Raw genomic sequence first — 461,373 nt, forward strand, 5'->3', positions numbered from 1 at the left:
CGGCGACAACACGCCCTACCGCCTGATTACCAAAGACGGCGTCCGCACCGAATCCTTCAACGGCAAAGAAGTTCTTATCGTTGAGCCCGAAGCCCTCGAACAACTCGCCTACGAAGCCTTCTGCGATGTCTCCTTCTACCTCCGCCCCGGCCATATGAAACAGGTCGCCGCCATTCTCGAGGACCCGGAAGCCAGCGAAAACGACATCTTCGTGGCCCGCTCCTTCCTCGAAAACTCAATTATTGCCGCACACGGCGAACTGCCCACCTGCCAGGATACCGGCACCGCCATCGTAACCGGCACCAAAGGCGGCTATGTCTGGACTGATTTCGACGAAAAAGAAGCCCTCTCCAAAGGCGTCTTCAAAGCCTATCAGGAACGCAACCTGCGCTATTCCCAGATTGCGCCCCTCTCCATGTTCGAAGAAAAAAACACCGGAAACAACCTGCCCGCACAGATCGACCTCTACGCCGGAAAAGGTGCCGAATACAACCTCACCTTCATCGCCAAAGGCGGCGGATCGGCCAACAAATCCTACCTCTACCAGAAAACCAAATCGCTGCTGAATGAAGAAACGCTGACCGAATTTCTCAAAGCCGAACTCTTCACCGTCGGCACCGCCGCCTGCCCGCCCTACCACTATGCAGTCGTCATCGGCGGCACTTCCGCCGAAGCCACCATGAAATATGTCAAAATGGCCTCCATCGGCGCCCTCGACGACCTGCCCACCTCCGGCGATGAAACCGGCCGCGCCTACCGCGACCTCGAATGGGAGGAAAAAGTACTCAAAATGGCACAGGACTCCAAAATCGGTGCCCAGTTCGGCGGAAAATATTTCTGCCACGACGTCCGCGTCATCCGCCTGCCCCGACACGCCGCCAGCTGCCCCGTCGGCATCGGCGTCTCCTGCTCGGCCGATCGCAACATCAAAGCCAAAATCACCAAAGACGGCGTATTCCTCGAACAGCTCGAATACGACCCGGCCATGTATGCCCCGGAAAATCTCGGTAAAGAAGCCGACACCGCACCGGTCATCGACCTCAACCGTCCGATGGAAGAAGTTCTCAAGGACCTTTCACAGTATCCGGTCCTCACCCGCCTGCGGCTCAACGGCACCCTGATTGTGGCACGCGACATCGCCCACGCCAAAATCAAGGAAAAGCTCGATGCCGGTGAACCGATGCCCGAATACTTCAAAAACCATCCGGTCTACTACGCCGGTCCGGCCAAAACCCCCGAAGGCAAACCCTCCGGCTCCTTCGGCCCCACCACCGCACAGCGCATGGACCCGTATGTCAAAGAATTCCAGTCGAAGGGCGGCTCCATGGTCATGCTCGCCAAAGGCAACCGCGCGCAGGAAGTCACCGACAGCTGTCAGGAACACGGAGGATTCTACCTCGGTTCCGTCGGCGGTCCCGCCGCCCTCCTCGCCGAGAAAAACATCAAAAAAGTCGAAATTGTCGATATGGAAGAACTCGGCATGGAAGCCGTCCGCAAAATCGAAGTCGAAGACTTCCCAGCCATCATCCTCGTCGACGACAAAGGCAACAACTTCTTCGCCGATATCCTGAAAGGGAAATAAGAATTCACGATAAAGGGCTGGTGTATTTCAGCGCCGGCCCTTTATCTACGATTTCCCGACGTCCTCGATGCCGGCGAACTGAAAGGCATCAACAACGTCACCCCCGCCGAATCCCTGCTGAGGACCCTCGCACACAAAGCAAAAATGTTCGGCGAAGCCTTCAAATCCATGCACTATAAGCAGAACTGACCCAACCGGCAAACCTCTGCCGGTCCGGCGTTTCCATTTCCTGGAAACGCCTTTTTACTCAACCAGACTTCGTTTGCTCAATGACGTGCTCGCAATCTTTGAAATACGCTTATCACGGGAAACTGAGAGGGATTCTAGAAGGGCGATATCTTCTTCGGAACCGATTTCGCCGAGAGTGGCGATGGCGGCACAGCGAAGTATGGTTATGTCCGAATTATGAGCCAGGTCGCGGGCGGTTTCCAATACATGTATATTTTTGCGTTCACCGCAAAGACGAATGGCAGTAACTCGGTTCGCCAAAGAAGCTTGTTCATCCTGAGCCAAGTTGAGCATCGCGGCATTAATGTCACCCTTATCAAACTCATCATGATCACGAGAAAGCTTATCGAGCGCCAACAGCGCCGCCCCTGCATTCGAATTGTCGCGTTCCCCCAGCGCATCCCAGAGTGTGTCCTGAATTATCTGCAGTTCTTGTGGAGGGACAGCGGCCTCGCTGTCCGCGGTTGATGAGACCAGCGCCTCTCGGCTCCCAGTTTCAGACTCAAAACTTAAAACTTCAGACTGTCTTTCATAGAACGGCTGCATGAACTGGATACAATAATTGCGCCACGTATCATCCTGATTGGGGTTGTTATATCCATTCACCAGCAATTCACCCATACCATCCGGAAGTTCCTTCTGACGAAGAAGAATTTCATAGGCATCATTTCGAATGGAGTTGTAAAAAAGATTCCCCAACTTTGCATCTTCCGGCATTGGCTCATTTAGGAAATCCATCAGAACTGCAATATCATTGGTCGACATCTCCTGCCCAAGTTTCCGCATGGCTTCAAGCCTAGTCTGGTAGCCGGATTTCGGATCAACCACAGTAAATACCGGATGGTTCTCACTCAAACCAGACTCGATTTCCGATTCAGCCATTGGAACTTCCTGGGCGTGCTGCGGACGCGAAACTTCTATCGCAGACATGTTAATCTGTGACTCAGGCTGATCAGCCTGAGTCACAGGACTTCTCGACAAAACATATACAAGTCCGAATACACCAATAACTGCAACTACAAGAATAATTTTTTTCATGAGGGGTCAGTCCTATGATTTAATGTTTTTATAATTCGATCCAATGCATCCCCGCCGAAATCACCCGATTCCATACGCTTCAGAAATGTAGCAAAATTCGTTGCCTTACCCATCCTTAAACGCTCTTTAATCCACTGATTTTTCACACACGTATTCCGGCGCACCAGCCAAGCCACCGCATACTTCTCCGGACCGTTCTTTTTCAGCGCATCCAGATCGGAATCGGCCAATCCGAGAACCTCAAGCCCAAGCTTAACCAGCCGTTCCGCCTCCGCCTCATCACGTAGGAAAGGGGTCAGTCCCGTAATTTAGTAACTTCTCTCAACCGTTCACGCTTCTTTATTAACAGTTCATCCTCAGTCTCATCAATCCGTCTAGGGTATCTCGACAGACAATCCGCCCTCCCCATATGCAGCCGCTCCGCAATCCAGGCATTGGAAACCACCGTGTGCCTCCTGATCAGCCAGGCCAGCAGCGCCTTCTCATCCGCCCCTTCCGCATCCCGTACAGAGACTGCTCATCAAGCTGAAGGCACTCAATACCCTGTTGCAACAACCGCTCCGCTTCAACTTCATCATGCTGCCTCACCTCTTCCCCGCAAAATGATTCCCGTTTCCCTGAAAGCCGGTCAATTCTTTCAAGCATATCAGCTTTGAACTGATCCGCCCCGAAGCACCATCCTCTGCGGAAAAAGGGGTCAGAAAAAGGGGTCAGGAAAAAGGGGTCAGTCCCGTAATCTAGTAAAATGACTTTTCCGAAAAAGGGGTCAGTCCCGTAATCGAGTAAAATGACTTTTCCGACCGTGCTGTTTTCGGTATAAAACTCTCCATGCCAAGGAAACCTAGAATTGAATATGAAGGGGCCATCTATCACGTAATGAGCCGGGGAAATCACCAGGAGGCAATTTACAAAGACGATAAGGACTGCGAAGTATTTTTAGATACGCTGGGTGAGGCGTGTGACCGCACGGGCTGGCGGATACACGCCTTCGTTCTTATGGGGAATCATTACCACCTTTTACTGGAGACTCCTGAAGCGAATTTGGTGGCTGGAATGAAGTGGCTGCAGGGGACGTATACGCAGCGTTTTAACAGTCGGCATAAGTTTTGGGGACATCTATTGCAGGGGCGTTACAAGGCGCTGCTGGTGGATGGGACGGGCGGAGACTATTTTTTGACGGTAAGTAATTATATCCATCTTAATCCGGTGCGGGTGAAAGGATTTGACCCGCGGAAGAGAACTCTGGCGGATTACCGCTGGAGCAGTTTCCCGCTTTATGGACGGCCTTCAAAACGCCCAGACTGGCTTTGTGTGGATCGTACGTTGGGCTGCATGGAACTTGAGGATTCGGTGGCCGGCCGACGGAACTACCGGAGAATTATGAATAAACGGGTTGCTGAAGTCGCCGCAAGTGACAATCCCGTGGAGTTTGATTCGCAATGGAACCATATCCGCAGAGGATGGTGCTTCGGGGCGGATCAGTTCAAAGCTGATATGCTTGAAAGAATTGACCGGCTTTCAGGGAAACGGGAATCATTTTGCGGGGAAGAGGTGAGGCAGCATGATGAAGTTGAAGCGGAGCGGTTGTTGCAACAGGGTATTGAGTGCCTTCAGCTTGATGAGCAGTCTCTGTACGGGATGCGGAAGGGGGCGGATGAGAAGGCGCTGCTGGCCTGGCTGATCAGGAGGCACACGGTGGTTTCCAATGCCTGGATTGCGGAGCGGCTGCATATGGGGAGGGCGGATTGTCTGTCGAGATACCCTAGACGGATTGATGAGACTGAGGATGAACTGTTAATAAAGAAGCGTGAACGGTTGAGAGAAGTTACTAAATTACGGGACTGACCCCTTTCCTACGGGACTGACCCCTTTCCCGTGACCCCTTTCCCTGACCCCTTTCCCTGACCTTTCCCCGGGACTGACCCCTTTCCCAGTCATTCAACAGCCCAGCGTGTAACTGTCTGATGGATCTTTATTATGGAATTATCCCCGTTTTCTTCTGTTCCTTCTTCCATTCCTCCCAAGACTGCTTTCTCTGATAAGGAACAACATGTACCGGAGATTGAACTACTGGAGGAACTCGCACGTTGATCTTCTCATATTCCGAGACCTTCATGTGTAAGACCGCCTCGCTTTGGATCCGTGTAAACACTTTTCCAGTAGATCTGAATGGCGCAAATTTCCGAGCATCAATCTTTGGAGCTTTGATCCTTGCACATATACCCGTTTGCATTTCAATTAAACTTCCTGAACGGTCAATTTTAAAACTATAAGACATCGACGTTTTAGGAAAAAGCTCTGCACTGAACAATAAGGGGATCTCTGCATAAGCATATTCCTTTTGTATATTATGCATGTACAATACCGGATACACATCCCGAACACTTATTTGATCCGGCAGTATTGTTCCCGAGGGAATCCCTGGAAACCATATTATAGACTCGCCGGTATTAACAAAAACAACTGATCCAACGATCTTCTCCTCTGTTACCTTGAAGATTTCAACATGAACCTTCAAACCCGACACTACAGAACCACAATCAGCCCCCTCAGGGATCGTTGAAAAAACTTGCGTTACCCCGGAAAAGAACAAAATTAAACTAATCACCCTCATCTTCACAACAACACCTCATCTCCTGAGCCTGTTGATCCCAATCATCGGCATCTGCCTGTTGCGGTAAATACACCAACGGTAAGGCCCCTGGCATTTCAGACCATCCCGAAACGGAACACGAACTTGTCATGGCATGAAGGTCGCCCCCGTTTCCAACATCCCATGGATCCTCAAAATTATTATTGCTACCTCCATAAAATAAACTGTCTCATTATTCACACCTCTCCAAAATAACAGTCAACGACTTGTGCCACACCTTTCCTCCTCTGCCTCATTATTCAGTTCGGAATGAAAAGCCTTTAAAAGGGCAAATGCCATATCTTCAGTTCTCCACGTTCCATCTTCCCGAAACTTTTGGTGTAATACGGAATCATCATCCAGCCAGTTTTCATAAATCCATAACGCCAGCCATTTATGATAAGTTAACAAAAATCCATCAGGACATGCCCGGATTTCCTGTTTGGCCTTGCTGCTAACTATACGATCCAATTCATCCACAGCTTGATTTATATTATCTACCGTAATGGACTCAGAGGCGCCGTTTCTCAAAGTTATCACCTGCTGGTAGTCCTGCGGTTTTAAACAGTTGTTACTGAAATAGAAAACGCATGGTAGCGCCACTGTTTTGCCTCAGATGGAATTGGACAAAACCTTCGTTCAAGTTAGATAGTACGAATGGAGGACAGAATGCCAAAGAGAAGACACTTCACGGCCGAACAGAAGGCCGACATTGTTATGAGTCACCTGGTCGACCAGGTGCCGGTTTCCGATATCTGTGTAAAGCATGATATTCAGCCGAATATGTTTTACCGATGGCAGGCCGAATTCAGAGCGAATGCCTCTGCCGCCTTCGAGAAAACGGACACGCGTAAACAGAAGGCCCGGCGAAGACAGACCGAGCAGCTCGAAGTGCAATTGCAGAAGAAAGACAGCATTATTGCCTATGTGACAACAGAGCTGATGAAATCAAAAAAAAAGAATGGGGAGATTTAAAAGGTTGGGTGGAGCCGGATCTGCGGGATCGAATTATTGATGACGTATTTGAAATCCGGGAACAGACCGGGCTGGCCCTGAGCTGGCTTCTTGCTAAAGCATCTCTTGGTAAAAGCCGGTTTTATGACTGGCGTAAACGATACGGAAAACTCAATGAGCACAATGGTAAAATACCTCGGGACAACTGGTTGCTGGCGAATGAAACCGAAAAGATTGTTAACTGGTATAAAGAGCATCCGTTTGATGGATATCGCAGGTGCTGCTATATGATGATGGATGCGGATGTTGTTGCGGTCAGTCCGGCCACGGTGTACAGAGTCCTTTCAAAAGCAGGGATGCTGAACAATCGGAACGTACGCCCGTCCAGGAAGGGAACCGGCTTCACTCAGCCATTAAAAGCCCATGCTCATTGGCATATTGATATTTCCTACATCAACTGTGGCGGCACCTTTTATTATCTGTGCACGGTACTCGATGGATTCAGCCGGTTGATCGTTCACTATGAGCTCAAGGAACAGATGAAAGAGGCCGACGTAGAGCTGATTCTTCAGCGTGCGAGAGAAAAATATCCTGATGCGGCTCCGAGAATTATAAGTGATAACGGCCCGCAGTTCATCGCCCGGGATTTCAAGGAGTTTATTCGTCTGACAGGCATGACGCATGTGAGAACCAGCCCGTATTATCCGCAGAGCAACGGTAAGCTTGAGCGTTATCATAAAAGTCTGAAAACCGAATGCATTCGTCCCAGAAGTGCAGAAACTCAGGATGAAGCTCGTCGGAATATTGATGAATATGTTACCTATTACAACACGATCCGCTTACACAGTTCGCTTGGATTTATCACACCCGGGCAAATGCTGGATGGGAAGCAGAAAGAAATATTTGAAGAGCGGGAAATGAAGTTATCGAAAGCCCGGGAAGAGCGCCGAATAAAGCGGAGCAAAATCCGGGAGTTAACCAACTAAAATCGAACCGAGGTTTTTCCAATTCCCGGTGAACCATTACACCACGATGACGAACTTACTGATTGTAATCCATCGAGTACGGCATTTCTGTTCTGTGCCGGAAAATTTTACTGCTCTAATTGCAACCACTGATGAAAGGCAGGCGAACAGAATTCCAGAGAAAACCAGTGTAAACAAAAGGATCAACACTACATGTGCACTCAGCCCTGATCGGTAGGCAATATGCTCCACCAGATTAATTCCATGGTCTGGAATCGGGTAATAATGCTGCGCAGGGCTAAATAACGGATAGTTTGGAACGAGGTTTCTAAACAGCCCTGCCGGCAGAAGAGATAACAGAATGATCAGCAGACTCCTCTGCAACATGACAATAGAGCTTTGGCAGGACGAACATAAAACATGAACCAACAGAAATCCTGCAATAATGAACATTAGGGCCGGAGGGAAAAATATGAGAAAATTATACAGCACATCATCCTCCCGTTTTTTGACCGGATTTTTTACGCAATATTGTTCTTACACACAAATACTGCCCGCCAGCACACAGGACAACGCTTGTTATAAACAGATAAAAAGCAACACTCTCCAAAACCGGAAGCGCATTATTGCTCGGAGAGACTTCTCTGAACACATATTGTCCCACGCTCGAAGAACGGTTACTACCCCATGATGGATTGTAATAGCCGTAAAATTGCCATTCAGTCTCCCTATCCTGATAATCACGCATTACAGGCTCTGGAATCAACAGGGCCGTTGCCCAGATAGAAGCAACCAAAAGACTTCCAGCAATAGAAACATTCGAGAGCACAAAGAGTGCTATATTTGAACGAAATTTGCCGATGCCTGCATTTAAGGCAAGAACTGCCCCAAGCGTTGTCAGCATTACTGTTAATATGATTAACAAAATCAACATCATCGCCAGCTACAAAGTTGTTTTCACAACCCCTCGGTAAAGAAACCATTATTTATCACAACAGAACTCATCACATCCAAGCACATCATCAAGAAAACCTAGATAGGTAAAGTGCTCGTCCCCGGGCTTTTTATGATGCACCCCTCCCTTTTCCAGAACTAAATCGTCTCTACCTGAAGGGGCCTTATCCGGATCTGAAGGTCCGTAAGGATGTGGACCATACCACTTACCTTCTCCGGGATCCTTCAAATCAGGATCGGGATGCGTATGCCAATAGATGTCCAAATCATTTTTAGAGCCGCCCACATCATCAATAAAACAGGGAATCTGTCCTCCATAATCATAATACCGCTCATTTTCGGGACCCCACCTATTCTTAATACTCTGCCACCAGCTCGGATCCTCATTATTCCCGGGAGGAACAGCGCTTGCAAATGGCTCACCTTCCCCATAGGGAGGACCTACAGCAGGGCCGCTTTGAAGCCGATGTTCATTTCCTTCAGGCCCTGTATATATCCCCCCGACCGTTCTTTGTTTTCAGGATCATTGAACGTATCAGCAGCACAGCATAACCTTTGTCGATCCTCCTCAGACAATCCGCCCAGAAAATCCCTCATTTATCGTGTGCTCATTAACCCCAGCACATCAATTTTAGAAATCGTCTGATTTCGAACGACTGCATTCAGATTTTTTCCACCCTGCTCCCGAACCGGATCTCGGCTGGTCCAGCGACCCTGCTCCGCCTGATAGTAGGCATCGCTGCAAACCGGGAGAAGGGCTCACAACAATGTGACAAAAATAAATGCTTTCATCATTCACACCTCACTCAATATCATTGGATAATTTTAACGAGCACTATTGCAAACCAAATAAGCAGGATGACATAGCCCGCGCACATCTTAAGGGTAAGTATTCGTGTTCTCTTTTCATTTTCGCTGTAGTTCCCGGCATTCAGAAGCCCATTGCGTAACTGCCTGGAAAGAGAGATTCGAGTCAGGTATTGCACAGCAAATGTAATCACCGATAAAATAAGCCAAAGCATGCCGACCCATCCCTGCAGAAACTTTTTCTCCTCGGCTCCAGCAGAAAACAGAATATCCCATATTGGGTATTTGAATTCTATCGACGGAGTCGCCGATACCGTCGCATTCAGAACAGCAATCAACAGAAAGCTGAAAATGCACATCAAAAGGACTTCATACGAGCGATAGCTTAACTGAAGCGTATCGGACACATCAGCTGACTGTTGACGCCCTCCCGGAAAGCCATGTCTATGCCGCCAAAATCCCCTTACAGTGCGTACCACAAAAATGCCGGAGAATAGGACAAACGCAGTATAGATAATCTGGAACACTACTGACAGCATGAGCGATATGTATCCCGGTTGTCTCCCAGAGTGTCGTTCAATTGATCAACCATGTCGTCTAGACTTTGAAAAGGCGGAAATTTGTTTCCGTCGGCCTGAATGCATCGGAAAAAAATGTCGCCATTTTTTGTAACCCTCTGTTTTTTCGCGGGTTGGAAAGGCACTGATTCTGAAGCATGGTCGGGGTGGAAATTTTTTTCCGATTAAGTCCCCTCCCCGCGCCCCTCCCGAACCGGCTCCGACATTTATTTCTATTCACTGGCTTCAAACACCTTACAACTTAACGAATTCTCCGTATTTCTGCGGTGGCACACCTGGTGCAATAGGGGCTGTCACCATTTGGGAAGATAGAAACTGAACTGAAATTCAAAATAACGTTAACCAACCAAGGAGAAGCACCATGAGAAAAGTAGCAATCTACGGAAAAGGCGGAATCGGAAAGTCCACCACGACCCAGAATACAGTGGCGGGCCTGGCGGAGGCCGGTAATAAAGTGATGGTGGTGGGCTGCGATCCGAAAGCCGACTCCACCCGTCTGCTGCTTGGCGGTCTGGCTCAGGGCACCGTACTCGATACGCTGCGCGAAGAAGGGGAAGATATTGAAATTGATGATGTCATCAAAGACGGTTTCGGAGGAACCCGCTGTGTGGAATCCGGCGGTCCGGAACCGGGAGTCGGCTGTGCCGGACGCGGTATTATCACATCAATCAATCTGCTGGAACAGCTGGGTGCATATGAAGAGGATCAGGGCCTGGATTATGTTTTCTATGACGTACTCGGTGACGTGGTCTGCGGCGGATTTGCTATGCCGATCCGTGAAGGTAAAGCGCAGGAAATCTACATCGTGGTTTCCGGTGAAATGATGGCCATGTATGCGGCGAACAACATCTGCAAGGGTATTGTGAAGTTTGCGGATGCCGGCGGCGTTCGTCTCGGCGGTCTGATCTGCAACAGCCGTAAAACGGATAATGAGCTTGAGCTGATCACGGAGCTGGCGAACCGGCTCGGCACGCAGATGATTCATTTTGTACCGCGCGATAATATTGTGCAGCACGCGGAACTTAACCGTAAAACCGTTATCGATTTCGCGCCGGAATCCGGTCAGGCCGACGAATACCGCGCCCTGGCCAAAAAGATTGCCGAAAATGAAATGAAGGTAATCCCGACGCCGCTCGAAATCGAAGATCTCGAAGAGCTGATGGTCAAATACGGCTTCGATGCATAACGGTACTGTTTAACCACAGAGCGCACAGAGGCCTCGGAGCACGGCTTCATTAAGTCCTGCACAATCCCATCTCTGTGAACTCCGTGTCCTCTGTGGTGAATATATAAGAGCCTCTAACACACCAATTAACTACCAGGAGAAAACCCATGTCAAAACTGCTCGTACGTTCCATTGTCCGCCCGGAAAAGGCGGATGAAGTAATGAAGTCCCTGCTCGAAGCCGGTTACCCGGCCGTCACCAAAGTTCCGGTATTCGGGCGCGGCAAACAACGCGGCCTGAAGGTCGGTGAAGTGACCTATGACGAACTGCCGAAGGAAATGCTGATGACCGTGATTCCGGAAACCGATAAGGATTTCGTGGTCAAAACGGTTCTGGGCGCGGCCAAAAGCTGCGAGGCCGGAAACTTCGGCGACGGCAAAATCTTCATCTCCCCTGTCGAGGACGTTTACACCATCAGTTCCGGTCTGAAGGAGGATTGATGCAATCAATTCTCCTCCATTTCAAATCTGAAATCTCCAATTTCAAATCGAGCGGAGTGCGTTTATGAAAGAAGTAATGGCAGTCATTAGAATGAACAAGATCAACGACACCAAGCGTGCGTTGAATGAAGCGGGCATCAGCTCCTTCACCGCAACCGGCCGGGTGCAGGGTCGCGGTAAAGGAATGGTCGATTACCGCATCCTCCACGGAGCGGAAGAAGGTGCTCCTGAAGCTATTGCCCAACTGGGCGAAGGCCCCCGCCTTGTCCCGAAACGTCTGATCACCGTAGTGGTGTCCGACGACTGGGTCGAAAAAACCGTAGAAACCATCATCAAAACCAACCAGACCGGCAGCTCGGGCGACGGAAAGATTTTCGTCCTGCCGATTCTGGAAGCAACCCGTGTTAGAACCGGCGAAACCGCAGAAGGCCCTTCCGGCGGTAACGTCCTCGACTCCTCAGGAGGTTTGGAATGAGTGAAGAAAAAAAACTACCCGACCCGTCTGGCCTGAAAGAAGAAATCCTGGCCAAATATCCGCCGAAAATTGCGCGTAAGCGTTCCAAGGCGATGGTGATTAACGATCCGGAACTGGATCAGCAGATTCAGTCCAACGTCCGTACCATCCCGGGCATCATCACCCAGCGCGGCTGCACCTATGCCGGCTGTAAAGGGGTGGTGCTCGGTCCGACACGTGACATCGTCAATCTGGTTCACGGTCCCATCGGCTGCAGCTTCTATGCATGGCTGACCCGCCGGAACCAGACCGATGCCGATGAAATTGTGGAGGGCGGCGCTAACTATATGACCTACTCCTTCTCAACCGATATGCAGGACGACAACATCGTGTTCGGCGGCGAGAAAAAACTGGCGCAGGCCATTCAGGAAGCCTATGACATCTTCAAACCGAAGGCGATCGGCGTTTTCTCCACCTGTCCGGTCGGTCTGATCGGCGATGACGTTCATGCGGTTTCGCGGCAGATGAAGGAAAAGCTCGGCGACTGCAATGTGTTCGGATTCAGCTGTGAAGGGTATAAAGGGGTTTCGCAGTCAGCGGGGCACCATATTGCCAACAATCAGCTCTTCCGCCATGTGATTGGTCTGGACGATTCGCAGCCGGAACATAAATACAATGTAAACCTCCTGGGTGAGTACAACATCGGCGGTGACGGATTTGAGATCGACCGTATCTTCAAGAAGTGCGGCATCAACATCATCTGCACCTTCTCCGGAAACTCCACCATGGACAAGTTTGCCAATTCGCATATGGCCGACCTCAACCTCGTCATGTGTCACCGCTCCATTAACTATATGGCGGAAATGCAGGAAACCAAATTCGGTATTCCCTGGATGAAGGTGAACTTCATCGGTGCCGAGTCCACAGCCAAGGCCCTGCGCAAAGTCGGTGAATATTTCGAAGATGAGGCGCTCAAGGCCAGAATCGAAGAAGTGATTGCCGAGGAAATGCCCTCCGTCAAAGAACGCGTAGCCAAAGCCCGGAAAGTGACTGAAGGAAAACTGGCCATGCTGTTTGTCGGCGGTTCACGTGCACATCACTACCAGGAACTCTTCAGCGAACTCGGTATTAAAACCGTTTCCGCCGGCTATGAATTCGGTCATCGCGATGACTACGAAGGCCGCAAAGTGCTGCCGACAATCAAAGTGGATGCCGACTCCCGTAACATTGAGGAAATCAAGGTGGAGAAGGACGAAACCCGCTACAAACCGCGTGCTTCCGAGGAAAAACTCAAAGCGCTCGACGAAAAGGGGCTGGAAGTCAGCGACTATAGAGGCATGATGCCCGATATGGCCGATCAGTCTCTGATCGTCGACGACATCAGCCATTGGGAAACCGAAAAACTGATCGACTTCTATAAACCGGATATCTTCTGCGCCGGCATTAAGGAAAAGTATGTCGTTCAGAAATCCGGCATTCCGCTCAAACAGCTGCATTCCTACGACTACGGCGGCCCGTACGCCGGATTCGAAGGAGCCAAGAACTTCTATGCGGACATCGAAAAGATTCTCAGCACCAGCATCTGGAAGAAGATCAAGGCACCTTGGCTGTCCCATGAAAACGACCCCTGCATCTGCGCTGAATATGTAGCCTGAAAAATTGCCGATGGCCGATCGATGATTGGCGGTTGAAAACAACGGGCCCAACGGCGACGGAGTTTCACAAAGCGGCAATCGGAAATCTAAAATCGGCAATTAAAATTTAATGGAGAAAATCCCATGTTACTACGACACACACCCAAAGAAGTAAGCGAACGCAAAGCGCTCACCGTTAACCCGGCGAAAACCTGCCAGCCGGTCGGAGCCATGTATGCTGCTCTCGGCGTACACGGCTGCCTGCCGCACTCGCACGGCTCCCAGGGCTGTTGCTCCTACCACCGCAGCACCCTCACCCGCCACTACAAGGATCCGATCATGGCCGGTACCAGTTCCTTCACCGAAGGTTCCTCCGTATTCGGCGGACAGGCCAACCTGCTCCAGGCCCTGGCCAACATGTTCACCATCTACAACCCGGATCTGGTAGCCGTTCATACCACCTGTCTTTCTGAAACCATCGGCGACGATATCGCGCAGATCGTGAAGAAAGCCACGGACGACGGCAAAGTGCCGGAAGGAAAGAAAGTGATTTACTGCAACACCCCGTCCTACGTGGGTTCGCACATCACCGGATTTGCCAACATGTGCACCGGCATTGCCAAAGGACTGGCCGAGCATACCGGTGTGGCCAAAGATCAGGTCAACATTCTGCCGGGCTGGGTTGAACCTTCCGACATGAAGGAAATGAAGGAAATCGCAGCGCGCCTCGGCGCAAACATCGTAATGTTTCCGGATACCGACGGAGTCGTCAACACTCCGCAGACCGGCGAATTCAAGATGTATCCCGACGGCGGAGCCAAAGTAGAGGATATCGCAACAGCCGGCGACAGCATCAAAACGCTCGCCCTGGGCAAATGGGCCTCTGAAGACTGCGCGAAATATCTCGATGCCAGCTTCAAAGTCCCCTACGAAGTCCTCGATATTCCGTACGGACTCTCTGCAACCGACCGCTTCGTGCAGGCACTCGCCTCCGCGGCCAAGGTTGAAATTCCGGAGTCCTTTATCGCAGAGCGTGGACGCCTCGTCGACGTGATCTCCGATATGTCGCAGTATCTCCACGGTAAAAAGGTGGCCCTCTACGGCGACCCCGATCAGCTGCTGCCGCTCACCGAGTTTCTGCTCGATCTCGATATGATCCCCACCGCAATTGTTTCCGGCACTCCCGGTAAAGCATTCAGCAAACGGATCACTGAAATGTGCGCGGAAAAGGCTCCGAACGTCAAAGTGGCAAATGGCGAACGGGCCGATATGTTCCTGCTGCACCAGTGGATCAAGAACGAACCGGTCGACCTGCTGATCGGCAACACGTACGGCAAATACATCGCCCGCGACGAAGACATTCCGTTTGTCCGTCACGGATTCCCGATTCTTGACCGTATCGGCCACAGTTACTTCCCGACTGTGGGATATAACGGCGGCATCCGCCTGCTCGAAAAAATGCTCGGTGTCATCATGGACCGTCAGGACCGCGATGCTCCCGAAACCCGCTTCGAGCTCGTCATGTAGAAAGGCGTTTGAGGTTGGAGGTTTGGAGCATATCGTCCGAGGGTTATTCCCGGCCCGCTCCGTCGGGCGTAGCTCCAGACTTCAAACCATCAACTCCGAACTGCACAATCCTTTGGAACCGGAGCGCGGATAGAGACCTCGCCTCATAACAGAAATCTCTCTCCTCCTCTGTTTACACTCCGCGCTCCGGTTCCGATCTTTAACGCATGATATATTTCACCACAGAGCTCACAGAGAACACCGAAGAAGTGCCTTTTAATATGCTCAATTTGAAATCAGGCATTGGCCCCTGTGGTTTAAAAGAAGTAAAAGGAGAATACGATGAGTGGCGAATTTAATACCGACTATCAGACCTTCATGAACGAAGGCGACAAATATCTCAAAACCGCACAGGGCGGTCTCAAACGTCCCGCAATCTTCACGAACGAGATTCTCTACAACATCATCGGCCTCGCCATCGAAAAACATGTGATGGCCGCCCTCCTGGCAAAACATAAACTGGCCGACAACCACACGTTCACGGACCTCATCGACGCCGCCGATCAGATCGGCGGAATCGGTGACAACATCGCCGAACAGCTCCGCAAATTCGAATCCTACCAGAACATCTGCCCCGTATTCGCCGGCTACCACCGCACCGAACCGCCCGCCGAAGCCATCCCCGAAATGATCGCCACCGCCGAAGCCGTCCAGGCCTGGGCCAAAACACAAATCGCCGCATAGTTTAACCACAGAGGACACGGAGTACACAGAGACTCAGCACCCTTGGATTTAGATTGTTTAATGAAAGAACTTCCCCTGCGTGCTCTGCACCCTTGCGTGAAAATTTATTCGCCTAAGATCTATTAAACCATCGAAGACCCGCCTCCGTGGTAAATAAAAATACAGGACCAGCCATGACTGAAGTAATTGCAAGACCCCTCGGAAAAATCACCGCCATCCTGGCCGACTGCGGTTTCGAAGTAACCTATGCCTACGACGACCTCGTCTTCATCGAACACTCCGCCTTCATGCTGCAGTTTACCGATGATCCAACCGTCCTGAAAATCTTCCGCCACGTCGATGCTGAGCCCGAAGCGGCCGGCGAAGCTGAAAAAACCATCCTCGAAGAACACGCCAAGCAAGGGTTCTCCATCTTACCTTCAGGCAACTACAACATCACTGAAAACGAAGACGAAACTATCAACATCGAATTCGTTTAAATCTCATTGATCCACAGATTTCACGGATTATCAGGATTCAGACAAAACACCACAGCAAATCCCCATCATCTGTGTAATCAGTGGATAGACAAATACGGGCACGGGAGAAAAGCATGAAAACATGGGTCTGTTCAATTTGCGGTCATGTGCACGAGGGCGAAGAAGCACCGAAATTCTGCGAGGTATGCAAAGCCGCCGGTTCAAAATTTATGAGCTCCGCCGTATAAATCAATCCACAGATTTCACGGATTATCAGGATTCAGACAAAACACCACAGCAAATCCCCATCATCTGTGTAATCAGTGGATAACACCCGACTGAAAACATGAAAAAACTCATCTTCTACGAAAAGACCGGCTGTAAGGGTAAGCTGGCCATGAAGTTTGCGACGTTTATGCGGCTGGTAACACTTCCAAGGGTTGGAGATAATGGCAACAATTGTCCCGTAAAACCCTTCCCCGCACCCCATCCCGCTAACGAAACGCCCGGATTTTCCAGTGCCCCATATTATTTGCCCTGAAGCTGTAGAGACGCCGTCCTCGGAGTCCGCATTTCTTCCTCGGAACAGTTTCAACACACAAACGGACAGCGGGGACGTTATCCCGCCAATTCCTTCCTCCTCGCGTCTTTATACCTTTCGGAATTGAAAAATGATTCCCGACATCATTGTAGAACAATTTTAGTGATCGGCCCCAAAAGCCGGAAAAAAATGTCGAAACTTAAGTTAAGTCGTTGTTCTTCTATGAGTTGGAAGAACGCCTCTATTCAGCGTTCGGTTACGCGGAAATTTATTTCCGTAATACGAAGCCGGCTCACCGTCACCTATCCACAGCGCCACAGCCTAATTAATTTCTTATAATCAACAACTTACAAACACACCGCACCTGCATAACACTGCGCTGGCACACCTGTTGCAATAAGGGTACGCACTTACCGGAACAGGATAATGGCTGAAGAAAAAATCAATCTACTCGAAAAGCGCAAAGCCCAGGTGCATGAAGGCGGCGAATTTGCCATGGAGGCGGAAAAGCAGAGCCTCGCCGGATCGGTCAGTCAGCGCTCCTGCAGTTTCTGCGGATCCCGCGTGGTGCTTTATCCGATTGCCGATGCGATCCATATCGTGCACGGGCCGATCGGCTGCGCATCCTATACCTGGGACATCCGCGGCGCCCTTTCCTCCGGTCCGGAGCTGCATCGGTTGAGTTTTTCGACCGACATGCAGGAAAAGGATGTCATCTATGGCGGCGAAGGCAAACTTTATAACGCCATCAGCGAACTGATTGATGAATATAAACCAAGCGCGGCATTTATTTATTCCACCTGCATCATCGGCGTAATCGGCGACGACGTGGAGGCCATCTGCAAAAAGGTGCAGAATGAAAAAGGTATCCCGGTCATCCCTGTTGATTCCGAAGGCTTCAAGGGCTCGAAAAAGGAAGGCTACAAGGCCGCCTGCGATGCCCTGTTTAAAATTGTCGGCGAAGATGAACCCGATGCACAGAAAGTTCCCAAGTCGGTCAATATTCTCGGTGACTTCAACCTGGCCGGCGAAATCTGGATCATTAAGGACTATTACGAACGCATGGGCGTCAAAGTGGTCTCCACGGTTTCGGGCGATGGACGGGTCGATGAAATCCGCAAAGCCGGTCGCGCTCACCTCAATATTGTGCAGTGCTCCGGATCGGTGAGCAATCTGGCGAAGATGCTCGAAACAGAATACGGCACGCCGATGATCCGGGCATCATATTTCGGCATCGAAGATATGTCGAAGGCCCTCTATGACGTGGCCGATTTTTTTGATGACGATGAAATGCGTATGGGTGCACAGCGCGTGATCAAAGAAGAAGTAGCCAAACTGATGCCTCAGCTTGCGCCCTACCGGAAAGATCTTACAGGGAAAAAGGCCGCGGTCTACACCGGCGGCGCCTTCAAGGTCTTTTCGCTGGTACGCTCGCTGCGCACGCTCGGTATGGATGTGGTGGTGGCCGGCTCGCAGACCGGATCGGTGGATGACTATAAACTGCTGACGGAACTCTGCGATCCGGGAACCGTCATTCTCGATGACACCAATCCGCTGGAACTGGCGAAGTATGTAAAGGAAAAGGATGTAGACCTGTTTATCGGCGGCGTAAAGGAACGCCCCATCGCCTACAAAATCGGCGTCGGTTTCTGCGACCACAACCACGAACGTAAGGAAGCACTCGCCGGCTTCATCGGCATGCTCAACTTTGCCAGGGAAGTTCACTCCTCCGTCATGAGCCCGGTCTGGCAGTTCGCACCAAGACGCGCCGGAAAGAAATTAGATTAACCACAGATTGCGGAAGCAATCGCAACAACGAGGACGAAGAAGATGATTGCGAAAAAACACGACAACTCAATCAACGAAATTCTGACCGCCATGTGCATTAAGGATGTCAAAAGAAAGCTTCCCTCGAAAAAGAACCTTAACGATCTCCGTATTTTTACGGGAAGCAAAGGATTCAGGTCATGAGCTGCAACTGCGGAAAAACCTGTGCTCCGGTCGACGATGCGGCCCATGCCTGCACAGCAGATGATAAAGCCAAATGCGGCTGCGGTCCCAGCGGCGGGAATTTCACCACAGCGGGCACGGCGGAACACAGAGACAGTACCTCCGTGCACTCGGTGTCCTCCAGCGAAGCGGGTGGTAAAAAACTTACCGGCGAAAATTTTACAGCCACCCGCAATGCGTGCAAACTGTGTGCTCCTCTCGGCGCCTGCCTTGCGTTCCGTGGAATCGAAGGCTGCCTCCCCTTCCTCCACGGTTCGCAAGGATGCGCCACCTACATCCGGCGCTACATGATCAGCCACTTCCGCGAACCGATGGATATTGCCTCCTCGAGCTTCGGTGAAGAGAGCGTGGTCTTCGGCGGACGCCGGAATCTGTTCGACGGCCTGAACCACGTGATTGAAGGCTATGAACCCGCAGTGATCGGCATCGCCACCACCTGCCTGGCGGAAACCATCGGCGACGATGTGAACATGTATGTGAAGGAATATATTTCCGCCGATGCCAAGCGGGTGAATCTGCCGCATATCCTGCGCGTTTCCACCCCGAGCTATGCCGGCTCGCACGCCGACGGCTATCAGTGGGCGGTGCGCGCTATTGTGGACCAGCTGGCAGTCGACGGACCGAACGAAAAATTTATCGGCATCTTCCCCGGCATGGTTTCCCCGGCCGATCTGCGCCATCTGCGCGAACTGATGGAAGATTTTGAAATGGATTTTTCAATTGTTCCCGATTATTCCGATCCGCTCGACGGACCGGTCTGGGGCGACTACCACAAGATCCCGGCCGGCGGCACTCCGGCCCGCGAGATCGCCAAACTCGGCCGCGCCTCAGCTGTGATTGAACTGGCCTCAACCATTGCCGACAAACAGTCTGCGGCATCGCTGCTCGACGAAAAATTTTCCACGGCCGTTTTCCGCGTCGGCCTTCCCATCGGCATTCGCCAGACAGATAAGTTCTGCAACGTGCTCGAACAGATTACCGGCCGGCCGCTGCCCGCCAAACACGACGCCGAGCGCGGGCGCCTTATTGACTGCTATGTCGACGGCCACAAATACACCTTCGGCAAGGAAGTCGTGATTTACGGCGAAGAGGACTTTGTGGTCGGCATGACCGCCTTCTGCTGCGAGATCGGCCTGAAACCCGTTCTCTGCGCTTCCGGTGGCAAGAGCGGCAAACTCAGCGAATGCATCCGCGAAGCCGCTCCGGAACTGGATCCAGAAACCCCTATCCTCGAAGGCATTGATTTTGCCGAAATCGAGGTAGCCGCTTTCAATCTGAAGCCCGACCTGCTCATCGGCAACAGTAAGGGTTTCAGCCTCAGCCGCAAAACCGGCATCCCGCTGATCCGTTTTGGATTTCCTATCCACGACCGGATCAGCGGGCCTCGTACCCTCCACCTGGGATACCGGGGCGCCCAGCGGCTTTACGACACCATCGTCGACAAACTTATGGAAATGAAACAGGAAAGCAACGACATCGGATACACCTATATTTAATTAAGAATGAGGAACTAAGAATTAAGAATGCATATAGGCGTCGCAGACCGACCATTCTACATTCTAAAATCTTAAATCTTCATTCTCCAAAGGAGACATAAAATGGCTTTAGATTTTACAAAACACCCGTGCTTTAACCCCGATGTCAAAGGCAAATACGGTCGCGTCCACCTTCCGGTCGCACCGAAATGCAACATCCAGTGCGGCTACTGCAACCGTAAATACGATTGCGTCAACGAATCCCGCCCGGGGGTAACGTCCAACGTCCTCTCCCCCGGCCAGGCGCTCTACTACGTCAACGATCTGGTGGAATCCGGCAAACCGATTTCGGTAGTCGGCATTGCAGGCCCCGGCGATCCCTTTGCCAATCCGGAACAGACCATGGAAACGCTGCGGCTGATCCGTAAACGCCACCCCGACATGCTGCTCTGCGTCTCCACCAACGGCCTGGGCGTCGGCCCCTACATTGCCGAACTGGCCGAACTCAATGTGAGCCACATCACCATCACCATGAATGCCATTGATCCGGAGATCGGTGCTGATGTTTACAGCTGGGTACGTGATCATAAAAAACCGCTGCGCGGCATCGAAGCCGCCAAACTGCTGCTCGAACGCCAGATTCAGGCCATGAAATCCATCAAGGCACACGGTCTGACACTGAAGATCAACACCATCCTGATTCCGGGCGTCAACGATCACCACATCGATGCCGTTGCGGCCTTCGCAAAATCCGAAGGTGCCGATCTGCATAACATTATCCCGATGTGCCCGGTGGAAGGAACCATGTTCGAAAATCTGGATGAACCGACCCCGGCCATGATCCACGAAGCGCGCGATATTGCCGGAAAATATATGCCGCAGATGACGCACTGCCAGCGCTGCCGAGCCGATGCCTGCGGCCTGCTCGCCGAAGGTACCACACAGGATACGCTCAAGAAACTGGAAGCCGCCGCCAACGCGCCGATCAATCCGGACGAAGAACGCCCCTACGTGGCCGTCGCCACCCGCGAGGGCGTACTGGTTAACGAACATCTGGGCGAAGCGGCCGAACTGAGTATCTTCGGCGAAAAAGACGGCACCTTCCAGTGTCTGGAAACCCGTGCCACACCGGATCCCGGCAGCGGTTCCGAACGCTGGATGGATCTGGCAAAGAATTTGAGTGATTGCCGTGCAATCCTCGTCTCAGGGGTGGGACCCAAACCAACGGCCTTTCTCCGTCAGGCCGGACTCAAGGTGATTGTCATGGAGGGACTGATCGATGAAACACTGCGCCGGATTTATACCGGTGAAGAAGTTCGTTCTCCCCTTCGGAAAACCAAGTGCGGAGAAAAATGCACCGGCACGGGAGCCGGTTGCGGGTAGAGGGAAACCTGAAATTTGAAATTGGGAATGCGAAAAAGTTCAAGTTTCCGGTTTCAGGTTTCTATTTCAAAACATAACTAACCAGGGGAAAATTATGCCAATAGCAAAACCGGAAAAACACTTCTTCATCTGTAACTCCTATCGCGTCGCAGGCGAGGCTAAAGGCGCGTGTAACGCCAAGGAAGCCGGCGATCTGCTCGCTTATCTCGAAACCGAAATTCTCGACCGCGGCATGGATGCCCAGGTCTCCGGATGCGGCTGTCTTAAACTCTGCACCGAAGGGCCGGTAATGGTCGTTTATCCGGAAGCCAAATGGTTCGGACAGGTGGATGAAGAAAAACTCGACGCTATTCTCGATGCTATGGAAGACGGCGAGGATACCAGTGAACTCGAACTCGCATAACTGTCACCATCGAGATGAATCCAACGGCGCATACTGCGGAACGCAGGATGGCCGTTGGGTTAAATCCGTGAAAAAATATGTAAAGAGCCTGGACTATGGCGAAGTGACACTTACCGTCCACAACGGTCAGGTGGTCCAGGTTCAGAAAACAGAAAAGATCCGTTTTTAAATGAAAACAGAAACCGTAGAGCTCACTTTAATCGGCACCATCCGTACGCCGCACACACGCGCTGACAATATTCCGGTGCAGCCGGTCGGCAGCGCGGATGAAGGCGTGGCCGAGCTCTATCCGGAATTTGCCGAGGGACTGAAGGATGTCGACGGCTTTTCCCATGTCATGCTGCTCTTCCATCTGCATGAAATGAAGAAGGACTTCAAGCTGATCATTACGCCGTTCATGGACAAAAAAGAGCATGGCGTTTTTGCCACACGCTCGCCCGCGCGGCCGGCGGCCATCGGACTTTCGACCGTAAAGGTTAAAAAGGTGGAGGATAATAAACTCTATTTTGAGGGCGCGGACATGCTCGACGGCTCACCGCTGATCGACATTAAACCCTTTTTCCGCAATGTGGATAACCGCCCCGATGCAGTCAGCGGATGGCTGGAAGGAAAAGAGGAGGACATCGCTTCGAAGCACCGCTCCGACGATCGCTTTATGGAGCGCAAAGCCATTCACGGAATGAACTGATTTTCAGATCAGAAACGCCAACCGGAAAACCGGCGGCAGATAGAAAACAAATACAGGTCTACGCTTCCTGACATACAGGTGTCGCAGCCGGAGACCGAAAAATGAAAGTAAATGTAACGGCCGCACTGCTGGGTGCCGCCATGACGACCCTCGCTTGGGACAGCGCTGAAAATGCTGTCTGGCTGGAAGGAACCCTTAAAGGAAATCTCACAGAAAAGCTGTCTGTTTCACTCAAGGAACAGATCCGCTATAGAGAAAACGATGGCTTTTTCTATTGGCGCTACACCGACGTCGGCGTCGGATGGAAATTCTCCCGAGCCTGGAACCTTGCCGGCAACTATCGTTACATCACCACCCGGAAGCGAACCGGGGACTGGTATGCCAAACCGATGCTGCACGCCAACCTGACCAACACCCTGCCGCTGGACTTTCTCCGCCTGAAAAGCCGGATGCGGCTGGCGCATGTGGATATCCCCGACGGGGATGATCAGGTGCTCCTCTGGCCGCGGATCACCCTCAGCTTTTCCAGGGGATGGAAAGGCCTGAATCCCTACGGAGCCTGGGAGGCGATCTACGACATGGCCGACAACCTCGTTTACTGCAACCGGTTTGAGGGCGGTTTTTTGTATACTCCTCTGGACAACCTATCCCTGAAAGCCTTTCTCATGCACCAGCTCAACCGAACGGACTCCACCTCCGAGTGGACGGAGTCGTATAATATGGGCATCGGCGCGACGCTTAAATTCTGAGGGCATACAGATGAACATATGGTTTATACTCCTATCCTCCCTGCTCACCGTTAACATGACGCATGCCGGCCTCTCCGTTTTCGCTGCGGCAGGCACAGCGCCGGCCATGAAGGAAATCGCAGCGGACTATACCCGCAGAACCGGTACAGCAGTGGTCTTCAACTTCGCCAACTCGGGTATTCTTGCCCGGCAGATTGCCGCCGGAGCAGACTTCGACCTCTTTTTTTCCGCCAATGAAAAGTGGATGAATTACATTGAGAGAAAAGGGTTGATCAATCCCGCCACCCGAACTTCGCTGCTCAGCACGGATATGGTGATTGTCGTTCCGGAAGGCGCGTCAACCGACTTCAACCTGTCAGCACCGGAAATCGGCCGCCTTGCAGTCGGCGACCAGGCCACCCCCATCGGTATCTATACCAAACAGGCCTTCACCAGACTGGGTTGCTGGGATGCCCTGCAGCCGCACCTCTGTGTCGGTGATACGGTGAATAAAGTGCTGAACTATGTCGCCCTCGGCGAAGCCGATGCCGGCGTGGTTTTCCGATCGGTCGCCTTCTACGCCTCCAACCGGGTCGATATCGTTGAAACCGTTCCGCCGGAACTCCACGCACCGATCCGTTTCCCCGTTGCCGCCTCCACAGCAGATGCGCCCGGAAGCCAGGACTTTATCGCCTTTCTTCAGTCCCCCTACGCCACATCAACCTTCAGAAAATACGGATGGACCCCATGCATAATCAAAAAATAACCGAACGGCTCAAAGACGAACTCAAAACCGTTGCCCGGAAAAATAACCGGGAACACACCGCGCTCGAAGTCAAATGCGCCGCCCTCACGCCCGAAGAGGCCATCGGCACGCCCGAAGAAATGGACTACCCGATTCAGAAAGGCCGCGAAACCATGCTCGAAGTCACCTTTATGCAGCACCGCGGCCAGGCCTTTACCCGCGAAATCGTCCGCGACCGAAGTTACACCCTGGCCGAAGTACTCGAGCTGGCGCTGGATTCCGACTGGAAACGCGCGGTTCTCGTGGCCACCGCTAACGCGGTCTTTGCCCATACCGGCCTGATTGAAAATACGGTTCACTGCAGAAACCGGGGACCTGCAGAATGCGCCGGGTATCTGCCCGGCATTACAATGAACGAAAAGGTCGCGCTCTTCGGTCTGCAGCCGCGCTTTCTGGAAAAACTCAACGCGCTCGGCTCCGTCCGTTGTGTGGACATTGATCCCGACCTGATCGGCACGACACCTTCCGGTATTGAAATCGAACCACCGGAAAAAACCGCCGAGCTGATTGCCTGGGCCGATCGTATTCTGGTCACCGGCTCTGCGTTGGTAAATGACAGTTTCGACCGCTTTATCGACACCGGAAAACCGACCCATGTATTCGGCACCACCGGCGCCGCCGTCAGCTATGTCTGCAAACTCCCGCGCTACTGCAATGCCGACCGGGTCCGTGCAGCCTGACGCCGTGGCACACTCCATGCGTCATAACGACTAACGGACTGATTTAAGATCTATTTTGAACAGGAAACCTACAAACATGAAATTAATACCCACGCTTTTGTTTATTCTGTCGCTCACTGCATCAACGCATGCCGGACTCTCCGTTTTTGCGGCGGCCAGCACCACCGACGCCATGAAAGAACTGGCCGCAGCCTATGAAGAAAACGGCGGGGAAACCGTGCGCTTTAACTTTGCCTCTTCCGGCGCACTTGCCCGGCAGATCGAAGCCGGAGCTCCCGCCGATCTCTTTGTCTCCGCCAACGTCAAATGGATGGACTGGCTGGAAGAGAAATCGGCCGTACAGAACGGCACCCGCTTCAACCTCGCGGCTAATTCGCTGGTCTTAACGGCACCGCCCGTCAGTACCGTCAAATTCGACGGCACAGTGCCCGGCAAAGTGGCCGTCGGCGAACTTAAAAGCGTACCGGCGGGCATGTATGCCAAAGAGGCACTGGAACATCTGGGCTGGTACAGGGAATGGAAGCCGCAGCTGGTGCAGGCTTCCAGTGTCCGCACCGCCCTGCTCTATGTCCAGCGCGGTGAAGTCAGCGCCGGCATCGTCTATGCCACCGATGCCAAAGCTGCCGGCCTTCCGGTCGTCGGCATCTTTCCCCCGAATCACACAGTCCGATTATCTATCCCGCCGCAGCGGTTTCGAAAAATCAGTCCGCTGTAACATTCCTCAATTTCCTGAAATCCGATGAAGCCAAAGGCATTCTGAAGAGCCACGGATTTATAGAAGCAGCAGAATGAATCCCTTAAATTCAGTCGGGATACGTTTCACCACAGAGGTCGCAGAAGAACACAGAGCAAGGACCTCCGTGTTCTCTAGCGCAGCAGGTGGTAATATACATGTTTAATTTATCCCCATCCGAATGGAGTGCGGTGGGACTTTCGCTGAAAGTCGCCCTGGGCGTTGCCGCAGTCACCGCCGTTCCGGCCGTGCTCGTGGGCTGGCTGTTTGCTCGGAAGAATTTCCGGGGCAAACTGCTGCTCGAAAGCCTGGTGCATGCGCCGCTGGTCATTCCGCCGGTGGTGACCGGTTACCTGCTGCTGGTAACGTTCGGCCGGAACGGTTTTATCGGAAAATGGCTGGCCGATACATTTGATATCCGACTGGTCTTCACCTGGCAGGGCGCGGTACTGGCCTCGGCCATTGTGGCCTTTCCGCTGGCCGTCCGCTCCGTACGCCTGGCCGTTTCGATGGTCGACCGGCGGCTCGAAGAAGCGGCGCAGACCCTGGGCTATAACCGTGTGCGCGTTTTTATGAAAATAACACTTCCGCTGGCGTGGCCGGGTATTCTCGGCGGCATCCTGCTCGCCTTTTCCCGCAGCCTGGGCGAGTTCGGCGCCACAATCACCTTTGCCGGAAATGTGGAAAGCTCAACCCAGACCCTGCCGCTGGCCATTTATTCCGCCCTGCAGGTTCCCGGCGAAGAAACACTGGCGATGCGGCTGGTGATTGCCTCGCTGATTCTCTGCTTCGCCTCGCTGCTGATTTCCGAACTTTTAACACACAAAGCCAAACGAAAGATGGGTCGTGAATCTCGACGTTAATATCTATTACAGGCAGGGCAGTTTCCTGCTTGATGCCGCATTCAGATGTTTTGAATCTGCCCTGGGTATATTCGGTCATTCGGGCTGCGGAAAAAGCACCCTGTTCCGCGCCATCGCCGGACTGATCCGGCCTGACGGCGGGCATATTGCGCTCGACGGGGAAACGTTTTTCGATGCCGACCGCCACCTCTTTATTCCACCGCATCGCCGCGGCATCGGCCTGGTTTTTCAGGATGCGCGGCTGTTTCCGCACTGGTCGGTAGAGCAGAACCTGCGGGCCGGTGAATGCCTGAAGGAACGGATAAAAAACCGCCCGTTCAACTTTAACGATATTGTGGATCTGCTGAATATCAGACCGCTGATCGAGCGTGAAGTGACCGACCTTTCCGGCGGTGAAAAACAGCGCATCGCCATCGGCCGCACGCTGCTTTCCAACCCGAAACTGCTCCTGATGGATGAACCGGTCACCGGACTGGATGTATCGCTGAAAATGCAGATTCTGCCTTTCCTTGCCCGCATTCACACCACCTTGCAGATTCCGACCATTCTGATCAGCCACGATCTCGGCGAAATCCTGCAGCTGACCGATCAGCTGCTTTTAATGCGCCGGGGTTCCGTCACCGGATTCGGCAAACTTGACCGGCTGGTGCAGCAGCGGGAAACCCTCCAGGAACTGAAAGGAGCCGACCTGACCAATCTGATTTCCGCAACGGTGAAAGAGCACCGGACCAAACAGGGAACCACCCATCTGCTTCTTCCGGATGATCCCCGCTATATCCTCGGTATGGAACTCGATTCCAGGCTCCCGGTAGGAAAGGAAATCAACATCGGCATTGCCGCCAACCAGATTGCTTTGGCGACAGACCGGATCGACGCCATTTCAATGCGTAACCAGCTTCCCGGAACCGTCATGAAAATCGTGCATACCGCCGACCGCTCCATCTGTCATATCGAGACGCCGGCCGGAAACCTCTTTGCCGAAATCACCCCCGGAACGGTGCAGGATATGCAGCTTACCGAAGGTTCACACATCTGGACCCTTTTCAAAAGTATGGCCATTCAGCGGCTTTGACCCTTCCGTTCCCCTTTCTCGGTCAATGCGTCATCCGCAGAACCGGTTAATCCGCCAGCACCCGGTTACCGCCGACCAGCGAATAAACCTTGTTGTATCCTGCGGATCGAAAGGCATTGGCGGTATAGTTGGTGCGGACCCCGGCGGCGCAGACAAGCAGAACCGCCTGCTCCTTATCGATAACCGATGGATTGCCCAGCAGATCATTCATCGGAATATGCCGATGTCGGCACGGCAGCGGATCCTTCGCCACCTCCTCCGGCTCGCGGATATCAATCACTTCAAAATCAGCTAAATCAATTTCATCAATGGTGAGTTCAATCGGTTCAGACATAGGGCCTCCGTATCATGTGCAGAATATTTGGAATTGCGCAGCCGTTTCGGTTTTTGCATCGGATGCCCGGGAAGATGGACCATCAGCGGTTCATTGTCCAGCCATCCGTTTATTTACAGCAACCGGCGGATCGCCTTCAATTTTTCCAGACATTGAAAATCAATCTGCTATATCTTTCCGGAGTCTGGAGAACAACAGCGTAAAAACCTTCCGCCCTGTCATAGATTTACGGAGTACTGCATGAAAAACCGAAGAACAGCAACACTGGCCCTTGCCGGTCTGCCGCTGCTGGCCAAGGCCGCAGAAACCAATACCGTTGAAAATATCGAACGCAAAAAAAAGGCGCCGGAAAATTTCCTGAGCGAGGAGACCGCACGCATTGTGAGTTATACGATTTATGCGGAAGCGCGGGGCGAAGATTATGAAGGCAAACGCGCCGTGGCCTCGGTCATTGCCACACGGGCCCTGCTGCTGCGGCGCACCATGGCCGAAATCTGCCTGCACGAAAAACAGTTTTCCTGCTGGAACAACATTTACGAAGTGCCCGAATCCTATGTTGCCGGAAACTACAGCAACCTGAACGACATTGTTGCGCGGGCCGATTCCTACGCACTGGCATGGGAACTCCTTTCCTATAACCGCAAGTGGGACCGGTTCACCCATTTTTACAATCCTTCGAAAGCCAGCCCCTCCTGGGCATCGAAACTCAAAGGGGTTAAAATGATCGGCAACCATGTTTTCGGTTTCATGGAGCCGAAATTTATGCCCCGATAACTGCAGGAGAAAACATGAACCCGCTGAAATTCGCCACGTTCTGCATTATACTGGTTCTGTACGGCCCTGTTGTGCAGGCGGAAAGCCGGACACTGAAACTGAATGATTGTGATATTGCGGAAGAACCTTTGCCGGAAACTCCGACCCTGCAAATTATTTGGAAACTTGCCGGAAAACCGGAAGCCTATTCTGTATTTCCAGAACATATGGTGCAGACTACCGGCTCTCCATTTGTGGATGCTGCCGGTCATGCCTTTGCAACCCATCGCCCACTGCGCATTTCACCCGACCATATCTGGTTGATTATTGCCCAGGGATTCGCTGCTCATATAAACACCCATGCCGATGAGCTGCGCGATCATTTTGTATCTCATTCCGGGAAAAAAGTGCTTCAGGTGAAGCGGGATGATTTTAAAAAAGGCAGAATGCAGAATCCATGGGAAGAGGTTTTTCCGGAATTCTCCAATCAGATCGGCGAACACATCGGAGAAGACACCCGGCAACTGATCACGGCATCGTTCAGCACGACAACGCCAGCCGAACAAGCCGCCTTCGAAATCACCCTGATGAATGCCATGCAGCATTACTTTTCTTATAGTATTTCCACCTATTGCGGAATCCCGGAAATCATCCTGGAAGGTACAACCGAAGACTGGAAATCCCTACGGGAAAGAGCCGGGAAACTCGCCCAGTATGATCTGGAATGGTGGACGGCAGAACTCGATCCGATTCTCGCAGCCTTTGTCGATGCTTCAGAAGGCCGCCTTGATCTTGAATTCTGGAATTCCTTCTATAAAAGACATCAGACCAGCGGAAGCTCGTATATTAACGGATGGATTGTGAAGCTATTCCCCTATCTGCGCAGGAAGAATGGAACACTATACCGCAATCCGGTTTTCGATGAAGATGCCGCGTTGGAACCCATGATAGATGCCGACGACTTTCCTCTCGGTCTGTCCATGGTTCCCTTTGTCTGGAAACACCATAACCGACAATACAACATGGAATTTATGGCCGGCTTCATCGGCATTGCCCAGGATCCGGAAACCCAAACCCTGCGACCGGAAATCGGATGGATTATCCGGGATAAACCGACCCAACCGTTCTGGAAAAAGTGGTTGGGAATCTGAACGGATTATCTCGAGGAAAAATTAATCCCGAAGCTGAGCGGCGCACTGGAAACCTCCATGCCGTCAGCATAGATCCCGACGGCCCGGACCCGGTTCGGCCCCTCTCCCAACACCCGCTCATCCAGTACAAGCTCGATATCGTCCGCATAGATCTTTTCATCGAGAATCACCTCGCCGGAAACCAGTCGGATTTTTTCGGGTTTATCCGTGCCGCCGGGCTGTATCCGGATGCCATGCTCATGCTTTGCCAGCCGGCTGATTTCCGGCCGAATACGGATGGAACGTCCGGTCCTGTTCACCATGATCGGCTTGTCGACCGTCATATTGTATTCCACCATATGTCTGATGTTGGCGGTGACCCGAAGCTCGTGATAACCGTCGCTCAGGTTCAGCATACGCAGGTAGTATGAATTTCGGTCCGACTGCGCCTGAACGATTTTTCCATCCAGAAAAAAGGTATATTCAAACTGCGCCCCCTGAATCTTTGATTCCACCGCAGCGACATAGGTAAAGTCATTTTTCACCTCATCCGTTCCCAGAATGCGGAGACCGAATGCCGGAGCATAGGGTTTGGCCAGCGGATCACCCACCAGCAGTATCTGCAGCGGGCAGGCGATGGACTGATAGAAACTTTCAAGCATCGTGCAGCCGGCGGCATAATGTACATAAAAACGCGCCGACGGGAATTTGTTGGGATTTGAATAAGGCTCCACCACCGCACCGGCCGAAGCGGTGGCCCCGGCGGCGATCCAGTCGGTACACTTCGACTGCCGTTTCTGAAATTCCGCGCTCCAGCTTGTCAGGTGTTCTGCCATGGCCCCGTTGGCAAAGGACCCCACAGAAGAAGCATCCACCGTCTCAGCTCCCATGAGGATGCCCATTACATTTTTCTGCCCGGCCGGGAAATTGGTGGTTACCGCGGCCTTCATCCCGCGCTGCTGCAGCTCGTTCACCGCCGGATAAAACTGCCAGTCCCGGCATTTCGAACGGACATCATCGCTCTGCACGAAATAGATCCCCGAACGCACACCGCGATGGTCCGACGCCGCGCCGCGGGCCAGTGCATTCAGCACCTCCTGCACCGTATTACCGTTTTCGCCGGTATAGCCCAGCATCATACTCGGCAGCGGCATCCGGTCGCCCAGCCCGCGCTGCAGCCACGCCGCTTCGGGCGGAACCTGAGCTTCAGGACCCAGCCCTTTTTTCTGCATTCCCAACGACATGGCGTTGAGGTTCAGTTTGATGCGCTCATTGGGACCGGCAAAAAGCTTCGAAAGGAACTTCCCCTCCTCGACCAGACTCAGACCCGGAATTTTATTGCGCATAAAAGTCAGTCCGCCGACCGACATCTGTTTGCGGTCAGAAGCATCGGTTTCAATCCGGATCGGAAAATCGCAGGAGTAGATCCAGGCCAGAATCCGGCTTTCAAGTCCGCGCTCTTTAATGACCGCATTCGCCGGGTCCCAGATCAGCCACTTAAACTGCTCCGGAGTAATCGTGGCCTTTCCGCCATACAGATTTTCCGGAAGATCAAGGTAGATCACATTCCGCCGTGGAATCGGGCGCTGGCTGAGATAGGTGTTGGCCACTTTCAGAGAAGCCTGCGATTTCCGGTTCACCAGCAGTACGCATTCATGCGGCATCTGCGCCTGTACTGCGGGCAGAAACAGAAGACCTGCGCTTATACACAGAATCAGCCGGATTTTTTTCATACCTGTTCCAAACATAGACACTCCCGTTTAATCCAACACCAGAAAAAGTATGAAGGGCCTGCCGGACAATTGCAACCCGGGAGCGTCACTCGCCGAAAACCTCTCCTTCAAATACCTCAAATCTGCAATCCGTTTTCCAGGCATTCGAAGGCAGTCCGGCCTTTACGGAAAGATGACTCAGTGTGGTCACCAGATCCCACCCCTGCTCCGGGGCAACCTGCGGCAGAAATACCGCAGCATGCAACCCGCGGTTCAAAACAATCCCGTGGCGGCCGATCTCGATATCCTCCCAGGAATCCACCGGTTCCGGCGGGGTAAGCACCGTAATTTCAAGATCAATCTCCGCCAGCTCATCTTCCCGGATTTTCGGGAACCGCGGATCATGAAATGCGGCATTCACGGCCTGCTCCTTCACCGCATCAACCAGTGGCCGGCGCGGAAAAATTTCGCCGATGCACCCGCGCAGCTGCCCCTGTTTATGCAGCGTGACGAAAACACCGCGCTTTTCCTGCATGGCCGGAGTCGGGTTCATTTCAAATGGCGGAATATCCGGCCTCAGCTGTCTCGAAATGGTATGTCGCGCAAAAGCCAGCAATGTGATCTTATCCCTTGCAGAAAGCCCTGAATCCGCCTGTGCCGCATCGGTCTTCCACTGTCCGGAAACAGCAGCGGACAGATAACTCACACAATGCGACCAGTCGCCGGTCAGATTCCCCGATGTGTCATACGTCAACAGACGGATTACCGCATGGTCCGGAAGCATGGCCAGCAGCACGGCGATCGGACTGCTGCCGCAGATGGTGGCCCCGGTTTCCCGAATATACTGCTGAAAGCCCTGCAGATCGTGCGCCTGCATTTTTGCAAATGCGCCCAGATCCAGCTCCCGCAGATTTTTCTCGATGTCATCCGTAAAAGGCACATAGCCGAAATCCCGGCCGTAGTGAGTAAAATCGGAGCTGATCACCAGCAGCGTCTCGTCATTCATCAAGGGCCGCAATTCCGCGGCAATTCGCTTTGCAGCGGTATCGGAAAGCTGACCGCAGACCACCGGAATCAATGAAAAACCGTCCAGTACCCGCTGCAGCAGCGGCAGTTCAATCTGTACACTGTGCTCATTTTGGTGCGCATAAGGATGCGCCGTGAAGGCTTCATTTTTCCAGAGTCCGGAAATCGCCTCCCGATCCAGCGGAATCAGCCCCAGCGGCGTTTTTATATGGGCCGCATCCGGAATACTGACCGTATCCTGCAGGGCAACCCGATGCGACGGCCCCAGAATAATCACGCGCTTAAACCGGCGGCCTCTGAGCAGTTTCACGCCCTGTGCGGCCACCTTCCCGGAATAGCGGTAGCCGGCATGCGGAAGCAGCAGCGCCATCAGATGTTCCACCGGTTCAGGATTCACGGCATCAAGACAGCGGTCAATCTCCCGGGCAAGCAGCTCCGGATCATCCGCATACCACCGACCCGCCAGACCGGATTCAAGGACTGTTGTTTTCATACCCGACCTCCTTCACCATAACGTTCACGCTACACCCGTCCGAAAAACGGGGCAACGTTCCAATCCGAAGAACTTTACATTGAATCCGACGACACATCAATCTATCGTAAACTGCATGCTTGAAAACCCGCTCATCCGATACGCGCTCTATGGCGGAGGAGTCTACCTGTGTCTGAATCTCTTTGCCGCCGTCATCTCAGACCGGATCCTGTTTCAGCCACAGCCGCCCGGCTATAAACAGTTGCCAAACGAAGTCCGGATTCCCACCACCGATGGAGAAAGCATCAACGCCGTCTGGCTGCATAATCGCGACGCAGAATACACGCTCTTTTTCAGCCATGGCAACGGAGAGGACCTCAGCGTAGTTCTGCCGTTCCTTATGGAATACTACGCCGACCATTTTTCCATCCTGGCCTACGACTACCGCGGTTACGGCAGCAGCGACGGAACCCCCTCCTACCGCAAGGCCAAAGACGATGCAGAAGCGGCCTATCAGTGGCTTGTCAATAAGCAGGCGGTGAAGCCCGCAGATATTATCGCTATCGGCCGTTCACTCGGCGGAGCCCTGGCGGTTCAGACTGCGGCGCGGCATCCGGTCGGCGGCCTGATCTGTGAATGCTCCTTTGCATCGGCCTTCCGTGTAAAAACCCGGGTCCGGATTCTGCCGTGGGATAAATTCAACAATGAAAAAGCGATTGCAACGGTGCAGTGCCCCGTTCTCATCATTCACGGACGAGATGACCGTATCGTTCCCTTCAGCCACGGACAGAAACTCTACAACGCCGCCCCCGAACCTAAACGCCATTTCTGGATCGACGACGCCCGGCACATGAACTACGCCTACGTCGCCGGAGATGAATACCTGAAAACGATCCTCTCGTTTGTCGCAGAATTATAAATTGAAGCATCGGCGGCGCTTCCGCATCCCCCAACCTGTCAACCGGTAACGATACCGAAATAGCGAACAACCAGTTCGGCGGAACCGGTGTTGATAATTTCATGGGCATCGCCGGGCTCAACCACGACCGTAATACCCGGTGAAAAAACGTATGCAACATCATTCACCCGTATTTCGCCGCAGCCGGATTCGCAGGTAAAAATTTCGGCCATATCGCGGTGGATATGACGTTCCGCTTTTTCACCGGGCGGAAAAACGGCCCGGGAATAATTGGTGAGGCGCGGAACCACGCCGTCTGCCACAATGACCTGCTTCCGTATCTTCGCATTATGCGATACCGGCGTTTCCGGAATTTCACTATGCCTGATTCGTTTCATACCCCCAGCAGAACATAGTTTCCAACCGCAGAAAAGAGAGAAGCTCAATGATGCAGCAGTTCCTCGCCCCGGATACCCGCGTCCGGATCGAAGACCATGGTTTTACGATAAACGGTCGTCTCTTCGCCAGGCACTGCCACAAAATCAAAGGGAATGGTTTTCCCGATTTCGCCGGATTCCGAAAAATGTGATGCCAGATAAATCCCCGTAACCTGATACCGGTTAATGGCGAGCGGCTCGATCTTCACGGTAAAGTTTTCACCGGGCATCCCCGAAACTGCCACCATTTCGTCGCCCATAAGACATTCGGTTTCTGAAGAATAGCCGACCACCGTTGCACTGCGTTTCACCCGGGCCCATACCGAGGGCTCTACCACAATGGAAAAGTGGTGGTTTCTGCCATGCGATTCCGGCACACCTTTTTCACGGACCTTTACATAGTGATCCATCCAGAAGGCGATCTGTTCATCTTCCACCGGTTCGATTTTAACAATCAGCTCATCTGTAACCATACACGGTTTCAGCACCGTCGGTTTCAGATGGCTGCATCCCGCCAAAAGAAAAAGCAGTCCCGCCTTCAGTATCGCGTTCATCATTCGCCCCGGCTTTTAGTACCTGTTGGTGACTAACACCAAACGTTAAAACTATCCGGTATAAATTTGATCCCTCGCAGAGGCACTGAGGACGCAGAGAAATTCAGTCATAAACGGCTCCGCGCTCTCTGCGCCTCTGCGCGGAATAACGCTGTCGTTAAGACCGGAATGTTTTAGTAAATGGTATAAGTGAACAGGAAGGCTTCGTTAATCAAGCGGAGTGTCGGTATTGGATGAATTCACCTTTGCCGTAACAGCTGTCGGCACACTGCAGTCATACACTTCATAAACACGTCCCATATCGCACACCAGGTCAAACGGCATGCTGAAAACCCCGCCGGAATCCGGCACCTGGACATACACCCCTACGACACGGGCGGTGTTCTGCAACTCCGGAATCACCTTCGCCACAAGATGTGTTCCCGGCTCAAGCGCCACCTTCACCGGGGTGCCATCCAGCAGAAATGTCTCCTGCATCACACCGTCCTTCTCTTCGGTACCGTCGGACGCACGGAATTTTCCGGGATACCCCTCCACACCGGCCGATCCGATGATCGCCCACTGATCCTTCTGCTTCGGATCCGTCCCCTCCAGCGCGGCGCGTTCCACCCGAACCTCGTAGGTCCCGATAAGCTGATTCACCCGCAGCAGCAGCTTTTCGTTCCGCATCGCAGTTTTCATGGCGTTCTGTGCACGACCGGTTTCCGTGGTCTGGCAGCCGGCAAGGCATACCCCCACCGCCAGCAAGGTCAATATTCTGTTCATGATCTGAAAAAATCCTTTTCTTAATTAAATCCATATAAATGGTAATAAATTACCACGAATCGGAAAGATAGCTTAAATCATGCCAGTTCTTCTAATCAATGGACCAACTGAAGCAGAATATTTTCCAGCCATTGAAGCTTCATTTTCTGCATCATGGGACTTGGATGCGCATTCAGCAGCGGATGTACTGCCGAAGGTACGGCTACCGTTGGAAATGCCGCGATCCGCTCCATACACGGTTCCGCCAGCGGCAGCAGACCGGGATCCTGCCCCCAGCCCAGCAGTATCGGCGTATTCGTTTTCCGTTGCAGCGAAAATGTACATTCATCCCTCCGTTCGGCGCAGAAAAGACTGTGCACATGCCCCCCCGCCACGCTGCGAAGCGCCTCGACTTTTTCCAGAAATTTTCCGGATTTAGGATCCCGCAGATCGGAAAGATTCAGTACCCGGATATGGCTCCAGCCTTTCGAAACCGCCACACGCATGACCTGATACTGCGTATTGTCCGGCTGCGTCAGCACCAGCTCCTTACGCCGTTTTTTTCCGGACTCCGGGTATTCAATCACCCGGTCCGCATACCCCGCTTTTTTCGGTCGGGACGACCCCGGATTCATCATAATCACCACCACATCCGGAATCATTTCCGAAATGGCCGACGGCTCATCCTGCGGGACCGTCCCATCCACGATTTCAAGCACACTACGGCACTTCACCTTTTCACCGTTTTTCAGTCCCAGTTCATAAAAATGGCCGAAACACGTAAAGCGCTTCTTCAATTCAGCCGCATACAGAAATTCCATGAATCCGTCCTTTTGTTTCTTCGCATGCAATACAGCAGAACACATTGCGTCATAATTAAGAGCCTATTTTAATCTTTTTGAGCGAAGAGGAACAAACTATCTTTATCACGATAGAAACAGATGGGGTTAATATGCACATTGTAATTGATATACTGGCAGTTATTGTCCTGCTCTTTTTTCTGCTGGCGGGATGGCACAAAGGCTTTCTGCTTTCCATTCTCAGTGTGGTCCGGGTTGTACTGGCCTACGGTGCCGCCTTTTTCGCCGGCCGCTATATCGGAGCCTGGCTCGGCGAAGTGGCTCACAGACCCCGCATTGTCACCATTCCGGTCGTCGCCGGACTGACCTTCGTCGTTATCACCTTCATCTTCCACGTGGTCATGACGAACCTCCGCGATACCCTCAGAGAAAAAGAGGAGAAAGAAGATTACAGCCTTCCATGGTACAACGCACTCAGCGGCGCAGCCATCAACCTCTTCATCGGCCTCTTTTCCATGATTTTCCTCTTCTGGCTGGGCGACATCTTCAGTGTCGGCACCACCGGAAAACCGATTCCGGGATCCGCACATTCAAAATTCGCCTCCCTCGCCCGGCGCGGAACCTATGAAGCAGTCTATATGATCGGTGCCCGCAAAGGCCGCGAATCACAGGCCGCCGCAACCGCCCGCGTCATCAGCAACCCCGCTCAGGGCATGCAACACCTCGAAAACGTAATGGCCGCCGACACCATCCAGGCCCTTGTGAAAGACCGCCAGTTTGCTGAAGACCTGCTCAGCGGCGATGCCGGACGCATTGAAAGCAATGCCTCGCTGCAGGCACTGTTCAGGGATGAAAAAACGCTCGAAGAACTGAAAGCCCTCGGTTTTTTCAGCGGACGCGAAAAAAAATCTGAAATCTGCCAAAGCCTCTCCCGTTTCGGCCGCAACGAAAAGATCCAGACCAGCCTTCAGAGCCTGAAAGAGCGCGACCTGCTCAGCACCGACAAAATCACCCTGCTCATTCGCGACCCCGAATTTGATATCATTATCGGAGAACTACTCAAATAGAAGCAAGGTTGACCTGTTACCCCCTGCAGTATAGGATTTTTCAGAGTTTAAATGTTTTTAACCCAGGAGAGATACCCATGAAGAGCAGTGTTCTGTTATCCGCCCTCATTCTTTTTTCCGCCGCGGCCCTCACCGGGTGCAAAACCAAAGTCGAACGAATGGCCGCCGACGAACAGATGGATATTTCCGGCCGCTGGAACGACACCGATTCCCAGCTCGTTTCCCAGGAAATGATCGCCGATATTGCCAAACGCCCGTGGATCGAAGAATACACCGCGAAAAACGGCAGGAAACCGGTCGTGATCGTCGGCACCGTACGCAACCTCAGCTCCGAACACATCGAAACCGCTACCTTTGTGAAAGATCTTGAACGCGAACTGATTAACAACGGCCGCGTGACCTTTGTGGCCAATAATACGGAACGGGCCGAACTTCGCGATGAGCGCAAACAGCAGCAGACCTGGTCGCGCGAAGAAACCCAGAAACGCCTCGCCGCCGAAACCGGTGCGGACTACATGCTCCAGGGCAGCATCAAAACCATTATCGACTCCGAAGGCAAACGTTCCGTGAAATTCTATCAGGTGGATATGGAAATGATTCACCTCGAAACCAACGAAAAGGTTTGGATGGGCAGCAAAAAGATCAAGAAATACGTCAAAAAACGCTCGGTTAAATGGTAATCCTTTTTCGGAAAAGCAGTGTTTCGGCACTGCTTTTCCGATACTGACGCCGTGTTCCGTCCTCTGTCCATATTCCTGATCAGTCTCACGCTGCTGAGCGGCTGTACGTATCTGCGCACCGACAAAGGACACTATGCCGGAACAAAGGCGATGCTGGCGAAGGGCGACTACGCATCCGCCATCAGCAGAATCGAAGCCGCCAAAGAAAAATTCTACACGCACAAAGACCGGGTGGTCTACTATCTCGACACCGGCATGCTCTACCACTGGAACGGGCAGTACGAAAAGAGCAATGAACAGCTCGAAAAAGCCGAGCGCGCTATCGAGGCAAACTTCACCAGAAGCATCTCCCGCTCGGCCTCCTCTCTCATTCTCAACGACAACGCGCTTGCCTATGCCGGAGAGGATTATGAAGATATTTACCTCAACGCATTCAAAGCCCTCAACTATCTTGCCCTCGGCCGGAACGACGAGGCCTTTGTAGAAGTACGGCGCATCAACCTGAAGCTCGCGCAACTGGAGGATAAATATGACAGGATTGCGCAGAAACTGAACGAAGCCGAAGAAGCACACGAGGCATTCAGACCCGGAAAAAGCTATTTTCAGGAATCCGCCCTCGGTCGATACCTCAGCATGCTGCTCTACCGCAATGAAGGCCGCTGGGACGACGTCCGGATCGACCTCGATAAAATTTCACAGGGTTGGAAGCTTCAGCCCGATATCTACACCTTCAGCAAACCCGACTTTTCATTATCCACCGAACAGGTTGATCCGCCGGAAGCCCGTCTCAATGTTATCGCGTTCAGCGGAATCGGACCGGACAAAAAAGCGAGTTCGTTTTATGTTTATACGGAAGAAAACCTGATCGTTCTTGCCGGCTCCCAGGAGGACTATCTCGGCAAACAGAAAATTGAAGATCTCACTGTCATCCCCTGGATGGGCATAACGCCGGGCTACAATTTTAAATTCCAGCTGCCCCGAATGGAGAAACGCCCCTCCCAGGTAAACCATATCGAAGTTGAAATTGAAGATATCGGCTCTATCCCGCTCCAACGGCTGGAAAGTCTGGAAAACGCGGCCATCGAAACGTTCGGCGTCCGAAAACCGCTGATCTATCTGAAGACGCTGACCCGCGCCGTTGTCAAAGGACTTGCCACCCAGGCCGCCACCGAGCAGGCGACCGACAACATGGACAGCGGCCTCGCCTTCTTCACCCGTCTGGCCGCCACCGCGCTGGTCAACACAACCGAAAATGCCGATCTGCGGCTCTCGCGCTTTTTCCCGGCCGATGCCTCCATCCGGGAAGTTCACCTGCCGGAGGGCCTCTATAACATCCGGATCAAATACTACGACCATGCCGGCAAACTTCTTTTCACCGATGAAAGAAACGGAGTTTCCATTGAAGCCGGCAAACTGAATGTGCTTGAATCCGCTTATCTCAACTGAGGAGCACCATGAAGCCAAAACCGGGCAGCAGCATTTTTCGGAAAGAAAATACCATGGCGAAATACAGAACATTCACACCTCAACTGCTTCTCGTTTCTGCACTGCTCCTTGCTGCCGGCTGTATAACCGGAAGCCGTGAACCGGACTGGGTATCCAACCCGAAAAACGTCTATCCCGATTCAGAGTATCTGTCCGCCGTCGGAGCCGGTGATACCCGCCGTTCAGCTGAAAATGCGGCAGCGGCCAGTCTTGCCCGGATTTTCGAATCACATATTGAATCCGACGAACGCCTGCTGGACCAGACCTTTGAAACACAATCCAGCTTCGACCGCACCACCCGTTTTTCGTCCGACATCAATATCCTATCCTCCCAAACCCTTTACAACATCCAGTTTGCCGAGGCCTGGAAAGACAATCTCGGGCGCTACCATGCCGTCGCCTACCTCAACCGACGTGACACCGCCGAAATCTATCGCGATAAAATCAAAGAACAAACCGCCCGCGTTAATTTTCTCCGGGCCAGCGCGGAGCAGACCGGCCAGATCCTGAAAAAATACGCTACACTGCGTACCGCCAGCCGGCATGCGCTGGAAGCCGATAACCTTCTGCGTCAGCTGCAGGTCATCCACCCGCGTTCTGTGCCGGAGGTCACCCCCTCATACTCCCTGAACCAGCTCCGCAAAGCCCTGGCCGACACCGCCAAAGAAATCAAGGTGCAGATCAATGTCAAAGGCGATGAAAAAAACCGGATGAAGGCTACACTGCAGGAATTCATTACCCAATACGGCTTTGTGATCGGCAAACCGGCTGTACTGGATATTGAGGCGCATATTGAAGTCGACGATACCGGCGAGCGCGAACAGGGCCTTATTTTTGTACGCTACGAAATGCTGCTTCAGATTACCGATCCGGCCGGAAACGGCGTCGTCACAGTACGGGACAAAGGGCGCGAAGCCCATAAAACCATGGAGCAGGCCCGTACCCGCTCTTTCCGGACACTGGAAAGTTCCATCCGGGCCAACGGTGCACAGCGGCTGGATCTTTATTTCGATTCGCTCATTGATCAGCAATAGCAGCGCCAGCACCCGGTTATGGACGGGGAATTCCACTGCCGGGCATGAGCTGCACATTTTTCACCACTTTCGGAATGAGACCGATAGAGGCAAGCATGAAAATAATCAGTCCGGCAAATCCGATCAGGATCGCGTCGTAGTCCGTAAAACTCAGCCCCGCCAGCTTCCATTTTTCAGCCAGTGCATGCCATTCAATCAACCGGGAAACAACGAGACCCGAAAGCGCCATCCCCAGGTTGAAAAGCGTCATATTCACCGATGTTGAAAGTGATTTGTTCGTGGCGGGAATCAGGGCCATCACCTCCGAAGTGGTCGCCACACCGGCCATAGCCCCCACCAGACTGAAAACAAACGTGCATGCGAGTACATGCACAAAAATCGGCCAGGGCATCAGGTCACGCACCAGCATCGCCAGAATGGTGCCGGCGTAGGCCAGATGGGTAAACAGGAAAACCCGCTTGGTCCCGAAACGGTCAACCGCCCGTCCGCCCAGCGCACAGCCCGCCACATTGCCGGCCAGAAAAAAGTTTCCGGCCAGCATGATCTGCGCTTCCGTAAAACGGAATACATCTTTCTGCATCAGCCCGAAAACAATCGGAACCCCTGCGGTAAACAGTGTAATCAGAAAAAGATAGGCATTGAACTGCGGAAAACCGGGAATCCCCGAAACCTCTCTGCAGGCCTGAATGAACGACTTCTGTTTATGCGCTTCACCGTCCTCCCGCTCCAGCTCCGGAATACGGGCATACGTGAAATAGCGTAAAACATGCGCAACCAGAATCACACCGACCAGCGACTGAAATGCCCACATCGCCTGCGTCAGCTTCATCATACCGGCAACCGCCAGCGTGAAGAGAATGTTCACCACCATAAAAGTTACGCGCAGCCGCCCGAAAAAACGGCCGCGGATCGACGACGGAACGATCGGATTAAGCAGCGCGAACCAGCTGGCCCCCTGCAGGCTCCCGCCGATACAGAACAGCAGCAGAGACCCGACCACCATCACCATACCGGCCCGCATCCAGCCCGCCGCCAGCATCATGACCAGACTGAGCACAGTCATCACCTGCCCGATCAGCGCCAGTTTCAGCTTGCCCATGCGGTCCGAAAGAAAGGCAAACGGCAGCAGCAGAAACACACTGAACAGCGACGGCAGCGCAGACAGCGAAGCAAAAGAGGAACTGGAAAAACCCAGTTTGGTGAAATAGTTCAGGTAAAATCCGTTTTGAAAAAGGAATGCACTCAACATCCCCAGACACTGGGTCGTGATGATGATGCGGAATGCGCGGGTTCTCCGTTCGTCAGTAATCATAGAAATACCGAAATGATTTAAAGGGATAAGAGGTATTGGATTTTGACGGGGAAGTAAACTCCTCCATTAGGCCAATGCATAGAACCATGTTCAAATTTCAGTTTCCGGTTTCCACTTCGCCTCCTTTCCCCTATTTTCCAGTCCATGGAAGCAGGACTTTATATTGTAGGCACCCCGATCGGAAATCTTGGCGATATCTCGTTCCGGGCACTGGAAACGCTGAAAGAAGCCGATCTGATTGTGGCGGAGGATACCCGGCACACCCGCCGGCTGACCGACCGCTACGAAATTTCCACTCATATGATGAGCTGCCACAAATTCAACGAACACCAGCGCGCCGAACAGATTATCGAGCGTATACACGGCGGCGGGGCCGTGGCCATGGTCACGGATTCGGGAATGCCCTGTATTTCAGACCCGGGCTCGCGCGTTATTCTGCTCTGCCGCGAAGCCGGCATTCCCATCACCGCCGTTCCCGGTCCGGCGGCCGTCACGACCGCCGTCGCCCTCAGCGGATTCGGTGAAAAAGGGTTTATTTTTGCCGGTTTTCTACCGCACAAAAGCGGTGGACGAAAACGGGACCTGCTCAAATGGGCCGACGCCGATCTGCCGGTGGTACTCTACGAATCGCCCTACCGCCTGATCAAGGTACTGAATGAAATTGAGGAGTATCTCGGTGCAGACCGCACCGTCTTTGTGGGCCGGGAACTGACTAAAAAATTCGAGGAATGCACCTGCGGCACCCCGCAGGAAATCCGGACAGCGTATGAAAAACGAACCGTTAAAGGCGAATGTGTGGTAATCCTCCTGCCTGAAAAACGGTAAATCAAAACCGGCCCTTTTAATGCTTTTCATACCGGCACGGCTAGTAAAAAACGTGATTTCCCAACTATTCACGTTGAACTCGCCAACGACGGTAGATACTATCTGCACGGTTCGGAGATTTATGAGGGGTTAGATACATATGGGTTCGGGAACGAATGGCGACAACCTGACAGCGGCATATATTGACCACACGGCGGTAATCCGTGTGGAAGGACGCGGATCCTTTAAAATCAGCCCGCCGATGAAACAGTTTATCCATCAGGTGATGGACAAACATTCCGCCGAACGAATTCTGATTGATATGGCCGAATGTACCGGAATGGACAGTACCTTCATGGGCGTCGTGGCCGGACTCGCCTGTCTGATCAAAAGCAAACCCGAATATCAGTTCAAACTCGTAAACCTTTCCGACAAAAACAAAAAACTGCTCACCACCCTCGGCGTCGACCGCGTGGTGGATTATGCGCTCGCCTCCGATACGGTTGAAAACTGCACCATCTGCGGCAATGCGCAAACCCTGGAAGCTGATCCTTCCGACAAACTCGAAGCCGCAAAAACCACGCTGGAAGCCCACGAAAAACTCGTGGAAATCAATCCCGAAAATCTTCCGAAATTTAAATCCGTCCTCGAATTCCTCGAAGACGATGTCCGCGCCCTCGGCGGAAAATAGTCCTCGCTCTAATTTGCTTCAAACTCCACCTGGAAAAACCGATTACTTCCGGTCGCCGGAACCAGCAGTTCCATTTCCACCATTCCGTTGGTCACCGTCTGAGCCGTAATTTCCGGCACCGCATTCGTCCAGGTCTGAAGATTTTCCGAAACCAGCAGCCGGGAAGTCCCCTGCACCACCGACGACTGCCCATAGGACAACTTCAATGCATCCCGTCCGAACCGGTCTTTGGAGCGCGAATATTCAAGCACCGGATAATCCCCCGTCGTTGCCCACTCAGAAAACCCGACTAAATCCTCCGCTGTGTCAAGAACACGGAATTGAACCAGTACATCGTCCGCCGGTGCGGTATAGACATCCCCGGGCTGAGAAGCGCGCAATGTCACAGTTCCGGCCGAAGACGGCAGCGTATACACATGATCCAGCTCGCCGACATACCCCTCGCCGCTATCCACATACAGATACACCGGGAGTCCGCTGCTCGAATAGGTTCGCACGGTAAAATAACCAGGCACCGCCGCCGAATCGGGAATCGGCTCCACAAAAATATGCTGCACCCGCTCCGCAATCCGAAACGACCGGAGCACCGGGGACGCCGGCGCATACACCGCATTGCCGCCCTGCGACGCCACCACCTCTACTGTTCCCGTGCCGGAAAAATACAGGGTGCTGTTGGTCAGAGCCGCCGGGCCCGACACCGAAAAACTCACCGGCAGCCCGCTGTCCGCCTCCGCCGAAAGTTCCAGCGTCCGGAAATCGAGCTGCTGATGCGGAATCGGCTCAAACGTGATCGTCTGCAGCTCACCGCTTACTGCCGAACGGTTAATCACCCCTACCGCATCAAGATCAAATCCGGCACTGCCGAACGTTGGATAGGGATCAAAGATTGCATAGCCTTCGGAATCGAAACAATTCCCGTCGCCGACAATATCAATCAGCCTGACATAACTGACATGTTCAAAATCGAGAAAACCGATATTGTTGGTGAAATCCGCAACAAACTCCGTCGAAAATTCATGTATTCCGGAAGCAATGGTATTGGAGGTCGCAATGAGTTCACTCAGATCAAACGGCGTACCGACACCCTGCTTATAGCGACTGGCCAGCCCATAGATCAGGGTTGGATCCACATCACCATACGAATCGACCTTTTCCAGCGTAAGCGAATAATTCGGAAAGCGCACAAAGTGAATTCCGTCCGAAGATACCTCAACATAGGCCAGTTCCAGAAAAGTTGAACTGATCCCGTTTTCAAAGACGGCAAAATCGGCTCCGTCACCATCCGCGATACCCTGCGAAAATGTCAGCGTAATTTCGCCGCCGCTGCCCAGCCCCACGATATCATAGGAATCGCCGACCGCCGCCCCGAGCGCCTTTTCCGGGGTCTTCCAGGTCGGAGCCAGATTCGTTCCGCAGACGTAATCTGTATACCCGTCTGCCCAGAGCACGAACGAAGAGCTGTTCATCCCAATCCCATCATCAGCCGGATAAGTCAGAATCTCCTCCGCATCCACAAACTGAACCCCGCACAGCAATACCGCGAATATCCACTTTTTCATCCTTAAAACTCCATCATCATTGAACAGCGGAAGCTGCGGCCGGCCCCCGGATAATACACGCCGCCGTATGCCGAAGTGGCATAGATTTCATCCAGCAGATTGTCCATACCGATATGCAGCCGGACATGCGGGCTCATTCGGATGTCGGCCTGCAGACCAAGCAGGCCGTAGGCATCCATTTTCGCAGCCGCATTCGCCTCATCGTTTCCCTGATACTGCGCAGCCACATAGGACCAGGTCAGCGTCAGCCGCAGCCGCTCCACCGGATCAACCCAGCCGGAGACGACCCCGTGATACGGCGGCACAAGCGGAACCGTATTCCCCTCATATTCCCCATCGTCGAGTTTTGCCTCCTGAACCGTCCAGCGGGTATTCGCTCCGTACCACCCGCGATCCAGCGCCACTTCAAATTCCGTTCCCAGACGCTTCGTTCTGCCCAGATTCCGGTTCAGTTGCTGCACCTGGTCATAAACAATTTCATTATCCATAAACAACGCATAGGCCGACCACTGAAACCGCCACTGCTCATCCGCCCACCGGGCTCCCGTCACATACTGATCGCCCTCCTCCGGATCAAGTGCGGTATTCAGCGGCTCACTGAGCTCAAATTCATTATAGGCCGCGGCTTCATCAAGCGTAGGATAACGATAACTTCGGTCATAGCGGATCCAACCCTCAAGGTTCCGGTTAAATTTCCGGGTCAGGGAAAGCGTTGCGGCCCACCCCTCCTTTTTCACGGTTTCATCATAGGAGGTCAACGGATCGAGATCCGGATCAGGATTGTAGTCCGGATTCGGAATCTGCCCCCGGTTGGTATCAATGTAGGGCAGAATCTGACTGTCTATATAATCATCAAAATCATTATCGGTCGCCGCATGTTCATAACGCGCACCGCCTCCGAGAATCCAGCGATCGCGCAGTGTTTTCTGAGCAAAGACATACGGCTGAAGCGTTACCCGGCGGAAAGTCCCCTCCGAACTGGCATAATCGGGATCCGCCTGCAGATCGTTGGTATGATCCAGCGTATCGTACGACGCATCGATCCCGGTCAGTACAAAATGGTCGTTTCCTCCCAGTTTAATCCTCGGCCCCAGAGAAAATCCATATTGCAGATCATCCGCCGACCTTCCCGGCAGCTGCCATTCACCCTCTCTGCGGCCGGCCCCGAACGCCATTCGCGCTTCACCCCAGTTTCTGGACGTTTTCCAGATCAGTGAGGCCTGATGCTCAAGCGATTCCGAATATTCATCCCCGGAATAAAACGACTGCGTCGGATCCTCCATCATCTGCTCGTAGAGCAGCGGGCCGGGATACTGCTGATGGCTGTCCGTTTGCGACACCCGCAGCGAAACCATATCCGAATCGTTGACATACCAGGCCAGACTGCCGGTCAGCGTGGTCGCCCGCGACAGCGAATTCGAACGGAAACCATCGGATTCGTACGTATCGATCCCGACATAATAATCAAGCGGCCCCGCCGTTCCGCCGTGACCGATGTAGCCGCCGAGATAGCCGAACTCTCCCATCGTACCGCGCACCTGCGTTCCTGTATCCGCCCCGCGTTTGGTGGTAATACTGATAACCCCCGCCAACGCATTATCGCCATAAAGCACATTCTGCCCGCCGCGGATCACCTCAATCCGCTCGATATTCATCACCGGCAGACTCGCCCAGCCGGCCACGCCCATATCCGGACGGTTCATTTTATGCCCGTCCACCAGAATCAGCGTCCGCAGATGCGAATTCTCACCGAACCCGCGCATGGCAATCTGCCCGTCGTTCACATTGCCCGACGTACTGCGGATCAGAATATTGGCCTCATTCCGCAGAAGATCCGGCACGGAAACCGCACCGGATCCCTCAATGGTCTCCCGGTCAATCACCGTCACATCCGACGCCGTGTCCACCGGAACCAGGGCCAGTTCATCCTGCTGCCAGGCATAGACCGCAATCTTCTCCTCAGCCTCCGCAAACACGGAAACCGGAAGAATCAGCAGAACTATGCACAGCAGCCGGATACGCATGCTTTCGCCACCTCAACCGCGGAAAAAATATTTCCGGCGACGACGGAACCACACCAGCCCGCCGGCCCCCGCAACCATCAGCACCACCGAACTCGGTTCCGGAATGACAATCGAGGAAAGCGAACTTTCATAAGCCCCCCAGTCGGTCGAAATGACATGAATGGTATCGTCTTCATCAACCACAAATTTGCCCATGAAATCCGCACCGGATGTGGAGGCAATGTCATGGGTTTTCAGACCCGTCGCAATATCATAACTGGCCATTTCCTGACCGAATCCGGTGGTAATCACCATTTCACCGGTGGAAAGAAAATCAATACTGCTTCCTGTCACATTAACCACCGTAGTTGCATCCGAAAGATCCAGTCCGCCCGCAGACACATCGGCTGCATCAAAACGTACCACACCGTCACCGGTCTGCGCGGCATAATACAGATTGCCGTTCTCATCAAAGGTCAACCCGCCCGAAACATCACCGACATCGGCAATCTCCGTTACCGAACTTCCATCCAGACGATAGATACGCGTTCCGGAAGTCGTACCGGAAACCGGACTTCCGTTGGTAACCACCCCGAGATTCGCCGAAAAATAATAACTGCCGTTATAAACCGCCGCATCATAAACGGCATAAGTCGCTTCCCCCAACTGCGTGCCGCTGGTAAGAACCGGAGTTAAACCGCTGCCGTCAACACTTCCGATATTGGAAGGATACGGAGAGGCATAGGATAAGGTCTGCGAAATATGCAGCGATGAACCGACCATACCGAACGCCGTAATGTCAGCCGCACTCCCCACGTTCGCCAGAACCCCGGACGTTCCGCTCCCGAGATCATACGTACGCACCGTATCAAAATTACCGAAATACAACGTATCGCCCCCCAGTGCCATACCACTGTAAGTCGTGAAGGTCCCCCCCGAATTCATCAGTTCTGTAATCGACTGAGCCGGATGAGCCACAATCGGCGAAGCAAACAGACGGCCTGCACATAAAAGCGCGGCCGACAGCATTATAATTTTTTTCATTTCATCTCCTTATTCGCCCATAAATCGCGGGCAGGTTATCTGTTTTAAATAATACACTTCCGCCGGCACAAAAAAACGCCCGGGCACCGCCGGACGTCTGATCCATTGGGCCTCCTTTAATGCGAAAGAGTCCAACATCTTGAAGGCCTGAAAGTTCTGGCTTCGGGTATCCCCGTTACAGTTGCGCTACAGCGCCGGAATTTCACCGGACTTCCATCAGGTTCTTCACAATGAGCCGGAAACCTAAGGCCCGAAGCCCCCCCTGTCAAAATCAAACCGAACCCCGAACTGACAAATCGGAAAAATCAGCAAGATCAAACTATTTTTAAATGGATTGGAAAACTGAAGGAAGGAAACCGGAAACCAAAAACCTAAAACTTAAAACCTAAAACCTAACACCCCTTTTAAAGTTTTCAATTCACATTTCAGATTTCATTCAGCTTCCGCCAGCCCGCCGTCTCAATATACGGCAGACTCCGGTGACGCCCCGCACCCAGATTAAGAAACGCCGTCTGCAGCAGCATCAGCGGATCGCCATGCGAAACCAGCACAATGGTCTTTCCCGCAAACTGCTTTTCCAGCGACTCCACCACCGCCCACATCCGCCGCTGCACCGCAACCGAGCTCTCCGCCCCATGATACACCTGCGCCGGATCAAAAACATCCTGCTTCCAGGCCCGGGAATAATGTTCATGACGCTTCCCCTCCCAATCCCCGAAAAACCGCTCCCGCAGCCGCACATCAAAAACAATCTCCCCGCACCCCAGCTCCGCCCGGATAATCTCCGCCGTCTCCCGCGCACGCCGGAAATCCGAAGAAAAAATCAGCGTCTCCGCATCAAAATCCGACGCCGCCACACTCGCCCGCACCTGACGCCGCCCCTCCTCCGTCAAACCATACTCCACCGTCCCCACCGCCGGATCACTGACAATAATGCCCTCCACATTCGCCCGGCTCTGCCCATGACGAAATCCATAATAGATATTTTTCAACGCGTCCATGCACAGACTATGGCCAAATCCCCAATAATCAGCAACTCTTCCACGAATCAGGAAGTCATACCAAACGTTAAAACGATCCGGTATAAATTTGATCCCTCGCAGAGACGCTGAGGACGCAGAGAAATTCAGTCATAAAGGTTGAGTTATGACACAGTTGCTCTGCGCGGAATAACGCGGTCGTTAAGACCGGAATGTTTTAGTAAATGGTATCAGATCTTCGCTACGGATTTTCCGCTCGACGTATTCAACAACTCAAGCTTCAGCAACCCAACATAATTGCCCGGTTCAATCAAGCCCCGAGCCTTCGTATTCGCAATACAGCTTGGCCGGATCATCCCCGGCTTCTCCTTCAGCGCATAATCCTCGGATAGCACCTCATATTCGTACCGGCCATTCTCTTCGAGCACATCGACCCGGTCGCCCGTGCACGCCCCGTTCCTGCTTTTTCTTAGAACCATGCAGTTTCGGCAAAAAATTATGGTCGAGCTTCCTCAAATAGAGCGGCAGGCATAAAGTGCTCCAACTCCCAAATCATGCTAATCGGGCGATCGCCCTCATAGGAGAGCAGCTTGGAAGCTGGTCCGAGAAAAATAAACGGAGCCGCCTCGCCTTCCACTTGTTTTTCAACGCGTCCAAAAAATAAAATCGTATAGCCTCGTTCCTTGAAGTGAATATAGTTCTGTCCGGTCGATGAGATCTGGGTCGCCGTAGATTGACTCTCCCAATGCATCTGGTTACGACTGATCGGATAATCTTTGTAAAGTGTCGTCGGAGAGAAATCCTGCTCGACCTTTCTAAAAGTTACAAGGTGAGCATAAACCTTGAGTTCTTTATTGTGATAGACGCCGACTCCCATGGGCCCCGGTTTTTCTATGCTGTTTAACCGAAGCGCTGCCTTTATCTCATGCGAACCATAGGCGGCATGCAGTTTGAGGTCACAAGAGAACGGAAGGTCGATATCAAAAAACGGATACGGCTGATTCCTGCGGCGCCACTCCGAAATTTCAGCAGCATCCTGGACTACAGTTACGTTGCGGCTCCACTTTTCCAAAGAATCCGAAAAATTTCTAACCCCAACGTTTCCGCCTTTTTGTCCCCAGAACAAATAATGAAGCGATGTGCCGGAACAACCATATTTCTCTTCCGTCTCGCAGGCGACCCTGTTCTCCGCGATGTCCTCTACCATCTCAAGAAGCTTCGGATCCGATCTCAGAACCAAACGAGTGAGAGCCTTCCTAGCCACGACCAGATCAGGATCTTTTGGTGCTGGCAATCCTTTGGCAACGGCTTTCCACTCTGACCAGCTTTTCTTTTTCAATACGGCAATCGGCGACAGGCCCGTTTCATCAATAAAATTACCAAATGTGAGGGGCTTGTAATAATGGCAATCCCACGTCTGAATGGTCTCCGGAATAAAATTTTTCAGATCACTCAGCACCGTCTTGATCTTCTTCAGAATTCGTTCGCGGGCAATACGCTCGAGAATGATACTGCAACCCGCCGGTAAATTTGGGAAATCGTTTTCTATTTCACGATCGATTCGTTGCCTATTTCGAGAAAGAAGTGCGGTGAATTTTGTATCCAATCGGTATTTCCGATGCGTTTGCCCCACGAAATCGAGAACGGTTAAACAGTCCTTGCCAGGAGCATGGCGCAAACCCCGACCTAACTGTTGAAGAAATACGGTTAAACTCTCCGTTGGTCTCAAAAACAAAGCCATGTTCAACTCGGGAACATCCACGCCTTCACTCAAAACATCGACCGCAAACAGAAAGGATAAATCACCCTCTCTTAAAGAGCGCATACGTTGAGCACGTTCTTCTCTTCCCGTATCCCCTAGGATCACCGCCGAAGCAATTCCTGCATCATTAAAGCACTTTGCCATATAATGAGCATGCTTCCGGCCCGCGCAGAACCCAACGCCTTTGACCCCGCTCAAATCAGGCTGATACTTATGAATCGCTTGTAAAATCAGATCCACACGTTCCTTGGCACGAAAATCATCACCAGTATAAATATTTTCCAGCTCTCGTTTATCATACCTCCCGTTCCGCCAAAACCGTTCTTCATCCAAATCAATATTATCGGTGACCCCAAAATAGTGAAATGGACAGAGAAGTTTTTCTTCCAAAGCTTCGGGCAATCTGATTTCAGCGGAAAACCTGCCATCAAAATCGGGAAGAATTAAGGATCCATCCATTCGTTCAGGGGTCGCCGTAAGCCCAAGTAATATGTTCGGTTTTAAATGATCAAAAATCGGACGATAACTCGAAGCAACCCCGTGATGCGCTTCATCAACGATAACAAACCGGAAATAATCATCACCAAACTTCAGCCACGGTTTCCTCGATTTTAAACTCTGCACTGACGCAAAAACATGCTCCCACTCCGTTGGCTCTATCCCATCAACGAGAAGTTCTCCAAAATTCTGATCTCTGAGTACCGTTCTAAAGCAGGCCAGAGCCTGCTCGAGAATTTCCTTCCGATGAACCACAAATAAAAGACGCTCTTTCCGTCCTGTTTGCTCGCAGTACCGCTTATAGTCCAACGCTGAAACTACAGTTTTCCCAGTCCCTGTCGCCGCGACAACAAGGTTCCGCATCGAGCCATTTTGACGCGCCGCCGCCAGTGCCTCCAGGATTCGTTCCTGAAATGGACGAGGCGTAATCTCCGCAAAGAATTGTGGCCCGCCAGTGGCTCGCTGTTTAAAGCGGTTAATCGCACTTCTAAATCGATCGAAATCCTGTTTTCCCGCAAAAGGTTCAAATTCAGGGCTCTCCCAATACGCAGAAAAATCCGCGACGAAGCGTTCGAGAATATGCGGCATATCTTGCGCGGTAACTTTAACTGTCCACTCTAAACCTTGAGTCATCGCAGAATGCGACATATTAGCCGACCCGATATAAGCCGTAGAAAACCCACTATTCCGCACAAAATGATATGCCTTCGCGTGCAGTCGAGTGCCCCCCGTATCGTATGAAACTTTTATACTGATGTTATCTTGCTCCGACAACCACTCCAAAGCCACCGGATCGCTGGCTCCCATATAACTCGTTGAAATAATGCGGACAGGAATATTCTCTTTAGCGAGACGCTCGAACGCCGGCATCAGAAGCCGGAGCCCTGACCACTTGATAAACGAGATTAAAATATCAACCCGATCGGCAGTTAGCATTTCGGCACGAAGTTCGTGCTCCAAAGGAGGATCCATTCCCTGCCCCGTTAACAGAGCACTTGTCGAAAGGGGTGTTTTCGGGCGCGTAAATGCAACCGGAGAACTTTTGACCTCCGTCAACAGATTCTTATCATCAGCAAGAACCGCATGCCGTTGCACATAATCAAGCCCATCAGTTGCCGATAACAACTCAAGTAATCGATTGATAATATCAACGCGCTGATTTTTTTTTGCCACGCGCAAGGCTTTACCGAGAACCTGCCCCACGAACTGCGCATAAACTTGCGGAGCTTCTTCATCATCAATCTTCCGCAATACAGGTTTTAAATCCGGATGGGCATCAAGCAACTCACGCAGCTCTTCATCCAAAACCTGCTCATAAATTCCCAACGCCAAATTATGCATAAACAAGAACCTCTTTAACTAAGTGTTCAACAATTGGAATATCCGCCGGCGCCCATTTCAGCAGAGTCCACTCAGATGGGACGACCCACTTTGAATCTATGTGCTCTGTAAGCGAAATTAATGGCCGCTCAACGCACTCATGAAGAAACGGAGTTAACCGAATGGTTCCAAAATCATACTCATGAGTTGAATCAGGAAGACGTTTTAATTCTCCAACGGTCCACGAAAGCTCCTCTCGTATCTCTCGCCGCAATGCATCTTCTGCATTTTCACCCGGCTCCACTTTTCCACCGGGAAATTCCCAGAGCAACGACTGACTCTTCCCGACAGGCCTTTGCGCGGCAAAAAACAACCCTTTCCGATCAGCTAACACAAGACAAACTACATGGATCAACTTTTTCATCTTTCTGCAACCGTTATGCCACCAACTTCTCCCGATGTTGTTCTAAACAACCCTGATCGGGACAAAAGCGTTTGGGTTTCCTCAACGGCTTTCCCTCAAAAGCTGAAAACTGCGTTTTAAATGCCTCGTTGGTGTAAAACTCCTTCAACACCGGACTGAAGATCATACGGTAATCTTCATCGAATGAAATTAGGTGTTTGTCGAAGGCGGCATCATAGGTCGCCGATAAACACAAACCATTGTCTGGATTCATTCTAACTTTTTCATCTTCAGCCCAGCCAACGATATGACTCGCACGCAAAACTTCAGGAACATTCAAACCGGTAATGCAACACTCGTGATTATATTGCTCCAAAATCATTTTGCGGAAAAATCGCTGTCCGATCCGGGTCTTTACTTCACGTACGGCGTCTTTTCCCGCTTTGGTGTTCAAATCCAGATCCAGATCAGCAACCAACAGTTCTGCAGAATCAATGTCTTGCTCAGCCAGCTTCTCTCTGATCTCGCCCGGATTTTTCCGCCCATCTCGATAAATTTCCCACATTTTCTGTTCGTACAGATAGATCACTAAAAATTCGCGGTAACTTCTTAAAGCAGCGGAACAAAAATTCTGTTTCCAATAACTGGAGGGCTCCTCCCCATTAAAAATTCCATGTTGCCCGAGTTTCTGATGCTCCAGAACCAACTGATATAAGCTTTGAATATGTGCTGCAGATGAAATTTCCCAAACACTACTGGCGTTCAATTCTTTCGGAGCCTTCCGCCCGAGAATAGAATCTAAAAGGTCGATCGCCCGAATATACGACGATGCCCGATTACTCCCTTCGGCATTTTGCTCCTTAATGAAAACTGAAAACAAATCCCTGAAATTCACTGCCAACCCCTAAGGCTATGTTTAAGCAGCTTAGAGAAGCTCATCCCAATTTCCAAGGTTTGGAAATACTTTCTTTTGCGATGAATCAACACTGCTTCAATCGGAGCAAAAAAATTCCTGCAAATCAGCAATGTTATGCATTTACTGCTGACCAGGTGCCGCCCGAACCCCATTTTTAATTCACTTCGTTCGATAAGATATCCCCCTGCGAATCATCTTCTGCCCAATCTCGTTTTAGTACCTCTTGCGCATCTTTGTGACTAAACATTCTATAGTTGATTCCTGATTTCCTTGACGACACGTCGATAATATTGAGCCATATTGCGGGCTTCGGAGGCGTCACACACCTCAAGAATGTAGTCCTCGACATAACCGGATTCATGATATTCAGCCGTGCGCTCGTAATCCTCGGCACGGCATGTAAGCCCATCGATGATTTGACCCCAGTCATCCACTTCCAACGCAATAGTCACTTTCTTTTTCATCCGCACAGTTCTAGCGCAGATGGAAATGTCGGTCTACAGACTAGAAGTCTAATATTCCATTATTTTTCCAATTCGTATGGATATGAAAAAAGGGCCCTTGACAACACCCTTCATGCAAAATCAAAGAGGATCTGAGAGTACCTAACTCTGTGGCTTATCGCTCACGTTTGGTCCATCGACAATTGCTGCCGCACTATTGACCGACTTGACCAACTGAAGTATTCGGTGGATTCATCACGGCCATTGGAGGACATCGAAAACGGCCCTGTAAGAAATAGTTGTTATGACATCCGGAGCGCAATCTTGCTTCCGGAAACCGAAATCCAGTTAAACAAAGTCATCAACAGACATCAGTCTATGCAATGCCTTGTTCATCCAAATCTTGCTCATCAGTCATAAATGGGTTTGTAATCATAAAGATGGAACGAGCGAGGAGATACCAGACGAATACAGGTCCCAAAGCGGCTCCCCAGATAATCCGGGAACTCAGAGATATACCGGATTCCCCTAATACACGCGTCATGGCCTGAGTAAGCTGATCTTTGGTTATTCGGCGTCTAAGATAAGCCACAGTGAAGGGCCAGAGACTTGATGCTGTTTTAGCGGCAACGCCACCCGACGCCACATGGAGAGCATCAAATTCGGGTAACTGGTCAACTAAACGATCAAAGTTATCCTCTGTCACTTTTTCAAGTTCAGCTTCTGAATAGGTCGAAAAATCCACCATGGGATGATCACCAAAATATTCCTGCATTTCATGTGTGGTAAGAATTGGAATATCAGGATATCGCATCAAGGCATGCTCTATCAGCGAAGGATCAGCTGCTGCCTTTAGCGACACCGCTATTTCCTGCCCCGATTCAAGATTAGTAAAAACAATATCTGACCCGGGAAAAGTTCGATCCTCATGTAGCGCCGCAACAATTACATCACCATCAAAATTTTCCCTGTGTTCAATTAGCTGTTCAAACATCTCGCCTTTAACAAGATTTACATCACCAGCCAATTGATCTGGCGTACGTCCCTCAAAATAAGCCTGTATCTCCTCCACGGAAGCATCACCCAGCTGTTTAGAATAGGCCCGACGAATGGAATCGAGGAAAACATCCCCAAGCGGTCCATTCAACTGATCCGTATTTCCGCTAACCAACGTAGCCATAGCAGCAAAAGAAAACACCTCACCACGAATAGCTGGATCATAAACCGCTATCTCACCCATAAGCCAAGATTTGAGCCGACCTCCTACCAAACGAATATTCTTCGGATCACCAAGCTTCTTAATGAATTTCATTTGAAATTTGATCAACTTTTTGAACCTAGCAATTAAACGTCCTAACGCTCCCTGTGGGATCCGGAAACTACCCGCCCGTTGCACCTCTTCAAACCCTGTCCAGAAAAGCAGACCAACAAAGTTCGTAACGATTAGCTCAGACATGACCGTTACCGCAAAAGCTCCAGGAATCAGTGATAACAGAGCAAAGGCTCCATTAAGCAGCATGCGAAATATGTAAAGAATAATCACCGCAGTTCCTGCCAGAAGCCCAAAATACTTCCAGATATCGTTAACATCCTTGATCCGGATTCCAACATGTCTGGCCACGGAGAAAGCCATCCACGCCTCCAGAGCCATCGACACAAAAACACCGATCCCGAGCTTTCCCGGAAGTCCTGCAAGAACTGCATTTGCGATAGAAACTTGAGTAATAGTGGCAAGGATCTGACGCTCTGTATCGCTTTGAACCTGAAAAACCTTTTTGAACGGTTCGAATACAAAATCTCGAATAGATGCCGTTTCGAATAAGCGCTGAACAAGAGCTTTATTTTGGGAAAGCCACTCTTTGGCAACATCCGTATCTCGATATCTCTCGATACGTTTTTTCATGTCACCTGATACTTTTTGATGAATGCTTTCCAATTCACAGCAACCCCGACAAATGCCCTTTACTCACAAAGCATATAAGGTCATTGGCGAACGACACAATTAAATACTAACTTTTAGAGCCTACCCGCAAATCTAAGCCTCTCCGCCTTTTCCACCCTTCCCCCGCGCCCCCATCCCTATAACCCGGCAGAACGGCCCCGCTCGAATGACGGCGTTTCACGGCAAACTCTGCAGCTTTGCGAAAATCGTTTTCCAACCTTTATGGGAAAAGAAAATGAAGCTTTTTACAGGGCCGGGGTCCCTCCCTGCAGTCCGGTTGAATGATGTTGCGCACGCGCGCCCGATGGGGCATCGGGCCTACAGTCATGGGAAAAACCGTTCTGCAGGCCACGGATGTGACCCAAACAGAATTCCCGGTATCGAAACGATGCAGAATGCCCCTAAATTAAACATGATACCAGCCGGTAAGTGCCGCTGTTCCGGCGATTTCGGGGTTTGGTCGTACCGCAGGCGGCTCGCCTGCTGATCCATCGGATGGTCTGAAAGAAACGGCGCTCTGGACAGGATTGTTTCACCCCTGCGGACTTTCGCAAGCTCAAGTTTCACTTCGCTTCGCTTGTGTCGAACCGTCGGTTCGAATCTGACATATCACCATAAAAAATGGCGCTCTGGACAGGATTCGAACCTGTGACCTACGGATTAGAAGTCCGTTGCTCTATCCAGCTGAGCTACCAGAGCGCATGAGAAAGGGTCGGCAATATATTCCAACATCTGAAAAAAGAGCAAGCCGTTTACCGACAAATTACAGCCCGGGAGCCATCGGGCAGACTGTTCATCAAACGATCAACGTTTCTTTTTCCTTACGTACGGTCAGCCCCCTCCCCTTCGCCCCTCTGAACATTTAAATTTGCAGCCAATGATCCGATCAAAAGGAGCACCTAATTTCCTGGAACGTATAAAAAATACGGCATCCAGGTATCAACAGCAATCCGCCACCCACACGACACCTGCAATTTGCAGGTAAATGGAGAATCGACAAATCAGCACCGAAGGCATACAAATATGAACAGTCAATGGATCGAAAAAATGACCAAGAAAACCAATATTTCCAGTAAAGAACTGAGTGCCTGCGCGAAAGCGGCATCCACCGAAGCGATACGCAAGGCCAAAGCAAACGACGTATCATACACCGTGCAGGAAGGTCGCAGTATTGTTCAGCATCGCTCGGATGGCACAAAACGTGTTGTAGGCACACTTCCGAAGGCCTACGTAAAACCCGCAGAAAAACGCTACCGCGTTTCCTGACCATGCAGCGCCTGCGCATCTTTGCCGGCCCGAACGGTTCGGGAAAATCTACCCTTTATAGAAAGCTGGAGGGCCAGTTTAATCTCGGACACTACCTCAATCCCGATGAACTGCATTTGCAGGTGTCTGAATCCCGAATGCTGGATTTAAACCAGCTTGGTATTTCCTGTCAGAATCGAAGCTGGGAAGCCTTCTGGAAAAAACATGGTCTGGCCTCCAAGGCACCCCGGCTTAAAAACAGCCGAATCGATAAAAATACCCTTCGCTTCTCCAAAGATCCAAAATCCTACGAGTCCGCTATCCTGGCCGACTTTCTGCGCCATCAGCTGCTTAAAACCGGCGAGACGTTTTCCTTTGAAACCGTCTTCTCCCATCCATCAAAAATGGATTTTATGAAAAAGGCCGCAGATGCCGAATACCGGACCTATCTGTATTTTGCTGCGGTCAGCTCGCCTGAAATCAGCGTGGACCGGGTCCGGCAGCGGGTTATGCTCGGCGGACACGATGTTCCTGAGGATCGCATTCGCTCGCGCTACATACGGACACTGGAAAAATACGTTCTCGATAAACTTAAAGATTAAAACGCCTTTTCTTTGCCCATTTCCTGCAGACCGCTCCCGGAATCCGGAGCGGAAAGTGCATAAAATTGAAAAAACGGATTGCGCGAAGCGTGTGCAGTGATTAGATTGCACGGCTTTTACGGATGGAAGCGTAGCTCAGTTGGTAGAGCAGCTGACTCTTAATCAGCGGGTCCAGGGTTCGAGCCCCTGCGCTTCTACCATTTTAAAACCCTCATAATGAACGATTATGAGGGTTTCTTTCTGCTCACACTTCATCTACGGAAAAATCTCCGCCTCAACCGTGCAGTTTCGGGCGGTGTAGCGATCGCTTACCCGAAGGGAAGCGTAGCTTATACCAAACGTTAAAACGATCCGGTATAAATTTGATCCCTCGCAGAGGCGCTGAGGACGCAGAGAAATTCAGTCATAAATGGCTCCGCGCGCTCTGCGTCGCTGCGCGGAATAACGCTGTCGTTAAGACCGGAATGTTTTAGTAAATGGTATTAGTTGGTAGAGCAGCTGACTCTTAATCAGCGGGTCCAGGGTTCGAGCCCCTGCGCTTCTACCATTTTAAAACCCTCATAATGAACGATTATGAGGGTTTCTTTCTGCTCACACTTCATCTACGGAAAAATCTCCGCCTCAACCGTGCAGTTTCGGGCGGTGTAGCGATCGCTTACCCGAAGGGAAGCGATGGGCATCTGAGCCGGAAATGAAAGCCCATGCTTCGACGCATTTGAATCAGGGTGCCGTGGTGAGTTTGAGTCCTATAATTCCGGAAAGGATCAGCATCATACTGAGCAGACGGCCGAGATTGACCGGTTCTTTGAAGAGAACAATGCCGAGCAGAACGACGCCGACGGCCCCGATGCCCACCCAGATGCTGTAGGCGGTTCCGACGGGCAGTGTTTTTAATGCAATACCGAGCAGCCAGATACTGACGGCCATCGAAACAATCGTCCAGACCGACGGCCACAACCGGGTGAACCCATTGGAATATTTTAAGCCAACGGCCCAGCCCGACTCAAATAAACCGGCAATAATCAGTATAATCCATGCCATAATGATTTCTCCTGAAGTTCCAGGCAACAAGATTGCGTTTCTCATTCATGACCCACCAAAGAAGAGGCGTTTACCTCTTTCTTCAGGTAAACGCCGTTAACCGCACCGTTTTTCCGTACAGCGAAGCGGGAAAATCAGCGTTCCCCCGCCTCTGCTTCTCCGGGATGGAGTCATACATCCTATTCTACCCCGAACAGGATTCCAATGGAATATTTAATCGCTCTCCACTGCCGGCACATTTTTCACCACCCGGAAACCGGTGTGGCAGAGGCTGGTGTCGGGGCTGGTTTTCATCCGGGCGGCGGGCCGGTAGCCGGAACAGTAGGCATCGCTGCAGAGAAAGGAACCCCCGCGGGTCACTTTTTTGGGCATATGGGGTTCCTGCGGGTCGTAACTGATGAGCGGACCTTTCGGATTTTCAACCACGCCTTTCCGGGCATCCATTCGGTAGGCATCCACATGATACCAGTCGGCCGTCCATTCCCAGACATTCCCGGCCATATCATACAGGCCATAGTCATTGGGCGGAAAGGCGGTGACGGGCGAAGTGGCATAATATCCGTCTTTTTTATAATTACGGTTCGGGAAAGGCCCTTCCCAGATATTGATTTTGGGTTTCCCTTCGGTGACGGGTTCGTTGCCCCATGTATTCTGCCACTGCTCATGACCGCCGCGCGCGGCATATTCAAACTGGGCTTCGGTCGGCAGACTCATGCCTTTCCAGCGGGCGTAGGCTTCGGCGTCGTACCAGGAAACATGCACTACCGGATGATCCATAATCTTTTCGATGGAGCTGCCGGGACCCTGCGGATGCTTCCAGTCGGCCCCTTCTTTCCATTCCCACCAGACCAGCGGATTGTTCAGATCAACCGGATAGCCCGGCGGACGGAAAACCATCGATGCCGGGACCATTGCCGATTCCGGCGGCGGCGGTGTTCCGGGCGGAAGATTCTTCATAATTTCGGCCAGATCCGGCTTTTTTTCGGCGGTGGTGATATAGCCTGTGGCATCCACGAATTCCTTAAACTCGGCATTGGTGACCGGGGTGCGTTTGATCCAGAAACCGTCCAGCCGCACTTTATGCAGCGGCAGCTCATCCGGACGACCGAACTCGCCGTCCCAGCCCATTGTAAATTCTCCGCCGGGAATCCATACCATGCCTTCGGGAGCTTCAGGGGCAGCAGTGCCGAAACGTGACGGCAAAACACTGCAGCAGCTTTTATTTGTATCCTGTCCGGCGGAAAAACCGGTTAACATTGTGGCCAGGGCCAGCCCTGAAATCATTTTTGTCATAATCATAACCTCATTCAGTAGACGCAGCAGCGCGCCTGTTTCATACGGCTTATTGAGACAAAATACGAACAAGGCCATTCAAAATAAAAACAAAAAAGCCGCCCGCATCCGCGGACGGCTCCGTTTTCCTCTGGAAAAGGAAAAATTTATTCGTGCGAAATCGCATCCACCGGGCAGCCTTCTTCGGCTTCCAGCGCGGCGGCTTCGAGTTCACCGGAAACATCGTCAACCTTGACGGTGGAATGGTCATCCACTTCAAAAACCTCCGGGCAGGTTTCTTCGCATGCCCCGCATGCAATACACGTATCGGCATCTACTTTGAATTTCATAGTCTCATCCTGGTTAGTGTGTTTAATCCGTAAAACAATAACGGTTTTCCACACCGGGTCAAAACGGAAGCCCCCCGCCCGGTTCTTTAGACTTAATTCGTTTTGCCTTTCAACTGATACCGCAGTGCGGGACGGATCCAGGGCCAGAGCCGGCCGGCAGCATCGGTTTCAAGCTCGATCTGTTCCTCTTCGGAGAGTTCCGGGAAAAAATTGAGCCCGGTCAGGGTTTCAATTTCATCAATACTGACCAGCCGTTTGCGAATGCGCGTGTAGGGCGGACAGTCCTTTTCAACCAGAAACGCCAGCGCCCGCAGTTCGCCGTCACGTTCATCGACCACGATTTTATAATAAGCCGCCGGAATACTGACGCCGGAATCAAGCTTTTCCACCGGCTTCTGAAACACGGGTCCGGTAATGACCCAGACTTCGGAAAAATAGCGCCCGTATTTTTTCGCCATCAGCATTTCCAGATCCTTCCAGAGCCCGCGGTTTACCTCCGGCGTCTGCGGAATCACGTTGCTCATCAGGAACGTCTCTTTCTGGGCGTCCGGACCGTAGCGCGTGGCAATGCCGTAGTTCGGGGCCATGTGGCCCCGGTCATAACCCGACCGCGTGTAATCGTTATGATGCACCCCGGCCTTGGTCCGCGGATCCACCTTAAATCCGGAAGGCCGTTTTCCGGAGTTCAGTTTCGGCACATCAAAAAGACGGTAACAGACCCAAAGCGGATTTTTCAGCGATTCGCTGTAACCGGCCACATAACCGCGGTTCTGCAGCACTTTCACCCGCCCGATCAGCTTGAATCCTTCCTGCTTCGGATATCCGCCATAAACCCAGTCTCCGCGCACATTTCCAGGAACCGGTATTTCCACATCCTTTCCGATCAGCGCCAGCGAATCCCAGCCGTCCATCGTTTTAAATCCCGTCGACATCAAGGCCCGGTGCAGCTGCGGCGCTTTTTCGTAGACCGGGAAACGGATCGACCACGGCAGGTGAAAATAAATCACGGACACCAGCAGATAGAGCAGCGCTGTCGTCAGCGCGACCCTCATGCGTCGAGAACTGAAAAATAGATGCCTGAAAATCATGGTTCCGTTTTTACACGCAAACGGTCGCTTGGTGCAAGTCAGGCAGTTTGGTGTTTGAAGTTTGGAGGAAAAGCAGGTTTTGTATTCCACTTCAAACGCCAAACAACCAACTTCAAACTGATTCATCATGCACGTACCTTTTACACAGAAAATTCTTAAAGACTGGGCCGGAGAGGCCACCTTCCGCAAAGGCATGACCCTTTTTGAAAAAGGCAAAGTCGACAGCATTGAATACGATCATCCCTTCGTCAGCGGCCAGCTCGCCATAGGCATACGCGGCATGCGCAGCAGGTTCGAAGTGCTGAAAGACGGTTTTGTGGAAAACCACTGCCCCTGCCGCGACAACCGCGAGGAGGGCAAAATATGCGCGCATCTCGTCGCTCTCGGCCTGGAGGCCATCCGCCTCTATTCCGATCCGCACCGCGTCGACAAAATGGAAGAGGAAAAACGCCGCGCTGAACGGCTGGCCTCGTTCGACGACTCGGCATATCACACCCGCGACCCCAACGGCACCCCGGCCGAGCTCCGCATCATCCTGAAACAGAGCTGGCGCGAATATCTGGCGGAGCAGAAAGTACCGATGCGCTGCGCCGTCGAAATCAGAGACAAGGTGATTCCGCTCAACGAAGTCCCGAAAAAGCATCCCCTCGCCTTGAGCAAAGCCGACGACAACCTCCTCTTTGTTATCGAGGATATCTGCGAAGGCCCCGCCAAAGCGAAATTTGACGCCACCCTCTCCGATTTCATCAATATCCTTGAGCTGTGTGACGGCAAACCGATTTACGAAGGTGGTGTTGAAGGCTATCTGATGACCGGCGACGGCTCCGTTTCCACCTCCCTGAAAATGGCCCTCGACGAACTCAGCGGCGAACTCGTCCTGAATATTTGCACCACAGAGCACACAGAGAATCACGGAGAAATGTCCTCCGCACACTCTGCGTCCTCCGGTGAAACGGGTACATTTATTGTGAGTGGCGGCAGTGGCTGGATATTGAAAGACGATGTTTTCCAGCGGCTGGAAAAGGTGCTGCCCGGCCCGATGCGCGCCATCTATGACGGCGAAGTCCGCATTCCGCGCGAAGCTGTTCCGGGATTCATGAAAAACGAACTGCCCGCACTAAGCAGCATGATCGAAATCGAAAGCAGCATCACTCCCGACATGCTTTCGCTCGCTCCGGCCAAACCCCGTTTCCGGCTGGTGATTGACGGACAGGAACATACGCTTTCGGCCACGCTCTATGCGGAATACAACGGCGTCCGGCTTGTTGCCGGGAAAGAGGATGCCAAAGGCCATTTTTCCATTCCGTCCTCCGACGACCTGCTTGGTTTCGAAGTCCGCAATCCCGAGGCCGAGGAAAAGGCGCTGGAAACGGTCACTGCACTGGGATTCCGCGGCAGACGTGGCGATATGCTGATGCAGATTCGCGGCAGCCGCGAAGTCCTCAATTTTCTCGGCGGCGCCCTGCCCCAGCTCAAGCGAAAGGGCTGGCGCATTGATCTCGAAGGGGAAATCGCTGCCTTCATGGACGACATCGAATCAACCGTGCCGGTGGTGCATATCAGCAACTCCTCCGGCAACGGTTTTTTTGAAGTCGGGTATAATTTTGAAACCGACGGCGGCGTGAGCCTCGATGAAGCCGAAATCCAGCGTGCCATCAATATGGGCGAAGCGTTTGTTAGAAAAAAAGGCCGTACGGTACTGCTCGATATTGACGCTATTGAAACCGCGCGCGACGTCTTCTCTGACTGTGCAGTGGGCTCCGGCGATCAGCCCGGCACCTTTAAAATGAACGATATTCATGCCGCATACGTGCAGTCGTCGCTGCTTTCGCTCGACGGCATCGACATCGAAAGCACACCGGAATGGATGAGTAAGGCCGAGGCGCAGAACCGCGATACCAAAGTGGAACCGGTCGCGCTCGGTCCGAAGCTTGAAAATACGCTGCGCGATTATCAGAAAGAGGGCGTCTACTGGCTGCGTTTTCTGGAACGTTCCGGTTTTGCCGGTATTCTGGCTGATGAAATGGGGCTGGGTAAAACACTGCAGACACTGACCTGGCTGTCGCTTGAACGGGAAAATGAAAAGGCCCGCAATCACCCCGCCCTGATCATCTGCCCCACCAGTCTGGTCGACAACTGGGCGGATGAAGCGGAAAAGTTCGTTCCCCATATGCGGGTTCAGAAAATGCACGGTCCGGATCGGCACACTTATTTCCCGACCCTTGAAAACCGGGATCTGATTATCACCTCCTATGCCCTGATCCGCCGCGATCTCGACGAATATCTGAAACATACCTTTGCCGTCGTTGTGCTCGACGAAGCGCAGCATATTAAAAACCGGACCACGCAGAACGCCACCGCAGTGAAAAAAGTGGCGGCACATCATAAGCTGGTACTGACCGGCACACCGATTGAAAACAGCGTGACCGATCTATGGTCCATTATGGATTTTCTAATGCCGGGCTATCTCGGCAGCCACAAAGCCTTCCGCGAAAACTATGAACTGCCCATCCAGAACGGCGGACCCGATGCCGAACTGGCGCAGATCCGCCTGCGCCGGAAACTGCACCCCTTCCTCCTGCGCCGCCTGAAAAAAGATGTCGCCAAAGATCTGCCGGATAAAATTCAGCGCGTGGCCCACTGCACCCTCAGCGGCGACCAGGCGAAAGTCTATAAACAGCTGGCCGAAAGTGCGAAAAAGGAAATCACCGGTCTGGTCGATGCGCAGGGCTTCAATAAATCGCGGATGCAGATTCTCAAAATTCTGTTGCAGCTCCGTCAGACCTGCTGCCACCTCGACCTGCTGAAACTGCCGGGCATTTCCAGCGAATTCCCCTCCGCCAAACTGGAACTCTTTTTTGAACTGGTCAACGAAGCCATGGATGCCGGACACCGTATTCTCGTGTTCAGTCAGTTTACCTCCATGCTCTCCATCATCCGCGAAGAGCTGAAAACCCGGGCGCTGAAATACTGCTATCTCGACGGATCCACCAAAGACCGGCAGGACCGGGTGAAACAGTTTAATTCCGATAAATCGATCCCCCTCTTCCTGATCAGTCTGAAAGCCGGCGGCAGCGGACTCAACCTTACCGGTGCTGATATGGTCATCCACTTCGACCCGTGGTGGAACCCGGCGGTGGAAGACCAGGCCACCGACCGCGCACACCGGATCGGCCAGAAAAACACTGTCTACTCCATCAAACTCATCACCAAAGGAACGGTGGAGGAAAAAGTCCTGCAGATGCAGCAGAAGAAAAAGAGCGTCATCGATGCCACACTCGAAAAAGATGCCGATATGGCCCAGGCGCTCACCTGGAACGACGTCCAGGAACTACTGTCCGTATAGCCCGTAGCCGCCGGGCAGAGCGGCCCCGGCCTTCAGTCACTCTATCTGCCGGACGGCCTTACCGGGCGGAATTTCACCGGAGGCGGAAGTTGCCTGTAAAAATAGGTTGCCTTCAGCACCGGTTTTCCCGATATTCCCCGCTCTCGGAAACACATCGGAGTGTAGCGCAGTCTGGTAGCGCGGTTGCTTTGGGAGCAATAGGTCGGGGGTTCGAATCCCTCCACTCCGACCATTTTAAGGTCAGCTGAAAAGCTGACCTTTTTTTATGCAGCGATCACCTGATACCCTGTTTGATTACTTCTCGGTATAAACCTCGTAGTCCAGAATCACCAAAGTTTCACCCCGAAGGATACAGAGGAACACAAAGGAAGGATTCTGTCCTCCAGCGGAGCGGGTGGTAAAAATATACCAGGATGTTTTAGCAAGTGGTATGAGACGTCATCTTCAGGCCGCAAGCCCCTTGATCAGGAGATCCATGAGCACCCTGCAAAATGCGGCGGCTTTATGCTCATCCTCAAGGACCTGATTGGCGAGGTTACCGTGGATGTCCATGCTGTCGATCACTGCCGACTCCATGGCCGTCGGCAGATCGCCCAGCATGGCCTGATCGGGGGCGTTGTTTTTTAGCTGTTCCATCACCGCGCCATTCTCACGCACCTTGTCGGCGATAGTGTTGGCATAGTTGAGTACATCGTTACTGGTGAACTCACCCGCAAAGAGGTCATTCAGCCGCGCAATGATGACCGACAGGAATTCAAGGTCTTCATCCTTGAAGCGCCCGCTTCCGACGGCCGTCATTCCCGTGAGGCGGTGATCCTCGTCTGTTTCCTCATGAAGCTGCAGACTGCGGGTGGCCTGCTTGCTGAGACGGTAATGCGTCATGGTAAGGTCCGACAGGTCCACCGGGATGGTTTCATCGCGGTCTTCCCGCAGCAGCGGCTGCAGGTGGTAGGCGAAGAGCGACAGCTTTTCCAGCTCGTCGTCGTCATAATCCACCAGCTGCGACATAAACTCATAGAACCGAACAAATGACCCCAAGTCCTTCTTGAAGAGGTCCAGCTCACTCTTGTCGAGCTTAAGCCGCCTGATCCGGTCCTCGGCATTCTTTACTGCAATTTGGTCGTTACGGGCTTCGGCCTCCTGCTTTTCCCGCTCGGCCTCAACCTGGGCCATGAGTATCGGAACATACTTCGCCTGCCAGCGCTCCACGGCGGGCTTGCAGTGCGCTGTCAGCGCATCCTGTCCCTGCTTCTCGTCATAGAACGAGTCTGCAAAAGCTTCCACCTCGTGCCACTCATAAATACGCTGTTCGCCCAGTTTATCAAACAGGTCATAGATCAGATTCGGGTCGGAGACGTTCGCCAGTTCTGCCGTTTTGTAGTAGGGGCGGAAGGCATCGAGGATGTCGTCGGGATCATTCACAAAGTCCAGCACAAAGGTCTGCTTACCGTGGCAGGTGCGGTTCAGGCGGGAGAGGGTCTGAACGCAGTCCACGCCCTTAAGCTTCTTGTCCACATACATCGCGCAAAGCTTCGGCTGATCAAATCCCGTCTGGAACTTGTTCGCCACCAGCATCACCTGATACTCATCCGTATCAAACGCCTTGCGCATGTCGCGCCCCTTCAGGCCGGGATTCATGTTCCGCTCGTTGAAAGGCTCAGGGCTGGACTCAGGATCATTTACCTCGCCCGAAAAGGCGACCATTGCCTGAATGTCCTTAATGTCCTGCTCGGCAATAATCCGGTCGAACGCCAGCTTATAGCGCACCGCCTCCTTGCGGCTCCCCGTCACCACCATCGCCTTCGCCTTGCCGTTGAGTAAAGGCGCAACGCACTCGCGGAAGTGCTCAATAATGATTTCCACCTTGCGGGTGATGTTGGTCGGGTGCAGGCGCAGCCATTGGCCGATGCGGATCGATGCCCGCTTGCGCTCCACCTCGCTGTCGGCTTCGGGTGTCTGCTGCGCCAGCTTCAGGGCCATATCGTAGGTCGTATAGTTTTTCAGCACATCGAGAATAAACTTTTCCTCAATCGCCTGACGCATCGTATAGACATGGAACGCCTGCGGAATGTTTTCATCAGACGGCGGGAGATCGGGATTCGGGCAGCGGCCGAACAGCTCGATGGTCTTTGCCTTCGGGGTGGCCGTGAATGCAAAGAAGCTCAGGTTATCCGCCTTGCCCCGCGAAGCCATTGCAGCCGCCAGCAGATCCTCGGAGGTCACCTCGGCGTCATCATCCCACTGCTCGGCATTCAGCACCGCACGCAGCTGGCGCGCCGTCTGTCCGCTCTGGGAACTGTGCGCTTCATCGGCAATCACCGCATACTTGCGTCCCTTCAGCGTCACCCGTTCGCGAATCGCTTCCAGCACAAACGGGAAGGTCTGGATCGTCACAATAATGATCGGCGTCGCGGCTTCCAGCGCATTCGCCAATTGCTCCGACTTTGAGCCTTCGCCTTCTTCCCGATTGATTCTGCACACCACGCCCTCGGCATGGTCAAACTGATAGATCGTTTCCTGCAGCTGATTGTCCAGCACCGTGCGGTCCGTCACCACGATCACCGAATTGAAGACCTTTTGATCATCACGGTAGAGCGAGGCCAGCTGATGGGCCGTCCAGGCAATCGAGTTTGATTTCCCTGAACCTGCACTGTGCTGCACCAGATATTTCTGCCCCGCGCCTTCTGTCCGTGCGCTGTCGATCAGGCGATTGACCACATCCCACTGATGATAGCGCGGAAAGATCATTGTTTCCTGAATATATTTTCGGCCCCGTCCGTCTTCCTTCTGTTCCTGCTGCAGATGGATAAACCGCCCCAGAATCTTCAGCCAGTTGTCGGGCGCAAAGACCTCTTCCCAGAGATACTTCGTCGCATACCCGCCTTCGGGGGAATAATGTTGCCCGCGCTGCCATCCGCTCCGCCCTTGTTGAATGGAAGAAAGAAGGTGGATTTTCCCGCCAGCTTGGTGGTCATCTGCACTTCAAACTGACTCACCGCAAAGTGAACCAACGCGCCGCGCTTAAAGGTCAGCAGCGGTTCAGGCTTCCCGTTTTTGCCTTTCGGATTGCGGTCGTTTTTATACTGCCAGACGGCGCGGTCCACCGACTGTTTAAACTCCGACTTCAGCTCAAGGGTGGCGACAGGGATTCCGTTCACAAACAACGCAAGGTCGAGACGTCCGGTGTAATCGTTCGGCGAATAGTTCAGCTCAGGCACCACGCGCAGACGGTTCGCCGCATAACGCGCCATCGTTTCGGGGTTCAGGTCATGGTCGGGCTTAAATTGACACAGGCGGAATTTTACACCCCGATCCTTGATCGTATTGCGCAGCACATGCAGCGTGCCCTTTCTGTCGAGCTGACGCGCCACCGACCGGAGCAGTCCTTCGTTTACCCCCTTGGGATTCATGGCACAGAATTTCGCCCATTGTTCGGGCTGCGTCTCGCTCAGGTAGGCAACAAGGTCTTCGGTGTAGAGCGCATGCTTTTGATCATAGCTCGACGACTCGCCCAGCTTCCAGCCATTGGAAACCAGATGATTGATGATGTCCTGTTGAAAAACCTGTTCTTTTGCGTTCTGCATGATTCTATTCCTGTTTTCGATCGTCGTTGTTCATTTTTATTGAACAAAACGGATGCGCTGAATATCCCCATATTTTAAGCCGTTTTTCTGTTCATTTTTCTTCTTGCCTGAATTGACATCCAAAAATTTTCATATAAATTGCCTTCATGAGTTGGCGTGAGACCTGCCCGGTCTCAATACCCTTCCTTCCCGGAAGCCCCCAACTCTATTTTTTTTGCCTGTTTTTCCTGATGATATAATCGTTGTTCCCATCCCACTGCAAACGAACGAAGCCATGCAATGATCGGATTTCAAATTCTGCATGAAGTTGGAATACGCTTAGCATCTTGTAATAACGAAGAAAACGGTCATCACCTGAATTATATTTCCCCATCACATATGCAGCCATATCTGCCAACTGCAGTCCGCCAATAGTATTTGAAACCCCCATCAGCGGGCATTTTCGCATTCGCGTATTTTCTTTCATTCCTGCCAGATAATTGACTACAGCGACCGCAATTCCTTCTTGAGCGCTCACCCTTTGATCAAAAACAAGCTGGCATCGCTTTCCCTTGGGGATGGCCGAATTGATGCGAACGCAAAGCTCTTTAAATGGGCGGGAAAGCTTTTTCGGATCGGGCGCAAGCAGAGGTGGCTTTTTGTCTCCATAAACCGAAATACTGATCAGTTTCAGTCCGGGCGCATGCAGGGGAACCCATGCAAACACCTCGTGGGCGATGGCCAGGTTTTTCGAGAACCCATGCTTTTCCTGCATTTTAAAACTGCTATTTGACAGCAGGGAGGTTCCCTTTAATTCTCGCGTCATATCGCGGGCGTGCTCAATTCCATAATATTTTTTTCGCAGGTGGAATAACTGGCGGTTCAATTTCTCAAAAATATCTTCGGGTCCAACAATAGCCGCAAGCACACCGAGATGCTCATCTTCATTTTTTTGCCAGCTTTCATCGACGTAACACCACATATCAGCCCCATATATATCAGTTTAGTCCTGCCGATATTCGTTTTAAAACGAATGTCGCGAACAGCAAAGAGGATGAAGAGATAACTGCCAGCCCAATTGCGGACAAAAACAGACCTCCCACCCACGCCAAACTTAAGTCATCACGAAATATCCACGCGACGAGCACACTTAAAACAGAAACGGAACACCATCCAATGCCAATATTTCGGCGATATTCTAACCGCCAAAAATCAGGCCAATCATACAGGGCCTTATTGCTGCCATCCTTCGGCTCGGTCATTTTAAAAGCCAGAAAAATAGAGCTCCCACAGAGCGAAATCGGGAGAACAGGCATCCAAGTGGTTACGTCATCATGTTCCAGCAGGTTTGCTCCAACGTAAACCAGCCACAAATCCTTCCAAACAAAAAGGCAAGCTATCAGAGCAAGCAAGAGAAGCTCTGGAGAAACTAATAATATCCGAAGAATCTCTAAAGACTTTCTCATTCGCCATGCTCCATATGCCGATCCGCCTCGATCCGGTCAAAAATTGCACAAGCCTCATCGAATAGGTCCACTGGGTCGGGATCGCGATCAAAGGCAAAGTTACGGTTGGTTTCAGAGGTCTTAATCGTAACCCTTTCCCGCCCCTCCTGGTAACCCTGAACCAGCCCCTCACCGTAGCCGTCCGCTGCCATAAGAATTGCGGCATCACCAATTGGCAGGGGTTCCGGAGGAAGATATGGCACAGTGTTTATTTGGCTCACAACTTTCTGCACATGCATTGGAAGATCAGTGTTCAGCGGGGCATCATCGCCAGCTTGTTCCCGAACCAACATACTATCAGAATTTCGACTATCTACATAGTCCTTCAAAGATTTCCACAATGGCCCGAAGAGCGGGTTGGGCGGATTTACTTTGGCGTTAATTTTATAGATGCCCTTCAGTTTGCTGAGTTTTTCTGCAAACGTCCGCAAATCGGAGATCAGGTTTACCGTGCAATCCACAAAGAAATCATCGTAAGTATTTGAGATAATATGGGAGAAACGATAGCCAAACTGATGTTCTTTTATGTGGTTGGGGTGGGTCGTAAAAATAATTCCAGAATACTTCGGAATGTAGATAAACGTGCTCGACGCAATCCGAAGGTTCGGCTCCATCTGTATCGCTTCCTTCTTTGCATCTGGATCGGCAATAACGACCTCTCCCTCCGGATGAAATTTGCTTAACTTGGCAAAGACAAAATCAATCTCACGAATATGGTACCTCTGTGCATCAAAAAAAGACCAGCCCTTCCCCCACCACTCAATAGGCTTCGGATTCAATATCGCCTGAATAATTTTCTCAGAATCAAGTTGTCCGCCTTTTGCTACGCGCCCCATGTAATATGTAACCATACTGCCCATATTAGTCCTTACTCCCCGTCCGATATTCCGCTTGCGCCTCCGCAGCCAGCAGGGCTGGCTCCCCGTCCATATCATATTCGCAGTTCACGCATTCCGCCTCGTCCCGCACATCAATCTTGCCCGTCACCGCCGCCGAGATCAGGGCGGTGCGCCGTTCCTTCATTAGCTCAATGGCCTGCTTTGCTTTTGCACCAAGACGATCAAGCTTTGACGTCTCAGCTTTGATAAACTCCATAATGGCATCCTGCTCATAACGAGGGGGAACAGGAACCTTTACATATTGAACCTCACTGCAGTTTAGATGGGGATGCATGCCTCCTGTGCGGATCGAGTAAAGCTTTGAATAGCCATAATGCGACTGAAGAACCTCTGACAGGAATCCCCCAGAAATAACACCTTTTCTCGGAGCGAGAATTATTAAGGCATGACAGTTGTAACCTTCTTCGTTATTGGAGACCAAACCGACATCACCCGTTCCTGCACCAGTTTGAACAATTAACACATCACCCTCGCGCAGGATGGATTTAGAATGAGCATTACTCCATTCCTTGCGAACAAAGTATGCATCGTCAAAGTTAACCACTCCTTTTTTGATGTGAGTTGCCTGAATGTAAGGGACGCCATTCTCAAAAAGAATCCCTCTTGTCGGGCCGACATAACCATTTGTGATTTTGGTAGTAGATCTTGAAATCGTTCGTATATCCCAATGCTCTGGAATCTCGCCGAGCCATTCGATGCCTGAGTCTTTCATGGGGACGTTGGGGTTTAGGCCTTTGGTGACGGCGTGGGAGATGACGGCCTGACGCTTTTCCTTGAGCAGCTCGATCATCCGCTCCTGCTTCCCGATCATCCGGTCGATCTTCTCCGTCTCCCGATCCAGAAACGATGCGATGGCCCGTTGTTCGGAAAGTAATTCTGGCCATGTAATCACACACGACTCGATTTGCTCGGAGCTTATGTTTAATTGAGCCGTTCCGGTTGCCGACAGAAAGACCTGCTCCTTGTATTCTCTGGACTGAATAATATACCACAAGAAATCAGCATCAATGGTATGCACAAAAAAGCGACCGACTCGCTGATTCAAAGCACAGGGAAGATCAAATTTTTGAACTCGTGCGATATTTTCAATACTTCCAGACATACCCAAAACAATATCTTTGTCATTAAGGTAGAACTCTGGCCGAATGAGCTTATCAGAAACTCTCACAGGTGAATCTAAGTTTAGTAAGCCCTTAGAAAGGTTGTTCATTCGGACAATGGGTATGCCGCTACTCGTTGAAAAATCTTTCGACTGAAATGCAAAGCCTGCTTGCAGATTAGCTGTACGTTTAATTGCACCAATGACCCAGCCTTCAGGCACTTTATCTAGCCACTCAACCCCAGAAGGTTTGTATTCCAAGTATGGTTTATAGCGAACGCTCACGAATGCACCTCCCGCAGCAAATCCATGATTTCTGCGGTAACGGCGTCGAGGTCGGCGTCGATTTCTTCGAGCGGGCGCGGCGGGGTGTATTCGTAGAAGTGGCGATTGAAGGGGATCTCATAGCCGACGATGCCGACCCGTCCGTCTTTTTCATCCTTCTTGCTTTCATCGATCCACGCGTTCGGCACATGCGGCAGGACTTCGCGCTCAAAGTAGGTTTGGATATCTTCGGAGAGCGGGACGTTTTCGTTGTCGCGCAGGTCGGGGTTCGGTTCGGGGTTGCCCTTGGCGTCGGTGCAGATTTCGGCTTCGTCGTCGTGTTCCCCAAGGTGTTTGAGCAACAGTTTTAAGTTTGAGGTTTTAAGTTTTAGGTCTGACGGACGGAGTGCCTTTTTCAGGTCTTTGGCGAACGCGTCGCGGGATAGATAGGCCTTTTTGAGGCTTTCCAAGGCCTGGAGGACGGCCTGCTGCAGATCGGCGTCCCATTTGTTCCACGCTTTGTCGGCCTGCAGGGCGTCGAGGCGGTCGGCGTTGTGCGGCTCAATGCGCAGCTGCAGGGGGCGTTCGACGGTGATGCGGCGATAGCCAAAGTCGGTGGTGTTGAAAATCTTACAGACCTTGGAGGTCTCGTTGCTGCCATAGAGGCGGACGATTTCTTCAATCTGCTTTTCGCTGATCGCCTTGCGCTTTGAGCCGAGCGATTTGCGCATGGGTTCGTGCATGTCTGTCGCATTGATCAGCTGCACCTTGCCTTTGCGTTCGGCGGGCTTGTGGTTGGAGAGCACCCAGATATAGGTGGCGATGCCGGTGTTGTAAAACATGTCGGTCGGCAGGGCGATGATGGCTTCGACCAAATCCCGTTCCAGCAGATAGCGTCGAATCTCGGACTCACCGCTGCCTGCACCGCCTGTGAACAGCGGAGAGCCGTTCAGGATGATGCCGATGCGTGAACCGCCTTTCTTGGGGTCGCGCATTTTGGAAACGAGATGCAGCAGGAAGAGCAGCGAACCGTCGGACACGCGGGGCGTACCGGGTCCGAAGCGCCCGCCGTAACCCTTGATCTTCTGTTCATCCTTCACGACCTTTTCGATCTTTTTCCAGTCCACGCCGAAAGGCGGATTGGAGAGCATGTAGTCGAAGGTTTCGGCATAGAGCTTGTCGTCGGACAGCGTGTTGCCCAGCTTGATGTTTTTGACGTCCTGCTCTTTGACCAGCATGTCGCCTTTGCAGATGGCATAGGATTCGGGGTTGAGTTCCTGCCCGAAGCCGACCAGCCGCGCCTGCGGGTTGAGTTCGTGCAGATATTCCATGCCGGCGGAGAGGAAGCCGCCCGTTCCTGCGGTGGGGTCGTAGATCGAGCGCACCACGCCCGGTTTCGTCAGTACGTCGTCATCGCCTGCAAATACCAGCGAGGTGGTGAGGCGGACAATATCGCGGGGAGTGAAGTGTTCCCCTGCGGTTTCGTTGGAGGATTCCGCAAAGCGGCGGATCAGCTCCTCAAAGATCAGGCCCATTTCATAGTTCGGCACGCTGGCGGGCGACAGGTCGATATTGGCAAACTTATTGGCCACCACATAAAGCAGGTTGGCTTCGTCGAGCTTTTCAATGAACTCCGAAAAACGGAAGTGCTCAAAGATTTCCCGCGATGCAGGGCTGAACGACTGCACATAGGTTTCCAGATTGTCCAGCACCTGGGTTTCGCCCAGTGTACTCAAATCCATCGGGGACGTGTTGTAGAAGCTCAGCCCCGCCTTATTCAGCAGAATCTTGTCCGCCGCGTCGGGACTCATCTTCGCGCATTTTTCAACCTGCTCCAGCACCTTGGCCTTCGTCGGTTCCAGCACGCACTCTAAACGCCTCAGCAGCGTGAACGGCAGAATGATCCGCCCATACTGACTCTGTTTAAACTCTCCCCGCAGCAGATCCGCCACCGACCAGATAAACGCCGGCATCTTCGAAAACTTGGTATCCATACTCTAAAATCCCATCATGATAAATTCACAAACATCTTATAAGGATTCCAAAGCGGCATCAAGCCAAGCGGAAAAAATAGCGGAAAAAAATAGCGGAAATCAGGCGGCATCACGCATCAGGCGGAAACAGCGTACCCCTCCTCCAGCGGGGGGTTCCATGCCTGGCGGGAGCGAACGAATGCTCTATGTGCGGAAGTTTATTTTCCCCGCACAAAGCCTCTTTTCAACGCTCGCTCCTGCTCCCGTTTTTTTCCGGGTGTGGCGAGATTAAAAAAGCACAAAGATGACATCCATCTCACCGAACCGGATGGTCTGCCCATAGATACTCCGGATATCAATCTGAAGATAGCGGCCGGTTTCCTCTTGTTTGAAGCCGATCTTCTGCGTTTTCTTTCGGTCTTCCTCGTTCAGCGTCATGACCGTGGAATCATTCGTCAGCAGAACCGAGGTAAGCTGTTCCGGATCATTGCCCATTCTGATGGAAATTTCTTTCAGATTGGTGTCGGTGAGCGAAACGCCTTGTAATTTGGTGGCTTTACCCAGATCAATCGTAATGAAACCTGAGCCATCAAATTTTCCGTTCCAGTATGTTCCGTGATCCCCGTCGATCGCTTCATAATGCGAGTTGTTCCACTGATGACTCACCCCCTTCATGGATGCCCCGAGGTTTGCCAGCATGGAGGAATTGCTCGAATATTCCAGCGCATCCGAAAGGGCCTTCAGGTCCAATTCAGTAGAAGGAGCAAAGGCGTCGCTGTTCATATAACCGAGTATGGAACTCAGCAACTGTTTTGCCGCGGGATCCTTATCCTGCAGCCCAATCAGATCCGCCATACAGAACAGCATTTTTCCCGGTCCGACTTTGTATTCCATCATAAAACCGAGCCGTCGGTTTTCATTCCAGTCATCGATCGGCTGAACAATCATTCCGCCCTTTGGCAGGTTCTGCATCACCAGCCCATAGGAGTTCTTTAGAATATATTCCCAGTTCCATGTCGTGTGGTTTTTCGTCGGGAAATTCCGGAAGACAGGATGATCGTCATCAATCAACGTACCCAGCGTAACCCGGTCTTTATTATGCGAGAACAGAAACAGATTCCAATATACCGGCTCAAAACTTGTGCGTGGATGAGCCAGGCTGAACTCATTCGGCATAAACAGAACCGATTTTCCAGCCTTAAGCGCGGCCTCCAGTTCTGCATCCACCTTCCGGCAGACCACCACATGACCGGGATCCGTATCCGGCTCGTCTTCGCAAACCATAAAGTTCCAATCATTGGAAATTTCCGTATCTTTCAGGCGCAGTATCAGCGAATAAACCGCCGGAGCCTGCAGCTCATTCAACGCGGTCCTGATTGAGCCTATTTTATTGCGCCCGCCGGTTATTTCCAGTCCCTGGAAAACACCGGACTTCAGCACGCTTCCGGCGGCATCCCGAATTTCCCAAATCAGCGTCTGATTCTCCAAAGACTCTTCACCGAAATAGGCGTAGACCACCGGCACATCGAGTTGATCTGAATTTTTATAGACATAGGAGCGCATCCGCGCCAGCGGCACACTCCAGTTCCAATGTCTGGAAAACTCTTCTTTGGTCAAATATCCCTTCTCCTCCAGAAAAGCATCCAGATAGCCGACCAGCGAAGTCCCCTGCCCGGTAAAATCGGAAATACCCAGCAACTGCGTTCCGGCAACCCCCTCGGATGCCAGTGCCGCTTCGCAATCTTCTTTATAGCAAAGGGCCTGCAGTTTTCCGGAGGCATACAGGAAATCCTTCCATTGCGGCAGCACACCGTTTTCTTCAGCCTGCTCCTGAAAAATTTCAAAATTTTTCGGTTTCAGCGGACCGGTATATTTTTTCATTTCATCAAAATTCGGATAGGCACACCACTGCCCCGGTTCATGCTGAATGAACGGATTTTTATGCGGCGAATGGTAGCCCTTTCCTTTCCATCCTCCCGGGCCGCGCGGAAATGCGACACAGGTGAATTCATCCTCTTCCGTCTGAATGGTATTGGCCGCTCCGGTATGCAGCATACGCGAGTCAAAGGCCTTCATTTTCCGGGTCAGTTCTGTAAGAAACGGCTTATTGTTACCGGTGCGCCACGGCTCATTGCCATGCGTAAAAAAACAGAACGACGGATGATTTCCATATTCATCAATGATCCGTTTTCCCTCTTCTTCCACCCAGTTCCCAAACGCGGGATTGGAAGGATCTCCCCAGATATGAATTTCCGGCATCAGATACATCCCCAGTTCATCAGCCGCCTCAAATGCGGCTTCCGGCGGACACCAGGAATGGAATCGAACATGATTAATACCCGACGCCTTCATGGTTCCAAAATGGTCCAGCCAACTCTCCTTGTCCATCGGCGGATATCCGGTTTTCGGGAAAATACAGCAGTCCAGCGTTCCGCGCATGAAGGTTTCATGACCGTTTATCAGAAATTTTGTTCCCGCGGCTTCAATATTCCGGATGCCCACCTTCAACGCTTCCGTTTCGACTCCCCACTTTGTTTTCAGATCCACCTTCAAATCATGCAGCACCGGATGAAACTCGCTCCAGAGTTCCGCATCCTTTTCAAACTGAACCTGAGTGGTATAGGTCGTCATTCCCGGGGTCAGATTTAATTTTTCCGCATCCTTTCCCACTCGAACAGCCACGCTCTGAGCGGAACCGGTATCATTCATAATCGATACGTTAATATCGGCCGTACGGGTTTTATAGTCCGTGGTCACATGCACCTTTTTCATATAAACCGGACTCCGCCAATCCAGCCGGAGCCTGCCGATCATCCCGTTCCATGCACCCTGCGTTTCATCCGAAACACTATGTGCACGACTCCCCACCGGAAGCAGCAGGGTATTATTGATCGTAATGACCAGATTATGGTCTCCGGCCGGAATATCGCGCCCCAGATTATAAACATGAGGAACCCCAAGCGAATTATTCGAGCCGACCTTTTTCCCATCCAGCCAGACGGTCGATTCCCAATGCGGACGCTCCAGCGTCAGAATCAGATCTCTTCCTTTTGCAGCCCCCTTCTCCACCGTCAGGGTTTTCTGATACCAGGCATCACCGATAAACCGGCGTTCCGGCTGCAGAAAAAACGGCACCTTGATATTTCCGGGCACCCGGTATTGATCATATTTTTCTGTAAACCAGAGGTGCTGTCCGGAAACCCCCATCCATTCGGTATCGACGCTGACCGGACTTCCGAAACCTGCATTCTGCAATGCATCCGGCAGATTTATTTTTTCAGGAAACCCCGTCTGATTAAACCACTGCTCCTGTTCACCCACCGGATACTTTTCATCGTCCAGTCGGATCGTCCAGGTACCCGACAAATCAGCTCCGTTTTCCCCCACGGCCGCTTCGGCATTTCCTTTTGCGACCGGCGGGATATATGCGGGTGCATACTCCGGTTTCCTGAATCCGTCGGAAGCGAGAGCTCCCACCATCACAAGCAGCCCGGTAATCGTTGTTTTTTTCATCTTAAATTCTCCAGAATTTCTTAATCCGCATGTTTCGTTTCTATCGTTTCCATCCTAAATCAATCGACTTCCTGATCACCTTAAACGGCGCCGTCAGACGGACGATTAACTGAATCCGGCATAAGCATTCATCGCCCCGCCGTTATCCGATATAAACAAGCCCCGTGTTTTTTCCCGCAGCCCGTTAACAAACCGTTTTTTCGTCAGCAATACGCTCCAGCCCCTGATCCGCCAGCGAAATCAGATGCTTCATTTCCGCCTGCCGGGTCTGATCCAGATCATCTTCAAAGACCAGCAGCAGCGGCAATGACGTTGCAAAATAATCGATCGTTGCGGACTTGCTCATTTCACGTTCCGCGAATGTCTTTAGATCGGCAAACAAAGCTTCCGCCTCCTGAATCCGCCCGAGTTCCACCAGTGACAGACCGCGATAATAGGAGAGCTCGGAATGCTCCGTCACCGCCATGGACTGGAAATCGCCCGCTTCATTTGCACTGGCCTCGAACTGATCCACCGCTTCCGCCTCACGACCGAGAGCACGCAGCGCTTTCCCCTTCCAGTAGTTCACATCCGCTTTGGCCTGCAGCAGATGATAGGCTTCGCCCAGATTTTCCGGGGGCTGCATCGCCCGCTCAAAATGTTCAAGCGCCTCTTCCGCATTCCCGCGTTCAAGCGCCGACCGCCCGAGAAGCAGTCGTGCGGTTGTATACTGTTTCAGCACTTTGCCCTCGCCGCCTTCCCAGGGATGGAACCGACGGTTTAAAACAAGATCCAGTGCCTTTTCCGGCTGCCCCGTCGCATTGAACAGCTCCGCCAAAGCCACCGAACAGTCGTCCCGTTCGTCCACCAGGGCACGGTTTGCCTGCAACGTGTTCAGGCGCTCTTCCGCCGAATCACCCAGCTTTGCACGAAGCTGATCAAACTCAGCAAAAATGCGTGCGTCCGACGGAGCCAGCTCCAGTGCCCGAAGATAAGCCGTCCGCGCCGCTTCGCCGTCATTACGAACGTTCCAGTACGCAATACCGAGGTTGCGATACGCCGTCGCAAAACCCTCGATCTTTTCCCAGCAGGCTATCGCATCTTCATACCGTTTTTTATCAAAATAATAATTTCCCAGCCCGTAAGCCGCGTTGCGGTCGGGCAGGCGGGACGCCTGCGGTACGGTTTCTGCATCACTTCCATGCGTCACGGCCCACTCCAGCGTCAGCTGATCCTGCAGCCGTGACGGGAACATATAGTCCGGCGACAACGCACGCGCTTTTTCCAAGGTCTGGAAATCGTTCTTCAACCGGGCCAGCGCATAGTGCGTCAGCTGCGATGTTGAAAGCGGGTTCGGTACCGCTACGTGCTGAACGTCATGAGCATGATGCAGTTCCAGCACCTGAATGGCTTCGTCCACAAAACCGGCATCGGCATAATCATACGCCACATCCAGCACCGTCTGTGCATCGTTGCGGGTTTTCGCAAGGAAACCGGCAATATCGCCGGAAGCATGCCGCGCCCAGTGATCGAGCGGATCGGTTTTGAGCAGCGCTTTCAGCTCTCGGGAACCATCCTTCCCGAGCTTATTCATAGCCAATGCTTTCAGCACCAGCGCTTTATTGTTCTGCCGGTTGGTATCGAGCGACGCCTCGCAATGCTCCAATGCTTTGAAAAATTCACCTTTTTTACAATCGAGCATCGCCAGTTCATAATAAGCCGCCGCGCGCCATTCATAGTTCCAGGTTGATTTATAAAAAGCGGCATAAGCCTCTTTTTCCAACCCCTGGAAACGACGGACCAATCCAAGATAGTAGTGCGCCTCGCCGGTGTATGGATTCGGATGACGGCGGGTCAGCCGTTTGATGGCCGTTTCAAAATAAGTCGCCGCTTCGTTCAGCAAGCCCTGATTCAGCTTCCGGCGGCCGTAGGCTATATTCGTGCGCACATCCGCCGGATCGCGGCGCAGAATTTCATCCCAGTAGATTTCCGGATAGCGCGTTGGATGCCGGTTCTGTTCCAGATGCTCCGCCGTCAGGTAAAGTTCCTCCACCGTCTGGATCTCCTCCGGCATCGGCGGTTCTGTGGCTACATCACGTTTACGCTGCTGCTCATCCACCTCAACCGGCCGATAGGCAATAAAACCTTCCACCGAAAGTTCCAGGGATTGGAAATCATCTCCAACGAATTTGAAAGCCGGCCGATGCCAGGGCTGATCCGGCGACAGATCAACAGTTTCTTCCAGCAGCACCGTTTCCCCGGCACGCAGCACAATCCGGGCGCCATCTATCCTGCGGGAAGCCACCGCACCGAGGTCCAGCGAACCGTCCCCATTCCGCACCAGACGCACAGCCGCATCCTTTGTGGCATTCTGCACCGGGCCGATCTTTTTATAGGGCCACCAATATTGCGAAAAGGTCTTGGTTTCGTACGGCATCAGATAGGTAAAATCCGGTTGGTTGTCGGTATAGACTCCGGCCATCAGCTCAACATACGGCGCCGCCCGGCCGGGCGGGCCGATACGATCCGTCAGCTCCCGATCCCACGCCCAGCCGAATTCCTCGTTCCCCCACGTCCACTGTTTTTTCCCGGGGGAAATATGCTTATTGGCCACATGAATGAATCCGCCCTGTGCATCATAATCGTAACCGCCGAAAAAATCGAAATCCGTATCGCACACCATATAGCTGGTCGGCACCGGAATATTTTTATACCAGCTCAGATCATTGGCTCCCGGACGACAGGCATAATCGACACCGTAATAATCGTTCTCCGCAATCGGAAAAGAACTCTGCGCCCGCACAGCGTGATCAGCCACATAATGCACGTCGGGCGGGAAGAAACTCTGATAGTTATCGTGCACTTCGGCCGCCACATTCGCCCACCACAGAAACGTCTGCATGAACGGCGTACGATTATAAATCCGCGCTTTCAGCTCAATCAATGCGCTGTCCGACTGAATCCGGATACCATGCATTCCTTTCATTCGGTTGAGCGGATCGTGTTCCGACATCCAGACCGTACGCGCGCCGCACGCTTCTTCTTCAATTTCCACATCCGTCGGCATGTAGGTGCCGGGGCGATGATGCTGCGGCCAGTTGAATTCCACGCCCCCGGAAAGCCACGGCCCGGCGAGCCCCACGAGCGCCGGCTTGATTTCCTCCTGCCGGTAAAAGAAATCGTAGTCGTTATTCACCTTGTCCTGCCCCAGAAAAATACGCCCGCCGATTTCCGGCAGCATCACCAGACGGACATAATTATTTTCCAGATGAACCGCATCATATTTCTGCGGTTCCGGTTCATCAAAAACCTTATCGACGAACGGCACCGGATAGACCTTGCCGCACGACCCCTGATACACCCGCTTTTCGAAAAACAGCGGATTCTTTTCCGGTTCTCCCAATCCGTACGTCAGGAGCGTTAGTGTTTCCCGTTTAGCTGATATTTTACTCATTTCTTTTTCCGTTTTTCTACGAACTTTTCTATGAACTGACGATCGCCCTCTTCAGCGGTCAGTGCCGGCGTATTCACCGGATAATCATTCATCTTTTTTTCCAGCATAATGTTCAGGTGAACCGGCTGACCTTTTTTCAAAAAGATCTTCCTCGCCATGTTTTCACCGATTGACGGTTTCAGCTCGGCCTTGCCTTTAATCGTTTTAATCCCCTGCCGCACCACCAGCGTAACCCACTGATCCTTCTGCGAAGTTATCGAAACCGAGACCTGTTTTTTATTCAGATCCCATTGCAGCACATTTACCTTCGCCTGCGTGCGGGTCAGAATCCCTTCAATGGATCCGGACGGAAGTTCAGGCAACCAGGCGGGCAGCAGTTCAATCACCCCGGGATTGGAATAGACCAGCGCCTCGGAAAGCAGCCCCGGCAACCCGCAGAGCACATCCGTATTCGGACACCACCCGGGATTGTGTCTGGTAACCAGATTCGGCTGAATAAAGTCGTAGCGCATCAGCCGGTTGAGATTCAGTTGGAACAGTTGAGGATATTTAGTCCGCGCCGCGCAAAGCGCACGGATGGCAAAGTTGTGCCCGGACCAGTCCTGCGGCAGCCTTTTTTCCAGCGCCACGCGCATGGCTTTCATCATTTTCGGATTCTTTTCCCAGCTCAGCTCATGCGCCGGCCAGACCGGATAACTGTGCGACATATGACGGTGATCATAGTGTTCCACATAACCGGGGTAGGTCCATTCCTGAAAACCGCCCTCGTCATTCACGAGATATGGGGGAAATTTTTCCAGCATTGCTTTAAGCTGTTTTATGCGTTCGGGTTTGATGCCCAGATTTTCATACGCTTCGATGGTATTCGAAATCATCTGCTTTGCCGCCGCAATATCCTGAACGGCATTAATCGTTTGCTGCGGAAGATGTTCAGGAGAATAGGATGGCACAAACATCAGCTTTCCGTTTTCGTCGAACTCAGTCAGAAAATCTTCATAGAACAGAACGCTTTTCTCCATCAGGGGCAACACGTGTTCCTGCAGAAACGCAGTGTTCCCCGAGACCAGATAATATTCATATAATGGATAAATCAGCCAGGCCGCGCCGGCGGTCCAGCAGTGCCCCGGCCACTTCCCGAAATGCGTGTGATAATTTTCGCGCCCGGCCGTCCGGGCTCCCGACAGGATACCCCGGCAGCCGTAAATATTTTCGGCATTCACTTCCCAGCTCGGTGCAATTTCTTCGATCAGATTCAGATAGGCCTTAAGTGCTTCCGGCATTGCGCAGGTATTTGCGCCGGACATCTGCTGATTGATATTGGTGTCCAGCGTCCAGTCGCCCGACCAGGCCGGCTTATGTGAGCCGTTCCATATTCCCGTCAACGGCGGCGGATAGTTTCCGCTCGAAGACAACAGTGCATAGCGTCCCATATTGAACATCTTTTGAAGCAGTGCCGGGATAATCTCTTTCGACTCAGACTGCTTCTGAATCAGTTCTTCGGAAGAAAGATAACGATCATCCGATTGATCGATATGCAGCGCCACCCGCTTCATCGCGGCACCATGCAGTTTTACATGCCGGGCCAGCAGCGTTTCATAATCCTTAGACAGTCCGGAGAGCTCAGTCTGCATCGCCGGGATTTCGGATACTGAAAAATCATCCAGATCCGTGATGCGTGTCAGAAGCAGAATGCGCCTGGCTTTCAGACACCGGACTTTATCGCCGGGCGTTTCAACCGTTCCACCCTCACAGATAATCCGCGTGGTTCCTTCATAGCCCCGCTCGGTCTTTTTATATTTACAGCGTGCCGTCAGCCATTGTTCTGAATAATCCGTCGCAATTCGGGCCATATGGTCCTGCAGCCCCTGCCACTGATCCACCAGCTTGAGATCCATACTGACCGGACTTCCATCCGGAGATTCAAACAACTGCACAATCACATTATCCGCGCGGGAAACAAAGGTCCTGTTGATCCACCGGCCTTTTTTATTTTTATAACGAACCGTTGCTTCACCCGTCATAAAATCGACCGTGCGCAGATAATCGGAAACAGCACCGGCATCCTCCCGCGTAATGTGCATGGTATAGGCCGGATGGTAGGAGGGGGTCAGTACAATCTCCGGATGTCCGTTCTCTGCCATGACTTCCCGCCAATACAAAAGTGCCTGGCTGTTTTTTCCTGCTTTCATCATCCGGCGCACTTTCGGCAGTGCGCTGGAAATTTCCGGGGTGATTGGACGGGCATCAAACAAGGGCCGAAACAACCGCTCCTGATTGAAAACAACCTTCTCGTCATAAGGCTGTCCAAGAATCGAGGCTCCCATCACTCCATTCCCCGTCACAATACCGCTGTCCCAGCGCGTTCCGGGCTTCGTACTGCACATCCCGGGCAGGTTCACAACGGCCTTGCGCTGCTCCAGCGGCAACGGTTCCACATCCAACGCGAAAGCATTGCCTGCAGTTAAAATCAAAGCGAACAGCAAACATTTCAGTCTGTTATTTTTCATTACAACCCTGCCTTCAGTTAATCCACCAGCTCGCGTTCAATCGCTTCGAGCGATTTCCCTCTTGTTTCCGGCACCCGCAATTTGATCACCACAAAACCAAGCAGACAGATCACGCCATACAGCCAGAACGTGCCAGCCGCACCGAGTGCCACATTGATCGGTTTAAACGTCACGGTCAGTCCGAAACAGGCAATCCAAAGCGCAGACACACACAGGCTCATTGCCGCCCCGCGAATACGGTTCGGAAAAATTTCAGAAAGCAGCACCCAGGTAATCGGTGCCAGCGTCATGGCATAACAGGCAATCGCGGCCAGCACCACGATCAATACAACGGGACCTTTCAATGCGAAAAAGTAGCAGGTGCCGAGAATCACATACGTCACCATCAGCCCCCCGGATCCCAGCAGCATCAGCGGGCGGCGGCCCCAGCGGTCCACCGTTTTAATCGCCACAAACGTGAAAACCAGATTCACGATCCCGGTGATCACGATGTTGAACATCATGCCGCTGACATCATAACCGGCGGCTTCGAAGATTTCCTGAGCATAATTGAAAATCACATTAATGCCGCACCACTGCTGGAACATGGCGATAAAGATTCCAAGCCCGAGAATTTTAAGCACCCTGGGACGCAGCAGCTCTTTATAGGAAACCTTTCGGTATTCCCCTTCAAGGGTTGCGTTAATATCGCTTACTTCAACGTCGGCATAATCCGGTCCGCCGATTTTCACTAAAATGCTGTGCGCCTGTTCAGAGCGGGCCTGCTTCAACAGCCAGCGCGGAGATTCGGGAACAATCAACGCCATCACAAAAAAGAGACCGGCCGGAACCGTTTCCGCCGCAAACATCCAGCGCCAGCCGTATTGCCCGTTCCAGGAATTAAGCATCTCAACGGCCGTCGCATGGTCCCCCACCGGATCGGCCTTATAAATCAGCAGATTGATGATCTGCGCTGCGAGCACCCCGATGACAATCGTCAGCTGATTAACCGACACAAACCGGCCGCGCATTTCCGAAGGAGATATCTCGGCAATATACATCGGCGAAACATTCGATGCCAAACCAATACCAATGCCCCAATGATGCGGGCAAAGATAAAACTGTTGTAACTTTGCGAAAGTGCAGTCCAGACCGCAGACGCCGTAAACAGCACCGCCGCCACGACCAGCACTTTTTTCCGCCCGATCCGGTCGGTAATTCCGCCGGACAGCAGCGCACCCCCAGACATCCTGCCAGTGCCGAACTCATCGCCCACCCGGCTTTCCAGGCCTGTTCCGCTCCGGTCAGTCCGAAAAAAGCTTCATAAAACGGTTTGGCCCCGCCAATGACCACCCAGTCATAACCGAACAGCAGCCCACCCATCGCCGCCACCAGACTGATCATCCAGATATATTTCAGATTATACTTCGTTATCATACACGTCCCTTGCACCATCTGCCACGTCGATGCTCAAACCAATCGATCATATCCTGTAAATTTAATACATAGCTGATCCTCTCTTTTTTAATGGATTATCTTATTACACATGCTACCTTATCCATATGCCTGATTATGTTAGAATAGCCGAAGGGTTTCCTCATCAGCGTCTCGTGGTCATCCCAACCAATGTACTGCAACGATGTAACTCTCTTCCTCTAGTGAAACTGTTATACATTACTCATCTCGGGACATATCCTTATGCTCCTGGTCATTACGTCCATAGAGACGGAACAGAACAGATCATAATGATCTACTGTCTGAAAGGTAGCGGAACCGTGAAGATGGATAATACTATCCTCAATCTTCAAAAAGGTCATGTTGTATTCATACCTTCAGACACCCCTCATGTTTACTACAGTGATGAGAGCAGCCCTTGGTCGATTTTCTGGATTCACTTTTCCGGTGCACAAAAGGATCTCGCGCTGAACAGTCTGAATTTCAGCAGACAGAATCCTCTGCTGTTTGTTCCTGACACCACACTGATGCAGAATGCATTTGAAGACATTTACGCCTGTCTGAATTATCACTATTCTGATGCCGGGCTGCTGGCCATGACCAGTGCATTCATACACCTCTTAAGTCTTATAAAACTGCACTACGGAGCTCCCAAAAAAGATAAGCAGGCGATCGAGGACCGCGTAATGGGTACCATCGATTTTATGCAGGCCCACCTGGATATGCAGCTCACTCTCAAAGAATTGGCGGACCGGGCGGGATTATCTGTTCCCCATTACAGCAAACTCTTCCGGCAGCGAACCAGTCAGTCACCTGTAGCATACTTTATTCAGCTGAAAATTAAGAAAGCCTGCGAACTTCTGCACGAAACCGCCGAGCCCATCCACCGAATCGGACTTCAGCTTGGATATGAAGACCCTTACTTCTTCAGCCGCCAGTTTAAAAAAATTCAGGGGATCTCCCCCTCGGAATTTCGCAAACTGACCGGCCGATCAAACCGGCCTGCAGGAAACCGGACCGACTCGTAAGGAACAGCAGATCAGAGTTTAGCGGCCGTGTACCCGGCCAACCGCAACAAAACAGCTATGTTGAAAATTTTAACGGGAAAAGCTGCAGAATGCATACTGAAAAATGAAGACTGATTTGCTGATATCCGTAACACTCGGGTAATCAGTCGGAAACTGAAAAAATGACAGCAGTCAGGTGCGGCGCATCGTTCTCAGAGAGTCTCCCTTTACGACAGGGGATGCGTTGCATTCAGCGCCTCCCCTGACCCGGTATTTTATTAAATGTTTCCCGAAGGTACCTGTAAAAAAGCCCAGGAGCTGCAGCAGCTCCTGAGCAAGTTTCACCCCCTGGAAAAATCGATGGTTCCAAAAACTCGATTCTCCAGGAGTTTATTGAATCGCCGGATTAATCATCCAGATTCACCACCACGAAACGGGAAACCCGGCCGTCGGTAATCAGGAAGAGAATGCGATGGCCTTCATTCTCCGAAACGGCTTTCCGGAAAGCCCGGACCGAATCGATCGGCTTGCGGTTCACCGTGGTAATCACCTGTCCCGGCTGCAGTCCGGCATTCCAGGCGGCACTGCCCCGTTCGACCTCGGTAATAATGACTCCTTCGATACCTTCGTATCCCATACGGCGGGCCGTATCGCCCTCCATACTTTCAACCGAAATGCCCAGTTTATTGAAGGTATCGTTTTGCTGAGCGACCACTCCGGAATCATCGCTTTCCATCTCTTTCGTGACCGCTGAAATGTTGATGTATTTCCCATCACGGAAAATCTTCAGTTCAATTTTTGTATTCGGCGGCGTGTTGGCTACGCGGTTACGGAACGCATGAAGTTTTCTCACCGGCTTACCGTTCATTTCAACCACAATATCCCCGCCTTTAATACCGGCCTCCTCAGCGGCGGAATCCTCTACGACCTGATTGATCAGCACGCCGCCTTTCTGGTCCAGCCCGAAGGTCGCGGCAAGGTCCTCATCCACCTCCTGCAGATAAACACCAAGCACGCTGCGTGAAACCCGGCCGTATTTAATCAGCTGCTCCTTGATATTGACGGCCTGATTGATCGGAATGGCAAAACCGATGCCCATATAGCCGCCGCTCCGGGTATAGATCGCGGTATTAATGCCGACCACTTCACCGTCAATATTCAGCAGCGGCCCTCCGGAATTCCCCGGATTGATCGCGGCATCGGTCTGAATAAAGTCGCCGTATTCCGCAATCCCGGTTTCATCGCGCCCTTTGGCGCTGACAATACCGGCGGTAATCGTCTGCGAAAGTCCGAAAGGGTTGCCTGCGGCAATCACCCATTCACCCACGCGAAGCGCATCGGAATCGCCCAGCGGAACCACCGGCAGCTCTTCATGTCCATCAATCTTAATCAGCGCAACTTCGGTTTTGGGATCCGTACCGATCAGCTTGGCTTCAAACTCACGCCCGTCGCCCAGCGTGACCGTGATTTTATCGGCATTGTTCACCACATGGTTGTTGGTCAGAATATAACCGTCTTTGGAAATAATAAATCCGGACCCCTGACCGCGCTGCTGATACTCGCGTGTTTCCGGCTCACTCGGATACCCCCAGTAGCCACGCCCGAAAAATTCCTCCAGCGGATGCCGGTATCTGGTCGGCACTTCGACCGTCGTTTCGACATCAATAAAAACAACGGCGGGCAGAGCCTCCTGAGCTACCTCGGCGAACGCATCGCCCGTCTGTTTTAATGCCGCCTTTCCGGCAACGGCCGGCTCAATGCCCAGCAATGCAACAGCCGCAAAACCGGCTGTAAGATATTTCACAACACGCATTCTATACTCCTTGTTGTTCATCGTTTTTGAAGACGGAGTTTTAGAGAGCGGGCTAATCGATTTGTTCAAAGAAAGCTGTCCGGTTTTTCCGGGGTCTGGAAAAGCGGAACCTCAGTGCCAGCTGAAAATAACATCATTGGTATTTCCGGTCGCATCGTACAGACCGGTGGAAACCGCCGCCGTTTTTCGACCCGCGGTGGCCCCCATGATATCCACGGTTCCGTCATAATCGGTATCGAGTACCACCTGATACGGCACGCCCCACGGATCAAGAAAAACGCCGACCGGTTCTCCCTGTGGTTCGAGGAAAACAATCTTTGCCGGATTCAACACTTCATCTTTTCCGGTGATGACAGTGATGATCGTCGCACTGTCTGTATAATCCTCCAGACCCTGGCACGAATCCGGTGCAGGCAGTTTCCCATATTTATTAAAGTAGGCCATTATACCGGTTTCGATGGCTTTCATTTCCACGTGCGCTTTAGCCTTGCGGGCATTGATGCGTGCGGCACGCAGCCCTTTGGACCCCAGCGTGAGCAGCAGACCAAGAATAACAATAACAACCAGCAGTTCAATCAATGTGAATCCGCGCGTTTTCATAATCAGTATCCTACACGGGACGGATCAATGTTGTCAGCATCATCCTCCGCATCAATGCCCTGCGAATAGATAACATAACTGAACCGGTTGGTGCTGCAGTATTGATAAGCCCGGCCCCACGGATCGACAGCCTGCAGCTCGCCGCTGACCAACGGACTCAGTACATTGGTAACGACCGCCACGGGACCGACGGCCGGCGGATAGCGTCCATATTCCACCCGATACTCTTCGAGCGCATTGCGGAACAGTTCAATATCGGCTTTGGCCTGCCCCTCTTTGGCAGAGCGCCGGGCAAGAGCATAGCCTCCGGCCCCGAGACTGATCAGAATCCCGATAATGAGCAGCACCACCAACAGCTCAAGCAGCGTGAATCCGCACTTCCCGAAACCCGGAAACTCCCAGGACCCGGAACATTCCAGCCTCTGAAAGTTTCCTTTCATGGGAATCCTAGCGGGCAATACCTTTTTCTGAAGCCCGGCAGAATTCAAGCAGATGAACGATTTCCGGAGTCTGCTCGACTTCGGCCTCAATACGCTCGAGGGCTTCGGAGGTATTCAGACCCTCCTGGCGGTAGAGAATTCGGTAGGCTTCCTTGACCGCTTTCCGGCCCTCTTCCGAAACTCCGCGGCGCTCCATGCCGATACGGTTAAAACTGCGCACGGCAATCGGATCGCCGTGCCCGATCATGTAGGGCGGAACATCTTTGGTGATTTTGGACATCGCGCCGATATAGGCCATGGAGCCGACGCGCATGAACTGCACAATCCCCACCGAACCTTCAATCGTAGCAAAATCTTCAATCACCACATGCCCGGCAATCTGACAGGCATTCACAATCACCACACCGTTCCCGACTTCGCAGCAGTGCGCGATATGGGAATAGGCCAGAATATGACAATCGTTACCGACCGTCGTGTAATTGTTGTCGTTAGTAGCGGCATTGATCGTGACATATTCGCGGATCGTATTGTTATCGCCGATCCTCACTCCGGGATTGCCGCCTTTGAATTTAAGATCCTGGGTTTTTCCGCCGAGCACGGCAAAAGGAGAGACGGTGTTGTTCCGGCCCAGCGTTGTATTCCCTTCAATCACCACATGAGATATCAGCCGGGTGCCGCTGCCGATGACGGCATCGGCACTGATGGTGCAATAGGGTCCGATGAAGGCATCATCTGCAATCTGAGCCCCGTCGGCCACAATGGCTGTCGGATGGATATCGGCCATGGTTTACGCCCCGTAACCGAACATCAGATCGGCCTGACTGGCAATTTCGTTGTCGACATAGGCTTTCCCGGAAACCGTGGCCATGCGCGAACGCATGCGGGTAATTTCAATTTCCATACGGAGACAGTCCCCCGGCACCACTTTGCGACGGAATTTGGCTTTATCAATCGCCATGAAATAGGCGATGGCCCCTTCGCGGTCTTTGATTTTGTTCAGCAGAATACCCGCAACCTGAGCCATGGCTTCGAGCTGCTTCACTCCCGGCATAATCGGTTCGCCCGGAAAATGACCCTGAAAATAAGGTTCATTGAATGTAAGGTTTTTATAGCCGACGATTTTCTGGTTTTCCAAATCCAGTTCCGTGATGCGGTCGACCAGCAGAAAGGGGTAGCGATGCGGCAGAATCCCCATGATATCGTTAATGTCCATTACACTCATGAATCTCTCCTTAGTTAGTAAAAGTGGTAAACGCTAGGGTTTTAAGAACCTCTATTCAACATTTTTCTGTTCAGCCGAAAGGCGGTCCAGTTCCGGACAGCCTCCGGGAACGCTCCACGCATACGGGAAGGAGCTACACTGCTCCGGACGTGCCTCATACACCCGGCAGCGGTCCCCTTCGAGAAATTCGCAACTCCCGTCCGCCTGATCCAGCAGTGCCAGCTGCTTCCGGTTCGGGGCCAGCCGGGTGTGTTTTTCAATAAAATCCGCTTCACTTAATCTCAGATAAGCCGCCATTTGATGAATATCATCATCCGTCAGAAGCACGGAGCCGCCCCACCGGCAGCATTCTCCGCAGCCGGAACACTGGAATCTCTTTAATATTTCGGGATTTAACATTGAACGGCATCCTTTCAAAAGCGTCTGATTTCGTTGACATTTAAGTCCGCAGCGAACACTATGTGCTCTTCATGCCGCATTTACGCCGGTGCGGTGTATTAGTTGAAACTCCAAGAAAGGATCAAGAACGATGTTCGACAATTTGGTGAATAAGAAGACCATGATGATTCTTCCCATGGCCGCCGCCCTGCTCATGATCGGCTGCAAGGAAGAAGATGCAAACGCAGCACCGGCTCCGGAGCCGGTCGACCTCTCCGCCACAGAAGACCTCTTTGCAGAACCCGTTCAGGCCAATCCGCTGACCCAGGATCCTGCCGCTGTAGTCGTCCGCGTCAATGGCGAAGACATTACCCGCGGCGAAATTCTTGAAATGATGAATATTGCCATGCAGCGACTCCAGGGCCGCGTTAACCCGCAGCAGCTTCCGCAGATTCAGAGTCAGATGTATGAACAGATCAAAAACGATCTGATTACCAAAAAGCTGATCGACGCCGCCGTTGCCAAGGCCAAAATCACGATTGATTCCGCAGAAGTGGATGAAACCATCACCTCGCTGCAGAGCCGCATTCCGCAGGGACAGACCCTCGAAGCCGCACTGGCTGCTCAGGGCACCACCCTGGAAGAGCTCAAAGAGAACATCAGTAACGATTTGAAAACCCGCAAATTCCTCGAAGCAAAAACCGAAGGTGTTGCCGCGGCAACCGAAGCGGAAGCGAAGGAATTCTATGACTCCAATCCGCAGAACTTTGAAAAGCAGGAAAGTGTGGCCGCTTCCCATATTCTGATTAAAACCGACACCGCCACCAACGATGTCCAGAAAGCCGAACTCAAAGCGGAACTCGCACAGATCCGTGCCGACATTATTGCCGGAAAGATCTCCTTCGAAGATGCGGCATCCCAGTATTCCGGTTGCCCGAGTAAAGCCCAGGGCGGTTCCCTCGGCACCTTTGGAAAAGGTCAGATGGTTCCGGAATTTGAAATCGCAGCCTTTACCCAGGAAGTCGGAGAAGTCGGCGACATCATCGAAACCCAGTTCGGCTACCATATCATCAAGGTCACCGATCACGCTGAGCCGGGTACTGTTTCCTTCGAAGAAGCCAAGGAGCAGATTATTTCATTCCTGAGCGGACAGAAAAAACAGCAGGCCGTACAGGAATACATCAAAAGCCTGCGCGACAGCGCTACGATCGAAGAGATCCAGAGCTGATCCGGCCTTTCACCGGAATCCGCAAAACACCCTGTTTACTGCAGGGTGTTTTTTTGTATCCGGCCCTTTTAATCTCAGAAAATTCAATAGAATGGAGCAGATGAATGTACACCCTGTATAAAGAAACAACCGTCGGAACCACACCGGAAAAAGCCTGGAATTTTATCCGATCCCCCGCCAACCTCAACCTGATCACCCCGGATGATATGACGTTCGAAATCGTCTCGGACCTCCCGGAAGAAATGACCGAAGGTATCCTGATAACGTATCGCGTAAAACTTCCTTTATTGGGCAGAACAACATGGCTGAGCGAGCTCAAACACATTGTTCCCGGCGTCTCGTTTGTAGATGAACAGAAGATCGGACCGTACAGACTCTGGTATCACTATCATGCAATTCACCCGACGGAACAGGGCGTTCTCTTCATCGACCGCGTGACATACGAAATGCCTTTCGGCCTGCTCGGCCGACTGGCTCACGGCCTGTTCATCCGGAAAACGCTGGAACGCATCTTTACCTACCGGGAACACCGCCTGCAGCAACTGCTCGGTTCAGCATAGCGTATAACCTTCACCCAACAAAGCAGCATGCCATATCCGGCCCCGACCGTTCCACGAGAAGATCCCCTCACAACGTTCGGACCGCGAAACCGCCTATTTACTGCACAAGGAACCCGTTCAGCATAAAGAGTATAGAATACCTTTCCGACTGAAGAAAAATAAGCTAATATCTAAATATAAAACACGGATTTCGACGCGCTGTACGATCTTTTCCAATTCATTTTCTGTGCCGCAACCGAAGACCGGGTTTAAACCCCGTTTTCGGAAGGAGCTATTCAAACGTAAAATGCCGGTCCATCCGCTTATAGAACACAGAAATGTAAACCGGAAACACCGCATCCTAATCGTTGTTTCTATACTGATCTTTTTATGAGGGCCAATTCCCTCCTGCTTCGAACCTGTAGTAACGGAGATTGATGTGAACTTATTTTATGATCTCAAAGCCGAAACTGTTTCCGGCAGAATCGTAAAAATGGCGGCCTATAAAGGCAAAGTACTACTCATCGTCAACACTGCCGGCAAATGCGGTTTCACCAGACAGTATGAAGGCCTGCAAAGGCTCTATGAAGCCTATCAGGGTCAAGGATTCGAGATCCTCGGATTCCCCTCAAATGACTTCCTGAAACAAGAGCCGGGTTCAAATGAAGCGATCGCATCATTCTGCAAATTGAACTATGGCATAACATTTACAATATTCAGAAAAATTGCAGTAAAAGGTCCCGGCCGGCATCCGTTATACAGCTATCTCACCTCCCCTGAAAACAACCCGGTGTATGGTGGAAAAATTTCCTGGAATTTCAATAAGTTCCTGATTTCCCGTAATGGCGAAGTTGCTGGCCGTTTCGGCAGTCGGACAAAACCCCAGAATCCCGATCTCATTGCAGCGATAAAAAAGGAGCTGAATCCCCCATGAAACTGAAATGGATAAGCCTGTGTACCCTACTGATTGCAGGATGCAATTCGACTGAAAATCTGGATGCGGTTTCCAATTTTGAGCCGGACCGTTATCTTGGCGTCTGGTACGAAATTGCCCGCTTCCCCCACCGCTTTGAAGATGGCATGAGCAATGTTACAGCCACCTATTCCTTCAACGAAAACGGCAGTATTAACGTTGTCAATAGAGGCTATCTCGATGAAGAACAGCAATGGAAACAGGCCGAAGCACATGCAGAACTGAAAGGTGCTCCGACAACAGGATGGCTGAAAGTCAGCTTTTTCAAACCCTTCTACGGCTCCTATAAAATCATCGATCTCAATGACGACTATTCGCGTGCCATCGTAACAACCGGCTCCTTCAACTATCTCTGGCTGCTCGCCCGCAAACCGCAGCTTGAGACAGAAACGTATCACGCGATGGTACAGCGAGCCAGCGAGCTGGGATTTGAAATTGAGAAGCTGATTCCAGTTGATCAATCCCGAAATATAAAATGAGGCCATCGCTCCAGAGAATCGTCTCCCTGACAACCGACCTGCCGCACGGCCTTTATTTTCGACATATTAAACTAACACGGTATAAAACAACTGAAAGTTCATCTGCGGAGCAATAAGGTAAAGAAAAAAAGAGCTCACCGGCAGGAACATCCCCTTCTGCATAGCCGCACTTGAAGAAGCCTTCCCCCTCCCCGAAAAGACGGGTAAGCCCTGACCGGAAGAAAGGACTATTCATCTCCTGAACGCGTCGCATATTCGTATGCCGTACGAGGCGAAGCAAACGAGGTACCATAATGAACCTTGCCGTCAAACTTAACGGTCCCGGAAGCATAGGTATCAGCCGCAGTATTGGAATAATCGGCGACATGACCGCTGCCGTCCGTTGCCCCAACAGAAACCGTAACCGGATTCGCCGCCGGATTTACTGCAACATTCAGACCGTCATTCCCGCTGGCCACAAAAATTGCTATCCCCTGCGAAGCAGCGTACTCAACTGCGTTTTCCAGAAAACCAACCTCATCATAGGTTCCGAAACTGAGATTGATCACCTCAACATCTGAAGCCAGTGCATAGTTGATCGCACTCATGAGCACATCCGATGAAGTCATCCCGTTTTCGTCGAACACCTTCACCGCCAGAACCGGCGCACCCGTTTTTCCGCTTTCCTCCCCCAGCGGTGTAATAGCACCGGATGCAATGAGCGAAACCAGTGTTCCGTGTCCTGTTGGATCATCCACAGCGTCCCCCGGATTCAGCGCATTCCAGGAACCACGGATAAAATCCATATCGGCATATGCCGGATCAAGACCGGAATCGAAAACTGCAATAGCGGTTTCGCCGGGAGCGAGCCCCAGGTTAAGACCGGCATGCGTTCCGGAGATAGGAACCGTAGGCATGGCCGCATTCGAATAAGCCAGATTCAGCTCTGCTGCCTCAACACTCTCATGCGCTGCAGCAATGGCCAATGCCTTCTCTGCACTCAGATCATCATTCAGACGGATCCGGTAAATGCCCGGCGGATTAATCACCTCAACCACAGTTCCATTCAGTTTTCGCAACAGCAGGTTGAGATCGTTCACGGTAGAGCCCTCTTTAAACCCCACCAGAATTTCACCGCGCACATACTTCACGCCATTCGTACCCTCCACCACATCCAGCACACGCTCGGGCTGACTGATGCGCTTTGCCGCCGATGCCCGGTCACCGAAAACCCGGATCGAGGAAACCTGATAAAACGCACCCAGAGGACTGTCGACCCGTTTCCACTGAACGGAATAACTGTTCGGGCTGACGAGCTGAGCGATCAGCCGCTCCACTTTTGTCCCTTCCCATTCACCGGTCACCCGTCCGAGTTCCAGTGACGGATCAATCAGCACCTCTGCACCCCGCTGTTCAAACAGATAGAGGATTTTGGAAAGCGGTGTGCCCTCGGATTTAAGCCACGCGTTTTCACCCTCAATCCGCAATGTTGCGGCCTGGGCCGCAGCGACCAGCAAAACTCCAATGACAGGAAGAATCTTCATCAGGAAAGCATAACGCCCAGCCGCCGGAAAACAATGCGCGATTTTTTCAATACGGCACCGGAAGCTGACACCTTCCCGCGCGGCTTCCGTCAGAAAATGTTCTATTCGGTGAGCTTCAGCCAGTCGAGATTAACCAGTTTGGTTCCGCCCCAGTCCGGCTTGAACACCACCACCAGATTATGCACCCCGTCAACCGGCTCTTTGATTTCCGCCTCGATGGTTTCCCAGCTGTTCCAGCCACCCGTATAATGTACCGGAAATTCCGCCAGCAGTTTTCCCCAGATTTGATTCTGACGAATCTCGAATTTCCCGTAGGTCTGCCCGCAGGCGATCCGGGCCTGGATTTTTTTCGCACCGGTGAAGTCCACGCGATCAAAACGGACATAGCTGTTCGGTTTCGTTTCGGTCACCATCCAGCCGCGATAGCCGTCATGTTCAAGAAAAGCCGTTTCACAACCGTTAATTTCGTTATACCGATCAACCTGGATCAACTCACCGAGCCCCGGCGTTCCAATACCCCGAAGGGTCGGCTTCACCTTCAGAATACTGCCGTCTTTATGAAACTGCAGATAATCCGCCCGCATGGAGCGCAGTTTATTGAATCCGCTGATATCCCACCAATGATAGAACAGAATCCACAGTCCTCTGTATTTGGTGATGGAATGATGGTTGGTGCCGTTGCCGATGTTGTCCATGATTTTTCCACCGTATACAAACGGTCCCATCGGTGAGTCCGACGTGGCATAACCAATCGTATACCCTTCCTGCGGGAAGGTATGCGCAAAGGTCATGTAATAAATTCCGTTCCGTTTAAACATGAAGGAGGCTTCTTTATAACCTTTCGGCAGATGCTCAACCTTTTTCGGCGGCGCGGCGATTTCCTTCATGTTGTCTTTCAACGGGACCACAAACAGTTCATGTCCGCCGCCGAAATAGAGATAGGCCCTGTTATCGTCATCAACGAACAGGCCGGGATCGATCCCCTTCACCCCCTCGATATAGTGCGGCTCCCATGTAAACGGACCTTCGGGCGAATCAGATACCCCCACCCCGATACGGCGGAAAGCCGAACCGTCCAGCGGAGCCGCCGGGAAATAATAATAATATTTCCCATCCTTTTCGATACAGTCCGGCGCCCACATCGCAAAAGAATCTTTTTTCCCCCACGGCACCTCATTCTGATCCAGCACCGGCCCGACATCCGTCCACGTCGCCCCCCCATCAAGACGGAACATGCGATACCCCGGCATACAGAAATCGTTGGCCTTTCTTCCCTCCGGCGGAACCTGATCACTCGAAGGATAAATATACAGCGTATCATTGAAAACGCGGGCGGTCGGGTCCGCCGTATACATGTGGGTGACCAGCGGGTTCTGCGCCATGGTACCTCCGGCAGCTGCGGCCAGAACGAGAACGGTGTATCGTATATTCATCTGAATCTCCTGTTTCTCCAAGACTGAGAACGTAAACAGTCCGAAAGCAACTGGCAATAAGAAATCACCCGTCCGATCAAAAATATTCCTTCCTTTCAGACACCCGACAAAAAAGCCACCGCCCGGAACAGGCGGTGGCAAATCACAGATTCCGTACCGTAAAACTATTCGTTATAAGCCCGTACCTCAAAAATTCGTGCCGATTTATCGCCGTTGGTCTGCAGGACATTAATCCGGATTCTGGAAACCTCCAGCGGCTGGAACCGATGGATTAAACGTCGCTGAAAATTATCTTCCACTTCAGCCACAGTCTGCCAGCTTCCATCCACCAGCACCTCCACGGAATAATCGCGGATACTTTCCGGAACAAACCGTTCACTTTCCTTAAATTCCCAGGATGCATGCCGTTTGTCATTCAAATCAGTATCCAGCGTCACATAAATGGCATTCATTCTTTTGGCCTGCCCAAAATCCAGTTCCAGCCATTGCGGCATCGGCTGCGCCGGATCAGACATCCACATGTTTTTGACATCACCGACAATCCGGCTCACCCCGCTGATCACCTGCTCCGGTTCCCCCCTGCCATAAAACTGGAAGCTGAAACCGTTGCACTGCGGGCCAGATCAGCCGGATCTTCGTTTTTAAGGCCAATGATGTACTGATCATCCTTAAGTAACTGCTGCTGCAGTTCTTTGATATGATTCCGATACAGGCCGCGCGGATTAACTTCTTTTGCAACACACATCGCAGCTGCGGTACCCGCCGCCTGACCCAGCACCCCGGTGGTTCCCTGAACACGTACATTGCCCAGAGCCACATGTGTGGCCGAAACCTGGCGCCCGGCAAACAGCAGGTTATCAATGTTCTTCGAATACAGAATCCGGAACGGAAGCTGGTTGGCGGGAGCCAACGTATTGAAATCAAACGGGCCTTCTTCCGACCAGATTCCCTTTGGATGGTGCACATCCAGCGACCATCCGCCGGTAGCCACCGCATCTTCAAATTTACGCGCAGAAAGCACATCATCCTGCGTCAGGATATGATCACCCACCAAACGCCGCGTTTCCCGCTTGGCATTACCAATTGGCAGGATCGTCAGACGATAGTTCGCCGCCTCATCCTTTACCGAAGAATAGTTTTTAATCCAGTTCCAGTAACTCAGATTCAGTATAATCAGCTCATCACGTGCATTTTCCGGATCCCAAAGGTCATCCGTTTCGCCCACGTTTTCATGCCACCAGCGGCCATAGGTATGACTGCCTTCGAATCCATTGCGGGCCTCCAGATTTTTTCCGTTCGGCCGAAGATCCCACAGCCACTCAGGGCCATTGTAAGGCTGAGGACTCTTTTCCTTTTTGGTATTATAGGAAAGCGTGTGACCGGTCATCAGACAGCCGCTCATCGTGATCTTATCCGGCTGTTCCGGTGCATGGCTTTCGTTGAATTCCGACCGCGCCTCACGGCCATGACGATATTCAGCACCGGCATAATATCCCAGCCAGCCGTCGCCCGTGCAGTCGATGAACTGTTTCGCGGTATAGCGGGTACGCGAACCATCTACCATATCAAATGCCTTCACCGCCTTAATCGCAGCTCCATCCATCTCCACTTCATTCACATGGGTGTTCAGGAAAATCGTTAAGTTCGTTTCTGCGGCCGCCACAATTTCAGCACCACGACTCCATTTTCCGTGATAATTATAAGCCCGGACCCGCCCGATTTCCTCGTTCAGTCCGCTCTCACGCATGTTCGGTTTCCCGTGATTTGCCGGTCCGGAAACAATGACCCCCAGCTCCAGACTGTTGTTGCCGCCGATCATCGGACGATCCTGAATCAACGCAGTTTTAGCACCGGTACGCGCCGACGAAATGGCGGCATTGATTCCCGCCACGCCTGCTCCAACCACGATGACATCGTAGTCCCCTTTAAATTCAGCCTTCAACGACTGACCGGTCAGTCGGGCACGTTCGTTTTTATACGCCTGCAGTTCGGCCGGCGGCGTATAGTTTTGATCGGACGTCAGAATAATCGCATCGCAGCGACCGTAAAAACCGGTCAGGTCATGCAGGGCCAGTGCAGCATCACCTTTCTCCAGTGTCACCGTTCCCCCATCTTCCCAGACCCATTTCCCACTGGCTTCCGCACCAAACGTTTTTTTCAGAGCCATTCCATTTACAGCCAGATTAAACGTTCCCGGCGCATGCTCCTTCAGCCAGTTCTTCGACCGCACCCAGATCCGGTAGGTCCCGGCTTCAGGCACCGTCAATGTGGTCACCGCATCCTTCACCGGCTGACCGATTCCGGTGGCCAGCAGATACGGCGATCCCATCTGCGGGACAAACTGCGTATCCATACTCCAGCCGCCATAATCAGCAAAATCTTCCGCATCAATCCAGATAAACCCGGGAACCGCCATTTCAGGAATACGCCGTTTTTTCTTCTCAAAAAACTGAGGAAATGTGCTGTCCTCCCGTGCCACCTGATACGCTCCTTCGTGATAGGAATCATAAATTTCCTGTTCACTCCATCCGCGACCCGCCACCCTGACCTCATCCATACGGCCGGGAACACGCGATTTTCCATCGGTCGAACCGATCACCAGACTCGACCGGCTTTTATCAATTTTCCCTGAAACCTTCTTTTCCGCATCCTTCACCCCGTCGGCATACAACGCGAGGGTTTCTCCATCATATGTCGCCGCCACATACGTCCACACGCTGTTGGGCCACTCGGTACGGCGGGAGGTCAGTTCAACCGCCTCCCCGTTGATCATCAGCTCCACCGAAAGCTTTCCGCCCGGAGCAAACCGGAATGCATAGGAACCTTTTTTGGTGATGATTTCCGGATAGTTTTTGTAGGGCAGATTCCACATTTTCACCCAGGCTTCGACAGTCAACCCCTCCGCCGGACTCAGGCTGGAATCGTTGCCGGCATTCACAAACCCTCCGGCATTAAACAGCAGACCGGCATTGTTCACGCCCTTGTCCCACGTCACCCCTTGGGCAAATCCGATATTTCCGTTACCCGATGCATCCGATATTTCCACTCCGGTGCCATCATCAAAATTCCACTGTCCACGCAGATCCGGATCCGCCGCACCTGCAGCCAGCACCATACTCGCGCACATCATCAACACACGTTTCATAGCCATACCTCTTCCAATACCAGTAGTTCAACATTCAACGTATCGGCTAAGAGCAAGACCGAATACTCCATGTATCGCAGAAGGAGAGCACATTTGCGCCACAATCCTCGCCAAAGGAAAAGATCAGGGAACCCGCAGAATTAATTTAGCCGCATACATGCTCGGCAGATAAACCAGCAGATAGACCCCCAGCCAGCCCAGATCTTTCCGGGTACCCGGAAAGGAAAAGAACGACGCATTTTGCAGGGCACGCGGATAATTCACCGTCACGGAAACCACCTGCTCCGATACCTCCAGCCACGTCGAAGGTTCCCGCGGCACGCGTTGACCGAATGCAAGATTGAATTCCATTTCTGTTAAATCCCCGATCTTCAACGCAGCCGGGAAGGCACCCTCTGCCGTGTCCGGCACCTGGACCAACCAAGTCAGTTTCTGCGGCGGCACCCTGCTTTTCAGATAGGCATTCAGGCTCGTCAGCATCGTTTTCCGTACCTGCTCCCCCGCCGCCTGTACCTCCCAGGGCAGCTCCGGCATATCACTGCCCTCCAGCCAGCCGGCACGGATACGCTCAAGCTCCGCGCGAATCGGCGGCAGCATCTGTACCGCATCCGAATCTAGTTTCAGCGGCGCAGCCACCGATAGCGAAACCGGCTCGGCACAATCCCCGTCCACTTCGACCACAATGCTCACCATACGCCCCGGCTGCGCGTTCCACGACGCCGGGTCCACCCGCGCCGGGAACCACATAAAAACCATAACCATCGGCCCCAGAATCAAGGCTAACGGAACCATCGAAGCTTTCAGAATCCGCATCGTAACCGGAGCCGCAAGTGCTTCCATTTTTTTACGAAGTTCACTGCCGCCCGGCAGTTTGGCAGCCGCTTTTCGCAATCGGCCCGACCGTCGCTTCGCTTCAAACAGGCGCTCATTATCCGTCAGCAGTTTCTGCCCGATTATCGGCAGCAGTCCGAATAAACCGGCCACAACGGCGACTGTCCCGACCATACCAACACTGCGAATCAGCGGCCACAGAAGTACATCCAGAAGGCCAAATACCGGATCGTGCAGCAACGGCGACGGAAACAGAAAAACCAGAGCCAGCAACACCCCCCAAACGATCGAAGCCATCAGTCCGATCCGGTTCGCCGCCGCCTCTTTAGCGCTTGGCGGCGGCGGAATTTCAACACGCGGAATGGCGGTATTTTCAACCGGCTCGGCATTCGCACGGTAAATCCGGCCGGCCTGGGCATCCACCGTAATCCGTTCACCCGGTTTCAGCAGCTCCGTAGCACCGTCCAGCACCACCGCCGGCAGCCCCATTTCACGCGCCACCACAGCCCCGTGCGAAAGTGAGCCCCCGCGCTCCAGCACCAGACCGCCCGCCTTTGCAAACAGCGGTGTCCATGAAGGGTCGGTCGACGGACAGACCAGAATCGTCCCCGGCGGGAAATCAGGACAACGCTCCGGCGACCGCACAATTTCAACATAGCCTTCAACCAGACCGCTCGATACCGAATGCGCATCCAAAGTCGGGCCATCGGCTCGAACCGGTGCTGTTCCAAGCTGAGGAATATCATCGGCCTCGATAACATGCGGCACCTGAAACCGCTGTTCCACGACATATTCCAGTTTCCGCTGTGCCACGCGGTCCTTCGGAACAAAACCGGTTTCCAATGATTGAAAAATTTCGTCGGGCCGGAGGAAAAAGATGTCCTCACCCAGCTGAAGCCGGCGGCCGAACTCCAGAGCCGTTAACCGCAATACGCTGTAGGCCCGCATGAGATAAAACTTGCCGTCTTCACGGAATCGCAGATACCGCCGCACAATATCCGAGGTGGTTTTAACCTTTTCAAAAACATCCGGATCCAGCTTACCGCGCAACCGGACCAGACAATCCTCCGCCGCCTGCATACGCTCGCGGTGCACCTGCTCCAGATCAGCATTCCCCAACCGCACGGCGAGCTGTGCCACATCCTGCGGCCGCTCGCGCCAGCGTGGCGATGCCAAATCGAATTCTGCCGGCGCACGGAATCCGTATCTTTCAATCCACGCATCAGGACTCAGCCGCTTCAGTTCGATATTGGCGGCCATGGTCCGGTCCGGAACCGTACCGACACAGAGCGTGGAAACCACCTCCTCCGGTTCTTCATCCCAGAGATATTCATTCAGAATCTGACGCAGTTCCTCCACCGCCACGGCCTCAACCATACTGGGCAGAAACGCGGTTTTCCCAAAATCATCCAGCACAACAGCCGTCTGTTCTTTCCACAATGCAATCAGCGCATCATTTTCAACCTCCGGAAGACGCAGTGCCTCCTGCTTCTCCGACCACGCCAGCAGCTTCGGAACAAATTCAACATCAAATTCCCGGTCAAGCGTTCCGGTCAGCTTTTCAATTTTTGCGGCGGCTTTCCGAGCCAGCCTTGCCGCATCACTGATAGCCCGCAGGCCGCCCTGCGGAAGCGTAGGCGGATTCTGAGCTGCATCGGGATCACTGCGCAGCAGTTCCGGATCATAAGCAAACGGATAGTTTTCCGAAAACATCTCCGTCATCAGCGAGCAATCCATATAAATTTCGCCGCCGATACGGTCGAGGAAACTGCGCGCTTTCACCGCGCTGCCCGGTGAAAACCCGAGCTGTTCGTGCATTTTTCCAAAACCGCCGCAACCCGACATAAAATGCGAAACCAGGCTCCAGCTCAGCGGCGTCGGATGCGGCAGCGTTTCTCCCAGATTATGACGCACCCAGAAACCGCCCCCCTCTTCCAGACGCCGGCAGAGATACGCCCGCGTTTCTCTCAGTAACCGGTTATAACAGTCCGTCTCAGCCAGTGTGGTAATTGATCGGGCCTGCAGCATCAGCATCCGACCCTCTTCCACGGCCCACTCGATATCCTGCGGCGCACCGAAATATTTTTCGGCACGTCGCCCCAGATCACGCAGCTGAACGATCGCTTCATAACTAAGACACGCGCGGTTCTGCAGCTCCTCCGGTACCGGTTCAACACTGGTGCCTCCGGGATAAAGGGCCTGTTTTTTCAGCGCTACGTCGTACGACAGAATGTCATCCCCGTTAACCGCCACACGCACCACATCCGGCTGCACCTCACCGGAAACCAGTGCTTCGCCCAATCCCCAGGCGGCTTCAATCAGCATATGCTCCCGAGAACCGGTCTGCGGATCCACCGTAAACAGCACGCCTGCAACATCCGCCGAAACCTGCTGCTGAACCACCACCGCCATAGCCACTTCTGCCGGATCGATTCCATGCTCGGCCAAATAGGCCTCGGTCCGGGGAGAGCGGATACTGCGCCAGCACTTTTCCACCGCCTCAATGACCGCTTCCGCACCCTGCAGATTCAGAAAGGTGTCATACTGTCCGGCCATGGAGGCGCCGGCCATATCTTCGGCTGTTGCCGAAGAACGGGCCGCCATCCGTTTACCGGAAAAAGGAATCAGTGCTTCGCGGATCTGCTGCGCCAAAGCATCAGATACACGCCCGTCTTCCGAACCCCTGAATGCCTCGGTGGTAATGACAAAACCGTCGGGCACCGGCAAATCAGCCCGCATCAGCCGGGCCAGATTGATCGCCTTTCCGCCCACCAGCCCCAATTCACAGGCCTCCGGAATGCCGACGATCCAGCGATTATGACCCTTCATAACAGCGGAGCCCCCCGGTTTCACTGCCCACATAAATCCGGCCGTCCTGAATCATGGGTGAACTGATCGAAAGGCCCTGTTCGCCCGGACGGGTCCGGGCATTGATATAAATTCTATCCAGCACCTCACCGGTCTCAAGCGCAAGCGTTACCAGATACCCGTCATGACTGACCGCATAGACGTGATCCCCGGCAATAGACGCCCCCGCCAGAACCGGGGCCTGTCCGCTGACAGCCGTCGACCAGATCTCCTGCCCCGTCGCCGGATCAAGCGCCTTCACCTTTCCGGACGCCACAGGTGCAATCAAATATTTTCCCGCGGCCACAGCACCGAGCACCGCATCGGGCATAGCGGTTGTCCATTTTATTCTTCCGGTTTCAGCATCAAGTGCCATCACCACTCCGGCAGGATCCGGATCGCGGAACACAAAGTCTCCATTACCTCCGCCAACGATCAGCGTATCATCCACCAGCGTCACCGCCCCCGTAATCGGATACGGCGTTTCCGTCCGCCAGATTTCACGCGGCTGACCATTCAGCTCCGGTTCCGTCCGCAGAGCCACAACCGCCTTTCCGTTAAATCCACTGCCGATATACACCACACCGTCTTTCACAACCGGCGAACTTTCAGGATCGGCCACATCGTGCCGCCAGAGTTCTTTGCCGTCTTCAATACGAACAGCCATTACATACCCGGCATGACTGACCGGTTTATGCGTATCCGGATCCTCAATGGCTCCGGCACCGACGTAGACCACACCGTTTTCGATAACCGGAGAACTTTCAATGTGCAGTTCGGTTTGTACCGTCCAGTGAATCCTCCCCTTTTCGGCATCAATACAGATCAGCCGGCAGTCCGTATCCGGATGCAGCCCCTGACCGATCAGCACATAGTTTCCGTCGGCCGTAACCGCCGGAGAACTGAAGAATCCCATCAGTTCTTCACCGTCCACCTGATCAATCGACCACAGGGTATCTCCGGAATCCGCATCCACACAGAAAACAAGGCCATAACTGTCCGGCGGATCGAGCTCGCACGAAGCCGCATAAATCCGGTTGCCGAAAACCGCCGGACTCGAAAGCACCATAGCCGCTTCAACCACCTCCACTGTGCCGTCATCGTCCACCCAGCTCGGATAATAATCCCACACCAGATTCAGCTTTCCCTCCGGCGCGGAACCCGATGCTCCGAGACGGGCGGCTCCGCCTCGGAAAATCACCGGCGCTTCAGTAACAGCCGTTTCAGACGAAACTGCCGGCCGGGACTGAACCGGAGTCCTTTCGCTTCGGCCTCTGGCTTTAATACTTTGAAGAGCTACTTCCGTCCAGTCGATATAGACGGGTTCGGACGCCGCTGAACGGCGTGCTGATTCGCTGTCGGACAACTCTCCGCCATGCGCTGGCCAGAGCTTTACCGCCATCCAGATGCCCGCACCAGCCAGCAGAACGCCCACCGGAAGCAGCGGTTTTTCCCGACAGGCTTTGAGCAACGCTCTGGGTTTAAACAGCAGGGCAAAAAAGGTGGCGATTCCCGCCGCCATGGCCGGAAGCAATGCCGCCCCCGCATTGACAAAGATCGGAACAACAGCAAGATCACCAGGCAGCATCATCAGAATCCCCACGCTCAATCACAATCGATGCGCGTTTGGTTCCGGTCAGATCCACTTCCGCATCGCGTACATGCCCGTCGGCATATTCAACACTCACGTTATATGTTCCCGGCTGACGCACCGCAAAACAGACCGCATCCGGACTGCGGCATCCCGTGGCCGTATTACGACCCAGATCCTTCCGGGCAACAACCCTTCCGGCTTCATTCAGCAGCCGGACTTTCGCTCCGACCACCCCTTTCGGCCCGAGAACCCGGACCGAACAGAGCACTGTCTCCAACAGCCGTTTTTCATCTTTCGTCAACAGTTCATTTTCATCCCGCATCGACAGCGTATCGTTCTCAATTAAAAACAGCTGCCCCTGTTCGTTGCCGATCAGCAGGTCCGGCGCGCCATCATCATTCACATCACCCACCGCAAGCGACCGTCCGCCGGACCCATGGGCCGGTCCTTTGAAAAGCGGTTTTTCATCCACATGCACTTTCGCATGCATATAGGATCCGTATCCCCGGTTGATAATAAACCGGTTCTCTTTCTGCTGATCGCAAACGGTGTAGATATCCATGTAGCCATCCAAATTGAGGTCGGCATAGACCGTCGCCAGATGATAATCTGAACCTTCGCTGATCTCATTGCCGTACATAGTAATATCGGTCGGAACGCCGTCACGGTTTTCGATAATCAGCCAGTCCTTTTCAATCGGAACCACCAGATCCATCTGATCCTGCCGATAGGTCGGCATAAAAACACCGGCGCCGGTTTTACCGATTTCATCCATTCCGGTCCTGAAGGAAAAATCGATGTCGTGTTCCAGCGGAGCAAACCAGCCGTTTTCATCCTGCACCAGAAAATGACCGCGCCCTTCGGAATAGAAAAAATCCGTGCGGGCATCACCGTTCCAGTCGCCGGTTACGACATAGCCGTTTCCTGCATCCGGAAGTCCGGCGGAATATCCCTGGAAATCCGTTCCGGTTTCGGACGGATTCAGCAGGGTCTGCAGTCCCCCGCCCTTCAGACTGATGACCACATCCGGAAAACCGTCTCCGTTCAGCTCAACAAATGATGCACTTTTCAGTGCCGCAGCGTTTTCCACGCTCAGCCAGTCTGTTTTCTCCAGTCCATAGGTTTTATTAAATGTACCCTTATAAATGGAGGCCCCCAGCATCAGATCCGCAAGTCCATCGCAATCCACATCGGCTGCAGAACAACTTTCAGAGGCGGAATTGATGCCCAGCGATTCGGTAACATCGGAAAACGTCATCGGTTCCACCTGCAGAAAGATACGGTCACCCTTTGGCGAACAGGCCACCAGATCCTCCATGCCGTCGCCGTTGAGATCGTACATCGCCACCCCCTCAACAGAGCCCTCCAGCTGACTGACCAGCATATCAGGTTTAAATCGGACATAGGCTTTGCGCGGATAATACTCCGTGTCTGCCGCCATGTCCTCCAGCATCTGAATCAACTGCCCGGTCATCCCGCAGTAAATACCGGCCAGCGTATTGACGGACCGGCCTTCCGGGTCCTTTTCGGAACCATCCGATGTACCGATATGCAGCAGCTGGGTTTCCTGGACTTCTCCGACAAAAAATTCATCGAAATACATCCGGACCTGACGCTTCGACTTACGACGGCTCGGTTTACCCGCAAAAACCGGAAACGCTTTACCGACTTCAAAAACGCCGGCCGACACCCGCTCGGCCACCTGACTTTTCATTACACCGGTGAATACGATTTTAATGAACTGTTCCGGCAAATAGGTCCCTTTAAGGGATTTTACAACAGAACACGACAGAACCCCGGCTTCAACATCGACCGCATCAAGCCGCAGCACCATCACATGATCATATTTATCGTAATAGACATCGGGCTGCAGCGCCGGGTTGATGACCGCATGCGCCGAACCGATACCGAAAACCGCGGCCAGACCACACAGAAGTTTATTATAAAATTTCATGCTGTATTTTCCTATCGGATGACATAGGTCGTAGTATAGGTCGGGCTGAAACCTACACCTTTTTTATAGGCCTTAACCGTCAGCTTCGTAGTTTTAGTCAGTTTAATCGGTTTGGTGTAGGCCGGAGACTGGGCGCCCGGTTCCGTACCGTCAGTTGTATAACGGATTTTCGCACCCGGCACGCGCGTCCGGACCTCGACCTCAACCGGCTCATCAAAAATAACAGCCACCGGCGTTTCAATCTGGTTGTTTCCCTTTCCTACTTTGCGAACCGTGGTGTTTTCCGGCAAAGTCCTCAGTTGAAAAGGTTCGTATACTCCAAGATGCTGATTCATGGACGCCATGGCTTTGAGTGTCAGACCGTATTCCGACCGCTGGTCCCCGCGGCCGTGGTAATAGGAATTAGGATCCGCTTTCATTTCAGCCACCAGCTTTTTCGGATTCGATGACGCACACTTTTTCCCGAACGTCACATTTTTCCAGGTCTTCACCGCATCCTCATCAAACAGGCCGATACCGTCCTCCGCAATATAATCAAAATGCACCCCGTCAAGCTGCACGTCGCCGGCGAGCTGCAGCATCACACCCTTTTCATCATCGGCTTTTTCACCGGCCCGGCCCACTTCACGCCCCTGCCCGTCCGTAAAATCGTCTACAGATGTAATGGAAGTAACCACCAGCCGCGCTTTTTTCGGGTTTTCAGAATAGACACGGATCATTGAACCCAGCGCCGCATACAGCCCCGAACGCCCCGGCTTGTCATTCACGGCAAAACCAAGGCACAGATACGCATCCTCCGTCAGCGGCCGCTCCGGCGATCCCGCCTGCAGCACACCGTTACGGTAGATATTCACATTATAAACCGCCTTGCGGTTATCATTGATGAACGGAGCCAGACGGCCGCCGGACTGGATTTCAAGAATGCCGCCGTCATATACCTCAAACGCACCTTTATTGGTTGCCCCGCTGAATCGGAAGTCGCCGCTGATAATACACTTTCCATGCTGCAGCATCACTTCATCGCTCACACCGACGTTACTCAGAAACTCCACCGATTTTGTGCCGATCTTGCCAATCTGAAACTTATGGGAAATCTGCGAATTACAGCATTTTTCCTTCGGTGGATTTTTTGAACAGTGCCGATACACCCGACCGTCTCCCGGGAAAACCGACTCCTCGATATTAAAATAGGTGTCTTTATCGCCGCGGATCGAAATGAAATGAATCCAGCCGCCCTCCTTCACATCTACGTTTCCCCAGATTTCCAACTCATTCCGGTGCCGGCCTTTCAGTTCGGCATTCTCCTCTATCACCACGTGGCGGACCTGATGCTTACGCGAACCGGTTACGACATAATATTTTTCTGATGCCGGAAGCAGAATATCAGTATTCCGATCGGGCGGCGCAGACGCGGTTTTTCCGTTTTCCGTCCAGTTGGAGGTATCACCGACCTCACCGCTCGTCCCCGGATTCGCCCAGACCAGCTGCCGCCCTTCGTCCCACGTTTCCTGCTTCCACAGCGGTTCCACCGCCTTCACTCCGGAAATGCCGCCCAGACCAACCAATATCCCCAATAAAAAACGTAACTTCATTATGATCAAATCCCCGTCGGTTATATGTTCTCATACTTCACAGAAAATCCCCCTGTTTAGGCACTATACATTGAATATTTTACAAGACAGCCCGATCCCGGAGAGCGCTCCCATCTCTATCTGATTCCCGAACAAGAGGATAGCGAACGGCGGCGCAGAAAAGAAAAAGGCCAGCCTTTCAGCTGGCCCGAATGTTGATTTATCCGTCTTGCCGGCGGGGAAAATCGACAATCTGAGCGATTCAGAGAGCCGCCTCCCCACATCCATGTACCAACTAATCCAGCACCACTTCCTGTTCATATTCCGGAACGATGCAGTTCCAACCGGTCTTTTCAGTCAGAAATCTTCCGAAAGCCTCGGCCTGCTCTTCCTCCCCGTGGGTAATGAACACTTTTTTCGGCGGCTGCTTAATGGATGAAATCCATTGGTACAGTTCGTTCTGATCAGCATGTGCAGAGAATCCTGAAATTTTAGCCACACGGGCTTTTACCGGCATTGTTTCACCAAACAGCCGAACCTCTTCCGCTCCATCCAGAATAATGCGGCCGAGCGTCCCGCGCGACTGATACCCGACAAAAAGAATGGTGCTTTCCGGACGTTCCAGATTGCTCTTCAAATGATGCTTCACCCGCCCGCCGGTACACATCCCGGAACCGGCAATGATGATGGCCGATTCTTTTACATGGGCAATGGCCTTGGACTGATCCACCGTTCTCGACATTTCCAGACGCGGGAAATCGCAGGGTTTATCCCCCGCCCGCAGCTGCTCCAGGGTTTCATCGTCGAACAGGTCCGGATGCTTTTTGAATACATCCGTTATTTTGATCGCCATCGGGCTGTCGACAAAAACGGGCAGCAGCGGAATACGCTCTTCATTCACCAGCCCGTTGAGGTGATAGAGCAGTTCCTGCGTACGCTCGAGCGCAAAGCTCGGGATAATGATATTCCCGCCGGCTTCAACCGTTTCATTAATAATGCGTGCGAGTTCACCCGGAATGTCTTTTACCTCGCCGTGCACCCGATCTCCGTAGGTCGATTCAATCAGCACATAATCCGCAGTCTCATACTGATGCGGATCGCGCATAATCGGCAGATCCCAGCGACCGACATCGCCGGAGAACAGAATGGTCCGGGTTTCACCGCCCTGCGTAATTGAAATACGGATGGAAGAAGAGCCGAAGACATGCCCCGCCTCGCGGAATTCGGCGGTTATTCCTTCGCCAATCGTCAGGGGCCGGGCATATTTCACCTTCTGAAACATGGAACTCACCTTCTGCGCATCCTCCATCGTGTAGAGCGGCTCATAAGGAAACGGACTTTTTTTACCCTGTTTTTCATGCCGACGCTTCTTGTGTTTGATGTCCTCTTCCTGAATATGCGCCGAATCCTGCATAATGATATTGGCAATTTCGGCCGTCGCCGACGTCGCATAAACCGTCCCCTCAAACCCCTCTTTCACCAGTTTCGGAATGCGCCCGCAATGATCCAGATGAGCATGGGTCAGCAGAACCCCGTCAATCGTATTGGCCGGCACCGGAAATTCAGCCCAGTTGCGTGGCTTCAGATCGCGTTCCTGATACAGGCCGCAGTCAATCAGAAACCGCTTCCCGTTGGCTTCGAGATAATAGCAGGATCCCGTTACATTTTTTGCCGCGCCGAAAAAGTTGAGTTTAATCTGCATCTCCTGCTCCTATGTTATTTTTGATTTCCGATTGCTGATTTTTGATTCCCGGTTCTGCACCTGAATTCCACAATCTGAAGATCCGCAGGCTGAAAATCAAAAATACGCTATATCTTCCCAGTCAACCGCCTCGGTGCGGCAAATGGACGTATAGTCATTATACGCGGCAATCAAAGGATCAACAGCGAAATCGCCCGCTTTCAATTTTCCGATATTGCGTTCCAGCGTCCGGAAAAACCCGGGCAGCATGCCCTCTTCATCCATTGGGATCAGGCTTTTCTGAAACTGCTTTCCAAGCCTTGAAAAATCGCGTTCGCAGATCAGATAGCCGGCTTCCGTCCGGGCATTGGCATCCGCCGTATTGACTTCCCCGAAAAACTGCTGCTGCGCCGCAAGCGCATACACCGGAAGCTGACAATCGAGATTCCGAATAATCTCTGCGATATATTCATCCCGCTTCGTGCGGGCCTTTGACGACCCTTTATAATCCAGTACCCGCACTTTCTGCAGTTCCCCCGTCTCCTCAAAAATAAGATCAATGCGATCGATAGCCCCATGCACTTTCGTGCAGCTCAGGTCAACCGCAGTCTCGCCCCCGAATTTCAGTTCAAACAGTGCCGGATAGCGGTTTTCAGCGGCGCAGGTTTCCACATCATAACGCACAAAATTCAACACCATCTCAAGAATCTTCCGCCGCTCCGCCGCCCAGATACCGGGATGTCCCAGTTGTTCCTCATCCATCATCCGGTTCGCCACATCAAGGGCAAAGGCTTCGTAGTCCGCACAACGCTCCGGATCAAACGCCGCCAGCGGAACGGCATCCACACCGCCTTCGCTCCGGCGGCTCCATCCTCTGGAAGTTTTAACAGCAAAAAGGCGCGGCGCATCGATCCCGGATGTTCCGTTGGCAACGGCCGAATAAATTTCGTAGAGAATGGAGTGAATCAGTCCTCCGCGCTCCATCGGATCGGGCGTATCGTCCGCCACGCGCGGATCATAAATCCCGAATACACGTTCGAGCAGAAAAATATAGCGGTTCTGCGCCAGCGCTTCCAATGCCGTCGCACTGAGCTCCTGTTTCTTTTCCAACCACCGGTTCACCTGATCCTTCAACGCCTCAATATGCCCGCAGTAGACCGACGGTTTACGGTCTTCAATGGCGGTTTCCAGATACTCCTCACGTTCCGCTTCCATCTGCAGCATTTGCACCAGATGCTCAAGCCGGCCGCTAACAGGCGTTGCACGTTCAATACCGTCGGCAGACCGCCCGCCTTGAACCGCCGACTGCAAGGCCTCATCTTCCGCCCTGCACAACGGAAGCGGGATAATCGGCAGGAACGACTCTCCAGGCATCGGCAGGCGATCTTCGGGAGTCGTTAACTGCTGCGATTGCCAATGATCTGAAATAAAATTATCTTCGGCCAGAACGATAAGCCGACACTGATCGTACGGACTGAGCCGCATTTCTTCCTGCGCCGGCCAGCCCGCCAGATTCCACAGTTTGCGGAAATATTCGCCTTCGCCTTTTTCATTCCCCTCCTGGTCAACGGCCTGATAGGAAAATACCAATTGTTCGCGCGCCATCCCCAGTGCCGTTAAAAAGAGTACTGACTGCTGTTCAAATAAAACATCGGCCTTTGGCAATGCCATTTTGGGCAGGTGGCGCCCCTGCTGCTCCAAATGAGTCCGCAACATAAAACGCTCCCGGTCATTCAGCAGTGCATCCTGTTGCGGAACCGCCGGAAATTCCCCTTCATTCAGTCCGGCGAAAAGCACCACATCGAAATCGAGCCCGACCGCATCATGAGGATTGATAATCCAGACCCCCTGCTCATGCGAATCGCGCGGCTTTACGGTTTCATTTTCCAGCAGTTTCTCGACCAGGTCCACCAGCTCGTCAAGCGGAAGTGCCTGACTGCCGATACACTCAAGTACGTCCTTCAGCCGCTGCAAGGCCTCCCGGTTAAAATGATCCTCCGGCTCAATCACTTTCGCATTCAGCTGCTGCAGAGCCTGCAGTCCGGACATGTCTTTAACCGGCATGCGTAAACGCGGCGGTTCCCGCAGGAGCCGTTCTGTTTCCGCCTCGCGGTCATCGAATGCAAGCACCGGGTTCCGCACCAGATCCAGCATGATGTTGCGCTCCGGCCGCAGTGGAAAAGCAAGCCATGCCATAAAGGATTTCACCACCGCCGATGAAAGTACCGGCCGACCGCGCCGGAAAAAATAAGGAATCTGAAAACGGCTGAAAACATTCGGAACAACATCCTGCACCTGTCCGATATTGGGAACGACCAGCGCAATTCGGTTTGCCGGAATGTGCAGCGTCTGGAGATTCCAGCAGATTCGCCGCGCAAGATCCTCTATTTCGCCATAAGTCCCGGCCGACCGCGAAAAACTGATGCGCGAGACATCCGACAAACTCAGGATTTCCGGACTGTTGACCGCCAGTGCGTCTCCAAGATCCTCCGTCCACATCGCCCAGGGTTCGGCCATAATCTCAGCCTGAATTTTCTGTCCAAGCCGATCCGCCGCCGCTTCCGCATGCGCATGCGGCAATGCCGATTCCACCGAAATTTTCAATTTCTGATTCAGCGCCGAAACACACTGTTCCTCAAACGGATTGAACCAGCGCACCGACCGGAACGTCAGACGGCTGCAGTCCCGCAGAATCGGCGGCCATTTATTCCGGTTTCCCCGCAGCAGTTTCAGAATCGCCCCATTCACGCCGATGGCATCGACAACCCCCTCCTGCTGCAACGTCGCACGCCAGATGCTCGCAAGCGTTCCCAGCTGATAAAGTCGGGACCCTTTGCGCTGCCCCAGCAGCCAGTTAATGATTTCCTGCGCATCGGCCGGAAGCGAAGCCAGTTCGGTGATCAGCTTTTCCAGCACCTCGGCCAATGCATTGGCCGAGAGTTTTCCCAGCGCCCCCTGCCCGGTGAAATGCCCGAAAGCCACTTCAACCACCTGCCGCTGTAGAAGCAGTTGCTGCACGGCCTCCATCGGCGTTCCTTTTATGGATGCGTAGGGCAGACAGATTTTCCGAAGCCTGGAAAATGTCGTATGGCCGGACGCGTCTACAAAGCCGCTTTTCAACGCTTCCTGCTGTTGAAAACGCCGCAACGCCAGCTCCGTCGGAAAAACAATCAGCTCATGAACGCGTTGCGGCATAATCCAAAGGGTGACTTAGAGTTTTTCGATGAAACGGGCGATGCGCACCATGGCTTCTTTGATCTCTTCGAGTGACGTCGCGTAGGAACAGCGGATGAAACCTTCGCCGCACTTGCCGAAAGCCGTTCCGGGAACACAGGCTACGTTCTGTTCATCAAGAAGCTTGAGGGCAAATTCCTTCGAAGTCATACCGAATTTTGAAATATCGGCAAAGGCATAGAATGCGCCGTCAGGATAGACACATGGAATTCCCATCTCTTCAAATGAGGAGTGGATGTAGTTCCGGCGCTTTTTATACTCGGCCTTCATGTACACAATATCGGCATCCGCACTTCTGAGAGCTTCCACTGCGGCCTCCTGACTCAGAATCGGCGCGCAGAGCATGGTGTACTGATGAATCTTCATCATCGCCTCGGTCAGTTCCGGCGGTGCACAGGTGAAGCCCATGCGGAAACCGGTCATGGCCCAGGCCTTGGAAAATCCGTGCAGATAAATCGTGCGTTCGCGCATGCCCGGAACCGAAATGATGCTGTAATGCTCTTTGTCGTAGGTAAGCTCGTCATAGATCTCATCGGTCAGCACAATCAGATCGTGTTCGATAGCAAAGGCCGCGATATCTTCAACATCGGCTTTTGAAAGCGCCACTCCCGTCGGATTGTTCGGATAATTGAGCAGCAGCACCTTGGTTTTTTCGGAAACATTTTTCTCCAGATCCTGACGGGTCAGACGAAAGCCGTTTTCTTTTCTGGTCTGTATGGCTACCGGCTTGCCGTGAGCAAACTGAATCAGCGGATTATAGGAAACATAGCTCGGCTCATGATAGAGCACTTCATCACCCGGCTCAACCAGTGCCCGGACCGCCAGATCGAGCCCTTCCGATACTCCGACGGTAACCAGCACTTCGGTTTCCGGGCGATAACGGACCCCGGTCTTCTTTTCCACATATTGTGAAATGCCGCGGCGCAGCGACAGCAGCCCCATATTCGAGGTATAACTGGTCTGCCCGCGCTCAAGCGCCAGCGTGGCGGCTTCGCGGATATGCCAGGGAGTGACGAAGTCGGGCTCCCCGATCCCCAGCGAAATTACATCTTCGCGGGAACTGACAATATCGAAAAAATCGCGGATTCCGGATCGTGGAATTTCATGAACGACTTTTGAAATACGGCTATGGAGAGACTTTGAGTCGTTCATCATCGTCTCCTGTATTCATCACGATACCGTTCTGTTTATAAGCTTTCATCATAAAATGGGTTGCGGTTGAGGTCACGCCGGGCATGGTGGAAAGTTTGTCGCTGACAAACCGGAAGGAATCCTGCATGGAACGGCCTTTAATAAAGAGCAGCAGATCAAAGCCGCCGGACATCAGAAAACAGGAATCCACTTCCGGAAATTTACTGATCCGGTCGGCAATTCGGTTAAACCCGCCCTCGCTTTCGGGCGTTACTTTGACCTCAATCACGGTCGTAACCAGCGAGGCATCCAGCTTTTCTTCGTTCACCACCGCCTGATAGGCGCGGATGATTCCTTCTTTTTCAAAATCGGCAATCTGCTTCCTTACGTCATCCGCCGATGTTCCCAGCATTTTGGCCAGATTTTCAGGCGATTCGAGCGCATTCTGTTTCAGCAGGTTCAGCAGTTCATTCATGGCTTGCACCTCTTGGTTATAGTTGAAAGTCCTGTGGATGGTATCGCTTTACATTAAAACGACCAAACCAAAAAAAACGCCCCGGCTACGGGGCGTTTGCAACGGGCTTACCGAATCGATTAAAAATCGTAGGCAATATTGACGCCGCCCCAGAATTTCTGGTCGTCTTCGTAAATCTCTTTCGCACCGTTTTCGATGGCCCCGCCATAAAGACCGGTGTAGGTCAGATTGAAGCTGGCAGTCAAGCCATCCAGAATCTCATAGGAAACGGTACCGTAAATGTTGTAGTCTACAAATCCCTTTTCTGCACTTGGGCTATAGTAAAACTTGTTGTAACGGGCATTACCCCACCCGGTAGAGACTCCGCCTTCAACGGAAAGATAATCGCTGATCTGGTAAGGAGCAGCAATATCGAACAGGATGTATGAACCATCAACCTCTTTGACGTCACCGAAGAAGGTCACGGAAGGAATGATATAATCCTGCAGGGTCAGCAAGTGGGCGGATGCAAAGAGCTCGGTGGTTGATTTGCCCTGTGCATAACCGGACTTGCTGTTTGCCGGGAACTGATAGTTGATCACCCCGATATCGAAAGAAATATCATTCAGATTGAGCGGAAGAGTGTATGCCAGCGAGAGGTCAATTTCCGAGAGATCATTTTCCACCCCGGTGTAGTTTCCGCTGAAGTCATAGTTCGCCCAGATATTGAAGCTGAAACCATACTGACTGACGGACAGCTGAGGCTGAAGTACCATATCCTGATCCTGAACGGTACCACGCCATACATAAGCGGACAACAGAGCCATTTCCGCAGTTATTTCGGGTTGACTGCGGTCATTCGAAGGCACCTGACCGACCATCACAACATCGTTTTGCGCATTCGAAACGCCTGCAGCAAATACTGCTACCATACCAACTATCATCAACTTCTTCATTGGAATAAAACCTCCTGTTAATCCGCATTTTAAATATCCATACCACGCCCATCGCGATATTTTGCGAAAACATCGTTTAAGATTGCAGTTGCCCATGGGTGTTGCAACCCATTTTCTTTTAAAATTATTGTTCACAGGACAGGGACCTGCAGCCTGTCGGCAAAAGATTTTCGAGACCATGCAAATGCTTTACTTCACCGATGCGCCGGCCCCGATTTCGCCCTCAACAGTAACCAGCTTCAGCCTGTCCCCGGCCGAAGCCGCCAACAGCATACCCTCCGATTTCACACCGCGCAGCTTGGCCGGCTTCAGGTTGGCTACCACCACGATGATTTTTCCGATGAGCTCTTCCGGTTTATAGTGCAGAGCAATACCCGCTACCAGCTGACGTTTTTCCGCACCGAGATCCACCTGCAGTTTCAACAGCTTATCGGCCCCTTCGATTTTCTCCGCCTCAAGCACCACGGCGGTTTTCAGATCCACCGCCATCACCTGATCAAACGTAATCAGACCGTCTTTCTGCGATTCATCTTTTTTCTTAGGCTGTTGCTGCTTCTGCTTTTTCGGTTTTTCAGCCGGCTTTTCCTCTTTCTTCTCCAGCTCAATACGCGGAAAAAGAGCTCCGGGCTGCGAAATGGGCGTACCCGCTTCGAGAACACCGAAAGTGGTCAGCTTATCGAGTTGCGGCCGGACATCCGCCATTCCGAGTGCCGAGCGTAACGCCGGCATTTTTTCCGGCATCACCGGATAGAGCAGTGCCGCACAGACCCGCAGACATTCCGCTGCCGTATAGAGACAGCAGGCAATCTGAGCTTCGTTCCCTTCTTTCCTGGCCAGACTCCACGGTGCACGTTCCTGCAGGTAGACATTGATTTTACGAACCACACCCATCACCGCCGCCACGGAAGCATCCAGCTTCATGTCGCTGATCATTCCGCCCATCTGTTCTGCAACCGCCGCAGTTTCAGCCCAGAGCGCTTCCTCCAGCGTCATGTCTATTCCGTCTTTTGAACATGGCGGAATTTTACCCTCGCAATAACGCGAAATCATGTTCAGCACGCGGTTGGTCACGTTGCCGAGGTCATTGGCCAGATCGGAATTATAGCGTTTCACAAACGCCTCCTCCGTGAACGATGCATCCTGCCCCAGCGTCATTTCGGCAATCAGGAAATACCGGAACGCATCAACACCGTATTTATCGATCATGTCCATCGGATTCACGACGTTGCCCAGCGATTTACTCATTTTGGTTCGGCCGGTCAGCCACCATCCATGCGCAAAAATGGATTCCGGCATTTCAACATTCATCGCTTTCAGCATCGTCGGCCAATAGACCGTGTGCGTCGTCAGAATATCTTTACCGATCAGGTGCGTGGAACACGGCCACCACTTCTTAAAGGTCTCTTCATCGGATTTATAGCCGACCGCGGAAATATAGTTAATCAGCGCATCGAACCAGACATAGGTCACAAATTCCGTATCAAACGGCAGCTCAATGCCCCACGCCAGACGCGACTTCGGCCGCGAAATACAGAGATCCTGAAGTTTCTTGTTTTTCAGAAAACCCAGCGTTTCATTGGCCCGGAACGCCGGCTGAATGAAACCGGGATGCTCCTCAATATACCGGATCAGCCAGTCCTGATATTTGCTCATGCGGAAAAAATAGTTGGATTCGATAATCTTATCCACCGGACGACCGCATTCCGGGCAGTTGCCATCCACCAGGTCTTTTTCCGTGAAGAAGCGTTCGCAGCCGACACAATACCAGCCTTCGTATTCCGCCTTATAGATTTCGTCACGATCAAAGAGTTCCTGCAGCGTTTCCTGCACCACCGTTTTATGACGCGGCTCCGTTGTCCGGATAAAATCATCATGCTGAATTTCGAGGCGTTTCCACAGCTCCTGAAAACGGACCACCGTCTGATCGCACTGTTCCTGCGGAGTAATTCCATTTGCCTCTGCCGCCTGCTGCACCTTCTGTCCGTGCTCATCCGTCCCGGTCAGGAACCAGGTCGGCACATCAAGCAGACGGTGATAACTCGCCAGCACATCGGCCAGAATCGTGGTGTACGAATGGCCGATATGCGGCTTGTCGTTCACATAATAAATCGGCGTGGTTACATAATATTTAGATGGTTTTTCGCTCATGGGACTTCTCTTCTTAAAAAATTAAAACGGACGGGCGATGATAGGCAGAATACCGGAAGATACAAGCGGAACTTAGAAGTCAACCTGTGAATTTCAGTTCCAGCCCTCTTTTCCGCCTCAGGCCCTCCGGACTCCGGCACCTCTCATCCCCTCCTGCCGCAAACAAAAATTTGAAAAAGAGCGGAAAGACCCTTCGGGTCTTCAGCGAAAACTGACGAACAGCACGAATCCAAAGAACAGGACGCGTCCATATACCCCCTGCTTCCCTCTGACTCCGTGTTGGCTTCTGTTTTGTTCAGCCCGGGGACTTCTGCTTACCGGACGACTGAACTGCAGAGCTTTTCGTTGAGCCGCTTTTCAAGCACCGGACAAAACAGCTCCCAGTCCTCCGTTTCATTCAACCTATCGAGCGCGATTGTGCGCTGTTTGGGTTTCTCCACCCGTTCCTGATAATCGAAGAGTCCGCCGGCACTGTTGTGTTTTCTGCATTTCATAAGTATAGGTTCATCTTTGTATCAAACCTGCAGCGGAAGTTTTTAGATGCGCCCCGCAATCTGTCATTCTTAATAAGCCTATTCCCTCTTCAATGAAATATGCATTAGATGTTGCGATTTCTCACATTTCAGAGTTGCCTGCAGAATTCCCGACGCTATCCTAGACCGCATTAGTACTAATTGAGATCCAACCAAGTAATATAAGGAGAACACCATGAACGTTGATCAGCACCTGAAAGTGGCCACGTGGCACATCGAACAGGCGCGTCTTCACGCCACCGTTGAAGAAGGCCACAAATGCGGCTGCCCGCTGAACGATGACTATGCGAAAATCATCGAACAGGTTGAGTCCGGCAACATTGTCGACGAAGGTCACTAAGCCGAACCGCTCAATCTGAGCCTGAAGAACCGCCCATTGCCAGGCGGTTCTTTTTTGTATCCCGAAGCATTCAGCCTGCTCCGTAAACCTCAACCCGTTACTCTCCACAGAATCCGCCCTTCCGAACCCCTCTTCCAGTCCCGGAAACCATCGACGACACAGCTCCGGTTTCCATCCGCAGCAACAGATACTCATGCTACGCCGCTGAACTCATGCTGCGATGTACATTAATGACCCGCACAATCTGCAGAACATTTTTTTATGCAAATACACTTGTCTTAAGTGCGTTTATAATTAGTTTACGATGCCTATTTTCTGAAAAAATACAGAAAAAGGGATAAATACAGATTATTTTACCCGAATGAGCCGCCCGACAGACAATCACGCTGCCGGGCGGCTCATTCGGGTTTTTGTGCATTTTGCAAATGCACCTTTAACAGAAAAACAACCAGAAAAGGAAAAACAGGACAGACCATGAAATACGCAGTATTCGTTACATCGTTATTAACAGCTCTGATAGCTCATGACGCTCAATCGGCCGCAATTGAAGTTTCCGGCGTGCAGACGTATGTCGGAGGGACAACCGACGTTACCGGAAGTGGTAGCACAGGTAATTTTTCTCTTGGAACCGGAGTGGGCAGCTATGCCGTCTTTGATATGCAGATAGACGGAAGCGATTATGCAGACCTGCGGGTCAGCTATATTGCTGACGACGGGGGGATCGGCTCAAATGTAATGATTGCACAGACCTCTAACAGTCAGAACCTTAAGGATACCGGAACTGTTTCCATCCTGTTTAATATCGGAAACAGCTCCGGAGGTGGCGGAACCTTTCAGTTCGACTGGTTTACAGCCGGATCATTTGTCAACGGTGTAGAACAGTCCGGCAGCTCTCTGCTGACCGATTCCATTCTCTACACCACATTCGACATCGACTACGAACAGTATGTTGCGACCGATTCCAGCCAGCTGAATTATTACGCACTGGATGACGACACCATACTGACCGCTGACCTCAATGAAACGACTGGTATGCTCAACATCAAGGACAATGATGCAAATTCGACCTTTGATAACCCGGAAACAGCAGCCCAGTTCATGACCACAGGTACCGCTTCCCATCAGTTTGAAATGGGCAAACAATTCGAAGACGGAAACGCACTGTTTATGTTCGAATTCAGGGATCCCAGTGAAGTTCTCGCGGAAACAGGCTTTAATCCGGTTCAGGTCAGCATCCCGGAACCCTCTTCCGTCACGCTGTCCGCTCTGACCCTTGTCGCGGCCTTTGGATTACGCCGTATTTTCCGAATTTAATCTGCGAATATACGCAGGCAGAGGCGGGAGGCGTGTCCTTCCGCTTTTTTATTTCTTCATCTCAAGCATGCTTTTCAGGTAGAGCGATCCGGTCACCACGACGAGACGGTCGGCTTCTGATGCCCACCTTTTCGCGGAAGACCAGGCGTCGGCGACGGACCGGGCCTCGGCATCAATACCCGCCACACCGCACTGCAGCGACGCCTGCTCAGCGGTTGTACCGCGTGGGGCATCAATGCCCACCGTCCAGGCTTTCGCAATCAGCGGCTTCAGCGCCCTCAGAAACTCCACGGAATCCTTGTCGTCGAGAAATCCGAAAATGAACCCGATCTGCTTTTTCGGGTAGAGTTCCTTCAAAGTTTTGGTCAATGCCCGGCCGGCCGATGGATTATGCGCACCATCGAGAATCATCAGCGGCTCTTTTTCCAGCGTCTGAAACCGTGCGCCCCACTGTACCGATTCCAGCCCCTTTTTAAACGCAAGCCCGCAACCGACGATGTCTGAAAAAATTTCAAGAGCCGCAACGGCCACCCCCGCATTTTCGCGCTGACATTCTCCAAGCAGAGGCAAATTTACCGGCGGCAGATTCTGAGAATGCGTCTCAATCTTCAGTTTCTGCGGAGCAGCGATCCGGCTGACCGCCACGGCCTCAGCACTTGCGAGGATCGGAACACCGGCTTTTTTCAGCACAGCCATGGCCGCATCGCACTGCGGCGCGGAAACCACCGGTCGTCCCGACTTGATGATGCCCGCCTTTTCCGCAGCAATCTCTTCGACGGAATTTCCGAGAAAATGGGTGTGGTCAATGTCGATATGCGTGATAACCGAGATCAGCGGAATTACCACATTCGTCGCATCCCAGCGACCTCCCATACCCGTTTCAATGATGGCGATATCAACCTTTTCATCCGCGAAATACTGAAAAGCAATCGCCGTGGAAATTTCAAAAAATGTAGCACCGCGCAGGCCGGTAGACACCTCCACTTCATCCGCCGTTTTTTCCAGCGTCTGGATATAAGCGTTGAGTTTTTCCTCCGCAATCTCTACTCCATTAACACGAAAACGCTCTGAAAAACGGATCAGGTGCGGAGAGGTGTAAAGACCGGTTTTAAATCCCGACGCACGCAGAACGGATTCAATCATCGCACAGACGGAGCCTTTTCCATTGGTCCCGGCCACATGAATAACCGCCAGTTTCTGATGGGGATTTTCCAGCGCCTCCAGCAATGCAGTAATAACTTCAAGGCCGGGCTTAATGCCGGCCGTTGTGCGTTTGAACAGTTTTTCGTACTGGCCGCTCATCGTAAATGCCCCGCAGACCTTAAAAAAACGGAAATCTAAATGCTGAAATCGACAATGAGCGGCGTTGCCGCATTAGTTGTCACAAAGATAGTCAAGAATCAGAATCATCTGCTCGCGGAGCTCACTGCGGGGAATCACTCTGTCGATCAGGCCGTGATCCTGCAGAAATTCCGAACGCTGGAATCCTTCCGGCAGATCCTGCTGCGTGGTCTCTTTAATCACGCGCGGCCCGGCAAATCCGATCAGCGCCTCCGGCTCGGCCACAATCAGGTCGCCCAGTGTGGCAAATGAAGCCATCACCCCCGCCATGGTTGGATGGGTCAGAATCGGAATAAACGGAAGACCGGCACTCGCATGACGGGCCAGCGCGGCAGAAGTTTTCGCCATCTGCATCAAACTCAGCAATCCTTCATACATGCGGGCACCACCGGATGCACAGACGAGCAGCACCGGCCGCCCTTCTTTGGTAGAACGTTCGATCAGATAGGTGATCCGCTCACCGACCACACTGCCCATGGAAGCTCCGAGAAAGGAAAAATCCATTACCCCAAGACCGATCTCCCGGCCGTTCAGTGTGCAGCCGCCCACCGTAACAGCGTCATCCCAGCCCGTTTTTTTCTGATTGGCTTCCAGTTTCTCGATATAGGACTGTTTACCGGTAAATCCGAGCGTATCCACCGATTTAATGCCGGCAGCCCATTCTGTGAAGCTACCCTCATCCGACAGCAAATCAATACGCGCCTTACGCGGAAGGGTGAAATGATGACCGCATTTAATACAGACTTCCAGGTTTGCCGAGACCTCTTCCTTATAAACAATTTCCGAGCAGGATGGACATTTCATCCAGAGCCCATCCGGCACATCGCGTTTTTTCACGGTGATGGTGGAATAGTTTTTCTTACTGCCGCCAAACAAAGCCATTATCAGATCCTCTCGTTATCCGCGCGCCACCGTCAGCACATGTACTGACGCTGCCCCACCCTTTTTCAGGGCTTTTGCGCATGCATTCACGGTCGCCCCCGTGGTCATCACATCGTCAACCAGCAGAATGCGATTTCCTGCCGGCCGTTGCTCTCTCCTAGTCTCAAAAGCGTTCTTGACGTTACTAAGCCGCTGAGGGGCTGTCAAATTTGTTTGCGTAGCCGTCGGCCGAATTCGGCGCAGTATTCCGGACATCAATTTCACCTTCATCCGTTTTGCCAGTGCCCGGGCCAGCTCGGCCGACTGATTATAACCCCGCTCCCGCCGACGGACATGAAACAGCGGAACCGGCACCACACCATCCACCTCCAACCCTGGAAACTCGGCCTGCAGGCAGTTAAACAGGATCTGCGCCAAATCGGGAACCAGATGTAGCGCGTGTTCATATTTGAGCTGGCGCAGTGCCTCGCCAACCACCCCTTCGTAACGCACCGCCGAACGCGCCGCATCGAAAGCAGGTTTTTCCGCCGAGCAGGAATAGCAGATAAAACCGTGTTCCACAGAACCGGCAACGGGATCCCCGCACAGGGCGCAGAACGGAGGCTCAACCATGGAAGCGGCGGACCAGCAGTCCCAGCAGATAAACCGGAAGGTCGAAGGAGCAGAAACCCCGCAACCGATACAGTTACGGGGATACAGCATATCCAGCCAGCCGGTCATATCCCTAATTATTCGGAGAGAATGGGATTCGGAATAATATGCGTCGGAATCATGACCGGCACATCCACATCCTTAACCCAGTAAATATTACCTTTGAGCAGCACCGGATAATTCAGAAACTTCTCCATCTGATTGATGTCCCCCCGAATCAGACAAATCGTTTCCTCGAAGGTGTCCGTTTTGAGCACCAGTTTATACAGTCCGGGATTTGCCCGACGGATAATGCCCGGATACTCGTCGGCCTCACCCTGTTTCCGCGCTTTGTCGAGCGACATCAGAAACGCCGGAGTCTCCGCCTTCGCCGGCGCTTCCGCCACTTCCTCTTTCAGCTCCTCCTGCACTTCCGGCTCCGGCTCTGGTTTCGGCTCCGGTTCCGCAGTCGCAACAGACTTCGGTTTTGGCGGCTGAATGATTTCGGAATAATCGGAACTGATCCAGACCCGGGTGCCTTTCGGCGGCGCAATTTTCACCCATCCATTAAACTCTCCGCGAACATCAACGAGCTCATCCCGCAGCACAATCGTCACGACATTATAGTTCTGACTCGGACCGGACCGCACATTCAGCTTTTTGGGAAGCACCTTTCCGTTATCCACATACTCCCCGAAAACCCAGAAATTGAGATTGCTCGGAGCCTGCACCGCATACCAGCCGTTGGTATGGTCGATATAAAGCAGTTCCTCGCCACGCATTGCCCGGTCAAGCAGCTCGCCCTCAAGACCGGGCTGAGCACGGATACTGACTCGATCCCCCGTCACTTTGACACGCGGATAGACATTCGACTGAGCAAATGCGGTGCCGGCGGCGACCGCGAGAAATAGCATTAAAATTTTCATTATTTCCACCCCTTGGAAGTTTAAAGCGCAAACAGGGTGCGCGCGTTTTCTGCCGTTAATTCAGCCACGGATTCTAACGGAATCCCTTTCAGTTCCGCAAGTTTTTCAGCAGTGTGAACCACATAGGCCGGTTCACAGCGATTCCCCCGCATCGGCACCGGCGCCAGATACGGCGAATCTGTTTCAATCAGCAGCCGGTCATCCGGCACATACTGCACCATTTCACGCAATGCACCCGCATTATTAAACGTCAGAATTCCACTGAAACTGATATAGAGCCCCAGATCCAGCACGGCCCGGGCGAATTTTTCATCGCGCGTAAAACAGTGCAGCACACCACGGCACAGCTCATCGCCCTTCCAGGCCTCGGAAAAATCCCGCAGCAGGCTGATGGTATCCTCGTCAGCATCACGCGAATGCACCACCACCGGCTTTTCAAATTCAACGGCCAACGCCAGATTTTCATTGAACAGCTTTTTCTGTTCTGCCGCCGTATCGGCCGTGTAATAATAATCCAGCCCCGTTTCACCGACCGCCTTCACCATCGGGTCTTCCAGCAATTCGCGGAGGCTGGAAAAATCGAGTTCGTGGGTCGCCTCGTCGCGGTCGTAACCGGCACAGCCGAAAATCCGGCCGGGATATTCGCCGGCCAGGCGGGCGGAACGCGCATTGGCCTCAGCACTTCCGCCGATGGCAATCATTTCGTGCACTCCCGCTTCTTTTGCGGCAGCCAGAATTTCTTCAAGCGTGCCGTCTTTATCAAAACAGTCAAAATGTACATGTGAATCAATAAACATAATGCGCGGCAGTAAAGCGGAACCGGCGGGCGGCCTGCGAGAATTATTCCCCGGAATCAGCCTACTTTTATTTGCGGGGAGAATCTCCACGACAAGAAACTTTGACAGCCATAGGAAGAATATGCGTATCTTTACCCTCATATTTCAAAAATAACTTTTGCGTTTTACGCAATTTGTTCCACCTGAAAATCGCCAGTTTACAGCCAAGGAGCAGATGCGTTGGGACGCGCCCACTCGGGCGCGGCTTCGGCATAATTCTTGGCGGGTGTCTGGCGATACCTCAGGTGGAGTGTGTTTGGGGTCGCGCCTCTTCTCTTGGGGAGGTGCATAATCAGTAGAGAGGAATCGTCATGAAAGTGGGTCTTCGTTATTTTTTTTATGCTCACCACGCTATCGGCATTTGCCACCCCGCCTACTCCACCGTTGCCGGGTGGAGGGGGAGATGGTTCCGGCGGGGACGGGGAAGCGGTGCCGCCCTCGCCGCCGGAGCTACGGTTTAAAACCGGCGTTGATTTCGGAACACATGCTGAACTGTTCGAACGGGATCATCTCCTCTACGACCCGTGGCGCATTAGGGAGGATCGTATGGCGGTTACCGGGGAAACGTATTTTGCATGGACTGATCATACGGCGAGCAATGTGAACCACCGCTTCTACATTTTCAACAGTCTGCTCAACGATACGGACGGGGATGGTTTTACGGATTTGCGCGAGACGATGTTCGAGGGCACCAGCCCCACCAATTTTAACCATGTGGATGTGGACAACGACGGCATGCACGACTGGAATGAACGCCTATTTTTTGGTTCCCTCGATGAGGGAGCCGAGGGTGATTTCGATGAAGACGGGCTGGAAAATGCCGAGGAAATGGAATACCGAACCTCCGGCTATGGCGCCCCACGGGTCGTTATCTATTCCGATCCCGCCAATCCGGATACGGACGGCGACGGGATGGATGACTATTATGAAACCGTCACCGAATCCTGGCTCGATCCCACCGATCCGCGCGATGCGGACTGGGACCGGGACCGCGACGGCCTGAGCAACCTTGAGGAATATCACCTCGGAACAGATCTTCGGGAAGAGGACACGGATGGGGACGGTTTTTCAGATTATGAAGAACACCACTTCGGCCTTGATCCGCTTAACGCATGGCCCTCGGAACGGACTGTGGATTCGGACGGCGACGGCATGCCCAACGGGTACGAACTCGAAAACTACCTGAATGCGTTCGATGCTTCCGATAAATTCGAAGACATGGATAATGATGGCCTTTCAAACTTTTACGAGTATGAAAACGATCTGCTTGCCGGAAACTGGGACACCGACGCAGACGGTTTTTCCGACGGCATTGAGGTGGACTGGGGCACCGACCCCAAGGTCTGGGATGATCCTGAATCCGATGACGATGAAGATGTCTTGAACCTGAGAGCAGAGTATCAGTTCGGCACCAACCCCGGGATGGCCGACTCCGACGGAGACGGAATATCGGATGGAACGGAAGCCGGCCAGGGTTCCAACCCCGCCGACGGTTCCGACAGCGGCGAAGAACCCGAGGTCGACGATACCACGCAGCTCAAACTCACTGTGGGAGACCATTCCACCAGTGAGTCCGAAATCTATGAAATGACGGTATCCGGAGAACGCACCATCCGGCTCAACTCCGGCACCTACGGCGAAGTGGTCAGTGAAACCTTCACGTTCAAACGGGGCGAAACCTATACGGTTACGATCCGGCATATCGGTACCTCGCCCGAACAGCTCGAAAAATACAACAAACCCGACTTCGACTACACCGCACTTGTTAGTTTTGAGAATGGCTGGGTTCTTGATGATACGGAGGGTATTTTGCGGGTGCGCAGCAACTATGGCTCCGACTCTTTCCGTGCCGCGGGTAAACAGGCCAAAGTACACGCAGTGAAACTTAAGCTTGAAATGCAAAACCGCGATGACGGGTGGGTATCCTCCGGTCAGAAGGCTGTAGAAGTCATGGTCGGCGAAACATTCGGGTTCCGAGCCACAGTAAAACCTGAAGCCATTGCAGCCGATAACCCTGTCAGTTGGTCAGGACAGGCCACCGGTGCCGGAGATGAAGTGGATGTGAGTTTTGACAGTCCTTCCCCAAGTTACCAAGACCCCCATTCCGTGGTGGCAACGCTGGCCGGACATTCGGTTACCAGTAAGGTGGCCGTGGCCGCAGATATAAAGCGGGCATACAGTGCTGCGCAGGAAAATTATTCTCCAAGCAGTCTGTCGGACTTATCTATTTTAGATTTAAGGCACCTACGATAGACTGGTTTAGTCTTAACGGATTAGACTTATGGCTACTCGACTCAAAAACCTCGACCGCAATACCCCGATGCTTTTACCGCCGGATCTTCGCGACTGGATTCCTCAGAACCACATCGTTCATTTTCTGATTGATGCCGTGGAACGGCTTCCGAGCGAAAACTTCCACGTCAACCGGCGGGGAACCGGCGACGAGCAGTATCCACCGCGCATGATGCTGACCCTGCTCATCTATTGCTACGCTACAGGCCGCTTCTCCTCGCGCGTGATTGAGGAGGCATCCTGGTCGGATGTCATCGTTCGTTATATCTGCGGGGGCGACCTGCATCCCGATCACGACACCATCTGCACGTTCCGCCGTACGAATCGCGAGCTGTTCGAAAAGGCTTTCGTGCAGGTGTTGCTTATGGCGCAGGAGACCGCCGGGCTCAAGAAGGTCGGCACCGTGAGCATCGACGGCACCAAAATCAAGGCCAATGCCAGCAGGCACTCCGCCGTCAGCTATAAATACGCAGGCGAGCAGATCGAACTGCTGCGCCGGGAGGTTGAGCAACTCACGGCCAAAGCCGAACAAATCGACAACGTTCCGCTCGACGACGGGCTGAGCATTCCAGACGAAATCGTCCGGCGCGAAGACCGAATCAAGAGCTTGGAGCAAGCCCGCTCCATCATCGAGGAGCGTTACAAAGAAGAACACCTGCAGAAACAAGCGGACTACGAAAAGAAGAAATCCAGGCGCGACGACCAACGTAGAAATGGACGCAAACCGCGCGGCAAGGAGCCCCAGCCTCCATCGGAAACGCCGCCCGACCACAAGCAGTACAACTTCACCGATCCCGAAAGCCGGATCATGAAAGCCGGGAACGGAAACCACTTCGAGCAGGCCTATAACGCACAGGCCGCAGTCGATACCGAAACCTATCTGATCGTCGGCCAGCTCGTCACCGACGCACCCAACGACAAGCAGCAACTCAACCCCGTGCTCGAAAGCATCCCTGCCGAGGTTGCCGATCCGGAAAACGTTCTTGCCGATACCGGCTACTACAGCGAAGACGCCGTCAGGAAAGCGGAGGCCAACGCTGGTCCGAGCGTTTATTGCGCCATGGCCAAAAGTGGACACCACGTCAGCGTCGCCGATCTTGAAAAACAATCCATCGCCCTTGCGCCGCCGCCGGACGCATCCGCAAAGGAGCAGATGGCCCACCGCCTCAATACGCCCGAAGGCAAAGCACTCTATAAAAAACGTAAGCAGACCGTGGAGCCCGTCTTCGGGATCATCAAGGAAGTCCTCGGCTTCCGCCGGTTCTCTATGCGAGGGAAAGAGAAGGCCGAAACCGAATGGAGCCTCGTCTGCCTCAGCTACAATCTAAAGAAAATCTTCACCCTATCGGGAAGGTGCGCCCCGGAACGACCGCTCCGAACCGCAAAACAGCACGCCAAGGCCTTGGCGCGACCTATTCTCGCGTTTTCCCGGGTTAAATCCTGCATCGAGATGAATTATTTGGCTTCAGCAGAAAAGTCTTTCGTAGTTTTGCAGTCAGGCAGTGTTTTAACTCCGACAGGCTGCTAGCCAAATTGATGTTCGGACTTATGAGCTGAAGACCCCCCTCTATACGTGGTTCGGTTTTTTTATTCCTGGGGGAGGAGGCTTACTCAGGTATGAACAGATTGGCGTCGCTACTTGGCAGTATGAGGCAAGTAGGGATGGAAACAATCAACCAACGGGAATAACCCGCCACACCGAATGGGAACCGCCTCTGAAACATGGTTTGCAGTATACCATCACCAACTCGCTGGGAAGTGCCAGCTATGATCGGGAAACGGTAGATCTCCACTGCCAACAATATCTTGATGTGCGCGAGGAAAAACTGGACCTCATCAATACCCTGCATGCCGATGCCAACACCCTGCTGGGGGAAAATGCCGCGATGCGGATCGACCTTCCCCAACAATATCCAAATTATAATTCGACGCTCACCGAGGTGTTCGGACTGTTTGATGATCGCGCCGAGGTGTTCAACGAACGTGAGCACCTGCAGACGGCAAAAGATATACTGGACCTGAAAAGTAAATATGTGGATACGCCCAAAGAAATCATCCAGACGATTGGGACGGGGTTCAGCCCCCAGCGGATTGCCATGATGGTCTACGGTTCGGTCGTGACTGCGGCGATCTATGAACAGGGCATGGCCGAGACCGCTCTTCAGATTCAGCAGTACGATGGCCAGATTAATGCAAAACTCTCCAGCATTTCAGGTGCTATCCAAGGGTTGAACCAAATGCGCCAGAATGATTTGCTGGCCTACGGCTACAAAGCCGAAGCTGCCGGGCACGATAAGTTGCTCGACGAACTGCATACCGAACTCACCACCAAGGAAGGGCTGCCTGAGTCAAGGGGTCAGGTCTGCACTTTGCACACTTTTTCAAGCCTCTTCATCGCATGCTGTATCTGAGAATCCGCTTTTGAGCGCATGATAAATCTCCGAAGCCCCATGTTCACTGCACTATAATCGCGGTATCCACATTTACCGGCAATCTCTTTCAAGGTCATCCCAGCAAATCTCTGCGCTCCCCAATAAACCAAAAAACGCCCCCACTCACCTCGAGCCTGCTGCTCCTCCCAGCTCTTTCCGCAGATCTGCTCCACCTCCGAAATCACCCGTTCCCAGGAAACCCGTTGGCGTAACTCTCTGTTGCCGGCAATATCCCGGTCTGTTGCTGTACATATTGATTTGATCTGCTCCAGAAACGCTTCACTTCCAATAGCCAAGCGGTTCTTGAGTTGATTCTCAAACCGCTCTTCATGTCCGTGGAGTCAAGGGGTCAGGTCTGCACTTTGCACACTTTTTCAAGCCTCTTCATCGCATGCTGTATCTGAGAATCCGCTTTTGAGCGCATGATAAATCTCCGAAGCCCCATGTTCACTGCACTATAATCGCGGTATCCACATTTACCGGCAATCTCTTTCAAGGTCATCCCAGCAAATCTCTGCGCTCCCCAATAAACCAAAAAACGCCCCCACTCACCTCGAGCCTGCTGCTCCTCCCAGCTCTTTCCGCAGATCTGCTCCACCTCCGAAATCACCCGTTCCCAGGAAACCCGTTGGCGTAACTCTCTGTTGCCGGCAATATCCCGGTCTGTTGCTGTACATATTGATTTGATCTGCTCCAGAAACGCTTCACTTCCAATAGCCAAGCGGTTCTTGAGTTGATTCTCAAACCGCTCTTCATGTCCGTGCGCGACACGCGCCTCCGCTAAACGAAGATATTCTGCACGAGCACCCCGACTGGAAACGCGGTCAAGAATCTCAGAGATATTCAACCATTCCGGAACCTTTCGTCGAATACCCACGTAATACGCATACGAACTCCATCGAAATCCCCTCAAGGCATCCAACCGCCGCTGCGCCTCTTCCTCAGACGGCTTAACCCAGCCCGCCCCCTCAGCTTGCTTTCTCAATTTATCCAAACTCAACGCCTTTATGCGCACTGGATTTAAATGGACATACAAACTCAACTCCACCAACCAGCTTTCAGTGGAGTCCACAAGCTCACTTCTAAAACGCCCCTGAAACAAAGGACCGACTCGATGGTACTTCGCATTAAACCACATGCTGTATGAAACTTTTATCCACTGCAAAGCACGACTCAAATTGGCATCCGGCGTACAAACGATCAGGTGGAAATGATTATCCATCAAAACATAAGCATATATCTGCAACCGAAAGCGTTCCTGAGCCGAAGCCAGAATATCCAAAAAATGGTACCGGTCCTTATCGCACTTAAAAATCACGCACCGATCAATTCCACGGCTCATCACATGATACGTGCCCCCCTCTATATCAACTCTCAAAGGTCTCGCCATAACGAAAGAAACCTACGCGCAATCACAAACATGTCAACAAAATGTTATATGTGCAGATCTGACCCCCTACACAAAAAGGTTTTCACTTTAGGACGTCGCAATTGCCAAATGGAGAAAATCCCAAAAAGCAGGCCCAATGGTATGAACAAAAGAAGAAAATAAGACCTTTTTACACAGAGGTGATAAGGATGCTTATTTTTAATTTTATTGCTTAAGCGAAACAGAAGCACTGCTCCCAATATAGCCGTTAACGAAGTGAAGCTCACACAAGCAGCTACTGGCACTCTTGACCATTCGGGAACTTGATCAATTTCAAGGACAAGACGTGCCAATCCAGCAATACCAATTGCGAAACCAAGTAGGGACAGCCCTTTATACCATCGCAAAACACTTTCGATTTTTGATTCCATAACTCCCCCCAAAAAAAACAAAGCAGTATTACCAGATTGGTATGACGATAGTATTGTCTCGGAGAACTCCCCCTCCCGCTTCAGCAGCAATGCTAAACTCTGTCTCCTGTGTCTCAATATTTTGAGTCACACCACCTATAACATGAGCTTTTGCATACCAATCTGAAACACCCCGTTGATCTCGGACCCCTCCTTCAGAAGAAGAAATTGCTCCGGCACCCTTGGCAATCCAGTCCAACAACGTACTGTCGATTCCACCACCAATACCAATGCCACCAGCAAAACGGATATACAAGCCACCATCACCAGCATTATCCCAAATGATTCCGACATCGATTTCACCAGCAAGCACAAGCATCGCCGATATGCTGGCAATAGAAAACTTGCGAGACTCCGTCTCACAGAGCCCCATCGGATCAATCTTGTTTACAGGATCATTTCCGCAGAAGACATATAGATTGAGGCCCCCACTAATCCCGATGGGGTCTTTAGAGAGCCATCTGCCGGAGGTGGGATCGTAATCGCGGGCGCCGAAGCGGACGAGGCCGGTGACGGAGTCGGTCTGGCCGCCCTGAAATCCGAAGGGCTGGAAGCCGGGGTGGGTGTCGCGCGTGACGCGCCCGAAGCTGTCATAGTCAATGCGCTGGGCGACGGTGCCGTCGGTTGTATTGACGACCAGCCGCACCGATCCGACTGGGTCGGTTATCAGCCGATAGGTTGTTCCATTCTTCATCATCAGTTCCGGCACATTTGCTTTTGCGCCATAAATAAAAGTAGCTAAGACATTACCATCCCCGTCGAGTTCCGCAACCGGATTGAGCGCGTCTTTGTAGACCCAGCGTTGTGTAACTTCACCGTCAACCTTGCGCCCGATGCGGCGATTCAGCGCGTCGGTTTCGTATTCGACGGAGGTGCCGTCGGGCAGATCGACCTGCAGCAGTTCGCCGAAGGGGCCATATTTAAATTCGGTGACGCCGACTGCATTGGAGGATGAAACCAGCGTGCCGTTGGCATCGTAGGTGTATGCGGTGCCGCCATAGCGGGTCATGCGGTCCTGTGCATCGACTTCGCCGGTTGCGGTGACTCCGTCCACAACGGCTTCAAGACGGTTTCCGTTGGCGTCGTACCGATAGGCTTCGGTAGAGACCCCGTCCGTCAGGACGTTGGTGAGCTGTCCGACGGCATCATACTGATAGTCGATCACCTGCACGGTTCCGCCGATCGTTTCGGTTTTGCAGGCGATGCGGCCCAGGGCGTCGCGCTGACAGGCGGCGGTGTAGAGCTGCGCTGAACCGGAGGAGGCCGTGTAGTTCGTCGTTTCACCGAAGAGGTTGAGCTCGATAGAATCACTGACGGTGCCGCAGGACGAACCGGTCAGGTCGCCGCTGTCGGGATGGCGGGTATAGTCGAGCGCGCCGGCTCGGGTGAGCAGTCCGTCGAGGTCGTATTCATAGTCGGCCAGCAGCTCGCCGTTGAGGGTCAGGCCGGACAGTTCCCAGTAGTCGTTGTAGTCCAGCCCCAGCTGTGCGTTGACTGCGCCGCTGAGTGTGACGTTGGTGAGCACCGATCAATTCCACGGCTCATCACATGATACGTGCCCCCTCTATATCAACTCTCAAAGGTCTCGCCATAACGAAAGAAACCTACTCGCAATCACAAACATGTCAACAAAATGTTATATGTGCAGATCTGACCCCTTACCCCCAACAAAATGTTATATGTGCAGATCTGACCCCTTACCCCCAATTCCACGGCTCATCACATGATACGTGCCCCCCTCTATATCAACTCTCAAAGGTCTCGCCATAACGAAAGAAACCTACTCGCAATCACAAACATGTCAACAAAATGTTATATGTGCAGATCTGACCCCTTACCCCGACCCCTTACCCCGCGGCTCGCCGGAGCAGCCCACGGAACCCCCGAGGGCACACCTCTTAATTTAAAGGGAAAATGACCGAGGCGCCATCAACTTCAGGCATAAGGTCCTGTCTCAATAATATCCAAAATACGGAATCGACATTTGTACATTAATCCGTACCATTTTGAGTACACAGAAGGAGTAAACTCATGCAAAGATTGATTCTAGATCAAGATATTAAACCAATGTCTGAATTCAGAGCACATACTGCGGCCTGCATCCAGCAAGTTCAGAGATCAAAGCGTCCTGTGGTGATTACACAACACGGTAAAAGTGCTGCTGTTTTGATTGATGTTTCAGAATTTGAAGCCATGTCCCAACGGTTGGAGGTTTTGGAAGACATTGCACTGGGAGAATCCATGATTGATGAAGGAAAAGGGATTCCACACAGCAAAGCCAAAGAAATGGTTTTGAAGAGAATTTCCAGATGAAGATTCAGTGGTCTCCCCTCTCAATTGATCGTATCAGCGAAATTTCAGAATACATTGCCCAAGACAGTCCAAATGCGGCAGAGCGTTGGGTACGCTCGATTTTTGACCGAGTTGAACAGGTCAAAGATTTTTCTGAAAGTGGACAGCCGGTTCCAGAAACAAACAGAAAAGATATTCAACAGTTGATCATTTCCAATTACCGCATCATTTATCGAGTGGAACCCAAAATGGTTTCAATTCTGACTGTCAGACATTGCCGCCAGATTCTTCCGGATGAAGACATTGACAATACATAAAAGTAAAATCTGACAGAACCAGTGGGTGGAGCCTACGGTGGCCGACGCCTGTTGAGTCAGCCAAGTTTATGTTCACCGGCGGCTCACCTATAACGTTCGAAGGAAAATGAAAAGCATATTGATTATCATTGCGTCAGTGACCCTTTTTGGTTGTTCCCAGAGGAAAGTGTCAGTCCTATGATTTCGTCATTTTCTCAAACCCAAAGTTGCCGGTCGAGCGTGCGGTACTGGATCGCTTCGGCGATGTGGTTGGGCTGAATGGATTCAGATGCGGCCAAGTCGGCAATGGTGCGGGCGACTTTTAAAATCCGGTCGTAAGCGCGGGCGCTGAAGTTGAGGTCGCTCATGGCCGTTTTCAGGATCTGCTCTGCATCGGATTCCATTTTACAGGTCTGATGCAGTGTTTTGCTGCGCATGTTGGCATTGCAGTGTGTGCCGGGCTGATCTTTGTAGCGCTCCTGCTGAATCCGTCGGGCGGCCACCACGCGCTTTCGGACTTCGAAGGAGGATTCGCCCGGTTTGAGTTTTGAAAGTTCGTCGAAGGAAATCGCGGGAACTTCAACATGAATATCAATGCGGTCCAGCAGCGGGCCGGAGATTCTGGAGCGGTAGCGCGCAATCTGGGTCGGTGAACAGCGGCACTCGCGTTTGGGATCGGTCTGATAGCCGCACGGGCACGGGTTCATGGCGGCGACGAGCATAAAGCGACAGGGATAGGTGACGCTCGCGGCAGCGCGGGCAATCGTGACCTCTCCGTCCTCGAGCGGTTGGCGCATCACTTCAAGAACGCTGCGCTGAAATTCCGGCAGCTCATCGAGAAACAGTACGCCGTTATGACCGAGACTCACGGCACCGGGCATAGGGTTGGTGCCGCCGCCGAGCAGTCCGGCATCCGAAATCGTATGATGCGGCGCGTGGAACGGCCGGGTGGCCACCAGGGCCTGATGCGATTTCAATGATCCGGAAATGGAATGAATCTTGGTGGTCTCCAGCGCCTCTTCCAGCGTCATATTCGGCAGAATGGAGGGAATGCGTTTGGCGAGCATACTCTTTCCGGTGCCCGGCGGACCGATGAGCAGAATATTGTGCGAACCGGCCACGGCCACTTCGAGAGCGCGCTTGGCCGACTCCTGCCCTTTAACATCGGAAAAATCATCTTCATAGCGACTGTTGGCCTCGAAAACCGAATCAATATCCAGGTGATACGGGCTGAGTTTAATATCCTGATTCAGAAAATCGGCAGCTTCGCGAAGGTTTCGAACAGGAAAGACTTTAATGCCGTCAACAACCGCGGCCTCTTCCGCATTCTCCGCCGGAACCATGATCGCTTTAAGACCGGCCTGTTTAGCCATCAGTGTTATCGGAAGAATACCCCGCACTTTACGGACTGCTCCGCTGAGCGCCAGTTCGCCGACAATGGCTATCCGCGGAAGCAGATCCGCCTTCATATCGTCAAGAGCGGCAATAATTCCCAATGCAATCGGAAGATCAAAACTCGGCCCTTCTTTCTTCATATCCGCCGGAGCGAGGTTGATGGTGGTACGGCCCATCGGAGGGCGGAAACCGGAATTGATGAGCGCCGTCCAGACCCGGTCGGAACTCTCTTTTACAGCCGCATCCGGCAGTCCAACAATCACGACCTTCGGTTCGCCATGCCCGGCATTCACTTCAATCTCAACCGGAAACGCATCAATACCGACCACCGCACCTGAATTCACCTGTGAAAGCATTGCTTCTCCTTCTTACAAAAACAAAATAAGAGTAAACCGATTCAGCCGGACTGATCCCAGAAAAATCACCGAATCAATATAATATTAATATTATGATCAACTTTCACATATTCATTGACTTTATAAACTGCGGGAATCCAGAATATTCCATACAAACGCATTGATTCTAACGGGAGAAAAAACATGAATGCGCACGTCCACAGCAATCCACTACGGCTGTTCTGCAGCTTCCGCCTGACGGCAGCACTTCTCATTTCCGCCTTTTCGGCAGGCGGAGTACGGGCTGAATTCAGCATGACGCTTAATCTCGATCATACGGGCGGCTCCTTATATCCGTATATTTCTTTCTTCGCCGACGGCGCAGCGGAACCGCTGACGTACCACCGGATCGAATCACCGAACGGTCTGTTCTATCGCAACACCGGAAGCCGGAATGACTACAGTTACGGCAGCCAAACCTATGCAGATGTGATTGATGAATGTACCGACGGACCATGGACCCTCACCACCAACGTCGGTGATCCCTCTGAGGAAGAATATACGTTCACCGTCAGTATATCCGGATTGAGTGCAGGAATGTTCGGCGAAACCTCCGTCACCAATCCGGCCGAATATGCCACGGTGTCGACCAATCAGCCGCTCATTGAATGGACCGGAACGTCTCTGTTTCCCGAAATCCACATTCAGGTGCATAACGGGGTACAACCGCCGGAACCCGGAAACTATTACACCGCTCCGGCCCCCTTCAACAGCTGGACGCCGCCGGCGCCGGTGCTGCCCGGCACAAACCATATTTATCTCGCCTACCAGACCAACAGCTTTGCAGGCATCACCTTCACCACGCCGATGACCGGCGGCGGATCGCCACTCACCGGCTGGAATGCATCCGCGGATGTCAGCAGTTATGACTCCACGACATTTATCGCTCCGGGCAGCTGCACAGACCCCTTCAATATTGCGGTCGAATGCCCCGGCTTCAACTGGTACACCGATGAATACGAGCCCTGGGTGGTCTCATACGACAACTTTACAGCGGGCTCCTCGTCGTTGCAGAGCACGGCCGCTGAATGGGGATATTCTTATCTGGAAGCCATCGTCCAGGGTCCCGCAGTTATCACCTTCGATTGGGCCCTGTTCGGGAGCGATGGCGATTCCTTCGAGTTTTACTCGTACGACGACGGAACCTCTTATGATGAGGATTTCTTCTATTACGAGGGCTATGATGTCTACGGCTGGGATACCCACACCGTCACCCTCTCCTCCAATGACATCTATTATCTCACCTGGTCCTTCTACAACGATGATACCAACGCCTTCTATCCGGACTCCGCCTTCCTCGACAACATCCGCTATACATATACTGGAGACAACAGCAACAGTGTCAGCCACGAAGCGGAATTCGAGGTTGAAATTCAGCGGGTCACTTCCGGCACCAACACGCACTACCTGATTTTACCGCGCCTGAACAATATCATTCCATCCTCCAGTCTCGACGAAGTGGTATCGCCCAACAACCGCTGCTCCGGCACGGAAAACTCATCGTCTTCCATTAATTTTCCCACGCTGCAGGCGGTGATCGACGAATTGCAAGACGGGCCCTGGACCATCTACTTCGACCGCAACGGGGCCACCTACGAATATGACTTCACCATAAATGTCAATTCGCTCAGCACCAATGACCTCCCGCCGGTCACCATCACGCAGCCGCTCGATGGTTCCACAGGCATCTCTACCGCTTCTGCTTTCGAATGGAGCGGGCCTTCCAGTTGGGACTCGGCCTTCATCTATGTCCGCGATGCTGAAGCCCCTGCAACCGTTGACAGCAGCTCCATTTCACCGTCTGACACAAACTGGACGGCGTCTGTCCCGCTTCCGGAAGCCACAAACAGCGTATCGATCAGCTACTCGGAATACGGTTTCTCCGGACTCTCCTTCAGCCATCCCTCCAACGGTTCCCAATCGCTCGCAAGCTGGTCTGCTTCGGTTGACCTCGGCTCACGCGGCCTCTCAGAGTTTGTCGTAGGAATCACTCCCCAGCCCGTCAGCATCCTATCCCCGGTCCTGTCCGCAGGAAACTTCGGTCTGTCGTTTATATCGCAGTCCGGCACAACCCACATTGTGGAATGGACCCCCAGCCTGACCAATACCACGTGGTATTCCGCCACCAACTTTCCCGGCGACGGCATGACCAATCTCGTGAACCTTCCAACCACCAATCCGGCAGCCTACTTCCGCGTTAAAACCCAGTAACCGGCAACCGGCCGGACAGCCCTTCAGCATATCCAGAGGCGGAAAAAATCCGCCTCTGGATTTTTTGTGCATTTTTCCAGACATTGGAACCGAACTCCCATAGGGTATCCCGCGATTATAACCCTTTAAAAAACTGATTTATATGAGCGCACAAGAACATCATAACGACGTGGAAATTGAAATTATCGCCGATGCCGAGGTACCGGATCTCCTGCCGGTGATGCCCTTGAAGAACTTTGTCCTTTTTCCCCAGATGGTGGCCCCGTTGATCATCACCACAGAGGAATCGAAAAAACTGGTTGCGGAACTCTCCACCAAAACACCGCATTTCATCACGGCACTTCAGCGGAAAGATGAGATCGATGAAGCCAAACTGACCCGGGACGATATCTACCGTGTCGGTTGCGTGGCGCGGCTGATCAAAACCCTCAACTTTCCGGACGGCTCAACGCACGTCCTGGTGGAAGGACTGTCGCGGTGTGAGATGACCGATCTGAATATGGATCAGGAATACCCCACCGCGCATTACACCATGATTCATGATGAGCTCGAGGATTCCCTCGAAGCTCAGGCTCTTGCCCGCAGCGCGGCCGAACAGTTCCAGCAGATCGTTACCATGTCGCCCAATCTGCCGGATGAACTCAGTGTTGCCATTTTCAATATGGAATCGCCCTCCCAGCTTTCCGATCTGATTGCCACCAACCTGCCGGTTCCACTCAGTGTACGCCAGAATCTGCTGGCCGAAGCCAGCCCGAATAAACGGCTCAAAACCCTGATGGAATTTCTGAACCGCGAATATCAGATTCTGAAACTGGGAAATAAAATTGAAACCAAGGTTCATGAAACCTTCACCAAAACACAGCGTGAAATCTTCCTGCGCGAACAGCTGAAAACCATCCAGAAGGAACTGGGGGAGGACGATCCCCAAGCCAGTGAAATTCTGGAACTGGAGAAGAAACTTGCAGAAGCCAAACTGCCTCCCGAAGCCAAAGAGGCCGCAGACAAAGAACTGCAGCGGCTGAAAGCCGTGCCGTCTGCCTCGCCGGAACACGGCGTAATCCGCACGTACCTTGACGTCATGGCCGAACTCCCCTGGAGTAAATCCACGGAGGATCATCTGGATATTCTGGAAGCCCGGAAAATTCTGAACAAAGACCACTACGGACTCGATAAAGTGAAGGACCGCATTCTTGAATACCTCTCGGTTCTGAAACTGAAACAGGATCTCAAAGGGCCCATTCTCTGTCTGGCCGGACCTCCGGGGGTTGGAAAAACCTCGCTTGGAAAATCTGTGGCCCGCGCTCTGGGCCGCGAATTCATCCGCATTTCGCTTGGCGGCATGCACGACGAAGCCGAAATACGCGGGCACCGCCGCACCTATATCGGTGCGATGCCCGGCCGCATTATCGAGAGTCTGCGGCGCTGCGGCTCCAACAACCCGGTTATCATGCTGGATGAAATCGACAAAGTCGGCAGCGATTTCCGCGGCGATCCCGCCTCGGCTCTGCTCGAAGTCCTCGACCCGGAACAGAACTCCACCTTCCAGGACCACTATCTCGATGTGCAGTTCGACCTTTCAAAAGTGCTGTTTATCACCACCGCCAATATGCTCGAAACCATTCCGGGCCCACTGCGCGACCGCATGGAAGTCATCCGTATTTCCGGCTACACCCTTCAGGAAAAAACCGCGATTGCCCGTCGCTATCTGGTACCGAAAGCCATCCGCGAGCACGGTCTTAAACGCGGACAGGTTAAATTCAAACCGGAAGCTCTCGAAGCAATCATCAGCGGCTACACCGCCGAAGCCGGCGTCCGAAATCTGGAGCGGCAGATCGCCAACGTCTGCCGGAAAGTTGCACGCGGCTTTGCCGAAGGAAAAAAGCGGCCGGTGGAAGTAACCCCCCGTAAACTCAAGGGATTTCTGGGACCGATCAAAATCGAAAAGGACGTGGCCGAAAACGCCGCCATGACCGGCGTTGTAACCGGCCTGGCCTGGACGCCCTACGGCGGCGATATTCTCTTTATTGAAGCCACAGCCATGCCGGGGAAAGGCGGACTCATCCTGACCGGTTCGCTCGGCGATGTGATGAAGGAATCAGCACGCGCTTCTTTGAGTTATCTCAAAGCCAATGCCCGGACCTTTAAGATTGATCCGGATGTTTTTGCCAAATCCGACCTGCATATCCATGTTCCGGCCGGTGCAACCCCCAAAGACGGACCGTCCGCCGGCGTCGCTATTTCGCTGGCGATTCTATCCATTCTGACCGATCAGCCGATCCGCCCGGATCTGGCCATGACCGGCGAAATTTCACTGCGCGGCCGTGTACTGCCGATCGGTGGTCTAAAGGAAAAAGTCCTGGCGGCTTCGCGCGCCGGCATCAAACACATCATGCTGCCGGAAAAAAATAAAATCGATCTTAACGAAATTCCGGATGATGTTAAAAATAAGCTGACATTTAAAACCGTGAAAAATATTGACCAGGCGCTGCGCTATGCGCTGAAGCTCTCAGAACAATAAATTTTAACCGCAGAGAACACAGAGTTCTCAGAGCATTTCCTCTGTGTACTTCGTGATCTCTAGCGAAGCGGGTGGTAAATGAAAAATATACTAATAGTAATTATGTGTTTAGGTCTCAGCCTGACGGGGTTTGCAGAGGAGCAGCCCTCGGCCGACCATATTCTGAGCATGGTTCAGGAAAAACTGCCTTCGCGACCGCTCAAACTGACCGGCAAACTGAAAGCCAAAGCAAAAAACGGCTTCACCAAATCCTATCCTGTAACGATGGAGCTCGACTGGCATGCCGTCCCGGCAACAGCGCATTATAAAATCGATAAGGAAGAGCTGACCATCACCTGGCAGAACGGCAAACCAAGCTATACCTTCTCGGAGCCCGGGCAAAACCCGACCTCCGAAATCATGGGCACCGGTTTCACCTGGGCGGACCTCAGCTTTTCCGTTCTCTGGTGGCCGAATTCCAGACTTATCGGCGAAGATAAAAAACTGAATCGCGATACCTACATCATTGATGTCCCAATCCCCGAAAGCGAAAATATCATGCGGCTCTGGGTGGATCAGCACATGGGTATGGTGATGGAAGCACAGACGCTGGATGCATCGGAAAATCAGCTGAGCCGACTGAAGATTAAAAGCATTAAAAAAATGGACGGCATGTGGATTGCAAAGGATCTGGAACTTTCCGATAAAATATCCGGACAGAAAACCACATTAACGGTTTCCGACCTGAAATGGATGGATGAATGAATACGACGGCCAGACTTTTCCTTTCCCTTGGGGCCATTAGCGGCGCGTTCGGCGTGATGCTCGGCGCATTCGGAGCGCACGGCCTGCAGCATAAACTGTCTGCAAAAATGATGGCCACCTGGCAGACAGGCGTGGAGTATCAGTTTTATCACACCTTTGCCCTGCTGGTTGTCGGACTGCTGGCCCTGAAATTCCAGTCCGGTGTATTAACTGCCGGTGGATGGAGCTTTCTCGCCGGAATCATCATTTTTTCCGGCAGTCTCTATACACTTTCCCTCAGCGGTATCACCAGACTCGGAGCCATCACCCCGATCGGAGGACTGTTCTTCATCGCCGGCTGGATACTGCTGGCCTGCGCAGTACTGAAAGGAGACTGAAGTGAAATTTCTGCTTTCCATGATCTCCCTCGTCAGTTTTTGCGGATGCTCAACCCTTTCCTTTAAAGATGCGGGAAAGAGTCTGACTATTGCCGCAGCCTATGAACAATCAGACGAAAAACAACAGGGCATGACGCAACGCGATTACGAAACCATGATCCGCACCAAGTCGTCACAATCCCGCCAACGTTAACCGGTCTTTCTTTTTCCGAAATCCGACTGCCCGTTTTAAATATTCAAATTATTTGAATGTTTGCTTTGACACCACCCCGGTTTTAAATATTCTGACCTCATGAATCTTTAAACAAAGGAGACCCCTGGTGAGTACGAAAAAACATTGGATCGCCCTGACCCTGTGCCTGACTGTGGCTTTTTCCATTCTGGGCTATTTTGGAATTGATATCTATCGCGAAGCCCCGCCGCTGCCGCAGCGGATTGTAAGTGCTTCCGGAGAAGAGCTGTTTACACTGGATGATCTTCAGCAGGGCCAGCTGGTCTGGCAGTCTACCGGCGGACAGCAGATGGGCTCGGTCTGGGGACACGGGGCCTATCAGGCGCCGGACTGGTCGGCCGACTGGCTGCACCGTGAAAGCATCGCCCTGCTCAATATCTGGAGTCAGCGCGAACTGGGCGTGGATTTTGCGCAGGCGGATGCCGGACAGCAGGCGGTCCTGCAGGCCCGCCTGAAGGAAGAGATGCGGCATAACGGCTATAATCCCGAAACCGGAACGCTCACCCTTTCCGACGACCGGACCGCCGCCATGCGCATCGTGGCCGCGCATTATGAATCGCTTTTCAGCGGAGACCCGGAACTGCAGGATCTCCGGGAAGCCTATGCCATGCACAATCATGCCGTTAAAGAGGTTTTCCGCCGGAAACAGCTCGCCGGATTTTTCTTCTGGACCAGCTGGGCCTGTGCCGCGGAACGTCCCGGACTATCGATCAGCTATACCAACAACTGGCCGCATGAACCGCTGATCGGGAACACCCCCACCGGCGCAAATTTTATGTGGTCCATGATCAGCATTATTTCTCTGCTGGCGGCTGTCGGCGGCCTGGTCTGGTATGAAGCATTCCGCCGTAGAAAAGAAGATGACCATTTTCCGCCGGCCCCCACCGCCGACCCGTTGAAAAAGCTGGTGATTACACCCTCCATGAAAGCCCTGTGGAAATATGCACTGGTGGTATTTGTCCTGTTCGGAGTTCAGGTGATGCTTGGCGCGCTGACCGCCCACTACACGGTTGAAGGGCAGGACTTTTTCGGCATTCCGATCGCCGAAATCCTTCCCTATGCCGTATCCCGCACCTGGCATATTCAGACCGCGATGTTCTGGATTGCCACGGCATTTCTGACAGCAGGCCTGTTCCTTGCTCCCATTATCGGCGGGCACGAACCAAAGTTCCAGCGCCTGGGTGTGAATGTCCTTTTCGTTGCACTGCTGCTCGTTGTGGCGGGTTCGCTGGCCGGCGAATGGCTGGGCGTCATGCAGACAATGGAATTGAAATATAATTTCTGGTTCGGGCACCAGGGCTATGAATATGTGGATCTCGGCCGCTTCTGGCAGATTCTGCTCTTCAGCGGTCTGCTGCTCTGGCTGATTCTGGTGCTGCGCGGACTCTGGCCGGCACTGAAAAAGAAAGACGACAACCGTCATATGGTCGCCATCTTTATTTTCGCCGCCACAGCCATCGGCCTCTTCTATGCCTCCGGTTTTTTCTACGGAGCCAAAACCCATATCTCCGTCATGGAATACTGGCGCTGGTGGGTGGTCCATCTCTGGGTGGAAGGCTTCTTCGAAGTCTTCGCCACCATTGCCATCGCAACCATCTTCTGCAAGCTCGGTCTGGTCCGTGCGGGCAGCGCCAGCCGGGCCGTACTCTACTCCAGCTGCATCTTTCTGATCGGCGGAATTCCGGGCACGTTCCACCATCTCTACTTTTCCGGTACGCCTTTCTCCGTAGTGGCCATCGGGGCCATGTTCTCGGCACTAGAAGTGGTTCCCCTGCTGCTCATTGGCCTGGAAGCCCGGGAAACCAGCAGACATATCGAAAGCGCCGAATGGATGCAGCGCTATAAATGGCCGCTGACCTTTTTCATGGGCGTTGCCTTCTGGAATTTTGTAGGGGCCGGCGTATTCGGCTTCCTGATCAATCCTCCGATCGCGCTGTATTATATGCAGGGCCTCAACACCACACCGGTCCATGCCCATGCCGCTCTGTTCGGGGTTTACGGTTTACTCAGTCTCGGCCTGGTTCTGCTCGTTATCCGCTGCATTCAGCCCGACCGGGTATGGAACGACCGCGTACTGAAACTGGCCTACTGGGGCATGAACGGCGGACTTGCACTGATGATTGCACTGAGCCTGCTGCCTATCGGCATTGCCCAGACCGTTGCCAGCGTGGATGTCGGTCTCTGGTATGCGCGCAGTGCCGATTTTCTCCAGCAGGGCTGGGTGCAGAATCTGCGCTGGCTGCGGATGATCGGCGATGTGGTGTTTATGGCCGGTGTGTCCGGCCTCCTCTTCTTCGGAGCCGGCCTGCTGCGCCCCAAACCCGAAGGGAAAAAGAATTAATCCGACAGCCGCCGGCTGATATATTCATCCGCCGGCGGAACACCGCCCGCTGTAAAAGGAGAATAAACCATGCAACTTAAACAGAATACCGATTATGCGCTGCGCATCCTGATGTATGTCGCCAGAAGTAAAGAACCCCTGGTCTCCTCCCGGGAAATCAGCGAATTTTATGATATCTCCTACAGCCACGTGGTGAAAACCGTGAACCGCCTGGGTAAATTCGGCTATCTCGAACTCAAACGCGGCCGCTACGGCGGCGGCATCAGGCTGGGAAAGAATCCTGCAGAGATCGACATTGGAACCGTAGTGCGTCAGTTCGAAACCAACCTCGATATTGTGGAGTGTTTCGACGAAGACCGAAACCAATGCACCATTGCCGGCGGATGCCGGCTTAAAGCCCTGTTCCAGGATGCCCTGGGGCCTTCTTCGATGCCCTGGAAGGAAAAACTCTGGCCGACATCATTCCGGTGCCGGCCTCCAAATAAGGATCTGATTATGAATACACTCATCAACCCGAACATCACCGTAGGCAACCTTGTTGTTCGCCATCCGCAATTACGTCAGAAACTCGAAGAACTCGGTATTGATTACTGCTGCGGCGGAAAACGCCCACTGACCGAAGCCGTAGAAGCCGCCGGACAACACTGGCCGGAAACCGAAGCGGCTCTGCTGGCCGTACTGGAGCAGCGGCCGGAAATGGATTCCACCGACTGGAGCTCCGCTCCGCTGAGCGAACTGATCGACCATATTGTGAACACCCACCATGTGTTTACAAAGGAACAGCTGCCCCGCCTCGATGGACTGCTGGAAAAAGTACAGATTGCCCACGGAGAACATCATGGCGAAATGCTCGGGAAACTCAGGCTGGCCTATACAGCCATCCGGACCGAACTTGAATCCCACCTGATGAAAGAGGAACAGATTCTGTTTCCGCTGATTAAAGCCACCGAAGCCTTTATCAACGGTTCAGCCCCCAGACCCGTATCCCATTGCGGCAGTGTAGTCAATCCGATCCGCCAGATGGAAGTCGAGCACGACGATGCCGGAGACGAACTGGCGGTAATGCGGAAACTGACCGGAAACTACACCCTCCCGGATGGAGCCTGCCCGACCTTCGAGGCGCTGTATGACGGGCTGGCCGCGCTGGAGAATGATCTTCATCAGCATATTCATCTGGAAAACAATATTCTTTTTCCAAAGGCGGTAAAACAGGAGGCCCAGGCCAACGCATGAACTCCCGGCCTGAACAGATTCTGATCAAGCGGATCTATGACCCGCCCGCCGCCGACGACGGCTGGCGGGTGCTGGTGGACCGGCTCTGGCCGCGGGGAGTCGCAAAAGAAAATGCCGAAATCGATGAATGGGCCAAAGACCTTTCCCCGAGCCCGGAACTGCGAAAATGGTATAGCCATGCCCCGAACAAATGGCCGGAATTCAGCCGGCTTTATCGAAACGAACTGAAAACGAAAAGCGAACAGCTGACGCACCTGATTGAACGCTGCCCGAAACGTACACTCACACTGCTGTATGCGGCAAAAGATACCGCACACTGTCATGCCCGTGTGTTGCAGAACGAGCTGAAGAACATCAGACAAACATAACCCCGAACAGAAAAGGAAACCTCATGAAACGGATCGGCTTAATCGGCGGACTGAGCCCGGAATCAACGGTTCATTATTATCAGATTCTCTGCCGGGAATATAACCGCCGGACCGGCGGGCTGAACTTTCCGGAAATCACCCTCGAAAGTCTGAACCTGCAGGAACTCGTTACCCGGTTTAAAAAAAATGACTGGGACGGCGTGGGGACCATCCTGCTCACCGCTCTCCAACGGCTGGAAAAAGCCGGAGCTGACGTTGCCGCCATTCTGGCAAACACCCCGCATAATGCCTATGACCGGATTCGTGCTCAATCCCCGCTGCCCATTCTGACCATTATGGATGCAACAGCCGCCGCACTGAAAAAAGATCAACGTACCAAAGTGGCCCTGCTCGGGACCAAACCCACGATGGAATTCGGTTTTTTCCAGAAAACCTTTTCCGCCGCCGGCATTGAAACGCTGGTCCCCGAAAGCAGCCAACGCACCGAGCTCGACCGCATTGTCTGGGATGAGCTGTCGCACGGAATAACCGAAGTCCCCTCCCGCGAAGCCATGAAAGCCATGATTTCAGACCTCGAAAATCAGGGGGCTGAAGCCGTCATTCTCGGCTGTACGGAACTGAGTCTGCTCATCGCGGAATCCGACAGTTCACTCCCGCTCTATGACACCACCCGGATTCATGCAGAAGCCATTCTTGAATTCGCCCTTCAGAAATAGAAAACCGATGCATATCGAAACCGTAAACACCATTCTGTATTGTGAAAACTGGAAAGAAACCGTTGCGTTTTACCGCGAAATAATCGGTCTGAAAGAAAATGCCTCCACCGACTGGATGGTCGAATTTTTAATCACGCCCCAGTCCTGCCTCAGTGTCGCAGATGCAAAACGAACAACGATACTTCCAAACCTTGGAAAAGGCATTACCCTCACGTTCAAAGTAGTCAATCTGCACGAAACCTGGCGGCTTTTAAAAAAGCGGAATATGCATGTTGACCCGATCCGCGACTGCAAAATGGGCGGGGAAGCCTTTTTTCTGCGCGATCCCGAGGGCAACCGCCTGGAATTCTGGGCTGATTCACCCTGGAGTGATCCGAAGATGGTTGCCCGGCTCTCTTCCACGCCGCCGAATTCCGTATTAATGCGCTTTGCCGAAAAGGAACTTCAACGCAAAACCGGAAACCGGCTGCTTGATATCGGCTGCGGTGCGGGATGCAACGCCGTTCCCCTGGCCAGAGCCGGGTGGAAGGTGCTCGGGATCGACCTTTCACAACCCATGCTCGCAGCGGCGCAGCGACGGGCCGGCGACGGCGGCCTGACAGAACAGCTGAAACTGAAAACCGCCCCGATGGACCGGCTGCCGGTCGAAGATGAAGGCTTCGATTTTATCGTCGCGCACGGTGTCTGGAACCTGGCCCGATCAGCAACAGAATTCCGCACGGCTGTTCACGAAGCCGCCCGCGCTGCCAAACCCGGCGCGCTCCTTTTTATCTACACCTTTTCGAGAAGCACACTGCCGCCGGAAGCGGTTCCGATCGTAGGTGAGTCGTTTATCTTCACCGGACCGTCCGGAAAACCGGCGTGCTTCCTGACGGAAGAGCAGCTGATCAAGGAACTGGCTGAGGCCGGATTTGCTCAGGAAACGCCCATCACCGAATACGACGCAATCCCCGACGGTAAACCCGCCATTCTTGAGGGCATTTTCCGGCGTCAGTAAAAACAGGGCAGAAGAACCGTCATCCGATGACATCAGTCGAGCGTGCATTCCATGACGAAATCGTCCATCAGGAATCCGGATCCGATATCTTTCTTTATCTCATCGGTAACCTCAAAACCTTTCCGCCGGTACCACTCAATGGCCGGGGTATTATTCCGATTGACCGTCAAACAGATCGCGCTTGCACCGGACTCCTCCGCACGTGCTTTACTGTACTCGAGAAAGATTCCGCCAAGACCTGATCCGCGGCATGAATCTTTAACGTAAATTTTGCTGATCATCAGCTTTCCATCAATATGATTCGGGATCAGGCTCAGGTATCCCACGGGATCATCACCGTGCAGAGCCAGATAGTATTCATAGCCGGAGTCTATCTGGGATTCGAGCGCCTCAATACTTTGAAACTGCTCCAGCATATAATCCACCTGTTCCTGACCGATTATTTCCGGGAAATGCTCATTCCATATTTCCGCAGCCAATGAGGCCAGAACATCAACCTGCTGACGGTTTGTAACCCGTTCAATCGTAATGTCCATGAGACATTCTCCGGATACCGTCTTAAGCCTCACCTCTGCAGGGGATGGCCTGTCATCACCGGCATACTGATCCGGACGATCTTCCTTTTCGGCAGAAACGTCCTCCGCAACCGCATTCAGCAGAACCGACCGTATAGTCTCCTCTTCGCTGGCATGAGCCAGCACGGTCACCTGATCTCCCCCGTGCAGATGAGTCGATCCCTTGGGAGCGATCAGCAGTTTACCCCGCGTAATCAAAGTAATCACCGCCCCGGCAGGAAGCTGAAGTTCGGCGATGGTTTTACCGACCACTCCCTGAGGGTCGGGCAGATCCACGACAATCAAATCGAAATCGCTTTTACTCATGGTAACGAGCTCCAGATTGAACAAGGGCCTGGGACGCATCGGACAGGTCAGCTTCAACCATTTTGCCAGCACCCCCAGCGTGCTTCCCTGCACTGCAATAGACAGAAGGACCGCAAAGAAAACCATGTTGAAAATATCCTGCCCGACGGCCAGTCCGGCAGCGGCGGGATAGGTGGCGAGCACGATCGGAACCGATCCGCGCAACCCGGCCCAGGCGATAAACATTTTATCCTTCCATCCCAGGCGCATACCGATCGTTCCGATTAAAACCGCCAGCGGGCGGGAGATGAACGTCAGAACCGCGAAAACAATAATTCCCTGCATCCAGATGTTCGCCCATTGGTGCGGAAACACCTGTAGTCCCAGCATGACGAACATGGCAATGTTGGCCACGGTGGAGAGCGCCGCTGAAAAGTTGGTCACCCCCTGTTTATGAACAAAGGGCCGGTTCCCCATCACATAACCGGCAACGAAAACCGCAAGCATGCCGCTGGCCTGAAGCGCATCTGCAATGCCGTAAGTCAGCAGGATCATGCCCAGCGAAAGTACATAATAATGTCCCCGGTCCTGAGGGCTCAGCCGATTAAACAGCCACAGACCTGCGCGCCCGATCGCCCACCCCACCAGCGGTGCCGCCGAAAATTTCCAGATAAATTGAACCACGGTCATCGGCAGAGCCGTATCGGACGAAGTCAGCATGCCCAAAACAGCGGCCGTGAGCAGCACGGCCATCGGGTCGTTGGCCCCGCTTTCAATTTCAGTAATTGAAGAGAGCTTTTTCGGAAGCGACTGCCGGCGGAGAATCGAAAAAATGGCCGCTGCATCGGTGGAGGAGATAATGACGGAAAGCAGAATCGACTGTTCAAACGGCCATTCGAGAAGATAGCGCAAGACCCCGAAGGTGGTGGCTGCAGTCAGAATAACGCCCCATGTAGCCAGGCCTCCGGCCGGCAGGGCCACCGCCTTAAAGTCCGATTTCCGGGTCGAGAAGCCGCCATGAAAAAGAATGAACACCAGGGCCAGGTTTGCGATCTGCTTCGTTAGACCGATGTCGTCGAAGTACCAGAGATTGAGCACATCACTGCCGCAGAGAATTCCGGCACACAGCGCAATCAGGATGACCGGGACGCTCCAGCGGTCCAGCCATACGGCGGCAAGAACAACTCCGATCAGAATCAACGATCCTATTAAATACACCGAATCCATGGTCTCCATCTCATTCTCTGATATTTTTTATTGGGCGATGCCCCTCGGACAGCGCCAACGGCGTGTAAGCGTTGTATGAATTCCCGAAAAGGGAATCTATCATATTCTGTTTGTTTTACGCTGAAAACCGGCTTCTTCCTGTAACAGATCAGCGAACCCGGCATTAGATGATTTTTCGCATCATCCCCCTCATTGCAGCCCGGTTCCGACCCATAGTGTTGCTCTCGCTCTGGATTGTCTGTAATAGAAAACTCTCAATTTTCGGAAAACAATCCGCAGGTCATCTGTCAGTTCAACTTCACACAACTACGACCACATGTGCCGTCGAACAAACCGGGGACAAACGCCCCATGCGGGATATTTCGCCCCGTTTCCTCAGGCAGCAGCCGACCGGAAAAATCTTTATACCCGACCAAGCCGCATCAAAAAGATAACGCCCTAACCCCTATCAGTAGCGCCCGTTATACCAATTACCATATCCCTCCATCAACATCTTCCGGACCGTCCGCCTTCACGGGCATACTTGTTGCATTGGGGCACTCATCATTTGGATAGCATCAATAACACGAAAGGAGATGACTATGTCCAAAAAGAAGCAGGGGCGTAAAACGCCGAAGCTGACGCTCAAGGAAAAGAAACGGCTCCAACGGGAGAAAAACGGAATTGTCGCCGGGAAGGCGGTCGCCCGTTAACGGGCACAACGTCCCTCCTTCCGCAGCCATGCGGCGGGAGGGACAGAGCCGTTTCAAGTTCAGACAGCACATCACGTGCTGAACGGGCTTAAAGAGGCGGGGAATTTCCCCGCCGTTGAAATCTCAGGATAACCCTTGGAAAAGGAGTTGATGTCATGCACACAATCAGGCCAATCCGGTCCACCGCTTCTTACTTCAATCATCCGTCCTGTACGGGTATTCCCGTGACGGTCCGGTTCCGGCATATGCACGGGTCACAACACATGCTTACTGTCGTGGACCAATTGATGGAAAAACTTGATAAATACGCCCTGTCGAATGCGCACGTCACCGTGGTGGTCACCAAAACCCGACACCATGAAGATAAGGGTGCTTTCGAAGTGAAAATTCGGTTATCGGTTCCGGGCGAGCCGCTCTATGTGGCCCGAAGCCGGGAAACACTGGGAGCGCACGACGGGGTCTATCATGCACTGGCCGATTGTTTCGACCGAATCGAACGTCAGCTCGTCAAACGCCATGGTTACCGCATCGCCCGGCGCACGGCCCCGGCCCGATAAATCGAGCCCGAAACACTCGGAAATAAAGACTGCACCCGCCCGCTCGACTTCTGCGCGCCGGCGGATGCAGAGTTACCGTGGTCAATGCCGAAGGATCAAACGGCCGACCAATCAACACTCACCCCACGGTTTCCGCACCATATGAAGACGTACATCAGCCCCGTGAAGGCATTCACCCCATCCAGCCAATCGAAAACAAATATTCATACCGGACAAAGAGCAGGAGCGGCAGACGGTGGACAAACCCATTCCCTATGATAGATTTTCCGGCATGCATAATGAGGGCAAAGAACACATCGAACGGAAACTGCAGGAGCGGGTTAAAGAGCTCAGCTGCCTTTATGCCATTGCGCAGGTTTCAGGTAATCCGGCCGCTTCGCTGGAAACGATTCTGAAAAGGGTAGTCAAAGCACTGCCGGAAGCCTGGCAGGAACCGGAACGTGCCCATGCCCGGATTGAACTGGATGACCGCGTGTTCGGGACGCCGGACCTGCCGGTTGCCGGAAAAAGCCTGGCGGAACCGATTACCGTGCGCGGACAAAAACGAGGAACCATTTCCGTAGGGTATGAATCTGCGGATATCCCCGTACTGGCGGAAGAAAAAAAACTGCTGAAGGAGGTCGTCCGGCAGGTGGGGCTGATTATCGACCGGCGCGAAACCGCCGAAGAACAGCAGCGTCTGCATGCCAAACTCCACCATGCCGACCGCCTGGCCACTATCGGCAAACTGGCCGCCGGCGTTGCCCATGAACTGAACGAACCACTCGGAGGCATTCTGGGCTTTACACAACTGCTGGCCAAAACACCGGATCTTCCAACACAGGCCTGCCGGGATCTTGCAAAAATAGAGGCCGCTGCACTGCATGCCCGCGATACCATCCGGCGGCTTATGACCTTTGCCCGGCAGACTCCTCCGCGCGATATTCGGCTTGATCTCAACCGGCTGATTAAAGAGAGCGAATCAATTTGGCAGCCGCGATGCAGCGCTTCGAATATTCAGATCGACTATGCCCTCGACCCGGATCTCCCCGATCTGGTGGCCGACGACGGTCAGCTGCGGCAGATGGTCACCAACCTGATCGTCAATGCGATTCAGGCCATGCCTGATGGAGGCAGACTGCATATTGCCACGGCCCGGGACGGGAAACAGCTGGAACTTACGGTTTCAGATACCGGATGCGGTATCGAGCCGGATGTGCTGCCGAGTATTTTCGATCCTTTTTTTACGACGAAAGATATCGACGAAGGAACCGGCCTCGGTCTCTCGGTAGTGCACGGTATTGTTACCGGACACGGGGGAACGATCCATCTGACCAGCACTCCCGGTCAGGGCACTACCGCCACGGTCCGACTGCCGCTGTGCCGCCCATCGCACACAGGAGCATATGATGAAAAAAAATAAATCCGAGCGCATACTGGTTGTCGACGACTCCGCCGATACCCTTGAAGTCGTACGCCGCAATCTTTCCTCCGCCGGTTATGATGTCCACACGGTGCCCGGAGTTGCGGAAGCGGTCCGGGCTCTCGACGCGCTGGAGATCGACCTCGTGATTACGGACCTGCGCATGCCCAGAACCAGCGGGCTCGATCTGATCCGCCACGTACGGGAAAACTATGCCGATACCGAAATTATCATGATCACCGGCTACGCCTCCGTGCCCGGCGCGGTTGAAGCGATGCAGACCGGTGCCTACACCTATCTGGCCAAACCGTTTACCGATGAGGAACTGCTTAAAGCGGTTACTCAGACCGTTGAACGCCTGCAGTTACGTCGTGCAGTTGATGAAACGGATGCCCCGCCGCCGGGCCAATGGGGCCTGCTGGGTCAATCCCGGGCCATGCAGAACGTTTATCACTCCATTGAAAAAGTGTCCGACAGCTCGGCCACGGTGCTCATTCTGGGCGAAAGCGGAACCGGCAAGGAACTGGTCGCCCGGGCCATACACTACAACAGCCGCCGGGCAAACGCTCCGTTTATTCCGGTCAACTGCGGCGGCATTCCGGACGGACTGCTTGAAAGCGAACTTTTCGGTGCCCGGAAAGGTGCCTATACCGGCGCACTTGAATCGCGCACCGGTTTTTTCCAGGCGGCGGAGGGCGGCACTATTTTTCTGGACGAAATCGCCGAACTGACCATGCCCATGCAGGCGGCTCTGCTACGCGTGCTGCAGGATAAAGTGGTCTACATGGTCGGCGATCGCGAACCGCGAAAAGTCGATGTGCGCGTAGTCGCAGCAACCAATAAGAAACTGGAATCGATGGTTGAAAAAGGGACATTCCGGGAAGATCTGTACTATCGGATCAATGTCGTTCCTGTTGCCATTCCGCCCCTGCGGGAACGAAACGGCGACATTCCGCTGCTGGTCCGTCACTTTGCAGCGCGTTTTGCAGCGGAACTCGGCAAACCGGCCCCGGCCTTTGATGACCCTGTACTTGAAACCTTTGAAACCTATGCCTGGCCGGGCAATGTCCGCGAACTTGAAAATGTAATCCAACGACTGGTTCTGATGGCAGAAGGTGAGCGTGTCACTGCCACACAGCTCCCGCAACTGATGCGCTTCAGCGCGAACCGGGCCGCGCCGCTGCGCTCACTGCATCAGGTTGAAGCGGAACATATCCGGACCGTGCTCGCCAGTGTCGGCGGCAACAAAACCCGTGCGGCCGAGATACTGGGCATTGACCGTAAAACGCTGCAGAACAAACTGAAAACATAACGCCTGCCAAACGGGGCGTTTCTACCCGCACGGGAAAATAGTCTGCACTTTCCGCCGGACAACTGCTCACCTTCCATGCAGCACGGACTCGCCATTTCAAAATATGCTTCCCCCGCAACCAGCGACCCCTGTTGTAATTGCGAATTGGTATGCGTCTGTTTCCTCCCTTTGATCCATATATTGCCGGCAGGTTCGTTGCGTTGGCACACTCGGTGCACTGGGTAATGCACAATCAATCTACACCACGGAGGGAACCCGGAATGAAGGAACAGATCATCATTATGACCCGGCCGGACTACGCGCGCCTTACCCGGATTATTGAAGAGCAACATAACCGGATCCCGTCAACCGACAGGACAGCCTTCAAAAATCTGAAAAGGAAACTGGCATGCGCAAAACGGGTTGCCGAACACGACATTCCTCCGGATGTCGTAACCATGAATTCCGAGGTTCTGGTTTTCGAACAGGAACTTGGCAGCGATAACAGCTTCACGCTTTCATGGCCGGATGAAGCCGGAATATCGCAAACTCGAATTAATGTGTTCACCCCACTGGGTACAGCTCTTCTCGGGAGCCGCGTCGGACAGGAAATCGAATGGCCGCTTCCTGACAGAATCTGCCGGCTGAGGGTCGAGGCGGTTTTATTCCAACCGGAAAATAATTCAGCATGCGAAACATGCTGAAGAAGGTTCAGCATGAACCAACATATCCAAAATGCCGGACCGGTGCTGCGCAGAGCCGAAGAAGAAGAAACGTTCGGGTATGTGAATTTTCTTGCTTCCTGTAATAAAACGCTCCGGAATGTTTTTGTTCCGAGCTTCTCAGACCCAAAGGACGAAACCCAGGCAGTGAACGAAATCTACCGCCTTGCCGGGGAAAAGAAGATTCATTTGATTATATCCGAGTGGCTGAACAATACCCGGGCTATGCAGGACCTGATCCACATCGCCCAAAAATATGAATTACCGGCGGTTTTTGTGCGGGCGGAAAGTGCCCCGAAAATCGGCCGGATCGTGGTGTCTACGGGAGGCGGACCGAATCGGTATAATCAGATAAAATTGGCGCGCGAAATATCTGCCAGAAATGCGGTGCCCGTAACTATCCTGCATTGGACCGGAGCCCTTAATCGCGGCTCGGAAGGCACAATCGCCGAAAACCGGCGATTTGAAAAAATGTGCCGGCGTTTACTCGGTAAACAAGAGGAATTTCTGCAATGCAACGGTCCCGATTTTGCAAGTGCCGTTGCCGGAACACTTCGTCCGGATGACCTGCTGATCATCGGAGCAACCAGTCCATTCCGGCTAGTAACCGATTTTTACGGATCCCTGCCCGACCAACTGGCCAGGGCCATTCCGAACCCACTGATCATGTGGTCAAGCCCGCCGTTAAGTCTCCCCGGTCTGCGCCGTCATTTGTGGAGCCGGATCATTCAGCCACTGCGGATTCCCGGAGAAAGAAAAGCGCCATCCCCTCTCTGATGAACAACCTTCCGGCCCCACACAAAACCGGCTCTCTCGAAAACCCCCGCTCTCCGGGGAAGGATTTCCTGCTATAAAAAAACGACGGGTAATTTCTACCCGTCCGGGGCAATTGTCTGCACTTTCCGCCCCCACATCCACGCAAGCCCGCCACGCCGTTTTAAATATTTTAAATTCACAATCATCTAACGGCCTAGAGAATACTGGAATTCCGCCCTCCCGCATGCCTTCCCCTCCCACCGGATGCCGGCAGTTTTACTGCGTTGGCACACCCGGTGCATTAGGGTAGTCAACCTAACAGCAAGGAGGTCGAAACATGGCTTTTCATTTTATGTCAATACTAGGGCAACGAACCAGAGAACGGCATCAGCTTTTTGCTGAACCACACCTGATCGGCACACCCACACCCATTCCCCGGCTTTTCCCGATCCTGTGGCGCATGATCCGCATACACCGGCAGAAGCAACTGAGTCACAACAACACGAACGGAGTACTGAAATGAAAGAACAAGCAATCATTATGACCTGGCCGGACCACGCGCGGCTCACCAAACTGCTCGAAGAGCATCGTATCCAGAATCCTCGTGCAGACCGCAAAGCCTTTGAAAAACTGGGTCGGGAACTGGCTCGAGCGCAACTGATGACCGCACAGGACATTCCCGCAAATATCATTACCATGAATTCCCAGGTACAGGTTTTCGATTTGGAACTCGGCGATGAATACACCTTCATACTCTCCTGGCCAGGTGAAGCTGATATATCCGAAAACCGCATCAACGTACTCGCCCCGTTGGGCATGGCCCTGCTCGGCAGCCGCGCTGGTCAGGAAATCGAATGGCCGCTTCCGGAGGGAAAATGCCGGTTGCGAATCGATAAAATCCTGTTTCAACCGGAAAACAATACAACATGCGAGACATGCTGAAGGAGATGTAAAAATGAATCACCAACCGATCCGGATGGCCGTACTGGCTGCATGCGGAACTGAAGAGGAAATGTTCGGGTATGCGGAACTCTTCGCACCCCGTAATGATGTCCGCCACCACCATGTGTTTATTCCGGGATTCGCCCTTCCGAAAGACGAAGAACGGGCGATCACTGAAACCCGGCATCTCGCCGGAAACAGAAAACTCGATCTGATTATATCCGAGTGGCTGAACAACACCCGGGCTATGCAGGACCTGCTACAGCTCGCCCAGAAACGCAGGTTCCCGGTGGTTTTCGTGCGGACTGCACATGAACCGCAGATTAGCCGAATTGTGGTTGCAACGGGAGGCGGCCCAAACGTCTATGAGCAGATGTGGCTGGCGCGACAGACGGCAGCCAGGCTCAATGTTCCCATGGAGATCCTGCACTGGACTCCGGCATTGGATTCCGCCCCGCGCGATGGTCCCGAAGACACCGATCCGCTTGAAAAAATGTGCCTGCGCCTATTCGGCATGCAGGTGAATACAATTCACTGCTGCGGCCCTGATTTTACAGGCACGGTGGCCGATACGCTGCGTCCGGACGATCTGCTGGTGATAGGGGCTCCAAGTCCGTTACGGATGGTGGCCGACTTTTCAGACTCCCTGCCCGATCAACTGGCCAGGACGGTTCCGAATCCGATGATCCTGTTGTCGACCCCTTCGCCGAATCACACCAACCTGCGCCGTCTCCTGTGGGGCCGGCTGATCAAACCCCGGTTGCATTCCCGCCCAAAAAAAGAAGTGTTGGAAGGCCTGATAGACAACCTTATACGCCATAACCAACTGCCGCCGGGAAGTAGAAAGGATATGCTCGAACGCGCACTGCAACGCGAGCAGGCGTTCTCCACGGCTGTGGATTGCGAAACAGCCTTCCCTCACATTAAACTGCCGGGTTTCTTTGGCGTAGCAGGTACATTGGGGATTTTCCCCGACGGCATCGACTTCGGCAGCGAAGACGATACGCCGACACGCTTTGTATACCTGCTCGTTACCCCCGAAGGATTTTGCGACGAATATCTTGCCATCCTCTCGAAAATATCCAGGCGAATGCTTGATCCTGCAGTCCGCAAAGCCCTGCTGATCAGCAAAACCGCAGCTGAGGCCGTTGAGATTCTTGAGCCGCACCAGGATCTTCCGCTCGAGTGCACTTTGTATAAACCGATCACTCACCGGCAACAGAAAGCCGCAGCGCTATAACGCTCTGCCGCAGCAGTCCCGGACTATGGAGAATGTTTATCGTTTCATTGAGCATGATTTCCGGTGGACCTGCCGTGGTGCGGGTACCGGGGAATATTTCCCCGGATGCGGAATCAGACCGCACTCTTTCCTACAGCGCACCCGGTATCTGCCGGATGCAGCTATGGCATATACAAAAATTTCCTTCACTTCATAATTCATCGCTTCCGTTGGTGATATACCTATTTTCCCGTCATTAATATTGCTCCGTTCCTCTCGAAAACCATCCGGTTTCCCCCCGTTGGCATATCTGGTGCATAGAGAACCCGACCTCGATAGCAAGGAGATTGGAATTTGAGAACAAAACGGACTGCGGGTCTGCTGAAGCTGGTGCAGGAACGCAAGAAGCTTCTGGCTGATACCTATATGGTCGTCAGCAGCTCAGCCACCCCTATTCCCCGGCTTTTCCCGACGTTGCGGCGTATTATGCGGAAAGCGCCGGGAAATAAACGAGAATTACCACTGAACCCAAGAAAGAAGGAATACAGAAATATGAAAGAATCATCCATTATCATGACCTGGCCCGACCACGCTCATCTTACTGAACTGGTCGAGAAGGAACGCAGTGCTGCTTCCCCCGGTACCGATCACGACGCCATAGAAAAACTGGCCAGGGAACTGGCCAGGGCTCAACTGGTGGCCGGATGCGATATCCCTCCTGATATTGTCACCATGAACTCCCAGGTCAGAGTTTCTGATCTGGATCTGGGCGATGAATACACCTTCACGCTCTCCTGGCCCGACCGGGCAAATGTCTCGGAAAACCGGATCAATGTACTTGCCCCGCTCGGAATGGCGTTACTGGGCAGTCGCGTTGGACAGGATATTAAGTGGCCGCTGCCCCAGGGAACCTGTCACCTGCATGTGGAGGAGATCCTGTTTCAGCCGGAAAACAATATGGTCAGAAGCGCAGGCTGAAATATGTCGGGAATAACATCAAAGCAGACCCATACAGCCGTTCTGGCAACGCCCGGAATGGAAGAAAAAATGCTCCGGTATGCACGCCTGCTGAGCGACAACCGGAACGCTGATCTTCACCACATTCCTATCCCGGCGATTGCCGTTGCTCAGGACGAAGCCGTCGCCGTTGCCGAAGTCCGGAACCTCTTCTCCTCCACGAAGCTGAATCTGCTCCTTTCCGAATGGATGAAAAGCCCCCGGGCCATGCAGAATATGATTCAACTCACCCGCAGACGCGGCGTAACCGGCATTTTTTTCCGCACAGGAAACGGACGTAAAATCGGCAGGATCGTGGTGGCAGTCGGCGGAGGCCCGAATCTCTATGAGCAGCTGTGGCTGGCTAATGTAGTGGCCAAACACCACCGGCTTCCGGTTGCGGTCCTCAACTGGGCCGACGGAATCAGAAATACATTCAGCACATCCACGCCCGCAATAGCTGACCTCGAAAAAATAAGCGTACAGCAGCTCGGTATGGAGATCGAAATCCTGGAATACTCAGGCCCTTCGCTGGTCGATGCCGTACTCAAACATCTCCGCCCCGACGATCTCCTGGTTATCGGGGCCCCAGTCCGTTGCGGCTGGCCACCGATTTTACCGGATCACTGCCCGACCAGCTTGAAAAACAGACGGATCATCCACTGATCATGCTGGCCCGCGCCCCGCAGGAACAAAACAGTCTGCACCGCCTGTTCTGGGGACAGCTGGCCTGTCCGGACTTAAAGGTGCGAAACAAGGAAGAGGCCCTGGAAAAGCTGGTGACAAACCTGATCCGCCATAATCAGCTTCCGCCCGGAAAGAAAAGATCCATTCTGGAACGCGCCCTCAAACGCGAACAGATTTCATCCACTGCGGTGGATTGTGAAACCGCCTTTCCCCATGTTGCGCTGCCGGGATTCTACGGCGTGGCCGGAAGTATGGCCATCTGTCCGGACGGGGTTGATTTCGGGAGTTCCGGCGGCAAGCCGTCCCGCTTCCTTTTCCTGTTGATTACGCCGGAAGGCTATTGCAGTGAATACCTGGCCATCCTTTCAAAAATATCAAAACGGATGATCGATCCGGCTGTCCGTGCAGCATTGCTGAAGGCGTCATCGCAGCAGGATATCCTCAACATTCTGGAACCTGCTCCGGATGAACGGTTCGCAATCAACGCATCGCCCCGACAGCGACAGAAACAGCATGCAAAGCCATGATTTTCCCCATCACCGAATACGACGCTGTTCCCGGCGGTAAACCCGCTATTCTGGAAGGAATCTTCCGCAAACGTTAATACCCCGGAAATTACGCGCCCTTTGCTCCGCAAAGAGGCCCGTCCTACAACCATGTAGGACGCGGTTTCCGCGGGGGCCGCGTTTTCAAGATCGCCAAGAGGAAGACGCCGATCAGCCGGGGCGCGCCCTTTTTTCGTAAAGAAGCCCGTTCTGCACCTTGTGTACACTCCCCGGGTGCAGATCACATTTCCCACATAAAAACCGCATTCACCCGACACAAACGTCAGGGAGCCAGCCGTTTAATCGTCCATCCATCGCCGGAACGGGTGTATTCGAAACGGTCATGCAGCCGATGGGCACCACCCTGCCAGAATTCAATGATCCTCGGTTGTACCCGGTAGCCGCCCCAGAAATCAGGTAATGGAATTTTTCCCTGACTGAATTTTTCCTTCATGGCATTAAACTGCTTCATCAGCATCTGCCGCGACGAAATCGGCCGGCTCTGTGCCGATGCCCACGCCGCCAGCTGACTCTCGGCCGGACGGCTTGAAAAATATTTCAATGATTCCGTCAGACTGACCCGCTCAGCCGTGCCGCAGATCTTTACCTGACGTTCCAGCATATGCCAGGGAAAATGCAGACTGACCTTTGCATTATCCGCCATATCCTGTGCTTTACGGCTTTCATAGTTGGTATAAAAAACAAAGCCCCGCTCATCCAGATGCTTTAGTAATACAATCCGCTGGCTCGGCTGTCCCTCCGCATCCACCGTAGCCAGAACCATGGCCGTGGGATCGGTTATCTCCGCCTTTACCGCCTGATCAAGCCAGCGTTCAAACTGCCGGACCGGATCTTCCGACAAATCCTTCCGATGCAGTCCCTCCTTCAGATATTCCCTGCGCATGGATTCCAGATCAATCATGTTCGTTCCTTTCAAATCATCGGGCGCGACCTTCTGAAACCTGCCCACCATGGGCATGGTTGAAGCGCTCAAGCAGGGGAATATAATGCCGGTACCGTTCCAACGGAATATTGTTCTGCCAGAATCCGCCCAGGCGGGCAGCCCCGATACTGCCGAAAAAGAAAACCACGATACACACCGCATACATCCAGGGCCGGATTACGAAACGATGTCCCCGGGTACTCAACTGCAGCGTCTTTTTGACCGGGCAAACCGCCACGCACCGCAGACAGGCATGACACTCATCGGACCGGACCGCCCCCGCACAGTGCACCCTGATATTCGCCGGGCACACTTTCGTGCATTTCCGGCAGTCAATACAGCTCCCGGCATCACGCCGGATTTTCCAGGGACTCAGCCAACTGGTCATGCCGAGCAGGGCGCCATACGGGCAGAGGTAGCGGCACCATACATTACGGACCAGCAACGACAGCAGTGTGAGCACCGAAAGCGTTACAATCGTGGGAGTTGATGGATCGAGAAAAAAGACCAGCATCTTCAGATCGGCGATCTGATTATACGGACTGTAGATAAAGGCTTTCAGTGCTGAACCCGGCATCTTCAGCAGAATGATCCAGCAGAAAAAACCGAGCAGCAGATATTTGATACTGCGCAACAGATAATCGAACCACCGCCGCACCACCAGCGGCTGCCGGAACAGCAGTTTCTGCACGGCGTTCAGCATTTCATTAATCACTCCAACCGGACAGACCCAGCTGCAGAAACCCCGCTTCAGCAGCAGGGCGGTCAGCAGAATCACAAGAAACAGCACCAGTCCCGCCGGATGAATCCGGTTGAAATCACCGGACACGATCCAGAGCTTCAGGCTCATCAGCGAACTGATCGGCAGAAAGGCCTCCACCCCCGGCGGCCGTTCAACCACCTGTTCCGCCCCAGCTGCCAACTGCTGATAAAACAGATAAAACCGGAACCCGATCCAGATTGTGGATGCCGCAAAAATTCCCTGCACCAGCCTCCGCAGCAGCATGGCATCACTGCATTTTTTCAGAATTTCACCACGGTTCATTCGAAGCCCTTTCGCCAGTGCGTTAAAAGAGCCGTTGTAATCGAATTTAAAACCGCCCGCCTTGATCCGGATCAAGAAACCGCAGAACCCCGGAACAGCTATTCACCCTCCATATTTCCCGTTCGGAATCTTTTTCACTATACACGAAAAACGGATCGATTGCCCGTTTCAGATGGAGGAGCCGCTAAAACGCAACCTGCAACCCGCCGATCACCATCCATTGGGTTTCCAGCTGCGGGCCGTCGAGCTCCTGATACACCGGTGCACCGCCTTCGAGCGCCAGACGGACCGTGCTCCACCGGTAATCAATCCCCGCCAGCAGATCCACCTGCATGCCCGCACGCAGATCCGGGTCGGCCAGCGGGGTCATCATCGGATTCAGCTCCGGATCCGCGCCATCAATATTTTCCACCCGCGAACCTTTCAGACGCAGCGAAACAGCAGACGATTTACACAGATCGCGAGAACCCCAGATATTCAAGCCGTAACGATTGCCCAACGTATAGTCGTTATCATTTTCATTCAGGTAAAATGTACCGTTCACCTGCCCGCCCCAACCCCAGCCGTTAGCCAGACCGGTGTAGGTGATACCCGGGATCAGACCGAACGAACCGGAACCCGGCTGCATTGAATACGGAAGACGGCTTCCGTCATTTTCCTCATCAATCGAACCCGTCGGAAAACCGACCGCCAGATTGACCAGCAGCTGTTGGACCGATGACGACCAAAGGCGATACGTACCCGAAAGCTTCAGGTCTCCGAATCCTTCCGAGTTCATTTCCATGGGCATGCTCATAGCCCCCATTTCCATATCCATGTCATTGATGAGATACGGCAGCATCAGACCAATGGTCAGATCATTCATCGGCGTATACATCGCCCCGAACATATGCATCTGCATGTCCATGCTTTTCGGACGCATCATATAGCCCGAAACATCGTCATCGGTTCCATCCATGCTCATGAACATGTAACGATACGACGTCATCCAGGCCTCTTTATGATGCACATGATCGCCCATCACTCCAATCGGTGCACGCGGTTCGTGATTGCAGGCACACACCTCCGCACATCCGCAGTCCTCGCCGCATGCCGCACAGTCTTCGGCAGAGGCATCCGATACTACGACAAACAACATAACCGACAAACCGGCCAACCTATAACGTATCATTCTTCTCTCCTGGATATGAAAAGTCCCACAGGTACGAAAACCGGCCCACTCTGTCGAATTTCAATAAGCAACATTATCGGGCCGTTCCAACCGGCGGAATGCCGCAGACTGTACACAAACGCCTGCGCCCGGCTTTGAATAATCGTAGATCCGAGTGAAAATATTCTGAATGAGTCATATTGACTCTTATCAGTCCTTCCCATGAGTCAAAATGTATCGCAATTTGCTGCATCTCCGTAAAAATCCCTGTATTTTTACTTTTTCAGAACTGGTACACCCGATGCTTGAGGCGATTTTGCAGGCAAAATACCCACGGGATACCCGCAATTTTAACGGCCGCATTTCCCGCCTGTCATTATGTAAATAATCCTGATCAAGAAAGGGTTTTGATATGGCACAGCCCACTAGAAAAGCACTGTTACTGCATCCGGATGTGAACCGGGTTTTTTTCAGACCCTTCATGCCGAGTTCGGAAAACCGAACCATCAAAATTATCGCCCGGGTCATGTCACTCTCCGAGAGCCGGGTCAAAGCGGAATGCGCCCGGGTTCTGGCCGATTTTGAAAAACGTCACAGTAATCTGCGCGCATTTCTGCTCGAGCGCTTTGATGACATCAAAGAGCATCTCATCGCCGATCAGCCGATGTCTGAGGCCCGCAAACTGCTGCTCGGGGCCTATTTCACGCAGGAATATGCGCTGGAGGCCGCCGCCCTTTTCAACCCGTCGATTGTGCCGCACCCCGATCAATCCGGCACGAAAGAAGGCGAACTCCGCTTCATTCTCAGCCTGCGCTCCACCGGCGAGGGTCACATCTCCTCCATCACGTTCCGCACCGGAAGTGTCGATGCTTCCGGCTCCATTCAGATCGATCCGACCGAACGCTTTGTAACCGCCGCCCGGCCGGAGCCGAACCCAACCTATGAAAAGGAACTTTTCCTGCGCAAACTCGGCGAACTGGGACTTCAGTCCCCCTGGGTTAAAGAAGTCACCGCCGAACTGAAGCCGGAATTCACCCTGCTTCAACTTGAAGAACAGCTTCAGGCCCACCTCTCCCGTAACCGCTTTCTCGAATCCAGCCAGAAGGAGGCCGCCACTGCCATCCGTGCACTGGCCCACGCCAACTACGAACTGCGCTTCAATCCGGATCAGCCCATCAGCCAGCGCGCCATCTTCCCCTCCACTCCGGCGGAAAAAAAAGGATTGGAAGACGCCCGTTTCGTCGCCTTCCGGGACGGAGGAAAAACCACCTATTATGCCACCTATACCGCCTACGACGGTCATATGCTGCTTCCGCAGATTCTACAGACCGATGATTTTGTGAACTTCCGGATCAGCACCCTGAACGGTTCCCAGATCCAGAATAAAGGCATGGCACTGTTCCCGCGCAAAATCAACGGCCGCTACGCTATGATTTCACGGCAGGATAACGAAAACCTGTTCCTCATGTATTCGGATCACCCCCATTTCTGGTACGAAAAACAGGCGCTCCTCCGCCCTTCATTCCCCTGGGAATTCATGCAGATCGGAAACTGCGGATCGCCCATTGAAACCGAACAGGGCTGGTTGCTGATCACCCACGGCGTCGGCCCGATGCGCCGTTACACTATCGGGGCCATTCTGCTCGATCTCGACGATCCGTCGAAAGTCATCGGACGCCTTAAAACCCCGCTGCTTTCACCCAATGAACAGGAGCGCGAGGGCTATGTCCCCAACGTCGTCTACAGTTGCGGCGCACTGATTCACAGCGGGCGCCTTATTCTGCCCTATGCGGTCAGCGATCGCTCCACTACGTTCGCCACGTATGAACTTGATCAGATTTTTGAATCCATGAATACGAATCGTTAAACCAACAGGAGACCGATATGAGAATAGGATTTGTATCCACGTTTCCTCCCATCGAATGCGGAATTGCCACATATACATATGATCTGGAAAACGCGCTGCGCATGCAGAACCACGAAACCTTCATTATCGCCCCGCCCGGCGCAAAGGGCAGCAACGTACACATTGCGCTCTCGACCAACGGGGCAGCACCTTTTGCCGAACAGGCGTTCAACGTGGCCTGCACCCAGACTCCGGACTGCATCCACGTGCAGCACGAATTCGGACTCTACGGAGCTCAACGCGGTGTGGAGATCATCGGATTCCTCACCCGTTGCAGCATAGCCGGCATTCCAACCGTAACCACGTTGCACACGGTAAACAGCGATTTCCCGCATACTGAACGCGAAATCATCCGCCGCATCGCCACCGAAAGCCGGGCCCTCATCGTACACGAACCGGAACAGCGCAGAATCCTGCACCGCTTCGCTCCGGAAGCCGCCGACCGTATTCACGTCATCCCGCATGGCGTACGTAACACCGCCCCCATTGCCCGGGCCAAACAGAAACTCGGGCTCTCCGGAAAAAAAGTGGTGCTGCTCTGTGGCTATTACCGCCCGAGCAAAGGATTTCACCGGGCACTGAACTTCATGCCCGACGTTTTCCGGCAGTTCCCCGACACCCTGCTGGTTCTTGCCGGAAAAACCCGCAATGCCGCCTCCGACCATTATCGACAGGAACTGGTGGAACAGTTCAGACAGGCCGGCTGCTCCAACCGCATCCGTGTCTTCCACGGTCAGTTTCCCCAATACACCTTCGATGCCCTGATTTCCGCCGCCGATGTCGTGGCGATGCCCTACGAACGCGGCGCGCAGAGTGGAATTATGGCCCAGTGCATTGCCATGGAAACACCGGTGGTCGCCTCGGATCTCCCCGCGTTTGTCAACGCCGTCGGAAAAACCGGAGCCGGACTGATTGCCTCTTCAGATGAAGCCTTCAGCCATCAGATTATCCGCCTGCTGAGCGATTCCGCTTTACGGAAGAATACCCTGAAAAACATCCGCCGCTTTAAACAGCGCAATGCCTGGGTAAAGATCGCCCTGCAGCATGAAAGCATTTACACCGGACTGCTGCCGGCCGGCACAGAATACATCTATCTTCCGCCTCCAGATGCCGGAGGTATTCCCGAGAATATCGGGCTCGATACCCCCGATTTCAGTCCGCGCCCTTCCGGCGGAACCTCCCAGCGATGGAGGACGGCCCATGATTAAACGGCATCCTGAAAACCCGCTGATCACCGCCGCTGACGTTCCGCCGTCCAACCCGGCCTACCGGGTTCGCGGAGCCTTCAACCCGGCGGCAACGGAATACAACGGAGAAATCATCCTGCTTCTGCGCGTCGCCGAGGATGTCCCCCCGCAGGAGGGACGTATCGCCGTGCCCTACGTGACATTCACCGATGGAAAGGGCCGGCCGGACGTGCTCGATGTTGCCCTGGACGATCCCGACGTGCAGCTCAAGGACACCCGCGGCGTGGTTTATCAGGGGCAGGATTATCTCTCCACCCTCAGCCACATCCGCCTGGCCCGGAGCTCTGACGGCATCCGTTTTTCTGTTGATCCGGAACCCTTTCTTTTCCCGGCCGATGAAACCGAAAAATTCGGCGTCGAAGATGCCCGCATCACCCGCCTCGGCGAAACATGGTGGATCAATTATACAGCGGTTTCAGAAGACGGCTGGTACACCAAACTGGCCTCCACCCGCGATTTCAAAACCGTCGAACGGCACGGCTGTATTTTCCATCCGCAGAACAAGGATGTCTCCATCTTCCCCGAAAAAATAAACGGGAAATACTGCGCGCTGCACCGCCCGAACAACAGCGGTTTCGGCCGCCCCTCCATCTGGTATGCCGAATCTCCGGACCTCATTCACTGGGGAAACCACCGTTGCCTCATCCGGCCGCGCGACACGGAGTATGAACGGCTGAAAATCGGTGGCGGCGCCCCCTGCATCCGCACCTCAAAGGGCTGGCTGCAGATCTACCACGGCAAGGGGGATGGAGAGCGCTACAGCCTCTTCGGCCTGCTGCTCGATGCCGACCATCCCGACCGGGTGATCGCCCGCGGCGAAAAGCCGCTGCTCCAGCCGGAAATGCCCTACGAAAATGAAGGCTTTTTCCCGGGCGTGGTCTTCACCAACGGCATCGTTGAGCGCAATGGCATGCTCTATATCTACTATGGCGCGGCCGACGGCATCACCGCCCTGGCCACCGCCGACAAGGAGGAACTCGCTGCAGCACTGCTCCATAGCCGGTAGAACCGGCTATACCGTCAGTTGTTTCAAACTTTCCGGACTGTTCAGCTCGTCCCCGATCCACGGAGAAATCACGGTCTGTTTCGAGGACAGTCCGGAGGCGATTTCCTTGATGTAGGTCGTTTCGTGCAGCCCTTTGGCGCAGAGCACCGGATCCGTCGTACCGGATACCGCAAAACTGCGGTTGATAATCCAGCCGTACGGTTCAATATCCGCGCGGCGGAGATCGCGCTGCAGGTCGGCGGCCTCGTGCGTCGGGGTGGCTTCCGGCAGCGCAACGATCAGCACTTTTGTAAATTCCGGGTCGCGGATACGCGGCAGCAGCTCTTTCACTTCGGCCGGAATATCGTCGGCGGACTTGGCGACTTCGCGGTGATACGCCTCGGTCGAATCGAGCAGCAGCAGCGTGTGTCCGGTCGGCGCCGTATCGAGCACGATAAACTGGTCCGACCCCTTCGCCACCGTCTGGGCAAACGCCTGAAACACAGCAATTTCTTCAATGCACGGAGAGCGGAGTTCCTCCTCGAGCAGCGCCAGATCATCCTCCGAAAGCTTCCCGCGGTTCTTTTCGAGAATGCCTTCACAATAGCGCTGCGTCTCCGCTTTCGGATCAATCCGGCTCACCTGCAGATTATCCAGGCCGCCGCCGATCGTTTCAGCTACATGCGCAGCCGGGTCGGTGGTGGACAGCAGGACCGAATGGCCGCGGCGCGCCAGTTCGGCGGCGATGGCGGAGGCCATGACGGTTTTCCCGACGCCGCCTTTGCCCATCGTCATAATCACGCCACGCCCCGGTGCTTCCAGGGATTGGAAAAGGGCGTCCCACTCACTGACGTTTTCCAGGGCATTGGAAAGCGCATCACGCAGCGCATCGGGAGCGTCCTGCCACGCCGGATCGGCCTGACCGCCGGCCACAGACTTCAAGGCCTCAACGCCCATCACGCCATGCGGGCGGAACGGCACCTCGCTTTTGGGCAGCGCCTCAAAAACAGCCGGCATGGCAGCAATCGCCTTCAACGATTTGAATGCAAAGGCCTGCCCGACCGCATCAGACGTTTCGTCGGCATAAACTCCGTTCAGAATCAGGTGCTGGTTCGTCAGGCCCAGCTCTGCCAGCTCAGTACTGGCGCGCGCGGCTTCAGCCAGGCTCATCGGCTCGGCGCGGGCCACGAGTGCCAGCAGGGTCTGCTCCGGATTTTTCAGCGCGTTAACCACCTGTTCATAAAGTGCTTTCTGATCCGCCAGCCCGGCAACCGGACCCAGACAGGAGGAGCCGGTTTCATTCCCGGCAATAAACTCGTTCCACGCCGACGGCAGATTCAGCAGCCGCAGGGTATGTCCGGTCGGTGCCGTATCGAGCACGATATGATCGTAACCGCCGATCATTTTTTCGTCGCCGATCATTTTGGAGAATTCATTGAATCCCGCAATTTCAACCGTGCAGGCCCCGGAAAGCTGTTCCTCCATCTGCTGCACCGCTTCATCCGGCAGTACGCCGCGATACGGCCCGACCATGCGTTCGCGATATTCTTCAGCCGCAACCATCGGGTTGATATTCATGGCGTCAAGTCCCGGAACACCGTTAACCGGCACCGGCTTTGACCCGAGATCCGTTTCCAGCACTTCATGCAGATTCGACGCCGGATCGGTGCTGATTAATAAAACCTTTTTTCCTGCTTCCGCCAAACCGACCGCCACCGCACAGGACATCGAGGTTTTACCTACCCCGCCCTTGCCGGTGAAAAACAGAAACCGTGTCGCTTTATTCAATAGTGCATTCATATGACCTCACCCGCCTACTCATATATATTAAAGGCAACCAAGCCTTCGGTGACTGTTCAGCAACAACCGGTACAGCCGGAACAATCCTGCACATCTAACAAAATCTCCGCCATGCCAAGTCGTTCAGCCAATGTTTTCAACTCCGGATATTTTCCGCTGCTAACCACCTCATCATCAATCATCACAAACGGCAGCGCATCCGTGCCTTTTTCTTTCAGTACGCCGGCAACCGGTTCTTTGGTATATTCAGCCGGTTCCTGTGAAAGATTATAACGTTCCACTTTCACACTGCACGGATCGAGGTTTTTCAGAAAGTTGGCTAACTGCACCAGTTCGGTATCCACATCCGGACCGCAAACTCCGGAAGAACAGCACATGGCGGGATCATAGATTTTCAGTGTTTTCATTTCATTTCTCCTGATAGTTCTTCAAGTGTATCGGGCAGTGTTTCCACAAAGGCACGGATCTGATCGCGCACTTCCCGGTAAGCCGCAAGCTGCTCTTCTTCCGAACCGCCCTTTTCAGCAATTTCTTTTGCCATCCGCGGGGGATCATCGAAACCGACGTGCATCACTTTGGCCCCGCCGGGAAAAAACGGGCAGGTTTCGTGAGCGTGATCGCAGACGGTAACGACATAATCGATCTGCGCATCTTTGAATTCGTCGATGTGCTGCGATTTGTGGCCGGAAATATCCACCCCGGCCTCGGCCATGACCTTCACCGCATTCGGATTAAGACCATGTGTTTCAATACCGGCGGAACAGACATCGATTTCAGCGCCCTTCAGCGCGCGGGTCCAGCCCTCAGCCATCTGACTGCGGCAGGAGTTTCCGGTGCAGAGATACAACAGATTTATTTTTTTACTCATTACGTTCCTTTGGGTTAATGCTGAACTGCGGAATGTACACAACGAATATTCATGCGGATCGACATCCATGCCTGCCGCGACTTCCACGGCTTAACTGGCATTAATGCTTAAACCAGCCCTGGGTCCGGTTGGCAAAACTGACCAGTGCCAGCATCACGGGAACCTCCACCAGCACCCCGACAATCGTGGCCAGTGCCACCGGCGAGCTGGTACCGAAGAGCGCAATCGCCACCGCCACCGCCAGTTCAAAAAAGTTCGACGCACCGATCATTCCGGCCGGGGCCGCCACATTGTACGGAAGCTTCATTACTTTTGCTCCCAGATAGGCAATAAAGAAAATCAGTGCAGTCTGGAGAATCAGCGGCACCGCAATCAGACCGATGTGTACCGGGTTTTTGATAATCACATCGCCCTGAAAAGAGAAGATGATCACGAGAGTAAGCAGCAGCCCGGCAATCGTCGTATTGCCGAACTTTGGAAGAAACGTGTTTTCAAAATATTCCTTCCCTTTGGTCTTCAGCATATGCCCGCGCGTCAGCGCCCCGGCGGTCAGCGGCACCACCACAAACAGAACCACCGAAAGAATCAGCGTATCCCACGGTACAAAAACATTACTTACGCCGAGCAGGAATTTAACGATCGGCACAAACGCCACCAGAATAATCAGGTCATTCGTCGCCACCTGCACCACCGTGTAGGCCGGATTGCCCTTCGTCAGATGACTCCACACAAACACCATCGCCGTGCACGGTGCCGCGCCGAGCAGCACCGCACCCGCCAGATAGTCTTTCGCCAGATCCGCCGGAATCAGGCTTTTAAAAAGCACATAGAAAAAGAGCCACGCAATGCCGAACATGGTGAACGGCTTGATCAGCCAGTTCACCACCCAGGTCAGATAAAGCCCCTGCGGATTTTCACCCACATGCTTCACCGATTTAAAGTCGACCTTCATCATCATCGGATAAATCATGATCCAGATCAGTACCGCCACCGGAATCGATACATTGGCATATTCCAGTTTTCCCAGAAATTCCGGAATCGCCGGCAGAAACCGCCCGATCAGAATCCCGGCCACCATGCACAGCGTCACCCATACCGTCAGATATTTTTCAAAAAAACTGATGCCTGTATCTTTTTCTTCGCTCATAGCTATTCCCAATTTTATCTTTCGCTCCGACCTCATCCGCGAAACGGCGCTGCCATCCGCGGTCTTCTTCTGATCGAATAAACGCTCTAGTTCGGACAGCAATCCTCGCCGCGCTGCATCCGGCACAGATCCTCTCGCGTCATACTCACAATTTTTTCCAGGGCCTGAAAATCGGCATTTAATTCATCCGTATCAGTCCTCGCTTTTTCCAGCCACTGAAACAGCGGTTCCGACCCCTCCGGCTTCGTCAGAAAATAATAAACCCAGCGCCCGTCCTTACGACTCCCGACCAAACCGGCCCGCTGCAGAATGCCCATATGGCGCGATGCCGTCGCCCCGCTCACCTGCAGCAGCTCCGTCACCTGACAGGCGCAAAGCTCGTCATACCGCCCCAGCGCCGCAATCACCCGGAACCGGTTTTTATCCGAAAGCGCCTTTAAAATATTTAATGTTGTTTCCATGGCCCTCTTTATAGTTAGTCATTTAGCTAAATGTCAAATTAGAATTGTGTTAACTGCGTGAAATCAGAAAAAGACTGCGCATCCTGCGCTTTAAATGAATACGGTGTTCATCTATTCATGTTTGGTTTTTATATGAGGTACTTATGTCTGAAGCGTTTTTTGAACATCCAATACTGAATTCCCCATACGCGTATCCATCCCGCCATGGGGAACTGGATAAACAGGGGCAGCCCACACAGAAAATTGCCGAAGCCCGACGCACAGCGGCGGCAGTTTCGCCGGGAGGTTCCCTATGAATGCCGTAAAATACCACGCCGGTAAATTTCCACCGCAGAAACTGGATCTGGAACGACTGTTGCCGCTGATCGATCCGGCCAGTTCGGCCGTAGCCCGCTACGACGGCGTACTTTCGGCCATTCCAAACGTCGCCGTATTGCTCAGCCCGCTGACCACCTAGGAAGCGGTGCTTTCGTCGAAAATTGAGGGCACACAGGCTACCATGGGCGAAGTGCTTGAATTTGAAGCGGAAGACGGCCGGAAAAAAGTTCCTGAAGAAAAACGGAAAGATATTCAGGAAATCCTCAACTACCGCCGGGCGATGCGCCATGCGGAAGAACAGCTGCAGACCCTGCCCCTCTGTCAACGGGTCATCAAAGACGTTCACCGGATTCTGCTGGACGGCGTGCGGGGCCAGGGGAAATCCCCCGGAGAATACCGGCGTGTACCCAACTGGATCGGCCCCCACGGCTGCACCATGGAAGAGGCCCGGTTTATTCCCATATCCGCCGGTGACCTGAACGATGCAATGGGGAAATGGGATCGCTATATCAACTCCGACGCGCCGGACCGGCTGCTTCAGCTGGCCATTCTTCATGCCGAATTCGAGGCCCTGCACCCTTTTCTCGACGGAAACGGACGCCTGGGCCGGATGTGCATCCCGCTCTTTATGCATCAGGCCGGACTGATCCAGCGCCCGATGTTTTACATCAGCGCCTATTTTGACGCCAGCCGCGACGAATATTATGACCGCTTGCTGGCGGTTTCCCGCGATGACGACTGGAGCGGCTGGTGCGGCTTCTTTTTAAACGCGGTGCGCACCCAGGCGGAGCGGAATCTTGAAAAAGCCACAGCCGTTCTGGATCTCTACAGCCGGATGAAGCTGAAAATGGTTGAAATTTCCCACTCCCAGTTTGCGATTCACGCCTTGGATTGGATTTTTGAGAAACCCATTTTCAGCAGTACGGATTTCATCAAAGCTTCCGGCATCCCCAAACCCACGGCCTCTCGTATTCTTCAGGTGCTGAAAGACGAGGGGGTGCTGGACGTTTGGCGACAAGGACGAGGCCGTCAACCGTCGGTTTACGCCTATACAGAGTTGTTGAATGTTGCAGAAGGATACCAGGCATTTTGATTAAGAGCACCTATAGTATCTTCAAGACGGAAGGAACGCAATATGGAGTGGTTTTAGCGCTTACGTCTCACTTTTTAAACACAAAGGCATTTGTGTCTCAAAAAACGTAAAAAATGAGACACAAAGGCGTTTACAGCTCATACGTGAGATGCAACAGCACACCCCTTTTATTCGGTAAGTTGCCAAAAGAATATTTTGAAGAAGCAGAAGCATGGCAGGCGGAAAGAAGAAGCTACACCGTCTCAACGAAATGAAATTAAAAGTTGTGTTAAACCCGGTGTTTTTTCAGATTGTTGCAAAATCGCGCCGATCATATTTATAAGGGCAGACCATTTTTATTACGAAACGAAGGACAGCTGATGGCGACTAAGTTTTTTACGAATGAGGAGAAGAATACGCTTCTGAAAAAATTTGAAGGGGTTTTTGCTCACAACCAGAACATTCAGTTCTTCGATGCGTTGGTCGGATACTTCCGAGCCTCCGGATATTTTGCCTTACGGCCTCATCTGGATCACGTGCCGCATAATTCGAATTCTCGTCGGCATCAATGTGGATAATCTTCTGGCTCGATCTCACGTAAAGAGACTTTTGTTTAAAGGGAACCCGCAGCAAACCATCGAAACCTTTCTTCAGGAGGCGAAAGAGGATATTCAGATCGGCGGTTGGCCGCCGTCACGCATCGTCTCTTTTATTCATTCCAACCCTCGAAAATGCATGGTCCTTTCCTGGATACCCGAAGGTCTGATGCGCCGCATCAGATGAAGACCGCTCCATCTTGACGCGTATCCGATCTTTCACTACACCTTGCGCCATGGAACCGAAAAAAACAAAACCGATTCGCGCGGCCGTTGCCACTAAAGACGGCATTTCCATTAATCTGCATTTTGGTCACGCCAAAACGTTCTGGATCTATGAACTGCAGGCCGGTCAATTTACACTGCTGGAAAAGCGGGACGTCGATCATTACTGCCAGGGCGGATCCGGCGATTCCTCGGCCATGCAGAAAATTCTGCAAACCCTGACGGATTGCCGCTGGGTATTTGTTGCCCGCATCGGGGACGGACCGATTGCAAAACTCAACGCCATCGGCGTCGAACCCGTGGATACCTTTGCTCACCTGGGCATCGATGAAGCGCTCAAGTCGCTTGCCTCCCAGCTGGACGAACCCGCCGGCGGTACAGCCTCGGAATAACGCACCGGGTATTGCGGAACTACGGTTCGGCCGGCGTTTCGTGGATGCAGCATTCGTCTTTTAGAAATTCGATCAGTTCGTCCAGACGTTCATATTGCGGCGCACAATACAGCGTCCGGCCCTTCCGGCACTGTATGACCAAGCCAACGGCAACCAGTCGGCTGATGTGGTGCGATAACGTGGAAGCCGGGACATTCAGTTCCGCCTGAATGGCTCCGACCGGAACCCCCTGCCGACCGCCTTTGACCAAATATCTGAAAATGGACAGGCGCGTTTCATGCCCCAGTTCCGCCATCTGTTTTGCCGCGTCCTTTATCTGCATGAGTGCCCTTCTATAATTCCATGTTTCTAGAAATATGGTTTGACGATACTCTTCGTCATACATATTTATATTTCCACGAAAGTAGAAATATCGATGAGGAAAGTCAATGGCATTGCCGATTGACCGAAAAAACATCGTTAAGGAATCAGGTATAGAATATGAATCGTGTTCAGGAAATCGCTATCGAAGCCGGCCGCGACGGGGCCGGCGGGGTGAACGGATGGCTTTCTGAAATCATCAGCCGGGGTTTATCCGAACTCGACACCGGGCTCTCGCCCGACCTGACCGCCGGAATTTCAAAAGCCCTTGCAACGTTTATTTTTATCTTTGCCGAACTGACCCTGCTGTTTCTCTCCATCAGTTTCATCATCGGCATCCTGCAAAGCTATATTCCCGCCGGAAAAATCCAGCGCATGCTCAATAAAAAACGCGGCTATATGATGGCGGCACTGCTGGGTGCCGTCACGCCGTTCTGTTCCTGTTCGACCATACCGTTTCTGAAAGGGCTGATCCGGGCCGGTGCCGGCTTCGGCGGCATCATCGTCTTCCTGCTGGCCAGCCCCTTGCTCAATCCCATTATTATCGGTCTGTTCTTCATCAGCTTCGGACTGAAGGTCGCGATCTACTATTTTGCGGTTGCCATGGGCTTTTCGATTCTTGCCGGCATCCTTCTGGAACAGCTGGGTTTCCAAAAATATATCCGGCCGATCAGCAGCACAGCGGATGAACCGTGCGGATGCGCCGAACCCGCCTCGGAAAGCAGCCCCTGCTGCGATACACCGACGGCAAATACACAACCGGCCACATGGAGCACACACTGCCGGAAAGCGTGGAAGCAGGCTGTTTCCGATTTTAAAGGCGCTTTCTGGTTCATGCTGGGCGGAGTACTTATCGGCTGCATAATCTACGGTTTTGTTCCCGAATCCTTTATCAGCCGTTACGCCGGCGGCAGCAGTCCGCTGGCCGTACCGGTGGCGGCGGTTGTGGGCGTTCCGCTCTACATCCGTGCCGAAGCGGTCATTCCAATCAGCCTCGGACTCGTCGATAAAGGAATGAGTCTCGGAGCCGTAATCGCCTTCATCATCGGAAGCGCCGGAGCCAGCCTGACCGAAGTCGTGCTACTCAAATCCCTCTTCAGAAACCCCATCATCGCAGCCTTTCTGATCGTGGTATTCACCATGGCTATTCTTGCCGGCTATCTGCTGCCGTTTTTTCTCTAACCAAAGGAAATATCTATGAAAAACAAAACCTCTTCTTTCAGCTTCTGGGTCACTATCGGCAGCGGTTTTCTTGCGCTGTTAGGCTTTGTCTCCGGATGTGCCTTTCCCGCAATCGCCGCTTTACTGGCCGCATTGGGCGTGAGCAGCGGATTCATCTCCGTCATCAAGCCACTGCAGCCCTGGCTGATTTCAATGGCGGCCCTCTCATTGGCTTTCGAGTTTTATAAAGCCTACCGGCCTTTACCGAAAAACGCTCCATGCTGCGGATCACGAACCAGAACACGCATTGTGCTCTGGTCCCTGCTGGTGATTTTCGTCGGATTAATGATTATTGGAAAAATGAAGTCCATGCCGGCCGATCCAGCAGACACACCTTGCACGATCCCCGCCCAGCCGTCCACCTGTCCGGCTTTTTTCCAGCCGGAAACCGGTTGCAGCCAATAAGACCGCTCTGCCGCCTCCCTCCACTCAGGGTGCCATATAAATCAGGCTTTGTGATCCTGTGGCCGTTATGCTTACATTTCCTCATGAAATTCAAGCACATTATCTGGGACTGGAACGGAACGTTGTGGGACGACACCTGGCTCTGTACCGACATTAATAATCATATGCTGGAACGCCGGGGTCTGCCGCGGATCGATATCAGAGTATACAGAGATAAACTGATCTTTCCGGTCGATCAATATTACTGCCAGCTGGGTTTCGATTATTCGAAGGATCCCTACAACGTGCTGGCCGAGGAGTTTATCGAAGAATACACCGACCGGCGATTCAGCTGCCCGCTTCATGCCGGTGCAAGAGAATTGATCGCCGAACTCCAGACGCTGAATGTTCCCCAGGCCGTTTTATCCGCTTATCAGCATGATACGCTGATCGAAGCACTGAACCATTTCCAGCTGCTGAACTGTTTTGATGAGGTCATCGGTCTGAATGATATCTATGCGGCCGGCAAAGTGGAGAACGGCTTGAGGTATATAGGGAACCTGAAAACAGATCCTTCCGAAGTTCTGTTCATCGGCGACACCCTGCACGATTTCGAAGTGGCCACAGCCATGGGCGTTAACTGCGCGCTCGTCGCTCATGGACACAACAGCCGCCCGCGCCTGGAATCCACCGGTGCGCCGGTGTTCGACGATATCGCTCGTCTCCGCGGATACATACTCGGCTGAAATATCCGGCATATCGACTTCCAGAAGCAACCCACAGATTTTGCTAAAGAGGCTTTTTTCATAGGGTCGAGACGCGAGCGCTTGGCTCGGGTGCTCCATTTCTTGAGATACCATTCTGCCCAGTATGGGCTCGTGTAGTTCCAGAAGAGCCGGAAGCTTTTCTTGAGCAGATAAGCGCGGACGCTCTTCAGGTCGTAGGTGAGCTGGAGGGTGCGTCGTCGAAACACAACCATTCTCCGTTTTTTATCAGCTTCGCATCTCATTGATTTAAAATTGGTTGTGACACATTTTTTAGGCCGCTCGCAAAAATGAAAAAGGAAGTCTATTAAGCCCATTTTCCTTTCTCTGTTTTTTCGGACGGGTTGTAAACGAAATTCCCCTCACCATTTTTGCCGTGGAAAACCGAGTCCGAACATCGCTATTCTGATGTTTTGATCGTTCGAATTCTCTGGAACTCATAGGATCCTCGGATTTTGTGAGTTCGCAGGGGTGCGGAAATGTATGCACCTCTCGTAAGTTGTTGAATTTATGTGGGATTGGCTGGGTATGAGCAAGAAGAGGTTTGGCGGTAGGTTTAATGTGTTTTGGGTGATTTACATGCTCTTGGCGCACCGTTTTATGCCCAAACATGATGGTCAAATCCAGTTGCTGTTGTATCAGGTTAAGATGCTCCGAGATCGCATTGATGAGCCGCGAATTATCCCATCTTCGGACGAGCGTGCAGAATTGCTCCGTTTGGGTGCCAAAATTGATCACGATATTGCGGAGGTAATGTGCGTGGTGAAGCCGGGAACCTACCGCCGCTGGCCGAGCAAAAAGGCGGATAAATCGAAAAAGGAAATGATTGTTGGTCGACCGGAAACCGCCGAAGAAACCATTGCACTGATCATTCGTTTGGCTACTGAAAACATCGCGTGGGGCTACAAACGTATTTTGGGCGAACTGAAGAAGCTGGGCGTTGATATTGGGCTGACGACCATTCGTGATATTTTGAAGCGAGCGGGGCATAAACCATCGCCCCAGAAAACAAAGAGCAAGCCCGTGGTTCCGTGGTCGGACTTTATCGGTGCGCACATGGAAACGTTGATTGCCTGCGATTACTTTACGAAACCCATCTACACGCTTTTCGGCAAGTTCGACGCCTACGTGCTGGTCTTTATCCACCTCGGCAGTCGCCGTGTTTTCATGACGCCACCCACGTTTCATCCCAATGATGACTGGCTTAAGATTCAGATTCGCAGTGCGGCGATGTGGCTCGATGGAATCGGAGTTAAACCCACCTGCCTGATCCACGACGGAGACAAGAAATTCGGGAAGATGTTTAAAGCATTCTGGAAGTCGGAAGGTGTGCGATGTTTGAAGATCCCTCCGCGCTCGCCGCAGGCCAATGCCTTTTGCGAGTGCTATATTGGGACGTACAAACATCAGTGTTTGAATAGTTTCTTTTGCCTGAGCCTCGATCAGCTCGATTACATCAACCGAAAATGGGTGACGTACTACAACAACGAGAGACCGCATCAGGGAAAAGACATCGGGAATAACATTCTGCGCCCCGACTTTACGCCCGTCAGCGAAGGCGAAATCGTGCGCTACGAAGCTCTCGGCGGCGTACTCGCGTGGTACGAACGCGCCGCTTAAACTCTGCCCGATCATCAGCAAACCCGAACCTCCCGTTCCAATCGAACGGCTGATTCGCCATGCCCAGATCGCATAAATCCACCTATTTTCGTGACTCTCATTGTCAAATTTCGCTCTCAACTCTCTTCGTTGACCTACTCGATCTCCCTTAATTCGTTCATTTCACCCTGATTTTTCAGTCATTTTTGGCGTGGATGAATTTCCGCACCCTCCACCCTGCTATCAAACCGTTTGTTCAATGTGCAGACCTGACCCTGCTATCCACGGAGCTATGCGGCATAACCAAAACAGATCATTGAGTGGTTTAAGACCCGAGTCCACTTCTGTCTGGCGACGGTTCCAAAGGCCCGCCGGAGGAAAGGAGCAGTGAGCGCCTGCCATGGCGCTCTCTGCGATAGCGGCTCCACATTAACTCATCCGCTTTTTTCCCGTATGAAAATTAGCCAACCCACAATCATCAAAAGAATAGAAAGCAATATACAGCATCCCCACCAAACCTGATCGGCTTCAGATGCCCCATAATTTTTTGTGCCTTTAGAGGGAAGAAATTGCCACAACTTAAAAAGCTTAACGCATACCCCCGCTAGTACAGGAATACGTAACAAGACAGGGCGCAGAGCAAACGATAACAAACTACTTAGAGAGCAGGATAGCACTATGTTCAAAATCCATTTTTTATCCATATCGTCACTCCCTTATGGCAACAAGGCGCTTGCTGTTGGAACAATAACGTTAATTACATCCTCTGACATCGCATCACCTTGCAAAATATTTTCGTATAATTTCCAGTAGCCTGTTGTTGCGTCCACAACATCTTTTCCCTTAACCACCTTTGCGCCGAGTGGTGATAAAATAACAGACTCAGAAACACCCTTGGAAAAGTATGCCACGGGCTCCACTGCACTAATTGCAAGATATGCAAACGTACCGCCCGCACCCCCTTCTTTCAAAACCTGCTCTTTACCCTCACGGAAAGCTATGGGCATATTCTCACCAAGCTCTTGAAAGCCATAAACAATGCTTCCGACTGCTAATGTTGGCAAAAACTTTGAACTAAGCGGATTAGCCATATTCCATGCTCCGTAGCCATCCGTCCAATCTGTATCCAAGGCCCAGTCTTCCAGGGAGTCGTAATCCCATCCATTTACCAGTGAAAATGAATCCGCGCACAACCCGTACGGATCGACGAAGAAGAGCGGATTCATATTCGCCCACATGTAGACGTTGACTCCGCCATCGATTCCGAGGGGGTCGGGACTGATGAAACGTTTCAAAGAACAGGAATACGCTCTATGAAGGGTTAAATGTAATTCGGTGTCAATGTCATAGTACACGCCGTAGCCACCCAGCCACCGGAACGGAGTATCTGTTAACCCGATGTGCGTTGCGGTTCCGTACGGCATGTACGCAAACTGGTCGGTGACTGCGCCGGATTCGTCCGTCAGCGCGAGGGTGCTGCCGAGTTCGTCGGCGTGATAATAATAGGTATCGCCGTTTGCTTCGATGTGGCAGAGCAGTTGACTGCCATTCCAGACATAGTAGCGGGTGATGTTTCCCTGAGCATCTGTTTCAGCGAGCGGGCGTTTCAGTCCGTCCACATAATCGATGACGAAGTAGTTGGTGCCGGAGTTGTGGACGCGGCCGATTCGCGCGCCGCTTGCATCATATACATATTTCGTGTGATTCGTGTCTTTCGTGGTTTCAGTCAAACGATTGTTGTAGTCGTACGAGAAGAACTCCGGATCGGAATCCGGCGAACCGATGGATGCCAGCCCGCCGTTGTCGTTATAGCCATACGCGATGTCGGTCCAATTGGTGCCCTGCTGGACTCGTTCGGAGATGAGCTGATCGGCATCGTTGTGCGTTTTGATGGAGCGATGTGTCGTCGAAATCGTCGGCGAAATACCGGCATTGATGCATTCGGTGGTTTTGAAGCCGAGCGCGTTACGATGGATTTCCCGATCCACAAAATTTCCGTGCTTGATGGAGATCATATGATTTTCGGCATCGTAACCAAAGGAGGAGTTCACGCCGCTGGGGTATAAGATGCCTGTCAGGCGGTTGGCTGTGTCGTAGCCGAAGGAAATGATTTCCGTGTTATTCGAGTAGGTCGTGGCAACCGATTCCAGCCGGTTATCGGCACCGTAATTGTAAGAAACAGATAAACCTCCCGGGTAAACAATGCTGGTGCGGTTGCCGTTCAGATCGTACTGATTTTCCACCACAGAACACACTGAGGCACAGAGCTGCGTACTGAATACGAGCCGGTTCATTTCATCATAGCCGAAGGTGCATGAGGCATGCGGGGACGCTTTCCATTCGCATCGTGATCAAACGCGGCGACTTCCACACCCTGATTCGTGATCGCCGTCAACCGGTTCAGCGCATCATATCTGTATTCCGTCAACGCGCCGGCGACATCTATGCGGGTATTGAGATTGCCTGCTCTTTCAAACTCTATACGCGGCTTCCTTTCCATAAGTGATTTATTACGAACCAATTCTCAGCAAACAATCAGGGAATATTAAAATATCGGACCGACCCCTTTATACCGGAGAATATTAAAATATCGGACCGACCCCTTTATGGTATTGAGATTGCCTGCTCTTTCAAACTCTATACGCGGCTTCCTTTCCATAAGTGATTTATTACGAACCAATTCTCAGCAAACAATCAGGGAATATTAAAATATCGGACCGACCCCTTTATTTGCCTGCTCCTTCAAACTCTATACGCGGCTTCCTTTCCATATGTGATTTATTCCGAACCAATTATCAGCAAACAATCGGAGAATATTAAAATATCGGACCGACCCCTTTATTGGCCGGCTCGTTGCTCCATAATCCTTCATTTATAAGAACCTGATTCAGATAAACGCAGGAACCTTTTTGGATGTTTAAAAAACCAATATATACGTTATGTGCTCCTACAGACTCCCATCCATTTGGTTCTCGGCCCAGAACTTCCTCCGGAATGCCCCAGATGAATACATCATATTTCATATCTCCATTGGGCGAAACAAAAACCTCATAATCACCAATCAATTTTGAAATTCTCATTCGAGACTCATCGCTACGCCCCTCAATATTTCGCCCGGCAAGCTTAATCACATCTCCATTGGCAAGTTTAAGTGAAGGACCAGGCAGCACTTTATCCACTTGTTGCAACACATTGGCATTTTCTCTAAGCCTTGAATCCAAGGCAACCGAACCAAGAGCAAACAAGATAAATAAAAATGCCATCAGAACCGTATATTTATTATTTATTAATTTCGACATTCTGCTTTTCCCTCTGCTCATTAATCCATTTTTCCAACTGATTAGGCGTTGAAAGGCCAAAGATGTTCTTGAGGTCGTCACCAAAATTAATTCCGGCATAGGCTGCGTAAAGCTGTACATAATCAACACAGTTGAAGTGTTTACTCCAAACAACTTGATCTTCTATCGCGATGAGTCCATCAGCCAATTTCTGGACTTTATCATACTGCTCTTGGGTAATAGGAATCCTCAGTGTTGCATCGGCAATTGAGGTTGGCGAGTCTTGAAAACCATTTCCCTGATCCCCCGAAGTTTTGTGTATTGAAGCAGGAACTCCATCTGAAAACCAAGCACTCAGCTTACCAATACCCCCCTTAGGATAAAGTCCATAACTATTTCGCTCACCGGCATCATTTTCCAACGTAAACCATCCATGCCCCATATCTCCGAAATCTGCATTATCTGCGTGAAGGTAAAAAGCTGCTAAGCCATACGGATCAACGAAGAATAGCGGATTCATATTGGCCCACATGTAGATGTTGACGCCGCCGTCAATACCGAGCGGGTCGGGACCGATGAAACGTTTCAAAGAACAGGAATACGCTCTATGAAGGGTTAAATGCAATTCGGTGTCAATGTCATAGTACACGCCGTAGCCACCCAGCCACTGGAACGGAGCATCCGTTGATCCGGTGCGCGTGGCAGCTCCGTAAGGCATGTACGCAAACTGGTCCGTTACCGCGCCGGACTCGTCCGTCAGCGCGAGCGTGCTGCCGAGTTCGTCCTGGTGATAGCAATAGGCATCGCCGTTGGCTTCGATATGAGCCAGCAGCCGCATGCCGGCCCAGATGTAGTACCGCGTGACGGAGCCGGCTGAATCGGTTTCAGCGAGCGGGCGTTTCAGGCCGTCGGTGTAGTCGATGATGAAGTAGTTCGTGGTGACGGCGGTAGGCGAGACGCCTGCGGTACAGATCCGACCGATGCGTGCGCCGGTAGCGTCGTATAAATACTCAACGGAGCAGGATGTTCCGTCTGCATTCACGATCCGATTATCATAGTCATATCCGAAGCGCTGTGTTTCTGAGCCCTCTGTGGTGATATTCGTTAAGCACCCGTTGTCGGAATAGGAATAAGCAACGTCGGTCCAGTTGGTGCCCTGCTGAACTCGTTCGAAGATGAGCTGGTCGGCGTCGTTGTGCGTTTTGATTCTGCGCGCGGTTTCCTGGACGGCGGATTTAATTCCTGCATTGATACATTCGGTGGTTTTGAAGCCGAGCGTGTTGCGATGGATTTCCCGATCCACAAAATCTCCATGCTGAATCGAGGTGATGCGGCTTTCTGCATCGTAACCAAAGGTGGAATGCACACCGTTCGGGTAATCCATGCCGGTCAACCGATTGGCGGAATCATAATTGAACACAAAGCTTTCCGTGTTTTCAGCGTATTCCGTGGTCACGCTCTCCAGCCGATTGTCTGCTCCGTAATGATACCCGACCGATAATCCACCCGGATAGACGATGTTCGTGCGGTTCCCGTTCAGATCGTACTGATTTTCCACCACAGAACACACTGAGGCACAGAGCTGCGTACTGAATACGAGCCGGTTCATTTCATCATAGCCGAAGGTGCATGAGGCATGCGGGGACGCATGCTCTATGATATTTCCATTCGCATCGTGATCAAACGCGGCGACTTCCACACCCTGATTCGTGATCGCCGTCAACCGGTTCAGCGCATCATATCCGTATTCCGTTAACACCCCGGCGGCATCTATGCGTGAATCCAGATTACCCACGGCATCATACGTGAATGCGGTCACCTTCCCGATGGCATTGGTGATCGCGGTGACGCGCCCCTGGGCATCGACCCCGAAATAAACGGGCTTACCCTCGGCATTGCGGAAAACGGTTCGGTTCCCGAGGTCATCATAACCGTATTCTTCGTTCACTCCGGAGGGCCGGAAGGAGTTCTTCACCCGGCCGAGTGCGTCAAATTCAGTTTTCCACTCTTTTGAAGCCGCATCGACCCGGTTGGTAACACGACCCAGCCCATCCATCTGATATTCTTCATAACCGATGGGGCGGAAACGGTGCGTCATCCGGCCGAGTGAATCATAGACAAAGCGGCTTTCGATTTGAAGACCGGAAGGATCGACTACGGAGTTAGTGAGGTTTCCGAGGGTATCAAACTGATTCGTGACCACGGAATACATCGAAGACACGGAAACCGGCCGTCCGGCGGAATCAAGGGTGTTGGTGACGCAGCTGCCTTCGGGGTCACAGCTCATCACAAGGCGGTCCGCCTCGTCGTACAGGTTTGTGGAGCTTCCTCCGTCGGGGAACAGGGTTCCTGCCGGTTTATAAGCAGGCGTCCAGTAAAATATGCTCGTCTTCCCCCGGGCATCGGTTGAGGTTCTGAGCAGCCCATTGCCGTAGTAGGCTTTAGAGATGACCGTCTGGTCAGCGGTACCCAGCGCATTCGTTACCGCAATGAGCTGCCTGAGATCATCATAACCGTATGCGGTGGTTTTTCCGCCGACGGTCAGGGTTTTCAGATCGCCTTTTGCGTTAAAGACCCGGCTGACTGTTCCGGCATCGGTTGAAGTAACCATTTGTGCATTACCGTAGGAATCGAAATCAGAATAGACCGTAATCCTTTTTCCGTTTCCTTCCGAGAGCTGACGAAGCAGTCCCTGTGCGGTGTAGGAGTAATCTGTAACAGCCTCTTCCTCGGAACCTTTGGCTGAAACCGTATAATCAACGGCATGCTCATCCGTGTAGGCATATTCAGTGACAAGCTGTTCAGCTGTACCGACGGCATTCGTCACCAGCCGCAGATGGTGCTCCGAATCATAGGCATATGCTGTGATCGTCTGTTCAGCGGTTCCCTCCGCATGAACCTGCATCAGCAGGTTGTGATCGGTGTCGTAAACAAAACGATTGGTTACACCCCGCTCATTGACCGTGCCGGTAATATGTCCCTGCCCGTCAAAGAAGGTGTAGGTTCGGGAACCATCAGCCTTTTCTTCGCTCCAGGTGCGGCCGGTGCTGTCGAAATAATATTTGGTCTGATTCCCTAGCGGATCTTCCTCGATACTGCAGTTTCCGATAAAACGGTTCAGCCAGCGGTGTCCACTTGCGGAAATCTGATTCGTGACCTGACCGACGGAATTATACGCATTCCGGACGAGAGTAATATTTTCGGGATCCCTTACCCAGGTGATCTGATGCGCACTGTCGTATCCCATGCTCCAGTCAAAACCGGCGGCATCAACTACATTGGTTAAGTTTTCATCTGAATCATACTGATAATAAACGGTGCGGACCGGTTCCGCGTTATCGCTGACCGAGGTCAGCAGCCCGTCCGTATAGCTGAAGGTCATTTCAGGACCGAAACTGCTCTGCACGGAGTTAAGATTTGTGCCTCCGGAATATTCGAAAGTAAGCGTATTCCCGTAAGGATCTTCAATGGTGTCAATCAGGCCGTTGGTGTTGAATGCGTATGTGTTTCCATGACGCTCCTGCATCACATAAACCCCATTGGTTTCCGTCAGCGACACGGTCATTCCTTCGGGAGGTGTGAACGAACCATCCGGCTGTTTTACAAACGTAGCCGCCTTCTGACCGGTGTAAACCGTCACAGCCGTTCCCGCCAGCCGGTCCACTGCCCATTCGGCAATCAGGCTGGCCACAGTCCATGAACGGGCCGTGTCTTCACTTTGAAGAATATCCAGCATCGCCTGATACGCCACGGCGGCGCCGGCAATATCTTCGAGAGAGCGGTCCATCAGACTGTCGGGCGAAGTATGCTCCTGAACATACATGTTAAAAGAATGATTCCACCCGTATCCCAGTGCTGTTTTTGCATCAGCAGAACCCGAACTGTAATTCCGCTTCATAACCAGAGGCATCGGGCCGTCCATGGTCAGATCGGTTTTTTCCAGCAGATAGTTTCCTGATGCCATGTCGACCGGATCAGCGCCTTTCGGGGTCCGGATATTCGCAGCCTCTTTAAAGTCGGCCAGATTCTGGGCATTGATAAGGGTCGGCCCGATCCGGGAGGACCGGTCTACAGCCCCTCCGTTGGTTTTATCAAGCGCGGCGGTAATGCCGCCGTTTGTAGATACCCCCAGATAAATAATTCCGGTCCATTGGCCGACACTGACCGGAGTATCCGGGAGAATCAGACATTCGGTATCAGCGGTCAGCAATGCTTCAAAAGAATCCAGTTCATCGGAGGTATAGCCGCTCAGCTGCGCTTCGACAGAGGCAAAATTATCTGCAGTGACACGGAATACGGTTCCGCCTTTCCGGCAGTGCTCGGCAATGCCCCGCACACTCGATACAGCCAGCCAGCCCGGCTGATTCTGTTCCCAGATACCGTGTTCGAGCGCACTGCTGATCAGCCCCTGAGCCGATGTACGTTCAATTTTGGTCTCATGAGTATACAGATTGTCAGCTCCATGCTGAACATCACAGAGTGCATTAGGATAGTCCGACTGGATAAATACTCCGGCTGCGTAAACCTGATGAGAGATTTTTCCATACAGCCCTTCGCTCAACCGACGGAAAAGGCCCTGAAGATGGAAATAGTCTGTACCCAGCTGCTGCAGTCCAAGCAGAATGGGATCTCCGGAACCCGCCCCGGAAAGACATTCCGCCAGCTCTTCAGCACAGGCCGCAGAAGCGGCTTTATTCCCAAGATCATTAAACTGAATCGGGAAAGCGTACTGCGCCCCCAAAACGCCCGTGTAGGTTTTTAAACTGTCATAACCGGTCAGCGTATACGAAGAATTGCTGTAAGTAAAAATCGGAAACACGATGCTGATCGGCACCACATAGCGACCTCCGTCCATCCCGCCGATACTCCCTTCCACCCAGACTTCATCCCCCAGAAGAACCCGTCCATAACCGGAATCATTAATTTCAATATAAACCGTCCGCGTGCCCAGATCCGGCAATGAAATATAATGCATCTCACCTTCCGCATAAATTCCCAACTGCTGACTGCCTGTCGGCAGATCATCCTTATTCTGATATGCTGTGGACGAATAAACGGTAAAACGGGGAGGGTTCAAACCCGACTCCTGCACAATGTGCTTATCTCCGAAAAAATCCGCCGGCGAACCGTTCGGAAGCTGAGACCTGAATTCAGCACATAAATTCGTAGTCAACCCTGTCAGATAGGCATACAGACCATCCTCGTTAAAACCTGAAAAACTGTGATTAGAAACAACACCCCCCACTTCGGCATAAAGATTACTGCGCACATAAGAAGAAAGTGCGTCTATTCCGACCCCGTCTGTATATTCATACGGTTTGAAAAAGGTATCCAGCTCGATCACCTCACTGCCATTGGTCAGCGTCACCCAGGTATAAGCAATATTAACCAGTGTATCCCCATCATAATAATACACGGGCAGCTGTTCCGCACTCAATATGGCAAATGCATCATCAACACTGTCGACATTCAGCATAGTGCTTAGGTTGCACCCTTCATTATCAAATACAGGCAGAATAACGGCCCCGAAATTATAGGATGCGCCATACCCCGAAGCTTCCAGCAGCGCAATCAGCAGCGAGGCCTGATCGCAGTCATTTCCCGCACCGTCCTGAATTACCCGCTCCGGTGAGCGTTTGTTTCCTACATAAAATTCTGAATGAATCTGATTTCGTACAAACTCATAAATATTAGTGGGATTATATTCGAGCGCATAAGCCAGTTCTTCAATGACTGAAGAAGCATTTGAAAACGCCTCAGAGGAAGCCGACCGGACAGATGATAAAGAAGAGCCATCGACCCTCCCTGCATCCGGGGACTCGATATCAAACTCAGCAAGAGAAAGGGCAGAAACAAAATTCGACACTGAAAACGCTACAGAATCCTCCCCCTCGAATGTTGGAGAAACAGCATCTGCCGGAGTGAATATCAATGTATTTCCGAATGAACAGAATGACATAGCTGTCGAAATTAAAAAGGTAACAACCTGCTTTTTTTTCATCATAAAACCCCAGAACCAACTACTTCACAGAAATTTCTTCCGTAATATTATGTGCATCACTCAGGAACGTCCGCTGCGCAGTATCGGAACCGACATAAACGTCGGTTAACCTATCGTCTTCATCGTAATAGAAACGAACTGTTGTAACGGTTCCTACAGCGTTTCCTGCATCCGATACCGTGGGATCGGTTCCACCGGTCAACTCCTCAAGATTACTGAATCCGTCATTATCAACATCCCCCAACGCACCGTCATCGCCCTCATTAGACAGTGGATCAAAACCGTATTCGGACTCCCAGCCATCATCAAGACCATCGCCGTCGCTGTCTCTATTACAGGGATCCGTACCGAGTGAAATTTCTACAGCATCCAACAAACGGTCATTATCGTCATCCGTATCAGCAATCAGCGGCGGATTACTTCCGGAAACGCCGGTCAGCTCATCCGGCATACCGTCGCCGTCTGTATCAATGCCTGCTGCGGGATCGAGCGGAAAGGCATCCGGACCGGGAATCAGATGTTCCCATCCTTCAGGAACGGTCGGCCCGTCACATATTCCGTCCAGATCGGTATCCGGATGCTTCGGACTCGAGGCGCCTCCATATGGCGTACCGATGTACTCTTCGAGATTACTGAGTCCATCACCGTCGAAATCCTCATCGGCATCGGAAATCCCGTTGCCTTCCGGACGGCTCAGCGTATCGGTATCCACCACATCCGGACTTGTTCCGAGCAATCCCGTTTCATAACCGTCGCTTAATCCGTCACCATCGGAATCATCTGCAACTCCGGCATACAGATAAAACTGATTCATTGATGGATTTCGTCCCGGTCCTTCATCCCAGGTATACCAGTCGATTATTCCATTATCTGTTCCCGGAAATCCGCGTTCGGCCAGCGTAAAGCGGTGACCATCATACTGTGATGCAAAGCCCCCATCCGGATGTCCGATGCTCAGACTCTGTGTAAAATAGAATTCATAAACGTGACCGGGAACAGTGCCGTTCAGCCGCCAGCAACAGCTTCCGCTATTCGTTGAAATGCCAAACAGCATACCGCCCAGATACAGCACGGGAGTATCCTCAGCCTCTGCAGCCGATCCCGCCACGTCATCGACCCATCCTCCGGAATCCGTTCCGGCCATAGGTACGACAATGCAGCCTATCATCCCCGCGGTTCCGAAAATCAGACGCAAATATTTCCACCCTGGAAATCCGCTTAATTTATTCATTCCCTTCCCCTGATTATCATTTAACCCCGAAAAAAATCCTGCAATCAACCGACAGATTTACAGGAAAACACAGTAGCACATTATGCTGCATCGGAATTCCCCTCACATAATTGAAGAGCACGTATCTTTCCGGAAAAAAAACATCGTAACAAATAAACAATTGAACTTATTTTTAAAACATATTATTTATTGAACTTTCACCGAAATTAAGTGTCGGCATTCCGCTAAACGGAAAACGCGGCCTGCTTCGCAACAGAAAATACCCACCCATCCCCTGAATCACCTCTGATTCAGAAATAAACACAGTTGCCACAGCCGCAGATTCGAAAGCCGCACCCCAAGGCTTTAGAATCACATCAGATCGTGGAGAAACCGATTTCCCGAAGAGCGAGAAATGAAGAAACCGAAACCTCTTTCAACCAGTCAGACTGGAAATTCGATATACGACAGTGTGACAATCTCATCCCCTCTGATGCCAGGTCCCCTCCAGGCTCTCCACCTGGTCCGATTAACACATACGGATCCATACCACCACCCGCTTAAATCAGAACCCCTCCCGATACATTAACCATCAGTACAAAAAAAGCGCCCCCGCAGGGACGCTTTTGAAAACGGACAATAAAGCAGATTACATTTCAGCAGCAAGACTGAGCATACCGACAACACTCACATCGTAAGCTCCTGTAGCATCCGGCAATACATCATCATCAAAATTGGTGATGTACGTGAGAGAAGCACCAACACTCCAGGTTTCACCCAGTGCATATCCCAGAGAAGCTCCAATGGATGCATCATTCAGGCCATCATCCAGACCGGCTGACGCAGGTTTATCACTCTGCAGAATATAACCCACGGAAGCATCGACAGAACCGCTCAGTTCATCCGTAATATCAATGCCGTATCCAGCAGTGAACTCATAATAGTTCTGACCACTGTAAGCACCACCGCTCATAAAATAACCAGTCAGTCCCAGACCGACACCGGCAATTTCATACCCGGCACCGACATTGAACTCCTTATCTGACGTTCCGCCGTAGCTGTAATCACAATAACCAATAAATAAATCCAGACCATCTACAAACGCCGGAAGGCTGTAAGACACATACCAGTCTGTCTCGGAAAATTCAGATGTCGAAGCGGCACCATCATTGTCATCCAGATCCCAGTTTGCCCAGGCTCCGAAAGTTACAGAACCATACTCTTCAGGCAAACCATAACCCGATGCTTCGATACCCGGCTGAAAAACAGCCCCTTCATTCAAGGTTGTACCGCGGAACACATACGCACTGGCAAAATCAAAGGTTGTACTTACGCCGGCGGATGCAACACCTGCAACCAGACCGGTTGCGATTGTCGTTGTAATTATTTTTTTCATGTTCTTATTTCTCCTTCTGCTTGTTTACTTACTCACTCGAGATTGGGAAGACGGCCGGCCCCGACAAGAAGTTCCTCGAGGATGCAAAAGGAAATTGCACGGGAACCGGCCGCCTAAAGTTTAAGGTTTAACCAATGGCCTCGGGCCTTTTTCACCGGTACGGATCCGGATGCATTCCGGAAGGTCCAGTACGAAGATTTTGCCGTCACCGATGTTCCCGGTGCGGGCACCGGCAATGATGGCGTCGACCGTCATGTCGACAAAATCATCGTTCACGGCGATTTCAATACGGACTTTCTTCAGCAGGTTCACCTCGATATCCGCACCGCGGTAGGTTTCGTGATAACCCTTCTGCTGACCGCAGCCCATGGCATTGGTTACAGACATTTTGTAGACTTCTTTTTCGTACAGGCTCTGCTTCACTTCATTGAGCTGTTCGGGCTGTACGTATGCGATAATCAGTTTCATTTTTCGTATCCTTTCGTATCAGCCGGTTCTTAGTTCGTAGTGAAGATCTGGAAGCCGTTGTATGCTTCTTCGCCGTGTTCGCCGATATCCAGACCGCGGAGCTCTTCTTCCTTGCTGACGCGCAGCATACCGACCGCTTTCAGAATCGAGAACAGAATGAACATGGTGACAAACGCCCAGACCGGAATGGCGATGGAACCGACAATCTGAGCCGTCCAGTTACCGTAGCCGTCGGAATATTCACCGAAGATGGCCAGCGCAATACCGCCCCAGACTCCGCAGAGACCGTGAACCGGGAATGCACCCACCGGATCGTCGATTTTCAGTTTATCGAGCAATTTCACACCGGCAACCACCAGGACACCGGCAACAGCACCGATAATGATGGCTTCCACATTGGTAACCCCATCACAGTTGGCCGTAATCCCCACCAGACCGGCGAGCACACCGTTGGCCGCCATGGTCAGGTCCGGTTTACGATGCATGATCCAGGTGACTACCATGGCCAGTACCGCACCGGCACCGGCTGCCAGCAGTGTGTTCACCGCAATCAGCATAACTGCTTCCGTGTTGTCTTTACCCACAATGGCGAGCTGTGAACCCGGGTTGAACCCGAACCAGCCGATGAGAAGAATGAATACACCCAGTGTAGCCAGCGGAAGCGAATGCCCCGGCATGGCCTTGGCTTTTCCTTCCTTGGTAAAACGTCCGATACGCGGACCGAGCACAATGGCCCCGGCAAGAGCTGCAAAACCACCGCAGGCATGTACCACCAGCGAACCGGCGAAATCGTAGAAGCCCATCTGGTCCAGCCAGCCGCCGCCCCATTTCCAGTACCCGGAAATCGGATAAATGATCGCCGTCAGTACAGCAGAATAAATCAGGTAGGCGCTGAACTTGAGACGTCCGGCGACCGCACCGGATACAATGGTGGCCGCTGTAGCCGCGAAGGCCACCTGGAACAGCCAGTCCACCTGCAGCGTCAGCGCACCGGCCTCCGCATCCACACCGTTACCGCCGATCCCGAACTGGCCGAAGGCCAAAAATCCGTTGCCATCACCCGGATACATCAGACCGTAACCGATGATGAAATACAGAATCATACCGATGGAAAGGTCCATCAGGTTTTTGAACAGAATGTTCACGGTGTTCTTTGCGCTGTTGAAACCGGATTCAACCAGAGCGAAACCGGCCTGCATAAAGAGAACCAGCACCGCACAGAACATCAGGAACATATTGTCAATTGCATAAGCCCACTCGCCGGCTGTTGCCGCCGCATCAAATGCAGGCTCTGCTTCGGCAGCATCTTGCGCCAGTGCCGGAGACGCCAGACCAAGCACCAACGCTGCCGCTATCAATGCCGGAATTTTCAACCACTTAATTTTCATCCTTACACCCTTCTGAGGTTTACTTACCTGTCCGGACACCATGCCCGCGACTAGGCCGACCCTTATTGCACCAGGTATGCCAACGGCGGTTTTTAAACGCATATAAAAGTCATAACACACTAATGATGAATCATTTAAAATATTATTAGTCCGCCATACACATTTGACCTATAATAAACATATATGTCATTTATGTTTTTATTTTATTCTCATATACATTTTTGTTGCATCGCTCGTAAAAAAACTCAATAAAGCCTTCTTTTTGCTATGGATATACCGATTTTGAAGTAAACTCATTGGCATGAACTTTGACGTAAAAATTACCAACGGCGCAGTTTTTGACGGATTATCAGATTCTCCAACACACTGCGATATAGGTATTAACAAAAATACTATTACAAAAATGGGCGAACTTTCCGCCGCAACCGCCGAAAAAACGATTGATGCGACGGACCTGACCATCTGCCCCGGATTTATTGACACTCATTCGCATTCGGACACCTATTTACTCATCGAACCAAGTGCGGCCTCCAAGATCTATCAGGGCATCACCACCGAAATCTGCGGCAACTGCGGCGCCTCCGCCGCCCCGCTCAACGGCGGCTATAAAATGCCGTCCGACTGGCTCGACAAGGATTACAGCAACCTCCCCGGCTCTCACACCTTCGAAGGTCTGAACAAATCCATCCCCTGGAAAACAGTGGCCGAATACCGGGAACTTTATGACGCAATCAACCCTGCCATAAACGTGGCGCTGCTGGTCGGCCACAACACACTGCACGCCGGCATCTGCGGCTACAAACCCCGAACCGCCACCCCCGGAGAACTCAGTGAAATGCTCCGGACGCTGGAAACCGCGCTCGACGACGGCGCCATCGGCCTCAGCTCCGGTCTGGCCTATCCCCCGGGTCCGCGGTTCCACGGGAGGAAATCATTGAACTCTGTAAGGTCGTCGCAAAAAAAGACGGGCTCTACACCACGCACATGCGCTCCGAATCCAGCGGGCTGCTCGAAGCCATTGACGAATCGCTCGATATTGCCCGGCGCTCCAATGTACGCTTACAGATTTCCCACCTCAAAGCATCGGGAAGCGGCAACTGGAACAAAATCGATGCGGCTTTCGCAAAGATCCGTGAAGCCCGACAGGAAATGGACATCGGCTCCGACCGCTACCCCTACACCGCAAGCTGCACCGATCTCGACATCGTACTGCCCCTCTGGGCCACCTATGGCGGACGCGACGCCATTCTGGAACGACTGCGCAACAGCGACACACGGGAAAAAATCCGGACCGAGCTGATGGATAAACCGGACGGGCACTGGGACAACGTCATGATCGGCTCCACACAATTTGAATCCTATAAAGGAAAATATCTGACCGAAGCGGCGGACGACCTGAACATGCATCCGGTCGATGCACTTCTTTATCTGATTGATGCAGATGACCTTAAAACCGGCGGCATTTTTTTCAGCATGTCTGAGAAAAATCTATGGCGCGTTCTCGCCGAACCGTATGTGTCGATCGGCTCGGACGGCTCCATGCGTGCGCCATGGGGGCCGCTCAGTCATGACCACCCGCATCCGCGTGCATACGGCAGCCACACCCGGTTTCTGCGTGCGGCGCTCGACGGGAAAACGGTTCCGCTTCCCGAGGCTATTTATAAAATGACCGCTCTTCCGGCACAGCAGTTCAACCTGAAAAAACGCGGAATGCTGAAAGAAGGCTACGCCGCCGACATTCTGGTTTTTGATCCGGCGCGCATCAAGGAGGAGACCTCCTACGCCGATCCACACCGCCTTTCTGCGGGAATGATCCATGTTTTTGCCAATGGTGTCCATTGCCTCGAAAACGGTAAACATACAGGATTAAGGGGAGGCCGGTTTTTAGACGGATAGAAATGTTTAAGTACATTAAGGAATATAAAACATAGGTATTAGGCTTGGATATTGGGTGAGGTCCCTTATTTTTCACAGCTCGATTGCCTTTCGTTTACACAGGAGATCAACAATGAAAGACTTGAAAAAATCATTAGGCATCGGGGTGGACCAATCCTCGAAAAGCCACCGCAAATCACTGGTTTCATACATCAACCTGAAGCTTTCCGCTCTGGATCAGCCGATTTATGAAAAAACCGACGGCAGAGAGCTCGATATCGCGTTCGACCTGATCAACAACATCAAGGAGAAAAACCGTATTCTCCACGACTATCTCTGCCCGGTCGACCAGCGGATTCAGAACTTTCTCAACGAATATCTGAAGGATGCGTGCGATGAAGTGCCGACCCTTCCGAATAAAACGCTTACCCTCGACCGCCATGGCCTGGCTCGGGAACTTTCGCTTCCGCCCCACAAAGACGAGTTTATTGCCAACGGCGTGGAATCCTACCGCATCCAGCAGGGCGTTCTGCACAATCCGAAACACGACCGCCGTACCACCAAAGGCGTTTTCCATATCTGCGAAGGCGGTTTTCCGGTTCCGGCCGACAAGCTGGAAGTCCCGAAGCAGACCTATGTCAAACTGCTGGAAATTGCGCTCAACCCACCGCAGGATCACCTGCAGCTGCCCTTTACTTCCGCACAGGAAAATAAAGCCGCCACACAGGTCTCGCTGCTGCTCCGCCCAATGGTCAGCCCGGAAGTCCCCGGATTCCTCCCTGAAAAAAACATGGAAATCCGCTTCTTTGCTCCAGGCAACTTTGTCTGCAATCTCGACTTTGTGGAATCCATCTTCGGTAATGCCGGCGATCCCTACCTGCCGGAAAACGACGCAGCCCTCGACCCCGACAGCTGGACCGGTTACACCGGCTGCGTTATTCTCGCTCCGCACATCTGCGGTCTGAAGAAAAAGGATCTCGGCCTGCCTTATATTGACGATGCCACCGAACGCCAGGTACGCGACGGCATGTGCTGGGCCTCGCCGGACGAACTCTACAACGGCGGCACACCGTTCAAAATTACCGCTCGCGATGAAAACGGTGTAATCGTCACCATCATCGGCGACAACTATTTCGGCTACTGCAAAAAAGAAGTAAAAACCCAGATCGGCTATGCCGCCAACCTCTACGGCCTCTGTGAAGAGGAACATGCCGGTGGCGCACTTGCTCTGCCGCAGTACAACCTGGCGGAACGCTTCTCGCCCGACGGCACCCTGACCAACCTCGACCATACGCTGGCCAATGTCCTGCATGTGATGGGCGATAAAGTGACGATTCACCCGGAAGGCTATGCCACCGACAACGAACATCCGAACGTCTTCTTTGTTCCGGAAACGGCAGAATTCAGCATTCCGGACCAGAGTGTCACCTGGTCAAAATCGGGAAAAATCCAACGCCTGAAACTGCTGGAAAACCGGGTTTTTGTATATCCGTCCGGATATCGGGTTACCCTGAAACAGAGCCCCACCGCCGGCACCTGGCGTCTCGTCGGTACAGTCGCGGAGGGCACGCTCTGTCACAAACCGTGCACGGTTTCCGGCGGCGGAAAATCCGAAATCTCCAAATCACTGACCGACGCCATGATCTCCGGTTCCATTTTTGTGGCCGATATCGAAAACGACCTGAATGCCGTCCAGGAAATTCTCGATAAGGATTACAGCGTGCGCTTCAAAGTCCCACGCGAAAAAGGACATAAAACCCGGCCTATTCTTGGAAACGAACGTTCCCTCGGTTCCGTGATCAAACTGCTCAACCCGTCAGAAGAAAACACCGACGAATTCAATGAGTGGCTCGCCTCCATACCGAACCGCATCAAAGGTCTCGTATTTCTGCTCAAACGCTTCTACCAGCCCGAATGGGGCGATGACTGGCGCTCGCACCTCAGCGTTGACTTCATCAATGGCGAAAAAGGGCATGAACTGAAGTTCGACGGCAAAAAAGTTAAAGGCAACTACCTGCGCGTCGGAATGGATAATGAAGGAATCTGGCGCACCTCCAAACTGCGGACCGACTTTATTCCGGCGGAAAAAATCCAGTGGGAGGACGATATCTCCGCATCTATTGTGGTACCCTCCGAAAAACTGACCGATCTCAACCCGGACTATGCCGGATGCAAATCCGTCAAGATTGTGGACAACTGCGAATCACGTCTGTTCCAGCGGCCGGACGAAGCCGTCAATCGCGGATTCGATAAAGCTGCGGAGGCCGATATAGCGGCACCCAACAACTTCCTATCCAACTATGCTCCGCTGCACAAAAGCGTGGCTCAGGAAATTATGGATCACTCGGTTATGTACAATCAGTACACTAAGCCGATGCGGAAGCTGATTAAAAAAGCCGCGGAGTCCAAAAATCCGGACCAGCTTTTCGTCGATAGTGCCCAGCCGCGAATCGTCGACGGGAAACCAACCAAAAACCCGCGCTATCTGCAGACCCGTCCCGATCTGGTGAACGGCATGCCCAAATATCTGGCACTCATGTCCACCCGGCTTTTCCGCAAAATTAAAGCGGGCGACCCGCTGTACACACCGGTGAACGCCGTGCTGCCGGGACGCCGGAATAATCCATCGGAACCGGGCATCCGGCCGCTCGCGGTTTACGGACCGATCCACTACCAGGAACTCCCCGAACTGTTCATGGACTTCATCTGCTCTCTGACCGGAAAGTCCCCGTCCACCACCGGTGCCGGCACCGAAGGCGCCCTGACCAAAGGTCCGTTCAACGCCCTGCCGGCCACAGCCGATCTGAACAACGCGCTGCTCTCGTTCATCCTGACCGGAAGCAACGGTTTCAGCACCGCCGCCGGATACATCGGAACCAAACACAAAGTTGAGCACGATATCAGCATCCTGATTCCGGAACTCTGGTGCAGACTCACTGTAGCCGAACGCGATCCGAAAAATATGATCGCCGCCGGCCAGCTCGAAAAACTCGAAGACTTCGAATACGAAGGCAAACCGGTGCTGGCCAGCCGCCTCGGCTACCGCATCACCAAACGCTTCGTAAATGACTTCATCGGTAAAGTCTTCGAGGCGCCGAAAACGGTATTTGAACCGGATATGCTCAAACCCGAGCTACAGGGTATGGATGAATTTGTGGACGGCATTAACAACATTGTCGAAACGCAGCAGATGATTGCTCAGCGTTATATCGACGACGGATCTGTGGAAAGCTTTATTCCGCCGCTCAAAGCCCTCGTCTATATTATGGCCGAAGGAACTTACAAAGGAATGAATGCCTCCGATTCGGAATTCCGCAGTATGTTCGAACGCGAAGCGGTCATTGCAAGCGACTGGTACAGAGAACGCCTGAAGCTCAAGCAGCAGAGAAAAGCAGCCGCCTGTCGCAAGCATATCGAATACCTGAACGACTTCATCAGCCAAAACCACAATGCCAATGTCGTCGATCATCTGAACTGCAAAGCGCGCCTTGAAACAGTTAAAAAACGGCTCGCCTACGTGGAAACCGATGCCTACCTCGACGATATCGTCGGTACCATCGGCGCCGACCCCATCGCCGTGTAAATTTTCCGGCCATGGGAAAAGTGCAGAACCCCGTCATCCGGCGGGGTTTTTTATTTCCGGAAATGAAGATGCGGACCATAAATGCTTGTTTGTCCAACGGTCTATGCAGTAAGCGTCTTCTTTTTAAACCTCAAGTTGCAGATTCTTGACCTGCATCAAGGCGGAATCCCGTCAATCAGGCATGGTCTGTGCGATAACCGATGGGAATGCAACATGAATGGAATTCTGGACATGGATAAATCAAACGTAAAATCGGATCACAGCCTGCAGATTGTGGAATTCCCGCACGGTGGCGTTACTGCACACATTGTCACCGCCCAGGCTACGGAAGAAACGATAAACGACGTAATCGACCAGGTCACCGCAGAAATGGCGGCACGCAATGCCCGCATTGCTTTTCAGTATGTTTTCGGTGGCCGCAAATTTTACCCCAAAGCGGTTTCCGCCATCGAGAAGCTGGACTGGCCGCTGACCCTGCTGCACGGAGACGCCTGCTCCGGCGAAAACATTACCGGCACGCAGTTTATCGCCCTTTCCGACGCCAAACTGAACCCGGTCATGGATGGAGACCGCATTGTCGGCAACTGGTACGAAACGGCTGACGCCCGTTACTGTCTGCTCGGCGACCTGCGGGCGGATAACCTCGAACTCGGGCGCGAAGAACAGGCCCGGGCGGTTTTTGAAAAAATGGAACACCTGTTGAAGCAGGCCGACATGGAATTTACCGATATTGCCCGCACGTGGCTCTATCTCAACAACCTGCTGGAGTGGTACGACGAATTTAATGTGGTCCGCACGAACTTCTTCAAGGAAAAAGGCACGTTCGATAAAATGGTTCCGGCCTCCACCGGCATTGGCGCCGGCACCGCCGCCGGCGAAGAAATGGTGGCCGCGCTGCTCGCCGTGAAACCGAAACACGACAATGTGAAAGTATTCCCCGTTCCCTCCCCGCTGCAGTGCCCCGCATTGGATTACAAGAGCTCATTTGCACGGGCCGTGGAAATCGATCAGCCCGGCTCCCGGCTGCTGACCATTTCCGGAACCGCCAGCATTGAGCCCGGCGGAAAAACCGCCCATCTCGGCAATACTGAAAAACAGATTGAACTGAGTATGGCCGTGGTGCACGAAATTCTGAAATCACGCGATATGGACTGGAAAAACACCGCCCGCGCCATTGCCTATTTCAAAGATGTCAGCGAGGCGCATCTGCTGGAAAAATACTGTATCGCAAATAACCTGCCGGAACTGCCGGTGGCTATTTCCCACGCAGACGTCTGCCGCCACGATCTTCTGTTCGAAATCGAACTCGATGCCGTGAAAATCAAATAATTCAGCCTTCGCGGTGAACACCGAATGCACGGAAGTTGGTTTCTGTTTTTCCGTGTATTCTGCATCTTCCGTGGTTTAGGTTATTTTCATGAGTAATTTAACAACCCTATCCTGCCGAGAGCGCTTTCTGTGCGCCTGTAAATGCGAACCTGTTGACCGCCCGCCCATCTGGATGATGCGCCAGGCCGGACGTTCTCTGCCTGAATACATGGCCTTGAAAGAATCGAAAAAATTCACCGAACTGGTACAGGATCCGGAAACGGCTGCGGAGGTCACCCTTCAGCCGGTTCGGCGCTTCGGTTACGATGCCGCCGTCATCTTTTCCGATATTCTTGTGATTTCTGAAGCCATGGGCGCAAAATACGAACTGCTGGAACAGGGCGGCGTAAAGGTTGATTTTGCACTGAACTCCAAATCCGATGTGGACCGACTGAACCCGAAAAACGTGCTCGATCATATCGGCTATACACCGGAGGCCATCAAAATCGCCCGGAAGGAACTGGGCGATGAACGGGCCATTATCGGTTTTGCCGGTTCACCGTGGACGCTGGCCTCGTTCATGGTCGAAGGCGGCAGTTCCCGCGAAAACCTGCGCTCCCGGGCAGCGCTTTATGATGAACCGAAGCTGTTTTTCTCTCTGCTCGAAAAAATCACCGAAGCCACCATTGTTTATATTAAGGCCCAGATCGAAGCCGGTGCCGATGTAATTCAGATTTTCGACAGCCAGGGCGGCACCCTGGCCCCGAATCTGTTCTGGCGGTATTCCGGACTCTGGATGCAACGGATCATTGATGCCATTGGCGGTCAGGTTCCAACCATCGTGTTCGCCCGAAACGTTCATCATAACTGGGAAAACGTCATTCAGACCGGCGGTAATGTGCTGGGTATCGACTGGAGCATTGATCTGCGCGAAACCGCCGACCGTCTTCCCGCCGATGTCGCCGTCCAAGGCAATCTCGACCCCGCGCTTCTGATTGCCCGCCCCGATTCCGCGGCAGAAGAGGCCGGACGGATCTGCGAATCCATGCGCGGACGGAACGGCTTTATTTTCAACCTCGGCCACGGCGTTCCGCCCAATGCCGACCTTGCAGCCATTCAGGCCGTGACGGAAACCGTCCAGAGTTTCAAATGAACAGTATCCGTGTCAGTCTCGACCAGCTTCGCACATACAACCAGCCCGGTCCCCGCTATACCTCCTACCCTCCGGCCACTCACTTCACCGAAGCCTTTACACTGGACCGCGCCTGCGCAGATACACACTCCCCCCTCTCGCTCTACGTTCATCTGCCTTTCTGCAAACGGCAGTGCCTGTACTGCGGCTGCACCAACATTGTGACCGGCCAGCAGGGCCGCAGTGCGGTTTATCTTGATTATCTGCAGAAAGAAATGGAACGGCGACGCCCATTCATCAATGCCGAATCCGACGTCGTGCAGATTCAGCTCGGCGGCGGCACCCCGACCTTTCTGCTTGAAGAAGAACTCGAACGGCTCGGCGAACTGATACACCATCATTTTTCCGTCAGCCCGGACGTTGAGGCCGGTGTTGAAATCGATCCGCGCGGCCTGACCCTTGAAAAGGTTCAGGCTCTTCAGCATGCCGGATTCAACAGGGCATCGCTCGGCGTTCAGGATACCAATCCCGACGTACAGAAAACCATTGCCCGCATTCAGCCTCTGGAAGTGGTTGCCCAGGCGAATCAGTGGGTACGCGATTGCGGCATGACTTCGGTCAATTTTGATCTGATCTACGGTCTTCCGACGCAGACACTGAAATCCTTCGAACAGACCATTGATGATGTGCTGACTCTTTCACCGGATCGGCTGGCGGTTTACAGTTATGCCCATATTCCCTGGATTAAGCCTTTTCAGAAAACGCTGGAAGACAAACTGCCGGACACCGAAACCAAGCTTCAGCTGCTGCAGCTGGCCATCGAAAAACTGACCGGCGCGGGGTATGTCTATATCGGCATGGATCATTTTGCCAAGCCGGACGATGCAATGGCGATTGCCCTGGCTGACGGCACGCTGCAGCGCAATTTCCAGGGCTACAGCACACTGAAGGGCGTTAATCTGCACGGCTTCGGGATGTCCTCCATTTCACACGCGGCCGGGCAGTATTTTCAGAACGAAAAAGAGATCGGCGCCTACTACAACGCCCTCGACAACGGAAAACTTCCACTGGTGCGCGGCTACTCCATGACGGATGACGATAAAATCCGCTATGCCGCCATCATGCACATCATGTGCAACCTTTACATCGACTACGCCGCCCTGTCCGAAGAACTGGGCGTTGATTTTACGGAATATTTCAAGGCCGACCTCGCCTCGCTCGACGATCTCGAAGCCGACGGTCTGCTGCAGCGCGAGAAAAACGGGTTGCGTGTCACCCCGCTCGGCCGCCTCTTTATCCGGATCATCGCCATGCGCTTCGATGCCTATCTGCAACAGGAACAGCGTAAAGGCCGCTATTCCCAGACGGTTTAACACGCTCCATTTCTTCGCGTGCATTCGCACGCAAAGATCGTTAAATTAAATCTATGAAAAAAGTAGCGATAATCGGTGCGGGCATTACGGGATTAACTGCGGCATATGAACTGCAGGAAAAAGGTATCGACTGTGTCGTATTTGAAGCTTCGGGCCGGGTCGGGGGCTGTATCTCCACCATTCGCAAAGACGGATATCTCGTGGAATGCGGACCGAATTCGATCCTCGAAACCCATCCCGATGTTGGGAACCTGATTGTACGTCTGGGACTCGATGGCAATAAACTGCCCGCCAGCCTCTCAGCAAAAAACCGGTATATTGTCCGCGACGGGAAACCGGCAGCCCTGCCCTCTTCGCCCGCAGCCTTGTTGAAATCGAACGCCTTTTCCTCTCAGGCCAAACTTCGCCTGCTGAAAGAACCTTTCATTAAATCCAAAAGCAGCGAACAGGAGAGTCTCGCGGATTTTGTTCTGCGCAGGATCGGAAAAGAATTCCTCGACTACGCCATCAACCCCTTTGTCAGCGGCGTCTATGCCGGGGATCCGGCCCGCCTTTCGGTTAAGTATGCATTCCCAAAACTTTATGCACTGGAACAGGATTACGGTTCTCTGATCAAAGGAGCAGTCAAAGGCTCCAGAAAACGCAAAAAACGCGCCGAAAAAAATGTGCACGATGCCCGGATGTACTCCTTTGATGAAGGGATGGAAGTGCTGCCCCTGCGACTGGCGGAAAAACTCGGCGACCGCATTCGTCTCAATACGCCTGCATCCTCGATTCAGATGATGGAGGAAGACATCTGGCTGGTGAATCGCGAAGAATTCAGCGATGTCCTCATGGCCATTCCGGCCCACCAGATGCCGGAACTGAATACTCCATTTGACCTGGATCTGTTTGCGGAAATCGAATATCCCGCCGTCACCAGCCTCTCCATCGGCTTTGAGCTCAATTCTATCATGCATGCGCTCGACGGCTTCGGTATGCTGATTCCGGAAGTGGAACATAAATTTTCCCTCGGCGCACTGTTTCCCTCTTCGATCTTCCCGGATCGCGCCCCCGGCGGCGCGGCACTGCTGACCGTTTTTGTCGGCGGAGCACGCGCTCCCGAACGGGCCCTGATGAATCAGGACGAAATGCTCGAAAACGTACTCGATGACCTCCGGGAACTGCTTGGCATAAAAAGTACACCGGACTTCATACACCGTACCGTCTGGCCCAAAGCAATTCCGCAGTACACCATCGGCTATGAAAAGTTCCTCAACTGCATGAAGGACATCGAGGCGAATTACAAGGGCATCCACTTCGCCGGTCACTATCGCGACGGAATTTCCGTATCCAACTCCCTCCTCTCCGGCCTCAATTTCGCAAAAAGGATATCCTCATGAAGCGTGGTTTTCTGCTGATGAATACCGGTTCACCGGATGACACATCCGTGGAGGCGCTGCGGATTTATCTCAAAGAGTTTCTGATGGACCCGTATGTCATCGATCTGCCGTTTCCACTGCGCTACGCACTGGTACACGGGCTTATTCTGCCGAAACGTCCGGCGGAATCGGCCGAAGCGTATAAAGCGATATGGACCGAAAACGGCTCGCCGCTGATTCACTACTGCAGCAACCTGGCCCGGGACCTGAATCAAAAAATGAAGGACCCGCTCGAAGCCTGTATGGCCTACCGCAATCCTTCCGTGGCCTCCGCCATCGATAAGCTGCTCAGCCAGGGCGTTGAGGAAATCGGGCTGCTGCCCATGTTCCCGCACTATGCCATGGCCACCACCGGCGGTTGCACAGCACTGGTGAAAAAAATCCTGAAAGGCCGCGCAAAACTGCGTGTTGCTCCGCCCTTCTACCATATCCCTGAATTTATTCAGCCGCTGGCGGATGCGCTGAAGGAGGTAAAAGAGCACATTCTCTTCAGTTATCATGGTCTTCCGGTGCGCCATATCAAAAAAACCGATCCCACCGGGAACCACTGTATGCAGAAACCCGACTGCTGCTCAACGCCATCGCCCGCCCATGCCACCTGCTACCGTCACCAATGCTTTGAAACCACACGGTTGATTGCAGAAAAAGCCGGCCTTGAAAAAGAACAGTATACGCTGGCCTTTCAATCCCGCCTCGGACGGGATCCCTGGCTGGAGCCCTATACGGATAAAATTCTTAAAGAACTTCCGGAAAAAGGCATAAAAGAACTCGCGGTTATCTGCCCTGCTTTTTTCTGCGACTGCCTTGAAACGCTGGAGGAAATCGAAATCCGGGGACGGGAAACCTTCATGAAAGCAGGCGGGACATCCTTCCGCATGATTCCCTGCCTGAATGATTCCCCGGCCGCATTGCACTGTCTGGAAACCGTTCTTTCCGATGCCGGAAACTGGCCCTCTGTAACATAATCCGCCAATGGAACCGTTTTATATCCGGACCACCGACGGCCTGCAACTTTCGGGAAAATGCCGAACGCCGGAAACGCAGATCAGAGGAGTTATTCTGCTGATCCACGGTCTGGGAGAACATCTCGGCCGTTACGATCATGTTGCGCAGATACTGGAAAAGGCAGGCTTTGCCGTCGTCGGTACCGATCTGCGCGGACATGGAAATTCAGAAGGCCGGCGCGGGCATGTTCCGGCTTTTGAACACCTGCTCGATGATCTGTTTCAGACCCTGAAAAAAACGCGGATAGCGTTTCCCGGGCTACCTGTTTTTCTGTATGGACACAGCCTGGGCGGTCTGATTGTACTCGATTTTGCTCTGCAAAAGAACATGCCCGATCCGGACGGGATTATTTCATCGGCACCGGCACTGCGGATCTGCGCGGCTCCGCCGGCCTGGAAGCTGGGAATGGTGAAACTGCTCGACAAACTGAAACTGTATCCTGCTGTTTCCAGCGGACTGGATGACCGCCTGCTTTCGAAGGACCTCAATGTAATCCGGGCTTATCGAAACGATCCTCTGACCCATGACCGAATCACACCGGCACTCGCACTGGGCATGATGGAATCCGGAAAAAAGTGCCTGAAACATGCCGCCGAACTGGCCGTGCCCGCCTTGCTTTTTCACGGCTCCGACGATCGGATCACCGATCCGGCGGCAACCCGGCAGTTTGCAGAAACCGCCGGCGGGAATTGTACCTTTAAAATGCTTTCAGGCATATTACACGAACCCCATAATGCGCCGGTGAAAAAACAGGTCTTTGAGCTCGTACTGAACTGGCTCAACGACCGGCTTTAGGGAGAACATCATGAACATCAATATTCTACTTTCCGCAGCATCCATACTCTGTGCCGGCCTTCTGAGCGGTTGTGCGTCTTCATACCACAACGGAAAACTGAGCGATATTTCGTCATTTCCAACCGTTGAGCAAAAGAAATCCATCTATGTGGACCTCGCTTTTTCGGGCCGGGTGAACGGCGAACCCTGGCCCCGGACCGATGCCAACAATCGGGCCTTTCTGGAAAATGCTCTGATTCAAAACCTTAAAGAAAGTGGTATGTTCTCCCGAATAAGCAACCGGGAAAGTGACGCCGATCTTCAGTTGCTGGTGGCGGTGATTAATGACAAGGAAAAGGATTCGTCCAATGCCACTCTTTCGGCCCTGACCCTGTTTCTTTATCCCAATACCGAAACCGATACTTTCCGACTTCTCGCCAGTGTGAAGGATTCCGCAACCGGAAAAACGCAACGGATTCAGCTGCAGGACGGCGTCATCCGACGGCAGCAGTTACTGCTCGGACTGCTGGCCCCGTTCAAACCGCACGGACTGGAACTGGAGAAAAGCACCGACCGGCTCATGAATAACCTTATTCTGGAAATGCATAAAACCGGTCTGGTGAAATAAGGCGCTTCCTGAGCGCTATTCGTAGCGCAGCGCCTCAATCGGATTGAGCCGGGCTGCTTTACGCGCCGGCCAGATGCCGAAAACAATGCCGATAATGGCCGAGAAACCGAACGCCATAAAAATCGAATCTTTCGTAAAGACCACGGACATATTAGCAAAACGCTCTGCCGCATAACCCACTCCGGCCCCCAGCGCAATCCCAAGGCAGCCGCCGAAAAAACTGATAATCAGTGCTTCGATCAGGAACTGCGACATGATATCGCGGCCGCGTGCACCCAGCGCTTTACGCAGCCCGATTTCGCGGGTCCGTTCCGTGACGGAAACCAGCATAATGTTCATAATTCCGATGCCGCCGACCACCAGCGCAATTGATGCAATACTCGAAAGCAGCAGCGACATCACCCGGCTGGTGGAAGACACCGCATCCTGAATCTCGGCCAGATTCCGGATTTCAAACGTACCGCTCGCGGTCCGATGACGCTGCGCCAGCAGCGCCAGAATATCCTCCTGAGCCCGTTCCATATTTTCCGGCTTATCAATCTGAATTTCGATGCGCTCCACATAATCACGGCCGAACATCCGGCGCATCGCCGTAGTGACCGGAACAAACGCGGCATCATCATAATCCCGGAACCCGCTGCTGCCCTTTTCCGGAAGCACACCGATCACGGTATAGGTTCTGCGGTTCATCTTAACCTTCTTCCCTACGGGATTCTCTCCACCGAAAAGTTCGCGCACCGGCGTTACCCCCAGAACACAAACCATGGCTTTTGAATTTACCTCCTCTTCGGTAATAAAACGACCGAGCTGCGGTTCATACGAACGCATGAATTCATAATCAGGATCAACCCCGGTCACCCGGCAGCTCCAGTTCAGGTTTCCTACCTTCAGCTGAACATTTCCATCAACGGTCGAGCTGACCCCCACCACATGATTCACCTCTTCACGGATAGCTTCGGCATCAGCACGCGACAGCCGCGAAACCGTTCCCTGCGCCTGTGCCACCCCGCCACGGGAGCGACGTTGCGGCATAAGCATCAGCAGATTCGAGCCCAACCGGCTCATCTGATCCTCCACCGCGGCTTTTGCCCCGTTACCCACAGCCACCGTGGCAATCACTGCAGCCACCCCGATCATAATTCCCAAAGCCGACAGCGCCGTACGCACTTTGTTGGCCGTCAGCGACCGAATAGACTGCTTAACCAGCACCAGCCCTTCATGGATGGATTTCAGGCTGAAACCGCTTTTACCTTCTTCCACCACTTCCCGTTTTTCAACCTTCGGCACTTCCGGGGCATTCGGATTCGGGGCATCGGAAAGAATTTTTCCATCGCGGATTTCAATAATACGCTGGGCGTGATTCGCCACGTCCGCATCGTGGGTAACCAGAATAATGGTGAGTCCGCTGGCGTGCAGCTTGCTCATTACCTCCATAATTTCCTTCGCGCTCTTCGAGTCGAGGTTGCCGGTCGGTTCGTCGGCAAAAATGAGCGACGGACTGTTCACCAGTGCACGTGCAATCGCCACGCGTTGCTGCTGACCGCCCGAAAGCTCGTTGGTGTGATGCATCTTGCGATTGCCCAGCCCCACGAGCTCCAGCATTTTATCAGCAATATCCGTCTTTTTACCGTTACGGGCATAGATCAGCGGGAGGCCGACATTTTCCAACGCACTGGTTCGTTTGAGCAGATTGAACTGCTGAAACACAAAACCCATCACGCGGTTACGGAAAGCAGCCAGCTGGTTTTCAGAAAATTTCGTGACGTCTGTACCGTCAATTTCAAACGTTCCGGAGTCCGGAACATCGAGCAGACCGAGAATATGCATCAGTGTCGATTTCCCGGATCCTGACGCACCGATAATCGCCACATATTCACCCCGCTCAACCGAAAGAGAGACGCCATCCAGGGCACGGACTTCCACCTCACCCATCTGATAGGTCTTGTGCAGATTTTCAACCCTGATCATTAGCGCGGCCCCCTCCCCATGGTCGGGGAGAAAAGACTTCCCCTGCCGGACTTCTTCGGGCCCAGACTGACCTGCTTAATCAAAACTTCATCGCCCTCTTCGAGGCCCTCGAGAATTTCGGTATATGAACCGTCGCTCACCCCGACTTTAATGGTTTTCGTTTCGGGCTTATCCGGATCGTTAGAAGCCACCAGCACATAACTTTCAACCGAGGATCCGCCGAAAGGACGGCGGACAGAACTCTGACTTCCGTTCTGCCCCCCGGACATCCCGCCGGGACGGCGTCCACCTTGGCCGAAATTCGCGAGACGCTCCTTTATTTCGGCATCAGACAAACCGCGCTCTTTCATCCGTTCAACCATAGCGGCTTTGCGCTGATCCTCCGTCATGGACGAAAAATCCGGGCGTTCCCCACCCCGTTCTCCGGCACCGCTTTTCACACTTTTCTGCTGAATAGCGGATACCGGAAGTGTGAGCACTCCCTCTTTTTCCTCCACAATAAACTCAAGGTTGGCCGTCATACCGCTACGGGCGAACGGCGGCAGTTTCCGGCTTGCGCGAACATCGACTTCATACATAGTGACGCTGCTGACCGTAGTGGCATCGTAGGCGATTTTTTCAACCACACAGGGGAATTCATTATCCGGATAGGCTTCCAGTGCCACCACCACCTCCTGATCGGGTTCCACCTGGCCGATATCGGTTTCATCGAGGTTGGCCACAATAATCAGATCGTCGGCAATCACCACAACGGAATCGGAGGATGCGATCGACTGCCCCGGCTCAAAGTTACGGGCAATGATGGTTCCGTCCAGCGGAGAAATGAGCGGTGACGGTTTATACAGCTCTTTCCAGTAGTCATACTCCTCCTGACTGGTCGCCAGCGCGGCATCCAGCAGAGTGGCGCGCTCCGTTGAACTGATCCATCCGAGAATCTGACCTTTTTTAACCTTATCGCCTTCATCCACCATCAGTTCTTCCAGTCGGCCGGCGATCGGCGGTTTTACATCCAGACGGTTCCTCGGCTCCACCTCCCCGGTCGATTCCACGGTGATGCGTATGTCTCTCATTTCCACTTTTTCAACATCATAGTAGGTTTTCGCCCCTTCTTCGTCGCTCCCCTTCGAGCGCGCCCACCATACGCCGGCACCAACACCGATGACTCCTAAAATTATGACCCACTTCATTGTTCTGTTCATTTTATTCACCCTTCTCAATCGTCTGCCAGACACTCAAACCCAGTGCATTTTTCCAGCTTGCCTCCGCCCGTGCTGCGGCACGACGGCGCTGCAGGTGCGTTTTACCCTGTGCTATAACGTTACTTTCAATGGTATCCCAGTCTTCATAGGAGAGCAGGCCCTGCTTATATTTTGCCGTTGAAATTTCAGCGCGCAGCATTTCAGCCTGATAAAGCTCATTCTGAACCGCCTCATTTTCGACCGCGTTGACATAGTCGTTCCACCGCTGCTGCAGCGTAACCATGAGCGAATTTCCGGTATCGATCAGATCCATTTCCGTCTGAATAATCTGCTCCTTGGCCGCAGCAATATCGCTGCTCAGCTGTCCGCCGGTAAACAGCGGAACACTGGCTGAAAGTCCGATCCGCCAGTTTGCATCATAACGCTCAAAACCTGACCCGTCCCCGATGCCGGCTGAAGCACTGAAACTGACCTGCGGAAACCGGCTGCTGCGCGTCACATTCAGGCCCTGCTCTGCGGCCTCAACCTGCGTAACGGCAATCGAATAATCCGGCGTCTGCTTCATCAGCGATTCAAGATCCTCCAGCTCCTCCGGAGAAAGAGCCGTCAATTCCCCGACCGCTCCATCCACCGGTTTCATCAGCCCGATGGCTGCCGCCAGATTTCGCAGCGCATATTCCAGTTCACGCTTTGCCTCTCTCGATTCATAAACCGCCTGCGAATACTGCGCTTTCGTGCGCGCCAGCGATCCGGCATTTTCGCGACCGCCGTCGAACCGAAGCTGAATCAGCCGGACGTTGGCCGCCCGTCGCTTTTCAATCTGTTCGGTCAGCTTGATGAGCTCCTGAGCATAAAGCACGTCGATATAAGCCAAGCGCAGTACATATTCAACGTCGGAGAGGGTCTTTCGATATTGTGCCCGGCCGATTTCCAGCTGAGCCAGTGCGCGTCCGCGTTTGGCCACATTTCCGCCCCCTGTGAACAGATCCTGCTCCAGATTAAGCGATGCGCTTGAATTCTTCGTGTCTGTCCACTCTTCTGAGTTTTCATTCTGCCCATAGGTACCGCTGGCCCGGGCACTGATGGAGGGAAGAAACCCGGCACTGGCTGAGGTCACTCCGTATTCCAGTTCCCGAATAGCGGCGCGCGCCGCAACAAGATCCGGATTATGCGCCTGGGCTTTTTCCAGACACTGCTCCCAGGTCAGAACAACATTCGTCTGCGCAAACGAACCCGTCGTAGCGGCCAGCATAACCGTTAACCATAATCTTTTTTTCATATTCTCTCCGTGCAAAGGCAGTAAAACTGAATTGCGCGGAGATTATTGCAATGAATTATTTAAAATGTCTGTTTTAATTTTCCGCACCGGGAATCAGGGCCGTCTGACCCTTGCGCGATAAAACCGGTTGGAATCGGCCATCGAAACCGCCAGAACCGTTTGCGAAATGCTGCCGGCAAACCAATCAGTTTCAACCTGCCAGCTGACATTCGTCAAAGACGCCAAATACTGTATCTGGTATTCCCTGTTGGTTGAACTGCTGAAAACCAGCTGATCGGCCGCGGCGTAGGAGTCCAGTTGAAAAAAAGAACGGCCATCTGTCGGGTCGGTATCCGCAATCCATTCCGCTTCACCGTCAAAACCGTCACCATCCTGATCTTCTGAGGCGGAAACCCCGGTGGTCGTACCGCATTTTTCATACTCCCATTCATCAGGAATTCCGTCTTCATCAATATCATCCACTGCGGAAACAGCGGCAATCTGACCGGCATAGTATTGAAGATCGGCAATGTAGGTTTTATTACCATAAACGGCGGTGCCGGACGGCTGGTTTCCATAAGTTCCAATGGAGAGCATAATCCCGGCAAGTGCCCACTGACTTCCGTTCTGATAAAAAACACCGCCGCCGGAATCATACGTCGCCCCCTGAGCCTCATCCGCGATATTATCATCAAAACCGGTTCTCATCATATCGGTTGAGCCATATCCGGTATCGACCATTCCTGAAAAAAAATCCCTATGGTTTTTACCCCAGCGCTTCGTCGCCCCCGTATCCCATTTATACCCGGTGTAGACTGTAGGCAGCTCCTCTTCCGTCCATTGAGCATTCCAGCTGACCTCATCCGCGGCACGGTTTCGCCCGTTTCCAATCAGCGTCAGTTCTGCATTCGCGGGAACTCCGTCAGACTGCACCGTCAAACCGGGCAGGTCAACAGCCCCCCGACCACTCTGAACATTATCAGGTCCGCCTCGTCCCCCACGCTGTTTGTCAGTCGCGTCCAGCTGTTGGGATCAATGGCATAGCGGTTATCGCCCAGCAGCACACCGGTTGGATCATCCAGCGATTTTATATGATAGGCCGTAATGAACCAGTTGTTGGAAACATAGGTCACACCCGAATATTTACTGCTGTGATCAATACGGCCCACATAGTCCCATCCCTGCCCTCCGGCAGGAGCATTTGTATTCTGCGCTCCATCACCGCCGGCAACAATGACCGCTCCGGCGTTGAAAATCCGGAAAAACAGAAAAAGCGTCATTAAAACAATCTTTATTGGTCTCATAGATCTCCGCCTGTAAACAGATACCGCGCAGGGAATCAGTACCGTTTCAGTAGCATATTCCTTTCCAGTTTACCGACTATTGCTCAAACCGCCGGCTGTGTTATGTTCCGCCCTTATGAATAAGGACAGAATCTATACTGACTCTCTGGCAAAAATCGCTGATTTCAGTTTCGATGCACAGGTGGCCGATGTGTTCACCGACATGATTGAGCGTTCGGTGCCCGGCTACCGCGCGATTCTCACCATGATCGAAACCCTGACCGAACACTATGCCCAGCCCGGCTCCAATCTATACGATCTCGGCTGCTCTCTGGGCGGAGCCACCCTGTCCATGCGCCGCGGCATCCGCGTGGAAAACTGCCGGATTGTGGCGGTTGATAATTCAGACTCCATGATCGAGCGCTGTCAGAAAGCCATGGAACGCGACCATAACCCCACGCCAGTCGAAACGGTCTGTTCTGATATCCGCGAAATCGATATTCAGGATGCCTCGGTCGTCGTCCTCAATTTCACCCTGCAGTTTATTCCGCCTGCCGACCGTTTCCCGCTCCTGAAAAAAATCTCGGAAGGCATGCGGCCGGGCGGAGTTTTAATCCTTTCCGAGAAAGTCATTTTCAACGATGAGCATCTCGACAAACTGCTGTTCGATATTCATCACGACTTTAAACGCGCCCATGGCTATTCCGATCTCGAAATCAGCCAGAAACGTTCCGCACTCGAAAATGTCCTGATTCCCGAAACCATCCCCACCCACCGGAACCGACTGTTCGAAGCGGAATTCACTTCCGTCGATGTCTGGTTCCAGTGCTTCAACTTCATGTCCATGCTTGCCATCAAATAAACCCATGCAGACACGCAGCGTATTCTTTGCGTCTGCTCCATCCCATGAAAATTGATTATTCCGAACTGTACGAACAGCTGAAAGACTCCGATCTTGAATCCTGGATTCCGCTCCTGCCGGAGCTTATTGCACACAGCCTCCGCCCGGAACGCCACGGCCTGCTTCCGAAGTGGCAAAAGGTGCTGGAACAACTGCCGGTCGTTGAAAACAATACCGTTGAGCTGCAATCAGAAGTCCGGGCTGAAGGTACAGTATTTCCAGATCTGGAAAAACAGCTGAAGACCTTTCATCCCTGGCGCAAAGGCCCCTATCACATTCACGGTATACACATCGATACCGAATGGCGGTCCGACTGGAAATGGAACCGGGTTGTTCCACACATCCAGCCCCTGAAAGACCGGACAGTCCTCGATGTCGGCTGCGGAAACGGCTACCACTGCTGGCGCATGGCCGGCGAAGGCGCAGCACTCGTCATCGGCGTTGATCCCTCCGCACTGTTTGTCTGCCAGTTTTTCGCCCTGAAAAATTTTCTGCATCATCCCCGGGTCTGGGTACTGCCGCTCGGAATTGAAGACGTTCCGAAAACGCCCGGCAGTTTTGACACCGTCTTTTCCATGGGGGTCCTGTATCACCGGAAATCGCCGGTCGAACATATTGAACAGTTGAAGTCATTTCTGAAACCCGGCGGAGAACTGGTGCTGGAAACACTGGTGGCGGACGGCCCCGAAGGATATTCCCTGATCCCGCACGGCCGCTACGCCAAAATGCGCAACGTCTGGTTTATTCCTTCTGTCCAGACCCTGGAACTCTGGCTTAAACGCTGCGGACTGAAAAAGATTAAAACAGTCGATGTAAATGTCACATCCACCGAAGAACAGCGCTCCACCGACTGGATGACCTTCGAATCTCTCCCCGACTATCTGAATCCCGCCGATCCCGCCCGAACTATCGAAGGCTACCCCGCCCCGAAACGGGCCGTAGTAATTGCAACAGTATAATTTTCCCACAACCTCGCCATGAGCATAATGCCCACAGGCGTCTTAAAGCCCCGAAGAATCGAGCTCTCCCGGTACCCGGCGGACCGTATCAGTAAATGCCTTCATGCAGTCCGTACGGTATTTTCCCGCCCGTACCAACTGCAGCAGATCCCTGCGCAAATCGACCAACGGCCGCGATAATTCCACCAGACTGCCGCGCTGCAGTTCGTCCTGTATGGCCAGCCGCGAAAGACAGCCGATCCCCATTCCGGAGCGGACCGCCTGCTTCACGGCTTCGGTATGCCCGAATTCATAGCGGATATTCAGAACTTCGCCGTGCCGAAGCAGCGCCCGCTCAAAAACTTCGCGGGTTCCGGAACCGCTTTCCCGCAGAATCCACGATTCATTCAGCAGCTCTTTCCGTTGACATTCCGGACGGGCTGCCAGCGGATAATCCGGCGCACAGAAAATAACCAATCGGTCTTCCCGCCATACCGAAGACTGAATGCGCGAGTCCGAACAGGAACCCTCCACATAGCCCAGATCAATTTCACTGTTAAGCAACCGACCGATAATCTGTTCCGTATTCCCAATAGTCAGCCGAACCCGCACCTCCGGAAACCGATCTGAAAAAGTCCCGATTAAAGCGGGCATCAGGTAATTGCCGATCGTCGAACTCGCCCCGATTCGCAACAGACCGGAAGGGGCCTGCGTCCTGGAGGAAAACAACGCCTCGATTTCCGCCGCACGTTCCAGCAGCTCATCCACTTCACCCAGCAGCCGAACCCCGTTGTGATTCAGCACAATCCGTCGGCCCGGCCGGTCAAACAAACGGACTCCCAGCTGCTTTTCGAGCTCTGACAGCGCCATACTCGCCGCCGATTGCGTCATTGAAACTTCCTGCGCTGCACGGCCCACATTCCCGTTCCGGGCAATGGCGCGAAATACTTCCAGCTGGCGCAGCGTCAGATTCATAAAACAGCTATATCAATTTTTATGATTAGTTCAATAATTTATATCGATTGGACTGATTTAAAACTCCGCCTTATCTTCGCGGCATGAAAACACTGATTCCCGGACTGTTTCCCGCCATTCTAATTGCAATCGCCGCCATTGCTGCGTCTTACTGGAACGCCTCCCTCAATGCCGTCTGCTCGGCGATTTTTCTGGGCCTGCTTCTGGGTCGACTGTTCCGCAAATACCCCGGTACGGCGGCCGGACTTAATTTCGCTGAAAAACGATTACTGCCCTGCGCTATTGCCCTCATGGGACTGGAACTCGATCTGCAAAGCCTGAAGGAAATCGGCATCGCGGCGCCCGCAGTCACTCTTCCGGCCATGGCGCTTTCCATCAGCACGGCCGTATGGGTCGGAAAACGGCTGAATCTTCCGCTGAAAACCGCCCTGCTGACCGGCATCGGAAATTCGGTCTGCGGCTCCTCCGCCGTACTGGCCGCCGCTCCCGCACTGCAATCCGGAAAAGAAGACCGTGGCCTAGCGGTTACCGCCGTAAATCTGGCCGGAACCATCGGCATTTTTCTGCTGCCGGCTGTTGCGCAGGCCGTCGGACTCAGCGGTCAGAAAACCGCCTATCTGCTGGGCGGAAGCCTTCAGGCGGTCGGACAGGTTGCGGCGGCGGCACTCACGGTTTCAGACCAGATCACCCATCAGGCACTGGTGATCAAAATGCTGCGGGTGCTGATGATCGGACCGATTGTGATTCTGCTGACCCGCCTGAACCGCACCGAAAACGGAGAGCACAAAGCCTGGTGGAAGCATATTCCGGGTTATATCATCGGTTTCGCAGTCTGCTCGCTGCTGAGCAGTCTCTTCCACAACCACACCGCCCTGCTGTCCGGACTGAACGCAACCGGCCGGTTTCTGCTTACCGTCGCCATGGTGGCCGTCGGCAGCGGTATGCAGCTTCGGACACTGGGGCGTCAGGGGGCCGGCATACTCGGCATTACGCTGTTATCGAGTATTGTGCTGACCGGATCCGTACTGCTGCTGAGTGCCCTGTTCCTCTAAAAACAGAGTCATAACCCGGCTGCCCCGCCGCGTTATTGATCCTCTACTTCAAGCCGGATAAAATTCATCCGTTTTGAACGGTCAATCTTAGGCAGCGGAACCGTATCTTTTCCGGCTTCGATCGACTTCATCAGCCACGCCATGTTTTCGGCCAGATTATCCATTGTCTGCAGCCCTTCCACATCGTGCTCGGCCTCACCTTTGGCCGCGCCGAAGCCCATATTCCAATAACTCGATGTGGCAATCGGCATCTGAAGAATGGAAAAGAGATGATGCAGCGTATCCAGCGTATGCTGCCCTCCGGCACGGCGCGCGGCGGTTACCGCCGCACCGACTTTATTGGCAAGCAACTGATCATTGGCGATTGCAACATAACCCACACGGTCAATCAACGCCTTCATTTCCATGGTGACATCCGAAAAATAGGTCGGCGACCCCAGTATAATACCATCGGCCGCGAACATCTTTTCCATCCATTCGTTCATCGGATCGTTATAGATTATACAGCGATTGTTTCTGGTTTTAAAACAGGCCCCGCAGGCCGTACAGCCCGACAGCAGCTCGCCGCCGATTTTAATAATTTCGGTTTCAATGCCGTGCATATTCAGCCGGTCACAGACCCGTTTCAACAGCACTTCTGTATTTCCGCCCTTGCGCGGACTCCCGTCAATGGCAACCACGTTCATAAACTATCCCCTGTTGATCAGCCTTCCGTATTTTCCGGAAGGCCGAGTTTTTCAATACCCCAATCATGCATTGATTTCAGAATTGGAAAGACGCTTTTCCCCAGTTCGGTCAGCGCATATTCCACACGCGGCGGAACTTCGGGATAGATCGTCTTTGCAACCAGTCCGTCACGCTCCAGTTCGCGGAGCTGCTGCGAGAGCATTTTCTGACTGACTCCCGGAACGACCCGCTCCAGTTCCGAATACCGCCTGGTTCCGTCATTCAGGTGCCAGAGCATCAGGCATTTCCACTTGCCGCTAAGCATATCCATGGAAACTTCCACCGGACAGTGGTATTTCTTTCCCTTCCACTCGATCATTGCATGTATTCCTTCAAAAAAGATTTCTTCATCTTCCCGCCGGATGACGGCTATTCAGACCTTCCGGTGCGTACCGGACCGAAAAGTGCCCTCTTGCACACTTTTCAGAAACACCTATAACCGCTTCCGAATCCTGTGGAGAAATCAATGACACCATAACGAAACCGGCCGTGATTGGAAGTCTGCTTCCTGCCGTAAAACAGAATCGCTCCACCCATCCCTAACACCAAACAGCAAAAGGAACAATAACCATGACCTACCCCAGAACATTCTCCCACATCGGTCTCTCTGTGACGGATCTCGAAAAGGCCGTTGAATTCTACACGGCCGTGCTTGGATGGTATGTCATCATGCCACCCACTGAAATCAAGGCCGACGACTCCGCCATCGGTATCATGTGCAACGATGTTTTCGGCGAAGGCTGGGACAGCTTCAGAATTGCCCACCTTTCCACCGGCGACAGAATCGGCGTGGAGATTTTTGAGTTCAGCAAGGCCGAAGCGCGCGCGAACAACTTCGAATACTGGAAAACCGGAGTCTTCCATTTCTGCGTGCAGGACCCCGACGTCGAAGATCTCGCCCGAAAAATCACGGAACACGGCGGCAGGCAGCGCATGCCGGTCCGCGAATACTATCCGGGCGAAAAACCCTACCGCATGGTCTACTGCGAAGATCCCTTCGGAAACATTATCGAAATTTATTCCCACAGCTATGAGCAGACCTACTCCGCCGGCGCCTATCAGGAATAAAAATTTCATCGACCGGGCCCTTCTTTCGGCGGGCGCGGTTTCCGGACCGCACTACTGCGCGGCGTTTACTTCGTCGAACTTATCTTTCCACGCCCTGCAGGCGTTATAGACGGCCTCGGCCACCGCCGGAATTTCCTCAAAATCGGACCACAGCCGATCCTCCACCAGATCATGCAGTTCGCTGGCTTTGTTGCCGGCGATGAATTTCAGTTTAGCCGCTTCTTTTTCCAGTTTCTTAATATCTTCCGTCGTCATTATTATCCTCTCAGATCATGATCCGTCCGAAACCGGGGTCACACACAGCGCTCACCGGTCCGCCGGCAGGCTTCCATACCGTCGACCGGCTGAAGCAGACCCAGCATCACCTGCACCTGCTCATCAAAACCACAGGCACGCCGCCCGTTCAGATCAATCAGCGGACGGCGGATCAGGATCGGTTCCCGCAGCATAATCTCCAGAGCATCCGTTTCGCTGAACGATTCCGGCTCCACCGCACCCCGCTTCACCGCCGGAGCCTTCCGGTTAAACCAGTCCGATACCGGCCGCTCCCCGAAATACGTACGCAGTTCATCCTGGTCCCAATCCGAATCCAGAATCGACCGGACATCCAGTGCATACCCCGCCGCCTCCAGCATGGCTTTTTGCCGGGCATTCCCCTTACACCCCGGCTTTTCATAAAAGATCACGGTCTTCACCCCAACACCTCAATTTCAATATTGTCTATAACAAATCAATATATACATTACAGAATTCCAAATAATACATTAATTCAATATTGTAATTTCATGAAAGCGTAAAATTCCGCTATATTGGAATCTGCGCCCCAACGGGCGGCAGATTGCGGGGTTCTCGATTTTTTATTGCCTGAGCCAATCCGCTGTGGTCTGGTTTCTTCAATGAACCTGAATGAACTGATTGAAACCGACCGCCGCCATATCTGGCATCCGTATACCTCCACGCTGAATCCGCTCCCCGTGTATCCGGTCGAGCGGGCCGAAGGATGCCGCATTTTTCTCAAAGACGGGCGGGAACTCATCGATGGCATGTCCTCCTGGTGGGCGGCCGTGCACGGTTATAACCATCCTGTGCTGAATGCCGCCGCAGAAGCCCAGCTCAAAAAAATGTCGCATGTTATGTTCGGCGGCCTGACCCACCAACCGGCAGTGGAGCTTGCCCGGAAACTGATTGATCTGACCCCCGCCGAACTGCAGAAAATCTTTTTCTGCGATTCCGGATCAGTCGCCGTGGAAGTGGCCATGAAAATGGCGATGCAGTTCTGGTCCTCCGGCAGAAAGACCAAAACAAAATTCGCCACGATCCGTTCCGGCTATCACGGCGACACCTGGAACGCGATGTCGGTCTGCGATCCGGAAACCGGTATGCATCATATCTTTAAAGGCAGCCTCCCGATTCATTATTTTGCCGATCAGCCGGAAACCGCGTTCGGAGCCCCCTGGAATCCCGCCGATATCGACTCACTCGCCGACATCATCCGGCAGCATCACGATGAGCTTGCCGCCGTCATTCTTGAACCCATCGTCCAGGGAGCCGGCGGCATGTGGTTTTATTCGCCGGAATACCTGAAAAATGTCCGCACACTCTGCAATGAATATGATGTACTCCTGATTGCCGACGAAATCGCCACCGGATTCGGACGCACCGGAAAACTCTTCGCCTGCGAATATGCCGGAATCACACCCGACATTATGTGCCTCGGAAAAGCCATTACCGGCGGCTATATGAGCTTTGCCGCCACCCTGGCCACCGACCGCGTGGCCGACGGAATCAGCTCGGGCGAACCCGGCGTTTTCATGCACGGACCCACCTTTATGGGCAATCCCCTCGCCTGCGCCGTCGCCAACGCCAGCATCGATCTGCTGCAGCACTCCGACTGGCACACCGCCGTTACCTCGATAGAACAGCAACTGATCACCGGCCTTCAGCCCTGCCGGAAGCTGCCGGGCGTCAAAGCCGTACGCTGCCTCGGAGCCATCGGCGTAATCGAACTGAACGAACCGGTGAATATGGCCGAAATTCAGAAACAGTTTGTAGAACGCGGCGTATGGGTCCGCCCCTTCGGCCGGCTCATCTACCTCATGCCGCCGTTCATCATTTCCGAACCCGAACTGTCCCGGCTCTGCCACGCCGTCTGCGAAGTCGTCGCCGCTCCCTGACCGCACAAAGCCAAACCGGCAATTCCCCGTCTCTCCCATACTGATGCCCTACGGCAGAACCGGCTGAAAGTTCTGCCGGGTTAGGTTTTCTTTCTCTGGATACAACGCATCCTCTTCCTCTCCCTGGGCGAGTGGATCCGCGGGGCAACAGCAGAGGCCAACCGAATCGATCCCTTCATCGAAGGAACACCATTTATATACCCGATCAGGAACATTAACCACAATTTGTCCCTTGCTATACCCGAACGGGATCAGTATACGTCATTCGAATTAATTTATACCCGAAGGGGGATATTATGACCGATCCGCTGATTAAATTTATTAAGGAGCGCCGCCGATCCATGGGGTTGACCCAAAAAGATCTGGCTGATAAGGCCGGAGTCGGCCTGCGGTTTATTCGTGATTTGGAACAGGGCAAAGCATCCCTCCGACTGGATAAGGTTAATCAGGTACTCGTGTTGTTTGGGCATCGAATGGAACCGGCCGCATTCCGCATGGAGGTAAACGATGAGGACAGCTGAAGTCTATTTACAGGATCGGCTCGCGGGCATACTGGAAGAGCTCGATAACGGATACCGGTTCTCCTACACGGCGGATTATCTCGCACAGAATGATGCCGCCCCCATCAGTCTGTCACTCCCGCTGCAGAAAGAGCCCTTTGAAGACAAACGCCTGTTCCCGTTCTTTGACGGACTGATCCCGGAAGGATGGTTGCTGAACATTGCCGAAAATACCTGGAAGCTGAATCCGCGGGATCGCATGGGGCTGCTGTTGAGCTGCTGCCGTGATTGTATCGGCGCGGTTTCTATTGTTCCGATGGAGGTAGAGCATGACTAAACCAACCTGCCACATCTGTCTCCAACCATTGGAAAACGGTGAAGACCTCTTTCACGCTACCTGCTGCAAAAAGCTGTTTGGATCCACCAGGCCGCCGATCTTCCCCTATGCATGGGATGAATTGAACCAAATGGCGGAGCAGATCATCAGCCGGCACATCACCGTTCCCGGAGTTCAACCCAAGTTATCTATGCACATTGAGCGCGGCGGACGGTCTCAGGATTCACGGCTGACCCTGGTCGGCCTTGAAGGCGGATTCATCCTCAAGCCACCGGTTAAAGCATATCCGGAAATGCCCGAACTCGAACACCTCACCATGCGAATGGCCGGCTGCTTTGGTATTGCCACCGCCGAATGCGGACTCATCCCGATGGAAGATGGGCAGCTCGCCTTCATCACCAAGCGCATGGATCGGATCGGGAATAACAAACTGCACATGGAGGATATGTGCCAGCTTACCGACAAGTTGACCGAGCAAAAGTACCGCGGCTCCATGGAACAGATTGGCCGCGCCATCCTGCGCCACTGCGACAACGCCCTGCTCGATGCCCTTCGCTTTTTCGAGATCACGCTCTTCAGTTTCCTCACCGGCAACTCCGACATGCACCTTAAAAACTTCTCACTGCTCTACCAGCCCGGCGGTGCAGTAGCGCTATCCCCATCCTACGACCTGTTACCCACCCGGTTGCTGCTTCCGGAAGACCTCGAAGAATCCGCTCTCACCATCAACGGCCGCAAACGACGCCTGGACCGAACTGACTTCCTGCGCCTCGCCGAATCCCTGCGCCTGAATGACAAACAGGTTGCCAACGTGTTCTCACGTTTCAGTCACCATCTTGACAAAGCGTTCCAGATATTGGAATCCGGGCTCTGCTCGCAAGCGATGAAAGAACAATACACCGCCCTTATTCAGGACAGGTCTGAGCGTCTAAACCTAAGATAAACAACGTCCTGCTACCGGCCGAACTTAGTCGCTGCAAATTCTATAAAATCCGGTTTTTTAATTTTGGATTATCCTTTTTCAGCTCTTCGTATGCTCTGATCTGTTCTTCAACTTTCCCATACTCACCTGCTGGATACATCAAGCAGAGCCACTTGAATAAATAGTTGAGCAGTGGCTTCTTTACCTCAAACTTTAATGTTTTGCGGTTTCGGTACAGATAGGATCCAAGTATGAGGTATTCCTCCGCGCAATTCTTCATAACCCCACTGCTCGACACCGCCCTTCATCATCTACAAACCCGAACTGATCCGCCTCTGCAACGCCGTCTGCGAAGTCGTTGCAACCCATTGACCTGCTCTGACCCACCTGCTTCGGAACGGCTTTTTCATACGTTGCCTCCCTCAGAGGGCTGAAGTTCCGCTTTGGCGGCCGTCCATTTTTTGTCCTCATTTTCTGCAGGAATCCAAACAACGATCCGGCCGATACATACCAACCCTTCATATATGACAGAGTATAAAGTGCAGTTTGTTACGAACCCGCGTCGCAAAAGCCCCCTGTCGATTGATTGAAAAGCTTTCAAACCTCCCCATAACGTCATCATTCTTTACGGGAAGCACAAGCCTATCCATCAAAACATCCCCTGATTTTTTACCCGATAATCCTCAATTATTTCAACAGTATATAACATACTGCTATATGAACATGTAAAAATCCTTTGACCTTCACATAAAATCCTGCAATAACAGAAAACAGTTTAAGGCATACTGTATCAGGAAATCTACAGACATGACACCGAAAGAAGCCATCGGGAAACTGGCCGAAATCCAAATCGGCTACCAATTCCGCTCCAAGCCGAAAGCCGACGAAAACGGGAGCGTAAAGCTGATCCAGATTAAGGACATCCTCCCCGGCCGCAACGGAATCCATTCTGATTCAGCCCTGCGATTTGAACCGGAGCGGAATCCGAATAAACAGCTGCTTCAAGAAGGTGATGTACTTTTTATGGGCAAAGGCACCGCGCCGTTTGCCTGCCGAATCATGAAACTTACCGGCCCGACCGTGGCCGGCGGCATGTTTTTTATCCTGCGACCCGACACGCAGCGGATCCTGCCGGAATATCTGTCCTGGGTGCTGAACAACAAGCAGACACTGGAAAAGCTGAAAATCGCCTCCGGAACCGGCGTTGCGATGCCCGTGATCCGACGGAAAGAACTGGAGCGGCTGACCATCCCCCTGCCTCCGCTCGAAAACCAGCAACGGATCGGCGAGATCCAGGCCCTGAAAGAATTAGAGCAAAACCTGATGAAAGACTTGACCAAACAGCAACAGCTGCTTGCTGACGGAATTTGTAAAAAACTGATGGAAGGGAAAACCGATGAGTGATCAACAGATTAAGAATGAGATTTTCAATGTGGTGTGGAGCGCCTGCGACACGTTCCGGGGCACGATCGATCCGAGCACCTATAAGGATTATATCCTGACCATGCTGTTCGTGAAATACTTGAGCGATGTGCGCAAATCCAAACTTCTCGAATACGAAAAGCAGTATAAAGGGGATAAAACCCGGATCGAACGGGCCATGCGGCACGAGCGTTTCACCATTCCCGAAGACTGCACCTTCGACTATCTCTACGGGAAGCGCAACGATCCGGAAATCGGGCAGACGATCAACACCGTCCTCGAAAAGATCGAAGATGCGAACAAAGCCAAACTGCACAATGTGTTCCGCAACATTGACTTCAACAGCGAAGCCAACCTCGGCAAACCCCGCCAGCGGAATGAGCGGCTCAAAAACCTGCTCGACGATTTTAACTCCCCAAAACTCGACCTTCGCAAAGAGCGGGTCGGTCATATGGATATTATTGGTGATGTCTATGAATATCTGATTGCAAAGTTTGCCTCGCAGGCCGGTAAAAAGGCGGGCGAATTCTACACCCCGGCCGAAGTATCCGAAACCCTGGCCCGTCTGATCGAACCGAAAAAAGGCGACCGTATCTGCGACCCGACCTGCGGTTCGGGATCGCTGCTGATTAAAGCCGCAAGACAGGTCGGCTGTAAGGATTTTTCGCTCTACGGGCAGGAAATGAACGGCGCCACCTGGGCACTGTGCAAAATGAACATGTTCCTGCACGAAGTGGACAGCGCCCGCATTGAGTGGGAAGACACCATCCGCGAACCGCAGCTGCTCGAAGGGGACCACCTGATGAAGTTCGATGTGGTGATCGCAAACCCGCCCTTCTCGCTCGACAAATGGGGCCAGGAAATGGCAGCGACCGACCGGTTTGAACGGTTCGGCCGCGGCATTCCGCCCAAGAGCAAGGGCGACTGGGCGTTTATCATGCACATGCTCGCCACCGCCGTAGAAGGTAAAGGCCGCGTCGGCGTGGTGGTTCCCCACGGCGTGCTGTTCCGCGGCGCGGCGGAAGGCAAAATCCGACAGGCCGTGATTGAGGAAAACCTGCTGGCGGGCGTAGTCGGCCTTCCGGCCAACCTGTTCTACGGGGCGGGTATTCCGGCGGCCCTACTGATCTTCGACAAGGCGCGCAAGCCGGGCGGCAAAGACGACGTTTTCTTTATCGACGCCTCACGCGAATTTGAACAGGGCACCAATCAGAATGTGCTCAAACCCGAGCACATGGATAAGATTGCAGAAACTTTCCGGAAACGCGAGGTGAAGGAGAAATACAGCTATTCCGCAACCTTTGATGAAATCAGGGAAAACGATTTCAATCTGAACATTCCGCGCTATGTCGACACCTTCGAACCGGAACCGGAAGTGGATATCCCGGCGGTGCAAAAAAAGATCGCGGATCTGGAAAAGCAATTGGCCGGGGTGCGAACGAAAATGGATGGATACTTAAAAGAGTTAGGCTTTCGGGAGAATTAACCGCGAAGGAACGCAAAGAGCGCAAAACAGATTCCGAGCATTGAAAGGGTATGTTCAAGAGGCAGGAAAGATGATGGCCCCCGGGGAATCTTTACATATAGATTTTCAAATGTAATGATATCGAATAAAGATTACATATAAAGCGAATCAGGTCAGGAACCATACCGATGAAAAGAGCCATCCAGGGCGAATACCAAGTCATTTCGACCGTTGGAGAAAAGGCCACGGCCTTTATCCCGGCAAACCTGCCGCCAACGCCGCCGATTGAGTGGAGCCCGGCACTGCGCAGCCGCTTCGATGAGGCCTTGCTGGCACTGGGGCGACTCGATAGCGTCACCCTCCTGCTGCCGGACGTTTCCCTTTTTCTCTATACCTATGTACGCAAGGAAGCCGTGCTTTCCTCGATGATTGAAGGCACGCAATCCTCCCTCTCTGACCTGCTGCTTTTTGAACTGAAAGAATCTCCCGGAGTCCCGTTCGACGATGTGAGAGAAGTCAGCAACTATGTCGCGGCGCTGGATCACGGGCTGAATCGACTGCGAGAGGGGTTCCCGCTATCCCTCCGCCTGTTGCGGGAGATGCATGAATGTCTGTTGAAATCAGGGCGCGGCAGCCGGAAAACCCCGGGGGAATTCCGACGCAGCCAAAACTGGATCGGAGGAACCCGCCCCGGCAATGCCGTGTTTGTGCCGCCCCCGCCCGAACGGGTGGCCGACTGCATGGGGGCGCTGGAAAAATTTCTACACGACGAGCCAGCACCGGCTTTACTGAAAGCTGCGCTGGCCCACGTCCAGTTTGAAACCATCCACCCCTTTCTGGACGGCAACGGACGGCTCGGGCGACTGCTGATTACACTATTACTGTGCGAAGCGGGCATCTTAAAACTGCCCATGCTCTATCTCAGCCTCTATTTCAAAACGCACCGGCAAGCCTATTACGAATTTTTGAACCGCGTCCGAATCGATGGCGACTGGGAAGTCTGGCTGGATTTCTTTGCCGAAGCCATCATCGAAACCGCAACCCAGGCGGTCAGCACGGCGCAGCGGCTGGACGCGCTGGCACGGCAGGACCGAGAACGGATTCAGGCGATCGGGCGGGCCGCCGGTTCCGCGCTGCGGCTGCACCACGAACTTCAGATCCGCCCCGTCACGACCTCCCGTGCGCTGGAACAGGCCACCGGTCTGAGCCACGTCACTGTCAACAAAACCCTCGACCGCCTTTGCACACTCGGACTGGTCAGCGAACAGACCGGAGCCCGGCGCAACCGAATCTTCAGCTACACCGAATACCTTCGTATCTTAAACGAAGGCACCGAACTGCCGGGAGACGGGGCATGAAAATACGCATCCGAACATTAAAAAAAACGAAACTCGGAATAGACTGGAAACACGCAAAACTCCAAGGACTGGAAGAATTTATCCACAGATGAACGCAGATCGACACAGATTCCCCGAACATTGGAAACCAATAACTTTTAACGGACCACGGATATGACGACCGACCGAAATGAAAACAGACCGGGCTATAAGGAAACCAAGATTGGGTGGATTCCTGAGGAGTGGGAGGCAGTAACGGTCCGAGAAAAAGCCACAAAAATTGGCAGTGGTATTACACCAAGAGGAGGAAAAAGCGTTTATTTGGACGAAGGCATTCCCTTCATCCGAAGTCAAAATGTTCAAGCAGGATATTTTGAACCCAAAGATCTTCAATACATCTCCAACGAGCAAAATGACAAGATGGCCTCTTCAGAAGTGAAGCCTAAGGATATTTTATACAACATTACTGGAGCCTCAATTGGCAGAGCATGCCTATTTCCTACTGAAATCGGAACAGCCAATGTCAACCAGCATGTCTGCATTGTAAGACTGAAGGCAAACGAGTGTAACCCCTCATTTGCAGTTCGGGTGATGAATAGTGACATTGCCAAAAAGCACTTATATGAAAACCAAGCCGGAGGGGGACGCGAGGGCCTAAACTTCCAGAACCTCGGAAATTATAGAATCCCCCTCCCCCCTCTCCCCGAGCAGGAGAAGATTGCGGAGGTGCTGGGGTGCTGGGATGAGGGGATCCAGACCTTGGAAGATTTGATCGAGCAGAAGCGGCTGCGCAAAAAGGGACTGATGCAGCAACTGCTGACCGGTAAAAAACGGTTACCCGGTTTTTCCGAGGATTGGAAAACTGTAAAACTGGGAACAATTGCGAGCATTCCAAAAAAGCAGAAACTTGAATCAGTAGAAGGTAAATCTCTTCTCACCGTAAAACTGCATTGCCTTGGCATTGAGAAGAATGAAAACACCCGGCCCAAGTTATCAGAAAAAGGGCGCCCCTATTTTAAGCGAATGGCCGGCGAATTTCTTATTGGCCGCCAAAATTTTCATAACGGCGGATTCGGAATTGTTCCTAAAAGCCTAGACGGGTTAATCGCATCAAACGCCATTACAACGCTCAAAATTGACCAGACAAAAGTGTGCAAGAACTTTCTCCTAATGACATTCTCCAACCCCGACTATTACAAACGTGTAGGTCACAGGATGGACGGCACAGGGCAAAAAGAGCTGTCTGAGAAGGAAATCCTGACGCTAGACATCCCATATCCCCCGCTCGAAGAACAAAAAGCAATCTCAGCGGTGCTGAGAACGGCAGATGAGGAGATTGCACTGCTGGAAGCGGAGCTGGATGCGCTACGGAAGCAGAAGAAGGGATTGATGCAGAAGCTGCTGACGGGGGAAGTGCGGTGCCCGGAGTTCCGGACAGCGGTTTAACGAAATTATTTCACCACAGAGAGCACAGAGGACACGAAGGAATATTGAGCATGAACCTGCCGATTCAATTGCATTACCGCGCAAGCTTTGATGTAAGCGAACCTTATATTAAAGGCGAGCTGTGGTCTGACTGCACCAAGGAAATCAGAAAATGGATCTCCCGTAAAATTGGTCGGCCACAGCGGGGAGATTCTTTCTGGAGGGGCTGGTTTTTTCGCGGAGGCGAGTGGAACCATCCTCAGGATAAAGCCACCACAATTCGTACCGGTGCGCTGACGGGATCCGGCACAGAAACCGCGCCGCAATTCTGGGCGTTGCGCTATCGGCACGCAGACAGGAGCTGCAGCCACCGGATGTGGCAGACCGACATTGGAATCACTGTTTTGGATGACAACCGCCTGCGTTTCAATATTCAGGTCGGGCATTATATGCGGGCCAATTTTCTGGGTGAAATGCCCGCCCTGCCTGAGCCAACTGCCCCGGGTATTGTGCAGAGCCTGCTGAAGAATAACCGCTGGCGGTGCATGGCGGGAAGCCAGGATTTGTTATCTGAGCCGGAGACCATTAAAGCCGGACAAGTCGAGCAGGTGGTGAAGGCCCTCAAAAACAAGGAACGCACCTGCCCTGTTATTCTCGTATCAAAAGAGCGCGACAACACACACCCCCTCATCAATGCAGCAACACTACAACGCCTGACGGCGGGTGCCGCCAGCGTATATTTATTGGAAACCGAACAGGTTGAAAGTGAGTTTGAGTTTTGGGCGGCCAATCGCTACCGATGCAACCAGGGCATGGTACGGGCTTATCTTCCCGGGCTTGATTTTAGTAATGAGCATGATGCCCAACGCCATCGCTATTTTTTCCCCCGCCAGATTTCCGAAGAAGGCGCAGAATCTGTCATTCGGCAACTGGTGCGGATGTGCTGCCGCTTTGCCCCCGGCGCAAAGGCCAGAGTATTTTTTCACTGGAGGAACTGCACAGTGTTGCCCGTGCCCATCGACTGAATGAGTTGAGAGAAAACAAGACGGATGGAAATCAGGACGAGTGGATCAAACTCCTGGAAGAAACGAATGAGGAACTGGAAAACGAAAACCGTCAATTGGAAGCGGAACGAAATGCGCTGCAGACACAGGTGCAGGAACTGGACGATGAACTGAGCAATGGTCAATATGAAGTACGATCCGCAAAGAAGGAAGCTAAGCGCCTTCGCACCCAGGCCAGCCAGATGCAAACAAAGCTACAGGCACTCGAAGAATTTACCACCCTTCCGAGTACCCTGTCCGAAGTTCTCCAGAAAATCGGCAATCTTCACGCCGATAAAGTGGTTGTCATCGATCGGGCTCTCAAATCCGCCGAAGAATACAAAGGATTTAAGGATCTTCATAAAGCATGGGAATGCCTATGGGCAGCTTCAACTGAACTCTACAATCTCCATTTCGATGAAGCGGGTGCTAACAACATTGAAATGGATTTTAAGAACCGAACCGGATTTGATCTCTCTCTGAAAGAAGGTCGTATGACGCAGAACGACCGAGATCTGATGCGGCTGAGGCAAGTTCAGCATAATGGAAAAACACTCGACATCACCCCGCATGTAAAATGGGGAAACAAAGAACCAAAATGTCTTCGGGTTTATTACGCCCCCTGCCCTGATGAACAGAAGATCATCATCGGCCATTGCGGTCCGCATCTGGATAACCGGACCAGTTCAAAAATCAAGTAGTAAGGAAGTCACAATGGAAAAGACAATCAATGTGTATTGCGACGAGAGCTGCCATCTGCCGAACGATGAGTCGAATGCCATGGTGCTGGGCGCTCTATGGACATACAAAAGCCGAGCGGCGGAACATAACGCAGCCATTGCGGCCCTGAAAAAGAAACACGGGTTGTCGCGCTACTTTGAAATAAAATGGACGAAGGTGTCCGGCGGAAAACTCCCTTTCTATCTGGATCTGGTCGATTATTTTTTTTCCCAGCCGGCTATGGGATTTCGGGCCTGGGTGATTCCCGACAAATCCATTCTGCGGCATGAGGATTACAGGCAGACGCACGATGACTGGTACTACAAAATGTATTTTTATCTGCTGCGCAACCTGATCTGGCGCGATCACCATTATGAGATCTACATGGACATTAAAGACACGCGCAGTCGCAAACGCCTCCAGGAAATGCAGGCGTATTTGCACAATGCAAAATACGATTTTTCGCGCGATATGATCCGCAATATTCAGCATGTTCACTCACATGACATCGGCCTCATGCAGCTTTCCGATCTCTTAATCGGAGCACTTTCCTACAAATTCCGAAAACAAACAGGCAGCACGGCCAGGCTGCAGATTATCGAACGCATCAAAGAAAAATCCGGACACCAACTTGAAATGAACACCCTGCCCTCGGAGAAAAAATTCAACCTCTGTATCTGGACTCCTAACAGCGGAGGGTTTGAAAATGCCTGATTGGCTGCCGGAACTGCTGAACGTCGATCCTTGGAACGGGCAGACCTACGACATGCTTTATCATATCTTTTGCCGCGATATACGGAATGGGCGTCTGACCTATGACGGACACCGAATATGGTTTTTCCGCGATATGGATGACGGTCGAGAGGAGCTCTTCTGGCATCTCACTTCCAGGGAAAACAAGCCGAAACCCATCCCCCGCCGAAAACAGCGACACTACCCCAGAGGACAAACGCACGAACCGGAAACGATAGAGCGGTATCCGGATCTGCGCCGATGCGAGCGGCTGAACTGGGTGAAGCCGCTGACTGAACACACGACCGAACCGGAAGTGCTGGCATGGGACTACGAAGAAGGCAACGGTACCATCAAAACCTACGTCTGGATCAAAGACTACGATTTCGTGGTTATTATGAAAAAATATCCTGACGGTGGTCGGCGGCTGATAACCTCATTCTACGTGGACAGCGAATACACGAAACAGGATTTTGAGAGGAAATATGCAAATCGTGAAAATTAAAAAGGTCCGCTCAGACGGCGGACCCATCTCCTTCAGCTCTTACACCCGTGAAGGATGGCCAATGAGTTCCTGCAAGTTACCTCAAATTATTTGTTTGTCAACCTCACTTTCAGTTCGCTGTGCCGAGGCCAATTAATGGAGCCGTATGATGTCAGAAGAACTCCCGAAATATGAAGCGACCCCAAGCTACCTGGAGGCGGTGCAGTCACAGTTACCGGCCCTGCAACTGCTCATCAACATGGGCTGGACATATCTGAGCCCGGAGGAGTGTGTGGAGCTGCGCAACGGGCGGCTGAGCACGGCCCTGCTCGAACCGGTGCTGCTTGAGCACATCCGGGAAAATTGCCGGTATGATTTTAAGGGATGCACACATGCATTTTCCGAAAACGCGATCCAGGCGGCGGTGCAGGAACTCAAAAATATTCAGGCCACCGGGGCGACGTTCCAGAATGAGGAGGTTTACGACCTCCTCTGCCTGGGAACGAGCCAGCCGCAGACAGTCGAAGGCGACACGAAGAGCTTTGATCTGAAATTCATCGATTGGCAGAACCCGGAAAACAACAGCTACCACTGCACGGCGGAGTTTAAGGTTGAGCGGGTCGGGCAGTCGAAGCACTATATTCCCGATATTGTGCTTTTTGTGAATGGCATTCCCGTGGTGGTGGCGGAATGCAAGCGGGCGGCCTATACCGATCCGAACAAGAAGCCGATTGATCTGGCGATTGCCCAGCTCGGGGATTATCAGCAGAGCGACGGCATCCCGCAGGTGTTCCTGACCTCGCAGCTTTTGCTGGCACTGGCGCGCGATAAAGCGGAATACGGAACGACAGGCACCCCGCGCAAGTTCTGGAGCCGGTGGCGCGAAGAAGGCATTGATGATGAAATCCGGGATCTGATCGGCATCACACTGCCGGATGACCAGCAAGTAAAACTGCTCGATGGACCGTTTGCCTCCAACAAACACGCATTTATGAAATTGCTCAAGGAAGGCCGCTTTGTCTACGAGCAGGATCGAACCCTTTACGGCATGTGCCGGCCGGACCGGTTGCTGAGGCTGATATTTCAGTTTATCCTCTACGACAACGGACTGAAAAAGATTGCCCGTTATCAACAATACTTCACCGTGATCGATATTCTAAAGCGGGTGACCGCCGGGCCGGAAGGCGAACCGCGAACCGGCGGTGTGGTCTGGCATACCCAGGGCAGTGGAAAATCGCTTACGATGGTGATGTTGGCAAAGGCACTGGCCTTGTCGGAAAAGATCAGGAATCCGCGCATTATTCTGGTGACCGACCGTATCGACCTGGACGATCAGATTTACGGCACATTCAAGGCGTGCAACCTGAAGGCGGAACAGGCGCGCACCGGCTCACACCTGATTGAGATGCTGCAGGACGGAAAGCGGCACATCATCACCACGCTCATTAATAAATTTGCGGCAGCGACCGCCCGGTCTTCTATTGAGGTGGACCATAATACCTTTGTGCTGGTGGATGAAAGCCACCGGAGCAATTACAGTGAACACCATGCCCGCATGAAACTGGCGCTTAAAGGTGCCTGTTTTATCGGCTTTTCCGGTACCCCGCTGGCCAAAGACCCGAAAAAGAACACCTTTGCCAAGTTCGGCGAGATGTTTAAACCGCCCTACACCATTGCGCGGGCCGTTGAGGATAAAGCGGTACTTCCGCTGATTTACGAGGCACGGCACGTTCCCCAACCGGTGCAGAAAGAGGCTATCGATGGCTGGTTTGAACGGCTGACAAGCCATCTGACCGAGGCCGAACGGGCCGACCTGAAAAAGAAGTACTCATCCGAAAAACAACTGAATAAGGCGGCGCAGAAAATCCGGATGGTGGCCTGGGATGTGAGCCTGCACTATGCCATGGCTTATCAGGGAACCGGCCTGAAAGGCCAGCTGGTCGCTCCCGATAAGGAAGCGGCCCGGCTCTATAAAAAAATGCTGGATGAATTCGGCATGGTGACCAGCGAAGTGCTGGTTTCCGGTCCCGGCACCCATGAAGGCGAAAGTAAGAACCCGGAAGCCAGTGCTGAAGAAAAAGCGTTCTGGACGGCCATGATGGATCGATACGGCTCCGAACAGAAATACAACAAACAACTTATCAATGCCTTTAAAAAGTCCGAGGAGCCGGAAATCATCATTGTGGTGGATAAACTGCTGACCGGATTCGATGCACCCTGCAACACCGTGCTTTACCTGGCCCGGACCCTGAAGGACCATACCCTGCTGCAGGCCATTGCCCGTGTAAACCGCCTTTACGAGGGCAAGGAGTTCGGACTGATTATGGACTACAGCGGGGTCATCGAAAACCTGGACGAAGCCATCGATTTTTATACTCACCTTGCCGACTACAAACACGAGGATCTGGTCAACACCGTCTCCTTTATTTCCGACGAAACCAAAAAGCTGCCGCAACTGCATTCCGACCTTTGGGAATTGTTCACTTCTGTAAAGGGCAGTACAGACACTGAAGTTTATCAGGAGCATCTGCGCGATGATGAGCGTAGAGCAAAATTCTATGAACGATTCAGTGCATTCGCGCGGGCCATGGCCCTGGCACTCGCCTCAACGACGTTCCTTGAACAGACGGAGGAAGAGCAGATCAATATCTACAAAAAGGATCTGAAGTTTTTCCGCAACCTGCGTGCCGAAGCCTCGATCCGGTTTCAAGAGCGGGTTGATTTTTCGGAGTATGAGCCGAAAATCCGAAAACTGCTTGATACGCACGTTGGAGCCGGTGATGTGGAGCAGCTCATCGAACCCATCGACCTGCTGAATACCGAACAACGCGAAGAAGTGCTGAACAAAGAGGGCCGGAGTGCGGAATCCAAAGCCGACATGATTGCCTCCGCAACCCGGCACACCATAGAAAAGGAGTTCGAAAAAGATCCGGCCTTTTTCACCAAATTTTCCAAGCTGCTGGAAGACGTATTAGAAGCTCTTCATGAGAAACGTCTGAAGGCCGCGGAAGCGTTGGCCCAAATTAAGGATATTGCCGTCAAGGTGGCCACGCATACCGGTGATGATGTGCCCGAGCAACTGGTCGGACATGATATGGCTCGGCGCTATTACGGTACCGTACAGGAAGAAATCAAAGAATACGTCACCGCCAAACCGGATGCAGGTGCAACGATTGCTCTTGAAGTGGTGAGGCGTCTGGAACCGCACAAAGTGAGGGACTGGACGAATAACACCGATGCGCTCAATGCGATGCGCCGCGAAATCGATGACATTTTTTTCGAGGTTGCAGATGAATTCAAACTGAAATTTCCGCTGGAACTGCAGGACAAGCTGATCGACAAATGCCTGGAAATTGCCATCGCCAATGAAAAGTAATGCGCAACATGAGTATATTTTGGCGTTCGGTAACCGACGGATTCCCTATCGTCTGGTACGCGAAGAGCGCAAGCGTTACCGCATTACGATTACACCGGATATGCGGGTAACGGTGTCGGCCCCCAAACAGGCAACGGACGCACAGATTGAGACCATGCTGAATGGCAAAAAAAGGTGGATCGTTCGAAAGCTCGATCTCGTCGAATCGTTCATCCCCCTGCCCGCCCCCCTCCGTTATGTGAGCGGGGAAACGATCCGCTATATAGGGAGGCAATACCGACTTAAAGTCGAGAGCAGCGAGCAGTATTCCGCCAAATTGAAAGGGAAATATCTCGAGATTTGCGTGACCGACAAAAACGATTTCGAAGCCATCAAGGGGATGGTTGACAAGTGGTATCAAACACGTGCGGAAGAAATCTTCAAACGGTATATGGCTACGTGTGAAAAAATTGCCGGCCGGCATGACATTCCTCCTGCAACGTTTGTTCTCCGCAAGATGCAGACACGCTGGGGAAGCTGCAGCAGCAAAGGGCGCATTATCTTAAACACTCATTTGATTCAGGCACCTGTTCATTGTATTGAATATGTAATCATGCACGAACTCTGCCATCTCAAACACCACAACCACTCACCGGCCTTTTACCGCCTGCTCACCCGATGCATGCCGGACTGGAAACAACGGAAAGCGCTGCTGGATCGGATTGCGTTGCCACAAAGCTAACTGGAGAAACGTTCCATTTCTCACAGAGTGGATGAATCGTATCTCCGTCTGGCTTCTACCATCAATTGTAACGATTCTTTTGATCCGGTTGTCGTACATAACCGAACCGTCATTCCACCTTTTCTCCGGAAAGTTCAGCAACAGCTTTCCGGAAAGGCGGAGAGGTGTAAGATTTGCAACCAATCCCATTTACTAAAACATTCCGGTCTTCACGACAGCGTTATTCCGCGCAGCGACGCAGAGCAACTGTGTCATAACTCAACCTTTATTTCTGCTTTTCTAAGTTCGGACTGCATGTGGATGAGCATTTTCCTCATCCCTGCGACCATTGCACATTTATAGGGTTTCCCGCGCGATTGGAGTCCATCGGTATAGGCTTTGATTACAGGATTATACATCGCTGCAGTTCTGGTCGCCATATACAGAGCTTTTCTGACCTTCGCACGCCCGCCTTTGATTTTTCGTTTTCCTTTAAATCTGCCGCTGTCTCTGTTGTAGGGGGCAACGCCGGCGAGAGCAACGAGTTCATTTCTGCTGAGCATCGTGATTTCACCGAGGAAGGCCATGATCATCCATGCGCTAACTTCGCCAACGCCTTTGATGGCAGTGAGACAGGATAAACAGGCCGACAGACTCTCATCGGATTTGATCAGTTCCCGGATGCGCTTCTCAATGGCTGTGATTTCTTTTTTCAGGACATTGAGCATGCGTTTGATAGAGGCATGGATGAAGTCGGGGGAGTTCCGGATCCGGTTCTTTTCCCGTGCACCCTGTTCTTTAAGATGATCGCGGAACCATTTATGACTGAATTTCTCTGCGTCCTCAGCCTCTGAGAGGGATCAAATTTATACCGAAGGATAATTTTAACGTTTGGTATAATTCGCGCTTTTCAACAATTCCGACGAAACAGATTCTCAAAAAGAAACCCTCGCAACCGACTGATTACGAGGGTTTTAAAATGGAGCCGGCGGTCAGAGTCGAACTGACGACCAACGGATTACAAATCCGTTGCTCTGCCACTGAGCTACGCCGGCAGGGGTTTTCCAGTGACTGGAAAAACGAAGCGCGAATTATGCGAATATTCGGGGGTGAGTCAATCCCGATTGGAAGAATTATTCTGCGCGGTCAAAAGGTCAATTCCTGTGAATCGTGTACTATTTTTTACTTAGTTCCGGCGCCTGAAAATGATACTGATTTCGTCTTACTTCCGCGATGAAAGGATCGAAGATGGAAATGAATTCGGAAAAGACGTGGCGTTGTTCAATCTGCGGTTATCTGCATTATGGCGATCAGGCACCGGAAACCTGCCCGATCTGCGATGCCAAACCGGAGGATTTTAAGGAGATAGAGACGACGGTCCGGCCTGAACGCAGAAATCCGGGACATGAACGGGTGGTGATTATCGGGGCCGGTATTGCCGGGGTTTCGGCGGCGGAGACGATTCGAGAACACGCCCCGGATGCGGAAATTATTCTGCTTTCTAAGGAGAAGGGCCTGCCCTATTGGAGGCTGAACCTGACGCGTATGCTGGCGGGGGATTTTCAGGACAAGAATCTGCCGCTGCATGCGGCAGCATGGTATGAAGAGCGGAATATTGATCTGCGCGACGGTGTATCGGTCACCCGAATTCTGCTGACAGAAAAAGCGGTTGAACTGGAGTCCGGCGATACCATCCAGTTTGATAAACTGATTGTTGCCACGGGATCGCACCCGTTTATTCCGCCGATTCCGGGAGCGGATCTGGATCATGTTTTTGCGGTACGGACGGCTGATGATGTGCGCCAGATCCTGAATGTCATTCATGAGGGTTCGCGGGTGGTCTGCATCGGCGGGGGTATTCTGGGGCTGGAAACGGCGGCGGCACTGGCAAAACAGAAAACGGATGTGACGGTACTGGAGTCGTTTGATTACATTATGCCATTACAGCTCAATCCGGAAGGCAGCGAAGTGATGCGGGCGCATCTTGGCCGAATGAATGTGAAGGTGGTGACCCAGGCGCAGGCGGACTGCCTGATTGGCGATGGTCATGTGACGGGGGTTCATCTGAAACGTGGACAACTGATTCCGGCGGATGTGGTGGTGATCACTGCGGGAGACCGGGCCAACTCGGAACTGCTGGAGGACGCCGGGCTGATGGTGAAAAAGGGCGTGCTGGTGGATAATTTTCTGCGGACGTCGAATCCGGATATCTATGCGGTGGGGGACGTGGCGGAACACGATGGTGTACGCTACGGCGCCTGGGCTCCGGCGATGTATATGGGTAAAATTGCGGGAATGAATGCGGCCGGTGTTCCGACGGAATTCGGCGGCATCCCGCGTTCGCACATGATTAAAGTGGTTGGAAAGCCGATGCTCAGTATCGGGGTGATTACTCCGGTCGACGGCAGCTACCGGATGATTGAGGATTATGCCGATGGCGGTTACCGTATGTTCATGCTGCGCGACGGCCGGTTTGTCGGCTGTCTGCTGCTGGGCAAGATGAAACTGCTTAAACCGGTTCGTAAAGCGATTCAGGCGCGGCTGGATCTGAAGGCCATGCTCACCTCTGAAACCACAGCTCAGGATATTGCGGACTTTCTTACCGCCTTCTAAACCACACCGTCAGACCCCGTTTTTTCACACATTTAAATGTATGAAAAAATATCAGGGCCTGATTTAAATATTTTTTTAATTTCACACATTTAAATGTATGAAACCTATAAAGACCGGTTCAGCACCTCGGCCAACCGCACCTTAGCTTCTTCCAATCGCTGCAGCAGCATGTTGTGCACCGCCGTACTGACCTCTTCGAATTCGGCCCGGCTTTCGATAAGCCGGTCGAGTTCGGTCTGCATATGGTCGAAATCGCATTCATCCACACTTCCTGCTGAAACGTGGTCGAACATGGTCAGAAAATTATCCACCTTGCTGCCGCGGCTGATTCCAATGATCGGAACGTGCAGCACCGAGGCCAGAATCAGCAGATGCAGCCGGCTGCTGATGACGAGGTCGAGTTTCCCGGCAATGGCCAGAATTTCGCCGGGGGTCCGTTTGCCGCCGATGACCACGGAGTGCACTTTATTCTGCATCCGTTCGCGCATGGATTCCATCAGCGGCGCATCGGTTGCGTGGTTCATGGGCAGGAAAATAATCCGGTAATCGCGGTCGGCCAGCTGATCCATAAATTCGATGAGTTCATCTTCATGCACGAGCTGACGTTGAGCAGATATACACAGGCCGATCTTCCGGGCGGATGATGCGAGCACCGCCTGGGCATCGCGCGTCAGACGGATCTGCTCCCAGGGCGCGGGCTGGAGCAGTTCGGCGGAATCGGCACCGACGATCACATCGGGTACGTGCCCGCAGTGCTGAACCGCATTCAGCGTTTCCGGATCGCGCAGCACCACCAGATCGCAACGGTTCAGTTCTTCGACAATCTTATTACGGGCCCGGGTCTCGCGCTTTTCCTCCAGGCGCCGGATAAAGTTGATGCGATTGAACGTAAGGCCGCTGAGCAGGCGCAGCAACAGCTGTTTTTTCCCGGGCAGCACTTTATAGAGGTAGGGATTGAGCTCGTCGTTCATGCCGACGCCCCACAGTACGGTTTTTGTTTTATGGCGGTGAGCAATCTCCAGCATCGCGAGCGGAATTTCGGGATAGTCTGAAAGCCCGGTTGCACCGGCCCAGATAAAAATATCCGCACGCGCTATTTCCTCTTCCATCTGCCGGGGACTGTAGGCAGGCTGAAAACCGAACAAGGGGACCGTCCGGACGCCCAGTCGTTTTTCGGTCTCCTGCTGACTGTCGGTGCTTACGGTGATGGAACATCCGGGCGCAAGCTCTTTCAGCAATCCGACCACGCATTCAAGGATTGCCTCATCACCCACATTATTTCGGCCGAACGGAACGCCACCCAGCAGGATTTCAACCTTTTGCATGCGCTCCTTGTGCCATGCAGATCAAGCTTTTAAAAGCCCGCTTTGCAACATATTCTCCTCACATGCATAATTATCCGAATCTTGGCAAACTGATCCTCGGCAGCGCATCGCCACGCCGAAGCGAACTGCTGGCGTCTCTGGGCGTGAAGTTTGAGGTCCGTATTCCCGACATTGACGAAACCCCTGTGGCGAACGAAGCACCCCGCACCTATGCCGAAAGAATGGCAGCGGAAAAGGCGGCGGCCGTTCCTGCGGACTCCGACGAAACCGTCATCGCTGCAGATACCATTGTCGTACTGGATGATCAGATCCTCGGGAAACCCCGGGACAGCGACCAGGCATTTGATATGCTTTCCGCTCTTTCCGGCCGCACACACCAGGTCATCACGGCGGTCGGCATCCGCAGGGGAAAAGAGATGAACGTTTTCTCCGTGACGACGCAGGTTATTTTCCGAATACTGGCAGAACAGGAAATCATAGATTACATTGCATCCGGCTGTCCGATGGATAAGGCGGGCGCATATGCGATTCAGGGTGGAGCCCTTCATATGGTAAAAGCAATATCCGGATCATACACCAATGTGGTCGGTCTGCCCCTTTGCGAAGTCCATGAAGCATTGATTTCACTTTAACAACAGCATTCTTATAGCTCATAGTATGTGAATACAAATCCGAAAAAATGGCAGCGGTTAACTCAATGAACAGATTCAGCGTGATTTTTGCAGTATCCGGAATTACGGGGGCCGTCCGGTGTGCAGATGCGGCGGAAGTGGCGGATGCCGGATTATTGCAGGCCGGCATAACCGGCCCCGTGCTGCTTTCCATATGTGCCTTTTTCATCACTGCACTGCTGATCCGGGTGAAAAAACTTCGCTCTGCTCTTACCGAAAAAACCGAAGCATTGAACAAAAGTGTAAATCATATTGAGCTGATGGGAGATCATCTGCCGAATGTAACCATCTTCCAGCTGATGCAATCCAAAGATGGAACGTATGCATTCACTCACCTGAGTCAGGGATGTGAACAGATCCTCGGACTGGATCACGAGCAGATTCTGGCCGATGCCCGCCTGATCTACGACCACGTTTATGAAGACGATCTGCCCAGTCTGAACGCGGCGCTTGAGGCCTCCCGTACCGGCTCCTCCATTCAACTTGAACTGCGTGTGCTGGATAATGATGGAAATCTTAAATGGCTGTATATCAGTGCCGTACCGAATCATGAAAAAGACAAACTGATCTGGGACGGATTGATACAGGATATCTCGTTGAACAAGCGCGTTGAGGATGCCCTCATAGAGGAAAACCGGAATTTTCAGAATCTGTTTGAAACCATTGACGATCTACTGCTGGTCTGCGACCTCGAAGGACGCCTTCTGCACACCAACCCGTCTGTCAGTAAACGGCTGAATTATTCACGTGATGAACTCCGGGAGATGAGCATCTTTGAACTCTATCCGGAAGAAGCACGCGACGAAGTCTACCGAATCATGGCCTACATGCAGACAGAACGTTCAACCACGGCCAATATGCCGTTACAGATCAAACACGGCGGCTGTATACCGGTTGAAATGAGCATTTTTCAGGGATTCTGGAAAAACCGCAAGGCGGTTTTCGGTGTTGCCCGCGATATTGCCGGACGGCAGCAGGCCGAAAATGCGCTGCGCAAATCCCAACGTATGCTGCAGCTGATTATGGACTCCATTCCCATGTCGGTTTTCTGGAAAGACAAAGATTCCATCTATCTTGGCTGCAATAAAACCTTTATCCGGGAATGCGGGCTGAAATCGCTTGATGATGTTGTGGGCCAGACGCCTTATGACCTGTTTGATCCCAAACAGGCCCTGTCAGTCGTCGAACGCGACCAGGATGTTATTCGGAATAACCATCCGATCTATAATTTCACGCAATCCCATACCCGCGCCGACGGCAGCATCGGATGGCGGGAAATAAGTAAAATCCCTCTGAGGGACGAAGAAGGCCGCGCCGTTGGAGTTCTCGACGTCTGGCGCGATGTCACTGAACAGAACCGGGCCGAAGAACGGCTCAAGCGAACGCTCGAAGATATGGAACGATTCAATCAGCTCATGCGCGGCCGGGAGCGCAGAACTCTGGAACTGAAAGCCGAAGTGAATGTGCTGCTTCAGCAGCTCGGCCAGTTTAAAAAATACCGAACCACAACGGAAGACCTCTGATGAAGGATCGACCGACTAATCGATATGGTACATTTATTCTGGCCGCCGCTGTATATGTGGCCGGTGTAATTCTGTTTTCACTGTGGTCCTTCAATGCACACCGCCGCGCACTGCGCAACTATGTTGATAAAGCGCTGGTCGATGCGGCATTCGCACTGGAGGAACTTCTGGACAGTGACAAACTGACTGAACTTGAACAGAACGTGAGTGCGGGGAACTCCGACTTTTTAGCCACCAGCGCGCAGCTTGAACGTGTCGCCATGCATGGGAACTTCAGTGCGGTACTCGCCGGGACTGTACAGCATAAGCATATCAATATCGTCGTATCAGGATCGTCGGAGAGCCGCTCGAAACACCGCAGTCTTGCACACGAACTGCTGCTGACCGAAAAACTGGAAAAGCGGATTCTGCAGATGGCCTCTGCCGGCCGCCATGCCACGGAAATGTTTACAACAACGCATCCGGCCTTCGGAAAAATCCGCTATGCTTTGATATACAACCCCGATACTCCGGAACATGGCCATCTTTATGCGGCTGCTCAGGAGAGCCGGTATATCGAACAGCAGATCGGCAGCCAGCTGTTGCGGATGGGTATTGCCGCCATCGGTATGCTCCTGCTGGCCATTCCGCTGATCACACTTTTCAGCCGGACACAGCGCCTGGCGGCACAGAATCTGGCGGAGCTGAACGCCCATCTGCAGAACGATGTTGAAATCCGGCGGGCCCGTGAAGAAGAACTGAAGGATGCTATCAAGGACCTTGAGCGCTTTAATGCCGTTACGGCCGAGCGCGAATGCCGCATCATCGAACTCAAGGCCGAGGTTAATGCCCTGCTGAAAGAAATGAACCGCGATAAACGCTACACGATCGATAAAATTGACTGACCATGGACGCACCGAAAATAAAATTTCCTGAAATTAAAAAACGGCTGGGCCGCATTTTTGCAGTCATTTTTTCGCTGATTGCCATGGGCTTTGCGGTGGCTGTTTATCTGATTATGCGCTCCGGCAGCTCAAACACCCCCTGGCTGATTACGCTGGCAGTTATCATGGTCATCGTCCTCGGTTATACCCTCGGTCGTCTGATCGGAGGAGGCCTGGAACGCGACGAATACGAACGCAACTCTGAAATCCATGATAATCTCAAAGTCGTTCATGAGCTGATCAAAGCCAACGAATACCTCGAAACCGAAACGCTCGATCTCAAAAAACACCGCAAGGCTCTGCTCAGTATCATGGAGGATGCCGAGCGTTACAATGAAGAGCTGAAACACGAGATCATTGAGCGTAAACGCCTCGAGGCTGAAGCCGCCCGGGCGCGCGATAACATGGACCTCATCCTGCATGGCGGTGACCTCGGCTACTGGGACTGGGACCTGGAGAATAACACCTATACCTTCAATGAGCGGCTGGCCGTCATTCTGGGCTACCGTCTCGAAGAACTGCCAAACGATATGGACTGGCGCAAACAGCTCACTGAACCGGAGGATTATGAGGCCATCCAGAACAGTATGAATCTTCATTTAGACGGAAAAGCCGACACCTACAACTGCGAGTACCGTATTCATCGGGGTCCCGAAGACTGGATCTGGGTACTGGACCGCGGGCGCGTTATTGAACGTAATGAACAGCAGCACGCTATACGGATGGTCGGTACGCTGCTCGACATTACCGATCGCAAAGAATATGAACTTGAAATGAAAGAGGCGAACCGCCTTCTCGACAAACGCAGTCGTGAACTGGAGGAAAACCAGCACATCATCATGGGCATGATGGAAGATGCCAACGAAGCGCGCGAAAGTCTTGAAAGCGCAAACCGCCAACTGCTCATTGCCCGCGAACGGGCCGAAAAGGCAACACAGGCCAAATCGGACTTTCTGGCGTCCATGTCCCACGAAATACGGACTCCGATGAACGGTATCATCGGCACAGCCAGTCTGCTATATGATACCGCACTCAACCCTGAACAGCGGGAATACCTCCGTATCATCCAGACCTCCGGCGACGCCCTGCTCACCCTGCTTAACGACATTCTTGATTTCTCTAAAATCGAAGCCGGCAAACTCGACCTTGAACTCCAGCCGTTCGACCTGCGCGAAACCTGCGAGCACATCACCGAACTGCTCACTCCAACCGCTCTGGAAAAAGGGATTGATCTCATCCTGCGTTTTTCACCCAACACCCCGCCCTTCGTGGTCGGCGATGCCGGACGCATCCGCCAGGTACTGATGAACCTTGCCGGTAATGCGCTTAAATTCACCCGCAAGGGATACGTCTATATCAATGTGGAAGCCGTTGCCGGTACTGAAAAGGAAACCACCATCAATTTCACCGTATCCGATACCGGAATCGGCGTTTCACGCGAAGATCTCCCCCAGCTGTTCCAGAAATTTTCACAGGGCGATTCATCCACCACGCGCGAATTCGGCGGAACGGGCCTCGGACTGGCGATCTGCAAACAGCTGGTCAGCCTCATGGGCGGAAAAATCGGTATGGAAAGTGAGCTCGGTAAAGGATCAACATTCTGGTTCCGCCTCAACCTGCCTGTTGCCAATCGCTCGCGGATGTCTGAAATTGACAAATCCATTTTCAAAGGTGAACCGATCATGATTGTCGACGAAAAGAAAATCATGGGTCAGTCACTTTCCGAATGGATGAGCCGCTGGGGGCTGAATCCTGAAGTTTCAAGCTCCGTTGATGACGCGGCACAGCGTATTCGCGAGGGCAGCCACCGCATTGTTCTGATTGAAGAACATCTCGCCTACGACACCGAAAACCCGCTTTTCACCCAGCCTGAATTTGAGAAACTGGGAAAACTGATTGTCTGTTCGATCACCAACCGCGACATGCGCACGCTCACCGGCGCCGGCCTGGCCAACAATCTCGTGAAACCGATACGGCTCGGCAACCTCTTATGGAAAATCGCAGAAATTCTGGGCTATCAGCTGGGCACGCTGGCGATGCATCCGCCTAAAACCGTCAATGCCCAACCCACCGTCGAACTCTCCACTATCAAAAGCGCCGGCACACGCCGTATCCTCGTCACCGAAGACAATATTGTTAACCAGACGGTCGCCAAACGCATGCTCGCCAAAGGAGGATATGAAGTTGATGTGGCTGAAAACGGGGAGATTGCACTGAACAAGATTAAAGAGGGAACAAGGTATGATCTCATCTTCATGGACTGCCAGATGCCCAGAATGGATGGGTATGAGGCTTCCCGCCAAATCCGCAAATTAGAAGAGGATTCCTCTACTGAATCACATGTACCGATCGTGGCCCTCACCGCCAATGCCATGCAGGGCGATCGGGAAAAATGCCTCAGCGCCGGGATGGATGACTACATTCCGAAACCGGTCAAAAAAGAAGCCCTTTTTGATATGATCAACCGCTATATCGATTGAGCCGCCGAAAACACTATTTCTTCAGTTTACACTGCTTGCACTGACTACGCTCATGCCCATGCGCTTTACAGAAATAGCCCTCGGCATTTTCCATCCAGCTGGCATCAAAACGCGCACAGTGTTTGGTATATTCCGCAAACTGTACAAAACGCTGCAGAATATGATCCGGAATCGTGTGCTCCATAGAGCAGGCAAACTCTTCGGCTTCTTCGGCTTCGATTCCGAGCACCTGCTTGAAAAAATCGAGCAGCGCTTCGTGTTTGACCGCAATTTTGGAGGCGACTTCCCGGCCCTTTTCTGTAAGTGTGGCCGAGGCGTAAGGGGCATAATTGACCAGTCCTTTTTCGGCAAGCGATTTCAGCGCACCGGTCACCGACGCAGCACGAACCTGCATTTTTTCGGCAATATCCTTCGGTCGCGCTTTTCCATCCTCTCGGGAAAGAAAGAAAATCGTTTCGAGATAATCCTCTAGACTGGCACTGAGTTCGGGGGTCTGCATGCTCGCATTCATACCAGAACCTTCACTTTAAGCTCAACCTAACTTTTTTATTTTCTCCCCGGCGCCCCTTTCTCTGATCCCGTATTGATTTTTCGGCGGATTTTTAACGAAAGGCGCATTGACCAAGAGTACCGGAATCATGACCTTTCGCATCAATCCCCTCCAAAAATATCCTCGACACCCCGGAACAGATCTTTCTTCGGAACCCTGAAGACGCTCCGTTTCGGCAAAGTAGCCGTTTTCTTTTAAGACATAATCTAAATTGCTCGCATTCTACTTTCCGATGCATAGGATACACGCCATGGATTTATCAGGACAGATCGGCAAACTCTTCAAACCCAAAGAACGCCCCCATTCCCCCACCGCCGAACTCTCGGTGAAAACAGGAAAAGGGTGCGCAAAAAAAGATTTCCAGTGGCTGACAACCAATGTTCCCTGCCAGGCCGCCTGCCCGGCAGGAACCGATATTCCCGGTTATCTCACGGCGATTGCCGGGGGCGAATATGAAAAGGCTTATCGCATCAACCTGATTGACAATGTATTCCCCGCCGTACTCGGCCGCGTCTGCGCCCGTCCGTGCGAATCCGCCTGCCGGCACGGCTACGAAGGACTCGGCGATCCTGTGGCCATCTGTTTTTCAAAACGCTCTGCCGACGATTTCAACGCTTCCGGACCGGTTCTTCTCGAGCCATGGTTTCCGAACTCCGGAAAAAAAGTCGCCGTCATCGGTGCCGGTGTCGCCGGCCTTACCGCCGCCCGCCAGCTCAAACTGATGGGCCACGATGTGACCGTCTATGAAAAACACGACTCTCCCGGCGGCATGCTGAATCAGGGCATTCCCGAATTCCGCCTGCCGCGCGAAATCATCGCCCGCGAAATTGCTCAGATCACCGGCCTCGGTATCGAGATTCAATGCGGGGTTTCCATTGGAGATGACCTGAAATTAACGGATTTAATTCCCGACGTTGACGCCGTTGTCATGGCCGCAGGCACCCTGAAACCCAACCTGCTGAATCTGCCGAATCATGAACTGCCCGGCATTATGCACGGCCTCGATTTCCTGCTGCAGGTCAATGAAGGCAAAACTCCTCACCTGGGAAAAAATGTGATTGTCATCGGCGGCGGTTTCACCGCCATGGATTGTGCGCGCACCGCCCGGCGGCTCGGTGCGGAAACCGCACAGTGGGACCTGAAGGTGCTCTATCGTCGCTCGAAAGACGTGATGCGTGTGACACCCGGAGAACTGGAAGAACTCGATATCGAAGGAATTCCGCTGGAATGCCACGCCACACCGGTCGCCTATCTCGAAAAAAACGGCCGGCTGACCGGCATGAAATTCCGGCGCACCGGAACGCATGAAGAGTTTGATGTTCCGGCCGATACCGTCCTGCTCGCCACGGGCCAGTTTCCCGATCACAGCTGGGAATGCGAACCCGAAACGTTCCAGACGCTGGAAAATTTCCAGAAGGTGTTTGCCGCCGGCGATTATGCCTCGGGAGCATCATCGCTGATCGATGCCATCGGCCATGCAAAAAAAGTGGCCGAAAAAGTGGATCAATTTCTGATGGGCGAAAAACGGATGGAAAAATCAGTGCTCGTGGAGCCGGCCGAAACCACCGGGCGATCGGTTGAAATGAACCGTATTCCACGCAACCGCATGCCGATGCTGCCCGTTGCCGAACGCAGCCTCCATGGCGAAGTGGAAACCGGCTACCGTCGAAAAGATGCGGTTTCCGAAGCCAACCGCTGCTACCGCTGCCACTTTAAATTCGAAATCGACCAGGACAAATGCATCAAGTGCGACTGGTGCCTGAAAGCCAAACCGCGGCCGGAATGTATCCTGATGCTCAAATCCATCGAGCACGACAACGAAGGCCGCGCGGTGTCCTGGGAAGCGACCGACTATGTCCGCGAAATGAATATGATCTGGATTAATCAGGATGAATGTATCCGCTGCGGAGCCTGCCTGAAAGCCTGCCCGGTCGATGCCATCAGTCTCCAGAAGGTTTCTCTTTTCTCCGGAACCAATATCGACAACACTGGAGAAAACCCGGAGAACAGTGAATGAGCAAAAAACCACCCGTCGTTTTCATCGCCGGCGAACGCCAGCATGCCGGCAAAACCGTTACCAGCCTCGGAGTCATTTCCGCCATCAGCAAACTCATTGACCCGAAAGATATCGGTTACTTTAAGCCCGTCGGCCAGGAAATGATCACTCTGCCGAACGGTCAGAAAATCGACAAGGACGTCCGGATTGTCAAAGAGTTCACCGGACTTGATATGCCGGATATGGGCATTCTGTCCCCGGTACGTGTGGTCTCGGGCGTTACGCGTGATTATATCTCCGGTACGAATCAGGCGGAGATTACCGCAAAGTTTGAAAAAAATATCCGCGATACCATGGACGCTCTTTCCGACAAAAAAATTATCATCGCCGAAGGTACCGGCCACCCGGGTGTCGGCTCGGTGGTCGGCCTTTCCAATGCCCGTGTAGCCAATATGATCGAGGCAAAAATCCTTTATCTGGTCGGCGGCGGTATCGGACGCACCATTGATGAACTGGAAGTGGATTTCTCCTATTTTTCGCATCATAAAAGCAAAGTGGCCGGCGTCCTGTTCAACAAAGTGCTCCCGAAAAAACTGGATCAGATGAAGGAAATCATCACGGAAGATGCGCTGAACCGTATCTTTCCGGAATGGGACCCGAAACTGAACGTTTTCGGCCATATGCCGATCGTGAAATACCTGAACAACCCGTCGATGCAGTTGATCAGCCAGAGCTTCAGAAAACATCGGGCGATTAAAGGCGGAAAATGTGCCGCGGCCTGGCACAGGGCCTGCCGGAAAGTGAAAATCATTTCATTGGATTTTGAAAATTTCAGTCCCGACCGGGCGTTGCGCCCGCGCGATATTGCCGTACTCGGCGCTGCGTCGCACCGCCGCCTGAAAAGAGTGATTGACTGGAATAACGCCCAGCCGACCGAAAAAAAACTCGGCGGGCTTATTCTCACCTGCGCCAGCAATAAAATACCGGATGCCGCCGCTGAAGCACTGGTGGCCGACAGCGGACTGCCGACAATTGCCGTTATGCAGGATACCGCCGAAACTGATGCCATGCTCTACAAATGCTTCAACGACACTAAAATCCAGCTCTACGATAAAATGAAGCACCGGAAAATTGTGAATCTTTTTGCAGAGCACTTTGACATCGAAAAATTCCTGAATGCCTTCGGAGTTTAATCAATAAAAAACCGGGCCTGTCCGTCGATTTCATGACGGCTAACCGGAATATCATAAACCGCACTGAGATTTTCCGACGTCAATACGGTATCGACATCATCGTGTTCCACAATCTCTCCGTCTTTCATGAGGATGATACGGTCGGCATACGACGCCGCCAGATTGATGTCGTGCAGAATGCACAGCACCGTCATACTGAACTGCTCCACCTGCCGTCGGACATAACCAAGAATCTGACTCTGATGCCGAAGATCCAGTGCGGAAGTCGGTTCATCCAGCATCAGAAGCGCACCCTCCCGCTCCCAGACCTGAGCCAGTACCCGCGCCAGCTGTACCCGCTGTTTTTCCCCGCCGGAGAGGGTCGAAAATTCGCGTTCTTTCAGGCTGCACGCATCCACATGCTGCAGTGCCTGTTCTATAATTTTATGGTCCGATTCCGTTTCTCCCCGGACAATATGCGGGTTCCGCCCCATCAGCACCACTTCATGTACTTTAAACGGGAATGCAATTTCGGTGGACTGCGAAAGAACCGCACGCCGAAGAGCCAGTTCCTTGCGGGAATACTCCTGCAGTTTTTTCCCATCGATGAAAACCTCGCCGCCACTCAGGCGGTTAGCCCCGCTCAGACATTTCAGCAGCGTCGATTTACCGGCACCGTTCGGTCCGAGCACAACCGTGATTCCTGCTCCGGAAAGTTCAACATTGACCGGTTTGAGAATCTGTTTTGAACCCACTGAAAAGTGAATATTTTCCGCTTTGATCATGATGCCCTCCCTGCATACTGACGAATCAGCAGCCAGAGAAAAAACGGCCCTCCGATCAGACTCGTAATAATCCCACCGGAATTTCCGCCGGAGCCACAACCGTGCGGGAAACCGTGTCGGCCGCCAGCAGCATGGCAGCACCCAGCAGGGCTGAAGCGGGAAGAAGGATGCGATGATCGGGCCCGATAAAAAGACGGATCAGATGCGGAACCACCAGCCCCACAAATCCGATAAAACCGCTGACAGCGACGCCCGCTCCAACGGCCAGGGCAATCATAATGATCAAACGGTTTTTCAGTTTATCACAGTCCACCCCCAGATAACCGGCATCCTCCTCACCCAGCATCAGCATATTCAGGTTGCGTGCATTTTTCAGGATAACCATTGAGGCGGGAATAACACACGTGGCGGAAACAATCACTGTAGGCCACAGCGCATTGGCCAGACTGCCCATCGTCCAGAACGTGAGCGTACGCAGCTGCTGATCATCACTGATATAGGTCAGAAATCCGGTTGCGGAACCTGCAATGGCATTGACTGCAATGCCGGCCAGCAGCATATAGAGCACCGATACTGATTGCGAAGCCCGTGCAAACCGCATGATGACGAAACAGGTGAAAATGGCGCCGGTAAAAGCAGCTATACTGAGCCCATAGGTGCCCAGAAAACCGGCGGTCGGGCCAACCAGCACAATCATAACCGCAACAGCAAGCGAAGCCCCGCTGGTGATCCCGATCAGACCGGGATCAGCCAGCGGATTCCGGAACAGCCCCTGCATCGCACCCCCGGAAACGGCCAGAGCCGATCCGACAATGACCCCCAGAAGCATGCGCGGAATCCGAATGGAAAACAAAACCGCCTGCTGTAAATCATCCAGCTGTCCGCTCAGCAACACCCGCACCGGAATGGCAACCGCACCGACCGAAACCGCAACCAGAACAGCCAGAAGCAGCACCACCGCAAGAAGGATCAGCCAGCGGATCTGTTTTCCGGTTTTACTCATAGGAACGATGCAGTTCCGTCGCCGCTTCAATAACACGCGGCCCGAAACCGAGCAGAAGCAGAGAATCCATTTCAATGAATTTTTTATTCTTCCCCGCCGGCGTCAGTGCTACCCCGGGAATGGCCAGCACATTCTGATGTTGTCCCGGAGCCGGAACCCCTGTCGTGGACGTCAGAATATAATCCGGTTTCAGTTCGATCAGCTCCTCCGGAGAAAGCGGTTTATACCCCTGAAATTCCGTCACCGCATTTTCGGCACCGGACAGAGCGATGATTTCATCCGCCGTGGTGCCTTTCCCTCCGGCCTGCGGAGCCCCGCCGTGCGTCAGAATAAAAAGAACCCTGGGTTTATTTTCCACGCTCGCCAGTTCAGCATCGAGAACAGCTTTTTCCGCTTTTAACGTTGCAATCAGCGCCGCCGCTTCATCGGTTTTCTCCAATTTAACCCCGATGTCGCGGATATTCTCCAGCACACCGTCGAAACTTTCCGCAGCGTCCAGTTTGAGGATATCCACCCCCGTACTTTCCAGCTGCCGGATCACCGCCGGCGGTCCGGCCTTATCGGTCAGAATCACCAGATCCGGATTAAGGGAAATGATGCCCTCCGCAGGCAGCATCCGCTGATATCCCACCTTTGGAAGCCGGTTGGCCTCCGGCGGGTAATAACTGGAAACACAGTTCCCGACCAGCAGGTCCTGTGCACCCAGCGCATACACGATTTCGTTCACCGCGCCGCCGACCACCACCAGCCGCTCCGGTGCCGCGCGCCCGATGGATGCAATGGCAAGCAGTATGCTTAGAAACAACGTCCTCATGCAGACACCTCTTCACGCGGCAGTTCCGCAACAATTTCACGCCACAGTTCGAGCTCCGGAATTCCGGGTTTGCGCTTCCCGAAAAAGGTAACAATCAGCTCACCTTCGGCATCAAACACTTCAACCGCCGTAACATGTCCGGTTTCGGTCGGTTTCCGCGTGACCCAGGTGTTGGCAATCGACGTGGTTTTCAGATGCAGGTTGAAGTCCGGATCAAGCACATTGTACCAACCTTCCATCTCGACCAGTTTCTGAACCGGCCCGGTATGAATGCCGATGCAGCCGCGGTTGCCGACAAACACCATGATCTCACAGTTTTTATCCCGCGCCGCTTCGAGCAGCCGTTTAGATGCGTCGTTGCTTACCGGATAGGCGATATCATCGCCCACATTCCGGAAGGCCTGCTGGCGGTCCACCTTGTATTTTCGGAGCAGCGGGAAAAAGTCGTGTGTATCACGCATGGCCTCCCAGGCTGCACGGAACTCCTGCCAGTCGACTTCCCCGTCCGACGGCGGAGCAGCCGGCGGGTCGTAGGCCTCGACCTCAATCCAGCGCGGCTGTTCGTCGGCGGCAAACCGTTCAACCAGCTTTTCATACTCATCCAGGTTCGACTCATCGGTCATATAGATCTTATGCACAGCAGTGCCGGATTTATCAAAAAACTGCAGACTGCGCATCGTGCGATCCTGCACCAGATCCGTAACGGCAAAACAGAAATTCCAGTGGTTCATAAACAGGCGCAGATCAATATCGGCTCCAACAAAAGTTCCGACGACCATCGGCCCGTGCTGCGAAAAATTATAGTTTTTGTAGACGCCCTTGCGCTCATTAACGCAGTTCTCGTTACGGGTCAGCGCCATAACCTTTCCGAGCGGCTCCATCTGTTCAAGAATCGCCTGTGCTTCGCTTTTCAGACGGATCACATTTTCACCTACCCGGCTGGCCAGCAGCTGACCTTCAGACACACCGAGGGCGGCGGCAGCATTGCGGATGCGCATGGGTCTTTCCTCGATCAGTTCCCGGTATTTTTCCCGCAACTCAGCGGCAGCTTCATCTGTATTTACTTGGTTCATGGTTTTCTCCTTGTTTTATAGCCTTGTTCAGACGGCCTCCGCCATGGGCTCACGCGCGCCGTCGCTTTCCTGTTCTTCAAGCAGCTGTTGAAGGGTGATCCCCCGGAAATAATTCCGCAGTGTTCTGCTGGCCCCGCACCACAGATTGTTCATACACGGCAGCGTGCACCGGCTGCAGCGCTCAAGCTGCCCCACCACATCCAGAATGCCCTCTGCAGCAATGATCAGGTCATACAACGTAATATCGGCAGCAGGACGGCCCAGCCGGTAACCGCCGTAAATTCCCCGCTGACTGCGAACGAGCCCGGCATTTTTCAGCTGCATGATGATCTGCCCGATATAAGCCGCAGAGATCCCGGTCTGTTTGGCCAGAAAGGTTTTGGATACCGGCCGGGCGTGACGGTTCCGGGCAATACATAACATAATGCTCGCGGCGCTTAATCCTCTGTTCGATACCGTCATTGTTCTATCCTTTAAAATGCAACATTCAGAGTGAGGACACCATTGATCCCGGGCTGTACCGACAGCTCCGGATTTTCCAAATCCGCGTGATCCACACGGCCGGCATTCGGCCAGAGCCAGTATTTTTCATCGGTCAGGTTGCGGATGGTCGCTTCGATGGAAATGCGGCGGGTAATATTCCAGTACGCCGACCAGTCCACCACAAACGAGGTGGGCGGCACAAAATAGGTCCAGTCATCAGAAACCTCGTTCTTTTTCGCCCGATAGGTTCCTGTTATACGTGAACCCCATTTTCCGGAACCATGGTCGTATGCAAGATAGAGCACGGTCTCAAACGGATCCACGGAATCGACCGCATCACCATCGGTTCGGTTATACCCATCCGACCAGACCGCACGGATCCCCGTTGAAAACCCTTCGAGCACATTCCGGAAGGCTCCCAGCCGGAAATCCATCCTGGCCTCTACACCGTAGATTTCCACATTTCCGATATTCTGTACCTGACGGCTGGTGGACGAGAGTATGACCTCTTCAATAAAATCCTGATAATAGGTGTAATAGACCGAGGTATCGAAGGAGACCGCCTCTCCACCGCCTTTGAATCCCACTTCGAACCCATCTGCGGTTTCCTCTTTCAGCCCGGGATTCGGCAGCCGTTCAAAATCGCCGTGATCAAAGTAACCCACATAATTCTCCATCGAAGGATTCCGCACGCTATGGGCATAACGCGTCCACACCATGGCATTGCGCGACAGCAGATAATCCGCCGAGACACTCGGAGAAACCGCGAAGTTATGATAGTCGGCTTTGGGATCGGTTCCCGTTGCGATCAGATAGTCCGGATCGTTCCCCGGTTTAATGGTGTAGTCAATCAGCCGGACGCCTGCAGAAAAATTCCAGCGGCCACGCGATATCGCATCTTCCATATACGCTTCAAAGCGGTATAGATCCGATGGATCAAACGCATTCGGCGAACTCGTCGGGTTCGGCGCATCATTATATACCACATCCCGTTGAAAAGTGTTCTCCGCATGCTCATAGCCCAGCTCAATGCCATAATTGAGTTCATGCTCAAATGCTCCGGCATCAAAATCGTGCAGCACGTTTGCCGTGGTGCCGATCAGGTCATGATCAAACCCGATATGATCGGTACGCTGCAGATCGTTGGTCACCGGATCGAAACCCGACGGAGCGGGATCCACCCAGAATGAATTCCGGTGGTTTATGCTCTCCGATTCCGCCGTCTGAAAATAGCCCTTAACCGCCAGCCGGTCCCACCAGCCGGCCTCCGGAGAGCTGACATAATCCAGACTGACCCGCGAACGTTCATTCGTATTCTGCGAGGCCGCATAAACCACATCGCCAACTTCTGAGCTGTGCAGTTGCGTGTCGCTCTGATAAACAAAATTTTCCGCCGTCAGCCACAACCGGTTCTGTTCATCCGGAATCCAGGATACCGTACTCAGGAAATGGTTCTGCTGATAGTCCAGCGGATTGGCATCCACATTCCCTTTGGCATTTTCAACCTCCCGCCCTTCGGTGTACGACTCACTGACGGTGATATACATGTCGTCGCCGCGCACTCCCGCATTCAGCAGTCCGTTGATACTCCGGTCCACCGACTTCAGCGTTGTACTGCCCCGCACCAGCCAGGGCTCGGGCGAATATTCCAGTTCTTCCGTCAGTGATTTACTTCGGAACATCACTGCGCCACCAAGTGCTTCACTGCCATATTGCGCGGAGCCGGGCCCTTTCAGAATATCCACCCCGCCGTACACCCGCGGATCAAAAAAGGTCCTGCCCATGCCGCCGCTCTGATTAAATTCCGGCGGCTGGCGAATTCCGTCAATCGTCATAAGCAGCCGGTTTCCGCCGACACCGCGGATCTGATAACTGGTAAACCCGTTATTTCCATAAGGTACATAAGGATCCGCTCCCACAACATCGGTCGGAATGGAAACTCCGGGCTGATAGCGGGCAACATCCCCGGCATCGGACACCGAACCGCCTTTATGCGAATCAAAATCCATGCGGACGACGGAAGCCGGAATACGGTCCGTCTCCTTCCGATCCCGGGAACCGTCGACTTCGGTAACACCCAGTTCGGGCGGAAGATCCTCTCCCTCCGCGCCCTGAGACCACGAACGCTGCGCTATCCCTGCACAACATCCGGCCAGAACAATTAATGTGGCTCTGAATGGTACGTACAAAATATTACTCCAACCAGGCCTCCACAGCATAGAACCCCTGGGCGTTCAGCGTGGAATTGGTTATTGAAAGGGTTGATCCGTCACCGGAAACCGGACCGGCAACAACCGCCCATTCCGTCAACGCATTGGTAAGAGACTGCGAACAGATCAGTTGATAGACCACCCCCGGCTCACTTGTAAACCGGAGCACCGGATCGGTTCCGCTGAACGTTATTTCCAGCTCAGGTACCGGGGCGGTCGGCACGCCCGCCTCGGTATCCAGACGCAGTTCATCCAGGCTGGAATGGATAACCGTATCAAACCGGATCGTATAGTTTGTTGCGTTCAGTCCCGCCAGATCCCACTCCATTTTATAGCCCAGTGTGTGGTATTGCCCATACTCCCCCTGATCATCCACAAAATGATAAAAATTCGTCAGGCTGTCCGGAGATAATGACATTCCGCCATCCAGTTCCAGTCGCACGGTTTCGTTCGACAGCGCATCGGCCTCGCCCCAGGTAAAAAACTGCAGACAGACTTTTCCCAATACATTCGTCGAAGAACCGGTCAGCTCAAACGACAGATCGGACGAATAGCTGTATATATTTCCACTGCTCGTAATCAGAGCAGGATTAAACTGCCGCAGCTCCAGATTGGGCGATCCCGATTCCCACTGCGGGGTATTCACCCCCGCAGTGGTATTGGCATAGGTAAATGTTGACCACTGCGCAAACTGGCTCTCCCCCGTATACCCGGGATCAAGAAAAGTCAGCGCCGATACACTTTGAACGAGACCGGAAACGGCGGCAAAAAACGGCAGAAGTTTTGTATTCATCACATGTATTCCCTGTATCGACGCAGATTTCAGTTAGCAGATACGCATACGGCGCAGCATAAACAGGGCCCCGCCGGCACCACCGATCAGCACCATCGTGGCCGGTTCCGGAATCGCTTCGGTATACGTGTCGCTCTGCTCCAGCTGCAGTCCATACTGCTGTGCGTGCTCACCGACATCGTAGCTGATGGAGAATGAAGTCACCGTTTCGCCCAGGCTGCTCAGGTCCCACTGGAATACATCGGTCGTCAGCGTAACCTCAAATCCGCCGATAGTGTCGTTATAGGAACCCAGATTGAAGGTCGAGTCCGCGGCACCGATCACGGTAGATCCGTTTATTGTCAAAGTAGGCCCGTTAGTGAAGCTTGCCGAAGTGCCCGCACCGTACCCCACCGCAAATACAATCGTCTCCAGATCCGCAACCACACTGTCCTGCGAGACTTCAAAAACACCGCCCGCCGGGGAATAAAGAGAGGAACCGCCCGCATAGCCGGTTCCGGAAATTTTAGCCAATTCACCGCCATTCGATCCTGCCTCATTTGCAACCATCGGACCCGGCCATGCACCGGAGCCCGGATACGAGCCATAGCCCGGATACTGGGCACTGGTCAGCCCGTCCCAGCCGTCATACAGTGTGTTCCCGCTCAAACCGAAATCAGTCAGCGACGCCTGCGATACAGCCGCAGCCATCAGAGCCGCTGCCATCATTTTTATTTTTTTATTCATATGTTCTCCTTGTTTGAAAAGTAAGGTGCTGTTGATACGCATTCTCATCCACGGCCTCTACTCCGGCACGGAGCAAAAACAGCCCGGGACGGAGAGCGGGAACAGCCTGAAGCAGATCCGGAACTGTTTACCGTGCAGACCGCAAAACCAACACCCCACTGTCCCTGCATACAAAAGGGCCGGGCGAGGAGCCACACCCGCCCGGCCCGTACATGAACGCCGAGGAAGCGTCACACATAACTAACCAAGTAATAATCAAGCAGTCGGATGGTTCAGAGGGGATAGCTCTGTCCGTCAATTGATCATGCATACACCCTAATGGATCCCCCTCCCCGCCTCCACCCGGTCACGGAGCAAAAACAACCCGGGGCGGAGCGCCTGAAGTTAAGACCAGCTAAAACTGCAACACGGTATCAATTAAGCAGTTGCCGCTTTTTAGCGTGCATGCAGTCCCGGGAGTGCTACCGTACTTTCATTAAAGCGGAATTCCGCATAACTTAACCAAGGAGGGTTATTATGGCCTATGTAATCTCAGACGAATGCACCAGCTGTGGCGCCTGCGCAAGCGAATGCCCGGTCGATGCCATCAGCGAAGGCGACGGCAAATACGTCATCAATGCCGACACCTGCACCGATTGCGGGTCCTGCGAAGCAGTCTGCCCGGTTGATGCCATCTCTGCCGGTTAGCCCTGTTCCGGAAGCAGAAAACAAAAACCCCGCCATCCATTTCAGCGGGGTTTCTTTCTGCTCCAATAACGGACAATCGCCTCATCCTGCAATCTCCATCAATTTAAGCCCTATCAGTTTCTGCAGATTCACACTCCAGAACTCGCCTGCCGGCGTAAGCCGGATATCATCCTGATCTTCAATCAGTCCGGCCTTTTTCCAGGTATCAAGCAGAGGAAACAATGTTTCACGGAGCGACATCCCGGCCACCTTTTCCAGCTCCCGGACATCAATTCTTCGCTGTTCAATCTGTCCCGTTGCAGAAGCCATCACCGAAGCACAGGCCGGATCCTTCGATGCCGAAATGACCGGCTTCAACCCTTCCGTCACCGATGTACTGAAACGGTGCACATCGCTCTGCTGAAAAAACCGGCTGCCGTTCCAGCGCCCTCCGGCCCCTGCCCCCAGCGGAATGCAGTCCACATTCAACTTATTCCATAGATTATACCGGTTACGTTCCCGCGCATCGCGTCCCCAATGTGCAATGGTAAGCCGGTCAAATCCATGTTCGAGCATTCGGGACCGGCCGGCCAGAAACAAATCGGCCTGCTGTTTCAGCGTCGCCATCGATGGCAGTGCATTAAGCTTTTTCATCAGCGGTGTCGCCGGCAGCAGATTGATCTGATAAAGATCCAGCCCGTGAATCCCGGTCTCGTTCACCCCGCAGTCGATGCTGTCAATCCACTCGGCCTCCCTCTGGCCCGGCAAACCGTAGATCAGATCAATCACCACCGCAGCATGATAGGGATCGCCCAGCTCAACAATACGGTTCAGCCGTTCAATCAGTTCTTCCCGGCCGAGAACCCGCCCCATCATGCGGCGGATTCCGGTATCGAAACTCTGTACGCCGAACGAAAACCGGTTCGCTCCGGCATCCAGTGCGGCAGCGACTTTTTCATCGGTAAAATCATACAACCGACCTTCTACCGTAATCTCACAATCCGTCGTTAACGGCAGCTCCCTGCGAATGGTCCGGATCAGCTTTTCCAGTTCCGACGCCTGCAGATCCGTCGGGGTTCCACCGCCGAAATAAACGGCCGACAGTTTTCGTCCGGTGTTCCGGAGCCCGGCCCCGGTCAGTTCGATATCGCGCACAACAGCATCGGTATAACCGGCAATCGCGGTCGGCTCCGTGGTCTCGGCATAGAATCCGCAGAAAAGACAGCGCGTACAGCAGAACGGCACATGCAGGTAGGCCATGGCAGGTGCTTCACTATCGACGGAATCCTCCAGACATTGGAAAAAATGTTCCACCGGATTTCCGGTTACAGCCGCGCCGCCGGACATGCCGGCATGTACCCCGTATTTGCGGTCAAACGCATCATGAATCGGATCCACAGAAATACACGGCGCCGGAAATTTTTCCACCGGATGCCGGGAACCGGTCTGCATAGACTGCACAAAAGCCGCGTCAATCTGCGTACGCTGTTCTCCGCGCGCTCTGACTTCCGCCTTTTCACGAATCCGCTCCCGCACGAAGGCGGGAACTGCTCCCAGCAGCTCTTCAGCATCCTCGGTCCAGAACATCACTTTTTTCCGTCGATTGCGCCTGACGTTTTTCCCACTTAACCCGCTGCTCCAGATAGCGCACGCACTGCTGCCGCCGGTCATAACCCAGCATGGTCCCCAGCATGAAATCCTCTTCCGGCGTATAGTGATTCAGATCATCTTTTCCAATCACCCGGATCACATCAACACTCTCTTTCGCACCGAAAAAAATATTTACGCGATCCGTATTTTTAACCGGATAGGTCTGATACTCAATTTCCGCAAGTTCCAGACGATGAATCGCAGCATGAAGCTCATCGGCACGAACCGTATGCAGTACCAGATTCCGCAATCCTTTGCGGTATTCATAAACATGATGACCGAAAACCTGCATACTCATGTGCTAAACCTCTTGTCTGATCTGTTCCGCCCAGGTCTTCAGCCGGCCTGCGGTCTTATCTTCTTCATTATCCTGATCCAGCGCCAGACCCACAAATGCATCGCCGTCCTGAGCGCGGGATTCCGAAAACGCATACCCTTCCGTCGGCCAGCTGCCCACCAACCGGAGTCCTTTTTCCTTAACCGCCTCAGCCATATCAGCCATACCGTCCACAAACGTATCGCCATAGCCGAACTGATCGCCCAGCCCGAAAACGGCTGCCGCGGATGCCGTTACCTCCATCGACGCAAAACCGGAAAGGAAATCCGCCATATCATCCTGCAGATCCCCTGCTCCCCAGGTGGAAGCCCCAGCACCAGCAGATCGCAGCCTTCCAGCGCCGCCGTATCAGCTTCCGTCGCGGCCACGGCTGTTCCCTCCAGAATAGCGGCCAGATCCTCGGCAACCGCCTGCGTGGTTCCGGTCATACTTCCATAAACAACTACACACTTCATTTTTGGTTCCTTTCCTTATTCAGTTAACATCCTTCGGTTTTTCCGCACCGGCCTGATGCATGTTCTGGTACGCCTTCGGCTTCATTCCGAAACGTTCCTGAAACCCCCGTGCAAAATGGCTGGGATTGCTGTAGCCAACCTCGTTGGCAATTTCGATGACGGACAACTCGCCTTCTCTCAGCAGCTGTTCCGCCCGCTGGAAACGCAGTTCCCGCAAATAGCCGAACACCGTAATGCCGTACATCGCCTTGAAATTACGTTTCAGCTTGAATTCGTTGATATAAAAGCGGCGGCAGAGATCCGCCAGCGAATGCTCCTCTTCCAGATGCTTCTCCAGATAAGCTGCCACTTTGCGCAATGCCTCGGCATCGTGTGCGGAACACCCGAATTCCTTGTCATCCTTTTCCGCCAGTGTCGGCTGATTCACCAGTTCACTGATCCACTCCAGGCTGCGCGCTTCCAGTTCCATACGGCCTTTAAGTTCATCCGCCGACGCAATGGAGATCTGTTCCGAAAGCCACTGCAGTTTTTTATTGGCCCGCCCGTGAAGCACGGTCGGTTTATGCTGATTAACACAGGCAAAACAGTGCAGCTTATCCGCCACCACCGTTTCACAGAGACTGACCAGAGAACCCATGACATGCGGGCACATCGAAAAAGACATCAGCTCCACATCGGCCTCTTTTTCGGCCAGAACCTGCATTTCTTCAATACGGACAATAAACCATTCCCCCGCCTGCACCGTCTTTCTTCCAAGATCCGGAAGAAGAACGGTTTTCGTTCCGCGCCGCACATAGCCGAGCCATACCGAATCGGCACCGAACTCAACCTTGAAACTGCACTTCGCATCCGGCAGCAGTTCCGCCTCATGCAGTTTCATCCCGGCACGAACCCGGACATGACGGCCCCGCAACCGCGCACCGGAAACCCGCGTATCATATTTCACCGGCCGTTCAAACAGCGTTTCGGCCGGAGCGTTCCGTTTAAAATTTTTATGCTTATCATCCATCTTATTTTCATTCGGTGTGCCGTCGGGAAGTGTGGAGGATGCAGTCCTGTCCAGTGCTTACCGGCGGCCGGTTTCCGGTTTGCTGTTCCGCCACGGAACCCGCTTGCCGGTCTATACCTAAACACCTTCAGGACCACCCTGATAGGACCTGCACAGGAGCTGATTTTCCAACGAACGGAAAGTTAGGCGCTCCTGAACTTTCAATGCTCAAAAATTTGCAGACCCCAAAATGTTTGTAAAGCCTAATACTGAGATTAAATCTAAATAAGCGGATTTTTCATTTGATTTTGCGCCGCACCTTCGCAATATTCCGCCCGATTTTCCAACCGTTTCTACACCGGGAAAATCAGCTGTCAGGACGGGCCTGAAGCTTCACAACTCATTACATTCAGATCCCTTACGGTTTCGCGACGAAACGTATGGCGAAATAAAAACGCGCAGATTTCTGCGCAATGTGACGCTTTAACCGGTTTATGATCAACAAACTGAAAATCTGCATCCCGGCATTCACAACCCTCGTCCTTCTTCATTCGGCAACGGCACAGAAGTCGCCCGACTCCTCCCGGGAAAAACTACTGCAATGGATTGAAATTAAAAAAATCATCAGCGCTGAATCCGCAGCCTGGAAAGCCGAAAAACAGCAGCTCAACGATTTAAATACCATCCGGCGGAAAGAGATCGAACAACTCGACGAAATACTCGTCCGCTCCGAAACCCGGCGTACGGAAAACCGCGCACTGCTCGAAAAAAAACAGGCCGAAGCAGAAAGCGCGGAAACCCGGCGCAGCCAGCTGGCTCTCAGAATTGCAGAACTCGAAAAACAGATTCTTCCCCTCACCCGGAAGCTGCCCGCTCCGCTCTTCCGCAAACTGGAACCCGAAATAGCCGCACTTGAACAATCCGGCCGGCCGCTGCAGGAACGCTATCGAGATCTGACCGCTATGCTGATCGAAATCGGGGACTTCAATGCCTCAATCACCCTCGATACCGAAATCCGGGAAACCGCACATGGGAAAACCGAAGTAGACATCCTTTACCTCGGTCTCGCACATGCCTGGTATGTCAACCGCACCGGCACCAGCGCCGGTTACGGTATCCCGACATCCTCCGGCTGGAAGTGGAGCGAAGATCCGTCCATGGCGGCACAGATCCGATCGGCCATCGCCATCGTCGGGAAACAGGCTCCCCCGCCTTCACCGCTCTCACACTTCATCCGGAGGGCACAAAATGATCCCCCCTTTTTTCTGCCACAGCGCTACCGCGAAAAAAAATACAACCCGCCGCACTCCTGTGTCCGCCGGGAGTCCCATGGTGAAAACCATATCCCTTTCATTTATACTCCCCGCCTTGACATTTGCCTCCAATTCCATCGATCCGGACCTTCAGTCGGAACTGGAAAAACTGTCCACCCTTCGGGAAACCATCGCCGAGGAAAAACCGGAGCTCGCTAAAGAAACCCGTCAAATTGCTTCCGAACTCGCCCTCAAACGCCGGGAAGCTCAGTTCATCGAACTCGACCGCAGTGAATTCCGGCAAAAACTGGATTCATTCACTCAACGGATTTCCGCACTCGAAAATGAGTACAGCTATATCGACAACCTCCTCTTCGACTATCGCAAGCAGTTTGAATCCCAGCTCTCTTCCGCGGCGGCAGAAAACAGGCGCACAGCGCTGCTCGAAGCCGATCAACATCTTGAAGCGCGACTGGATCTGCTGGAACAGGCCATCGCCCACTATGACACCGCCTGCGGAATTACTGCATTCAGCGGAACAGCCATCGATACCGACGGGCATGCATACGACGGTTCCTTCCTGCAGGCCGGTCCGGTGGTCTGGTTTATTTCCAGCGATCAGAAAACCGGCGGCCTGACCTTCGAAAACCGGAATCTGATGGCAGAAATCGTTCCGGGAACCGCCAATCCGGCCGAGCTCAAAAAACTCGCGGCCGGGCAGCCTGCCCGGCCGCGCTTTGACCCTACCCGAGGCGCGGCCATTGCTCTCGATAAAGCCACCGACAACTGGATCGACCACATCCGTAAAGGCGGTTTCTGGGTCTACCCGATTCTGCTCCTGGCTCTGATCTCCACCATTGCAGCTCTGGGAAAATGGCTCCAGCTTTCCCGGATTCGCGAACTTCGTCCTGACGTCATACGCCTCGTGCTTAATGCGTTGAAAGAACAGGACCGCCTCAAGGCTGAAACCGCGCTGGAAAATGTTCGCCACCCGTCCAAAACCCTCCTGCAGCGCGGCATTGAACTGAGCAACCGTCCAGCCGACGACATTGAAGAAGGTATGTATGAAAAATTTCTGGAAGCCGAACCCGCTCTGCAGCGCGGTTTATCCTTTATTGCCATCACCTCCGCCACCGCCCCGCTGCTCGGCCTGCTCGGTACCGTTACCGGTATGATCTATACCTTCCGCCTCATTAACGTCTTCGGCACCGGCGATGCCAAAGCCCTCGCCTCCGGTATTTCCGAAGCCCTTGTCACCACAGAAATGGGACTGGTGGTCGCCATTCCGGCACTGATCATGCATGCCCTGCTTTCCCGACGCGTGCAGGGCATACGCACCTCCATGGAACTCACCACGCTCGCTTTTCTCAACGGAATCAACCACGGAGAACAGACATGATCGGTGAACTATTCCAGGAAATCACCACCCTTTCCAGCCAAGGCGGTTTTGCATTCTATGCCTTGATCGTACTGGCCTTTTCCATTGCCTATACCCTGATCTCCATCTCCCACGCCCTGCTGTTGCCGGATGCCCCCTTTCTATCCCAACGTCAATGGCAATACATACTGTCACGCCGCGACATTCCACCCCAGATGATCCGCCGGCTCTCCAATGAACTCGATGCTGAAAATCCGGATGAACATTTCCACGAACTTGACCATCAGCTTTTCGCCAACCTGGAGCGCCGTTTTCCCTTTGCCTTCGTACTGATCGGCGCCGCACCGCTGATCGGACTGCTCGGAACGGTTTCCGGTATGCTCACCACCTTCAGCGGCATGGGCTCCTCGGATGCCCTGTCGGTCGATGCCGTTTCTTCCGGCGTTTCCGAAGCCCTCATCACCACACAGGCCGGACTCGTCATCGGTGTATCAGCGCTTTTTATCTGCTCCCTGATGCGCTTTCGTTATGAACAGCTTAAATCCGGATTCCTGCGGCTGGAAGCCGCCGTAAAACAACTGCAAGGATGACCATGAGCCGAGGATTTCCACGCTATAAAAAACGGACGTTCCATCATGAAGGGGAAATCAATATTTCTCCGCTCATCGACATTGTGTTCATCCTTCTGATCTTCTTTATCGTTACCACGGTATTCGTCGACGAAACCGGTCTGGAAATTGAAAAACCGCGCGCCGCCACACAACAGGACATTGAGCGCAACAGCATTCTCATCGGCATCGATCCGCAGGGAGCGGTTTATTATAACAGCCGCGAAGTCGGCATCGGCGGCGTCCGTGCCGTGGTGAGACGGCTGCTCCGACAGGAAAGCATGCCCGTCATTATCCAGGCCGACCGCCGGACACCGACCGACCGGACCATTGCCGTGCTCGACGAAGCGCGCAGTGCCGGTGCTCAACAGGTTTTTGTATCCACACTATCCGACTGAACCATGGCATATTACACCTTTTCCAGCCTCCGGAACCCCGGCCCGTCCAGCCGCCTGGCGGGTATCGGCATGCACAGTGCCGGAGCTCTGGCGCTGACAGCACTGATGCTGCTGTTCCTCGGCTGGATGCGCTGGAAGGAAAACCACCGGATTCCAAAACAGACCTTCCGGACACTGGAAACCCTGAAAGAGCCCATTGCCCCACCTCCTCCTGCCTCTCCGCCGCCGACACAAACCCCGACCGAACCGAAACTGCCCGAACTGCCGCAGCTTGACGTTAACCCGGCGTACACCGCTCCGCCTCTGAAGGCCCGGTTGAAACCCGTCATCAAACCGCCGCTCCTTGAAACCGAATTTAAGCTGGCGGCACAACCTCAGCCGGTCCCGACAATATCCACCCCGGATCCGGGAAATCAGGAGGAGTTTTTTGAATGGAACGAACTCGACCGCCACCCGGTGCCGCTCAATAAACCCCAGGTCCCCTATCCGGCCTCACTGGCGCGGCAGGGCATTTATAAAAGCACCGTTAAACTGATCATTCAGCTCGGGCCGGACGGGCGGCCGAAAATCGAGCAGTTCGTCCGCTGCGATTATCCCGAGCTTGAAAAAATGGCACGGCAATACGCGCAGCGCGCCCGTTTTACTCCTCCGGTAAAAGACGGAAAACCCGTCACGACCCGTTTCACCTGGACCGTCAACCTTTCGAGATAATCATGAAATCAACGTTATACCTTCTTGTTTCTGCTCTGAATGTCATGGCACAGGTACCGATACCGGTTTCCAGCCTATGGAAGTCTGAACCGTTCCGGAATGAATTCACCGCCAGTTACGGCGTTGACGCCGCTGTTGAACCGCGGATTTCCGCGGAGGAAAAACAGGTACTCGATTCAATTGCCGGTAAAATGAGGGATGAAAACCGAAAGGGCGCTATCGCCAAACTCGAGGAAAGTATCTGGCTCGCGAAAAGCGCCGCACTGCAGTTCACTCTGGCCAATCTGCTGGTGGAGGAAAACCGCGCCGCCGACGCAATTCCGTATTTTGAAAAAGCGATCGAACTCTATCCTTCCTTCCGTGATGCCCACCGTAACCTTGCCCTTGCGCTGATACAGGAAAATCAGATCGATGCTGCAATGAAACCGCTGATTCGAGCCATTGAACTGCGCGCATCGGATGGCCTGACCTATGGGCTGCTCGCCTACTGCCACAGTGAATCCGGGCGGTTTTCCTCCGCCCTTCAGGCCTACCGGCAGGCGCAGCTGCTGATGCCCGATGAATGGCAGTGGAAACTCGGCGAAGCTAATGCACTCCTGATGCTGGGCGAATATGCATCAGCGGCGGAGCTGTTCGGTGAACTGCTGGAACAGCAGCCGAAAAACGAACAGCTATGGCTTGCGCAGGCCGATGCCTATCTGGCTGACGGCCGGACCGAACGCGCGATTGCCAACCGCGAGGTTGTGCGGCGCATGGGTAGACTCCCCCCGGACGGCCTATTGGTGCTTGGTCATCTTTATCTCAATATCGATCTGCCCGACAGCGCGATCGATTGCTATATATCCGCTCTATCCGGCATTGAACTCCCGGACGCTCTGGAAGCCCTTGACCGCCTGATCACATCCAGACATTGGAAACAGGCCGAAATCCTGCTTTCGGAAATTTCAACCGAAGACCCCGCCGTCAAACGCGCCGAAGCATTTATTCAGGTTCAGACAGGAGAACTGCTGACCGGCATCCGGATTCTGGAAACCATTGTGGCGGACGACCCGATGGATGCCGAAGCCCTGCTCATGCTGGGGAAAGCCTACCGCCGGACAGATCAACTGGAAAAATCAGCGCTGGTTCTGGAACAGGCCGCCCGCAGTAAAAGCGCCAAACCGGAAGCCCTGCTGCTTCTGGGACAGGTCCTTACCGAGCAGGAACAATATGAACAGGCTATCCTGGTTCTGGAACGCGCTAACCGGCTGCAGCCCAATCCCTCGGTCGCAGAATACATCGCGGCGATCCAAAACCTGCTTCAGCATCCCTGAAGGCCTTGCCTTTGTTTAGATTTCATCTACGCTGTAGTACTGAAGCAAGTCAAGGAGACCTTTCCGATGAGCGAACTGATTCATAACACCGAGCAACGCCGTTAACTTTTAAAACATACTCCATGAGGGTGCGGCTCCTGATCAGGTGAAAAAGAAAGTTTCCGAGCTGCTTGCCACGATTCCCCACGGCGATGTTGTGGCCGTGGAACAGGAACTGATTGCCGAAGGACTGCCGGAAGGGGAAATTCTGAAACTGTGCGATCTGCATCATCCGGCTCGATGTCGCCGAAACCATTCAGGCCGGCGGAGTTCCGCTGGCTGAGGTCCTCGATGCCGCACACTCCCTGAAACCAGGGAATATCCTCGAATTAACGGTTCCATTTTATCCGGCACCGATCATTGAAAAACTCCGCCACGAAGGATTTAAGATCTGGTCACAGCAGCACTCCAACCCGTTCATCACCTACTTTACACACTGACACATTTTCAGCTCACCTAAATTTGATACGCCGTTCAAATTTCGTGGAAACACCGTTTTTACGTGCATCCACGTCGACCCGTGATACCTTCTGCCCCGTTAACTTTAACCAAGGAGCTTATCATGGCCTATGTAATTTCCGACGAATGCACCAGCTGCGGCGCCTGTGCCGCCGGTTGTCCGGTGGAAGCCATCAGCGAAGGTGAAGGCAAATATGTAATCGATGCAGATACCTGCACGGACTGCGGTGCCTGCGAATCCACCTGCCCGATGGAAGCCATTTCCGCCGGTTAGTCTTTATCCAAAGACTGAACATGCAAAACCCCGCCCTCAAGCGGGGTTTTTCTGTATCCGAAGGGCGAAACACAGTCTCAAAACAAGAGCCATCCTTCAATCAATCCTCTGTCAGTTTCAACAGGGCCTGCGCTGTCGGATCGGCGGGATGTTTTTCCAGATACGTTTTAAGGACCTCCGCGGCCTCCTTCATCCTCGCTTCGCGAATAAGCCAATGCGCATAATCGAGCGCTATCGGTGTCCGGTATTCCGGATCCAATGTCATTCCCTGCAGCAACCATTTTTCAGCAAAGGATGATTCCGCGTCCATGGCGTTCCGGGCAGCCCATCGCCAGAGCACCGCATCAGGCTCCGGATACCGCAGCATGCGGGATAACGCCTCATCCGCGCGGTCGAATGTGCCGCTCCGAATGTAGGTTACCGCTGCGACACGCCAGTAGGCCGCATCATCCGACGGCTCGATTTTTCCCACCCATTCCCGCGCGGTTTCAAAATCCTCCCCCATAATAGCGGCCTGTACACAGTAAAGGGCGGTTTTCCGGTCCGGCGAATTCTCCATCAGTATTTTCGCCTGCGCCACTGCCTCTTCAAAATGACCGGCCGCCAGCTGAGCCGACAGATGCATGCGCCGCACGTTCATATCCTCCGGATCAGCCAGAACAGCAGCCTCCAGCCGGGCCATCTGAAGATTTCCGTTATTTTCCGATCCGGCCGCGCGGCTCTGCCACCATTTTACCTCCAGCGGCTCCTGGAGCAGCATCGCATCGGTTGCACGGACCAGCGCCGCCTGATCTTCGGCTTCCACCGCCTGCTGAATATCCATTTCCCGGATATAGCGGGAAGCGGGAAAACGCATCAGACCCCAACGTATAAGTTCCTGAACCAGCCGGGGATCCCCGCTTTGCGAAGCAAGACTGAGATAGGATTCCAGTGCTGCCTGATCACAGGAGGACAAATCAATATGCCGGCCGAACAGCTGCAGCGCTTCGTCACTCTGCTCCAGCTCCACCAGACAGACCGCCAGTGCCAGACCGAACTGCGAATCGGGATTGCGCTGATAGGCCTCACGAAGAGCGGCTTCGGCGTCGACCGGTCTGCCCTGTGCCAGGTAAACCTGACCCAATGCGTTATACCACAGTGCATTTCTATCGCCGTTAAAGGTTTCCAAAGCCGTCTCCGCACTCTTCCAGTCCCGGGCCTCCAACGCCAACTGCACCTGTTCAAGGGTTTTCCCAAGCTCCGGAGAGATCGAAGGCATAGCCGCGGATACAGAAGTACACAATAGAAAGACGTACAAACCGCAGGAACACCAGAAAGCTAAAACATTGCATTTAAAAAAACAGGTCATGTCTACATTCCGTTTCATTATCTTGCCCCCGGCGGAATCCATTCCAGCCGTATACGTTTGGTTACAGCAACCGGCTTTCCGTCTTTAACCGCCGGTTGAAACCGGGCATGAGCCGCTCCCTTCAGAGCAGCTTTTTCAAAAATGCCACGCGGCTCGGAAGAGATTACACGCGCACCGGCCACTCTGCCGGTTTCAGAAATATCAAATTCGATTACTGACACCCCGCTGATTCGCCGGACCCGCGCCGCCGCAGGATAAAACCGGTCAAAGACCGCGCGGTTAAGCAATTGGGCCGAATGATCCGGCCGGCCGTCACCCGACCCGGAATCAGAGACGATAGAATAACTTCCAAGATCGGGCGAAAATGTACCGGGTATCGGCTGCGCTGAAAGCTCGGGATAAACCGGCGCCTCGATATCGAATGGGAAATCAAAGGCCGGCAGTCGGGCCGGAGCGGCAGACGCCGAAGGCAGCACCGATTTCCAGGCTCTGGAAGACGCTCCTGATGAAGCCGGGGGCTGATGCGCAGGTTCCGGCGGCGGAGGGTCATTAATGATCGAAGCCGTATATACTTTTTCCTGAACAGCAGCCGGTTTCTCCACCTGCTGAATAATGGAGCCCAGCAACAGCAGATTCACAGCAAGACTGAATGCCACCGAAACCGGCCAGCGCAACCAGACGGAGGACCTATTCCTTTGCAGCTGCAAGGTCGACATGTGCTGCCCCCGCCTCCCGGCTTACATCCATTGCGTGCATCAGATCGGCCGTACTGGTCCGGCCGTCTGCATGAATAACCACATGACTGCTCTGCTTTTTCGCCAGCTGTTGGGCAATGGCGGCCTGTGCAAAATGGCCCACCATTTCGTTTCCAACATAAAGATCTCCCCGACGGTCCACCGAAACATGCACGGCAAGATCCTGCACCCGTTCCGCCTGCGTACTGGACGGCGGGTCCAGTTCGACTACCGATTCCTCCGTCATCCGCGCTGTCACCAGGGTAAAAATCAGCAGCAGAAAAACCATATCGATCATGGGCCCCATATCGATGGAGGCAACGTCTTTATCTCTGGACCGGAGTCTGCTTTTCATGCCTCGTCCTCCAGCATAAATTCATTTACCAGCTGACGCCCGCGCTCATAGAGCAGGTCAGAGCGACGCTTCCAGATGCGGTGAAAAAACATACCGGGAATCGCGAGTACCAGCGCATACTGCGTGGTCAGCAGTGCTTTATCAATACCCCCCTCCATGCCTCCGGTCTGCGCCTGATAAGCACTCATCAGTCCGCTGACGGTTCCCAGCAATCCCAGCATAATCAGCACCTGCACCAATCCGGCAATAAGGGTTGTTCCGGCCGTCAGCCGTTTTTTCTCGCGGGCCAGCAGATCCTCCAGCGCATCGCCGCGTTTCCAATCGCAATACTCCGTATCCAACAGATTCTTCCAGGCCTGTTTGCGACGATCCGGTTTCCAATAGGGCGACAACGCCTCGCAACCGCGCTCGAACAGCAGGATAAACAGCAGCAGACCCAGCGCGCCGATGATATAGAGCCAGGGACCGCCGGCTTTAAACCATAAGAGCACGGTTCCCATCATTGGACATCCCCGCTCTGTTCCGCAATCACCGCCATCATGGCATGACCGGCCTGCTCCAGCCGGATGACCCGGCGGTCAATCAACCGGTTGAAGGAGGCATGCAGCAGCAGTAGCGGAACCGCAACAACCAGCCCGACCTGCGTCGTTATCAGCGCTTCCGAAATACCCTGTGAAAGCGCATCTCCACCGGCGTCCAGTCCCAGCGACTTAAATGTCTGAATCATCCCGGTTACAGTTCCCAGCAGCCCCAGCAGCGGAGCAATGGCCGCGCACGCGGCAATCATCGTCATAGAGCGTTCCAGGCGCGGCACCTCTTCGAGAATCGCATTTTCAATATGCGCCTCCATTTTATCCCGGGCCACTTCACGGGCATGCACCCCTTTATGCAATACACGCTGCAGCGGCGTAGCCTGGGCATCCACCAGTTCGTGCACCTTTTCCCAGTCCGTACTTCGGGCAGAATCCATCACCGCATCCAGCAGCTCCGGAGGACTGCGATGTCGGAAAATATTAATGCAGCGTTCTCCAACCAGCAGCATTCCGAACAGCCCGACCGCAATAATCGGATAAAGAAAAATGCCGCCGGCTTCAAGATAGTGCTGAATGAAGCTCTTCTGCACCGGAGCCGAAGCAAGCCGCAGACTGACATCAATCGGGATACACCCTTCACCCACCTCTTCAGGAGCAGCTCCAACCAGATAAGCATGACCGTCCGGTGTGGTTTCAACCCAGCCGCACTGCAGCGGCCCCTCTCCCAGCGCTATAGTCTGAACCGCACCGATTTCAAGCACCGGAACGGTTGCCGCTCTGCCGGTGTGATCCAGCAGTTCAAGTTCATGCCGGCGCAAAGCGGTTCGTTCAGATAACGAGCCCAGCTGGTTCTGAATCCCCCTTTTCAACGTTTCACGGATATCACTCCACAGCTGATCCGGCATCACAGTAACACGGGCCGCAGTCAAAAGTTCACGCAGCAGCTGCTGATTTTTCGCCGCCGCCAGCGAATGCCGGAGTTTCAATTCCTTAAACTCCTCTTCCGCCTTTACCAGCTCCAGCGACGCTTCAGCAGCATCCGTCTTTGCCGCCTCCAACGCAGCATAGGCCTGCTGAATTTTCTGCTGCAGCTCCTCATGTTCAGCCTGCACGTCCGAACGCAATTCCGCCAACGCTTCTGACGCCGCCTCCTCTTTGGCCTTCGCCTGGTTTAAGAAATCATCCGGCGACCCGGCCAATGAAGTAACGGCAACCCACAGTGCCACAATAAACATAAAGATCTTCCGGGTTTCCACCTTCATGGATTCACCTCCCGAAACGGTAGATAGATCCAGTGCGGAGCCCGTCGCCCTTCCATGATCTGAAAGGCTTTACGCAATTCATCCTTCGCATCTCCGGATACAGGAAATTCGATAAGCCCGACCGCTTCGTCCGTATTCTCCGGCGGAACCAGAAATCCGGCACGGTCTCCGTTTTCGTCCAGCCACCAGCCTAAAGAGGTTCCCACCAGCAGCGCTTTTACCTTTACCGCCTCGTCGTTCAGCAGTCCGACCGTCACCTGCACATCCACCTGCTGCATGGCGTCTTCTGTTGCTTTCCAGCGCGACATCGTCTGCTGCCATTGTTCTTTGAGCTCACCGTAGGCCTGTTCCCGGGCAGGCACCGTTCCCGGAATCGATACCGCAGCCAGCTGATCCAACGCCGCATGAATTTCATCCATCAGCTCAATGCACGCCTGCTGCACGCCGGCTCCGGCCTCTTCATCCCGCAACAGCTCAGCCGATGCCGCCTTGTATTGCTCCGCCTGCTTTCGGTCCGCCTCCGCTTTAATACGGGTCTGTTTCTCGACCGATTCCAGGCTCGCCAGCAACGTTTCCATCTTCGCCTTATTTTCCTGCCATGCCCGGTATTCTGCATCGCGGGCACTGCGCAACCGATTGGCTTCCGCCAAATGGTTTTCCACCTGATTGTGTATCGGCAGCTCGTCAGCCAGAACCGCCGCAGAACACCATGCTACAATAAAAAAGATTTTCTTCATGTATTCGGCTCCAAAGCAGCAATCACCACCGGGGCCCCGTCATCAGGTGCGGTGACAATGGTTGATTCAATCCCATAAAGCGTTTGGACTAAATTGGAGCTGACAATATCAGAAGGTTTCCCCTCCGCCACTAATTTTCCATCTTTCATCGCCACCAGACGGTCGGCATAACGCGCAGCCGCAATCAGGTCGTGCAGAACCACCACCACAGTCTTCCCCTCCGCCGCCAGTTCCTTGACCGCGCTGCTCAAATCCAAATCCAGTTCTCCGGTGACCGAAATCGCCTCGTCCGTCGGATACGACGATGTGCTCCATTTTTCCGTGTTTTCTGCAAGCATTTCAGCTGCTCTCCCTCCGTATTTTTCCCAGAACCGAACCCCGTCACCAAACAACCCACTCTTAAATACATATTGCAAAAATGCCTATTAAATTTTAACATTTATAAATGAAACCGGTTCATTATGTTCTGCTGCTGATCTGCTGGAGTTTCCCGGCTCAAGGAGATCAACCCCATTCCTCAGTTTCCAATCCACTGGAAACCATCGTGATTCATGGACAGCGGCCCCGTCTGACGGCCTATGAGCTGACCCAGGCGGAACTGCTGGATGATGTCCGGAATCTTGATGCCGGACATGCCGCCGCATCGATTCCCGGAATTTCTTCGGCCTGTGCATCAGTTGATGCACCGGAACCTTCCATCCGTGGACTGGGCTGGGAGCGGGTGACCACGCAGCTTGATTTTCTTCCGATCTATGGAAGCTGTCCCGCACGTATGGATCCGCCCACCGTTTATCTCACACCGGAAGCCATTGAAAACCTCGTTATCATCAAAGGCCTGCCCTCCGTAACCTACGGACCAGGCGGAACCGGCGGACGGGTCATGGCGCGCACAACAGCCGACCCGGCACAGCCGGCCCTCAACAGCACATCGGCTCATGCTTCGGCCACCTATAACGGTGGACGCGACGGTTTCTCCGTCCGCGCCGGCGGAAAGGTCGGTAACGGAACCGTTGAAGCCGGCATATCGGCCAACGCCATTGATTTCGACGACTATGAATCCGGTTCCGGCCAAACCGTGCCCGGCGAAAACCGATCATACGGTGCCGGCGCGACGCTCCGCTGGACACCTGATGCAGACAGCGGATACTGGCTTAACTGGAACGGTCATAGAACAGATCATCTCGACTATCCCGCCCTCCCGATGAATGCCACGGATGTGGATTCCAATATCCTGACGTTCGGCTCACGCCTCCCGGTTCATGGCGAAATGTTTCAGGCGCTGGAATGGCAGGCCGGAATGGCCGATATAGACCACACCATGGACAATGACGGCAAACCGAACCGCAGTACCATGGAAGCGGAAGCGGTTACCGAATCGCAGACTTTCGGTGCACGAATCGCCACCGAATGGAATTTCAGCCCGGATGCGGACTGGACCATTGGAGCGGACGGACATTACCTCTCCCGCGATGCCCTGCGCGAACGTTATATGGTTGCGTCCGGCAACACATTTTACGATCCCATCTGGCCCGATGCTGCCCAGGGGCAGCTTGGCCTCTTCATCGAACGTACGGCCCTATTCTCCAATGGCCGTAAACTGCGACTGGGCCTTCGTTTTGACGGCGTTGACAGTGCCATCGGCAAAGGCAGCGAACCGCTCGATCTCCCGCTCGCCGTCTTTGGAACCGTCGATGATGCCTACGCCTATTTTTACGGGGAAGACGCCCGAGACACAGACCGGACCGAATTTCTGATTTCCGGAAATGCACTCTGGGAAATCCCTCAGACCGATAATCTCCAGTGGTTCCTCGGTGCCGGTGCGGTACAGCGATCCGCCAGCGTTACCGAGCGCTATTATTCCTTCGCTCCGGCTTCCGGCGGATACCTCGTCGGCAATCCCGATCTCGATCCCGAAACCAAATTTGAAATAGACGGTGGTGCCTACTTTTCCGCGGAATACGTTGAAATCGGGGTGCAGCTTTTCGCCGCGGGTGTCCAGAACTACATCCTCGAAACCGGTATTGCTTCGGAGGATGTAAACGGCGACCTTACTCCGGATCAGATCCGCGGGTTCCTGAATACGGACGCCCTGCTGACCGGCGGTGAAGTGGACGGAAATATCCGGTTTTCGGATCACTGGAGGATCCCGTTTTCGGCAGCATACGTTCGCGGCCGCGATCTTTCCGAAAATGAGGACCTTCCCCTCATTTCCCCCCTCAACGGTCGCATCGGATTCCGCTGGGATGGAAGCTCATCGGTTCAGCCCTGGGCGGAAGCGATCGTTCACCTTGCCGCCAAACAGAGCCATATCGATCCGCGCTATCCCGAAACAGAAACCCCCGGCTATCAGATTCTTAACCTGCGCGGCGGTTTCCGGCTGCCCTGCGGCTGCAGCCTCGAAGCCGGTGTGGAAAATGTTTTCGATCAGGATTATACCGACCACCTCAGCCGGACCACGGTTTTTACAGTAGGCGACCTCGCCGCCGGTGAAAAAGTTCCAATGCCCGGAAGATTCTTCTATGCATCCATTTTATGGAGTCTGTAGACTGTTCTCATGAAAAGACGAGAATTACTTCAGCAGATGGCGGTTGCCGGAACGGTGCTGGCTCCTCCGGCCTCCATGAGCAATACTTTACCCTCCGATTCGCTTGGATCTGTACTGCCACGCCGCACATTGGGAAAAACCGGAGAAGAAATCACCTGCCTAGGGCTGGGTGGATACCATGTCGGCTGGCCGGACGATGAAGCGGTTGCCCAGGCCACAATCGAAAAAGCACTCGAAACCGGAATCCGTTTTTTCGATACCGCCGAAAGTTACGGCGAAGGCCGCAGTGAGGAACGATACGGAAAATTTCTGATTCCGAAATATCGGGACCACATATTCCTGATGACCAAAACCGGCGCACGGGATGCTCAAACAGCCCGCGAACATCTCGAAGGTTCGCTGCGCCGCCTGAAAACCGACCATATTGATCTCTGGCAGATGCATTCCCTTGATGACCCCGCTGATGCCGATGCCCGTCTCGAAGCCGGCGTTCTCGAGGTCGCAATGAAAGCCCGAGAAGAAGGTAAAATCCGGCACATCGGTTTCACCGGCCATGCATCGCCCTATGCCCATATCCGGATGACGGAGCACAAAGATGTTCTGGAAAACTGCTCTACCTGTCAGTTCCCGATCAACCCGGTGGATGCTGCCTCCAGACACAGTTTTATTGAAAACACCCTGCCCGTCCTGCAGAAAAACCGTTTCGGCGTGCTGGCCATGAAGACGCTGGCCGACGGCCGCTTTTTCGGCCGCAAAGTGATGAATGGAAAAACAATGTGGACCCTCGACAAACCGGTGGTTCCCGATGTGCTTTCCATCGAAGAATGCATTCATTTTGCCCTCTCGCTTCCCGTCAGTGTGCTGATTACCGGAGCGGAAAACCCGCAGCTGGTCGAAGAAAAAGCGGCCATGGTCCGGAACTTTTCCCATCTTTCCGGAGAACAGCGCCTCGCTCTTTCAGACAAAGTCGCTGCATTTGCCGCAGCCGGCAAAGTCGAATACTATAAAAACGACGACCTCCGCACCTGATCAGTAAACCCGGTTCACCGGATAACCGTGCGATTCAAGCGCACCGAGAATCCGGTCCACGTGGGCATGACCGTTCGTTTCCACCGTAACTTCCAGCTGCACCTCTTTCAGACGGTCGAGCGATTTAAACTGGTTATGATCGAGTTTGATGATATTCGCATTTTCATCCGAAAGAATTTTTGAAACCGCCAGCAGCTGACCCGGTTCATCAGGCAGATCCACCGAAAAACAGCAGATGCGGCCGCGTCGTACCAGACCGTTATCAATCATCGCCGACATCGTTACCACATCGATATTACCACCGCTCACCACCGGCACCACATTCCAGCCTTTGGCCCCCAGTGCATGCAGCGCCGCCAGCGCCAGCACCCCGGAATTTTCCGCCACCAGTTTGTGGCGTTCCAGCAGCAGCAGAAAGGATTCCATCAGTCCGGAATCCGGAACCGTAATGATGTCATCCACCAGGTTCCGGATAATTTCAAAAGTTTTCACCCCCGGATTTTTCACCGCCACGCCGTCGGCAATCGTATCCACCTTTTTCATGGGGACAATGCGTCCGGCTTCGAGCGATTTCTTCATAGCACACGCCCCCTCCGGTTCCACGCCGATCACCTTGACCTCCGGCCGCAACGCCTTCACCGCTGTCACAATTCCGGCAATCAGTCCCCCGCCGCCGATCGGCACAAGAATCGCATCCACATGTTCCAGATCCTGGAGAATTTCCAGTCCGATTGTCCCCTGACCGGCCATCACATCCTCATCATCAAACGGATGAATGAAAACATGGCCTTTTTCTTTTTCCAGGCGCCGCGCTTCGGCATACGCCTCATCATAAAAATCGCCCGCCAGCACTACATCCGCCCCATACCGCCGCGTCGCCTCAACTTTAATCAGCGGTGTATTTTTCGGCATCACAATCGTGGCCTTCATCCCCAGCTTCTGCGCCGCCAGAGCCACCCCCTGCGCATGGTTGCCGGCCGATGAAGAAATCACACCGCACGCCTTTTCCGCATCGTTCAGATTCGCCATTTTAAAATAGGCCCCGCGCAATTTAAACGCCCCGGTCAACTGCAGATTTTCCGGTTTCAGATAAACCTGATTTCCCGACTCCTCGCTGAACACCGGACTGTGAATCAGCTCGGTGTGCAGCGCCACATTCTCCAGGGTGTTTGCCGCATCTTTAATTCTATCGATGGTTAACATGCAATCTCTCCATAATCCGTGACGCATCGTTTGTCATTCAGATCATCCTGCCGGGATTCAGCATAAATTACAAACCCCGCGCTCCCCTTCCCCGCACCTCATCCCGCCAGCAGGGCCACTGCCGACCGATTTTTTTCATTCGGTCGAATTCTTAAAAAATATAAATTCTATATCGAAACAATTAATTTTATTCTTTATAAAAAATGGCTCGCAACCTGATCATATCGGAGATTACGGACCCTCATATAACACCCTGAATTACGGTCGTCCGTCTAGCACACTGTTGGGAAAGGAAATAAAAATGGCACTAATCAAATGTCCCGAATGCAAAAGCAAAGTCAGCGACAAAGCTGATTCGTGCCCGACGTGTGGGTTCAATATTTCGTCCTACACTCCCCCAGTCAAACCAGAAAAAAGAGAGCTAACGCCTGAAGAACAAAAAAAAGCAAACAAAGGTTGTCTGATTGGCATTGTTGTTCTGCTCATTCTAGCGGCCATTGGTTCTTTGATTCCCGATGAAGATAAAAAATCCTCATCCTCAAGTCCCAACAACTCGGGACTTACACTTCAAGCAATGAAAGTTGTACGACATCAACTGCAAGATTACGGCAATGCAAACTTCATAATGAGCTCGATACAGACCACAAAAGTAAGCGACAAATACTACGTCATAGGAGAATTTGATTCTAAAAATGCTTTTGGAGCAAAAGTTAGAAGCACATTTGCCGTTGAATTTATAAAGAATAGTGGATCTGGCTATAAAGCTACTCATGTTCAAATTAAATAGCTTAGGGAGGAAACATGAACAAAAATGAATCCAAACGGGAAATACTGATCGAATGGGAAAAGTGGGCAGAAGACCCAAACTCTGATAATTACGAACAAATGGATCGTTTTTACAGGTGGTTAAGTAAAGAAAGACCAGAGCTCTTTACATGGAAAACACCATCAGCAGATAATCCCATTCAAGAGTCTGATTTTCGGTGGCAGGACGTTCGTGGTTGGCTAAACATTCGAACAAAAAAATAATGAAAATTCCCAACCAGAGCCTTGATCCTACTGTGAAAACGCCCGTTGATTAGGTCAAAGTTTATGAGCGCCGGCGGCTCATTTTTAACGCTCGAATTAAGGAAGCCAAATGAAAATTAAAATTGCACTTATAAGTCTACCCTTACTTTTTCAATTAGGGCGTGTTAACACAACGGAAGCATGTCCACAGTCAGGGCGAAGTGGATGAACGCACAGAACATTACGTCGAGTTTCTCGAAGCGGGAGAAGATTCGACGGAATCCTTTTAAGCGGCGGAACAGGCGCTCCACTTCATTGCGCCGCTTGTACATTTCCTTGTCGTATTCCCAAGGTTCAAGTCGATTGGCCTTGGGCGGCACAACGGGAGTGAGGTCAAGATCGAAAACCAGCTGCCGGGTTTCATCTCCTTCGTAGGCCTTATCCATCAATACATTGCAAATGCCTTCAGGGCGATCCTCGCCCCAGCTGGCCAGTAGTTTACGACCTTCCGGACCATCACCGGCTTGTCCCGGGGAAAGGGAGAAATCCAGTGCGATCCGGGCGTTGGCGGCGATCAAATGGATCTTGGTAGTCCAGCCACCACGGGACTTTCCTATGGATTGTTTGCCGTTTTTTTTAATGCGCCGGTTCCGTCGGGATGCACCTTGATCGAGGTGCTGTCGATGGACACCGCTTCAAGGTTGATCTTCACGAGCTGCTGTTTCTGCAGTTCATCGAACACGTTTGCGAGAACGCCTTTTTTTGCCCAGCGGTTCATGCGGGTGTAAATGGTGTGCCAGTTTCCAAAGCGAGAGGGGAGTCCGCGCCACTTGCAGCCGTGCTCGGCCACATAGAGAAAGGCGTTTAAAACCTCGATATTGGAAAGAGTTACGTTGCCTCGCTGCACCGACAACACATGGGCGATTTTGTCGTACTGGGCTTCGGTTATTTTCATATAAAGATAGTACCAGACTTGTTTTATATTGCAAGCATAAGTGTTAACAGGCCCTAGGAACAACAGCAGCACAGCTCACTCAGCTATGGGAATCTGACTTGAGTGATATACCCACTAATGGATTGCCGTTTGATGGAGAAATCGTTGATATCGCTGAATTCCCTTCAGGGGAAACTGCACTAATCAGCCTACCAACGTATACAAATATTCACATTATTGTCTTAGATGATAATGGAGATTATTTAGCGCAATCCGACATTGAAACCACGCAACGAATTTATGATGACATTGCAATCCGTTCGAATCACTCAACAGATAAATTCTTAGTCATATACTCCTATTCAGAAGGGGGTAGCGATGTACTGCTCTGCTCAGTAAGTAACTCGACAATTATAAGCGAATCAATTGGTGTCGAAGCACCAGACTACTCCAAATATGATGCACCTTACAGAGGTGGTATTTTTAATGCTTACAGTGTGTTTGATAACATCGCTACGTTCTACGACTACTCGCATACAAACACCACACTTATAAAATACTCTCTAAATGCAGATTCACCCCAATTAGCCGGAGGAGAGGAGTTATATCGGGTCAGCAGCAATCGAATTTTGTAATTTCATGGGATTCTATAAGTGGCGAGCAGTATCAAATCCAATCTTCTTCTGATCTCAATACATGGATCGATGTTGGCCTCCCAATTAGCGGAAACGACTCAAGGCTCAACTGGACGAATTCAATAGAGACCAACACTTATTTCTACCGTGTTATAATAAAGTGATTCGAACCAGCTCATAGCATCTACTTGGCCAACGCCAGTTGATTAAGTAAAAGCGGATCATGAGAAGAAAAGGTGTCAGTCCTGAATGGCACTAAGTTAAGAACATTTGAATAGGCTTTCCCTCTAAAAGTGCAGGCGAGCCACCTAAACGGCGGGGTACAGGTTTGTATCGCAGGCCGCCGGCCTGCCCTGTAAAGAGGATGATTTACATTTAACTTCGTGCCATTCGTGTCAGGCCTATTTTTCGCTTCTTTCTTTTTACGCTTTCCAGGGCCTTTCATATCCCTCAGCAGAAATCCGAAGGAGGCGTACCGGGTTGAACATTCTTCCTCATCGCTGCGGCCGGGTGAGATCACAACCTCCGTCCGAAAGCCTCCCCCTTCCCCAGGCCCCATCCCGTCCAGTCATCAGACCTTATATAATGGATTTTTAATATTTTTATCTATTGACATATTAATATATGTGAATATGTTTATCGCCAGAACGCCGGAAGTCCCGACCGGGTGCTGCGGAATAGTATCGGCGCACACGATCAGTCCGGAGAGCTTTCGATAGAACTGCGGTTATAAAAATGAATTTATTAATTACGGATTGGTTTATACGGGTTTATAATCCTGATCCTGTCCGTTGCGAAGAGGTATGAAATGAAACGTTTGAAAATAACATCCTTCAGTATCCGCTTTCCCTGGATCATCATGCTGATCGCCGTGGCGGTCACCCTTTTCTTCGGAGCCCAGTTTCCTAAAGTTTCGTTCGATAACGATCCGGAAAACATGCTGGCGGAGGATGAATATATCCGCGTGTTCCACAATCAGGTTAAAGCGCGTTATAACCTCTACGACTTTGTGATTGTCGGTATCGTGAACGAGGAGCACGAGGATGGTATTTTTAATGTGGAAACGCTGGGCAAAATTGACGCCCTCACCCGCGAGCTGATCAGCCTGCATCGGAATGCCGACGGCAAACCGGAGGTTATTCGTGACGGCCGGCCCTATGCCCCGGCGCTTGAATCGGACAGTGCCTGGGAACGCGGTCTGGCCAAGGTGTTCGGCAATGATGTCAACCGCCTGTTCACTGCCGACGGCACATCGGCCATTATCGCGCCGGAAATCATCAGCCCGAGCGTGGTCGACAATATCAAACAGGCCGACCGCGGACAGCTGGCGATTGAATACCTGATGGAAAAACCGCCGGCCTCCCGCGAAGAAGCGCTTGCGATCAAGCGTGATGCCATGAACAACCCGCTTTATAAAGACACGCTGGTTTCCGCCGACGGCAAAGCCATTGCCCTCTACATTCCGATTCTGGAAAAAACCTATTCCTACAACGTTGCCAACCTGATCGAAAAACTGACCGCCGACTGGGATGATGCGGATCAGATTTACATTACCGGCCAGCCCGTGGCACAGGATACCTTCGGCGTGGAAATGCTGGTGCAGATGGCCACATCCGCGCCGATGGCCGGTTTGGCGATTTTCCTGCTGCTGCTGTTCTTTTTCCGTCGGATTTCCCTGATCATTGCTCCGATGATTGTTGCGGTGATCAGCGTCGTCGCCACCATGGGCCTGCTGATCGGACTGGGTTATGATGTGCACATCATGAGCTCCATGATTGCCATCTTTCTGATGCCGATCGCCGTTGCCGACTCCGTGCATATTCTCAGTGAATTTTTTGATTCGTATCACAAATACCGCAACAAAGCCGAAACCATAAAATATGTGGTCGGGCACCTCTTTATGCCGATGCTTTATACCTCGCTCACCACCATCGCCGGGTTTGCCTCGCTGGGCACCACCCCGATTCCTCCGGTGCAGGTGTTCGGCCTCCACGTTGCTTTCGGCGTGGCGCTGGCCTGGGTGCTGACCATGACCTTTGTCCCGGCCTATATCATGATTTTTGTCCGGACCAAAACCCTCGACCAACTGAAACCGGCTGAAGCGGAAGATCATCACGGCGCGCTTGGAAAGGCACTGGGCGGACTCGGTTCCCTTTCCTATAGACGCTGGAAACTGATTCTTTCACTGACGATGATCACCATCGTGGTTTCCGTCGTCGGAATCTCCCGCATTAAGGTCAATGACAATCCGGTGAAGTGGTTCACGCAGAATCATCGTATCCGGGTGGCCGACCGGGTGCTCAATGATCATTTCGGCGGAACCTATACCGCCTATCTTACGCTCAAACCGGCGCAGACGATGGCTTCAACCTGCGACGAACGCATCGCCGAAATGAAAACCGCCGCGGAAGTCCGTTTTTCCACGGCGCTTCCGGAAGCCTATGCTGAATTTGAAACCATCCTTTCCAACGCGGAATTCAAACAGGATGAAAACCGTTGTTTTGTCGCGCTGATTGAACAGGCCGGGAAACTGGACGAAAAAATTTCCGGAGCCTGGAATGACCTCGGCGATGAAATTAATTATCTCGACCCAGAAGGACTCACCTATGAAAAAATGACCGCCGCGATTTCCACCATCGGCAACGAAAAGATACGCAGCACATTCCTGAACCGCATAACGGATTTCAGAGCGCTGAAAGGTGCTGAACTGCAGAATAAGGCCCTTGATATTATTGATGAATACAGCGCGTTCTCCTTTACCGACTTTCTGTATGAACAACGTGCCAATGGCAATGCTCCGGCCTTTAAACGTCCGGCACTGCTCGCTTATGTGGAACGCCTGCAGGAACACATGAAAACCATTCCGGGCATTGGAAAATCCAGCTCGGCCGTCGATTCGCTGAAAAAGGCCCATTATGAGCTGAACTATACCGCCGAAGCTTCTGCGGAGCAGAATGATGCCTTCTATTCCATCCCCCCCAATCCCTCCGCTGTTTCGCAGGTCTTCATCCAGCTCGAAGGCATGAAGAAAAAAGACAGCCTGTTTCATCTGGTAACCAAAGACTATAATGAAGTGAATATCTGGATTCAGCTGAAAAGCGGCGACAACACCGACATGGTGGCCGTGGTGAAGGATATTGAAAACTGGATGGCGGAAAACCCCGCGCCGGTCGAACTGGAAACCGGCTGGGCGGGACTGACCTATCTGAATGTCGTCTGGCAGGATAAAATGGTGGCCGGAATGATGAACGCATTGCTCAGCTCTTTCGTGGTGGTGCTCATCATGATGATGGTGCTGTTCCGTTCGCCGCTTTTCGGTCTGCTGGCCATGCTGCCGCTGACCGTGACCATTACCTTCATCTACGGGCTGATCGGCTGGGTCGGCAAGGATTACGACATGCCGGTCGCCGTACTATCATCGCTGACGCTGGGACTCAGTGTCGATTTTGCCATCCATTTTCTGGAACGCTCGCGCGAGCTTACCGCCCGCTACGGCAACTGGAAAAATGCGGTTCAGCATATGTTCCTCGAACCGGCCATGGCCATCAGCCGCAACGCCATCATTATTTCCATCGGCTTCACGCCGCTGCTGTTTGCGCCGCTGGTGCCGTATAAAACCGTCGGCTTTTTCCTGGCCACCATCATGGCCGTCTCGTGGCTGGCCACCCTGTTTATACTGGCCGCCCTGATTACCGGGCTGCAGAAATGGATTTTTAAAGATCAGAAAACCATGGAGAGATAGAATGAAAACTGTACTCACAGCAATAACGGCCCTTGCACTGACGCTCGGCGCATACGCCGGAATGACCGTTGATGAAATTGTCAATAAAGCCAACGAAGCCTCCTACTATGCCGGACAGGACGGCAAAGCCGATGTCGAAATGAAAATCATCGACAAATCCGGCGCCGAACGCATCCGTGAATTCACGCTGCTGCGCATGAACGTGAAGGACGGCAACCAGAAGTTTTATGTGTATTTCAAAAAACCGGCCGATCTCTACAAACAGGTGTTCCTCGTCTGGAAAGAAACCGGTGAAGGCAAAAATGACTCCCGCTGGATGTGGCTGCCCGCCCTCAATCTGAAACGGGAAATTGCACCGGGCGATAAACGGACCTCGTTTGTCGGGTCCGACTTTGTCTATGAAGATGTCTCCGGCCGGAACCTGAGCGAAGATCATCATGAACTGATCGAAACCACTGACACGCAATACATCATTAAAAACACCCCGAAGGATCCGGACAGCGTGGAGTTTTCCTATTACACCATGAAGATCGACAAGAACACCTTTCTTCCGCGGCGGGCGGAATACTACGATAAAAACGGCAAGCTTTACCGCACCGTCGAAGCCACAAAAGTGGACGTGATCCAGGGCTATCCGACCGTCACGGAATCGGTGGTCTCAGACCTCAACACCGGCGGCAAAACCATAAACACCTTCTCCAATATCCGGTATAATATCGGCCTGAAGGAAAACATTTTCACCGAGCGTTTTCTGAGAAGACCGCCGCGGGAAGTCACGCGGTAGCAGAAACTCCGCAGGCGCGAAAAAAAACGAAGGGCACGTCATGAAAAATAAAATAAGCCGGATCGGACTGATCAGTCTCATAAGTCTCATTCAGAGCGCGAATGCCCTGGACACCGATCTCCACGGCTTTGCCGAAACGCGCGCCGGAGCCCGGACTCAGAATGATCCGACGCAGGATCAGATGAGTCTGGGGGAAGTGCGGCTGCAGCTTGATTCGCTGACCTATTTCGACGCGGCGGAGCTGCAGGCCCGGGCGGATTTTGTGTATGATGCGCTGGAGCATGACCCGGAGGACATTGATCTGGACCGGGGTACCGGGTTCATCGATCTGCGCGAGTTGAATCTGCTGTTTTCTCCGGTCGATTCGGCCGACGTAAAAATCGGCCGCCAGATCCTGACCTGGGGAACCGGCGATCTGCTTTTCATCAACGACCTCTTCCCCAAAGACTGGAACTCCTTCCTGCTCGGCCGCGACGAAGAATATCTGAAAGCCCCATCGGACGCCGTATTCGCCAGCTGGTTTCCGGCCATGGGAAGTTTTGACGTTGCCTTTATGCCGAAAGCGGATTCCGACCGGTACATCGACGGCACCCGCCTCTCCTACTGGAACGGGTCGAAAATATCCGGGAAAAACTTTACCGCCGAGGAACGCGACCAGTGGTTGAAAAATTATGAATTTTCTGCGCGCTATTACCGCCCCGTACTCAACTGGGAAGGCGCGCTCTATTTCTATAACGGATTCTGGAAAAGTCCGGTCGGATACGATCTGACCGAAATGGAATACTATTTCCCCCGGCTGAATGCCTATGGGGCCAGCGCCAAAGGATCGATCGGAAATGCTCTGGCGAATGTGGAAATCGGCTATTACGACTCGCGCGACAGTTCTGACGCCACACACGTTGTTCCCGAGGATGAGTTCCGGTTTCTCGCCGGTTATGAACGGGAAATCGGCAAAGAACTGACCGCCGGATTTCAGTATTATGCCGAGTGGATGATGGATTACAGCGACTATGAAGCCACCGCCGATCCGGATGCGAAACGGGATGAAATCCGCCATGTGCTGACGCTGCGCCTGACGAAAATGCTGATGAATCAGAATCTGACCCTCAGCCTTTTCACCTTCTGGTCCCCCTCCGATCAGGATGCCTATTTCCGCCCGAATGCCGGCTATAAAATTTCGGATCACTGGACCGTGACCGCCAACGCCAACCTCTTTGTCGGAAAAGATGACCACACCTTTTTCGGACAGCTTGAAGATAACAGCAACATCAACCTGGCCCTCCGTTACAGCTTTTAACCGCTTGCATCCCTATCCGCGGGCTGGGATAGTCGGCACAGTACGGAAGGGGCCGATTGTCTTTCCGGAACGGCTCAATGCTGAACCCGTTGCAATCGGCCGTCATAACAGCGAACTGCTGGATGGGGAAAGCGTCAGAAAAAATGATTCTTTTTTTCTACAGCAGCGGAAGCCGCACCCGCGCCGAATATCCGTTCAGTTTGCGAGAGAGAGCATCCTTCAGCAGAGGTACACCGCCTTTACTGAATCGGGCGGAATAAACCTTCACCTCCTGCTGCATCACTGCAGCCTCCTCCACCTTCGCATCGACCAGCAGCATTTCGAGAGCGGAATACAGTTCCGGCCGGACATTTCCGGTGGCCGAAACAAAGCCTGCAGCCCCCTGCTGAACCGGTTCAAAAATATGGGTACTCGACCCCACAAAATACCGTGGTGTATGCTCCATAAGCTCAAAATTCCGCGCAGAATCCTTGAGTCCGTAGTGCGACACTTCACGAAGTATTTTCGGGGTAATTCCGTTCCCCGTATGTTTCGGGAAATTATAAAGCAGAAACGGAACATCCGCCTCAGCTTCCAAGGCCTGGAAATACTGAATGATACCGGCTTCCGGCAATCCCGATGGATAGATCGGCGGCAGAACCGCCACCGCATCCGCCCCGAAATCGTTCGCCCAGCGGATTTCGGTTTTATTCTGTTCCAGTCCGGTTCCGCCGGCATGCAGAATGATTATTCCCGGAAAATACCGCCGCGCCAGTTTCAGCAGCTGTTTCCGTTCCTCCGGCAGCAGCGAGAAAAATTCCGCCGTCGTTCCATTCACCATAATCCGGTGCACCCCATGCTGCGCCAGAAATTCCAGATGCCGGATAAACGCGTGCTCATCTATTTTCCAATCTTCGGAAAACGGCGTCAGCACCGGAACAATCAACCCCTGCAGCCCCACCTCGGTGTAGCCGGACTCGAAAAGATCGTTGTATTTCCGAAAGAGCCCGGCCGAAACCGACTCAATTTCCAGATGATAATCCTCATCGCAATAAAGATGCAGATCCGCCCACTTTTTACTTTCCGCACCATATTCAGAAAACTCGCGCAGATTACTCTGCAGAAACGTGGCAATCGCTTTCTCCCGATCATACCCCCGCCTTTCAATATCGCGGTCAATCCGCGTGGCCAGCTGCGTCTTCCAATCGGAATCAATAAAGATCGAAAAATCAACCTGCTCGCGAAATACAGGATAGGTTGAAACCTCACCATCCAGCAGATTAAACTTTCCCGGAACAAAGGCCTCAGTCTGCCCGGCTTCTCCTGTAGACGAATCATATACCGGTTTCTGAAACGTCCGACCGGCTTTAATTTCAGCAAAATGCTCCTGCATCAGCTCCAGCTTATTCGCTTCCGGGTGCGGACCGTAGATCTCCTTCTCTGCCCGGAATGCTCTTGAGGTTTTATAGTCATCCAGCCGCAGTGTCACCGCATTCGGCAGACACGCCTTCAGTGCCCGGGCAAAGGTCGATTTCCCCGTACCGCCGGGACCTCCGATGGCCACCAGAACGGAGCCGGCCTCTGCAAACTCCTGTTTCAGCAGTTCCGCAACAACCTGTTCCGGAGCACGGTGTTTTCCGTTTTTTACAGCAATGTGGGTTTTGAATTTATGCATGGCGAGGGAATGTACCGGTTTTTCAATGATTGGAAAACCCACTTTCCAAGCTTTGGAAATAACGCTACCCTGAAGTTATTCAACGGAGGTTCATTATGCGAGGCCACATTATTATAGAAGATCGATTTATGCATCAGGGGATCGATCATCATCTGTTCGTCACCAAAGCCGACGGCGCGGAACATGAATACCGCTTCGAAGTCCGCCGCACCGCCCCCGGTGCCGATCAGCCGGAAACCATTTATGAAAAAATCGAAGATCTCGCCGCCCGGATCGAGCAGGATCCGAATGCCGAAATCGGCCATCTCCTCTGCAGCAAACTCAGCATCATCAAAAAAGACGTCTTCACCGAAGAAGACCTCCGCGCCAACGACCCGTAACACCACTTCTTCATTCCAGTAAAATACGCAGAGGTCCCGGCCATAGTCTGCAACTCAGAAACAGCTTCCCCCAATTTAACACACGCAAGCCGGTAAAATGCCGGGAAACACACCGACAACGTCCCGCCTCACACTTTTTTAAGTTTAACCTTTTATAGATTTCTCTTTTCTTCTTATATTTTCTATATTTAAGCATGGGAAAGTTTATGAAGAAAAGGGAATGGAAGCTGTCGGGTGTTCTGGCGGCGTTTTGTTTTCTGAGCATGCCGGAATCCATGTTCGCTCAGGAGTTCCGGATCAGCGAATACGATGGAGATTCGATTACGGTTGAATATCCTCCGTGTTTTGACGGGGCCTACCTTTTTGTCGAGCAGGGGACCAATCTTGTCGATCAGAACTGGGAAACCGTGGATTATACGCAGGTCAGCCTGGCGGAGGAGGATGCGGTATCCTTTGCCGTGTCTTCGACCGGCCGGACAGCAGCTGCCACGGGAGCGATTTCAGCCGCCGAATTGCCGGAGACCGGCGGAGAGCATGAAAGCGGATTTGTCCGGATCAGTGCCGTTTCTTTCGTGGATTCCGACGGGGACGGTCTCGACAATGTCACGGAATATGCACTGAACCTGAACCCGTATGAAAAGGATGCCCCGCAGGTTTCACTGCCCGAAGATGACGGCGATCCCCGGCCGGTGCCGGGATCTGTCGACAGTGCTCCGGGCGACTGGAATACGCCGCCGTCTGCAGTGTACCGGAATGCAGGATCTGCCTATGAGCTGATCAATCATCTGATTCTGGCGCTGGAAGGAACCAACGGAACGTTCACGGCTCAGACATCTGCTGCAGCGCTGGGCGGCTGGATCGAACAGCAGTGCGGGAGCTGGTATCCGCCGCTGGAGAATGATCGGTTTCCGATTGTGTACGGCGGCCGTTTTTTCAGGATGGAGACCAATGGATTTGAATGGGTCGGAAAGGAGCATATTTATCCGTTGGCTTTTTATGATTATGCGGCATCCGGCTATGCGGATGCCGTGCCTCAGTTTATCAATCATCTGGTCCGTTCGTCCGAAACAGACCGGCCGGGACTGGCGCTACTGCCGGACGGTTCCTCCGTTCTGGTCAATGCGGAAAATCCGTGGACTCCGGAAAAGGTGAATGCCTGTCTGCAGCAGTTCAGAACGGTGGTCTGCCGGCTGCAGTCGGTAGATGAAAATGGCGGTTTTGCGGCATCAGACAGCAACGCCATGGCCAGAGCAACGTGGAATTACTGGGGCACCTATAATGCCGCAACGGAATATTATCATCAGCCGCAGCAGCTGATCCGCTCTGAGTGGAAATATAATGCTGAACAGGGGGAGTGGGAGCAGGTCCCGAATGAAGACGGCGCCATTGTCACCATTTTCGCTCAGAATCAGCAGTTTGAATTTACGGGAAATCTGCGCCGGTATGGCTTCGGCAGAACGGTCCACCGCGGTTATATGAAACTGATGGATGAGGTGGAATGGCAGATTGGATATCCCGATGAAACCAGTGCATATAAACGCAGGTATGACCATCTCCCGGAAGGATTCCGGACCAACGGAATTTTCCGGACATTCACCGCCTCGGATCATGAAACCGCCTGGCTGGCCGCCGCGGCAACAAACTACAGCGCCGAAGCGTTCTGGGACTGGACGGCGCCGGATCTGACGGGCGGTACAGCGTGGACCGACCGGACGCTGGTTTATGACCGGGGCGGTTATATTGCGGACGGCTATGTGTATTCCGGATACTATCCCTCCTATGTCTCTCCCGATGACTATACCGTTCTTTCAACCCTGTCGCCCCCGGTCTTTACCGAACAGTCGCTCATTATGGATATGGACCGCAACGGCGCCATTGATGCCGACGACTTCTATCGTGTGGACGCATCCCATCCCTACCGCTTCTGGATGAATGAAGACGGTAACGATGCGGCCTATCCTGAAGCCGATATGGAGGATTTCTTTCCTGCCATGTTCAAAGGAACCGGTTCAGCCCAGACCTTTAAACTGTCAGCGAATATCGACATGGATTATATTCAAACCACCATGTTAACCAACAACACCCAGGCGTATTTACATGATATTGATCTGGCGCAGTCGCTGGCCGGTCAGATCCGGTCCCTGGATGCCGGCGATCAGAGCCCGGCTGTTTTTTCAGAAAACGAGATCGTTCTGCTGGCGGCATCTGAAGTAAACACTAATGCACAGATCTATGTCCACACGCTTGAAAACGGGGTGGAGATCTCAATTTCCACCAACTATTTCTCCTTCAGCTCCGTCACCAACATGTACCGCATCAAAAACCTGCGGGCCGGCGGTGTCAGCTTCCTCGATCCACCTTCCAACTGGCCCGACGAACTCACCAACGACAGGGACTTCGTTTTTGTGCATGGGTATAACGTGACGGAATCAGCCGGACACGAATGGAACAAAACCATCTTCAAACGCCTCTGGCACTCCGGCTCCAACGCCAGATACCATGCTCTGCTCTGGGATGGATCGCCGCCCGCAAGCGGAGATAAAAAGCATTATCATAATGCGGTGGTTAATGCTTTTGCCACAGCACCGGATTTTGCCGATTATCTTAATTCATTGAATGATCCTGTAGTTGCCGCACATAGTTTGGGAAATATGGTGACCAGTTCAGCAATCTGTGACCACGGTGCAAATGTTTATCAATACTACATGCTTAATGCCGCTGTTGCCAAAGAGGCTTACGGGGATTCTGCCCCAAACGAAAACATGATTCCGGATGGAAGCCTCATATATAACCAGAACGAAGGGATTTTTTCGGTGCTTGGTTATAGCTGGCACAAATATCCATTCGAAACCTACGCTTCCGAATGGTATCGATTGTTTGATACGTCCGACGCCCGGTCAGAACTGACGTGGCGGCACCGCTTTGCTGATATTCAAACAAAGACCGACGCCTTTAACTTTTACTCCTCAACCGAAGATATTCTGCGGGTGGACACGGGATATACCACCATTGTCAGCGGTCTGCTTCATGGCGATCTCGGCCTATATGCCTTTCAGCTACAGGAACTTTTCAAGGGGAAGGATGACCCCATCGCAAACGCCGGTGGCGGCTCTGATCCCTATACCGGCTGGGGATTTACGACGAATAGTGATACACACATTTTCAGTATGGGCATTCCGCGCACAGATATTGGTCTAAACCTCTGGCCCAGATGGCCGCACTATCATCATGAACAACTCGAGACTAATGCCGCAAACACCGCTGTTCGTAATGCTTTCCGCGAAACACTTAAAACAGACCCACTCTTTCGTCCAAATCCTCCCGTTTTGTTTGAACCGGGAGCTGAAGCCTTTGCAGGCTCGACCATCGGCCTATGCGGATATACGTTTAACTACGACCTTCCAAGCGCCACTATAGATATTGCGGATGTCCCCGTTCGCGACTACCTGCTCGCAAAATCCTTCCCCGCCCGCACCGGGGCCTTGGGTTCGAGGGCAATAAGCGAGCAGGTTTCTACTGAATGGCAAAAAGCTACTTTTGACATGTTTAATTTATATAGAACAGATGAAGATGCATGGCCTAGTCGAGAAGGTATAAATAATATAAGGGTGTGGAAACATAGCGATTTTCGGAATGTTCCTTATGTGCATGTGTACCAACTGTATGAAAAAATAACGGGGAAGGAGAACTAGGATGAAGTTGTTCGTTAGTTTATTAATATTAGTAATGAGTTCCGGTTGTGCCATCGGCAAACCTGCGAACGTAAAATGTACGGTTAAAGTTTTGGATGCAGAAACCGGTCTACCGATCACTAATGCAGTTGTTCAGAATTATTTCACGGAAAAATACGATCCATGGGGAAATGAGAAAAATATTGTTAAAGAGCAGAAAATTCCCGTTGATGAAAATGGACAAGCTATTTTTGAAGGGAAAGACCTTTATGGCGGAGCTGGAGGTACCGCTTATGCTGAAGGATATTATACTGGCAGTGCGGGAATAAAATCCCGGAGAAAAAACATTATCCTCAACCGCTGGGAGCCGTGGAACCCGACGATTGAGGTGAAGATGCGGAAAATAAAAAATCCAGTGTCGATGGTGCATAAGCAAATAGAGTGGAAGCTTAAGACCCCCAAATATAACACACCGATTGGGTTTGATTTGGAACAGGGCGACTGGATTCAGCCTTATGGGACTGGCATTATTAGCGACATGCTGATTGAAATCATTCCCCTGAATCCGGCGGAAAAAGGATCACAATGCCGCATCACCTTTCCGAATGAACGGGACGGAATTCAGGAACATAAATTCCAATGGCCGTCATCAGAATTCAAGTGGCCGTATCTGGCTCCGACAAACGGATACAGCAATATGCTGGAAAGGAATTATGTTCTCAATCTCCCGAAAGTTGCGGGCGCGCCGAAACATACGCTTAAAAAAGAGGTGAACTATATTATTCGAACGCGAACGAAGGTTGATGATGAGGGCCAAATTATTTCAGCCTGTTACGGATGTTTTGAGGGTGAAATCATGTTTCTACCCAAAGGAGAATTCAAATTTTCCTATCATTTCAATCCGGTTCCGAACGAGCGGTCGCTGGAATGGAACGGTTTGAATCTGCTGAAAAATTGATCTTTGACAATTGAAAACCGACCCGCGCTTCCGCCCCGAACCCGAAGAGCTGTTCAGCGGGAAGGCCGCCGCTTTTGCCGCTGGAACCATCGGTACGCACGGCGGAAATCTCGAATATCACGGCATAATCCGGGACGGTATTGGAGAAGGTTCCTTACTGACGCATTACCAGAATTCAGTGGTGAACGCTTTCGCGACTGCTCCGAGGGTTGCTGACTATATTCAATCCCTCTCATCCACGGAAACCATTGTATTGGCGCATAGCCTGGGCAATATGGTGGTCAGTTCTGCTATCTGCGAATACAATGCCCCGGTCCGGCAGTATTATGCCTTAAATGCCGCTGTGGCACTCGAAGCCTACGGAGATGTAACGAGCAATGAAGCCTTAATTCCGGATGTCTTTTTTTGCTGGGAACGGGAAGGGTTTCTGGATTATGAACGGCGGGGCTGGCGGGACTATCCGCATGAAACCTGGGCTTCGGAATGGTATCGTCTGTTTCCGGAAAACGATCCGCGGGCAGAGCTGACCTGGCGGCACAAGTTTGCGGATATTCAGAAAAAAACAGCTGTATTCAACTTTTATTCCAGCACCGAGGATGTGCTTCGTGTGCTCGACGATGTAAATTCCATTATCAAATTGATCGACTGGAGTTCCGTCCGTCCCGAATTACGGTTTCATGTTTTTCCCCTGACTTTTACCTCTGACAAAAAATGTGCATGGCAGTTACAGGAAATGTACAAAGGATTAAATGACTGGGTAGCAACGTATTTCGGAGGAGGATCAAGTAAGCAGGCGGGATGGGGATTTACGAAGGAGGATGGAATGCATGTAAAAACTGTACGGAAAAAAACACCGGGCAGCCATCCCCCAAGCTACAGCTACAGAAAGTACACGGAAACTCCTGCCGCAGCCACCAATGCACTGAGTACTTTGCCGGGTAATGAAACCCGGCGGGCAGACTATCTTGAAAAACTGAAAACCGATCCGCTCTTCCGGAAAGAACCGGCGATCCTCTTCGATGAAAACCATGCGGCGGATTTTGTGTCCGGTACCGTCAGTGACTATGCCGGCCATCTTGATTATACCAATGATGACACCGAACTTGATATTTCTAATGTTATTGTCAGGGATTGGCTTCTCGCAAAAGCATTCCCATCAAGGACCGGGCCGATGGGAAGTGCAGAGAATAAAGAGTGGGATGCATTAATCGGAAATTACGACATGTCAGCGTTGTACATGACCGATCCGGGGAAATGGTTTCATGATAAAACCTATCAAGAAAGGCCGACCTGGAGGCATAGTGATTTCAGAGACGCACCATATGTTCATGTTTATAAGTTGTATAAAAAAATCACTGGCAAGGAGGATTAAGATGAAATGGTTTCTTCTGCTCATATGTATGCTCAATTCGAGTTGCACGTTGGCTTCATTACCAAAAGCGAAATATACAGTGCATGCAACCGATGCCGAAACTGGTTTGCCCATTACGAATGCTCTGGTTCGCACAGGGTTTGAACATCAATACGACCCGTGGGGCAACAGGCCCAATATAGTAGATCGGAGAAAAGAAGCTTTGGATGAAAATGGTTTTGTTACGTTCTCTGGAAAAACATTGGGGAACGAATGGGGAGGTAATGTGCATGCCGAGGGTTATTACAGCCACGGGTTCGGCATGAAATACAAACATAACGTTGTTCTCAACCGCTGGGAGCCCTGGAACCCGACTTTTGAAGTGAAGATGCGCCCGAAGAAGAATCCGGTGCCGATGTATCATAGAGAAGGTCATTGGAGTGCATTTAAAGTGCCCGAGTACGAAAAGCTTTTAGGGTATGATTTGGAAAAGCAGGATTTTGTTTCTCCCCATGGAAAAGGCTCAAAAGCAGATCTGTTTTTTGAATTTAAACGGGATTTCAAAAACTCTCAGAATTACGATGTTTCATGCAGGCTGACATTCCCTAATGAGCATGACGGCATTCAGGAATATTATTTTGATGAAACAATACGAAGCAGTTTCAAGTGGCCATATCTTGCTCCGACCAATAGTTACCGACCGACTGTCGAATGGCATTCAACTCGAAGTAATGCCGGGGCTATAAGCAATAATTTCAAAGAAAACGTGAATTATATTTTTCGGGTTCGAACACAGGTTGATGATGAAGGAAATATTACATCCGCCTGCTATGGGAAAATATCCGGTCCCTTCGGACTCGGATGGGCCGATTGGGCAAACTGGGTGTATTGGTTTAATCCTGTTCCGAACGAGCGGTCGCTGGAATACAACGGTGTAAATCTGCTGAAGAAATGAAGGGATATTACATGAAGATCAAACTCCTTATGACGTTGATGATGTTTGCATTGGCCGGCGTTTCTACAGCTGGCGTTCCCGGGATACCGATTTTGAATATCAAGGCAGGATATCCGCAGAAACTGTCTGGAGAAGTAGGGTGGATTTTAGGACCTTCTCGTGACGGAGGCAGTTGGAACACCGAGTCGATGGGAGCATACGTATCCATAAGTCCGGGGATTGCGGGAACCAAACTTTCTGTCGGATATGCTGCACTTGACGTTAATATGATAGGTTGGGCAGGAGCTCGCTTATCGGCAAGCTATCTGTACATCTATGATGATGTAGGCAAGTATGATGCGGAATCCCAATATCTGGGGCCTGAATATAATTTGAGCATTTTGTTGTTTACGGCCAATCTCGGAGTCTTATGGCCTGTAAATGGCGGTGATCCAAGGATCATTGCCGGAATTGGGGTCGGGTGGTAAATCCTGAGGACAATCCGGTTTTTAGAAGATGACTTCAGTTTTGCCTGTTATTTGTACTGCCGCAGTCTGGAGTCTGACAAGAAGCCGTATTGGTTTTGAATACTGACCCGCTTTTCTCCGCATAGGGAGTGGTCTTATTGCCGGAATATTGTCCGATGACTATGGACGAGTCATATGGCAGTTCACTTTTTGATGCAGTGCGTCGGCGATAATCCGAATGCCGCCGTTGCTGGGTGCCACGTCGGCGGCGTCGATGACGCGGACGGTGTCTTCCCATTTTCCGGCATCGGGTACGAGTTCCAGCAATTTACTGGGTGCCGCTTCGAAAAAGGCGGTGTTGAGGAAGTTTTCTCCTTTGTCGGGGAAGAGTGCAAGATAGAGCATATTCATTTCGACCAGCTCATTCAGAAAATGGGTTCCGAGTGAAACATCTGGAATGAGATTTTCATGCATAGCGACAATTTCACAGAGAATGGAGACCGTGTTGATGTCGCTGAACGAAACCGGAATGCCGAGCGATGGAGAGCTGGTTCCCCAACGGCCGGGACCGATGATCATGGTGTTCGGAGCGTCTTTTTTACCGGCCCGGTTAATATCGCCGATAAGCCGGGCAATTTCGTGCCGGGTATGGACGGGCAGCTGCCCGTAGCGCGAGGGAACGACATAAATAAAACGTTCGATGGATTCAACCCGGCTCTGACCGACTACTGCACCGTGCGCTTCAACAATGCGGTCTTCATCGGTCACATTGATTTCGGGGAGATCAATGGCTTCAGATCCCCGGGCCTGCAATGGGCGGCACTGCAATAGATTAATCCGATAGCTTCCGTCTTCCATAAAGTTGGCGGTGAACTCAATATCGACCGGATAATTATACGCTTTTTCCAGGGTATCGAGAAGGTCACGCATATCGGCCACGAAGTCGGTTTTATTCAGCAACGTGTCGAAGGTCAGGATACGATAAGGCTTCGTTCCGCGCGGCTGACCGGGATCGATAGAGGAAAACATTTCGACGGGCAGGTTGTCGGCATCGCTGATCAGGTCCATGAAATAACCGGAAACCTCCTGATTGGCTTCAAGATCGAGATAGTCGACGCGGCGCTGGGCATATTGCGCCACTTCATCAAAATTGGCTTCGGGACGTTTGTCCGGAGCGTTGAGGGCGACGATTCGGGTGTAGTCGTCATCCGCCCGGTCCACGGCGCGGGTGCCCAGACCGAAAACCAGACGAATGACACCGGCCTGCGGATCAATGCTTTCATGCCAGGCGTAGGGATTGAACGAGAAACCGACTCCGGCCACCTCGGGATAGAAGCAGCGATTGTGCATGGTTCCGGAAACACGCATAACCAGCAGTGCCATCTGCTCATCGTTGTCCAGCATGCCGCGACGCGCGCGGTAGCGGAGTGCCTGCTCGCTCATTGAACTGGCATAGATGCGTTTAACCGCCGCAACAAAATCCTCCATCCGGCGCTCGCGCGGACCCTGGTTCACGCAGAAAACACTTTCATATTTACCGGCAAAGGAGTTGCCGAAGTTATCTTCAAGCAGCGAACTCGAACGTACGATGAAGGGAGACTGGCCGAAGTAATCGAGCATTTCATCGAACTGTTTCATAATATGTGCCGGGAAATCGCCGGTAATAATCCGGCGGCGGGCCTGTTCGGCTCCCTCCAGAAACTTATCCGGATCGCGCTGGTTCTGTCGCACCCACCAGATCCCGTTACGCACAAGAAATGAGAAAAAGGCATCCGATCCGATAAAGAAAGAGTCCTGTGCTTCAAACAGATCGACAAAATGCGGACGGCTCTTTTTGACGATGGCCTGTGCCAACAGCATACCGACGGCCTTACCGCCGATAAGCCCGGTTCCGATCATCCGCTTCCGGATATCCAGAATATCCTGCAGCGTGAAGTAGCGGGATATAAGCTTCTGCATACTTTCATCACGCGAAATCACCATCCGCACCAGCTGCTCATAAAGGGCTTTTCCTTTTTCCGGTAGATCCGGACGGTATTCCCCCGATTTAAGCAGTTCACGCGCCTGAAGAAAGGAGGATTCCCAGAAACCGAGGCTGCTGTCGGAATGAAGTCCCGACCATTTGGCCGAGGTAAGAATTTCCGAAATAACGGCGCTGGAAGTGACCGGAAGAAACGCTTCGTTATGGCGCACATGCAGCATATTCATGGTGGGGGAATACCGGTGCTGCGCTTTGATCGGCCGTACATAGAGCTCGCCTTTATGGCGATAAACATCGAGAAAAAGCTGCGTGGTTTCCTGAATCGGACTGATCGCCAGCGAAGTATGGTAATTCCGGAAAATCACAAAGTAGGCGACCGCTTCCACGTCAAACAGATACGGGCAGGTAAGCATGAAAAAGTTGCCCAGCATCTCATCGGAATACCAGTCGATCGCCAGCCGGGAAAGACAGTCGAACACATAAAAAGCACCCGATCCGTTTTTTTCGATAACACCGTGAATGGACGCAATAAAGCTCTCGAACCCCTCACCCGGATCAAACTCGTAAACCTCGGCCCCCTGCTCCGCCGTCACGAGTGCTTCATGGCGGGCAAAGCGGAAATAGATCAGCTTCCGGCCGTTTTTAACAGCGGCTTCGCAATACGGCGCAACCAGTTCCCGATACTCTTCAACCGAATCCACCTGCCAGACAATATTATCGCCGGCCAGCACCCCTTTCAGGACCCGGTCAAGCCCCGGCAAACCGGTGGTTAATCCTGCATCCATTGTACTCATCGTTCCTGCCTCTCTCCAGCCCGCACAACCGTATTCCGGCGCACGTCACTGCAGTGCAGCCAACCGGTTCTTCAGTTCAGTGTAATGAAACAGATTGTTGAAATCGACCAGTCCGGACAACGCGCTGGAACGAATCCGCAGGCCGGTTTCCTCAAAAATCGACATCGGATTCAATCCGCCGATAATCACCGCCCCAACCCGCTGAGGCCCCACCGGCACACCGTACAGACTCTGCCCGGGAGCCCCCAGGCAAAGCAGACTGCCAAGCCCCAGCGCCTCAAGCTGTTTTGAAATACTGTGCACCGCCTCGGCACTGTCGGCAGGAAATTCGCGGAAGCTGGCCCCGATCTGCCCGTTGCCCGTTGTAATTGCACCAAGATAATCGGCCATACCGCTACGGATGAAAACCACCAGCGGGTCAATACTCGTCCCGTCATAATGGATAATATCGGAAAAACGCACCGGCACCCCGTTATGCAGCTCGATCAGACCGCCGAAACGCGATTTTGTCGGCACACCCCGGCGCAGTAAAACGCCATTCAGCGTGATTGAACAGACCGTACCAATGCCGACATGTCCCTCCGGAATGGTAAAACTGCCGCAACTCTCGCCAGGAGCAAAAAGAGCCAGCAGTGTTCCCATCGAATACCCTTTGGAAAAGACTTTCTCGATCAGTTCCCGACGTTCGCGGGTGAAGCCTTCCAGTGGAATGGCAGACACATTCACCACCACTGTACCGCGGCGTAAGGCCGGATCAAAATCCATCCGATACGCCATCGCATCAATTTTTCCGGAAAGCAGTCCAACCCCCTCCAGCACCCGCGTGGCATCGGCTTCATGCTTACCTTTTTCCGTGATAATTCTTCCACGCCGTCCCATGTTTTCGGTAAAACCTTCCTCATCCAGTTCGCACAGATAAAGCCGTACCGAACGCTCGCTGATATCGATGCCCTGACTGACGAGCAACTCGGTAATCCGCGTGCTGCTGAGCACCTGACCGCTCCGGTTGAGCACATCCAGAATGGCCAGCCTTTTCTTCTCTCGTTTATCCATTAAGCCACCTCCAAATAACGGCAAATTTGCCGATAACTTTTCATATAACAAGGTTTTTTGAATTTTTTTTTGAGGTTATCGGCCGATTTAGCTATATATCTACCCTTTTCCGGCATATTCACGCTGGATTATCGGCAACCAATTGCAGTTAAAACTGATCATATAACCAAGGAGATCTAATGAACTATATAGACCGCGTATGGGAAAAGGTTTCACAGCGTAATGCCGGGGAAGTCGAATTTCTGCAGGCTGTCCGTGAAGTTTTCGATTCACTCGGACCTGTCATCGAAAAAAATCCACAGTACGAGGCAGCCGGCATTCTCGAGCGCATGGTTGAACCCGAACGCCAGATCATCTTCCGCGTTCCGTGGGTGGATGATCAGGGCAATGTTCAGGTCAACCGCGGCTTCCGTTTTGAATTCAACAGCGCACTCGGTCCGTATAAAGGCGGCCTGCGCTTCCACCCGAGTGTGAACCAGAGCGTTCTCAAATTTCTTGGTTTTGAACAGGTTTTCAAAAATTCGCTGACCACCCTGATGATGGGCGGCGGCAAAGGAGGATCCGATTTTGATCCCAAGGGAAAATCCGACAACGAAGTCATGCACTTCTGCCAGTCGTTTATGACCGAACTTCAGCGTCATATCGGACATCACACCGATGTTCCCGCCGGCGATATCGGCGTCGGCGCACGCGAACTCGGATACATGTTCGGACAGTACAAACGCATTCGTAACGAATTCACCGGCGTGCTGACCGGAAAAGGCATCACCTGGGGCGGCTCACTGATCCGCCCGGAAGCCACCGGCTACGGTACCGTCTACTTCGCCGAGGAAATGCTGAAAACACGCAACGAAACCCTTGAAGGAAAAGTCTGCACCATTTCCGGATCCGGAAACGTCGCCCAGTTTGCCGCTGAAAAACTCATCCAGCTCGGTGCAAAAGTGGTTTCCCTGTCCGACTCCGGCGGCACGGTCTACGACGAAAAAGGTATCGATGCCGAAAAACTGGCCTGGGTTATGGAACTCAAAAACGTACGGCGCGGCCGCATCAAAGAATACACCGAAAAATTCGGTGGTGAATACTTTGAAGGAGAACGCCCCTGGAGCATTAAGTGCGACTGTGCGTTCCCGTGCGCCACTCAGAACGAAGTCAACGGGAAAGATGCACAGGCACTGCTGGATAACGGTTGTTTTGTCGTCAGCGAAGGCGCCAATATGCCGAGCGATCCGGATGCGGTAAATACTTTCATCGACAGCGGTATTCTGTACGCTCCGGGCAAAGCAGCCAATGCCGGCGGTGTAGCGACTTCCTACCTCGAAATGCGGCAGAATTCCTCCCGTACCAGCTGGAGCCGGAAACAGGTGGATGAAAAACTGAATGAAATCATGGTTAAAATCCACGCAACGGCCCGCAAAGCGGCTGAAGAATATGACCACCCGAGCAACTATGTGATGGGTGCGAATATTGCCGGGTTTACAAAAGTGGCGGACGCCATGATTGATCAGGGGGTTGTCTAACGATACAACAGTCCGGCGGATTTCTCCGGAAAACCGCCGGAACATAACTTCCTTTCCCGGCTTACGGGAAAGGAAATTTTTTTATTCAGTATGTTTACAGGGGTGTGATCATGAACCGGATAGTAGAAAAGAAACAACTTTCAGAAACCGTGTATTCCATGCGGATCGAGGCACCGGATATTGCCCGGGAACGCCGGGCCGGTCAGTTTATTATTCTTCAACTGTGCGAGGATTTTGGTGAACGTATCCCGCTCACCATTGCCGATGCCGATGCTGAAGCCGGCACGATCACGCTGATTTTCCAGACCGTCGGAAAAACGACCCGGGCACTTTCCCAACTGAATGCCGGCGATAAAATCGCCGCACTCGTCGGTCCGCTGGGCACCCCGACGCATATCGAACATTTCGGCACTGTTGTTTGTATTGGCGGCGGTATCGGTGTTGCCCCGCTCCATCCTATTGCCCAGGCGATGAAAGCCGCCGGCAACAAAGTCATCATCATCATGGGCGCCCGCAGCAAAGAACTGCTTATTCTCGAAGACGAAATGCGCAGCATCGCCGATGAACTGATCATCTGTACAGACGATGGATCCGCCGGCCGCAAAGCCCTCGTAACCGAACCGCTGAAAACCTTTTGCGAACATGGTCCTAAACCGGATCTGGCCGTAGCCATCGGTCCGCCCATCATGATGAAATTCTGTGCGGAAACCACCCGCCCCTACCAGATCCCCACCCAGGTTTCACTCAACACCATCATGGTCGACGGAACCGGCATGTGCGGCGGATGCCGCGTCACCGTCGGAAACGAAACTAAATTCGTTTGTGTAGACGGGCCCGAATTCGATGGTCACCTTGTTGACTTTGACAATCTGATCAACCGGCTTGGCTCATACAAAAAACAGGAAGAAGAACATAACTGCAGAATCGGACTCAGAGGCGAATAATCATGACACATATTCCTCCGGAACAACTGGCAAAGACCGCCCTTTACTCACTGAAAAACATCCAGCAGCCCCTTTCACCCAAAGACCGCCTGGCTATTCCGGCGCAGGAAATGCCGACACAGGATCCTGTGCTGCGGCGGAATAATATGGAAGAGGTTGCACTCGGCTACAGTCCCGAACAGGCAAAAGCGGAAGCAATGCGCTGCCTCCAGTGCAAAAATGCCCCCTGCATTTCCGGCTGCCCTGTACACCTCAACATTCCCGGTTTCATTCAGGCCATTGCCGACGGCGACAATAAAAAAGCCATCAGTATCATAAAAGAAGACAGCCTTCTGCCTGCCGTCTGCGGCCGTGTCTGCCCGCAGGAGGCCCAGTGTCAGGCTCCCTGCACCGTAGGCAAAGCCCTTAAGTCTGTCGATAAAGCGGTCAACATCGGCCGGCTCGAGCGCTATGTAGCCGACTGGGAACGGAATAACTATTTAATTGAAACCCCGGAAATCAAACCCGACACCGGGAAAAAAGTCGGCATTATCGGCACCGGCCCCGCCGGCCTTACAGTTGCCGCCGATATCCGGCGCGAAGGCCATGCTGTAACGCTTTTTGAAGCCTTTCATAAACCCGGCGGCGTAATGATTTACGGCATTCCGGAATTCCGGCTGCCGAAAGAAATCGTACAGCAGGAAATTGACACCCTCACCGCCATGGGCTGTGAATTAAAAACCAACTTTGTCATCGGCCGTACCCGCCGAATTACCGACCTGCTGGAAAAAGACGGTTTCGATGCCCTTTTCATCGGCACCGGGGCCGGACTTCCACGCTTTATGAATATTGAAGGCGAAAATCTGGTGGGCGTCTATTCCGCCAATGAATACCTGACCCGTTCCAATCTCATGCGTGCATATGATAAAGCGCATGCCGACACCCCGATTTTCGAATCCGAAAAAGTTGCTGTACTCGGCGGCGGCAATGTTGCCATGGATGCCGCACGAACAGCTGTCCGGCTCGGAGCCAAAGAGGTCCATCTCATCTATCGCCGGACCGAAGCGGAAATGCCTGCCCGCGCAGAGGAAATACATCACGCGAAAGAAGAAGGGGTTATTTTCCATATGCTGCAGAACCCCAAACGGATTCTCTCCGATGAAAAAGGCTGGGTCAGCGGCATCGAATGTCTGCGCTATGAACTGGGTGAACCCGATGATTCCGGACGACGCCGTCCTATTGCGATTGAAGGCAGTGAATTTGAGATCGAACTCGACACGGTTATCGTGGCGATCGGCAACGATTCCAATCCACTGATCCGACAGACCACCCCCGGCCTCGAAACCAATAAACGGGGCAATATTATCGTCGATGAAAACGGCAAATCCTCTATCGACCGGATCTATGCCGGCGGTGATATCGTGCTCGGTGCCGCAACGGTCATTCTTGCCATGGGCGAAGGCCGCAAAGCCGCAGCGGCCATGAATAAAATGCTGTCCGAATCATAACCGGATTTCCAACCGGACAAAAGAAAACCCGGAGATTCCAGAATCTGGAACGCTCCGGGTTTTTAAACCGCCCCATCCTACGGGGAGTTATGGGAGAACGGTATCCCCCATCAGATATTTATCCACTTCCCGGGCACAGCCGCGCCCTTCATTAATGGCCCAGACCACCAATGACTGACCGCGACGGGCATCTCCGGCAGCAAAAACACCTTTAACATTGGTGGTATAAACTTCGTGCTCCGCTTTATAATTGGATCGCGGATCGCGCTCCACACCGAGCTGTTCAGCAACCGGATCCTCCGGTCCGAGAAAACCCATAGCAAGCAGGACCAGATCCGCTTCAGTACGCTTTTCAGTTCCTTCAATGGCTTTCGGCATTCTGCCTCCGTTACCATTGTCCACCCATTCCACTTCCACCGTGTGGATGGCAACCAGCTCGCCGGCATCGTTGCCTTCAAATTTTGTGGTCATAATGGAAAACGTCCGCGGGTCCGTACCCTGCAGAGCAATCGCCTCCTGCTGTCCGTAGTCGGTCTTAAGGTTGGCCGGCCACTGCGGCCATGGGTTGGAAACGCGGTTCCGCTCAACTTCCGGTTTCGGCATGATTTCGAGCTGCGATACCCGCTCGCAACCATGACGCAATGCCGTTCCCACACAGTCCGTACCGGTGTCACCGCCGCCTATGACAATGACCTTTTTATCCTTGGCCGAAATGTAATTGCCGTCTTCGAGGTTGCTGTCGAGCAGCGATTTCGTATTCGCATGAAGAAACTCCATCGCAAAATGGACCCCCTTCAGATTGCGTCCTTCCACCGGAAGGTCCCGCGGCTTCGTGGCACCGGTTGCAAGCACCACCGCATCAAAATTCCGTTTAAGTTCGGCGGCTCTGATATCTTTACCGACTTCGGTGTTTGTTTTGTAAACCACGCCTTCCTGTTCGATGATGTCGATGCGGCGCTGCATTACTTTTTTATCCAGCTTCATGTTGGGAATCCCGTACATCATCAGGCCGCCGATCCGGTCAGCACGCTCAAACAGCGTGACATTATGACCGGCCCGGTTGAGCTGTTGGGCACACGCCAGCCCGGCGGGTCCCGACCCCACAATGGCCACCTTTTTATCGGTTCGAACTTCCGGCGGCTCGGGAACAACCCAGCCGTTTTCAAAACCTTTATCGATAATGGTGCGTTCGTTGTCGTGGATCGTCACCGCCGGTTCGTTGATCCCAAGGACGCATCCGGCTTCGCACGGTGCCGGACATACACGACCCGTAACTTCCGGAAAGTTATTGGTGTAGTGCAGACGATCGAGCGCTTCGCGCCAGCGGTTGCGGTAAATCAAATCATTCCATTCCGGAATGAGGTTGTTAATCGGGCATCCGCTGGCCCCGCCCTGCATCATTTCACCCCGATGACAGAACGGAACACCGCAGTCCATACAGCGGGCACCCTGCTCCCGGCAGGTCTGCTCATCGCGCAACACATATACTTCATCCCAGTCCTTAACGCGCTCCTTTTCAGGACGCATAGGGTTGGTCTGACGAACGTACTCTAAAAATCCAGTTGGTTTTCCCATCACTAAATCTCCTTACAAATTAACCGTTGAGCGCCGCGATGTGCATATCGAATGCAGCATCAATGATCTCTTCTTCGGTTTCGTATTCCCCCTTCTCACGGGCCTGCTCAATATAGCTGAGCATGCGCTTGTAGTCGGTCGGAATAACTTTAACGAATTTCGCAAGCGCTGCATCCCAGTCGGCCAGGATGGCCGCCGCAACCGTTGAACCGGTTTTCTGTTGATGAGCAGTGATCATAGCCTTGAGTTCTTCAACCTCTTTGACGGCATGAACCTTTTCAAACTCGATCATCTCCATATTGCACTTATCCGCAAAATCGCCATCGATGTCATAAACATAGGCAATGCCGCCCGACATCCCCGCTCCGAAGTTGCGGCCGGTGCGGCCGAGCACAACGACTTTACCGCCGGTCATGTATTCGCAGCCGTGATCGCCGATACCCTCAACCACCACTTCAGCACCGGAATTCCGCACGCAGAAACGTTCGCCCGCCACCCCGCGGACATACGCTCTGCCCGCCGTCGCTCCGTAGAAGCAGACGTTGCCGACCAGAATATTCTCTTCAGGCACAAACTGTGCTCCCTTGCTCGGATAGATGATGAGATGACCGCCGGACAGACCTTTGCCCACATAGTCGTTGGCATCTCCTTCCAGTTCCAGCTCGATGCCCTTCGTCATGAAAGCACCCATGGACTGACCGATGGAACCATTCAGCTTGATATGAATCGTGCCGTCCGGAAGCCCTTTGTCTTCATAGATTTTGGTTACTTCATGCGAAAGAATGGTTCCGACAGAACGGTCCGTATTAATCACATCAAATTCAGCATGGACCTTTTCACCGTTTTCGAGGGCGTCCTTCGCGGCTTCAACCAGTTTCCAGTCCAGCACATTTTCCAGCATGTGGTTCTGACTTTTACAGTGATAGGTTCCGCCTTCATCCGCTCCGATCGTTTCTTTATAGAGAATCGGAGAAAGGTCCAGATTTCTGTATTTCCAGTGATCTACATCATCACGGAACTTAAGCACCTGGGACTGGCCGACCATTTCATCAATGGTTCTGAATCCAAGCTCGGCCATGATTTCGCGCAGACCGGCCACGAGAAACTTAAAGTAGTTTACCACGTGGTCGGGATCCCCGGTAAATTTGGCCCGCAGTTCTCCGCGCTGTGTGGCAATACCCACCGGACAGGTGTTACTATGGCATTTCCGCATCATGATGCAGCCCTGTACAACAAGCGCCGCCGTGGCCACACCCCATTCCTCCGCACCGAGCAGCGTGGCAATGGCGAGGTCGCGCGAGGTCTTCATCTGTCCGTCGGCCTGAACCACAATACGGTTCCGCAGGCGGTTACGGACCAGGGTCTGGTGCGTTTCGGAAAGGCCCAGTTCCCACGGCAGACCGGCATGTTTGATGGAGCTCAGCGGCGAAGCACCTGTGCCGCCATCATAACCCGCAATCAGAACCGCATCGGCTTTGGCCTTGCATACACCGGCGGCAATCGTTCCAACCCCGGCTTCCGATACGAGTTTTACGTTGATGCGGGCATCGCGGTTGGCGTTTTTGAGGTCGTAAATCAGCTGCGCCAGGTCTTCAATGGAATAAATATCGTGGTGCGGCGGCGGAGAAATCAATCCCACACCCGGTGTTGCACCACGGGTACGTCCGATCCAGCCGTTCACTTTGTGACCCGGCAGATGTCCGCCCTCGCCCGGTTTCGCGCCCTGCGCCATCTTAATCTGCAGCTCGGACGCTTTGGAGAGGTAATAACTGTTCACTCCGAAACGCCCGGATGCAATCTGCTTGGTGGCCGAACACATGTCGTCACCGTTCGGCAGTTTGGTATACCGTTTCGGATCCTCACCGCCTTCGCCGGAGTTGGAACGGGAGCCGATACGGTTCATCGCAATAGCCAGCGTGGTATGCGCTTCCCAGGAGATGGAACCGAACGACATGGCTCCGGTAGCAAAACGCTTCAGAATATTTTCTGCCGGTTCAACCTCATCAAGAGGAATCGACGGTCGGTCGGAATCGAACTCCATCAGACCGCGCAGCGTAAATGCCGCTCTGCTCTGATCGTCCACGGTTTTGGAATATTCCTTATACTTCGCGTAATCGTTTTCGCGCGTGCATTCCTGCAGCAGGCGGATCGTTGTCGGATTGAACAGATGCCGCTCACCGCCTTTGCGCCAGTGGTAGTCACCTCCGGGCTCCAGCACCTTACTTGAGCCACCCCGGGTTGGATAACCTTTGCGGTGTTTCAGCAGGGCTTCCTGCGCAATATCATCCAAACTCAGCCCTTCAATACGGCTCACTGTTCCGGAAAAATAGCTATTCACCACATCGGAATTAAGGCCGACAATTTCAAAAATCTGCGCACCCTGATAGGACGCCAATGTTGAAATGCCCATCTTCGAAAAGATCTTCAACAGACCGGAGTTCACCGCCTTAATATAATTCTGAATGGCCTTTTCCGCAGAAATGCCATTAAGCAGATCGTTCTGTTCCATACTGCAGATGGTGTCGAGCGCCATATAGGGGTTCACTGCAGACGCTCCGTAACCGAGAAGCGTCGCGAAATGATGCACTTCGCGCACATCACCGACTTCCATCACAAGATCCGCTTTTCCGCGCTTGCCGGAACGGATGAGATGATGATGAACCGCTCCCGCCGCCAGCACGGACGGAATCGCCGCATGACCCGGATTTGAATTGAGGTCCGACAGAATGATGATGGAATACCCCTCGTCAATCGCATCCTCCGCATAACGGCAGATACGGTCGAGCGTTTTTTCGAGTACGCCCGGCGCACCCGTGGCCGGGAACAGAATTTCCAGCCGCTTCGCCTGGAAGCGCTGGTGATTAAGCCCGACAAGCTTGGAGAGATCCTCATTGGTCAACACCGGCTGATCAATCGCAATCCGGCGGCAATGCTCCGGCGATTCGGTCAGAATATTGGTGAATCCACCGACATATGTGCGCAAATCCATAACCACCCGTTCACGGATGGGGTCAATCGGCGGATTGGTGACCTGCGCAAAGAGCTGCTTGAAATAGTGTGAAAGCTGCTGCGGGCGATCCGAGAGTACCGCCAGCGGATTATCCGCTCCCATAGAGCCAAGCGGCTCTTTTCCGCCAGTGGCCATCGGCACCAGGATTTCATTGATGTCCTCGTAGGTGTAACCGAATATTTTCTGTCGGCAGAAAAGCGTATTGTCCGCAGCCGGCTTCGCATCATAGTCCGGGGAAGTCGGCAGGTCCTTCAAATGAACCATGGTCTGGTTTACCCATTCCTGATACGGCTTGCGCGAACAGAGATCCGCCTTCACTTCTTCATCGGAAATAATGCGGCCCTGATTTAAGTCGGCCACAAACATCTTACCGGGCTGCAAACGCCCCCGAATCTTAACTTTATCGTGATCGACATCAATCACCCCGGATTCGGATGCCATAATCAGCATATCGTCATCGGTCACGCAGTAGCGCGAAGGACGCAGGCCGTTGCGGTCCAGAGTCGCCCCCACCAGAACACCATCCGTAAAGCAGACCGATGCCGGACCGTCCCACGGTTCCATCATTGCAGAATGGAACTCATAAAATGCGCGCTTAGCCGGATCCATATCCGGATCATTCTGCCACGCCTCAGGAATCAGCATCATCAGTACATGCGGAAGCGAGCGGCCGGAAAGCACCAGCATCTCAATCACCATATCCAGATTCGCCGAGTCGGAGGCGCTGATATCGCAGATCGGGAAAATCATCTCCAGCTCTTCTCTGGAAAACGCGGCGCATTCCAACAGAATTTCGCGGGCACGCATCCAGTTGACATTTCCCTTGTTGGTGTTGATTTCACCGTTGTGCGCAATATAACGGAACGGCTGAGCCAGCTTCCAGGAAGGGAATGTATTGGTGGAGAAGCGGGAATGAACCAGCGCGATGGCTGACACAGTGGCTTCGTTCTGCAGATCGAGAAAATATTTCGGAACCTGCTCGGTAACCAGCTGCCCCTTATAGTTGATCGTTTTGTAGGAACACGAAATAATATTCAGTCCGTCCGGACCGATCCCCGCAACAGTTTCATTGGCGATGCGTTCCGTATATTTGCGGAAAACAAACAGCTTGCGATCAAACTCTTCCGCCGACATCCCGTTGGGTTTTCCGATGAAAATCTGCTGTACACTCGGCTCGGTTTCGGAGGAATCGCGGCCCAGATCGGAATTATCGACCGGTACGATTCGATAGCCCAGCAACGGAAGTTTTAACCGGCGCAGGTTTCGCTCAATAATTTCACGGCATTCGGCCTGCAGAGTTTCATCCTTCGGGAAGAAGGTCATCCCAACTCCGTATTCTCCGAACTTCGGCAGTTTGATGCCCTGCTTCGGACACTCTTCCAGGAAAAGTTCATGCGGCATCTGCAACAGAATGCCGGCTCCGTCGCCGGACTTGATATCAAAACCTGTTCCGCCGCGGTGCTCCATCCGTTCTAGCATATCGAGCGCGTCTGTGATCACGGCATGTTTTTTTCGGCCTTTCAGATTGGCGACAAAACCAATCCCGCAACTGGTGTGCTCAAAATCAGCACGATACAATCCCCGGCCCTCCGGCATACCGTACATATTCAGTTCGTCATTCTTACAAACTACCTGCTTCTTACTCATGTTTAAACCTCACGTGGCTCAGTCAAAATAGCGGGCTAATTTGTTCAAAACTCCAGCGTGCGTCAATTCATTTACGAGCTTAAATAAGATCAATACAACGGTTTTGACCAAATTGTAACAATTTATTACAAAATTGTATATTTCGAGCCGCCGGCAGGATCCCTGCTAAAACTCCCAGCCCCTGGAAGCAAATACGTCATCAAAAATATCGGGCTGAATCGGACGCCCTTTACGAGTCAGAACACCGGTAACCGCCCCTTCAAGAATCAGCTTCTCATCCTTTTTCCGATAAATCGCCTGATCAAACACAAACCGGACCCGCCCCTGCTTGTGCATACCCAGTTTCACAATAAAAACATCGCGCGGCATTAACGGAAATTTATAATTCAGATCAACTTTGATCACAACGGCATCAATTCCATCGCGACAGAGCTGTGCAAAATCAATGCCGACATCGTGCAGGAATTCATGCCGGCAGTGTTCGAGATAGTTCTGATACACCGCATTGTTCACAATACCCTGCAGATCGCATTCATAATCGCGAACCATCATCTCCGTTTCGAACACATACTCCATCAGACATCACCTTTCATTTTTCGATTCCGGCTCAGGGTTGAGCGGTAAAACCGACTCAGCTTCCGGTCCCTGTCCCGTTTTTCCAGAGCGGATTGCTCATGAAATGCCGCCTCTTTCATGAGACGGACATAATTTTGATACCGTGCTTCGGGCAGTGTACCCGCCTCAACTGCGGCAATGACCGCACAGCCTTTCGTATTTACATGCGAACAGTCGTTGAATCTGCACTGAGCGGACAGTTCGATGATATCTTCGAATGTTTCGCCAATCCCTTCATTGACGTCCATATTGCCCAGTTCACGCATGCCGGGGGTATCAATCACATGCGCACCGTTATCCAGTGTAATCAGCTCCCGCCAGGTGGTCGAATGTACGCCTTTTCCATCCGATTCCCGGACAGGAAGTGTAAAAAGATAATCCTCTTCTCCCAGCAGGTTGTTCAGCAGGGTTGTTTTGCCTACACCCGATGTTCCGATAATACAATACGTTTTTTCCGGCTCAAAGAGTTCGGCAACCTCCGCCAGGCCATCCTTGCTGTGGTTACTGAAAGAAAAAATCCGGATACCCGGCATACGTTCGTTAATTTCCTGCATCCGGGCTGACAGCTCTTCGGGACGGAGCAGATCGGTTTTGCTCATAAGAATCATCGGTTCAATACCGCTTTCATTCACCATCACCAGATAGCGCTCCAGCCGTTTCAGATTAAACCCCGGACCGAGCGTCTGCATGATAAAGGCCGTATCAATATTTGCCGCAATCAATTGATAGCGTGTCGTGCGGCCGGCAGATTTCCGTTTCAATTCCGATTTCCGCTTCAATACGCGTGTAATGCGGCCGATGCACTCTTCATCGTCAAAATCCTTCACCAGCACCCAGTCACCGACCGTTGGATAATCCAGTTTGGATTTCGCATGATGCCGCAGCCTTCCGGTCATTTTTGCCGAATGGGTGTCCTCGCCGTCCGACACCTCGCACTCGCCCTTATGAATGGCTGTAACCCGGGCAACCGTTAGCCCTTCCTCCATTTCGGAGTTGACCTGATCTGCAAACCAATCGCTGTAACCGAACTCTTCAAGCGTCATGAATTTTCCATCCCTTTTCCAATTGATTGAAAATCGGCCCGGATAGTGCGCCGTTTCGGGCACGGTGAAAAGAGTAAAAAAAGTCCTCAGACAGCCCGGCGGCTGTCTTTATTCATGAACATGCTGTCGACCACATTCAATGATGCACGGCAATTTCAACCACTACATCATCGCCATAAAAGGCCTTCGCTTTCGCAGCCAGACGGGAGAGTACTTCGTCGACCGTATCGCCGGCCTCGGGCTCAATACCAGGCAGACACCCACGAAAACGGGCCTGTCCGACCTCCCGAATGTATCCTTCCGAAAGCTGCATGCCGGCCACTGGATGAACGACCACTTCTTCATCTATGACACATTTCCGCATAACCTGCTTCCTTCCAGTGCGCTATATAATATATACCGCCGGAAAAATCAAGTATGAACACGCGAAAGACAGCATTCCCTTAAAAGGCTTGTTTTTCAATCCCGAAGCCCCCTAATGTCCATACTTTCGCAAATTTTCCGCAGCAGGGGAAAACGGAATTCACAGTACCGATTACATCATTCGCATAACCCGGCCGAAAAGCATGAGTCGCCATTGATTTCCTGCGGCCGAAACACCCTCAACCCTGAAAGGTTTATCATGAAAAAGATCAGCGACGGCATCCGTACCATCACCGACTTTCCCAAACCCGGCATAGAATTCAAAGATATCACCACTCTGCTGAGCGACGGAGAACTGTTCAGAATGACCATCGACGCCTTTGCAGAACGTTACCGGAATGAACGTATCGATATGGTAGTCGGCGTCGAAGCCCGCGGATTCATCTTTGCATCTGCGCTGGCATATGTACTGGGCGCCGGAACCTGTCTGGTCCGCAAACCGGGAAAACTGCCCCACACGGTTCATCGTGAATCCTATGAACTTGAATACGGAACCGATTCCGTTGAAATTCATCAGGACGCCTTTGAACCCGGCCAGCGCATCATTGTGATCGACGACATCCTGGCCACCGGCGGAACCGTCGGTGCCACCGCCAAACTGATTGACAAAAATTTCGATGCGGAAATCGTTGAACTGGCTTTCCTGCTGGAACTCGGTTTTCTGAACGGGCGTGAAAAACTCGGAAATCACAAGGTATTTTCGCTCATCAAATCATAGACGTCCCGCTATGAAATTTAATTTTTTAGCGCAGTCAGCACATGCTGAAGATCTTCAGTCGGTTTTACCTTGTCGGATTTGTAAATGATTTTTCCATCAGGACCGACCACGAAGGTCCAGCGCATGGTCGTCGCCGAACGCGTCAGTTCAATTTCCCTGCCGTTGACGGTCCGTCTGATTGTCTGCGCTCCCGCTTTCACTTCAACACCGAAAGATTGAGCAATCGCGCCCCCGGGATCGGACAGCAGAGGGAAATTGAGTTTTTCCGCAGTCTGGAATGCTTTCAGCCCCGCAGGGTTATCAGCACTGATGCCGACCACACTGAACGTCGGATCACCGCCGGTAATATAATCGCGGTATATGCAGGCCTGTTTGGTACAGCCCCCGGTCATAGCGGCCGGATAAAAATAAACCACAACCGGCTTACCACCGAGCTGCTCTTCCAGGCTCCATGACCGCCCGTCCTGGTCCTGTGCAGTAAACAACGGTGCGGCATCTCCGACTTCCAATGCCCGGACAGCCGCACTGACAAACAGAACAGCAAGTATTATTTGAATTTTCATTTCCAGTCTCCTTCGAATGACTGTAACGCGGGGCAGACATAAAAAAAGCCCGGAATGCACCGGGCTTTCGTCAAAAGAACAAACCGTTTAGAGCGTTCCCATCTGTTCCAGCAGACTGGAGGCTTTCTCAGCATCCGTTTTCGGAGCAGCCGGGGCCGGAGCCGAAGCCGGTGCGGCTTCAACAACCGGAGCAGCCTCAACTGCAACCGGAGCACTTGCCGGAGCCGTGGAAATACTGGACATATTCTTCTTGAACATTTCGAAGCGGCGCTTCAGTTCCTGATGTTCAACATCCAGTGTGTTCAACGCAGTTTCAGCTTCTGTTGCACGCTCTTCAGCAGCAGTTAACTTGGCTTTGGTGATTTTCAGCTCGGATTCAAGCTTGGAAACTTTGGATTTTTCAGCCGCGAGTTCTTTAGATGTCTGAGCAGATTTCTGCTGCAGGTCCTGAATCCGTTCGGTTGCATCATCCAGTTCAATACGTCCCTGACGCACTTTCTTCTTTTCGTTGGAAACCAGCTCTTTCTGTTCTTCGATCTCGCCTTTCAGCTTATCCACCTCTTCCTGGTGCTGAGTTTTGAGATCCTCTATAATCATGTTATGCTCTTCCTCCGGAATACCACAACCACTGAGCATTCCAATAGTTCCAGCCGTTACCAACAACATTGCGATCTTCTTCATGAGTATCCTTCCTCTGTTAAGGTTCAATATCGCTTTCCCCATAAATATAGCCAGTATATGGCGGGTTTTTATAAATTCAACCCCTCTGACCGACTTTATTCCATTAGATTAATATCTTTTCAAACCAGGTCGCACGCCTCCGGCGGCATCCATTTCCGGTCTTTTCCTTCCCATTTCACATTACAACCGATCGGATTGGTTACCGGCACACTCACCGGTTTGCCCGCCAGCAGTTCCTCCAGCGCATCCTCCAGCTCATGGGTCGTTGCCTGCGTATGATCCCGCGGCGTATCAATCGCACGCCCTACATATGCCAGTTTCCGTTCTTCATCAAAGACATAGAAATGCGGCGTGCGCAGCGCGCCATAAGCCTCCGCGACCTCCTGACCGGCATCGTGCAGATAAAGCCATGGAAATTTATATTTCTCCATCCGCTCAACCATATGCTCCCAACTGTCCTCTTCATACGTATTCGGACTGTTCGAATTAATGGCCACAAAACGCACATCCGATCCTTGGAATTTTTCCGCAATTTTCCGGGTATTTTCATCCGAACCGATCACATACGGACAATGGTTGCAGGTAAAAAAGATGACCAGAAACTTTTCGTTGAAATCGTCCAGCGCATAGGTTTTCCCATCCGTGGCCGGCAGGCTGAACGCCGGTGCCCGCTCCCCGATTTCCAATGTAAATGCCATAAATAACCTCCGTTAAATCAACCCTTATTCTCCCCTCACCCCTCCGAAAATCAATGCCAAACCCTCAAAAACAGGACTCCCCATTCCCCTTTCCAGCGGCTGAAAAAACCGATAGCTTAAATACCTTATGAAGGTAATTCTGATTGTACTCGATTCCGTAGGCATCGGCGCAGCTCCCGATGCAGCCGACTACGGCGACGCCGGAAGCGCAACGCTTCAGCACATCGGCAAGGCAGTCGGCGGACTCAACCTGCCCACCCTCGGAAAACTCGGTCTCGGGAATATCCGGCCAGATTTTCCCATCCCCGGAATTTCAGCCGTCAGACATCCAGTCGCCTCGTTCGGAATGATGGAAGAACAGTCAGTCGGAAAAGACACCATTACCGGTCACTGGGAAATCTGCGGACTGGAGATCAATCCCGGCTTCCACAATTTTCCCATGAATTTCCCGTCATTTCCGGTCGAACTGCTTAAAACCTTTGAAAAGGAAACGGGACGCCCAATCCTGGGAAACAAAGCCGCAAGCGGTATCGCGATTATCGAAGAGCTCGGAAAAGCACATATGAAAACCGGCGCCTGGATCGCCTATACCAGCGCGGATTCCGTGATGCAGCTGGCCGCCCATAACGATATTATTCCGCTCGACGAACTCTACCACGGCTGTGAAATTGCCCGTCGTTTGTGTGACCCGCTCAAAGTCGGCCGCGTCATTGCCCGGCCGTTCATCGGCAAACCCGGCGCCTTCCAGCGCACTGAAGACCGGCGCGACTATGCCTACACGCCCGAAGAACCGCTCATCACCGAACGCCTCACCGAAGCCGGCATTCCCGTTTACGCCGTCGGGAAAATTGAAGACATCGTCGCCCACCGCGGCATCACCGAAAGCATTCACTCCGGAAACACCGAAGAATCGCAGCAGGTGGTGGAACAATTTATGCAAAAACCGGGTGATGGACTGATCTTCGCCAATTTTATTGATTTCGACATGCTCTATGGCCATCGCCGTGATCCGCAAGGATATGCCGACGCCCTGAAACAGACTGATGAATGGCTCTCCGGTTTTCTTCCAACACTTGCAGACGACGATGTACTGATCATCACGGCCGATCATGGCAATGATCCAACCTTCAAAGGCACCGACCATACCCGCGAATATGTTCCCCTGCTTTCCCATTGCCGCGAACGCCCCGCCCGGAACCTCGGACACCGCAAAGGGTTTTATGACATTGCACAGACCCTCGCTTCACTCTTCAGCATCCCCGCCCTGCCCCGCGGAGCCGGCTTTTACCGCCACTGAACGCTCCTGAACAAATTCGCCGCAATTTCAATACACCCGTACAGAGCAAGGGTGCTCGAAGCCAGCATACGACGGGATGAGAAAACCGGTGCATTTCTCCGCCTCCTTCGAATCAGAAAAAAAATCCTATGCGTCCGGCAATGGGGAATTGCCCTTGCGTTGATCCACCGTCTGTGGTCCGATATTGATTTTACATTAACCAGGAAAAATCTATGAAACTGATCACACTTGTTCTCGCCGCACTGCTGCCGGTTGCTATCCTCGCCCAGACATCTTCCAACGCCGTTGAAACCATCTCCCAGCAGGAAGTCGTCGAGGCCGCCCTCTACGGAAAAATCGACACCATCAAAACCGCCCTGAAACAGGGCTTCGATGTCAACTCAACCGACCCGGACAACCGTACCCCGCTCATGTTTGCCGCCTTTAACGGCCACACTGAAATTGTGAAACTGCTGATTGCTTCCGGAGCCACGGTCGACGCCCAGGATACCACCGGCACCACCCCGCTCATGTTCGCAGCCAGTGCCCCCAACGGTAAAGACGCCGTAATGCTGTTGCTTAATGCCGGCGCGGAAATCAACAAGGTCGACAACAACGAACACTTCACCGCCCTCATGTGGGCCGCCGCAGAAGGTCAGCTTGAAAATGTTGAACTGCTCCTCGAAAAAGGGGCCGACTACGCGCTCGTCGATGTGGATGGCGATACCGCCGAATCATTCGCAGCAAAAGCGGGACACTATGCCGTCGCACGTCGCCTCAAACAGGTTGCAAAAAAAGACAAAGCCGCAGAAACAGAATAGATTCCGGGCCTGAAAATACTGCACCGATAAGTCCCGTATTAATCGGCGCAGAAGAAATGCACTTCGCCGTCATAGCGGCGCTCATGCAGCGATCCGATCGAAACCAGCTGCTTGAGGGTTTTAAACATTTTATCTTCGGCCAGATTAAGTTCTTCAGCCAGCTGGCTGCAGGTGGCCGGGTGGCGTTTAAGCAGGCTCACCAGAGCCGCTTCGCTGATATCCAGTGACTCAAAACCCTGTTTTTTGAATGACGCCGTCACCGAAGCAGTCGGGCCGAAAATTTCGGCAACCGCCTGCAGATGCTCTGCGGCAGAGGGTTTAACTGATGGATCAGCCGGCGGGCGAACCGCCGTATTGATATCGATCCGGTCCGGAGAAAGCGACCGCACCACTTCAGCAATTTTTTTTACATGGTCAAACTGCGAATTAACACCGTCGATAATGAAAACCTCCACCGACAGCTCACCGAGATATTCATGCCGAAAGGCCCGCTCCCCTTCCACAAGCAGTTCAAAATTAATCCCTTTTGCCGGACGGTGAATCTGCTGAAAACTCTCTTCATCCCAGGCACTCAACGTCACCTTCACCCGGTCAGCCAGCACCGCCTGTTCCCGCACATCGGGATCATGAAACTGCGTCCCGTTCGTCAGAAGAACGGACTGAATCTTCGTTTCCTCCTTCGTCCAGCAGAACACATCCCCGAAATGCGAATGCAATGTCGGCTCTCCGGAACCGGCCAACGTGATGTGATCCGCCCGCCCATCTTTCCGCTTCCATTGACCGAGCTCCCCAATCACATCCTGCATCGGCACGTAATTCCCCCGCTCGCTCACCGTACAGGGCGTTTCGCCCAGCTGACAGAAAGTGCAATCCATCGTACACGTTTTGAACGGAATAAGATCCACCCCCAGCGAACGGCCCAGACGGCGCGAAGGAACCGGCCCGAAAAGGTATTTAAAGTTTTTAGCCATCAAAAGCTCTCTTTAACATTTACTTCGCAACCGTTATAACAGCAGGATGTGTCACTATAGATGCATTCGTTCACTTTCGCGATGAAAAACCCGCCAGCAACGTGCCGGCATCGGCACCGCCGCATTTTTCCCATTGCCACCCGCCCCGCTTCCGGTTCATACTCCGATTATGAAACGATCGTTATTCATCAGTCTCCTTCTCTTCGTTGCGGCTGCATTCGGTGCCACAACCGAACAGCTGTATCAGAAACACTGCTCACACTGCCACGGTGCCCGCTTCCAGGGCGGAAGCGCTCAGAGTCTGGTCGACGGCATCTGGCAGTTCGGTGATGCCGACGGCGCCATCCAGCGCAACATCAAATTCGGTATCACTCACCTCGGCATGCCGGCCTACGAAAACACGCTGTCCGATAAAGAAATCAAGAATCTCGTCGCTTTTTTACGGAAAGCGGAATCCGCCGCCGAACCCGCCGCCCTGCCCCTTCCCACCTATCTCCAGACCCTGGACTATGAAATTGACGTAGCGGTTTTTGCCGAAGGACTCGACACGCCGTGGGACATCGCTTTTCTGAATAAAGATACCGCCCTGATCACCGAACGCTCGGGAAACCTTCGCGTATATGCAGACGGTCACCTTTTTTCCAAACCGGTGGAAGGCACCCCCGAAGTCGTTGCCGAAGGCCAGGGCGGGCTGCTCGCCGTCGCTTTCGATCCCGACTATACAGACGAAGACAACCAATGGGTCTATCTGGCCTACAGCCATGGTCTCGAAATCGGCCCCAACGGACGTAAGGCACCGGCCATGACCAAACTTATACGCGGCCGCATCAACGGCAACCTCTGGAAAGACGAGGAAGTTATTTTTGAAGCCCCGCACGAAACCTATCGTACCACCCGCCACCACTACGGCACCCGCATTGTTTTCGACCGGAATAAAGACCTCTACTTTTCCATCGGTGACCGCGGCACCGGCATGCATGCCCAGGACCCGGCGCGGCCCAATGGGAAAATACACCGTATTCACCGCGACGGAAAAATCCCGCGCGACAACCCCTTCCGCCGCACCAAAGGCGCCATAAAGTCGGTCTACAGCCTCGGCAACCGAAACCCGCAGGGGCTCGCTTTTCATCCCGAAACCGGCGAACTCTGGGCTTCCGAACACGGGCCGCTCGGCGGCGATGAAATCAACGTCATCGAATCCGGAAAAAACTACGGCTGGCCCGTCATTACTTACGGAAAAAACTACAACGGCACCATCATCACCGAACTCACACACCAGGAAGGCATGGAACAACCGATCTGGTACTGGAACCCCTCCACCGCCGTCTGCGGTATCGATTTCTATTCCGGCGATCTATTCCCGAAATGGAACAACAAACTGATCGTCGGATCGCTCAAATATGAAGATGTCCGTATCCTCAGCATTGAGGATCATCGGGTGATTCATGAAGAGGTAATTCTTAAAAACGCCGGCCGCGTCCGCGATGTCTGCTGCGGCCCCGACGGCGCAATCTACGTCGTTCTCAACGATCCGGGAACCATCCTCAAACTCACCCCGAAAAAATAAACCCGCTCCAAATCTGCAGCATGGCGCGGGTTCCGGAATCCGGCCGGTCTTTAACCAGCCATTTCATCGACCACTTTGGAGACCGCCTGAATCGCTTCGCCGATTTTGGAGGCATCTTTACCGCCGGCCTGAGCTTTATCGGGCTTGCCGCCGCCCCCGCCGCCGCAGATTTTCGCAACCTGTCCGATCAGCTTGCCGGCGTGAATACCTTTCGCCACAAGGTCCTCGGAAACACTGGCCGCCAGACAGGCTTTCCCTCCATTGGAGGAACCGATCACAATGACGGCACTGTCGATTTTCTGACGCAATCCATCGAGCACCTGGCGCAACGCATCCATCGGCATTTCACCGAGCTCGGCCGCCAGAACCTTCACCCCGCCGCTTTCCTTCACTTTACCCACCAGACCGTCCACATTGGCAACTGCCGCTTTGGTCTGCAGTTCCTTCAGTTGCTTTTCAACCGCTTTAATCTGCTCGGTCATCGCTTTAATACGCTCCGGCAGCTCCTGCGGTTTTACACTCAGACTCTGACTCAGGGTAGAAACCAGTTCATGTTCATTGGCCGACCAGTTCAGCGCGTCGAGACCGGTCACCGCTTCAATACGGCGGATGCCCGATGCCACGGACGATTCCGAAACAATACGGAACTGCCCGATATCACCGGTCATCTGAACATGTGTACCTCCGCAAAGCTCTTTACTGGTTTCACCAATGGAAACCACGCGGACCACATCCCCGTATTTATCGTCGAACACCGCCTGGATATCCGGTGCATTCTGGACATCGGCCAGTTTCATTTCAACCGTCTGCAGTTCCGTGTTTTTCATGATTTCATGATTCACCATCTGCTCGATCTGGCGGATCTGCTGCGGATTGAGTGCTTCAAAATGATTAAAATCGAACCGCAGATGGTTGTTGGCCACCAGCGAACCCGCCTGACGGATGTTCGGATCAACAATCCGGCGAAGAGCAGCATTAAGTAGATGCGTGGCGGTATGGTTCCGGCGCATCTGCCCACGACGGAAGCGGTCAACCGAAGCCATCACCGGAACACCTTTCATCGGCGCGCCGTATACCAGCTCACCCTTGTGCACAATAATCCCTTCCGGAGTTTTCTGCGTATCGGTCACCTTGAAGCCGAATTCATTCCCTTTAATTTCACCGTGATCGCCCTGCTGACCGCCGGATTCCGGATAGAACGGGGTTTCTTTCAGAATCAGAGTATGGTTGTCGAGCACCTCCGCCACAACCGTCTGGATCTGCGTAGTTTCGTACCCCAGAAACGGCGTTTCATCCACATCCAGCGTTTTATCTGAAGCCATCACCACCGATTTTTTCGCAGCATGATCGGCACGGGCGCGCTCACGCTGTTCATTCATCAGCTTTTCAAACCCTTCGCTGTCAATGCTCAGACCGGCCTCCCGGCCGAGCAGTTCCGTCAGATCGAGCGGAAAACCGTAGGTATCATAAAGCCGGAAAGCATCCTCTCCGGAAATACGGCCGCTCGATTTGTCAAGGGATTCAAAAACTTCCAGCCCTTTATCGAGCGTGCGGTTAAAGGAATCCTCCTCGGCTTTCAGTGTACGGCTCACACGGTCGCGGTTACTAACCAGTTCCGGGAATGCACCGCCGAAATGTTCAACAACAGTATCCGCCAGTTTATAAAAAAAGGGTTCCGTGAATCCGAGCGAACGGCCGTAGCGTACGGCGCGGCGCAGAATGCGGCGCAGCACATAACCCCGGCCTTCGTTCGAAGGAAGGATGCCGTCGGCAATTGAAAATGACAGACAGCGGATGTGATCGGCAATCACGCGGAACGCCACATCAACGGCTTCCTGTTCGGTCTGTTTCGCCGGATCTTTCGGAAGCGTACTCGTGTAGGATTTCCCGCTCATTTTTTCCAGCGTCTTGAAAATCGGTGTAAAGACGTCGGTTTCATAGTTGGAGATCACACCCGAAAAATCGGTGAAATTTTTCGTGCACTGGATAATCGAGCAGGCACGCTCAAACCCCATACCGGTATCCACATGCTGCGCCGGAAGCGGCGTGAACGTGCCGTCCGGATTGGCATTGAACTGAATAAAAACGAGGTTCCAGATTTCGATGCAGTCTGCACGATCGGCATTCACCATCTCCGCGCCGCAGTCCCCGTTCGGCGTGAGATCAACGTGCAGTTCGGAACATGGGCCGCATGGACCCGTGTCGCCCATCATCCAGAAATTGTCTTTGCGGTTACCCGGCACCACACGCTCCGGCGGAAGCAGTTTCAGCCACATTTCCTTTGCTTCCAGATCGGCTTCCGATATTTCATCCCCGCCGAAATAAGTGGCATACAGACGTTCCTGCGGAAAACCCCAGACTTTGGTAATCAGTTCAAACGACCAGTCGATGGCCTCCTGCTTAAAATAATCACCGAACGACCAGTTACCCAGCATCTCGAAAAATGTGTGGTGGTAGGTATCCAGACCGACATCGTCGAGATCGTTATGCTTCCCTCCGGCGCGAATGCATTTCTGAGTATCCGCCGCACGGCCCGGCGTATACGGACACTTCTGCTGGCCGAGGAAAATCGGAACAAACTGATTCATCCCGGCATTGGTGAACAGCAGATTCGGCGCATCCGGCAGCAGGCTGGCGGACTTTACGATCGTGTGCTGCTTCGATTCAAAAAAATCAAAAAACGACTGACGGATTTCATTGGATGTCATGGCATTACCTGCTTTCAAAATGAATACACCGAAATTTATCCGGCGGAAAAAGCGCACTTTATACTGATTGCATGCCGGATATGCAAGTAATGCCATGCCGGGAAAGGTCTAACGGAAAATTGAGTGTCGACCTGACTTGAATATCTATTGCCGGGTCGGCTATAGATAGCGGTATGAATGGAAAATTAATTTTACGGAATCTGCTCGGCACTGCGGGCCTGATCCTGCTTCTCTCCGGCTGTGACGGCGGAGCGCAGGACCCTGAAAGCATCTATACCAAGGGCCTGGCCCTCCTCGAAACCGATCAGGCACAGGCTGTGAAACTGCTGACTGCCGCCGCTGAAAGCGGTCATGCCGGAGCCATGATGGAGCTCAGCACCTGCTACACCTACGGGACCGGCGTTGAGCGGGATGAAGAAGTCGGATTCAGCTGGATCAAACGCGCGGCCGACGCCGGCTCATCAAAAGCTAAAGCCTATATCTCCATTTTCTATCTGCAGGGCATCGGCACTGTGCCGTCACCCGATACTGCGATCCAGCTGCTGGATGCAGAAGTTGAAGCTGGAAATATTGATGCCATGTCGATTATGGCCGGACTGCTCGAAATCGGAGCCGGCGTGGAAAAAAATCCGGTACGGGCTCTGCAGCTTCACCTGAAGCTCGCGGAAAACGGCAATGCTGATTCTATGTATTATGTGGGCCGTTGTTATGCAAAAGGCGAAGGCGGACTGGAAAAGAATGAAAAACTCGGTGCGGAATGGTATCAGAAGGCATCGGCAGCCGGCTCCATTGCAGGAACCGGTAAACTGGGTGCCTGTTATATGATGGGCAAAGGGGTTGCTCAGGATCTGGTCGCCGGCATCAGCCTCATTAAAAAAGCAGTCGAAGGCGGCGATCCGGATTCCATGCACAATCTCGGTGTCTGTTATGAACGGGGGCTGGGCGTACGGCAGGATATGGCCAAAGCCGTGGAATACTACCGGATGGGTGCAAATGCCGGATGTCCGGAAGCAATGTACAATCTTTCCATTTGCCTTTCTACGGGGAACGGCATTGCAAAAAATCCGGAAGAGGCCGCGATCTGGAAAACAAAATCCACCGAAAGCGGAACGCCGTTGCGCGGCCGCGAGAGCTGAGCCTTCTACTGTCTCTGTACAATCCTTTTACGAACGCTGCTCTGCGCCGTGTAGCGCTGTTATGATCCACGGCGCAGAACACCGTTTATCGGTGCAGTATATGTCCAGTCCCCGACATCCCATTAACCGAACAGGTTCCAGCTACCGACGGATGCGGTAGTGATCTCAATATTTGAGAGGGTAACGCCGAGAACTGCAATCAGCAGTCCGGTAACAAGAATCGCAACAAGAATCGGATGCCCCGGAAGTTCGCGCTCCGGTGTCTGGATATTGCGGGCAGTCACTTCAGGGCTGCCGGATGGATCAATAGGCTGAATGACTCTTTTCTGTCTACGGTTTTTCATTTTCTAATCTCCTGTTTCATTACAGTTTCTTTAACTGCATGAATAACGGGAGACCTGAAAAATTATTGTGCATCAAAATGCCGGATTATTTTCCGGACAGCCGGAATCGGCACCGCAGCCGGCTAAAATTCCACGTCTTTATGAAGACGGGCTTCAAGCATGGGCCGGGCTTCGCTCCACCCTTTGGAAAGGGCATGGAGATCGTGTTTGATGCGGGTGGTTTCTTTAAAGCGCTCTTCGTTGGTCATATCGGTACGACGCGCCAGCACCTGCTGTTCGCGCTCCAGTGCGCGTTTCCAGAACAGCAATACATATCGCTGTGCCAGCTCCACCGGCAGAGTTTCCTCATCAATTTTCCGCGATTCCTCCACCTGCACCTGACAGATAATTTTCTGCTCAGTCTCCGAAAATTCATGGAAGGCTTCGGTCAGTGTTTCCGGTGGATCAAGCATGAGCACTTCCACCAGTTTTCGGCAGGTCGGATCAGTAAGATGCTCCGGCGGCAGAAAATCGTGCACCAGCGGATGAACTTCCCGATAGTGATGCACCAGCAGCTCCAACAGCGCGGTCTCCTGACGCGGATAGGTTTTCTGCGGACGCGGAGGCGCCGCCGGCTCGTCCTCTGCCACTTTTCTCACCAGCTTTTTTTTCTGAGAATTCGCTCTGCGCAGCTCACTTGCAGCTACTTTAAAGTTCAACCCCAATGCTGTTAAGTCCTGCATCATTTTGTTTTTCCGAGCAGCACTGGGACTGCTGCCAATCAGTCCAATCGCCGCTTTCATAATTCTCATCTTCCCCGCTTCAGTGCCCATATTCTCAATTTCCATCAATCTCGAAATAAGAAATTTGGAAGCTTCAGGAGCATTTGAAACAAGATCCCGTATCACCTGAACGCCTTCTTTTCGGATCAGTGAATCGGGGTCTTCTTTTTCCGGCAGGGTAACTACGCGGACGCTCAGCTCATTGGCGATAAAAATTTCGGAAGAAGCCAGTGCGGCCTTCACGCCGGCTGCATCGGCATCCAGCACCAGCACCACTTCATCGGCATAACGCTTAATCATTTTGGCGTGATTGTCAGTGAGCGCGGTACCCTGCGAAGCCACCACATTATTCAGCCCCGCCTGGTGGCAGCGGATGGCATCAATCTGCCCTTCCACCACAATGGCCTGGCGGGATTCGACGATGGGTTTCCGCGCTTTATCAAAGCCGAACAGCACCCGGTTTTTTTTGAAAAGCAGAGTTTCGGGACTGTTTACATATTTCGCACTTTTTTCAGCCTTGTTCATAATGCGTCCGGAAAACCCGATTACCCGCCCCATCTGATCGCAGATAGGAAACATGACGCGGTTGCGGAAGCGATCATAAAAACTTTTTTTCCCGTTGCGGTCGGAAGCCACCACAAGACCGGCCGCTTCAAGCTGCTCATCGGCATAGCCCTTTTTCCTTGCCCGTGCACGCAGTTCCTCCCAGCCCTGCGGCGCATAACCGATCTGCCATTCCCGAATAATCTCCATCGGCAGATCACGCTCTTCCATGTAGCGCCGGGCCTCTGCGCCATCCGGACTGTCGGTCAGCATACGGTGATAAAATGCGGCGGCATCGGCATGCAGTTTGAACAGCACATCTTTATTACCGCTTTTATCGGGTTGTCCTCCCTCATACACAATTTCCACGCCGACCCGTTCGGCCAGAATATTCACCGCCGTCACAAAATCGACCTTTTCGTAGTCCATCACAAACTTAAAGACATCACCGCCCGTGCCGCAACCGAAGCAGTGAAAAATCTGACGGGCGTCGTTGACCGTGAACGACGGTGTTTTTTCCTTATGAAACGGGCAGCAGCATTTATAGGTCGAACCGCGGCGGCGCAGTTCGGGCAGATAGGCCCCCACCACCTCCACGATATTACACCGTGCACGGATTTCCTCGATCTGCTCTTTGGGAATCATGGCCATAATTTATTGCTGCTCGTAGGTCTCGTCCTTCCAGACAAACAATTTGGTGACACACCATTCGGCCCCCTTCCATACATAACCGAGCGGTCCGAGCACTTTTTCATGTTTCAGGGCCTTCAACTGAATGGTCAGTGATGCATAATCGACTTTTCCCTTCATTGCTTCAAGGCGCGCAGCCATCGAATCAATATCCGCCTGCAGACGCGTCAGTTCCTTTTCAATCGCCAGTACATCTTTCACTTCATCCGCACGATCCAGCAGTTTCTGCAGCCGGTCCCGCAGCTTTTTCTTGGTTTCGAGACGGGCCTGCATATCGATATACTGTTCGGTCACATCCTGCGAAGAAAGGCTTTTCTCTGTGACATCGCCGAAACTGTCCATTGAGTCCAGCAGCGTTTCGAGCCGGTCAGCAGGAATACGCACCACCATCGTAGCAGTCGGGCGATTGCTGTAATCATAACGGCTCGACGATTCAACATAACCGCCGACGGCTTTGATCTGCGCCGTAATCTGCGCGGCCGCATTGGTGATGCTCACCACATCCATGGAAATGGAGCCGGTCCAGATCAGCATCTGTTCCGGCAGATCTGCCCCACCGGTTTCCGGAAGAAATCCTGCGCGTGATTTTTCCGCGGAAAAACCGCCCCCGTACTCTGCTGAACGATAACTATGGCATCCCGTTAAAAGGGTTGCGGAAATAAAAAGAAACAAGGTGTGCTTGAGCATGACAGTTCTCCGGAATGAAAGCTGACTATAGACATACCGGAACCTTTTATCCCCCTCAATCCCGCACACCGGAATTCTGCATCCGATAAATGACTGGCATGAAAATCGCTATTTATTCTACCCTTTCTAACTAAGGGGAACGCATGCATTTACCAAAACCGGGAAAACCAGACAACGAACGCTTCATCCACGAAGCGTTTGACGGGCAGATGCGTGCCCGCTGGAAAAAAGGCATCACTATCCGGCGCAATGTCTATCTGGGCCTGTTTATTGTCGGAATGTTCTGCATGCTTTTCACGGCATTTACAGCACGCACCACCCTCTGTATTCTTTCACTTGCCCTGGCCATCATCTCTCTGGTGGTTATGACCAAATACGACACCCAGCTCCATTTCCTGAAAATCCTGCAGATGCGGGAAACGCAGAAAGACAAAGAACCGGATTACTCCTGAATCCGGCCGGTTCCGGCAGCATATTACATCTCCACTTCACTTCCCGCCTCTTCCCGACGGAGCAGTTCCGCTTTCCACTCCCGGATTTTATTTTCATAAAGCGCAGTTAAGCGGGGCTGAACACGCGGAACCAGTTTGTAGCAGACGGTTTTTCCGACATATGACTTTATCCGCAGTTTGTCATACGCCGCCCCCGTACGGTCAATCATCACCAGAACAATCAACGCAATCAGCCCGAACATCGCTCCGTGGACCAGCCCCAGCACGGCTCCCCAGGCGGCATCGGCCGTCTCGGATGCATTCGCTTTCAGCACCGCTGCCAGAATTTTACTCAGCAGCACAAAAATTCCGACCGCCGCCAGCAACAGCAGACACAGCAGAATCCACATCAGATATGTTTCCTCCAGATTCCGGAAAATCCGACCGAAATATGCAAAGCAGTACGGATAGGCAAAAAAGAGCAGTGCGCCCACAGCAATAAACGTGATGACATGAGCCACCTGTGCGGAAAAGCCCTTCTGCAGTCCATTCCACGCAAACAGACCCACAATCAGCACATAGGCTGCATCAATTAAACTTAACCAGTCGGGCAACATAAAGCCTCCTCGCTTCAAATAAAAACAGAAATGTTTAACCCCGTTATACTAGCAAGTTCAGAGCCAGTCCAATACCCAAAATCAAAAACACCTGTTTTTATTGGGCATTTAGCTTTTTTATGATTTAACCACAATATGTGGTATAGCCTACTTGACAGGTATACATACTATTGCGTAATTTACAGATTCGAAATTACGTAGAAACTGATCCATCAGTGCATTAACACACACAACATCCAGGGGGTATAAAATCATGTCGGGGGAAAGACCGAATATCATTTTTGACGGTTTCCAGAAACGTTCAGGGCTCATTGTTCCATTCAGCGGGCAGAAAATCGAGCGGGCCATAGACCGCGCCGTTGAAGACGTAGCAAGAAAACAGGGAATTCCGAAAAACGAGGGACTGGCTTCCAAAGTCACCGGCCAGGTACTGCAGCAGCTGGCTAATTCCGCCAGTGAATTTTATGTTCATCCCGACGAAAACGGCAAACGCATTCCGAAAATTGAAGATGTGCAGGATCTGGTTGAAATCGTACTGGCGGAACAGGGCGAAACCCTCGTTGTCGCAGCCTACAAGCGCTATCGCAAACAGCGCGAAATTGCACGGCGCAACATCCGGGTTCGCGGAACCGATACCGGCAACGTGGATGTCACCGACGCCGCCCTCCTTCTCGTCGAATCCTCTTCAAAAAACGTCAATCTGCCCTGGGACCGCAAACGTATCGTAAAGCAGATTCTCGACAAAACCGATCTCTCGGTTGAAATTGCCATCAGCGTCGCCAAAGCCGTTGAAAACCGCATCATCGGCGGCGATATGACTATTATTTCCACCGCGCTCATCCGCGAACTGGTCAACAACGAACTGACGGAACGCGGCTATGCCCACCAGCTGCGCGATCTCTCACTTTACCGCGTATCCAAAGATTATCTTGAAAGTCTGATGTTCACCAAATCCACGGAAAACTCGAACATTGTGAACAACAACCCGGAAGCCGTGAATCTGGGCATTGCCGAACTCGTACTGAAACAGTGGGCGCTCGACACCATCTTCAGCCCGGAAGTGAAGCGGGCCCACGACACCGGTGCCATTCACGTACACGACCTCGGCTATCCGACACGGGTCTACTGCTCGTCCCACTCCATCGAATACGTCAAGAAATACGGCCTCAATGGACTGATCAACCTCAACACCTCGTCCAACCCCGCACGCTCGGCCTCCGTACTGACCGGCCACCTCAACACCTTCCTCGCCTCCATGCAGGCCAACTATGCCGGTGCCCTAGGCATCGCCTACATTAACATTTTCTATGCCCCGTTCCTTGTCGGTATGGACGAAAAACAGCTCAAGCAGGTTGCGCAGGAACTGATTTTCAACGGCTCTCAGAATGCCTTCTCCCGCGGCGGACAAACCCTGTTCCTCGATTTCAACATCCATTCCGGAGTTCCGTCCTACCTGAAAACCGTCCCGGCCATCGGCCCCGGCGGTCACTACCAGCTCCGCCTCAAAGACGGCTCCATTGCCGAACTCACCGAAGAGCTGCGCGATGAAACCGACGCCGGCGGCAACCGGCTGATGGATCTGTATTATGACGATCCGGAACTGGGAAAACGCCTGGTGCTGCGCGAAATATCCGATGAAAAAGAAGGCACCGTCTATGACCCCGACGTCGCAGCCATGCTCGCCGAAAACGGCGAAGCCATCGTAACCTACGGCGACTACACCCGGGAAGCACAGGAATTCTGCCGCGCCCTGCTGCAGGTTTTCGGCGAAGGCGACGCCCACGGCCGGATCTTTGAATTCCCCAAATGCGATTTCCACGTATCCAGCGAAACCTTCGAAGATCCCGCACAGTTCGAGATTTTCAAGGAAGCCTGTGAACTCGCCTCGAAAAACGGCTCCACCTATTTCATTTTCGATCGCGATGAAGTCACCCTGTCCGCCTGCTGCCGGCTGCGCACCACCATCGACGACAACCGCATGCTCAAGCATCCCGAAAGTATGCGCTTCTGCGGCTTCCAGAACGTGACCATCAATATTCCGCAGGCCTCCTACCGCGCGGCCCGCTCCGGCGGTGATATTGTGCAGAATTTCTACACCGAGCTCGACCGCACCATGGAACTTGCCGTTGAAGCCCATCTGCAGAAAAAACGCAAAGCCGCCGAAATGCTTTCGGGTCCCGGCCATCCGCTCTGGCAGATTGGAAAAACCGCCAACGACGGAAAACCCTATGTGGACCTCGAAAACTGCACCTACATCCTCGGCCTGATCGGTGTAAACGACGCCGTCCGATTCCTGATCGGCCAGGAACTCCATGAAAGCCGCGAAGCCCAGCGCTTCGGGCTCAAAATCGTAGCGCATATGTACCACAAAGCGAAAAAACTCGCGGCGAAACACAACCTTAAATTCACGCTGGAGGAATCCCCCGCCGAATCCGCCGCACGCCGTCTGGCCAAATCCGACCTGGTTTATTTCTCCGAGGAAGCAAAAGAGATCGTCAAAGGCCCGGAGGACGCGGAATACTACACCAACTCCATCCATCTCGCTGCGGAAGCCGATGTCTCGCTGGTCGACCGCATCACCGAACAGGCCAAATACCACAGCATGATCGAATCCGGTGCCATTACCCACTGCTTCATCGGCGAGGAACGGCCGGACGCCGAATCCATCGCCCACCTCATGAGCGAAGTATTCCACCGCACCCAGTCCGCACAGGTCTGCATCTCGCCGGAATTCACCTTCTGCGATAACTGCCAGCACCAGACCCGCGGACTGCTCGAACAGTGCCCGGAATGCGGTTCCACCGACGTCGTCGGCGAAACCCGCGTGGTCGGATACTTCAGCAAAGTGCAGAACTGGAACAAATCCAAACGCTACGGCGAGCTGCTCGCCCGCCACGCCGGCAAATACAACATCATTGAGGCTGATGCCGAAAATAAGACACTTGTAACACCAGAACAGGGGAAATAAGTCATGGCTGCAAACTATCAGATCCGTGTATTCGGAAAAGAGGGCTGCGATAAATGCCACACGCTCAACCAGCGCCTCGATAAACTGCTCAGCAAAAAAGATTATGCCGACTTCGAAAAGTGCTACTTCGACGTCGAGACCATCGACGGCCTCGTTGCCTTTTCCGAAGCCGAATGCATCAATCCCTCCCGCATCCCGGCAATGCTCATTACCCGCTGGAACGAAGAAGAAAACGATTATGTTCCGGTCGAAACCGCCAATCCCGGCGCAGTCGACCCCGTCTGCAGAAAAGCCCGGCTCTACCAGTATGTCGGCCTGCAGACCGATTACTCAGAGCAGGGGAAAGGCATTCTTTCGCCCAAAATGATCCAGGCGGTTTTAGCCGAGGTACAACCCTGAACCGTTCTTTCACCCGGCCCGCCGGACGTATCGACTACCTTCCCTCAGATCGTCCGGCGGGCCTTTTCAGCAATGTAAAATGCCTTCAAATCACAGGTTTTAACACATGCACCCATCATCGATATATGCCTATCTCGAGAAGCCGTCCATGGTCGACTTCCCCGGAAAATTCGCCGCCGTCTTTTTCACCAGCGGATGCAACTTTATGTGCGGCTTCTGCCACAACGCCTCGCTCATGGGCCGGAAACGTCCCGGCATCAACTGGGAAGCCATGGAACTCGCCTGCAGAAAATTCAAAACACACTGGGTCAACGGCGCTGTGATCACCGGCGGCGAACCCACCCTTGCAGACGATCTGCCCGAACTGATCGAACTCATGAAAAGACACGGCTTTTCCGTAAAACTCGACACCAACGGCTCCAACCCCGGAAAACTGCGTGAAGTGCTTCCCCTGGTCGACTACGTGGCCATGGACGTCAAAACCGGCCTCTCAGACTATGACCGCCTGGTACAATTCCCGAATCTTTCCAACATCAGCGAATCCATCGAACTCATCAAAGCCCAAGCCAAAGACTACGAATTCCGCACCACCGTCATCGAAACCTGGCATACCGATGAACTGATGGACGAAGTGGCGGAAATCATCGACGGATCCAAACGCTTTGCCCTCCAGGCCTTCATCCCGCGCGACAACCTGCCCGACAAAAAATTCACCCTCCTCCCCCGGACCCCGCCTCCCGCCTCAACGAACTCAAGGACCGGATGGCCGGCTGCGCCGACGAAATCCTCCTGCGCGGGGCGTAAGGCCGGGTGAGACCGCCGAACTGACCCAGGCGCGCCCGGCGGTCGCGCCCTGCCGCACGGCGACGGAACCGATGGAAACCTGATTGTGCAGGGCGACAATCTGCACTCCCTCAAAGCCCTGTTGCCGAAATATGCCGGACGCGTTAAATGCATCTATATCGACCCGCCCTACAACACCGGCAACGAAGGCTGGATCTATAACGACAAAGTCAATTCCCCCGAAATCAACCGCTGGCTCGGCCAGACTGTCGGCAAAGAGGCCGAAGACCTCTCCCGCCACGACAAATGGCTCTGCATGATGTATTCCCGCCTCGTCCTCCTCAAACAGTTCCTCTCCGACGACGGCGCCATCTTCGTCTCTATCGACGATAACGAAGTTGCTTCGTTACGGTTTTTGATGGATGAGATTTTTGGGCAACGAAATTTCGTGGAAACTATCATTTGGCAGAAAAACTGGTTCTTCTCGGAAGAGCGTCTTTTAGGGGCTTCGCCTTGTCGATAGATTTGGCAGATCGTAGATCTTCAGATGAAGGTAGCGTTCGTCGCGGTAGCCGTAGGCCTGCCGTGTCAGCCATCCGATCTTGTTGTTGAAGCCTTCCTGGCTGGCGCTGGTGAGGCAGCCGTGGTTCCAGTAGGCCGGCAGGCCGTTCATTCGTTGCCGGATTGTTTTGGCCATGGTTTTCAGGCAGGCAATGCCGGATTCTTCGGCCATGGCGCACCATTTCTCAAATGCCAACTTTGCGATGCTTGCCCCCGGAGCCATCCGATAAATATTGCGCAGGTATTCTTTCATGGCGGAGGCGGTACCGAGTTCTTCAAAGCGTTCGCGCAGTTCACCAAGTTCCTCTTTAGCCTCTGGTGAAAGGGATTCCTCGTTGCGCAGCAACAGGAAACGCTTGCCTTTGAGTTCCTTTTTCTGATCGTCCTCCAGCCGGTTCATGGTGCTGCGGAGAAGGGTGTTAAGCTTGTCGTTCATTAATTTGATGACATGGAAGCGGTCGTAGACAATGTCGGCGTCGGGCAGCACCTCGGCGACCCACGCGCTGTAGGAGTTGGCCATATCGATGGCAACGGCCTTGATCTGCTTCGCCTTGCGTTTGATCCGCTTGCGGAACTTCTTGAGCGCATCGCCGCCTTTGCCCTTTCCGATGAAGAGCACCGAGCCCGAGTCGAGGTCTCGCACAACAGTAATGTAGCCGAGCCGTTTGCCGAGATAGACTTCATCGATACCCAGATAGGCGACCTCATTGAGGCGCACCCTCTTATATTTCTTTTCCAACCAGGCTTTTTCGATGTTCTTGATCGTCTCCCAGTGCAGGCCGGTGAACTGTGAAACCGCCGAAATCGACATTTCCGCCCGGAGAGCCAAGACAAACCGCGCCGCCCATTTGGTGTAACGCACGTACGGATCGGGACAGAACGCGACCGGCTCACGGCTCGATGTACCGCATGTCCGGCACTTGACGCGGCGGATGGCAATGCGCATCAGCGTTTTTTAAACCGATACAAAGACCCCGGATGTCGCGGGTCTTTCCGGTCTCCGCCAGCGAAGTGTCCCAGGACCGGCATTGCGGGCATGGTTGTTGTCTGGCGGAGGAGCGAAGGTAGTAGATCTCGGTGTCGGCGGTGCGTTCAGTCTTTTCATAGTTGAACCCAACGATGCCTTGGGTATGGTACAGCGAGCTGGTTGTCATTCGTTTTCCTTTCTTTTGTGTAGGAGCTTTAGAAGGAAACGACAACCAGCTGTTTATTTCAACTCAAGACGCTCTTCCGTGAAGAGGCAAAAAACTACGCACCCAAAGCTTCCGCGAAGTACTTCTCAGAAGCACACGATTACATTGCCGTTTACAAAAGTACAAACGAATGGAACAGGAACCTTATTCCTCGATCTGAAAAACAGAACAAAAATTATACGAATCGCGACAACGATCCCCGAGGGCCATGGCGCCCAAATAATTTAGCGGCAAGAAACTATTACAGTAAAGGAACATACTCGATCACCTGTCCTTCGGGGAGAGTAATTGAAGGTCCTCCTTCTGGCTCATATTGGCGTGTTTCAGAAGACAAATTCTGGGAACTTGATCGCGACGGAAGAATTTGGTGGGGGAAAGATGGAAACAACGTGCCCGCACCTAAAATTTTTCTGAGCGAAGTCAAAGATGGTGTTGTCCCAATGAGTTTATGGTCATACGAGGAGGTTGGTCATACACAAGAAGCAAAAAAGAATCTGCTGGATATCATGGATTTCGAATCCTCCGAGGATGTTTTCATCACCCCCAAACCGACGCGCTTAATCGAACGCATTCTACAGATTGCTTCCGACAAGGATTCCATCATCCTCGACAGTTTTGCGGGGAGCGGCACGACGGGACACGCGGTGCTGAAACAGAATGCGGCGGACGGCGGAAACCGTAAATTTATTCTGATGTAGATGGAGGAGCAGATTGCGGCTGAAATTACGGCGGAACGGGTGCGGCGCGTGGCGCAGGGCTTTACAGATGCCAAAGGCCGGAAAGTTCCCGGCCTCGGCGGCGGCTTTCAGTTCTGCCGCCTGAGCGATGAGCCGCTGTTCAGCGATCTGACCGAAGAACAGAAAAATGAGCTGCTCAAGGATGCGGATGGCACCCTCCCCTTTTCGCTGGCCAATGCACTGCGGTTGCGGCGGCCGTTTGTGATTGTGGACGAAGCGCATAACAGCCGCACGGAACTGGCCTTTGATACGCTGGCCAAATTTAAACCGGCGGGCATTATGGAACTGACCGCCACACCGGACACACAGAAAACACCCAGCAATGTGCTGCACGCCGTTTCGGCAGTGGAGCTGAAACGCGAACAGATGATCAAACTCCCGATTGAGCTGGAGGTGGAACCCGACGAACAGCGCTGCCTGGCCCTGGCCATTGATCAGCGCGAACAGTTGAATCAGGCGGCGATTCAGGAGCAGCGCAAAGGCCGGTCCTATATCCGCCCGCTGGTACTGATTCAGTCGGAGCCGAAGTCAAGAAACAGAGAAACCCGACATGCGGAATGGGTGAAAAATGAGCTGATGACCAATCAGAATATTCCCGAAGAGGAAATTGTGATTGCCACCGGAAGCGAGCGCGGACTTGAAGCGCTGGAAGAAAAATATGCCGGCGGCATTTTTTCTGAAAAATGTCCGGTAAAATTTGTGATTACCCAGAAGGCGCTGGCTGAGGGCTGGGACTGCGCATTTGCCTATGTGCTGGTCAGTATGGCCGGCATTCGCAGTGCTACGGCGGAGGAACAGCTGCTGGGACGTATTCTTCGGCAGCCCCGGGCGGAACACCGAACCACCGAAGCGCTCAACCGTTCGTATGCGTTTGTGGTTTCGCACGATTTCGGAGAAACCGCCGCCGCCCTGCGCGACAGCCTCGTGAAGACCGCCGGCTTCAACCGGCACGATGCCGCGGAATTTGTCGCCGCCCTTAAACCCGAACAGGCCCGCCTTGACCTTTCCCGGGGACGCATCCGCTTTACGCCGGTGGAGGTTAAAGTTTCTGAAGAACTGAACCTTTCCGCCATCTCCCGGCCGACCCGTCGGAAACTGAACTGGAATAAAAAGAGTAAAACGCTGATGTTTACGGCTCCGCTGAGCGAAGCCTCCTTTTTCCTGCAGACGGCCACCAGAAAATTTTATCCCGATTTTGTCTGTAAACTGAAGGATGGCCGCATTCTCATCGTGGAATACAAAGGAGCTGATCGCTGGAAAAATGCAGAACCCGACCGGCTGGTCGGCCAGCTCTGGGAAGAGCTGAGCGACGGCAGCGGCCTTTTCGTGATGATAACGGAAAAACGCTGGGGGGATATTCGTGCGAAATTCTGAACAATCCGTTTTAGACAGACATCAGGGATAATCCTGGCGGGTCGGACGGACGACGATGTCGCTGATGTTGATATGCGGCGGCAGTGAAATGATATGATGAATCGCATCGGCGATATCACCGCAGTTCGGCAAAGGCCCGAATTTTTCGTGAAAACTGTCGACCAGTTCGTCGCTGTAGTTTGCGACCGCCTGAAATCCGCTGATCACAATACCGGGCTGCACCAGGGAAACGCGGACGCCCTGAGGGCCGACATCGCGGCGCAGGGCCTCGGCCAGCGCATGAACCGCAAATTTTGTTGCCCCGTAGACTGCACTGAAGGGCGAAATATGGCGGCCGACCACTGAACCGATAATGACAATATCGGCGGCTGATTCCGGAAACGCGGCTTTCTGATTCTCAACCATACGTTGCGCCGCTTTCTGAATCAGATAGGTCGTGCCGGTGATATTAATATCGATCAGATTCTTCAACTGCGTGAGATCAGCCTCTCTGACGGCACCGCTCAGCCCGCGGCCTGCGTTGGCCACCACGATATCCGCTTCGCGGCCGAAGGTGTCGAAGGCGGCGGCAAACAACCTGTCGATGACATCAGGTTTCGATGCATCGCCGTTCACCCCGTGGAATCCGGCACCGAATTCCTGTTCCAGCGTTTCCAGTTTTTCAGCGGTTCGTCCACAGCCCACCACCTGCATGTCGTCTGCAATAAATTTGCGCACAGTTGCTTCGCCGATGCCGGATGTGACTCCGGTTACAATCGCTATACGTTTTCTGTTTTCCGTCATGTCCGTCTCCTTATGTTTATTCATACAATCGGATCTGCGCAGTAGTCGCGCCGCTGGCAGGCATCGCACATCGCCCCCATCCAGATTCCGTCGAACTGATTCATGATACCTTCAAGTAACTGCGGTTCTTCGGTAACAATGCCGGATTCAAAGTTCCGGCGTTCGGAACTTTTTGCGCCCATGCCGGCCCCGGTGAGATTGGCGGAACCAAGGTAGGCCGTGCGACCATCAACGACAATGGTTTTGAGATGTACACGCGGGCAGATGTTGCGCTCCAGTCCCTGAATGAGATTCGGATAGTTGTCGAAATCGCGCCGGAAATTTTCTCCCGGTTCTTTGGCATGCAGCAGACGTATGCTAACTCCATGGTTTACCAGATCGGAAAGAAGACCGAGAAACGGTCGAAAGTTTCCGCCGTCGGAAACATGCATATCTTTGATGTCGGCGGTAGCGATCCAGATGTATCTTTCCGCCCCGGGAATGAGCCCCTGAATGACTTCTTCATAAATTTCCCGATCGTGGAGTAAACGTGTCATACAGGAAACCGCCGTGGTGGACGTCAGTCCATCAGGTGTTTAAGTTTGAAACCGATCAGACAGACATCGTCGGAATATTTTCCGGTACCGGCAAAAGCATGGACATCCCCTCGAGCCCGTCGAAAACGTCTTCGAGCGGTTCACCCGCCCAGCTGTGCGCAGAATCGAGCAGGCGCTTGAGACCATATTCATCGTCCATACGGTTTTTCACCGTATAGAGTCCATCCGTAAAAGCAATCACGGTATCACCGGGTTCAATGCGGCGTTCAACGACGGCATATTCAACATCCGGTTCAAGCGCCAGCGGTTTTCCGATAATTCCGGTTTCTTCGGAGAACCAGGACGCAGAATACTCCTGCTGAAAATGAATGGGCATCGGATGCCCGGCATTGGCCAGTCGGACGATTCCGCTTTTGAGGTCGACGGCCATATAGCAGGCGGTGGCCCCCAGAGAAAACTCCTCAACAGTGAGCAGCGGACGGAGCAGATGGTTCATTCGCCGGAGAAATTTTCCGGGGTCATCGGCACAGGTGCTGAGCTCCTGAATCAGGCCTCGGATGAGCGCGGTTCCGAGTGCTGCGCGAATGCCGGATCCATTGATGTCGCAGATAAAGATTCCGGCCTGTGTATCGGAAATCCGGAAAAAAGCGCAGTAGTCACCGGTAATCTGCCGGTTGAGAATAAAGCGGTGCAGGAACTCGATACAGTTTCCGCCGGGGGTGGTGAAAATGGGATAGCCACCGGTGAAAAAACTTTTCTGAAGCTGACCGGCCATGCGGACATCCTCCTCCAGTTCACCGGTCATGTTTTTCAGATCTTCGGCATACTGGCGGACCCTCAGTTCGGCCTCTTTTCGCTGCGTGATATCGCGCGAAACACCGAAGGTGCCGATTATATTCCCCTTGTCATCGCGCAATGGCATTTTGGTGGAGGATGCCCAGGTCACACGGCCGTCGGGCCAGATTTCACGCTCTTCTAAAGAGCGCAGCGGCTCTCCGGTACGGATAATGCGCTGTTCGTCCTCAAAAGCCTGGCGGGCATGCTCTTCCGACCACAGGTCGAAATCGGTTTTGCCGATCACTTCATCGGCCGAATTAAACCCGTGTTTGTGCGCACAGGCTTCATTGATCTTTATGAATCGGGACTGCAGATCCTTGAAATAGATCACGTCCGTATTGTTCACCATCAGGTTTTCAAGCAGATACCCGTATTCTTCTTCTTTTAGCGGCATGGGGAAACCTATAGGGCCCGTCGGCAAAAGCCGGCAAGGCAGATATCATCATCAAAGCGGCCGTCGGCAGCAAAGCGGCGGATCTCTTCGAGCAGTCCGGCAAACAGATCGGGAAGATTTTTTCCGGACAGTTTGGAAGCAGCGGCCAGCAGGCGCTCTTCGCCCAGCTCTTCGCCATCGGCCCCGACAACTTCATAAAGACCATCGGTGTACATTACGACCACATCCTGTTCGGCCACCTGTCGTTCCAGCGTCTGGAACACCATGCCTTCGGCAATGGCCAGGGCCGGACCCCGCTGACCGGGATCCTCCATCAGCCATACGGCCCGGTTATCTGCAGCCTGGAAATGGAGAGGGACCGGATGGCCGGCATTGGCAAACTGCAACCTGCCCGTCTCCATATCCAGCACCATATAGCAGGCGGTGGCATAAAGGAAAATATCCTCCTGCCGAAGAATCGGCAGCAGCAGACTGTTCATCCGGCCAAGGAAGCGACCGGGATCCTGTTCAACCGGTGCAGTCTCCTCGACCAGCGCACAGATCAGCGCCGTCACCAGTGCTGCCCGGACGCCGTGTCCCATCACATCGCACAGAAAAATACCGACTGTTGATTCGGTCAGTTGCTGAATCGTACAGAAATCGCCGCTGACGCCGCCGCTGGCGTTGTAGTGATGCAGAAACTCAAATTTACGGCGTCCGGGTTCCGCACCGGGCGGATAAACCGGATAAGAGCGCGGAAAGAAGGTTTTCTGCAGCTCGGCCGCCATGCGGACATCCTCCTCCATCTCCTCCTTAATGCGGCGAATCTGTTCGGCATAGTATGCCGCCCGGAGTTCGGCCTCTTTGTGCTCGGTAATATCCCGCGAAACACCGAACGTGCCGATAATTTCACCTTCCGCGTTTTTCAACGGCATCTTCGTGGTGGAAACCCAGGTGATGCGTCCGTCTTCCCATGTCTCTTTCTCCTCGATGCCGATGATCGGTTCGCCGGTGGCAATGATGCGCTGCTCGTCGTCGTAAGCCTGCTGCGCATGCGCCGAGGCGAAGAGGTCGAAATCTGTTTTTCCGATGACCGCCTCGCGGGAGAGCCCGGTCCAGTCGCAGAAGGACTTGTTCACCATGATGAAACGGGAATCGCGATCTTTAAAATAGATATTGTCCGTCATGTTTTCCATGAGGTTCTGCAACAAGAATCCTGTATCCTGCAACTGTCCGGACATATCAATCAATCTCCCCGATTGCACCTATTGTTAACAAAGCATTCCGCAGCTTCAACGTAAAAGGCGATTAATCAACTCCCCATGCAGCGTAAATCTGCTAGGCTTCAAATCATGGAAGAACGAATTATCCAACTTGAATCACTGGTCGCGATGCAGGACAAAACCATTGAAAGCCTGAACGAAGAAATCTACCGGCAGCAGCAGGATATCCTCCATCTGCGCAAACGGTTGGAGCGGCTGGAGGAAAAGATCCTGCAACTGCAGCATCCGGATGAAATCGCAGAGAATGAACGCCCTCCTCATTATTAAAATATGAAATAGGGCTAGCCTCGCCGAATCAATCTGCTAAAAACCTGCGCTTGCAACCATATCGAGGTGCTATGTTAAAAAAACAGACAAAAATTATCTGCACAATTGCCGGAAACCGCTGCGAAGAGGAGTTTATTCGCAAACTGTATAAAGCGGGCATGAACGTTGCCCGTCTCAACACCGCCCATATTTCAACGGTTGAAGCCGACCTGATGGTACAACGTATCCGTTCTGTTGCTGACGATATCGGAATTCTGATTGATACCAAAGGCCCTGAAGTCCGCACCTCGGGAATGGGCAGCGAAATTCTTGAACTGAATACCGGCGACCTCGTTGAAATCGGGGATAAAAAGCAGCCGGAAAACGGATTCACCGTAAACTACGAGGATTTCGTGAATGACGTTCCGGTCGGCAGCGATATTCTCATTGATGACGGTGAGATCCGGCTGACCGTACTCGAGAAAAAAACCGATCTGCTGGTCTGCCGTGCCGAAAACAACGGCACCATTAAAAATAATAAGAGCGTTAATATTCCGAACGTCGAGCTGGGCCTTCCGGCACTGACTGAAAAAGATGCTGAATTCATCGACTGGGCCACCCGGTCGGACATCGAATTTATCGCACACTCCTTTGTGCGGAACCGCGACGATGTAATGGCCATCCAAAGCATCCTCGACATGCGGAAAAGCCCCATCAAAATTATCGCGAAAATTGAAAACCGCGAAGGGGTTGAAAACCTCGACTCTATTCTCGATGTAGCCCACGCGGTTATGGTGGCCCGCGGCGATCTCGGGATCGAAATTCCGCCGGAAGAGGTTCCGATTATCCAGAAACAGATGATCAAAACCTGCATCAGCCGCATCAAACCGGTGATCACCGCCACCCAGATGCTGCATACAATGATCGATAATCCGCGCGCCACCCGCGCCGAGGTTTCCGATGTAGCCAACGCCATTTACGACGGTACCGACGCCGTCATGCTCTCCGGAGAAACCGCCTACGGAAAATATCCGGTCGAAGCGGTCACCACCATGGCCGAAATCGCCCGGCGGGTGGAGGATCAGAAAGACGATCTCGTTCGGAAAAAGCTTCATATTGTTCAGCAATCGGATGAAATGCGTCCCCGTAATCATATTGCCCGCTCAGCTGTATCCATTTCCGCCAACCTTCCCGCCAAAGCCATCATCACCAGCACCAAATCCGGCGACACCGCCATGGTTTGCGGCTCCTACCGCGGCAAGACCCCGATTTATGCATTGTCGGCCAGTGCCCGTACCGTGCGCGAACTTTCATTGTGTTACGGTATTTATGCGCGCCAGATCGATATTCCGGCAAGCACCAGCGAACTCGTCCGGTCCGGCGTAAAAATGCTGCTGGATGAAGGTTTATTTGAAAAAGATGATCTGATTATGTTCATCGGAGGCGGTCAGATTTATTCCTCCCATACAAACTTTCTGCAGGTTGAAACCCCGGCCACACTGCTCTCATTGAATAACCGGCCGCTGGAATGATCAAACGGTTCATCGCCTTCTACGGGCCGCATAAACCGCTGTTTGTGCTCGACCTGGCGATGGCGTTTGTTCGTGCGCTGTGCGCCATCCTGATTCCGCTGGTTACCAAACAGCTGTTTGTGCCTGAAGGCGCAACCGGCGCAGAAATCGTGCGAACCGCCGCACTCCTGCTTGCGCTCGTGGCCGTACTGGCCTTTTCGGCCTTCAACAATATTAAATGGGGGCATGTGCTCGGTACGCGTATCGAAACCGATATGCGCAGCGTTCTCTTCCGACATCTCCAGAAGCTTTCCTTCAGCTATTTTGACAAAACCAAAACCGGGCATATCATGTCCCGGCTGAGCAATGATCTCTTTACCATCTCTGAAGTTGCGCACCACGTTCCTGAAGATGTTTTTCTTGCCGCAATCACCATTTCCGGAGCTTTCATCTGCATGTTCTGGATGAATCCGATTCTCGCCGCTGTGGCCCTCATTCCGGTGCCGCTGATGCTCATCTGCGGCATTCTCTTCCAAAAACGTTTCCGTAGAAATGTGCGCTCTATGCGCCGCCGCGTCGCCGACATCAACGCCAACATCGAAAATTCAATCCAGGGCATCCGCGAGGTAAAATCCTTTGCCGGCGAACATCATGCTGTTGCCCGGTTTGATGAAGTGAATCACGATTTCCGCGAATCCAAGGAAACGATGTACCATACCATGGCGGCTTTTCACTCCTCAATGATGGGACTGATCCACTTCCACGAAATTCTCATCACCATCGCCGGGGCTGTTCTCGTATTCAAAGACATGGCCTCCATCGGCGATGTACTCGTCTTTCTTATGTTCGCCCGCTTCATGAACAAACCGATCGACCGCATGGTCAACTTTGTCGAACAGTTCGGCCAGGGGGCCGCCTCATTTGAACGCTTCATCGAAATCATGGACATCGAACCCGATATTCAGGACCGCCCGAATCCCGTTAAGCCTGAAACAGTAACCGGCTGTATCCGGATCAAGGATCTCAGCTTTTCCTACGAAGGGAATGCTGCCCTGGTTTTGAAAAACATCTCTATGACCATTCCCGCCGGACAAACCGTTGCCCTGGTTGGCGAATCAGGAGCCGGGAAATCCACCATCGCCGCACTGATTCCCCGTTTTTACGAAGCCGGAGAAGGATCGATTTCCATCGACGGTGTTAATGTACTCGACCATCGTCAGCAGTTTCTCCGCGAACAGATCGGAATCGTGCAGCAATCCCCGTTCCTGTTTGACACCTCCATTCGCGACAACATCCTCTTCGGCAACCGGGAGGCCTCTGAAGAGGAACTGATCAATGCCGCGCGTCAGGCCAATATTCTCGACTTTATTCAGTCACTGCCCGACGGCTTCGATTCTCAGGTCGGAGAGCACGGAGTCAAACTTTCCGGCGGTCAGAAACAGCGGATTTCCATTGCCCGTGTTTTTCTGAAAAATCCGCCGATCCTGATTTTTGACGAAGCCACCTCGGCCCTCGACACGGAATCGGAGCAGTTGATTCAGAATGCCATGGAACGGCTTTGTAAAAACCGCACCACCATCATTATTGCCCATCGCCTCTCCACCGTGAAACACGCCGACACCATTTTTGTACTGCGCGATGGCGAAGTGGTCGAAAACGGAACCCATGCCGAACTGATCGCACGTAACGGCTACTACCACACCCTCTACACCAAAAGCCTTTTCTGAATCCGGAAATATGCAGCACTGTATTTCAACCGTCCTCGGAAACCGGTGAAAAAGTTCTCTCAAAACCAAGGACCATACGGCGTTCATTCTGATCCCGGCAATACTGCTTAATGATCCGGCCACTGTAAAACGGGCTTAATCGGATCCGGTAATGGACGGGGAAGAATAATACTTCCAAGCCCGTCGCCGCCGCCCACTTGACAGCCACGGCCCTGCACAAATTCCCGGACCGTGGCCGCGGCGGTCATGGCATCAAACAGATCCCCCGTTCCGCGCTTCCGGACCTTGGAAAAATTAATCGTCATTTCAGCCGACGCATCATCATGCAGCAGGGTGTATGAAGCCGATGGAAAAGCCTCATAGGTTGTCCCCAGCTTTTCCAGAATCCGGAAGAGTTCGAATCCCAGTTGCATCCAGGCCGGAGCATCCTTCCGTTTCGGTGTCCACTGCGGATTGGCGAGGTTATGTGCTTTAATCACCACCTCACAGTGCCGCCCCAGCCCCTTATCGGATGCCGTCTTTTTCCGCCACTGCTGTTTCGCACCGTTCCAATACCACTTCCGGAGTCCGGCAAGCGGAACACGCGATGCATCAATACCCATGTGAAGATCTGCGATCCCGCTCAGACCTTCCAGAATCTGAAAAATTTCGTACGGTGTTTTAAACCAGCCGGAATCGACCATTGTGCCCGACGCATCAGCCGCAACAAAAACACAGGGCCGACTCACCTGAACATCTATGCCTATAAACAGATTTTGCATTCCGACGGGAATGTTAGCAGAGCGGTCATTCAGAAACAACGTAAAGCCCGGCCACCTTGTCAATCTCCGGAAGAACCGTTCGGGAGAGCACTTTTTTAGCTTTATTAACGACCATAATATCCGGCCAGGCGGAATTCGTGTGATAAAATGTAAAAGCAATCCTTCCGTCTTCCAAAGGCCGGATTTCGCAGACATGACCACCTTCCCCCTCGGGAAGATTTCCGTCTTCAACCGGATTGAACGTCCAGATCAGTTGGCCCTCCGGATTAAATTCATCCAGCCGGCGAAAGGAACCGATCAGTGTGTTCCCGTTCGACAGACGTACCGCACCTACCGGCTGTCTCAAGCTGGTAAATTCATTCATCACTTCTCCGTCGCGGGAAACTTCCTGAACTTTACCGTCGCGGGTTAAGGGGGCCAGATAGCTCCCATAGGCGGTTTTTCTGCAGAAACGGAACTGCCCGTGATGAGCATGGTTATCAGGAGCCAGCGGAATCCGCTCCAGCGTTCGGCCAAACGAATCAATCTCCAGCAGAACGCCCGGCCCCTCATTACCCACCAGATAACGTCCTTCCCCCAGAATCCGGGCCACAGGATTCTGCATTCCTTCCGGAACAGTGTAGCGCCAAAGCAACTTTCCTTTCCCGGAAATCATCCGGGCACCGGAAATTTCACTGCAGAAAATACTGCCGCCCTTATCGGCATCCAGCGCCTGGGGATGCCGGATATCGGTATAATTCCAGACCACATTCCCGGCCGGATCCACCTTATAAATACCGTCCGGTTTATGGCTGCTGATCACGAATAACGGTCCAGCAGAACAACCGATCGAACAGCACAGCAGAACAACAGCATATCGTATCATCGTGCCGGCCCATCCTCATTACAGCCGCCGGGGCCTTCCGGAAGATTGACCGCGCTGCAGCCCGGCAGCGGATTCATAAAAGCCTCTCTGCCCAGCATATCGATGCGCGGATCTTTATAGAGCAGTTCTTTTCCGCGCTCGATCGCTTTAAGCATTGTAACATAATCCGGATCGGTCTTATCGGCAAAAACCGGAGAGCCATCCGGGCGGGCACACAGCTCCGCCCCTCCGGCAACGGCAGCAAGCGGCGCCTGCAGCAGCAGACTATGCGATGGATTCGTCATATTGATACGGAATTCCGGACCGATCTTCGCCGCTAACGACCACTTCCGGCCCAGACCATGGGAAGAGAGCGACTTATCGCCCCAGATATCACTGTATACCTTCATTCGGACCGGAATCAGCCACGACATATTCAGCGCATCACGTTCGTGACAATCCGCACAGCGTTTTTCAAAGACGGCCGGAAGAATCTCTTTCGCCCACGGATCAGCTCCCGGTTTATTTTCAAACCAGGTATCACGCATACCAAGACCCCGCGGTTTCATGTCCACCAGTGCCGCATCGTAGGTGGCATAATACGGTACATTCGCATCAATCCAGCAGTAGACACGAAACCGCTCATCCCAGCTGATTTCGGACCCGCAATGCGACACATCCATAAATTCGTCAATCCGGCTGACTATTGCACCGACCGTATTCGGTGTGCCTTCATCGTGGTCCAGAGAGAAAACAGAAAGATGATCCACAATATCGCGGTCAATCAGCTGATCGTATGACTGGTTGAAAAAGCGCGTCTTATCATCCGTCAAATTCACTCCGCCTTTCGCCAGCGGACCGCTGTGACATTCAACACAGTGCTTATCCCACACCGGCTGTACAACTGAAACATAATCGATCAGACCCTGCGTTCCCCAGCCCTGCTTTTTCGGCTCCACCGGACCGCGACGCAGAGCCAGAGGCGTTTTTCCGGACATTGGCGGCGCGGAACCGTAGCCGTATTCGCGTTGCTCATGACAGCCGATACAGCTGAGATTCTCACCGGGCATCACGTGCAGATCGGCCCCCATACGCATAAGAGTCTTCCCCTCTTCATTCAGCACATTCAGCGAAATACTGCGCAGTGCCGGAACGCTGAAAAAAGCCGACCCATCTTCCTCAATCGGCACCAGCCCGTTCAGGCGCCGGACATGAACGGTTCCTCGTCCGATCAGAGGCGAATGTCCCCAGGCCTCACCACCGCGAAGAATGCGGCTTTTCTGTACCTGTTCCATAACAGCAATATATTTTGCCTCACCGCGTTTCACATGTTTTGAAATGCCCTTGTAAACATCCTGCACCATCATGGTGGCGGTCATATCCGCCCCGGCATCGGTCCGGTTCATGATTTCCGGATCCTGAAATGTCCAATCGAATGGCGGAATCTTATCGGCAATCACCGGCGGCACTTCGCGTGGCCGCACCGGTATGGCGTTCCAGACGGACAGGCCGTCCGGTGCTTCATAGATAACACGCTCATTGCCGTAGGCATCCAGATAAAGCAGTTTGAGTGGTGTCATCGTATATTCCGGCCTTTTCCACTCCGGAATCTTTTCGGGATTATCCCATTCCGGGCGATGCTTTCTGCCGCCGTAGGAAACCAGAAACTGCTTTTCATTCAGCGGCCACGGTGTGCGGTATCCATCCGGATATTTAAGGTCCCCGTAAATCGGCACCTCGCGCGTGACCCACCGATAACCGGTGCCGCGCGGGGTTTCCGGACCCCGGCCATTCCAGATCAGACCGATCATGCCGGCATGGTGATTGTGGTGCGGCCCGAATACCGCCAGAATCTCCGGGCGGTCGGGAATCGTATGCGCCCACCAGAATCCACCGGGATCCTCAATCGTATTGCCGAAAACCAGCTGGAAATTGGTACCGTCCGGATTCACAGTCCACAGAGCGTGACGTGCAAATACATTTTTCTCCACTCCGTAATCCCAGCGCGTAAACAGAATACGCCCGTCATTGGTGACCCGAGGAGAATGATCGGAATCGATATTGGCCGAAATCAGCCGCAGATCTGAACCGTCGCGTTCCATCGTAAAGAGCAGACCGGCATACTGGCTCTGGCATTCCACAAAGGTACTGCGGCGCGTTGAGATAAAAACCAGGCGGCCGTTCGGCAGCTCAACCGGACTGATATCCGCCGTATCCCCATCCGTAATCTGTTTGAATCCGGTACCGTCCACCCCGATTTCATAAATATTCCAGGCATAGTCCCGATTTACACGTTTGCCGGAAAAGAAAATCGTCTTTCCGTCAAACGATAGACTCATATCATAGATCCGCATATCCGGCTCGGAAAAAATAATCTCCGGTTCACCATCCGGTTCCGCAGGATCCAGCCGACAGATCGCCGAGGGCAATGATCCGCGTGTACGGTATGGCGCAATTGCATTCTGATTATGCAGCGGCTTTGTGATAAAAATGAGCGGCGGCAGACGACGGATTTCCGCATCGAGAAAGTCCTCCAGCTTCTTCCGCATGGCCGAAGCATCTTTGGACCGCTTCAACTCTTTTTCCAACGTCCGGAGCTTCCGATCGTATGCCGCTGCCCCGGGCGTTGCGGGAAATGACGCCAACGATTTTTCAATGTCATACGATGCCGGTGAACACATTGGAATGGGTTCCGCCCGGAATTTAAAACGTTTTACATACTGCTCATCCGACAACCGGTCCACAGCATGAATATCCACATACCAGGGATCCTGAACCGCATGCATACCTTCAACAGCAAATGCAAAACCATGCTCCGCCCAACGGCTCACATTTTTTATAAGCAGACGATTCGTACCCTTTTTCAGCGGAATATTCCGCTTTATCGGTCCCTGATACCGGCTCCAGCCGGTCAGCTTATTCTGCCGGAAGACTTCCTTCCCATTGATCCAGATCTTGAAAAAATCCTGCATGCGGAAATACATCGGAACGGTCTGCTCCTTTTCCGATTCGATCGTGCGGTAAAGATAGACCGCTTCCATGCGCGATGGCGCCGGACCGCGCGGCAGCACATTATAGAAGCCGTCCGAATAATCCGTCCGGACCGTCCACCTGCGATCCAGATCCAGATAACCCGGAAACGGATGCATCCGATAGGTTTTCGTTACGTCCACTATCCCGGCCAGAGCATCTTTTTCGACTTCAAATGCAAAGGCCAGCGTACGATCCAGATTCCCAAACTCCTCATCCTTAAACGGACCGATCACATGCCAGTCGCCCAGCTGAAGGTCTGCGGCCAATAAGGAACCGGCTGTAAGCGCCATTAAACCTGTCAGAATATTTTTCATGAATTCAGTCCTTTTTCTACAGCTTCATCAGTTACCCGGCACTCCGATGTAATCATCTTTTTCAGAACGGAAATCAGCCCGACCGTTCAGGAGGTGCTTCCCCAGAGACTGTCCTGCGGCATCAAAATATTCTGCCACGCCTTCGTTCCACAGGGTTTGTCCACCATCCAGTGCTCCGAAAATTTCAATAGCGGTCAGTCTGGCGGGATGCGGCAGGGTGACTTCAATCCAGGGATTATTCTCTATTTCGGATTTATAAACTGAAGCCAGTCCCGGATGACCGTTATAATTTTTATCGAATGCCCGCTTTGCTTCAAATCCGGCAATCTCAGATGACGCCCGAACCGAACCTTCCGCCGCAAGATTGACTTTCGCCCAGCCGGTCTGCGTTTTTCCCACGGCAATCAGTTCCGCCAAAGCCAGCTGTTTATTCCGTCCCGGCACAGTAACGCGAATGCGCGATACACGCCTTTCCGTAGTTGGAAGTTCCAGGCGGATGTATTCCGTCGGCCGTTCCGGAAACAGTCCTTTACCCTTCACTTTAAAGACATACGCAAATTCACAGGGTTTCTTTTCCGGAAAAACGATTTCCAGTGCGTTTTTTTTCTGTTTCCACAGAATCTTCTCCTCCGAACCGATGAGGGAAACCGATTCCACCTGCAGACCCGGAATTTCCGTCAGACCCAGCGACTCGATTTGAACAGCCCCTTCGTGCCAGCCGCAGACCATGGCATAAAGCGCATCGCCCTTCCGGGTGAAACGGATGTCATCCGCAGTAAGGTTCCGGCCCAGATCATAGTGCTCCGCAGTGCCGTCGTGTATCGGCCCCTCGCCATAGCGATGCCACGGCTTTGTCCCGTAAATCGCCTCGCCGTTGATTTTCAGCCAGTCCCCCATTCTGAAAAGTTCTTTCCGCCACCGCTCCGGCCAGGACCCATCCGCTTCCGGCCCGATACTCAGCAACAGCGTTCCGTTTTTGGAAACAATATCAATCAACTGATAAGTCCAGTATGCACCGCTGATTCGTTCCTGCGGCTCCTTTGATTCATCTCCGAGATTAAACCAGCCCCGGTTGAACGTGCAGTCGGCCATCCACATCGGATAACGGATATGCCCGAATTTACCGTGCTCCACGTCGTAAACCTGACTCTCACGGTTCCCGAAACCGCTTTTAGTGGCCAGTGCCACGGTTTTTCCCTCCTGCACCGACTTGTTGTAATAATAGGCTGTCAGTTTTTTATTGTGCTCATGAAACGCCTTATGCCCGGTGCCGAAATCAAACCACAGAAAATCGATATTATACTTATCAATCAGCTCGACGATGCGGTTATACCACTCATCCACCCACTGCCGGCTCGGACCCTTTTCCGGATCGTGCAAATTATATAAATCCGGCGCCGCAGCAGCATCAAACCGGTCGGGATACATAAATGAACTGAAATACGTCCAGTTCCAGGCCAGATGCGAGGTTACACCGAATTTCATACCCCGCCTGCGCGCTTCTTTCTCCAGCTCCCCCATCACATCAATATGCGGATTCTGATCCACCGAATTCCACCGGGTGTAGCTGGAATCATACATATCAAAACCGCAATGATGCGCCGACATACCGACGATGAAACGAACGCCCACCCGCTCAGCATCCCCAACCCACTGCGCGGCACTGAAGCCCTCGCCGGAGAACCGCTTCACAAAATCCTTATAGCCGAATTCCGAAGGATCGCCATAGGTCTTCACATGATGCTTATAGACATGCCCATCCGGCGCGGCATACATATTCCGCGCATACCAGCCATCAAATCCCGGCACCGATGCCGGATTCCAGCACCAGTACATGCCGAACTTCGCCTCATTCAGCCACTCCGCCTGAGGGTAACGGTCAAGATCCTCCCAGTCTGCCTTATACGGAACTGCCGCTCCGAGTGCAACCGTGACCATTGATACAGACAGAAAAAACAGTTTCATAACAGATTCTCCTATTTCACTGGCGTTAGACGCACCCCCTGGAACATAAATCCGTTCCAACGTCTGGAAGCATCAGGTTTGAGCATAAACGTCTTTTTCCCGGCAGCAGCAAATTCGACCATGCCCGCCGGCATATACTGAGGACGCAGTTTGTTCCCTACATCCTCGATCGACAGTGCCAGAGACTGCTCACCCAGAGTCAGCGTAAATCGTCCGCCTACAGTCGTATTCGCATTCGGGTCAAATACCGCGCCAGTATGTTCCGATAGCGTCTTTCCCCCTTCAGCAGCACGGGAGGCATAAATCAGCTCAACCTTATATTTCCCCGGCTCAATCAGAACAAATTCTCCCGTCAGATACTCTTCAGGATTCCGCCAGTCGTGCATATACAGCCGATTATTGATGCCCTCATAGTTGGGATATGCCTGCTCGCCATGAAGCGTCATCGACCAGATATCAAACTCCACTGAACCGCTCGCAAACTGCCGGGGAGTGCGGTCAACGGCGTACCCTTCCTCCACATCGAGTTCAATCACAGTAACGGCAGTGTCATTGAAAGAATTCTTCCAGGTAAAAGAGAGATCCGCCCCGGCCGCCTTCACATTCACCTCTTTCGGTCCGTCTTTATGCAGCAGCTTCGCCTGTTTCACATGACCGCTGAAGCCATGCAGAACAATGTGTCCCAGTTCCGGATCATGAACATGCAGATAGAGCTTGCCCGGTTTTTTCGAAACTGTGCCCCAGTCAAACTTACGCGGCCAGAACGGGCTGGCCGTCGTTCCGTAAACCGCATCGCCGTTCACCTCCAACCATTCACCGACCTGCAACAGCCGCTCCTGCATAATGACCGGAATGCGCCCGTCACCCGTAGGCCCGACACAGAGCAGAAAGTTTCCGCCACCGCCGACCACACCGCTGAATGTACGGATCAGCTCCTCGCGCGAATCATAATCATAGACCGATTCATTGCGGTTGTAGCCATAGCTTCTGCCGATACCACGGTCCTCCTGCCACGGGTGATGCGGAGAGGTATATTTTCCGGCTCCGTACTCACTTTCAAAAACATCACCGAACTTCCCGCGGCAATGTCCCCAACGGTCGTTGGTTACCACATAGTCCTTCACCGGCGATTCGGTATAGAGCCAATGCGCCAGCCTGTCGCTACCCCACCGGTCATATCTCCCGTTCCATTCACCATCGAGAAAGATATGCCACGGTTTATATTTTTTCACCACCTCTTTAAATTTCGGCTGAAACCACTCCTTTGCATACCGCTCCTTCTCACCGGCTATCCAGAGCGGGTGATACCACTCGTATACCGAAAAATAGATCCCCATTTTCAGATCATACTTTTCACCGGACCGGTTCAGTTCTCCGATAATATCGCGCTTCGGACCGCGCTCCATCGCATTCCAGTCGGTCTCCTTCTTAAACATTCCGTATTTCGTGGGATACATGGCAAACCCGTCGTGATAGTTTGCTGTCGTCACCACATATTTCGCCCCCGAATCCGCAAACAGCCGACACCAGAAATCCGGATCCCACATCTCCGCCGTGAGCTGATCAGCAAAGTCCTCGTACGTCACCTCCGGACCAAACGCCCTATTGTGAAATGCCACAGTCTCCTTATGCCCTCCGCGCCCGGGCGTATCATAGGTTTTAAGATACCACTCGGCATAACTCCCGCGGACAGCAAACCCCGGAACAGAATACGGCCCCCAGACCACAAAAATCCCGAACTTCGCCTCGTTGAACCATGCCGGAATTTCCCGCTTGGCATACGTCTCTTCCATGGAAGGGATATGCTGTTCCGCCGCCAGACCGGTTGTACTGCAGATCAGCACCCCTGCTATTAAATACCCGAATTTCATTTTTCTGCTCCTCTGCCTTAAGCATTGCCCAGCCGTGCGGAAATCCGGCCGGCAGCCGTTCTGACGGCGGCCCCTTTTTCCTTAAATGTCGATATATCCAGCCGGCTCACCGGCCCCGTCACCACCAGCGCAGCCACCGGAAGCCCTTTTTCATCAAAAACCGGTGCAGACAGACAATGAATGCCCTCCAGTTCCTCTCCAAGATCCACGGCATAGCCGTTTTGACGCACCGTTTCCAATGTCTGAAGAAATGCTTTTTCTGAAGTAATCGTCTGGTTTGTAAACTTTTCAAAGGTCAGCCGGGAAATCAGATCATCGCGCTCCTCCCGCTCCATAAACGCCAATATCGCCTTGCCCGGCGCTGACGAATGCAACTGAAAATGCGCCCCTGTTTCCACCACCAGCCGCAACGAATGCGGGCTCGGCACATGATCCAGCACAATACCCTGCGCCCCTTCAATGGCACAAAGAGTTACCGTCTCCTTCAGGTTATTCCGCAACTCCTTCATAAACGGCATAGCCGTTTCAATCAGACTCGTGTGCTTCAGCACATGATACCCCATTGAAAGCAGCTTACGGCTCAGCGTAAACGTTTTTGAATCTTCGTTTCGGTCGATATAACCCAACGAATGAAGAACGCTCGCTGCCCGGAAAACAAAGTTTTTCGACAGCTCCAGTTTCCGGCTGATTTCCGAGGTCCCCAGCCCCTCAGGATATTCCTTCAGCAGTTCCAGAATCGCCAGCCCCCGTTCAAGGTTGGTCATTTTGAATACCGCCAGCTCTTCTCTGTTCGCAACAATCATATTTTCCTCCTGAATAAATAGAACGACGTTCTATTTTTATGATCATGGACATACAAACAAAAAAAAGCGGCCCCCGGAGGGGACCGCTTTATACGCCTCACAAATGACACCTCATCTTTACACGGAAAACTCCGTCATCTGATCAAAATTCAGATATCGATAGATTTCATCAGTCCGACCTTTCAGTTTCGGGCCGACGATATCGACATATTCCTGCGGACTCGGCAGCTCCCCTTTCAATGCAACTACGGCGGCCAGCTCAGCCGAGCCGAGATAAACCTGCGCATCTTTACCCATACGGTTATTGAAGTTCCGGGTGGAGGTCGAGAATACCGTCACTCCGTCCCTTACCCGCGCCTGGTTGCCCATACACAGCGAACAGCCCGGAATTTCCATACGGGCGCCGGCGGCGCTGAATTTGGAATAGTAGCCTTCCTTGATCAGCTGCTTTTCGTCCATCTTGGTCGGCGGGCAGACCCACAACAGCACATTGGCAAAACCTTCACCATCAAGCACCTCACCGGCCGCACGGAAATGCCCGATGTTCGTCATGCAGCTTCCGATAAAAACATCGTCGACCTTCGCGCCCTGGACATCGGACAGTTTTTTTACGTCGTCCGGATCGTTCGGACAGGCCAGCAGCGGCTCTTTGATTTCATTAAGATCAATTTCAATAACGGCGGCATATTCCGCATTCGCGTCAGCCTCCATCAGTTCCCCGTTCGCCAACCAGTCCTTCACATCAGCAATACGTTTTTTCAACGTTTCGGCATCGCCGTAACCGCCCTTGATCATCTCTTCCATCAGTGTGATATTGGAATTCAGATATTCCTCGATCGGTTCGCGGTCCAGCTTGATAGCAGCCGCGGCGGCGGAGCGCTCGGCCGCGGCGTCGGTCAGTTCGAAAGCCTGTTCCACCTTCAGTTTCGGCAGCCCTTCCATTTCGAGGATACGCCCGGCAAAGACATTCTTTTTATTCTTTTTCTCAACGGTCAGCAAACCCTCCTGAATCGCCTGATACGGAATGGCGTTCACAATATCACGCAACGTCACGCCCGGCTGCAGCTCTCCTTTAAACCGAACCAGCACCGATTCAGGCATATCCAGCGGCATAACTCCTAGAGCCGCCGCAAACGCCACCAGACCGGAACCTGCAGGAAAAGAAATGCCCAGCGGGAAACGGGTATGCGAATCGCCGCCGGTTCCGACGGTGTCGGGAATCAGCAGGCGGTTGAGCCAGGAGTGAATAATTCCGTCCCCCGGACGCAGCGCAACACCGCCACGATTCATAATATAATCCGGCAACGTAGCGTGCGTAATGACATCAGTCGGTTTCGGATAGGCCGCGGTGTGACAGAAAGACTGCATTACGAGATCGGCATTGAATTTCAGACAGGCCAGTTCGGTAATTTCGCCGGCCGTCATCGGGCCGGTGGTATCTTGAGAACCAACCGTGGTCATTTTCGGCAGACAGGCCGTTCCCGGCAGAATGCCCTCAACACCGCAGGCTTTACCCACCATTTTCTGCGCAAGGGTATAGCCCTGGCCTTCAGCCGGTTTCGGATTATCCGGAACCACGAAAATGCCGGATTCGTCGATTGAACTCATACCGAGCGCTTCGCGCGCTTTTTCAGTCAGCTGTTTTCCGATAATCAGCGGAACACGGCCGCCGGCGCGGAATTCATCAAGAATGGTGTCGGGTTTGACCGGGAACGTGGTAATTTCATGCCCTTCCGCATCGGTAATCAGTCCTTTGACCGGATAGACCTTAATGACTTTACCCGTTGTCAGTTCCGAAACATCAGTCTGAATAGGGAAAGCCCCGGAATCCTCAGCAGTATTGAAGAAAATCGGAGCAATGGTGCTGCCGATAATCAGACCGCCGCGGCGTTTGTTCGGAATACACGGAATATCGCTGCCGATATGCCAGATCAGCGAATTGCAGGCCGATTTCCGGGAAGATCCGGTACCGACCACATCGCCCACGAAGGTAACCGGCAGACCGGAGGTTTCTTTAAGTTCGGCGATGTCCTGCGGCCCTTCTGGAAAGAGTGACCCTCCCATGCAGTTGGAATGCAAGGGAATATCCGCGCGGGTAAAGGCAAAAGACGCCGGAGAAAAATCATCGGTGTTGATTTCGCCGTCAACTTTGTAGATGACCGTTTCGATCTCCTCCTGAATTTCCGGCAGCGAAGTGAACCATTCTCCATTGGCCCACGATGTAATAATCCCTTTCGCCACCGTGTTGCCGGCGTCGGCCAGAGCCTTAACATCGTCAAAACGGTTTACAGACAGCACCATGTTTTTCAGTGCTGCAGCGGCGGTTTCAGCAAGAGCCCCCTGTTCCTCAACCAGTTTAATGAGCCCGTCTAGGTTATATCCCCCAACCATGGTTCCGAGCAGTTCAACAGCCCGTTCGGGAGAAATCAGCGGAGTGGACTCTTCGCCGTGCGCAACCTTGAAAAGGAATTCAGCCTTCACCTGTGCCGCGGGATCAACGCCGGGATTCACGCGATCAGTAATCAGCGCAACCAGTTCCTCTTCTTTACCGGCCGGCGGATTTTTCAGCAGCTCAATGACCTGCTCGGTCTGTTCTTTACTGAGCGCAAGCGGCGGAATACCCTCTTTTGCACGCTCTTCAACATGGGCATAATACTCGTCAAAAAATAGGCTCATAATAGGATCATCCTTTTCTTGGTTAGGGAACGGGGGCAAAATAAAGGTTCCCTGTTGGCCTGTCAATTGCGTTGACTCCGGCGGTAATGGTGTTTTTCGCAGAAATGGAAAATTTTTGATTCGATCATGAAGAGTGAATACATGACTTTTTTTAGACGAACGGGATTCATCCTGCTGGGCTCGCTGCTGTTTTTACAGCCGGTTTCCGGCGATCAGCTGACGTTCCGGAACGGCCGGACGCTGGACTGCACCATCCTCGCAGTAAACGACGACTATGTGGAGGTCTCACTGGGCACCGGCACCATGAGAATTTCGAGAAAACAGCTGACCGAACTGATCCGTTCGGATGAAAACACGACAAAGCCTCGGCAGGAACCCACCGCTGAAAATATTCTGAGCGCACAGCACGCCCCGCCCGCCCACGCCGAACTGGCGGCGGAATTCCGGGAACTGATCCACCAGCGCAATGCGGCGCTTGATGCTCAGTATATGATGAACCTGTATGAAAGTCAGATTCAGCAGCAGACCCGTACAACCGAACAGCTGGTGGCGGAACTGAAAAAAATACATCGGGAAATCAATACCACGGCCCAGGCCATCAAATCCATCCAGCTGCCCGAACAGGCCCCACGTACGTACCGGGAATATAAAGAACAGGATGAACTGACGAAAAAAAAGTCGGCCCTACGCGACCGGTTTGCCGAACTGAATGCAACCATATCCCGCCTGCAGACCGAACTTTCCGAATCGGAAAAACAGACCGAAACACTGAAACAGAAAATCAATAACGTCATTGCCCCGCTACCCATCTACTTCAATGCCGTCAACCGGTTCGACTCCCGCTATACAGCCTACAAAGCCAAACACCGCTCCGACTCCATGGACCGGGCATCGAAACTGCTGTTTGAAAAGATCGACTACCATATGAAGCGGTTCCGAGATGAAACCTCCGAAGTGGTCGTTGATTCCTGGACGGAAGGCAACACCACCTTTGTCCGTGCCCTGGTCAATGGGAAAACCTCCGGTATTTTCATCTTTGATACCGGCGCAACATCGGTAACGATTTCAGAACCTTTCGCCCGGAAACTCGGCCTCCAGCTCGGCGACCTCCCCGTTCAGCAGGCCGTTGTTGCTGACGGACGGAAAGTGGATGCGTATCCGGTCATGCTTTCCTCGGTCCAGATCGGCGATGCGGAAGTGAAAAATGTCGCCGCCGCAGTACTGGGTAATGGAATGAACACCCGGGCCGACGGTCTGCTGGGCATGAGTTTTCTCCGCCACTTCACCATTGGCATGAACGGACTTTCCGGAAAAATCACACTGACCCGCTTTTCAACGGACTAACAGAAATCCTCGCTGCGCGCACTGCAGTATGCAATGATTCCGGAAATATCGGATGGATCAACGCCGCGCCAGTAGATCTGCCATTTTCCGGCATGATGATGCCCGTTCGACTCTTTGTGATACCACGAGTTGAATGGATTATTGACGTTCGACCGCCAGAACAGTGCACCGTGATTTTCGTGGACCTCGCGCCAGAGTTCCAGCGCCAGCCCCTCGCCCCGCGCCTCTTTTCCAACGGCAAATTTAGAAAGATACAGCCCCGCCGGATGTTCCTCCAGCAGAACGGCTCCCCGGTAATCCTGCTCAATATAGGCATGGGCCACATTATCGAGAAACGCCGTCCCGGCCAGTTTTTTTCCAAATGCGGTTTCAAGCAGATTCAGTAAACGCGCGCGATCAACCCCCTCCAATCCCGGCAAATGATCAATCTGCGACCCTTTACGAATCAGCGTTCCCGCTCCTTTCACCGTGAAAATCTCTTCGAGCAGATTAATCGGGGATGTAATGGAAAGGTGCACCCCCGGATATTCCTGCAGCAGTTTTTTCCCCAGAGCCGGATAATCAAAGGCCAAGGCCTCCAGAATCTGGAAATTTTCCCGGTGCGTATATACATAAGGAACCAGCTCGCCTGCGGTATTTTTCAACCCGCCGGCCGCACGGATAAAATGTACCCGCCGGGCCGTATCCGGCAGCAGCTGCAACAAGGCCTCTTCCAGAGAGACCGTCGGAGCAACCAGCACCGGCACCCGCTCCTTTGCCCGGGCATGCTCGATGAACGAAGCTGTTGTCCCTTTTTCCAGGGTCTGGAAAATGAAAATGGGCTCCTTTTTCAGCGTCTGCTGCATCGCCATCGCATCATCACCCGCCAGCAGAATGGCGGGAACCAGTTCGAGCCGCAGCAGAAAATGAAGATCAAACGCCAGCACTTCAGCTCCCGCTTCAATGCTGCCCGCATCCGGACAAAGCAGCGCAAAACAGGCGGTCGGACCGGACTGGAATTTGTTGAGATAAAACTCATACTCATCCCGCCGGCCAATGCTGTCCAGAAACAGCCGTATGGTTTTATTTAAAGCGATCATTCAGAAAAGCCTATCACTGAATACCCGGAATACACGGAAATTAATTTTTCGCTGCGCCCGGCATTCCAAGGCCCGCTATCAACCCAGCTTCTTTTTGGTTTCCTTGACCAAGCGCTTGAGCTTACCGCCCATAGCCACTTTCTTGACGTGCGACATCCGGTCAACCAGCAGGACGCCGTCAAGATGATCCAGCTCGTGCTGAATCGCCCGGGAAAGCAGCCCTTTGGCGTGAATCCGCTGCGGCAGCCCGTCGAGATCAATGTATTCCGCGTCCACTTCATACCAGCGTTCCACATTGGCAAAAATGTCCGGGAAACTCAGACAGCCCTCCGGCCCCACCTGCACGGTTTCGGAATGGCCGACAATTTTCGGATTAATAAATACGAGCGGCATTTCAATTCCGGGATTCTCCCGCTCGCCATCTTCGCCGACATCGCCGTCCGGCGGAATATCCACCACAAACATACGTTCCGTCCGGCCAACCTGTTCAGCGGCCAGACCAACACCCTGTTCAGCATACATCGTCTCCAGCATCTCTTTCGCCAGCGCACGGATATCGTCATTAACCATCATCACTTCAACGGCCTTCTGACGCAGAATCGGATTTCCATAGGTACAAATCGGTAAGCTCATAGGCGCTAGGTTTTCCGTGAGAAGTCCGCTATTGTCAATCGAATTTAGAAAACACAAATACCTATGTTAAACGAGATCCTTTTTATCGCCTTTAATGCCCGCTATGCCCATACGGCCTTCGGAGCACGCTATCTCCTCGCCAATATGGGCGACCTGCGGCCCCGCTCCGGCCTCCTTGAATTTGATCTTCAGGTGCAGCCCCGCGTTGCCCTGGAAAAGATTCTCAGCCGTCAGCCGAAAATCGTCCTCATCGGCTGCTATATCTGGAATATCGACCTCGTCACCCGGATTGCCGCTCTGCTCAAAGCGGTTCGTCCGGATATCCACCTCATTCTCGGCGGGCCCGAAATCTCCTACGAAACCGAACAGCAGGAGGTTTTTCACTACGCCGATCACGTGATCTGCGGCGAGGGCGAAGTTGAACTCCCGAAACTCTGTCGCGAACTGCTGGAGCGCCAGGCTGCCGGCGACGCGCCCCCCCTGCCCCGTAAAATCATTCATGCGGAACCCGTCGATGTTTCACAGATTGAACTGCCTTACGATCTCTATTCCGATGAAGACATCAAACACCGGGCCATTTACGTGGAAGCCTCGCGCGGCTGTCCGTTTCGTTGTGAATACTGCATGTCGTCGCTCGATCCCTGTGTCCGCTATTTCCCCGAAGAAAAACTGTTTTCAGCCTTTGGAAAACTGCTCGACCGCGGCGCACTGATCTTTAAATTTGTCGACCGATCCTTCAATATCGACATCCGCTTTGCCCTCAAAGTCCTCGATTTTTTCAGAGCCCGTTATCAACCCGGTATGATGCTGCACTTCGAAATCATTCCCTCCCACCTGCCGGACGAACTGATGGATGCGGTAAAAACCTGTCCCCCCGGCATGCTCCAGTTTGAAATCGGCATACAGACCTTTAATGAAGCGGTTGCCCATCGAATTCAGCGCCCGCTCGATATCGAAAAAATAGAAAACAACATGCGCCGCCTGCGCCGGAAAACCGGCGTGCATATTCATGCCGACCTCATTGCCGGGCTGCCCGGCGAAGATCTCGAAAGTTTCGAACACGGGTTCAATCGCCTGCTCGCTCTGAATCCACAGGAAATTCAGCTCGGCATCCTGAAACGACTGCGTGGCGCGCCGATCGACCGACATTCCAAAAACTGGAACATGATATACAATCCCCACGCTCCCTATGACATTCTCAGCACCGCCCAAATCCGCTTCGAAGACATGCAGCGTCTCAGCCGCTTTGCCCGTTACTGGAATCTCATCGTCAACAACGGGCAGTTTATCGAAACGGCGCCCCTCCTCTGGACGGGAGGCAGGCGGGCCGCCTGCGATACAGCCCCGAACGTACCGCAGGCGGCCCGCCTGCTACCGGTGAACGGGAACTCCCCTTTCGCTGCTTTCATGCATTTTTCGGACTGGCTGTACGCCCAAACAAATACCACCGGAAACCTGCATGTCATCCGGTTGGCCAAACTGCTGATGAACTATCTGACCGTAGAAAAGGGTCTTGCTGAAAAAGACGTGGCCAAGGCGCTATGGAACGACTACCGGAGCGGCAACCGCCCCGACGTCCCCGGGTTCCTGAAAAAATTCGGATTTGAAAAACGTGACACAGCCAAAGTAAAACCGTTTATTGCTATGGCGCGACAGCGCCGGCATTTGAAAGAATAATTTATGAAAGAAAAAAACAAAAACTGCGGCGGACAGTTAAACCTGCTGGTCCCCACCGAACACGCGGAACGGGTCTGTGAATGGGTGCGCGATGTTCTTGAAAAAGAACCGATCGAAGTGAGCCACCCTCATGCTGAACGGGCTCAGATCGAAATCTATTTTGACTCCCTGATTCAGGCCGAAATTGCACGCAAAGCCCTGCCGGACGATCTTTTTATTCAGCACACTGAAGCCAAGGAATACAAAGAACAGGACTGGACCACCTTCTGGCAGCACCACTTCAAAACCATGGAACTGGGCCAAAACCTGCGCATTATCCCCGAATGGGAGCCGGTCCCGGAGGACGACAGAGTTAATATTATCATCAACCCCGGGCTCAGTTTCGGTACCGGCGGACATTTCACAACCCGATTCTGCCTGGAGGCCCTGGAGTCAACAAAACGTTCCATGGAAATCAATTCGATGATTGATGCCGGAACCGGCAGCGGCATTCTTTCGATTGCCGCAGTCAAACTGGGCATTACCGACGTCGTCGCCTTCGATTACGATCCCGTCTGCGTCGACCAATGTACCGTCAATGCAGCACGCAACGGCGTGGCAGGAAAAATTCACTTTTTCCAGGCGGATGTTCTGCAGCCCGGCTGGAACAGCAAACCGGCGGATCTGATTTGCGCCAATATCCTGACTTCCGTGCTGCTCGAAGCCGCCCCTATGCTGAAACGCGCCGCGAAAAAACGGCTGCTTCTCAGCGGAATCCGCGAAATCGAGGCCGATGCCGTGGCCGGCACTTTTATAGAGCTCGGCTGCAGGGAAGTGTCGCGCGACGGCGATGGCAAATGGTGCGGACTGGTCATTGATGTCTGAAAAAAAGACGCAAAAGCGGTCGCTGAATCCGATGAACGTCATCGATCTCATTGCTCTCGGGCTCGTCGCGGCAACGGTCTTCGGCTTTCTCGGCCGGCTCCATTGGTTTCTCGATCTTTTTTCACATTTCCGGGTGCAGTATATGCAGCTGTGTCTTCCAATCATTGGAATCTGTCTCTGGAAACGGATGAATAAAAAGGGTGCCGCGATGATTCTGCTCGCTGCCATTAATTATGCGCTGGTTCTGCCCTTATATTTTGGAAAATCCGATGTGCCAACCAAGGAACCGATCCGCGCGATGCTCATGAATATCAATGCACTCAACGGGAATACCGATGAGGTGCTGAGCGCCATTCATGATGCGGCTCCAGACATTCTACTGCTCGAAGAGGTCACGCCCAAATGGGACAACGAACTCCGAACACTGAATGAAGCCTATCCGCACCACATCGAGCAGCCGCGCGATGACTGCTTCGGCATTAAACTGTTCAGCAAATTTCCACTTTCTAGAAGTGAAATTAAATCGATCAGTGACCGCGATGTTCCGACCGTTCTCACTACGATCCACACTCCGCAGGGCGACATTTCCTTTATCGGCACGCACCCGCTTCCACCCATTGGGAAAGCCTATTCAGAATCCCGCAACCTTCAGCTCCAGGCTCTGCCGAACATCGTCAAAAGCCAATCCCACCCGGTACTGCTGATCGGCGACCTGAACACCTCCCCGTGGTCGCCGCATTTCCAAAGATTGGAAAAAGAGAGCAGGCTGAAAAACAGCATGAAAGGATTCGGATTCCAGCCCTCATGGCCTGCCCGAACTCCGTTTATGAAAATTCCAATCGACCACGTGCTGCATTCGGATGAAATCGTCATTCACAATCGCATGCTCGGACCGGACGTTGGCTCCGATCATCTTCCGGTTATTGTGGACTTTTCATTTGCTCAATAAAAACCGCCGCCATCCACTTCGAGTAGATCTTCGGGAATTTCAGTGAGAAAGCGGGAGGGATCCAGGAAGATCATACCACCGTCACGCTGACGACGCACCATCGGCGAGCAGATGTAGAGATCATCCTCGGCGCGGGTAACCGCAACGTAGAAAAGCCGCCGCTCTTCGGCATCGCCGTTTTCCTCCACGGACTTCTTGGACGGAAACATATCCTCATTGACGAAAAGGATAAATACGACTTTCCACTCCAGCCCTTTGGCCTGATGTACCGTACTCAGGCGAATCGCGTCGCGCTGTTCCTCTTCGGCCGGAGCATTTCCGCCCTCGGCATCCATATTGGTAAGCAGCGCAATTTCCTGAAGAAACGCTTCGGTGGAGTCAAACTTCACAGTGAAGTCGATCAGACCGTCGATATCCTCCTGCCGGAATTTATGGTTATCAAAGTTTTCGACCATGTATTCTTTATAGAAGGCTTTCACAAAACGGAAAATGACTTCGCCGGGATCACTCGCCAGACTCTCCTCACGATAGGCGATAAAAATATCCTGTATCTTTTCCCAGTCCGCTTTGGCGGCCGACGGAAGAGCCGCAAGCACTTCGGCACACGTTTCCGCCCGCTGGAGATTCACACGGCCCCCGAGTTTTTTAAAAATTTTCGATGCCGTCTTCGCCCCAACCTTCGGAAAAAGCTGGAGCAGACGGGAAAACGCCAGTTCATTGGCCGGATTGACCAGCAACTGCAGCGTGGAGCAGACATCTTTGATATGTGCCTTCTCAAAGAAACGCACGCCGGAAGTCAGCGAATAGGCCAACCCCGCACGGTTCAGTTCCATTTCCAGTTCCATGGCATGGAAATGCGAACGATAGAGCACACACATATCGGAGAGCGCAATACCCTGCCGCTGCAGTTCGTTGGCTTTTTCAATCACATAACGGGCCTGCACCGATCCATCGCGCACCTTGACCAGTTTCGGCCGCACATCACTTGCGCGCACCGCCTGCAGCTCTTTCTGAAACTGCTCCGGATTCCCGGCAATCACTTCGTTGGCAACATCCAGAATTTCCGGCGTGGAGCGGTAGTTGGTCTGAAGTTTAAAGGTCTGAGTTCCCGGATAGGTCTTTTCAAATTCTAAAAAATTGCGGAAGTCGGCACCGCGCCAGGAATAGATGCTCTGGAAATCATCGCCCACAACCATCAAATTTCCATGCGTCTGTACCAGCAGATGAACCAGCTCGGCCTGAATGGCATTCGTGTCCTGATACTCGTCGACCAGGACATATTTAAACTCTTCCTGATAATGATGCCGAATGTCTTCATGTTCCAGTAACAGCTTATGGGCGTAGATCAGCAGATCATCAAAATCCATCGAATTGGATTCCTTTTTTTTCTGCTGATAAAGATTGTACGCTTTGATGACATCATCAGCCTCGACATCGGAATATTCGAACTCCTCTTCAATCGCGGCATTGAGATCACCCATGCGGCCACTGACCACGCCAAAGAGACTCAGCAAAACTTCCGGTTTCGGAAAATGTTTTTTTTCTACGCCGATATCATCAATACACGTACGCATCAGCTTTTTGGCATCATCCGAATCCAGAATGGTAAAATCGCGCCCGAACCCAATACGATTGGCACCTGCCCGGAGAACCCGGTTAGCAAAAGAGTGAAAAGTTCCGCTGTCATAACTGCCGAATTGATTCCCGACCAGCTGATGGGTGCGTTCCAGCATTTCCCGCGCGGCTTTATTGGTGAATGTCAGCAACAGCACATGATCAGGATGAACCCGTTTCTGTGTGGCGAGGTAGGCCAGGCGATAAATCAGCGTGCGTGTTTTTCCGGTACCGGCGGCGGCAATCACCAGCGTGGGACCGTCCGGCGCTCTGACGGCCGCCAACTGCTCTTCATTCAGTTCTTTTTCAAAATCAATATCGGCGGCAAGCTGCACGAAGTCACGCTTCGTTCGTACCGGCGGTTTCCAATCCGATTCCGCTTCTGCTGTTTTTTCCGGCGGCGTTTCCGGCTGCGAAAAACTGTGCCATGAGCGGCCTTTGCCGGAGGTGATGAATTTGGTGAACCGCGCCGGTGTAACGCCCCGCTTTCCCCCGATCAGACTTCCCAGTTCGAGCACGAGCACGGGAATCTTTTTTTCGGTATAACCGGCAGCCAGCCCGGTACTGCCGGGATCCACAATCACGATCTGTTCATCGTGATAGCTGGTACAGAGAAAAGCGACTTCGCCTTTCCCGAAATCACCAAGTTCCGTAACGGTCCTGCACGAAATGAGCTTCGGTTCCTGCACCTCGCCCGCTGCACCGTCATAGGTCCCGACCTGCCCGGGAAGATAAATAATGCCGTTGGTCATCAGGTGTTTTTTTAACAGGTCGTATACTTCTTTTGAGATTCCGCCCTCATTACGCTGTACTGTATCTGAAATCATGCGCGAGAACTTGCCAGAATGTCGGCATCGCTTAAAGCCTCGTTCTCCGGGAATAGAGGTTAACCCAAAACCACAGAGCTGATTTATGCTCCGAAAAGTTTCCTCTCACAACGAACAGTCCTATTTCGTATCTCTGCAACGTTGTGAGAGAAAATCACCCTTCCCCATCCGTGAACTTTTTCAAGGTAATGGCATCCAGCGTTTCATCGAGCGAAACATCAGCCGTTTTGAGTATTTCATCTGCCACGGAATCTTCAGCCAGTCCGAGTTCGGAGGGCGATGCGCCGTCGTGAACCAGAAGGTCATAAATTTTTTTGGCGGTCACATGCTCCGGGGCGTGAAGCAGAACATATTCCGATCCGTCTTCCGGCCCGACCTGTCCGAGCAGGTCGGCTTTGGCAAGTACCTCGATCACTTCGTTCATGAGGCGGACGGGTATATTGTTGGCCCGGGCAAAATCCGTGATATTCAGCGACCGGTCATCGCTATGAAAAATACGAACGGCCTCTTTCATAATCGAAAAAGCGACCCAGAGTTTGGCCACCATACTCGCCCGGACGGCCGCCAGCTCCTCGGCATAGGTATCGCGGTTCTGCACTGCAAAGGCCAGTTCCGCCCCGAACAGTAGAATAGTCCAGCTCATCTGCAGCCAGAACAGGAAAATCGGAAAATAGGCAAATGTACCGTAAATCTTACTCAGGCGTGTCACCCCGATCCCCAGTCTGAGCATGACGATCTGCAGAATCAGCGCAAGCAGCGAACTGGTGAACCCGCCGATCAGCGCCGCGCGGAAACTCACCCGGGTGTTCGGAATAAACATGAACACCATAATAAACGCCAGCGTCATCATCAGTACGGGAGCCAGTTGCAGCACACTTTTAATCACCGGACCGAGCCAGACATAATGGTCCGAAAACGCCGACAGCTGAATCGAAATAAAATTGGCGGTAATCATCAGTACCGGTGTAATGATCAATACTGAAAGATAGTTCCTGATTTTATCCCCCATTGCGCGCGAAGACTGGACCCCCCAGATCTGGTTGATCGACTCCTCGATTTCACTCAGTAGCTTGAAAATGATATAGATGAAAATCACGCCGCCGAGCATGCCCAGCGCTCCCATGTCCGTTTTTTCAACCAGTTCGATCAGCTGGTTTACAAACTCCTGAATCTGCGGAATTTCGGCCGACTGCTCGATCATCCATTCTTTGGCCGTGGTAAACCCGATGGCGCTGGAAATGGAAAAAATGATTACGAGGAATGGAATCAGCGCCATCAGCGTGGCAAACGTCAGCGCCGAGGCATGCAGCTTGCAGCGGTTCGTTTTGGTGCCGCGGAAAACCAGATGCATAACGCGCAGGGTTTCAATCCCGAAGGCCCGCATCCGCGAATGATGCTCCTGATTAATCCGCCACAGATCGTGCTGAAGGAAGTGCAGAAATTTTTTCCACTTTTCTATAAACGTTACGGCCATCTTCAGCACTCCCGCGGTTGATCAACTCCGGAACTCTACGTGGGTTTCCCGGGGTTGGAAAGTTCCAAGGGTTGTAAATCAGTAGTTGATGGTCAGGCCGGTATAGGGGCCGTTGTTATAGTGCCCGTTTTCGCTGTTACTGAAATACAGCAGGCGGTAACCCACCCGCAGATGAACGTACTTATAACCAACCGATGCGGAAATATCATAATCTCCAATATCGAACACATAGCCGGAATAATCAGCTTCATACCACGCGGGCCGAAACTCAAAACCCAACCAGTCGGTCGGGTAATATTTGATCGGCAGCGTAACAGCAACGGAATGATCATCTGAAAGATCCCCATGCTGCTGGGCCACACCAAGCCCCAAGGCAATCTCTGCGGAGCCCGGAAAAAGGTTGGGCCAGCGAAATCCGTACCGCAACGCGCCGTAATACTGATTGATCGTCTGATCCAGCGGATCGGCATCATCTTCCTGATATGCGGTTGTACGCGCATAAAACGCCAGTGCTTTGTATCCCAGCTCCAGCCGCCCGTCAAACGCCTGGTTTGCCGAATCAATATACTGATAATTCAGATCCACACGGGCGTAAGGCTCGATCACGTCACCGGATTCATGCATCGGCCGGTATATCGTTCCTTCAGTCGCCCAGCCCTCTTTGCCTTCGGCATTCATTCTTGCGTTCGGATCATTACTGCGATATTTGAACGGGGCGGCAATCAGCCAGCCCCAGAAATCACTCATGAATCCACTGCCGGATGCACTGGAGGCCGAAGGATAGGTTCCGGACCCGAATGCAGAATGTACATCGTTGCTGTAAACTTTCTGCTTTTGAGGTCTGCTTTCTGCGGCTTTTTTTTCCGTATCGCGCTTAAGCTCGCCAAGCCCGGCACCCGCAGCCGAGCACGCCAGCGAAACCGCCAGCGTGCCCAGACATAAACGATGAAATTGCAGTTGCACGTTATCCCTGCAGAACCGCGCCGTTGCTTGCATTGGTGGCCATTTTGGCATAACGCGCAAGCCATCCGGTGGTGAAGCGCGGTTCCGGCTCCTTCCAGTTCTTACGACGTTCCGCAAGCTCCTCTTCGGACAATGCAACCGACAGTCGGTTATTCGGAATATCGATTTCAATGATATCGCCTTCCTTCAGCAGACCGATCGGGCCGCCTTCCGCTGCTTCCGGGGAAATATGACCGATGCACGCGCCGTGCGTTCCGCCACTGAAACGCCCGTCGGTGATCAACGCGCATTTATCGCCCAGCCCCTGCCCCATAATGTAAGAGGTCGGCGCCAGCATTTCCTGCATACCCGGTCCGCCCTTCGGGCCTTCGTAGCGGATCACCACTACGTCACCGGCTTTCACTTTGCCGCCAAGAATACCTTCACACGCCTCCTCCTGCGATTCAAAGATCACTGCCGGACCCGTGTGCACCAGCATTTTCGGATCAACGCCCGCACTCTTCACGACACATCCGCCTTCTGCCAGGTTACCCCAGAGCACAGAAAGGCCGCCGGTTTCGGAATAGGCATTTTCAATTTTTCGAATACACTCCGGATCCTTACTTTCCGCACCGGCAATATTTTCACCCAGCGTTTTACCGGTCACCGTCGGACAATCAAGATTGAGCAATCCTTCTTTCTTTGCCGTTTCCGCCAGAATCGCACTGATGCCGCCGGCGGCATGCACATCTTCGATATGATAATGCGAAGACGGCGAAACCTTGCAGATGTTCGGGCATTTTTTGGAAACGGCGTTGATGCGGTCGAGATCGTATTCTACCCCCGCCTCTTTCGCGATCGCCAGCGTATGCAATACCGTATTGGTACTTCCGCCCATCGCCATATCCAGTGCAAACGCATTGTCGAGCGATTCCTGCGTAACAATCTCACGCGGCAGCGGACCGTCAGCATAAGCCATCTCCACTGCGCGTTTCGCGGCTTCTTTCCAAAGCTGATGCCGAGCCGGATCCAGCGCAAGAATGGTACCGTTACCCGGCAGTGCCAGACCGATGGCTTCGCACAGACAGTTCATCGAATTGGCTGTGAACATGCCGGAGCAGGAGCCCTGGCTCGGACAGCCTTTGCATTCGATCTCTTCGAGTTCTTCGTCGGAAATGGAGCCCTGTTTGTGTTCAGCCACCGCTTCAAAAACACTGATCAGGTCAACGACCCGTCCATCTTTCGTCTTCCCGGCTTTCATTGGACCGCCGGAAGCGAAGATCGTCGGAATATTCACACGCATCGCGCCCATGATCATGCCCGGAACAATCTTATCGCAGTTCGGGATACAGATCATCGCATCGAAGGCATGAGCCCCGACCATGGTTTCCACGGCATCGGCAATCAGCTCCCGGCTCGGCAGCGAATATTTCATCCCGGCATGGCCCATAGCAATGCCGTCACACACTCCGATCATATTGAACTCAATGGGTGTACCGCCCGCTTCGCGGACCGCATCCTTCACAATTTTTCCCACCTGATCGAGATGAGCGTGGCCCGGAATCACCTCGTTGAAAGCATTACAAACCGCAATGAACGGTTTTCTGATATCCTCAGACGACATCCCCGTTGCACGCATCAGTGCACGGTGCGGTGCCCGTTCCAATCCCTTTTTTGTTTTATCGCTGCGCATATTACCTGGTCCTTTCTTAAAGCGTTGAATGGAGGTCAATAGTACCAGAGCCGTCTTTTAAGTAAACCCCGGCCTAAAAAAAGAAAAGCCGCCCCGAACCGGAGCGGCTTTTCAAAAGTCTGAAAACCAAACCTTAAAAATTGATGGAGAGAACACCGGCTACGTGTGCACCGCTTCCTGAAAAAGTAACATCATCGGTTCCGATCCAACCGCCATCATATTCCTGTTCGTGCGAAAATCCTTCATAGCCCAGTTCCAAACCGAGCTCTACATTTTCGCCGAGCAGAACAAAAACACCGGCTTTCAGTCCGAAAAGTCCATAACCGCCGGTTCCATCGTCATATCCTGTCGTTTCATTTTCGGCTATTCCCAAGCCCAGATACGGTCCGGCCTCGATAACCACCTGCTCTCCGACTTTTGCAGCGACTCCACCCTGCAGCAGCAGTCCGAATGTTGTTAAATCAACGTCAGCAGCCCCGCCGGAAAGAGCATGACTTCCGATAAACAACCCCCCGCCCAGCATCCCTCCGATTGCAGGGTTATTCTTACTCCAGAACCGGTGAACATAAAGAATCTCCACACGCGCACCCCCATCGTCATCTACAGAATAGGTGCCACTCGAATCCTCGACTTCATCGATGCCTGGAGCAGAACCCAGAGAAATACGAATAGAGTTTGCTTTGTCCCTGGTTTTATTGGCTTCATTAATTTCATCAGCAGCCAAAACACTGCCACTTACAGCAACTGTAATCCCTAATATAAGTATACGTTTTAATGCCACAAAGGCCTCCTTTAGTTAAGTTGACTTAAATGCCAAGCAACATAACAGCTATCAAAAAAAGAAATCAAAGACTTTGCGCCATAAATTCCAGCCGGGAACGCACTTCGGCACCTAATGCGGGCATCTCAACCGCCGCGATGGCAGAGCGGTAATCTTCTATGTTTTTGGCCCCCATGCAAATCGTATGAGCACCGGGCCGGTCGAGAATCCATTTAATGGCGGCCTGCGCCATGGTCATCCCTTCGGGGAGACACTCGGCAAGAACGGCAAATTTCGAATAGTCTTCGTCCGCGCACCAATTAGACCGGTTATCATCGGAAGCGAATTGCGGTTTTTTATGAAAATATTTTCCGCTCAACCGTCCCTGTGCCATCACCCCGCGCAACTGGGTGCCGAGCTGATTTGCCCGTGCAATTTTCCAGGCTTCGGAAGCCGGATCGAGCAAACTGACCGGAAACTGCACCACCTCGACATTCCCTGCCTTAACCATCGTGTCCAGCAGTTTAAAATCGCCGGTCGAAACCCCGTACGCCCGGATTTTTCCAGCCGCTTTGGCCCTTTCCAGTATTTCACGACCTTCTTCCAGATGCCCGGTTTCCGGCGCGCAGTGGTAGAGATAAACATCGACATAATCGGTATCCAGCCTCTTCAGCGAACCTTCCAGACTCGGCAGAATGGTCGGCGGCGACGAATCGTCAATCCGCGTTCCGCCCTCGCCCACGCGATAGCCGAATTTGGAGGAAATCACCCATCGGTCTCGCTGTCCCTTCAATGCTTCACCCACGCGCCGCTCAGATTCCCCGGCACTGTACTGCTCCGCCGTGTCGATAGCATTGATACCGAGGTCCCCCAGCTCATGGATCATGCGGATCACATTTTCTTTCCCAGGGTCCGGATGCCCATCGGGTTTTCCATCAAAAAACAGCGGTCCGCCCAGCTGCCATGCACCGATGGTTAAAGCCGAAACCTCTATTCCGGTACTTCCAAGCTGATTATATTTCATGCGTTTACCACACAGTATTGATAGAGCCGCCGTCGACAGCAATCGTCTGGCCGGTGATGTAACTGGCCGCATCCGAGAGCAGGAAGGCACCGAGCTTTCCGAACTCCTCAATCGTGCCATAGCGGCCCAGCGGAATTCCCGCTTCATTAGCGGCTTTAACCTCATCGACCGGCCGGTTCAGATTTTCCGCATTCATGCTGTCTAAAGACTGCACACGGTCGGTATCGATGCGCCCAGGCATCAGATTGTTGACCCGGATATTTTCCGGGGCGAGCTGTTTCGACAGACTCTTGGCCAGACTGGTCACGCCGGAGCGCATAACATTGGACAGCAGCAGAAAATCAATCGGCTCTTTCACGGAAACGGAGGTGATGGTGAGAATCGACCCTCCGCCCGCCTGACGCATCAGCGGCAGCACCTGCCGAATCATCCGCACCGAGCTCATCAACGTAAGATTAAACGCCTTTTCCCAGTCGGCATCGTCAAAATCATCAAATTTACCCGCCGGCGGCCCGCCGGCATTCACCACCAGCGCATCCACGCCGCCAAAGGCATCCGTTGTATTTTCCACCCACCGTGAAATCGAATCAGGATCAGCTACATCAAGCACATTCGGCAGCACCTCGGCTTCGGTTTCCTCAATCAATACGTCAGCAGCGTCAAATACTTCCGCTTCCGTACGCGCACCGATGGAAACCAGAGCGCCTGCTTTAGCCAGTTCGCGGGCAATGCCGAAACCCAGCCCTTTACTTGAAGCGGCAACCATCGCCACTTTTCCATGTAATCCCAGATCCATAATCATCTCCTTATCAATAACCAAACGCCCATTAGAACCCCGGCATCCGCCACCGCATGCGTCAGCACCGGCAACAGATATCCGCCGAACCGCTCCGCCGCCCAGCGCCAGAAAAACGAGCTTCCGACCAATATACCGAACACCATAAACAGCCAAGGCCAGTAAACCAGCTCATACAACACAAATACATGATATCCCGCAAAAGCAAAATCCTGCCAACACAGCCTCTCCGCCCTTTCCGGCCCGATACCCCGCCAGTGAAGCTCTTCCAGCATCGGATGTACGACCGAAAACCAGGGAATCAACAGCATCCACGCAGCTCCGGTCAGGCCGTATTCCGCCATCCATTCCACCAGCGCATGTTCCGATATCCGGAAAAACGGCCACATAAAATAAACCACCGGCGCGGCCAGCGCACATACGATCATCGCCGGAATCAGCAGGGGCGAACAGCCCCGGCCGATCTTTTTCCAATCCCCGGAAGATTTCCTTATACACAGAAATAACAGCATACCGGCGTGATAAAACAGCATAGCCGCCCATGCACTGCTGAGCACATGCATCCCCAGCAGCACAGCCAGATACGGGATCAGAGCGGGAACGATTTTCATGATGTAACCTATATTGCATTTTCAAGGTTGCGCCAATGAAACAACTTGGACAAAGTGACCCGATGGACGACACATGGATTCAACAGCAACTCAACGTTTTCGCGAAACAGGGACTCGAACGCCGCGCCCGCATTTTCCCTCAGGCCGGAGGACTCATCCGCATTGACGGAACAGAAATGCTCAATTTTTCGAGCAACGATTATCTCGACCTCGCCCGCCACCCGCATGTCATTGATCGCGCCCGGCAGGCACTGAATGAGTTCGGCACAGGTACCGCAGCCTCACGGCTGGTCACCGGAACGCTGCCGATCCACGAGGAACTCGAGCAACGCCTGGCCCGGGAAAAAGGCTTTGATTCAGCACTTGTGTTCGGAACAGGCTATATGGCCAACGCCGGCACTATTCCCGTTCTCGCCGGTCGCGGCGACCTGATTTTTGCAGACAAACTCGTACACGCCTCAATGATCGACGCCTGCAGACTTTCCGGCGCCAAACTCGTCCGCTGGACGCATAATGACGCAGAGGCACTGGAAAAACGGTTAAGACAGCATGCCGACTCCACCGGCCGCAAACTGATCATTACCGAATCTGTGTTCAGTATGGACGGCGATATGGCGCCACTGACCGAAATCGCCGGTCTGGCGGAACAATATGACGCGATGCTGATGGTTGATGAAGCGCATTCCACCGGTACCTTCGGCCCGAACGGGGCCGGACTGATCCGCGAACGGGGAATTGAAAACAAGGTTACGGTCTCGATGGGCACGATGAGCAAAGCGATGGCCGGCTTCGGCGGTTACGTGGCCTGTTCTGAAAATCTGCGGAAGCTCCTGGTTCATTCCTCACGCGCATTTATCTATACTACCGCCCCGCCGCCGGCGGTCATCGGCGCGGCACTCGGTGCCCTCGATGTATTCGAAGCTTCTCCAAGACTTGGAAATATTCTACAGGCGAATGCCGATTATTTCCGGTCGCTGCTGCACGAAGCCGGACTGGACACACTCGACAGCCGAAGCCAGATTATTCCGGTGATTATCGGCGACAACGAAAAAACACTCGCCGTTTCCCGGAAACTGCGCGCGGAAAATATCATCTGCGCCGCCATCCGCCCGCCCACCGTTCCGCCGGGCACAGCACGCCTGCGTATTTCAATTACCCTGGCGCATCTGGTCGACGATCTGGAACGTGCCGCGAAGGCCATCATCAAAGCCGTTAAAAATTAGAACGCGACGGAGGAGAAGAAAATAAAGGATTCAGGTTGTGCATGCTCTTCTCTACCGGTTTTCTTATTTCCGTTACCGATAACATCATGAAAACAGTTTTAGTCATTTCGGGGTGGGCCCACGGGATTGAAGCCATCCGGCCGATCGGCAATGCGTTGCGCGATCTATTTGAAGTGCAACTGCTTACCGGCACAGAGGTGCTCAAAATGCGCCGAATTCCGAATGCGGATTATATTGTGACAGGCTCTATGGGCGGACTGCTCGCCCTCGAACATCTGCCGACGGGCTGCCGCAAACTGGTGCTGATCTCGTCCACGGCCAGATTCTGCACGGCGGCGGATTATTCCTGCGGCACGCATGAAAAAATACTGAAGCGGATGATTGTTCAGCTGAAACGCAATCCGGAGACAGTGCTGAATGAGTTTTATAAAAATGTGCACCACCCCCACCCATACCGCGCCTGTACAGGTGTGACTGAGCCGCTTGACGACCTGGTGGCGGGACTGGAATACCTGCTGGCATCGGACGTCCGGGAAAAAGTTCCGCAAATCGGCATTCCGGTGAAGCTTTTCCATGGCTCGCGGGACCGGATTATTCCACCCGGTGCCGCCGAATGGCTGCAGGCAAACCTGGCGGACAGCACTTTATCGGTTTATAATGACGGGCATGGACTTGCCGCGCACCATTTCCCGGAAATGATGCACGAAATAAAACCGTTTTTAACAGATGGATGAATTTATGAATGACCCTCTCAAACTGGGCTGGCGTGAATGGTGTGCACTTCCCGATCTCGGCATCCCGGCCATCAAGACCAAAGTGGATACCGGGGCAAAAACCTCGTGCCTGCATACTTTCAGTATTATACCCTTCCGCGAAAACGGCATTGATTATGTTCGTTTTAAAGTCCACCCGCTTCAGAAAAATGAAACGGTCGTACTCGAATGTACAGCACCGGTGAAGGATGAACGGGTCGTCAGCGATTCAGGCGGCCATAAAGAAATGCGCTATATCATTGAAACCCGGATGCGAATTGGCGATAAGGAGCGGTTGATTGAAATGTCGCTGACGAACCGGGACTCGATGCGCTTCCGTATGCTTCTCGGACGGCGGGCCATGGAAGAAAACACCATCGTTGATCCGTCGGCGTCCTATCTCAATGGCCGGTTGGAGGCCAGAGTACTTTACCGTCTGGTCTGATTTGAATTTGGAGAACACTATGAAAATTGCCCTGCTGTCACGAAACCCGAAACTCTATTCCACCCGGCGACTCAAAGAGGCGGCGGAGAAAAGAGGCCATGAAGTGCAGATTATCGATGCGCTTCGCGCCTATATGAATATCGCCTCGCACCACCCGACCATTCACTACAAAGGCGAACCGCTTACCGGGTTTGATGCCGTAATTCCGCGTATCGGGGCTTCAGTAACCTTTTACGGAGCGGCCGTTCTGCGTCAGTTTGAAATGATGGGAGTTTATCCGCTGAACGAATCCGTGGCCATTACGCGTTCCCGTGATAAACTCCGCTCGCTCCAGCTGCTCTCCCGCAAAGGCATTGGCCTGCCGGTTACGGGATTTGCCAGCAAACCGGACGATATCAAGGATATGATCAAGATGGTCGGCGGCGCACCGCTGGTGGTCAAACTGCTGGAAGGCACGCAGGGCATCGGGGTGGTTCTGGCCGAAACACAGAAAGCGGCCGAAAGCGTCATTGAAGGCTTTATGGGCGTGAAAGCCAATATTCTGGTGCAGGAGTATATTAAGGAATCAGAAGGAGCGGATATCCGCTGTTTTGTAATCGGCGGAAAAGTGGTGGCCTCCATGCAACGCAAGGCTGCACCCGGCGAATTCCGCTCCAATCTTCACCGCGGCGGCAGTTCGTCGCTGATAAAAATCACACCGGAGGAGCGTTCAACCGCCGTCCGCGCCGCCCGGATTATGGGCCTCAACGTCGCCGGCGTGGACCTGCTGCGCTCCAACCACGGCCCGGTCGTAATGGAAGTCAATTCCAGTCCGGGACTCGAAGGTATTGAACAGGTAACCGGCAAGGATATTGCAGGACAGATGATCGAATATATCGAAAAGAACGCCAAAGAAGGAAAGACCAAAACCAAAGGACAGGGCTGAGCCGTGCAGAGCGCCATGACCATCGGCGGACAGCATATTGCCGCCGGTACGGAATCATCGATCCAGCTTCCGCTGCCGGAATTCTACACCAACACGCCGGCATCGATGACGATCCATGTCATTCATGGAAAAACGGCTGGACCGTGTCTGATGGTGACCTCCTGCCTGCATGGCGATGAGATCAACGGCATTGAAATCATCCGCCGCCTGCTGGGGCAGAAAGTCCTCAAACGGCTGAAAGGTACCCTGATTCTTATTCCGGTGGTGAATGTATTCGGTCTGGTTGCACGCTCGCGCTATCTGCCTGACCGGCGCGACCTGAACCGCTCGTTTCCCGGATCGCCGAAAGGCTCCATGGCCGGCCGGCTCGCCCATGTTATCATGTCGGAACTTTTTCCCCACTGCACCCATATCATTGATCTACACACAGGGGCCATCGACCGCGAAAACCTGCCCCAGATCCGGGCTACACTCAATGGCGATGAAAAGCTTATGGAACTGGCACAGGCATTTAACGCTCCGGTCATTCTCGATGCTCCGCTCCGCGAGGGAACGTTTCGCCAGGCCGCGCACAGCCGCGGTATTCCCACGCTGGTTTATGAAGCCGGCGAAGCATTGCGTTTCGATGAAATCTCCATCCGTGCCGGGGTGGCAGGTATTCTGAACGTACTCAGCAGTCTCGGTATGATCCGTAAACGCTCTCCGCGTAAAGAACATCAATCCCTGCTGGCCAAAAACTCCTCGTGGGTGCGTGCACCCCAGAGCGGCATTGCCCGATCTGTAATTGCGCTCGGTGAACGGGTGAAAAGCGGCGATAAACTGGCCTACATCAGCGGACCGCTCGGCGAACTGGAGGAAGTCGTTAAAAGCCCGGCCTCGGGGATCGTGATCGGCCGCACCCGCCTTCCTCTGGTACACGAGGGCGAAGCGATTTTCCACATCGCCACCTTTGCTCGGCCGGCGGCAGCTGCGGAATCCATCGAAAACTTTCAGGATGCTTTTGATCCGGATACGGATACCGAGGAAAGCGACGAACCCCCTTTAATCAGCTGAAGCAGCTATATCATGACCTCTGATATATTAACGTGGACCGGTATTCTTGTTCTGATCATTCAATCCGGTGTTTTTTCGGGACTGAATCTTGCGATGTTCGGACTCAGCGCCCTTCGGCTGCAGGCTATGGCGGATACGGGGAACCGGAAAGCTGCCGGACTTTTTGCCCTGCGGCAGGATTCGAACTTTCTGCTGACGACCATTCTCTGGGGCAATGTGTCCACCAATGTATTGCTGGCTTTGCTGTCGGATTCCGTTATGGCCGGTGTTGCCGGCTTTTTCTTTTCCACGGTCATCATCACCCTGTGCGGGGAAATCATGCCGCAGGCCTATTTTTCCCGCCACGCCCTTCAGGTTGCCACGCTGCTTTCCCCGCTGCTGAAAATCTACCAGATCCTCCTCTATCCCGTAGCCAGACCGACGGCATGGCTGCTGGATAAATGGCTCGGGAAAGAGGGTATCAACTATCTTCCGGAAGAGGAACTGATGGCGGTGCTCAAACAGCATATGAAATCACCGGAATCCGATGTCGGCCATATTGAAGGGCGGGGTGCGGTAAATTTCCTGGCACTGGATGATCTGCTGGTTACCGAAGAAGGGGAGCCGATTGATCCCCGCAGCATCCTGGCACTGCCGATGAAACATCACCGGCCGGTTTTCCCGGCCTACACGCCCGATTCGCGGGATCCTTTTCTGAAAAAAATCCAGTCTTCGGGAAAACGATGGGTTGTTCTGACAGACCCGCACGGCAACCCGGCATACACCCTGGACTGTGCTTCATTTATGTCCGCCGCCCTCTTCAGCCATCAGGCGGTCGATCCGATGGAACACTGCCACCGGCCGGTGATGGTGTACGAACGCCGCACCCGGCTTTCACAGATTCTCGGCCGGCTGGAAACCGCTCCCGGCGACGACAACATCAGGCAGGATGTCATTCTCCTTTGGAGTGCCCGGGAAAAACGGATCATCACCGGATCCGATCTGTTCGGTTATCTGATGCGGGGCATTGTCCGGCAGACCGGGTCAGACTGACCGGTCCGAGGGTTTGGAAGACTGCACAATCCGGTATAAATCGGTTCGACGATCCTTTTTATTTCTGACACTTCCGCGCGAATGCAGTTCCTTGAGCAGATCGAAATTAACATCCGCAATCAGCACCATTTCCGTATTCGGCGTGGCCTCGGTTTTCACCGTATTCGTCGGGAAGGAAAAATCGGACGGGGTAAAGATCGCGGACTGCGCGTACTGAATATCCATATTATTGACATTCGGCAGATTTCCGACCGCACCGGCAATGACCACATAACATTCATTTTCAATAGCCCGCGCCTGAGCACAGTGGCGCACCCGCATATACCCGTTCTGGGTATCGGTCAGAAACGGAACAAACAGAATATTCATATCCTGGTCAGCCAGAATCCGGCACACCTCCGGAAACTCAACGTCGTAGCAGATCAGAATGCCGATTTTCCCGCAGTCGGTATCAAAGGCCTCGATACGGTCCCCCCGGACATTCCCCAGGCCTCCACTTCCGACGGCGTCGGATGAATTTTATGAAAACGGTCGAAGGTGCCGTCGCGGCGGCAGAGAAAGGATACGTTCAGCAGGCGGCCGTCTTCCACCACCTCCGGCATACTGCCGGTGATTACATTCACGTTATACGCCACCGCCAGTTCCTGAAACCGCTCCCGAAGCGGATCCGTAAACTGAGCCAGCGCACGGATCGCCTTGGCTTCGGGCAGGTGGTTGTGCGGCGACATCAACGGTGCATTGAAAAATTCCGGAAAAAGGACAAAGTCGGCTTTATAGTCGGAAACCGCATCGATGAAATATTCCGCCTGCTCCATCAGTTTCTCCACACTCCGGAACGGACGCATCTGCCACTGTACCAGGCCGATCCGCACTTCGGTACGCTCCATATTGAGCACTTTGGGATCGGGCTGATAATAAATATTATTCCATTCCAGCAGCGTCGCAAATTCGCAGCTTTCCACATCCCCTTCCAGATAGTTTTTCAGCACCTTTTTCACATGAAATCCATTGGCCAGCTGAAACGAGAGCGTCGGATCGTGGATCTCCTTACCCTGCACCTTTTCGATATAAACGCGGGGCGGCATATGGTCGGCATAGTTTTTATAGTTGGGAATCCGCCCGCCGGCCATAATGGCGCGCAGGTTCATATTTTCGCACAGCTCTTTCCGGCCTTCATAAAGGCGCCGTCCCAGCCGCATTCCGCGATATTCCGGATGCACAAAAACATCAATGCCGTAAAGCACATCGCCCGACGGATCATGGGTATTAAACGAGTTGTTTCCGTGGATCTGATTATAGGTGTGATTATCGCCGAACCGGTCATATTGAATAATCAGCGAAAGCGCACTGGCAACCACTTTCCCGTTGAGTGTGATGCACAGCTGGCCCTCCGGAAAAATCGCGAGCAGCCGGCGGATGTCCTCTTCTTTCCATGAGCCCAGCCCCGTCTGCTCATAGGCCTTATCCATCGAGCTTCTTAAATCAACATAGTCTTCAAGCTCAAGATGGCGCAGTTCGATAACATCCTGTATATGATTTTCCATACGCTTCCCTCTTCAGTTAAAACCATTTCATCCGGCGGAAAACCGCCAGCATGCCCAGAACCAGCGCAACCATAACCACCCAGAAAACGGGATAGCTGTATTTCCAGCCAAGCTCCGGCATATGTTCAAAGTTCATGCCGTAAATGCCCGCCACAAAAGTAAGCGGAATAAAGATGGTGGCAATAATGGTCAATACCTGCATGACCTGATTGGTTTTCTGCCCCATGCTCGACAAATAAAGATCCTGCACCCCGCTAAGCATATCGCGGAAGGTTTCAACGGTATCAATGACCTGAATAGTGTGGTCATACAGATCGCGCAGATAGGCCGAGATTTTAGCATTCAGCAGTTTGCTCTCGCCCCGTTCCAGAGCGCTGACCGCCTCGCGCAAAGGCCAAACCGCCTTGCGGATATACAGCAGTTCCCGTTTCTGGGCATAGAGCTCATTCAGCAGAAAACTGTTCGGATTCTCCATCAGCGCCTGTTCGATGCTTTCGATCTGCTCTCCGGTTTTTTCAAGAATCATGAAATAATTATCCACGATCGCATCCATCAGGGCATACAACAGATAGTCAGCCCCCATTTTCCGAATACGCCCATGCCCTTTCCGTAAGCGGTCACGCACCGCATCAAACACATCGCCGGCCCGTTCCTGAAATGAAATCAGGCAGTTTTCCGTCAGAATAAAACTGATCTGCTCCGAATGAATATCACCGCTCTCCGGTTCCACAAAAAGCATACGCACCACCAGAAAAAGATAGTCGCCCATATCTTCCAGTTTCGGGCGCTGCGTCGTGTGCAGAATATCCTCCAGCACCAGCGGATGGATGCCGAACTCCGCCCCGATACGACCGATCACATCAGTATTATTGAGCCCGGTTATATTAATCCACGAAACGGTGTCAGTCTCCTTGAGTGCAAAACACGACGCTGCAGCCGCATCATCCTCCTCACAGAACTTTTCGGCCGAATAATCCAGCACGGAAATACGCAGGGGTTCGGCCGTCTGCTCCCCGGTATACATCATGGTGCCCGGCGGTGTATCCTTCTTATCGGAGATCGTAATAAACAGCCGTTTAAGCTGCCGGTCTGCGACTTTGAGCAGTTTATTCATTTTTTCCTCCTGCCGGCTCAGCCGCACCCCGTGCGTCTGGAACCGGTACTACATGTACGGGAAACGGCTTTGTGACTTCACCGGCATACAGCGTACGGTGCGGGAACGGAATCTCGATTTTCTCTTCATCGAACCGTTTTTTGATCTCTTTCATCAGACTGTTACGCAATGCGATATAATCCGTTTTCGCAAACCAGGGCCCAAACTGGAATTCCAGAGCGGAATCGCCGAAGCCCTTGAATATAATCAGCGGCTCGGGCTCATCCAGACAGTAGGGGTTGGCCGTTGCAACCTCTTTGAGCACATTCACCACATGGTCCACATCCTCTTTATAAGCCACCCCGATCGGGATATCCATCCGGCGGATAGGAAAGCGTGTCACATTAGTGAACGATGATTTGATCAGCGTTTCATTCGGAATCCGGATCAGCTGATTATTAAACGTGCGTAATTGAACAGACAGCAGATCAATGGAATGAACCGTACCGTGATCGGAACCGGCATGCAGAACATCGCCGACCGCAAACGGTTTTTCCCAAATCAGGAAAAGGCCGCTGATCAGATTCGACAAGCTGGTCTGCGAAGCGAAACCGATCGCCACACCGGCAATTCCGGCCGCCCCCAGCAGTGTCCCGAGCTGAACGCCCGCTTTCTGCAACACCATAATGATGAGTAGTGCCGTGCCCAGATAAAGCACCCCTTTACTGGCCAGCATGATCGATTGTTCGCTGACTTTTTTGCGCAGACCTTTACGAATCAGATAACTGAACAGCCGCAGAAACGGCAGCCCGAATCCCAGCAGCAGCACGCAGTAGATAACCGTTCCCCGATACTGGTCGAACCAGCTGTGTAGATACGCCGTCATGAAACATCCACCCGCTGTTTAAAATTATCAAAAGAACGTAGCAATGTACCACGTTTGATGGCTTCACGCGCGTTGCCGACCTTTTGATCGGCCCTGCCCAGATCCGGCGCGCCTGCGGCATAGACCATACGGCTCCAGCTCTCCGCCCCCGATAACTCACACGACCCCGTCCGGTCCAGAGGCGTTCACTGCCCTGATAAATATTAAGATGCTGGGGACGGATACAGATCCGCTCAAAGGCCAGCGTCTCTTTCGAAAGGTTTTTCACGTTCAACGGAAATACCACCCGATGCGCACTGTTGGAAAGCTCCGCCAGATGAAGCCGCGCTGTGGTTTTCAACGCATAACACAGTTCCCCTTCCGTAAAGGAGCCGAACCAGGAGTTTGAAAGCGTATAAGTCGGCACCTCCACAGCCGTTTTCCCTGCGGAGCCGAAACTGATCGAGAGCCACAGCGGAAGACCGATATAAAATTCCACCGTCTGCTTCGGCATCACCGTCATCAGCATTTCCGGTCGCACAATAATCGACCGATCCGGCAGGCTCGGCTCCAGTCGCACACAGTCCATCGCTTCATCCAGAATCCAGCGGCTCCATTCAAAGCCCCGGTTCATAGGCTCCCTCAGAATCTCCAGCGAGCACCGTTGATCATCAATTTGCATTTCCTGCTCGTGCGAGACATACCAGTCTTTACGCTTCCGGTGTATACGCAGTGTTAACGGCCCGACACAGCAAACCAGCGTTTCCCCTTCCAGCAACGTGTGCGTTTCCCACAACGCAGAATAATCCGGCATCAGTTTTCTCCCGCATCATACTGCAGACAAGGCTGCCCCGTGGCTTCGAGCACCGTCCGCCAGAGACTGCCGGCCGGATTGATTTTACGCCTTCCTTTCGTTACCAGCTCCAGCGGAACATGCACATAATGCCCGCTCCAGCGGCTGACCATCATCCCGGTCCGCCCGGCCATCGCCGCATGCACCGCCGCATGGGCCAGTCGCGTGCAGTAAATCCGGTCCGTCGCACACGCGGGCGCGGAGCGTACCGAATAACCGGGATCCAGATATTTCAGTTTCACCGGTTTTTCCAACGCCTGAAAATGCTGCTGAATCCGCTCACACAACAACTCTCCGATATCATGGTGCAGCACATTTCCGCTGGCGTCCTTATCCTCCCGACCCTGCTGTTTAAAGTGCCGCTGCCCGGCACCCTCGGCCACTACAATCACGGCATGATCCTTACGCTCCAGCCGCTCCTCCAGATAAGCCAGCAACCCGTTCGGTCCATCAAAATCAAACTCCACCTCCGGCACCAGCACCACATTCGCCTCCAGCGAGGCAATCGCCGCACCGGCAGCAATAAATCCGCTATCGCGCCCCATCACTTTCACAATCCCCACACCGCGTTCCGTTGACCGCGCTTCGACATGCGCGTCCGAAATCACGCGCGCAGCAATTTCTACCGCCGTGTCGTATCCGAACGACTGGTCCACCCACATAATGTCATTATCAATGGTTTTCGGAATACCGATCACACTGACCGGCTCGTCCCGACGCAGCAATTCCTGACTTAATTCAAGTGCCCCGCGCTGAGTGCCGTCGCCGCCAATCACAAACAACTGCGAAATCCCCTGTTCCAGAATCCAGTCCGCCATTTCGCCGACCTTCTGAGCACCGCGGCTGGTGCCCAGCATCGTTCCGCCGTCGCGGTGGATTTCATCCACCGAATCCGGCGTTAATTCCTCTGGCGGAAGACCCGCATCCGTCAGTCCTGCATATCCATAACGAATACCGAGAATACGGGGCACCCCGTAATGATGACTCAGACTCATCACCAGACCGCGAATCACATCATTCAGCCCGGGGCACAGCCCGCCGCAGGTCAGAATCGCAGCCGTCATCTTTTCAGGCGCACCCGAAATCAGCGCGCGCGGTCCGGCCCGTTCGAATGCACTTTCAGCATCATTATGGTCGTCTGTAATACAGGGGAAGATCCGGACCGCATCGGTATCAGACCGATATCTGATCTCCGCAGTAGAATCGCAGCCGGCATAACGCAGCGGCGAAGAATGATTAATATTTTCAAATTTTGAAATACGGGTATCCATCACAGCTTCTCCTGATTCGGGTCATTGAGCGAAGACGCGGCCGGGGCTGAATAATAACGGATCGTCGGGTAGGCCAGCCAGATATCGGAGTTTTCGGCAAACGCATCGAGAATCTCCTCCCAGATTTTCTGTTCCGTGCCCCGGCGCTGGCGCGGGTTCACCAGATAGCGAATGGTTAAACAGACTCCAGAGTCTTTAACATCCGTATACACCGTTGGTGTCAGCTTCCCGGCAATAATAAGATATTTCTGCGCCGCCTTGCGGATCTGAGCCTGCGCCCCCAGGGAAAGAAACTCGGTATTTTCCCGGCCGATTTTCAACAACAGTGCTTTCGCCTTTTTCCAATCGCTTTCGAACGTGATCAATACAGGAATTTCATTCCAGATATATTCAAATCCCGTATGCGAATTCGCCAGCGGTTTCCGCAGTGCCAGATTATTCGGGACATGAATAATCCGTCCGGTACTCTGATCGGCATCCACCCAGTTGCCCACTTCCACAATGCTGAACTGAAACAGTCGGATATCAATAACATCCCCCTGTGTACCGTCAATTTCCACCCGATCGCCCACCCGGAACGGCTTGCGCGCCTCGATAAAAAAGAACCCGGCAATATTGGAAATCGGATCATGCAGTGCCACCGCCAGACCGGCGGACATCAGACCGAGAAACGTGCCCAGTGAGGTCATCCCGCGAAACCAGATCGACCCGATCACCAGAAAAACCACCCCAGTATGGATATAGGCTATCAACTTACGGGCATGATAACGCCGTTTATCATCTTCGACATTACGGTTCATTACACGTCCGGTGATCTCTTTGAGCAGAAAAAGAAAAATGAACGCCGCCGCCGAATAGAGTATCCGCTCGGTGGTCTGAGGTGACAGCTTCCAGAATGCTGCAATCTGCTCAATCATGATCTGCTTTCCGTATTTTCCGCAGTATGCGGCCTGGGCACTTTCCACGCAAGCAAGGGATTGCATTGACGTGCCTTTTCAAGCAAGCTCCTGCGCCTGATTCCGGGAAGGTATAACCATGATAGGACAACGATTTTCAGCTGCAGCAGAAACCTACGACCGCCACGCCCGGCCCCAACAGACCCTGGCACAGTCGGTGGTGTCCATGCTGCCGGAAAGGCGTCCGAAGCGGATACTGGAACTCGGCCCCGGCACCGGTCAGCTCACCCGTCTGCTCATCAACCGGTTTCCCGAGGTACCGATTGATGCCGTAGACATAGCCGAAAAAATGATCGAGCATAGCCGGGCCCGATTTTCCCGCTATCCGCAGATCAACTGGATCATCGGCGATGCCCAGAATTTCCGGGGCTCCGATCCTTATCCTCTGATTGTTTCCAGTTCGGCCCTGCACTGGGTTTCCAATCTGCGGGAAACCTTTGAAAATATTTTCCAAAATCTCGAACCCGGCGGAATATTCCTGCTGGGGATGATGCTCAAAGGGACCCTCAGAGAACTTCATGAACTGCGGCGGGAAATCGCGCCGGAAAAAACACCGGATCTTACTCTACCCAGCTATGAAACCATTCAAACAGCCCTGAAGGACTCCGGCTTCACGCTTAAGCACCGGAAACATGCCGAAGAAGAGATCATCTATAAAGATGCCCGCACATTCCTCCGTGCCATTCATGAACAGGGTGTAACCGGCGGCAGAGTCAGTACCGCTAACATACCGCTCACCCGTTCGGAAATCAGCCGCCTCACGACAGTCTATCAGAACCGGTATGCCTCCGATGGCGGGGTCTGCGCCACCTACGAAACCGCCATCTTCCTGCTCACAAAATAAATCCATCGATTCAGCCGATTGATCCATGGTCTTTTGACCGGCTCTTCTTTAGATTGAACATCATTAAAACAGGAGAATATGATCATGATTTCAGGAAAAGCGGCCATCGCCGATGGAAAAGGCGGATTTTCGATTGAAGAAATTCAGGTGGATGCACCGGGACCGAATGAGGTGCTCGTACAGATCAAAGCGTCGGGTGTCTGCCATACCGACTGGGATTCGCTGAACTGGGGCCGCCCGATAGTAATGGGGCACGAAGGTGCGGGTGTTGTGCTTGAAACCGGAAAAGGCGTTACCCGCGTTGCTGTCGGCGATGAAGTGGTCTTGAACTGGGCGATCCCCTGCGGCGAATGTTTTCAATGCCTGCATGGGAACCGTCATATCTGCGAACGGCAGAACCAGGTTACTGCTCCGGACTATATGCAGGGCCATTCCGCTCTTGAAAAAACACTCTATAAAGGCCGGGGTATCGAGCGCTCATTCAACATCGGAACCATGTCGACCCATGCTGTTGTGCGCGAGGAAGCCCTGGTGAAAATGAATCCGGGGATTCCCTTCTCCTCCGCCTGTATTATCGGTTGCGGCGTAATGACCGGTTATGGATCTGCGGTAAATGCCGCCAAAGTCACGCCGGGATCCAGTGCCGTCATTCTGGGCGTCGGCGGTGTCGGCCTCAATGCCATCCAGGGCTGCCGCATTTCCGGGGCGGATAAGATTATTGCCATCGACATCAACGAACATCGCCTTGAATTTGCAAAAACCTTCGGTGCCACTCACACAATCGTGGCCGACAAAGCCGACAAAGGGCTGATGCAGGCGGCTGAAGAGGTAAAGAAACTGACCGATGGCCGCGGAGCCGATTTTGCCTTTGAATGCACGGCGATTCCCGAGCTTGGTGCCGCCCCGCTGGCCATGATCCGGAATGCGGGAACCGCCTGTCAGGTCAGCGGCATCGAGCAGGAAATCAGCATCGACATGAATCTGTTCGAATGGGACAAAATTTACATCAATCCGCTCTACGGCAGTTGCGATCCTTATTACGATATGCCGAAACTGATGAATCTCTACGACAAAGGTTCTCTCCTGCTGGACGAAATGATTTCCCGGACCTATCCGCTTGAAGAACTGGAACAGGCCTTTCACGATATGCACACGGGTAGAAATGCAAAAGGTGTATTGATTCTGGAGTAATCATGTCAAAATTCCGAACCACAGAATGTTCCGATGCAACGTATGAGCGGGATCATCTCCGCTTTATCACCGTGAAAAGTCCGGCACTGGGACACCGCGCCAATCTTTCGCTCTTTCTGCCTGAAAACCATGCCCGAATACAGAATCTGCCCCTGCTGATCCTGCTGCACGGCGTCTACGGCAGCCATTGGGTCTGGCCGTTCAAAGCCGGGGCCCACATCACAGCTCACGAAATGATTTCCAGCGGAGAAATTCAGCCATTAGCCATTGTCATGCCGTCTGATGGGTTGTGGCGCGAAGGCAGCGGATATCTGACCCACGAAGAAGCGAACTTCGAGGCCTGGATTACCGAAGACGTGATCGATGCGGTCAAAGAAAATATTCCCGATGTCACTGCTCAGTCGAAAATCTGCATCAGCGGGCTGTCGATGGGCGGCTACGGTGCTCTGCGGCTGGGGGCAAAATATCCGGAGCTGTTTTCCGCCGTCAGCGCGCATTCCTCGATCACCGATTTCCCTCAGCTCAGCAAATTTGTCGACGAACCCCTTTCTGAATACCGGTTAAAGGATTCAGACAACACACTGTCGGCATATTACTGGATACAGAAAAACCGCAGAATCCTGCCGCCGCTGCGTTTCGACTGCGGGGTCGATGATCTGCTGATCGAGGAAAACCGGAAGCTGCATCAACAATTGAAAGAAGCGGATATTCCCCACATTTATGAAGAATTCGAGGGTGAACATAGCTGGCCCTACTGGACCCTCCACCTGCGCGACACCCTCCGCTTTATCAATCACTGTATTTAATCCGCGTTGCACGGCCCCGGCCATTATGATTAGCTCCACTGCATGCATGGACTCTTCATAACCGGAACTGATACCGATGCGGGAAAAACCGCACTCAGCGCCCTGCTGCTGGCGGAAACCCGACGGCGGAACATAAATGCCGCCCCCATGAAACCTGCACAAACCGGGTGCAGAGACGGCGCCGTTCCGGACCTTGACTATTCTCTTTCAATGGCCGGAATGAATATTCCGTCCAGCACCTATCAGAAAATGTCGGTTTACCAGTTTGAACCCGCCTGCTCCCCGCACCTCGCCGCCGAAATGGCCGGAACGGAAATCGATATCGCCGAAATGGTGATTGCCGCGCGCGCGCTGGCCGACGATTTTGAACTTATTCTCGCCGAAGGGGCCGGCGGACTGATTGTTCCGCTGAACCAACGCGAAACCATGCTCGACCTCATGCAGGCCCTGAAATTTCCGGTTCTTCTCGCTGCCCGTCCGGGCCTTGGCACCATCAATCACACGCTGCTCTCCATCCGGACCCTGCGCAGCGAAGGACTGAACATTGCCGGGGTCGTTTTTGTGAATGCCGGGAATCAGGAATACACGTTCATCGAGGAAAACAACGCCGCCACCATTGAGCAATTTGGAAAAGTCCCGATTCTCGGAACCATCCCCTACTGCTCTCAGCTTGCTCAACCGCATCCGAAATACGATGACCTTCCGCTCCCCGTTATCGCTGAAACCGAGAACATTGTGAACCGGCTGAGCTTATGAGCCATCATTTTTTTCATTCTGTTGTGCAGCATCGGTCTGACAGAAACAGACGGCTGCGACACATCGCGTTTTTCATGAGTATTGTTTCCGCATCGACCATTTCCGTTCTGGCTCAGGATGGTGTCAATACGCGGCAGGTGTGGCAGGTACTGGATACCGAGCCGGAAGTGCTGGTGAATGTGCAGGGGCTGGCGCAGCAGGATTTATCGATCCGGGGCGGCAGTTATACAGGCTCGGGCCTGAGTATTAACGGACTCCGCCTCAAATCGCCCTATTCCGCCCACTGGAATGCGGAGTTTCCAATCCTTGGAAATCTGCTGTCGGTTCCAACCGTTGGAACCGGAATCGACAATGTATCCGGCCATCTGGTCGGCACGGCGGATTTCAGCACTCGTCCGCTCGGTGATGCCCGGCAGGTGTACGCCGGACTGGGTACAGAAGAACATTATGCCGGCGGGATCTATGCTTCGTCGGAAAATGTCGGCGGATATTTTGACTGGGAAAAGGCTCGGCGGATTGATGATTCCGAAAATGATATGGAGCGGTCGTCCGGCGGAGCGGTTTTGCGGATTCCGACGGAGGAGTGGAATATCGATTTCATTGCGGCCGGACAATCGAAGGATTACGGGGCCTACGGTTATTACGGGCTGACGGAGGATGTATCGCACCTGCTCGACGACCACCTGATCCATGCCGGCGCAACACGCGGGGATACAGACGATGCATTCGTGCGGGTGTCTGGACTTTACCGGGATATACGCGATCAGACGCTTGATGATACCGCATCAACGCTGACCAATGTTTTTTCGCGGAATTTTGCGGCAGCCGTGGAAGGTCGTACGCTGGAGGTTCAGCATATTGCTCTTTATCTTCGCAGCAACCTGGAATACGAGCGGGTCAGCGGCGATACGGCCGCTGCTGACCGCACGCGCGGGTCTCTATTACTGATGCCGGAGGCGCACTTTGAACGGTTTATCCTGAAAGCCGGCGTAAATGCGGTTTTCCAGACGGCGGAAAGTGCGGTTTTCCTGCCGGCGTTCGGAATGGACTGGTTTCTTTCGGATAACGGAATTATCTCGCTGTCTTACACAGAAACCAAACAACAGCCCGATTTCCAGACGCTGGAAAATAATCCGTTGCTGGAACAGCAGCATTCGAAAAATACAGAACTGGGCTTTAAGCAGTATTTATCGGAAAACAGTGACTGGAAAATCGGTGCGTTTTTCCGGACGCTGGAAAATGCCAGCGACTGGATCGGCGGTACGGCAACGGATCTGGGACGGCTGAATATCTCCGGGCTGGATGCATCCTTCAGCTATTATCCGAATGAACATCTTGCATTTAAAGCCTATTATCAGTGGGTCTATAAAGATACCGCAGTCAACGACGGACTCTACGAAACCGATTATCCGGAACACATGCTGAACCTTTCGGCCTACTGGAATTTCCTCGATCAGTTTACGGTGCAGTTTTCCCAGACCACGCGGCTGCAGACAGAAAATTCGGTTCGCACCAGTGATGATTTCGGTGCTTTGGCGACGCTGGGCTTGCATTACAATCCATCCTTTGCCCAGAATGTCCGTCTTTCGTTCCTGGTGGATAATCTGTGGGGCTCGAATTTTCAACCCATACCCGGTCTGAAATCGCGCCCGACCACAGTCTTCACCGGATTAACTGTTGGCTGGTAAACAAACCGGCATATGATTTGAGGTTTTCAGGATGGGATTTGAGAAAGGATCTGTGAGTTTCCGCATGTATTTCGCATCGCGCGATCTGACGGTGGAGGATATCGACAAATTTGCCGCTGCGGCACTGCCGCCGCTCAGTACACTGGCGGAAGAGGAAGTACACGGCTGGGTCGGAGGCCGTCATCTACTGGACCGTAACATCACGGAAGAGAATGCATTTCTGGGCGGATATCTGCGGCTCTCATTAACGCAGGCCCAGAAAAAAGTCCCGACCTCTCTCCTCCAGGCGGAATGCGCTCTTGAAGAGATGGCAGTCATGGAGGCCGAAGATAAAAATTATCTTAACCAGACCCAGCGGTCGGAAATCAAAAAACAGATTAAAGAGCGCCTGCTCCCGGATATGCCGGTGCAGCTGAAAGGGATTGATTTCGTATTCGATGAGCGTTCCCATATGATTTACTCCACCGCAATTTCGGAAAAGCAGCTGGATGCCTTTGTTCTGAGTCTGATGCAGACGACGGGCTGCGGAGCAACTCCGGCCGATCCGGAGACCATTGCCGAGCGTGTGGCCCATGTGGATGTGCAGGGCTGGGCTCCGTCCAGCTTTTCGGATGAACTCGAAGACGGTATGGTCGACGGTACAGCCGGGCGGGAATTTCTGATGTGGCTGTGGTTCTGCTCCGAAAAACGCCAGGGCATTACTCAGATTCCGGATGTCGGCGAAATCGCCTATATGATCGAAGGACCGCTGACCTTTGTGATGGAAGGCAAAGGCGCGCACGAAATCACGCTGCGTAAAGGTGAACCAATGCTTTCCGCGGAAGCGCGTACAGCGCTGCTCAGCGGAAAAAAATTAAAGAAAGCCAAAATGCAGTTTGTACGTGGTGAAGAGGTCTGGGCTTTTACCTTTGACGCAGATGACTTTGTTTTCCGCAGTCTTAAACTACCGGAAACCGAAACCTTTGACCGCGTTGGAAAATTCCAGGAACGCATGGTTTTCCTGGAAACCTTCCGCCAGAGTTTCTTCCACCTCTACAGCGAATTTGCTAAAGAACGCAACGATTCCAAGGTGTGGAAAGAGACCAAGGAAGAAATGCGCAAGTGGGTGGCCGACCGCCCGTCTACAGCTTAACGGAGACACTGATATGCTGTTTAAAAAAGTAAAAAAGGGCACTGTCGATGCTGCCCTTCTGGGCGAAAACTTCGGCTCCATCCGGACTGCGCTCACTGAGATTCTGGAGTTTAAAGAAAAACGGTATAAACCGACTCCGGTTTACGAAGTCCGCAAAAAAGTGGATATTGAATCCGCATGGCCTGCCTGCAGAGACCGACTCTATTCCATGTTTGAAGAGCTCACTTCCATTGCCAAACAGCTCGACATGGAAACCACAACCATCAATCCCGATCTCAGTTTTTCAGAAGCAATCGAAACCTTTGTTGTTCAGCTGAACAGCATTGTATACGGCCTGGCCGATGTAGTCGGTACGGGTAAGCATACGCTGGAAGAACTCATTGAAGTCAATGACCGGATTCTTAACATCCAGCTCAGTGCGAATGAGCTTGAGCGGTTTGTGCTGTCGGAATTCAAATTTCCAGGCATGCCCGGTGCGGACGATTAACGCAAAAGCTCCTCTCGGAGCAACCGGATAAATTTCTCCGGCGGCTTATGTTCCGCCCCCATCATACAGGCCTGAATCCAGTTTCGCTCGAGAAGATAGTCACTGCGGTAACTGATTAATACGCCATGCTCTTTCAATTTATCCCCAATACGCTCTGAGGAGTGAATTTCCGGCAAAGCGATGGTAACCACAGCCGGCATTGCACAGGAATCGGGGGCCAGAATCGGCGCATCGATTTCGGCCAGTTTTCTCCGTATCCGGATTGACCACTCGCGCACATCCGCAAACCGTTTATTCCAGTCGTGCGATTCCAGTGCGGCAAGCAGGGCATAAACCAGATTAGACTGTATCGTAAACGGAATTCCCGCCTGTTTCTGATAAATTCCCAGATCAAGCGCACACGGCAAATCATCCGGAGCAGGCTCCAGATCATGATTGTGAAACACCATACAGAGTCCGGAAATTGAAGCCAGTCCCTTTCCGCTGGTTCCAGATGCCAGATAAACCCCCGAAAGATCCACCGGGACCGTGCCGAGGGAACTGATACAGTCCAGGCAGAGTTTCGCATTATAGGCCTCACAAACATCCTGAAACATTTCAATGTCGTGCAGCACCCCGGTCGACGTTTCGCAATGCGTCGCCCAGACCCAGCCAATTTCAGGATGCTGTTTAAACTGCTGTTCAACCATTTCTCTGGAGAAGGATTCCCCCTCCGGAATTTCCAATGTATGGAAAAACAGTTTTGCTCCATTGGCATTCCGGGTGAGACGGCGGCCGAATTCGCCGCTCACCAGAATCAGTCCGGTGGAACAGAGCAGCGACAACTGCCCCGCAACCGCATCATTCGCCAACGTCCCCGGCCCCATAAGCACCTGCACCTGATCCGCCTTCGTCAAGTCGCACAACAGCCGCCGCAGTTTCTGGAAATCTTTTATAAAATCATCACCCCGATGCGAACACGGTTTTTCTTTATAAACTTCCTGCACCTGTTTGCCGAAATCAACCGGACCGGGGAGAAAGTTGAACAGTATGGTATCATCATTAGCCAGTTCCGGCTCTTTTTTGGCAAAGGAACGCGACCGCGTTTTCAAATCCTTATACGCTTCAAGCGTCAGATACATCGGCTGGTACTGAGCATCCTCGGTTCCAACCAGTGGACCGAACGGGGTAAACCCCAGAAATTTATACAGTTTAATCTGGCGGACGGTCCCCGAAATAACGGCGAGATCGTGTCCTCGATCAATCGCATGCTGCACCAGCGTGGCAATCAATCCCTGCGAAATCCGGGTATAGCGGAACTCTTCCTCAACAGCCAGCAGACGGATTTCGCAAAGCGAACGCCCCGGCGGAAGATAGGCATCGAGATCGCTGAGCTTTTCATCCAGGGAAAACGGCCGCTTATCGCGAAAAGCGATCATGCCCGCAAGTATACGCCGCTCTTCATGAACACAGATAATATAGGTGTTTTCATCATGAAACTTATCCTTCAGTTTGCGCTCAGGATTGGCTTCATGCTGAGGAATCTCCTCCACAAAAGTCTTGTAATTGAGTGCGTTTACCGCCTCCATTTCCCAATCTTCCCGGGCAATTTTATAGATAAATCCGTCGAGCAATCCCATTATGCCTCCTTTTGCGGCAACCCAGCCGAAAATGCTTTGCGAATCCGCTCACGATGAGCAAACAGAATGATTACCGAAACCGCAGTCAATGCAGCAACCGCATGGTCCGGCATGTCGAGTGCATAGGCAACCAGCGGAAGGGTCAGAAAAGCCGTTAGACCACTCAGAATAAAACCCCGACGGAAAATCAGCAGAACAAGCGTAAGACCGAACAGCAGCATTGCAAGGTTGCTGTCGAATGCAAGATAAGCTCCGATTGCAGGAGCAATGCCACGCCCTCCGCGAAACTGAAGGAAAAGCGGCCAGACATGCCCGGCAACAACCGCGACCAGAACCAGCGAAACCACCGGCGCAGCAAGCCCGAACCAATGCGCCAGCGCAACAGCGGCCAGACCTTTCAGTGCATCCCCCAGCAACGTAACCGCGAACCCGGATGCGCCCAGTATGCGCCCGGCATTACGCGCACCGACTCCCCCGCTGCCGCATTCACGGATATCTCTTTTCGTCTTCAAACGAACCAGATAATAACCCGTGCAGATTCCGCCGAGCAGATAGGCAATCAGAATGCAGATGATGTCCCTGTCTATCATGTAGCACTCTCCAGTGTGTCCATCGTGTTACTAGATTAACGGCAGTTTAACCTTTTACAACTATTTTTTACCAGCCTACGTTTGAGTTGTCGTTTACACAGCACTCTGCTATCAGTAGGGAAATCTATAATGAAAAGAAACGAATCAGTACTCATCACAGGCGCTTCATCAGGTATAGGATTTGTTACTGCAAACTACCTCTGCCAACTCGGTTATCAGGTATTTGCAGGTATCAGAACCTCTTCAAACGAAGTGAAGTTTGAGGATGGGATTGTTCCGGTAACGTTAGATGTTACCGATGAAAAATCGGTTACCACTGCCTTTAGAATAATCAGAAATACAACATCAGCCGGCCTGGGAGCAGTTGTATGTAATGCCGGACTCCCTCAAGCAGGCCCGATGGAACATTTGAATCTTCAGCGGTTTAACGACCTGCTCGACGTAAACGTTCTGGGAAATATACGAATTATTCAAGCCTCTATACCTCTTCTCCGATCCCAATCAGGAACTATTATTTTCATAGGATCCATCAGCGGACGCATATCCTTACCCTTTCAAGGCGCCTACAGTGCTTCCAAATTTGCGCTGGAAGCTATCACAGATGCTCTACGTGTAGAACTCCGCCCATGGAATATTCCGGTCACCATTATCGAACCCGGCAATGTAAAAACCAAAATCCGAACCAGGGCTTTGAGTAATATAGAGGCCGACCTAACAGCGTTGACTCCTCAGCACCGATTGCTTTATGAACCTATATACAGGTTTGCTCTGAATCATGCTTCCCGAAAATCTGCCGAGCCAATAGCCGTTGCAAAACTGGTGGAACGCATACTTAGATCAAACAAAATTAAACCGAGATACCTGCTGGGAAAAGATGCGATTCTTCTGCATTTGATCTCCAGACTACCAACGGCATGGAGAGATAGAATTATATCCAGCAAACTTCCGGAATACGGAAATTAATCGAAATTGTATCTTCCCGGCGAAATGATTCGGTTCGGATCAAGAATATCCTTCAAATTCTGAACGGTATTCCAGAATACATCACCCTTTCGTACAACATGGTGCATAGAATTTATCCCTACTCTATAGGGTGGATAACCCATATCAACATAGCGTGCCTCCATATCCTGAATACATTTATGAGCCCTTCTGACCTGTTCCTGATCTCTTCGGTCAAAAGCGAGACTTACGACTCCTTCCATGCATTTTGCGGAAAGCAGATTCAGCGTTATCGCAACATCAAAACCGTATTCGGAAAATATTTTTTCTGTTTCTGTAACAACCTGCAAAACATCTTTTGATGCCGCCGGTACGACGGGCAGACAGAACAATGTACCACTATGACTGAGATCCGGATCCAGAGAGTCCAGATTCTCCAGATCACCTACCGGCCAATACAACGTTTTCAGCGAAGCATCCGATGCTTTTCCCTGCGCTAAACCCGAAATCGGCATAACAGCCTTAAGCAGCAGAAGTTTTTCATGCATCCCGGGAATCCACTTGAACCAGGTGGCCACTTTCTCAGCTACCTTCAATGTTTTATCCCCAATGAAACGAACTGTTGCGATACTTCCCAATACCCTGCGGATTTCCTTTTTACTGTTTTTAACCTGCTGCTTCGAGCCGACCAAACCCACCCCGACAGACCATGTACCGAAAGAACTCGACTTCAACATTTCATTAACATAGTTAATGAGATCCGTTCCCGGCAAATGTCCTTCCCTAAGTAATGCCTGATAGACATGAGGAGCCAAGGAGATATGTGTTCGCTCTTGATTTCCCAGATGTGCGACTGTCCGAATATGGCCACTCCTGCGCAGGTTCACTAAACCATCAACTAACTGTGGAAGATCACTCTCATTCTTGATACTGATTGCTGCCGTAATCATACATTCTGATTTAGGCATTAGATCAATGCAGGCCGATGTAACGATCCCAAAATTTCCCTGAGGAAACAATCCATCCAGAGATGGCCCAACACCGTGAGGATATAAGTTCTGTGTTTTGGAATCCGGATAATGTCCAAATCCGGTTTGAAGAGTCTGACCGTTACCGAGCACGATTTTCATATTGGAGATACCGTCTGCTCGTGAATCGAAATAGCCAACGCCTCGATCAAGGGCATTACCGATCAGGCTTGTATCTGATGAAGAACCGGTCACATTCAATATGAGCTTCAATCTGTGTTGTTCAATATGATCCAGCAGCTGACGCTGGGTCACACCGGGTTCAACCACGGCATAATGAAACCGCTCACTGATTTCAAGAATACGGTTCATACCGGATAAATCAACGATCGCCGCCCCATCGCGAACCGGCAGTTTCGACCCCATACCCCATTGTTTTCCCTGACTGATGGGATAAAGCGGTACTCGATACGTATTTGCCGTCTCGACAATCTGCTCAACCTGCTCGTGGTTTACCGGCTTCAGGACGGCAACAACCTGTCGCTCAGAGGCACACACGCTGCGCGTATATTTTTCCAGCGCCCGGGCATCGTGAATAACCGCAGCAGCACCCAGCTGTTTTTCCCAGGCATCAATGGCAGAACGTACGGACATCAGGTCGGATCAGCCCTGTGCCAGCGATGCGGGATTAGAAAAATAACCGAGTGCCGTATGAGCCTGCGGTACACGGACTGTTACAATACTGCCCTCTCCGACACGGCTCTCGAAAACCAGCGTTCCGCGGTGCTCTTCAATCACTTTTTTAGTGATGAAAAGGCCTAGTCCAGCCCCTTTTTCAATAGTGGCGGTATTATCAAACGGTTCAAAGATCCAGCGCAGTGAGGAGGTGTCCACACCGCACCCGTTATCTTTTATTTTCAGTTCGATGTCTGAGTTGGTCAAAGAGAACTCCACCGCAATACTCGGAGCAGATTCGTTGTCGACTGCGGTAACCGCATTATCGATCAGATTCTGAAGCGCCCGCTTCACCTGCAGGCGCTCACCAAGCATCTCATACTGGTCTTCGGCACCATCTACCTGCACTGAAAAAGAGATTTCAGAATGGGCTGCCGCATCGCGGAAACAGTCATTCACCAGTTTCGGCAGGTTCACCCGTTGTAACTGGGAAAAGTCGAAGCGCCCCAGAGCACGCCATGATTCAACCAACTCCGCACACCGCTCTACATTGCGTTCAATCTGATCAAGATATTCGCTCATCTCATCAGAAGTGGAATCCCGTTTTTCTTTCAATTCATAATTAAGCAGGTCGAGATAACCCCGAATAATGGTCAACGGATTCCGGAGATCGCGAACCAGCTCCGAAGATGCTGCACCGAGTGAAGTCAGCTTGTTGGTCTTCCCCACTTCCCGGCTGAGCGACTGCGTCATTTTAGTGAGCTCTTCCTGTGCCTGTTTTTTGCGGGAATTCAGCTTGGAACGCTCGACATATTTTTTGACCACCGCCTGAATTTCGTCCGTATCAAACGGTTTTTGAAGATAGTCATTGGCACCGTAACGGATCGCCTGCTGAGCGGTTTCAAGGTCGCCATAGCCGGTGAGCATCACAATAGAAACATTCGGATTGATCTCGCGGATCTCCCGCAGTCCTTCAATACCGCTTTTTTCCGGCATACGGATATCCATGATGACCAGATCCGGGTTATGTTCCCGAAGGGCATTTATTCCCGCATCAACCCGCTCCGCGAGCACCATGTCGTAATCATACTTCAACACCATGCGCAGACTTTCACGCGGTCCGCGCTCATCATCGATGACCAGCACTTTACCTTTTTTGTCTTTGCATTCCGCGATCATAATGACTCCCTAAAACGCTATAGAGTATGTCAGACCAACAAGGTTGGAATCAATCTCATAAATCCCCGCACCGCTTGTGTTCGAAACCGGCGCGCTGCGATCCTCGTAGATACTGAACGTGTAGGCTAGGTCAATCATGTGAGCTCCGCGGGTATACCCCAGCCCGAAACTGATCGCATGGCGGTCGGCATCCGGCAGAAGCGGCGTAATGGTGTCCTCCGGGATCGGGCTCGGAATATAGGCATATCCCGCGCGAACAACCAGAGAATCGAGGGCCTGCCAACTGCCGCCGACACCAAAAGTGAATGTGTCATCCCAGTTGTTTTCAAGATCCGCAACCGGCACACCGGCCACCAGTTTCTGAGAATCATTCAAAGACCATTGCAGCCATTCCACTAAAGCTTCTATCTGAACATTCTCATTTATGGAAAACCCATACCCAACACCAATGATATTCGGCAATTTGACTTCAGTTTCGAAAGGCCCCGAATTCACCCCGCTGACTTTAAAATCGCCGTCAAAATCTACCTGCATTTGGCTCCGGTATGTCAGCGCCAACCGCTGTCCTTCCACGGGGTTCCAGGTCAAACCGAGATTAGCCCCGACACCCCAACCATCGCCTTCGCCTTCCACATCCGCATAGGTTCCTCCCCTGTACCCAGCAAAGATTTCAGTGTCAGCTCAGAATAAGCGACATTCAGACCGGCTCCAAGCGACAGCGTATCGGTTAATTTTGTCGCAACCGTGGGGTTAAAATTGATCATCATCATCTGGGCCTCATAAGGCACAAAATCACCGGGATTAACAATAAACGGGGCAAAATCGTCTTTTTCCCAGGAAAGCCCCTGCCCATAAGGTGTATTAATGCTCAGCCCCGCTGTCCAACGTTCACCCAGCGGTAAAGCGTAATAAATGTTGGGCAGAAAATTCCAGTCGCCATCCGACTCAAAAGCATTGGGAGCCAATGGGTTCTGATATGAGTTTTCCGTGCGGGCCATGGTCAGCGACAGAACAACAGACTGATTGGTCTGAAAGGCTAAATTCGCCGGATTGTAGAAAATCGCCGAGGCATCATCCACCCACACCGAATGCACGCCGGATTTGGCAATCCCCTCCGCGGTCGGCGGCGGATTACGATAGCCATCGGCCATCGCAGACCGGGCAAGAGCAAAAACTGTTGCACATAACCCCGCCGCAAAATATCTGTGATTCCTGATCATAAATACCCCTCAATATCGACAATTAATAAACTGTCTTTTTTTAGCATAAGATATGCCATGGGTCACTAAAAAATTCACCTACAGGTTGTGTAAAAATTCTTGATATATACAATATATTGATATTTAGTGTACAAAATTGTGCACAACATATGTGTGCATATTTATCACCTATGATTGCGGCCGATACCTGATTATTCCACTACATAAGGATACGCCGAAATTCAGACAAAAGGAAGTAGACCCGTGATCGGCAGAAACAGAGTGGTTATTACCGGTATTGGAGTACTCGCCGCCAACGGCATCGGCAAAGACGCATTCTGGAACTCCCTCCTCGCAGGCAAATCCGGCATCGATCTGGTTACTCTTTTTTCTTCCGAAAACCTCGCACCGTGTTTAGCAGGTGAAGTACCCGATTTTGACGTTAATGCGTATATTGATCGTTCTCTGAAACCCAAAAGAATGGGGCGTTTTACACAACTGGCATTAGTTGCAGCTACTGATGCAATAAAAGATTCAAGATTAAATATGGACTATATGCGGTCTATAAATTCACTGCCAATTATCATTGGGTGCTCAGCACCCGCAATGGATCTGCTTGGTCAACATGCAACAACGACTACGGCAGTCATGAGCATCCCAAATGCGGCAGCAAGTGCTATCGCATATGCGAATGAACTCAAAGCATCGATCCAGACAATTTCCAACGGTTGCGCATCGAGTTTAGATGCCGTGGCCTATGCATCCTCATTTATCTCTACCGGAAAATCTGATGTTGCACTTGCTGGCGGTGCTGATTCTACAATAACTGAATACGTTATGAATTGTTTTACTAAGGCAAAAAAACTCCCGTCAATTGCCGATCCTCCATCTAAGTCCTGCAAACCTTTTGATTTAAACCGTAGTGGAGGAGTTATTGCAGAAGGTGCCGTTATCTTTATTCTTGAGAACGAAAATCACGCCACATCAAGGGGAGCATCAATTTACGGAACCATTTCTGCATACGGAAAAGCAAATGACCCTCCAAAAGAAAGAGAAGGAATCGGCCTGACTCTTTCTATGCAGCATGCTCTTCAAAATGCAGGCTTATCCACACGGGATATTGACTACATAAACGCACATGCTCCCGGTGACAGCACTATGGATCTTTCCGAAACAGATTCTATTAAGGCAGTTTTTGGAAACCGGGCATATGATATTCCTATTTCCTCAATTAAAGGGTCTACAGGTAGTGCCATGGGCACAGGAGGAGGACACCAGCTAGCCTGCACTCTACTCTCCCTACAAAATAAATGCATTCCACATACTACCAATTTGACTGTAACAGATCCTTATTGCGATCTCGACTATGTAATGGCAGAGAACAGATATATTGAATTAAATTATGCCATGGTAAATACGCATGGGTTTGGCAGAAGTAACGGGACGCTAATTGTTAAGAACTGGAAGTAATTCTTCATGCTAACAACAACCACGATACTAGTTCTTATTCTCATAACAAATATAGCGGTGAGCCTAGCAATTCTACTCACTAATTCCCAACGGACTCAAAATCGCTATTTCACTTTCTTTTCTACGATTATGAGTGTGTGGATTTTATTCGTGATGGGCATTATCCATTCAAACGATGCTCTATCGGCATTACATTTTATTAAAGGTGCATCAGTTGCAGGAACCTGGATCCCACCATCCTTCCACCTACTTTGCCTTTCAATTTCCAACCCTAATGTATCGCTGAAAGAACAACTGCTTCGCGCTCGTTTCCCTCTCATTCTGGCATTTTCCACCAGCATCTTATGCCTTAGCCATCTCTTTATTACAAAAGTATCATTAATGCCAGTCGGATCGGTTCCCGATGCGACATACGGTCCCGGATTCGCATTATACACTGCATATTATCCCGTTCATTTCACATTTACGATCATAACATTTTTCCGTGCTTTAAAAAAAGCACGAGGAGTTCAACGGGTAGAACTTCAATTTGTCTTAACTTCAATTGCTATGGCCATTCCAGTGTATCTTTTAATTCATATGGCCGCAGTGCTACTCGAGAGTTCACAGCCACAACAATATGGGCCAATAAGTATTATTCCAATTAACCTTGTAATTGCCTATGGAATAGCGACTAGGCATATTCTTGAAGTTGGAACATTTATTAGAAGAATTATCGCATATATCCTTCAAGGGATATATCTAATCTTCGTTTACCTACTGACCTATTATCTAGTTTTAAAAGGGTTTTCACACCTCATATCAGACACAGATCTGCCGGCACAAATCTGCGCTACAGTGGTAGTAGCCTTCTCAATGGCGCCCATGCATGGCAGGTTTCAGAAAGTCGCGTATAAACTTGTTTCAAGTCAGTCATTAAACGCGCCAATAACAATGAAGAAAGCAGGGGAGATCTTTCAATCTATAACGACACAAGATGCACTTCTCTGCCAGTTCACTGACTTGCTAACGGAATCGCTTAAAGCTCAGTCGGTACGCCTATTGATTAAAACCGGGGGGGATTTTACTGAAGCAACATCCAAAGGACGAGTTAAAGTCACACTTCCTCCAGCTTTGGTGGCGACTTTGGAATCAACAAAAGATCCAATCAGCGAGGATAAGCTGACCCGGTCTAGACAAACTCCAACAACTAAAGAGGTTCTCAGAGATCTTAGAACCTTAAACTCCCAACTTGCTACAGGTGTGTTTTCACAGTCTGAACTTAGAGCAGTTATTTTATTTGGATCCAGGACTGGCGGACGCATTTATGACAAAACCGAACAGGACACCCTTCAGATCCTCTGCAATCAGTTCGCTGTGGCTCTTGAAAATGCCCGGCTTTATACCGCGATGCAGGACAGTAAAATCCAGAATGAAATTATGCTGGAGCAGCTGGCCAGCGGGGTTGTGGTCGCCAGGCCGGACCGCGGCATCACCCTCTTTAACAATGAAGCCCAGAAGATTACCGGCATCAACGAAGAACAGTCCATTGGTAAACACATTACCGTCCTTCCGCGTGAAATTTATCTGGCCCTTGAAGTCACACTGGAAAATGAAAACGGCGTACGTAATATTGATGCGACAATTTATCCCGATGAAAACAGCGAGGATTTCCCGAAATATATCCGTATGAGCTCGGCCTTTCTGCTCGGGCACGACGGCAAACCCATGGGAGCGCTTCTGGTCATCACGGATATTACTGAACTGAAAGCACTGGAGGAACAGGTACGCCGGTCCGATCAGCTTTCGAGTGTCGGCACACTGGCCGCCGGCATGGCGCACGAAATCAAAAACCCGCTCGTAACCATTAAAACCTTCACCCAGCTGTTGCCCCAACGCTATAACGACGAAGATTTCCGCAAAGATTTTTCATCGCTCGTGGCCCATGAGGTTGAACGCATTGACGGCATCGTGAATGAACTGCTCAGTTTTTCAAAGCCGGCCAAACCGCACCTTATCGCTATGGATATTCAGGAGACGCTGGATCAGATCCTCAAGCTGGTGCATGAGCAGCTCTCGCAAAACAGCATCAAACTGCAGAACAACTGCAAAGCGGACAAATCGTACATTATGGGCGATGCGAAACTGCTTTCTCAGGCCATTATCAACCTGATTCTAAACGCCATTGATGCCATCGGTGAAAACGGGACTCTCACCATCGGAACCATCAACTGCGCTTATCGTTTTGCCACCGGAGACTCCCCCGACCGCGCCGTCACCCGGAAATGCATCCGCATTCAGATCACGGACAACGGCAAAGGCATTGCCCGCGAGAACCTTCAGAAAATTTTTGACCCCTTCTTTACCAGCAAAAGCGAAGGAACCGGTATGGGACTTTCCGTTGCGCACGGCATAATCAGCGAACACCACGGGGTAATCGAGGTTGACAGTGAACTGGGAAAAGGAACCACGTTTTACCTCTACATGCCCCTTCTTGAAGAAGAGGTTACCTCATGAGAACGCTGCCCTCCAGCCTCCTCTACTCCCGCGATGAAGAACTGACATCGCGCCTCATTCGTGTGGCTTCGACCATTACAGCCATCCATCCTCTGGAAGAACAGGTCGAACTCGAACAATGGTTTCAGCAGTTCGGAGATACCGTACTGCTGGCGGATCTGCGTGCCCCCAACTGCCTCGACGTTATCGCCATGCTGCGCCGCGAGCGGCCGTCCACCATAATCATCGTAATCGGCGCCGACCGCTCCGACCCCATGCTTGCGGCAGAACTGCTGGAACCTTTCGCCAAAACCTCTTTTGAACCGGACCGGCGCGAATTGCAGTCTCTTCTGAAACAGGCCATTGAATGCCAGATGCTCCGCCAGAAAACCCGTATTCTTGAGGAAGAACTCATCAAGCTGAATGCCCGGAAAAGCGAACAACGGTCGGAGCCTCGAAGCTTTTTTTCAGCACCGCTGCGGAATTTCTCCAAGGCTCAGCGCAACTTCGACAATGTAGATGCCCTTTTCGAAAGCGTAGTGGAAGGCCTTGTAGCCACTGCACGGGTATCACGGGCCGGCATCTTCATCCAGCCGGATCCGCAGGACGACTATATTTTCCAGGCCGGAACCCGCTGCCTCGCCGCCACTGAAAAACTGAAATTCAGCCCCCACGACAGATTCATCCGGTGGTTGGAAATGAATACCCATCTGGTATCGCGCAAAACCCTCGAAAATATTACTGATCCGCAGGAACGGGCCATGCTCAAGCTGATGCTCGATTCCCTCGGTGCCGAAATTATCATCCCGATCTATGCCGCCGGCCGGATCAAGGGCTGGATTTTCGTCGGTCAGCGCTCCACCGGCATTCCTTTCGAAGTGGCCGACCTTGAAGACCTGACCGGGCTGGCAGATCATATTTCCACCACCCTTGAAAAAGCATTCCAATACGAAGAAACCGCACTCCAGAAAGCGCTCGCCGAAACCGTCCTGCATTCCATTCCTTTCGGTATTGTTGCATGTGATGAAAAAGCGACCATTCGCTGGTTCAACTCCACCGCCCGCGATATTCTCCGCCCGGAGGAAACCGAAATCATCGGCCGGCGTGTTGAAATCCTCGGCTCCCGCATTGCCGACCTGTTCCGCCGTGCCATCGGCAACCAGACCGCCCACGATGTGACCGAATGGACCGACAACCGAACCAAACTCACCGTATCAGCCGAAACCCGCTGCCTCACGGACAGTGCCGGTTGCGTCGGAGCCATGATGATGCTTCGTGATATCACCGGCGCAAAACTGCTGCAGGAAAAAGAAGAACAGCTCGAACGCGCCTCCTTCTGGAACGAACTGGCCTCCAGCATGAGCCACGAAATCCGAAATCCGCTCGTGGCCATAAAAACCTTCTCGCAAATGCTGCCGGAACGCTACGAAGATCCTGACTTCCGCGCCGAATTCAGCAAAGAGGTCAATTATGAAGTCGACCGCCTTAACCAGATTGTCGATAAAATTAATGAATTTGCCAATCCGCCCAAACCGGTATTCCAGTCACTGGATATCCGGAAACCGATCGAACACGCCGTTACCCGCATTCAGAACGAGCTCGACCACGATAATCTCAAGATCCACCTCTCCGCCGATGAATCATCCCTCATGATCAACGGCGATCCGGCCTCCCTTGAGGAAGGTGTGTATCACCTTCTTAAAAATTCCGCCGAAAACCTGGCCAACAAACCGGGCTCCCGCGTCAACGTAACCGTCAAAGGCCGCACGCCGGACAAACAGTCCGGCAGTATTTACCTGATTATCACCGACAACGGATCGGGAATTGATGAATCCATCCGCGACAAAGTCTTCTCTCCCTTCACCACCATAAAAGCCCGCGGCCTCGGTCTGGGTCTGCCGATCGCCAAACGCGCCGTGATCGATCACAACGGTCAGATCGACATCGATACCAGCTCCGGCGGAACAACCATCACGATCATTTTCCCGGCACAGGAGGACGAAACATGAACCGCAGCGAAACCACTCCCACTCTGGAAACACCGATCAATCTAGAAGAGGCCGTCGGAAATTTTGAACGCAGCCTGATCCTCCAGGCACTGGAACAATGCAACGGCATTCAGACCCGTGCCGCCGAACACCTCGGGACCACCCGCCGCATTCTGCGCTATCGGATGGATAAACTCGGCATTGAGCCTCATTACGGCAAAAACACCTGATTCCGGAAAGAACATTGCCAAAACCCTTCGACAGGTTAAAATAAAGACCACAAGTCAGGAGGATAAAAGATGAATATGCTTGTTGCGGTCGATTTTTCACAAAGTACCGATTCCGTACTCAAAGAAGCCGCCGGACTTGCCGGAAAACTTAAAACTAAACTCTACGTGCTTCATGCTGTCGGCGACGACCCCGCAGCACGGGTCTACCAAACCTCCTCCTTTTCCGATTACGCCCCCGAAGTGGTCTCCCTGCCCGGTGATGTGCAGCTGGCACGCAATCTCAGTGCCGAGGAACTCAAGCGCGAGCACAACGAACTGCTCAATATTTCCGCCAACCTCCGCCGGAACGGTACCCAGGCTCAGGCCCTTCTTGTGAAAGGCGATCCGGCCGAAATGATCCTGCAGAAAGCAAAAGAACTGGAATCCGACATGATTATTCTGGGTTCCCATGGCCACGGTCTGCTCCACAAAGCCTTTCTGGGCAGCGTATCCGAAGCCGTTATCCGCCATGCTGAATGCAATGTTCTGATTGTGCCGACCCCGGCCGGATAACCTTCTTTAACAAATCTTAAGACACCGGTTCCGCCCGGTTACTAAGCATTTCGCTCATATTTTCAAAACACATGCCCCTGGCCGAAGGGATTGTCCAAGCACCGATTTTCAGGGCGTTTCTTTACTGTTCCAGCTGATAAACGGGGCTATATTGCCTCGTTTCTTTTTTGAAAGGCAAAGATATGCATGATGATATTATTAAGATGAACGAGCGCTATCAGGCGGAAAGCGCAGTGCTCCAGCAGGTCCGCGATGAAGTGGGCAAAGTGATCATCGGCCAGGAGGATCTCATCGAAGCCCTCCTCCTCGCCCTGCTCTGTAACGGCCATGTGCTGATCGAAGGCATTCCCGGACTCGCCAAAACACTCGCGGTGACCACCCTCGCACAAACCCTGCATGCCGGCTTCAACCGCATTCAGTTCACCCCCGACCTCCTCCCCGGCGACCTGCTCGGGACCATGATGTATAACCCGAAAACCAGCGAATTCACTCCGCACAAAGGCCCGATCTTCGCCAACATCATTCTTGCCGACGAAATCAACCGTTCTCCCGCAAAAGTACAGAGTGCACTGCTCGAAGCCATGCAGGAACACCAGGTCTCCATCGGCGACGAAACCTATAAACTCGACGAACCCTTCCTCGTACTCGCCACTCAGAATCCCGTTGAGCAGGAAGGCACCTACCACCTCCCCGAAGCCCAGGTCGACCGCTTCATGTTCAAACTCGATGTGGTTTATCCCACCAAAGACGAAGAGCACCGCATCCTGAAACGTATGGGCAAAACCGACGTTAAAATCGATATCCAGGCCGTCATGCAGATCGATGATATCACCCGGCTCCGGAAACTGGTCGATGATGTCTTCATGGACGAAAAGCTGGAACACTATATTCTCGACCTTGTTCAGGCCACGCGCGACCCCGGAAAATTCGGTCTCGATTGCGCCGACATGATCCGCTACGGCGCTTCGCCGCGCGCCACCATCTTCCTGTCCGTCGCGGCCCGCGGCAAAGCCATGCTCAACGGCCGCGGCTATGTTGTTCCGCAGGATGTTAAAGATGTCGCCATGGATGTACTCCGTCACCGTGTGCTGCTCACTTACGAAGCCGCCGCCGAAGAAAAATCCTCTGAAGATATCCTTCATCAGATTCTCGACACCGTGGAAGTACCCTAGAAATTAAAAATGCAGATTTCAGAATGCAGAATTTTGAGATCTGCGACACTTTAGTGATAAGGAGGTCATATGAAAGGCGATGAGCTCAGAATTCGAACCAAGCAGTTTGCACTGCGCATCATGAAACTCGTGGAAACATTGCCAAACACGGTTGCAGGAAAAGCCATCGCAAATCAGCTTATGCGTTCTGGCACATCGGTTGGAGCAAACTACCGCGCGGCATGCAGAGCCCGATCAAATGCAGAGTTCATCGCAAAACTTGGTATCGTACTTGAAGAAGCCGATGAAACTGAATTCTGGCTAGAACTGATAATGGATGGACAACTCCTCCCTAAAGACAAAGTTGAATCTTTAAAAAAAGAGGCAGCCCAAATAACAGCCATAATGGCGGCATCCCGAAAAACAGCACAAGACAACAAATAGGGGTGCGGGGTATCCCCGCCCGCAATTCTTCATTCTGAAATCTTAATTCTTAATTTTCCATGTCCGAACCAAAAGACTCATACCTTCTCAAAAAAGTTCGCCAGATCGACATCAAAAGTCGAAAAGTGGTCACCGAACTGCTTGGTGGTGAATACAAAAGTGTCTTCAAAGGCCGCGGAATGGAATTCGACGAAGTCCGCGAATACATGCCCGGCGATGAAGTCCGTACCATCGACTGGAACGTCACCGCACGTACCGGGAAGCCTTTCGTAAAACGCTTTATCGAAGAGCGCGAACAGGCGCTCTTTTTTCTGGTCGACATGTCGGCTTCCGGCACCTTCGGTTCTACCCGGCAAACCAAAAACGAAGTGGCGGCCGAAATCTGCGGCATGCTCGCCTTCTCGGCCATCAAAAACAACGACCGCGTCGGACTCATTATTTTCACCGATGAAGTCGAATGCTTCATTCCCCCCGACAAAGGACAGCACCATGTGCTGCGCATTATCCGGGAAATCCTCAGCTTCGAACCACAGGGAACGGGCACCAGTATCGCCGGTGCACTCGACTACCTGGGAAAAATGGTGAAACGCCAGTGTGTCACCTTCCTTATTTCCGATTTTCAGGATGCAGATTACGACAAGCAGCTGAAACTTGCCGCCTTCCACTACGACCTCATCGCCGTGACCATCACCGATCCACGGGAACTTGAACTGCCCGACGCCGGACTCGTGGAACTGCGCGATGCCGAAACCGGAGAACAGATTCTCGTCGATACCGCCAGTCCTGCAGCACGCAAAAAGTTTAATACCGCCGCCAAAGCCCGACACCTTGAAATCAGAGATCAGTTCATCCGGCTCAATATCGACCAGATTGATGTCCACACCGATCGCGACCACGTTCCCGATCTGGTCCGCTTTTTCCGAACCCGTGAACAGAGGCAGACTTTATGAAAAAAATCCTGCCCATCTGTACTCTGCTGCTATTCGGCTGTTCTGAAAAACAGACCGATACGCAACCCTATTCAGAACCCGTCTATTCAAAACAGTACCGCAACCATAGCATGACGGCCATTATTTCGCTCAGCGAAACCAACATCCCCAGCTCAGGAAAAATCACCTTGATGCTGGAAATGCATGTCCCGGCCGGAACGGAACCGTCTTTCCCGAACATCGGAAGTCAAATCGATCCGTTCTCACTGGGCGAAGGCTATACCGAACCCGTTCAGACCCTGCCCAATGGAAAACAGCTCTACCGCCGGGTCTGGCAGCTGCTGCCGGCCCTCCCCGGAAAAACCGAGCTCCAACCTCTGGAACTTTCGGCCGGCACCAATTCCATCACCACCGAACCCATCCGCATTGAAGTCACCTCGCTGATTCCTGAAGGAACAGAAAAACTGGAAATCCGCGACATTGCCGATCCCATTGAGCTACTGCCCGCTCAGGAAAAAAAGCGGCGCTCTATCTACACCGCTGTCGGTGCCCTTTTCACCCTCGGTCTGATTCCGTTCATTATTTATCTACTGCGCAAACCGAAAACGGTTGCTGTGGTCCTTCCTCACGAAGCCGCATTCCAGGCGCTGGAAAATCTGCCTGAAAATCCGGTCGAACGGATTCATGAACTCAACCGCATTTTCCGCACCTACCATGAAGCACGCGTCGGTATTCCAATGGTTGGAAAAACGGTCGTTGAGCTCTCTGCAGTTCTTGAAGACCACAAAATTATTTCCTTCCTCGAGCGGTGCGACGACATCCGCTTTTCCAATAAAGTTCCGGATGGTTTTATCGCCGAAGCCGCACAATTCGTCCGCTCCCACGTGGAAAACACCATGGAGGTTCCGGAATGAAATTCGCGCTCCCATGGATGCTTCTTTTACTGCTCCCGGTTCTGAAAATGGTTATAGACCATTTCCGGAAGAGCCGTAGTCCGGCCCTCGGTTTTTCAACACTGGCTTCATTTAAAAAAGTCCCCGCCACCACGCGGCAACGTTTTATGCCGCTGCTTTTCTGGCTGCAGGTGCTTGCACTGGGACTGCTTATTTTCTCCGCAGCCCGTCCGCAGATCAAAGATATGACTCAGGGCATTCCTAAGGAGGGTGTTGCCATTGAACTGGTCGTGGATATTTCCAGTTCCATGGATATTTCCATGCCGTTTCAGGACACGACCATGAGCCGTATGGATGTGACTAAAATGGTGGTCGAACAGTTTGTCAAAGAACGGCCGGACGACCTCCTCGGGCTCATCACGTTCGCCCGCTACGCTGACACCGTCTGCCCACTGACCCTTAGTCACGATTCTCTGCAATTTTTTATTCAGCAGTTGGAAATCGAGTCGCGGCCCAACGAAGATGGAACAGCTTTCGGCGATGCCGTCACGCTGGCGGCCGCCCGTCTGAAAACAGCTGAAGAGCGGTACAGTCAGGAAGATCAGGAAACCGGCTATGAAATTAAATCAAAGGTCATCATTCTGCTGACCGACGGCAACAACAACTGCGGCCGGCATCTGCCGATGGAAGGTGCCGCACTGGCGCAGCACTGGGGCATCCGCCTGCACACCATCGCCATCACCGACCCGCCGGAAATGAAAACGATTCAGACGCCGGAAGGTCCCGTTGAAATTGAAGAAGAACCGCTGGTGCAGGAACGTATTCTTCAGAAAATGGCCGAAGAGACCGGCGGCATCTACCGTCGCGCCACCGATGAAGCCTCTCTGCGCGATGTTTATAATGAAATCAACACCATGGAGAAATCCGAAATCGAGTCGGACCGTTATCACACCTTTAAAGATGTATTCCAGCCCTTCGCGATACTAGGACTTCTTCTCCTGATTTTCCATACTGTACTCTCCACCACGTGGCTCAGGAGGATTCCGTAAAATGAAGAATGTAGAATCAGGAATTAAGAATGGTGGGTCTGCGGCACTTTTGTATGGGTGGCCGGAGCATCGCCTACTATTCATTCTTCATTCTGAAAACTTAATTCTTAATTTCATGGAGGCGCGCCTCCAATGCTGATCTATTTCTACCATCCTGCCGCCCTGCTCTGGCTGTGGATCGTTCCGGTAATTGCCGGGCTGTTCATCTATTCCTCGGTCAAACGCAAAAAAGCCGTTTCCGCATTCGGAGCCGGCGCACATTTCATCAGCCGGAAACGCGAAGCCTTCAGCGCCACCGCGGCCATCGGACTGATAATAATAGCCCTCGCCCGGCCGGCCTGGAATCTTGAAGAAACCAAACTGCAGGAAAGCGGGCGCGACGTCATCTTTCTGCTCGACGTCTCCCGCTCTATGTTGGCAGAGGATATGCATCCGAACCGCCTCGAAAATGCAAAAACAGCAATTCATGACTGCATCGAGGGGCTGTCCGGCGACCGCATCGGGCTCGTACTTTTTGCCGGATCAACCGAAATCCGTTGCCCGTTGACAGTCGATTACGACTATTTCCGCATGGCCCTTCGTAATGCTTCGCCCGATAGCGTGGCGGCCGGTGGAACCATGATTGCGCATGCGCTGGAACGCACGGTCGAGAAGCTGGTGACGGACGAAAAAGCCGGCATGGTTGACCTTATTCTGATAACCGACGGCGAAGACCAGAAGGATGGCCCCGATGAAGTGGAGGCTGTCCGGAAGCTGGAAGAGGCCGGTGTACGCTTCATCGGTATCGGACTGGGCGACCGTTCACGCGGAAGCCGTATTGCAATTGTTGATGAAGAAACCGGAGTACGCTCGTATCTTAAAAGCGGTAATCAGGAAATCTGGACCCGCCTCAATTCTGAAACGCTGCGCCGTATGGCCGGGGCAATTCAGGACGGCATCTATTTTGATGTCGGTAACGGACCATTCAATCTGGCACAGATCTATCGACAGATCATGGTTGATGCCGAACGGACGGCAACCGACAAACAGGTAATGGAACGGTATGAGGAAAAATTCCATCTGTTTCTTTCCGGTGCAGTCATCCTGCTGCTGATTTCCAACCGCTGGAGGAAACCGTCATGATTTCCAAAATACTGCCTCTGCTGCTTACAGTAACGCTGGTGCAGGCCGCACCGAAAACCTTCAAGGCGGGAAACAAGGCCCTGGCGGAAGGCCGCCTTGATGAAGCCATCAATCTGTACCATGAAGCGATTGCCGAAGCTCCGGAATCGGGCGAACTCTATTTCAATCTGGGCAATGCACAGTACCGCTCCGGAAGCTATGAAGAGGCGATGGCATCCTATGAGCTCGCGGCCTCCATGACGGAATCGGATTACACACGCGGCCGCAGCTGGTACAACATGGGCAACTGCATGGTCAAAGCAGGAGAGAACCTCCGGGAAACCGATCCGCATGCGGCGGCCGAATACTGCCGGCAGGCGGCCTGGTTCTACCGCATGGCACTGGACTACGATGCCTCGTTTACCGATGCCGCATACAATCTGGAAATGAGCCAGCGTATCGTGGCCGGCATCGAGGAGGAAATACAGCAGAAGGAAGAGGACGAACAGAAACAGAACGAACTCATTACCTACATCCGGGAAAAACTGATGGAGTTTATTGAACGGCAGAACAAACTGCTGGAAACTCAGGATGTCGGCGAAGCCCAGAAACAGCTGGAGAATGAGACGCGGGAATTGGCGGAACTGATCGAAGCTTCCGGGCTGCATGCTGATATTCCGATGCCCGACGGAAACGCAGCCCCCGGCCCCCTGAAAGAGACCTGGGAACATACGGTTAAAGCAGCCGAAGCCATGGCCGTTCCGGATCAGCCGACAGCGCTGGAGGAGCTGACCGCGGCGCTTGGTTCCGCGCCCGAGGATCCCAATCAGCAGGAGGGCGAATCCGACGAGGAGTCGGAGGACTACGAAGACTATGATATGGAATATGAGGAGTCGGATCAGGATGCGGATATGTACGAAGAAGCCGATCCGTTCGGTGATTTTTCCGAGTACGAAGAGATTCGCGGCGTTCCGCCGCCGAACCAGACCGAGATGGATATTCTTGCTGAAGAAATCAGAAATCAGGAACGGCGGAAACAAAAGAAGTCCGGCGAATACAAAGCGGTTGAGAAAGACTGGTAATATGAAGAAGCTTATTCTATTGGCAAGTTTAATCGTTGCGGGCCCCGCGTTGGCCGCGACCAATTTCTATGCCTACGCAACAGCCTCAGAAACCAATGTGTATCTCGGGCAGGTTTTCAATGTGGATGTCATTGTCAAATCCGGGGCCAAGCCTGACGCTCCCGAATTTCAGACCCCGGAATTCAACACCACCGTGCTGGTGTCCGGACAGGAAACCAGCGAGGAGAATACCTGGCTATACCGTTATGCCCTTCGTCCGAAACAGGAGGGCGAACTGACCGTTCCGGCACTGCGCTTCGGAAGCGTATCTTCCGGGCCCATCCGAATCACAGCAAATAAGCCGGCGACCTCGGACCGGATGAAACTGGAACAAAGTGTTTCTGCAGCTTCCGTCTACGTCGGCGAACCGCTCCTGCTGAAAACCCGATGGGACAGCACCTACCCGTTCGGAGCCATCAAAGCGGTCGATTTTCATTTTCCGATTCTCAACGATAAACGGTTCCAGGTTCTGGAAATCTATGAACCCGACAAAGAAAAGCAGGCCAATGCCACCGGTCTGCCGGTACACGGAACACGTGTACTGGCCTCGCGGAAAAGCTATCAGGTCAACGGCACACAGCATCAGAGTCTGGAATTCAGCAAAATCCTGATCCCGAAAAAAAGCGGACGCATTGTGGTCGCGCCGGCCACACTGCTCTGCGCTGCGGAACAGGAACAAAACCTTAAAACCAAACCCCGCCGTTCGGCATTTCAATATCCGGCTTATTTCGACAATACATTTTTCGACCACAATGTTTCCGGCGACAAATGGATACGGATTTATACCGAATCCAAACCGCTTGAAATCGATGTAAAACCATTGCCCCAGGACGGGCGGCCCGATCTTTTCAACGGCATGGTCGGCGAATTTGATATTGAAGTCACCGCCGAACCAACCGCTGTTCGTGTAGGCGAACCGATCACCCTGACGGTTACCATAACGTCTTCGAACTATATGGAGAATATTTTCTTCGCATCCCTGCGTTACCAGCCCAACCTCGTCAACCGGTTCGAGATTCCCTCCGACCGCTCGCTGCCGGAGCGCAAAGGAAAGTCCAAAATCTACACACAGACGATCCGGCCGCTTTCACTTAGTAATACTGAAATTCCTCCGATTCAGCTGGCCTATTTCAGTCCGACGCAGGAAAAATATGTAATCAAAGAATCCCGTCCCATTCCACTGCAGGTGTCCGCCGCTGAAGAAATCGGTGTATTCGGCGGATCATTCTATAAGAATCCGCTCCGCTCCGTGGAGGAGGGTATTCGCCAGAATTATGAAAATCCGGACATGCTTAAATCGCGCCGCCTTCCGCTTTTCGGATGGGCCCATCCGGTCATTGTTCTGCTCATCCTGCTGCTTCCTCCGGCTGTGGCGGGTGGATATTCCGCAGCATCACTCTTCGGCGAGAAAAAACATTACATTCACCGCACGGCCAAAGCCGCACGGGCCTTCAAAGTGTTCCGGAAAAATGTGGCTCATATTAAATCACACACCATGAAAACAGAGATTTACGGCGATCTTGACCAATGTCTGCGCGCCTATCTGGGCGACCGGCTGCACCTTGTGCCCGGAGCACTCTCCTTCAGGGATGCGGAAATGCGCCTGATGGAAGTCGGTGCTGATGACCAGACTCTGAAAGATCTGAAAAACCTCTTTGCTTTGTGTGAAGCGTACCGCTTTGCGCGGGATTTTAATGAAACAGGAAATGCTGATGACATTGTGCGTGAAGCCATCCGTATCGTCCGTACCGTTGAGAGGAAACTGAAATGAAAAAACTGCTCCTCCTTATTTTTTTCGCTGTATCGGTTTTTCCGGCTTTCGGAAAAGACTACCAGTTGCAGGCACTCGAAGATGCCCATACCGCTTTCAAAACTGCCACCGATCCCGCCGGCTATGCCAAGGCGGCCGAACGTTACGAATCGCTCATTGAAGAGGAAGGTATCCGTAACGGACATCTATTTTATACGGCCGGAAATGCGTGGTTTATGGCCGGAGATATGGGCCGTGCTATTCTGAATTACCGCCGCGCAGAACAGTATCTGCCCAACGATGCCGACCTGCAGCATAATCTGTCTGAAGCTCTGAAACTGCGTCCGGATCTGATTCCGGAAAAAGAGCCCAACCCCATGACGGCCCGGCTGCTGGGCTGGCACCTGAACACTTCCACCCGCTTCCGATGGATACTGTTCTCCATCTTTTGGATCAGCTTCTGGGGCGCATGGTTCTGGAAACAGCGCACCTCCCGGAAAGAAGCCCGGATCACAACAGCGGCCTGCGGCCTTGTTTCGGCTGTACTGCTGCTCTCACTGATAACAGAGAGCGTCATGAATACAAAAGCCCGGCCGGGTGTGGTTACTGCCGGGGAAGTTGTTGCACGTAAGGGCGACGGTCCAATGTATGCGCCGGCTTTTCTGGATCCGTTGCATGCGGGCACAGAATTTCATTGTTTGGAAGAACGTGAAAACTGGTGGCATATTGAACTGGCTGACGGCCGGGCCTGCTGGATTCCCTCCCACACAGCACAAACGGTGGCTTTACCCTAAAAGCTGACGGACCATACTGATAACTTTGTCGGGCGTGAAGGGTTTTTCGAGAATGGAAGCATCTGCAGGAACCCCTTCTTCGTTGAGCTGGGAACGGGAATATCCCGACATAAAGAGCACCTTGATATCCGGATAAAGCTCCGCCGCCGCCATCGCCAGCTCTGCCCCCCAAGACCGGGCATAACCACATCGGTGAACAGCAGGTCGATTTTACCTTTGTGATTTCGCGCAACCTTAATACCTTCCCACCCCTCTTCAGCCTGCAGAATATTGTAATCCTGCGTTTCCAGCGTCTGAGCCACCAGCGTAAGAATCATCGGGTCGTCCTCCACCAGCAGAATCGTCGGCCGATCGGCCTGAATTTTTTCAGGGGAGTCACCCTCAGCAAGTTCGGACTTTGAAGCATCCTGCTCGATGTCTTTTTCCGGTTTTTTAGCTCCGTGATAGGCATCATCTGCAAGATCAATTACCGGAAGATATATATAGAAGGTTGTCCCGGAGCCCAGTTTACTGCGCACATCAATAAAACCGTCATTCTCTTTCATGATGCTCTTCACGATGGAGAGTCCCAGACCGGTCCCTTTTCCGGAACTTTTCGTCGTGAAGAATGCCTCGAAAATACGGTCGATAATTTCTTCATCTATGCCATGGCCGGTATCGTGCACTGAAATTTCGGCATAGGTTCCCTCTGCCAGTTTATCCGGCTTACGGCATTCGCCGTGTGCAACGTTCCTGCTGCTCACCTTAATGGTAATCCGACCGCCGTTCGGCATCGCATCGCGGGCATTAACCGCCAGATTCATCAGCACCTGTCCCATCTGGACCGGATCAGCATTCACATAAATCGGGGTATCATGCGGCTTGGTCACCAGCGTAATTTTTTCGCCGATCAGTCGTGCGAGCATTTTATCGGTATCCTGCAATGTGCTGTTGAGATCGAGCGTAACCGGCTCGGTTTTTTCTTTCTGACTGAAACTGAGCAGTTTCCGCGTTATGAACGAAGCCTTTCGCGCCGCTTCAATCACTTCATTGGCATGCTGCGGCGTATCTTCACCTTTGGGATCCGCAACAATCAGGCTGGAATAGCCGTCAATAATCGTAAGCAGATTGTTAAAATCATGTGCAATCGATCCGGCCAGCCGGCCGACGGCTTCCATTTTCTGTGAATGATGCAGTTGCTCATTCAGCATTTTCCGTTCGCTTTCGAGCATCTCCCGCTCGACGGCCGGCATAATGACATTTTTGCTCAGCAGAATGATCAGCAGTACCAGCATAAACAGCATGCTCAACAGACACACCAGTGTCGCGGCCACCATCGGTACTGGGCTTTCTGCACACTCCAGCATACCCATCAATTTGAACACAAACACCAGCGCCGCACCTGTCACCACAGAGGCTGCCACCGATGCGGCAAACACAATCAGCAGGATTTTGTTTTTTAAGCCCATGTTATCCCTTAATCGTATACAAACAGGGTAAAGCTATCATCTGGCTTTATGCTCATACATATAAATAACTATAAAAATAAGAGCATTAAAAAACTCATCATTACGCAGTCGCCCACTGATGGAAATTCCTAAGCATTTGCAGGCCAAACTCCTGCGATTTTTCAGGATGAAACTGCGTGGCAAAAATATTATCTTTCCAGATGCAGGAGGTATAATCGATTCCGTATCCGGTTCTACCGGCAATAATCGATTCATCCTCCGGACAGACATAAAACGAGTGCACCAGATAGAAAAACGACTCATCCGGAATTCCTTTAAACATCGGACAGTCAGACTGCACCTCTGTCATCCGGTTCCATCCGATCTGCGGCACCTTCAATTCCGGCGGAAGATCAAACTTCTTTACTGTGCCCTTAAAAATTCCAAGCCCCGGAACTCCCGGTGATTCTTCCGAGCTCTCAAAAAGGGCCTGCAATCCCAGACAAATCCCCATCAGCGGTTTGCCCGCTTCCGCCCAGTTTTCCAGAGCACTCACAAAATCGTGTTCAACCAGATGCGACATGCAGTCGCCAAAAGCTCCGACCCCCGGCAGAATCAGCGCACAGCATTCATCCATCTCCTGTTTACGCGTCACAATTTTTGCATCCAGCTCAAGAAAACGGAATGCATTCGATACGCTCCCGAGGTTACCCATGCCATAGTCTATTATGCCAATCATGATATTTCCTTTTGAAAGAAAGTGTAGTGTATCGACCCTCTGTTTCAATGAAATCCAAAAACACCGGGAATTCTGAAATCCTCAACCCTATTTGTTTTCTAGTATTTTCTACTATAAAAAAGAAGTGGCGCTTTTTCGGAAATACCCCTACAATCATACCCGTGTTAAGGGATGAACATTTCGAGGTTGATACAGCTACTCTGAAAAAAGCGGATCAGTGCAGACATAATCACATATGTCATGCTGTTGGTGGCAAACCGCTCTGCAGAATTACAGATACAGTAAACGATTCCGTTTTCTTCACCGATGGACGTAAACCGTGTTACTGCCCTTATCAGCATTCTTTCGGCACTTCGTTCATCTGCACCTGCCCGGTCCGACAGGAGATCTACCGAAAATACCGGAGCTAGCCGTATCAACATCAAAATGCCTTCAGAATGAGTGTCACGGATGTGATCAGCAGCACGGCATAGATCAGCACCGTATAGTGTTTCTGCTCCGTCTTATGCGTCAGCCACCAGCCCAACGCCACGCCGAGAGGAATTACCGGCAGCAGCACCGCCCCCAGTTTTAACCCCTCCGGCTGAATACGCCCCGTCACCGTGAATGGGATCACTTTGATCAGATTCAGCATCCAGAAAAAGGCACAGCTCGTTCCGGCAAATTTTTTCTTTTCCAGTTGCTGCGGAAGCAAATACATCTGCATGACCGGACCGGCGGCATGAGCAAGCGTTGAAGTCACACCAGCCCCGATCCCGAAGATCATGCCCTTGCTCCAGTTTGGCTGGGATGCATGGATATGATTCAGAATCCATTTTTTTGCCGCAAAATAAATCACAAACACAATCCCCAGCAGACCGATCAGCAGCTTCAGCGCCCGATCCGAAACCGAAATCACCGCCGAATCAGACACAAAGAGATAACTGGCAATCGTCACTCCGAAAATCGTTGCCGGCATCAGATAAATCAATCGCCCCCACAACACATGCCTGCGATAAAAAAACAGGGCAATGATATCCATCAGACACAGCATCGGCAGCATGAAACCCACCGCCGCCCTTGCCGCATTCGCCTGCGCCGGCCACATCAGAATAAGAATCGGCAGCGCAATCGCCCCCACCGGGAAACCGCCCTTGCTCATTCCGGTAAGGAAAAGACTCAACCCGATCCAGAAAAGATCCATGAAGCTGTAGTCGGCCAGAAACTCCATAGTCTAGGCGCCAATACGCCCTTTGCTCGACGGTAGCAGATCCAGCGCACGCGGATCGGAATCGCAGGCCATACGCAGTGCCCGCGCCACCGATTTAAAAATGGCCTCGATACAATGATGCAGATCTTCGCCGAATTTCAGTTCGATGTGCAGATTCATTTTGGCCGAGTCGCAGAATGAGCGCCAGAAATGCTTGATGATAATCACATCAAAATCGCGGATGTAATGCTGCGGATGATCCATTTTATACACAAAAAACGGCCGCCCTCCCAGATCCAGGCAGACCTCCGCCTGCGCCTGCGCCTCATCCATCGGCAGCACCCAGAACCCGTACCGGTTGATGCCCTTGCGGTCGCCGAGAGCCTGATTAAACGCCTCGCCCAGCACAATGCCGACATCCTCAACCAGATGATGGTAATCCACATCGATATCGCCTGCGGCTCTGATCTTCAGATCCAGCAACGCATGTTTAGCGAGCAGATCGAGCATATGATCAAAAAAAGGAACGCCGGTGGAAATTTCATAATGCGCCTTTCCGTCGATGTTCAACGTCAGATCAATCTGCGTCTCTTTTGTGTTTCGTTCAATGTGTGCCGTGCGCTGCCTATCCATGTGGTTTCCTTGGGTTCGCGTTAACTTACGAGTGCGCCATTCTTCCATCAAGCCGGAAAGCCCGCTTTCCGAAGGTTGGTCTTTTTTGGCTTCGCCTTCGCGCTGAATCCTCATTATGCTTCAAGTCTTAATTAGATAGGGTTTATTATGGCATCTGTTTATGATTTGAAACCGAAGTTTCAGGACCTGTTACGATCCATCGTCGTTCATCTTGCAGAAAACAACGTGACCGCCAATCAGGTTACCATAGCAGCACTGGTCCTTTCTTTTGCAACCGGAGGGCTGCTGATCCGTTTTGCAGGAACCACCCCGATTCTGCTGTTTCTGCCTCTGGTTCTGTTTGTCCGTATGGCGCTGAACGCCATTGACGGCATGCTTGCGCGGGAACACCATATGAAAACACCGCTCGGTGCCATTCTGAACGAACTGGGCGATGTCTTTTCCGACGCGGCACTTTATCTGCCGCTCGCTCTCTTTGACGGCTTTAACTTCGGCCTCATCGCTCTTATCGTCATCCTTGCTGTCATTTCAGAAATGACCGGCGTTATCGGACTTCAAATCGGCGCCTCCCGCCGATACGACGGTCCTATGGGAAAAAGCGACCGCGCCTTCGTCTTTGGCGCCATCGGTTTCCTTTACGGCTTCGGCATCCTCCCCGCCGGCTGGCTGGGCCTGATTCAATGGCTCATGATGATCCTGCTCATCGTCACCATTGTGAATCGCTGCCGCCGCGCGCTTGCGGAGGTCGGCTCGTGATCGCCCCGGTTTCACCCGTCGTTCTCTGGTTCCTCGGCGGACTGTATCTCATACTCATCACAGCCAGCATCAGCATCCGCATTATCCGGCCGAAACTGACTCCGGCGTCCTATCATGAGCTGTATCTCCGTATTCGCTCCTGGTGGATTATGATCACCGTTTTTTCCGTAGCCATTCTGCTTTCCCGGAGAGCCTCACTGATCTTTTTCGGATTCGTCAGCTTTCTGGCGCTGAAAGAATATTTTTCAATCATCCCCACCCGGCGCGCCGACCGCCGTGTACTCTTCTGGGCCTACCTCTGCATTCCGATCCAGTATTTTTTCGCTGCAAACGGACGCTACGGCATGTTTCTGGTCTTTATTCCGGTCTATGCCTTCCTTTTCATCCCGCTCCGTATGCTCACCATCGGAGAAACCAAAGACTTCCACCGCGCGCTCAGCACCATCCACTGGGGCCTCATGACCACCGTCTTCAGCATCAGCCACATTGCATTTCTGCTCGTACTCAACCGCTTCAACACCGCCATAATCGGAGCCGGCCTGGTGCTTTTCCTTGTCGCTCTGACCCAATTCAATGATGTGGCCCAGTTCATGTGGGGAAAAACCTGCGGGAAAAGAAAAATTATGCCCAAAGTAAGCCCCAATAAAACCTGGGAAGGCTTTATCGGAGGCATCGGCTCCACCACCTTTCTCGGCACGCTGCTGGGTCCCGTACTCACTCCGATGGACTGGAAATTTTCAATGGCTGCCGGACTGATTATCGGAATCGGCGGATTTATCGGCGACGTCACCGTCTCGGCCCTCAAACGGGATCTCGGGATTAAGGACACCGGAAGCATGCTGCCCGGCCACGGCGGTATCCTCGACCGTATCGACAGCTTAACGTACACCGCTCCGCTTTTCTTTCATTTCATCTTTTTCTTCTACTGCCGATGAACCAACCGCTGCGCACGCTCTATTTTCATCTGCTGGTCCGCCCGGTTATACACCTCTTTCTGGGGTTGAATGTCCGGCGCCGCGAAAATCTTCCGACATCCGGACCGGCGATCATTGTGGCCAACCACAACAGCCATCTCGACACCATGGTACTGATGTCATTACTCCCCCGCCATCAGCTCAGCAGCACACACCCGGTGGCCGCCATGGACTACTTCCTCAGAAACAGATTCCTCGCCTGGTTCGCCACCGAAATTATCGGCATCATCCCCCTTCAGCGTAAAGTAAAGATAGCTGCCGGACGGCATCCACTCGAAAAATGCTTCCACGCACTGGAAAAAAACGAAATTCTCATCCTTTTCCCCGAGGGCTCCCGCGGAGAACCCGAAGTTCTCTCCACATTCAAAAACGGGATTGCCCATCTGGCAGAACGCTATCCCGAAATCCCCGTTCACCCGGTCTTTATGCACGGTCTGGGAAAATCGCTACCCAAAGGCGAAGCCCTGCTGGTCCCGTTTATCTGCGACATCTTCATCGGCAGCCCCATTCAATGGCCGGGCAACCGCCATGAATTTCTCCGGAATCTGGATACCGCCATGAATCATCTGGCTTCAGAAGGAAAATTTCCACCATGGGAATAAGAATTGCCGCTTTTATATGGGGACTCGCCGAAGCCACCCTGTTCTTCATCGTCCCTGATGTCTGGCTCAGTTACGCCGGCCGCGAAAAAATAAAAACGGGGCTCCATTCATGCCTCTTTGCTCTGATCGGGGCACTCATCGGCGGCCTCATCATGTATCAATGGGGAAACCGGCACCCGGAATCCGCTTTCCGCGTACTGGAGAACATACCCGCCATCTCCCGAGCCCAGATCGAAAGCGCCGGCACAGAAATCCGGAACAACCGGTCCGCCGCAGTCATGCTGGCCCCGCTGAAAGGGGCTCCCTATAAAATCTACGCCGTTCAAGCCGGCCACCAGGCCATCCCGCTCAGTCAATTTATACTCATCACCATTCCCGCGCGCCTGATCCGGTTTATGCTGGTAACGGCCGCCATCCACTATGCCCTAAAAATTTTCATGAGTAAAAAATCAGCCCGTGCCAGGCAATGGGCCTTCTGCACGGGCTGGACGCTCTTTTACGCCGGATACTTCTGCGTGATGGGCTTATAATAACACGCTATTCCCCGGTCACCGCACTGTTCGTGGGAATAACCGTCGGCGCAACAATTTCAATCGGCTCATCAATGGCCACCGGGGCATTGGTGCTGCCTGTCCACCCTTCACTTTTCAACAGCTCAATGGCCTCCGATGCGCTCTCAACGATTTTTTCATAGTGAGCAATCATGACGCCTTCATAGAGCCGGTCGATTTCCATCAGCCGTTCTTTCGTCTCCTCATCACCCAGCGTATTCTGCGTCAGACGTTCATCCAGCTCCGCCACTTTCACAGTATTGGCCGCACTCATCACTTTCGAGGCCTCCGCAAACCCTTTGTTCACTTTCATCTGCCGGTTCATCTTCACCAGCTCCGCCTGAATCTTTTCCAGCAGCTCGGCATTCGCCTTCGCTTTTTCAAGGCTGGCCATGGCAGTCTGTTTCAGCACATCAATGGAGGCCTCATGCGAATCAAGCCGGTTGACATAGTGCTTCTGGTTGGCATCAATCATTTCCTGTACTTTTGACGTGCTGGCGCAGCCGCTCATCAGCACAGTTATCCCCAGCACAGCCGTAACAGTGGTCGTTTTCATATCTTTCTCCTGATTTTTACGCTCACCCTCTTTTCAGTCGACAACGTATGTTCAATTACAGGTCCGGTCAACCAGAACACGCAGATGATATAATCCGGAGGTTGCAAATTACCCGGTGTTCGCTACGCTCTTTTCAAGCTTTGGAAACCTCATGAAAAACGAATTTGCCGTCCTGCCGAAATGGCTTATCAATCTGTTCCTCTGGATCGGACTCAGCGCCGGTATCGCCGTGCGCATGCTCATGATCCTCAACCGCTGGTATCCGCCCGCCGCCGTTTTCGTCTGGCGCTTCGCCATGGCCAGTTATTTTATCTTTTTCCTCTACCGCTACATCATCGGCCGCCGACGTCGAGGGATCGTGGTACGCCACCACCTTATCGATAAAATACGTGCAGCCGACGGACTCGACGAAACCACCCGCGAAGGCACCATCTATATCCTCCGTTCCATCGTCCGCTCTAAAGAACTTTTCAACTACGCCTTCATCTGCATTCTCAGTCTGGCCGCCCTTGTGGTGGATTTTTTTGCCGAATAAACCGTTCACGTCCTCGAAACCCGGAAATTCCTTAATGAAGTACTTTTTTTGTACTTGATATATTCCCGGTACCCATTAGGTTATCTTCCACTTTCAACAAAAGGATAAGCAATGGCTTCAATTACTTTAAAAGGCAATCCCGTTAACACCGTAGGCGAACTCCCTGCCGCAGGCTCAGAGGCTCCGGCCTTCTCTGCCGTGAAAACCGACCTTTCCGAATGCGCACTCAGCGATCTTTCGGGAAAAAAGGTTGTACTCAACATATTCCCCAGCATCGACACCGGCGTATGCGCCATGTCGACCACCAAATTCAATGCTGAAGCCGGCAAACTCGATAATACCGTTGTACTCTGTGTTTCGGTTGACCTCCCCTTCGCGCTCGGCCGCTTCTGCGGAGCAGAAGGTCTTGAGGATGTCATACCGGTATCAGTCTTCCGCAACCCCGAATTCGGGAACGGCTATGGCGTAACCATTCTGGACGGCCCCCTTAAAGGGCTCCTGTCGCGGGCTGTCGTGGTCATCGACGAAGCCGGAAAAGTCGTCTACACCGAACAGGTGCCCGAAATTACTCAGGAACCGAACTACGACGCCGCGCTGGCCGCACTTTAAACCGTTTTTCCCCGAAACAACCCACCCCATAAGAACGGATCGCCGAATTTCCCCTTTGGCGGTCCGTTCACTTTTTCAAACCGGCACAACCTTCATAAAAACGGCGCTCCCGTCATGGGAACGCCGTTCTCTTTTTGCAGGGTTAATGGTTAATGTTATTTCACTTCAATCTTCCGCGGTGCGGGTTTCACTGCTTCCGGTTTTTTCGGGAGATTCAGCGTCAGCACACCGTTTTCATAATGAGCCTTGATCGCTTCCTGATCCACGGAATCCGGCAGCTGGAACTTCCGCTCAAACGAACCGTACTGACGGGTGCAGTAGAGATAGTTTTTCTCTTCGGTCTTTTCTTCAGCTTTCTTTTCGCCCTTCACCGTCAGGACATCGTTGTCCACCACAATTTCAATCTGCTCTTTTCCGATGCCCGGAAGTTCGGTCACCACGGAAAAAGCATCATCCATTTCCACAATTTCGAACTGCGGAGACAGGCTGTTTTCAACGGCCGGCAGGCTGCGCGCGGAATCTCCGAAAAAGGATTCGAAGATATGCGCGAAGGGATCAGCGTATACAATGCTGCTGTTTCTTTTTACTGGATGGAACATGACATACCTCCTGTTGTTATTGATGTTAAGTTCGTTCAGTAATCGCCTCCCCTTATTGCAACGCCCGTGCCACCGTCATAACCCCTTCATTTGCAACGATCAGAAAATTACACACCTTGAAACCTGCGTCATCAGCGCCCGGTTGGAAGGCACAGGTGGGACAATATGTTCACAGAAAGGAACCGGTAACCGGATAACTTTTTATAAACCGAAACTTACACCGAAAAAAAACATGATTATCCGTGTTCAACAGAAACTCCTCCATTATTTTAACCACCTTAAGGAGCGCGAATGACACGTTGTAAACACTGCAAAACCAAGACCGATCTGATCGATAACCGGTGCCCCTGTTGCGGAATTGAAGCCGGGAAAAACCCGGCGGATCTCACAAAAGCGGAAAAACGCGTGCTCTTTCATGCCCTCGGCATTCGGGCCGCTGCTATCGCGCATGTGTTTGCCGCAGGAGTTATTCTCTTTCAGATACCGCACTTCCCTTCTCCGGCGGTAATTGCGGTCCTGGTGATTATAAATGCCGGCCTGGCCTATGGCCTGTTACGCTTCTCACTCGCAGCCTACAGAGCAGCTGTCGTCTACTACTTTATGTTCGGCATGGTGAATGTCGTATCCATCCAGCGCGGCCCGGAACATCTCGGCGGACTGCTGCTCTGTCTGCTTGCGCTTTACCTCATCGGCAACAGAACCTCGAAAGCCATTTTTGAGCGACAGCTTCCCGAAACATTATAGTGTATTAAAACCTACGGCTGTCATACGCCCAGTGCAGTAAAGCCTGCCGTTGACGCGGACGACAGGAGAAATCACCGCGCGGACAGTTTTTCACCAGTTGGCCGATATGGCGGGTCATATTTCTCCAGCGTTTGATCTGCCGGTCATCGTCAGCGTGCCGACGACCCATATAGTAGCGGCAGTACCACTGAAACCAGCCCCGCGGATCATCGGGATGAATCCAGTCCTTTTCAAGCCAGTAAGACAGCGGCTTAGAGGCATTCACCCCGAAAAAATTCAGTTTCGGATCGTGCCGCTCCGGACAGAGCTTTGCGTTTCTGAACCAGTCATCCGGAAATTCCGCCCGGCAATCAGTCATATATTTCCCGCCGAAAATCCCCATCGCCAGCAGTTCCTTCGGTGAAAGCTCAGGATCAAAATCCGCCCGGAAATTTTCCCCGACCGGTTCGCTCAGCAGATAACGGTAATCGCGCTGCATCCGGTCGTTCACAATAACTTCTTTTGCTTTCATAGCCCTGACCGGCACTTCCCCATACAAAAAAGGCGGCCATTGACCGCCCTTTCCCAAGGATGGGAATCCGGAATTTACCGTTCTTCAACCGGAACATACTTCTGCTGGGTCTCTCCGGTATAGACCTGACGCGGCCGGCTGATACGCAGACTCTGCACATGCATTTCACGCCAGTGCGAAACCCAGCCCGGCATACGGCCGATAGCAAACAGTACCGTAAACATATTCACCGGAATTCCAATCGCCCGCAGCAGAATACCACTGTAAAAGTCCACGTTCGGATAAAGATTCCGCTCAATGAAATAATCTTCAGAACGGGCCATTTCTTCGAGCTCATAGGCAATATCCAGCAACGGATCCTGAATATTCAGCGCTTTCAGCACATTATCCACCTGTCCCTTCAGAATCTTTGCCCGGGGATCGAAACTCTTGTATACCCGATGACCGAAACCCATCAGTTTTTCCGGCGAGTTTTTATCTTTCGCCTTTTCCACAAAATCATGCGGACTGATGCCCTCGTCGTGAATCCGGGTAAGCATTTTGATGACTTCGCAGTTGGCTCCTCCGTGCAGCGGCCCCCAGAGAGCACCGACCCCGGCAGATACCGCACTGAAAAGACTGGCATGGGACGAACCGACCATACGCACTGTGGACGTGGAACAGTTCTGCTCATGGTCCGCATGCAGAATCAGGAAGAGATCCAGCGCACGTTCCACATCCGGATGCACTTCATACATATTAAACGTTTCGGAAAACATCATATGCAGAAAGTTCGCACTGTAGCTCAGGTCCGGCCGCGGCGGCATAAACGGTTTTCCGATCGAGGTCCGGTAGGCCCACGCCGCAATTGCACGGACTTTGGAGATAATTTTGGTCGCCGGAAGTTCAAAAGCCGGGCCTTCTGTTGCAGTGGTCAGTAAATCGGTATTGTAGCAGGAAAGCACATTCAGCATAGCGGAAAGCACCGCCATCGGCGGCGCATTATCCGGAAAGCCGTCAAAATGACCTTTCATACCATAGTGCAGCGTAGCCTCCGAACCGATACCGGCTTCGAACTTATCCAGCTCCTCCCGGGTCGGAAGATGCCCGTAAAGCACTAAAAAAGCCGTCTCCATAAAGGTCGACTTTTCCGCAAGCTCCTCAATCGCATAACCCCGATATTTCAGAATGCCTTTTTCACCGTTAATAAACGTGATTTCAGAAGTACACGACCCGGTGTTGCCGAACCCTGGGTCCAGGGTAATCATGCCGGTTTTGGCCCGCAGAGATGTAATATCGATACCGACTTCATTTTCCGTTCCGATAATCGTATCGAGTTCGATTTTTTTACCGTCATACTCAAGGGTTGCTTTTTTATCGCTCATATCTCTTTTTCTCCTGCTCGCTTAATTTATCAGGGCCTCTTTCACCATACGGCCGATGTCGGCGGGCGATTCTACCACACGGATTCCGCATTCGGCCATCAACTTCTTCTTAGCCGCCGCCGATTCATCCGCACCGGAAACAATAGCGCCGGCGTGCCCCATCCGGCGGCCGGGCGGTGCCGTCTGGCCGGCAATAAACCCAACGACCGGCTTGGAAACATGCTCTTTCGCATACTGCGCCGCTTCAATTTCCATCGATCCGCCGATTTCCCCAATCATCACAATGGCCTCGGTTTCCGGATCGTTCTCAAACATTTCGAGCAGATCCTTCATGGTTGTTCCAATGATCGGATCGCCGCCGATCCCGATGCAGGTGGACTGCCCCAGCCCCTGCTGAACCAGCTGATCCACCGCCTCATATGTCAGCGTGCCGGACTTTGAAATCACGCCCACCGTTCCCTTCCGGGCAATAAAACCGGGCATGATGCCGACCTTGGCCCCTTCGGGAGTCAGAATCCCCGGGCAGTTCGGACCAATGAAACGGGACCCGGTTTTTTCCACAAACGCCTTCACCTCAACCATCTGAGCCACCGGAATACCTTCGGTAATACAGACAATCAGCTCAATACCGGATGCGGCAGCTTCCATAATCGCATCCGCCGCGAACGGCGGCGGAACAAAAATCAGGGAAACATCTGCACCGGTTGCTTTCCGCGCCTCCGCACAGGTATTGAAAACCGGAACCCTACCGTCGAGTGCGGTCCGGCCGCCTTTTCCCGGCGTTACACCGCCGACCACGTTATTTCCGTATTCAAGACATTGCCCCGCATGAAACGAACCTTCCGACCCGGTGATGCCCTGCACGATGATCTTTGAATCTTTATCTACTAAAATCGCCATAATTCAGTCCTATTTAAAACCGCAAAAAACACACCGCTCAGAGCCCGGCAGCCTCGACCACTTTCACCGCCGCATCTTCAAAATTATCCGCAGAAATCAGATCAACCCCGGAACCGGCCAACAGCTCTTTCGCCACATCCGCATTGGTGCCCGCCAGACGAACCACCACCGGAACATTCAGATTGAGATCTTTTACGGCTTCGATAATCCCGTTGGCAATACGGTCACAGCGGACAATTCCGCCGAAAATATTAATCAGAACCGCTTTTACATTCGGGTCGGAAAGAATAATACGGAATCCGTTTTTAACAGTTTCCACATTTGCACCGCCGCCGACATCCAGAAAATTGGCCGGCGAACCGCCCCGCTGTTTAATGATGTCCATCGTGGCCATGGCCAGACCGGCGCCGTTCACCATGCATCCGACGTTTCCGTCGAGTTTAATATAGTTCAGGTGATATTTCCCGGCTTCAACTTCGGCCGGATCCTCTTCATCAAGATCGCGCATCGCCTCCACATCCGGGTGCAGATACAGCGCATTGTCATCGAAATTAATTTTTGCATCAAGGGCAACCAGATCGCCGTCCGGCGTTGTAATCAGTGGATTGATTTCGACAATGGAGCAATCCAGATCGCGGTAGAGTCTGTACAGATTCTGAAAAATACCGGCTGCCTGTTTTGCCGCCGGCCCCTCAAGACCCAGCGCCAGCACAAGATTGCGGGCCTGGAAAGGACGCAGACCAAATCCCGGCCGCACGGTTTCCTTCACAATTTTTTCAGGAGAGGTTTTCGCAACCTCTTCGATTTCCACGCCCCCTTCGGTAGAGACCATGAAGACATCCATACCGCTTGCACGGTCGAGCGTAATGGCCACATAAAACAGCCGGTCCATATCGAACCCCTGCGCAACCATCACTTTTTTAACCGGCTGCCCTTCGGCTCCGGTCTGGGGCGTGACCAGCGTCATTCCCAGGATGTTTCTGATGTTTTCAAGCGCACTTTCGCGATCGGGCGAAAATTTAACCCCGCCGCCTTTTCCACGTCCGCCGGCATGAATCTGGGCTTTAATTGCAAACGTTGACGCACCGAATTCGGTGCTGACCTGATCCAGTGCGGATTCCGCCTGCGACAGATCTTCAATCGTTACGCCGTCCTGTATCGGAATGTCGTATTTTTTCAGGAGCTGTTTCGCCTGAAACTCATGTATCTTCATAGTACCCTTTCCTTAATGGAATGGGGGCGACCATCAGCCGCCCCCGTCCTTTAGCTTTTAAAGCCGTGTTTGATGAACTCACGGTTGAGGCGTGCAATGTTTTTCACATCGATCCCTTTCGGGCAGGCCACGGCACACTCGTATTCATTCGAGCAGTTGCCGAAGCCCAGTTCATCCATTTTCGAAACCATTGCTTTTACGCGCTTTGCACGTTCCGGATGGCCCTGCGGCAACAGGGCATACTGGGAAACCTTGGCCGAAGTAAACAGCATGGCTGAACCGTTCGGACAGGACGCCACACAGGCGCCGCAGCCGATACACTCCGCAGCATCCATGGCTGCTTCAGCAAGCTCCTTCTTGATCGGCGTGGTGGAGGCCTCCGGCGCATTACCGGTTTTAACCGCCACATAGCCGCCTTCAGTAATGATTTCATCCAGCCCGCTGCGATCCACAATCAGGTCTTTCAGAACCGGGAATGCATCCGCGCGGAACGGCTCAATCACCAGTTCCTGACCATCTTCAAAATGGCGCATATGCAGCTGGCACAGTGTCGTGCGATCATGCGATCCGTGTGTTTTACCGTTCACCAGCGCCCCGCAGCAGCCGCAGATCCCTTCGCGGCAGTCGTGCTCGAACGCAATCGGTTCAATGCCTTTAACGGTGAGCTCATCGTTCACCACATCGAGCATTTCCAGAAACGAAGCATCGGTATCGATATTCTTCGCTTCATAGGTTTCGAAGCGCCCAGCTTCTCCTTTGCTCTGGCGCCATACTTTCAGTGTAAGATTAATTTGCTTAGACATTATTTGTACGACCTCTGTGTAAGTTTGACTTCTTCGAACTCAAGCGGTTCTTTGTGCAGAACCGGCTCTTTATCCAATCCCTGGAATTCCCATGCCGCAACGTAGCAGAAGTTTTCGTCATCACGCTTCGCTTCGCCTTCCTCGGTCTGGCTCTCTTCCCGGAAGTGGCCGCCGCAGGATTCCTTACGTTCAAGGGCATCTTTAACCATCAGCTCGGCAAACTCCATGAAGTCTGCCACGCGGTTGGCTTTTTCCAGTGCCTGGTTCAGGTCGTCTGCAGAACCCGGAACATTGAGATTCTTCCAGAATTCCTCGCGGATCTGCGGAATTTTCTCAAGGGCTTCTTTCAACCCCTTCTCGTTACGGGCCATACCGCAGTTGTTCCACAGCAGGTGGCCGAGTTCCTTGTGGAAATCGTCGACGGTACGTTTACCGTTAATGGCAAGCAGACGGTCGAGTTTTTCCTTGGCGGCCGCCTCTGCCTTCACGAATTCCTCGTGGTCAGTGGTCGCTTTTTCAATCTTCGCGGTTGCAAGATAATCGTTAATCGTGTTCGGGATCACAAAATATCCATCGGCCAGCCCCTGCATAAGCGCGGAAGCACCCAGACGATTGGCCCCGTGGTCGGAGAAGTTGCACTCACCCAGCGCATAAAGCCCCGGAATCGTAGTCATCAGATTGTAGTCCACCCAGAGACCGCCCATGGTGTAGTGCACCGCAGGATAGATCATCATCGGGGTTTCATACGGATCGTCATCCGTAATCCGATTGTACATTTCGAACAGGTTGCCGTAGCGCGCTTCAATTACATCTTTTCCAAGACGCTGAATGGCTTCGGCAAAATCGAGGTAAACCGCCTGGCCTGTCGGACCGACCCCGCGGCCTTCGTCGCAGACCACTTTCGCGTTACGCGAAGCGAGGTCGCGCGGAACGAGGTTACCGAAACTCGGATATTTACGTTCGAGATAATAATCGCGCTCATCCTCCGGAATCTGTTCCGGCGGGCGGGTATCGCCTTTTTTCTTCGGCACCCAGATACGGCCGTCATTACGCAGCGATTCAGACATCAGCGTCAGCTTCGACTGATATTCACCGTGAACCGGGATACAGGTCGGGTGAATCTGCGTGAAACACGGGTTGGCAAAAGCCGCCCCTTTCTTATACGCGCGCCACGCCGCCGAAGCATTGCAGTTCATCGCATTGGTCGAAAGGAAGAAGACGTTACCGTAACCGCCGGTCGCCAGTACCACGGCATCCGCCACATGACGGGTCAGTTCGCCGGTCACCAGATTGCGGGAGATAATACCGCGCGCCTGTCCGTCGATCACCACAATATCAATCACTTCACAGCGGGTGTGCATTTTCACACCGCCCGATTTGATCTCTTTACAGAGTGCACCGTAGGCACCGATCAGCAGCTGCTGTCCGGTCTGCCCGCGGGCATAGAACGTACGGGACACCTGCGCGCCACCGAAGGAACGATTGGCCAGATAGCCGCCGTATTCACGCGCAAACGGAATCCCCTGCGCCACACAGTGGTCGATGATCAGGTTGGAACATTCCGCCAGACGATGCACGTTGGCTTCACGGGCCCGGAAATCGCCGCCCTTTACCGTATCGTAAAAAAGACGGTGAACAGAATCGCCGTCGTTGGGATAATTTTTCGCCGCGTTGATCCCGCCCTGAGCGGCAATCGAATGCGCACGACGCGGACTGTCGGAATAGGTAAAGCAGTCAATGTTATACCCCTGCTCCGCCAACGTGGCCGCCGCAGAAGCGCCCGCCAGGCCGGTACCGACAACAATAATATTGTATTTTCGGCGGTTGGACGGATTGACCAGTTTCACGTTAAATTTATGGTTGGTCCATTTTTCGGCCATCGGGCCTTCTGGAATCTTTGCATCAAGTTTCATGTCTCTGTGTCCCCCTGGATTAACGTGTGAAAGCAATGATCGGAATGATGGCAAACGTCGCAGCCATAAGCGTTGCAATAACGGTTGAGGCTTTTTTGATTTTGCTGCCTTCACGCGGGACATAAATACCGTAGGTCTGGAGCGCACTCTGCAGCGCATGGCTGAGGTGCAGACCGACGGCAATCATGAACAGAACATAAAACGCCACGTGAACCGGATGCTGGAATTTTTCCAGAACCATACCGTAAACGTCGTAGCCTGTTTGACCGTGCATGTCGATTTCCGCCTTCTTTGTAAACGTGAAATCGAGCAGATGTTTCACGATGAAAATGAAGATCATACCCCCCGATACCGGCATAAGGCGTGCCGCCCATGAACGTTCTTTGGATGATTTCTGAGAAACCCGCTTGGACGCCGCCTTTTTATTGGCCAGCACCACCCGGATGCCCATAATCATGTGCACGGAGATTGAGACAAGCATCAGCACTTCGATCCCGATCACAATCGGAACCAGCTTGTGCAGATGATGGGCGTAGGAATTAAAGATATCCTGCCCAAACAGAAACAATATGTTTCCTCCCATATGCGGGATCAGAAACAGAAGAAACATTATCAGTCCGGAGGTCGCCAGCAACAGCTTCTGACCTATCGAAGATAATATCGATGTTTTTATACTCATTATGTGTATTCCCTGATTAATTTCCGCCTATATAGGAATAGATGAGCATTCCTATAATAATTTCCAGTGATTGCAAAACGATTATTTACGGTTTCTCGCAAATTCCCGCTGCATTTCACCGGAATTAGACACTTAATTTAACAAACAAGCCGCGAAGTGTAGTCCTCGACACAAAGCTCATCAAGCCCGCTCTCGCTTTTTTCGCTATTTATATATCGATTCAATAACAGCGTATTAAAAAGCCCGAAACAGACCGCCCACTTCTTCCGATATACGGCCGGATTTATTGATTCGGAGTGTAAATGCTTCATAGAAAAACCGGAACTTTGTTTTTCAGATTTCTTCCACCGGCTGTCTTCAAACGAAAAAAACGTCCGGTGCCCGCGTGCGGCTCAGCGGTGCTTCTGTTCGAACCGGGCAGGCGGAGAGGCGGATCTGGAATTCCGGACCACAGTATGTTAGGTTTTGGCGCGGACATTACGGAATGGATTCTCAATACAGCGTTCTCCTTCTTTTTGCCACAGTCGGCTGACTTCACCATGACTGGTGCCGGATGCGCCCTTAAACATGCGTTTTTGCTCCCGCGAAGGCATTCCGGCCATAACCGCCCTAAGCATATGGGTCGCGGCTCTGGGCTGCTTCATAGGACTTGAGGCACACCTCTTTGCCGTTTTTGCGCACGCGCGGACGACGGACGGCCCCTTCTTCGGTCCCGAAGAAATAGCCTCCGGGAGCGGAACCTGTGCGTTGATAATCAGAGTCAGCAGCTCGTTGATAAGCTTTACCGCAGAGCGACTCAACCTCGTGAAATAATACTGCAGTAAAGGCCGAGCGGGCCGCCATGCGAAGATATGATTCAACCGCTGCTCCCGCCTCGGAATCCTCGGCTTGTGCCAGCAAGTCGATCAGTGATACATGATCCATTGTGTGGTCTCCTTTCATCGGTCTGAAAAGTCCAGTCTATACAGACCGGACGTGAAGGCCACACACCTAAATTTTAACAATCAAAAAATACTTCCCGGGGCCGTGATCGTAGCGCAGGCGGCTCACCTGCTGCAAAACCGCACCCGTCCAATCCTTGAAAATACTTAATTTTATCCTTACGGATCATCCAACGTTTTATTACCGTGCTGTGTAAAATAAATGGCGCGAAATTTCTGCCTAACACCTGATATCAGGACATAGCCAGAATACATTCCGCCTAATCAACTGTTCTGCATGGAGAAAATATGATCATTAAAGGAGCCAAAGATTTCGCAAAACACTGTGCAGCAGTTCGTGCTTTTATGAACTGTCGATATTTTCTGTCATTACTAAAAGATGAGAGTAATAAGGAAATTCGTTCCGCTCTTTGGGGAGCCGCTTGTGTGAACTATCGACGTCCGTTTGGGAAAAATGGAGAATTTGGAACAATTAAAACGACATTGATTCCTTCTGAATTTAAGGACCTCCATTCCTCCCTAAAAAATCAACGTGATGATTTATTTGCCCACAGCAATAGCCGAGCTGAAAAAGATGGAGAACGAATTCACGAAGTTATCTTTACCGTTAGCGACACGAGATTAAAAATACAAGATCAGTTTGCCCATCCCAACAATGGGGATCCTGAAAAATTAGATGATCTGACCGTCCATTTAATCAAAGAGATTTCATCTGCACAAAACACCTATCTGGCTGAACACCACAGTGATTTCAAGTTTGAACAAGGTGAATACATTTTAGATTGGGATACTAATAATCTAATCAAAAAAGAAAACTAGCAGAACCAGAGGCTTGACCTTACCGTGAAAACGCCCGGTGATCCGGTCAATGTTTATGTGCACGGCAGGTCAGCCTTAACGTTCGCATGGAGAAAAATAATGAATGCGATCGAGTTAATACTCAGGGAAATATCAAATGGCAGAAAATCTTTCATACCTGTAGATAGCACTCAAGAATCCATGGAGGACTTCCAGTCTATCGCAAAATTACTGATCTATTGCGAAAAGCAAAGTTGGTTAGATTCCATAAAACCCAAAAAGGAAAGTCGTTCTGGCAATGATTGGTACGAAACAGTTCCAGTGTTAGGAGACTTAACTTATGAGGGTGAACAATATTTAGAATCCTTAGCGTCTAAAAATACTAATTCAGAGAATTCCCCAAAAGAAGATATTATCGAATTGAAGCCTAACTTCATGGGGATAGGGATCAATCTCAATGCACTTATTCGCTGGAGGAAAACCAAAAATAAGCAGAACCAGAAATTGGAGCCTACCGTGAAAACGTCGGTCGAGTAGGTCGAGGTTTATGCGCACAGCGGCTCACTTTTAACGTTGGATTTAAATAGATAAATGCAAGAAGAAGAGAACATTATCACAGTCAGATGCCCGGAGTGCTTAGAAGATACTTCCATTAATTTATCGAAGAATCTGAAGTGCAAGCATTGCGAAAAATCTCTGACAAATTCGAGATACATCAAGCCCCTTATTAAAGGAACTTCTATCTTCACAACTGCAATCCTAATCGGGATTGGTAGTGGAATCGGTTTAGACGAAGTTTTTGAAAAAGATCGTTATCCAATATCAGTTGAGTACTCGATCATCGAACGAAGCCTATCTGGTGATTCCACTCCAGTTTCCAGACGTTGGTTTAAATCGAAAAAAGAGGCGTGTTTTGAGGCGTTAGAGAGGACTCAGAAAAAAATTAGCTATAAAGAATACAAGGAAGAACCACTTAAATTCATGGATGAATATGAGAAGCAATTATTCAAAAAATGAATTCAGGGAGGGGATTTCCCTCCCTGATGCGGTCTTATTTCGATTTAGAACCACTGCCTTTACTGGCTCCACCTTTAGGAGGGTTATTCCCTCTTCCTCCTCCAGATTTGTTTCCAGTTGTACTCGGTCCATTCGGCGGTGTATTTTTGCTCATTTTTGTTCTCCTTTGTTAATGAGTTGGGAGCATTCAACCAGAACCTGAGGGACAAATGGGGACAGTTGGTTGATTTTATGAAAAAATCTGAAAAACAGAAATTGCTCAGAACCCTCATTGGAAAGATGGGATGGAGTTACAATGCATTTGCCCGAAGATGGATCTGGGAGAAAAATGATACCGATGATGAAGCTGAAATCAGACGGTTTGAGGAAAAGTTCAAAAAACACCTAACCCGCGAAACGACAAGGGAATCACTTATTGATTCCTACATTGAATTTCTATTTCAACAACCTGAAGCTGAAAAAATAGATTACGTAAAGCCGATTGGTGATCCTATTAAGGATGAACTCTCGGAGAGATTTTACCGACTTTCAAAAAAACTAAATGAATCCAACCAGTCATCTGAGGTGGTCCGCCAACGTAAAAACTGACTTTCTATCGGTCCGTTTAACCTAATGGCGTCAGGATGTTCGTATATGATTTTGATTCATCCGGAGCCCCGTCTTTTGAGGATGCTGGTATAATGCAGTTCATCGTAGGGGATCTGCTCTTTCCAGCACCGGTACAGGATACGGATCCATTTGTAAGCCAGAGCACGAACGGCCTGATGATGACCCATCCCTTTTTCACGGGCCTGGATGTAAAAGGCCCGGGCCCACAATGAATGTCTGGTCGTTTCATTGGCCCATTCATGGAAACTCTGCCGGACGAAGTTGGAGCACTTCCACGGGCGGTGCACCCAATCGAAAGGGTCAGCCCTCGGATCCAAGTATTTTACCCTTCCCCGCGCCCCTATCCCCTCAAGCGCCCCGCTCACCTTACGGCGTTCCACTGCGGACTCGGCGGCTCTGCGGGAGATCCATTTTTCAAGCACTTTGGCAAAAGGACGCAAAGCCTTTGGCCGGGCCGGGCGTCCGGCGGAATAGCCCGGCGTTCACCGCCCGATGGGGCATCGGGCCTACAGGTATGCGAGTAACTGATGTGGCCTTAACAGGATACCCCTCTAAAGCAAATCATCTGTTATACGAGGCAGGCCGGCGGCCTGCGATACCAGCCTGAACCGCCGCCTCGATGACATCGGAATCTGATCGTACCGCAGGCGGCTCGCCTGCCGCAAAACCGCACCAGTCCAACCCTTGAAAATACTTAATTTTATCCTTACAGATTACCCAACGTTTTATTACCGTGCTGTATAAAATAAACAATACGAAATTTTCTGCCTAACACCTGATATCAGGACATAGCCAGAATACATTCCGCCTAATCAACTGTTAGCAAAAGATATGTACATACTATTGCCTGATGGAACTATTGATGATTTCGAGTTGGATGAACTAAAAGAGTTCATACCGATACTTGATCGTAATCATGCGACAATTTATGAAAAACTGGAAAAGATACCAGCGCCAGAACACAATGTTTACTGGTCAAGATTGTCATATATTTCAGGCCTTGGTTTTACCATGGCACAACAATACATCAGCACAACTATCAGCTCTTCGGATATTGATTATAAGGTGGCATTTGAACTTCCACCATTTGACAAATCAGGTATCAGCAAGATTTCAATAATCAACGCGGGAGCAAATTATTGGAAACATTACTGTGATTATTCAAATGAGCCATTGCACAAAGGGACAAAGACGATTTTAGACAGTATAGATTTTGACATATCTTCATACGGAATATTTGTCCTTCTCTACAAAGTTGCAGTTGTTGAAATTAATCCATTTAACAAGCTTTGTGAAATCCTGGAGGAATGGAGGAACAACATGGTTGCTAACCACCATTAAGTCCTCTTCAGTAAAGACAAAAAACTCCCCGCTTCAATTTTAATGGTTTTCCAACTACCACTATCGATTGAACTAAACAACCTGGTCTCAACTTGGGCCGTTTTTATTTCTACATGGGCGAGTGGAGCAAGGCTCCCTCAAACAACCGTGCGGGCTCAGGCGGCCGGTTCTCCCCGAAGGTTCGGGGCGGCGGCTGTCATAGATTACTACGATCTATGACGTCCCAGCTGAAGCGAAGCGCAAATAATTTCCGAAGGAAATAGGCCGAAGGTCGGTTCAAATCATGCGGTTCTTCCCTGCGCGCTACCTATTCAAGAAAACATCGGGTGTCCGCCGTAAAGACGGAGTCCAGTTTGGTGCGGGTTTGCGGCAGGGTCGGCTCCTTATTAAATCAGGTTCTGTAAAAACCGGAGGCGGCGGTTCCAATCAAGACGATCGGGTACGGGTTCTTTCCAGCTCGGCTGATTCGGATTCAAACCATTTTATTATGCCGTGCATCGGATGACCTCTTTGTCCCAGTCAGAACGTACGGATCACCACCACCTCCTTAAAAGCGTATGTTAAATCATCGTCTTCCCTTTATAAGCTGATCAACTGAAAAGCCGGTCCTGCGGTCCAGCATGAAGTAGACGGCACGGGCAATCTTGGCCGCTATAATTGCGTTTGCAGTGTGTTTGCCTTTTCTGCGTTCGAGCTTCTGATAGTAGGTGTTGAGTTTCGGATCGGCCCGTTTGCAGAGAATGGCCGCCTGCATGAACGCCCACTTTAGGTACGGATTGCCCATTTTGCGGCCCTTACCGCCGAAGTCCTTCCCTCCGTTTTCATTGGTACCGGCCACAAGGCGGCAGTAGCTGATATAATCCTTCACAGCTGGAAAACGTTTGATGTCGATGGTTTCGTAGAGAACGGTCAGCGCGAGTATTTTTCCAATGCCCGGAGCGGTGCGGAGCAGGCGGTAGTCCTGCTGCTGAAAATCCCGGGCATGTTTTTCGATCCGCTGCTCCATTTTAAGGATGACCCGGTCATAGCTTTCGATGATCTCCAGCTCCGCATCCGTTGTGAATGAGTCCACCGGGTTATCAAAGCTCGACCGCACACCTTCCCGCCAGCGCTCTTTGCTGTTGGAGCTGATCGTCAAGGGCCGGTTTCCGGCAGCCATCACCTCGCAGGCGGAATGGCCGGTAAGTTCGGCCCGGTTCTTCACGAACTGGTTTCGACGGCGCAGCAGCTTGCGGACCGGGCGCAGATCACGGGGACAGACATAAGCGAATGGAATCCGGCTGGTCCGCAAACACTCGGCCAGTTCCCGGGCATCCTCCTTATCATTCTTATGCTTGTTCGCCGCAATCGATTTAACATAGTAGGCATGAGCCAAAACAAATTTGATCCCGGCATCCTCGCAGGCATCAGCCAGCCAGAAACAGACAAAGCAGCTCTCGCACGTTACCGTTAGATCATCCCTGTACGGCTCAACCAGTTTAAGGAAAAAGGCGAAATCATTGTTCCGGATATTCCGATGGACCAGAATGTTCCCATCCAGATCCATCAAGCATGATGTACATCTGCCGGGTGTGCAGGTCGATTCCGCAGTTGTATTTCGTAGTCGTTTTGTAATACTTCATCTCAGTCTCCTCCGTATAGTTGGCAATTTGAGACGCCACCTTCGGGTGGTCAGCCGTATGCTTGACCAGGAGGAGGGCCTCAATTTTAGAATAAGGAATAAACCGTCCTTTTCAGAGGACTTAGATGAGTATCAAGAGGCTTGAGCCTACGGTGAACCCGCCCGTTTTGGTGAAGGCAAAGTTTATGAGCACCGAGGCTCATCCATAACGTTCGCAGAATCAAATTGACAGTCCCATACACATTGCGTACGTTATTGCGTACCAAGGAGGCAATATGACAACTTTAACTGCAACTGAAGCTCGCAAACAGCTATACAACCTATTGGATGATGTTTCCGACTCTCATGAACCAATCCAAATTACGGGTAAAAGAAATTCAGCAGTCCTTATTTCCGAATCAGATTGGAAAGCTGTTCAGGAAACTCTGTACCTTTCATCAATCCCCGGCATGAGTGAATCAATCAAAGCTGGATTGGCAGAATCAGTAGATAATTGTGATTCGGAGTTGGATTGGTGAGTTGGAATATCGTTTACACCAATCAAGCCAAGCGAGATGCCAAAAAATTATCACGATCAGGATTAAAACCACAGGCACAAAAACTATTGGATATTCTTAAAGAGAATCCATATCAAAATCCGCCATCCTATGAAAAATTGGTTGGGGATTTATCCGGAGCGTATTCAAGAAGAATCAATATCCAGCACAGATTGGTTTATCAAGTTTTAGAAGAAATCCAATCCGTCAAAGTAATTCGGATGTGGAGCCATTACGAATAAGTTGCGAACCAGCCATCTGAGGTTGTCCGTCAACGTAAAAACTGACTGTCTATCGGTCCGTTTAACCTAATGGCGTCGGGGTGTTCGTATATGATTTTGATTCATCCGGAGCCCCGTCTTTTGAGGATGCTGATATAATGGATATGCCGCTTCTGCCTTTTTGGGCTTTGGATATTATGGATCGTTTGAATTTTTGTTAGAATCTGGATTTAACGTTACCTTTACAGAATCTGATTACACAGGCAGTCAAATGCTTCATTCCGGGCAGAGGCGGATCTTCCGGGCATTCGGCCATGCGCTCGCATTTCGACCCTATGAAAAAAATTGTCGGAACGATCCGTCGGTACCAGCCGCTGATCCTGAACGGGTTCAAGACCCGGAAGGCCTATTCATCAGGCGCCGTCGAGGGCCTGAACCGCAAAGTAAATCTGGTAACGAGAAAAGCGTTCGGTTTTCGAAGCTATGAAGTGCTTGAAATCGCCCTGTTTCACACTATGGGCGAGCTTCCTGAGCCAGAACTAACCCACAGATTTTGCTGAAGAGGCATTTTTAAAGAGCGTAAGCCGAATTTTCAATGATTGAAACTTTCCGCTCGCGTTTTTTCCAAAGCTTGGAAATGCTCCCGCCCCATGAAAAGAAGACTGCCAGCAGAATGGGAACCGCAGGATGCCGTCCTGCTCGTTGAGCCACAACCGCACATGGACTGGGCCTACTGCCTCGACGACGCACGCGCCACCTTTTTCAATATCCGTAAAGCCATCGAACGCTTCCAGCCGGTCCTCTGGGTGGAAGACTTCGACTGCAACGACACCTGGAGCCGCGACATCGCCCCCGTCACCATCGAAGAAAACGGCAACCCCGTACTGCTCGATTTCACCTTTAACGGCTGGGGCGGAAAATTTCCCCACAACCTCGACAACACCCTCACCCGCCGCCTGCACGAAGCCGGCGCCTTCGGCCCAACCGAAATCCGCCCCATCGATATGATCCTCGAAGGAGGAAGTATTGAATCCGACGGCGCAGGCACCCTGCTCACCACCACCGCCTGTCTGCTCAATAAAAACCGCAACCCCGACCTTTCCAAAACCGAAATCGAAACCCGGCTCACCGAACTGTTCGGACTCCGTAAAATCCTCTGGCTCGAAAACGGCCACCTCGCCGGCGACGATACCGATTCCCACATCGACACCCTCGCCCGCCTTGCTCCCGACCAAACCATTCTTTACGTATCCTGCAGCAACCCGGAAGATGAACACTACGAAAACCTCCAGGCCATGGAAGCCGAACTGAAACAGTTTGAAGGCTTCCGGCTGCTTCCTCTCCCCTGGCCTGCACCAAAATTTGACGGTAACCGACGGCTGCCCGCCACCTACGCCAACTACCTCGTCATCAACGGAGCCGTCCTCGTCCCCACCTACAACGATCCCGCCGACGCCCTCGCCCTCGAAACCATCGGCAAAGCCTTCCCCGGCCGCGAAATCATCGGCATCGACTGCTCCACCCTCATCCGCCAGGGCGGCTCCCTCCACTGCGTCACCATGCAGCTCCCCGCAAGGGTAATGCCCTGACTATCCCAATTCCGATCTGCTTGCCGATCTCGCAAAAACAAACTATTCTTTACCAGATTTATTAAAATTCTGCGACATGTTGCATCCGGCACCGTCGCTAAAACTTAACCCAAGAGGTATACCTTGAGTTTTCTATGTTGAGGAACACATGAATAACAGTCAGCCATTGATTCAAGTTTCCGAGGTGATCAAGAAAAGCGACCAAGGAATCACACGCCCGTTTATCTGCCGGGACGATTCAGGCCGACAGCTTTGGGTAAAGGGCGCGGAACTCTCAAAGCCGGAACTGGCCGCAGAATGGATATCTGCATGTCTGGCCAAAGAATGGGGGTTGCCTATTGCGCCCTTCGGCTTGGTTTATATCGACCCTCTTTTAATTGAGTATAGCTCCATGCCCGAAATTTCATCTTTGGGATCAGGTATTGGTTTTGGTTCTTATCATGTGGAGGGAGCTGTTGAGCTCGATTATCCGGAATCTTTGAAAATCGATTCAGAGCTCAGGGCCGACATTCTCCTCTTCGACTATTGGATTCAGAACGAAGATCGCACTTTGGGAGAGAACGGAGGAAATCCCAACCTGCTGTTGCATATTCCCGAAGGCGACGTAGTTATAATCGACCATAATCTCGCATTCGATGTCAGTTTTGCAAAGGAAACACTTTTCGGGACTCATGTATTCCGGGATTTCCGCCAAAAATGGACCGGGGAGTACATTAAAACGCATCAGAAAAAATTGCTGGATATCTGATACAGCTGGCCTCAATACCCGACGAGTGGTTTGAGGATGACGACCTCATAAAAAAACCTTTGAAGAATGAAGTTGGGCGAATGGAACATATTCTGCGTAGAGTTGAAACGAATTCCCAAGATTTCTGGGAGGTGCCTCATGAATAAACTGGTTTGTAATTACAGCGTCATACGATTTCTTCCTTATCCGGAAACGGGGGAGTTTGCGAATGTCGGTATTCTTGCCTGCTGTCCACAGATCGGTTGGATGGACTTTGCCGTGGAAGTGCGTAAAACCAAGCGGATTACCGACTTTTTTCCAGAACTGGACGTTCATATGTACACCCATGGCCGCCAGCATTTACTTGCGGAGCTAAAGCGCTTAAGGCCGGAATTTGACTCCGCTGAATTTAAACAGCTGGTCTTGCCTCAACACCAGAAGATGATTGCCGGAATATTTGCTGAAATTATCCGGCCACGCGAAGAGCTGTTCCGTTTCGGGGCCCCGGCTACATTGCTGACGGAGGATCCGTTCAAAGATCTGGAAGCGCTATTTGATCATTATGTTGATCGAAACTTTGCGAAACATAAGGACTATCAAGAAAAAGTCATGACGGATAAGCTGACCCAGATTTTCCGGGCAGAAAACCTATTGCACCGCTATCACAGCGAAAAGGTCGGCAACGACGATTATCATGTAACGCTGCCCTTTGTTGAAAGCGCGGAGAATGACACGCGTCCATTGCGTGCGATTAAGCCACTAAACCTCACACAGACCGAGGCTACACAGATACGAGATCGCGGTGATGCCTGGCGAAACCGAGTTGATCGCCTTCAACAGATGGATTTCTTGCCGCGGCACATGTTGTTTGCGGTTCAGTGCCCTCCGGAAGCAGATGCCAAGCGCTATGCCGCCGCTCGGGAAATTTGTGATCTCCTTAAAAGTCAGGGTGTTGCAGTTGAACCATTTGATAATCAGCGAGCCGTCACTCACTTCGCATCCCGGACGCAGGCTTGACCTCTCTGACGCGACGAGCCCGAAATCTTGATGCATATCGAGTCCATCCCCGCCGCCAAAATAGTTTCCAATTTCCTTCGCGCTCCCCGTGTCTTCGCAGGTAAAAAAACGGCATTATCAACCCAACCCAATGATAAGGAACCCCGGACATGACCACCGAAGAAGCGCTGAAAAAACTGGAACCGTTTAGCGGCCGGATTCCAACCGATGCACTCAATACCATCCGCAAAACCTGGCCGGAGGCGGAATCGGTACTGCTCGAAGAGCTGGACTGGCGTATTGAATACCCATATGCCGACGACCGGTCCGCCCGGTTTGTCTATGCCCTTTTTCTTTTGGCGGAACTGAAAAGCGCGGCGGCGTTCGAGCGCTATGTGACCCTCGCTTCGTTCCCGGAATTTATTCTGGATCGGATTTTCGGCGATATGGTGACGGAGTCGCTGCGCCATTTTCTGGCGCTTACCTGCTGCGGTCAGATTGAAAAACTCCAGGCCTTCATCGAAGGCCGCGCAGTTTTTGAATACGCCCGCTCGGCAGGGCTGTTTGCTCTTGAGCAAATTACACTCAACGGCGGGTTCCCGCTGAAAAAGATGGAGATGTACTGCATCGAACTGCTGAGCCGACGACTGGAACAGAAACCTAGCTATATCTTTGATACCGTGATTACGGTGTGTGATCACCTGAAATTCAAAACTGCACTGTCGTTCATTAAAACTGCCTACGACCGCAACCTCGCCGATCCTTACATACAATCCTACGAAGAAATTGAAATTTCGCTGAACCAGGCCGATGACCTTCCGCCGGAGAAACGGCGGTATGACGTCCTTGAACCGACTGAGCGGGAAATCCATTTCTATACCGACTATTGGGGCGACCATGGTGGCCCCGTCGGTGAAAAGGATCATTCCGGTCTGCTCAATGCACCGGCCAACGAACGACGGCAGCAGAATCGCAGAAACATGGCCGGGAAAGAGCCCGGACGTAATGAGCCCTGCCCGTGCGGTAGCGGGAAAAAATATAAGAAATGCTGCATCGCCACCGGATTCGTACGGTCGGATATTCCGGATGAAGACCGGGTCGAAATGCCGGCAACCCGAACCGATGAATGGATTATGGCCGGATACTACTATATGAAACATCGCGATGACTGGAAGGCGCTGTGTTGCTGGAAAACCGCCTGGCCGCTGGTCCTGGAAAAAATCCCGCCGGCGGTCACCAGTCCGGCTGATCCGCGTACCGATGCCCTGTTCAACGGTTATGATTTTTTCAGCAACTGGATTCAGGATCTGCAGGCGGTCATTGATAATATGGCGAATGATTCAGTCGCGGCTCTACAGTTCGGCTTTGAATATCTACCCCGTCTCCAGGAGCGTTTCCCCGATATGGATACCGTGCTACGATGTAATTTTGAAGAGAGTTTTGCGCGGATGGAACACGCCTGCGGCAAAACGGAACAGGCCACTGAGCGACTTGAACGCATGATTGAACTCTATCCGAAACGGGCGCAGGGCTATGCGGTACTGGCGGAGCTCTTCAGCTTCGATGCGCACGGGGAGCCCGACGTTCCCCGCGCTCAACAGCTCCTCACCCAGGCCCTGCTTAATGCTGAAGATTGTGCGGACTGGGATATCAAGGTCCGTCTTGATAACCTCCGGCACTGCTAAACGATCACTCTATCTTCAAGCGGCAATGAAGTCCCTTTTGTTTCGTGTACTTCGTGTATTTCGTGGTGTAAAAAGACCGTCATGAGCAAGTTGATCACAGGTTTAGTCCAGCAGTCGTGTTCGGGCGACCGCGGGACGAATATTGAAAAGAGCATCGCCGGGATCCGGCGCTGTGCGGCGCGGGGTGCGAAACTGGTGGTTTTGCAGGAGCTGCATACATCGCTTTATTTTTGCGATGTGGAGGATCCGGCGAATTTTGATCTGGCGGAAACCATTCCCGGTCCGTCGACGGAAACCTTCGGGGCGCTGGCGAAGGAACTCGGCGTGGTGATCGTGACCTCGCTGTTTGAAAAGCGCGCGCCGGGGCTGTATCACAATACCGCCGTGGTATTGGAAGCCGACGGATCGATTGCAGGAAAATACCGCAAAATGCATATTCCGGACGATCCGGGCTATTATGAAAAATTTTATTTTACGCCGGGCGATCTCGGTTTTTCTCCCGTCGAAACATCGGCCGGAAAGCTGGGCGTTTTGGTCTGCTGGGATCAGTGGTATCCGGAGGCGGCGCGGCTGATGGCGATGGCCGGCGCGGACCTGCTGATTTACCCGACGGCGATCGGCTGGGATCCGGCCGACGATGCCGAAGAGCAGGCGCGCCAGCGCGAGGCGTGGATTACGATTCAGCGCTCGCACGCGGTGGCCAACGGTATTCCGGTGCTGAGCGTCAACCGCACCGGCTCCGAACCGGGCGGCGCGGTTTTCTGGGGATCGAGCTTTGCGGCGGGCTGTCAGGGTGAACTGCTGGCACAGGCCGGAACGGATGAGGAAACGGAACTGATTGTGGCGCTGGAGAAAAACCGCTCGGAAACGGTCCGGCGCATGTGGCCTTTTTTCCGCGACCGCCGCATTGATGCCTACGAAGACCTCACCAAGCGGTTCCGGTATTAAACAGAGAAGGAAAATCATTATGAAATCGCTGAAACCGCTTTTTGATAAAAACCGCGAATGGGCGGAAAACGTTGAGAAGGAACAGCCCGGATTTTTTGAAGAACTGGCGAAACAGCAGTCGCCGGAAATTCTATGGATCGGCTGTGCCGACAGCCGTGTACCGGCCAATGAGATTATCGATCTTCCGCCGGGAGAGGTTTTCGTACACCGCAATATTGCCAATGTGGTGGTGCATACCGATCTCAACTGCCTCTCCGTTATTCAGTATGCGGTGGAGGTTCTGAAGGTGAAACATATCATTGTCTGCGGCCACTATGGCTGCGGCGGCGTGGCGGCTTCGATGGAGGAGGCCAACCATGGTCTGATCGATAACTGGCTGCGCCACATTCAGGATGTCTACCGCATTCACGCCACGGAACTGAATGCCATTGAAGATGCGGTTGCGCGCCGCGACCGGCTCTGTGAACTCAATGTGATTGAACAGGTCGGCAATGTCTGCAGTACCACCATGGTACAGAATGCCTGGAAGTCCGGCCAGGAACTGCATGTCCACGGCTGGATCTATCGTCTCGAAGACGGTCTGCTGCGGGATATGGGGGTCACCGCCACCGGCCTCGACCGGTAGTCAGGAAAGGCACATGTCTGCTCATGAATCTCCTTGCCGATATACAACCTGCCCGGATGCTGGGCATCACGGTTTCCAGACAGTGGAAAAACGGCATTGAGTTATGTGCTCCGCTGGAGAAAAACCGGAATGACAAAGGAACCGGATTTGCCGGTTCCATTTCGTCCATCCTTACGCTTGCCGGCTGGGCATTGATGACCCGGAAACTGCACGAAGCCGGCCTTCAGGCCGAGGTTATGGTCGTGAAATCCGAAACGGAATTCACCGCTCCGGTAACCGGCGATTTCATGGCTGCCTGCGAAACATCGGATGCCGAAACAGCGCGCGTTTTACAGGAACTGGAAGCCCGCGGTCGCAGCCGGATTGAACTTTACAGCGAAATTCCCGACTGTGCCCGCATGACGGCATCCTATGCGGTGATCGCTATTTGATCACCTTGCGGGTCTGCTGCACCAGAGCTTTCCAGAGCTCTTCCTCGTTTTCCGCGTTAAGCAGCAGATCGCGGGCCGTTTTATCGCGGAAGGTCTGCGAAAGTCCGGCCAGCAGTTTAAGGTAAAATGCACTGGTGGCGGTCGGAATCACCATAAAGAAAAAGAGGCGCGTAAGCGTCCGGCCGGGGCCGCCGAAACGAATGCCTTTTTTATGAATGCCCAGCGCCATGGTCAGCCCGCCGCCCTCCACTCCGCGCACGTGCGGAAATGCCATTCCACCGTCAATGGCGGTGCTGATGATGTCTTCGCGCTGCATCGCCATATACAACAGCTGGCGACCGTCTTCCACAAAGCCTTCGGCCTGCATGCGTTCACAGATTTCGCCAAGCACTTCCTCGGGCGTATTTCCGGTCAGCGGAGTAATCATCAGCGGCTGTGTGGAAAAGCGGGCAATGCCGATCTTCCGTTTTTCGCCATACACCCGGCTGGCATGTTCCCGGGCCACCACTTCAGACGGCACGTAAAGATAGCGGGTGCAGTTCGGGCAGCGATGAATGTCCTCTGCATGATGCACTTCATTCACCTGGCTGATGCTGAGCTTCATACCGCAGCCCGTGCAGTGCCCGTCAATCAGCGGCACCACCGCTTCCGGATGCTTTTTGAGCAGATCGTTGATATGGGTCTTCGTACGTTGCGGAATGTTTTCGCTGAGCAATGCAATATTCTCGTCAAGTACGTCGAGCGGTGCTTTGGGCATCGCGACTTTTTTCTGGATGCGGGCAACTACAAGTTCCTGCAACTGAATCAGCTGATTGATGAGTTTACGATTATTCATGTTTCTTTCCTTTCTGGATTAGCTCCTGTGCACGCTCAAGAGCGGCATCAATGGAGGAGCAGAAATTTTCAGCGCCGACCTCGTCGAGGAACCCGGACTGTTTAAAGGTTCTGTGCGGCTGGGCAGCAACGCCGGAAAAAACCAGCTCGGTTTTCTTTTTGCGGCATTGCGCATGCAGCTGCCGCAGATTATGCAGGCCGGTGGCATCAATGGCCGGAACGTGCCGTATCCGCAGAACCAGCACCGGAATATTTTTACGGCGGTTCCCCAGTGCATTCCAGAATGTATCAGCCATCCCGAAGAAAAACGGTCCTTCAACCTCGTAAACCTCAACCCCCGGCGGCACCTCACGCAGCGCAAAGGCCCGGGGATCTTCGGCAGAGTCGACATCGCCGCTGACGGCATCGGTGATCACACTGACATTGGCGATTTCCGACATCCGCCGGATAAACAGCAGGGCCGACAGCACAATACCGACTTCCACCGCCACGGTCAGATCGATCAGAACGGTCAGCAGAAACGTAAGCACCAGCACCAGCCGGTCACTGCGCGGTCCTTTCAGAATGGACAGAAAATTCTGCTTTTCACTCATATTCCAGGCGACCACCACAAGAATGCCCGCCAGCGTGGAGAGCGGAACCATTTTAGCCAGCGGCGCAAACAGCAGAAGAATCAGGGCCAGCGTGACGGCATGGATAATTCCGGCCAGCGGGGAGCGGGCTCCGCTTTTCACATTTGCGGCGGTACGGGCAATGGCGCCCGTAGCCGGAATTCCGCCGAAAAAGGCCGAACCGATGTTGGCAACACCCTGCGCAATAAGCTCGGTATTCGGGCGGTGCTTTCCGCCGATCATGCCGTCGGCGACCGTGGCCGACAACAGCGACTCAATGGCCGCAAGCAGAGCAACCGTAAAAGCCGGGACAATCAGGTTCCGGAGTTCGGATAATTCGGGAATAGCAAACATGCCAGGCAGCGGCAGGGTACGCGGCAGTTCGCCGAAACGACTCCCGATGGTTTCAACATCAAGGTGCAACAGCGCCGCAACGGTGGTAGTTGCCAGCATGGCGATTAGCATGGCAGGGGTTCGGGGAGCCCACCGTCGCGACGCATAAATGATTAAAACCGTGGCTATGCCCAGCGCGGCCGCCGCCGGTGTGCAGGTGTCCATGGCCTGGAAATAGACCGCCCATTTCGGAATAAATTCTGCGGGAACAGTCTCGATATGCAGTCCGAACAGATCTTTGATCTGCGTGGAAAAAATGACCAGTGCGATCCCGCTGGTAAATCCGGTGGTGACCGGAAACGGGATGAAGCGGATCAGACCGCCGAGCCGGAACAGACCGAACAGAATCAGCAGCAGGCCGGCCAGCAGCATACACCAGACGAGCCCGCTATAGCCGAATTCCGCCACAATGCCGGCAACAATCACCACAAATGCGCCTGTCGGCCCGCCGATCTGCACCCGGCTGCCGCCGAGCAGCGAAATCAACAATCCGGCAACGATGGCCGTGAAAAGTCCACGTTCCGGCGGCAGTCCGCTGGCTATGGCGAAAGCCATCGCCAGCGGCAGGGCAATCACCCCTACGGTAATCCCGGCGGAGATATCAGCGATAACGGTTTCCCGGGTACTGGTTTTCAGAAGAGTGAAGAACTTTGGGCGGAACATGGAACGGTCCTTTGTTTAATTCATGAAATAACGAAGATAGATGTAGGCACTGCCGACAAGCAGACTGATGATCATAAACGGGAAACCGTATTTGGTGAAGGAGCCGAAGGTGACTTTACAACCGTTCCGGTTGGCCACCTGGGCAATCACAACGTTGGCCGAAGCTCCGACCAGGGTGCCGTTGCCGCCGAAACAGGCCCCAAGTGCCAGCGACCAGAGCAGCGGCTCAGCAATCTGCGCATGAATGAGTGCCTCATCGCTGATTCCCATCTGTTGCGCAAAAACGGGAATAATGCCTTTCACCAGCGGAATCATGGCCATCACCAGTGGAATATTATCCACAATGGCCGAGGCAAGAGCACTGAACCAGAGAATCGTCAGTGCGGTAGCCATCAGATTGCCTTTACAGATATGCAGAATAAATTCCCCCATCGCCTCGAAAACATGGGCATGTTCCAACGCGGCAATCATCATAAACAGACCGGAAAAGAAAAGAATCGTATTCCATTCGACGTGCAGCAGCGAATGGTGAATATCCTTCCGGCAGATCAGCACCATCAGCATGGCTCCCGCCAGCGCAATAATCCCCGGCTCGATGTCGAGCAGGCGACTGCTGAAAAATCCGGCAAGAATCAGCCCGAAAACGAAAAGCGATTTTTTCAATACCGCCGGCTGCAGAATCGCCTTTTCCGGACGGGACTGTTCGATGCGTTTACGCGTCTGTTCCGTGGTTCGGGTCTGTTTGCGGAACAGCAGGGCCAGCAGGGCCAGCAGCAGAACCATGCTTATAAGAACCGGCGGAGTGAGATTCAGCAGAAAGTCGTTGAAAGACAGATGCGTCTGCGAACCGATCAGAATATTCGGCGGATCGCCCACCAGCGTTGCTGTGCCGCCGATGTTGGAAAAAACCGCTTCCATAATAAGAATCGGCGCGGCCGGAATTTCCAGAAGCTGACAGAGCAGAATCGTGATCGGCGCCATCAGAATGACCGTAGTCACATTGTCCAGGAACGCCGAAAGCAGTGCGGTGAGAATCATAAAAAAGATGACAATCACCAGTCCGTTGCCTTTGGCAACGCGGGCCAGCTTGATCGCCAGCCATTCAAAGACTCCGGTATCGGTGAGGGTGTTGACAACCACCATCATACCGATCAGCAGAAAAAGAACATTCAGATCAATGGCGTGCAGTGCCTCTTCATAGCCCACCAGATGAAAACAGACCATAATGCCGGCACCGATCAGTGCCGCAATGGTTTTATCAACAATTTCGGTGGCAATGAAAAAGTAGACCACCAGAAATACAATAATTGGAACGAACATGGGTTACTCCTCAGTGGTTGATGACGGTGTCGAGCACCAGGCCTTTATCAATACTACCGACCCAGCGATTGTTTTCATCCACGACGTAAAGCTTGGGATAGGATTTGATCGCGAGGTCGAAAACGATTTCCATGATGGTGTAATCCATCGGCACCGTTTTCACTGTCGGTGACATCATATCTGCAGCAGATGCAGCCTGTTCGTCTTCAAAATATTTTTCGAACGGATCAAATTCGGCAATAAAGGAGACGCTTTTGAGTTGGCCGAAAAATTCCGGCAACCCGTATTTAAAGAGGCGTTCCACCGTAATTTCACCGAGAATCCGCTGCTCTTTATCAACAACCGGAATCGCATGCTGGTGATTCACACTCATCAGATGCGAACAGACGGAAACCGGATCGGATTCTTTCAGGCTGAACCGGGGAGGGCGCATGATGTCACGCGCCAGAATCGGTTTGTCGATCCGAGGATTGTGCGCCAGAAAAATATCGCGCAGTTCAGTCGGGCTCTTTGCATTCAGTACCGCGCGCCGGACCGGCGGGTCCGTGAGCAGTCGCGAGAGCTGCGCCATGATTTTGAGCGAAACCGAGGGATCGACCTGCGGCGTCAGAATCAGGCAGACAATCCGAACCGGGGCCTGCTCAAACATGACCGGTTCTTCAAACGTGGCTACTGCGAACAGGGCCTGATGCAGATGTTCCAGCCGTGCATGCGGAAAAGCAATCCCGTCTCCCAGTGCCGTGGTCTGACGGTTCTCACGGGCAATAACCGCTTTCAGCACCGCCTCCGGGGTCAGCGTTGCGTTCACGTCATAAAATCCGTTGCTGCAAAGGCGGTTGAGCATCGTTTCAAATACGGCGTCACGTGGAGCAGACCGGAGAGCGGGCTGCCACGATTCCTCACCGCGGGTATAATTCATGATATTCATAGAGCATCTCCTTCTAAAGCATTGCTTCAGCTTTGGCCTGCAGGTAGTGAGAAAGAATATTCTTCGCCTCAAGGGTTCCCACGAGACGGCGCTCGCTGTCCACCACGGCAATTTCACGGATATGGTTCAGCTGCATCAGGTCGAGCACCTCTTTCAGGGGAGAAGCGGTCTGAACAGTGACCGGATGTTCCGCAAGATCGTGGCCGCGGAAAAAATTCAGCACATAACTGATGGCGGGCAGCAGGTCGGCTTCTTCGCTTCTGTTTCGCGAGAGTTCAAGCATTTTAACCGCAATCTGCTTGGCCTGTATGACACCGACCAGACGGCCGGAGGCATTTTCAAGATACACCTTGCTGCGGTCGGATGCGCAGAGTGCCGAAGCCAGCTTTTCAAGCGAAACGTCGCTTTCAGCACGCAGACAGGTACTGTTAATGAGGTGGGCAATATCTTTAACGGTGGTTTTTTCAAGACTGTTCTTCATGGAAGTCCTTTTGATTGAATTCGTGCAGTAATGAGAGTGGTTCACCATCAGTACGATGGTTTTTCCTGCCCCCGGAACCGGATGAGGTCCGGGGAATCTCACATCAGCGGAATCAAATCCGCAGAGGCATACGCCATCCGCCGGCCATTGGAGCCCCACTGGCGGACAGCATAAAAAAGCGGCATTTCGTATAGCCGAAATGATCAAATGCAAACGCGTACCTCTTACACGGAGCATCAAAGAAATATACGCGGACATCCTCCGGAGAATCCCGGTCCGGTACGGTACCGTCGATGCGGCACAGCTCATCGCTTTGTTCAATACAGGTCTGGACATTCCGTTCCCGCAGCGGCTCTGCAACAAAGACGGCCAGCAGATTCAGCATCAGCGGAATCAGCAGCGCAAACAGAATGGTGCGGTTTCTGAGCATAGTATATTTTATCCTGTAACCGTCCGGCGTTTAACCAGCTCGGCATTAATGCTGCGGCGCGCGGCACGGATATCGAGCACACCGAGCAGTTTGCCCGATGCCTGACTGTCGATAACGGGAAGCGACTCCACCTGATTGTTACTCATTTCCTTGAGTGCTTCAGCCAGACTCATGGTTGAGAGCAGTTTATGGCGGGCCGGCTGCATCACATCGCCCACTACCAGCCACTGCCAGGTATCACGCTCATTGAGCAGTTCCTTCAGGTTTTCAAACGTCAGCACGCCGATAATTGTTCCCTCGCTGGAAACGACCGGATATACAAAGGTGTCCTGATCGGCAAAGTGCTGGATCACAGTCTCAAGCGGAGTGCCTTCGTGCAGTGGAACGATGCCTTTATCAACGACATCATTCACTTTCATTTCCGCCATGACATCTTCTTCGGTCACATTGCAGCCGATTTCTCCGGCTTTTTTTACCGCCATGCGTGTAAACACCGGACCGATCAGCTGCACGCACAACGTGGTAGCCGTGACCGTGAAAATGATCATATCGCCCAGGTTCATCCCGTCCAGAATTTCGATGTGGCGCATGTTCTGACTGGCCACAATGGAAAGACCGACAGCCACCCCGCCCTGCGCAAAAATCGCCATACCGAGGTAGTTCTGTACCGGTTTTTCAGCGTTTGAAATGCGCCCGCCCCAATACGCGCCAATCCACTTTCCGAAACTGCGCATCACCACATAGGCCGCCACCAGCCCCCATACCCATATCGGCATGTTGTTGAGCGAAAGACGGGCCCCGACCAGCACGAAGAAAATGATGTAAATCGGTGTCGCAAATGAACGAACGGTTTCAAACAGCTTCTTGGAACGGTTCGGCGCTTTGTTGATCAGCACAATACCAACGGCCATGGTCGCCAGAATCAGGTCCATCTTGAAGGCCACCGCCAGACCGATGCACACCAGGATCAGGCCGATGGAAATCCCCAGACGTTTTTCGCTCTGAGGCAGATAACTCATCACATAATCGAGCACAAATCCGCAGATGATCCCCAGCAGAATGGCGCCGCCGAGTTCAATAAACGTATGCAGCAGTGTCAACCCGATGGAATGATCACTGCCCTGAACCAGAATGGTTGCAACGGATGTACCGAGCCCGTAGAGCGTCATAGCCAGCGCATCGTCCAGCGCCACAATCGCCACAATCGCCGTCGTCAGCACCCCGGCCGAGCGGTATTCCCAGAGCACATCAATGGTCGATGCCGGATCGGTGGCCGAAGCAATCGCCCCGAAAACAATTCCGGCGGCCAGTGCAGTCACCCAGTTATGGCAGACAAAATAGAGAATCAGCGTGGAAACCGCACACACCAGCACAAAGGCCGCAACGCCTTCACCAATCAGAATCGTCGTGAACTGTCTGCCGTATTTCTTGAAAATACCGGCACTGAGCTCGCCGCCGACCAGAAACCCGATCAACCCGAGCGCAAAGTTGTTGAAAGGGGTTAAGGCTTCAATATCACTCGGATGCAGCAGTCCGATTCCGGTATCACCAATCAGCACTCCGACCACAATATAGCCGACCACCTGCGGAACTTTCAGCTTCTGGAAAATAAATGCGCCGATCACCCCGCCGGCGACACAGATTCCGAGGATGGCAAGAACGCCTAATTCGATACCGGGCATGCGTTTACTCTCCAAACAACTTTGAATGAATAAATGCGGGATCGTCGGATTCAATGATGGCCTTACGTACGGCGGCATCCTTCAGCCGGTTGCTGACCCCCGAAAGCGTCCGGATATATTTGGCATGCTGATCGGAACGCGCCGCCAGCATGCAGACAATCTGAACCGGCTGATTATCGAGCGAGGAATAACCGCTGATCGGTTTTTTGCAAACCGCCACCGCCATCACCAGATCGGATACCGAATCGATGCGCACATGCGGCACCCCGACCCCGAAACCGATGCCGGTACTCATCAGCTCCTCACGGGCAAAAATTCCTTTCAGCAGTTCTTCACGATTATGCACAAACGGCGTCTCTGCCAGCAGATCGACCAGATTCCGCAGCACCGTATCTTTATCCCCTTCTTCCAGAATCAGGATACGTTCCGCCGTCAGCGTTGCACTGCTGGTCATCCCTTTTTTCTTCGCCGGCATCTGCTGCGAGATCCGGGAATTCACCCAGTTTTCCACATCGCTGCGCTTAAAGCGCCAGGTGGTCCCCAGCTTACCGCCGGGCAGATCTCCCTTCTGAGCCCAGTCATAGACCGTTCGTTCAGAAACGCGAAGATATTCAGCCACTTCTTCAATCGTCATAATTTCGTGCATATTCGACACCCTCCGTTCGGATATGCGAAAAACTACAACAAACCGCACTGTATGCAAGTGATAATTTCCAGAGATTGGAAATTACCGAAAAAACCGCCCCTGCCGGATCTCAGGCAGAGGCGGTAACCCAGAAGTATCCGTACCTAACCGACAGGCACAGCAACCCATGTTTCCTTCTGAAAAGTTAAAGACCGCAGACAAACACAGTTGAAACCGGATTTATTCCGGTTCATCTGTGCCGGTCTGCAGAGGCCGGTTTATGAATTAATGATCACACGCATTGCTTCCGGGAACCAGTTCGCCCCCCAGCCATGCTTCTGCAACGGCCCGGGGCTCCCCGGACGGCGCCCCCACGATGGTTTCGATATTATTCTGGGCAAACAGCTGCTGCGCTCGCGATCCCATACCCCCGGCAATAATCGCCGTGGCTCCCTGCTCAGCCAGCCAGGCCGGCAGAACCCCCGGCTCATGTGGCGGCGGCACCAGTTCGGTGCTGGCCGTAATCGTCTTTTTCTCCGGATCAACATCCAGCAGAGTGAACACTTCGCAGTGTCCGAAGTGCATACACAGTTTTCCTTCTGCAGTAGGTATTGCAATTTTCATGATAATGTCCCTTTGTGGTTATAATTCATTTTTTCCCGAAAGCTTCTTAACCCGGCCGTTTTCCACCCTGTCCGCGGTACAGTGCTGTTCGAGCTTCAGAAGAGGTTCGATAATGTCATTAAGCAGCCGCGCGGTTTCGGAAGCGGCATGACTCTGAATAAAGGGCCGGCCCGAATCGCACGCTCTGCCAACCGCCGGATCAATCGGAATTTTTCCAAGAAAAGGTACCCCGAAATCCGCCGCCATGGATTCGCCACCGCCGGAAAGAAAAATATCCACCACTTCACCGCATTTCGGGCAGGTGAAACCGCTCATATTCTCCACAATACCCAGTACCGGCATAGACAGTTTTTCACAGAAGCGCAGCGATTTCCGCACATCCACTGCGGCCACCTGCTGCGGCGTTGTCACAATCACCGCGCCGGACGGCTCCTCAATCAGCTGACAGATCGACAACGGTTCATCGCCCGTACCGGGCGGACAGTCGACAATCAGATAATCCAGCTCACCCCATTCAACATCGCCGAGAAACTGCCGGATAACCCCCATTTTCATGGGACCGCGCCAGATAAACGGATTATCGGCATCTTCACACAGAAAACCCACCGACATCACCTTCAGGCTTCCGGCATAAACCGGCTGAATCGCTTCGTCGGTCCCCGTCAGCAGAAGCGGACCGATCCCGAGCATCGTCGGAACACTGGGACCATGAATATCAACATCCAGCAGACCGACACGCCGGCCGGCTTCCGCCAGCGCAACCGCCAGATTTACCGCCACGGTACTTTTCCCGACACCGCCTTTGCCGGACAACACGCAGATTTTATGCTTCACCCGCGCCATACGGTCATTGATTTTCCGGCGTTCTTCTTCCGGATTATGCGGAGGTTTCGCAGCGCATTCACTCATCGTTCTTTCTCCACCTCATGTTAAAACCGGCGAAACCGGATATAATTTCTGCATCGAGATGATCCCTGAAACAGTTCACCGCCGCCTCTCCGGTACAGTGACACGGAACCATAAAGGCCGGAGCAAATTCCCGAAGGGCCCCGACCGTCGCGGCCAACCGCTCTTCCGTCGCGCTTTTCAGATGAAGTCCGCCGATAATACCGAGAACCGGTTTTCCGCCGGTCGTATCTCTTATGTAGTCGAGCGTGTTAATCAGACCGGAATGGCAGCATCCGCACACCACCAGTAATCCATCGGGAGTCTCAATCCACATCGCCATATCATCCCTGATCGGATCCGGCCGCAGCCCTTCCCGATCACAGAAAAAAGGCCCGCCCGTATCCTCCAGTGTATGGGAACGTGGAATCGGACCGGTCAATCCAACTCCGGGCGCAATTTCCATCGGTTCCCGGACCCAGTGCAGATGCGAATCCGTCAGATTCGCCACCAGCAGCCGCTGTTCCGCAGGCATGGAAATCTCTTTCGGATCCCGCCCCGGATAAATACTGAAACGTTCACTGAAAATTTTCGGATGGCCATACACCTGAATCTCAGGATTTTCCCCAAGTACCACATCAACTGCACCCGTATGGTCATAATGACCGTGACTCAGCACAAAAATATCCGCATCCGCCAGCTCGAATCCGCATGCCTCCGCATTCTGCTCCAGCGCATGGCCCTGTCCCGTATCCATCAGAATTTTTTTACCGCCCGCGTCAATCTGCACCGAAAAGCCATGCTCGACCATCAGCCCCTCCGCCGCTGTATTATCGACCAGAATCCGAAGCCCCCGGAATGTACCGCCCGATTGCCCGTTCCAGAAAAAAGATTCGCTTTGGAGTGTGCCCGTTGGAGGTTTACGAGGTGACATGACAACACTCCTCAGCGAAAAGCTGTTTTTGAATGGTTTCCCAGATTTCGCGTACTGCCCGGGCGGCAGCGCCATCGGAACTCTCGACCAGTGCCCGGGCATTGACCTGAGCATCAGTCACTGCCGCATCATATGGAATACGACCGACCGGCACCGCCTTCATCGATTTCGCCAGCGCCTCAATCCGTGAAGTCATTTTCGGGTTAATATCCCACTTGTTCACACAAATCATTGCCGGAATCCGGAAGTGGGTAATCAACTGAAGCACCCGCTCAAGATCGTGCTCTCCGGAAAGAGTCGGTTCGGTAACCACCAGTACAGCATCCGCACCGGTAATGGAAGCAATCACCGGACAGCCGATGCCCGGAGAGCCGTCAACCAGCACCACCGTGGCCTTTTCTTTTTCCGCTATTTTCCGGATTTCAGAACGCAGCAGACTTACCAACTTGCCGGAATTCTCGGCCCCGGGGTGCATCCGTGCATGTACCATGGAACCGTGCCGCGTCTTTGAACGATGCCAGACTCCGCATTCCTGTTCCGGAAAATCAATGGCTTGTTCCGGACAGAACTCCACACACGCGCCGCAGCCCTCGCACGCCATCACATCCACATTAAAATCCTTAATCGCATCGAAACGGCAGACCGCCATACATAGACCGCATTGCATACAGTCTCCGGACCGTATTTCAGCCAGATGACCGCTTACAAAGTTTTCCGATGTCTGAATTTCGGGTTGCAGAATCAGATGCAGATCGGCGGCATCAACATCGCAGTCCGCCAGCACCGGATGTACCGCAAGGGCCGCGAAAGAGGCCGTAATACTGGTTTTCCCCGTGCCCCCTTTCCCACTGATAATCACTAATTCCTTCATAACATCGCCTTTAATTTTTCAGGAACAGCCCGCAGTGTTTCATTCAGTCCGGGCATCACCGAATTGATGGATTCGCCACGGGAATAGGCCTCGGCCGCACGGCGGTCTTCCGGAACCTCGACCAGCAGCGGAATCCCCTCAGCCTCACAATACGTGCGAATCGGATGCGCTTCGTCAGTCACCCGGTTTACGGCCACTCCGAATGGAACCCCCAGATCGCGAATAGTTTCCACCGCCAGCTTCAGATCGTGCAGACCGAACGGCGTCGGCTCGGTTACCAATATCGCGGCATCACACGCCTTCACCGCCGTTACATACGGACAGGATGTCCCCGGCGGACAGTCCACAATCGTAAGGCCATCCGGCGAAGCGTGCTCCAGCGTTTTACGGATGAGCGGCGGCGACATCGCCTGCCCCACATCGAGCCGACCCGAAACAAAACGGACATGATCCCGCCGGCCGGTTTCAATCTGCCCGATCGGCTCTTCTATTTCTTTAAGCGCTCCGGTCGGACAGATCCGGATACAGGCCCCGCAACTGTGACAGAGCTCATTAAAAACCAGCGTCTTTTTGCCTACGCTCACCACCGCATTGAACCGGCATACCCGTGCACATTCACCGCACCCGGTACACACCGCTGAATCAACAGCCGGTACAGGTCGGCAGACCTGTTCCCGGCTTTCAATTTCCGGACGGATAAAAAAATGACTGTTCGGCTCCTCCACATCGCAGTCGAGGAGCGTGACCTCCTCCTGCACGGCAAACGCCATTGCACAGGAGAGGGTCGTTTTACCCGTTCCGCCTTTTCCGGATGCCACGGCAATTTTCATTATACCCAATGGCCTTCCACGTTAGCTTCCTCCGCCGGTTGCAATTCACCTTTCCGCAACTGCTCAACCGCCTTCGATACCACCGTGTTTTCGCACGTAAAGACCTTAACCCCTGCCGCATCAAGCACGGCAAACGCTTTAGGCCCGCAGTTTCCGGTAATCACTGCATCAACCTGCTCTTCACATACACAGGCGGCGGACTGAATACCCGCCCCCTGTGCAGCATTCAGGTTCTGCTTATTCTCCTTCAGCGAAAACGTTCCTGTTTCTGTATCGTAAATCAGGAAACGCGGCGCGCGCCCGAAACGGGTATCCACGGGCGCGCTGAGATTTTCGCCGGATGTACTGATGGCAATCTTCATTGCCCGGCCCCATTCCGTCCATTGCCTCTCATGCCCATTCCCCGTCCACCGCCACAGCGGTTTCCACGTCGCATCGCCCGGCCCAGCCGTGTGGTCTGCTGACCGCGTGCAGCGCCATTGTTCGTGCAGTTTCCTGCACCTCGTCCAGTCATCGGGCCCTCACCATTGGGGCCTGTTCCATTTCTATTCGGCATCTTGTGCCTCCTTTGCGTTTGGTTGTTCACATACACCCCGCCGCCGGCGTCGTTGCCCTTTTCTGCAGCAGGTTTTCCCGCGAATCACAACCGCCCCGCCTTCCATTCGGATCGCTTTTCCATTTACTAACGCATCAGCAACTTTCCCCCGCGCCGATGTAAGGATCCGCCCGACTGTCTGCCGGGAAATATTCATCCGTTCTGCGACCTGTTCCTGATACAATCCTTCATGATCCGCCAGTCGGATCGCCTCAATCTCATCGAAAGAAAGTACAACTTCGCCAATCTCGCTCATGCGTACCCCCGCCGGCTTAAACCAGGTCAGATCAGGCATATGTTCAATTTCGCGAATATTTTCAGGTCTCGGCATCTATCAGTCTCCTTGGCCAGGATATGAGCATATGCCCATTACTTGCTCAAGCAAAAATGCGGGTTATTTTGCCCGTATTTAAATGCCGCTGATCGCGATCAACACTTTTCAGCACGACCCACCTCATCGAAAACGACGGTCAATGACTGAAAAACTTCGGCCGCCAGCCCTTCACTTTGCCGGACTTATAACTTTCGACCGCCGCATGAATGGTCTCCGCCGCCAGATCCGCGCAATGAAAATGATCCTCCGGAATCGGATCACACTGCCGCAGCACGTCCACCCCGGTCATCGATTCCGCTTCGGCAACCGTCATGCCCTCCGACATACAGATCGCCGTCGAACAACAGTGCTTTGAATAGCCGCATCCGTCCGTGAGAAAGGAACTCTTTCGAATTTTACCCCCATCAATCCGCAGCCAGACCTCAACCGTATCGCCGCACTCACCGTGCACTTTTGCATGGCCGTTTGCATCGCGCATCGGCCCGAAACGCTTTGCGCGCTCCTCGAGCTGTTTAATGATATCTTCGTACATATGCCCTCCTGAAGAGCTGAAGCGCCGAATCAAAACGCCAGCTCCCGATCAGGTCAATAAAATACGGTACATATTATACGGATTAACAGAATGGCCGGTAATTGACCGGGATATTAATTCATACATTTAAATGTATGATATCGTAAAAATCTTTTAATACAGGCATAGCATATTATTTCATACATTATAATGTATGAAATAAGTTTCTCAGCGAAACCAATCCTGACCTTCTTTTTAAACCGGTTCGACAGCCAGGTTAAGCCGTTCGATCATCTCCAGATCGGATTCATACTGCGAACCGGCAACGGTCAGGTAATTCCCCGTCATCAGACCGTTAGCCCCGGCGGCAAACAGTTCTGACTGCCGGTCACCGAGAATATGTGCACGGCCACCGCAGATACGCAGTGTCACATCGGGAAGAAGAAAGCGGTACACCGCAATAATCCTCAATGCCTCCGCCGCGCTCAGCGGCTTCTGACGTTTCAATGGCGTGCCCGGATGCGCATAAAGAAAGTTGATCGGGACTGAATCAACACCGAGTTCCCGCAGGGCGATAGCCAGATCAATCCGGTCTTCCCAGCGCTCCCCCATGCCGAACAACCCCCCGCTGCAGACGTTCAACCCGGCGGCCTGTGCCGCCTTTACCGTCTCCAGCCGCTGTTTCCAGCTCTGGGTCGTGCAGATTTCGGCATAAAAATTTTCCGATGTTTCCATATTATGGTGAAAACGCGTAACACCCGATGCCTTCAGCATGGCGAGCTCTTCCGGCGTCAGACGGCCCAGCGACGCGCAAACCGCCGTTTTCTCTCCACCGCCGATTTTTCTGACTACACCGGCCAGCTCTTTCAACTCCGTGGTTGAAAGCTTGCCGCCGCTGGTCACAACTCCGCATTTGCGATTACCGTCCTTGATATCCTCACGGATCTGATGTTCCAGGGTTCGGGAATCCATAAAGGGATAAACATCAATCTCAGTTGAATTATGTGCACTCTGGGAGCAGAACCGGCAATCCATATCGCACCTGCCGCTCTTGGCATTGATAATGGAGCACAGCTCGATGCTATTCCCGAAAAACGCTTTGCGGATCTCCGTCGCCGCCGCCAGCAGCTCGTTTTCATCCCATTCAACCAGCGCCAGCGCTTCATCCGCCGAGCAGCCGGTTCCGGAAATACACTTTTCTTTAACCTGATCGATCATGACTTCCTCAAATAAAGCCGAAAATTTAACCACGAAAGTCATTCAGAACGAAGGGAGATTGCGTCCGAATTAGAAAAGTTCCAACCATTGGAAGTTTGTTCTGGGAATCCCCTGAACCGAAATTTATCTTAATCGTTTTCCAACCTCTGGAGGCCTTTTTCCGTGAACAGTGTACCGTTTGCCCATCTTCATTTTCATACCTGCTACAGCCTGCTGGACAGTACAGCAAAGGTGAAGGATTCGGTGGCGGCCGCAACGGATATGGGCATGCAGTATCTGGCGATGACCGACCATGCGGTGCTGTACGGGGCGGTGGAATTTTATAAGGCATGCTACGCCGCCGGTATCAAACCGATCATCGGGTGCGATATGTATGTGGCGCGGCACGGCATTGCCCACCGCGAGTCGATGCGCGACAACATGAGTCTGGTGCTGCTGGCGGAAACGCAGGAAGGCTATGAAAATCTGGTGCGCCTCGTTTCCATCGCCCACCTCGAAGGTATGTATTACAAGCCGCGTATTGATAAGGAACTGCTGAAAAAATACAGCAAAGGGCTGATCGCGCTTTCAGGCGATATGCGCGGCGAAGTGGCGGAAGCGTGCCGGAATGATGATCTGAAAGCAGCAATCGATCTGGCCCTGGAATATTCCGGCATCATGGGAAAAGACAATTTTTTCATCGAGCTCTTCGACCATGGCCTGGAGGAGGAAAAGGGGCTAAAGGAAAAGCTGCTGCAGGTGGCCGAAGCAACCGGTCTGCCGATTGTTGCCACCAATGATGTTCACTATATCCGGCAGGAGCATGCCGACGCGCACGATGTATTGACCTGCCTGCAGCGCGGCTATCTGGTGGCGGACCCGAACCGGTACCGTTACCATGGCGATCAGTATTATATGAAAAGCGGCGAGGAGATGGCCGAACTTTTCAAGGATCATCCGGAAGCCATTTCCAATACCATTGAAATTGCACAGCGCTGCAACGTGGAATTCTTTTTCCCGGAAAAGGCGGAGGATCTTCATTTTCCAAAGTTTCCGCTGCCGGAAGGTTTCTCCCGTGATCTCGACTATCTGATTTATCTGGGCAAAGAAGGATTACGCAAACTGTACGGCATCGAAGATCTGGACAACCCGAAAAACGATTACGAAAAGGAGATCAACGAGCGCTTTTACTACGAAGTGGGCGTGATCGAGAAAACCAACTACATCAACTATTTTCTGGTGGTGGCCGACTTTATTCAGTGGGCGCGCGGCCAGGGTATTCCGGTCGGTCCGGGCCGCGGGTCGGGCGCGGGATCGCTGCTCGCCTATTCGCTGGCGATTACGACGATTGAGCCGCTGAAGTATAACCTGATTTTCGAACGGTTCCTGAATCCGGACCGTGTGTCACCGCCGGACTTCGATATCGATTTCTGTCCGACAAGACGTCAGGACGTCATTCAGTATGTGCGGGAGAAATACGGGGAGGAATGCTGCGCCCAGATCATCACCTTCGGAACGCTGGGTGCCAAAACCCTGATGCGCGACCTCGGCCGCGTACTGGAAATTCCCCTGCCCTACTGCGACCGACTGGCCAAAATGATTCCGGATACGCCGGGGACCACCATGGAAAAGGCCCTGGCGGAAAGTCCGGAATTCAAACAGGCCACCAGTACGGAACCCGACGCCCTGCGTATTATGAAATATGCCCGACTGCTGGAGGGACTGCCCCGGCATACGGGAATGCACGCCGCCGGCGTGGTGATCGGCGAAAAGCCGCTGATCGAAATTATTCCGCTGACCAAAGAGGCCAAAGAGGGGCTGACCGTCGTTCAGTTTGAAAAAGGTCCCACCGAGGAGATCGGCCTGTTGAAGATGGACTTCCTCGGGCTGAAAAACCTGACCATCATTTATGAAGCGTGCGATTTGATCAAACGCAACCACGGCGTTGAGATCGACCCGGAAAAACTGGATATCAAGGACGAAAAAACGTTCGAGCTTCTGGCCCGCGGCGACACGGTGGGCGTATTCCAGCTGGAATCGGGCGGCATGCGCGACACCCTCCGGCAGGTCGCACCGGACTGCATTGAAGACATCATCGCCATTCTGGCCCTTTACCGTCCGGGGCCGATGCAGTTTATCCCAACCTATATCAAACGGAAACACGGACAGGAAAAAGTCGAATACGACCACCCGATTCTTGAACCGATTCTCAAAGAAACCAACGGCATTATCGTTTATCAGGAACAGATTCAGCAGGCCGCCCAGAAACTCGCCGGTTTCTCGCTCGGCCAGGGGGATATTCTGCGCCGCGCCATGGGTAAAAAGAAGCCGGAGGTGATGGCCGAGCAGCGCGGAAAATTCGTTGAAGGGTGCAAAACAACCAACAATATCGACGAAAAACTCGCGAATAAGATTTTCGACAATATCACGGAATTCGCGAAATACGGTTTTAATAAATCCCACTCCACTGCGTACGGATTTGTGACCTATCAGACCGCCTGGCTGAAGGCCCACTATCCCGCCGAATTTATGGCGGCCCTGCTCTCCGGTGAAATGGGCAACTCTGATAAACTGACCCAGTTTATAGGTGAAGCCAAGGAGATGGGCATCGATGTTCTGCCGCCGAGCGTCAACGAATCCATCGGGCATTTTAATGCCGTGCAGGACGGCAGCGGCATCCGGTTCGGACTCGCCGCCATCAAAGGCGTCGGCGAAGGCGTGGTGGAGGAAATCGTGAAAGAACGCGATGAAAACGGGCCGTATCTCGGATTGATGGATTTCTGCGCCCGCGTCACCAGCGCCAATAAAAAGGTGCTGGAAAGTCTGATCCGCTCCGGCGCATTCGATTTCAGCAGCGCGCACCGGGCCCAGCTTTTCAACGGTATTGATATTGCCATCGGCCGCGCCGCCGAAGCCCTGAAGGATAAGGCGTCCGGTCAGGTGTCGATGTTCGATATGATGGCCGACAGCGAAGCCGAAGCCAGCTCGGCGGGTTCCGACGACGAGCTGCCGGATGTAAAACCCTGGAGCGAATCCGATATGCTGGCCGCCGAAAAAGAGCTGATTGGCTTCTTTATTTCCGGTCACCCGCTGGCCCGCTATGAATGGGTGCTCGATAAATTTGCTCTGAAAAAGGTGGCTGAAGTCGGCAAACTGCTGCCGGGAACTCGGACGCGCTGTGGTGGGATGGTTACGGAAATGCGCAAGCTTTTCACGAAGAAGGACCAGAAACCGATGGCCGTTTTTAAAATCGAAGGGCTCGAAGGCTCCATTAATGCCATCATTTTCCCGGGACCGTTTGAGCAGTACGGCCACCTGATTACCGAAGACGCCACACTGATGTTCGGCGGAACCATGATGGACGAGGAAGGCGGCGACCCGAAACTCCAGGTTATGGAAATCTTTCCGCTCGATGCCGCCGCATCAACCTTCTGCGACCGGATAAGCATCCATCTTCCGGAAATCGGGGTGAATGAACAGGTGATTGCCGACCTGAAAAGCACCGTTCAGAAATTCCGCGGCAATATTCCCCTGCACATCTGTATTGAATTTGCCGAAGGACAGAAGATTTTTCTGAATACCGATCACGATTACAAAGTTCGCCCCTGCGCCGAACTGGTGCGTGAAATCGAACAGATTATCGGTGAAGGAACCGTGTTTGTTGCGGCCAAATCCGATGCCCTCAAAAACCCGCCGAAACCGCGGAAATGGGAGCGGAAAAAAGGATAACGCGGAAACAAACCCTGGAATTCCATAAACCTTTCTCTGGCTTTCCGGAAAAATTGGTATTCATATTGCTTGTTAAGTTTGCAATGAAAACTAAAAAATATAATATACTGCAAATGCCGATTATGGCGTTTTTTTCACCTCGTCTCTACCGGGACGTTGGCCTGAACTGGAAGGGGGCCAACCTGATTTATCTCTTTCTGCTGACGGTCGTTTGCTCCATTCTACCGGCCCTCCAGTACCGCGATCAGATTCTGCACATACTGGAAACCGACGCAGATGCTATCCTTAAACAGCTTCCCGAAATCCGGATTCAAAACGGTATTGCAAATGTGTCAACGGAAATGCCCTGCTATATAAACAATGAGGCAGGCAATCCGGTGGCTATCATCGACACCACCAGAAACGTAAACTTTATTGACCCTCCTCCTTCCGTTCAGGTCATGCTTACCGAAACCAAACTGATTGTCCGTAACGGCCCGCCAAGGTTCAACAAGCTCGATCTCAGCACCGTAAACGGATGGATTATTAATCAGGAACAGATCAAAAAATGGCTGGAAATCTTCTATGAAATAGCGACCCCGCTCATCTGCAGCATCTGTTGCATACTTGCCTACCTGGTCGCCGTCATGCTCATGATCTTCGTAGCAACGGCCGGACGGATAATCGCCGGCATCGCACGCCGCCCGTTACGTTTCAAAGACACCATGCGCCTTGCCGTTACAGCATCAACTCCGGCCGTTACCGGATTCACCACCTGTTTCGCCTACGATATTTCTATTCCCGGCTATATCTATCCTGCCGTCATTTTCGGCTATCTGCTGCTCGCTATTGCCGCCTGCTCCAACCGGGAAAAGGAAACCCCTAAAAACCGCACCAATCTTAAAGCGGCACTTGACCCGAAGCAGATAGCGACACTCGACGAAGCCGCATAAAAAAATCCAGGTGCTGGAAATATTCCAACCCCTGGATTTTCATCCTTTTCGAAACCGCTATTTTTCCAGTTTTTTCAGCCCGCCCATATACGGCTGAATCGCCTCCGGCAGATCAATCGATCCGTCTTCGTTCTGATAGTTTTCCATAATAGCGATCACCAGTCGCGGCAGGGCAACGCCGGAGCCGTTGAGCGTATGCACAAACTGCGGCTTCCCGTTTTCATCGCGGTAGCGGATATTGGCGCGGCGGGCCTGATAATCCTTAAAGTTGGAGCAGGAGGAAACTTCCAGCCATTTATTCTGCGCAGGCGCCCAAAGTTCGAGATCATAACATTTGGCCGCGCTGAACCCGATATCAGCCGTGCAGAGTTCAATGACCCGGTAGTGCAGGCCGAGTTTCTGCAGCACATGTTCGGCATCCGCCGTCAGCTTTTCATGTTCTTCTTCGGAGGTTTCGGGCGTGGTAAATTTCACCATTTCCACCTTATCAAACTGATGCACCCGCAGCAGCCCCCGGGTATCCTTACCGGCAGAACCGGCCTCGCGGCGGAAGCACGGGGTATAAGCCGTATGCAGAATCGGCAGTTCCCGATCCAGAATTTCCTGGGCATACATGTTGGTTACCGGTACTTCGGCGGTCGGAATCGGATAGAGCCCGTCGAGCGGCACCGAATACATATCTTCCGCAAACTTCGGCAGCTGGCCGGTACCGGTCATGGTTTCGGCATTACACATAAACGGCGGAGCCA

The 461,373-nt window shown here is 52.7% G+C and carries 406 protein-coding genes, 5 tRNA genes, 11 pseudogenes and 1 riboswitch (2 of these 423 only partly in view); of the genes and pseudogenes, 212 read left to right on the top strand and 210 right to left on the bottom strand.

Features of this window, described 5'->3' with window-relative positions:
- Positions 1 to 1,582, top strand: the 3' portion of a protein-coding gene (locus tag EGM51_12065) for a fumarate hydratase (protein ID QBG48096.1). 38 nt of this gene lie to the left of the window's left edge; 1,582 of the gene's 1,620 nt are visible here — the last part of the coding sequence; its start codon lies off the left edge, out of view; it ends in the stop codon at positions 1,580 to 1,582.
- Between the two features lie 243 nt (positions 1,583 to 1,825).
- Here the strand turns inward: EGM51_12065 and EGM51_12070 are convergent, their stop codons facing one another.
- Complete coding sequence (locus tag EGM51_12070) at positions 1,826 to 2,848, bottom strand: HEAT repeat domain-containing protein (GenBank protein QBG48097.1); 1,023 nt, start codon at positions 2,846 to 2,848, stop codon at positions 1,826 to 1,828.
- 828 nt (positions 2,849 to 3,676) lie between these two features.
- On the opposite strand from EGM51_12070, the gene EGM51_12075 reads away from it, so the two are divergent.
- Positions 3,677 to 4,693: a transposase gene (locus EGM51_12075; protein ID QBG48098.1), complete on the top strand. Its 1,017-nt coding sequence runs from the start codon at positions 3,677 to 3,679 to the stop codon at positions 4,691 to 4,693.
- 130 nt (positions 4,694 to 4,823) lie between these two features.
- Here EGM51_12075 and EGM51_12080 read toward each other — a convergent pair whose 3' ends face one another.
- A complete protein-coding gene (locus EGM51_12080; protein ID QBG48099.1) occupies positions 4,824 to 5,468 on the bottom strand; it encodes a hypothetical protein in 645 nt (214 codons plus the stop codon).
- Positions 5,469 to 5,699: 231 nt separating this feature from the next.
- The gene (locus EGM51_12085; GenBank protein ID QBG48100.1) at positions 5,700 to 6,011 is read right to left on the bottom strand and encodes a hypothetical protein; all 312 of its coding nucleotides are present in this window, start codon (positions 6,009 to 6,011) and stop codon (positions 5,700 to 5,702) included.
- A 138-nt stretch (positions 6,012 to 6,149) separates the two neighbouring features.
- Between EGM51_12085 and EGM51_12090 the strand changes: the two are divergent.
- Together EGM51_12090 and EGM51_12095 are read left to right on the top strand one after the other, a co-directional pair.
- Positions 6,150 to 6,383, top strand: a pseudogene (locus EGM51_12090) (transposase).
- A gap of 125 nt (positions 6,384 to 6,508) precedes the next feature.
- Positions 6,509 to 7,420: an IS3 family transposase gene (locus EGM51_12095; GenBank protein ID QBG49306.1), complete on the top strand. Its 912-nt coding sequence runs from the start codon at positions 6,509 to 6,511 to the stop codon at positions 7,418 to 7,420.
- Positions 7,421 to 7,892: 472 nt separating this feature from the next.
- Here the strand turns inward: EGM51_12095 and EGM51_12100 are convergent, their stop codons facing one another.
- The 3 genes and pseudogenes from EGM51_12100 to EGM51_12110 all read right to left on the bottom strand — a co-directional run bounded on the left by EGM51_12100 (position 7,893) and on the right by EGM51_12110 (position 9,699).
- Entirely contained in the window at positions 7,893 to 8,336 is a 444-nt protein-coding gene (locus EGM51_12100; protein ID QBG48101.1) for a hypothetical protein, read from the bottom strand.
- A gap of 614 nt (positions 8,337 to 8,950) precedes the next feature.
- Positions 8,951 to 9,085: pseudogene (locus EGM51_12105) on the bottom strand (hypothetical protein).
- Between the two features lie 80 nt (positions 9,086 to 9,165).
- Positions 9,166 to 9,699: a hypothetical protein gene (locus EGM51_12110; protein ID QBG48102.1), complete on the bottom strand. Its 534-nt coding sequence runs from the start codon at positions 9,697 to 9,699 to the stop codon at positions 9,166 to 9,168.
- Positions 9,700 to 10,099: 400 nt separating this feature from the next.
- Between EGM51_12110 and nifH the strand changes: the two genes are divergently transcribed.
- The 20 genes from nifH to modC all read left to right on the top strand — a co-directional run bounded on the left by nifH (position 10,100) and on the right by modC (position 27,580).
- Positions 10,100 to 10,924: a nitrogenase iron protein gene (nifH, locus tag EGM51_12115; GenBank protein QBG48103.1), complete on the top strand. Its 825-nt coding sequence runs from the start codon at positions 10,100 to 10,102 to the stop codon at positions 10,922 to 10,924.
- A gap of 146 nt (positions 10,925 to 11,070) precedes the next feature.
- Positions 11,071 to 11,403 (top strand): P-II family nitrogen regulator, encoded by a 333-nt coding sequence (locus EGM51_12120; protein ID QBG48104.1) that lies wholly within the window; start codon positions 11,071 to 11,073, stop codon positions 11,401 to 11,403.
- A 64-nt stretch (positions 11,404 to 11,467) separates the two neighbouring features.
- The gene (locus EGM51_12125) at positions 11,468 to 11,878 is read left to right on the top strand and encodes a P-II family nitrogen regulator (protein ID QBG48105.1); all 411 of its coding nucleotides are present in this window, start codon (positions 11,468 to 11,470) and stop codon (positions 11,876 to 11,878) included.
- Positions 11,875 to 13,512 (top strand): nitrogenase molybdenum-iron protein alpha chain, encoded by a 1,638-nt coding sequence (nifD, locus tag EGM51_12130; protein QBG48106.1) that lies wholly within the window; start codon positions 11,875 to 11,877, stop codon positions 13,510 to 13,512. The genes EGM51_12125 and nifD overlap by 4 nt, the downstream gene beginning before the upstream one ends.
- A 123-nt stretch (positions 13,513 to 13,635) precedes the next feature.
- On the top strand, positions 13,636 to 15,018 hold the full coding sequence (nifK, locus tag EGM51_12135; GenBank protein QBG48107.1) for a nitrogenase molybdenum-iron protein subunit beta: 1,383 nt from the start codon (positions 13,636 to 13,638) through the stop codon (positions 15,016 to 15,018).
- 321 nt (positions 15,019 to 15,339) lie between these two features.
- The gene (locus tag EGM51_12140) at positions 15,340 to 15,741 is read left to right on the top strand and encodes a hypothetical protein (protein QBG48108.1); all 402 of its coding nucleotides are present in this window, start codon (positions 15,340 to 15,342) and stop codon (positions 15,739 to 15,741) included.
- 173 nt (positions 15,742 to 15,914) lie between these two features.
- Positions 15,915 to 16,220, top strand: a complete 306-nt coding sequence (locus EGM51_12145) for a hypothetical protein (protein ID QBG48109.1) — start codon at positions 15,915 to 15,917, stop codon at positions 16,218 to 16,220.
- A gap of 946 nt (positions 16,221 to 17,166) precedes the next feature.
- Positions 17,167 to 18,528 carry a nitrogenase iron-molybdenum cofactor biosynthesis protein NifE gene (nifE, locus tag EGM51_12150; protein ID QBG48110.1) on the top strand — a complete coding sequence of 454 codons (1,362 nt, stop codon included), beginning with the start codon at positions 17,167 to 17,169 and terminating at the stop codon, positions 18,526 to 18,528.
- Between the two features lie 179 nt (positions 18,529 to 18,707).
- Positions 18,708 to 20,246 carry a nitrogenase gene (locus EGM51_12155; GenBank protein QBG48111.1) on the top strand — a complete coding sequence of 513 codons (1,539 nt, stop codon included), beginning with the start codon at positions 18,708 to 18,710 and terminating at the stop codon, positions 20,244 to 20,246.
- A 102-nt stretch (positions 20,247 to 20,348) separates the two neighbouring features.
- Positions 20,349 to 21,608: a radical SAM protein gene (locus tag EGM51_12160; GenBank protein ID QBG48112.1), complete on the top strand. Its 1,260-nt coding sequence runs from the start codon at positions 20,349 to 20,351 to the stop codon at positions 21,606 to 21,608.
- A gap of 100 nt (positions 21,609 to 21,708) precedes the next feature.
- On the top strand, positions 21,709 to 22,011 hold the full coding sequence (locus EGM51_12165) for a (2Fe-2S) ferredoxin domain-containing protein (protein ID QBG49307.1): 303 nt from the start codon (positions 21,709 to 21,711) through the stop codon (positions 22,009 to 22,011).
- A complete protein-coding gene (locus EGM51_12170) occupies positions 21,938 to 22,180 on the top strand; it encodes a DUF2292 domain-containing protein (GenBank protein ID QBG48113.1) in 243 nt (80 codons plus the stop codon). Before EGM51_12165 ends, EGM51_12170 begins: the two co-directional genes overlap by 74 nt.
- Entirely contained in the window at positions 22,181 to 22,699 is a 519-nt protein-coding gene (tsaA, locus tag EGM51_12175; protein ID QBG48114.1) for a tRNA (N6-threonylcarbamoyladenosine(37)-N6)-methyltransferase TrmO, read from the top strand.
- Between the two features lie 101 nt (positions 22,700 to 22,800).
- Positions 22,801 to 23,448, top strand: a complete 648-nt coding sequence (locus EGM51_12180; protein ID QBG48115.1) for a DUF2490 domain-containing protein — start codon at positions 22,801 to 22,803, stop codon at positions 23,446 to 23,448.
- Between the two features lie 10 nt (positions 23,449 to 23,458).
- The gene (gene modA / locus EGM51_12185) at positions 23,459 to 24,193 is read left to right on the top strand and encodes a molybdate ABC transporter substrate-binding protein (protein QBG48116.1); all 735 of its coding nucleotides are present in this window, start codon (positions 23,459 to 23,461) and stop codon (positions 24,191 to 24,193) included.
- Entirely contained in the window at positions 24,166 to 24,912 is a 747-nt protein-coding gene (locus EGM51_12190) for a hypothetical protein (protein ID QBG48117.1), read from the top strand. Before modA (EGM51_12185) ends, EGM51_12190 begins: the two co-directional genes overlap by 28 nt.
- A gap of 76 nt (positions 24,913 to 24,988) precedes the next feature.
- Positions 24,989 to 25,627 (top strand): molybdate ABC transporter substrate-binding protein, encoded by a 639-nt coding sequence (modA, locus tag EGM51_12195; GenBank protein QBG48118.1) that lies wholly within the window; start codon positions 24,989 to 24,991, stop codon positions 25,625 to 25,627.
- Positions 25,582 to 25,704, top strand: a complete 123-nt coding sequence (locus EGM51_12200) for a hypothetical protein (GenBank protein ID QBG49308.1) — start codon at positions 25,582 to 25,584, stop codon at positions 25,702 to 25,704. The genes modA (EGM51_12195) and EGM51_12200 overlap by 46 nt, the downstream gene beginning before the upstream one ends.
- Before the next feature lie 99 nt (positions 25,705 to 25,803).
- The gene (locus EGM51_12205; protein QBG48119.1) at positions 25,804 to 26,508 is read left to right on the top strand and encodes a molybdate ABC transporter permease subunit; all 705 of its coding nucleotides are present in this window, start codon (positions 25,804 to 25,806) and stop codon (positions 26,506 to 26,508) included.
- On the top strand, positions 26,492 to 27,580 hold the full coding sequence (gene modC / locus EGM51_12210; GenBank protein QBG48120.1) for a molybdenum ABC transporter ATP-binding protein: 1,089 nt from the start codon (positions 26,492 to 26,494) through the stop codon (positions 27,578 to 27,580). The genes EGM51_12205 and modC overlap by 17 nt, the downstream gene beginning before the upstream one ends.
- Before the next feature lie 46 nt (positions 27,581 to 27,626).
- On the opposite strand, the gene EGM51_12215 is transcribed toward modC, so the two are convergent.
- Positions 27,627 to 27,914, bottom strand: coding sequence for a rhodanese-like domain-containing protein (locus tag EGM51_12215; GenBank protein ID QBG48121.1), 288 nt, complete (start codon positions 27,912 to 27,914; stop codon positions 27,627 to 27,629).
- Between the two features lie 240 nt (positions 27,915 to 28,154).
- Here EGM51_12215 and EGM51_12220 point away from each other — a divergent pair, with 240 nt between their 5' ends.
- The gene (locus tag EGM51_12220; GenBank protein QBG48122.1) at positions 28,155 to 28,688 is read left to right on the top strand and encodes a cell wall hydrolase; all 534 of its coding nucleotides are present in this window, start codon (positions 28,155 to 28,157) and stop codon (positions 28,686 to 28,688) included.
- A 14-nt stretch (positions 28,689 to 28,702) separates the two neighbouring features.
- Positions 28,703 to 29,818 carry a DUF4419 domain-containing protein gene (locus tag EGM51_12225; GenBank protein ID QBG48123.1) on the top strand — a complete coding sequence of 372 codons (1,116 nt, stop codon included), beginning with the start codon at positions 28,703 to 28,705 and terminating at the stop codon, positions 29,816 to 29,818.
- Between the two features lie 5 nt (positions 29,819 to 29,823).
- On the opposite strand, the gene EGM51_12230 is transcribed toward EGM51_12225, so the two are convergent.
- Entirely contained in the window at positions 29,824 to 31,530 is a 1,707-nt protein-coding gene (locus EGM51_12230; GenBank protein QBG48124.1) for a hypothetical protein, read from the bottom strand.
- An 85-nt stretch (positions 31,531 to 31,615) separates the two neighbouring features.
- Entirely contained in the window at positions 31,616 to 33,028 is a 1,413-nt protein-coding gene (gene amrB, locus EGM51_12235) for an AmmeMemoRadiSam system protein B (protein QBG48125.1), read from the bottom strand.
- 79 nt (positions 33,029 to 33,107) lie between these two features.
- Here amrB and EGM51_12240 point away from each other — a divergent pair, with 79 nt between their 5' ends.
- Positions 33,108 to 33,926, top strand: a complete 819-nt coding sequence (locus EGM51_12240) for an alpha/beta hydrolase (protein QBG48126.1) — start codon at positions 33,108 to 33,110, stop codon at positions 33,924 to 33,926.
- Between the two features lie 38 nt (positions 33,927 to 33,964).
- Here the strand turns inward: EGM51_12240 and EGM51_12245 are convergent, their stop codons facing one another.
- The 4 genes from EGM51_12245 to EGM51_12260 form a co-directional block, all read right to left on the bottom strand.
- The gene (locus tag EGM51_12245) at positions 33,965 to 34,303 is read right to left on the bottom strand and encodes a cupin domain-containing protein (GenBank protein ID QBG48127.1); all 339 of its coding nucleotides are present in this window, start codon (positions 34,301 to 34,303) and stop codon (positions 33,965 to 33,967) included.
- Between the two features lie 44 nt (positions 34,304 to 34,347).
- Positions 34,348 to 34,899: a hypothetical protein gene (locus EGM51_12250; GenBank protein QBG48128.1), complete on the bottom strand. Its 552-nt coding sequence runs from the start codon at positions 34,897 to 34,899 to the stop codon at positions 34,348 to 34,350.
- A gap of 204 nt (positions 34,900 to 35,103) precedes the next feature.
- Positions 35,104 to 35,661 carry a hypothetical protein gene (locus EGM51_12255; protein QBG48129.1) on the bottom strand — a complete coding sequence of 186 codons (558 nt, stop codon included), beginning with the start codon at positions 35,659 to 35,661 and terminating at the stop codon, positions 35,104 to 35,106.
- Between the two features lie 95 nt (positions 35,662 to 35,756).
- On the bottom strand, positions 35,757 to 36,461 hold the full coding sequence (locus EGM51_12260; GenBank protein QBG48130.1) for a DUF1643 domain-containing protein: 705 nt from the start codon (positions 36,459 to 36,461) through the stop codon (positions 35,757 to 35,759).
- A 131-nt stretch (positions 36,462 to 36,592) separates the two neighbouring features.
- Between EGM51_12260 and EGM51_12265 the strand changes: the two genes are divergently transcribed.
- The 4 genes from EGM51_12265 to EGM51_12280 all read left to right on the top strand — a co-directional run bounded on the left by EGM51_12265 (position 36,593) and on the right by EGM51_12280 (position 40,706).
- A complete protein-coding gene (locus tag EGM51_12265) occupies positions 36,593 to 37,507 on the top strand; it encodes a CvpA family protein (protein ID QBG48131.1) in 915 nt (304 codons plus the stop codon).
- A 77-nt stretch (positions 37,508 to 37,584) separates the two neighbouring features.
- A complete protein-coding gene (locus tag EGM51_12270) occupies positions 37,585 to 38,187 on the top strand; it encodes a penicillin-binding protein activator LpoB (protein QBG48132.1) in 603 nt (200 codons plus the stop codon).
- A gap of 18 nt (positions 38,188 to 38,205) precedes the next feature.
- Complete coding sequence (locus tag EGM51_12275) at positions 38,206 to 39,633, top strand: hypothetical protein (protein ID QBG48133.1); 1,428 nt, start codon at positions 38,206 to 38,208, stop codon at positions 39,631 to 39,633.
- 8 nt (positions 39,634 to 39,641) lie between these two features.
- A complete protein-coding gene (locus EGM51_12280) occupies positions 39,642 to 40,706 on the top strand; it encodes a hypothetical protein (protein QBG48134.1) in 1,065 nt (354 codons plus the stop codon).
- 16 nt (positions 40,707 to 40,722) lie between these two features.
- On the opposite strand, the gene EGM51_12285 is transcribed toward EGM51_12280, so the two are convergent.
- On the bottom strand, positions 40,723 to 42,018 hold the full coding sequence (locus EGM51_12285; protein QBG48135.1) for an MFS transporter: 1,296 nt from the start codon (positions 42,016 to 42,018) through the stop codon (positions 40,723 to 40,725).
- A 144-nt stretch (positions 42,019 to 42,162) separates the two neighbouring features.
- Between EGM51_12285 and rsmI the strand changes: the two genes are divergently transcribed.
- On the top strand, positions 42,163 to 42,843 hold the full coding sequence (gene rsmI, locus EGM51_12290; protein QBG48136.1) for a 16S rRNA (cytidine(1402)-2'-O)-methyltransferase: 681 nt from the start codon (positions 42,163 to 42,165) through the stop codon (positions 42,841 to 42,843).
- Between the two features lie 139 nt (positions 42,844 to 42,982).
- A complete protein-coding gene (locus tag EGM51_12295; GenBank protein QBG48137.1) occupies positions 42,983 to 43,513 on the top strand; it encodes an anti-sigma factor antagonist in 531 nt (176 codons plus the stop codon).
- A gap of 8 nt (positions 43,514 to 43,521) precedes the next feature.
- On the opposite strand, the gene EGM51_12300 is transcribed toward EGM51_12295, so the two are convergent.
- From EGM51_12300 to EGM51_12350, 11 genes are all read right to left on the bottom strand, one after another.
- Positions 43,522 to 45,072, bottom strand: coding sequence for a hypothetical protein (locus tag EGM51_12300; GenBank protein QBG48138.1), 1,551 nt, complete (start codon positions 45,070 to 45,072; stop codon positions 43,522 to 43,524).
- A gap of 2 nt (positions 45,073 to 45,074) precedes the next feature.
- Entirely contained in the window at positions 45,075 to 47,096 is a 2,022-nt protein-coding gene (locus tag EGM51_12305) for a TonB-dependent receptor (GenBank protein ID QBG48139.1), read from the bottom strand.
- Between the two features lie 12 nt (positions 47,097 to 47,108).
- The gene (locus EGM51_12310) at positions 47,109 to 48,119 is read right to left on the bottom strand and encodes a PEP-CTERM sorting domain-containing protein (GenBank protein QBG48140.1); all 1,011 of its coding nucleotides are present in this window, start codon (positions 48,117 to 48,119) and stop codon (positions 47,109 to 47,111) included.
- Positions 48,120 to 48,245: 126 nt separating this feature from the next.
- Positions 48,246 to 48,395, bottom strand: a riboswitch (cobalamin riboswitch).
- 149 nt (positions 48,396 to 48,544) lie between these two features.
- Positions 48,545 to 49,120 carry a histidine phosphatase family protein gene (locus EGM51_12315; protein QBG48141.1) on the bottom strand — a complete coding sequence of 192 codons (576 nt, stop codon included), beginning with the start codon at positions 49,118 to 49,120 and terminating at the stop codon, positions 48,545 to 48,547.
- A gap of 209 nt (positions 49,121 to 49,329) precedes the next feature.
- Positions 49,330 to 49,578, bottom strand: a complete 249-nt coding sequence (locus EGM51_12320; protein ID QBG48142.1) for a hypothetical protein — start codon at positions 49,576 to 49,578, stop codon at positions 49,330 to 49,332.
- 17 nt (positions 49,579 to 49,595) lie between these two features.
- Entirely contained in the window at positions 49,596 to 52,700 is a 3,105-nt protein-coding gene (locus tag EGM51_12325) for a DUF3427 domain-containing protein (protein ID QBG48143.1), read from the bottom strand.
- On the bottom strand, positions 52,693 to 53,103 hold the full coding sequence (locus tag EGM51_12330; GenBank protein QBG48144.1) for a (deoxy)nucleoside triphosphate pyrophosphohydrolase: 411 nt from the start codon (positions 53,101 to 53,103) through the stop codon (positions 52,693 to 52,695). The genes EGM51_12325 and EGM51_12330 overlap by 8 nt, the downstream gene beginning before the upstream one ends.
- A gap of 13 nt (positions 53,104 to 53,116) precedes the next feature.
- Complete coding sequence (locus EGM51_12335) at positions 53,117 to 53,977, bottom strand: HNH endonuclease (GenBank protein ID QBG48145.1); 861 nt, start codon at positions 53,975 to 53,977, stop codon at positions 53,117 to 53,119.
- A gap of 269 nt (positions 53,978 to 54,246) precedes the next feature.
- Positions 54,247 to 54,450 (bottom strand): hypothetical protein, encoded by a 204-nt coding sequence (locus tag EGM51_12340; GenBank protein ID QBG48146.1) that lies wholly within the window; start codon positions 54,448 to 54,450, stop codon positions 54,247 to 54,249.
- A 367-nt stretch (positions 54,451 to 54,817) separates the two neighbouring features.
- A complete protein-coding gene (locus EGM51_12345; GenBank protein ID QBG48147.1) occupies positions 54,818 to 56,344 on the bottom strand; it encodes a hypothetical protein in 1,527 nt (508 codons plus the stop codon).
- A 661-nt stretch (positions 56,345 to 57,005) separates the two neighbouring features.
- Positions 57,006 to 57,082, bottom strand: a tRNA-Arg gene (locus EGM51_12350).
- 324 nt (positions 57,083 to 57,406) lie between these two features.
- On the opposite strand from EGM51_12350, the gene EGM51_12355 reads away from it, so the two are divergent.
- The 4 genes from EGM51_12355 (at position 57,407) to EGM51_12370 (ending at position 58,777) form a co-directional block, all read left to right on the top strand.
- On the top strand, positions 57,407 to 57,649 hold the full coding sequence (locus EGM51_12355) for a hypothetical protein (protein ID QBG48148.1): 243 nt from the start codon (positions 57,407 to 57,409) through the stop codon (positions 57,647 to 57,649).
- Positions 57,650 to 57,651: 2 nt separating this feature from the next.
- Positions 57,652 to 58,230, top strand: coding sequence for a hypothetical protein (locus EGM51_12360; GenBank protein ID QBG48149.1), 579 nt, complete (start codon positions 57,652 to 57,654; stop codon positions 58,228 to 58,230).
- Between the two features lie 124 nt (positions 58,231 to 58,354).
- Positions 58,355 to 58,430: transfer RNA gene (locus EGM51_12365), tRNA-Lys, on the top strand.
- Positions 58,431 to 58,702: 272 nt separating this feature from the next.
- Positions 58,703 to 58,777: transfer RNA gene (locus tag EGM51_12370), tRNA-Lys, on the top strand.
- 173 nt (positions 58,778 to 58,950) lie between these two features.
- On the opposite strand, the gene sugE is transcribed toward EGM51_12370, so the two are convergent.
- The 4 genes from sugE to EGM51_12390 form a co-directional block, all read right to left on the bottom strand.
- On the bottom strand, positions 58,951 to 59,271 hold the full coding sequence (gene sugE / locus EGM51_12375) for a quaternary ammonium compound efflux SMR transporter SugE (protein QBG48150.1): 321 nt from the start codon (positions 59,269 to 59,271) through the stop codon (positions 58,951 to 58,953).
- 213 nt (positions 59,272 to 59,484) lie between these two features.
- Positions 59,485 to 60,642, bottom strand: a complete 1,158-nt coding sequence (locus EGM51_12380) for a formylglycine-generating enzyme family protein (GenBank protein ID QBG48151.1) — start codon at positions 60,640 to 60,642, stop codon at positions 59,485 to 59,487.
- A 68-nt stretch (positions 60,643 to 60,710) separates the two neighbouring features.
- Positions 60,711 to 60,893 carry a ferredoxin gene (locus EGM51_12385; protein QBG48152.1) on the bottom strand — a complete coding sequence of 61 codons (183 nt, stop codon included), beginning with the start codon at positions 60,891 to 60,893 and terminating at the stop codon, positions 60,711 to 60,713.
- Between the two features lie 92 nt (positions 60,894 to 60,985).
- Positions 60,986 to 62,209, bottom strand: coding sequence for a DNA/RNA non-specific endonuclease (locus EGM51_12390; protein ID QBG48153.1), 1,224 nt, complete (start codon positions 62,207 to 62,209; stop codon positions 60,986 to 60,988).
- On the opposite strand from EGM51_12390, the gene EGM51_12395 reads away from it, so the two are divergent.
- Together EGM51_12395 and EGM51_12400 are read left to right on the top strand one after the other, a co-directional pair.
- Entirely contained in the window at positions 62,109 to 65,327 is a 3,219-nt protein-coding gene (locus EGM51_12395; GenBank protein QBG48154.1) for a hypothetical protein, read from the top strand. The genes EGM51_12390 and EGM51_12395 overlap by 101 nt on opposite strands.
- Positions 65,328 to 65,482: 155 nt before the next feature.
- Positions 65,483 to 65,559 (top strand) — tRNA-Pro (locus EGM51_12400).
- Positions 65,560 to 65,771: 212 nt separating this feature from the next.
- Here the strand turns inward: EGM51_12400 and EGM51_12405 are convergent.
- The 10 genes and pseudogenes from EGM51_12405 to EGM51_12450 all read right to left on the bottom strand — a co-directional run bounded on the left by EGM51_12405 (position 65,772) and on the right by EGM51_12450 (position 85,499).
- Positions 65,772 to 68,911: pseudogene (locus tag EGM51_12405) on the bottom strand (type I restriction endonuclease subunit R).
- Between the two features lie 205 nt (positions 68,912 to 69,116).
- Entirely contained in the window at positions 69,117 to 69,872 is a 756-nt protein-coding gene (locus EGM51_12410; protein ID QBG48155.1) for a DUF3800 domain-containing protein, read from the bottom strand.
- Positions 69,873 to 69,888: 16 nt separating this feature from the next.
- Complete coding sequence (locus tag EGM51_12415) at positions 69,889 to 70,356, bottom strand: hypothetical protein (GenBank protein ID QBG48156.1); 468 nt, start codon at positions 70,354 to 70,356, stop codon at positions 69,889 to 69,891.
- Complete coding sequence (locus EGM51_12420; GenBank protein QBG48157.1) at positions 70,353 to 71,255, bottom strand: hypothetical protein; 903 nt, start codon at positions 71,253 to 71,255, stop codon at positions 70,353 to 70,355. The genes EGM51_12415 and EGM51_12420 overlap by 4 nt, the downstream gene beginning before the upstream one ends.
- Position 71,256: 1 nt before the next feature.
- Positions 71,257 to 72,654 (bottom strand): restriction endonuclease subunit S, encoded by a 1,398-nt coding sequence (locus EGM51_12425; GenBank protein QBG49309.1) that lies wholly within the window; start codon positions 72,652 to 72,654, stop codon positions 71,257 to 71,259.
- Between the two features lie 20 nt (positions 72,655 to 72,674).
- Entirely contained in the window at positions 72,675 to 74,651 is a 1,977-nt protein-coding gene (locus EGM51_12430; protein QBG48158.1) for an SAM-dependent DNA methyltransferase, read from the bottom strand.
- 267 nt (positions 74,652 to 74,918) lie between these two features.
- Positions 74,919 to 78,143 (bottom strand): hypothetical protein, encoded by a 3,225-nt coding sequence (locus tag EGM51_12435; GenBank protein ID QBG48159.1) that lies wholly within the window; start codon positions 78,141 to 78,143, stop codon positions 74,919 to 74,921.
- A gap of 184 nt (positions 78,144 to 78,327) precedes the next feature.
- Positions 78,328 to 81,576, bottom strand: a complete 3,249-nt coding sequence (locus EGM51_12440; protein QBG48160.1) for a DUF5107 domain-containing protein — start codon at positions 81,574 to 81,576, stop codon at positions 78,328 to 78,330.
- The gene (locus tag EGM51_12445) at positions 81,573 to 84,083 is read right to left on the bottom strand and encodes a glycoside hydrolase family 95 protein (GenBank protein QBG48161.1); all 2,511 of its coding nucleotides are present in this window, start codon (positions 84,081 to 84,083) and stop codon (positions 81,573 to 81,575) included. Before EGM51_12445 ends, EGM51_12440 begins: the two co-directional genes overlap by 4 nt.
- Before the next feature lie 17 nt (positions 84,084 to 84,100).
- Positions 84,101 to 85,499: pseudogene (locus tag EGM51_12450) on the bottom strand (MFS transporter).
- Between the two features lie 125 nt (positions 85,500 to 85,624).
- Between EGM51_12450 and EGM51_12455 the strand changes: the two are divergent.
- The gene (locus EGM51_12455; protein QBG48162.1) at positions 85,625 to 86,545 is read left to right on the top strand and encodes a helix-turn-helix domain-containing protein; all 921 of its coding nucleotides are present in this window, start codon (positions 85,625 to 85,627) and stop codon (positions 86,543 to 86,545) included.
- 385 nt (positions 86,546 to 86,930) lie between these two features.
- On the opposite strand, the gene EGM51_12460 is transcribed toward EGM51_12455, so the two are convergent.
- The 6 genes from EGM51_12460 to EGM51_12485 form a co-directional block, all read right to left on the bottom strand.
- The gene (locus tag EGM51_12460; protein ID QBG48163.1) at positions 86,931 to 88,337 is read right to left on the bottom strand and encodes a DegQ family serine endoprotease; all 1,407 of its coding nucleotides are present in this window, start codon (positions 88,335 to 88,337) and stop codon (positions 86,931 to 86,933) included.
- A 111-nt stretch (positions 88,338 to 88,448) separates the two neighbouring features.
- Positions 88,449 to 88,937: a prepilin-type N-terminal cleavage/methylation domain-containing protein gene (locus EGM51_12465; GenBank protein ID QBG48164.1), complete on the bottom strand. Its 489-nt coding sequence runs from the start codon at positions 88,935 to 88,937 to the stop codon at positions 88,449 to 88,451.
- Positions 88,938 to 88,939: 2 nt separating this feature from the next.
- Positions 88,940 to 89,377: a prepilin-type N-terminal cleavage/methylation domain-containing protein gene (locus EGM51_12470; protein ID QBG48165.1), complete on the bottom strand. Its 438-nt coding sequence runs from the start codon at positions 89,375 to 89,377 to the stop codon at positions 88,940 to 88,942.
- A gap of 7 nt (positions 89,378 to 89,384) precedes the next feature.
- Positions 89,385 to 90,161: an acyl-ACP--UDP-N-acetylglucosamine O-acyltransferase gene (locus tag EGM51_12475; protein ID QBG48166.1), complete on the bottom strand. Its 777-nt coding sequence runs from the start codon at positions 90,159 to 90,161 to the stop codon at positions 89,385 to 89,387.
- Positions 90,162 to 90,164: 3 nt separating this feature from the next.
- Positions 90,165 to 90,599, bottom strand: a complete 435-nt coding sequence (gene fabZ, locus EGM51_12480; protein QBG48167.1) for a 3-hydroxyacyl-ACP dehydratase FabZ — start codon at positions 90,597 to 90,599, stop codon at positions 90,165 to 90,167.
- A 51-nt stretch (positions 90,600 to 90,650) separates the two neighbouring features.
- The gene (locus EGM51_12485) at positions 90,651 to 90,998 is read right to left on the bottom strand and encodes a YkgJ family cysteine cluster protein (protein QBG48168.1); all 348 of its coding nucleotides are present in this window, start codon (positions 90,996 to 90,998) and stop codon (positions 90,651 to 90,653) included.
- Between the two features lie 130 nt (positions 90,999 to 91,128).
- Between EGM51_12485 and EGM51_12490 the strand changes: the two genes are divergently transcribed.
- The 4 genes from EGM51_12490 to EGM51_12505 all read left to right on the top strand — a co-directional run bounded on the left by EGM51_12490 (position 91,129) and on the right by EGM51_12505 (position 94,196).
- On the top strand, positions 91,129 to 92,205 hold the full coding sequence (locus EGM51_12490) for a hypothetical protein (GenBank protein QBG48169.1): 1,077 nt from the start codon (positions 91,129 to 91,131) through the stop codon (positions 92,203 to 92,205).
- Positions 92,206 to 92,309: 104 nt separating this feature from the next.
- Positions 92,310 to 92,765, top strand: a complete 456-nt coding sequence (locus EGM51_12495; protein QBG48170.1) for a hypothetical protein — start codon at positions 92,310 to 92,312, stop codon at positions 92,763 to 92,765.
- Positions 92,766 to 93,183: 418 nt separating this feature from the next.
- Positions 93,184 to 93,678, top strand: coding sequence for a glutathione peroxidase (locus EGM51_12500; GenBank protein ID QBG48171.1), 495 nt, complete (start codon positions 93,184 to 93,186; stop codon positions 93,676 to 93,678).
- Positions 93,675 to 94,196: a lipocalin gene (locus EGM51_12505; GenBank protein ID QBG48172.1), complete on the top strand. Its 522-nt coding sequence runs from the start codon at positions 93,675 to 93,677 to the stop codon at positions 94,194 to 94,196. Before EGM51_12500 ends, EGM51_12505 begins: the two co-directional genes overlap by 4 nt.
- A gap of 227 nt (positions 94,197 to 94,423) precedes the next feature.
- Here EGM51_12505 and EGM51_12510 read toward each other — a convergent pair whose 3' ends face one another.
- The 14 genes and pseudogenes from EGM51_12510 to EGM51_12575 all read right to left on the bottom strand — a co-directional run bounded on the left by EGM51_12510 (position 94,424) and on the right by EGM51_12575 (position 119,192).
- On the bottom strand, positions 94,424 to 95,719 hold the full coding sequence (locus EGM51_12510) for a hypothetical protein (GenBank protein ID QBG48173.1): 1,296 nt from the start codon (positions 95,717 to 95,719) through the stop codon (positions 94,424 to 94,426).
- Positions 95,720 to 95,820: 101 nt separating this feature from the next.
- Positions 95,821 to 97,152, bottom strand: coding sequence for a carbohydrate-binding protein (locus EGM51_12515; GenBank protein ID QBG48174.1), 1,332 nt, complete (start codon positions 97,150 to 97,152; stop codon positions 95,821 to 95,823).
- A gap of 164 nt (positions 97,153 to 97,316) precedes the next feature.
- Positions 97,317 to 100,297, bottom strand: a pseudogene (locus EGM51_12520) (FAD-dependent oxidoreductase).
- A gap of 123 nt (positions 100,298 to 100,420) precedes the next feature.
- Complete coding sequence (locus EGM51_12525; protein QBG48175.1) at positions 100,421 to 103,990, bottom strand: hypothetical protein; 3,570 nt, start codon at positions 103,988 to 103,990, stop codon at positions 100,421 to 100,423.
- Positions 103,944 to 105,566, bottom strand: a complete 1,623-nt coding sequence (locus EGM51_12530; GenBank protein QBG48176.1) for a Pyrrolo-quinoline quinone — start codon at positions 105,564 to 105,566, stop codon at positions 103,944 to 103,946. The genes EGM51_12525 and EGM51_12530 overlap by 47 nt, the downstream gene beginning before the upstream one ends.
- Positions 105,550 to 107,523: a VCBS repeat-containing protein gene (locus EGM51_12535; protein QBG48177.1), complete on the bottom strand. Its 1,974-nt coding sequence runs from the start codon at positions 107,521 to 107,523 to the stop codon at positions 105,550 to 105,552. Before EGM51_12535 ends, EGM51_12530 begins: the two co-directional genes overlap by 17 nt.
- A gap of 11 nt (positions 107,524 to 107,534) precedes the next feature.
- Entirely contained in the window at positions 107,535 to 109,115 is a 1,581-nt protein-coding gene (locus EGM51_12540) for a hypothetical protein (protein ID QBG48178.1), read from the bottom strand.
- A 274-nt stretch (positions 109,116 to 109,389) separates the two neighbouring features.
- Positions 109,390 to 110,796 (bottom strand): MBL fold metallo-hydrolase, encoded by a 1,407-nt coding sequence (locus EGM51_12545; protein ID QBG48179.1) that lies wholly within the window; start codon positions 110,794 to 110,796, stop codon positions 109,390 to 109,392.
- A gap of 96 nt (positions 110,797 to 110,892) precedes the next feature.
- Positions 110,893 to 113,970, bottom strand: coding sequence for a hypothetical protein (locus EGM51_12550; GenBank protein QBG48180.1), 3,078 nt, complete (start codon positions 113,968 to 113,970; stop codon positions 110,893 to 110,895).
- A 15-nt stretch (positions 113,971 to 113,985) separates the two neighbouring features.
- On the bottom strand, positions 113,986 to 115,161 hold the full coding sequence (locus EGM51_12555) for an aminotransferase class I/II-fold pyridoxal phosphate-dependent enzyme (GenBank protein ID QBG49310.1): 1,176 nt from the start codon (positions 115,159 to 115,161) through the stop codon (positions 113,986 to 113,988).
- On the bottom strand, positions 115,136 to 115,615 hold the full coding sequence (locus EGM51_12560; GenBank protein QBG48181.1) for an Lrp/AsnC family transcriptional regulator: 480 nt from the start codon (positions 115,613 to 115,615) through the stop codon (positions 115,136 to 115,138). Before EGM51_12560 ends, EGM51_12555 begins: the two co-directional genes overlap by 26 nt.
- 119 nt (positions 115,616 to 115,734) lie before the next feature.
- Complete coding sequence (locus EGM51_12565; GenBank protein QBG48182.1) at positions 115,735 to 116,730, bottom strand: hypothetical protein; 996 nt, start codon at positions 116,728 to 116,730, stop codon at positions 115,735 to 115,737.
- Positions 116,731 to 116,739: 9 nt separating this feature from the next.
- Complete coding sequence (metG, locus tag EGM51_12570; protein QBG48183.1) at positions 116,740 to 118,698, bottom strand: methionine--tRNA ligase; 1,959 nt, start codon at positions 118,696 to 118,698, stop codon at positions 116,740 to 116,742.
- A gap of 314 nt (positions 118,699 to 119,012) precedes the next feature.
- Entirely contained in the window at positions 119,013 to 119,192 is a 180-nt protein-coding gene (locus tag EGM51_12575; GenBank protein ID QBG48184.1) for a hypothetical protein, read from the bottom strand.
- 853 nt (positions 119,193 to 120,045) lie between these two features.
- Between EGM51_12575 and EGM51_12580 the strand changes: the two genes are divergently transcribed.
- On the top strand, positions 120,046 to 120,885 hold the full coding sequence (locus EGM51_12580) for a hypothetical protein (GenBank protein QBG48185.1): 840 nt from the start codon (positions 120,046 to 120,048) through the stop codon (positions 120,883 to 120,885).
- 48 nt (positions 120,886 to 120,933) lie between these two features.
- Here the strand turns inward: EGM51_12580 and EGM51_12585 are convergent, their stop codons facing one another.
- The 5 genes from EGM51_12585 to EGM51_12605 all read right to left on the bottom strand — a co-directional run bounded on the left by EGM51_12585 (position 120,934) and on the right by EGM51_12605 (position 125,602).
- The gene (locus tag EGM51_12585) at positions 120,934 to 122,187 is read right to left on the bottom strand and encodes a bifunctional folylpolyglutamate synthase/dihydrofolate synthase (GenBank protein QBG48186.1); all 1,254 of its coding nucleotides are present in this window, start codon (positions 122,185 to 122,187) and stop codon (positions 120,934 to 120,936) included.
- A 72-nt stretch (positions 122,188 to 122,259) separates the two neighbouring features.
- Positions 122,260 to 123,108 carry an acetyl-CoA carboxylase carboxyltransferase subunit beta gene (locus EGM51_12590; protein QBG48187.1) on the bottom strand — a complete coding sequence of 283 codons (849 nt, stop codon included), beginning with the start codon at positions 123,106 to 123,108 and terminating at the stop codon, positions 122,260 to 122,262.
- A 15-nt stretch (positions 123,109 to 123,123) separates the two neighbouring features.
- Positions 123,124 to 123,828, bottom strand: coding sequence for a ComF family protein (locus EGM51_12595; GenBank protein ID QBG48188.1), 705 nt, complete (start codon positions 123,826 to 123,828; stop codon positions 123,124 to 123,126).
- Positions 123,829 to 123,836: 8 nt separating this feature from the next.
- Positions 123,837 to 124,664: an SH3 domain-containing protein gene (locus EGM51_12600; GenBank protein ID QBG48189.1), complete on the bottom strand. Its 828-nt coding sequence runs from the start codon at positions 124,662 to 124,664 to the stop codon at positions 123,837 to 123,839.
- A 20-nt stretch (positions 124,665 to 124,684) separates the two neighbouring features.
- On the bottom strand, positions 124,685 to 125,602 hold the full coding sequence (locus EGM51_12605) for a TatD family deoxyribonuclease (GenBank protein ID QBG48190.1): 918 nt from the start codon (positions 125,600 to 125,602) through the stop codon (positions 124,685 to 124,687).
- Between the two features lie 237 nt (positions 125,603 to 125,839).
- On the opposite strand from EGM51_12605, the gene EGM51_12610 reads away from it, so the two are divergent.
- From EGM51_12610 to EGM51_12620, 3 genes and pseudogenes are all read left to right on the top strand, one after another.
- Positions 125,840 to 127,753, top strand: a complete 1,914-nt coding sequence (locus EGM51_12610) for a hypothetical protein (protein ID QBG48191.1) — start codon at positions 125,840 to 125,842, stop codon at positions 127,751 to 127,753.
- Between the two features lie 28 nt (positions 127,754 to 127,781).
- Positions 127,782 to 129,137: pseudogene (locus EGM51_12615) on the top strand (DDE transposase).
- A 382-nt stretch (positions 129,138 to 129,519) separates the two neighbouring features.
- Positions 129,520 to 130,203, top strand: coding sequence for a hypothetical protein (locus tag EGM51_12620; GenBank protein QBG48192.1), 684 nt, complete (start codon positions 129,520 to 129,522; stop codon positions 130,201 to 130,203).
- Here EGM51_12620 and EGM51_12625 read toward each other — a convergent pair.
- Genes EGM51_12625 through EGM51_12640 form a run of 4 tightly spaced genes read right to left on the bottom strand, consistent with a single transcriptional unit; the run spans position 130,149 to position 133,588 of the window.
- Entirely contained in the window at positions 130,149 to 130,520 is a 372-nt protein-coding gene (locus EGM51_12625; protein ID QBG48193.1) for a hypothetical protein, read from the bottom strand. The genes EGM51_12620 and EGM51_12625 overlap by 55 nt on opposite strands.
- Before the next feature lie 53 nt (positions 130,521 to 130,573).
- Positions 130,574 to 131,614 carry a hypothetical protein gene (locus EGM51_12630; protein ID QBG48194.1) on the bottom strand — a complete coding sequence of 347 codons (1,041 nt, stop codon included), beginning with the start codon at positions 131,612 to 131,614 and terminating at the stop codon, positions 130,574 to 130,576.
- Between the two features lie 44 nt (positions 131,615 to 131,658).
- Complete coding sequence (locus tag EGM51_12635) at positions 131,659 to 132,024, bottom strand: hypothetical protein (GenBank protein ID QBG48195.1); 366 nt, start codon at positions 132,022 to 132,024, stop codon at positions 131,659 to 131,661.
- A gap of 28 nt (positions 132,025 to 132,052) precedes the next feature.
- Positions 132,053 to 133,588 carry an RHS repeat-associated core domain-containing protein gene (locus EGM51_12640; protein QBG48196.1) on the bottom strand — a complete coding sequence of 512 codons (1,536 nt, stop codon included), beginning with the start codon at positions 133,586 to 133,588 and terminating at the stop codon, positions 132,053 to 132,055.
- Between the two features lie 506 nt (positions 133,589 to 134,094).
- Here EGM51_12640 and EGM51_12645 point away from each other — a divergent pair.
- Both EGM51_12645 and EGM51_12650 read left to right on the top strand, forming a co-directional pair.
- On the top strand, positions 134,095 to 134,376 hold the full coding sequence (locus EGM51_12645) for a type II toxin-antitoxin system Phd/YefM family antitoxin (protein QBG48197.1): 282 nt from the start codon (positions 134,095 to 134,097) through the stop codon (positions 134,374 to 134,376).
- A complete protein-coding gene (locus tag EGM51_12650) occupies positions 134,373 to 134,672 on the top strand; it encodes a type II toxin-antitoxin system RelE/ParE family toxin (protein ID QBG48198.1) in 300 nt (99 codons plus the stop codon). The genes EGM51_12645 and EGM51_12650 overlap by 4 nt, the downstream gene beginning before the upstream one ends.
- A gap of 194 nt (positions 134,673 to 134,866) precedes the next feature.
- Here the strand turns inward: EGM51_12650 and EGM51_12655 are convergent, their stop codons facing one another.
- The gene (locus EGM51_12655) at positions 134,867 to 136,402 is read right to left on the bottom strand and encodes an ATP-binding protein (GenBank protein QBG48199.1); all 1,536 of its coding nucleotides are present in this window, start codon (positions 136,400 to 136,402) and stop codon (positions 134,867 to 134,869) included.
- 183 nt (positions 136,403 to 136,585) lie between these two features.
- On the opposite strand from EGM51_12655, the gene EGM51_12660 reads away from it, so the two are divergent.
- From EGM51_12660 to EGM51_12705, 10 genes are all read left to right on the top strand, one after another.
- On the top strand, positions 136,586 to 138,652 hold the full coding sequence (locus EGM51_12660; protein ID QBG48200.1) for a hypothetical protein: 2,067 nt from the start codon (positions 136,586 to 136,588) through the stop codon (positions 138,650 to 138,652).
- A 142-nt stretch (positions 138,653 to 138,794) separates the two neighbouring features.
- The gene (lon, locus tag EGM51_12665) at positions 138,795 to 141,170 is read left to right on the top strand and encodes an endopeptidase La (GenBank protein ID QBG48201.1); all 2,376 of its coding nucleotides are present in this window, start codon (positions 138,795 to 138,797) and stop codon (positions 141,168 to 141,170) included.
- 78 nt (positions 141,171 to 141,248) lie between these two features.
- Complete coding sequence (locus tag EGM51_12670; protein QBG48202.1) at positions 141,249 to 141,914, top strand: outer membrane lipoprotein-sorting protein; 666 nt, start codon at positions 141,249 to 141,251, stop codon at positions 141,912 to 141,914.
- Positions 141,911 to 142,291: a DUF423 domain-containing protein gene (locus EGM51_12675; protein QBG48203.1), complete on the top strand. Its 381-nt coding sequence runs from the start codon at positions 141,911 to 141,913 to the stop codon at positions 142,289 to 142,291. Before EGM51_12670 ends, EGM51_12675 begins: the two co-directional genes overlap by 4 nt.
- Before the next feature lies 1 nt (position 142,292).
- On the top strand, positions 142,293 to 142,484 hold the full coding sequence (locus tag EGM51_12680; protein ID QBG48204.1) for a hypothetical protein: 192 nt from the start codon (positions 142,293 to 142,295) through the stop codon (positions 142,482 to 142,484).
- Between the two features lie 124 nt (positions 142,485 to 142,608).
- Positions 142,609 to 144,864, top strand: coding sequence for a nitric-oxide reductase large subunit (locus EGM51_12685; protein ID QBG48205.1), 2,256 nt, complete (start codon positions 142,609 to 142,611; stop codon positions 144,862 to 144,864).
- A 69-nt stretch (positions 144,865 to 144,933) separates the two neighbouring features.
- Positions 144,934 to 146,097 carry an iron-sulfur cluster repair di-iron protein gene (gene ric, locus EGM51_12690; GenBank protein QBG48206.1) on the top strand — a complete coding sequence of 388 codons (1,164 nt, stop codon included), beginning with the start codon at positions 144,934 to 144,936 and terminating at the stop codon, positions 146,095 to 146,097.
- Positions 146,094 to 146,465: a DUF488 family protein gene (locus tag EGM51_12695; GenBank protein QBG48207.1), complete on the top strand. Its 372-nt coding sequence runs from the start codon at positions 146,094 to 146,096 to the stop codon at positions 146,463 to 146,465. The genes ric and EGM51_12695 overlap by 4 nt, the downstream gene beginning before the upstream one ends.
- A 23-nt stretch (positions 146,466 to 146,488) precedes the next feature.
- Positions 146,489 to 147,181: an amino acid racemase gene (locus EGM51_12700; protein ID QBG48208.1), complete on the top strand. Its 693-nt coding sequence runs from the start codon at positions 146,489 to 146,491 to the stop codon at positions 147,179 to 147,181.
- Positions 147,126 to 148,178 (top strand): methyltransferase domain-containing protein, encoded by a 1,053-nt coding sequence (locus EGM51_12705; protein ID QBG48209.1) that lies wholly within the window; start codon positions 147,126 to 147,128, stop codon positions 148,176 to 148,178. The genes EGM51_12700 and EGM51_12705 overlap by 56 nt, the downstream gene beginning before the upstream one ends.
- Before the next feature lie 32 nt (positions 148,179 to 148,210).
- On the opposite strand, the gene EGM51_12710 is transcribed toward EGM51_12705, so the two are convergent.
- A complete protein-coding gene (locus EGM51_12710) occupies positions 148,211 to 150,274 on the bottom strand; it encodes a potassium/proton antiporter (GenBank protein ID QBG48210.1) in 2,064 nt (687 codons plus the stop codon).
- A gap of 838 nt (positions 150,275 to 151,112) precedes the next feature.
- Here EGM51_12710 and EGM51_12715 point away from each other — a divergent pair.
- From EGM51_12715 to EGM51_12760, 10 genes are all read left to right on the top strand, one after another.
- The gene (locus EGM51_12715) at positions 151,113 to 151,514 is read left to right on the top strand and encodes a ribosome-associated translation inhibitor RaiA (protein QBG48211.1); all 402 of its coding nucleotides are present in this window, start codon (positions 151,113 to 151,115) and stop codon (positions 151,512 to 151,514) included.
- Between the two features lie 235 nt (positions 151,515 to 151,749).
- Positions 151,750 to 152,916 (top strand): sensor histidine kinase, encoded by a 1,167-nt coding sequence (locus EGM51_12720; GenBank protein QBG48212.1) that lies wholly within the window; start codon positions 151,750 to 151,752, stop codon positions 152,914 to 152,916.
- Positions 152,900 to 154,228 (top strand): sigma-54-dependent Fis family transcriptional regulator, encoded by a 1,329-nt coding sequence (locus EGM51_12725; protein QBG48213.1) that lies wholly within the window; start codon positions 152,900 to 152,902, stop codon positions 154,226 to 154,228. Before EGM51_12720 ends, EGM51_12725 begins: the two co-directional genes overlap by 17 nt.
- 149 nt (positions 154,229 to 154,377) lie before the next feature.
- The gene (locus EGM51_12730; protein QBG48214.1) at positions 154,378 to 154,911 is read left to right on the top strand and encodes a transcription elongation factor GreAB; all 534 of its coding nucleotides are present in this window, start codon (positions 154,378 to 154,380) and stop codon (positions 154,909 to 154,911) included.
- Between the two features lie 12 nt (positions 154,912 to 154,923).
- Positions 154,924 to 155,706 carry a universal stress protein gene (locus EGM51_12735; GenBank protein QBG48215.1) on the top strand — a complete coding sequence of 261 codons (783 nt, stop codon included), beginning with the start codon at positions 154,924 to 154,926 and terminating at the stop codon, positions 155,704 to 155,706.
- Positions 155,707 to 156,204: 498 nt separating this feature from the next.
- Entirely contained in the window at positions 156,205 to 156,627 is a 423-nt protein-coding gene (locus tag EGM51_12740; GenBank protein QBG48216.1) for a nucleoside diphosphate kinase regulator, read from the top strand.
- Between the two features lie 13 nt (positions 156,628 to 156,640).
- On the top strand, positions 156,641 to 157,867 hold the full coding sequence (locus EGM51_12745; GenBank protein ID QBG48217.1) for a PTS sugar transporter subunit IIA: 1,227 nt from the start codon (positions 156,641 to 156,643) through the stop codon (positions 157,865 to 157,867).
- Between the two features lie 333 nt (positions 157,868 to 158,200).
- A complete protein-coding gene (locus EGM51_12750; protein ID QBG48218.1) occupies positions 158,201 to 158,824 on the top strand; it encodes a nucleoside diphosphate kinase regulator in 624 nt (207 codons plus the stop codon).
- A 3-nt stretch (positions 158,825 to 158,827) separates the two neighbouring features.
- Positions 158,828 to 159,508, top strand: coding sequence for a hypothetical protein (locus EGM51_12755; GenBank protein ID QBG48219.1), 681 nt, complete (start codon positions 158,828 to 158,830; stop codon positions 159,506 to 159,508).
- A 2-nt stretch (positions 159,509 to 159,510) separates the two neighbouring features.
- Positions 159,511 to 160,056 (top strand): PTS sugar transporter subunit IIA, encoded by a 546-nt coding sequence (locus tag EGM51_12760; protein ID QBG48220.1) that lies wholly within the window; start codon positions 159,511 to 159,513, stop codon positions 160,054 to 160,056.
- A gap of 301 nt (positions 160,057 to 160,357) precedes the next feature.
- Here EGM51_12760 and pdxH read toward each other — a convergent pair whose 3' ends face one another.
- The 3 genes from pdxH to EGM51_12775 all read right to left on the bottom strand — a co-directional run bounded on the left by pdxH (position 160,358) and on the right by EGM51_12775 (position 163,233).
- Positions 160,358 to 160,996: a pyridoxamine 5'-phosphate oxidase gene (gene pdxH, locus EGM51_12765; protein QBG48221.1), complete on the bottom strand. Its 639-nt coding sequence runs from the start codon at positions 160,994 to 160,996 to the stop codon at positions 160,358 to 160,360.
- A gap of 16 nt (positions 160,997 to 161,012) precedes the next feature.
- A complete protein-coding gene (locus EGM51_12770) occupies positions 161,013 to 162,137 on the bottom strand; it encodes a 4Fe-4S binding protein (GenBank protein ID QBG48222.1) in 1,125 nt (374 codons plus the stop codon).
- 109 nt (positions 162,138 to 162,246) lie between these two features.
- A complete protein-coding gene (locus EGM51_12775) occupies positions 162,247 to 163,233 on the bottom strand; it encodes a transporter (GenBank protein QBG48223.1) in 987 nt (328 codons plus the stop codon).
- Between the two features lie 391 nt (positions 163,234 to 163,624).
- Here EGM51_12775 and EGM51_12780 point away from each other — a divergent pair, with 391 nt between their 5' ends.
- From EGM51_12780 to EGM51_12790, 3 genes are read left to right on the top strand one after another with little or no spacing between them, the layout of a single operon-like run.
- Complete coding sequence (locus EGM51_12780) at positions 163,625 to 165,079, top strand: glycosidase (GenBank protein QBG48224.1); 1,455 nt, start codon at positions 163,625 to 163,627, stop codon at positions 165,077 to 165,079.
- A 17-nt stretch (positions 165,080 to 165,096) separates the two neighbouring features.
- Positions 165,097 to 166,326, top strand: a complete 1,230-nt coding sequence (locus EGM51_12785; GenBank protein ID QBG48225.1) for a glycosyltransferase — start codon at positions 165,097 to 165,099, stop codon at positions 166,324 to 166,326.
- Positions 166,322 to 167,371 (top strand): glycosidase, encoded by a 1,050-nt coding sequence (locus tag EGM51_12790; protein ID QBG49311.1) that lies wholly within the window; start codon positions 166,322 to 166,324, stop codon positions 167,369 to 167,371. The genes EGM51_12785 and EGM51_12790 overlap by 5 nt, the downstream gene beginning before the upstream one ends.
- Positions 167,372 to 167,377: 6 nt before the next feature.
- Here the strand turns inward: EGM51_12790 and arsA are convergent, their stop codons facing one another.
- The 5 genes from arsA to EGM51_12815 all read right to left on the bottom strand — a co-directional run bounded on the left by arsA (position 167,378) and on the right by EGM51_12815 (position 171,626).
- Positions 167,378 to 169,150 (bottom strand): arsenical pump-driving ATPase, encoded by a 1,773-nt coding sequence (arsA, locus tag EGM51_12795; GenBank protein QBG48226.1) that lies wholly within the window; start codon positions 169,148 to 169,150, stop codon positions 167,378 to 167,380.
- 56 nt (positions 169,151 to 169,206) lie between these two features.
- Positions 169,207 to 169,557 (bottom strand): arsenite efflux transporter metallochaperone ArsD, encoded by a 351-nt coding sequence (gene arsD / locus EGM51_12800; protein QBG48227.1) that lies wholly within the window; start codon positions 169,555 to 169,557, stop codon positions 169,207 to 169,209.
- Positions 169,554 to 170,018 (bottom strand): arsenate reductase ArsC, encoded by a 465-nt coding sequence (locus tag EGM51_12805; GenBank protein ID QBG48228.1) that lies wholly within the window; start codon positions 170,016 to 170,018, stop codon positions 169,554 to 169,556. The genes arsD and EGM51_12805 overlap by 4 nt, the downstream gene beginning before the upstream one ends.
- A 100-nt stretch (positions 170,019 to 170,118) precedes the next feature.
- Entirely contained in the window at positions 170,119 to 171,165 is a 1,047-nt protein-coding gene (gene arsB / locus EGM51_12810) for an ACR3 family arsenite efflux transporter (GenBank protein QBG48229.1), read from the bottom strand.
- Positions 171,166 to 171,251: 86 nt separating this feature from the next.
- On the bottom strand, positions 171,252 to 171,626 hold the full coding sequence (locus EGM51_12815; GenBank protein ID QBG48230.1) for an ArsR family transcriptional regulator: 375 nt from the start codon (positions 171,624 to 171,626) through the stop codon (positions 171,252 to 171,254).
- Between the two features lie 292 nt (positions 171,627 to 171,918).
- Between EGM51_12815 and EGM51_12820 the strand changes: the two are divergent.
- The 3 genes and pseudogenes from EGM51_12820 to EGM51_12830 all read left to right on the top strand — a co-directional run bounded on the left by EGM51_12820 (position 171,919) and on the right by EGM51_12830 (position 174,229).
- Positions 171,919 to 173,037: pseudogene (locus EGM51_12820) on the top strand (Fic family protein).
- A 423-nt stretch (positions 173,038 to 173,460) separates the two neighbouring features.
- Positions 173,461 to 173,799: a hypothetical protein gene (locus EGM51_12825; GenBank protein ID QBG48231.1), complete on the top strand. Its 339-nt coding sequence runs from the start codon at positions 173,461 to 173,463 to the stop codon at positions 173,797 to 173,799.
- Positions 173,800 to 173,848: 49 nt separating this feature from the next.
- Positions 173,849 to 174,229 (top strand): dinitrogenase iron-molybdenum cofactor biosynthesis protein, encoded by a 381-nt coding sequence (locus EGM51_12830; protein ID QBG48232.1) that lies wholly within the window; start codon positions 173,849 to 173,851, stop codon positions 174,227 to 174,229.
- Positions 174,230 to 174,248: 19 nt separating this feature from the next.
- Here EGM51_12830 and EGM51_12835 read toward each other — a convergent pair whose 3' ends face one another.
- A complete protein-coding gene (locus EGM51_12835) occupies positions 174,249 to 174,551 on the bottom strand; it encodes an ArsR family transcriptional regulator (protein ID QBG48233.1) in 303 nt (100 codons plus the stop codon).
- Positions 174,552 to 174,709: 158 nt separating this feature from the next.
- Between EGM51_12835 and EGM51_12840 the strand changes: the two genes are divergently transcribed.
- Complete coding sequence (locus EGM51_12840) at positions 174,710 to 175,771, top strand: permease (protein QBG48234.1); 1,062 nt, start codon at positions 174,710 to 174,712, stop codon at positions 175,769 to 175,771.
- A gap of 257 nt (positions 175,772 to 176,028) precedes the next feature.
- Entirely contained in the window at positions 176,029 to 176,940 is a 912-nt protein-coding gene (locus EGM51_12845) for an HAD family hydrolase (protein QBG48235.1), read from the top strand.
- Here EGM51_12845 and EGM51_12850 read toward each other — a convergent pair.
- Entirely contained in the window at positions 176,850 to 177,275 is a 426-nt protein-coding gene (locus tag EGM51_12850; protein QBG48236.1) for a hypothetical protein, read from the bottom strand. The two genes, EGM51_12845 and EGM51_12850, sit on opposite strands and share 91 nt — an antisense overlap.
- A 211-nt stretch (positions 177,276 to 177,486) precedes the next feature.
- Here EGM51_12850 and EGM51_12855 point away from each other — a divergent pair, with 211 nt between their 5' ends.
- Positions 177,487 to 178,578 carry an integrase gene (locus tag EGM51_12855; protein ID QBG48237.1) on the top strand — a complete coding sequence of 364 codons (1,092 nt, stop codon included), beginning with the start codon at positions 177,487 to 177,489 and terminating at the stop codon, positions 178,576 to 178,578.
- 413 nt (positions 178,579 to 178,991) lie between these two features.
- Here the strand turns inward: EGM51_12855 and EGM51_12860 are convergent, their stop codons facing one another.
- From EGM51_12860 to amt, 9 genes are all read right to left on the bottom strand, one after another.
- Positions 178,992 to 179,261 (bottom strand): hypothetical protein, encoded by a 270-nt coding sequence (locus tag EGM51_12860; GenBank protein ID QBG48238.1) that lies wholly within the window; start codon positions 179,259 to 179,261, stop codon positions 178,992 to 178,994.
- 12 nt (positions 179,262 to 179,273) lie between these two features.
- On the bottom strand, positions 179,274 to 180,851 hold the full coding sequence (locus EGM51_12865; protein QBG48239.1) for a hypothetical protein: 1,578 nt from the start codon (positions 180,849 to 180,851) through the stop codon (positions 179,274 to 179,276).
- Complete coding sequence (locus tag EGM51_12870; GenBank protein QBG48240.1) at positions 180,848 to 181,057, bottom strand: hypothetical protein; 210 nt, start codon at positions 181,055 to 181,057, stop codon at positions 180,848 to 180,850. The genes EGM51_12865 and EGM51_12870 overlap by 4 nt, the downstream gene beginning before the upstream one ends.
- Positions 181,058 to 181,373: 316 nt before the next feature.
- The gene (locus tag EGM51_12875; GenBank protein QBG48241.1) at positions 181,374 to 181,856 is read right to left on the bottom strand and encodes a hypothetical protein; all 483 of its coding nucleotides are present in this window, start codon (positions 181,854 to 181,856) and stop codon (positions 181,374 to 181,376) included.
- Entirely contained in the window at positions 181,837 to 187,839 is a 6,003-nt protein-coding gene (locus EGM51_12880; GenBank protein ID QBG48242.1) for an RHS repeat protein, read from the bottom strand. The genes EGM51_12875 and EGM51_12880 overlap by 20 nt, the downstream gene beginning before the upstream one ends.
- Before the next feature lie 16 nt (positions 187,840 to 187,855).
- Complete coding sequence (locus EGM51_12885) at positions 187,856 to 189,067, bottom strand: hypothetical protein (GenBank protein ID QBG48243.1); 1,212 nt, start codon at positions 189,065 to 189,067, stop codon at positions 187,856 to 187,858.
- Between the two features lie 628 nt (positions 189,068 to 189,695).
- Positions 189,696 to 190,442, bottom strand: coding sequence for a hypothetical protein (locus tag EGM51_12890; protein ID QBG48244.1), 747 nt, complete (start codon positions 190,440 to 190,442; stop codon positions 189,696 to 189,698).
- A 120-nt stretch (positions 190,443 to 190,562) separates the two neighbouring features.
- Entirely contained in the window at positions 190,563 to 190,910 is a 348-nt protein-coding gene (locus tag EGM51_12895; GenBank protein QBG48245.1) for a P-II family nitrogen regulator, read from the bottom strand.
- A 29-nt stretch (positions 190,911 to 190,939) separates the two neighbouring features.
- Entirely contained in the window at positions 190,940 to 192,298 is a 1,359-nt protein-coding gene (gene amt / locus EGM51_12900; protein QBG48246.1) for an ammonium transporter, read from the bottom strand.
- Positions 192,299 to 192,599: 301 nt separating this feature from the next.
- Between amt and EGM51_12905 the strand changes: the two genes are divergently transcribed.
- From EGM51_12905 to EGM51_12950, 10 genes are all read left to right on the top strand, one after another.
- The gene (locus EGM51_12905) at positions 192,600 to 193,598 is read left to right on the top strand and encodes a hypothetical protein (protein ID QBG48247.1); all 999 of its coding nucleotides are present in this window, start codon (positions 192,600 to 192,602) and stop codon (positions 193,596 to 193,598) included.
- On the top strand, positions 193,283 to 194,194 hold the full coding sequence (locus EGM51_12910) for a hypothetical protein (GenBank protein ID QBG48248.1): 912 nt from the start codon (positions 193,283 to 193,285) through the stop codon (positions 194,192 to 194,194). The genes EGM51_12905 and EGM51_12910 overlap by 316 nt, the downstream gene beginning before the upstream one ends.
- Before the next feature lie 112 nt (positions 194,195 to 194,306).
- Positions 194,307 to 197,756 carry a hypothetical protein gene (locus EGM51_12915; protein ID QBG48249.1) on the top strand — a complete coding sequence of 1,150 codons (3,450 nt, stop codon included), beginning with the start codon at positions 194,307 to 194,309 and terminating at the stop codon, positions 197,754 to 197,756.
- Positions 197,757 to 197,987: 231 nt separating this feature from the next.
- Positions 197,988 to 199,085 carry an endoribonuclease L-PSP gene (locus EGM51_12920; GenBank protein ID QBG48250.1) on the top strand — a complete coding sequence of 366 codons (1,098 nt, stop codon included), beginning with the start codon at positions 197,988 to 197,990 and terminating at the stop codon, positions 199,083 to 199,085.
- 88 nt (positions 199,086 to 199,173) lie between these two features.
- Entirely contained in the window at positions 199,174 to 200,217 is a 1,044-nt protein-coding gene (locus EGM51_12925; GenBank protein QBG48251.1) for a uroporphyrinogen decarboxylase, read from the top strand.
- A 5-nt stretch (positions 200,218 to 200,222) separates the two neighbouring features.
- Positions 200,223 to 201,569 carry an oxygen-independent coproporphyrinogen III oxidase gene (gene hemN, locus EGM51_12930; GenBank protein QBG49312.1) on the top strand — a complete coding sequence of 449 codons (1,347 nt, stop codon included), beginning with the start codon at positions 200,223 to 200,225 and terminating at the stop codon, positions 201,567 to 201,569.
- Between the two features lie 53 nt (positions 201,570 to 201,622).
- Complete coding sequence (gene hemG / locus EGM51_12935; protein ID QBG48252.1) at positions 201,623 to 202,951, top strand: protoporphyrinogen oxidase; 1,329 nt, start codon at positions 201,623 to 201,625, stop codon at positions 202,949 to 202,951.
- Positions 202,948 to 203,955: a ferrochelatase gene (locus EGM51_12940; protein QBG48253.1), complete on the top strand. Its 1,008-nt coding sequence runs from the start codon at positions 202,948 to 202,950 to the stop codon at positions 203,953 to 203,955. The genes hemG and EGM51_12940 overlap by 4 nt, the downstream gene beginning before the upstream one ends.
- A gap of 7 nt (positions 203,956 to 203,962) precedes the next feature.
- Positions 203,963 to 204,790: an alpha/beta hydrolase gene (locus EGM51_12945; GenBank protein ID QBG48254.1), complete on the top strand. Its 828-nt coding sequence runs from the start codon at positions 203,963 to 203,965 to the stop codon at positions 204,788 to 204,790.
- A 10-nt stretch (positions 204,791 to 204,800) separates the two neighbouring features.
- Positions 204,801 to 205,397, top strand: coding sequence for a hypothetical protein (locus EGM51_12950; protein ID QBG48255.1), 597 nt, complete (start codon positions 204,801 to 204,803; stop codon positions 205,395 to 205,397).
- Positions 205,398 to 205,412: 15 nt separating this feature from the next.
- Here EGM51_12950 and EGM51_12955 read toward each other — a convergent pair whose 3' ends face one another.
- The 5 genes from EGM51_12955 to EGM51_12975 form a co-directional block, all read right to left on the bottom strand.
- Positions 205,413 to 207,365 carry an ATP-binding cassette domain-containing protein gene (locus EGM51_12955; GenBank protein ID QBG48256.1) on the bottom strand — a complete coding sequence of 651 codons (1,953 nt, stop codon included), beginning with the start codon at positions 207,363 to 207,365 and terminating at the stop codon, positions 205,413 to 205,415.
- Positions 207,365 to 208,564: an HlyD family efflux transporter periplasmic adaptor subunit gene (locus EGM51_12960; protein ID QBG48257.1), complete on the bottom strand. Its 1,200-nt coding sequence runs from the start codon at positions 208,562 to 208,564 to the stop codon at positions 207,365 to 207,367. The genes EGM51_12955 and EGM51_12960 overlap by 1 nt, the downstream gene beginning before the upstream one ends.
- A gap of 1 nt (position 208,565) precedes the next feature.
- Positions 208,566 to 209,843 (bottom strand): TolC family protein, encoded by a 1,278-nt coding sequence (locus EGM51_12965; protein ID QBG48258.1) that lies wholly within the window; start codon positions 209,841 to 209,843, stop codon positions 208,566 to 208,568.
- 93 nt (positions 209,844 to 209,936) lie between these two features.
- Entirely contained in the window at positions 209,937 to 210,755 is an 819-nt protein-coding gene (locus EGM51_12970; protein ID QBG48259.1) for a hypothetical protein, read from the bottom strand.
- Positions 210,756 to 210,757: 2 nt separating this feature from the next.
- A complete protein-coding gene (locus EGM51_12975; GenBank protein ID QBG48260.1) occupies positions 210,758 to 211,126 on the bottom strand; it encodes a hypothetical protein in 369 nt (122 codons plus the stop codon).
- Positions 211,127 to 211,241: 115 nt separating this feature from the next.
- On the opposite strand from EGM51_12975, the gene cmoA reads away from it, so the two are divergent.
- Positions 211,242 to 211,967 (top strand): carboxy-S-adenosyl-L-methionine synthase CmoA, encoded by a 726-nt coding sequence (gene cmoA / locus EGM51_12980; GenBank protein ID QBG48261.1) that lies wholly within the window; start codon positions 211,242 to 211,244, stop codon positions 211,965 to 211,967.
- Between the two features lie 44 nt (positions 211,968 to 212,011).
- On the top strand, positions 212,012 to 212,965 hold the full coding sequence (gene cmoB, locus EGM51_12985) for a tRNA 5-methoxyuridine(34)/uridine 5-oxyacetic acid(34) synthase CmoB (GenBank protein ID QBG48262.1): 954 nt from the start codon (positions 212,012 to 212,014) through the stop codon (positions 212,963 to 212,965).
- A gap of 42 nt (positions 212,966 to 213,007) precedes the next feature.
- Here the strand turns inward: cmoB and EGM51_12990 are convergent, their stop codons facing one another.
- Positions 213,008 to 213,919 carry a LysR family transcriptional regulator gene (locus EGM51_12990; GenBank protein ID QBG48263.1) on the bottom strand — a complete coding sequence of 304 codons (912 nt, stop codon included), beginning with the start codon at positions 213,917 to 213,919 and terminating at the stop codon, positions 213,008 to 213,010.
- Between the two features lie 83 nt (positions 213,920 to 214,002).
- On the opposite strand from EGM51_12990, the gene EGM51_12995 reads away from it, so the two are divergent.
- Positions 214,003 to 214,971 carry a putative sulfate exporter family transporter gene (locus EGM51_12995; GenBank protein QBG48264.1) on the top strand — a complete coding sequence of 323 codons (969 nt, stop codon included), beginning with the start codon at positions 214,003 to 214,005 and terminating at the stop codon, positions 214,969 to 214,971.
- Between the two features lie 32 nt (positions 214,972 to 215,003).
- On the opposite strand, the gene EGM51_13000 is transcribed toward EGM51_12995, so the two are convergent.
- Positions 215,004 to 215,657, bottom strand: a complete 654-nt coding sequence (locus EGM51_13000) for a flavodoxin family protein (GenBank protein ID QBG48265.1) — start codon at positions 215,655 to 215,657, stop codon at positions 215,004 to 215,006.
- 17 nt (positions 215,658 to 215,674) lie between these two features.
- Positions 215,675 to 216,016 (bottom strand): transcriptional regulator, encoded by a 342-nt coding sequence (locus EGM51_13005; GenBank protein QBG48266.1) that lies wholly within the window; start codon positions 216,014 to 216,016, stop codon positions 215,675 to 215,677.
- A gap of 251 nt (positions 216,017 to 216,267) precedes the next feature.
- Between EGM51_13005 and EGM51_13010 the strand changes: the two genes are divergently transcribed.
- Positions 216,268 to 216,765 carry a lactoylglutathione lyase family protein gene (locus EGM51_13010; GenBank protein QBG48267.1) on the top strand — a complete coding sequence of 166 codons (498 nt, stop codon included), beginning with the start codon at positions 216,268 to 216,270 and terminating at the stop codon, positions 216,763 to 216,765.
- A 51-nt stretch (positions 216,766 to 216,816) separates the two neighbouring features.
- On the opposite strand, the gene EGM51_13015 is transcribed toward EGM51_13010, so the two are convergent.
- Both EGM51_13015 and EGM51_13020 read right to left on the bottom strand, forming a co-directional pair.
- Positions 216,817 to 217,020, bottom strand: coding sequence for a hypothetical protein (locus tag EGM51_13015; GenBank protein ID QBG48268.1), 204 nt, complete (start codon positions 217,018 to 217,020; stop codon positions 216,817 to 216,819).
- Between the two features lie 38 nt (positions 217,021 to 217,058).
- Positions 217,059 to 217,451, bottom strand: coding sequence for a hypothetical protein (locus tag EGM51_13020; protein ID QBG49313.1), 393 nt, complete (start codon positions 217,449 to 217,451; stop codon positions 217,059 to 217,061).
- Between the two features lie 210 nt (positions 217,452 to 217,661).
- Between EGM51_13020 and EGM51_13025 the strand changes: the two genes are divergently transcribed.
- The 14 genes from EGM51_13025 to EGM51_13090 all read left to right on the top strand — a co-directional run bounded on the left by EGM51_13025 (position 217,662) and on the right by EGM51_13090 (position 233,423).
- Positions 217,662 to 218,939 (top strand): adenosylmethionine--8-amino-7-oxononanoate transaminase, encoded by a 1,278-nt coding sequence (locus EGM51_13025; GenBank protein QBG48269.1) that lies wholly within the window; start codon positions 217,662 to 217,664, stop codon positions 218,937 to 218,939.
- A 296-nt stretch (positions 218,940 to 219,235) separates the two neighbouring features.
- Positions 219,236 to 219,460: a transcriptional regulator gene (locus EGM51_13030; protein QBG48270.1), complete on the top strand. Its 225-nt coding sequence runs from the start codon at positions 219,236 to 219,238 to the stop codon at positions 219,458 to 219,460.
- Positions 219,447 to 219,776, top strand: a complete 330-nt coding sequence (locus EGM51_13035; GenBank protein ID QBG48271.1) for a phosphatidylinositol kinase — start codon at positions 219,447 to 219,449, stop codon at positions 219,774 to 219,776. Before EGM51_13030 ends, EGM51_13035 begins: the two co-directional genes overlap by 14 nt.
- On the top strand, positions 219,769 to 220,719 hold the full coding sequence (locus EGM51_13040; GenBank protein ID QBG48272.1) for a type II toxin-antitoxin system HipA family toxin: 951 nt from the start codon (positions 219,769 to 219,771) through the stop codon (positions 220,717 to 220,719). Before EGM51_13035 ends, EGM51_13040 begins: the two co-directional genes overlap by 8 nt.
- Positions 220,720 to 221,505: 786 nt before the next feature.
- Complete coding sequence (locus tag EGM51_13045; protein ID QBG48273.1) at positions 221,506 to 222,102, top strand: restriction endonuclease subunit S; 597 nt, start codon at positions 221,506 to 221,508, stop codon at positions 222,100 to 222,102.
- Positions 222,095 to 223,606, top strand: a complete 1,512-nt coding sequence (locus EGM51_13050; GenBank protein ID QBG48274.1) for a type I restriction-modification system subunit M — start codon at positions 222,095 to 222,097, stop codon at positions 223,604 to 223,606. Before EGM51_13045 ends, EGM51_13050 begins: the two co-directional genes overlap by 8 nt.
- Positions 223,607 to 223,773: 167 nt before the next feature.
- Positions 223,774 to 224,943, top strand: a complete 1,170-nt coding sequence (locus tag EGM51_13055) for a Fic family protein (GenBank protein ID QBG48275.1) — start codon at positions 223,774 to 223,776, stop codon at positions 224,941 to 224,943.
- A 153-nt stretch (positions 224,944 to 225,096) separates the two neighbouring features.
- On the top strand, positions 225,097 to 226,368 hold the full coding sequence (locus EGM51_13060) for a restriction endonuclease subunit S (protein ID QBG48276.1): 1,272 nt from the start codon (positions 225,097 to 225,099) through the stop codon (positions 226,366 to 226,368).
- A 50-nt stretch (positions 226,369 to 226,418) separates the two neighbouring features.
- On the top strand, positions 226,419 to 227,372 hold the full coding sequence (locus EGM51_13065; GenBank protein QBG48277.1) for a hypothetical protein: 954 nt from the start codon (positions 226,419 to 226,421) through the stop codon (positions 227,370 to 227,372).
- Between the two features lie 5 nt (positions 227,373 to 227,377).
- The gene (locus tag EGM51_13070; protein QBG48278.1) at positions 227,378 to 228,091 is read left to right on the top strand and encodes a hypothetical protein; all 714 of its coding nucleotides are present in this window, start codon (positions 227,378 to 227,380) and stop codon (positions 228,089 to 228,091) included.
- A complete protein-coding gene (locus EGM51_13075; protein ID QBG48279.1) occupies positions 228,021 to 228,824 on the top strand; it encodes a DUF3800 domain-containing protein in 804 nt (267 codons plus the stop codon). The genes EGM51_13070 and EGM51_13075 overlap by 71 nt, the downstream gene beginning before the upstream one ends.
- Positions 228,817 to 229,347: a hypothetical protein gene (locus tag EGM51_13080; GenBank protein QBG48280.1), complete on the top strand. Its 531-nt coding sequence runs from the start codon at positions 228,817 to 228,819 to the stop codon at positions 229,345 to 229,347. Before EGM51_13075 ends, EGM51_13080 begins: the two co-directional genes overlap by 8 nt.
- A 145-nt stretch (positions 229,348 to 229,492) precedes the next feature.
- Entirely contained in the window at positions 229,493 to 232,702 is a 3,210-nt protein-coding gene (locus EGM51_13085) for a type I restriction endonuclease subunit R (protein ID QBG48281.1), read from the top strand.
- Entirely contained in the window at positions 232,692 to 233,423 is a 732-nt protein-coding gene (locus EGM51_13090; GenBank protein QBG48282.1) for a M48 family peptidase, read from the top strand. Before EGM51_13085 ends, EGM51_13090 begins: the two co-directional genes overlap by 11 nt.
- 251 nt (positions 233,424 to 233,674) lie before the next feature.
- Here the strand turns inward: EGM51_13090 and EGM51_13095 are convergent, their stop codons facing one another.
- Together EGM51_13095 and EGM51_13100 are read right to left on the bottom strand one after the other, a co-directional pair.
- Positions 233,675 to 234,130, bottom strand: a complete 456-nt coding sequence (locus tag EGM51_13095; GenBank protein QBG48283.1) for an IS110 family transposase — start codon at positions 234,128 to 234,130, stop codon at positions 233,675 to 233,677.
- 252 nt (positions 234,131 to 234,382) lie between these two features.
- Positions 234,383 to 234,457 (bottom strand) — tRNA-Thr (locus EGM51_13100).
- Between the two features lie 178 nt (positions 234,458 to 234,635).
- Here EGM51_13100 and EGM51_13105 point away from each other — a divergent pair.
- The gene (locus EGM51_13105) at positions 234,636 to 236,015 is read left to right on the top strand and encodes a pyridine nucleotide-disulfide oxidoreductase (GenBank protein QBG48284.1); all 1,380 of its coding nucleotides are present in this window, start codon (positions 234,636 to 234,638) and stop codon (positions 236,013 to 236,015) included.
- A 104-nt stretch (positions 236,016 to 236,119) separates the two neighbouring features.
- On the opposite strand, the gene EGM51_13110 is transcribed toward EGM51_13105, so the two are convergent.
- Complete coding sequence (locus tag EGM51_13110; protein ID QBG48285.1) at positions 236,120 to 237,340, bottom strand: hypothetical protein; 1,221 nt, start codon at positions 237,338 to 237,340, stop codon at positions 236,120 to 236,122.
- 62 nt (positions 237,341 to 237,402) lie between these two features.
- Between EGM51_13110 and EGM51_13115 the strand changes: the two genes are divergently transcribed.
- The 4 genes from EGM51_13115 to EGM51_13130 are packed head-to-tail and all read left to right on the top strand — an operon-like array spanning position 237,403 to position 242,937.
- Positions 237,403 to 237,972: a septum formation inhibitor Maf gene (locus tag EGM51_13115; GenBank protein ID QBG48286.1), complete on the top strand. Its 570-nt coding sequence runs from the start codon at positions 237,403 to 237,405 to the stop codon at positions 237,970 to 237,972.
- A gap of 47 nt (positions 237,973 to 238,019) precedes the next feature.
- On the top strand, positions 238,020 to 239,534 hold the full coding sequence (locus tag EGM51_13120) for a PAS domain S-box protein (protein ID QBG48287.1): 1,515 nt from the start codon (positions 238,020 to 238,022) through the stop codon (positions 239,532 to 239,534).
- Positions 239,534 to 240,418 carry a hypothetical protein gene (locus EGM51_13125; GenBank protein QBG48288.1) on the top strand — a complete coding sequence of 295 codons (885 nt, stop codon included), beginning with the start codon at positions 239,534 to 239,536 and terminating at the stop codon, positions 240,416 to 240,418. Before EGM51_13120 ends, EGM51_13125 begins: the two co-directional genes overlap by 1 nt.
- Positions 240,419 to 240,420: 2 nt before the next feature.
- Positions 240,421 to 242,937, top strand: coding sequence for a hybrid sensor histidine kinase/response regulator (locus tag EGM51_13130; protein ID QBG48289.1), 2,517 nt, complete (start codon positions 240,421 to 240,423; stop codon positions 242,935 to 242,937).
- A gap of 13 nt (positions 242,938 to 242,950) precedes the next feature.
- Here EGM51_13130 and EGM51_13135 read toward each other — a convergent pair whose 3' ends face one another.
- Positions 242,951 to 243,448, bottom strand: a complete 498-nt coding sequence (locus EGM51_13135; protein QBG48290.1) for a metal-dependent transcriptional regulator — start codon at positions 243,446 to 243,448, stop codon at positions 242,951 to 242,953.
- A 271-nt stretch (positions 243,449 to 243,719) separates the two neighbouring features.
- Here EGM51_13135 and EGM51_13140 point away from each other — a divergent pair, with 271 nt between their 5' ends.
- Entirely contained in the window at positions 243,720 to 245,504 is a 1,785-nt protein-coding gene (locus EGM51_13140; GenBank protein QBG48291.1) for an FAD-dependent oxidoreductase, read from the top strand.
- Positions 245,501 to 246,676, top strand: a complete 1,176-nt coding sequence (locus tag EGM51_13145) for a hypothetical protein (GenBank protein ID QBG48292.1) — start codon at positions 245,501 to 245,503, stop codon at positions 246,674 to 246,676. The genes EGM51_13140 and EGM51_13145 overlap by 4 nt, the downstream gene beginning before the upstream one ends.
- On the opposite strand, the gene EGM51_13150 is transcribed toward EGM51_13145, so the two are convergent.
- The 8 genes and pseudogenes from EGM51_13150 to EGM51_13185 form a co-directional block, all read right to left on the bottom strand.
- Positions 246,673 to 247,440: a heme ABC transporter ATP-binding protein gene (locus EGM51_13150; GenBank protein ID QBG48293.1), complete on the bottom strand. Its 768-nt coding sequence runs from the start codon at positions 247,438 to 247,440 to the stop codon at positions 246,673 to 246,675. The two genes, EGM51_13145 and EGM51_13150, sit on opposite strands and share 4 nt — an antisense overlap.
- Positions 247,437 to 248,443: pseudogene (locus EGM51_13155) on the bottom strand (iron ABC transporter permease). Before EGM51_13155 ends, EGM51_13150 begins: the two are co-directional and overlap by 4 nt.
- On the bottom strand, positions 248,436 to 249,257 hold the full coding sequence (locus EGM51_13160; protein QBG48294.1) for a hemin ABC transporter substrate-binding protein: 822 nt from the start codon (positions 249,255 to 249,257) through the stop codon (positions 248,436 to 248,438). Before EGM51_13160 ends, EGM51_13155 begins: the two are co-directional and overlap by 8 nt.
- Positions 249,254 to 250,330 (bottom strand): hemin-degrading factor, encoded by a 1,077-nt coding sequence (locus EGM51_13165; GenBank protein ID QBG48295.1) that lies wholly within the window; start codon positions 250,328 to 250,330, stop codon positions 249,254 to 249,256. The genes EGM51_13160 and EGM51_13165 overlap by 4 nt, the downstream gene beginning before the upstream one ends.
- 27 nt (positions 250,331 to 250,357) lie before the next feature.
- The gene (locus EGM51_13170) at positions 250,358 to 250,792 is read right to left on the bottom strand and encodes an Rrf2 family transcriptional regulator (protein QBG48296.1); all 435 of its coding nucleotides are present in this window, start codon (positions 250,790 to 250,792) and stop codon (positions 250,358 to 250,360) included.
- An 11-nt stretch (positions 250,793 to 250,803) separates the two neighbouring features.
- A complete protein-coding gene (locus EGM51_13175; protein ID QBG48297.1) occupies positions 250,804 to 253,032 on the bottom strand; it encodes a TonB-dependent receptor in 2,229 nt (742 codons plus the stop codon).
- Positions 253,007 to 253,816: a hypothetical protein gene (locus EGM51_13180; protein QBG48298.1), complete on the bottom strand. Its 810-nt coding sequence runs from the start codon at positions 253,814 to 253,816 to the stop codon at positions 253,007 to 253,009. The genes EGM51_13175 and EGM51_13180 overlap by 26 nt, the downstream gene beginning before the upstream one ends.
- 33 nt (positions 253,817 to 253,849) lie before the next feature.
- Entirely contained in the window at positions 253,850 to 254,590 is a 741-nt protein-coding gene (locus EGM51_13185; GenBank protein ID QBG48299.1) for a PEP-CTERM sorting domain-containing protein, read from the bottom strand.
- A gap of 468 nt (positions 254,591 to 255,058) precedes the next feature.
- Between EGM51_13185 and EGM51_13190 the strand changes: the two genes are divergently transcribed.
- The gene (locus EGM51_13190; protein ID QBG48300.1) at positions 255,059 to 255,229 is read left to right on the top strand and encodes a 4Fe-4S dicluster domain-containing protein; all 171 of its coding nucleotides are present in this window, start codon (positions 255,059 to 255,061) and stop codon (positions 255,227 to 255,229) included.
- A gap of 81 nt (positions 255,230 to 255,310) precedes the next feature.
- On the opposite strand, the gene EGM51_13195 is transcribed toward EGM51_13190, so the two are convergent.
- The 5 genes from EGM51_13195 to EGM51_13215 are packed head-to-tail and all read right to left on the bottom strand — an operon-like array spanning position 255,311 to position 258,659.
- Positions 255,311 to 256,879: a heme anaerobic degradation radical SAM methyltransferase ChuW/HutW gene (locus tag EGM51_13195; GenBank protein ID QBG48301.1), complete on the bottom strand. Its 1,569-nt coding sequence runs from the start codon at positions 256,877 to 256,879 to the stop codon at positions 255,311 to 255,313.
- Complete coding sequence (locus tag EGM51_13200; protein ID QBG49314.1) at positions 256,773 to 257,150, bottom strand: DUF2023 family protein; 378 nt, start codon at positions 257,148 to 257,150, stop codon at positions 256,773 to 256,775. The genes EGM51_13195 and EGM51_13200 overlap by 107 nt, the downstream gene beginning before the upstream one ends.
- Before the next feature lie 9 nt (positions 257,151 to 257,159).
- Complete coding sequence (locus EGM51_13205; GenBank protein ID QBG48302.1) at positions 257,160 to 257,468, bottom strand: hypothetical protein; 309 nt, start codon at positions 257,466 to 257,468, stop codon at positions 257,160 to 257,162.
- Complete coding sequence (locus EGM51_13210; protein QBG48303.1) at positions 257,429 to 257,650, bottom strand: hypothetical protein; 222 nt, start codon at positions 257,648 to 257,650, stop codon at positions 257,429 to 257,431. The genes EGM51_13205 and EGM51_13210 overlap by 40 nt, the downstream gene beginning before the upstream one ends.
- Before the next feature lie 19 nt (positions 257,651 to 257,669).
- Positions 257,670 to 258,659 carry a helix-turn-helix domain-containing protein gene (locus EGM51_13215; protein QBG48304.1) on the bottom strand — a complete coding sequence of 330 codons (990 nt, stop codon included), beginning with the start codon at positions 258,657 to 258,659 and terminating at the stop codon, positions 257,670 to 257,672.
- Between the two features lie 473 nt (positions 258,660 to 259,132).
- On the opposite strand from EGM51_13215, the gene EGM51_13220 reads away from it, so the two are divergent.
- The 9 genes and pseudogenes from EGM51_13220 to EGM51_13260 all read left to right on the top strand — a co-directional run bounded on the left by EGM51_13220 (position 259,133) and on the right by EGM51_13260 (position 265,071).
- Positions 259,133 to 260,110 carry a DUF3450 family protein gene (locus EGM51_13220; GenBank protein ID QBG48305.1) on the top strand — a complete coding sequence of 326 codons (978 nt, stop codon included), beginning with the start codon at positions 259,133 to 259,135 and terminating at the stop codon, positions 260,108 to 260,110.
- Complete coding sequence (locus EGM51_13225; protein ID QBG48306.1) at positions 259,887 to 261,290, top strand: hypothetical protein; 1,404 nt, start codon at positions 259,887 to 259,889, stop codon at positions 261,288 to 261,290. The genes EGM51_13220 and EGM51_13225 overlap by 224 nt, the downstream gene beginning before the upstream one ends.
- A complete protein-coding gene (locus EGM51_13230) occupies positions 261,287 to 261,859 on the top strand; it encodes a MotA/TolQ/ExbB proton channel family protein (GenBank protein QBG48307.1) in 573 nt (190 codons plus the stop codon). Before EGM51_13225 ends, EGM51_13230 begins: the two co-directional genes overlap by 4 nt.
- A gap of 2 nt (positions 261,860 to 261,861) precedes the next feature.
- Positions 261,862 to 262,275, top strand: a complete 414-nt coding sequence (locus EGM51_13235; protein QBG48308.1) for a biopolymer transporter ExbD — start codon at positions 261,862 to 261,864, stop codon at positions 262,273 to 262,275.
- A gap of 3 nt (positions 262,276 to 262,278) precedes the next feature.
- Entirely contained in the window at positions 262,279 to 262,986 is a 708-nt protein-coding gene (locus EGM51_13240) for a hypothetical protein (GenBank protein QBG48309.1), read from the top strand.
- Between the two features lie 2 nt (positions 262,987 to 262,988).
- Complete coding sequence (locus tag EGM51_13245; GenBank protein ID QBG48310.1) at positions 262,989 to 264,299, top strand: tetratricopeptide repeat protein; 1,311 nt, start codon at positions 262,989 to 262,991, stop codon at positions 264,297 to 264,299.
- Between the two features lie 66 nt (positions 264,300 to 264,365).
- Positions 264,366 to 264,621, top strand: a pseudogene (locus EGM51_13250) (DUF438 domain-containing protein).
- Positions 264,560 to 264,778 carry a DUF2249 domain-containing protein gene (locus EGM51_13255; protein ID QBG49315.1) on the top strand — a complete coding sequence of 73 codons (219 nt, stop codon included), beginning with the start codon at positions 264,560 to 264,562 and terminating at the stop codon, positions 264,776 to 264,778. The pseudogene EGM51_13250 and the gene EGM51_13255 overlap by 62 nt, the downstream one beginning before the upstream one ends.
- Before the next feature lie 122 nt (positions 264,779 to 264,900).
- A complete protein-coding gene (locus EGM51_13260; GenBank protein ID QBG48311.1) occupies positions 264,901 to 265,071 on the top strand; it encodes a 4Fe-4S dicluster domain-containing protein in 171 nt (56 codons plus the stop codon).
- Between the two features lie 100 nt (positions 265,072 to 265,171).
- Here the strand turns inward: EGM51_13260 and EGM51_13265 are convergent, their stop codons facing one another.
- The 7 genes from EGM51_13265 to EGM51_13295 are packed head-to-tail and all read right to left on the bottom strand — an operon-like array spanning position 265,172 to position 270,378.
- On the bottom strand, positions 265,172 to 266,461 hold the full coding sequence (locus tag EGM51_13265; GenBank protein QBG48312.1) for a tetratricopeptide repeat protein: 1,290 nt from the start codon (positions 266,459 to 266,461) through the stop codon (positions 265,172 to 265,174).
- Entirely contained in the window at positions 266,437 to 267,135 is a 699-nt protein-coding gene (locus tag EGM51_13270; GenBank protein ID QBG48313.1) for an energy transducer TonB, read from the bottom strand. Before EGM51_13270 ends, EGM51_13265 begins: the two co-directional genes overlap by 25 nt.
- Entirely contained in the window at positions 267,107 to 267,508 is a 402-nt protein-coding gene (locus tag EGM51_13275) for a biopolymer transporter ExbD (GenBank protein QBG48314.1), read from the bottom strand. Before EGM51_13275 ends, EGM51_13270 begins: the two co-directional genes overlap by 29 nt.
- The gene (locus EGM51_13280; GenBank protein ID QBG48315.1) at positions 267,505 to 268,011 is read right to left on the bottom strand and encodes a MotA/TolQ/ExbB proton channel family protein; all 507 of its coding nucleotides are present in this window, start codon (positions 268,009 to 268,011) and stop codon (positions 267,505 to 267,507) included. Before EGM51_13280 ends, EGM51_13275 begins: the two co-directional genes overlap by 4 nt.
- Positions 268,008 to 269,303 carry a MotA/TolQ/ExbB proton channel family protein gene (locus EGM51_13285; protein ID QBG48316.1) on the bottom strand — a complete coding sequence of 432 codons (1,296 nt, stop codon included), beginning with the start codon at positions 269,301 to 269,303 and terminating at the stop codon, positions 268,008 to 268,010. The genes EGM51_13280 and EGM51_13285 overlap by 4 nt, the downstream gene beginning before the upstream one ends.
- The gene (locus tag EGM51_13290) at positions 269,300 to 270,040 is read right to left on the bottom strand and encodes a DUF3450 family protein (protein ID QBG48317.1); all 741 of its coding nucleotides are present in this window, start codon (positions 270,038 to 270,040) and stop codon (positions 269,300 to 269,302) included. Before EGM51_13290 ends, EGM51_13285 begins: the two co-directional genes overlap by 4 nt.
- Positions 270,037 to 270,378: a hypothetical protein gene (locus EGM51_13295; protein ID QBG48318.1), complete on the bottom strand. Its 342-nt coding sequence runs from the start codon at positions 270,376 to 270,378 to the stop codon at positions 270,037 to 270,039. The genes EGM51_13290 and EGM51_13295 overlap by 4 nt, the downstream gene beginning before the upstream one ends.
- A gap of 107 nt (positions 270,379 to 270,485) precedes the next feature.
- On the opposite strand from EGM51_13295, the gene EGM51_13300 reads away from it, so the two are divergent.
- Both EGM51_13300 and EGM51_13305 read left to right on the top strand, forming a co-directional pair.
- Positions 270,486 to 272,585, top strand: a complete 2,100-nt coding sequence (locus tag EGM51_13300; protein ID QBG48319.1) for a hypothetical protein — start codon at positions 270,486 to 270,488, stop codon at positions 272,583 to 272,585.
- 9 nt (positions 272,586 to 272,594) lie between these two features.
- A complete protein-coding gene (locus EGM51_13305) occupies positions 272,595 to 273,614 on the top strand; it encodes an aldo/keto reductase (GenBank protein ID QBG48320.1) in 1,020 nt (339 codons plus the stop codon).
- Here EGM51_13305 and EGM51_13310 read toward each other — a convergent pair whose 3' ends face one another.
- Positions 273,615 to 274,844 carry a threonine ammonia-lyase gene (locus EGM51_13310; GenBank protein ID QBG48321.1) on the bottom strand — a complete coding sequence of 410 codons (1,230 nt, stop codon included), beginning with the start codon at positions 274,842 to 274,844 and terminating at the stop codon, positions 273,615 to 273,617.
- A 274-nt stretch (positions 274,845 to 275,118) separates the two neighbouring features.
- Here EGM51_13310 and EGM51_13315 point away from each other — a divergent pair, with 274 nt between their 5' ends.
- Entirely contained in the window at positions 275,119 to 275,604 is a 486-nt protein-coding gene (locus EGM51_13315) for a hypothetical protein (protein ID QBG48322.1), read from the top strand.
- 14 nt (positions 275,605 to 275,618) lie between these two features.
- Complete coding sequence (locus EGM51_13320) at positions 275,619 to 275,846, top strand: hypothetical protein (protein QBG48323.1); 228 nt, start codon at positions 275,619 to 275,621, stop codon at positions 275,844 to 275,846.
- Positions 275,847 to 276,010: 164 nt separating this feature from the next.
- Here EGM51_13320 and EGM51_13325 read toward each other — a convergent pair.
- Positions 276,011 to 276,780, bottom strand: a protein-coding gene (locus EGM51_13325; GenBank protein ID QBG48324.1) for an IS5 family transposase whose coding sequence is annotated in 2 segments (ribosomal slippage) — positions 276,011 to 276,465 and positions 276,465 to 276,780 — 771 coding nt in all. Because the reading frame shifts where the segments join, the coding sequence is not laid out codon by codon here.
- 98 nt (positions 276,781 to 276,878) lie between these two features.
- Here EGM51_13325 and EGM51_13330 point away from each other — a divergent pair.
- From EGM51_13330 to EGM51_13345, 4 genes are all read left to right on the top strand, one after another.
- Positions 276,879 to 277,394, top strand: coding sequence for a hypothetical protein (locus tag EGM51_13330; GenBank protein QBG48325.1), 516 nt, complete (start codon positions 276,879 to 276,881; stop codon positions 277,392 to 277,394).
- Between the two features lie 808 nt (positions 277,395 to 278,202).
- Positions 278,203 to 281,136, top strand: a complete 2,934-nt coding sequence (locus tag EGM51_13335; GenBank protein QBG48326.1) for an RND transporter — start codon at positions 278,203 to 278,205, stop codon at positions 281,134 to 281,136.
- A gap of 1 nt (position 281,137) precedes the next feature.
- Positions 281,138 to 281,920, top strand: a complete 783-nt coding sequence (locus tag EGM51_13340) for an outer membrane lipoprotein-sorting protein (protein QBG48327.1) — start codon at positions 281,138 to 281,140, stop codon at positions 281,918 to 281,920.
- 52 nt (positions 281,921 to 281,972) lie between these two features.
- Positions 281,973 to 283,217, top strand: a complete 1,245-nt coding sequence (locus EGM51_13345) for a hypothetical protein (GenBank protein QBG49316.1) — start codon at positions 281,973 to 281,975, stop codon at positions 283,215 to 283,217.
- A 157-nt stretch (positions 283,218 to 283,374) separates the two neighbouring features.
- Here EGM51_13345 and EGM51_13350 read toward each other — a convergent pair whose 3' ends face one another.
- Entirely contained in the window at positions 283,375 to 284,871 is a 1,497-nt protein-coding gene (locus EGM51_13350; GenBank protein ID QBG48328.1) for a hypothetical protein, read from the bottom strand.
- A 95-nt stretch (positions 284,872 to 284,966) separates the two neighbouring features.
- On the opposite strand from EGM51_13350, the gene EGM51_13355 reads away from it, so the two are divergent.
- The 6 genes from EGM51_13355 (at position 284,967) to EGM51_13380 (ending at position 292,653) form a co-directional block, all read left to right on the top strand.
- Complete coding sequence (locus EGM51_13355; GenBank protein ID QBG48329.1) at positions 284,967 to 285,251, top strand: hypothetical protein; 285 nt, start codon at positions 284,967 to 284,969, stop codon at positions 285,249 to 285,251.
- A gap of 206 nt (positions 285,252 to 285,457) precedes the next feature.
- Positions 285,458 to 288,943 carry an alpha/beta hydrolase gene (locus EGM51_13360; protein QBG48330.1) on the top strand — a complete coding sequence of 1,162 codons (3,486 nt, stop codon included), beginning with the start codon at positions 285,458 to 285,460 and terminating at the stop codon, positions 288,941 to 288,943.
- A gap of 1 nt (position 288,944) precedes the next feature.
- On the top strand, positions 288,945 to 289,880 hold the full coding sequence (locus EGM51_13365) for a hypothetical protein (GenBank protein ID QBG48331.1): 936 nt from the start codon (positions 288,945 to 288,947) through the stop codon (positions 289,878 to 289,880).
- Positions 289,881 to 289,890: 10 nt separating this feature from the next.
- Entirely contained in the window at positions 289,891 to 291,252 is a 1,362-nt protein-coding gene (locus tag EGM51_13370; GenBank protein QBG48332.1) for a hypothetical protein, read from the top strand.
- Entirely contained in the window at positions 291,182 to 292,186 is a 1,005-nt protein-coding gene (locus tag EGM51_13375; GenBank protein QBG48333.1) for a hypothetical protein, read from the top strand. Before EGM51_13370 ends, EGM51_13375 begins: the two co-directional genes overlap by 71 nt.
- Before the next feature lie 11 nt (positions 292,187 to 292,197).
- Positions 292,198 to 292,653, top strand: coding sequence for a hypothetical protein (locus EGM51_13380; protein ID QBG48334.1), 456 nt, complete (start codon positions 292,198 to 292,200; stop codon positions 292,651 to 292,653).
- Positions 292,654 to 292,812: 159 nt separating this feature from the next.
- Here the strand turns inward: EGM51_13380 and EGM51_13385 are convergent, their stop codons facing one another.
- Positions 292,813 to 295,407, bottom strand: coding sequence for a pyruvate, phosphate dikinase (locus EGM51_13385; GenBank protein QBG48335.1), 2,595 nt, complete (start codon positions 295,405 to 295,407; stop codon positions 292,813 to 292,815).
- A gap of 45 nt (positions 295,408 to 295,452) precedes the next feature.
- Positions 295,453 to 296,460, bottom strand: coding sequence for a DUF128 domain-containing protein (locus EGM51_13390; GenBank protein QBG48336.1), 1,008 nt, complete (start codon positions 296,458 to 296,460; stop codon positions 295,453 to 295,455).
- Positions 296,461 to 296,639: 179 nt separating this feature from the next.
- On the opposite strand from EGM51_13390, the gene EGM51_13395 reads away from it, so the two are divergent.
- The 3 genes from EGM51_13395 (at position 296,640) to gltA (ending at position 300,408) form a co-directional block, all read left to right on the top strand.
- The gene (locus tag EGM51_13395; protein ID QBG48337.1) at positions 296,640 to 297,977 is read left to right on the top strand and encodes an NADP-specific glutamate dehydrogenase; all 1,338 of its coding nucleotides are present in this window, start codon (positions 296,640 to 296,642) and stop codon (positions 297,975 to 297,977) included.
- A 110-nt stretch (positions 297,978 to 298,087) separates the two neighbouring features.
- Positions 298,088 to 298,921 carry a sulfide/dihydroorotate dehydrogenase-like FAD/NAD-binding protein gene (locus tag EGM51_13400; protein ID QBG48338.1) on the top strand — a complete coding sequence of 278 codons (834 nt, stop codon included), beginning with the start codon at positions 298,088 to 298,090 and terminating at the stop codon, positions 298,919 to 298,921.
- A 2-nt stretch (positions 298,922 to 298,923) separates the two neighbouring features.
- Entirely contained in the window at positions 298,924 to 300,408 is a 1,485-nt protein-coding gene (gene gltA, locus EGM51_13405) for an NADPH-dependent glutamate synthase (GenBank protein ID QBG48339.1), read from the top strand.
- Between the two features lie 87 nt (positions 300,409 to 300,495).
- Here gltA and EGM51_13410 read toward each other — a convergent pair whose 3' ends face one another.
- From EGM51_13410 to EGM51_13430, 5 genes are all read right to left on the bottom strand, one after another.
- The gene (locus EGM51_13410) at positions 300,496 to 301,983 is read right to left on the bottom strand and encodes a glutamate synthase subunit beta (protein QBG48340.1); all 1,488 of its coding nucleotides are present in this window, start codon (positions 301,981 to 301,983) and stop codon (positions 300,496 to 300,498) included.
- A gap of 19 nt (positions 301,984 to 302,002) precedes the next feature.
- Positions 302,003 to 306,598 (bottom strand): glutamate synthase large subunit, encoded by a 4,596-nt coding sequence (gene gltB / locus EGM51_13415; GenBank protein QBG49317.1) that lies wholly within the window; start codon positions 306,596 to 306,598, stop codon positions 302,003 to 302,005.
- 207 nt (positions 306,599 to 306,805) lie between these two features.
- Positions 306,806 to 307,216, bottom strand: a complete 411-nt coding sequence (locus EGM51_13420; GenBank protein ID QBG48341.1) for an acyl-CoA thioesterase — start codon at positions 307,214 to 307,216, stop codon at positions 306,806 to 306,808.
- Entirely contained in the window at positions 307,216 to 308,298 is a 1,083-nt protein-coding gene (gene rsgA / locus EGM51_13425) for a ribosome small subunit-dependent GTPase A (GenBank protein QBG48342.1), read from the bottom strand. The genes EGM51_13420 and rsgA overlap by 1 nt, the downstream gene beginning before the upstream one ends.
- 136 nt (positions 308,299 to 308,434) lie before the next feature.
- Complete coding sequence (locus EGM51_13430; protein QBG48343.1) at positions 308,435 to 308,662, bottom strand: hypothetical protein; 228 nt, start codon at positions 308,660 to 308,662, stop codon at positions 308,435 to 308,437.
- 258 nt (positions 308,663 to 308,920) lie between these two features.
- Between EGM51_13430 and EGM51_13435 the strand changes: the two genes are divergently transcribed.
- Positions 308,921 to 309,439, top strand: coding sequence for an adenine phosphoribosyltransferase (locus tag EGM51_13435; GenBank protein ID QBG48344.1), 519 nt, complete (start codon positions 308,921 to 308,923; stop codon positions 309,437 to 309,439).
- Between the two features lie 17 nt (positions 309,440 to 309,456).
- Here the strand turns inward: EGM51_13435 and EGM51_13440 are convergent, their stop codons facing one another.
- The 3 genes from EGM51_13440 to EGM51_13450 all read right to left on the bottom strand — a co-directional run bounded on the left by EGM51_13440 (position 309,457) and on the right by EGM51_13450 (position 311,381).
- Positions 309,457 to 310,002 (bottom strand): peroxiredoxin, encoded by a 546-nt coding sequence (locus EGM51_13440; protein QBG48345.1) that lies wholly within the window; start codon positions 310,000 to 310,002, stop codon positions 309,457 to 309,459.
- An 87-nt stretch (positions 310,003 to 310,089) separates the two neighbouring features.
- A complete protein-coding gene (locus EGM51_13445; protein QBG48346.1) occupies positions 310,090 to 310,683 on the bottom strand; it encodes a hypothetical protein in 594 nt (197 codons plus the stop codon).
- A gap of 119 nt (positions 310,684 to 310,802) precedes the next feature.
- Positions 310,803 to 311,381 (bottom strand): thioredoxin family protein, encoded by a 579-nt coding sequence (locus tag EGM51_13450; protein QBG48347.1) that lies wholly within the window; start codon positions 311,379 to 311,381, stop codon positions 310,803 to 310,805.
- A gap of 127 nt (positions 311,382 to 311,508) precedes the next feature.
- On the opposite strand from EGM51_13450, the gene EGM51_13455 reads away from it, so the two are divergent.
- Both EGM51_13455 and EGM51_13460 read left to right on the top strand, forming a co-directional pair.
- Positions 311,509 to 312,678 (top strand): phosphopentomutase, encoded by a 1,170-nt coding sequence (locus EGM51_13455; GenBank protein ID QBG48348.1) that lies wholly within the window; start codon positions 311,509 to 311,511, stop codon positions 312,676 to 312,678.
- A gap of 212 nt (positions 312,679 to 312,890) precedes the next feature.
- Positions 312,891 to 313,478 (top strand): ankyrin repeat domain-containing protein, encoded by a 588-nt coding sequence (locus tag EGM51_13460; GenBank protein QBG48349.1) that lies wholly within the window; start codon positions 312,891 to 312,893, stop codon positions 313,476 to 313,478.
- A gap of 38 nt (positions 313,479 to 313,516) precedes the next feature.
- Here the strand turns inward: EGM51_13460 and EGM51_13465 are convergent, their stop codons facing one another.
- Positions 313,517 to 314,449, bottom strand: a complete 933-nt coding sequence (locus EGM51_13465; GenBank protein ID QBG48350.1) for a radical SAM protein — start codon at positions 314,447 to 314,449, stop codon at positions 313,517 to 313,519.
- Between the two features lie 169 nt (positions 314,450 to 314,618).
- On the opposite strand from EGM51_13465, the gene EGM51_13470 reads away from it, so the two are divergent.
- Positions 314,619 to 316,016 carry a c-type cytochrome gene (locus EGM51_13470; GenBank protein QBG48351.1) on the top strand — a complete coding sequence of 466 codons (1,398 nt, stop codon included), beginning with the start codon at positions 314,619 to 314,621 and terminating at the stop codon, positions 316,014 to 316,016.
- A gap of 50 nt (positions 316,017 to 316,066) precedes the next feature.
- Here the strand turns inward: EGM51_13470 and alaS are convergent, their stop codons facing one another.
- Positions 316,067 to 318,724: an alanine--tRNA ligase gene (alaS, locus tag EGM51_13475; GenBank protein ID QBG48352.1), complete on the bottom strand. Its 2,658-nt coding sequence runs from the start codon at positions 318,722 to 318,724 to the stop codon at positions 316,067 to 316,069.
- Positions 318,725 to 318,897: 173 nt separating this feature from the next.
- Between alaS and EGM51_13480 the strand changes: the two genes are divergently transcribed.
- The gene (locus tag EGM51_13480; GenBank protein ID QBG48353.1) at positions 318,898 to 319,860 is read left to right on the top strand and encodes a hypothetical protein; all 963 of its coding nucleotides are present in this window, start codon (positions 318,898 to 318,900) and stop codon (positions 319,858 to 319,860) included.
- Between the two features lie 122 nt (positions 319,861 to 319,982).
- Here EGM51_13480 and EGM51_13485 read toward each other — a convergent pair whose 3' ends face one another.
- The 3 genes from EGM51_13485 to EGM51_13495 all read right to left on the bottom strand — a co-directional run bounded on the left by EGM51_13485 (position 319,983) and on the right by EGM51_13495 (position 322,885).
- Complete coding sequence (locus EGM51_13485) at positions 319,983 to 320,204, bottom strand: hypothetical protein (GenBank protein ID QBG48354.1); 222 nt, start codon at positions 320,202 to 320,204, stop codon at positions 319,983 to 319,985.
- Between the two features lie 122 nt (positions 320,205 to 320,326).
- Entirely contained in the window at positions 320,327 to 322,159 is a 1,833-nt protein-coding gene (gene dnaG, locus EGM51_13490) for a DNA primase (protein QBG48355.1), read from the bottom strand.
- Positions 322,160 to 322,162: 3 nt separating this feature from the next.
- On the bottom strand, positions 322,163 to 322,885 hold the full coding sequence (locus EGM51_13495; protein ID QBG48356.1) for a DUF4349 domain-containing protein: 723 nt from the start codon (positions 322,883 to 322,885) through the stop codon (positions 322,163 to 322,165).
- Between the two features lie 143 nt (positions 322,886 to 323,028).
- Between EGM51_13495 and EGM51_13500 the strand changes: the two genes are divergently transcribed.
- Positions 323,029 to 323,337 (top strand): hypothetical protein, encoded by a 309-nt coding sequence (locus tag EGM51_13500; protein QBG48357.1) that lies wholly within the window; start codon positions 323,029 to 323,031, stop codon positions 323,335 to 323,337.
- A gap of 23 nt (positions 323,338 to 323,360) precedes the next feature.
- Here EGM51_13500 and EGM51_13505 read toward each other — a convergent pair whose 3' ends face one another.
- Positions 323,361 to 323,933 carry a CvpA family protein gene (locus EGM51_13505; protein ID QBG48358.1) on the bottom strand — a complete coding sequence of 191 codons (573 nt, stop codon included), beginning with the start codon at positions 323,931 to 323,933 and terminating at the stop codon, positions 323,361 to 323,363.
- Between the two features lie 253 nt (positions 323,934 to 324,186).
- On the opposite strand from EGM51_13505, the gene EGM51_13510 reads away from it, so the two are divergent.
- The 4 genes from EGM51_13510 (at position 324,187) to EGM51_13525 (ending at position 328,606) form a co-directional block, all read left to right on the top strand.
- Positions 324,187 to 326,901: a hypothetical protein gene (locus tag EGM51_13510; GenBank protein ID QBG48359.1), complete on the top strand. Its 2,715-nt coding sequence runs from the start codon at positions 324,187 to 324,189 to the stop codon at positions 326,899 to 326,901.
- Positions 326,902 to 326,904: 3 nt separating this feature from the next.
- A complete protein-coding gene (locus tag EGM51_13515; GenBank protein ID QBG48360.1) occupies positions 326,905 to 327,300 on the top strand; it encodes a hypothetical protein in 396 nt (131 codons plus the stop codon).
- A 106-nt stretch (positions 327,301 to 327,406) separates the two neighbouring features.
- Positions 327,407 to 328,114: an anaerobic ribonucleoside-triphosphate reductase activating protein gene (locus tag EGM51_13520; GenBank protein ID QBG48361.1), complete on the top strand. Its 708-nt coding sequence runs from the start codon at positions 327,407 to 327,409 to the stop codon at positions 328,112 to 328,114.
- Between the two features lie 39 nt (positions 328,115 to 328,153).
- Positions 328,154 to 328,606 carry a site-specific DNA-methyltransferase gene (locus EGM51_13525; GenBank protein ID QBG48362.1) on the top strand — a complete coding sequence of 151 codons (453 nt, stop codon included), beginning with the start codon at positions 328,154 to 328,156 and terminating at the stop codon, positions 328,604 to 328,606.
- On the opposite strand, the gene EGM51_13530 is transcribed toward EGM51_13525, so the two are convergent.
- Positions 328,583 to 329,590, bottom strand: a complete 1,008-nt coding sequence (locus EGM51_13530; GenBank protein QBG48363.1) for an ISL3 family transposase — start codon at positions 329,588 to 329,590, stop codon at positions 328,583 to 328,585. The genes EGM51_13525 and EGM51_13530 overlap by 24 nt on opposite strands.
- Positions 329,591 to 329,887: 297 nt before the next feature.
- Between EGM51_13530 and EGM51_13535 the strand changes: the two are divergent.
- Positions 329,888 to 330,535 (top strand): annotated as a pseudogene (locus EGM51_13535) (site-specific DNA-methyltransferase).
- Complete coding sequence (locus EGM51_13540) at positions 330,536 to 331,948, top strand: hypothetical protein (protein ID QBG48364.1); 1,413 nt, start codon at positions 330,536 to 330,538, stop codon at positions 331,946 to 331,948. It begins immediately after the preceding pseudogene.
- Between the two features lie 21 nt (positions 331,949 to 331,969).
- Here EGM51_13540 and EGM51_13545 read toward each other — a convergent pair whose 3' ends face one another.
- The 4 genes from EGM51_13545 to EGM51_13560 are packed head-to-tail and all read right to left on the bottom strand — an operon-like array spanning position 331,970 to position 335,718.
- Positions 331,970 to 332,731: an SDR family oxidoreductase gene (locus tag EGM51_13545; protein ID QBG48365.1), complete on the bottom strand. Its 762-nt coding sequence runs from the start codon at positions 332,729 to 332,731 to the stop codon at positions 331,970 to 331,972.
- A 20-nt stretch (positions 332,732 to 332,751) separates the two neighbouring features.
- Positions 332,752 to 333,267, bottom strand: coding sequence for a phospholipase (locus EGM51_13550; protein ID QBG48366.1), 516 nt, complete (start codon positions 333,265 to 333,267; stop codon positions 332,752 to 332,754).
- A gap of 55 nt (positions 333,268 to 333,322) precedes the next feature.
- Positions 333,323 to 334,498: a PAS domain S-box protein gene (locus tag EGM51_13555; GenBank protein ID QBG48367.1), complete on the bottom strand. Its 1,176-nt coding sequence runs from the start codon at positions 334,496 to 334,498 to the stop codon at positions 333,323 to 333,325.
- 8 nt (positions 334,499 to 334,506) lie between these two features.
- On the bottom strand, positions 334,507 to 335,718 hold the full coding sequence (locus tag EGM51_13560) for a PAS domain S-box protein (protein ID QBG48368.1): 1,212 nt from the start codon (positions 335,716 to 335,718) through the stop codon (positions 334,507 to 334,509).
- An 81-nt stretch (positions 335,719 to 335,799) separates the two neighbouring features.
- Between EGM51_13560 and EGM51_13565 the strand changes: the two genes are divergently transcribed.
- The 3 genes from EGM51_13565 to EGM51_13575 all read left to right on the top strand — a co-directional run bounded on the left by EGM51_13565 (position 335,800) and on the right by EGM51_13575 (position 339,244).
- A complete protein-coding gene (locus EGM51_13565; protein ID QBG48369.1) occupies positions 335,800 to 336,027 on the top strand; it encodes a SlyX family protein in 228 nt (75 codons plus the stop codon).
- Positions 336,028 to 336,098: 71 nt separating this feature from the next.
- Positions 336,099 to 337,538, top strand: a complete 1,440-nt coding sequence (pyk, locus tag EGM51_13570; protein QBG48370.1) for a pyruvate kinase — start codon at positions 336,099 to 336,101, stop codon at positions 337,536 to 337,538.
- The gene (locus EGM51_13575) at positions 337,535 to 339,244 is read left to right on the top strand and encodes an ABC transporter ATP-binding protein (protein QBG48371.1); all 1,710 of its coding nucleotides are present in this window, start codon (positions 337,535 to 337,537) and stop codon (positions 339,242 to 339,244) included. Before pyk ends, EGM51_13575 begins: the two co-directional genes overlap by 4 nt.
- A gap of 107 nt (positions 339,245 to 339,351) precedes the next feature.
- Here EGM51_13575 and EGM51_13580 read toward each other — a convergent pair whose 3' ends face one another.
- The 7 genes from EGM51_13580 to acnB form a co-directional block, all read right to left on the bottom strand.
- Positions 339,352 to 340,005 carry a hypothetical protein gene (locus EGM51_13580; GenBank protein ID QBG48372.1) on the bottom strand — a complete coding sequence of 218 codons (654 nt, stop codon included), beginning with the start codon at positions 340,003 to 340,005 and terminating at the stop codon, positions 339,352 to 339,354.
- Between the two features lie 25 nt (positions 340,006 to 340,030).
- Positions 340,031 to 340,807: a hypothetical protein gene (locus tag EGM51_13585; GenBank protein ID QBG48373.1), complete on the bottom strand. Its 777-nt coding sequence runs from the start codon at positions 340,805 to 340,807 to the stop codon at positions 340,031 to 340,033.
- Positions 340,808 to 340,866: 59 nt separating this feature from the next.
- Complete coding sequence (locus EGM51_13590) at positions 340,867 to 344,196, bottom strand: hypothetical protein (protein QBG48374.1); 3,330 nt, start codon at positions 344,194 to 344,196, stop codon at positions 340,867 to 340,869.
- Positions 344,197 to 344,223: 27 nt separating this feature from the next.
- Positions 344,224 to 346,161 carry a hypothetical protein gene (locus EGM51_13595; GenBank protein ID QBG48375.1) on the bottom strand — a complete coding sequence of 646 codons (1,938 nt, stop codon included), beginning with the start codon at positions 346,159 to 346,161 and terminating at the stop codon, positions 344,224 to 344,226.
- Between the two features lie 11 nt (positions 346,162 to 346,172).
- The gene (locus EGM51_13600) at positions 346,173 to 348,032 is read right to left on the bottom strand and encodes an alpha-L-fucosidase (protein QBG48376.1); all 1,860 of its coding nucleotides are present in this window, start codon (positions 348,030 to 348,032) and stop codon (positions 346,173 to 346,175) included.
- A 17-nt stretch (positions 348,033 to 348,049) separates the two neighbouring features.
- On the bottom strand, positions 348,050 to 348,835 hold the full coding sequence (locus tag EGM51_13605) for an IclR family transcriptional regulator (GenBank protein ID QBG48377.1): 786 nt from the start codon (positions 348,833 to 348,835) through the stop codon (positions 348,050 to 348,052).
- A 117-nt stretch (positions 348,836 to 348,952) separates the two neighbouring features.
- The gene (gene acnB, locus EGM51_13610) at positions 348,953 to 351,511 is read right to left on the bottom strand and encodes a bifunctional aconitate hydratase 2/2-methylisocitrate dehydratase (protein QBG48378.1); all 2,559 of its coding nucleotides are present in this window, start codon (positions 351,509 to 351,511) and stop codon (positions 348,953 to 348,955) included.
- Positions 351,512 to 351,637: 126 nt separating this feature from the next.
- Here acnB and EGM51_13615 point away from each other — a divergent pair, with 126 nt between their 5' ends.
- Positions 351,638 to 352,855 carry a TIGR02281 family clan AA aspartic protease gene (locus tag EGM51_13615; protein ID QBG48379.1) on the top strand — a complete coding sequence of 406 codons (1,218 nt, stop codon included), beginning with the start codon at positions 351,638 to 351,640 and terminating at the stop codon, positions 352,853 to 352,855.
- On the opposite strand, the gene EGM51_13620 is transcribed toward EGM51_13615, so the two are convergent.
- Both EGM51_13620 and def read right to left on the bottom strand, forming a co-directional pair.
- Entirely contained in the window at positions 352,852 to 353,934 is a 1,083-nt protein-coding gene (locus tag EGM51_13620; GenBank protein ID QBG48380.1) for a hypothetical protein, read from the bottom strand. The genes EGM51_13615 and EGM51_13620 overlap by 4 nt on opposite strands.
- Positions 353,935 to 354,012: 78 nt before the next feature.
- Positions 354,013 to 354,567, bottom strand: coding sequence for a peptide deformylase (gene def / locus EGM51_13625; GenBank protein QBG48381.1), 555 nt, complete (start codon positions 354,565 to 354,567; stop codon positions 354,013 to 354,015).
- 63 nt (positions 354,568 to 354,630) lie between these two features.
- On the opposite strand from def, the gene EGM51_13630 reads away from it, so the two are divergent.
- From EGM51_13630 to EGM51_13640, 3 genes are read left to right on the top strand one after another with little or no spacing between them, the layout of a single operon-like run.
- Positions 354,631 to 356,244 (top strand): DUF4080 domain-containing protein, encoded by a 1,614-nt coding sequence (locus EGM51_13630; protein QBG48382.1) that lies wholly within the window; start codon positions 354,631 to 354,633, stop codon positions 356,242 to 356,244.
- Positions 356,245 to 356,247: 3 nt separating this feature from the next.
- Positions 356,248 to 357,108: a 50S ribosomal protein L11 methyltransferase gene (locus tag EGM51_13635; protein QBG48383.1), complete on the top strand. Its 861-nt coding sequence runs from the start codon at positions 356,248 to 356,250 to the stop codon at positions 357,106 to 357,108.
- Positions 357,074 to 358,057 carry a hypothetical protein gene (locus EGM51_13640; GenBank protein ID QBG48384.1) on the top strand — a complete coding sequence of 328 codons (984 nt, stop codon included), beginning with the start codon at positions 357,074 to 357,076 and terminating at the stop codon, positions 358,055 to 358,057. Before EGM51_13635 ends, EGM51_13640 begins: the two co-directional genes overlap by 35 nt.
- Here the strand turns inward: EGM51_13640 and EGM51_13645 are convergent.
- From EGM51_13645 to EGM51_13680, 8 genes are all read right to left on the bottom strand, one after another.
- Positions 358,051 to 360,498 carry an ATP-dependent helicase gene (locus tag EGM51_13645; GenBank protein ID QBG48385.1) on the bottom strand — a complete coding sequence of 816 codons (2,448 nt, stop codon included), beginning with the start codon at positions 360,496 to 360,498 and terminating at the stop codon, positions 358,051 to 358,053. The two genes, EGM51_13640 and EGM51_13645, sit on opposite strands and share 7 nt — an antisense overlap.
- Before the next feature lie 154 nt (positions 360,499 to 360,652).
- On the bottom strand, positions 360,653 to 361,972 hold the full coding sequence (locus EGM51_13650) for a YihY/virulence factor BrkB family protein (protein QBG48386.1): 1,320 nt from the start codon (positions 361,970 to 361,972) through the stop codon (positions 360,653 to 360,655).
- Positions 361,973 to 362,050: 78 nt separating this feature from the next.
- Positions 362,051 to 362,935, bottom strand: a complete 885-nt coding sequence (locus EGM51_13655) for a hypothetical protein (GenBank protein ID QBG48387.1) — start codon at positions 362,933 to 362,935, stop codon at positions 362,051 to 362,053.
- Position 362,936: 1 nt separating this feature from the next.
- Entirely contained in the window at positions 362,937 to 364,607 is a 1,671-nt protein-coding gene (gene ilvD / locus EGM51_13660) for a dihydroxy-acid dehydratase (GenBank protein QBG48388.1), read from the bottom strand.
- Between the two features lie 133 nt (positions 364,608 to 364,740).
- Positions 364,741 to 365,388 (bottom strand): hypothetical protein, encoded by a 648-nt coding sequence (locus EGM51_13665; GenBank protein QBG48389.1) that lies wholly within the window; start codon positions 365,386 to 365,388, stop codon positions 364,741 to 364,743.
- A 64-nt stretch (positions 365,389 to 365,452) separates the two neighbouring features.
- Positions 365,453 to 366,511: an aldo/keto reductase gene (locus EGM51_13670; GenBank protein QBG48390.1), complete on the bottom strand. Its 1,059-nt coding sequence runs from the start codon at positions 366,509 to 366,511 to the stop codon at positions 365,453 to 365,455.
- Positions 366,396 to 367,187, bottom strand: coding sequence for an SDR family oxidoreductase (locus EGM51_13675; protein ID QBG48391.1), 792 nt, complete (start codon positions 367,185 to 367,187; stop codon positions 366,396 to 366,398). Before EGM51_13675 ends, EGM51_13670 begins: the two co-directional genes overlap by 116 nt.
- Before the next feature lie 2 nt (positions 367,188 to 367,189).
- Positions 367,190 to 367,798: a CPBP family intramembrane metalloprotease gene (locus EGM51_13680; protein ID QBG48392.1), complete on the bottom strand. Its 609-nt coding sequence runs from the start codon at positions 367,796 to 367,798 to the stop codon at positions 367,190 to 367,192.
- Positions 367,799 to 367,833: 35 nt separating this feature from the next.
- Here EGM51_13680 and bioF point away from each other — a divergent pair, with 35 nt between their 5' ends.
- Genes bioF through EGM51_13710 form a run of 6 tightly spaced genes read left to right on the top strand, consistent with a single transcriptional unit; the run spans position 367,834 to position 373,228 of the window.
- Positions 367,834 to 369,021: an 8-amino-7-oxononanoate synthase gene (gene bioF / locus EGM51_13685; GenBank protein QBG48393.1), complete on the top strand. Its 1,188-nt coding sequence runs from the start codon at positions 367,834 to 367,836 to the stop codon at positions 369,019 to 369,021.
- 41 nt (positions 369,022 to 369,062) lie between these two features.
- Positions 369,063 to 369,755, top strand: a complete 693-nt coding sequence (locus EGM51_13690; protein QBG48394.1) for a hypothetical protein — start codon at positions 369,063 to 369,065, stop codon at positions 369,753 to 369,755.
- A gap of 4 nt (positions 369,756 to 369,759) precedes the next feature.
- The gene (locus tag EGM51_13695; GenBank protein QBG48395.1) at positions 369,760 to 370,218 is read left to right on the top strand and encodes an ATP-dependent zinc protease; all 459 of its coding nucleotides are present in this window, start codon (positions 369,760 to 369,762) and stop codon (positions 370,216 to 370,218) included.
- 19 nt (positions 370,219 to 370,237) lie between these two features.
- Positions 370,238 to 371,143, top strand: a complete 906-nt coding sequence (locus tag EGM51_13700) for a 30S ribosomal protein S6--L-glutamate ligase (protein QBG48396.1) — start codon at positions 370,238 to 370,240, stop codon at positions 371,141 to 371,143.
- A 15-nt stretch (positions 371,144 to 371,158) separates the two neighbouring features.
- Positions 371,159 to 372,196 carry a succinylglutamate desuccinylase/aspartoacylase family protein gene (locus tag EGM51_13705; protein ID QBG49318.1) on the top strand — a complete coding sequence of 346 codons (1,038 nt, stop codon included), beginning with the start codon at positions 371,159 to 371,161 and terminating at the stop codon, positions 372,194 to 372,196.
- 12 nt (positions 372,197 to 372,208) lie between these two features.
- Positions 372,209 to 373,228, top strand: coding sequence for a DUF21 domain-containing protein (locus EGM51_13710; protein ID QBG48397.1), 1,020 nt, complete (start codon positions 372,209 to 372,211; stop codon positions 373,226 to 373,228).
- Here EGM51_13710 and EGM51_13715 read toward each other — a convergent pair.
- The 6 genes and pseudogenes from EGM51_13715 to EGM51_13740 form a co-directional block, all read right to left on the bottom strand.
- A pseudogene (locus EGM51_13715) lies at positions 373,220 to 374,772 on the bottom strand (GNAT family N-acetyltransferase). The gene EGM51_13710 and the pseudogene EGM51_13715 sit on opposite strands and share 9 nt — an antisense overlap.
- 16 nt (positions 374,773 to 374,788) lie before the next feature.
- Positions 374,789 to 375,886, bottom strand: a complete 1,098-nt coding sequence (gene corA / locus EGM51_13720; protein ID QBG48398.1) for a magnesium/cobalt transporter CorA — start codon at positions 375,884 to 375,886, stop codon at positions 374,789 to 374,791.
- Complete coding sequence (locus tag EGM51_13725; GenBank protein ID QBG48399.1) at positions 375,879 to 376,751, bottom strand: mechanosensitive ion channel family protein; 873 nt, start codon at positions 376,749 to 376,751, stop codon at positions 375,879 to 375,881. Before EGM51_13725 ends, corA begins: the two co-directional genes overlap by 8 nt.
- The gene (locus EGM51_13730; GenBank protein QBG48400.1) at positions 376,636 to 377,544 is read right to left on the bottom strand and encodes a hypothetical protein; all 909 of its coding nucleotides are present in this window, start codon (positions 377,542 to 377,544) and stop codon (positions 376,636 to 376,638) included. The genes EGM51_13725 and EGM51_13730 overlap by 116 nt, the downstream gene beginning before the upstream one ends.
- Complete coding sequence (locus tag EGM51_13735; protein ID QBG48401.1) at positions 377,544 to 378,854, bottom strand: ATP-dependent 6-phosphofructokinase; 1,311 nt, start codon at positions 378,852 to 378,854, stop codon at positions 377,544 to 377,546. Before EGM51_13735 ends, EGM51_13730 begins: the two co-directional genes overlap by 1 nt.
- Positions 378,854 to 379,837: a mechanosensitive ion channel family protein gene (locus tag EGM51_13740; GenBank protein ID QBG48402.1), complete on the bottom strand. Its 984-nt coding sequence runs from the start codon at positions 379,835 to 379,837 to the stop codon at positions 378,854 to 378,856. Before EGM51_13740 ends, EGM51_13735 begins: the two co-directional genes overlap by 1 nt.
- Positions 379,838 to 379,889: 52 nt before the next feature.
- On the opposite strand from EGM51_13740, the gene EGM51_13745 reads away from it, so the two are divergent.
- From EGM51_13745 to EGM51_13775, 7 genes are all read left to right on the top strand, one after another.
- Positions 379,890 to 380,654, top strand: coding sequence for a methyltransferase domain-containing protein (locus tag EGM51_13745; GenBank protein ID QBG48403.1), 765 nt, complete (start codon positions 379,890 to 379,892; stop codon positions 380,652 to 380,654).
- A gap of 84 nt (positions 380,655 to 380,738) precedes the next feature.
- Positions 380,739 to 381,845 carry a Zn-dependent alcohol dehydrogenase gene (locus EGM51_13750; GenBank protein QBG48404.1) on the top strand — a complete coding sequence of 369 codons (1,107 nt, stop codon included), beginning with the start codon at positions 380,739 to 380,741 and terminating at the stop codon, positions 381,843 to 381,845.
- Between the two features lie 2 nt (positions 381,846 to 381,847).
- On the top strand, positions 381,848 to 382,651 hold the full coding sequence (locus EGM51_13755) for an esterase family protein (GenBank protein ID QBG48405.1): 804 nt from the start codon (positions 381,848 to 381,850) through the stop codon (positions 382,649 to 382,651).
- Positions 382,652 to 382,693: 42 nt separating this feature from the next.
- Positions 382,694 to 383,407 carry a dethiobiotin synthase gene (bioD, locus tag EGM51_13760; protein ID QBG48406.1) on the top strand — a complete coding sequence of 238 codons (714 nt, stop codon included), beginning with the start codon at positions 382,694 to 382,696 and terminating at the stop codon, positions 383,405 to 383,407.
- A gap of 74 nt (positions 383,408 to 383,481) precedes the next feature.
- Positions 383,482 to 385,095 (top strand): hypothetical protein, encoded by a 1,614-nt coding sequence (locus EGM51_13765; protein ID QBG48407.1) that lies wholly within the window; start codon positions 383,482 to 383,484, stop codon positions 385,093 to 385,095.
- Between the two features lie 31 nt (positions 385,096 to 385,126).
- On the top strand, positions 385,127 to 386,227 hold the full coding sequence (locus tag EGM51_13770; GenBank protein QBG48408.1) for a hypothetical protein: 1,101 nt from the start codon (positions 385,127 to 385,129) through the stop codon (positions 386,225 to 386,227).
- 13 nt (positions 386,228 to 386,240) lie between these two features.
- Positions 386,241 to 386,714: a hypothetical protein gene (locus EGM51_13775; GenBank protein QBG48409.1), complete on the top strand. Its 474-nt coding sequence runs from the start codon at positions 386,241 to 386,243 to the stop codon at positions 386,712 to 386,714.
- On the opposite strand, the gene EGM51_13780 is transcribed toward EGM51_13775, so the two are convergent.
- Together EGM51_13780 and EGM51_13785 are read right to left on the bottom strand one after the other, a co-directional pair.
- The gene (locus tag EGM51_13780) at positions 386,711 to 388,333 is read right to left on the bottom strand and encodes an aminotransferase class V-fold PLP-dependent enzyme (GenBank protein QBG48410.1); all 1,623 of its coding nucleotides are present in this window, start codon (positions 388,331 to 388,333) and stop codon (positions 386,711 to 386,713) included. The two genes, EGM51_13775 and EGM51_13780, sit on opposite strands and share 4 nt — an antisense overlap.
- A complete protein-coding gene (locus tag EGM51_13785; GenBank protein QBG48411.1) occupies positions 388,333 to 388,923 on the bottom strand; it encodes a glycerol-3-phosphate acyltransferase in 591 nt (196 codons plus the stop codon). The genes EGM51_13780 and EGM51_13785 overlap by 1 nt, the downstream gene beginning before the upstream one ends.
- A gap of 129 nt (positions 388,924 to 389,052) precedes the next feature.
- Here EGM51_13785 and EGM51_13790 point away from each other — a divergent pair, with 129 nt between their 5' ends.
- Positions 389,053 to 389,886: an SDR family oxidoreductase gene (locus EGM51_13790; GenBank protein ID QBG48412.1), complete on the top strand. Its 834-nt coding sequence runs from the start codon at positions 389,053 to 389,055 to the stop codon at positions 389,884 to 389,886.
- On the opposite strand, the gene EGM51_13795 is transcribed toward EGM51_13790, so the two are convergent.
- The 4 genes from EGM51_13795 to EGM51_13810 are packed head-to-tail and all read right to left on the bottom strand — an operon-like array spanning position 389,883 to position 393,907.
- Positions 389,883 to 391,487 (bottom strand): FAD-binding oxidoreductase, encoded by a 1,605-nt coding sequence (locus tag EGM51_13795; protein QBG48413.1) that lies wholly within the window; start codon positions 391,485 to 391,487, stop codon positions 389,883 to 389,885. The genes EGM51_13790 and EGM51_13795 overlap by 4 nt on opposite strands.
- A gap of 9 nt (positions 391,488 to 391,496) precedes the next feature.
- The gene (locus EGM51_13800; GenBank protein QBG48414.1) at positions 391,497 to 392,687 is read right to left on the bottom strand and encodes a hybrid sensor histidine kinase/response regulator; all 1,191 of its coding nucleotides are present in this window, start codon (positions 392,685 to 392,687) and stop codon (positions 391,497 to 391,499) included.
- A gap of 9 nt (positions 392,688 to 392,696) precedes the next feature.
- Positions 392,697 to 393,356, bottom strand: coding sequence for a hypothetical protein (locus tag EGM51_13805; GenBank protein QBG48415.1), 660 nt, complete (start codon positions 393,354 to 393,356; stop codon positions 392,697 to 392,699).
- The gene (locus EGM51_13810) at positions 393,272 to 393,907 is read right to left on the bottom strand and encodes a hypothetical protein (GenBank protein ID QBG48416.1); all 636 of its coding nucleotides are present in this window, start codon (positions 393,905 to 393,907) and stop codon (positions 393,272 to 393,274) included. The genes EGM51_13805 and EGM51_13810 overlap by 85 nt, the downstream gene beginning before the upstream one ends.
- A gap of 243 nt (positions 393,908 to 394,150) precedes the next feature.
- On the opposite strand from EGM51_13810, the gene EGM51_13815 reads away from it, so the two are divergent.
- The 14 genes from EGM51_13815 (at position 394,151) to EGM51_13880 (ending at position 409,833) form a co-directional block, all read left to right on the top strand.
- Positions 394,151 to 395,356 carry a beta-ketoacyl-[acyl-carrier-protein] synthase family protein gene (locus EGM51_13815; protein ID QBG48417.1) on the top strand — a complete coding sequence of 402 codons (1,206 nt, stop codon included), beginning with the start codon at positions 394,151 to 394,153 and terminating at the stop codon, positions 395,354 to 395,356.
- A gap of 6 nt (positions 395,357 to 395,362) precedes the next feature.
- Positions 395,363 to 397,852, top strand: a complete 2,490-nt coding sequence (locus EGM51_13820; protein QBG48418.1) for a PAS domain-containing protein — start codon at positions 395,363 to 395,365, stop codon at positions 397,850 to 397,852.
- Positions 397,849 to 399,840 carry a hypothetical protein gene (locus EGM51_13825; protein QBG48419.1) on the top strand — a complete coding sequence of 664 codons (1,992 nt, stop codon included), beginning with the start codon at positions 397,849 to 397,851 and terminating at the stop codon, positions 399,838 to 399,840. Before EGM51_13820 ends, EGM51_13825 begins: the two co-directional genes overlap by 4 nt.
- Positions 399,837 to 400,049, top strand: a complete 213-nt coding sequence (locus EGM51_13830; GenBank protein ID QBG48420.1) for a hypothetical protein — start codon at positions 399,837 to 399,839, stop codon at positions 400,047 to 400,049. Before EGM51_13825 ends, EGM51_13830 begins: the two co-directional genes overlap by 4 nt.
- Positions 400,050 to 400,118: 69 nt before the next feature.
- Positions 400,119 to 400,601, top strand: a complete 483-nt coding sequence (locus EGM51_13835) for a universal stress protein (GenBank protein ID QBG48421.1) — start codon at positions 400,119 to 400,121, stop codon at positions 400,599 to 400,601.
- Positions 400,602 to 400,783: 182 nt separating this feature from the next.
- Positions 400,784 to 401,773 carry an AAA family ATPase gene (locus EGM51_13840; GenBank protein ID QBG48422.1) on the top strand — a complete coding sequence of 330 codons (990 nt, stop codon included), beginning with the start codon at positions 400,784 to 400,786 and terminating at the stop codon, positions 401,771 to 401,773.
- Positions 401,774 to 401,842: 69 nt separating this feature from the next.
- Positions 401,843 to 402,196 (top strand): four helix bundle protein, encoded by a 354-nt coding sequence (locus EGM51_13845; GenBank protein ID QBG48423.1) that lies wholly within the window; start codon positions 401,843 to 401,845, stop codon positions 402,194 to 402,196.
- A gap of 59 nt (positions 402,197 to 402,255) precedes the next feature.
- The gene (locus EGM51_13850) at positions 402,256 to 403,146 is read left to right on the top strand and encodes a DUF58 domain-containing protein (GenBank protein ID QBG48424.1); all 891 of its coding nucleotides are present in this window, start codon (positions 402,256 to 402,258) and stop codon (positions 403,144 to 403,146) included.
- A complete protein-coding gene (locus tag EGM51_13855) occupies positions 403,143 to 404,039 on the top strand; it encodes a hypothetical protein (GenBank protein QBG48425.1) in 897 nt (298 codons plus the stop codon). The genes EGM51_13850 and EGM51_13855 overlap by 4 nt, the downstream gene beginning before the upstream one ends.
- Positions 404,036 to 405,067, top strand: coding sequence for a VWA domain-containing protein (locus EGM51_13860; protein QBG48426.1), 1,032 nt, complete (start codon positions 404,036 to 404,038; stop codon positions 405,065 to 405,067). Before EGM51_13855 ends, EGM51_13860 begins: the two co-directional genes overlap by 4 nt.
- 132 nt (positions 405,068 to 405,199) lie before the next feature.
- Positions 405,200 to 406,189, top strand: a complete 990-nt coding sequence (locus EGM51_13865) for a VWA domain-containing protein (GenBank protein QBG48427.1) — start codon at positions 405,200 to 405,202, stop codon at positions 406,187 to 406,189.
- The gene (locus tag EGM51_13870; GenBank protein QBG48428.1) at positions 406,186 to 407,250 is read left to right on the top strand and encodes a tetratricopeptide repeat protein; all 1,065 of its coding nucleotides are present in this window, start codon (positions 406,186 to 406,188) and stop codon (positions 407,248 to 407,250) included. The genes EGM51_13865 and EGM51_13870 overlap by 4 nt, the downstream gene beginning before the upstream one ends.
- Positions 407,042 to 409,060, top strand: coding sequence for a hypothetical protein (locus EGM51_13875; GenBank protein ID QBG48429.1), 2,019 nt, complete (start codon positions 407,042 to 407,044; stop codon positions 409,058 to 409,060). Before EGM51_13870 ends, EGM51_13875 begins: the two co-directional genes overlap by 209 nt.
- Positions 409,057 to 409,833: a hypothetical protein gene (locus tag EGM51_13880; GenBank protein QBG48430.1), complete on the top strand. Its 777-nt coding sequence runs from the start codon at positions 409,057 to 409,059 to the stop codon at positions 409,831 to 409,833. The genes EGM51_13875 and EGM51_13880 overlap by 4 nt, the downstream gene beginning before the upstream one ends.
- Here the strand turns inward: EGM51_13880 and EGM51_13885 are convergent.
- The 4 genes from EGM51_13885 to hisB form a co-directional block, all read right to left on the bottom strand.
- Positions 409,830 to 411,281, bottom strand: a complete 1,452-nt coding sequence (locus EGM51_13885) for a response regulator (GenBank protein QBG48431.1) — start codon at positions 411,279 to 411,281, stop codon at positions 409,830 to 409,832. The two genes, EGM51_13880 and EGM51_13885, sit on opposite strands and share 4 nt — an antisense overlap.
- A gap of 100 nt (positions 411,282 to 411,381) precedes the next feature.
- Positions 411,382 to 411,999: an imidazole glycerol phosphate synthase subunit HisH gene (gene hisH / locus EGM51_13890; GenBank protein QBG48432.1), complete on the bottom strand. Its 618-nt coding sequence runs from the start codon at positions 411,997 to 411,999 to the stop codon at positions 411,382 to 411,384.
- A 421-nt stretch (positions 412,000 to 412,420) separates the two neighbouring features.
- A complete protein-coding gene (locus EGM51_13895) occupies positions 412,421 to 413,209 on the bottom strand; it encodes a sulfite exporter TauE/SafE family protein (GenBank protein QBG48433.1) in 789 nt (262 codons plus the stop codon).
- Between the two features lie 3 nt (positions 413,210 to 413,212).
- Positions 413,213 to 413,821, bottom strand: a complete 609-nt coding sequence (hisB, locus tag EGM51_13900; protein QBG48434.1) for an imidazoleglycerol-phosphate dehydratase HisB — start codon at positions 413,819 to 413,821, stop codon at positions 413,213 to 413,215.
- A gap of 147 nt (positions 413,822 to 413,968) precedes the next feature.
- Between hisB and EGM51_13905 the strand changes: the two genes are divergently transcribed.
- From EGM51_13905 to EGM51_13920, 4 genes are read left to right on the top strand one after another with little or no spacing between them, the layout of a single operon-like run.
- Entirely contained in the window at positions 413,969 to 414,577 is a 609-nt protein-coding gene (locus tag EGM51_13905; GenBank protein ID QBG48435.1) for a CDP-alcohol phosphatidyltransferase family protein, read from the top strand.
- A complete protein-coding gene (locus tag EGM51_13910; GenBank protein QBG48436.1) occupies positions 414,502 to 415,512 on the top strand; it encodes a phosphatidate cytidylyltransferase in 1,011 nt (336 codons plus the stop codon). Before EGM51_13905 ends, EGM51_13910 begins: the two co-directional genes overlap by 76 nt.
- Positions 415,509 to 416,153 (top strand): 1-acyl-sn-glycerol-3-phosphate acyltransferase, encoded by a 645-nt coding sequence (locus EGM51_13915; protein QBG48437.1) that lies wholly within the window; start codon positions 415,509 to 415,511, stop codon positions 416,151 to 416,153. Before EGM51_13910 ends, EGM51_13915 begins: the two co-directional genes overlap by 4 nt.
- A complete protein-coding gene (locus tag EGM51_13920) occupies positions 416,144 to 416,683 on the top strand; it encodes a hypothetical protein (GenBank protein QBG48438.1) in 540 nt (179 codons plus the stop codon). Before EGM51_13915 ends, EGM51_13920 begins: the two co-directional genes overlap by 10 nt.
- 7 nt (positions 416,684 to 416,690) lie before the next feature.
- Here the strand turns inward: EGM51_13920 and EGM51_13925 are convergent, their stop codons facing one another.
- On the bottom strand, positions 416,691 to 417,260 hold the full coding sequence (locus EGM51_13925; GenBank protein QBG48439.1) for a hypothetical protein: 570 nt from the start codon (positions 417,258 to 417,260) through the stop codon (positions 416,691 to 416,693).
- A 151-nt stretch (positions 417,261 to 417,411) separates the two neighbouring features.
- Between EGM51_13925 and EGM51_13930 the strand changes: the two genes are divergently transcribed.
- Positions 417,412 to 417,795 carry a hypothetical protein gene (locus EGM51_13930; protein QBG48440.1) on the top strand — a complete coding sequence of 128 codons (384 nt, stop codon included), beginning with the start codon at positions 417,412 to 417,414 and terminating at the stop codon, positions 417,793 to 417,795.
- 111 nt (positions 417,796 to 417,906) lie between these two features.
- Positions 417,907 to 418,404, top strand: coding sequence for a thiol peroxidase (locus tag EGM51_13935; GenBank protein ID QBG48441.1), 498 nt, complete (start codon positions 417,907 to 417,909; stop codon positions 418,402 to 418,404).
- A 155-nt stretch (positions 418,405 to 418,559) separates the two neighbouring features.
- Here EGM51_13935 and EGM51_13940 read toward each other — a convergent pair whose 3' ends face one another.
- Complete coding sequence (locus EGM51_13940; protein ID QBG48442.1) at positions 418,560 to 419,003, bottom strand: Hsp20/alpha crystallin family protein; 444 nt, start codon at positions 419,001 to 419,003, stop codon at positions 418,560 to 418,562.
- A gap of 291 nt (positions 419,004 to 419,294) precedes the next feature.
- Between EGM51_13940 and EGM51_13945 the strand changes: the two genes are divergently transcribed.
- Entirely contained in the window at positions 419,295 to 419,747 is a 453-nt protein-coding gene (locus tag EGM51_13945) for a hypothetical protein (protein ID QBG48443.1), read from the top strand.
- A gap of 4 nt (positions 419,748 to 419,751) precedes the next feature.
- Here EGM51_13945 and EGM51_13950 read toward each other — a convergent pair whose 3' ends face one another.
- The 8 genes from EGM51_13950 to EGM51_13985 all read right to left on the bottom strand — a co-directional run bounded on the left by EGM51_13950 (position 419,752) and on the right by EGM51_13985 (position 428,054).
- Positions 419,752 to 420,258, bottom strand: coding sequence for a hypothetical protein (locus tag EGM51_13950; protein QBG48444.1), 507 nt, complete (start codon positions 420,256 to 420,258; stop codon positions 419,752 to 419,754).
- Positions 420,259 to 420,332: 74 nt separating this feature from the next.
- A complete protein-coding gene (locus tag EGM51_13955; protein ID QBG48445.1) occupies positions 420,333 to 421,622 on the bottom strand; it encodes a citrate synthase in 1,290 nt (429 codons plus the stop codon).
- Positions 421,623 to 421,643: 21 nt separating this feature from the next.
- On the bottom strand, positions 421,644 to 422,522 hold the full coding sequence (gene sucD / locus EGM51_13960; protein ID QBG48446.1) for a succinate--CoA ligase subunit alpha: 879 nt from the start codon (positions 422,520 to 422,522) through the stop codon (positions 421,644 to 421,646).
- A 37-nt stretch (positions 422,523 to 422,559) separates the two neighbouring features.
- Positions 422,560 to 423,735: an ADP-forming succinate--CoA ligase subunit beta gene (locus EGM51_13965; GenBank protein QBG48447.1), complete on the bottom strand. Its 1,176-nt coding sequence runs from the start codon at positions 423,733 to 423,735 to the stop codon at positions 422,560 to 422,562.
- Between the two features lie 50 nt (positions 423,736 to 423,785).
- The gene (locus EGM51_13970; protein ID QBG48448.1) at positions 423,786 to 424,538 is read right to left on the bottom strand and encodes a succinate dehydrogenase/fumarate reductase iron-sulfur subunit; all 753 of its coding nucleotides are present in this window, start codon (positions 424,536 to 424,538) and stop codon (positions 423,786 to 423,788) included.
- Positions 424,538 to 426,451: a fumarate reductase/succinate dehydrogenase flavoprotein subunit gene (locus tag EGM51_13975; protein QBG48449.1), complete on the bottom strand. Its 1,914-nt coding sequence runs from the start codon at positions 426,449 to 426,451 to the stop codon at positions 424,538 to 424,540. Before EGM51_13975 ends, EGM51_13970 begins: the two co-directional genes overlap by 1 nt.
- 19 nt (positions 426,452 to 426,470) lie before the next feature.
- The gene (locus tag EGM51_13980) at positions 426,471 to 427,130 is read right to left on the bottom strand and encodes a succinate dehydrogenase cytochrome b subunit (GenBank protein ID QBG48450.1); all 660 of its coding nucleotides are present in this window, start codon (positions 427,128 to 427,130) and stop codon (positions 426,471 to 426,473) included.
- 609 nt (positions 427,131 to 427,739) lie between these two features.
- A complete protein-coding gene (locus EGM51_13985) occupies positions 427,740 to 428,054 on the bottom strand; it encodes a hypothetical protein (GenBank protein ID QBG48451.1) in 315 nt (104 codons plus the stop codon).
- A 305-nt stretch (positions 428,055 to 428,359) separates the two neighbouring features.
- Between EGM51_13985 and EGM51_13990 the strand changes: the two genes are divergently transcribed.
- From EGM51_13990 to EGM51_14005, 4 genes are all read left to right on the top strand, one after another.
- Complete coding sequence (locus EGM51_13990; protein ID QBG48452.1) at positions 428,360 to 428,890, top strand: hypothetical protein; 531 nt, start codon at positions 428,360 to 428,362, stop codon at positions 428,888 to 428,890.
- A 99-nt stretch (positions 428,891 to 428,989) separates the two neighbouring features.
- Complete coding sequence (locus EGM51_13995; protein ID QBG48453.1) at positions 428,990 to 429,406, top strand: hypothetical protein; 417 nt, start codon at positions 428,990 to 428,992, stop codon at positions 429,404 to 429,406.
- A gap of 54 nt (positions 429,407 to 429,460) precedes the next feature.
- Positions 429,461 to 429,886: a hypothetical protein gene (locus EGM51_14000; GenBank protein ID QBG48454.1), complete on the top strand. Its 426-nt coding sequence runs from the start codon at positions 429,461 to 429,463 to the stop codon at positions 429,884 to 429,886.
- 231 nt (positions 429,887 to 430,117) lie between these two features.
- Complete coding sequence (locus tag EGM51_14005) at positions 430,118 to 430,474, top strand: hypothetical protein (protein ID QBG48455.1); 357 nt, start codon at positions 430,118 to 430,120, stop codon at positions 430,472 to 430,474.
- 56 nt (positions 430,475 to 430,530) lie between these two features.
- Here the strand turns inward: EGM51_14005 and EGM51_14010 are convergent, their stop codons facing one another.
- A complete protein-coding gene (locus EGM51_14010; GenBank protein ID QBG48456.1) occupies positions 430,531 to 430,812 on the bottom strand; it encodes a hypothetical protein in 282 nt (93 codons plus the stop codon).
- A gap of 514 nt (positions 430,813 to 431,326) precedes the next feature.
- On the opposite strand from EGM51_14010, the gene EGM51_14015 reads away from it, so the two are divergent.
- Positions 431,327 to 431,836, top strand: a complete 510-nt coding sequence (locus EGM51_14015) for a hypothetical protein (GenBank protein ID QBG48457.1) — start codon at positions 431,327 to 431,329, stop codon at positions 431,834 to 431,836.
- Positions 431,837 to 432,401: 565 nt separating this feature from the next.
- Here the strand turns inward: EGM51_14015 and EGM51_14020 are convergent.
- Positions 432,402 to 433,382: an IS110 family transposase gene (locus EGM51_14020; GenBank protein QBG48458.1), complete on the bottom strand. Its 981-nt coding sequence runs from the start codon at positions 433,380 to 433,382 to the stop codon at positions 432,402 to 432,404.
- A gap of 350 nt (positions 433,383 to 433,732) precedes the next feature.
- Between EGM51_14020 and EGM51_14025 the strand changes: the two genes are divergently transcribed.
- The 10 genes from EGM51_14025 (at position 433,733) to EGM51_14070 (ending at position 441,215) form a co-directional block, all read left to right on the top strand.
- Positions 433,733 to 433,975, top strand: coding sequence for a type II toxin-antitoxin system Phd/YefM family antitoxin (locus tag EGM51_14025; protein QBG48459.1), 243 nt, complete (start codon positions 433,733 to 433,735; stop codon positions 433,973 to 433,975).
- Positions 433,972 to 434,235, top strand: a complete 264-nt coding sequence (locus tag EGM51_14030; protein QBG48460.1) for a Txe/YoeB family addiction module toxin — start codon at positions 433,972 to 433,974, stop codon at positions 434,233 to 434,235. Before EGM51_14025 ends, EGM51_14030 begins: the two co-directional genes overlap by 4 nt.
- 293 nt (positions 434,236 to 434,528) lie before the next feature.
- Positions 434,529 to 434,774, top strand: coding sequence for a hypothetical protein (locus tag EGM51_14035; GenBank protein ID QBG48461.1), 246 nt, complete (start codon positions 434,529 to 434,531; stop codon positions 434,772 to 434,774).
- A 90-nt stretch (positions 434,775 to 434,864) separates the two neighbouring features.
- Positions 434,865 to 435,803 carry an agmatine deiminase family protein gene (locus EGM51_14040; protein ID QBG48462.1) on the top strand — a complete coding sequence of 313 codons (939 nt, stop codon included), beginning with the start codon at positions 434,865 to 434,867 and terminating at the stop codon, positions 435,801 to 435,803.
- 148 nt (positions 435,804 to 435,951) lie between these two features.
- Entirely contained in the window at positions 435,952 to 436,551 is a 600-nt protein-coding gene (locus EGM51_14045) for a hypothetical protein (protein ID QBG48463.1), read from the top strand.
- A gap of 66 nt (positions 436,552 to 436,617) precedes the next feature.
- Positions 436,618 to 437,547 carry a DUF3037 domain-containing protein gene (locus EGM51_14050; GenBank protein ID QBG48464.1) on the top strand — a complete coding sequence of 310 codons (930 nt, stop codon included), beginning with the start codon at positions 436,618 to 436,620 and terminating at the stop codon, positions 437,545 to 437,547.
- A 149-nt stretch (positions 437,548 to 437,696) separates the two neighbouring features.
- Entirely contained in the window at positions 437,697 to 439,211 is a 1,515-nt protein-coding gene (locus EGM51_14055) for a DUF1186 domain-containing protein (GenBank protein QBG48465.1), read from the top strand.
- An 81-nt stretch (positions 439,212 to 439,292) separates the two neighbouring features.
- Positions 439,293 to 440,159 carry a carbon-nitrogen hydrolase gene (locus EGM51_14060; GenBank protein ID QBG48466.1) on the top strand — a complete coding sequence of 289 codons (867 nt, stop codon included), beginning with the start codon at positions 439,293 to 439,295 and terminating at the stop codon, positions 440,157 to 440,159.
- 19 nt (positions 440,160 to 440,178) lie between these two features.
- Positions 440,179 to 440,784: a carbonate dehydratase gene (locus EGM51_14065; GenBank protein QBG48467.1), complete on the top strand. Its 606-nt coding sequence runs from the start codon at positions 440,179 to 440,181 to the stop codon at positions 440,782 to 440,784.
- Positions 440,785 to 440,807: 23 nt separating this feature from the next.
- Positions 440,808 to 441,215, top strand: a complete 408-nt coding sequence (locus EGM51_14070; GenBank protein QBG48468.1) for a hypothetical protein — start codon at positions 440,808 to 440,810, stop codon at positions 441,213 to 441,215.
- Here EGM51_14070 and EGM51_14075 read toward each other — a convergent pair.
- The 17 genes from EGM51_14075 to bioB all read right to left on the bottom strand — a co-directional run bounded on the left by EGM51_14075 (position 441,208) and on the right by bioB (position 456,026).
- Positions 441,208 to 442,050, bottom strand: coding sequence for a hypothetical protein (locus EGM51_14075; GenBank protein QBG48469.1), 843 nt, complete (start codon positions 442,048 to 442,050; stop codon positions 441,208 to 441,210). The genes EGM51_14070 and EGM51_14075 overlap by 8 nt on opposite strands.
- The gene (gene sulP, locus EGM51_14080) at positions 442,043 to 443,716 is read right to left on the bottom strand and encodes a sulfate permease (GenBank protein ID QBG48470.1); all 1,674 of its coding nucleotides are present in this window, start codon (positions 443,714 to 443,716) and stop codon (positions 442,043 to 442,045) included. Before sulP ends, EGM51_14075 begins: the two co-directional genes overlap by 8 nt.
- Positions 443,717 to 443,731: 15 nt before the next feature.
- Positions 443,732 to 445,036, bottom strand: coding sequence for a hypothetical protein (locus tag EGM51_14085; GenBank protein ID QBG48471.1), 1,305 nt, complete (start codon positions 445,034 to 445,036; stop codon positions 443,732 to 443,734).
- A gap of 10 nt (positions 445,037 to 445,046) precedes the next feature.
- On the bottom strand, positions 445,047 to 445,964 hold the full coding sequence (locus EGM51_14090) for a CBS domain-containing protein (GenBank protein ID QBG48472.1): 918 nt from the start codon (positions 445,962 to 445,964) through the stop codon (positions 445,047 to 445,049).
- A 13-nt stretch (positions 445,965 to 445,977) separates the two neighbouring features.
- A complete protein-coding gene (locus EGM51_14095; protein QBG48473.1) occupies positions 445,978 to 446,781 on the bottom strand; it encodes a CBS domain-containing protein in 804 nt (267 codons plus the stop codon).
- Positions 446,782 to 446,883: 102 nt separating this feature from the next.
- Positions 446,884 to 448,635 (bottom strand): CBS domain-containing protein, encoded by a 1,752-nt coding sequence (locus tag EGM51_14100; protein QBG48474.1) that lies wholly within the window; start codon positions 448,633 to 448,635, stop codon positions 446,884 to 446,886.
- Positions 448,562 to 449,203, bottom strand: coding sequence for a helix-turn-helix domain-containing protein (locus tag EGM51_14105; GenBank protein QBG48475.1), 642 nt, complete (start codon positions 449,201 to 449,203; stop codon positions 448,562 to 448,564). The genes EGM51_14100 and EGM51_14105 overlap by 74 nt, the downstream gene beginning before the upstream one ends.
- Before the next feature lie 264 nt (positions 449,204 to 449,467).
- Positions 449,468 to 449,806 (bottom strand): ATPase, encoded by a 339-nt coding sequence (locus EGM51_14110; protein QBG48476.1) that lies wholly within the window; start codon positions 449,804 to 449,806, stop codon positions 449,468 to 449,470.
- An 18-nt stretch (positions 449,807 to 449,824) separates the two neighbouring features.
- Positions 449,825 to 450,715, bottom strand: coding sequence for an ATP-binding protein (locus EGM51_14115; GenBank protein ID QBG48477.1), 891 nt, complete (start codon positions 450,713 to 450,715; stop codon positions 449,825 to 449,827).
- On the bottom strand, positions 450,708 to 451,739 hold the full coding sequence (locus EGM51_14120; protein QBG48478.1) for an MBL fold metallo-hydrolase: 1,032 nt from the start codon (positions 451,737 to 451,739) through the stop codon (positions 450,708 to 450,710). The genes EGM51_14115 and EGM51_14120 overlap by 8 nt, the downstream gene beginning before the upstream one ends.
- Positions 451,612 to 452,496 carry a (4Fe-4S)-binding protein gene (locus EGM51_14125; GenBank protein ID QBG48479.1) on the bottom strand — a complete coding sequence of 295 codons (885 nt, stop codon included), beginning with the start codon at positions 452,494 to 452,496 and terminating at the stop codon, positions 451,612 to 451,614. Before EGM51_14125 ends, EGM51_14120 begins: the two co-directional genes overlap by 128 nt.
- Positions 452,493 to 453,326 (bottom strand): (4Fe-4S)-binding protein, encoded by an 834-nt coding sequence (locus EGM51_14130; protein QBG48480.1) that lies wholly within the window; start codon positions 453,324 to 453,326, stop codon positions 452,493 to 452,495. The genes EGM51_14125 and EGM51_14130 overlap by 4 nt, the downstream gene beginning before the upstream one ends.
- Positions 453,326 to 453,688 carry a dinitrogenase iron-molybdenum cofactor biosynthesis protein gene (locus EGM51_14135; GenBank protein ID QBG48481.1) on the bottom strand — a complete coding sequence of 121 codons (363 nt, stop codon included), beginning with the start codon at positions 453,686 to 453,688 and terminating at the stop codon, positions 453,326 to 453,328. The genes EGM51_14130 and EGM51_14135 overlap by 1 nt, the downstream gene beginning before the upstream one ends.
- Entirely contained in the window at positions 453,685 to 453,882 is a 198-nt protein-coding gene (locus EGM51_14140; protein ID QBG48482.1) for a hypothetical protein, read from the bottom strand. Before EGM51_14140 ends, EGM51_14135 begins: the two co-directional genes overlap by 4 nt.
- Entirely contained in the window at positions 453,872 to 454,252 is a 381-nt protein-coding gene (locus tag EGM51_14145; GenBank protein QBG48483.1) for a DUF134 domain-containing protein, read from the bottom strand. Before EGM51_14145 ends, EGM51_14140 begins: the two co-directional genes overlap by 11 nt.
- 139 nt (positions 454,253 to 454,391) lie before the next feature.
- Positions 454,392 to 454,787: an iron-sulfur cluster assembly scaffold protein gene (locus tag EGM51_14150; GenBank protein QBG48484.1), complete on the bottom strand. Its 396-nt coding sequence runs from the start codon at positions 454,785 to 454,787 to the stop codon at positions 454,392 to 454,394.
- A gap of 234 nt (positions 454,788 to 455,021) precedes the next feature.
- A complete protein-coding gene (gene bioB, locus EGM51_14155; protein QBG48485.1) occupies positions 455,022 to 456,026 on the bottom strand; it encodes a biotin synthase BioB in 1,005 nt (334 codons plus the stop codon).
- Between the two features lie 120 nt (positions 456,027 to 456,146).
- On the opposite strand from bioB, the gene EGM51_14160 reads away from it, so the two are divergent.
- Both EGM51_14160 and EGM51_14165 read left to right on the top strand, forming a co-directional pair.
- Positions 456,147 to 459,692, top strand: a complete 3,546-nt coding sequence (locus tag EGM51_14160; GenBank protein ID QBG48486.1) for a DNA polymerase III subunit alpha — start codon at positions 456,147 to 456,149, stop codon at positions 459,690 to 459,692.
- Complete coding sequence (locus EGM51_14165; GenBank protein QBG48487.1) at positions 459,671 to 460,624, top strand: DUF1189 domain-containing protein; 954 nt, start codon at positions 459,671 to 459,673, stop codon at positions 460,622 to 460,624. The genes EGM51_14160 and EGM51_14165 overlap by 22 nt, the downstream gene beginning before the upstream one ends.
- Positions 460,625 to 460,681: 57 nt before the next feature.
- On the opposite strand, the gene EGM51_14170 is transcribed toward EGM51_14165, so the two are convergent.
- Positions 460,682 to 461,373 carry the 3' portion of a serine--tRNA ligase gene (locus EGM51_14170; GenBank protein ID QBG48488.1) on the bottom strand. It continues 577 nt past the right edge of the window, so the window shows 692 of its 1,269 coding nt (coding positions 578-1,269); the start codon falls outside the window, past its right edge — the gene reads right to left on this strand; its stop codon occupies positions 460,682 to 460,684.

This window comes from Verrucomicrobia bacterium S94 (assembly GCA_004299845.1).
Classification (GTDB): Bacteria; Verrucomicrobiota; Kiritimatiellia; order Kiritimatiellales; family Pontiellaceae; genus Pontiella.

What these genes read in the sequence shown, in the direction of transcription:
- EGM51_12070 (QBG48097.1), bottom strand. Translation starts at nt 2,848, where the DNA reads ATGAAAAAAATTATTCTTGTAGTTGCAGTTATTGGTGTATTCGGACTT.
- EGM51_12075 (QBG48098.1), top strand. Translation starts at nt 3,677, where the DNA reads ATGCCAAGGAAACCTAGAATTGAATATGAAGGGGCCATCTATCACGTA.
- EGM51_12100 (QBG48101.1), bottom strand. Translation starts at nt 8,336, where the DNA reads ATGATGTTGATTTTGTTAATCATATTAACAGTAATGCTGACAACGCTT.
- EGM51_12110 (QBG48102.1), bottom strand. Translation starts at nt 9,699, where the DNA reads ATGCTGTCAGTAGTGTTCCAGATTATCTATACTGCGTTTGTCCTATTC.
- nifH (QBG48103.1), top strand. Translation starts at nt 10,100, where the DNA reads ATGAGAAAAGTAGCAATCTACGGAAAAGGCGGAATCGGAAAGTCCACC.
- EGM51_12120 (QBG48104.1), top strand. Translation starts at nt 11,071, where the DNA reads ATGTCAAAACTGCTCGTACGTTCCATTGTCCGCCCGGAAAAGGCGGAT.
- EGM51_12125 (QBG48105.1), top strand. Translation starts at nt 11,468, where the DNA reads ATGAAAGAAGTAATGGCAGTCATTAGAATGAACAAGATCAACGACACC.
- nifD (QBG48106.1), top strand. Translation starts at nt 11,875, where the DNA reads ATGAGTGAAGAAAAAAAACTACCCGACCCGTCTGGCCTGAAAGAAGAA.
- nifK (QBG48107.1), top strand. Translation starts at nt 13,636, where the DNA reads ATGTTACTACGACACACACCCAAAGAAGTAAGCGAACGCAAAGCGCTC.
- EGM51_12140 (QBG48108.1), top strand. Translation starts at nt 15,340, where the DNA reads ATGAGTGGCGAATTTAATACCGACTATCAGACCTTCATGAACGAAGGC.
- EGM51_12145 (QBG48109.1), top strand. Translation starts at nt 15,915, where the DNA reads ATGACTGAAGTAATTGCAAGACCCCTCGGAAAAATCACCGCCATCCTG.
- nifE (QBG48110.1), top strand. Translation starts at nt 17,167, where the DNA reads ATGGCTGAAGAAAAAATCAATCTACTCGAAAAGCGCAAAGCCCAGGTG.
- EGM51_12155 (QBG48111.1), top strand. Translation starts at nt 18,708, where the DNA reads ATGAGCTGCAACTGCGGAAAAACCTGTGCTCCGGTCGACGATGCGGCC.
- EGM51_12160 (QBG48112.1), top strand. Translation starts at nt 20,349, where the DNA reads ATGGCTTTAGATTTTACAAAACACCCGTGCTTTAACCCCGATGTCAAA.
- EGM51_12170 (QBG48113.1), top strand. Translation starts at nt 21,938, where the DNA reads ATGAAGAAAAACTCGACGCTATTCTCGATGCTATGGAAGACGGCGAGG.
- tsaA (QBG48114.1), top strand. Translation starts at nt 22,181, where the DNA reads ATGAAAACAGAAACCGTAGAGCTCACTTTAATCGGCACCATCCGTACG.
- EGM51_12180 (QBG48115.1), top strand. Translation starts at nt 22,801, where the DNA reads ATGAAAGTAAATGTAACGGCCGCACTGCTGGGTGCCGCCATGACGACC.
- modA (QBG48116.1), top strand. Translation starts at nt 23,459, where the DNA reads ATGAACATATGGTTTATACTCCTATCCTCCCTGCTCACCGTTAACATG.
- EGM51_12190 (QBG48117.1), top strand. Translation starts at nt 24,166, where the DNA reads ATGGACCCCATGCATAATCAAAAAATAACCGAACGGCTCAAAGACGAA.
- modA (QBG48118.1), top strand. Translation starts at nt 24,989, where the DNA reads ATGAAATTAATACCCACGCTTTTGTTTATTCTGTCGCTCACTGCATCA.
- EGM51_12205 (QBG48119.1), top strand. Translation starts at nt 25,804, where the DNA reads ATGTTTAATTTATCCCCATCCGAATGGAGTGCGGTGGGACTTTCGCTG.
- EGM51_12215 (QBG48121.1), bottom strand. Translation starts at nt 27,914, where the DNA reads ATGTCTGAACCGATTGAACTCACCATTGATGAAATTGATTTAGCTGAT.
- EGM51_12220 (QBG48122.1), top strand. Translation starts at nt 28,155, where the DNA reads ATGAAAAACCGAAGAACAGCAACACTGGCCCTTGCCGGTCTGCCGCTG.
- EGM51_12225 (QBG48123.1), top strand. Translation starts at nt 28,703, where the DNA reads ATGAACCCGCTGAAATTCGCCACGTTCTGCATTATACTGGTTCTGTAC.
- EGM51_12230 (QBG48124.1), bottom strand. Translation starts at nt 31,530, where the DNA reads ATGAAAAAAATCCGGCTGATTCTGTGTATAAGCGCAGGTCTTCTGTTT.
- amrB (QBG48125.1), bottom strand. Translation starts at nt 33,028, where the DNA reads ATGAAAACAACAGTCCTTGAATCCGGTCTGGCGGGTCGGTGGTATGCG.
- EGM51_12245 (QBG48127.1), bottom strand. Translation starts at nt 34,303, where the DNA reads ATGAAACGAATCAGGCATAGTGAAATTCCGGAAACGCCGGTATCGCAT.
- EGM51_12250 (QBG48128.1), bottom strand. Translation starts at nt 34,899, where the DNA reads ATGATGAACGCGATACTGAAGGCGGGACTGCTTTTTCTTTTGGCGGGA.
- EGM51_12255 (QBG48129.1), bottom strand. Translation starts at nt 35,661, where the DNA reads ATGAACAGAATATTGACCTTGCTGGCGGTGGGGGTATGCCTTGCCGGC.
- EGM51_12260 (QBG48130.1), bottom strand. Translation starts at nt 36,461, where the DNA reads ATGGAATTTCTGTATGCGGCTGAATTGAAGAAGCGCTTTACGTGTTTC.
- EGM51_12265 (QBG48131.1), top strand. Translation starts at nt 36,593, where the DNA reads ATGCACATTGTAATTGATATACTGGCAGTTATTGTCCTGCTCTTTTTT.
- EGM51_12270 (QBG48132.1), top strand. Translation starts at nt 37,585, where the DNA reads ATGAAGAGCAGTGTTCTGTTATCCGCCCTCATTCTTTTTTCCGCCGCG.
- EGM51_12280 (QBG48134.1), top strand. Translation starts at nt 39,642, where the DNA reads ATGAAGCCAAAACCGGGCAGCAGCATTTTTCGGAAAGAAAATACCATG.
- EGM51_12285 (QBG48135.1), bottom strand. Translation starts at nt 42,018, where the DNA reads ATGATTACTGACGAACGGAGAACCCGCGCATTCCGCATCATCATCACG.
- rsmI (QBG48136.1), top strand. Translation starts at nt 42,163, where the DNA reads ATGGAAGCAGGACTTTATATTGTAGGCACCCCGATCGGAAATCTTGGC.
- EGM51_12295 (QBG48137.1), top strand. Translation starts at nt 42,983, where the DNA reads ATGGGTTCGGGAACGAATGGCGACAACCTGACAGCGGCATATATTGAC.
- EGM51_12300 (QBG48138.1), bottom strand. Translation starts at nt 45,072, where the DNA reads ATGAAAAAGTGGATATTCGCGGTATTGCTGTGCGGGGTTCAGTTTGTG.
- EGM51_12305 (QBG48139.1), bottom strand. Translation starts at nt 47,096, where the DNA reads ATGCGTATCCGGCTGCTGTGCATAGTTCTGCTGATTCTTCCGGTTTCC.
- EGM51_12310 (QBG48140.1), bottom strand. Translation starts at nt 48,119, where the DNA reads ATGAAAAAAATTATAATGCTGTCGGCCGCGCTTTTATGTGCAGGCCGT.
- EGM51_12315 (QBG48141.1), bottom strand. Translation starts at nt 49,120, where the DNA reads ATGGACGCGTTGAAAAATATCTATTATGGATTTCGTCATGGGCAGAGC.
- EGM51_12320 (QBG48142.1), bottom strand. Translation starts at nt 49,578, where the DNA reads ATGGTTCTAAGAAAAAGCAGGAACGGGGCGTGCACGGGCGACCGGGTC.
- EGM51_12325 (QBG48143.1), bottom strand. Translation starts at nt 52,700, where the DNA reads ATGCATAATTTGGCGTTGGGAATTTATGAGCAGGTTTTGGATGAAGAG.
- EGM51_12330 (QBG48144.1), bottom strand. Translation starts at nt 53,103, where the DNA reads ATGAAAAAGTTGATCCATGTAGTTTGTCTTGTGTTAGCTGATCGGAAA.
- EGM51_12345 (QBG48147.1), bottom strand. Translation starts at nt 56,344, where the DNA reads ATGAAAAAACGTATCGAGAGATATCGAGATACGGATGTTGCCAAAGAG.
- EGM51_12355 (QBG48148.1), top strand. Translation starts at nt 57,407, where the DNA reads ATGAACAGTCAATGGATCGAAAAAATGACCAAGAAAACCAATATTTCC.
- EGM51_12360 (QBG48149.1), top strand. Translation starts at nt 57,652, where the DNA reads ATGCAGCGCCTGCGCATCTTTGCCGGCCCGAACGGTTCGGGAAAATCT.
- sugE (QBG48150.1), bottom strand. Translation starts at nt 59,271, where the DNA reads ATGGCATGGATTATACTGATTATTGCCGGTTTATTTGAGTCGGGCTGG.
- EGM51_12380 (QBG48151.1), bottom strand. Translation starts at nt 60,642, where the DNA reads ATGGCCTTGTTCGTATTTTGTCTCAATAAGCCGTATGAAACAGGCGCG.
- EGM51_12385 (QBG48152.1), bottom strand. Translation starts at nt 60,893, where the DNA reads ATGAAATTCAAAGTAGATGCCGATACGTGTATTGCATGCGGGGCATGC.
- EGM51_12395 (QBG48154.1), top strand. Translation starts at nt 62,109, where the DNA reads ATGCACGTACCTTTTACACAGAAAATTCTTAAAGACTGGGCCGGAGAG.
- EGM51_12390 (QBG48153.1), bottom strand. Translation starts at nt 62,209, where the DNA reads ATGCTGTCGACTTTGCCTTTTTCAAAAAGGGTCATGCCTTTGCGGAAG.
- EGM51_12410 (QBG48155.1), bottom strand. Translation starts at nt 69,872, where the DNA reads ATGTGGTGTTACGTCGATGAAAGCTGGCAAAAAAATGAAGATGAGCAT.
- EGM51_12415 (QBG48156.1), bottom strand. Translation starts at nt 70,356, where the DNA reads ATGAGAAAGTCTTTAGAGATTCTTCGGATATTATTAGTTTCTCCAGAG.
- EGM51_12420 (QBG48157.1), bottom strand. Translation starts at nt 71,255, where the DNA reads ATGGGCAGTATGGTTACATATTACATGGGGCGCGTAGCAAAAGGCGGA.
- EGM51_12430 (QBG48158.1), bottom strand. Translation starts at nt 74,651, where the DNA reads ATGGATACCAAGTTTTCGAAGATGCCGGCGTTTATCTGGTCGGTGGCG.
- EGM51_12435 (QBG48159.1), bottom strand. Translation starts at nt 78,143, where the DNA reads ATGAAAAAAACAACGATTACCGGGCTGCTTGTGATGGTGGGAGCTCTC.
- EGM51_12440 (QBG48160.1), bottom strand. Translation starts at nt 81,576, where the DNA reads ATGAGTAAAATATCAGCTAAACGGGAAACACTAACGCTCCTGACGTAC.
- EGM51_12445 (QBG48161.1), bottom strand. Translation starts at nt 84,083, where the DNA reads ATGAAAAATAACAGACTGAAATGTTTGCTGTTCGCTTTGATTTTAACT.
- EGM51_12455 (QBG48162.1), top strand. Translation starts at nt 85,625, where the DNA reads ATGCCTGATTATGTTAGAATAGCCGAAGGGTTTCCTCATCAGCGTCTC.
- EGM51_12460 (QBG48163.1), bottom strand. Translation starts at nt 88,337, where the DNA reads ATGCGTGTTGTGAAATATCTTACAGCCGGTTTTGCGGCTGTTGCATTG.
- EGM51_12465 (QBG48164.1), bottom strand. Translation starts at nt 88,937, where the DNA reads ATGAAAACGCGCGGATTCACATTGATTGAACTGCTGGTTGTTATTGTT.
- EGM51_12470 (QBG48165.1), bottom strand. Translation starts at nt 89,377, where the DNA reads ATGAAAGGAAACTTTCAGAGGCTGGAATGTTCCGGGTCCTGGGAGTTT.
- EGM51_12475 (QBG48166.1), bottom strand. Translation starts at nt 90,161, where the DNA reads ATGGCCGATATCCATCCGACAGCCATTGTGGCCGACGGGGCTCAGATT.
- fabZ (QBG48167.1), bottom strand. Translation starts at nt 90,599, where the DNA reads ATGAGTGTAATGGACATTAACGATATCATGGGGATTCTGCCGCATCGC.
- EGM51_12485 (QBG48168.1), bottom strand. Translation starts at nt 90,998, where the DNA reads ATGTTAAATCCCGAAATATTAAAGAGATTCCAGTGTTCCGGCTGCGGA.
- EGM51_12490 (QBG48169.1), top strand. Translation starts at nt 91,129, where the DNA reads ATGTTCGACAATTTGGTGAATAAGAAGACCATGATGATTCTTCCCATG.
- EGM51_12495 (QBG48170.1), top strand. Translation starts at nt 92,310, where the DNA reads ATGTACACCCTGTATAAAGAAACAACCGTCGGAACCACACCGGAAAAA.
- EGM51_12505 (QBG48172.1), top strand. Translation starts at nt 93,675, where the DNA reads ATGAAACTGAAATGGATAAGCCTGTGTACCCTACTGATTGCAGGATGC.
- EGM51_12510 (QBG48173.1), bottom strand. Translation starts at nt 95,719, where the DNA reads ATGAAGATTCTTCCTGTCATTGGAGTTTTGCTGGTCGCTGCGGCCCAG.
- EGM51_12515 (QBG48174.1), bottom strand. Translation starts at nt 97,152, where the DNA reads ATGAATATACGATACACCGTTCTCGTTCTGGCCGCAGCTGCCGGAGGT.
- EGM51_12525 (QBG48175.1), bottom strand. Translation starts at nt 103,990, where the DNA reads ATGTGGGCAGTGAAACCGGGGGGCTCCGCTGTTATGAAGGGTCATAAT.
- EGM51_12530 (QBG48176.1), bottom strand. Translation starts at nt 105,566, where the DNA reads ATGATGCTGCCTGGTGATCTTGCTGTTGTTCCGATCTTTGTCAATGCG.
- EGM51_12535 (QBG48177.1), bottom strand. Translation starts at nt 107,523, where the DNA reads ATGAAATTTTATAATAAACTTCTGTGTGGTCTGGCCGCGGTTTTCGGT.
- EGM51_12540 (QBG48178.1), bottom strand. Translation starts at nt 109,115, where the DNA reads ATGAAGTTACGTTTTTTATTGGGGATATTGGTTGGTCTGGGCGGCATT.
- EGM51_12545 (QBG48179.1), bottom strand. Translation starts at nt 110,796, where the DNA reads ATGCAGATTAAACTCAACTTTTTCGGCGCGGCAAAAAATGTAACGGGA.
- EGM51_12550 (QBG48180.1), bottom strand. Translation starts at nt 113,970, where the DNA reads ATGCCGCAACGCGTTCATGAGCTGATTGTTTTTCCGACGGAGCTGGCG.
- EGM51_12555 (QBG49310.1), bottom strand. Translation starts at nt 115,161, where the DNA reads ATGAACGACTCAAAGTCTCTCCATAGCCGTATTTCAAAAGTCGTTCAT.
- EGM51_12560 (QBG48181.1), bottom strand. Translation starts at nt 115,615, where the DNA reads ATGAATGAACTGCTGAACCTGCTGAAACAGAATGCGCTCGAATCGCCT.
- EGM51_12565 (QBG48182.1), bottom strand. Translation starts at nt 116,730, where the DNA reads ATGGTCTCGAAAATCTTTTGCCGACAGGCTGCAGGTCCCTGTCCTGTG.
- metG (QBG48183.1), bottom strand. Translation starts at nt 118,698, where the DNA reads ATGAGCGAAAAACCATCTAAATATTATGTAACCACGCCGATTTATTAT.
- EGM51_12575 (QBG48184.1), bottom strand. Translation starts at nt 119,192, where the DNA reads ATGAAATGCAGAAAACACAACAGTGCCGGCGGACTCTTCGATTATCAG.
- EGM51_12580 (QBG48185.1), top strand. Translation starts at nt 120,046, where the DNA reads ATGAAATACGCAGTATTCGTTACATCGTTATTAACAGCTCTGATAGCT.
- EGM51_12585 (QBG48186.1), bottom strand. Translation starts at nt 122,187, where the DNA reads ATGAGCGGCCAGTACGAAAAACTGTTCAAACGCACAACGGCCGGCATT.
- EGM51_12590 (QBG48187.1), bottom strand. Translation starts at nt 123,108, where the DNA reads ATGGCTTTGTTTGGCGGCAGTAAGAAAAACTATTCCACCATCACCGTG.
- EGM51_12595 (QBG48188.1), bottom strand. Translation starts at nt 123,828, where the DNA reads ATGACCGGCTGGCTGGATATGCTGTATCCCCGTAACTGTATCGGTTGC.
- EGM51_12600 (QBG48189.1), bottom strand. Translation starts at nt 124,664, where the DNA reads ATGAAAATTTTAATGCTATTTCTCGCGGTCGCCGCCGGCACCGCATTT.
- EGM51_12605 (QBG48190.1), bottom strand. Translation starts at nt 125,602, where the DNA reads ATGAGGGTAAAGATACGCATATTCTTCCTATGGCTGTCAAAGTTTCTT.
- EGM51_12610 (QBG48191.1), top strand. Translation starts at nt 125,840, where the DNA reads ATGCTCACCACGCTATCGGCATTTGCCACCCCGCCTACTCCACCGTTG.
- EGM51_12630 (QBG48194.1), bottom strand. Translation starts at nt 131,614, where the DNA reads ATGGCGAGACCTTTGAGAGTTGATATAGAGGGGGGCACGTATCATGTG.
- EGM51_12635 (QBG48195.1), bottom strand. Translation starts at nt 132,024, where the DNA reads ATGGAATCAAAAATCGAAAGTGTTTTGCGATGGTATAAAGGGCTGTCC.
- EGM51_12645 (QBG48197.1), top strand. Translation starts at nt 134,095, where the DNA reads ATGCAAAGATTGATTCTAGATCAAGATATTAAACCAATGTCTGAATTC.
- EGM51_12650 (QBG48198.1), top strand. Translation starts at nt 134,373, where the DNA reads ATGAAGATTCAGTGGTCTCCCCTCTCAATTGATCGTATCAGCGAAATT.
- EGM51_12655 (QBG48199.1), bottom strand. Translation starts at nt 136,402, where the DNA reads ATGCTTTCACAGGTGAATTCAGGTGCGGTGGTCGGTATTGATGCGTTT.
- EGM51_12660 (QBG48200.1), top strand. Translation starts at nt 136,586, where the DNA reads ATGAATGCGCACGTCCACAGCAATCCACTACGGCTGTTCTGCAGCTTC.
- lon (QBG48201.1), top strand. Translation starts at nt 138,795, where the DNA reads ATGAGCGCACAAGAACATCATAACGACGTGGAAATTGAAATTATCGCC.
- EGM51_12670 (QBG48202.1), top strand. Translation starts at nt 141,249, where the DNA reads ATGAAAAATATACTAATAGTAATTATGTGTTTAGGTCTCAGCCTGACG.
- EGM51_12675 (QBG48203.1), top strand. Translation starts at nt 141,911, where the DNA reads ATGAATACGACGGCCAGACTTTTCCTTTCCCTTGGGGCCATTAGCGGC.
- ric (QBG48206.1), top strand. Translation starts at nt 144,934, where the DNA reads ATGCAACTTAAACAGAATACCGATTATGCGCTGCGCATCCTGATGTAT.
- EGM51_12695 (QBG48207.1), top strand. Translation starts at nt 146,094, where the DNA reads ATGAACTCCCGGCCTGAACAGATTCTGATCAAGCGGATCTATGACCCG.
- EGM51_12700 (QBG48208.1), top strand. Translation starts at nt 146,489, where the DNA reads ATGAAACGGATCGGCTTAATCGGCGGACTGAGCCCGGAATCAACGGTT.
- EGM51_12705 (QBG48209.1), top strand. Translation starts at nt 147,126, where the DNA reads ATGACACCACCCGGATTCATGCAGAAGCCATTCTTGAATTCGCCCTTC.
- EGM51_12710 (QBG48210.1), bottom strand. Translation starts at nt 150,274, where the DNA reads ATGGAGACCATGGATTCGGTGTATTTAATAGGATCGTTGATTCTGATC.
- EGM51_12715 (QBG48211.1), top strand. Translation starts at nt 151,113, where the DNA reads ATGCACACAATCAGGCCAATCCGGTCCACCGCTTCTTACTTCAATCAT.
- EGM51_12725 (QBG48213.1), top strand. Translation starts at nt 152,900, where the DNA reads ATGATGAAAAAAAATAAATCCGAGCGCATACTGGTTGTCGACGACTCC.
- EGM51_12730 (QBG48214.1), top strand. Translation starts at nt 154,378, where the DNA reads ATGCGTCTGTTTCCTCCCTTTGATCCATATATTGCCGGCAGGTTCGTT.
- EGM51_12735 (QBG48215.1), top strand. Translation starts at nt 154,924, where the DNA reads ATGAACCAACATATCCAAAATGCCGGACCGGTGCTGCGCAGAGCCGAA.
- EGM51_12740 (QBG48216.1), top strand. Translation starts at nt 156,205, where the DNA reads ATGAAAGAACAAGCAATCATTATGACCTGGCCGGACCACGCGCGGCTC.
- EGM51_12745 (QBG48217.1), top strand. Translation starts at nt 156,641, where the DNA reads ATGAATCACCAACCGATCCGGATGGCCGTACTGGCTGCATGCGGAACT.
- EGM51_12755 (QBG48219.1), top strand. Translation starts at nt 158,828, where the DNA reads ATGTCGGGAATAACATCAAAGCAGACCCATACAGCCGTTCTGGCAACG.
- EGM51_12760 (QBG48220.1), top strand. Translation starts at nt 159,511, where the DNA reads ATGCTGGCCCGCGCCCCGCAGGAACAAAACAGTCTGCACCGCCTGTTC.
- pdxH (QBG48221.1), bottom strand. Translation starts at nt 160,996, where the DNA reads ATGATTGATCTGGAATCCATGCGCAGGGAATATCTGAAGGAGGGACTG.
- EGM51_12775 (QBG48223.1), bottom strand. Translation starts at nt 163,233, where the DNA reads ATGATACGTTATAGGTTGGCCGGTTTGTCGGTTATGTTGTTTGTCGTA.
- EGM51_12780 (QBG48224.1), top strand. Translation starts at nt 163,625, where the DNA reads ATGGCACAGCCCACTAGAAAAGCACTGTTACTGCATCCGGATGTGAAC.
- EGM51_12785 (QBG48225.1), top strand. Translation starts at nt 165,097, where the DNA reads ATGAGAATAGGATTTGTATCCACGTTTCCTCCCATCGAATGCGGAATT.
- arsA (QBG48226.1), bottom strand. Translation starts at nt 169,150, where the DNA reads ATGAATGCACTATTGAATAAAGCGACACGGTTTCTGTTTTTCACCGGC.
- arsD (QBG48227.1), bottom strand. Translation starts at nt 169,557, where the DNA reads ATGAAAACACTGAAAATCTATGATCCCGCCATGTGCTGTTCTTCCGGA.
- EGM51_12805 (QBG48228.1), bottom strand. Translation starts at nt 170,018, where the DNA reads ATGAGTAAAAAAATAAATCTGTTGTATCTCTGCACCGGAAACTCCTGC.
- arsB (QBG48229.1), bottom strand. Translation starts at nt 171,165, where the DNA reads ATGAGCGAAGAAAAAGATACAGGCATCAGTTTTTTTGAAAAATATCTG.
- EGM51_12815 (QBG48230.1), bottom strand. Translation starts at nt 171,626, where the DNA reads ATGGAAACAACATTAAATATTTTAAAGGCGCTTTCGGATAAAAACCGG.
- EGM51_12830 (QBG48232.1), top strand. Translation starts at nt 173,849, where the DNA reads ATGGAACCGAAAAAAACAAAACCGATTCGCGCGGCCGTTGCCACTAAA.
- EGM51_12835 (QBG48233.1), bottom strand. Translation starts at nt 174,551, where the DNA reads ATGCAGATAAAGGACGCGGCAAAACAGATGGCGGAACTGGGGCATGAA.
- EGM51_12840 (QBG48234.1), top strand. Translation starts at nt 174,710, where the DNA reads ATGAATCGTGTTCAGGAAATCGCTATCGAAGCCGGCCGCGACGGGGCC.
- EGM51_12845 (QBG48235.1), top strand. Translation starts at nt 176,029, where the DNA reads ATGCTGCGGATCACGAACCAGAACACGCATTGTGCTCTGGTCCCTGCT.
- EGM51_12850 (QBG48236.1), bottom strand. Translation starts at nt 177,275, where the DNA reads ATGGGCTTAATAGACTTCCTTTTTCATTTTTGCGAGCGGCCTAAAAAA.
- EGM51_12855 (QBG48237.1), top strand. Translation starts at nt 177,487, where the DNA reads ATGAGCAAGAAGAGGTTTGGCGGTAGGTTTAATGTGTTTTGGGTGATT.
- EGM51_12860 (QBG48238.1), bottom strand. Translation starts at nt 179,261, where the DNA reads ATGGATAAAAAATGGATTTTGAACATAGTGCTATCCTGCTCTCTAAGT.
- EGM51_12865 (QBG48239.1), bottom strand. Translation starts at nt 180,851, where the DNA reads ATGAACCGGCTCGTATTCAGTACGCAGCTCTGTGCCTCAGTGTGTTCT.
- EGM51_12870 (QBG48240.1), bottom strand. Translation starts at nt 181,057, where the DNA reads ATGGAAAGGAAGCCGCGTATAGAGTTTGAAAGAGCAGGCAATCTCAAT.
- EGM51_12875 (QBG48241.1), bottom strand. Translation starts at nt 181,856, where the DNA reads ATGTCGAAATTAATAAATAATAAATATACGGTTCTGATGGCATTTTTA.
- EGM51_12880 (QBG48242.1), bottom strand. Translation starts at nt 187,839, where the DNA reads ATGATGAAAAAAAAGCAGGTTGTTACCTTTTTAATTTCGACAGCTATG.
- EGM51_12885 (QBG48243.1), bottom strand. Translation starts at nt 189,067, where the DNA reads ATGAATAAATTAAGCGGATTTCCAGGGTGGAAATATTTGCGTCTGATT.
- EGM51_12890 (QBG48244.1), bottom strand. Translation starts at nt 190,442, where the DNA reads ATGAAAAAAATAATTACAACGACAATCGCAACCGGTCTGGTTGCAGGT.
- EGM51_12895 (QBG48245.1), bottom strand. Translation starts at nt 190,910, where the DNA reads ATGAAACTGATTATCGCATACGTACAGCCCGAACAGCTCAATGAAGTG.
- amt (QBG48246.1), bottom strand. Translation starts at nt 192,298, where the DNA reads ATGAAAATTAAGTGGTTGAAAATTCCGGCATTGATAGCGGCAGCGTTG.
- EGM51_12905 (QBG48247.1), top strand. Translation starts at nt 192,600, where the DNA reads ATGAACTTTGACGTAAAAATTACCAACGGCGCAGTTTTTGACGGATTA.
- EGM51_12910 (QBG48248.1), top strand. Translation starts at nt 193,283, where the DNA reads ATGCGCTCCGAATCCAGCGGGCTGCTCGAAGCCATTGACGAATCGCTC.
- EGM51_12915 (QBG48249.1), top strand. Translation starts at nt 194,307, where the DNA reads ATGAAAGACTTGAAAAAATCATTAGGCATCGGGGTGGACCAATCCTCG.
- EGM51_12920 (QBG48250.1), top strand. Translation starts at nt 197,988, where the DNA reads ATGGATAAATCAAACGTAAAATCGGATCACAGCCTGCAGATTGTGGAA.
- EGM51_12925 (QBG48251.1), top strand. Translation starts at nt 199,174, where the DNA reads ATGAGTAATTTAACAACCCTATCCTGCCGAGAGCGCTTTCTGTGCGCC.
- hemG (QBG48252.1), top strand. Translation starts at nt 201,623, where the DNA reads ATGAAAAAAGTAGCGATAATCGGTGCGGGCATTACGGGATTAACTGCG.
- EGM51_12940 (QBG48253.1), top strand. Translation starts at nt 202,948, where the DNA reads ATGAAGCGTGGTTTTCTGCTGATGAATACCGGTTCACCGGATGACACA.
- EGM51_12945 (QBG48254.1), top strand. Translation starts at nt 203,963, where the DNA reads ATGGAACCGTTTTATATCCGGACCACCGACGGCCTGCAACTTTCGGGA.
- EGM51_12950 (QBG48255.1), top strand. Translation starts at nt 204,801, where the DNA reads ATGAACATCAATATTCTACTTTCCGCAGCATCCATACTCTGTGCCGGC.
- EGM51_12955 (QBG48256.1), bottom strand. Translation starts at nt 207,365, where the DNA reads ATGATCAGGGTTGAAAATCTGCACAAGACCTATCAGATGGGTGAGGTG.
- EGM51_12960 (QBG48257.1), bottom strand. Translation starts at nt 208,564, where the DNA reads ATGAACAGAACAATGAAGTGGGTCATAATTTTAGGAGTCATCGGTGTT.
- EGM51_12965 (QBG48258.1), bottom strand. Translation starts at nt 209,843, where the DNA reads ATGAAAAAAAGATTATGGTTAACGGTTATGCTGGCCGCTACGACGGGT.
- EGM51_12975 (QBG48260.1), bottom strand. Translation starts at nt 211,126, where the DNA reads ATGAGACCAATAAAGATTGTTTTAATGACGCTTTTTCTGTTTTTCCGG.
- cmoA (QBG48261.1), top strand. Translation starts at nt 211,242, where the DNA reads ATGAATAAGGACAGAATCTATACTGACTCTCTGGCAAAAATCGCTGAT.
- cmoB (QBG48262.1), top strand. Translation starts at nt 212,012, where the DNA reads ATGAAAATTGATTATTCCGAACTGTACGAACAGCTGAAAGACTCCGAT.
- EGM51_12990 (QBG48263.1), bottom strand. Translation starts at nt 213,919, where the DNA reads ATGAATCTGACGCTGCGCCAGCTGGAAGTATTTCGCGCCATTGCCCGG.
- EGM51_12995 (QBG48264.1), top strand. Translation starts at nt 214,003, where the DNA reads ATGAAAACACTGATTCCCGGACTGTTTCCCGCCATTCTAATTGCAATC.
- EGM51_13000 (QBG48265.1), bottom strand. Translation starts at nt 215,657, where the DNA reads ATGAACGTGGTTGCCATTGACGGGAGTCCGCGCAAGGGCGGAAATACA.
- EGM51_13005 (QBG48266.1), bottom strand. Translation starts at nt 216,016, where the DNA reads ATGATCGAGTGGAAGGGAAAGAAATACCACTGTCCGGTGGAAGTTTCC.
- EGM51_13010 (QBG48267.1), top strand. Translation starts at nt 216,268, where the DNA reads ATGACCTACCCCAGAACATTCTCCCACATCGGTCTCTCTGTGACGGAT.
- EGM51_13015 (QBG48268.1), bottom strand. Translation starts at nt 217,020, where the DNA reads ATGACGACGGAAGATATTAAGAAACTGGAAAAAGAAGCGGCTAAACTG.
- EGM51_13025 (QBG48269.1), top strand. Translation starts at nt 217,662, where the DNA reads ATGAACCTGAATGAACTGATTGAAACCGACCGCCGCCATATCTGGCAT.
- EGM51_13030 (QBG48270.1), top strand. Translation starts at nt 219,236, where the DNA reads ATGACCGATCCGCTGATTAAATTTATTAAGGAGCGCCGCCGATCCATG.
- EGM51_13035 (QBG48271.1), top strand. Translation starts at nt 219,447, where the DNA reads ATGAGGACAGCTGAAGTCTATTTACAGGATCGGCTCGCGGGCATACTG.
- EGM51_13040 (QBG48272.1), top strand. Translation starts at nt 219,769, where the DNA reads ATGACTAAACCAACCTGCCACATCTGTCTCCAACCATTGGAAAACGGT.
- EGM51_13045 (QBG48273.1), top strand. Translation starts at nt 221,506, where the DNA reads ATGACACCGAAAGAAGCCATCGGGAAACTGGCCGAAATCCAAATCGGC.
- EGM51_13050 (QBG48274.1), top strand. Translation starts at nt 222,095, where the DNA reads ATGAGTGATCAACAGATTAAGAATGAGATTTTCAATGTGGTGTGGAGC.
- EGM51_13055 (QBG48275.1), top strand. Translation starts at nt 223,774, where the DNA reads ATGAAAAGAGCCATCCAGGGCGAATACCAAGTCATTTCGACCGTTGGA.
- EGM51_13060 (QBG48276.1), top strand. Translation starts at nt 225,097, where the DNA reads ATGACGACCGACCGAAATGAAAACAGACCGGGCTATAAGGAAACCAAG.
- EGM51_13065 (QBG48277.1), top strand. Translation starts at nt 226,419, where the DNA reads ATGAACCTGCCGATTCAATTGCATTACCGCGCAAGCTTTGATGTAAGC.
- EGM51_13075 (QBG48279.1), top strand. Translation starts at nt 228,021, where the DNA reads ATGAACAGAAGATCATCATCGGCCATTGCGGTCCGCATCTGGATAACC.
- EGM51_13080 (QBG48280.1), top strand. Translation starts at nt 228,817, where the DNA reads ATGCCTGATTGGCTGCCGGAACTGCTGAACGTCGATCCTTGGAACGGG.
- EGM51_13085 (QBG48281.1), top strand. Translation starts at nt 229,493, where the DNA reads ATGATGTCAGAAGAACTCCCGAAATATGAAGCGACCCCAAGCTACCTG.
- EGM51_13090 (QBG48282.1), top strand. Translation starts at nt 232,692, where the DNA reads ATGAAAAGTAATGCGCAACATGAGTATATTTTGGCGTTCGGTAACCGA.
- EGM51_13095 (QBG48283.1), bottom strand. Translation starts at nt 234,130, where the DNA reads ATGCTCAATGTCCTGAAAAAAGAAATCACAGCCATTGAGAAGCGCATC.
- EGM51_13105 (QBG48284.1), top strand. Translation starts at nt 234,636, where the DNA reads ATGAAAGGATCGAAGATGGAAATGAATTCGGAAAAGACGTGGCGTTGT.
- EGM51_13110 (QBG48285.1), bottom strand. Translation starts at nt 237,340, where the DNA reads ATGCAAAAGGTTGAAATCCTGCTGGGTGGCGTTCCGTTCGGCCGAAAT.
- EGM51_13115 (QBG48286.1), top strand. Translation starts at nt 237,403, where the DNA reads ATGCATAATTATCCGAATCTTGGCAAACTGATCCTCGGCAGCGCATCG.
- EGM51_13120 (QBG48287.1), top strand. Translation starts at nt 238,020, where the DNA reads ATGGCAGCGGTTAACTCAATGAACAGATTCAGCGTGATTTTTGCAGTA.
- EGM51_13125 (QBG48288.1), top strand. Translation starts at nt 239,534, where the DNA reads ATGAAGGATCGACCGACTAATCGATATGGTACATTTATTCTGGCCGCC.
- EGM51_13130 (QBG48289.1), top strand. Translation starts at nt 240,421, where the DNA reads ATGGACGCACCGAAAATAAAATTTCCTGAAATTAAAAAACGGCTGGGC.
- EGM51_13135 (QBG48290.1), bottom strand. Translation starts at nt 243,448, where the DNA reads ATGAATGCGAGCATGCAGACCCCCGAACTCAGTGCCAGTCTAGAGGAT.
- EGM51_13140 (QBG48291.1), top strand. Translation starts at nt 243,720, where the DNA reads ATGCATAGGATACACGCCATGGATTTATCAGGACAGATCGGCAAACTC.
- EGM51_13145 (QBG48292.1), top strand. Translation starts at nt 245,501, where the DNA reads ATGAGCAAAAAACCACCCGTCGTTTTCATCGCCGGCGAACGCCAGCAT.
- EGM51_13150 (QBG48293.1), bottom strand. Translation starts at nt 247,440, where the DNA reads ATGATCAAAGCGGAAAATATTCACTTTTCAGTGGGTTCAAAACAGATT.
- EGM51_13160 (QBG48294.1), bottom strand. Translation starts at nt 249,257, where the DNA reads ATGAGGACGTTGTTTCTAAGCATACTGCTTGCCATTGCATCCATCGGG.
- EGM51_13165 (QBG48295.1), bottom strand. Translation starts at nt 250,330, where the DNA reads ATGAACCAAGTAAATACAGATGAAGCTGCCGCTGAGTTGCGGGAAAAA.
- EGM51_13170 (QBG48296.1), bottom strand. Translation starts at nt 250,792, where the DNA reads ATGACGGTATCGAACAGAGGATTAAGCGCCGCGAGCATTATGTTATGT.
- EGM51_13175 (QBG48297.1), bottom strand. Translation starts at nt 253,032, where the DNA reads ATGCTGTGGAGGCCTGGTTGGAGTAATATTTTGTACGTACCATTCAGA.
- EGM51_13180 (QBG48298.1), bottom strand. Translation starts at nt 253,816, where the DNA reads ATGAATACAAAACTTCTGCCGTTTTTTGCCGCCGTTTCCGGTCTCGTT.
- EGM51_13185 (QBG48299.1), bottom strand. Translation starts at nt 254,590, where the DNA reads ATGAGAATGCGTATCAACAGCACCTTACTTTTCAAACAAGGAGAACAT.
- EGM51_13190 (QBG48300.1), top strand. Translation starts at nt 255,059, where the DNA reads ATGGCCTATGTAATCTCAGACGAATGCACCAGCTGTGGCGCCTGCGCA.
- EGM51_13195 (QBG48301.1), bottom strand. Translation starts at nt 256,879, where the DNA reads ATGACCGGCGGCAGCAGTGCGTGCGCTATCTGGAGCAGCGGGTTAAGT.
- EGM51_13200 (QBG49314.1), bottom strand. Translation starts at nt 257,150, where the DNA reads ATGCAGGTTTTCGGTCATCATGTTTATGAATACCGCAAAGGATTGCGG.
- EGM51_13205 (QBG48302.1), bottom strand. Translation starts at nt 257,468, where the DNA reads ATGGCGGATTTCCTTTCCGGTTTTGCGTCGATGGAGGTAACGGCATCC.
- EGM51_13210 (QBG48303.1), bottom strand. Translation starts at nt 257,650, where the DNA reads ATGAAGTGTGTAGTTGTTTATGGAAGTATGACCGGAACCACGCAGGCG.
- EGM51_13215 (QBG48304.1), bottom strand. Translation starts at nt 258,659, where the DNA reads ATGGATGATAAGCATAAAAATTTTAAACGGAACGCTCCGGCCGAAACG.
- EGM51_13220 (QBG48305.1), top strand. Translation starts at nt 259,133, where the DNA reads ATGATCAACAAACTGAAAATCTGCATCCCGGCATTCACAACCCTCGTC.
- EGM51_13225 (QBG48306.1), top strand. Translation starts at nt 259,887, where the DNA reads ATGATCCCCCCTTTTTTCTGCCACAGCGCTACCGCGAAAAAAAATACA.
- EGM51_13230 (QBG48307.1), top strand. Translation starts at nt 261,287, where the DNA reads ATGATCGGTGAACTATTCCAGGAAATCACCACCCTTTCCAGCCAAGGC.
- EGM51_13235 (QBG48308.1), top strand. Translation starts at nt 261,862, where the DNA reads ATGAGCCGAGGATTTCCACGCTATAAAAAACGGACGTTCCATCATGAA.
- EGM51_13240 (QBG48309.1), top strand. Translation starts at nt 262,279, where the DNA reads ATGGCATATTACACCTTTTCCAGCCTCCGGAACCCCGGCCCGTCCAGC.
- EGM51_13245 (QBG48310.1), top strand. Translation starts at nt 262,989, where the DNA reads ATGAAATCAACGTTATACCTTCTTGTTTCTGCTCTGAATGTCATGGCA.
- EGM51_13260 (QBG48311.1), top strand. Translation starts at nt 264,901, where the DNA reads ATGGCCTATGTAATTTCCGACGAATGCACCAGCTGCGGCGCCTGTGCC.
- EGM51_13265 (QBG48312.1), bottom strand. Translation starts at nt 266,461, where the DNA reads ATGGATTCCGCCGGGGGCAAGATAATGAAACGGAATGTAGACATGACC.
- EGM51_13270 (QBG48313.1), bottom strand. Translation starts at nt 267,135, where the DNA reads ATGTCGACCTTGCAGCTGCAAAGGAATAGGTCCTCCGTCTGGTTGCGC.
- EGM51_13275 (QBG48314.1), bottom strand. Translation starts at nt 267,508, where the DNA reads ATGAAAAGCAGACTCCGGTCCAGAGATAAAGACGTTGCCTCCATCGAT.
- EGM51_13280 (QBG48315.1), bottom strand. Translation starts at nt 268,011, where the DNA reads ATGATGGGAACCGTGCTCTTATGGTTTAAAGCCGGCGGTCCCTGGCTC.
- EGM51_13285 (QBG48316.1), bottom strand. Translation starts at nt 269,303, where the DNA reads ATGAAGGTGGAAACCCGGAAGATCTTTATGTTTATTGTGGCACTGTGG.
- EGM51_13290 (QBG48317.1), bottom strand. Translation starts at nt 270,040, where the DNA reads ATGAAGAAAATCTTTTTTATTGTAGCATGGTGTTCTGCGGCGGTTCTG.
- EGM51_13295 (QBG48318.1), bottom strand. Translation starts at nt 270,378, where the DNA reads ATGCTTGCAGAAAACACGGAAAAATGGAGCACATCGTCGTATCCGACG.
- EGM51_13300 (QBG48319.1), top strand. Translation starts at nt 270,486, where the DNA reads ATGAAACCGGTTCATTATGTTCTGCTGCTGATCTGCTGGAGTTTCCCG.
- EGM51_13305 (QBG48320.1), top strand. Translation starts at nt 272,595, where the DNA reads ATGAAAAGACGAGAATTACTTCAGCAGATGGCGGTTGCCGGAACGGTG.
- EGM51_13310 (QBG48321.1), bottom strand. Translation starts at nt 274,844, where the DNA reads ATGCGTCACGGATTATGGAGAGATTGCATGTTAACCATCGATAGAATT.
- EGM51_13315 (QBG48322.1), top strand. Translation starts at nt 275,119, where the DNA reads ATGGCACTAATCAAATGTCCCGAATGCAAAAGCAAAGTCAGCGACAAA.
- EGM51_13320 (QBG48323.1), top strand. Translation starts at nt 275,619, where the DNA reads ATGAACAAAAATGAATCCAAACGGGAAATACTGATCGAATGGGAAAAG.
- EGM51_13335 (QBG48326.1), top strand. Translation starts at nt 278,203, where the DNA reads ATGAAACGTTTGAAAATAACATCCTTCAGTATCCGCTTTCCCTGGATC.
- EGM51_13340 (QBG48327.1), top strand. Translation starts at nt 281,138, where the DNA reads ATGAAAACTGTACTCACAGCAATAACGGCCCTTGCACTGACGCTCGGC.
- EGM51_13350 (QBG48328.1), bottom strand. Translation starts at nt 284,871, where the DNA reads ATGCATAAATTCAAAACCCACATTGCTGTAAAAAACGGAAAACACCGT.
- EGM51_13355 (QBG48329.1), top strand. Translation starts at nt 284,967, where the DNA reads ATGCGAGGCCACATTATTATAGAAGATCGATTTATGCATCAGGGGATC.
- EGM51_13360 (QBG48330.1), top strand. Translation starts at nt 285,458, where the DNA reads ATGAAGAAAAGGGAATGGAAGCTGTCGGGTGTTCTGGCGGCGTTTTGT.
- EGM51_13365 (QBG48331.1), top strand. Translation starts at nt 288,945, where the DNA reads ATGAAGTTGTTCGTTAGTTTATTAATATTAGTAATGAGTTCCGGTTGT.
- EGM51_13380 (QBG48334.1), top strand. Translation starts at nt 292,198, where the DNA reads ATGAAGATCAAACTCCTTATGACGTTGATGATGTTTGCATTGGCCGGC.
- EGM51_13385 (QBG48335.1), bottom strand. Translation starts at nt 295,407, where the DNA reads ATGAGTACAATGGATGCAGGATTAACCACCGGTTTGCCGGGGCTTGAC.
- EGM51_13390 (QBG48336.1), bottom strand. Translation starts at nt 296,460, where the DNA reads ATGGATAAACGAGAGAAGAAAAGGCTGGCCATTCTGGATGTGCTCAAC.
- EGM51_13395 (QBG48337.1), top strand. Translation starts at nt 296,640, where the DNA reads ATGAACTATATAGACCGCGTATGGGAAAAGGTTTCACAGCGTAATGCC.
- EGM51_13400 (QBG48338.1), top strand. Translation starts at nt 298,088, where the DNA reads ATGAACCGGATAGTAGAAAAGAAACAACTTTCAGAAACCGTGTATTCC.
- gltA (QBG48339.1), top strand. Translation starts at nt 298,924, where the DNA reads ATGACACATATTCCTCCGGAACAACTGGCAAAGACCGCCCTTTACTCA.
- EGM51_13410 (QBG48340.1), bottom strand. Translation starts at nt 301,983, where the DNA reads ATGGGAAAACCAACTGGATTTTTAGAGTACGTTCGTCAGACCAACCCT.
- gltB (QBG49317.1), bottom strand. Translation starts at nt 306,598, where the DNA reads ATGTACGGTATGCCGGAGGGCCGGGGATTGTATCGTGCTGATTTTGAG.
- EGM51_13420 (QBG48341.1), bottom strand. Translation starts at nt 307,216, where the DNA reads ATGGAGTATGTGTTCGAAACGGAGATGATGGTTCGCGATTATGAATGC.
- rsgA (QBG48342.1), bottom strand. Translation starts at nt 308,298, where the DNA reads ATGACGCTTGAAGAGTTCGGTTACAGCGATTGGTTTGCAGATCAGGTC.
- EGM51_13430 (QBG48343.1), bottom strand. Translation starts at nt 308,662, where the DNA reads ATGCGGAAATGTGTCATAGATGAAGAAGTGGTCGTTCATCCAGTGGCC.
- EGM51_13435 (QBG48344.1), top strand. Translation starts at nt 308,921, where the DNA reads ATGAAAAAGATCAGCGACGGCATCCGTACCATCACCGACTTTCCCAAA.
- EGM51_13440 (QBG48345.1), bottom strand. Translation starts at nt 310,002, where the DNA reads ATGAAAATTCAAATAATACTTGCTGTTCTGTTTGTCAGTGCGGCTGTC.
- EGM51_13445 (QBG48346.1), bottom strand. Translation starts at nt 310,683, where the DNA reads ATGAAGAAGATCGCAATGTTGTTGGTAACGGCTGGAACTATTGGAATG.
- EGM51_13450 (QBG48347.1), bottom strand. Translation starts at nt 311,381, where the DNA reads ATGGCATTTACATTGGAAATCGGGGAGCGGGCACCGGCGTTCAGCCTG.
- EGM51_13455 (QBG48348.1), top strand. Translation starts at nt 311,509, where the DNA reads ATGAAGGTAATTCTGATTGTACTCGATTCCGTAGGCATCGGCGCAGCT.
- EGM51_13460 (QBG48349.1), top strand. Translation starts at nt 312,891, where the DNA reads ATGAAACTGATCACACTTGTTCTCGCCGCACTGCTGCCGGTTGCTATC.
- EGM51_13465 (QBG48350.1), bottom strand. Translation starts at nt 314,449, where the DNA reads ATGGCTAAAAACTTTAAATACCTTTTCGGGCCGGTTCCTTCGCGCCGT.
- EGM51_13470 (QBG48351.1), top strand. Translation starts at nt 314,619, where the DNA reads ATGAAACGATCGTTATTCATCAGTCTCCTTCTCTTCGTTGCGGCTGCA.
- alaS (QBG48352.1), bottom strand. Translation starts at nt 318,724, where the DNA reads ATGACATCCAATGAAATCCGTCAGTCGTTTTTTGATTTTTTTGAATCG.
- EGM51_13480 (QBG48353.1), top strand. Translation starts at nt 318,898, where the DNA reads ATGAATGGAAAATTAATTTTACGGAATCTGCTCGGCACTGCGGGCCTG.
- EGM51_13485 (QBG48354.1), bottom strand. Translation starts at nt 320,204, where the DNA reads ATGAAAAACCGTAGACAGAAAAGAGTCATTCAGCCTATTGATCCATCC.
- dnaG (QBG48355.1), bottom strand. Translation starts at nt 322,159, where the DNA reads ATGGCCATGATTCCCAAAGAGCAGATCGAGGAAATCCGTGCACGGTGT.
- EGM51_13495 (QBG48356.1), bottom strand. Translation starts at nt 322,885, where the DNA reads ATGCTCAAGCACACCTTGTTTCTTTTTATTTCCGCAACCCTTTTAACG.
- EGM51_13500 (QBG48357.1), top strand. Translation starts at nt 323,029, where the DNA reads ATGCATTTACCAAAACCGGGAAAACCAGACAACGAACGCTTCATCCAC.
- EGM51_13505 (QBG48358.1), bottom strand. Translation starts at nt 323,933, where the DNA reads ATGTTGCCCGACTGGTTAAGTTTAATTGATGCAGCCTATGTGCTGATT.
- EGM51_13510 (QBG48359.1), top strand. Translation starts at nt 324,187, where the DNA reads ATGTCGGGGGAAAGACCGAATATCATTTTTGACGGTTTCCAGAAACGT.
- EGM51_13515 (QBG48360.1), top strand. Translation starts at nt 326,905, where the DNA reads ATGGCTGCAAACTATCAGATCCGTGTATTCGGAAAAGAGGGCTGCGAT.
- EGM51_13520 (QBG48361.1), top strand. Translation starts at nt 327,407, where the DNA reads ATGCACCCATCATCGATATATGCCTATCTCGAGAAGCCGTCCATGGTC.
- EGM51_13530 (QBG48363.1), bottom strand. Translation starts at nt 329,590, where the DNA reads ATGCGCATTGCCATCCGCCGCGTCAAGTGCCGGACATGCGGTACATCG.
- EGM51_13540 (QBG48364.1), top strand. Translation starts at nt 330,536, where the DNA reads ATGGAGGAGCAGATTGCGGCTGAAATTACGGCGGAACGGGTGCGGCGC.
- EGM51_13545 (QBG48365.1), bottom strand. Translation starts at nt 332,731, where the DNA reads ATGACGGAAAACAGAAAACGTATAGCGATTGTAACCGGAGTCACATCC.
- EGM51_13550 (QBG48366.1), bottom strand. Translation starts at nt 333,267, where the DNA reads ATGACACGTTTACTCCACGATCGGGAAATTTATGAAGAAGTCATTCAG.
- EGM51_13555 (QBG48367.1), bottom strand. Translation starts at nt 334,498, where the DNA reads ATGCCGCTAAAAGAAGAAGAATACGGGTATCTGCTTGAAAACCTGATG.
- EGM51_13560 (QBG48368.1), bottom strand. Translation starts at nt 335,718, where the DNA reads ATGTCCGGACAGTTGCAGGATACAGGATTCTTGTTGCAGAACCTCATG.
- EGM51_13565 (QBG48369.1), top strand. Translation starts at nt 335,800, where the DNA reads ATGCAGCGTAAATCTGCTAGGCTTCAAATCATGGAAGAACGAATTATC.
- pyk (QBG48370.1), top strand. Translation starts at nt 336,099, where the DNA reads ATGTTAAAAAAACAGACAAAAATTATCTGCACAATTGCCGGAAACCGC.
- EGM51_13575 (QBG48371.1), top strand. Translation starts at nt 337,535, where the DNA reads ATGATCAAACGGTTCATCGCCTTCTACGGGCCGCATAAACCGCTGTTT.
- EGM51_13580 (QBG48372.1), bottom strand. Translation starts at nt 340,005, where the DNA reads ATGCAAAATCTGTTTATAGGCATAGATGTTCAGGTGAGTCGGCCCTGT.
- EGM51_13590 (QBG48374.1), bottom strand. Translation starts at nt 344,196, where the DNA reads ATGAAAAATATTCTGACAGGTTTAATGGCGCTTACAGCCGGTTCCTTA.
- EGM51_13595 (QBG48375.1), bottom strand. Translation starts at nt 346,161, where the DNA reads ATGAAACTGTTTTTTCTGTCTGTATCAATGGTCACGGTTGCACTCGGA.
- EGM51_13600 (QBG48376.1), bottom strand. Translation starts at nt 348,032, where the DNA reads ATGAAATTCGGGTATTTAATAGCAGGGGTGCTGATCTGCAGTACAACC.
- EGM51_13605 (QBG48377.1), bottom strand. Translation starts at nt 348,835, where the DNA reads ATGATTGTTGCGAACAGAGAAGAGCTGGCGGTATTCAAAATGACCAAC.
- acnB (QBG48378.1), bottom strand. Translation starts at nt 351,511, where the DNA reads ATGAGCCTATTTTTTGACGAGTATTATGCCCATGTTGAAGAGCGTGCA.
- EGM51_13615 (QBG48379.1), top strand. Translation starts at nt 351,638, where the DNA reads ATGAAGAGTGAATACATGACTTTTTTTAGACGAACGGGATTCATCCTG.
- EGM51_13620 (QBG48380.1), bottom strand. Translation starts at nt 353,934, where the DNA reads ATGATCGCTTTAAATAAAACCATACGGCTGTTTCTGGACAGCATTGGC.
- def (QBG48381.1), bottom strand. Translation starts at nt 354,567, where the DNA reads ATGAGCTTACCGATTTGTACCTATGGAAATCCGATTCTGCGTCAGAAG.
- EGM51_13630 (QBG48382.1), top strand. Translation starts at nt 354,631, where the DNA reads ATGTTAAACGAGATCCTTTTTATCGCCTTTAATGCCCGCTATGCCCAT.
- EGM51_13635 (QBG48383.1), top strand. Translation starts at nt 356,248, where the DNA reads ATGAAAGAAAAAAACAAAAACTGCGGCGGACAGTTAAACCTGCTGGTC.
- EGM51_13640 (QBG48384.1), top strand. Translation starts at nt 357,074, where the DNA reads ATGGCAAATGGTGCGGACTGGTCATTGATGTCTGAAAAAAAGACGCAA.
- EGM51_13645 (QBG48385.1), bottom strand. Translation starts at nt 360,498, where the DNA reads ATGATTTCAGATACAGTACAGCGTAATGAGGGCGGAATCTCAAAAGAA.
- EGM51_13650 (QBG48386.1), bottom strand. Translation starts at nt 361,972, where the DNA reads ATGGCCGTAACGTTTATAGAAAAGTGGAAAAAATTTCTGCACTTCCTT.
- ilvD (QBG48388.1), bottom strand. Translation starts at nt 364,607, where the DNA reads ATGCGCAGCGATAAAACAAAAAAGGGATTGGAACGGGCACCGCACCGT.
- EGM51_13670 (QBG48390.1), bottom strand. Translation starts at nt 366,511, where the DNA reads ATGGCACGATTGAGGAGTTCGGAAAGCTCGGTGCCTTCCTGCTCTCGG.
- EGM51_13675 (QBG48391.1), bottom strand. Translation starts at nt 367,187, where the DNA reads ATGGATCTGGGATTACATGGAAAAGTGGCGATGGTTGCCGCTTCAAGT.
- EGM51_13680 (QBG48392.1), bottom strand. Translation starts at nt 367,798, where the DNA reads ATGAAAATCGTTCCCGCTCTGATCCCGTATCTGGCTGTGCTGCTGGGG.
- bioF (QBG48393.1), top strand. Translation starts at nt 367,834, where the DNA reads ATGAAACAACTTGGACAAAGTGACCCGATGGACGACACATGGATTCAA.
- EGM51_13690 (QBG48394.1), top strand. Translation starts at nt 369,063, where the DNA reads ATGCTCTTCTCTACCGGTTTTCTTATTTCCGTTACCGATAACATCATG.
- EGM51_13695 (QBG48395.1), top strand. Translation starts at nt 369,760, where the DNA reads ATGAATGACCCTCTCAAACTGGGCTGGCGTGAATGGTGTGCACTTCCC.
- EGM51_13700 (QBG48396.1), top strand. Translation starts at nt 370,238, where the DNA reads ATGAAAATTGCCCTGCTGTCACGAAACCCGAAACTCTATTCCACCCGG.
- EGM51_13705 (QBG49318.1), top strand. Translation starts at nt 371,159, where the DNA reads ATGACCATCGGCGGACAGCATATTGCCGCCGGTACGGAATCATCGATC.
- EGM51_13710 (QBG48397.1), top strand. Translation starts at nt 372,209, where the DNA reads ATGACCTCTGATATATTAACGTGGACCGGTATTCTTGTTCTGATCATT.
- corA (QBG48398.1), bottom strand. Translation starts at nt 375,886, where the DNA reads ATGAATAAACTGCTCAAAGTCGCAGACCGGCAGCTTAAACGGCTGTTT.
- EGM51_13725 (QBG48399.1), bottom strand. Translation starts at nt 376,751, where the DNA reads ATGACGGCGTATCTACACAGCTGGTTCGACCAGTATCGGGGAACGGTT.
- EGM51_13730 (QBG48400.1), bottom strand. Translation starts at nt 377,544, where the DNA reads ATGCCGGATTATTCTGCGTTGTGGGAAACGCACACGTTGCTGGAAGGG.
- EGM51_13735 (QBG48401.1), bottom strand. Translation starts at nt 378,854, where the DNA reads ATGGATACCCGTATTTCAAAATTTGAAAATATTAATCATTCTTCGCCG.
- EGM51_13740 (QBG48402.1), bottom strand. Translation starts at nt 379,837, where the DNA reads ATGCAATCCCTTGCTTGCGTGGAAAGTGCCCAGGCCGCATACTGCGGA.
- EGM51_13745 (QBG48403.1), top strand. Translation starts at nt 379,890, where the DNA reads ATGATAGGACAACGATTTTCAGCTGCAGCAGAAACCTACGACCGCCAC.
- EGM51_13750 (QBG48404.1), top strand. Translation starts at nt 380,739, where the DNA reads ATGATTTCAGGAAAAGCGGCCATCGCCGATGGAAAAGGCGGATTTTCG.
- EGM51_13755 (QBG48405.1), top strand. Translation starts at nt 381,848, where the DNA reads ATGTCAAAATTCCGAACCACAGAATGTTCCGATGCAACGTATGAGCGG.
- bioD (QBG48406.1), top strand. Translation starts at nt 382,694, where the DNA reads ATGCATGGACTCTTCATAACCGGAACTGATACCGATGCGGGAAAAACC.
- EGM51_13765 (QBG48407.1), top strand. Translation starts at nt 383,482, where the DNA reads ATGAGTATTGTTTCCGCATCGACCATTTCCGTTCTGGCTCAGGATGGT.
- EGM51_13770 (QBG48408.1), top strand. Translation starts at nt 385,127, where the DNA reads ATGGGATTTGAGAAAGGATCTGTGAGTTTCCGCATGTATTTCGCATCG.
- EGM51_13775 (QBG48409.1), top strand. Translation starts at nt 386,241, where the DNA reads ATGCTGTTTAAAAAAGTAAAAAAGGGCACTGTCGATGCTGCCCTTCTG.
- EGM51_13780 (QBG48410.1), bottom strand. Translation starts at nt 388,333, where the DNA reads ATGGGATTGCTCGACGGATTTATCTATAAAATTGCCCGGGAAGATTGG.
- EGM51_13785 (QBG48411.1), bottom strand. Translation starts at nt 388,923, where the DNA reads ATGATAGACAGGGACATCATCTGCATTCTGATTGCCTATCTGCTCGGC.
- EGM51_13790 (QBG48412.1), top strand. Translation starts at nt 389,053, where the DNA reads ATGAAAAGAAACGAATCAGTACTCATCACAGGCGCTTCATCAGGTATA.
- EGM51_13795 (QBG48413.1), bottom strand. Translation starts at nt 391,487, where the DNA reads ATGTCCGTACGTTCTGCCATTGATGCCTGGGAAAAACAGCTGGGTGCT.
- EGM51_13800 (QBG48414.1), bottom strand. Translation starts at nt 392,687, where the DNA reads ATGATCGCGGAATGCAAAGACAAAAAAGGTAAAGTGCTGGTCATCGAT.
- EGM51_13810 (QBG48416.1), bottom strand. Translation starts at nt 393,907, where the DNA reads ATGATCAGGAATCACAGATATTTTGCGGCGGGGTTATGTGCAACAGTT.
- EGM51_13820 (QBG48418.1), top strand. Translation starts at nt 395,363, where the DNA reads ATGCTAACAACAACCACGATACTAGTTCTTATTCTCATAACAAATATA.
- EGM51_13825 (QBG48419.1), top strand. Translation starts at nt 397,849, where the DNA reads ATGAGAACGCTGCCCTCCAGCCTCCTCTACTCCCGCGATGAAGAACTG.
- EGM51_13830 (QBG48420.1), top strand. Translation starts at nt 399,837, where the DNA reads ATGAACCGCAGCGAAACCACTCCCACTCTGGAAACACCGATCAATCTA.
- EGM51_13835 (QBG48421.1), top strand. Translation starts at nt 400,119, where the DNA reads ATGAATATGCTTGTTGCGGTCGATTTTTCACAAAGTACCGATTCCGTA.
- EGM51_13840 (QBG48422.1), top strand. Translation starts at nt 400,784, where the DNA reads ATGCATGATGATATTATTAAGATGAACGAGCGCTATCAGGCGGAAAGC.
- EGM51_13845 (QBG48423.1), top strand. Translation starts at nt 401,843, where the DNA reads ATGAAAGGCGATGAGCTCAGAATTCGAACCAAGCAGTTTGCACTGCGC.
- EGM51_13850 (QBG48424.1), top strand. Translation starts at nt 402,256, where the DNA reads ATGTCCGAACCAAAAGACTCATACCTTCTCAAAAAAGTTCGCCAGATC.
- EGM51_13855 (QBG48425.1), top strand. Translation starts at nt 403,143, where the DNA reads ATGAAAAAAATCCTGCCCATCTGTACTCTGCTGCTATTCGGCTGTTCT.
- EGM51_13860 (QBG48426.1), top strand. Translation starts at nt 404,036, where the DNA reads ATGAAATTCGCGCTCCCATGGATGCTTCTTTTACTGCTCCCGGTTCTG.
- EGM51_13865 (QBG48427.1), top strand. Translation starts at nt 405,200, where the DNA reads ATGCTGATCTATTTCTACCATCCTGCCGCCCTGCTCTGGCTGTGGATC.
- EGM51_13870 (QBG48428.1), top strand. Translation starts at nt 406,186, where the DNA reads ATGATTTCCAAAATACTGCCTCTGCTGCTTACAGTAACGCTGGTGCAG.
- EGM51_13875 (QBG48429.1), top strand. Translation starts at nt 407,042, where the DNA reads ATGATATGGAATATGAGGAGTCGGATCAGGATGCGGATATGTACGAAG.
- EGM51_13880 (QBG48430.1), top strand. Translation starts at nt 409,057, where the DNA reads ATGAAAAAACTGCTCCTCCTTATTTTTTTCGCTGTATCGGTTTTTCCG.
- EGM51_13885 (QBG48431.1), bottom strand. Translation starts at nt 411,281, where the DNA reads ATGGGCTTAAAAAACAAAATCCTGCTGATTGTGTTTGCCGCATCGGTG.
- hisH (QBG48432.1), bottom strand. Translation starts at nt 411,999, where the DNA reads ATGATTGGCATAATAGACTATGGCATGGGTAACCTCGGGAGCGTATCG.
- EGM51_13895 (QBG48433.1), bottom strand. Translation starts at nt 413,209, where the DNA reads ATGGAGTTTCTGGCCGACTACAGCTTCATGGATCTTTTCTGGATCGGG.
- hisB (QBG48434.1), bottom strand. Translation starts at nt 413,821, where the DNA reads ATGGATAGGCAGCGCACGGCACACATTGAACGAAACACAAAAGAGACG.
- EGM51_13905 (QBG48435.1), top strand. Translation starts at nt 413,969, where the DNA reads ATGGCATCTGTTTATGATTTGAAACCGAAGTTTCAGGACCTGTTACGA.
- EGM51_13910 (QBG48436.1), top strand. Translation starts at nt 414,502, where the DNA reads ATGGCTCATGATGATCCTGCTCATCGTCACCATTGTGAATCGCTGCCG.
- EGM51_13915 (QBG48437.1), top strand. Translation starts at nt 415,509, where the DNA reads ATGAACCAACCGCTGCGCACGCTCTATTTTCATCTGCTGGTCCGCCCG.
- EGM51_13920 (QBG48438.1), top strand. Translation starts at nt 416,144, where the DNA reads ATGGGAATAAGAATTGCCGCTTTTATATGGGGACTCGCCGAAGCCACC.
- EGM51_13925 (QBG48439.1), bottom strand. Translation starts at nt 417,260, where the DNA reads ATGAAAACGACCACTGTTACGGCTGTGCTGGGGATAACTGTGCTGATG.
- EGM51_13930 (QBG48440.1), top strand. Translation starts at nt 417,412, where the DNA reads ATGAAAAACGAATTTGCCGTCCTGCCGAAATGGCTTATCAATCTGTTC.
- EGM51_13935 (QBG48441.1), top strand. Translation starts at nt 417,907, where the DNA reads ATGGCTTCAATTACTTTAAAAGGCAATCCCGTTAACACCGTAGGCGAA.
- EGM51_13940 (QBG48442.1), bottom strand. Translation starts at nt 419,003, where the DNA reads ATGTTCCATCCAGTAAAAAGAAACAGCAGCATTGTATACGCTGATCCC.
- EGM51_13945 (QBG48443.1), top strand. Translation starts at nt 419,295, where the DNA reads ATGACACGTTGTAAACACTGCAAAACCAAGACCGATCTGATCGATAAC.
- EGM51_13950 (QBG48444.1), bottom strand. Translation starts at nt 420,258, where the DNA reads ATGAAAGCAAAAGAAGTTATTGTGAACGACCGGATGCAGCGCGATTAC.
- EGM51_13955 (QBG48445.1), bottom strand. Translation starts at nt 421,622, where the DNA reads ATGAGCGATAAAAAAGCAACCCTTGAGTATGACGGTAAAAAAATCGAA.
- sucD (QBG48446.1), bottom strand. Translation starts at nt 422,522, where the DNA reads ATGGCGATTTTAGTAGATAAAGATTCAAAGATCATCGTGCAGGGCATC.
- EGM51_13965 (QBG48447.1), bottom strand. Translation starts at nt 423,735, where the DNA reads ATGAAGATACATGAGTTTCAGGCGAAACAGCTCCTGAAAAAATACGAC.
- EGM51_13970 (QBG48448.1), bottom strand. Translation starts at nt 424,538, where the DNA reads ATGTCTAAGCAAATTAATCTTACACTGAAAGTATGGCGCCAGAGCAAA.
- EGM51_13975 (QBG48449.1), bottom strand. Translation starts at nt 426,451, where the DNA reads ATGAAACTTGATGCAAAGATTCCAGAAGGCCCGATGGCCGAAAAATGG.
- EGM51_13980 (QBG48450.1), bottom strand. Translation starts at nt 427,130, where the DNA reads ATGAGTATAAAAACATCGATATTATCTTCGATAGGTCAGAAGCTGTTG.
- EGM51_13985 (QBG48451.1), bottom strand. Translation starts at nt 428,054, where the DNA reads ATGGATCATGTATCACTGATCGACTTGCTGGCACAAGCCGAGGATTCC.
- EGM51_13990 (QBG48452.1), top strand. Translation starts at nt 428,360, where the DNA reads ATGATCATTAAAGGAGCCAAAGATTTCGCAAAACACTGTGCAGCAGTT.
- EGM51_13995 (QBG48453.1), top strand. Translation starts at nt 428,990, where the DNA reads ATGAATGCGATCGAGTTAATACTCAGGGAAATATCAAATGGCAGAAAA.
- EGM51_14000 (QBG48454.1), top strand. Translation starts at nt 429,461, where the DNA reads ATGCAAGAAGAAGAGAACATTATCACAGTCAGATGCCCGGAGTGCTTA.
- EGM51_14005 (QBG48455.1), top strand. Translation starts at nt 430,118, where the DNA reads ATGAAAAAATCTGAAAAACAGAAATTGCTCAGAACCCTCATTGGAAAG.
- EGM51_14015 (QBG48457.1), top strand. Translation starts at nt 431,327, where the DNA reads ATGTACATACTATTGCCTGATGGAACTATTGATGATTTCGAGTTGGAT.
- EGM51_14020 (QBG48458.1), bottom strand. Translation starts at nt 433,382, where the DNA reads ATGGATCTGGATGGGAACATTCTGGTCCATCGGAATATCCGGAACAAT.
- EGM51_14025 (QBG48459.1), top strand. Translation starts at nt 433,733, where the DNA reads ATGACAACTTTAACTGCAACTGAAGCTCGCAAACAGCTATACAACCTA.
- EGM51_14035 (QBG48461.1), top strand. Translation starts at nt 434,529, where the DNA reads ATGCGCTCGCATTTCGACCCTATGAAAAAAATTGTCGGAACGATCCGT.
- EGM51_14040 (QBG48462.1), top strand. Translation starts at nt 434,865, where the DNA reads ATGAAAAGAAGACTGCCAGCAGAATGGGAACCGCAGGATGCCGTCCTG.
- EGM51_14045 (QBG48463.1), top strand. Translation starts at nt 435,952, where the DNA reads ATGAATAACAGTCAGCCATTGATTCAAGTTTCCGAGGTGATCAAGAAA.
- EGM51_14050 (QBG48464.1), top strand. Translation starts at nt 436,618, where the DNA reads ATGAAGTTGGGCGAATGGAACATATTCTGCGTAGAGTTGAAACGAATT.
- EGM51_14055 (QBG48465.1), top strand. Translation starts at nt 437,697, where the DNA reads ATGACCACCGAAGAAGCGCTGAAAAAACTGGAACCGTTTAGCGGCCGG.
- EGM51_14060 (QBG48466.1), top strand. Translation starts at nt 439,293, where the DNA reads ATGAGCAAGTTGATCACAGGTTTAGTCCAGCAGTCGTGTTCGGGCGAC.
- EGM51_14065 (QBG48467.1), top strand. Translation starts at nt 440,179, where the DNA reads ATGAAATCGCTGAAACCGCTTTTTGATAAAAACCGCGAATGGGCGGAA.
- EGM51_14070 (QBG48468.1), top strand. Translation starts at nt 440,808, where the DNA reads ATGAATCTCCTTGCCGATATACAACCTGCCCGGATGCTGGGCATCACG.
- EGM51_14075 (QBG48469.1), bottom strand. Translation starts at nt 442,050, where the DNA reads ATGAATAATCGTAAACTCATCAATCAGCTGATTCAGTTGCAGGAACTT.
- sulP (QBG48470.1), bottom strand. Translation starts at nt 443,716, where the DNA reads ATGTTCCGCCCAAAGTTCTTCACTCTTCTGAAAACCAGTACCCGGGAA.
- EGM51_14085 (QBG48471.1), bottom strand. Translation starts at nt 445,036, where the DNA reads ATGTTCGTTCCAATTATTGTATTTCTGGTGGTCTACTTTTTCATTGCC.
- EGM51_14090 (QBG48472.1), bottom strand. Translation starts at nt 445,964, where the DNA reads ATGAATATCATGAATTATACCCGCGGTGAGGAATCGTGGCAGCCCGCT.
- EGM51_14095 (QBG48473.1), bottom strand. Translation starts at nt 446,781, where the DNA reads ATGTCCAGACCTGTATTGAACAAAGCGATGAGCTGTGCCGCATCGACG.
- EGM51_14100 (QBG48474.1), bottom strand. Translation starts at nt 448,635, where the DNA reads ATGCCGCCGTACGTAAGGCCATCATTGAATCCGACGATCCCGCATTTA.
- EGM51_14105 (QBG48475.1), bottom strand. Translation starts at nt 449,203, where the DNA reads ATGCACGAAATTATGACGATTGAAGAAGTGGCTGAATATCTTCGCGTT.
- EGM51_14110 (QBG48476.1), bottom strand. Translation starts at nt 449,806, where the DNA reads ATGAAAATTGCAATACCTACTGCAGAAGGAAAACTGTGTATGCACTTC.
- EGM51_14115 (QBG48477.1), bottom strand. Translation starts at nt 450,715, where the DNA reads ATGAGTGAATGCGCTGCGAAACCTCCGCATAATCCGGAAGAAGAACGC.
- EGM51_14120 (QBG48478.1), bottom strand. Translation starts at nt 451,739, where the DNA reads ATGCTCAGGTCAATGCCCGGGCACTGGTCGAGAGTTCCGATGGCGCTG.
- EGM51_14125 (QBG48479.1), bottom strand. Translation starts at nt 452,496, where the DNA reads ATGAAGGAATTAGTGATTATCAGTGGGAAAGGGGGCACGGGGAAAACC.
- EGM51_14130 (QBG48480.1), bottom strand. Translation starts at nt 453,326, where the DNA reads ATGAAAATTGCCGTGGCATCCGGAAAAGGCGGAACGGGTAAAACGACC.
- EGM51_14135 (QBG48481.1), bottom strand. Translation starts at nt 453,688, where the DNA reads ATGAAGATTGCCATCAGTACATCCGGCGAAAATCTCAGCGCGCCCGTG.
- EGM51_14140 (QBG48482.1), bottom strand. Translation starts at nt 453,882, where the DNA reads ATGCCGAATAGAAATGGAACAGGCCCCAATGGTGAGGGCCCGATGACT.
- EGM51_14145 (QBG48483.1), bottom strand. Translation starts at nt 454,252, where the DNA reads ATGCCGAGACCTGAAAATATTCGCGAAATTGAACATATGCCTGATCTG.
- EGM51_14150 (QBG48484.1), bottom strand. Translation starts at nt 454,787, where the DNA reads ATGTACGAAGATATCATTAAACAGCTCGAGGAGCGCGCAAAGCGTTTC.
- bioB (QBG48485.1), bottom strand. Translation starts at nt 456,026, where the DNA reads ATGACTTTCGTGGTTAAATTTTCGGCTTTATTTGAGGAAGTCATGATC.
- EGM51_14165 (QBG48487.1), top strand. Translation starts at nt 459,671, where the DNA reads ATGGGAGCGGAAAAAAGGATAACGCGGAAACAAACCCTGGAATTCCAT.